Origin of the sequence: Polaromonas aquatica (genome assembly GCF_050626995.1) — a bacterium.
GTDB lineage: Bacteria > Pseudomonadota > Gammaproteobacteria > Burkholderiales > Burkholderiaceae_C > Polaromonas > Polaromonas aquatica_A.
In genome coordinates this window covers 3,851,958-4,305,135 of sequence record NZ_CP192467.1, presented here as the reverse complement: position 1 = coordinate 4,305,135, position 453,178 = coordinate 3,851,958, and the positions used below count along the sequence as shown (strand labels likewise).

Sequence of the window (453,178 nt, the reverse complement as noted above, 5' to 3'; positions counted from 1 at the left end):
GATCGTCCTGCAACTCCAGGTTCACGGCCAGGTGCGCAAAGTATTGCGCTGCCGTGATTTCGCCGCGCTCATGCTGCTGGTAAGGCAGATCGGAGCTGAAGGTGGCTTTCAGTTCTTCAATGGTTAGCCGGGAAATGGGTTGCCAGTATTCCAGCACCCGGTTGAAATCGACATCGATCAGCACGCCGCCGAGATCGAACAGCAGGGCCTGGATATGGTGTGTGGGCATGGGGTGGTGACTTTTACTCTTGCGCGTACCAAGCTTTAATCGCCGGCTGACAACGGAAGGTTCTACAACACCTCCCACAAGTGCCGACTGGTAACGTTCCTTGAATGGCAACGCTCACGTGTGATGCGAGGTAATAGTACCGTGTTTGGTTTTTTGCAGCGAAGTTGCGCAGATGCAAGCTAAATCCCCGTGAGTACTGGGACAGCCAGGCATTCGAAACTTCCAACATTGGAATCATTTGCTTAACTCGTGACAATAAAAGTTGTTGACTGCACTTCGAAGACTTTGACGCGGGCGGTTTTGGGTACCTGTTTCCGCGCGTAAGGTCTTTGCTCCAGGTGACCTGTCGGCTTTTTGTAACTACGCGCCGCGGCTACCTGGGCCCTGGGGCAGAAAGTCGTATCCCCTATTTGCAGGATATGCAGGCGCTGCATTGCCTGCCACAGTTACTTGCCAGCCTGCGCCCCAGCGCATATCAGAAGAGCAAGACAACTAACCAGGAGCAGCGAGATGCGCAACAAAACAACCACGCCCAAGCTAACGGTTAATGCCATTGCTGGCACCAACGTCGTCTTCCTGGGGTTCGACATGCCGCAGGCGAGTAGCGGGGATTTGATGGGTTTCTCCATCAAACGCACCGACGGCGCGTCCGGTGAAAGCAAATGGTTGCGCGGGCTAAAGTCTTTTGCCAGCCAGTACAAAGATCAGGGCGACAACACGGACTACTCCTCCTACAAGCATCCGTTTCAGAGCTTTCAGTGGGCTGACTACACGGCTGAGCCCGACACCAGCTACGACTACGAAGTGCATGCAAGGGGAGGCACGGCCAGCGCGCTAACGACAGCGGCCAAATGCATTGTTACGGTTAAGACCGAAACGGCTGACGGCAACCCGCATTCGGTCTACTTCAATCGGGGAGCTATCGCGTCCCAAGCCTATGCCAGGCGGTTTAACAACGAAGACCCCGACAAGGTGGGTGCCGCAGCCGTTAATTGGCTAACGCGTGATCTTCTTCCGGGCATCCTCAGCTTTATTGCGCGGGCCGAGTCTGCCGAGTACGAACTGCATTGCGCGATATTCGAGACAAAGTACGAGCCGGTGTTGCAGGCGCTAATCGACGCAAGCATCCGCGGCGTAAAAGTACAACTTGTATACAGCGCAAAACCCGGCAAGGACACGACAGTGGGTAACGAGGAGATGATTGGCGCACTAAATATGAACAACATTTGCATCAAGCGCACAGTGGTGGAGCTAATGCACAACAAGTTCATGGTCCTTAGCCGCAAGGGCAAGCCGCAAGCCGTACTTACGGGATCGGCCAACCTGAGTCGGAACGCCATGATTGGCCAGCTCAACGTGGCGCACGTTATTGAAGGCGCGGCAATGGCCAAAGACTTTTTGGAATACTGGCAGTACCTGGCGGACGACAAACCGTTAGCAGACGTTGAGGAATGGAACATGACAAGGCCGCTACCACCAGCAAACAATTTGCCTGCAGCTTTCGCCATGTTTTTACCGTACGCAAATGCGGAGGCTATTGGCTGGATGTGCGAGGTGGCAAATCAGGCGGAGAAGGGCTTGTTCATGAATTTTCCGTTCGGCATCGGCGATGAGTTCAGAGACGTTTACCGTCAGGACGGCGACGTGCTGCGCTTTGCCTTGCTTGACAAAGTCGTTAACGGCGGCAACGCCGCGTACCGTGAACGGGTAGAGGCGGACACGCTGGAGATACGAAAGCGAGCCAACGTTGTGCTTGCCGTAGGCTCCCGCGTCTTTACGAAAAAGGTCGACGGCTGGCTGCTTGAGGCCAAGGGATTGGGCGTCAACGTCAACTGGGTGCACACCAAGTTCATGCTGTGCGATCCGCTGGGCGCCAATCCCATCGTCATTACAGGATCGGCAAACTTCAGCAACAACAGCGTGAAGAACAACGACGAGAACATGATCGTGATCAAGGGCGATCAACGCGTAGCCGATATCTACTTCACTGAATACATGCGTCTGTTTGCGCATCATGCGTTCCGCGAGTCTCTGGCCCGCTATGTCACCAACGGCGATGACGCTGCCCGCTGGGAACCCAAGAATCTGTTTGAAACTGCCGCTGAATGGGTCCCCCCGTACTACAGCCGGGGGAGCATTAAGGCCATGCGTCGTAAATACTTTGCAGGATAAATTGATGACGAGACATCTCCACTCCATGTTTCTGGCGCTAGTCGCGGTTCTCTGGTGCGGCGCGACGCCCGCACAGCAATGCCTGCTTCCGCAAAGTATTGGTACGCCAGTCCTCAAGCCTGCGGCTGACCCCAATCTTTCAAAGACAGACTACTACGCCTTCGTACTCTCCTGGTCACCCGAACACTGCGAAACCCGGCGCAATGACGCAGCGCACGCATTTCAATGCCAACTCAACGCGAAGAACTTTGATTTCGTCGTACATGGCTTGTGGCCACAGTCAGCTATCGCGCGCAACAGCAAAGAGCATCCGCGCAACTGCAAGGCTGGTAAATCGCTAACTCCGGAGCTGCTCAAAAAACATCTGTGCACGGTGCCGGGTGTCGATCTGATGCAGAACGAATGGCAAGCTCATGGCACTTGTGGTTGGGACACTCCTTCCCAGTATTTCGACACGATCGAAAAGCAGTGGTCGACATATAAGCGGCCACGATACGAAGACCTGGTCAAAGCTGGACGGGTCGAGAAACGAGGTCTGATTTTGAAAGTCTCAGACATCAAAGACGCCTTTGTCGCGGTAAACGATAACAAGCTGCGATCCGACAACAGTGCAGTGACCGTAGCGAGCGGCAACTACTTTAGGGAAATGTGGATTTGCCTCGACCTGGACTTTCAGCCAGCGAGTTGTCGAGGGCAGGGGACGAAAGATAGTCAGGTGATATCTGTTCGTCCAATCTATAGGTGATTGAGTGGAGGTTGCAAGTGCTGCAGGGCGCGAATCTGCCGGTAGCTCGGTGAAGTCGTTATCTCATTCTGCAGAGCTTCCGTCATCCTGGAGTTTTACGCGGATTTGTAAACCTCATCGCCGTGCGGCGCAGCCCTGAACTCAGGCAATTGCTCTGCCCGGGCCGAAAATTCACGCAGGGCCGGGTAGTCGGCCGCGTTCACGACCTCGGGAATCATGGCCTGCGTGAAATGCCAGGTAATGCCCACGGTTACGCCGTCCTGGCCCATGGTGCCGCTGGTCGCCGCCAGCGGCTTGCGCTGAAGTTCCGATTCGAGCGCGCCATAGGCTGCCAGCAACTGGCCCGTGACGCGGGACACCCAGGGCTGGTGCAGCTTTTCAGCAGGGCGCAGCATGCTTTCGTAAATGATCTGCACACTCTTTTCACAGGCGGCCATGGCCAGGCCGATCACACGTAGCGCCTGCTGGCGTTCGGCAATCGCCGCCGGCATCAGGCTCCGGGGCGGCGACTGTTGCGCGGCCAGCGCTTCGGCGTAGTCAATGATGAGCGTGGAGTCCATCAGTACTGTGCCGTCATCGCATACCAGGGAGGGCGCTTTGACGACCGGATTGATCTGCCGGAATTGCTCGAAGGTACTGAAGACGGACAGCGATTGGTGTTCAAAGCGCAGGCCAAGAAGCTGCAGGGAAATGGCCACGCGGCGAACATAGGGCGAGTCGAGCATTCCGACGAGTTGCATGAAGTGTCCTGTTGAGTGAATGGTTGATCTGATGAGGTGGTGTGCCGGGTATTCAGGGCTTGCCGGTCACGGCGGGCTTGTCTTGTGTGGGGAGGGGCGACGACTGAACCATCAGGTCACGCACCGAGCCGATGGCCAGCGCCAGAAACGCGGCGGCACACAGTTTGTAGGTCACCTTGGCCCAGCGCATGCCGGCACGGCGAAAGATCCGGTCAACCACCGCCGCGCAGAAGAAGGCCCATACGACCGACGACACCATAAAACCCAGAAAGAAGACTGCGTAGTCCGTAGCCGTGGGTTCATGGATGCCGACAGCGCCAAGGGCGCTGCCCAGCGCTGCCCAGTAGGCGATGTTTTGCGGGTTGGTGACGGACAAGAGCACGCCGGCGCGCATGGCTTTTTGGGGTTGGGCCGTTGCGGGGCTTGTCAAGGCGAACTCCTGGCTGGCAGAAAGCCATGAATCACGGGCAAGCCAGAAAAGGTAGAGCGCACCCGCAATGCCAACAGGCCAGCGGATCCATTCCAGCTGAAGCAGCAACCCAATGCCGACCAGTCCCAGCAAGGCCCACAGCGCGTCGCCGGCCAGTGAGCCGATTTGTACCGCGAGGGCAGGGCGAAAACCACCACGCACGCCCTGGCGCACGGTTTCAGCAAAGACGGCACCGGGCGCGGCATTGAAAAGGAGCCCGAGCAGGAAAGCGGAGACGAAGAGTGTGGTCATGGTGCGGAGCCAAAAAAGAAGACCTGACGTTTATACCGCGCAGGCGGCGCCAGTGCAGGCCTTGTATACGTGCTGCGTATTCGCTGGGAGGCTCTTGGCAGGCGTTGGGGTGCCGATGTGTCAGGCGTTGCAGCGCGCTGTGAAGGCGTGGGCCAGTTCCCTCAGTTTCCCGGTCTGCCAGGCAAATTCACCCTCAAAAGCCGACGGGTCGTTGACCGCATAGCCGCCGTAGCCATAGATGGCGGCATAAGCTCCATAACCGGCCGCCTCAAGAGCCCGGCCGGCCATCGCGTTGGCCACGGTGTAGGTGGCCGAGACAGCCGCATGCGCGGAGCCATCGATCGAATTGGAGCCGCGATGGCTGCTGGCCAGCGCGGCCATCTCCTGCGCTGCCTGCGCGAGTTCGGACCTGCCCAGCTTGCCGTCGACGAAAGCCTGAAGCTGCGCCAGGCCATCAATGGCCTTGGGGTCTTCCAGTAAATGCTGCACGCGGCTGGCGCAAGCCAGGCCAAACGCGAGGCGAAGTAGTTCCTGGTCTGGGTCACTGAGGCGGACGTCGGCTGCCAGGCGAGAGAGCTCGTGATTCATGGGTGGGTTTCCGAAAGTTGCGGCGGGATCAAAGGACCGGGTTTCCGTGGCAGGGGCAGGAGCAGGGCCGCCAGGTAGCGTTGGCGTTTGGCAATTTCCAGCACCAGCAAGGGAAGCAGCACGCCTGCGGCAAGGCTTGCGGCCCCCACAAGATAGTCGTTCTGGCTGAAGCGGGAAAGCACCAGGAAGGCGCGTCCCTGCGCGACGCCGTGAAACACCAGGATGACCAGGCTACCCGCGCCGATATAGGTCAGCGGGCGCCGCACTACTGCGTACCGTTGCAACAGTGAAGAGCCGCTGAGAACGAGGTAGATGCCCAGGGCCGCCTGCAAAGTCGACACGAGCGGGTTGCCGTAAGACCTCAGGTTCAAGTCCATGGCCTCGTCAAAATAACCATGCAGCGAGATGAAGGCGACCGCCGAAACAAGAAACCCGAGAGCACTGAAATGCATGCTGGCAACTTGCGTCCTGAACAGGAATCCGGCCAGGATGAACGCAGTGCTGATGAACATGAGGTCAAGGCTCCAGGGAAGCCCGGGCAGTTGCTTCAGGCCCATGAACGACAAGGCCTCTGTGTCGGCCTGCCAGAACCTGCCTATCCACCAGATGCCCATCAGCAGCAGAGCCGAGGCGATGAGAAGGAGCCAGGCCGGGCGGTGCCTGGCCGCCACGGTGGTGCGCAGGATGGCCATGGCCACAATCAACGCCACGAAGAGATGCGGCAAAAACCATAGCGGTGCCCAGGCGATGGTGGACGCCGTGGCGTACAGGACGCCTGAAAAATAAGTCAGCGGGGCGATTCTGGTCGCGGAAGCCGTCAGCGGATTGAGTGCCATGAAGACGCCCAGAAGTACCAGCACAACGAAATACGGCTTTAAAAGAGAGTCCGCCCGCGACAGTGCAAATTTCCCCGGTGAATCAGTATCCCGGAGGAACAGGCCCGAGAGAAAAAAGAACAGCGGCAGATGAAAGGAGTAGATGACCCGGAAGAGTTCGCCCCTTTCCTGCAAAACCGTCCAGTTGTGCCCCAGCACGACCAGGATGATCCCGATGCCTCGGGCGATGTCGACGGTGGCGTTGCGTTGGGTCATGAAAGCGCACGCAACAGCGGGGCAGGTGTTTGAGCGGAGTCCGATTGCGGATTGGCAGCAATGAGCTTTCGGGCTTTTTTGATGATATTCATTCAGATCCTTCAGTCAACAGGTTGAGAACATTGACAGGCAACGCATGGCCCTCCGCTGCAACTGCGGTTGATCCGGAAATTATGTCGGCGTCATGGCAATGGCGTCTATGGCACTCGGGGTGTTAATGCGCTAAAAATCATAAAAATATGTACCCCCATGCACAGTGCTCGCGGCCATTTGTGGCAAAAAATTCCGCGTTTTACTCGTTGGCGGCCTGCTACGCCGCTTGTGGCCATCTCACAGGCCCGGACATGAGCACTGTCTGCGTTCACATGCTCTTACAACCCTGAAGCTGCGTGCCACTTCCGCCGGACGATAGGCCTCAAGGCCTTCCGTCCCGACCCGACGATAGGGACGTGCCTTTTCGACACAGAGCTGTCATGTCGTGCGGGCAAGATTGACCCCCTTGCCCTTTTGCGCGGCCATCCTGCTTCCTGTCGTCTTCCCCATGATTCGCAGCCACCCCATCTCCGTCGAAGAAGTTTCCATCCTGGCCATCGCAGCGCTGGATGGCCTGGTGATCGAGCTCGTCAAAGCCAGCCGCCTCAAGATGTCACCTGCGTTCCTCGACTGGATTGCCGATGAGGCCACGCCGCTGGTCGAGCGGCAGGTAGCCCGCTCCTTTAAAAGCCCGCGTTTTGCGGACAGCCTCCACATCGGCGATCCGAGAATCGCCATGGCGCACTGGGTCCGGCATTGGGTCTGCCCCTGGATAGTGACCGGCTTTGAGCAACTGGCTGAACATTTACCCGAATTTGCGGACAGCCGCCCGGCCGGGCTGGCGCCACTGATGCCGTTGACGCCTCAGTCCGGCACGCGGGCCGGTCCTGTCGGCTGTCCACTGCTGACGGCTGCGCCCGGCTAACCTCCCGACAGGTGTCAACGCGGCGTCTTGGCGCGGCTCACTCTGTCGCCCGTCGGCTTTCTTGCTGCTGCTGGAGTCGGGATGCGACAGGCCGCAATACAGGATGGCCTCAGGCACCATACCAGCTTGCATCGGCCAGCTTCACCAGGTAGGTTCGCACATCTTCCGGCCAGGGCTCGACAAGGCTTTCAAAGCGCGCCCGGTCCCCTGCAAACAAGGCCCGCGAAGCTTCCTCAAAATCTGGAAAATCGCCGCCCATTTCCGTCATGAAACGGTAGGCGGCTTCGCGGGCGCTGCGCGCTGTATCCCGCGCTTCATTGGATTTGCGGGCCTCTTCCACCAGCTTGCGCAGCGCGACGGATGCACCACCGGACTGGCGGCTCAGCCATTCCCAGTGCCGCGGCAACAGGGTGACCTCACGCGCCACCACACCGAGTTTGGGACGGCCGACAGCGCGCGTCGCCGGCATCTCCGGCTCGGCAGGCGGCGGTATGTCTGCCGCATCGTTATCGATGTTGTCCACGGCGTCTGGCCGCAGGTCAAAGTCGAGGCGCTCTCCCGTGGTGTCGTTGAACACGCGCAGCAGGATATCCGGCGGCTGCGGGCTGGCACGCAATTGCGCTAGCAGCTCGCGGCGTGTGCCGCTGGCAATGCGATGAAGGCCGGCAAAGGCGGTCAGGGTGGGGGATGCGGCGGGGGTTGTAGAAGTCATGACAGTGGTCAAAGGGTGATTAAGGTAAATCCGGAAGGCAGGGTAAGGAGTGATTTTGCCCGGGTTAAATTTGAGTATATATCATCCGGGTAAATTAAGTAAACCCCCCCCTCGAAAAGATCGATGAACGGACGAAAGTCAAATCTTTAGCTAATTAATAATCTAATGAACTTATTTAATATTCTTTTGAGTTTTAGGTTGAGGCTTTTATATTCGCTACCTGTTCAAAAAAGAGTTCCCGGCAATTCGAGCCGGGACATAAGGGTTAGCAAGCTTTCATGATCGAGCTCAAGGGTATTTTTCAGACGTACAAGGGCTCTACAGGCCCGGTCGAGGCGCTGAGGGGTGTCGACCTTCACATCCATCCAGGCGAGGTCTACGGCATCATCGGCCGCAGCGGTGCGGGCAAAAGCTCGCTGGTGCGCGTGGTCAACCTGCTGAACCGGCCGACGGCCGGCCAGGTACTGGTAGGTGGCCGGGAACTGACCGCGCTGAACGGCGAAGCGCTGCGTGTGGCGCGGCGCGATATCGGCATCATCTTTCAGCATTTCAATTTGCTGTCGTCACGCACCGTGTACGGCAACGTCGCCTTGCCGCTGGAAATTGCGGGCTTGTCGGCCGCGGACATCAGGGCGCGTGTTGAGCCCTTGCTGGACCTCGTCGGCCTGAGTGCACTGGCAAACCGTTACCCGGCGCAGATCAGCGGCGGGCAAAAGCAGCGTGTGGGCATTGCGCGCGCACTGGCCAACCGGCCCAAGGTGCTGTTGTCGGATGAGGCAACGTCTGCGCTGGACCCGGAAACCACGCGCTCCATCCTCGGCCTGCTGCGCCAGATCAACAAGGAATTCGGCCTCACCATCGTCCTGATCACGCACCAGATGCAGGTTATCAAGCAGGTGGCAGACCGCGTGGCGGTGATCGACGCCGGACGCATTGTTGAAAGCGGCCCGGTGATCGACGTGTTCACACGGCCCCAACACGACACCACACGCAGCCTGATCGCCGAGATCGTGCCGCAGGAGTTGCCCGACAGCGTGCTGGCGCGCATCCGCACGCTGATGAGCGCCGAGCACCCTGAAGAAGGCCAATTGCTCCGCCTGGCTTTTGCGGGCGACGAGTCGGACCGTCCGCTGCTGTCGGACGTGATCCGCCGCTTTGGCATTGACCTGTCCATCGTGCACGGGCAGGTCGATGAAATCCAGGGCAAGCCTTTCGGCTCGCTGGCGGTGTTTGCGCGTGGTGCGCGTGAGCAGCTCAACGCAGCGGTGGCGCATTTGCGCGGTGCCGGTGTGCATGTCGACGAGGTTGGTGCAGATTTATCTGGAGGTCTGGCTCATGTTCAGTAATTTCTCACAAGCCCTGCTTGAGCTCTTTGTCAGCTCGCTGTGGGAAACCATCATCATGGTCGGCATCTCGGGCGCAGTCGGCGCGCTCCTCGGCATTCCGCTGGGGGTGTTTTTGCGCTTGACGGACGAGGGCGGCGTGCTGCAGAACGCGGGCGTGAACCGCGTCGTCGGTGGCCTTGTCAATGCGGTGCGTTCCACGCCTTTCATCATTTTGCTGGTGGCCATCATTCCGCTGACGCGCTTCATCACCGGGTCATCCATCGGAACGGCAGCGGCGGTGGTGCCGCTCACCATCGCGGCGGCGCCGTTCATTGCGCGTCTGGTGGAAACCTCGCTGCGCGAGGTGGACCACGGGCTCATCGAAGCCGCGCTGGCCATGGGTGCGACCACGCGGCAAATCGTCTTCAAGGTACTGTTGCCCGAGGCGCTGCCCGGCATCGTCGCGGGCCTGACCATCACCTTCGTCAGCCTGACGGGTTACTCGGCCATGGCCGGCGCCATTGGCGGCGGCGGGCTGGGCGATCTGGGCATCCGCTACGGCTACCAGCGTTTCCTGCCTGAAGTCATGCTGGCCGTGGTGCTGGTGCTCATTTTGTTTGTGCAGGCTGTGCAAAGCCTGGGCGACTGGGCCGTCCGCCGGCTGAGCCACAAATGACCCCATCCATCCACGACAGCCATGCGCGGCGATGTTGGTTGCTATGCTTTTGATAGCTGCTTGCGCCAATTTCTATTGGGCTAGAGCGCGATTTGCCTCTTGAAAAAGGCCTGAGAGCCGACTTTCAGGTCACAACAGATTCATTCCGGATTCATTCCAGATTCATTCATCTTCAAAAAAGGAAACACCATGAAAAAACGCACCCTCATCCAGTCCGCCGTCGCACTCGCGCTGGCTGCCTCCTTCGCCGGCGCCGTGCTGGCGCAAGACAAGCCGCTGAAGATCGGCGTCACCGCCGGCCCGCACGCGCAGATTTTTGAGCAGGTCAAAAAGATCGCCGAAAAAGACGGCCTGAAGATCCAGATCGTCGAGTTCAGCGACTACATCCAGCCCAACGCCGCGCTGGCCGCCGGCGACCTGGACGGCAACAGTTACCAGCACAAGCCCTTCCTCGATCAGCAGGTCAAGGACCGTGGCTACAAGATCGTCAACGTCGGCTACACCGTGAACTTTCCGATCGGCCTCTATTCCAAAAAGGTCAAGAGCCTGGCCGAGCTGAAAGAGGGCGCGCGTTTCGGTATTCCCAATGACCCGACCAATGGCGGCCGTGTGTTGCTGGTGCTGCAGGACAAGGGCCTGATCAAACTCAAACCCGAAGCCGGCTTGAAGGCCACGCCGCTCGACGTGATCGAGAACACGAAGAAACTGAAATTTGTGGAGCTTGACGCCGCGCAGCTGCCGCGCTCGCTGGACGATCTGGATGCCTCGGCCGTCAACACCAACTACGCGCTGTCAGCCGGGCTGAACCCCAAGGATGCGATTGCCCAGGAAGCCGCCAAGTCACCGTATGTCAACCTGCTGGCCGTGCGTGAGCAGGACAAGGACAAGCCTTGGGTGGCCAAGCTGGTCAAGGCCTACCACTCGGAAGAAATCCGCAAGTATGTGCAGGCCGAGTTCAAGGGTGCGGTGCTGGCAGGGTTCTGAACGCAAGCCCGGCGGAGCGCAAAAAGCAGGACCTTGGTGGACCGGCGCCGACAAGAGTGCTGGCTTGCCGGCTTCACCAGGCGGCTGAAGGGAGCGGGTCTTTTGCGCCGTGGCAGCTGCGCGTTTTCGGGTCGGCGCTTTGGGAGCGTCGGCGCATTCTGTCCTGCAGTCCTACAGAATGTGATGGTGAACTGATTTAAAACCGGGAATGTCTTTTGACATTGCTGGTTTGATCAGCCCCGTTCCTCTCATCCCTTCTGGAGAATCCCATGGCCCAGTACAACATTGCCGTCATCATCGGCAGTATCCGCAAAGACTCTTTCAACAAGAAACTCGCCAAGGCGCTGGAAAAGCTGTTCCCCGCAGACTTCAGTTTCACCGCCGTGCGCATTGACGATTTGCCGCTGTACAACCAGGACGATGACGGCAATCCGTCAGCACAGGTCAAACGCCTCAAGGGCGAGATCACGGCGGCGCAAGGCCTGTTGTTCTTCACGCCAGAATACAACCGCTCGATCCCCGGCGTGCTGAAAAATGCCATTGACCACGCTTCGCGCCCTTATGGCCAGAGCGTATGGGACGGCAAGCCCGCCGGTGTCATTGGGGCCTCGGTCGGTGCTATTGGCACCGCGCTGGCCCAGCAGCACCTGCGCAATATCCTGGCCTACCTCAACGTGCCCACGCTGGGCCAGCCTGAAGCCTTTGTGCACAACAAGGAAGGCCTGTACGACGCCGATGGCAACATCAGCGAGGCCAGCCGCAAGTTCCTGCAGGGCTGGGTCGATGCCTATGTGGGTTTTGTCAAAACGCACGCGGGTGCCTGAGCCATGGCCTCCGCGCCTGCTCCTGCGAAACCCGCCGGTAGCCCGCTTGCCGAGCCTTCGCTTCACCGCGTCATGGGTCCATGGCTGCTGCTGTTGTTCATCGTCGGCGACATCCTGGGCACCGGCATCTATGCGCTGACGGGCCAGGTGGCCAAGCAGGTCGGCGGGGTCGTCTGGCTGCCTTTTGTGGTGGCCTTTGTGGTCGCACTGATTACGGCTTTCAGCTACCTTGAACTGGTCACCAAATACCCGCGCGCCGCCGGCGCGGCGCTCTATGCGCACAAGGCCTTTGGCGTTCACTTCATCACTTTCATCATCGCGTTTGCGGTGATGTGCTCGGGCATCACGTCCGCGTCGACGGCTTCGCGTGCCTTCGCGGCCAACCTGGCGGGCGCGTTTGACCTGGACCTGGGACGCGGCCTGGGCATCACGGCGGTGGGCCTGTTGTTCATGGCGGCGGTGGCGGCCGTCAACTTTCGCGGCGTGGGGGAAAGCGTCAAGGCCAATGTGGTGCTGACCTGCGTGGAACTCACCGGGCTGTTGATCATCATCTGCATCGGCATGTGGGCCATTGGCACCGGGCAGGGCGATGTATCACGGGTCACGCAGTTCAAGGCTTCCCCAGAAAGCGGAGGCGCGTTCTGGTCGGTGATCGCGGGGACCACGCTGGCCTTTTTTGCGATGGTCGGCTTCGAGGACTCGGTCAACATGGCCGAGGAGTGCAAGGAGCCGTCAAACATCTTTCCCAAGGTGCTGCTGGCGGGCCTGTTCATCACCGGCATCATTTATGTGCTGGTGTCCGTCTCGGCGATCACGCTGGTCTCGCCCGAGAAGCTGGGTGAGGGTGAAACCCCGCTGCTGCAGGTGGTGCAGGCGGGCGCGCCGGGCTTTCCGGTGGAGCTGTTCGGCTTTATCACCATGTTCGCCGTTGCCAACAGCGCGCTCATCAACATGCTGATGGCGAGCCGGCTGGTCTACGGCATGAGCCGGGAGGGTGTATTGCCTCCCGTGCTGGGCAAGGTGCACGCGGCGCGGCGCACGCCTTACGTAGCGATTGGCTTTACCACCTTGCTGGCCTTCGGCCTGATTGCCTTTGTGGGTGAAGTACCGGCATTGGGCGGCACCACGGCGCTGCTATTGCTGGCCGTGTTCACGGTGGTCAATATCTCGGTGCTGGTGCTGCGCAAGGACAAGGTGGCTCACAGGCACTTTCGCACGCCAACGGTGCTGCCGGTGCTGGGCGCCGTCTGCTGCGCTTTTCTGGTGGGCCCGTGGACGGGACGCGCCAGCATTCAGTACACCATTGCCGCTATCCTGCTGGCGATTGGGGTGGTGTTGTGGGGCGTGACCCTGCTGGTGCAGCGCGCGGCGCCGAGCAAGGCCGCCAGCGCACCGGCCGGTTAGCCTGCTCCGGCTGGCCGGGCGCTGATCAGGCGCCGTTTAGAACGGCGCGTCGCCTTCAATCGTGGTGCGGTAGAGTTTGCGACGCAGGTGGTCGGGCGTGCCGGCGGCCAGGTGGGTGACCGAGCGGTTGTCCCAGAACACCATGTCATGCGGCTGCCATTGGTGGCGGTAGATGAGTTCAGGGCGCGACGTGTGCTCAAACAATTCGCTCAGCAGTGCCAGGCTTTCGTCTTCCGGTATGTCCAGGATGCGGGTGGTGAAATGCTCGCTGACAAAAAGCGCCTTGCGGCCGTTTTCAGGATGGGTGCGCACGACGGGGTGGACGACCGGCTTGACTTCTTCAACCTGCTCCTGCGTGAGCTTGGGCCGCCACGGGTTGCGGCTGCGCAGCTCTTCGTATTTGGCGAGGTAGGTGTGTTCGGCGCGCAGACCCTCCACGGCGGTCTTCAGCGCTGTGGGCAGGGTGTCCCAGGCGGTGTGCTGGTTGGCGAACAGCGTGTCGCCGCCTTCGGAGGGCAGCTCCTGCGCATGCAGCAGCGAGCCCAGGCTGGGTTTGTCTTTATAGGACAGGTCCGAGTGCCAGAAATGGCCGGCGTCGCCCAGGCCGATGGGTTCGCCGTTTTCCTTGATATTGGAAACGATCAGGATTTCCGGGTGGTTTTGCAGCTGGAAGTTTTTCAGCACATGGATCTGCAGCGGCCCAAAGCGGCGGCTGAAGTCAACGTGCTGCTGCGGGGTGATGCGCTGGTCGCGAAAAACCAGCACATGGTGATCGAGGTGCGCGCGGTGGATGCGGCTGAAGTCCGCCGTGCTGAGCGGCCTGGACAAATCCATGCCCAGCACTTCGGCGCCTAGCGGGGCGTCAAAGGGCCGGATTTCGATCGAGGAATGGGTGTGTTCGTGCTGCGTGGTTGCTGCCGCATTTGCGCGATCACCTGGGGCCAAAGTCGCTGTCATCGTCACCTTTCATCGTCATTTTCAGCTTCACTTCTCAGCTGCACCCGGCTCTGCCGGCCAGCCGAAGAGTGTAGGGGTGCCCCAGCTGAAAACCAACAACCTATTTAGTGGTTGCTAATTACTTTTAGGTCTGGTCTGCTGCCCTCAGCAGTGACGGCAACAAAAAAGCCCGCAAATGCGGGCTTTTTATGGGCGGCGCTACGGCGTAGCGCCGGGCACTGGCAACTCAGGCAGCCAGTGCGGCCTTTTCCTGGTTGGCGGATTTTTGGGTGTGAGCCACGATTTCAATCTGCGCGGCTTCCAGGGCGGCTGCCTTGGCGGCTTCGCCCATGGCCAGGCCTTCAGCGCGCACAAAACGCACGTCGGTGATACCGAAGAAACCGAACACGACCTTCAGGTAGCTTTCCTGGTGTTCCAGGGCCGTCATGGCGTCGCTGGTCGAATACACACCACCGCGGGCGGACGCCACGATCACCGTCTTGCCGCCGGCCAGGCCAACGGGGCCTTTATCGGTGTACTTGAAGGTGCGGCCGACTTGCGCAATGCGGTCGATCCAGGCCTTGAGCTGGCTGGGGATCGCGAAGTTGTAGAGCGGTGCGCCCACAACGATCACGTCGGCAGCCAGGAACTGCGACACCAGTGCTTCAGACACGGCGTTTTCACGCTTTTGCATGTCGCTCAGGGCGGCGTCGGCAGGCATGCGAAAACCGAGCGATTCGGCGGAAAGGTGGGAGGGCGTGTCGGCGGCCAGGTCGAGGTAGCTGACTTCGGTGCCGGGGTTGGCGGTGGTCCATGAGGCCACGATCTGGGCCGTGAGTTGGCGGGAAACCGAGTTGCCGCCGAGGATGCTGGAGTCAATGTGAAGAAGCTTGGTCATGGTGGATTCCTTGTGAAGTGTTTGATCAGGTGGGATGAGTCGGTTTTTCAGGCCGTGTTCACCTTGAACCGCAGCCATGGAATAGATTGTGCGGATGAGTCGAGTGATTGATAAGTCGGCAAAAATGTGACTTATCGTCCTGTTGGTGGGACAATTGCTCGCTCAAAATCATGATTTGCCTGGATCGGGCCTTCTCACGACTGTCCAGGCTTGTCCCATCCGGACCTTTGGCGCCGGAATGAAATCGACGAAAGGACATTCCCTTTATGCAAGACCTCAATGACATGCTGTACTTCGCCGAAGTGGTGGAACGGGGTGGCTTTGCCGCAGCCGGCCGGGCATTGGGACTGCCCAAGTCGCGCCTGTCGCGCCGCGTGGCTGAACTGGAGGCGCGGCTGGGTGCGCGGCTGTTGCAGCGCACCACACGCAAGCTCTCACTGACCGAGGTCGGCGAGATCTACCTGCGCCACTGCAGTGTCATGCGCGACGAGGCACTGGCCGCATCGGAAGCTGTGGCGCAAATGCAGGTTGAGCCGCGCGGCACGCTGCGCATCACCTGCCCGGTGACGCTGGCCCAAAGCGCGGTGGGCTACCTGGTGCCGCGCTACATGGCGCTTCATCCCCACGTGAAAATCGACATGCGCGTGACCAACCGGGTGATTGACCTGGTGGAAGAGGGCATCGACATCGCCCTGCGCGTGCGGCCCACGCTGGAAGACAGCGGAAGCCTGATCGTGAAGAACCTGGGCACCAGCACCGGCCGCCTGCTGGCCAGCCCGGATCTGCTGAAGCGCCAGGGCACGCCCGTAAAACCCGAAGACCTGCAAAAGCTCGACACCGTGGCCATGTCCTGGGTGGACGGCCGCGCGTCGTGGACGCTGGTGGGACCCGACGGGAAAGAGTTTGTCCTGCATCACCAGCCGCGCTATGTGGCCGATGACCTGCAAACCCTGAAGCTGGCTTTGCTGGCGGGGACCGGCATGAGTTTTTTGCCCGAGTCTCTGAGCGCGGCGGAGCAGCAGGCGCAATTGCTGGTGCCGGTGCTGCCCGGCTGGGCGCTTCGCCCCGGTGTGGCGCATGCGGTGTTCACGTCGCGGCGCGGGCAGAGTCCGGCGGTTCGGAGCTTTCTGGACTTTCTGGGAGAGCGGATGCGGGGTGAAAACCTGGTTTGAAGGGTCGATTCGGAGGATCGGCCAGCCGCGGGGTGAGTGAAGGTGCTATGAATTTGATAGCTGTCATTGCCCGTTCTTATTGGGCTGATGGCGGTTCTAATATTCAAAGATCGGCCAGAACGACGGAAAAACTGGCTGCCGGTGGGTCACTGCAAGTGCTGCTTTTCATGAGAAATATTGTTGTAGGCCAATAGAACTGGGCGCTAGCAGCTATCAAAAGAATAGCGGCTTGCAGTGACCAAAACAGTGCAATCGTTATTCTTTTATTGAGATAAATTAAGAGCTATATATTCTTTTGAGTTTTAACGCTTGCTCCCCACAATGCTTTGATCAGCAATCAAGGAGCACAGCATGGCTACTCTCAGACTCGGCGACACCGCCCCCGACTTCACCCAGGACTCCACCGCTGGCAAGATTTCCTTTCACCAGTGGGCTGGCGATTCCTGGGTGGTGCTGTTTTCGCACCCCGCAGACTTCACGCCCGTCTGCACCACCGAACTGGGCAAAACCGCGGCCCTGAGCAGCGAATTTGCCAAACGCAACGTCAAACCCATCGCCGTCAGCGTGGACCCGCTCGACAAGCACGGCCAGTGGGTCAATGACATCAACGAGACGCAGAACACGACCGTCAACTTCCCCATCTTGGCCGATGCGGACAAGACCGTGGCCAACCTCTACGACATGATCCACCCGAACGCTTCCACCACGGCCACGGTGCGCAGCGTTTTCATCATCGATCCCAAAAAGGTCATCCGCACCACCTTCACGTATCCGGCCAGCACCGGGCGCAACTTTGACGAGATTCTGCGCGTCGTCGACTCGCTGCAGCTGACCGACAGCCACAAGGTGGCAACGCCCGCCAACTGGAAAGATGGCGACGACGTCGTGATCGTGCCCAGCCTGCAGGATCCGGCCGAGCTTGCCGTGCGCTTTCCCAAAGGCTTCAAGGCAGTACGGCCTTATTTGCGCATCACGCCCCAGCCAAACAAATGATGGCCCCCACGCTTTTCGCTTCGCGTAGTACGCTGCCCCCCGAGGGGGCCGCTGCGCCTGCGGCCCGGCAAAGCCGGTTCCGCGGCCCCGGCTTGCGAATGGCAGCGCAGTTGCCCGCAGTGGCGCTTGGTGTGGCTCGCTTGCTTGAAACCTGCTGAGAATCACTACCGTGCGTTTCATCATCGTCCCTGGCTGGCGCGACTCGGGCCCCGGCCACTGGCAAAGCCTGTGGGCCGAGCGCCTGAGCAATGCAGTGCGCGTGCGCCAGGACGACTGGATCACACCTTCGCGCAAAGCCTGGATCGCGTCGCTGGCCAACACCATCGTGCTGCAGGACGAGCCCGTCGTGATCGTGGCGCACAGCCTGGGCTGCATTGCCACGGCGCATTTGCCGCCTGAGGCCGCAGAGCGCATCCACGGCGCTTTGCTGGTAGCGCCGGCAGACCCGGAGCGCCGCGCTGTGCTGAGCGACTTTGCGCCGGTACCCTACCAGAAGCTGCCGTACCGCAGCGTGCTGGTGGCCAGCAGCAACGACCCGTATTGCCCGGTGCGTCTGGCTGGCGCCTATGCCCGTGCCTGGGGCAGCGAGTTTGTGCGCATGCAAGATGCCGGACACATCAACATTGAATCGGGCCACGGCGAATGGCCTTTGGGCATTGCCCTGTTGCAGTCGCTGGCAGGAGATGCGTCCCTGACGGCCGCGCACCTTGATTTTTCTTCTTCGGCAAATTCTTCGTCTTCTTCTTTTGGATCCCTGGAAACGGCATGACTTCTTCAAAACTAAAAATCGCCCTTGCAACACTGGCACTGGCAGCGGGCGCTTCATTCACAGGCACGGCCTCGGCACAAACGCTTCTCAATGGCTCGTATGACGTGGCGCGCGAGTTTTACAAGGAATACAACGCCGCTTTCATTGCCCACTACAAAAAAACTGCGGGCAAAGACATCAAGGTTGACCAGTCGCACGGTGGCTCCAGCGCCATCGCGCGCTCCGTGGCCGACGGCCTGGATGCCGATGTGGTCACCATGAACACCTCCACCGACGTGGACTTCCTGGCCGGTGCCGGTGTGGTCGCCAAGGACTGGACGAAGAAATTTCCCGACAACGCATCACCCACCACATCCACCATGCTCTTCCTGGTGCGCAACGGCAACCCCAAGGGCATCAAGGACTGGGACGACCTCCTCAAGCCCGGCATCCAGGTGATTCTGGTGAATCCAAAAACCGGTGGCAATGGCCGCTACGCTTACCTTGCCGCCTGGGGTTACGCCAAGAAGAAGGGCGCCACTGACGTGCAGGCCGCCGAGTTCGTCGGCAAGCTGTACAAAAACGTTCCAGTGCTGGGCAAGGGCGGTCGCGACGCGACCACGGTGTTCCTGCAACGCAATATCGGCGATGTGCTGATCACCTTCGAGTCCGAAGTGCTGTCGGTGAACAGGGAGTTCGGCGAAGGCAAGGTGGACGCGGTCTACCCGTCCATCAGCGTCCTGGCCGAGAACCCGGTGGCGGTGGTGGAGCGCACCGTAGCCAAAAAGGGTACGGCAGACCTGGCCAAGGCCTACCTGAACTACCTTTATTCAGATGAAGGCCAGGAAATTGCCGCACGCCATGCATTGCGTCCGCGCTCGCAGGCCATCCTGAAAAAATACGCCAGCACCTTCAAGCCGCTGCAGCTTTTTACGGTGCAGGAGCTGTTCGGTAGCCTCGGCGAGGCGCAAAAAGTGCACTTCAATGACGGCGGGCAGTTCGACAAGCTGTACACCGTCAAGTAAACAGCGCCATCATGACTGCCTTGTCTTCTGTGGCGCCGCCTTCCGCGGTGGTGCCGGGTGTGCCTGCGGGTAGCAAACGCGCCGCAAAACGCGTGCTGCCCGGCTTCCGCCTCACGCTGGGCTACACCGTTCTCTACCTCAGCCTGATCGTGTTGATCCCGATCTCGGCGCTGTTTTTCAAAACCTTCACGCTGAGCTGGGACCAGTTCATCACGGCGGTGACATCGCCGCGCGTGCTGGCGTCTTACCGTCTTACGTTTGGGGCATCGCTGATCGCCGCATTGGTGAACCTGGTGTTTGGTCTGCTGCTGGCCTGGGTGCTGGTGCGCTACAAATTCCCGGGCAAAAAGATCGTCGACGCGCTGGTGGACTTGCCTTTTGCGCTGCCGACGGCCGTGGCCGGCATTTCGCTGACGGCATTGCTGGCCGGCAACGGCTGGATAGGCCAGTACCTCGAGCCCATGGGTATCAAGCTGGCGTTCACGCCAGCCGGTGTGGTGATTGCGCTGATCTTCATCGGCCTGCCGTTTGTGGTGCGCACGGTGCAGCCGGTGCTGGAAGACGCCGAGAAAGAACTCGAAGAAGCCGCCACCTCGCTGGGCGCCACGCGCCTACAGATATTCACCAAGGTCATCCTGCCGCACATCACACCGGCCTTGCTCACCGGCTTTGCCATGGCGTTCGCGCGAGCGATTGGCGAATACGGATCGGTCATCTTCATCGCCGGCAACATGCCCATGGTTTCTGAAATCACGCCCCTCATCATCATCGGCAAGCTCGAGCAATATGACTACGCCGGCGCAACGGCCGTTGCGGTGGTGATGCTGCTGGTGTCGTTTGTCCTGCTGCTCGTCATTAACGGCCTGCAAGCCTGGCAGCGCCGCAACGCGGGAGCCCCGGCATGAAACAGGCCCCCACGCTTGTCGCTTCGCGTACTGCGCTGCCCCCCGAGGGGGCTGAGCTTGCTCGGGGCGGCCCTTCGCGGCGCTCGGCCGTTTCATCCCAGCCCAACCGCCGTGTCGCGTCCGGCACGACCGAATCCCCGTGGGTTCGCTACACGCTGATCACGGTCGCGCTGACGTTTGTCTTGCTGTTCCTGATCCTGCCGCTGGCCGCCGTGTTCACCGAAGGCCTGCGCAAGGGCTTTGGCGCCTACCTTGCCGCGCTACAGGAGCCCGATGCCTGGTCGGCCATCAAGCTTACCTTGATTGCCGCCGCGATTGCCGTGCCGCTGAACCTGGTGTTTGGCGTGGCCGCGGCTTGGGCGATTGCCAAGTACGAGTTCCGCGGCAAGTCGGTTCTGACGACGCTGGTAGATCTGCCGTTTTCCGTGTCGCCCGTGGTGGCCGGCCTGATCTACGTGCTGATCTTTGGCGCACAGGGCTGGTTCGGGCCGTGGCTTCTGGCACATGACATCAAGATCATTTTTGCCGTGCCCGGCATTGTGCTGGCCACGGTGTTTGTGACGTTTCCGTTCATCGCGCGTGAGCTGATCCCGCTGATGCAGGCACAAGGCAACGACGAAGAGCAGGCCGCCATTGTGCTCGGTGCCACGGGCTGGCAAACCTTTTGGCATGTGACCCTGCCGAACATCAAGTGGGGCCTGGTGTACGGCGTCATCCTGTGCAACGCACGCGCCATGGGAGAGTTTGGTGCGGTGTCGGTGGTGTCGGGCCACATTCGTGGGCAGACCAACACGCTGCCGCTCCACGTTGAAATTCTGTACAACGAATACCAGTCCGTCGCCGCATTCGCCGTGGCGTCGCTGCTGGCCATCCTCGCGCTGGTCACGCTGGTCATCAAGTCGGTCGCCGAATGGCGCCACGAAGCAGAAATGAAAGCCGCGGCCGATTTGCCGCCTGAGCGCCCACAGCCCCAAGCTGCTGTGGCAGCCGTTCGCTAAAGGAAACATCATGAGCATCGAAATCCGCAACGTCAGCAAACATTTTGGCGACTTCCAGGCGCTGGGCGATGTCAGCCTGGACATTCAATCGGGCGAACTCGTCGCCTTGCTCGGCCCTTCAGGCTGCGGCAAGACCACGCTGCTGCGCATCATTGCCGGCCTGGAAACGGCCGACCGCGGCAGCATCCTCTTCAGCGGTGAAGACACCACCGACGTGCATGTCCGCGAGCGCCAGGTCGGCTTTGTCTTTCAGCACTACGCCTTGTTCCGCCACATGACGGTGTTTGAAAACGTGGCTTTCGGCCTGCGCGTTAAACCCCGCGGCCAGCGGCCCAGCGAAGCGCAGATCAAGGAAAAAGTCCACTCTCTGCTCAACCTGGTGCAACTCGACTGGCTGGCCGAGCGCTTCCCGTCACAGCTGTCTGGCGGGCAGCGCCAGCGCATTGCCCTGGCCCGTGCGCTGGCGGTGGAGCCCAAGGTGCTGCTGCTCGACGAACCCTTCGGCGCGCTCGACGCCAAGGTGCGCAAAGAGCTGCGCCGCTGGCTGCGCCGCCTGCACGACGACCTGCATGTCACCAGCATTTTTGTGACGCACGACCAGGAAGAAGCGCTGGAAGTCGCCGACCGCGTGGTGCTGATGAACCAGGGCAAGGTCGAACAGATCGGTTCGCCGCAAGAGGTTTGGGACCATCCGGCCAGCCCGTTTGTGTACGGCTTCCTCGGTGACGTGAACCTGTTCCACGGCCGCGCACACGAGGGTGAAGTCCAGCTCGAAGGCCTGCGCCTCAATTCACCCGAACACGCCGGCGCACAGGACGCCAAGGCCTTTGCCTATGTGCGCCCGCACGATCTGGACGTGCAGCGTTATGCACCGGGCGCCGAAGGCATCGTCGCCCACCTGGAGCGTGCCATTGTGATCGGCCCGATCGCGCGGCTTGAGTTGATTCCCGCAGAAGGCTATGAGCAAAAAGGCAAAGTTTCAGGCGATTCGATCATTGAAGCCCAGATGACTTCACAGCAATTTGCCGAGATGGGTTTGCGCGAAGGCGACATGCTGGTGGTGACGCCGCGCAAGGCGAGGGTGTTTGTGGAGGGGTAGTCGCGCGCCCGGCTTTAACCAATATGCTGCTGCAAACCCTCGACCAATGCGTCGAAGGTGACGCGGCAACGCGGGCTGTGGCGCAGGTCTTCGTGCATGGTCAGCCAGGTTTCGAGTTTGAAGGACAACTCGCCAGGCAGAACCCGCACCAAGGCGGGGTCACGCGCCGCCAGCGCTGACTGGCACACACCAATGCCGGCGCCGGCACGTATCAGTGCCAGTTGTGCGAGGTCGCTGTCGGTACGTGTGGAAAATGCCGCCCGCTTCCATGCGGGCAAGGCTTTGCGCGCCGAACGCAGGAAGGGTGTCTCTTCGTCAAACCCGATCAGCGCATGCTGCGCCAGGTCCGTTGATGATTGCGGCGTCCCGCGCGCGTCCAGGTAATCGCGGCGCGCGTAGAGACCCAGCTCCACTTCGCCCACACTTCGGGCGATCAACAGGTCCTGCTTGGGCTGTGTCATTCGCACGGCAATGTCGGCTTCGCGTTGCAGCAGGTCCTGCACGCGGTTGGTCAGAACCAGTTCTATCGTCAGCCCCGGGTGCGTGCGCTGCAGTTGCGCGACGATGGGGGGCAGCACTTCGACGCCGATGACTTCGCTCACTGTGACCCGCACCGTGCCGCGCACACCGTCACCCTGGCTTTCGGCGGCGCGGCGCAGGGCGGCTGCGGCGCTGGCCATTTCCTCGGCGAAGGGCTGGAGCCCCAGTGCGGCTTCGGTCGGCGCAAACCCGGTTTGTGAGCGCGTGAACAACGCCAGGCCGAGCGACTTTTCAAGCGAGGCGACATGGCGCCCGACCGTAGGTTGTGCCACGCCCAAAGACCGTGCCGCACCTGAGAGCGAACCCTCGCGCAGCACCCCTAAAAACGAGCGGTAAAGCTCCCAGCCAGCATCTTCTTCCATACAAAAATGTATAGCCGTTACCCTGCTTTAGTCAATTCCATTTTGATGCCTCAGGTCCCAGAATTTCCCCATCGCAACTTTTTTGGGGATTGACATGAGCAACAAACAAGACAGATCAAACACGGCTCTGGTCCTGGGTGCAACCGGTGGCATCGGCGGTGAGGTCGCTCGGCAACTGGAGGCGGCAGGCTGGCAGGTTCGCGCCCTTCGCCGAGGAGAGCCGCGGCCAGGCGAGCAACGTGGCGGCATCATCTGGCTGTGTGGCGATGCGATGAACCCGGGTGATGTCATGGCTGCAGCCCAAGGCTGCGGCGTGATAGTGCACGCCGTCAATCCGCCCGGCTATCGCCGCTGGGGCGAGCTGGTGCTGCCCATGCTGGACAACACAATTGCGGCCGCCCGGGCGCAGGGCGCGACCATCGTGTTGCCCGGTACGGTCTACAACTACGGGCCGGACGCATTTCCGAGCCTGCGGGAGGATTCACCGCAACACCCGCAAACGGCCAAAGGTGCGATTCGCGTGCAACTCGAGCAGCGGCTCAAGGACGCAACCACCGACAGCGGCCAGGGCAGCTGCCGGGTGATCATCGTGCGTGCGGGGGACTTCTTCGGGCCAACTTCTGGCAACAACTGGTTCTCGCAGGGCCTGATTCAGCCGGGCGCGCCGGTGCGCAGCGTGAAGCTCCCCGGCAAACCTGGCGTCGGCCACCAATGGGCTTATCTGCCGGACGTGGCGCGCACGATGGTCGCTTTGTTGGCCCGGCGTGACGTTCTGCCTGCGTTTGCAACATTCCACATGAATGGCCAGTGGGATGCCGACGGCCGCCAGCTGGCTGAGGCGATCTGCCGTGTCGTCGCACGGCGCGGTGGCCCTCAGCCGTCAATCAAATCCTTTCCCTGGTGGGCGGTGACGCTGGCCGCGCCCTTTGTGGAGACCCTGCGCGAGCTGCGTCAGATGCGCTACCTCTGGAACACGCCGGTACGCCTGGACAACGCCTCCCTGGTGGCGGCGCTCGGTGCGGAGCCGCACACGCCGCTGGACATTGCTATGGAGGAAACCCTGCAAGGGCTGGGCTGCCTTGGTGCGCATGGCGAGGATGTCAATCAGGGGAATGTCAGCCATTGCTGATACAAACCGGGCCCCGCCTCTTGATGTCGTCAAACGCTTTCAGTTGGGCTAGGCCGGCTTTGGGGCGCGCCAGGCTACTGGCTCGTGCCAAACCTCAATGCCGACCTGGCCCGCGCCCGTTCGGCTTCCACTTCCCGGTTGCGCGGTTCGGCGTTGGTCACCAGCGACCGCATCAGAACCCGTGCCGAGGCCGCGACTTCTTCTACCGCACGATCGAATGCCGCTTCGTTTGCTTTGGAGGGGACGTTGAAGCCGCTGAGCTTTCTCACGAATTGAAGCGAAGCGTCACGGATCTCGAGTTCCGTAGCCGGCGGCTCGAAGTTGAACAAGGTCTTGATGTTGCGGCACATGGCGGCTCCTCGAAGCAAAAGACTTGAAATCATTCAAGGTGCATTTTGCCGCCAGCCTTAAACCTTCGTCCATCTTGGTTTTATCTATTCAGCAGGCCTGATCACTACCGACTCTGCCGAGGCAGTGAAAGGCCCGTGGTACACCGCTTCGATGTTGTTGCCGTCCGGGTCCAGCACAAAGGCGGCATAGTAGCCGGGGTGGTATTTGCGTTCGCCCGGTGCGCCATTGTCGGTGCCGCCTGCGGCCAAGGCGGCTTCGTAGAAGGCTTTGACCTCTGCGTGATCTTTAGCCCGGAAGGCCAGATGAACGTGCGAGGTGGGGCCGTCGGCCTGGTCCATCCACAACTCGTCGGCCGAGAAATGGTCGTCGGCTTCCTGGATGGCACTTTCCTTGTTTAGTGACTTCAGCACGGCGCGGTAAAAGCGCTTGCTGGCCGCGAGGTCGTGGGCGCGCAGGTGGACATGGTCGATGAGTCGTCCGCGGTGTATTTCCATCATGGGTCCTTTCCGGGTGGGTCCCCAAAAACTGAAGTCCTGAAAATCTACGCCCGCCGGGGCGCCCCATCTGTAGGACAAATGCTGGCAAATAAGGGCGAGAGGGGACCGGAGGAGGGGACGACGGGGAAGGGGAAGGCGGCGAAGAATCTGCCCTGCATGCATCGCCAAAGGGAACTTATCCCGCACCAAACGCCCGAACCCCTGGACAATTCATAATGCATCCAGAAAAAAAGAGGGCTCCCTGATGTTTTTGACGTATTTCGACGCCATGCCGCGCCGCGTGCTGGCGCTGATCGCTGTGGCCTGCGTGGCCATGCTGGCCTTTGGTCTGTATCTGCAGCATGTGGTCGGCCTGGAGCCTTGCCCGATGTGCATCGTGCAGCGGTATGCGCTGGTGCTGGTGGCGGTGGTGGCGGGCGTGACGGCCATTGCCAGAAGCCGTGGTCTGCTGATCGCCGGTTCTGGCCTGATGGTGTTGTTCTCGGGATTTGGCGCTTTTGTGGCGGCTCGCCAGAGTTTTTTGCAGTGGTATCCGCCTGAAATAGCGTCTTGCGGCCGCGACTTTTACGGAATGATCGAAACCTTTCCGCTCAAGCGCGCCATTCCCATGATCTTCAAAGGTAGCGGCGACTGCACCAAGATTGACTGGACCTTTCTGGGCCTGTCGATTGCGAACTGGTCTTTCCTGTGTTTTGTGGCAATCGCGGTTGTGGGCCTGTTGCTGATCGCCCGCCAGGCGCGCAAACGCTGAATCGACGCATCGCCCGTTTTGCATTGCATTGCCTCCGGGCCGCTCCGCAAGCGTGAGGCCGCAGCGACGCCATAAGCCCGGGCATGTAATTTTTCACCAGGAAAAGGGGATGGCGCCTACTGCGCGCCATGACTAGACTGAATATCCAGTCACCGGTTTTACCGGAAGGTCAGCTCATCAACATTGCCGCGCTGCGGCACAAGGATGGTTCCCATGGCAGCAAAAAGGCTCCTATCGCGCTTTGGCTTTCCGGTTCTGGCGACTGTCGGCGCCGTTGGCGGCGCCTATTACCTGGGAAACAAGCCGTTGATGCCGGTCAAGTTCTCGACGTGGAGAAACACGACGGATCCAACACAGCCAGAACACATGACCGTCAAATATGGGCGGGGTTCGTCGGGCCATTACGAAGATTTCCGGATGGGCAGCGGTCCACCCCGTACGGATTTGGCACCGTTTAGCGCCGTGAACAAGCTGACCGGCAAAGACGAGCCCAAGTCATACGCGAACCTGGCCTATGGCAGCCATACACCGACAGAGCACAGGGACCGTTTCCTGGCGCGTCCGGCCCCGGAAAGCGATGTCAAGAAGGGGCGGGATTACCGCTATGACTCCAAGGAAGCGATGCGCGCGAAGGTGTCGGTGTACGAGCTCTGGAAGCTCAAGCAGATGACGCGTGAACGCAAGCAAAACGGCGTGTTTCACCTGTTCGGTGAGGCTTCCGACCCCTACACGACGCGGTGCATGACGCACATTGAAACGCTGGCGAGTGTGCGTGGACAAAAGCTGTCTCCCGACAACCCTTCAAAGGTGGCGCACCAGTTTCATGAGCTCAACCCCTCCAGCACCGAGAAGCCCAAGCTGAAAACCTATTCGGTAGAAGGCGTTCAGCGCCCTGGCAATGTGCCGGTCGGCACCCCGGTCAAGAACCATCCCGGTACGCTGGACAAGGGTTATTGGAAGGCGGCCAGCGGGGGCGCCCACAACGTGGGCCGGCCACTTCCGCCCAAACCCCAGGCAACACGCGAATAAGGCGCTGCCCCCGGCGGCTTCCGGCGTGGTAATTCTCGACTGCGGTACTCCAGGTTTCATGTGGGTTGGCAGGGCATTAAATCGGCCATATACTGTACATAAATACAGTATATTCAGCTTGATCCGGACCATCTTTCATGCCCACCCTCACTGCAGCGCCCGGCGCTTCGCCGGACTTTGCCTATGCCTTGAATGCCCAGGTTTGGCGGGCTGGCGAGCTGGGCAGCGCGAGCTTGCAGACCCTCCCCACGGGCTATGTGGCGCTGGATACCGTCTTGCCTGGCGACGGTTGGCCGCAAGGAGCCTTGATCGAGATATTGCAGCCGCAAGCCGGCGTGCATGAGTGGGGCCTGGCGGCCCCGGCGCTGGCGGCCCTGCAGGTTGAGGCACCCGGTGGGCTCACCGTACTGGTGGGCGCGCCCTGGCTGCCTTTTGGCCCGGCGCTGGGCGCGCGCCAGCTCAATATGCAGCGATTGCTCAGCGTGCAGGGCAAGCTTGGTGACGCGCCATCACTGCTGTGGGCCACGCGCGAAGCGCTGCAATGCGCCGACGTGCACAGCGTGCTGGCCTGGCTACCGGATGCCCGCAGCGCCCATTTGCGCCGCCTGCAGATTGCCGCGCATGCGCACAACAAGCTGTTGTTTGTCTTTCGCCCGCCGCGGGCGCAGCAGGAGTCCTCGCCTGCGCCGCTGCGTTTGCTGGCCGAAGGCACGGTGAACGAGGCCGGCAACCTGTTGGTCCATGTGCTCAAGCGCCGCGGCCCGCCACTGGCTGCGCCGGTGCTGCTTGATACCCGGCCCGCGCGGCTGTCGGCGCTGCTGGCGGCCAGCCGCGAAAGGGCACGGCAAAAGCGGGAAGAGCTTGCACCCATCCTGCTGCCGTCGCTGGTGTCGCTGCCTGTTACCTCACCCCGGAGTCCCATCCATGCGTTGCTGGATCGCATTGCGCATCTCGATCACCACTGAGGCGGCGCAGCCCGCCCCGTCTTTGCTGGACGATGCCGCTTTGCAGCAGGTGGTGGCCAGCCTGGCGCTGGGCTTCACGCCGCGCGTGGCGCTGGTGGATGAAGCGGTGCTGATGGACGTGACGGGTAGCCTGCGCCTGTTTGGTGGGCTGGGGCGGCTGATGCAGTTGCTGGAGCAGGAAATTGAGCTGTTTTTTGCATCAAATCAGGTCGCACCCCTTGTTGAACGGGCGCAAGGCGCTACATCTTTGATAGCGTTAGGAAGGCTTCGGATGCAGCAAGGCCAAGCCGGCCCGGTGAAAAAACGCGTGGCCGACCTGCCCATGCACACACTGACGGCCGCACGTGCGCACCTGGGTGTGCTGGAGCGCATTGGCTGTCGCAACTGGGACGACCTCCTGCGCTTGCCGCGCGACGGCGTGGCCCGGCGTTTTGGCGCCGAGCTGCTGGCAGCACTGGACCGCGCCCGCGGCACCGTACCCGACGACTATGCGTGGCAGCTGCTGCCCGAGCACTTTGAGGAAAAGATTGAGCTCAACGCGCTGGTCACCCACGGGCCCGCGCTGATGGCCGGCGTTGAGCGCCTGCTGGTGCACCTGCACGCCTGGCTGCTGGGGCGGCAGAGCGGGCTGTGTGCCCTGAAAATCATCTGGCACCTGGACAAGCGCCGCGACGTGCCACCAACCGGCGAGCTTGAGATCCGCACGGCCCAGCCCGCGCAAGACCTCCGCCACGTGGCGCGCCTTATCTCCGAGCACCTGGCGCAGCAAAAGCTGCCGGCGCCGGTGCACAGCCTGACGCTGCAGTCGCTGGCCACCGAGCTGCTGGCCGATTCGGCGGCCGCCACCGGCAGCCTGTTGATGGAAGCGCGCCAGCAGGGCGACAGCGCGGTGGAGCTGATCGAGCGGCTCAGCGCACGCCTGGGTGATGCCAATGTGCAGGCCTGGCAGCCTTGTTACGACCACCGGCCCGAGCTGATGCAGCGCTGGGTGAGTGCCAGGATTGCTATTAAATCAATAGCTGGTAGCGCACAAAATGTAAGGGGTAGAGCCATAAAAGGCTTGAGAAAAAGCGCTTCCCAGGCTTTTCCGGAAGCCCGGGCTGAAGCCTTGTACCCGGCCTGGCTGCTGCCTGAGCCGCTGAAGTTGCAAGCCGAAAGCAACAGCCCGGTCTACCAGGGCAAGCTGACGCGCCTGGCCGGGCCGCAGAGGCTGGAGGCCGCCGAGTGGTTGCTGGCGGATCCCCATGTGGGCAGCACCGGGACGGGTCTGAGCGCAAAGCCGTGGGCGTTTCGCGACTACTTCATTTACCGCAGCGAGCAGGGCGGCCTGCTGTGGGTTTACAGCGAAAGGCTGGGTTCCGCCGCCCAGGCCGGCCGGCAGCGGACCTGGTATTTGCATGGCTTTTTCGCCTGAGGCCCGCATGCCTGCCTTTGCGCTTCCCGATTACGCTGAACTGCACGTGTTGAGCAACTTCAGCTTCCAGCGCGGCGCCTCGCATGCCGAGGAGCTGGCCGAGCGGGCTTTCCAGCTGGGCTACAAGGCCCTGGCCATCACCGACGAGTGCTCGGTGGCCGGGGTGGTCAGGGCGCATGAGGTGGCAAAGGACCTGGGCCTCAAGCTGCTGCCGGGGGCGGAATTTTTTGTGCAGGCAGCCGATGCTTTCAGGCTGGTGGTGTTGCCCCACAACGCCACGGGCTGGGGCAACCTGTGCGAGTTCATCACCGAAGCGCGCAAGGCCGGCGACGTGATCGAAAAAGGGAGCTACCGCGTCGCGCTGGGCGAAACGGATTTCTCCCGGCTGGGCGATTGCGAAATTTTGCTCGCGCCCCTGCATGAAGCAGGTGCGGATGCTATCAATACAGAAGCGCTTTGCGCCCATTGCACCTGGGCTACAAGCCTTTTTGGCCTCCATGCCTGGCTGGCGGTGGAACTGCTGCAGGGCCTGGACGACGCGCTGCGCCTGCAGCAGCTGCAAGAGGTGGCGCAGCGTACCGGCATCAGGCTGGTGGCGGCGGGCCATGTGCTGATGCATAAGCGCTCACGCAAGCCGCTGCACGACGTGATGACCGCCATCAAGCTGGGCAAGCCGGTGCATGAATGCGGCTTTGCGCTGCAGCCGAATGCCGAAGCACATTTGCGGCCGCGCATGCGCCTGGCCGAGATTTACCCCGCCGGTTTGTTGCGCGCCACGCTGGAGGTGGCGGCGCGCTGTACCTTCAGCCTCGACGAGATTCGCAACCTGTACCGCTACCCGCAGGAAGACATGGTGCCGGCGGCCGAAACGCCTTCACGGTGGCTGCGTCGGTTGACCTGGCAGGGCGCCCATACACGTTATCCGCATCACATACCGCACAAGATCCGGCGGCAGCTGGGTTTCGAGCTGGCGCTGATCGAAGAGCTTCAATATGAGATGTTCTTCATCACCGTGCACGACATCGTGCGGTTTGCGAGAGACAAGAAAATTCTTTGCCAGGGACGCGGCTCGGCGGCCAATTCGGCGGTGTGCTTCTGCCTGGGCGTCACAGCCATCAACCCGGCGGAAAGCAAACTGCTGTTTGAACGTTTCATCAGCCGTGAGCGCCGTGAGCCGCCCGACATCGACGTGGACTTCGAACACGAGCGGCGCGAGGAGGTCATCCAGTACATCTACGGCAAATACGGGCATGACCGCGCCGCCATTGCCGCCACCGTCATCAGTTACCGGCCGCGCAGCGCGATACGCGATGTCGGCAAGGTGCTGGCGATGGAGCCTGAACTGATCGACCAGTTCGCCAAAGAGCATTTCTGGTTCGACGGCAGCGAGGTGCTGGAAGAAAAGCTCAGGCAGGCGGGGCTGGCGGGCAGGGAAGGGCCGGTGCTGCAGTGGCTGGACCTGTCGGCGCAGCTCATCGGCTTTCCGCGCCACCTGAGCCAGCATGTGGGCGGCTTTGTGCTGACGCAGGGCAAACTCACGCGGCTGGTGCCGGTGCAGCCGGCCTCAATGGAAGACCGCCGCATCATCCAGTGGGACAAGGACGACCTGGAAGCCATGGGCCTGCTCAAGGTCGATGTGCTGGCGCTGGGCATGCTGTCGGCCATACGGCGCTGCCTGGCGCTGGTGAACCAGACGCGCGGCAGCGAGCTGGAGATGCACCAGGTCAAGCCGGACGACAAGACCTACGACATGATCTGCGAAGCCGACACGGTGGGGGTGTTCCAGATCGAGAGCCGCGCGCAAATGTCCATGCTGCCGCGCCTGCAGCCGCGCAGCTACTACGACCTGGTTGTCGAGGTCGCCATCGTGCGGCCGGGGCCCATTCAGGGCGGCATGGTGCACCCTTACCTGAAGAACCGCGAAATCCTGAGGAATGGCGGCGAGATCAAGCCTGAATACCCGGCGCTGAACCCGGCCCTGGAGCGCACGCTGGGCATTCCCATCTTCCAGGAGCAGGTGATGCAGATCGCCATGATCGCCGCCGACTTCACGCCGGGCGAGGCCGACGACCTGCGCCGCTCCATGGCGGCCTGGAAACGCAAGGGCGGGGTAGACCGCTTTCATGGCCGCCTGGTCAACGCCATGGTCAAGAACGGCTACACCCTTGAATTCGCCGAACGCATCTTCAGCCAGATCCTGGGTTTCGGCGACTACGGTTTTCCCGAAAGCCACGCCGCCAGTTTTGCCAAGCTGGTGTATGTGAGCTGCTGGCTCAAGTGCCATGAGCCGGCTTGCTTTCTCGCGGCGATGGTCAATTCGCAGCCCATGGGCTTTTACACACCGTCCCAGCTGGTGCAGGACGCCGTGCGCCACAAGGTGGAGGTACGCCCGGTAGACGTGATGCACAGTGAATGGGACTGCACGCTGGAACCACCGGGTGTTTTACCTCAAGGCGCTCAGCCGGCGGTGCGCCTGGGCCTGCGCCTGGTGGCTGGCTTGCGCAAGGAAGCCGCATTAAGGCTGGTGGAGGCGCGGGCGCATGCGCCTTTCACTTCAACCGAAGACCTGGTGTCGCGCGCCCAGCTGGGCACACTGGAAATCAACGCGCTGGCCGCCGCCGACGCCTTGCTGCCGCTGGCCGGCCACCGGCGCCAACAGGTCTGGGAGGCTTCGGCCATCAAACTGGCGCCGCGCCTGCTCAAATCGGTACCCACGCACGAAACACCGCTGGCCTTGCCCGACACGCCCGAGGGCGAAAACATCCTGTTCGATTACCGGGCCACCGGCCTCACGCTGCGGCGCCACCCGGTGGCCTTGCTGCGGGAACGGCTGGCACGCAAGGGCTTGCTGAGTGCCAGTGAACTCAACGCATTGCCCGACGGCGAGGAGGTGGCCGGTTGCGGCATCGTCACCGTGCGCCAGCAGCCGCAAACCGCCAAGGGCACCATCTTCGTCACGCTGGAGGACGAAACCGGGCCGGTCAATGTGATCATCTGGAAATCACTGCGCGAGGCGCAGCGTAGCGAGGTGCTGCACGCCCGGCTGCTGGCGGTGTACGGCACCTGGCAGCGCAGTGAAGAGCAGCGCAGCGAAGGAAACGGCGGCGCCAAGAGCTATGGCGCGGTGCGCAACCTGGTAGCGCACCGGCTGGAAGACCTCACGCCGCTGCTGGGGCGGCTGGGCACGTCGAGCCGTGACTTTCATTGAGGATGCCGGGTCGTTCGCCGGGCCTGCTGGGTACATCCTCCGCTGCGTGCCCGTTAAATCCCCGAAGGAAAAGTCTCGGGCACTTCGCCTCTGTGCCAAAGCGCGCCACGGTCCAGCGGCTCCAGCGCATGCGTCTCGTCGATGTGGATCATTGCGTCAAACTGCCGTTCCAGACGCGTATGGAAGTAGTGGCTCTGGCGTTCGGTTTCCGGCTGGTAAATGACACCGATGGCACGCTGCAGGCGCGGCGGTGCTGCCCACGCCGTCAGTTCGGCGTTGTTGCGCAGGGGCAGCAGAAAGTGGCTGCTGCCGGTCCGGTGGAAGAGGTCTTCCCAGCTGCCCGGCAGGCCGTCGCGCACCCGTTTTTGCTGTGGTGACTCGCCCCAGTCCGATGCCGCTGTCACCGAGCCGTGGTGCGTGCTGAAGCCCACCAGCATGGCTTCAAGGGGGTAGCGTTCGCGCATGAGCTGGCCAAGATTCCATTCGCCGCGTTCGCCCATTTCGGTGGCGCTGGCATCGCCCAGATGCGAGTTATGTGCCCAGACCGCGATGCGTGGCGGTGCGCCGGTTTCTGCAAGGTGGCGGTCCAGCGCCTGCAATGTCTCGGCCATATGGCTATCCCGAAGGTTCCACGATTGCACGCGTCCGTGGAACATGGTGCGGTAGTAGGCTTCGGCGTTGCGTACCAGCCGGGCGTTTTGCTGTGCGTAAAAAGCCTGGTCCCGCTCCAGTCCGCGCACCGTCGACATCTGGCCGGCTCGCTGGTTCATGTCGAGCAGCTGTTGCACCACCGCGTCCTCGCAACTTGGCGCAAGATCGAAACTGGCGGCATAGCCGTAAGCCTGTCCGTCTTCAGCGGCATGGTCGAAGCAGGCATAGCGCGCTCTTGCGCGCTTTGCCGCCGCGGGGTCTTCGCGGTCCAGGTAAACCAGCACCTCCTGGATCGAGGTGAACAGGCTGTACAGGTCCATGCCGTAAAAGCCTACCTGGCGCTGCGCCGTCAGCCCGGTGTTGTAGTCGCGCAGCCATTCGACAAAATCACGCACCACCGTGTTGCGCCACATCCATGCGGGGAAACGTTCAAAGCCTGACAGCGCTGCGTCGGCATTGGCATCGTCGGAAAGGCCGCGAACATAGCGGTTCACGCGCCAGGCATCGGGCCAGTCGGCTTCAGCCGCAATGGCGGTATAGCCTTTTTCCAGGATCAGGCGGCGCGTGATGTCGCAGCGCTCCTGGTAAAACTCCCGGGTACCGTGCGAAGCTTCGCCCAGCAGGGCAAAGCGTGCGCCACCCATCAGGCGCAGCAGTTTGTCGTGGTGCTGTGTACTGCTGCCCGCGGATTCCAGGTGGCTGCGCAAGCCTTCGAGCACGGTTTTGCTGGCGGAGTGATTGGACATGAAGGCCGGCATGGCAGTTCCTCACGCGGTGGTTTGCAGTACTGCGCGCTCCCGCCGCGCATCGTCAAGCAGCTTGCGCACTTCGTCGTCCGTTGCCTGGGGGAAGTGCTGGTACCACAGGCTCACTGCGCGGAAAGGTTCGGGCCGCGCCAGGCAGACGACTTCCGTGGCCTGGTCTTCCAGCCCGCGGCATGCCTCTGCAGAGCCGACCGGCACAGCCACCACCAGCTGAAGTGGGCGCTGCTGCCGGATAGCCAGCGCCGCTGCGCGCATCGTGGCGCCGGTGGCCAGCCCATCGTCCACCACAATGACTGTTCGCCCTGCAATGCTGATGGACGGCCGTTCGTTGCGGTAGAGCTGTTCCCGGCGTACCAGTTCGGCTTCTTCCCGGGCGACCACCGCCGCCACGGCCTGCGGCTCCAGGGTAACGCCCGGCAGCGGGTCCATCACCCGCACGCCGCCGCTGGCGATGGCCCCCATGGCGTACTCCTCGTGCCCAGGATAGCCCAGCTTGCGCACCACAAAGATGTCCAGCGGCGCCTCCAGTTCACGGGCCACCTCGCGGCCCACCGCCACGCCGCCGCGCGGCAAAGCCAGCACAAGCAGGCCGGGTCGTCCACGGTAAGACGCCAGGGCGTCTGCCAGAAGGCGTCCTGCATGGGCCCGGTCGTGAAAAGGCAGCGAGAAGTCCGTCATGCGGTGTACTCCAGGCGGTTGGCACGTAAAGCTGCCTGCCCGGGCATCTGGCCAGAGGTGTTGCGGCCCAGGCGTGCGGCAAACCACGCGGCAGACAGGTCGGCGACTTGTTCCAGCGCACCGTGCTCGGCAAACAGGTGGGTGGCGTCCGGCACCATGGTGAGCTGCTTTTCGCAACGCAGCCGCTGAAAAGCCTTGCGGTTGATGTCCACCACGCCGTGGTCCTCCCCGCCGACGATCAGGAGGGTCGGTGCGGTGACAGCTGCCAACGCGACGGGTCCCGCCAGGTCGACACAACCGCCGCGTGACACCAGGGCAGCGACACGCGGGCCAAGGCGTGCTGCGGCTATCACCGCAGCCGCGCTGCCAGTGCTGGCACCAAAATAACCGGTGAGCGCATGCTGCAGCATGGGTTGTGACGCTGCCCACAGCGTGGTGTCCTGCAGCCGCTTTGTCAGCAGTGCGATGTCGAAGCGATGCTGGCGGGTGTCGAAGTCGAGCTTTTGCTCCTGTACCGTCAACAGGTCAAACAGCAAGGTCGCCATGCCTTCCTGCTGCAGCCTTGCGGCGACGAGGCGGTTGCGCGCACTGTGGCGGTCACTGCCGCTGCCGTGCACGAATAGCACCAGACCGGCGAAGCCTGTGGGCGTGGCGAGGTCGCCGCACAGCCAGCCCCCGTCGCAGGGAATTCGGACCTCCTGCTGGAGGGGGGAATGCGTAGACGGGGAGGGAGGCGCTGGGGTGTGGTGGCTTGTCATGAAAATCTCCAGACAAGCCTCCTAGGCTAAAAAGGCGGGCGTGACCGCCTTGTCAGAACGCGCCCATTCCCTTGTAGGAATGCAGCAGCTTGGGTGCCGCGCTGACGGCTGGTTATTTCAGTCGGTAGGGTGAAAAGCCCGTTTTAGCGCGTCGTCGGTTTGTTGCTGTAGCGCCTGCATCAGCGAATGGGCATCCCGGTGCCTGAGCAGCGGTGCGGCCTGGCCGGACCAGAGCGACATCAAGTCTGTTCTGCCTTGGGCAATGGCAGCCGGTTTCAGCTGGCCTGTCAGCCAGTTCTGGACCGGGTAGGGCGCAATACCTCCCTCATGCGCCTTCAACTCGTTCATGAAGCGGTTTTCAATGCCGCGCGCCAGTCGCCCGCTGAAGGCGCGGGTGAGGGCGGTGTATCGGGTGTCGGGGCTGAACAACTTCTGGCGATGGATGTCGCTGGCGGATGATTCAACGCATGCCAGGAAAGCCGTGCCGATCTGCACACCCTGGGCGCCCAACGCCAGGGCAGCCGCAATGCCACGCCCGTCCGCAATGCCGCCTGCGGCAATGACCGGTGCCTTGATCGCATCGACCACCTGGGGGATCAGCGCCAGCGTGCCGGTGAGCGAGTTTTCGGGTGGACGCAGAAAAGACACGCGGTGCCCGCCGGCCTCAAAGCCGGTGGCCACCACCATGTCGACACCGGCGCTGTCGAGTGCCATTGCTTCTTCGGGCGTTGTGGCGGCGCCCACGGTCAGGATATCGAGCGCCTTGCATTGACGCAAGATTTCCGGCGACGGAATGCCGAACACAAAGCTGAACACAGCGGGCCGGGCCGCCAGCAGGCCTTGCACCTGGTCCTCGTAGCGCGGGCTGAAACGCTCGGGCCGGGTCGGCAAGGGTTCACCGAGCTCCTTGAAGTAGGGCGCGAGCAGCGCCAGGTGCTGCTCGAACTGCGGGTCTGTGAGTGGCGGATCCTCACTGTCCTCATGCGGCACCCACAGGTTCAATGCGAAAGGCCGTTTTGTCTTCAGGCGTATGGCCTGCGCCGTCTGCTCAATTTGCGCACCCGTCAGGTGATGCACGCCAAAGGAGCCCAGCCCGCCGTTTTCGCTGACCGCGGCGGTCAGCGCCACCGAAGAAAGCCCGCCCCCGAAGGGGCCTTGCACGATCGGCACCGTCAAGCCCAACCTTTGGGTCAGGGCCGTGGTCTTCCAGCGGCTCATGCCAGCAGTCCTTCGGCCTTCAGCGCCTCACGCACGGCGGGCCGGCCGGCTACACGCGCCAGGAAGTCCTGCAGGTGCTTCAGGTCTGCCAGGTCCAGCGACACGTATTTGGCCCAGCCGGTTACCGCAAACAGGTAGGCATCGGCCACGGTGAAGGATTTGCCAAGCAAATAGTCTCTGGATTGAAGCTGGGCGTTGACCCACTCGTATTTCTTGCGCAGAACGCCGGCCAGGATTTTCTTGGCGTTGCTGTCCAGGTCCGGGTTGAACAATGGTGTGAAGGTTTTGTGGAGCTCCGAGGTGATGTAGTTCTGCCACTCCATCACGCGGTAGCGGTCCATGCTGCCGGCGGCCGGGAGCAGGTCGGTACGGCCTGCCTTGTCGGCAAGGTATTGCGCAATGATGGGGCCTTCGGTCAGGCGTTCGCTGTTTTCAAGCTCCAACACGGGCACCGCACCCTTGGAATTGATGGCGTAGTAGTCTGCGCCGCCTGCGGTGGTGTGGCTGGCCGTGTCGACCTTTTCAAGCTTGAACGCCTGCCGGGTTTCCTTCAGAACGATATGGGGAGCCAGTGAGCAGGCGCCAGGAGAAAAAAACAGTTTCATGAGTTCCTTGAACAAAGTTGAGTTGTGAAGGCCTCATGCTATTGATGATGTTTGGTGAGATAAATGCAGGATGATTAACTTCATAAGTTACATGGCGTAATAGATAATCCACAGAAAATCAAACCATGAGCCGTCAATTCGATGATCTTCAGCTGGGAAGCATTGAGCTGTTTTGCCTTGCGGCAGAGCTCAGCAGCTTCACGGCCGCGGCAAGCACTGCCGGCCTTACGCCCGCTGCCGTAAGCCGCTCGGTGTCGCGCCTGGAGGAAAGGCTGGGCGTGCGGCTTTTCACACGCACAACGCGACAAATCCGGCTGACTGAAGCCGGCCGCGCTTACTTTGAGCAGGCGCGGCAGGCCCTGGGGCAACTGGTGGAGGCCGAACGTGAAGCTACCGGCCAGCAATTGGTGCCCGCCGGCGTGCTGCGCATCAGCCTGCCAACGCCTTACGGGCATTACCGTGTGCTGCCGCTGCTGCCGGCGTTTCGCGCCCTTTATCCCGCAGTGCAGGTCGAGGTCAACCTGAGCAACCGCAATGTCAACTTTGCCGACGAGGGCTATGACCTGGCCATACGCGGGCGTGCACAACCCGACTCCGGCCTGGTCGCGCGCAAGCTTGAAGATGCTGCCTTGGTGGTGGTGGGGGCGCCCTCGTATCTGCAGCAGGCGGGAACGCCAGCGTCGCTGGAGGCTTTGCAGCAGCATGACTGCATCCAGTTTTTGTTGCCCAGCAGCGGGCAGAAAATTCCGTGGCTGTTCAGCCAGGCAGGCAAGGATCTGGAAGTGGCTACCAGCGGTGGGTATTGCTGCTCGGAAGACCTGCTGGGCGGGGTGACGCTGGCCCGGCATGGCGCAGGCCTGCTGCAGACTTACCGTTTTATCGTCGAGGAAGACTTGCGCCTGGGCCGGCTGCAAGAGGTGTTGCAGCCCTTTGCGGGGCGGTCCAGGCCGTTTTCAGTGCTGTACCCGCACGGGCGGCATGTGCCGTTGCGGGTGCGCCTGTTCATCGACTTCCTGCTTGAAAAACTCAAGCAGTAAATGTAGGCCCCGGACTAAGGTGAGCCTGGCCGCCTGGCCGCCTGGCCGCCTGGTCGGAACGCCCGCATCCCCTTGTCAGAATGCAGCGGCCTGCAAAAAAATGCTCCCGCTACGGTGCCTCTCTGCTGACGTTATTAGCGGCTTCGCGCTTCGTCAGTTTCTGCGGTGCTCTGTTGCACGGCCATCTCCAGCAGCTTGCTGTAGTTTTCCAGCTTTTTGTACAGCAGGCGCACTTCCAGCGCGTTGTGGATGCGCGTCTTGACTTCGATCAGGTCAAACGGTTTGCTGATGAAATCCTTGGCGCCGGCCTGTAGCGCACGCAGCTTGTGGGCCGGCTCCGCGGTTAACACGATGACCGAAAGGTATTTGTCCTGCTTGTCTTCCTTGAGCGCCTCCATCACCTGGAAGCCGTCCATGCCGGGCATTTTCAGGTCGAGCAGGATCAGGTCGTAGCGGTGCTTCGCGTGCAGCGCGGCCACCTCAAGCGGATTGGTGGTGGAGCTGACCTGGGTATAGCCGGTGCCTGCCAGCAACTGCTCGAGCAGCTGCACATTGACGGGCTGGTCGTCCACCACCAGGATGGTGGCATGAAGGATGTCGAATTCGGTGTTCATGGCGTAACTCCTTTGGCCGCAGCCCCGTCTTTTTTGATTTTTGCCAGCTTGAACATCAGGTCCAGGGTTTCCATGAACTCGTTGATCTTGATGGGCTTGGTGAGATAGCGAAAGAAGCCTGCCTGCAGGCCTTTTTCAATGTCGCGAGGCATGGCGTTGGCACTGAGCGCCACCACGGGGATATGCCGCGTCAGCGGGTCTTCCGACAGGATTTTCATGGCCGTGATGCCACTGATGCCAGGAAGGTTGATGTCCATCAGGACGAAGTCCGGAAGCGAGGCCCGGGCAATTGCAATGCCGCTGATGCCGTCGCGCGCGGACAGCAGGCGGAAGTCCGCGCGCCTGGCGATCAGGTCTTCCACCAACATCAGGTTGGCGGGGTTGTCCTCGACGTAGAGCACGGTGCATGTTTGCGGGTCCGCAGGCTCGTGCACCGCAGGTCCCAGCGCAAGATTGAGCAACTCCGGGGAAAACTTCTGTTCCGTGGTGACGTCCAGTTCGATCCAGAACATGCTGCCTTTGCCAACCGCGCTCTCCACGCCGATGGCCCCGCCCATCAGCTCAACCAGCCGCTTGGTCATGACCAGGCCGATGCCCGTGCCTTGTTCGCTGCTTGCTTCCTGCCCGAGGCGGTTAAAAGGCTGGAACAGCTGGGCTATTTTCTCGGGAACCAGGCCTTCGCCTGTGTCTTCGACGCAAATGCGGACGCGCCCGGGAGCTTTGTCGATGCACTTGAGCGTCACCTTGCCGTGCTCGATGTTGTATTTGATGGCGTTGGACAGCAGGTTGATCAGCACCTGCTTGAGGCGCGTGCGGTCGACGTTGACAAAAACGGGCGAGACCAGCTCCTGGAAGCTCACGGTGATGCCGCGCTTTTCAGCCTGAGACTCAATCATGGTCTCGCATTCGCGCATGACTTCGGCCAGCGATACCGGTTCCAGCGACAGCGACAGTTTGCCGGATTCGATCAGGGCCAGGTCCAGGATTTCGTTGATGAGGTCCAGCAGGTACCAGCCGGCCTGCAGGATCTGGTCGACGCTGCGCTTTTGCGACGGCGTGGGCTCGGGAACGCCGGATTCGATCAGCTGGGCAAAGCCGAGGATGGCGCTGAGCGGTGTGCGCAGCTCATGGCTCATGCTGGAGAGGAAATCCGATTTAGCGAGGTTGGCTTTCTCAGCCACCGCCATGGCTTCCTTAAGCGCGATTTCAACCTGCTTGCGCACCGAGTTGTCGGTGCCGATCAGCAAGTAGCCGATGATGGTGCCGAAATCGTCGCGCAGCGCGGTGATCGATACGATGGCCGGGAAGCGACTGCCATCCTTGCAGATGTAGGTGAGCTCGTAAATGTCTTCGATCCCGCGAGAAGCCTTGAATGCGAGTGCCTCGAAGCCCGGCGTGATGGTGGTGGCGAGCTCCATGCTCAGTGCCTGCGCGCGCGCCATCACCTCCTGCGGGTCGTGGATGTCGCTGGGGTTGATCTTGTTGACGACTTCGGCCGCCATATAACCCAGCATGCGTTCAGCGCCGACGTTAAAGAGCTGGATGATGCCCTTTTCGTCGGTGGCGATGATCGAGAAGTTTTCGCTGGTGAGAATGGCGGTTTGCAGCGCGCCGGTTTTTAGTAGCGCCTCCTGGCGCTTGACTTCGATGCCGTCGGCTTTGGCGAGCGCATCAAGGGCGCTCAGGCTGGGAAGGGGTGACATGGGCCATGTTCCTGTGAAAGTAACGACGGATCGTGCTGGGTGGCGCCGCTGGGAGCGGCGTATCTACGATCCTGGCCGGGGAGATGCGTGAAGCCTTGGGGAAAGGCTGCCTCAGTTTACAGGACTAAGCTGGAATGTCCATGCGCCATGGCGGCGGGACGAAGCCGCCCGGATGCATTGAGCACCATGGTGCCCATGTTGCCTTCAGAAGCTGTTCAGTTGTGGGCGCGGCGATAAAACGCCAGCGAACCCGCCAGTGCCAGCAGGGCGCCACCACAGGCGCGGTCTATCCAGCGCGTGGCCGAGGCTTTGAGCAGCCGTATCGCCTTTGCACCGATAAAGGCATAAGCAAACATGACGGAAAAATCGATGCCCGCGAATACCAGCGCGATGGCAATGTACTGCGGCGCCTGCGCCCCTGCGGGGTCGATGAACTGGGGCAGCAAGGCCGAGCAGAAGAGATAACCCTTGGGGTTGGTCACCGCCACCAGGAAAGACTTCGTGAAGATCGCGCGGCCGCCATGCTGCGTGCCGGCTAGGCCTTCCGCAGGAACCTCGAATCCGCCGCGCGAGCGCAGCAGGCGAATGCCCAGCCAGGCAAGGTAAACCGCGCCGGCCCACTTGAGCACCGAGAACCAGAACTCGGAAGCCGCCAGCAGCGCGCCCAGGCCCAGCGCGACTGCACCCACCAGCACGAAATCGGACACTACCGCGCCCAGCATGCCGGGCACGGATCGACGCACGCCGTAGCGCGAGCCATTGGCCAGCGCCAGCAGTACGGTAGGGCCGGGCGTGGCAATGGCCACCAGTGCAACGATGGAAAAAAGCAGCAGGGTGGTGGTGTTCATGCGGCGGCTCCGCAACCCTGGGGCTTGAAGACACGCTCTTTTGACGGTGGATATTTGGCCAGCATGTCAGCCGGGCGGCGCGGCCGTACGGTGAATTCACCGCCGCAATTGGGGCAGACGCCCTTGAGCTTGGTGTTGGCGCAGTCGGCGCAGAACGTGCATTCGAAGGTGCAGATGCGTGCGTCAGGCGACTCGGCAGGAAGGTCGCGGTTGCAGCATTCGCAGTTGGGGCGGAGCTGGAGCATGGTGGTCGTTCCCTGTTGAAATGAACGGCCATTATGGCGAAAGACCTGCCCGGCTGCTATCGGCTAACAGAGGCGCAGGGATCACGGCCACCACGCATGCCAAGGCCACACGGGTGCGCACAGGCAGCGCCGGTGTGAACAGCGTGGCAAAGGCGCTGCTGAAAGCACCAGCGACTTGGGGTGGTGGGGTTGGTGGCCAGCCCGGAGAGAAAAAGGCGTCCCTGCTGGCGGTCTGTCAGCTCAGCTTTTTGACCAACACCTGGCTCTTGCGGTCCCAGTTGTATTTTCGCTTGCGGGCTTCGGGCAGCCATTCCGGGTCTACCTGGGCAAAGCCGCGTTTGATGAACCAGTGCATGGTGCGCGTGGTCAGCACAAAAATGCTTTGCAAGCCGGCGGCGCGGGCGCGTTGCTCGATGCGTTTGAGGATTTTCTCGCCATCGCCCTGGCCCTGGCTTTGCGGCGAGACGGTCAGTGCGGCCATTTCACCGGTCTTGGCTTCGGGGTAGGGATAGAGCGCCGCGCAGGCAAAAATCACGCCGTCGTGTTCGATGATGCTGTAGTTGTCGGCGTCGCGCTCGATTTCGGTACGGCTGCGTTTGACGAGGGTGCCGTCATTTTCAAACGGCTCGATCAGCTGCAGGATGCCGCCCACGTCGTCGCCCGTAGCCTCGCGGAGTTCCTCGAGCTTTTCATCAATCACCATGGTGCCTATACCGTCGTGCACATAGATTTCCAGCAGCAGCGAGCCATCCACCGCAAACGGCAGGATGTGGCTGCGTTCCACGCCGGCTTTGCAGGCCTTGACGCAGTGCTGCAGGTAAAACGCGGTGTCGGTAGGGCGTTCCCCGTTGGGCAGGGTGGCCAGCAGTTTTTCGGCGGCGGCAAGCGGCAGCTCGGTGTCAATCGGGTTGTCTTCGCTTTCGGGCTGGTCGTGGTGGATGCGTATGCCGGGAATCTCGCTCAGGAAGATCAGCTTGTCGGCCTGCATGGCAATGGCCACCGAGGTGGCGACTTCCTCCATGGTCAGGTTGAAAGCTTCGCCGGTGGGGGAAAAGCCGAAGGGCGAAAGCAGCACCATGGCGCCGAAGTCCAGGACCCGGCCAATGGCGGCGGTGTCGACCTTGCGTACCAGGCCTGAATGCTTGAAATCCACGCCGTCCAGGATGCCGACCGGCCGCGCGGTGATGAAGTTGCCGGAAATCACCCGCACCGTGGAACCGGCCATGGGTGTGTTAGGAAGGCCCTGGCTGAACGCGGCTTCGATCTCGTAACGCAATTGGCCGGCGGCCTCCTGGGCGCTGTCGAGCGCGACTTCGTCGGTGATGCGCATGCCGTGCGAATACTTGGCGGCATGGCCCTTGGCCTTGAGCTGCTCGTTGACCTGCGGGCGAAAACCGTGCACCAGGACGATCTTCACACCCATGCTCTGGATCAGGGCCAGGTCCTGTGCAATGTGCTGGAGCTTGCCGGCCGCAATCGCTTCGCCGGCGATCCCTACTACAAATGTTTTGCCGCGGTGGGTGTGGATGTAGGGCGCGACAGAACGGAACCAGGGCACAAAAGTGAAATTGAAGACGGCAGACATGGGCACGCTTTCGGGATCGGTTGTGGCAGAAGCAGGCGACCGGGGAGGGCGCGGGAGGAGGCAAACCGGCCTCTTTGGGCGCTGTTTCCCCGGTAAAGGGAAAAGTCCAGTGAGTGTAAGGGAGACACCGCCGGCCCGAGGGATGAAAACGCGGCCCTGATGGGCGTGTGCCTCCTGCCGGCGTACTCCATTTGAGGGTTTGCGTAATGAGGGGCGGCAGAGTATGGTTCGGGTTCATGGACAAATACGCGATCGGGTTTTGGGGCTGCTATTTCGGATCAGCCAGCCTGATGCTGGCCGGTTCGGCGTTTGCCTATATCCGGTCCCTGCGGCGCATTGCGGTCAACGCGGCGGTCTCGGCAATCGCCTCGACTTTTTTTGTGGTGGCCTTTCTGGGTGGTTTGCCGATCGAGAGCCCTGATGTTCTGGACCGTTTCCTGGCCCATGTGGCCAGTGTGGTGTCCGCGCTGTTGGCTTACCTGCTGTTTTCCATCCTGGGCATCCTGCGCAGTCCAGACTCGGCAAAGCGCGCCTTGACCTGGCTGGCGAGCCTGGCGTTGTTGAATATCGCAATTGGCTGGGCAGTGAGCCCGCGCGACGCCCTGGCGCTGAGCCTGGCGGTGGCGTGTTTTCTGGGCCTCGTCGCGATGGGGCTCAGCCTTCGCAGCGCCATCCGGGGGGATCGTCTTGCCTGGGTGGCTGTCTCGGGCGTGTCTTTCATGCTGGTGGCGATTGCCGGGTTGAGCTGGGTGGCGCTGGACCGTGCCCATGTGCCGTGGCAAGTGCATGCGGCCACGGCCGTCGCCGGTACGTGTTATCTCGCCACCATGGCGGCTGTGCTGTGGACCCGTTATTCCTACCTGATCGAGCTGAACCGTGCCATGGCGCACGGCCCCAGTTACGACCCGGTCACGCGCATGCGCTCCCACAGCGAGACCGGCAACATGCTCGAGGCTGCTTTCAGGCGTTACCGCGATGAGCCTGTGCCGCTGGGCGTGATTGTGGTGTCGGTGGCCAATCTTTATGTGCTTGAAAAACTTTATGGCCATGCGGCCGCCAACCATGCACTGTTTGTATGTGCGGGCCGGTTGCGCCGCACCGTAGACGCGCAGGTGGACATGGGTCGCCTGGAAGAGAACGGTTTCTTGCTGCTGATGCGCAATTGCCATGACAGCGGCCAGTTGATCCACCTGGCGCGAAGGGTCCAGGCCGCCCTGGCGCGGTCGGTGATACTCAACACCACACTGGAGGGCGACCTGGTAGGGAACCAGCAGACGCGCTGGGCTGCTGAAGTCGGCCTTGGCGTGCTCAGGGTTTCCAAATCTGATGCACGCGCCTCATCAGCGGTGAGCATCGGACGGGGTATGTCACGCACGGCGCTGAGTTACCCGAGCCGCATTGCGTGGTTTGACGAGACCAGCGGGGAACCCGTCGACTTGCCCGTGCTGGCGGCCTGATCACAGCTCCGTAACCCTGACTGGCCCGAGGCGGGCTGGAACACCCGATAATTGAGCGCTTTGTGGCACGCTGCCGCTTTTCCTCCTGCCTTCTTCTGCTTCTTCTTCGCTTCCACCCCTTGTCTTCCCTAGCCATCACTTTTCCGGAGTCGTTGCCCGTTTCGGGCAAGCGCGACGAAATCACCGCCGCCATGGCGGCCCACCAGGTCATCATCGTCTGCGGAGAGACCGGCTCGGGCAAGACCACCCAATTGCCGAAGATCGCCTTGGCCATGGGCCGCGGCAAACTCAATTACCCCGCGGGCCAAGGCCGGCTGATCGGCCACACCCAGCCGCGCCGCATCGCCGCCTCCAGCGTGGCCAAGCGCATTGCCGAAGAGCTGAAGACGCCGCTCGGTGATGTGGTGGGCTACAAGGTGCGCTTCCAGGACCGGCTCTCGCGCGATGCTTCCGTCAAGCTGATGACGGACGGCATTTTGCTGGCCGAGACGCAGACCGACCCGTTGCTCAAGGCCTATGACACCATCATCATTGACGAGGCCCATGAGCGCAGCCTGAACATCGACTTCTTGCTGGGCTATTTGCGCCAGTTGCTGCCGCGCCGGCCCGACCTCAAGGTGGTCATCACTTCGGCGACGATCGATGCGCAGCGCTTTGCCGACTACTTTGCCTCGGCCAAGGGGCCGGCACCCGTGATCATGGTCTCGGGCCGCATGTTCCCCGTCGAGCAGCGCTACCGCCCATTTGAAGAGTCGCGCGAGCATGACCTCAATGACGCGATTGCCGATGCGGTCGACGAACTCTGGCTGAGCCCGCACAGCGCGGGCGACATCCTGGTGTTTTTGCCCGGCGAGCGCGAGATACGCGAGGCGGCCGATCATTTGCGCAAACACCTGGCGCACCAGCCGTTGACGCGCAATGCGGAGGTGCTGCCGCTGTTTGCGCGCCTCAGCCAAGCCGAGCAGGACAGAATCTTTGACGGCCACAGCGGCCGGCGCATCGTGCTGGCTACCAACGTGGCCGAAACCTCGCTGACCGTGCCCGGCATACGCTATGTGATCGATGCGGGCACTGCACGCGTGAAGCGCTACAGCTTTCGCAACAAGGTCGAACAGCTCATGGTGGAGCCGGTGTCGCAGGCTGCGGCCAACCAGCGCGCCGGCCGTTGCGGCCGGGTGGCTGACGGCATCTGCATACGCCTGTATGACGAGAAAGACTTTCAGGGCCGGCAGCCATTTACTGACCCTGAGATCTTGCGCAGCTCGCTGGCGTCGGTGATTTTGCGCATGAAGGCGCTGCACCTGGGTAATGTGGAAGAGTTTGCCTTCATCGAGCCGCCGCAGCGCCGCGCGATTGCCGACGGCTACCAGTTGCTGGCTGAACTGGGTGCGGTGGATGAGGACAACGAGCTCACCGGCGTCGGCCGGACGCTGGCCAAGCTGCCGCTGGACCCGCGCGTGGGCCGCATGATCCTGGAGGCCAAGGACCGCAATGCGCTCGACGAGGTGCTGGTGATTGCCAGCGCGCTCAGCGTGCAGGATGTGCGCGACCGGCCCATGGACAAACAGGCGCAGGCCGACCAGCAGCACGCCAAGTTTGACGACGAAAAGAGCGAGTTCAGCGGTTACCTGAAGCTGTGGAAATGGCTGGGCGACGCACGTGGCGGACATGGGATTGACCACAAGCTCTCGAATCGCCAATATGAAAACCTGCTGCGCGAGAACTACGTCAATATCCGCCGCGTGCGCGAGTGGCGCGACATACATTCGCAGCTGCACACCGTGGTCGGCGAGCAAAAATGGGTGCTCAACGATAAACCGGCGAGCTACGAACAACTGCATTTGTCGATGCTCTGCGGCCTGCTCGGCAACATCGGCTGCAAGAGCGACGAGGAGGACTGGTACCTCGGTGCGCGGGGGATCAAGTTTTACCGCCACCCCGGCGCGCGCCTGAGCAAGAAGCCGGGCCGCTGGATCGTGGTGGCAGAACTGGTGGAAACCACGCGCCTGTTTGGCCGCGGCATCGCCAACATTGACCCGGCCTGGATAGAACAGGTGGCCGGCCATTTGCTCAGCAAACAATTGCTGGACCCGCACTGGGAGAAAAAAGCCGCGCAGGTCACGGCGCTGGAGCGCGCCACGCTGTACGGGCTGGTGGTGTACAACGGGCGGCGTGTCAACTTTGGCCGCGTCGACCCGGTGACGGCGCGCGAGATTTTCATCCGCGAAGCACTGGTCGCCGGCAACTGGGACACCAAACTGCCTTTCCTTGCGGCCAACCTGAAGCTGATCCAGCAGGTGCAGGACCTGGAACACAAGGCCAGGCGCCAGGATGTGCTGGTGGACGAGGAACTCATCTACGCCTTCTACGACCAGCAACTTCCGGCCGACATACACAGCGGTGCGAGTTGCGAGCATTGGTACAAAGAGGAAGTTAAAAAACAGCCGCAGCTTCTGCTGCTGACGCGTGAAGAACTGATGCGGCATGAGGCGGCAGGCATCACCACGCAATCGTTTCCCAAGACATTACGAATGGGTGGGGTGGACTGCATGGTGACCTATCTACACGAGCCTGGCGATGCGCGGGATGGGGTTACGGTGGACGTGCCGTTGTTCGCACTTAATCAGGTCAATGAAGAGCGTTGCGAGTGGCTGGTGCCCGGCGTGCTTAAGGACAAGGTGCAAGCGCTGATCAAGACCCTGCATCAGCGCCCGCGCTCGCGCCTGGTGCCGTTGCCCGACACTGCAGCCCGCATGACGGAGCAATTGCTGCAGCCCGAAGTCTTCGGCAGCGGCTCGCTGACGGATGCGGTGCTCAAGCTGGTGCGCGACGCAACTTCGCTGGACGTCAAGCGCAACGACATGAAGCTGGACATGCTGCCGCCGCACCTGTTCATGAACTTCCGCGTGGTGGATGAGCATGGCCGCCAGTTGGGAGCAGGCCGCAACCTCGGTGCGCTTAAGGGTGATCTCGGTTCGCAGGCGCGCGGGGCCTTCCAGGCACTGGCGGGACTCAAAAACCTGGCAAAAGCACCCCAATCTGGGGCCGAAAATGCAGCGTCTACCGCAAATTCAGTATCAAATCAGCCTCCAGTCCAGGCGGGACGGGCGCAAGCCGCTCCTGAAAAGATAGCGCCCAAAGCGCCGGAGCGTTACACCAGCTGGAGCTTTGGCGAGTTGCCGGAGCTGATGGAGATCCGCAAGGGTAACCAGACGCTGATCGGGTTCCCGGCGCTGATTGACCTGGGCGATGCGGTGACGATCGAGGTGTTTGACGAACCCGACGCGGCGGCGGCCAAACACCGCGCCGGCTTGCGCCGGCTGTTTGCCTTGCAGATCAAGGATGCGCTGAAGTACCTGGAAAAGAATCTGCCGGAGCTCCAGAAGATGGCCACCAGCTACATGCTGGTGGGCCGGGCCGCTGACAACTCCGGCGGTGGCACGCTGGAAGAGCTGCGCGAACAGATCATTGAGGTCGCGCTGGACCGCGCCTTTTTGCTGGACCCGTTACCGACCGATGAAGCCGAATTCAAAAAACGCATCGACGACGGGCGAGGGCGCCTGACGCTGATCGCCAGTGAGGTGGCCCGGCTGGCGGCCGGCATCCTGACAGAGTTCGCCCTGGCCCAGCGCAAGATCAAGGACACCAAAAATGCCGCCGAAGCTTCGGCGGATGCTGCCCAGCAGCTGCAGCGCCTGATTCCCAAGCGCTTTCTGACGGCCACGCCTTATGCGCAGCTGCAGCACTTCGCACGCTACCTCAAGGCCATCACGCTGCGGCTGGAAAAGTGGCGCGCTGACCCTGCACGCGATGCTGCACGGCTTGCCGAACTGCGGCCTCAGGAGCAGCGCTACTGGCGGCTGGTGGCAGAGCGAAAGGGTGCGGTAGATGCCCGCATGCAGGAATTCCGCTGGTTGCTGGAGGAGCTTCGCGTGAGTTTTTTTGCCCAGGAGCTGCGCACCCCCCAGCCAGTCAGCATCAAAAGGCTGGAAAAGGTCTGGGCTCAACTCAATAGTTGAGCCCAGCCTTTCAGCGAAGGCTAACAACTATCGAAGGTTTGTTATACCGTAGCTAAAAAGCATGGCAGCAACTGAATAGTTGAATTTGGAACTGCCTACCGCATAAAAAAATGGCCTTGCAACGCGAGGCCATTTTTCCTAGGGAGATCCTTGACTAGATGCGTCCCATCAGCAGCAGGATGACCAGGATCAGCACCACGAGGCCGATACCACCACTGGGCCCGTAGCCCCAGCTGCGACTGTGGCCCCATGTAGGCAGGGCGCCGATCAGGATAAGGATCAAGACAATCAGCAGGATGAGCGAAATGGACATTTGGAAGCACTCCTAGTTATTGATGTGCACTGATTCTTGCCCGGCACCGGGGGCGGGCAAGCAGGAGGAGGGCCTGTCCACCCGTCGGCAAGCACTGACAGCCTGCGCCTACAGGTTTACAACTTGGCCAGGCGTTGAAGCGCCGTGTTCAGCGTCTCATCTTTTTTGGCAAAGCAGAATCGCACCACACGCTGGTCAAAGCTGTTGCCGTAAAACGCCGAAAGCGGAATGGCGGCAACGCCGATCTCGGTAGTGAGCCATTTGCAGAAGGCCGCTTCATCCAGGTCACTGACTTCGGAAATGTCCACGCACTGAAAGTAGCTGCCCTCACTGGGCAGCAGCTTGAAGCGGGTTTTTGCCAGCCCGTCGCGAAACAGGTCACGCTTGCGTTGGTAAAAGGCTGGCAGGTCCAGGTAGGGTTGTGCGTCCGCCATATACGCAGCCAGCCCGTATTGCACGGGGGTATTCACCGTGAAGACATTGAACTGGTGCACCTTGCGGAATTCGGCGGTGAGCGCTGCGGGTGCGGCTACGTAGCCGACTTTCCAGCCGGTGACGTGGTAAGTCTTGCCGAAGCTGCTGACGATGAACGCACGCGCGGCAAGGCCCGGAAAACGCGCGGCGCTTTGGTGGGCGCGTCCCTGGGCCGCATCGAACACCATGTGCTCGTAGACTTCATCGCTGATCAGCAGTACGTCGGTGGGCGCCAGGATTTCCTGAAGCGTGAGCATGTCGGCCTCGGTCCACACCGTGGCGCTCGGGTTGTGGGGCGAGTTAACGATGATCGCCCGCGTCCTGGATGTGATCGCCGCAGAAATTTTGTCGAAGTCGGGTCGGAAAGTGCCCGGCGTCAGGGGGACGCGCACCACCACCCCTCCGGCCAGTTCGATGTTGGGCACATAGCTGTCGTAGCAGGGCTCCAGCACGATGACTTCGTCGCCGGGGTGGACGACCGCCAGGATGGCCGTGATGATCGCCTGCGTGGCACCCGCGGTGATGGTGATTTCACTGTTGGCGTCGTAGCGGTGGCCATACAAGCCGGCCACTTTGGCCGAGATGGCCTCGCGCAGTACGGGCACGCCCGTCATGGGCGGGTACTGGTTCAAGCCCTTGGTCATGGCGTCCGTGACAGCATTGACCAGCTGCGGGTCGCACTCAAAATCAGGAAAGCCCTGGCCCAGGTTGACGGCGCCTTTTTCGGCGGCCAGGGTGGACATCACCGTAAAGATCGTGGTGCCGACAGCAGGCAGCTTGGTTTTGAGCTTGGGGGTGCGTTCAAGGATGGTAGTCATAGCAAAGGCTAGCTGGGGTAATTCTTGTTCAAGTGGCCAACGCGGAACCGGCTTCGCCGGGCCGCAGGTGGCGCTCCCTCGAGGGGGAGGCGGGCGAAGCCCGCCATGGGGGGGAGTCAAACCTCATAGTCGTTCACGCGGCCAGCCATGGCTTTGGTGATCAGGACGCGGTCCAGCTTGTCGCTGAGCAGCTCGGCGAATTTATACACAAAGTTGCGCAGGTAGGCGCTGCGTTTGAAGGCTACGCGCGCCACGTTAATGCCGAACAGCGGGCCGGCCGGGATGGCGATCAGGTCGCTGTTGGTGCCGTCTTCCTTGATGGCCATTTCGGCGACGATGCCCACGCCAAGGCCCAGGCGCACATAGGTTTTGATCACGTCGGAGTCAATCGCCTCTAGTGCGATGCGTGGCTGCAGCCGCTTGGCAGCAAACGCCAGGTCAATCTTGGTACGGCCGGTGAAAGACGGGTGGTAGGTGATCAGCGGTTCTTCTGCCAGGTCTTCGAGCGTGATGTTGTCTTTTTTGGCCAGTGGATGATCGACAGGAATCACCAGCATGTGCTGCCATTCATAGCAGGGCAGGGTCACCAGGTCTTCATACTGCGTCAACGACTCGGTAGCGATACCGATCTCAGCCACTTCATCAAGCACCATGCGGGCGACCTGGTCGGGCGAACCCTGGTGCAGGCTGACATTGACCTTGGGGAAGGCTTCGCGCAGCTTGGCAACGGGCTGCGGCAGCACATAACGGGCTTGCGTGTGGGTGGTAGCAATGGACAGCGTGCCGCTGTCTTGCGCCGAGAACTGCTCGCCGATGCGCCGCAGGTTGCCGACTTCGCGCATGATGAGTTCAATGCTTTTGAGGACATGCTCCCCGGGCTCTGTCACGCGCTTGAGGCGTTTGCCATGGCGCGCGAAGATTTCAACACCCAGTTCCTCCTCAAGCTCGATGATGGCCTTGGATACGCCAGGCTGCGAGGTATGCAGGGCCTTGGCAGTCTCAGTCAGGTTCAGGTTGCGCCGGATGGCTTCCTGCACAAAGCGGAATTGGTGGAGGTTCATATCAAATTCAGGCTAATTATTGATTTTATTATGCCTGTTTTACGCTAAAGACGCGCCCGAATGGAACGCCATTCCGCGTAGCCCGGAAGATCAGGAGAGCGCAATGTTGGCCATGAGAGCCGTCAATTCGCCGTACTCCCCAGCGGTCGGCAAAAGTTCAACCTGTATGTCCGGATGGCTTGTCCGGATTTGCCCGACGAGCAGCGGCAGATCTTCCCGCGCGTGCTTGCCTACCCCAAAGAAAATCGGAAATACCCTAATTTGACGGGCGCCCATAGCTATCAAATCCGTAGCAGCGTCTGGCAGTGACGGCGCGCACAACTCCAGATAGGCGCAAACGACAGCCGCGCCGGGCTCGAGTGAACGAATCTGCGCGGCGACGGCTTCAATCGGTCCGCGCCATTGCGGATCGCGTGAACCATGAGCAAGCAGAATGATGCCGCGAGTTGCGCGGATTGGGGGTTCCATCACAGGCCGCTTTTGTTATCGCCTCAGCACCAGCCAGCCGAATGCGCCCAGCGAAACGGCCATGTAGAGCAAGCCCGGCGTGGCGGCCGCCAGCCAGGGTTGCCAGTTACGCAGATTGCCGATATAGCCGAACACGTTGTTGAGCAGAAAAAAACTGATGCCGATCATCACGCCTGCGAACACGTAGCCGGCGATGCCGCCGGAGCGAAAGTGCAGGTAGGCAAATGGCAGGGCCAGGATCACCATCACAAGGCAACTGAGCGGGTAAAACACTTTTTTCCAGAATTCGATTTCGTAACGCTGGGCCGTCTGGCCATTGGCATCCAGGTGGCGGACGTAGTTGAACAGGTCGATGGTTCCCATGCGTTCGGGCTTGAGAAGCGCCACTGACACCATTTCCGCGCTGATTTCGGTGGGCCAGCGGTAGCTCTCCAGCACGGCGCGGTTGACTTTGGCTGTGTCCTTGGGGGTGGCTGTACTGGCCATGCCGGTTTGAACTGCGAATTCTGTGCGGGTGGCCTTGTTCAATTGCCACGCATCGCCCGCGGAAAATGCGGCCAGCGGCGCTTGCGTGGTGGAAACGATCAACCCTTTGCTGTTGAACTCAAAAATCTGCACGTCACGCATTTCGTTGTCGGGGGTGAGTTCCTTGACGTTGACGACATAGGTGTTGTAGGCCTGCTTTTCTTTCAGCCAGGCACCGGTTTGGCCGATGGTGATCTTGCTTTGGTAGCGTGCCTTGAGCAGCTGCGCGGCCCGCTCGCTGGCCGGTGCCAAGTAGTCACCCACTGCGAAACTGAACACCACAAACAGTGCGCCCAGCGCCAGCAGCAGCTTCAATGCGCGCCACGGGCCCAGGCCGCTGGTCCGCAGGATGGTGTATTCGGAACTCTGGGCCAGGCGGGCCATGACGAAGATGGTGCCGATCAGCACGGAGATCGGCAGCAACTCATACAGGTGATTGGGAATCAGAAGGCCCACGTACAGGAGTGCGTGCCTGATCTGGTAGATATCGGCGGCGTTGAAGCCGCTGCTCTTGCCAAGGTACTGAAGCTCATCGACCAGGTCAAAGAAGAAAAACAGGGCGAGGAAGCCCAAGGCGACCAGCGCGATGGCCGCCAGCACTTCCCCGTAAATCAGGCGACGTATGGTTTTCATGAATGGCTTTCGCTGTCGCGCACGGCAAGGGGTGCTCGGCTGACGCGCCGGGCAGGCCGCAGGACCCAGTTGAACTGCCGCTTGGACAGCCAGACGATGGCCAGTAATAGCACGCCTCCGTGAAGGGCCAGCAGAAAATTACTGAAACTGATGAGTCCCACAAAAATCCAGCTCTGCCCAAGGTTGACGAGATTGTTGTAGACCACAAATGTCAACAACACAAAAATCATGTTGCCACTGCGCCCACCGCGTGGATTCACGCTGGCCAGCGCTACCGCCAGCACGACAAAATTGACGGAAGCCAAAGCCAGCCCTATACGCCATGCCAGTTCGCCGAGATTGCCACGTGTCGGCGCTTTGATAAGGGAACGGGTGGACAGCAGTTTGGCTTCAGGCGTGTTGGCGGCAAGCGGGTTTGAGTCACCGGTCTTGGTGCCGTACTCTTCAAAGTCGCTGATTTTGAGCGCCGATTGCCCGATCGTGTTTTCCAGGCGTTGGCCATTTTCGAGCATGAGGAACTGGACATCACCCATGGTTTCAATACGGCCTGAGCGGGCGGTAGTGACGGAATTTTTACCCTTCTCCGTGGCGGAAATAAACACGTTGTTGCTGGCTCGCTCGTTTGCCAGGTTGCGATCAATGAAGAAAACGCGGTTCCCGCTGGAGGATTCCTGAAACTGGCCGGGTGCAATGCGATCCAGGTCGCCGCGCTGTTCATAGCGGCTTTGCATGTCCTTGGTTTGCTGATTGGTCCAGGGCCAGACAAACAGTGCCATCAGCGTGATGACCAGCAGGACCGGCCACGCAAAACGGAAAAGCGGCCGGAGAAAACCGGCCAGGCCCTGGCCACTGGTGAACCACACCACCATTTCACTGTCGCGGTACATGCGCGACAAGGTGCTGACCATCGCAATAAAAAGTGACAGCGTAAGGATGGTCGGCAGGCGCCCCAGCGCCGAGTAGGCCATGAACAGCATGACGTCCTGCGGGTTGATAAAGCCCCGCGATGCCTGGCCCAGGGTCCGGATCAGGACAATGGTCATCACGATAGTGACCAGGACAACCAGCGTGGCCCCAAAACTGCGTGCCAGCTCTTTGCGGATCGTGGATTGGAATAACATTGACTGAATATCTGCCTTGGCTTCGTTTTATTTTTTTACTTTGGTTTATTTACCAGACCCTGAATTATGGACTTTGAACTCAAAACACTGACACTTGCCCGTATTTGCAGCGAAAAAACCGATGCACTGCTGGTTCTCGTTCCCCAGGATCTGGGCGCAGGTAACGACCCTCTTTCGGTGCTCGCATCGCTGGCGATCAAGTCGGGGGACTTTGAAGCCAAGCCTGGCAAGCTCCTGAGCACCTACCGCGCGCCCGGTATCACCGCCAAGCGGGTGGTACTGGCGGGCGCGGGAGATGCCAGCGCCAAAAGCGTCCGTACCGCCGTCAGCGCCGGACTGGGTGCCCTGAAATCAGGCAGTGTGCAGCGCCTGACCATTTGTTTCAATGCATTGGGTGAATTGCAGGCTGATGCCGTACGCGCCGCCGTTGTCGCTTGCGGTGATGCCAGCTATGTGTACACCACCACGAAATCCAAGCCAGGCGTCACCAGGCTGCAGCAGGTGGTGGTTGCGGTGAATGACTCTGCGAATGCCCGGATCGCAAAGCCCGGTCTTGACAAGGGTGCAGCTCTGGTCAAAGGCATTGAGTTCGCCAAGGAATGGGCCAATCGTCCAGCCAACCACGCGACGCCGACCTTGTTGGCGGGGGGCGCCCGGGAACTGGGCAAACTGCGCAATATCAAGGTCGAAGTTCTGGGCCCCAAAGAGGTCGCCAGGTTGGGTATGGGCTCTTTCATGGCTGTCGCACAAGGGACTGCCGAGCCCTTGCGCTTCATCGTGTTGCGCTATGAAGGAGCGGCGAAGGCTGAGGCTCCCGTGGTGCTCGTCGGCAAGGGCATCACGTTTGACACCGGTGGCATTTCCATCAAGCCCGCCGCCGAAATGGACGAGATGAAGTTCGACATGTGTGGCGCTGCCAGCGTGCTGGGTACTTTCCGGGCACTGGCGGAGTTGCAGCCGGCGCTCAATGTGGTGGGCCTGATTCCGTCTTGCGAAAACATGCCGGGCGGGCGCGCCGTCAAGCCTGGCGACGTGGTGACCAGCATGAGTGGGCAAACTATTGAAATCCTGAATACCGACGCCGAAGGTCGGCTGGTGCTCTGCGACGCCTTGACGTATGCCGAACGTTTCAAGCCCCGGGCTGTGGTGGATATCGCAACACTGACGGGCGCTTGCGTGATTGCCCTGGGTGGGGTGCGCAGCGGGCTTTTCTCAAGCGATGACCAGTTGGCCGAGGTGTTGTCGGCGGCGGGTGAGTCCTCCCTGGACCTGTGCTGGAGGATGCCGCTGGACGACGATTACGCGGAAGGGCTCAAGACAAATTTTGCCGATGTTGCCAATGTGGCAGGTCGGGCCGGCGGTGCGATTACCGCTGCCAAGTTCCTCCAGAGGTTTGCTGCCAGTTTTCCCTGGGCGCACCTCGACATTGCCGGAACGGCCTGGAAGGGTGGATCCGCCAAAGGTGCCACGGGCCGGCCGGTGCCGTTGTTGCTGGACTACCTGTTGGGCCAAGCGGCGCTTGCCAGGCCAGGGACTTCGGCCAGGGCGCCGGGCAAGAACGCCAAACCTGCGTCTAAAAACAAGCGTTCATCCAAAACCCGGGCATGACCGAAATCGCCTTTCACTTCAATGTGCCCGACAAGCTGGCCTATAGCTGCCGGTTGCTTCGAAAGGCGTACCTTGGTGGCGCCAGTGTCGTGGTGACGGCGGAGCCTGCCGTTCTGGCCGAACTTGACCAGTTGATGTGGAGTTTTTCGCCTGCGGAGTTTGTTCCGCATTGTCGCGCTGGTTCTGCAGAAAGTACGCTGGCGGTAACGCCTGTGGTGCTGGCCGATTCCCTCAAGGACTGCCCGCATTACAGTGTGCTGGTCAATCTGGGGCAAAAAATTCCCGCCGAATTCGAACGTTTTGAGCGCTTTATTGAGGTGGTTGCACGGACTGATGACGACCGGCTCGCAGCCCGAAGCCGGTGGAAGCATTACACCGACAGAGGCTATGCGATGAAACGACATGACCTTGCTGCGGCCGGAGATGGAACATGAGCCCTCCACCCGCGCCCCCTCGGTTCGTCCCGACCCTGACGGAAGTCGTCCGGCCGACGCCCGCTGCGTTGCCGGTTGCGGAGCCTGCATTGTCCAACGCCGGCGTGCCTCCGGCGCAAACCGCTGCATCTGCGGAGCTTGAGGAGCAAATGGTGCAACGTGTGCTGCAACGGGTTAACCTGGTTCTTGAGCGGCGCTTGCGGGAGGTTGTCGGGCAACTCATCCTGGAGCATACGCAAACTCTCGTGCCGGACCTTCGCAAAGAAATCGAAGAGGTTGTGCGCCAATCTGTCAGCCAGGCTTTCAACCGCGAAACCGCTCCGCCGACGACAGGCGGTTAGGTTGTGCGGGCTGCTGTTTGCAGACGCAGTTTCCCCAATAAAGCCCCTTGAAACACAAGTTCACATAAGCCGATCTGCTCCACGGGTAAACCCCCTTATCGGAATTTAACCTAGGGACGTTGCTATGGTGCGGGCCCGGAAATTGCGTTATGTTCGGCCCCGTTGAGTAAAAAAATTGTTCTCAACCTTTAACGGTAATTTCCTAATCGGAGTGTTTTTATGCAAATGAAATTAAAACTGACAGTAGTGGCTGCTCTGGCTGCGGTAGCAGGTTTGGCCTCTGCACAAGATGCAGTTGTCAAAATTGGTCACGTGGCACCGCTGTCCGGTTCGCAAGCCCATTACGGCAAGGACAATGAAAACGGCGTGCGCATGGCCATCGAAGACCTGAACGCGCAAAACGTGGTCATCGGCGGCAAAAAGGTCAAGTTTGAAATTGTTGCTGAAGACGATGCAGCTGATCCAAAACAGGGCACGGCTGCCGCACAAAAGCTGTGCGATTCCAAAGTCGCCGGTGTGGTCGGTCACCTGAACTCCGGAACCACCATTCCTGCTTCCAAGGTCTACAACGATTGCGGCATTCCTCACGTGACGGGCGCTGCAACCAACCCTAACCTGACCAAGCCAGGCTACAAGACCACGTACCGCATCATTGCCAATGACAACGCCCTGGGCGCTGGCCTGGCATTCTATGCAGCCGACACCCTGAAGCTGAAAAAAGTCGCCATCATTGACGACCGTACCGCTTACGGCCAAGGCGTGGCTGAAGTGTTCAAGAAAACGGCTTTGGCTAAAGGCATGACCGTGGTTGACGAGCAGTTCACCACCGACAAAGCCACTGACTTCATGGCCATTCTGACGGCCATTAAAGCCAAAGCACCTGACGCCATCTTCTACGGCGGCATGGACCCACAGGGCGGCCCAATGCTGCGCCAGATGGAACAGCTCGGCATGGGCAACGTCAAGTACTTCGGCGGCGACGGCATCTGCACCGCAGAACTGGCCAAGCTGACCGCAGGCGCCAAGACCATCGGCAACGTGGTTTGCGCTGAAGGCGGCGCATCGCTGGCCAAAATGCCAAGCGGCGAAGCATGGAAAAAGCGTTACGACGCCAAGTACCCCAACCAGTTCCAAGTTTACAGCCCATACACCTATGACGCTACCTTCGTTCTGGTTGACGCCATGAAGCGTGCTGGCTCGTGGGATCCAAAGGTCTACACCGCCAAGCTGCCTGAAACCAGCTTCAAGGGCGTGACCACCACGATCGCTTTTGAGCCCAATGGCGAACTGAAGAACCCCGCCATCACCCTGTACGTCTACAAGGACGGCAAGAAATCTGCTCTGAACTAATCGTTCACTGCCAGGAAGAAGCCACCGCAAGGTGGCTTTTTTTTGCCTGTTACTTGCCGAAAGAACCGCAAGCACGGGACGAGATGGCGCGTGAAGGCAGGCGAGGCCCAACCGTGTAGCGGCCAGCATCAATCTGAAAAGAAGCAGGCACAAAAAAGCCCAGACTGGCTGGGCTTTCAGGTGTTTTTGCCACCGTGTGGAACCTCACGGCAACTAGACATTTTGGCGGAAGAGGCGGGATTCGAACCCGCGGTAGGTTTAACCCTACGCACGCTTTCCAGGCGTGTGACTTAAACCGCTCATCCACCCTTCCGCGAAGCCTTTGATTATAGCAGTGCTCCGGGTTTGCGGCGCACTTACATCGCGTCAATACGGGAGCTTAATGCACGGCCCCCTGGAACCGGTGCTTTTCCAGCTGGGCGAGCGTAACAAACTCCAGCGCCCTGCTGTGGGTGGATTCCAGGACGACGGGCGGCGCAAAGCCAGCTTCGAGGGCCTCTCTCCAGCGATTGGCGCACAGGCACCAGCGGTCGCCCGCCTTCAGCCCTGCAAACCGATGCTCGGGCCGTGGCGTCGAAAGGTCATTGCCACGTGCGGTGGAAAAGACCAGGAACTCGGCCGTGACTCGAACGCAAACCAGGTGCGACCCCATGTCAGAGGCGTCCGTATTGCAGCAGCCGTCACGGAAGTAGCCGGTGAGCGGGTCGTAGGAGCAGGGCACAAGGTCCGTACCCAGGACATTCTTGGTATCCATATTGTTGCCTGCGAAAGATCGGTTCGAAAAAGCGTGAGTCCAGGCCTCCGGTCCTACGCTTTGTTGGCCTGCACCATTTTCATGGCCGAGCTGATAAGCGCCGTGACTTCAGTCATGTTGCTCGGCACCACCAACGTGGTTTTGGCGTCCTTGGCTACTTTGGAATAGGCGTCAACCGCTTGTTCGGCTACCTTGAGCTGCACGGCCTGCTCGCCGCCGGGCTGGCGGATGGCTGCGGCCACCATCTCGATGGCTTTCGCATTGGCGTCGGCAACGGCCATGATGGCGGCCGCCTCGCCTTGGGCGTTGTTGATGGCGGCCAGTTTTTCGCCTTCCGAGCGGGCAATGAAAGCTTCGCGCTCGCCGGTGGCGATATTGATCTGCTCCTGGCGGCGGCCTTCGGATGCTGCAATCAGCGCGCGTTTTTCGCGCTCGGCCGTAATCTGCGATTGCATCGCGTGCAGGATTTCCTTTGGAGGCGTCAAATCCTTGATTTCGTAACGCAGGACCTTCACACCCCAGTTCAGGGCAGCTTCATCAATGGCTGCCACAACCTGTGCGTTGATGATGTCGCGCTCTTCGAACGTCTTGTCGAGCTCGAGCTTGCCGATCACCGAGCGCAATGAGGTCTGCGCCAGCTGGGTTACCGCGACGATGTAGTTGGACGAACCGTAGCTGGCGCGCATTGGGTCCGTTACCTGGAAGTAGAGAATGCCGTCGACCTGCAACTGCGTGTTGTCGCGGGTGATGCAAACCTGGCTGGGAACGTCCAGCGGAATTTCCTTCAGGCTGTGCTTGTAGGCAACGCGGTCCACAAAAGGCACCAGGAAATTCAAGCCTGGGGTGAGACTACCGTGGTACTTGCCAAGCCGTTCGATCACCCAGGCGTTTTGCTGTGGCACGACCTTGATGCTGCGCACGATAAAGATGCCGGCCACGATCAGGATGACGATTGCGATTTCCATGGTTTCTCCAATCAGTTATTCATTATTGATGCGCACTTTTTGCGCGTCCCGGCAATGCGTATGCAGGCCGGGCTCCTCCCCAGAGCCTAAAGCCTCTCGATGACCAGCCGGTTACCCAGCATTTCCTTGATGCGGAAGTTGCCAGGGCTGCCTGGTTCACCCGGATTGGCCGCCACCGCGGTCCAGCTGGCGCCGCGGAATTTCACAGTTGCCGTGCCGTCGGCGTTCCATTGGGCCACTTGCACCGGCTCGCCGATGTCCAGGTTGACATCGCGGTTCGCATTGGCAGGCAGTGGGGCCGGACTTTTGCTGCGGTGCCAGTGCCAGGCCGCGACAGCGCCGCCGCCGACCACTGCTGCCACCACGATCTGGCCGACAAGCGGCAAACCGAGATGCGCCGCGATGGCACCCGCCGTCAGGCCCACAGCAATCATCAGCAGGTAGAAGGTGCCGGTCACCAGTTCCACCCCGACGGCTACACCGGCCAGTAACCACCAGATAGTCGATTCACTCATGCTTCCTCCTTTTGTCGGTCATCCGCTACATTTTGGGGCAATTAGACCCCAAGACAAGCGTAGCGCAACAATATGTCCTTACACTTCGCTGCTTGGAAAAACTTCCTTCCATTCACCGCTCGGGCTCAACCTGTCTATGCCCTCTGAGCGTTTCCCATGCCCTCCGACAGGTTCAGGGCGCCCTTGAACTCTGCCGACGCCATGAAATTCCGCTTTCCCATTGTCATCATTGACGAAGACTTCCGTTCCGAAAACACGTCCGGGCTGGGTATTCGTGCGCTGGCCCAAGCCATTGAAACCGAGGGCTTCGAAGTCCTGGGTGTGACCAGCTATGGCGACCTTTCGCAGTTCGCCCAACAGCAAAGCCGCGCCAGCGCCTTCATTTTGTCGATTGACGACGAGGAGTTTTCGCCCGGCCCCGACCTCGACCCCGCCGTGCTGAACCTGCGCACCTTCATCGAAGAGGTGCGCCGCAAGAACCTGGACGTGCCGATCTACGTCTACGGCGAGACCAAAACCTCACGCCATATCCCCAACGACATCCTGCGCGAGCTGCATGGCTTCATCCACATGTTTGAGGACACGCCCGAGTTCGTGGCGCGCCACATCCTGCGCGAGGCCAAAAGCTACCTGGAAGGTGTGCAGCCGCCGTTTTTCAAGGCGCTGCTCGACTACGCCGAAGACGGTTCCTACTCCTGGCATTGCCCCGGGCATTCCGGTGGCGTCGCATTTCTGAAAAGCCCGGTCGGGCAGATGTTTCACCAGTTTTTCGGCGAAAACATGCTGCGCGCCGACGTCTGCAACGCGGTGGAAGAACTCGGCCAGCTGCTGGACCACGATGGCGCCATCGGTGCCAGCGAGCGCAATGCCGCACGCATCTTCAATGCCGACCACTGCTTCTTCGTGACCAACGGCACGTCGACCAGCAACAAAATGGTGTGGCACCACACGGTGGCACCAGGGGACGTGGTCGTGGTGGACCGTAACTGCCACAAGTCCATCCTGCATTCCATCATCATGACGGGCGCGATTCCTGTCTTCCTGAAGCCGACACGCAACCATTTCGGCATCATCGGGCCGATTCCGCAGAGCGAATTCGAGCCGGACGCCATTCGCGCCAAGATCGACGCCAACCCGCTGCTCAAGGGCGTGGATAGCAGCAAGGTCAAACCGCGCGTGCTGACGCTGACGCAGTCCACTTACGACGGAGTGCTCTACAACACCGAAACCATCAAGGGCATGCTGGACGGCTACATCGACAACCTGCACTTTGACGAAGCGTGGCTGCCGCACGCGGCCTTCCACCCGTTCTACGGCACCTACCATGCCATGGGCAAGAACCGTGTCCGGCCGAAGAACGCCGTGGTGTATGCCACCCAGTCCATCCACAAGCTGCTGGCCGGTATCAGCCAGGCCAGCCACGTGCTGGTGCAGGACTCGCAGGACGTGAAGCTCGACAGGCACCTCTTTAATGAGGCCTACCTGATGCATACCTCGACTTCGCCGCAATACAGCATCATTGCAAGCTGCGACGTGGCCGCGGCCATGATGGAGCCGCCCGGCGGCACAGCGCTGGTCGAGGAAAGCATTGCCGAGTCGCTGGATTTCCGCCGCGCTATGCGCAAGATCGACGAGGAATACGGCGACGACTGGTGGTTCAAGGTCTGGGGGCCCGACAAGCTGGTGGAAGAGGGCATCGGTGAAGGCCAGGATTGGATCATCAAGGGCGAATCCCGCAGCGCCAAGACCGCAAGAAACGGTGCCAACAACTGGCACGGCTTCGGCCAGATGGCCACCGGCTTCAACATGCTGGACCCGATCAAGTCCACCATCGTCACGCCTGGCCTCGACCTGAACGGCAAGTTCGCCAAGACCGGCATCCCAGCCAGCATCGTGACCAAGTTCCTGGCTGAGCACGGCGTGATCGTCGAGAAAACCGGCCTGTACAGCTTCTTCATCATGTTCACCATCGGCATCACCAAGGGCCGCTGGAATACGCTGCTGACGGCGCTGCAGCAGTTCAAGGACGACTACGACAAAAACCAGCCGATGTGGCGCATCCTGCCCGAGTTCTGCCAGAAGTACCCCAAGTACGAGCGCATGGGCCTGGCCGACCTGTGCCAGCACATCCACACCCTGTACGCCAAATACGACATCGCGCGGCTGACGACCGAGGTTTACCTGAGCGACCTGGCGCCCGCCATGAAGCCCAGCGACGCCTATTCCCACATCGCCCACCGCACGACGGAGCGGGTCGAGATCGACCACCTGGAAGGCCGTATCACTGTGGGCCTGGTCACGCCTTACCCGCCGGGTATTCCGCTGTTGATCCCAGGCGAAGTCTTCAACAAGCGCATCGTGGACTACCTCAAGTTCTCACGCGAGTTCAACGCACAGTGCCCGGGCTTTGAAACCGACATTCACGGCCTTGTGGAGCAGGTGGATGCCAAAGGCAAGACACGCTATTACGCGGATTGCGTCAAACGCTGAGCGGGGAGAAACGGGTACTTTTGTTTGCTATAGTCGCTCCGATATTTCATGGGGGAGGGAGCATGTTCAAGACGATTCTCTTCGGAGTCCTAGGCGTCATCGTCGGTGCCGTATTCCTGCGTGCGCAGGCAAGCGGGGACAGCGAGTTGCGGCTGGTCATGGCCAACGGCAAGACGGCGGTGGTCGAGCCGATCAAGGAGTACAAGAGTTTTTCCCGCAGTGGCCAAACCATCTACACGGCGGAACTCAAATTCCGTACCGACACCGGGCAAGCCATGACGATCAAGCGCTCGTTTCCCGAGGCTGTGCTGAAGGACTTCGAGGCGGGCAGGCCGGTCAACATCTATTACATGCCGGGTAACCCAAGCCAGGTTGGGTTTGCTCAGGAAGCCGGCGGATCGTCTTTCCTCAAGTGGGTGGGCTGGTTCTTTGTCATTGCCAGTCTGGGCTACACGGGTCTCGGCCTGCTGGCGAGTCAGAAAAAATAAAGCCGCCTCCGCGGGGCGGTTGCTATTCTTTTCGTAGCTGAAAGCACACGGTTGGCAGGCGCCACAGGCTATTTTTCCAGTTGAATGCGGCTGCTGCGAAGCCAACTCACGTCGGTATCTGGCGGCGCGCCGGCTTGCGGGGCCACCTTTAAATCCGCTGGTCTTCCCGTACCCGCATGAAGCTGGCAAACCGGGGCAGGCCGCTGTCATTGAGCCCACGAAAACGGTAGGTGACAGTGCTCCCAATAGGCGGTGGATTCCGGCGATGCTCATCGCTGAGCCCGCTGCCCAGCTTGAAGCGGGGGCCTGCCTTGCCGTCCTTGCCCGGCATTTCCACCAGCAGGGCGCCGAGCATGCCGGCATACTTTCCCTTGCCGGGCACGTGTGCCACCACACGGGCTTCCGTGTCTTCATGGGTTTTAACCTTGAGCAGGTCGTCGCTACGGACGCCTTTGTAGAGAGACGCGCTGCGGTGCAGCATCAAGCCTTCCCCGCCGCGCTTGACGGTGGTGGCGAGCAGCGCCTGTAAAGCCGCATGGCTTGCCACTTTTGACTGCGCCACGGCCTGTACCCACGGCTGGTCGATGCGGCTGACCACGCCGTTGAGGGCCGGAATCCGCTCGCTGAACGGGCCGCCCTGCGCGGGCAAGTCAAACACCATGAAACGCATGGCCCGCCAGGCGGCGTCGTCCGGAGTTTGCTGGCGCACGGTAGACACTGCCCTGGCAAACTGGCCGCGGCCGGCCCACAGTTCGCCATCCATGGGTGTTTTGGGCCAGCCTGTGGTAAACCAAGCCGGCGCGGCGATGCGTTCACCTCCGCGTGTGAGCAGCTGTTCCCCATCCCAGTAGCCGCGCACGCCGTCGAATTTTTCGCTGACCCAATAATCCTGAAGCGGGACGCCGGAGTGGTACACCTTGGCGAGCATTAGCGGCGGCGCTTGCTCAACCGCAGATACTGAAAGTGCAGGCAGCGCCGGTGCCAGCAAGCCTGCGGCCGCGAGTAGCCAATGAAGTGTCTTGAGGCGGAACAAGGCCGTATTGGCCAGCCCGCCGGGACTGCTGATGTGTTGCCGCATGGCTCTCCCTGCTTTTTCTTGACTTATTGCTGTATAAATATACAGTTTATAGTTGAATTTCGCGCGGTGCAAGCGTTCTGCTGGCGCATCATGTTGCCGCGCAACCTGCCCAAACCCAAAGAAGAGGGCCGCAAGGGCCACGAAAGGAATCGCGCCGATGACGCAAAAAATCATTTCCAGAGGAAGCTGCCATTGTGGGAAAGTGGCCTTTGAGGTCGACGGCCAGCCGGCCACCGCGCTGGCCTGCAACTGCTCCATTTGCCAGCGCAAAGGGTCGCTGCTGTGGTTTGTGCCGCGTGACCAGCTCCGGTTGCTGACGCCAGAGGAAAATGCCAGTGCCTACCTGTTCAACAAGCACGTGATTCGCCACCGTTTTTGTCCCACCTGCGGCATTCATCCTTATGGCGAAGGGACTGACCCGGCTGGTAATCGCATGGCGGCTATCAATGTGCGCTGCCTTGAAGGGATCGATCTGGACAGCGTCAAGGTGACGCATTTTGACGGGCGTTCTTCCTAGATTCTCATTCCTGCGGTCTGTATCCGTTACTATTTTTCCTGATTTCCCCCTGGCCATCCGGCCGTATTTCTCACTGACATATGACCTCCAGCGACATTGAAACCATCGAGCGCGCCACTGTGGCGGCTGTATCACCCGAGGAACAGCTGGAAATCGAAGGGTGGCTGCTGCCTTTTGACAGCGGAACTGTCAGTCGCGCCAAAAGCGCCGTTCCGTTGTCACACCAGCCTCCCGCCGATGGCATAGCCGACCGCATCGAAGCGATGTACCGCGCGCGCGGTATGCGGACCGTCTTCCGGCTGGCCAATGAGGCCTGCTTTGATGCCTTGCGCAACGAACTGGGCGCGCGGGGCTACACGGCCGGCAAGCCGGTGCTGGTGCAGGTGGCGCAGGTGCGGTCCATGCGCGGCGTGTCAGCGCAGACACTGGCAGACACCGCCAGCGTGCCGGACGAAGCCTGGGCCGCGCTGTTCCTGGCCGAGGGCTTTGATCCGGTGGACGGCGCCAGCCGCGTCAAGTCGCTGGGCAGAGGACGCGATTCCGTGTTTGCCAGCGTGCGTGAAAACGGCCGGGCGATTGCCGCCGGCGCAGCGGCTTTCAGCCATGGATGGTCCAGCGTCCACGGCATGCGAACCGATCCGGCACACCGTGGCAAGGGGCTGGCGGGGCGGGTGCTGGCCGCCATGGCTGAAGTGGCGATGCAGCGGGGCATTGAGCGCGCATTCCTGCAGGTGGAAGAAGCCAACGCTCCGGCGCGGGCGCTTTACCGGCGCGCGGGCTTTCAACCCGTCTGGCGCTATGACTACTGGACGCAGGGCTGATACCGGCCTCCGGGGCGAAGCGTAAACCGACGCTATTGTTTTTGTAGCTAGTTATCCCGGTTTTTATTGGGTCGCAGCCATTTTTGGCACAAAGTCAGGTCTGACTCAGTCGAATTTGGCTGTTGTTTGCCGCTTGTACAGCCTCGACGGACGCTGCAAAGCGCTTGCGGACCTTGTTGATGGATGTATTTGGCCATCAGCCCAATAAATATGGGCGCAAGAAGCTATCTATTTGATAGCGCTCATTGGGGCGGCAAGGTGCAACGTGCGACGCAGAACACGCACGCAACGCCCGGGCAGCGAGCCGGGCGAAGGCGCCATCAGGCTTCGGCTGCCGGCTCGGCGATGCCACCGACCACGTGGCTGAAGCCGCCGTCGACGTAGGTGATCTCAGCGCTCACGCCTGCGGCCAGGTCGCTCAACAAAAAGGCGGCGACGTTGCCGACATCTTCAATCGTCACGTTGCGGCGGATGGGCGAAGCTTCTGCGACCACACTCAGAATCTTGCCGAAACCTTTGATGCCGCTGGCCGCCAGGGTCTTGATCGGGCCGGCGCTGATGCCGTTGACGCGCATGCCCTTGGGGCCCAGCGATTCGGCGAGGTAACGTACCGAAGCTTCCAGGCTGGCTTTGGCCAGGCCCATGGTGTTGTAGTTGGGCACGGTGCGCACGGCGCCGAGGTAGGTCAGCGTGAGCAGGGCGGATTTTTTGTTGAGATAGGGCAGGGCGGCCTTGGCCATGGCCGGGAAGCTGTAGGCGCTGATGTCGTGCGCGATCTTGAAGGCTTCGCGTGAGAGGCCGTCCAGGAAGTCGCCGGCGATCGCCTCGCGCGGCGCAAAACCGATGCTGTGCACAAAGCCGTCAAACGTCGGCCAGGTTTTGGAAAGGTCGGCAAACATCTTTTCGATCTGCGCGTCGTCGCCCACGTCGCAGTCAAAAATCAGCTTGGAGTCAAAGTCGGCGGCAAACTCGGTGATGCGGTCCTTGAAGCGCTCGCCGACGTAGCCGAAAGCCAGCTCGGCGCCCTGGGCATGGCAGGCCTTGGCGATGCCGTAGGCGATGGACCGGTTCGAGAGGACCCCCGTGATCAACAGTTTTTTGCCAGTGAGGAATCCGGTGTTTGTGGCCATGCAGGTGCTCCAGTAGGTAGTTCGCGGGGAAGGGCAAGCAGCGCAGCGTCAGCGCGCCGGGATCTTGCCAGCTCAAGTAGTGCAGAATTGTCGCATGCGAAGTTTGCTGGTTTGGGTCCTGCTGGGTCTTTCATCACCGTCATGGGCTGCGCATGGCTACGCGCTCTGGGGAGACCTCAAATACCCCGCGGGGTTTGCCCACTTCGACTACGTCAATCCCGCAGCCCCCAAAGGCGGCGACCTGCGCCTGGTCAGCAACCTGCGTTACTCGACCTTCGACAAATACAACCCCTTCACGATCAAAGGCTCGGCGCCGGCTTACCTGTCGGACTTCCTGTTCGATTCCTTGCTGACCGGTGCGATGGACGAAACCGCTTCCGGTTATGGCCTGCTGGCCGAAGATGTTGAGGTTTCATCTGACGGGCTGACGGCCACCTTCCGCCTGCGCAAGGAGGCACGCTTTCACAATGGCGACCCGGTTCTGGCGGCCGACGTCAAATACAGCTTCGACACCCTGATGGGGCCGCACACCTCCCCAGGCTACAAGACCCTGCTCGAGGATGTGGCGGCCTGCGAGGTAGCCGGCGAACGGACGGTGCGGTTTCGTTTCAAAAAACCAAACCGCGAACTGCCGCTGACGGTGGGTGGCCTGCCCATATTCAGCCGCAAATGGGGCATGGATGCCGCCGGCAAAGCCAAACCGTTCAATGAGGTCGTGGCCGACATCCCGATCGGAAGCGGCCCCTACCGCATAGGTCCGGTGGTCTTCGGCAAGGACATCACCTACGTGCGCGACAAAACTTACTGGGGTGAAAAGCTCAATGTCCGGGTTGGGACAGAGAATTTCGACAGCGTCACCGTCAAGATCTACAAGGACAACACCGCCAGGCTCGAGGCGCTCAAGGCCAGTGAGTTCGACATCATGCGGTTTTTCTCGGCCGGCGACTGGGCCCGGCGCCTGAGCGGCAAGCGCTTTGACAGCGGCGAGCTGGTCAAAGGTGAATTCAAACACCGCCTGCCTTCGGGTTTCCAGAGTTATGTGCTCAACACCCGGCGCGAAAAACTCAAGGACCCGCGCGTGCGTGAGGCCTTGGGCCTGGCCATCGACTATGAATGGATGAACCGCCAGTTGTTCTACAACGCCTACCAACGGGTGACTGGCCTTTTCGGTAATACCGATTGCCAGGCCACTGGCCTGCCGAAGCCTGAAGAGCTGGCCTTGATGGAGCCCTGGCGCAAGGAAATTCCTGCGGCAGCATTCGGTGCGATGTACGTACCGGCGCGCACCGACGGCGATTCCTCGCTGCGCGCCAATTTGCGCCGCGCCCAGGCCTTGCTCAAGGAGGCCGGCTGGGAAGTGCGTGACGGCAAGCTGCGCAATGCCAAAGGGGAGGCCATGGTGCTGGAGTTCCTTGACAGCAATGAGGGCGGCGTGCGCACCATTTCACCCTGGATGCGTGCCCTTGAAAAGCTCGGCATCCAGCTCACCTTCCGTCAGGCAGATTTCGCGCTTTACCAGCAGCGCCTGGATAAATTCGAGTTCGATATCATTTCCATTGCGTACCCCGGCACCAACAACCCGGGCCAGGAGTTCGCTGACCTGTTTGGCAGCAAGGCCGCCGGAACGGAGAGCTCGGGCAATTTCAGCGGCGCCGCCAATCCCGCCATTGATGCCATGATCACGAAGATGACCAGCGCCAGGACGAAAACCGAGTTGCTGCCAGCCTGCCGTGCGCTGGAACGTATCGTGGCGCATAGCCACTACCTGCTGCCGGCGTGGACGGCGGGCACCCATCGCATCGTCTACAACGCACGCCGGCTCGCCATGCCGGGCCAGATGCCGCCTTATGCGCCGGGCGAGGCCTGGATCATCAACACGTGGTGGAAAAAATGAGCACCCCCGCCGGACGTTCGCTTCGCGTAAGACTTCCGTGGTGCGGCCAGAGGCCTTCCTCTTCGGAACGTCCAAGCCTGCACTTGCAGGCTCGGAGCCGCGTTCCTCAGCCCCATGCAGGGGGCGGCAGCTGCGGCCTGGCAAAGCCGGTTCCGCGCTGCCCACTGGATTGGATGGCAATGGATCGGAAGGAGGACTGATCGGTCATGTTTGCCTACATTCTCAAACGCTGTCTTTTGATGATCCCGACTTTGTTTGGGGTGCTGCTAATTACCTTTGTGGTCACGCAGTTCGTGCCGGGCGGGCCGGTCGAGCAGTACATGGCCGAGGCGAAGGCCGGTGCAGGGCGAGGCGCCGAGGGCGGTGGGCTCAGCTACCGGGGTGGGCAGGGGGTGGATCCGAAGCGCGTCGAGCAGATCAAGGCCCTTTACGGTTTCGATAAGCCGGCGCCCGAGCGTTTTTACCTGATGCTCAAGCAGTTTTTGAGCTTTGACCTTGGCAGAAGCTTCTTCCACAACAAGGAAGTCTGGCAACTGGTCAAGGAAAAGCTCCCCGTCTCCGTCAGCTTGGGCTTGTGGACCTTTTTCATCAGCTATCTGGTCGCGGTGCCGCTGGGAGTGGCCAAAGCAGTGCGTGCCGGTTCGCGTTTCGATTTCATCACCACTTTGTTGGTGCTGATCGGCTACGCGATTCCCGGCTTTGTGTTGGGTGTTGCGCTTCTGGTGATTTTTGGAGGTCAGCTGCAGTGGTTCCCACTACGCGGCCTGACGTCATCCAACTGGGAAACCCTGAGCTGGGGCGCCCGTATCACCGACTACCTCTGGCATATCACTCTGCCGGTCACCGCCATGGTGCTGGGCAGCTTTGCCGTCACTGCGATGCTGACCAAAAACTCCTTCCTGGAAGAAATCCGCAAACAATATGTGTTGACGGCGCGCGCCAAGGGCCTGGGTGAGCGCCAAGTGCTCTGGAAGCATGTGTTCCGCAATGCGCTGATTCCCCTCATAACCGGCTTTCCGACGGCCTTCATTAGCTCGTTCTATACCGGCGCATTGCTGATTGAAACTCTTTTTTCGCTGGATGGCATGGGGCTTCTCAGCTATGAAAGCATCATCCGGCGTGATTACCCGGTGGTGCTGGGCACGCTTTTTCTGTTTACCCTGATCGGCTTGTTCACCAAGCTGATTTCCGATTTGTCTTATGTCTGGGTGGATCCGCGTGTACGGTTCGATTGACCCCCCTGAAGCCGCCTCCGGCGGCCTTCCCCCCGAGGGGACGCCTCCTGCGGACGGGCAAAGCCCGATCCGCGGCGGCACTGGTGAAGACCAGTTGACCGCCACCGTTGGGTTAGAGCGGTACATTTCCAATTCGCCAGCGCGACGGGCATGGAGGCGCTTCCGGCGCAACAAGCTGGGGTTTTACAGCCTGGTGCTGTTTTGTTTCTTGGTCGTGTTGAGTCTCTTTGCCGAGCTGGTCTCCAACGACCGGCCGCTGCTGGTGCGTTATGAGGGCGGTTATTACTTCCCCATGGTCAAGGACTACAGCGAGAAAACCTTTGGCGGCGATTTCGACACGGCAACCGATTATCTTGATCCCTATATCCAGGAGCGGCTGGCGCGCGGCAGCAATTTCGCGCTGTACACGCTCAACCCCTACGGCCCGAATACGCTCAATTATTTTGCGAAAGAGCCCAATCCCTCAAAACCGACACGCGCCAATCTGCTCGGCACCGATGACCGGGGTCGCGACCTCCTGGCCCAGCTGATCTACGGGTTTCGGGTCAGCGTGCTGTTTGCGCTGGCCCTGACGGTCACCGGGGTACTGCTCGGCATGCTGACGGGGGCTCTGCAAGGCTATTTTGGCGGGAAGACCGACTTGCTGTTCCAGCGCTTCATTGAGATCTGGGGCTCCATGCCGGAGCTTTACCTGCTGATCATCTTCAGCGCCGTTTTTGCGCCCAGCGTGGCCCTGCTGCTGATCCTGCTGAGCCTGTTCGGCTGGATGGGGCTGTCGGACTATGTACGTGCTGAATTTTTGCGCAACCGGCAGATGGACTACGTGCGCGCCGCGCGGGCGCTGGGTGTCGGCGACCTGCACATCATTTGGCGCCATATCCTGCCCAACAGCCTGACCCCGGTGGTGACCTTCCTGCCGTTTCGCATGAGCGGCGCGATCCTGGCGCTGACGTCACTCGATTTTCTGGGCCTGGGCGTCCCGCCAGGTACGCCTTCGCTCGGCGAGTTGTTGTCCCAGGGCAAGAACAGCATCGACGCGTGGTGGATATCGCTATCGACATTCGCGGTGCTGGTGATCACGCTGCTTCTGCTCACCTTTATGGGCGATGCCTTGCGTGATGCGCTGGACCCGAGAAAGGCCGACTGATGGCAACGCCGCTTCTTGACGTTGAAAACCTGCGCATCTCGTTTGGCGGCAAAGAAGTCGTCCATGGCATAAATTTCTCCATTGCGCCGGGCGAAAAGCTTGCGCTGGTGGGCGAATCCGGCTCGGGCAAGACGGTGACGGCGCTGAGCCTGCTGCGTCTGGCGCAAAACGCCGTGGTTGGCGGCAAGGCTGTTTTTACCGGAATAGACGCCGCAGAGCGGGCCGCCAGCGGTGCGCCACCCAGGGCGCCCGTGGATTTGTTGTCGTTGCCGGAACAATCCTTGCGCGGAATACGGGGCCGCGACATCGCGATGATCTTCCAGGAGCCCATGACGGCGTTGAACCCCCTGTTCAGTGTGGGTAACCAGATTGCCGAAGTTCTTCAGTTAAAACAGGGTCTTACCCCCGCAGAATGTGCGCAAGCAGCTATCAAATTGCTAGCGGATACGGGGATTACCGAGCCCGAACGACGCGCAAATTCTTTCCCGCACCAGCTTTCAGGGGGCCAGCGGCAGCGAGCGATGATCGCCATGGCGCTGGCCTGCCAACCCAGGCTGCTGCTGGCTGACGAGCCCACCACCGCACTGGACGTTACCTTGCGCGGCCAGATCCTGGATCTGCTCGGCGAACTGCAGCAGCGCAACGGTATGGCGGTGTTGATGATCACCCACGACCTGAACCTCGTGCGCAAGTTCGCCGACCGCGTGGCGGTGATGGAAAACGGCCATATCGTGGAGCAGGGCGCGGTGGCCGAGGTTTTCGCTCAGCCCCAGCATCCCTACACGCGCAAGTTGATTGACAGCAGACCGCAGCGGGACGGGCTGGCAGCGGCAGATGCCGACGCTGGCATGGATGCGGCGCCCACGATGCGCGCGGAGAGCCTGCGCGTGGTGTATCCGGTGCCCATTCCGGGCATACGCGGATGGTTCAAAAAAGCTGAGTTTGTAGCGGTGAAGGGCGCGAGCTTTCATATTCCACCGGGAAAGACGCTGGGCGTGATCGGCGAATCGGGCTCCGGCAAATCGACCCTGGCGCTTGCCAGCCTGGGCCTGCTGCCTTTTTCCGGGCAGTTGCAGGCGGCAGGTCAGGCCTGGAGCCGGGATACAGCGCGCAACAAGGCGATCCGCCGCTCCGTTCAGGTCGTATTCCAGGATCCGTTCTCTTCCCTGTCGCCACGGATGCCTGTTGAAGCCATTGTGGAGGAGGGCCTGCTGGTGCACGAGCCCAAACTGGAAGCAGGTGAAAGGCGCAGGCGGGCGCTGCAGGCGCTGGCAGATGTCGGCATGACAGAAGCCCAGTTTCCAGGTTTGCTGCAGCGTTATCCGCACGAATTTTCGGGTGGCCAGCGCCAGCGTCTGGCCATTGCCCGGGCGCTGATTGTTAATCCCAGCCTGCTGGTGCTCGATGAGCCCACCAGCGCGCTGGATGTGACCATCCAGAAACAGGTGTTGGGACTGTTGCAAAGGCTGCAGCGCGAACGCGGCCTGAGCTATCTACTGATCACGCATGACGTCGACGTGATCCGCGCCATGGCGCATGAAGTCATGGTGATGAAAGACGGTGATGTATTGGAGTCCGGCTCGTTAAACGAAGTGCTGGACAGGCCGCAACACCCTTACACACGGGTTTTGGTCACTGCGGGTTGATTGCTTCGCCATCCCAATGCCCCTGCAGGACCTCAACCTCATAAACTACTTTAAATAACATCAATATCTATATGATTAAATTGATATATTTTATGTGATGTGATGTGATGTGATGTGTATCGCTGCGCTTCCATGGTTTTTATTCATTCGTTTGCAGTGCACAGGTTGAGGTGAAGCGCAATGGCGGAACACGAAAAGAAAGGTTCTCTTTTTGCCCTATCGGATTTGCTGCGTTTCAATGAACGAAAGGGCGCCTTAACCAGAAAGATTTAGGGCGCCAGTTCAGGCGCATTCTTGCGTGGCAGGCACGAAAATTGTTTGCATCGAAGGGCGCGGCGCGTTACAATAAGAGCTTCACGACCAAATGGGCGGGTTTTCACCGCCCATTTTTTTTGGGCGTTTGTTTTTGAACAAATTGATTTAGAGCGGGTTTAAGAGACTGAATGGCATTGCAAGAGACGATTGAGCAAACTGTGACGGGGCTGGGCTACGAGCTGGTCGAGATCGAACGCACCGGCGGTGGTTTGCTGCGCGTCACGATCGACATGCCTTACGTCAAGGGCGCCGAACAGTTCATCAATGCCGAGGACTGTGAAAAAGTCACCCGCCAGCTTCAGTTTGTCCTGGAAGTCGAAGGCGCCGAATATGCGCGGCTGGAAGTCAGTTCCCCCGGCATTGACAGGCCCTTGCGCAGCGAAAAAGATTTCGAGCGTTTTGCCGGTGAGCTGATAGACATCACGCTCAAGGCCCCCATTGGCGTGGCCGCCAGTGCCGGTTCAACCGTCGCTGCCAGCCGCAAGAAGTTTCGCGGCACGCTGGAGCGTGTCGTGGCCGCGGACGGCGTGGCCGGCTGGCAGATCGTGTGGAGCGATGAGCCGGCCGTCAAACCCGGCCAGAAGGTCAGTAAGAAGAAGGTTCCCGCACCGTTGCAGGCGTTGGGTTTTACCCTCGATGAGATTCAACAGGCGCGCCTCGCGCCCGTGGTTGATTTCAAAGGGCGTAAACCCAAAATAACGCCTGGTGCCGAACCCTCTGCAGAGATTAATTTCAAGAAATGAAGAAAGGCAGGCTTGTGAAATGAATCGCGAACTGTTGATGTTGGTTGATGCCATCTCGCGTGAAAAAAATGTGGAACGTGACGTCGTCTTTGGCGCCGTCGAGCTCGCACTCGCCTCGGCCACCAAGAAGGTGTACGAAGGCGAAGTGGACATCCGCGTAGCCGTCGACCGTGACAGCGGCAATTACGAGACCTTCCGCCGCTGGCTGGTGGTGCCTGACGAAGCCGGCCTGCAAAATCCTGAAGCTGAAGAGCTGGTCAGCGATGCGCGCGACGAGATCGCCGACATCGAAGAAGGCGACTACATCGAAAAGCCGGTGGAAAGCCTGCCGATCGGCCGCATTGGCGCGCAAGCGGCCAAACAGGTCATCCTGCAGAAGATCCGCGACGCCGAGCGCGAAATGCTGCTCAACGACTTCATGTCGCGCGGCGACAAGATTTTTGTCGGTACCGTCAAGCGCATGGACAAGGGCGACATCATTGTGGAATCCGGACGTGTCGAAGGGCGCCTGCGCCGCTCCGACATGATCCCGAAGGAAAACCTGCGCTCCGGCGACCGCGTCCGCGCCATGATCATGGAAGTGGACACGACGCTGCGCGGCGCGCCCATCATCCTCTCGCGCACCGCGCCTGAGTACATGATCGAGCTGTTCCGCCAGGAAGTGCCTGAAATCGAGCAGGGCCTGCTGGAGATCAAATCCTGCGCCCGTGACCCTGGTTCGCGCGCCAAGATCGCCGTGCTGTCGCACGACAAGCGTGTCGACCCGATCGGCACCTGTGTCGGTGTGCGTGGCACCCGCGTCAACGGTGTGACAAACGAACTCGCCGGCGAACGTGTCGACATCGTGCTGTGGAGCGAAGACCCGGCCCAGTTCGTAATTGGTGCGCTGGCCCCGGCTAATGTGTCGTCGATCGTGGTGGACGAAGAGCGCCACGCCATGGACGTGGTGGTTGACGAAGAAAACCTGGCCATTTCCATCGGCCGCGGCGGCCAGAACGTGCGCCTTGCCGCCGAGCTGACCGGCTGGAAGATCAACATCATGACGGCTGACGAGTCTGCGCAGAAGCAGGCGACCGAGACTGATTCCAGCCGCAAGCTGTTCATGGAAAAGCTCGACGTGGACGAGGAAATCGCCGACATCCTGATTTCCGAAGGCTTTACCAGCCTCGAAGAAGTGGCTTATGTGCCGCTGCAGGAAATGCTGGAGATCGAGTCCTTCGACGAAGACACCGTCAATGAGCTGCGCACCCGCGCCAAAGATGCGCTCTTGACGATGGAAATTGCCAAGGAAGAAAATGCCGAAGGCGTCTCGCAGAACCTGCGTGATGTCGAAGGCCTCACGCCAGAGCTGATCGCCAAACTGACCGAAGCGGGTATCTCCACCCGCGACGACCTGGCCGATCTGGCCGTGGATGAACTTACCGATATCACCGGCCAGTCTTCGGACGAAGCCAAAGCCCTGATCATGACCGCACGCGCCCATTGGTTTACCGATGAACCCGCTGCCGCTGACACCCCTGCACCTGCAGCGGCCCAAGAGCAATGATCATGGAGGCCAGCAGGAAAAAAACATATGTCCAGTACCACTACCGTCGCTGAATTCGCAGCTGAACTCAATAAATCCCCCGCCACCCTGATCGAGCAATTGACCAGCGCGGGCGTCGCCAAGGCGCAAGCCAGCGACCCCTTGTCCGAGGCGGACAAGCAGAAGCTTCTCGGCTATCTGCAGGCCAGCCATGGCACCGTCACGGCCGAGCGCAAGAAGATCACCCTGGTGAAAAAGTCCACCAGCGAAATCAAGCAGGCCGATGCCACCGGCAAGGCACGGACCATCCAGGTGGAAGTGCGTAAAAAGCGTACCTTTATCAAACGCGACGACGGCTCCGACCAGCCCGCGGAAGAAGTGCAGCCTGAAGTGGCTGCCCCACCGGCGGCTCCCGTCATTGATGATGCCGAGCTGATCCGCCGCGAAGAAGAAGCCAGCCGCCACGCAGAACTACTGCGCCGTCAGGAGCAGGAGCTCGCTGAAAAACGCCGTCTTCGCGAAGAACAGGACGCGAAGGATGCTGCGCGCGAGCAGGAGCGCCTGGCTGCCGAACAAGCCGCCCAGGCGGCCGCTGCAGCCGCCGAAGCCGTGGTCAAGAAGGCCAAGCCAGCTGGAAAAGCCAAGGAGGCTGCTCCGGTAACGGCCGAAGCCACCAAGGCAGCTGAAACCGCCGCGGCTGAGCAGGCCACGAAGTCCGCCGATGCGGCTGCCGTAGCGGCTGCCGCCAAGGCAAAAGCCACTGCCGAATTCCAGGCGGATGCCGCCAAGGCGCAGGAACTGCAGGAACGCCGCCGCAAAGCCGAGGCAGAAGCCGCCGGCATTCGCGCGATGATGTCCGCGCCCAAGCGCGTGCTGGTGCCCCACGTCGATCCCAAGGCAGCTATCAAGGGTACGTTGCACAAGCCGGCAGGCGCGGCGGGTGCCGCGCCCAAACCGGGCGCACCCGCCGCCCCAGGCGCAGCCGGTGCCGCTGGCAAGAAAGAAGTCAAGTCAGAAAACCTGTCGTCGACCTGGAAGGATGACGCAGCCAAGAAGAAGGGCATTCCAAGCCGTGGTGCGCCTGTTGTGCCGGGACGCGGGAATTTCCGCAGCGGCCCACGCGGGCGCCGCGGCAACGACCGCGAGGTACGTCCGGAATCCACGTTCGTGGCACCGACCGAATTCAAGGTCATTGAAGTGCACGTGCCCGAAACCATCACCGTGGCCGAACTCGCGCACAAGATGAGCGTCAAGTCGTCCGAAGTGATCAAGCACCTGATGAAGCTTGGCCAGATGGTCACCATCAACCAGCCGCTGGACCAGGACACCGCCATGATCGTGGTGGAAGAAATGGGCCACAAGGCCGTGACGGCCGCGCTGGACGATCCAGAAGCATTCACCGACGAAGACGTCCATGGCCAGCAGGCGGAATCGCTTCCGCGTGCGCCGGTGGTTACCGTCATGGGCCACGTCGACCATGGCAAGACCTCGCTGCTCGACTACATCCGCCGTGCCAAGGTGGCTGCGGGCGAAGCCGGCGGCATTACCCAGCACATTGGCGCGTACCACGTGGAAACCCCGCGCGGCATGGTGTCCTTCCTCGATACCCCGGGCCACGAGGCGTTCACCGCCATGCGTGCCCGCGGTGCGCAGGCTACCGACATCGTGATTCTGGTGGTGGCGGCCGACGACGGCGTGATGCCGCAGACCAAGGAAGCCATCAAGCATGCCAAGGCGGCTGGTGTTCCCATCGTGGTGGCGATCAACAAGATCGACAAACCCGATGCCAACATGGACCGCGTCAAGGGCGAGCTGGTCACCGAAGAGGTGATTCCTGAAGAGTTCGGTGGTGAGTCGCCGTTTGTGCCGGTTTCCGCCCGTACGGGCGCCGGTATCGATCAGTTGCTTGAGCAGGTGCTGCTGCAGGCTGAAATCCTGGAGCTGCGTGCACCCGTCGATGCACTGGCCAAGGGCCTTGTGATCGAAGCCCAGCTCGACAAGGGCCGCGGCCCGGTTGCCACCGTGCTGATTCAATCCGGCACGCTGAAAGCCGGTGATGTGGTGCTGGCGGGTTCGACCTATGGCCGTGTGCGTGCCATGCTGGACGAAAACGGCAAGCCGATCAAGAGCGCGGGTCCGTCGATCCCGGTCGAGATCCAGGGCCTGACCGAAGTACCGCAAGCCGGTGACGAGTTCATGGTGATGACGGATGAGCGCCGTGCCCGTGAAATCGCCACCTACCGTGCCGGCAAGTTCCGCAACACCAAGCTGGCCAAGCAACAGGCGTCCAAGCTGGAGAACATGTTCTCCGACATCTCTGCCGGCGAAGTCAAGATGCTGCCCATCATCATCAAGGCCGACGTGCAGGGTTCGCAGGAAGCCCTGGCCCAGTCGCTGCTCAAGCTGTCGACGGACGAGGTCAAGGTCCAGCTGGTGTATTCCGGCGTGGGTGGTATTTCCGAGTCCGACGTCAACCTGGCGATCGCTTCGAAGGCCGTCCTGATCGGGTTCAACACCCGCGCAGATGCCCAGGCGCGCAAGCAGGCCGAGAACAACGGCATTGACATTCGTTACTACAACATCATTTACGACGCTGTGGACGAACTTCGCGCTGCCATGTCCGGCATGCTGACGCCAGACAAGAAGGAAGAAGTCATCGGCAATGCCGAGATTCGCCAGGTGTTCAAGGTCAGCAAGATCGGCTCGATCGCCGGCTGTATGGTCACCGCCGGGGTGGTACGCCGCACCGCACGCCTGCGCCTCCTGCGCGAGAACGTGGTCATCTTCACGGGTGAACTCGACTCGCTCAAGCGCTTCAAGGACGACGCCAAGGAAGTCAAGGAAGGCTTCGAGTGCGGCTTGAACATCAAGAACTACAACGACATCCAGGTTGGCGACATCCTGGAGTTCTTTGAAATCAGGGAAGTGGCGCGGACCCTGGAAGTCTGATCACGGCCGGCCGGCAGCCCTGGCTGCTGGCCTTTCCGCAGACCCCCCATTTTCTGACATGCGTAAAAAATCATCTACCCCGAATCGCGGTTTTCGCGTCGCCGATCAGATCCAGCGCGATCTGACGGAACTGATCGCGCGCGAACTCAAAGACCCGCGGGTCGGGATGGTGACCATCCAGGCCGTCGAGGTGACGGCCGACTATGCGCATGCCAAGGTGTTTTTTAGTGTGCTTGTCGGCGACCCGAAAGAGTGCGAGGAAGCGCTCAACCAGGCCGCAGGCTTCCTGCGCAACGGCCTGTTCAAGCGCCTGATGACGCATACCGTGCCGACCCTGCATTTCCATTTCGACCGCACGACCGAACGCGCGGCCGACATGAACGCCTTGATTGCCAAGGCGGTTTCTTCCCGCGCCCAAGACGACTGAGTTCGCGCCGTTTCCCTTGATGACAGGTTCAGGGACAACGGCGCCAACGGAGCGCCCGGGCCAGCCCGCGCGCTGAGCCTGTCGAAAACTATGACGCAAACTTCTTCCATCCCTTCGAAGGGCCAGAAAATCCAGCGACGTCCCGTGCATGGCGTGCTGCTGCTCGACAAGCCTCTGGGCCTGTCGAGCAATCAGGCTTTGCAGAAGGCCAAATGGCTGCTGCGCGCCGACAAGGCCGGCCATACCGGTACGCTGGATCCGTTGGCCACCGGCGTGCTGCCGCTGTGTTTTGGCGCCGCCACCAAGTTCAGCCAGATTCAGCTCGATGCTGACAAGACGTATGAGGCCGTGCTGCTGCTGGGCCAGAAAACCACCACGGCCGACGCCGAAGGTGACGTCATCGAAACCCGGCCTGTGCCCGAGATCACGCCGGCCTTGCTCGAAGCCCTGACGGCGCGTTTCACCGGCTCGTTGGCGCAGATCCCGCCCATGTACTCGGCGCTCAAGAAAGACGGCAAGGCGCTGTATGAATACGCCCGTAAAGGCGAAGAGGTGGAGCGCGAAGCCCGCCACGTCACCATTTTCAAGCTGAATATGGCTCTAGCCCAGGACAGTCGTGCGCCTGCAGCTATCAAAATCATAGTGACCTGCAGCAAGGGAACCTATATCCGTACGCTGGGCGAAGACATTGGCGAGGCGATCGGTTGCGGCGCGCACCTGGGATCGCTCAGGCGGCTGGAAACCGGCGGCTACACGGCGCAGCAATGCGTGACCTTGCCGGCCCTGGAGGCCATGACCGAACCTGAGCGCGAGGCCTGCCTGCTGCCAGCGCAGTCCCTGGTGTCGGCGTATCCGTCTGTCACATTGGACGCCGACAATGCAGGGCGGTTTTTAAGCGGCCTGCGCCGCCGGGGCGAGCCCGGGCAGTGGGGCGCCGATGCGCCGCTCGTCCAAGTCTACGGCACTGAACCCCCGGCATTCCTGGGCTCAGCCCATGTCACGGCCGACGAACTGATTCCGCAGCGTTTGCTGAGCCCGATTGAAGTACAGGACATTTTGCAAGCCGCCAGAATGCGTGCCGAGCGCTCCATACCCCATTCCGCTGCCGCGCCCACAGGCGTTGCGGCTCCTTCTTTCCAACATTAACCCGTACCGTTTCGAGTCTTCCTGAAAGCCAACCATGAGCCATAAACAAATCCGCAATATCGCCATCATCGCCCACGTTGACCATGGCAAAACCACCATGGTTGACCAGCTGCTGCGCCAGTCCGGCACCTTTGCCGAGCACGAAAAAGTCGTCGACACCGTGATGGACAACAATGCCATTGAAAAAGAACGCGGCATTACCATCCTGGCCAAGAACTGCGCCGTGACCTGGGAAGGCACGCACATCAACATCGTCGATACCCCGGGCCACGCCGACTTCGGTGGTGAAGTGGAGCGCGCGCTGTCCATGGTCGACGGCGTCGTGCTGCTGATCGATGCGCAGGAAGGCCCGATGCCCCAGACGCGCTTCGTGACCAAGAAGGCATTGGCCCTGGGCCTCAAGCCCATCGTGGTGGTCAACAAGGTTGACAAGCCGGGCGCCAACCCCGACAAGGTGATCAACGCTGCTTTCGACCTGTTCGACAAGCTGGGCGCGACCGACGAACAGCTCGACTTTCCCGTGGTGTACGCATCCGGCATCAACGGCTGGTCTTCGCTCGAAGAAGGTCCACCGAACGAGCAGTGGGGCCCCGACATGTCGGCGCTCTTCAATACCATCCTGAAGCACGTGCCTGCGCAAAAGGGCGACCCTGCAGCGCCGCTGCAGCTGCAGATTTCCGCTCTCGACTTCTCGACCTTCGTTGGCCGCATCGGCGTTGGCCGCATCAGCCAGGGCACGATCAAGCCCATGATGGACGTGGTCGTTATGGAAGGTCCTGACGGCAAGGCCGTCAAGGGTCGTATTAACCAGGTGCTGACCTTCCAGGGCCTGGAACGCGTGCAAGCCACCGAAGCCGGTCCCGGCGAGATCGTGCTGATCAACGGCCTGACCGACATCGGTATCGGCGTGACGATCACCGACCCGGCCAACCCGGCGCCGCTGCCCATGCTCAAGGTCGATGAGCCGACGCTGACCATGAACTTCTGCGTCAACACCAGCCCGCTGGCCGGCCGCGAAGGCAAGTTTGTCACCAGCCGCCAGATCTGGGACCGCCTTCAGAAGGAACTGCAGCACAACGTGGCTCTGCGCGTGAAGGAAACCGACGAAGAAGGTATTTTTGAAGTGATGGGCCGGGGCGAATTGCACCTGACCATCCTGCTGGAAAACATGCGCCGCGAAGGCTACGAAATGGCCGTGTCCAAGCCGCGCGTGGTGATGAAAGAAGTCAACGGTGAAAAGCACGAGCCGATTGAACTTGTCACCGCCGACATTGAAGACCAGCACCAGGGCGGCGTGATGCAGGCACTGGGCGAGCGCAAGGGCGAACTGGTGAACATGGAGCCGGACGGACGCGGTCGTGTGCGCCTTGAGTACCGCATCCCGGCGCGTGGCCTGATCGGTTTTACCAACGAGTTCCTGAACTTGACGCGCGGCTCGGGCCTGATCTCCAACATCTTCGACAGCTACGAAGCGCACAAGGGCGACATCGGTGGCCGCAAGAACGGCGTGCTGATCTCTATGGACGACGGTGAAATCTTCACTTACGCCCTGGGCAAGCTGGACGACCGCGGCCGCATGTTTGTGCGCGCCAATGACCCGGTGTATGAAGGCATGATCGTCGGCATTCACAGCCGTGACAACGACCTGGTCGTGAACGCCACGCGTACCAAGCAGCTGACCAACTTCCGCGTCAGCGGCAAGGAAGACGCGATCAAGATCACGCCGCCTATTGAACTGACGCTGGAATACGGTGTTGAGTTCATTGAGGACGACGAACTGGTTGAAATCACGCCCAAGTCGGTTCGCCTGCGCAAGCGCCACCTGAAAGAAAGCGACCGCAAGCGCGCCGGCCGTTCTTGAAGCTCCGAGGGTGACTAGCGCTCTTCCTTTTTGTCGCTAACAGGGGCCACCCCCGCCCGTGTCTTTCAAGCCAGCATGAGCCGTGGAACCGGCTTTGCCGGGCCACAGGCGGGCGGCCCCCTCGGGGGGCAGGGAGCTACACGACGTGAGCGACCGTGGGGGCTCCAGAAACCAGGCCGCTGTGTGTATGCTCCAGCGGCCTTTTTATATTCGCATATCAGCCTGAATTGATTGCACGCTTATGAAACTCACGCATTCCAGAGCCGTTTTCCTGATGATCCTCGTGACCCTGATGTGGTCGATTGCCGGTGTGGTCACGCGTCACCTGGAGTCGGCGCGCAGCTTTGAAGTCACCTTCTGGCGCAGCTTGTTCACGGTGTTGTCGCTGCTGGTCATCCTGCCGTTTTTCCAGGGCAGGGCGGTCTTCGCCAAGATCCGCAACGGCGGCAAGGCCTTCTGGCTATCAGGGGTCTGCTGGAGCGTGATGTTCACGGCCTTCATGGTGGCGCTCACGCTCACTACGGTGGCGAACGTGCTGGTGACCATGGCGGTCAGCCCCTTCATCACGGCCCTGCTGGCCCGGGTGTTCATCGGCCACCGGATTCCTGCGCGAACCTGGCTGGCCATTGTCATGGCGGGTGCCGGTATTGCCTGGATGTACGGCGGGCAGATGGATTTGTCCAGCCACATTGGCGGCACGCTGGTGGCCCTGATGGTGCCCCTGGCCAGCGCGAGCAACTGGACCGTGGTGCAGCACAGCCGTGCCCACGGTGAAAATGTCGACCTGGTGCCTGCGGTGTTGCTGGGTGCGGTGATTTCGACGCTGGTGACCTTGCCGCTGTCGTTCCCGTTTTCCGCCACGCTCCATGACGTGGGATTGCTGGCTGTACTGGGCCTGTTCCAGCTGGCCATTCCCTGCGTACTGTCGGTGATGTGCGCCGGCGTGCTAAAGGCCCCGGAGATCGCCTTGCTGGCGCTGCTGGAGGTCATTTTTGGTATTTTGCTGGCCTGGTTTGGTGCGGGTGAGGCGCCGGGCGCCAGCGTGCTGACAGGGGGAGCGCTGGTGATAGGCGCACTGGTGGTTAATGAACTGGTTGGGTGGAGGCAACGGGCATGAATAACGTCGATAAAAACGAGGTGCTGCTTGAGCGGCGTGGCGGCGCCGGGCTCATCACCCTGAACCGCCCCAAGGCGCTCAATGCCTTGTCTCTGTCCATGATCCGGAACCTGTCTGCCGCCTTGCTGGCCTGGCGTGATGACCCGGAGATTCACGTGGTGGCGATACGCGGCACCAACAAGAAGGGCCAGCCCGGCACGCCGGAGAGCCTTTTCGGCGGTTTCTCGGCCGGCGGAGATATCCGCTTCTTTCACCAGGCCGCGCTGGCCGGTGACCCTGCGCTGGAGGATTTCTTCACCGAGGAATACGCCCTCAACCACCTGATCCACACCTATCCCAAGCCCTACATCGCCTTTATGGACGGTGTGGTCATGGGCGGCGGCATGGGCATCAGTCAAGGTGCGCGTGTGCGCATCGTGACCGAGCACACCAAGATGGCCATGCCTGAGACCAATATCGGATTGTTTCCCGACGTAGGCGGCGGTTACTTCCTGAGCCGCTGTCCAGGCCACGCCGGTGAGTACCTCGCGCTGACAGGCGATGTCATCGGTGCCGACGAAGCGCTGGCGTACGGGCTGGCAGACATCAAGCTCGATGCAGCCCGTCTGCCGTCGATGTGGGACGCCTTGGGCAAGCAGCCATTCGCGTCGGCTCCGGATGCCGAGCGATGGATTGCTACTGAATTGATAGCTGAAAGCCAAAATAACGCAAGGGCTGAGGGCAAAATCGATACCTATTTCTCCCTTGAACGTGTCAAACACATCATCGACGCGCTGGAAGCCTCGCCAGACCCTTGGGCGGCCAGGACGGCCGCCACCCTGCGCAAACGTTCACCGCTGATGTTGCACGTCACGCTGGAGCAGATCCGCCGCGCGCGCAGCATGAGCCTGGCCGACAACCTGCGCATGGAACGCGACCTGGTGCATCAATGCTTTCACCTGCGGCCGGGCGCGGCCAGCGAGACCGTGGAAGGCATACGTGCCCTGGCGATCGACAAGGATTACAAACCGCAGTGGATGCCTGCGCGCATTGAAGACGTAAAGCCAGCGATGGTTGCGGCGTTTTTTGCCAGTCCATGGGCGGCTGAAGTCCATCCTCTGCGGGAGTTGAAGTAACAGCCGTCTTGCCAAACCGCCCTCGGCCAGAAACCTGATTGCTATCAAATGGATAGCGAATTGCGTAGATTTTGCCTGGACTAGAGGCGAATTTCCCTGCAAATTTATGAATGCGGTTCAAGCTGAGCGACGGGGCGCGAGTTGCGCCAGCTTCATCGGGCCTCCGCCACGGATCAGCGGTTGCGTGACTTCATGGCGCGCTCAACCTCGCGCTTGCCTTCACGGTCTTTGATGGTGTCGCGCTTGTCGTGTTCGCCCTTGCCCTTGGCCAGGCCGATTTCGCATTTCACCTTGCCTGCTTTCCAGTGCATGTTCAGCGGCACCAGGGTGAAGCCCTTTTGCTCGACCTTGCCGATCAGGCGGCGGATCTCTTCCTTATGCATCAGCAGCTTCTTGGTACGTACCGAGTCGGGACGCACATGGGTTGACGCGGTGCCAAGTGGATTGATCTGACAACCGATGATGAACAGTTCACCGCCGCGCACCACCACATAGCCATCGGTGAGTTGCACCTTGCCTTCACGCAGGGACTTCACCTCCCAGCCCTCCAGCACCATGCCTGCCTCAAAGCGCTCTTCAATGTGGTAGTTGAAAAGGGCCTTCTTGTTATCGGCAATGCGCACAGCGGCTGCCGCCGCCTTCGGGGAAAGGTTGGCGGAAGGCGTTGCGGCCGTTTTTTTGGAGGAGGATGCTTCTTTGGTGGCCATGGGTAAAAGATAGGGGCGAAAACGGGAAAGTACAGTGCCTGCGACGTGGCTAATACAATTGCGCCCAGCCTTTGATTGTATGAAAACCGTTCACAAGTCCGTTTTAATCTGGTACAGCGCCGCCGAGATGTTTTCCCTCGTCACGGATATTGCCCGGTATCCTGAGTTTTTGCCGTGGTGCGACCAAGCCTCGGTGCTGGAAGAAGATACCCACGGCATGACGGCCAAGGTGGGCATTTCTTTTGCGGGCTTGACGCAAAGCTTCACCACCCGCAACACACATCAAAAAGACCGCAAGGTCAGCCTCAAGCTGGTCGACGGCCCATTTTCAAGGCTGGATGGTCATTGGGATTTCACGCCGGTAGGCAAAGGTGATGAAAGAGCCTGCAAGGTCGACTTCACCCTGCGGTATGACTTCGACAATGCTGCGCTGGCGGCGCTGATCGGGCCTGTGTTTGAGAAAATTGCCGGAAGTCTCGTGGATGCCTTTGTCAAAAGGGCTGAAGATGTTTATGGCGAAGCCTGAAGGCGGCGCACTGCACAAAATCACCTTGGTCTATTCGCCGGCACCGAGGCAGGTTCGTGAGTGGGTGCTGGAGCTGGTTGCCGGTACCACGGTTGCGCAGGCACTTGCCGCATGCGGGATTTTTGATGAATTCCCGGAATTGCAGCGGGGCAACCGGCCGGTCATCGGAGTCTGGGGCCGTAAAACCACCCCGGGACATGTGCTGCTGGATCATGACCGGGTGGAAATTTACCGTGGTCTTCGGGTGGACCCCAAAGTTGCGCGGCGTGAACGCTTCAATCGCCAAGGCGCGAAAAGTGCCGGATTGTTTGCCAGAGTCCGGGCTGGCTCAAAAGCGGGCTATTAAAAATTCAATGTGACAAGATGCCGCACGGGCCAGCCTGGAGAATCCTGGCAATAGCTTGGTTATTTACAGTTACCGTCCACGAGGCTCTGAGTTCGCTTCGATTCTTCGGCACGTTTGGCGTCGTCCATGATCTCACGCTCGCCTTTCGTATTGGTTGTCCCAATTCTCACACCCGATTGCAGCGTGCCTAGATATTTCTTGGCGCGCTCACATGTTTCCGCATTGCTCTTGGCTATCTTTTCTTCTTCGGCCTTCTTCTTGGCCGCTTCTTCGTTCTCGGCCTGCTTTTTCTTGGCCTCAAGTTCGGCGTCCTTGCCAGACAGCTTGGGGGCACTGGCCTTGCCGGCAGACGCAGATGCTGCTGGGCTGGCGGGATCTGCTGCACTTGTGGCGGGTTCCGGTGTAACTGCCGCCCGAGCGAATCCGCCTGGCCTCTTCAGGATGTTTTTCTCGAGAATATCAGCGGGCGGTGAACGATCGCTGTAGACCTTGCGGCCGTCCTTGTCGATCCATTGCCACTGGGCGAACGCTGTCAGTGCAAATGACCCGCAAGTGAGTGCCAGGAGGAGGGCGCGTAAAACGGATTTGAAGTGCATTTCGCCAGTGTAGCGCTGTGCCGTCCGGTTTTCTCCGGGCTTATGGTGAAAGCGGCATTTTTACAACCCTTGGCAGGCCGGCTCCAGGGCCGCAAGGGGTTGCTAGGGGTAAGTACCGACGGGCTCTGACGACAAGGGTACAATCGTGTTTTTGGAGCCATCCCTATGCGCCTACTCGGCAAAGCGCTCACCTTCGACGACGTATTGTTGGTGCCAGCGTTCTCCCAGGTCCTGCCCAAGGACACTTCACTTTCCACCCAGTTTTCCCGAAATATCCGCCTGAATCTGCCGCTCGTGTCGGCGGCCATGGACACGGTCACCGAAGCCCGGTTGGCCATTGCCATCGCCCAGGAAGGCGGCATAGGCATCGTTCACAAAAACCTCACACCCCAGCAGCAGGCGGCCGAGGTTGCCAAGGTCAAGCGCTACGAAAGCGGCGTGCTGCGCGACCCGGTAGTCATTACCCCCACGCATACGGTTCGTCAGGTCATGGCGCTCAGCGAGCAACTCGGCATTTCCGGTTTTCCCGTGATTGACGGGGGCAAAGTGGTCGGTATTGTCACCGGACGCGACATGCGCTTTGAATCCCGAATGGATGTGCCCGTCAGTACCATCATGACGCCGCGTGAACGCCTGATCACCATTTCTGAAACAGCGTCACTGGCCGACGCCAAGGCTCTCTTGAACAAGCACCGCCTTGAGCGTGTGCTACTGGTCAACGATGATTTTGAACTCAAGGGCCTGATCACCGTCAAAGACATCACCAAACAGACCACCTTCCCCAATGCCGCGCGTGATTCGCACGGCAAGTTGCGCGTAGGCGCTGCGGTGGGAGTGGGCGAGGGTACCGAAGAACGAGTCGAAGCCCTGGTGAAAGCCGGCGTTGATGCCATCGTCGTGGATACCGCCCATGGCCACAGCAAAGGCGTTCTCGACCGGGTGCGCTGGGTCAAGCAAAACTATCCGCAGATTGACGTCATCGGCGGCAATATCGCCACTGGCGCAGCAGCGCTTGCGCTGGTGGAAGCCGGCGCTGACGGTGTCAAGGTTGGAATCGGCCCAGGCAGCATTTGCACCACCCGCATCGTTGCCGGTGTGGGTGTTCCCCAGATCATGGCCATCGACAACGTCGCGACCGCGCTGCGCGGTACCGGTGTTCCTTTGATCGGTGATGGTGGTATCCGTTACAGCGGCGACATCGCCAAAGCGATTGCCGCAGGCGCCAACACGGTGATGATGGGCGGCATGTTCGCCGGCACTGAAGAAGCCCCGGGCGAGGTCATCCTGTTCCAGGGCCGCAGCTACAAGAGCTACCGCGGCATGGGCAGCATAGGCGCCATGCAGCAGGGCAGCGCTGACCGCTACTTCCAGGAATCAAGCACCGGCAACCCGAACGCCGACAAGCTGGTGCCCGAAGGCATCGAAGGCCGGGTGCCCTATAAGGGCTCCATGGTCGCCATCGTGTTCCAGATGGCCGGCGGCCTGCGGGCCAGCATGGGCTACTGCGGTTGCCCCACCATCGACGACATGCGCGACAAGGCCGAGTTTGTCGAGATCACCTCAGCCGGCATTCGCGAAAGCCATGTCCACGATGTGCAGATCACGAAAGAAGCGCCGAACTACAGGGCGGATTAAGCCCGTACCGGCCAGAGGCGCCTGATGAACCAGGCGCCTTTTTCTTTTTTTGCCCTGAAGAAGCCCCTCATGCAACACCAGAAAATCCTCATCCTCGATTTCGGCTCACAGGTCACCCAGCTGATCGCCCGCCGCGTGCGCGATGCCCATGTCTTCTGCGAAGTCCACCCCTGCGACGTCAGCGATGAATGGGTCCGCGAGTACGCCAAGGACGGTACGCTCAAGGGCGTGATCCTCTCCGGCAGCCACGCCAGCATTTACGAGGAAACCACCGACAAGGCGCCGCAAGCCGTGTTTGAGCTGGGCCTTCCGGTGCTGGGCATCTGCTACGGCATGCAGGCCATGGCGCACCAGCTGGGCGGCAAGGTCGAAGGCGGCCACAAGCGCGAGTTCGGCTCCGCCGACGTGCGCGCCCGCGGCCACACTGCGCTGCTCAAGGACATCGCCGACTACACCACGCCCGAAGGCCAGGGCATGCTCGACGTCTGGATGAGCCACGGCGACAAGGTCACCGAAATGCCGCCCGGTTTCAAGCTCATGGCGTCTACCGATTCCTGTCCCATCGCCGGCATGGCCGACGAGGAGCGCCGCTTCTACGCGGTGCAGTTCCACCCCGAAGTCACGCATACCAAGCAGGGTAATGCCATCCTCAAGCGCTTTGTGCTCGAGATTTGCGGCACCCGGCAGGACTGGGTCATGGGCGACTACATCACGGAAGCTGTGGAAAAAATCCGCCAGCAGGTCGGTGACGAGGAGGTCATTCTCGGCCTGTCCGGCGGCGTCGATTCCTCCGTCGCCGCGGCCTTGATCCACCGCGCCATCGGCGATCAGTTGACCTGTGTCTTTGTCGACCACGGCCTGCTGCGCCTGAACGAAGGTGACATGGTCATGGACATGTTCGTCGGCAAGCTGCACGCAAAAGTGATTCGCGTCGATGCGAGCGATCAGTTCCTCGACCACTTGGCCGGCGTGAACGAGCCCGAGGCCAAACGCAAGATCATCGGCCGTGAATTCGTCGAGGTGTTCAAGGCCGAGGCAGCCCGACTCAAGGCCGGTGACGGCGGCCATAAAGGCGCCAAATGGCTGGCCCAGGGCACGATTTACCCTGACGTCATTGAATCCGGCGGCGCCAAGAGCAAAAAGGCCGTCACCATCAAGAGCCACCACAACGTGGGCGGCCTGCCCGAGCAACTGGGCCTGAAGCTGCTCGAACCCCTGCGCGAGCTGTTCAAGGATGAAGTCCGTGAGCTCGGCGTGGCGCTGGGCCTTCCGCACGACATGGTCTACCGCCACCCCTTCCCAGGCCCGGGTCTGGGCGTGCGCATCCTCGGCGAAGTCAAAAAGGAATACGCCGACCTGCTGCGCCGCGCCGATGCGATCTTCATCGAAGAGCTGCGCAACTTCAAGGATGCCGCGACCGGCAAGACCTGGTACGAACTCACCAGCCAGGCCTTTACCGTGTTTTTGCCGGTGAAAAGTGTGGGCGTGATGGGCGACGGCCGCACCTACGACTATGTCGTGGCCTTACGCGCCGTGCAGACCAGCGACTTCATGACGGCCGACTGGGCCGAACTGCCGTACGCACTGCTCAAGAAGGTCTCCGGCCGCATCATTAACGAAGTGCGCGGCATCAACCGCGTCACCTACGACGTCAGCAGCAAACCGCCGGCGACGATTGAGTGGGAATAAGCGGGAATAGGGCGGAGGCTTAAGCCATGTCCGCGCAATCCACATTTCCGGGCTTTGAAGAGGCCAAGCCGACTGACCGTCTCTTCCTGGCATTGTTTCCCCCGCCTGGGGTAGCGATGGAGATTGCAGGGCTTGCCGCCCGGCTTCGCGCAGATCATGGCTTGCGTGGCCGGCCACTCGAAGCGGCGCGCTTTCATATCACCCTGAATCACCTCGGCGATTACGCTGGTTTGCCGCCGGAAATCGTCCGGCAGGCCAATGCCGCGGCGGAAGCTGCCGCTAATGGCTCCGTGCCCTTTGATGTCGCTTTTAATCGCGTCGAAAGTTTCGCCAGCGCACCCCGCAACCGGCCTCTGGTTTTACGTGGGGATGACGGTCTTGCACAGCTGATGGTTTTTCAGCAGGCGCTGGGCACGGAACTGGCGAAGGTCAATTTGGGCCAATGGGCCAAAGGCAGCTATACGCCGCACGTCACCTTGCTCTACGACGACCAGCCGCTTCAGCCAATGGCGGTCCCGGCCATCAGCTGGACGGCCACTGAACTGGTTCTGGTGCACAGCCTGCTCGGCGAAACCCGCCATGTGCACCTCGGGCGCTGGCCGTTGTCGGGGTGTCCCCGGTAACACTGTCATGAATCGGACAGGCCGGCGTGCCGGTCCAGCGGCTCGAGCGACAATGCCTCTTTCGGCATCAACCTTTCCGTGAGCCGGCGTGCGTCAAAGGGCGCCCGTACTTTCTGGTCATTGTCGAAATAGCAGTACACATCACGGGTCGAGCGAACCCTTGGTCGCAAATTCGATATATGGTGGGCATCTTCCGGCTCGCCGCCCGAGGCCCAGGCGCTGATCCGCGCCGCCCAGCGGTCCAGCGCTGTGTCGCTGTAACGGCCGCCGTACAGCGTTTCGGGGCCGTGCAGGCGCAGGTAGACAAAATCGCCGGTCACGTCCTCCACATAAGGCCAGTCTGCCACGGCTTCCGACACCACCAGTGCCGCCCGGTAACGGCGCAGCATCCTGACGAATTCGTCTGTACAAAAGCTCGGGTGGCGGATTTCTATGGCATGCCGCATGCGGCGCTTGCGGTCGGTCTCCAGGCAGGGATGGCGGACATGGCTGTCGTGGTGCTGGCTTGCGAACCGGGCTGCGGCCTCGGTGTCGTGTGGGAGCAATTGCAAAAATGACTCAAATACTTCCGGCTTGAAGGCCATGCTGGGCGGAAATTGCCAAAGTAGCGGTCCCAGCTTGCCGCGCAGGTTGAAAACCCCGGATGCGATGAAGTTGGCCAATGCAACCGGCACAGCGTCCCCTTCGAGCCGCAATATGTGCGTCAGATAGCGGGGTGCTTTCACGCTGAACACAAAATCATCCGGCGTATCGTCATGCCACCGCTGATAGCTGCCCGGCCGCTGTAGTGAATAGTGCGAGCCGTTGATTTCAATGGTTTGCATGGCGCGTGAGGCAAATGCCAGCTCATGGGCTTGCACGAGCCCCGGAGGATAGAACACGCCGCGCCAGCCGGCGTACTGCCAGCCGGAGATGCCGATACGGATAGGGGAGCGCTTCATGCCTGGAGTTGTCGTTCCATGTCACAGAACGGTGTGGGGTTGGGTCTTACTTTGCCCATGGAAAAGCCCGCTGTTTGTAGGCGAGGCGCGAGTCACTCTGTAGCGTGAATGCCATGGCCGCGGTTTCTGGTTGGCGGCTTTTCGCCTATGCTTCAGGCCATGTACATGCCACCCCAGTTCAAAGGCGACCGTGCGAAAGCCATGGCGCTTATCCAGGAACATCCGTTTGCCAGCCTGATCAGCGTGGACGAAGCGGGCCTGCCTTATGTCACCCACCTGCCGCTGCACCTGGAAGAGCGTGACGACCAGCTGGTGCTGCTGGGCCATGTGGCCAAACCCAATCCGCACTGGCGCCATCTGCAGGCGCGTCCGCAAGCCGTTGCTACCTTTTTGGGTCCCCATGCCTATTTGTCGCCCAAGGTCTACCCCGACCTGGCGCGTGTACCGACATGGAATTACCTTGCCGTGCACTGCACAGTGAAAGCAATGCTGGTAGAAGACCCCGTGGCCAAAGATCGCCTGCTCAAAAAGCTGATCGGCGACCACGAACCGCCCTATGCCGATCAGTGGCGCGCCTTGGGTGAGGAGTTTGCCCGCAAGATGCTCGGGGGTATCGTCGGCTTCGAACTGGAGGTCACCGACCTGCAATGCAAGGTCAAGATCAACCAGCACCGGCCTGAATCCCATGCTGCCATGAAGGCGGTATACGCGGCCGGCAATGAAAACGAACGCGGCCTGGCCAGCTGGATGGACCGTCTGGGCATGGCAGGCGCAGATAAGACGTCACTGGAGGGCTGACATGCGCGCTATTTTCAGCATCGTGGGTTTGCTGGTGGTGCTGACCATGGTAGGAATCCTGGTCAAAAAGCAGCTGGGCAGCCAGATGGTGACGGCACCGCCTGCGGCCGGCATGCCTGCTGCTTCTGCAGCTGCAACGCCTCAAATGCAAAGCCAGCAGGCTCAACAGCAAGTCAAGCAGGCGGTGGAGGCGGCCATACAGGCCCGTCCCATGCCGGCGGATGACAATTAATCTTTGATGAAAACAGGCTCCAGCCCAAACATTTCATTGGCTTTTAGCTATAAAAAAAATAGCAAAAATGAGTGATGCCGCCTTCATGCAACAGGCCCTGGCCGAAGCCCGCGCGGCCGCTGCCGCCGGCGAGGTGCCTGTTGGCGCCGTGGTTGTTCGGCGCGGCAAAGTCATTGCCAGCGGCCGTAATGCATCGGTAGACGGCCACGACCCGACCGCCCACGCCGAGATTGTGGCCCTGCGCGCAGCAGCACAGACGCTGGGCAATTACCGGCTCGACGACTGCGAGCTTTTTGTCACGCTGGAACCCTGCGCCATGTGCAGCGGTGCCATGCTGCACGCGCGGCTCAAGCGGGTGATATTTGGCGCCGCCGATCCCAAGACCGGGGCGGCCGGCTCGGTGATCAACCTGTTTGCCGAGTCCCGGCTGAACCACCAGACCCATCTGCAGGGCGGGGTGCTGGCTTCGGAATGCAGCGCCCTGCTGCAGGGGTTCTTTCGCCGGCGCAGGGACGAACAGCGCGAAGCGTCACGGCTGGCCCATCCGCTGCGTGACGATGCACTACGCACGCCCGACGCTGCGTTTGATGCTCTGCCTGGCTATCCCTGGCCGCCTCACTATGTGAGCGATCTGCCGGCGTTGCAGGGGCTGCGCATGCATTACCTTGACGAAGGCGAGGGCGGTAACAAAGGTGAAAGAAGTAGCCTGACCTTTCTGTGCCTGCACGGCAACCCGGCCTGGAGTTACCTTTACCGCAAGATGATCCCGCCGCTGCTCCGGGCCGGTCATCGTGTTGTTGCCCCAGACATGATCGGGTTTGGTAAAAGCGACAAGCCCAAGAAAGACAGCTTTCACGGCTTTAACGCCCATCGCCAGATGCTGCTCGACTTGGTGGAAAAACTGGACCTGCAGAACGTCGTGTTGGTGGTGCAGGACTGGGGCGGCCTGCTGGGCCTGACGATGCCGATGGCCGCACGGCATCGCTACAAAGGCCTGCTGGTGATGAATACCATGTTGGGGACTGGGGATGTGCCCTTGCCGGCAGGCTTTGTGGCCTGGCGTGAGATGTGCGCCAAGAACCCTGAGTTTGATGTGGCACGCCTTTTTGCCCGCGGCAACCCGCAAATGCCCGCCGCAGAGTGTGCGGCCTACAACGCGCCGTTCCCGGACAAAGGCCACCGCGCCGCGTTGCGCGCTTTTCCGCCCATGGTGCCGGATTCAGCCGATGCGGACGGCGCCGCCATTTCACGCCAGGCGCGGGCCTTCTGGCAACATGAGTGGACTGGCAGGACGCTGATGGTGGTGGGCGTGCAAGACCCGGTCCTGGGCGTGCCGGTGATGCAGGAATTGCGGACCCTTATCCGCAATTGCGGCGAGCCTATTCTGCTGCCTGAGGCCGGCCACTTTGTGCAGGAGCACGGTGAGCCGATTGCGCAGGAAGCCTTGCGTTTTTTCAGCCCGGCAGCCTGAAGACCGGCAAGTGCCAGCCCAGGAAGATGGCGCTCAACCTCAGCGCCGCCACCGCCACCAGCCCCGCGCCGAATGCCCATGAGGATTTCAGGCCCAGCGCCTTGAGCGTCAGGTACAGCACAATTCCGGCAATCGCTGCGCTGGCATAGATGTCCTGGCGCAGCAGCAGAGGGATCTGGTTGCTGCAGATGTCGCGCATCACGCCGCCGGCCACGCCGGTCATTGTGCCCATCAGGACCACGATGACGGGTGACAGCCGCGCCGCCTCAGCCAGCTGCGCCCCTGACAGGGCAAACAAGGCCAGCCCGAGGGCATCGGCCACCAGCAAGGCTTGCGCCGGAATCTGCAGGAATTGCACATAAAGCACAGTCCCCAGCGCCGCCGCGCAGATCACCAGCAGGTAAACCGGGTTGGACATCCAGAACACGGGGTGCCGATTCATCAGCAGGTCCCGCAGCGTGCCTCCACCGACGGCCGTCAGCGATGCCAGAACCAGCACGCCCAGCAAATCGAGCTGCAGGCGTCCTGCCGCAAGTGCGCCGCTCACTGAAAAAACGGCTACGCCGAGGAGGTCAAGCAGGTAAAGAAGCATGGTTACCGCGTTTATACCTGCCGCCAGACGTACCAGGAACAGGCGTAGCCTGCGGCGGGATGGGATACTTGCACCCGTGAAAAAACATATCTATATTTACTCCCCCTCCAGCGCGGTGCGCGACAAGGCCGCTTTCAAGCGCGGCGTCAAGCGCCTTGAGGCCCAGGGCCATGAAGTTGAGGTCGACGCCGACGCGTTGGCGCAGCATCAGCGTTTTGCCGGCGACGACGAAACCCGGCTCGCCGCCATTCACCGTGCGGCTGCCAGCGCCGCCGACATTGCCCTGATCTCACGCGGCGGCTACGGCCTTACCCGCATCCTGCCCAAGATCAACTACAAGGCAGTGGCCAAAGCTGCCGCCGCAGGCACACGTTTTGTGGGCTTGAGCGACTTCACGGCTTTCCAGATGGCTTTGCTGGCCAAAACCGGGGCCAAGACCTGGGCAGGCCCCTCGCTGGACGACTTCGGCGCGAAGGCTCCGGACGACATCATGGAAGCCTGTTTTGACGACCTGGTCACGGGACAGGGCGAAGGCACCGGCTGGCAAATACCCAAGTCTGCTATGAATTTAATAGCTTCGTCCGCCCACAATAAGAGGGCTGGAGCCGGATTTACTGTCAAAGATGCAGTGTTGTGGGGTGGAAATCTGGCCATCCTGTCTGCGCTGGTGGGAACACCTTATCTGCCGGCAGTCAAGGGCGGCATCCTGTTCATTGAGGATGTTGGCGAGCACCCTTATCGCGTAGAGCGCATGCTCACGCAACTGCTGCAAGCCGGCATTCTGGCCCAGCAGAAGGCGATCATCTTCGGCCAGTTCACCAATTACAAGCTGGCGCCGAATGACAAGGGCTTCAAGCTGGACACCGTCATTGCCTGGCTTCAAGGACAGGTGAAGGCACGGGTGTTGACCGGCCTTCCGTTTGGCCACGTACCGACCAAGGTTCTGCTGCCTGTGGGCTGCAGAACCACCCTGGTGGTGGAAGACCGGGACGCCTTCCTGCTGTGGGGCCACCAGCATTAACTGCCGCTAGATCCGGGCTCGGCTGAAATCGGGCGCCGGCCACCGCGTATCGCAAAAAAAAACCAGCACGAAGCTGGTTTAAGAATAGCCTTGGAGGCCAGGAAGAAAACGGAAAAAACAGGCAAAAACTGGAAATGAAATATCAGGTTGTGAGGGGGCTCGACCGGGAACTGAGACCGCGCGGCAGCATACCTTTGAACCTGTCGCTGATACGGCTTACTTTTTCACGGGCAACGGTTTCGCCATGCATGGCAGCCAGCACAGCCATGATGTCTCCGCGGGTGTACCACAGGCCCTGTATATCTTGGGCGTACCGCACGCGGCGCGTAATTTTGGGATAGTGCTTTTCGCCGAAATCACCCAGTTCGTCGAGGATGAACTGGCGGATTTCCTCGGTGCGGTCTTCCAGAATTGAAGGTGTGACCTCTCCGGAGCCCAGCAACGCCATGAAACTGCTTTTCAGATTCGGTTTTAACCAGCGCATGTGTTTCACAACTTTCTACCGGGCTTTCGTGGAATATGGTTTCACGTTCACGTGGAACGGTTGGTTCTGTTAGATTAAGACTGAGGCGGTTCATTTGCAAGACGTTTTGTGTGAAATGGTTAACGTAAAACAACAAATGAATCAAGGAGTTAGTAACCGGATGTCAAGTTGATTCTGGAATTGAACAGTGTTTAAATCTTTAGACTTACATTAAGTTTCAGTCGCAGACGAAATCAATTTCCTTCCTCCACCCCATCTTTCAGCCAGGCCACGCTCCGACATGAACACCCAAATGACTGCATATCCCGCACACTACATCAATGGACAGTGGGTCAAGGCCCAGTCTTCAGAAACCCTTCCCGTCCATGATTCCAGCACCGAAGAGGTGATGGCGACAGTGCCATCCGGGACGGTCGGGGAGGCGGAGGCGGCTGTATTGGCTGCCAGGGCGGCGTTTGAAGGGTGGTCTGCATTGCCGGTCGAGACGCGCGCTGCTTACCTCGACAAAATAGCCGCCGGCATCAAGGCCCGTACAGAAGACCTCGCGATGGCCATTGCGCGCGAGGTGGGCATGCCCCTGAAGATGGCGCGCGCCGTCCAGGTGGGTGGACCCGCGTGGCATTGGGGGAATTTTGCCAAGGTAGCCCGCCAGTTTGAATGGGAAAAGCAGGTCGGCAACTCGCTGGTGGTGCGCGAGGCGATAGGCGTGGTGGGATGCATTACGCCGTGGAACTTCCCGCTTAGCCAGATTACGTTGAAGATTGCGCCCGCGATGGCGGCTGGTTGTACCGTGGTGCTCAAGCCCAGTGAAATAGCCCCCGTCAACGCCATGATCCTGGCCGAAATCATTCATGAAGCGGGCGTGCCGCCTGGCGTGTTCAACCTGGTCAACGGTGTCGGCCCCGTAGTAGGGGAAGTGCTGGCAACACATCCGGAAGTGGACATGCTGAGCTTTACCGGCTCTACCCGTGCTGGCAAACGCGTGAGCGAGCTTGCCAGCCAGTCGGTCAAGCGGGTGGCGCTTGAGCTCGGCGGCAAATCGGCCAGCGTCATTCTGGACGATGCCAATCTGGAAGCTGCGGTTAAAGGCACCGTATCGGCCTGTATGCTAAATAGTGGCCAGACCTGTTCGGCCCATACCCGCATGCTGGTGCCGGTCGGACGCTATGAAGAAGCCAGGGCGCTGGCGCAAGCTGCTGTCGCCAGGTTCACTATTGGCCCCAGCCTGGAGGAAACCAGCAAGCTCGGACCGCTGGTCAGCGCCGCTCAGCGTGACCGTGTCCTGGGGTTCATCCGCACTGGCATTGAGGAAGGTGCGGATGTAATTGCCGGTGGTGCCGAGGCCCCTGACTTTGGTAAAGGTTACTTTGTACAGCCCACCATCCTGGGGATCAAGGCAACGGACGCGCTGGCGCAGGAAGAGGTTTTCGGCCCGGTTCTGGTTGTGATCCCGTACAAGGATGAGGACGAAGCCGTGGCGATTGCCAACAGCACCATTTACGGTCTTGGCGGCGCTGTGTGGGCCGGCACGGACGAACGTGCCATGAAAGTGGCGCGCCGCTTGCGCACGGGGCAGGTGGACATCAATGGCGGGCCTTTTAATGGGCAGGCACCGTTTGGCGGTTACAAGCAATCGGGTAACGGCCGTGAAAACGGTGTTTATGGTTTTGAAGAGTTTCTCGAATTCAAGGCCATGCAGTTAAAGCCCAATCCGGCTTGAGCATACTCAAAGGGCGACGGCGCCAAAAAAACATTTAGATACAACATGACCCTCAATCTGTAATTTCAGTTGGGCGTAATGATGCTTATGTTGTAATCAAGGCAGGATAGCTACAAGCAGTTACATAGACCGTATGGCAGAAGTCACCGTCGTTTTTGCCGATCTCACCGGAAGCACCGGGGTTTTTGAATCGCTGGGCAATGCCAAGGCAACGCAGGCCATCACACGTTTGACGCAATGGATAGGCAAGGTCAGCGTGGCATATCGCGGCCATGTTGTGAAATACCTGGGCGACGGGGTGCTGGTGGTGTTTCCAGACAATGCGGACGCCGTTGACGCTGTAACCGAGCTGCAGCGGGTTCACCGCGACCGGATCCGGAACTGGCCAGAACATCTCAAGATGCGATTGCAACTGGGTGTGGCGCGTGGAGAAATTGTCGAGCAGGACGGTGACTGCTTTGGTGATGCCGTCAACGTGGCCTCACGCTTGAGTGACCTGTCGGGCCCGGACCAGATCCTCGCGACAGAAGCCGTTATTGAGAAGCTACCCGCCGACACACTCGTACGCTCCCGAAATCTTGGCGCCATGGATATTCGTGGCCGCACCGAAGCCTGCCTGGTCCACCGTATTGAATGGCAGGCAGAGGTCATGACCGAATCCTTTACCGTACCCTCCAGTTTGACGGCGCACACGGCCCCGCAGCCCTTGGCTCTGGCGTCGATAGAGTTGTCCTGGCTGGACATCAACACAGAGTTTTCCTCGGGCGAGTTGCCGATTTTTCTGGGGCGCGACCACGACGCCCAGTTTATGGTGAAGGACCCGCGTGTTTCCCGCAGGCACGCCAGGATTGAGTGGCGCGCCGGCAAGTTTTACCTCGAAGATGTCAGCAGTTACGGCACCTGGGTGCGGTTTTCCGACAGTGCCGCTGTGGTGGCCTTGCGCCGGCAAGAATGCGTGTTGCTGCAGGAAGGTGAAATCGCCCTCGGGGCACCCTTTGAAGACTTCACGGTGCCTACGGTCAGTTTCAAGTTTGCCGACGGCAAAGTCCATCTTCAAACAAAATAACGTCAGGCTGGCTCGGGCCGATTCAGCCTGACCCAACTTGCCCGGCTGCCCATTTCATGGGCATTCATTGGCCGCACTATTCAATCACCTGATAGGACACGATGCTGGTCTGGTTCAAACGGATTTCTGCGGTGCTGCTGCTGTTGCTGCTGATCGCCGCAACTGCGGCGGGTTTCTATATTTACCGCACCTTCCCGGCACTGGATGGTGAGCTCCGGGTTGCGGGTTTGCGCGGCCCTGTATCCGTTGCGCGTGACGCGGCAGATGTCACCCACATCAAGGCCCAGTCGCCCCGCGACACCTGGTTTGCCCTCGGTTATGTTCATGCACAGGAGCGTGGCTGGCAGCTGGAGTTCAACCGGCGTGTCATGCACGGCGAACTGTCCGAGGTGTTTGGCCCGGCCACGCTGGAGACCGACAAGTTGCTGCGTACCCTGGGTGTTGTGCGGGCCGCTGAGCGCCAATGGCAGAACCTGCCGGCCGAGGGGCGCGATGCCATGCAGGCCTACAGCGACGGCATCAATGCTTTTTATGAGGGATCTTCGCAGGCGCTGCCGCCTGAGTTCCATATCGTGGGCGTCAAACCTGGAGGCGTTTCCGGCAAGGCCTGGTCTCCCGTGGACAGTGTTGCATGGTCGCTCATGATGGCGCTGGACCTGGGGGGCAACTGGGGCACCGAGTTCGCGCGCCTGTCAGCGGCCCGGCTACTGAAGCCTGCGGAACTCCAGCAGTTGTTCCCACCTTATCCGGGCGAACAACCTGCCTCAAAAGTAGACCTCGCCAAGCTGTACGCGGGTTTAGGTGTGTACCGGGCCGATCTCCCGGATGCTACAAAAAAGATAGCTAATAACGCCCATAAATCAGGGGCTGGGTGGCTATTCGACGATGAAAGTCTGCCCCTGCACATGGCTTCGCTGGCTTCCGGCATCAACGACTGGGCTTTGGCGCTTGGTGACGTAGAGGGAAAGGGCTCCAATAACTGGGTCGTTGCGGGTTCCCGCACCAGCACCGGCAAGCCCCTGCTTGCCAACGATCCGCATCTGGGGCTGTCGGCACCGGCGATCTGGTATTTTGCGCGGTTACAGGCCCCCGCAGACAAGATGGCCGGAAACGCAGGCACGCCGGCGCTGGATGTGATCGGCGCGACATTGCCCGGTCTGCCGTTTGTCGTGATGGGGCATACCGGGAAGGTGGCCTGGGGGTTCACCAATACCGCCCCGGATGTTCAGGATTTGTATCTCGAGCAGATCAATCCCGCCAACGCGCAGCAGTACCGCATACCCGGCACCGGTGGTGCAAATGCCGAGATGGCTTGGGAGGATTTCAAGGTCCGCAGCGAAACCATCAGGGTAAAAGGGCAGCCCGACGTGGTGCTGAACGTGCGTGAAAGCCGCCACGGCCCTGTTCTCAGCGATGTGCAGAAGTCGCATGCAGACCTGCTCGATATCCGCAAATATGTGGTCGCGCTGCGTTGGAGCGCATTGGACGCCGATAATCAGACCGTGCTGGCAGGCCTGCGTGCCAATCGAGCACAGTCTGTGCAGGAGTTGATTGCAGCTTTTGCGGCCTACCACTCACCGATGCAGAACGTTGTGACCGCGGATGTCTTTGGCCGTACCGGCTTCAAGGCTGTCGGCAAGGTACCGCTGCGAAAACCCGATAACGACATACTCGGGACCGCGCCATCTCCCGGATGGGAGTCGCGGTACGAATGGGCCGGCTGGGTGCCTTATGCCCAGACGCCCGAGGCTGCCAGTTCTGCGATTGAGGCCAAAGGCTGGTTATCTACGGCAAACCAGCGCATTACCCCGGCTGACTATCCCTTTTTTATAGGGCAGGACTGGACCGTACCCTACCGCTACAACCGCATCGAGCAATTGCTGGCTGCAACGCCCAGCCACACCATGGAGTCCATGCAGAAAATACAAGGCGACCAGCTCTCAGCGGCCACGGTGCGGCTTCTGCCTTTCCTGCAAAAAACGCTGTCACAGCCTTCCGGTCATGCGCTGGCAGAAGCGGTACGCCGCAAAATGGAAGGATTTGACGGGACCATGCGCGCCGACCACGCGGCACCACTGGTGTTTGCGGCCTGGGCAGACGAATTGACGCGGGGCATCGTCGGCGCAAAGCTGGGCGAGCCTGCGTTCAAGGCCATCTATGGCAAGCGCCATTTCAGGAGCGCGCTGGAAGATATCCTGGAGCGTAACGATACAGCGTGGTGCGGTGCGGCCGGTTGCGCGGCCCCGTCTGCCGCCGCAGTGGACCGTGCGCTGGATCGCCTGCAGACAGCGTATGGCAAAGACGTGGAGACATGGACCTGGGGCAGGGCGCACCCGGCGCTGTCGATCCACAAACCATTTGGCAATGTTCCCTGGCTTGCCAGATTTTTCGATGTCCGTGTTCCCACTGGCGGCGACATTTTTACGGTCAACGTTGGCCAATACTGGGATGCGGGTGACGCCATGCCCTTTGCCAACCGGCAGGCCGCCTCGCTGCGCGCCATATACGACCTTGCAGACCTGGAAAATTCACGTTTTATTTACCAGACAGGACAGAGCGGCCTGGTGTTTTCCGGGCGCTATCGCGATATGAAAGACCACTGGGCGGCGGTGCAGCACCGGCCTTTGCAGATGAATCCGCCGGCCTTTGTGCACCGGCTTGCATTGCAGCCCTGAAGCGCCTGGGGTTGTCTCCGGCGTTATTACGCCGGAATGGCGTCGACATTCAACCGGTCCCAATGGCGGTGCATGGCAATAGCCGCCATGAAATCCTGCGATACCTGACCATCGGACACTTTGCGCGCATCGGCAATGATTACCCCCAATGTAGGCACGCTGAGCGTATCCGGATCTTTACCCAAACTGAAGCCCAAAGTGCTCAACAGCTGGACACCCTCATTGAGGGCACAAATTGTCTTGCAATGCTTATAGGCTTCCAGCACAAAATGAACGGCTTCGCCCATAGCGCCCAGAATGGACGCACTTTCGTTTCCCCCAGGAATCAGCACTGCATCAAACATCACGGAGGGCATGTTGGTGAAGGTATGGTCCACAGCCAGCTGCCGGCCCGAGGATGTGTTGATGGTGCCAAGATGCGGTGCAACGAGCTTGCACTGGGCGCCGGCTTCTACCAGGTCCTGCTGGAGGCGCTTGAGAGCAGCGGCCTCGACGCCGTCAGCCACGAGGATCGCCACCTTGCGTGTTTTGACATTGCCACCGGTGCGGCCCACCATGCGCAGTGCCGGGTCTTCTTCTACTTTGCTGGTTATTCGGTGATCACGAAAACCCAGCCTGCCGGCAGCGGCCTTGGGGTCGGGAGGCTTGATGCCCAGTGGCGTTGCAACGCGAGTTGCCAGCTTCAGATCCACATGTGCGAGGTTGTCCACGATCCGCTGGCGGATTTCGGGGACCTCCACCTTTGACAGCTCAAACCGGAAAGCCGCAACGATGTGGTCTTTTTCTACTGCGCTCTGGCTGTTCCAGAAAAGGGCGGCTTGGGAGAAGTGGTCGTCAAACGACGGGCTGCGGCGGCGTATTTTCGGCGGCTCCAGCAGCTCAGGGTAAGACTGAAAACCTTGCGCCCCCCCATCCACCCTGAACTCGGCCCCACTGCCTAACGTGTTGGGCTCGTAGGCGACCCGTCCCTTGCTGATGGTTTGGCGGTGCATGCCGTCCCGCTGGAAATTGTGCATGGGACAGACGGGCCGGTTGATCGGGATCTCATGGAAGTTGGCGCCACCCAGGCGCGATAGTTGAGTGTCTGTGTATGAGAAAAGCCGGCCCTGCAACAACGGGTCGCTGGAAAAATCGATGCCCGGCACCAGGTGCCCGGGGTGAAAGGCTACCTGTTCGGTTTCGGCAAAGAAGTTGTCCGGATTGCGGTTGAGCACCATCTTGCCGATAAGTTGCACCGGCACCTGCGCCTCAGGAATCAGCTTGGTTGGATCGAGGATGTCGAACCCCAGCTCCTCCTCCTTGCCTTCGTCCACGATCTGCACGCCCAACTCCCACTCAGGAAAGTTGCCACTTTCAATCGCCTCCCACAGGTCGCGCCTGTGAAAGTCGGGGTCCTTGCCGGCGATCTTTTGTGCTTCGTCCCACGCCAGCCCATGCACCCCCAGCTTGGGTTTCCAGTGGAATTTCACAAAAAAAACGCCACCGCGCGCATTGATGAAGCGAAAGGCGTGCACACCAAACCCTTCCATCATGCGAAGACTGCGCGGGATGGCCCGGTCTGACATCGCCCACATCAGCATATGTGTGGACTCAGGCATCAGCGAAGCAAAATCCCAGAAGGTGTCATGGGCGCTGGCTGCCTGGGGCATTTCATGATGCGGCTCAGGCTTGACAGCATGGATCAGGTCCGGGAACTTGATGGCATCCTGGATAAAAAAAACAGGAATGTTGTTGCCAACCAAGTCGTAATTGCCTTCCGAGGTATAGAACTTCACGGCGAATCCGCGCACGTCGCGCACTGTGTCCGCCGAGCCTCTGGAGCCGGCCACGGTGGAAAAGCGCACGAATACGGGTGTTTCCACATCCGGATCCTGGAGGAAAGCTGCACTGGTGTACTGCACCATGGATTTGTAGGGCTTGAAATATCCGTGTGCGCCAGAACCGCGCGCATGCACGGCGCGCTCCGGAATACGCTCATGATCAAAGTGCGTGATTTTCTCGCGGAGGATGAAATCCTCCAGCAAAGTAGGACCACGTACGCCGGCTTTGAGAGAGTTGTGGTTGTCCGGGATCTGCAGGCCCTGGTTTGTCGTCAGCACCGGGACGCCGCCCGCGGTAAAGCTTTCGAGCTGGGTCTTTTTATCTTTGGCGCCGTCCGTGTTCCGGTGAAAGTTGGCAGTGTTGCGCTTGGAGGGCGGCATGAACATCCTTGTAAAAAAGAAACTCCGCCTGGGGCCTGGTGCCTACAGGCGGATGCAAGACGAAAGGGACGCGGCCATCAGGTACCGCGGGCTCCGCGCGACGGTCAGTTGTCGAGCAAGCCTTCCAGCACTTTGACGGAAGCCAACAAGCCCAGCGCAGCGACCGTGCCGGCCAGACACCAAGCCATGAATTCCTGCAGGACTTCGGCGATGCTGTCCGGTAAGGCCATGGAAACCAGGAACAGGCCGGTTGCACAGACCAGCACCGTCAGGAAAACGTGGAGCAGGTCAATATCGCGCGGACGGGCGTGGACTCGCCAGGCGGTTAGCAGCGCCGCGGCCATGCCTGTCAAAAGTCCAGCCATCAGCTTCATGGTGGTGGTTTCCTGTGGTTGATGAATCGTGGTCAGTGGTGCATGGACAATACGGGCCCGCGGCCGCATGGGTAGTAGCCGGATGCCGGTGGGGCTTGTAAGGGCTTTCCGCTCCTCGCGTAAGACACCGCTTACCGCCTGCACAGAGACTGGGGCTGGCGGAAATCTGTTCTGGCTACTCGATCTGAGGACTTTTCGCCGGGCACCATGCCGCCACTGGCCTTTTCTCCTACAAGGTCACGCTCGTCCCTCCGGCATAAAGACATGGGCGGAGTGCGTAAATTGACTGCATGAAAACCGGCACGAGCCCAGATTCCTTTTTTCCCTTGACGCCCCTTACTCATTGCTTGCCCTTGTTGCGGATTGGTACTTCACCATGAAAATGCGAACCTACCTCGTGGAGGACAACCCCACCATCCGCGAAAACCTGATCAGCACCCTGGAAGAGCTGGCGCCTGTGGAGTCGGTCGGTACCTGCGAAACCGAAGATGAGGGCGCCGAATGGCTGACCCGCCATGAAGCCCAATGGGACCTGGCTATCGTCGACCTGTTCCTCAAGCAAGGCAGCGGCCTCAGGATCCTGGAAGCCTGTCGCGAGCGCAAGTCCTCCCAGAAAATTGTGGTTTTCAGCAACTACGCCACACGTGAGATGCGCATGCGTTGCGCTGAATTGGGCGTGGACGCTGTGTTCGACAAGTCCACAGAAATTGATTGCCTGCTGGCTTATTGCTGCACCCAAAGCCGAAAGCTGGAGGTCGCCGCCAATGACGACTCCAGGGGGGAAGCACTGCAGTCGGCCTGACGGGAAGACAGCACCACCGGGTCCAGACCATGAATATGCCAACAGCTCGCCCTGCCGGTACGGCGGAGGACTTGCCGGCCTATGCCAGGTCAAGGCGGTTGGACGAGGACGTTTTCCAGACGGCGGAGGAGGCTGTATTGGCGGAGGGGTTGGGCAATACAGCCGCGTTGCCGCCCATAGATTCAACGGCCAATGTTCGCGCAAGCGGCCGCCGTAGCTTGCCACTTACCCATGCCATCGGGGCGCACGTAGCAGCCCGGCCGTGCCAGGCGGCCCTGCTGGCCGCGGCCGCAGGCGCATTGGCCATGCTCGTAGTTCGCTCGCAGTTGCGCGGCCGGTTCCGGGCACTGCATTTCTTCCGGCGGAGATGACGCCGGAGCGGGCGGCAGCCCTCTGAATCAGGAAAGCTTATGACCACGCATCTTCATGTTCCCCAGCCACCACCCGGAACGCCGGGTATTCATATTCCGCAGGAAGTGCCACCGTTGATCGTGCCGCCCGAGCCCGGTACGCCACCGGAAGTTACCGACCCGCCACCGCCCGAGCCTACGCTTCCTGTTCGCGAACCCGGCACGAATGTGCCACCGCAAGCCATCCTGCGGTAACCAGGTCTCACGGCACTTCGGCTCAGGATGACGCTTGCTGCCGCTGGTACTCCGCGCGCTTCATGGTCATGTAGCTTTCTTTGTTCACCTCATGGAGCTGGCGATGGTATTGCTCCGTCGCATCGAACCAGTGCTGCAGGCGGGCCTCAAGTTGCTGCATCGGCGGCTTGTCAAGTGAAGCGAGATAGGCTTCTATGGCCAGGTAGTAACGCATGGTGTTGCGCTCCACCGCGCCGCGCATGCCGTCGACATAAGCAGGGGCGGCGCCGCGTCGCACCTGCGTGAAACCAACCTTGCCGCTGCCGGCCGTCGCCAGGTAACCCTGCATGGCCAGGCGGCCCGCGACACCGTAGCCGTAGGAATAACGCAGGTGCATGAAAGTCTTGCCATCGGCAAGCGGCGTCGCGTGCAGCTCGATGCGGTAATTGTGGGTGCCCAATGGGCCCTTGTCCGCCTTTAGCTGCGCCGCCAGGTAATCGTGCGAGCTGGCGGCCAGCCGATAGCTGAACTGAAGCGAAAAGGCGTCCTGCAGTTGCTGAGCGGTTTTTTTGCCGATGTTCACATTCAGCACGCTCGGACTCTCATCCGTGCTCGCCTGGCAGTATTTGGTGTTGATGTGCAGGATCAGCATGTCGCACCAGCGCCTGGGGTTTTTGAAAGCGCCGCTGACCGCGGCAAAAGGCGAATTCAGCACGGCGTAGGCATTGCCGGTCACGGCATTTTCGCCTTCCGATGATTCCAGGAATAGTGGCCTGCGGTAGGCGTTCTGCGCAAGCTGCCCGGCCAGCGCCGCGTGTTTTTCGAGCAGGGCTGGTGCGCCGGATTCCGCACCTGCGGTGGGAGCCTGCTGCGCCTGGACCGTCACCGCGAAAGAGGCGGCGCAAATTACGAAGCCGCATGGCAGGGCAAGGCGCCCAAGACGTCGAAGAAGAGGGTTCATGGTCCCAGTTTGCCAGCGCACACAAGGCGTTCCGCGCATACGCTCCTTCGTCCTACATGCAATCGCCGCAAGCGTGAAGCGGCTGAAAGCGCGGGACGCTCAGGCTTGCACCATCTCCACCAGCGTCTGCGGATCGGTTGAAACAGAGGCTTCGAATAGCAGGGTGATCCGGTTCTCTTCGCGAGTCAGGCGCACCGATTCCTGCTGGGCCAAGGCTTGCACATCGTGCCACTCCAGCCTGCGGTAAGGCAATTTTTCTGCGACGCGCGCAACTTCGGGTACATCGAGTGTCTTCAATTCGAGCCTTAATAAAAGAATGCCGTCAGCGAACCCGGCCCCTAGAAGCACCTTGCCCGGCAAGGCGGCCGCATCAGTGAGGCTTATGAGCGCGGCAGTCAGGACATTGCGAAGCGCCGACTGGGGTATTTGCACCGAAGGGCCACCGGTGTTGTCGACCACCGAGAACCCTCTGAATGAGAGCTGCGTCATCACCATGTCCAGGCATTCTGCGATGCCGGTGTCGGCGCTGACCAGGCGGCTTTCCTTGGGTGCGAGCCAGCTCATCAAGTCCACGCAGGATGCGGCCGCTTCTTTTGACAACGCAATGATGTCGCGTGTATTTTTCAGCAGCGTCTCCGGGTCTGAATCCGCTTTTTGCAAGCGCCGCTCCAGCATCGCCGCCACCATGGCAATCGGCTGAAGCGTTCCTGCGAGGTTATGGCGTATCACGGGGGCCAACCGCCGCAGAAGCGCGTAGTTCGCCGCTTCCACTTCGCTTTTTTCCAATCCGGTTACCTGTTCTGCCGTGCTGCTGGATTGACTGCTCATGGTGCTGCCGCCGATGGAGATTTGACAAAACTGCAGGGAAATCTGCAGACCCACGCCGCGCAGCCGACACAGGTTGGCTGCGATGTTTTGAGGACGTAACTACAAAATATACAGCGCTCGAATGGGAGTTTGTGTAAGCCAATGCCTACAGTTGTGCTGCTGTGACGGGCGCGCCGCACATTGTGATTACTCTTGGGGAAATAGTGGGTAATTTGGTTGTCATTCTGAATCTTCGCGAGTAATCTCGGCACCCGTTTCTACAAAAAGTTACCTCCAATACAGGATGAATGACATGGAAGCTTTGACCAAGCTTTCGGTGGTGGAGCGCGACACCGAATTGAAGTCCATTCTCAAATCTCTGAGCGCGCTCAGACGGGGCGAGACCGGCGTCACACTTCCGACGGAGTGGGACGGCGTGTATGGAAAAATCGCCGCTGAATTCAACCAGTTGTCGGCCATGACGGCCGCCACCACCAGCCGCTGCAAGGGTCTGTCGGCCAAGTCACGTTCGTCGGCTAGCCGACGCCTGCCCGAAGAGAAGCTGTCCGGTTTCTGGCTGGAGAACGCGATGGCCATCAACGCCGTGCTCGACGAAGCCGATGCGGCGGCCGAACAGACCAAGGTTGTGCTGACTGCATTGACCGACCTGAAGAAAGGCGACGCTCGCGCTTCCCTGCCGCAAGACTGGACCGGTGTGCCCGGCAAGGTAGCCGATGCGTTCAACGATGTGGTCTCGGAGAATGTGCGCATGGCGCGCGAGCTCGAACGCCTGAGCCGTGTGGTCGGAAAGGAGGGCCGGCTCAAGGAGCGGGCCTTTGTGCCCGACGCCACGGGTTTCTGGCGCGATTCCGCGGAGTCCATCAACTCGCTGATCGCCGACCTGGTCCACCCGACCAGCGAAGTGGCCCGCGTGATCGGCGCCGTGGCCCAAGGTGACCTGTCCAAGAGCATGGCACTGGAGGCCGAAGGCAAGGCGCTGGAAGGCGAGTTCCTGCGCACCGCCATGATCATTAACAAGATGGTGGAGCAGCTGGGCACCTTCTCGGCCGAGGTGACGCGCGTCGCGCGAGAGGTGGGCACTGAGGGCAAGCTGGGCGGCCAGGCCGACGTGCAGGGTGTGGCCGGTACGTGGAAGGATTTGACGGATTCCGTGAACTCCATGGGCTCCAACCTGACCGCGCAGGTGCGCAACATCGCCGAGGTGACAACCGCCGTGGCGGCCGGTGACCTTTCCAAGAAGATCACGGTGGACGTCAAGGGAGAGATTCTCGAACTCAAGAACACCATCAACACCATGGTGGACCAGCTGCGGTCCTTTGCTTCTGAAGTGACGCGCGTTGCGCGAGAGGTGGGCACCGAAGGCAAACTGGGCGGCCAGGCCGACGTGCAGGGTGTGGCCGGTACCTGGAAGGACCTGACCGACAACGTGAACTTCATGGCCGGCAACCTGACCAGTCAGGTGCGCAACATCGCCGACGTAACCAAGGCCGTGGCGGCCGGTGACCTGTCCAAGAAGATCACAGTGGACGTGAAGGGGGAGATTCTTGAACTGAAGAACACCATCAACACCATGGTGGACCAGCTGTCTTCTTTCGCGTCCGAGGTGACGCGCGTAGCCCGTGAAGTGGGAACCGAAGGCAAACTGGGCGGCCAAGCCGATGTGCAGGGTGTGGCCGGTACCTGGAAAGACTTGACGGATTCCGTGAACTCTATGGGCTCCAACCTGACCGGCCAGGTGCGGAACATCGCCGAGGTGACAACCGCCGTGGCCGCCGGCGACCTGTCCAAAAAGATCACGGTGGATGTGAAAGGCGAGATTCTTGAGCTCAAGAACACCATCAACACCATGGTAGATCAACTGTCCTCGTTCGCATCGGAAGTGACCCGCGTGGCACGCGAGGTGGGTACCGAAGGCAAGCTGGGCGGGCAGGCCGATGTGCAGGGCGTGGCCGGTACCTGGAAAGACCTGACGGATTCCGTGAACTCCATGGGCTCCAACCTCACGGGCCAGGTGCGCAACATCGCCGAGGTGACCAAGGCCGTGGCGGCCGGTGACCTGTCCAAGAAAATCACGGTGGACGTGAAGGGCGAGATTCTCGAACTCAAAAACACTATCAACACCATGGTGGATCAGCTGCGGTCGTTTGCTTCTGAAGTGACGCGCGTCGCGCGAGAGGTGGGCACTGAGGGCAAGCTGGGCGGCCAGGCCGACGTGCAGGGTGTGGCCGGTACGTGGAAGGATTTGACGGATTCCGTGAACTCCATGGGCTCCAACCTGACCGCGCAGGTGCGCAACATCGCCGAGGTGACAACCGCCGTGGCGGCCGGCGACCTGTCCAAAAAGATCACGGTGGATGTGAAAGGCGAGATTCTCGAACTCAAAAACACCATCAACACCATGGTGGACCAGCTGCGGTCGTTTGCTTCTGAAGTGACGCGTGTCGCGCGAGAAGTGGGCACTGAAGGCAAGCTGGGCGGCCAGGCCGACGTGCAGGGTGTGGCCGGTACGTGGAAGGATTTGACGGATTCCGTGAACTCCATGGGCTCCAACCTGACCGCGCAGGTGCGCAACATCGCCGAGGTGACAACCGCCGTGGCGGCCGGTGACCTTTCCAAGAAGATCACGGTGGACGTCAAGGGAGAGATTCTCGAACTCAAGAACACCATCAACACCATGGTGGACCAGCTGCGGTCCTTTGCTTCTGAAGTGACGCGCGTTGCGCGAGAGGTAGGCACCGAAGGCAAACTGGGCGGCCAGGCCGACGTGCAGGGTGTGGCCGGTACCTGGAAGGACCTGACCGACAACGTGAACTTCATGGCCGGCAACCTGACCAGTCAGGTGCGCAACATCGCCGACGTAACCAAGGCCGTGGCGGCCGGTGACCTGTCCAAGAAGATCACAGTGGACGTGAAAGGCGAGATTCTTGAACTGAAGAACACTATCAACACCATGGTGGACCAGCTGCGATCCTTCGCGTCCGAGGTGACCCGTGTGGCCCGCGAGGTCGGCACCGAAGGCAAGCTGGGCGGACAAGCCGATGTGCAAGGCGTGGCAGGTACCTGGAAGGACTTGACCGACAACGTGAACTTCATGGCCGGCAATCTGACAGGCCAGGTGCGCGGTATCGCCAAGGTGGTGACGGCCGTGGCCAACGGCGACCTGGATCAGAAGCTCACGGTGGAGGCCAAGGGCGAGATCGCCGCGCTGGCCGACACCATCAACAGCATGACCGACACGCTGGCCACCTTCGCCGACCAGGTGACCACGGTAGCGCGCGAGGTGGGTGTAGAAGGCAAGCTGGGCGGCCAGGCCAAGGTGCCCGGCGCGGCCGGTACATGGAAAGGTCTGACCGAAAACGTCAACCAGCTGGCCGCCAACCTGACGACCCAGGTGCGCGCCATTGCCGAGGTGGCGACGGCCGTGACGCAGGGCGACCTGACGCGCTCCATTACCGTGGAGGCGCTGGGCGAGGTGGCTGCGCTCAAAGACACGATCAATGAAATGATCCGCAACCTCAAGGACACCACGCAGGTCAACACCGAGCAGGACTGGCTCAAGACCAACCTTGCCAAGTTCAGCCGCATGCTGCAGGGCCAGAAGGACCTGGTGGCGGTGGGCCATCTGATCCTCTCGGAACTCGCACCCGTGGTGGGCGCCCAGCAGGCCGAGTTCTACGTGCTGAGCTACACCCAGGAAAGGCCGCGTCTGCGCCTGATGGCCAGCTATGCGTCGGACGGGCAGGGCGCTTATGGCAAGGAAATCGACCTGGGCCAAGGCCTGATAGGCCAGTGCGCGTTTGACAAGCAGAAGATCTTGCTGACCTCCTCACTGCCGCAGGGCCTCAAGATATCGTCCGGCCTCACCGAAGTGGCGCCCATGGACATCCTGGTGCTGCCCATCATCTTTGAAGGCCAGGTCCGGGGCGTGGTGGAACTCGCCTCCGTCGAGCGCTTCAACCCGACGCACCAAGCCTTCCTGGACCAGCTCACGGAGAGTATCGGCATCGTGATCAACACGATCGAAGCCAATATGCGCACCGAGGACCTGCTGACTCAGTCGCAGTCCCTGGCGCAAGAGCTGCAGAGCCGGCAGGAAGAATTGCAGCAGACCAACGAGGAGCTGCAGGAAAAAGCCCATCTGCTGGTCCAGCAGAACGATGAGGTGGAGCGCAAGAACCAGGAGGTCGAACAGGCCCGCCAGGCGCTCGAGGAAAAAGCCAAGCAGCTTTCGCTCACGTCCAAGTACAAGTCCGAGTTCCTGGCGAACATGTCGCACGAGCTGCGCACGCCGCTCAACAGCCTGCTGATCCTGTCTGACCAGCTGTGCAAGAACTCCGAAGGCAACCTGACCAACAAGCAGGTGGAGTTCTCCAAGACCATCCACTCGTCCGGCAACGACCTGCTGATGCTGATCAACGATATCCTGGACCTGTCCAAGATCGAGTCGGGCACGGTGGTTGTGGATGTCAACGAGCTGCGCCTGTCCGACCTGCAGCTGTACGTGGAGCGCACCTTCCGCCACGTCGCCGAGGCCAAGAGTGTGGACTTCCTGATCACCACCGGCTTGCAGCTGCCGGTGTCCATGGTGACCGACGTCAAGCGCCTGCAGCAGATCCTCAAGAATCTGCTGTCCAATGCTTTCAAGTTCACGCACCAGGGCCACGTTGCGCTGGCCATCGAGGAAGCCTTCACCGGCTGGAGCCCGGACAACGAGGAGCTCAACCGTGCCCAGCAGGTGCTGGCATTTTCCGTCACCGACACCGGCATCGGCATTTCCGCCGACAAGCAGCAGATCATCTTTGAAGCCTTCCAGCAGGCCGACGGCAGCACAAGCCGCAAGTACGGCGGAACCGGCCTGGGCCTGGCCATCAGCCGCGAACTCTCGCGCCTGCTGGGCGGCGAGATCCGCCTGTCCAGCGCGCCCGGCGAGGGCAGCAGCTTTGTGCTTTACCTGCCGCTGGTCTACGCCTCGCCGCGCGGCGCACGCAAGCCCGGCAGCGCCGAACAGCGCATCGAGCCCAGCGCACCTATCCGGCTGGGCTTCGAGAAGCTGGAGCCCGCTTTTGATGACGCCGCCCTGGTGGTGGACACCAGCGCCCTGGCCAATGAAGCCGCGGATGACCGGCACGTCATACAACCCGGTGACTTCGTGCTGCTGATCGTGGAGAACGACCTGGCCTTCGCCAGCTTCCTGCTCGACGCGGCCCGCGCCAAGGGCTTCAAGGGCCTGGTCACCCCGCTGGGCGCCGGTGCGCTGACGCTCACGGCCGAGTACAAGCCCTCGGCGATCACGCTGGACATGCACCTGCCCGACATGGAAGGCTGGCGCGTGCTCGAGCGCATCAAGCAGGACTCCAGCGTCCGGCACATCCCGGTCTGCGTCATCTCCACCGACGACTCCAAGGAGCGCGCCTACCGCTCTGGCGCCATGGCCTTCATCGAAAAACCGATACCGTCCAAGGAAGTGCTCGACGAGATGCTGGAACAGCTGCACCGCTATGTGTCGCGCCCGGTCCGGTACATGCTGGTCGCCCTGAAAGACGAGGCCCTGCGCGGCGAGGTCATCGGCCTGCTGCAGCACAACCATGTGCAGTGCACGGCCGTGGCGTCGCTGGCACAGGTCAAGCCCGAAGACTTCGCCCGCTTTGAATGCGCCGTCACCGACGATGCCGCCCTGACGGAGGGCTTCGAGGGCATGCGCCGCGCTTCACCGGAACGCCGCGCGCTCGGGCCGCTGCCCGTGGTGGTGTGGCGGGAGGGACCCCTCGACGCGCTGCATCAGCCGGCCTGGCAGTCCCGCGACGGCTACCTGTTCCGCGAATCCAGGTCCCTTCCCCGGGTGCTGGACCAGGTCATGCACGCCCTGCATATGGGCGAGGCACGCATGACCGAAAAACAGCGCGGCGCCCTGAGGGCCTTGCACGAGGCCAACAAATCGCTGGCCGGGAAGAGGGTGCTGATCGTCGACGACGACATGCGCAACATCTTCGCGCTGGCCACCGTGCTGGAAGAGGAGGGCATGGACATTGTCTGGGCCGATAACGGCCACGACGCCATCGCCAAGGTGGCGTCCGACCCCCAGCTCAGCGTGGTGCTGATGGACATCATGATGCCCGTGATGGACGGCCTGGTCACCATGCAGGAAATCCGCAAGCTGCCGGCCGGCAAGAGCCTGCCCATGATCGCCGTCACGGCCAAGGCCATGAAAGGTGATCGCGAAAAATGCATAGAAGCTGGCGCCTGGGATTACCTGTCCAAGCCGGTCAACACCGAAAACCTGCTGGCCGTGCTGCGCGCCTGGTTGCCCCGATGAGTGCTGTCCTCATGCCGCAAGAGCCGGCAACCATGCTCAACCCCGATCCCGTCAATATCCTGATTGTTGACGACCTGCCTGAAAAGCACGTCGTCATGGGCAGCATCCTCGAGGAACTGGGGCAGAACCTCGTCAGCGCCCGCTCGGGGCGCGAGGCCCTGCGCCTGATCCTGCAGATGGAATTCGCCGCCATCCTGCTCGACGTCAACATGCCCGACATCGACGGACTGGAAACCGCCAGCCTGATCCGGCAATACAAGAAGACCGCGCAGACGCCTATCCTCTTCATTACGGCCTACGTGGACGAAACGCAAGCCGCCAAGGGCTACGAACTCGGCGCGGTCGACTACATCTCGACCCCCGTCGTGCCCGGCGTGCTGCGATCCAAGGTCAAGGTGTTCGTCGACCTGCACCGCATGAACCGGCAGCTGCAGCAGCAGGCCGTCGAGCGCGAGGCACTGGCGCGGGCGGAAGCGGCCCGCACCGCGGCGGAGGAGGCGACGCGCCGCGCCGCCTACCTGGCCGAGGCCAGCCAGCGCCTTTCGATGTCCCTCAACATCGATGCCACCGCCCATGCACTGGCCGATATCGCCGTGCCGGGCCTGGGTGCCATGGCTGCCGTCGCCTTGCTGAACGACCATGGTGAGCTGCACTGTCGCTGCCTGAAGATCAACGGTGACGCCGATCCCACCCTTGGCCCGGTGTTACTTGAATGCCATCGCGATCTGAGCCCGTCCATGGCGGCGGTGGTCCGCGGCGCCATGCTTTCGCGGGAGATCCAGTTCCTGCCCTCTACCGAGCTGTGCGCGGGGCCGGCCGCATCCTCACCGCCGCCCGATTGGCCGGAACTGCCGCCAGACCACGAGGAAATGGCCGTCTGCCCGCTGGTCGCCGGAGACCAGCGGTTGGGCGCGCTCATCCTTTTCGGCAAGGCCGGCGGTTTCGCGCAAGCCGATGCCGCCCTCCTCAGCGAAGTGGTAGGCCGGGCTTCCATCGCCATGGAAAACGCAAGGCTTTACACGTTGGTCCAGGAGGCCGACCGGCGCAAGAACGAATTCCTTGCCATGCTGGCACACGAGCTCAGGAATCCGCTGGCTCCGATCAGGAACGCGGTGCACATCATTCACAGCTCCCACGTCGTAGACCCAAAAGTGGCATGGGCGAGAGATGTGATTGCCCGGCAGGTGGATCACATGTCCAGAATGATCGATGATCTTCTGGATGTCTCCAGGATCGTCAGGGGCAAGGTGACGGTCCACATGGAGCCTGTCCTGCTCTCGACATTGTGTGAGCGCGCTGTAGAGGCCAGCAGTCCGTTGCTGGCAGCCAGGCATCAAGAGTTGAAGGTCAACATTCCCGCCGAGGCGGTGGTGCTGGAAGGGGATCTGGTGCGCCTGTCACAGGTGCTTTCCAACCTGTTGAACAATGCTTCCAAATTTACAGACCAACGTGGAAAGATTGAGTTGAGCGCATCACGGCGGGAAAAGGCCATTACCCTTACTGTATCAGACAACGGGCAGGGCATTGAGCCCGAGTTCCTGCCACATATATTTGATCTTTTTGCCCAAGGCGATCAGGCATTGGACCGTGCGCAAGGCGGCCTCGGGATTGGGTTAACGCTGGTCAAGCATCTGGTGGAATTGCATAACGGAAAAGTCGAGGCATATAGCAAAGGCAAAGGCAAGGGAAGCCGGATATCCCTTCATCTTCCGGTCACCATTTCGGACAGTAACGTCCGTTTTCCCGTTTCCTCTGTGCCACCGGCCCCGAAGCCGGTGAATACAGCGACCCGCAAGATCCTTGTTGTGGACGACTTGCTCGCATCCGCAGAAACGTTGAAGGTGCTGCTGGAGCTGGAAGGTTATGTCGTCAGAATTGCGAGTGACGGCGCGTCGGCGCTCAATATCGCCCAGGAATTTATTCCGGATGCCGTCATACTTGACATTGGCTTGCCAGGCATGGACGGGTTTGAAGTCGCCCGACAGATGCGGAGCCGGCCCGAATCAAAAAATGCACTGTTAATCGCCCTGACTGGTTACGGGGAGGCGGAAAGCCGATTGCGCTCTCAAAGGGCAGGCTTTGATCACCATGTGGTGAAGCCGGCAGATATCGAGTTCCTCCTGTCCATCGTTGACCAGCCGCGCCCGGAAACGCAAGCCGTGAATAACCAGGAGCATTAGGTTAGATGGGTGCCGGATAAAGCCAGAGGTTACTTTTAAGCCGGACGGCTTGCCTCTTATCGCTTGCGTTGTGTTCCACGATGTATATTATGTTAACTATTATTTAAGCAAGCCAAGTTTTAGTAAATAAGGCCGTCGCACACCGCCCCCCAGCAAATCACCTGCTATCCAGACATCCCAATAGCTTAGGTGGATTACCCCGCTGTCCAAGCGCATATCGGGTGCCGCCCCGATCAGCCTTGCGCCGTATTAGCCGCAATGACTTGGACGCTGACCCGTGACGTCGTGCAAATCACAGCAAGTCACCGAATACTGCCAGCGAGAAAATTGAAGCGCTTCGCTCTATCCGGAACGAATACATCGAGTAACCAATTTAAAAAGCGACCATGTCTCACGACGTAGTAACTGAACTTTTAATTTGTTAAAAAGACGCTTTAATTTATGCATTCCGATGGCTACTCACCCTCTTTCATCTGCCTTGCTGCGCACTATTGCTGAAAAGCAACTCGCATCTCAAACGTCGTGGACTCAGCCCTCTAGTGAGACTGATCGCTTAAAACTGATTCATGAGCTGCAAGTTCACCAGATTGAACTTCAGATCCAAACGGACGTACTCCGGGAAACCCTCGCGCGCGCTGACGCGCTACGTGCCAAATACCAGGACCTTTTTGAGTTTGCACCGGTCGGGTATCTGACGCTGTCAAAAAGAGGGACCATTTTTGAGGCGAATAAATGTGCGGCCGCGCTGTTGAATCAGAAACCGCAGGCGCTTGTGGGCAGGAAGCTACGCGAATTTGTAAAGGAAGATTTCGTTGCCCGCGTGGACAGTTTTCTCGGCGCTGTAGGGAAAAGTACCAAAGACATGTCTTTGCGCGAAATTGCACTGCTTCCATACAAGCCGTTCACTCGATTTGTGAACATGCAGGCCCATTCGATCGCAAAAGAGTCCACCGGGGAAGAACAAATCCGGTTGGCCATCATGGATGTTTCTGCCTTGAAGGCGGCCACGGATGACGTCGTTCAAGCGATAGAAAGAGCTTCCAGTTTTGGTGCTCTTGAGTAGTCTTCCCACGCCGCCTGCCTGTCAGCTAAGCAAGTCACGCAACTGGTAATACATCATCCCCAAGACCAGCGCTGGCGTACGCATCAGCGCTCCTCCTGGAAAGGAAAGATGCCTGATGCGTGAGAAAACGTCAAAGCGTTCTGCCTGGCCCGCGATGGCTTCTGCGGCAAGCTTCCCGGCCATGCCGGTAAATGCCAGGCCGTGCCCTGAGAAGCCCTGCAGGTAGTAGATGTTGTTGCCGGTGCGTCCGAAATCGGGCGCGCGATTCATCGTGATGTCGGCAAAGCCCCCCCATGAATGGGTGATTTCCAGGTCTTCCAGTTGAGGAAACACCGCGAGCATGCGCTTGCGGATGCGCGACACCAAACCACGTGGGGTCTTGCCACTGTAACTATCGCCGGCGCCGAACAGCAGCCGATGGTCGGCGCTGAGCCGGAAGTAATCGAGCACGAAGTTGTTATCCGAAACAGCAGGTCTTTGCCACAGCAGTGCGTTCGCACGTGCTTGGCCCATAGGCTCGGTAGCAATGATATAGGTTCCAACAGGCATGATGCGGCTCATCAATGAAGGAGCGATTTCGTCGCCATATTCACCAAGGTAGACATTGCCAGCAAGGACGACGAAACTGCACGAAACCTCGCCTTGTGCCGTTTTCACCAAAGGGCGCGCACCCTGCTCGACGACATAGACAGGAGAATGCTCATGAAAGCGCACACCAGCTTGGTGTGCCGCCCGGGCCAGGCCCAGGCAATACTTCAGCGGATGGAGATGGCCTGAGTTGCCGTCGAACAGGCCCGCTTGAAAGCGTTTGCTGGCAATTCTCTCTGCAATCTCAGCGGAGCCAAGCAATTGCACTGAATAGCCATAGCGACGATCCACCCGCTCCGCCCATTCGTGGAGTGCACGGGTTTTACCAGGTTTGGTCGATGCGTTGAGAAAACCGGGCACGTAGTCGCAATCGATGTGCCAGTGCCGCATTCGTTCGCGCATCAGAGCCAAGCCTTCTACGGAGAGGTCCCAGGCACGTCGGGAGTCACCTTCGTTTAGCTGGGATTCGATGGCCGCCTCCCCGTCCGTCCCGAAGCCTACGATGGCTTGGCCGCCGTTGCGCCCGGAAGCACCCCAACCTAAGCGCTGTGCCTCCAGAGTCACCACCGTGTAGCCTCGCAGCGCCAGTTCAAGTCCGGCCGATAAACCTGCCAACCCTGCGCCGATCACGCAGACGTCGGCCGTTTCGCGTCGCTCCAGCGGCGGCGCTGGCGGTTCGCGCAGCACGCTGGATTCGTACCAGGAGTTCTCCGCGACGCCCAGCTCTTTTTTCAGCAGAGACATGACATTCTCACGTTCCCAAACCGTCAGACAACCCGGAAATTGACGAACTGCCACGGATCATCTGGATCAATATCTTCCTTGAATAAGGCACTGCGGTCCCGCAATGGCGTCCACGCAGTGCGCACTCCGGTCAATTCGCCAAGGTAAGGCCGAGCCACTTCCATGACCGCCTTGTGATCCAGGTCGTCGGGTTCCACAACGCCTGCACGGGGATTCTTCAGTGCCCAGACCATGCCGCCCAATATGCCGGCCACGACTTGCAGGCTGGTTGCGGTGTTGTGCGGCGCGAGTTCGCGAGCCTGTTTTGTCGTCAACCGGGAGCCGTACCAGTAGGCCCCCTTTTCATGGCCCATCAGCAAGACGCCAAGCTCGTCCATTCCGGTGGTGATGTCGTCACGAAGGATGCGCGCCTTATTTTGTTTTTCCCAGTTCTTTCCTGCGAGTTCGTGCAGCGACAGCACCGCGTCATCGCAGGGGTGGTAAGCGTAGTGGACTGTCGGTCGATAAATGGCCTGTCCGCCTTCGCGCACCGTCAAATGATCGGCGATTGAAATGGATTCGCCGTGCGTAATCAGGAAGCCGTGGTAGCGACCTTCCAGCGGTGTCCAGCTCCGCACACGGGTGGCCGCACCGGGGCGGTCGAGGTATATCGCGGCATCACAACCATAGCCATGGCGCGCGGCGCCCGCAGGCCAGTGGTTTTCGTGGGTACCCCAGCCTAGCTCTGCAGGCTGAAGACCTTCTGAAACAAAACCATCGACGGACCAGGTGTTGACGAACTCGTCACGTCGCTTGCGGCGCCGCGCAACCTGTGTGTCGCGTTCTGCGATGTGAATGGCCTTGATGTCCAGTTTCCGGGCCAGGTTGGCCCAGTCTTCATGGCAGGTCGGCGAGGAGAACTCCACCCCGGAATCGATGGCCATATCTTGCAAGGCTTGCTTGACAAAAGCCGATGCCAGGCCTGGATTGGCGCCTTGTGTGACGACGGCCGTGGAGCCGGTCCGCTTGTCCATGCGAAAAGCCAGCACGTCCTCGCGCAGCGCGTAATTGGTGCGCCGCGACAGCGGCGTGCCGGGGTCGGTATAACGCCCGGGCCAAGGCTCGATGCAGGTGTCGAGGTACATCACGCCGCAGCGCCAGCAAAACATCATCAGGGCCAGACTGGACACATCGACCGACAGGTTCAACAGGAAATCGCCTTCCGATACATGGGCATCGAGCACAGCCTCGAAGTTCTCCTCATCCAGCGGCTGCACCACGAAGTCGACGCCGAACTCCTGCGCGATACCGCTTTTGTCAGCGCTGCGCGAGATGATCTTGACTCGCCCGGCCGGCATGTCGATATGGCGAAGGATCAGCGGAAGCGCCGCCTTGCCGATGCTGCCGAAGCCCAGCATGACAAGCCGGCCTTTAAAGGACGCGTGTTTGATGTGGCGCATCGCAATTGAAGTGTTTGGAGTTTTGGAGTGATTGGCCAGCGCCCATTTGGCGGCACCGTGCAGCGGGCATCCGCCGGAGGGCGGCCAGCGCTCCTGTCAGGAGCGCCCTTCGGCCCCCGTAGGCGGGGGCCTACCAATAAGGGCTGCGGCAAGAGCCCTTCCCCGCCCTGCGCCAGCGTGATCGGCGGGACGCCGAACCCCATGGAAAACCGCAGGTAAAGAAGGGGTTCGTCCTACATTCGCGGGTGCTGCGCCATCCGTAGGATTTACTTCCACTGTCATTGAACCATGCGGCCGCCGTGCCGGCCGGGAACAACAACCATCACCTGCCCATGACCGAAAACACATCCACGCCGTCCCTGCCCTCCCTGGCGCCGGACATCCGCCTGTTCGGCCCCCTCGATGAAAACATGCTGTCCGAATTCTTCCGCCAGCAGGCCGAGGTCCCTAAAGAAAAGCCTGTGGTGTTTGAGCTCAGCACCTCAGGCGGGGATGCCGACATCGGCCGGCGTATCGCCGGAGAACTGCGCCTCTGGCAGGAACACGACAGGCGCGAAGTTTACTTCTGGGGAAAAACCTTTGTCTTTTCCGCCGGTGTCACCGTCATGGCCGCGATCCCCGCCGCGCGGCGCTTTGTGACGCGCGACTGCGAACTGCTGATCCACGAGCGAAAGCTCGGCAAGGACATCAGTCTCAATGGCTCGCTGCGCAGTGCCCTGACCTTGCTGCATGACGCGATTGCGCAGATCGAATCCGGCCAGCGGCTGGAACGGGAAGGCTTTGCCCAGTTGGTAGAGGGCACCGGCCTGAGTCTGGAAAAACTCCAGGAAAAAGTGTTTTCGCGCGACTGGTATGTGCCGGCGCAGGAAGCGCTCAAGCTGGGCCTGGTCGCGGGCATCGTTTAAGGTGCGGCGTGCGCCGTGTGAAATGTGAAATAAAGCTCAGACCAGAGCTTGTAACCAGCTTTTTTCACCGGATGCAAGCTCCGGCAAGGTGACGAAAACAGAGCTACGCAGGCTTGGCCACCATCAACCAGAAGATTGCCAGAAAAGCACACAGCGCCGGGATACCCAGCAGAAACCAGGCCGTGAAGCAGCGCCAGAAAGCATCCTCAAGTTCCGTGTGGTGGCTCAAGGCCCGCGCCGCGAGGTCGCGCATCCTGACCTGCAGCCATACCACCGGCAGCCAGCAGGCGATGGCGAGCGCGTAGAGCGCGATCGACCAGGCAACCCACTGTGTCGACAGCGGAATGCCGGCGAGGTGGACCAGCCAGAAACCCGTCAGCGGCTGCAGCAGCGCCGTCGTCGCGGTGAACAGCCAGTCAGCCCGGACCACCCAGCGTGACACACCCACGGTCAGTCGCAGGTCCCCGCCCAGCACGGCGACCAGCAGGTAAAACGCCGTGCCGATTCCAGTGCCGAACAGCACGGTGGACGACAGCACGTGGAGCCATTTGACGATCAGGTATTCCATGGTCAGGGCCTGCGTTGTTCCCATGCGAGCAGCAGCGCGATGCCCACCAGCATGGGGAGGTTTTTGGACAAGGGGCCGAAGGGATGCAGCCACCAGTGCGGCATGGTGGCGCTGATCATCACCGTGTAGGCCGCGATCAGCAGCAACTGGAAAAGCAGCGTCCGGCGCCGCCATCGCCCGCGCGCCGCCAGCGTGAGCACCCCCAGCGCGAGGTCCAGCATCGCCGCGGTGTAAAGCGCCAGCACTGCCACGCCGCCTTGCAGGCCGAAGTCGGACAAAAGCTGCAGACTCTGAGCCACCGGGTACAGGCCCAGCGATACCAGCCCGGTCCAGGTCCACACGGCCGCCACGGCCGCGTTCATGAGGGGCGCCGCCAGGCCGAGGACGGCCTGCGCGCGGAGCGCCGGCGCGCGGTCACGCCCGATAAAGGCCTGCGGCGCCATGGCGCCGCGCCCCAGCAGGCGTGCGAAAGGCTGCGGGTCCGCGGTGTTGCCGCGCAGCAGCATGTCCACGCTGTCGCGGTTCAGGAGGCTGCTGCGCAGCCATCCGGCAAGCCGGCCCAGCACACGGAACACACCTGCGGGCAGTGTGAACCACATCGAGGGGTCGGCCGGACCCAGGCCCAAACCTTTGCGCAGCGCGGCCAGGTAGTCGCGCAGGCTCAAGGGCACAGGTCCGACGAACGCCACGGTGGCGCACCCCGCCGGCGGTTTCGCTACCAGGCTTTCCACTCCCGCCACCACGTCGTCGATGTGCACCGGCTGCACCTCCCCGCCCCGGGGAAGCACCAGCACTGGGGATACAGCCAATCGATGGAACAGCTGCGTGCTCGCACCCTCGGGTGAATAGACCAGGGAGGGCTGCACGATGGCCGATGGGATGGCCAGCGCGCGCAGCGCCTCGTCACCCTCACGTTTGCTACGGTGAAAGGCCGTCTGCGCCGCAGCATCGCTGCCCAAGGCCGAGACCTGGATCACCAGACGAACACCAGCGCGCGCGCTGGCCTCAAACAGCGCGGCCGGGCCGTGCGCGTGCACGGCCTCGAACGTCTGCCTGCCGCTTTCCCTGAAGATACCGGCCGTGTTGATGACCACATTGATGCCTGCGAGCCTCGGCTCCCACCAGTTGGCATCGGGAAGTTCGGCGAAATCGGCCCTGAGAAAATCCGCTTCCCCCTTCCCCGCGGCGGGCGCTGAACGCCCCGTCGCCAGCACGGAGTGGCCGGCGGCCCGCAGGCTGTGGACCAGAGCGCGCCCCAGCATGCCCGAAGCTCCTGTGATCAGTATTCTCATTTCGACAAATTAGTCCCGCGCTTTTGCGTGCCCTGACGGCGAAAGTCGTATTTGCTTTAGCGGCAAATGACTACGTTATTTGAAACGCGCGCGGGCCACTGTAGAAGTTTTATGAACGGAACGGGCCAAGGCCCGGAGGTACATGGTGAAACCCTGGAATGCAGTCATGAAGCAAGGGCTTGTCGCCGGCAGCCTGGGCAGCATCGTGTCCGCGCTGGCATTGGTGCGGGCAGGACGTCGGGAAGTACGTAGCGGCGTGGCGCCCCTCAATGCGGTCAGCCACTGGTACTGGGGCGACCGCGCATTGCACCGACGGCAGGCTGATATGACGCACACGGTAGCCGGCTACCTTACGCACCACGCCGCATCGGTGTTCTGGGCGACCACGTATGCCGCCGCAACCAAAGACAGCGATGCCGCGCGGACCCCTGCGGGCATCATGGCGGGCGCCCTGGCGACCAGCGCGGTCGCGTGTTTTGTCGACTACCGCCTGACGCCCAAACGGCTCACCCCCGGCTTTGAGCATGAGATATCGCGCCCGGCCATGGCCGGGGTGTATGGCGCCATGGCCTTGGGTCTGGCCCTCGGAGCCTGGCTGAGCGTGGAGCGCAAAGCCATCAGCAAGGCCGAGCCAGAGCCCGAGGCCGGCGTGGCCGGCGATGCAGGATAAGGCCCTGCCGGTTGGCGCGGGCCTTTGCTTGGCCTCCATGGGCGCGCGGCTCCGTCTTACAGGGCGAAGGCAAGCAATTTTGAAAAATGGATGGCTTCAACAACCATTTTTACTTTGAGGAGCCCCCATGGAAGCGACAACTCTCGGCGTCAATCGAACCGGCGCGACGGCATTTCCGGCGGGCGTGCAAGCCATGGCCGAAGCCGTGGCCACGCTTTCGCCCCCGACGGACATCGACATGAGCGGCAGCGAAGCCTTCCATGTCAGCTATATCTCCGAAGCTGATGCCATCGGCTCCATACCACCGCCGCCGTCGCTCAAGGGTGTGGTCAAGTCCGGCATTTCCAAACTTAAAGGGGCCAACCCCAGCATCTTCATGGACAAGATCGGCGAACGCATCGCCTTTGAGCGTGGCGGCACGCGGCTGTATGAAGCGCTGATCACCAAGTACAAGGCCCTCGACGACCGCGACGGCGAAGCCCTGATGCCCGCGGAAAAAGCGCTCGCCAGCCAGGGCGGCGAGGCGGAGCTTGCGGCGATCTCGGGTGAGACGGCGCTGCAGACGCTCGAGCGCATACGCGCAGAGGAACTGGCGCACTTTCAGATGCTGGTGCAAGCCATGGAGCAGCTGGGCGGCGACCCCACCGCACAAACCCCGTGTGCTGACGTCATCGCCACGGCGTCCATGGGCCTGATGCAGGTCGTGACCGACCCGCGCACCACGCTGGCCCAATCGCTGAACGCCATCCTCACAGCGGAACTCGCCGACAACGCGGGCTGGGAACTGCTGGCCCAGCTGGCCGAGGAAGCCGGTGAACCCGAGCTGACCGGCAAGTTCCTGGGTGCGCTGAGCCAGGAGCAGGAACACATGCTGGTCGTCAAGGCCTGGCTGGCCACCCTGGTGTCCGAACGTGCCGGCACGCCTGCCGTTTGAGCGCCGCAGTCCCCCAAACCCCATCCCATTCAGGAGCACAAACATGGCCATCAACCTGTTGCAGGACAAGGGCACACCGCTGTCGCGGCAACGCCTTTCGTGGAAAGACATGGTGGGCAAGCCCATCAGCAAGCTTGACGACGACGCCTTCACGCGCGTGCGCATCATCCTCATGAACGGCCTGGAGCTCGACTCCCTGCGTACCAAGCAGGTGGCGCTGCGCTGCAACGCCGACGCCCGCGTGCAGCTGGCCCAGTTGATGCGCGCGGAACAGCACCAGGCCACGGCCATCAACTGGCTGATAGGCGCCGACCATTCGCCGATCGAGACCACCATAGGCTACGAGCAGACCGCGATCGAGGTCACTGCCGCGGTCGCGCAACTGGAGCCTGACACCTACATGGCCCAGGGCTACCGCTATGCGCTGCTGGAAGACTTCGACCATCTATACCGCTACAGCGCGTTGCTGGACCGTCTGGAAGGCAAGGATGCCAACAACATCACCCAGGGCTACACCGACATCGTGCCCGCCCGCCCCACCCTGGTACACCACCGCGCGCCCGAGCATGACTTGCTGGAGCCCTACCAGCCCGACGCCGCCCTGGCCACCAAGCTGCATGCGCTGACGCTGACCGGCGGCGAATACCAGACGCACGACTACTACATGAACATCGGCCCGCTGTTCGCAGACCCGCTGGCCCGCCAGCTGTATGCCGAAATCGCCTCGGTCGAGTCGCAGCACATCACGCACTACGGCTCCATGCTGAACCCCAACGAATCGCCGCTTGAAAAACTGATGCTGGCCGAGGCCTGCGAAGTTTGGAACTACGCGGCCTGCCTGGAGCAGGAGGCTAACCCGCGCATCAAGGCCATCTGGGAGCGCTTTCTCGACTACGAACTTGGCCACCTGCAGATGGCCATGAACCTGTTCAAGGACCTGGAGCGGCGCGACCCGGCCGAACTGCTCGGGGACGGGAAGCTGCCGCCCTTCATCCGCTTCGAGAGCCAGCGCGAATTCGTGCGCAAGGTGGTGGCGGAAGAAACGCAGATGCGCAAAAAACTCACGCAGTTCGTGGAAGAGGCGGAAGAAGGCGGGTCCTCCATCGTGTACCGGGAAGCGGTGAACAAGGACGGCTCACCGTCGACCATCGTCTCGGATACCTACAGCTGGACACCGGGCACCGAGCTCGCGCGCGCCGCCGCCTAGGCGCCTCGTGTGTTGCCCATGACCCAGCGCGACACCATCGTGATCGGAGCTTCCAGCGGTGGCGTGGCGGCGCTTTCAAAGCTGTGTGCCTTGCTGCCCGGCGACCTTCCGGCCTCGATACTGGTGGTGTTGCACATCGGCGCGCGCAGCAGCCACCTGCCCAAGATCCTGGAGTCCAGCGGCCCGCTGCCGGCCAGACATGCGAAAGACGGCGAGGCAGCCCGGCCGGGGCATATCTATGTTGCGCCGCCCGACTACCACATGCTGCTTGAGGACAACACCATCCGCCTGAGCCGCGGCCCCAAGGAAAACCACACCAGGCCGGCCATAGACCCGCTGTTCCGGTCGGCGGCCCTCAGCCGCGGCCGGCGCGTGGTCGGCATCGTGCTGAGCGGCTACCTCGACGACGGGACCGCGGGTCTGCATGCCATCAAGCGCTGCGGCGGCGTGGCCATGGTGCAGGACCCGGCGGAGGCCCAGGCCGACAGCATGCCCTTGTCCGCCCTGCAGAACGTCGCGGTCGACCATTGCCTGGGTGTGGACCAACTGGCGCGCAAGCTCGCCGACATGGCCGGCGAGCCCGTTGAACAGGGCATTTCGCGCAGGCCGGAGGAGCTCGTGAAGGAGCATCTTTCCAGCACAGGAGAAGGCAACATGACGGAAAAACTCCAGGACATCGCCGAGGCTTCGACCATCGTCTGCCCCGAATGCAAAGGCGTGCTCTGGGAGCTGCACGACAAGGCGCCGGTCCGATTTCGCTGCCACACCGGCCACGCCTACACGCTCAGGAGTCTGGCGCATGAACAGGTCGCCACTGCGGAGGCCGCGCTGTGGGGCGCCGTTCGCGCCCTGCAGGACCTCGAAGAGGTGATGCGCAAGCTGGCGGCAGTCAACCTGTCCAAAGGCGACTCCACGCTCGCGCGTACCGCAGGAAGGGCTGCCGATAAAGCGGGGCAACAGGCCCGAACGGTAGAACAGCTGATTGAAGGCGAGTCCGGAGCCATGCCTGAACAGGATGAACAAGGCCACATTCCCTTTTGACCTGGTCTCCCAGGGGGGCGCGGCGTCCCGATATGCCGCGCGGGGGACTTTTTACTCCGGCTCCGGCCGGACTTTTTATCTTCGCTGATCAGGAAGGACCATCATGAAAGCATTGACCTATCAAGGCTCCCGCGACGTGCGTGTGGAGACGGTTCCCGATCCCGTGCTGCTGGCCGACGACGACATCGTGCTCAGAGTCACGGCGACGGCCATCTGCGGCTCCGACCTGCACATCTACCGTGGAAAGATCCCGGAGATGAAGGACGGCGACATCCTCGGCCATGAATTCATGGGTATGGTGGAAGACGCCGGGCCCGGCGTCACCGGCTTGCGGCGCGGCGACCGCGTGGTGGTGCCCTTTGTGATCGCCTGCGGCCAATGCTTTTACTGTAGCAAGACGCTGTTCGCCGCCTGCGAAAACACCAATCCGGGCCGGGGCGCCATCATGAACAAAAAGTCGGCCACCCCGGGTGCGGGACTCTTCGGTTATAGCCACCTCTACGGCGGCTACGCGGGCGGGCAGGCCGAATATGCGCGTGTACCCAAGGCCAATGTCGGCCCGCTCAAGGTTCCCGACGTGCTCACCGATGAGCAGGTGCTGTTTCTCTCGGACATCTTGCCTACCGGCTACCAGGCTGCTCTCAATGCCCAGCTGGGGCCGGGCTCCAGCGTCGCGATCTTCGGCGCCGGCCCGGTCGGCCTGATGTCCGCCCTGTCGGCGCGATTTCTCGGGGCCGAGACGATTTTTATGATCGACCACAACAACTATCGCCTGCGCTTCGCGGAAGAGACCTACGGCGTCGTCCCCATCAATTTTGACGAGAACGAGGATCCCGCCGACACCATCCTGAGTGCCACCAAAGGCCACGGGGTCGATGCGGCCATCGACGCGGTGGGCTTCGAGGCCAAGGGCAGCGCGCTGGAAACCACGCTCGCCACGCTCAAGCTCGAGGGCTCCAGCGGCAAGGCGCTGCGCCAGTGCATTGCCGCCACACGCCGCGGCGGCGTGGTCAGCGTGCCCGGCGTGTATGCGGGCTTTATCCACGGCTTCCTGTTCGGCGATGCCTTCGAGAAGGGTCTGACCTTCAAGATGGGTCAGACCCATGCCCAACGTTTCATGCCCGAGTTGCTCGAGCATATCGGGAGCGGCCGCATGCGGCCTGAGGTCATCATTTCCCATCGCATGCCCCTCGCCGATGCGGAGCGCGGCTACGAGATTTTTGACAAGAAGGAAGAGGATTGCCGCAAGGTGGTGCTGACCCCGTGATCGGCTTCGGCTGATCGCCTGATCGGGGTAACCGCTCTCGCCCACTCCGGCCGGTATCGCATCCGCCATGGGCGTAAGCCTTCTCCCACAGCATGACGCGCCAGACAAACATCGCGCCCACACGGCGGGTGGATTAAGTTAATGGATGGAATCAACACCCGGTGCCCGCCGGCAACAGCAACAGCTTCCGCCACTTCAACGCCACCATGCCCTTTTTCCGGCCCCGCATCTACCAGTTCGACGCTTACGAACCCATCGCGGGACCCGACACGGCCGGACTGCCGGCGGAACTGGAAAGCGAGATACGCGACGCCGCCGCCGCGGGCTTCGACCACTTGCTGTGTGATGCCAACACGGCGGCCGATGGTGTCCTGACGGCCGCGAAATCTGCAGGCATGGCGCCGCTGCTGCGGTTTTCATCGCTTTCTCTGGCGCGCGAAGCCCCTCCGGCTGCCGCAAGCGACGAACTTCCCGACCCGCGCTTTGCCCAAGCCGTCCGGCCGCAGCCGTCTATCGACCTCAACGACGCGCGCGCGCAGCGGTGCCTGCAGGAGCACTGGTCGGCTCGCCTGATCGAGACCGTGCGCGCCGATGGCTGGGCCGGTGTCTGCCTGGACCTGGGCGGCGACGAGCCGCCCGCCGTGTTCAAGGCCGTGATCGCGGCGGTCAAGTTGGTGTCACCCGACTGCAAATTCCTGGCCTGGACACCCGGCGTTGCCGCGGGGCGCCTGGCGTCCCTGGTCGGTTGCGGCTTCGACGGCGCTTTCACCTCTGGCGCCTGGTGGGACTTTCGCGCGGCGTGGCTGGCCGAAGAAGCCGCCAGGCTGCGCCCCTTCGGCGCCCTGATCGCGACAGTGGCCCTCGCCGGCCAAAAGTCCTCTGGCTGGCCGGCGCCACGTCCGTATGGCGGGCCTGCACGCTTCGAAAGCGAACTGTGGCTGGCTGCCCTCACCGGCGACGGCCTGCTGGTGTCGCGCGAAGGCATGGCCCTCGCGAACGGCGGCCCTGCCATGAGCGTCCCACCCCTCGCGCTCAAGCCGGCCCTCGCGCTCTGCGTCTCGCGGCCCGCCGCGCCGACCATGGGAAAGCAATGGCGCATGCTGTCAGCGCCCGATGCGCCTGTCGCGATCCTGGAAGCCGCCGCAGTGCCACAGGACGAAGCCGGGCGTTGGGTGCTCGTGACCAACGCGGGCGATACGCCGGTGTCGCTGGACCTGGCCGCGGCGCTGGCGCGCTTTGACGGCCTAGCCGCCGCGCGCTCGCTGTGGCCTGCCGCCGAGGCGCCCCAAGGCCCGCTGGAACTGGCGCGGGCCGAAGCCCGGGTGTTTGCCGCGGTGGCCGGAAAAAGCACGGGCTTGGGGCCCCGGGATGCCCGGCGTGCCCTGCGCACGGCGCTACAGGCGCCACGCATCGCCATCGAGCGCATCAGCCCTTCGGTCGACAATGGCCGCTTTGTGGCCAAACGCTGCGTCGGCGACAGGCTGGCCGTGGAGGCTGACATCTTCGGCGAAGGCCACGACCTGCTGGCCGCCCGCCTGCATTGGCGCATGGCCAATGAGGAAGACTGGCAGGAAGTACCGCTGCGCCTGCTGGCCAATGACCGCTGGCGCGTCGAACTGCCGCTGAACCGCCTGGGTCGCTACGAATTCCACATTGAAGCCTGGCCCGACGTGTTCGGCGCTTACCGGGATGAGATCAGCAAAAAAAATGCCGCCGGGCAGGACCTGGCGCTCGAGCTGCGCGAGGGCCGTTTGCTGCTGGAGGCGGCCTTCGTGCGCGCGGAGCAGGAAGACCGGCGCGAACTCAAACGCGGCCTGAAACGTGTGATCGATCAACTCGGCACCGCGCGCAGCCCGACGGCACAGGTCACGCTGCTGCTGTCCGAAGAGCTGCAGGCGTTGATGGAGCAGGCCGACCCGCGCACCTTCAGCGTGCATACCGCCGCGCTCAAGGTCGACGCCGAGCGCCGCGCGGCCGGTTTCTCGAGCTGGTACGAGCTGTTCCCGCGTTCGCTGGGGCCGGAGGGCCGCCACGGCAGGCTGCTGGACGTGGTGGAGCGGCTGCCGGCCATCGCGGCCATGGGTTTCGACACGCTCTACTTCCCGCCCATCCACCCGATAGGCCGCAAGCACCGCAAGGGCCCGAACAATTCGCTGCAGGCCGGGGCGGACGACCCCGGCAGTCCCTACGCGATAGGCTCGGCAGAAGGCGGTCACGACGCCATCCACCCTGAGCTCGGCACGCTGGAGGATTTCCGCGCGCTGAACCGCGCCGCAAAGGCGCACGGCCTGGAGCTGGCGCTGGACTTCGCGATCCAGTGCTCGCCAGACCACCCCTGGCTGCAGTCGCACCCCGACTGGTTCAGCTGGCGGCCCGACGGCAGCATCCGCTACGCCGAAAACCCGCCAAAAAAATACCAGGACATCGTCAACGTCGACTTTTACGCGCCCGGCGCGCTGTCCAAGCTCTGGCTGGCCCTGCGGGACATCGTGCTGTTCTGGGTGGCCGAAGGCGTGAAGGTGTTCCGCGTGGACAACCCGCACACCAAGCCCATGCCCTTCTGGGAGTGGCTGATCGACGAGGTGCGTTCGCGGTCGCCCGAGGTCATCTTCCTGTCCGAAGCCTTTACCCGGCCCAAGCCCATGTACCGGCTGGCCAAGCTGGGTTTTTCGCAGTCCTACAGCTACTTCACCTGGCGCCATACCAAACAGGAGTTCATCGACTATCTGACCGAACTCACGCAAGGCGAGCCGCGCGATTTTTTTCGGCCGCATTTTTTCGTCAACACGCCCGACATCAATCCCTACTTCCTGCAGCACTCGGGCCGCGCCGGTTTTGTCATCCGCGCCGCGCTGGCGGCCACGCTGTCGGGACTCTGGGGCCTGTACAGCGGCTTTGAGCTCTGCGAAGCCGAGCCGGTGCCCGGCAAGGAGGAGTACCTGGATTCTGAGAAATACCAGCTGCGCGCGCGCGACTGGAACCAGCCCGGCAACATCGTACGCGAGGTCACGCTGCTTAACGCGGCGCGGCAGGCCAACCCTGCGCTGCAAAGCCACCTGGGCCTGAAGTTCTGCCGATCGTCTGGTGAAGACGTGCTGTGTTTCACCAAGACCGCGCCCGATCTGCCCGGCGGCGGCCGCAACATCGTCTTCGTCGCAATCTGCCTGGACCCGCACGCCGCGCACAGCTGCGACTTCGAACTGCCGCTGGAAGACTGGGGCCTGACCGAAGGCGCGGCCGTCGCGGCCGAAGACCTGGTGCACGGCAAGCGCTTCATGCTGCAGGGCCGGCACCAGACGCTGCGGCTGGATCCGGGCGAGCTGGCTTTTTCCATCTGGCGGCTCAGCCCGCCCTGACCGGAGCGAAACATGGGTGCCAACGACAAAGTCATCGCGCAAATGCTGGGAAGGCCCGCGGCCGCACCCGAAGACCCGCTCTGGTACAAGGACGCGGTCATCTACCAGGTGCACGTCAAGTCCTTCTTCGACGCCAACAACGACGGCGTCGGCGACTTCGCGGGCCTGATCGCCAAGCTCGACTACATCGCCGGCCTCGGCGTGACCTGCGTCTGGCTGCTGCCCTTCTACCCTTCGCCGCGCCGCGACGACGGCTACGACATCGCCGAATACCGCGGCGTGCACCCCGACTACGGCACGATGGCCGACGTGCGGCGCTTCGTGCAGGAGGCGCACCGGCGCGGACTGCGCGTGATCACCGAGCTGGTGATCAACCATACCTCCGACCAGCACCCCTGGTTCCAGCGCGCGCGCCTGGCCAAGCCGGGCTCTGCGGCGCGCAACTTCTACGTCTGGTCGGACAACGACCAGGCCTACAGCGGCACGCGCATCATCTTCCTGGACACTGAAAAGTCGAACTGGACCTGGGACCCGGTGGCCAACGCCTTCTTCTGGCACCGCTTCTATTCGCACCAGCCCGACCTCAATTTCGACAACCCGCTGGTGCTCAAGGAAGTGCTCAAGGTCATGAAGTTCTGGCTCGAGCTCGGCATCGACGGCCTGCGGCTGGACGCCGTGCCCTACCTCATCGAGCGCGAAGGCACCAGCAACGAGAACCTGGCGGAGACCCACACCATCCTCAAGCGCATACGCGCCGAGCTCGACCGCAGTTTCCCCGGCCGCATGCTGCTGGCCGAGGCGAACATGTGGCCAGAGGACGTGCAGCCCTATTTCGGCGACGGCAACGAATGCCACATGGCCTTTCATTTCCCGCTGATGCCGCGCATGTACATGGCGCTGGCGCAGGAAGACCGCTTCCCGCTGACCGACATCCTGCGCCAGACGCCGGAGATCCCGCCCAATTGCCAGTGGAGCATCTTCCTGCGCAACCATGACGAGCTGACGCTGGAGATGGTGACCAACCGCGAGCGCGATTACCTCTGGAACTTCTACGCCGAGGACCGTCGGGCCCGCATCAACCTGGGCATACGGCGGCGACTGGCGCCGCTGCTCAAGCGCGACCGGCGCCGCATCGAGCTGCTCAACAGCTTCCTGCTGTCCATGCCCGGCACGCCGGTTATCTACTACGGCGACGAGATCGGTATGGGCGACAACATCCACCTGGGCGACCGCGACGGCGTGCGCACGCCCATGCAATGGACCTCAGATCGCAACGCAGGCTTTTCACGCGCGGACCCGGCCAGGCTGGTGCTGCCGCCCATCATGGACCCGGTCTACGGCTTCCAGGCCATCAACGTCGAGGCCCAGGACATTGACGCGCATTCGCTGCTCAACTGGATGCGGCGCCTGCTGCAGGTACGCGGCAAGCACCCGGCCTTCGGGCGCGGCAGCCTGCGCCTGCTCTACCCCAACAACCGCAAGGTGTTCGCCTACCTGCGTGAATACCACCACCCCGACACCGGCCCGCAGACCATCCTGTGCGTGACCAACGTGTCCTCGACCTCGCAGGCGGTCGAGCTCGACCTGTCCGAGTTCGAAGGCCGCGTACCTGTGGAAATGCTGGGCGGCGTGGCCTTCCCGCCCATAGGCCAGCTCACTTACCTGCTGACGCTGCCGCCCTACGGCTTCAACTGGTTCGTGCTGGCCACCAACAGCGACCTGCCCTCCTGGCACACGCCCGCGCCGGAGCCGTTGCCCGAGTTCGCCACGCTGGTGCTGCGCGGCGGTATCGAGGAACTGCTGGTCAGCCGTTCGCGCAGCATTCTGGAAAACGAGGCGCTGCCGCAGTACCTTATCAAGCGCCGCTGGTATGCGGCCAAGCAATACGGCCCGCCCAGCGTGCGCATAGAGACCGCCAGCCGCATGCCCGCGCCGGCCGACGTGCAGCCCGGCCATGTGCTGGTGCTGGCCGAGGTCAGCGCCACGGTGGCCGGCGAGCGGAGCCGCTACCTGATCCCGGTCGGCTTCGTCGGCGAGGACGACCCGGTGGCCGGCCTGCAGCAGCAACTTGCCCTGGCGCGTGTGCGGCGCGGCAAGGAGGTGGGTTTCATCACCGACGCCTTTGCGCTGGACCGCTTCGCGATGCAGATGGTGGAACTGATGCGTGCCCAGGCCCGCGTCCCCGCGCTCGACGGCGAAGTGCGCTTCGACCCCACGCCGGCCCTGGCCGAGGCCGCTCTGCCGGCGGCTCCGGAAATACGCCGCATCTCGGCCGACCAGTCGAACAGCTCGGTGGTCATTGGCGACACCGTCGTGCTCAAGGTCATCCGCAAGGTCGCCGAAGGCCTGCATCCCGAAGCCGAGATGGGCCGCTTCCTCACGCTCAACGGGTTTGCCAACACGCCGGCGATGCTGGGCGAAGTCTCGCGCCTGGGCGACGACGGGCAGCACTACACCTTGATGCTGCTGCAACGCTTCCTGCATAACCAGGGCGACGGCTGGCAGTGGACCCTGAACATCCTGGAGCGCGCCGCCCAGCCCGGCGGCCTGCCGGTGCTGGACGCCACCGGCACCGTCACCCCCATGAACGAGTTTGAAGCCTTCGTCAACACGCTGGGCCGGCGCCTCGGCGAAATGCACAGCGTGCTGGCCCGCCCCGGCAGCGAGCCGGCCTTCGCGCCTGAGACCGCCGATGCCGCCGTACTGGCACGCTGGGGCAAGGATGCCGTGGCCCAGCTCGACGCGGCCTTCAAGGTGCTGCAGGCGGCGCACGAGCTCAGCGCCGAAGCGGACGCGCAGGCGAAAGCCTTGCTCGCAGAGCGCAAGGCCCTGCGCCAAGCCGTGTCGCGCCTGGCCGCGGGCGCGGCGGGCGCGCTGGCCATCCGGATTCACGGCGACTTCCACCTGGGCCAGGTGCTGGTCTCATCGGGTGATGCCTGGATCGTGGACTTCGAGGGCGAGCCCAGCAAGTCGCTGGCGCAGCGTCGCGCCAAGGCCAGCCCGTGGCGTGACGTGGCCGGCCTGCTCCGCTCCTTCGACTACGCGGCCGCCTTCTCGGCGCGCGGCAAGGAAGGCGCAGCGGCGCCGGACGCCCGGCTGCTCGATGAATACCACAGCATTTCGGCGCAAGCCTTCCTGCGCGCCTACCGCGAGCACGCGCCGGCCGACAGCGAAATGGGCGGCGAGTCCCTGCTCAAGCTCTTTATGGTCGAAAAAGCGGCCTACGAACTTTGCTACGAAGCCGCCAACCGGCCGGCCTGGCTTGAAGTGCCACTGCAAGGCCTGGCGCGGCTGGCCGGCGCGCTGCTGGCGGATGCGCCCCCGGAGGTTGCATGAAAAACGACATGCCGGCCTTGCAAACCCGGGAAGCCCTGACGCCCGAACTCGGCGAGCTCGACCTGCACCTGATCGCCGAAGGCCGGCACCGCGAGCTCGGCCGCTGCCTGGGCGCGCAACCGTTGCGCGCCGACGGCCAGGGCGGCACACGCTTTGCGGTCTGGGCGCCGAATGCGCGCCAGGTCGCGGTGATCGGCGACTTCAACCACTGGGATGCGCAGAAGCACCCGATGCGTTCACGCGGCGGCAGCGGCGTGTGGGAGGTTTTTGTGCCCGAGGCGCGCGTCGGCGAGCTCTACAAGTTCGCCATCTGGGGGCCCGACGGCGGGCGCCTGCCCGACAAGGCCGACCCGGTGGCACGCGCGACCGAGAAGCCACCCGGCACCGCCTCGCGCATTACGCCCTCGCAGCCCTTCACCTGGCATGACGCGGACTGGATGCAATCGCGCGCGGCACGCCACACCGCCGCCGCGCCCATCTGCGTGTATGAGGTGCACGCCGGTTCCTGGCTGCGCATCCTGGAGGAAGGCGGGCGCAGCCTGGACTGGCGCGAGCTGGCCGACCGCCTGCTGCCGTATGCGGCGCGCATGGGTTTTACCCACCTGGAGCTACTGCCCATCATGGAACATCCCTTCGGCGGCTCCTGGGGTTACCAGCCGCTGTCGCAGTTCGCGCCCAGCGCGCGCTTCGGCACGCCCGAGGGTTTCGCCGCCTTCGTCGACCGCTGCCACGAGGCCGGCCTGGGCGTCATCCTCGACTGGGTGCCGGCGCATTTCCCCTCCGACGAACACGGGCTGGCGCGCTTTGACGGCACGCCGCTTTACGAACACGCCGACCCGCGCGAAGGCTTCCACAAAGACTGGAACACGCTGATCTACAACGTCGGCCGCCACGAGGTGCGCGGTTTCCTGATCGCCAGCGCGCTGGAGTGGCTGGAGCGCTACCACGTCGACGGCCTGCGTGTCGACGCGGTGGCCTCCATGCTGTACCGCGACTACAGCCGCAACGCCGGCGAGTGGGTGCCCAACATCCACGGCGGCCGCGAAAACCTCGAGGCCACGACTTTCCTGCGCGAGCTCAACAGCACGGTCGCCGAGCGCTGCCCCGGCGCGATGATGATCGCCGAGGAGTCCACCGCCTGGCCGGGCGTCAGCGCGCCGGTGGAACACGGCGGGCTGGGCTTCAGCTTCAAGTGGAACATGGGGTGGATGCACGACAGCCTGCGCTACATGGCGCGCGACCCGGTGCACCGGCGCTTTCACCACCACGACATGACCTTCGGCCTGGTCTATGCCTTCTCCGAACGTTTCATGCTGCCGGTCTCGCACGACGAGGTGGTGCACGGCAAGGGTTCGCTGCTGGGCAAGATGCCCGGCGACGCCTGGCAGAAGCTGGCCAACCTGCGCGCCTACCTCGGCTGGATGTGGGCCCATCCCGGCAAAAAGCTGCTCTTCATGGGATGCGAGTTTGCCCAGCCGGCCGAATGGAACCACGACGCCTCACCCGCCTGGGACCTGCTCGACCATCCGCAGCACCGCGGTGTGCAGCGCCTGGTGCGCGACCTCAACCGCGCCTATACCGGCCGGCCCGCGCTTCACCGGCTCGACGCGGCGCCGGAGGGCTTCAGCTGGGTCATAGGCAACGACGAGGGCAACAGCGTGTTCGCCCTGCTGCGTCGCGCAGACGCCGAAGGTGCCGAAGACGCCGCCCCGGTGTTGGTGGTCTGCAATATGACGCCGACGCCGCGCTACCACTACCGCATCGGCGTGCCCGGCCCGGTTGGGGCCTGGCGTGAACTGATCAATACTGATGCCGGCGTCTATGGCGGCTCGGGCTTGGGCAACGGCGGCCGTGTGACCGCCCAGGCCGAGCCCAGCCACGGTCATGAGCGCTCGCTGCTGCTGACGCTGCCGCCGCTGGCCACGCTGATGCTGATGCCGGACACGCCCGATATCGCCGAAACGGCGGATGCGCCGGCCGGGCCGGTTTGAACCGCGAGGACACGCCCCATGTTGTTTGCTCGCCCCGAACGGTTGCTGTCCGGCGCGCCCTACCCGCTGGGCGCCACCCCCGACGGCGTAGGCGTCAATTTCGCGGTGTTCTCCGCCAATGCCACGTGCATCGAGCTGTGCCTGTTTGATGACGGCGGTCGCAAGGAAATCGCGCGCCTGCCGCTGCCTGAGTGCACCAACGAAGTCTGGCACGGCTACCTGCCCGACGCAGGACCAGGGCTGCATTACGGCTACCGGGCGCATGGCCCCTACGAACCCGAGCGCGGCCACCGCTTCAACCATCACAAGCTGCTGCTGGACCCGTATGCGCGCGCCCTGTCGGGGCCCCTGCGCTGGAGCGATGCGCTGTTCGGCTACCGGCTCAACGCGCCGCGTTCCGACCTGAGCTTTGACCGCCGCGACAGCGCGCCGGCCATGCCGCGCGCCATCGTGATCGAGGACCGCTTCAACTGGGCCGGCGACGTGCAGCCCAGGGTGCCCTGGTCGCGCACGGTGATTTACGAGACCCATGTGCGCGGCGCCAGCATACGCCGCCAGGACATACGCCCGCACCAGCGCGGCACCTTCAGCGCGCTCAGCGACCCGCAGTTTATCGACCATCTGAAGAAGCTCGGCGTCACGACACTCGAGCTGCTGCCCATCCACGCCTTCGTGCAGGACCGCTTCCTGCTCGAGCGCGGCCTGCGCAACTACTGGGGCTACAGCACGCTGTCCTTCTTCGCGCCCGAGCCTTCCTACCTGTCGGCCCAGCCGGGCCATCCCGGCGACGGCGGCGACGAGGTGCGCAATGCCGTGCGCCGGCTGCACGCGGCCGGCATCGAGGTGATCCTCGACGTGGTGTTCAACCACACCGCCGGCGGCAACGAACTCGGGCCGACCATCTCGCTGCGCGGGCTGGACAACGCCAGCTACTTCCGGCTGCTGCCCGGCCAGGAGCGCTACTACATCAACGACACCGGCTGCGGCAATACCCTCAACGTCTCGCATCCGCGCGTGCTGCAGATGGTGCTGGACTCGCTGCGCTACTGGGCCACTTCCTACCGCGTGGACGGCTTTCGTTTCGACCTCGGCGTGACGCTGGGCCGCGAAGGCACGGGTTTCGATCCGGGCTCGGGATTTTTCGACGCCATCCTGCAGGACCCGCTGCTGTCGCAGCTCAAGCTGATCTCCGAGCCCTGGGACCTGGGGCCCGGCGGCTACCAGCTCGGCAAGCACCCGCCGCCTTTCGCCGAGTGGAACGACCAGTTCCGCGACGACGTGCGCCGCTTCTGGCGCGGCGACGTGGCGCAGCGCAGCGCGCTGGCGGCCCGCCTGTCGGGGTCGGCGGAACTCTTCAACCACCGCTGGCGCAAGCCCTGGGCGTCGATCAACTTCGTCGCCGCGCACGACGGTTTTACCCTGCAGGACATCGTCAGCTATGCCGAAAAGCACAACGAGGCCAACAAGGAAAACGGCAACGACGGCCATGCCGAAAACTACAGCGCCAACTGGGGCGTGGAGGGACCGACCGACGACCCCGAGATCAAGGCCCTGCGCGGCAAGGTCAGCCGCGCCATGCTGGCCACGCTGTTCCTGGCGCAGGGCACGCCCATGCTGCTGGGCGGCGACGAATTCGGCCGCACCCAGCTCGGCAACAACAACGCCTACTGCCAGGACAACGAAATTTCCTGGCTCGACTGGAAGCTGCTGGAAACACCGGAGGGCCGGGAGCTGTGCGACTTCACACGCCATCTCGCGCGGGTGCGCCGCGATTTTGTGACGCTGCAGGCCGGCCGTTTCCTCAACGGCGACACCGAGGTGCTGGAGGGCGTGCACGAGGTCGACTGGTTCGATGAACGCGGCCAGCGGCTGCAGCCCGACGACTGGCAGAACCCCGAGGGCCGCGCGCTGGTCATGCGGCGCGCCTTCCGCCGTGAGGGGGAAGAAAAAGAAGAAGGCGCCGAAGCACAGGCGGAAATCACCCTGCTCTTCATCAACGGCGACCAGAACCCCATCCCCTGCAAAGTGCCCGCGCCGTCCGCCGACTGGCATTGCCTGCTCGACAGCGCCAGGCCGGGCCAGGGCTGCCGGCCGGTCGAGAGCGATGAGCTGGTGGTCGAAGGAAAAAGCCTGGTGCTCTTCGCCAACCGGGGGCTGGGGGCTGCCCATGACTGAGGCAATCTTCAGCATGCCCTGGGGCGCCCAATGGCTGGGCAATGACCGCGCGGCCTTCCACCTGTGGGCGCCGGCGGCAGCAGGCGTGCAGGTCTTGCTCGACGGCCGGCGGCGTGTTGCCATGGCGGACACCGGCGATGGGCGCTGGCACATCGAAGCGGAATGTTCGCCGGCCACGCCCTACCGCTTTGAGCTGAAGCTGGCGGACGGCAGGACGCTGTCGGTGGCCGACCCGGCCTCGCGCGCCCAGCAAGGCGACGTCGACAGCGACAGCCTGGTCATCGACCCCGGCGAGTACCGCTGGCAACACCCGAACTGGCAAGGCCGGCCCTGGCACGAGGCCGTCGTCTATGAACTGCATGTGGGCGCGCTGGGCGGCTTCGACGCGGTGGCCGCGAAACTGCCGGCACTGGCCGCGCTGGGCATCACCGCGGTCGAGTTGATGCCGGTGGCCGACTTCCCGGGCCCGCACAACTGGGGCTACGACGGCGTGCTGCCTTTCGCGCCCGACAGCGCCTACGGCACGCCATCCGATCTCAAGCGCCTTATCGATACGGCCCACGGCCTCGGCCTGATGGTGCTGCTCGACGTGGTCTACAACCACTTTGGGCCCGACGGCAACTACCTGCACGACTACGCGCCCGGTTTTTTCAAGCACGGCGAGGCCACCGCCTGGGGCGGCGCCATCGACTTCGCCCAGCCGCAGGTGCGCAGCTTTTTCACCAGCAATGCGCGCTACTGGCTGGAGGAATACCGCTTCGACGGCCTGCGCATAGATGCGGCGCATGCCATTGCCGAGCAGGGCTGGCTCACCGAGATGGCCTCGGCCGTGCGCACCCACACGCCCGCCGGTCGCCGGGTGCACCTGGTGCTCGAGCACGACGGCAACGCCGCCGGGCTGCTGCGCCGCGGCTTTGATGCCCAGTGGAACGACGACGCCCACCATGCGCTGCACGTGCTGCTGACCGGCGAAAAAAACGGCTACTACCGCGACTATGCCGAGGCGCCCGCCGCGCAGCTCGCGCGCTGCCTGGCCGAAGGTTTTGCCTACCAGGGCGAAACGTCCTTGCACCGCGGCGGCGCGGCGCGCGGCGAACCGAGCGCAGGCTTGGCGCCCACGGCCTTTGTGCTGTTCCTGCAAAACCACGACCAGACTGGCAACCGCGCGCACGGCGACCGGCTCACGACACTGGCCGCGCCGGCCGCGCTCGCGGCCGCGCAGGCCCTGCAACTGCTGGCGCCGCAGATCCCGCTGCTTTTCATGGGCGAGGAGTGCGGCTGCATTGAACCCTTTCTGTACTTCACCAGCCACCGCACGCCCGAGCTGGCCGAGGCAGTGCGCCAAGGCCGGCGTGCTGAGTTCGCGGCCTTTGCCGAGGCCGGCGCCGAAAGCGGCCTCCCCATTCCCGACCCAAACGACGAAACCACTTTCGCGCGCTCTATCCCGCCGCACGTCGGGGAACAAGGCCATCCCTCGACGGCCGCGGTGCGCGAACTGCTGGCGCTGCGGCAGCGCTACATCGTGCCGCAGCTGCCGTACTGCCACGCGCTGGGCGCGCATGCGCTGGGGCCGGCGGCGGTGACGGCGCGCTGGCAACTCGGTCTGCGCGTGCTGGTCTTCCTGCTGAACTTGTCGCCTGAGCCGGTCGAAGCGCCTGCCCTGCTGCTGCATCCAAAGGCCGACACGCTGTTCGACAGCGGCGGTGTGCGCGAGGCGCTGGCCAGCGGCACTGTGCCCGGCCATGCTTTCTTAGCCCTGCTGGAGCCGGCATGAGCGGCGCCGCGCTTCGCACGCTGGCTGCGCAAGCCGGTATCGCCGTGCAGTGGACTGACGCATTCGATCAAGAGCAACAGGTGGCGGACGACTCCCTGCGCGCGATGCTCGCGGCGCTGCAGTTGCCGGCCGGTGACGACAGGCAGTGCGCGGAAAGCCTGGCCCTGCTGCGTGCGCAGGACAGCGGCGCGCAATGGCCGCCGATGCTCACTGCCGCTGTGGGCCGGGCTGTCACGCTTCCCGGCAAGCTGCCGCCCGGTGCGCGTTACCGCTTGCAGCTGGAAGGCGGCGCTGCCGTCATGGAAGGCCGGCTGAAGACCGGGAAGGACGGCAAAACCGAAGTCCCGGTACAGCAAACACCCGGCTACCACACGCTGGAAGCCGGGGGCCGACGCTGTGTCCTCGCGGTCGCGCCACAGCGCTGCTTCAGCGTGGCCGACGCCATGATGGGCAGTACGCCTGCGGCCGGCCTGCCCTGGGGATTGGCGGCGCAGGTCTATAGCCTGCGCCGCGCCCACGACGGCGGCCTGGCAGATTTCAGCGCGATCGAATCGCTGGTACAGGCCGCCGCGCGGCAAGGCGCGTCGGCGCTAGCGCTGAGCCCGCTGCATGCGATGTTTTCCGCGGCACCGGAACGCTTCAGTCCTTATGCGCCTTCCAGCCGTATGTTCTTCAATGTGCTGCATATAGACCCGGCATGTGTGCTCGGCGAAGCATCCCTGCGGCAAGCCATTGCTGAACTGCCCGGCTGCGCCGCTGCCTTCGAACAACTCGAGGCGGGTGACCTGGTGGACTGGCCGCAGGCCGCTACCTGGCGGCTGCGCCTGTTGCGGCTGTTGTTCGAACGCTGGCACCGCACGGCCGCGCCTGACCAAGAAGGCTTCAGGCAGTTTTGCGATCACGGCGGCCAGGACTTGCTGGACCACGCCTGCTTCGAGGCGCTCGACGCGTGGCTGCGCCGTCAGTGGCCGGAGGGCGGCGCCGGCAGCGACTGGCGGCGATGGCCCCAGGCCGTGCGCGACCCGCGCGGGCAAGCCGTGCGCGACTTCGTACGCGATCAAGCCGAGGATGTGGACTTTCACCGCTTCCTTCAGTGGCAGGCGAGCTTGGCGCGTGAACGCGTGCAGCGCGAGGCCCGCAACGCCGGCATGGCGCTGGGCGTGGTGGCCGACCTCGCCGTCGGGGCCGACCCCGGCGGAAGCCAGGCCTGGGGCCTGCAGCCGGCCATGCTGCCGGGACTGAACGTGGGCGCGCCGCCCGACCGGCTGGCGCCGCAGGGCCAGGACTGGGGCTTGGGCGCGCTGTCGCCGCGGGCGCTGCGCGAGCAGGGCTTTGCGCCCTGGCTGGCCATGCTGCGCGCCAACATGGCGCACAGCGGTGGCATCCGCATCGACCACGTGCTCGGGCTGCGCCGCCTGTGGTTGGTGCCCCAAGGCGCGCCCTCCTCCGCCGGCGCCTACCTGCGCTTTCCCCAGCAAGACCTGCTGCGGCTGGCCGCGCTTGAAAGCCTGCGCCATCGCGCCGTGGTGATTGGGGAAGACCTGGGCACCGTGCCACCGGGGTTTTCAGGGCAGCTGGCCGAGGCCGGCGTGCTGGGCATACGCGCACTGTGGTTCCAGCGCGAGGGCCGCTCCTTCCTGCCGCCGCAAGACTGGCCGGCTTCGGCGATGGCCACCACCTCGACGCACGACCTGAGCACGGTCGCCGGCTGGTGGGCCGGGCGCGACATCGACAGGCGCGAAGCACTGGGCCTGCTCGGGAACCAGCCCGGCGTGGCGCAGAGCGCGCGCAGCGAGCGCGAGGCCGACAAGGCCGCGCTGCAAGAAGCATTGCAGGAAGTACTGCAAGAAGACACCATCGCGGACGATCATCCGCCCGACGAGCCACCGCTGGGCGCGGTGCTCGCCTATGTGGGCAGCACGCCGGCGCCGCTGGTGCTGGCGCCGCTGGAAGACGTGCTGGGCATCGTCGAGCAACCTAACCTGCCGGGCACGGTCGAAGGCCATCCGAACTGGCGTCAGCGCCTGCCGCGCGCTGCGGCCGCGCTGCTGGAAACGCCTGATGCCAGGCGGCGGCTGGCGTTGCTGGCCGCCGCGCGGCGCCGGGCCCCGGCCGGCATGCCGGGCTACCAGGAGGCCGCCGAATGAGCTTTCCACGCGCGACGGTGCGGCTGCAGTTGCACCGCGGTTTCGATTTCGACGCGGCGGCGGCCTGTGTCGACTACTATTCGCAACTCGGCATCAGCCACTACTACCTTTCGCCGATCTGGGCGGCCCGGCCCGGGTCGCTGCACGGCTACGACGTCATTGACCCGACGCGCATCAACCCCGAACTGGGCGGCGAAGAAGGCTTGCAGCGCCTCGTCCAGGCCCTGCGCGGCGCCGGCATGGGCCTGGTGGTTGACCTGGTGCCCAATCACCTGGGCATCGCGGCCGGTGCCAACCGCTACTGGGACAGCGTCCTGGCCTGGGGCCGGCGCAGTCCCTGGGCCCACTGGTTCGACATCGACTGGGAAGTGGACGACCCGCGGCTGCGCGGCAAGCTGCTGTGGCCGGTGCTGGGCGAGCCCTGCGACGAGGCCCTGGCGGCCGGCCACCTCACGCTGCGTTTTGACGGCGGCGACCTGGGCCTGGTGCTCAGCTACCGGGACAGCCTGCGGCTTCCGCTCAACGCGGCCAGCCAGGCGACCCTGCTGGCGCGGGCGCCGGTGTTTGCTGGTGTGGCGCAAGCCCTGACGGCGGCCACGCCCGAAACGGCGCCGCCTGTGTATGACGAGCTCGCGCGCCTTGCCGACGGCCGGCAGGGCCGCGGCGCGATGGAGCGCCTGCTGGCCGACGGCAACGCCCGGGACCTGGAAGGCCGGCAGCGGTTGCAGGCGCTGCTTGCGCGCCAGCACTACCGGCTCAGCTGGTGGCGCAACGCGGCCGAAGAGATCAACTGGCGGCGTTTTTTTGAAGTGGCCGAACTGGCCGGTGTGCGTGTCGAGCTCGACGAGGTGTTCGAGGCCACGCACGTGCTGCTGTTCAATCTGTATGAACGCGGACTCATCGATGGCGTGCGCATAGACCACATCGACGGCCTGGCCGAACCCGGCGCCTATGCGCGCAAGCTGCGCCAACGCCTAGCCACGCTGCAAGCCGGCCGGCCCGCGCCGCTGGACGCCGGCCCGGCCTGGATCGTCGTCGAAAAAATCCTGCTGCCCGGCGAGGCTCTGCCCGCCGCTTGGGAAACCGACGGAAGCACCGGCTACGACTTCATGGACCAGGTCGGCGCACTGCTGCACGACGGCGAAGGCGAACTGGCGCTGCGCGCGCTGTGGGCCGAGCTGACCGGCGATACGCGCATGCTCGACGACCATGTGGGTGCGGCACGGCTGCAACTGCTGGAGGCCAACTTCGGCGGCGAGTTCGAAGGCCTGGTACGCGCGCTGCACGCCTGCGTGATGGAGGCGCCGCTGGGCGGGCGCGACCTTTCACCCAACGCCCTGCGCCGCGTGCTGCGGGCCGTGCTGGTGGCCTTCAGGCGCTACAGAAGCTATGGGCCGGAAGACGCCGGCGTGGCCGCTAGTGCACTGCAGGCCGCGCGCGCAGCCCTGGCCGCGCCCGACCATGCGCTGCTCGATGAAGTGGCGTGCCGGCTGCAGCTCTTGCCCGGTGATGCCGGGGACGAGAATGCGGCTCCAGGCGAAACACAGGAGCTGGCGCTGCGGCACTTTCGCCAGCTCACGCCGCCGCTGGCCGCCAAATCCGTGGAAGACACGGCTTTTTACCGCTACGGCCCGCTGCTGTCGCGCAACGAGGTCGGCTCCTACCCGCAGGAGCCGGCGCCCGGCGCGGCGGCTTTCCATGAGGCCATGCTGCGGCGCGTGCGTGACACGCCCCGCGCCATGCTCGCCACTGCGACGCACGACCACAAGCGCGGTGAAGACGCGCGGGCCAGGCTCGCGGTGCTTAGCGAGCAGCCGGCGCTCTGGGCCGATACCCTGCGCCGCTGGGTCGCGGCCCATACGCCGTTGTGTGCGCGGCTTTCGCGGCCCGGCCTGGATGCGCTTGAGGCGCCCGCGCCGGCCGACCGGATCATGCTGTACCAGACGCTGGTGGCTGCCTGGCCGCCCGGGCTGGAAAGCAGCGACAGCGAGGCAGTGGCCGCCTTCGCGGAACGCGTGGCAGCCTGGCAGCAAAAAGCCCTGCGTGAAGCCAAGCTGCACAGCAGCTGGATGCTGCCCCAGCCGGACTACGAAGACGCCTGCCGCGGCTACCTGATGGCGCTGCTGCAAGGCGAGGCCAGCCGGGATTTCCTGGTGCAACTGTCGGAACTCCTGGCGGTGATCACGCCGGCGGCGCGTAACAACAGCCTGACGCAAACCCTGCTGCGCCTCACCTGCCCCGGCGTTCCCGACCTCTACCAGGGCTGCGAACTCGCGGACTTCAGCCTGGTCGATCCCGACAACCGCCGCCCTGTCGACATGGCGGTGCGCCAGGCGGGTTTGGCCTTGCCCTGGCCACCCACCTCAGGCTGGCAAGCCGACACCTTGCTGTACGGCAAACAGGCGCTGATACGCCGCGTGCTTGACGTGCGGCGGCGCTACCCGGCCGTCTTTTGCGGCGGCGATTACCTGCCTCTTGAGGTCACGGGCCCGGCGGCCGGCCATGTGCTGGCTTTTGCGCGGCGGGCGGCGGAAGGCATGACCATCACCGCCGTGCTGCGCCATGCGGCGCGATTGACCAACGCCGCCAATGATGCAGGCTGGGCAAACACATATATTGAATTACCCAGCGCCGTGCAGGCTGCGCGCTGGCCCGATGTGCTGAGTGACCAGGTGCATGCCGCCGACCGGCGCGGTCTTTCGGCCGCACGGGTATTTCTACAGTCGCCTGTTGCATTGCTGCTGCCGCGGTCGGAGGCAAATCCAGGGCATTGAAAAGCTTCGTAACAAACACGGCGCAGTCCTACAAAAAATAGGTTGACACGGTATTAACTTCATCCTCTCAATGGAGAAAACCATGACCGAGGCCCACCTCAACCAAAACAACCGTGACCGGCAGCGAATCAATGCTTCAGACGGTTACGAACTCAATTACTGGACGCGCCAGTTGCGCTGTTCCGAGCAGGAGTTGCGCTCCGCTATTGCAATAGCCGGACCGGAAATCATCGCTATACGTGGCTACCTGCAGGCAAAACGCCAGCGTGGAGGCGACGATCTGGTGTGTGCATGACCCTAAGCGGTGGCGATGCGGTGCTGCAACGGCAATTTGTTTGCCGATTAAAAAAGGGGCCTCGTGGGCCCCTTTTTTAATCGGCTGCGTAGCGCTGATAACTACGGGCTTCAGGCTCCTCACCACTGGCCGGCAGGCCGCTGTTTCCGGATCGCTGCAGCGATGGCTTCTGCAGCGTCGGGCCGGTTGGCGCGCTGGGCAAACTGCAGGGCGGTCAGATTCTGCTGGTTCTTGAGCTTGGGATCCGCACCCTCCTCCAGAAGAAGCCGGACGGCCTCAGGCGTGCCGTACATGGCCGCCATCATCAGGGGGGTGGTTCCATTGGGAGATTCAGCGTCGATGTAGGCGCTGTTTTCAAGCAGCAGGCTGATGATGGCCAGGTGACCGCTCGTCGCGGCGTAATGCAAAGGTGCCCAGCCGGTCTTGTTGACGTCAGCGCCCTTTTTGATCAGCCTTTCCGCCAGATCTTGCCGCTTCTTGAGCGCGGCGAGCATCAACGCGCTTTCACCCTTCTCATTAAGAGCATTCACGTCGGTTTTAGGCCAGTCAATCAATGCTTGGGCAGCCTTGGGCGAGTCCCCTTGTACTGCGAGAAAAAGCCCGGTTTCGCCTTTTGGGTCAATTGTGTTGGGATCAAACCCCCGCTGCAACAGCGCTTGAATAGTTACCGGGTCGTCCTGTTTGATGGCGATGAAAAAATCCTCATACGAACCCGCCATAGCGGAAGAAAATCCATAAAAAACAACAAGAAATAAGATTTTCTTAAAGTAAAACATGAGGTTATTTTTCATGCAGTCACCCCGCTGAAAAGCTGTTCAAAATTACGGCTGGTGGCCTCAGCGATAGTTTGAACCGGCTGTTGCGTGAGCTCCGCAATCTGCCTGGCTACAAAGGGCACATATGACGGATTATTGGTCTTTCCGCGGTAAGGCATGGGCGCGAGATAAGGGCTATCCGTCTCGATCAACATGCGGTCAAGGGGAACAAACCGGGCTACTTCCCGCAGATCCGCCGCGTTCTTGAAGGTCAGGATCCCGGAAAAGGAAATATAAAAACCCAGGTCAAGTGCAGCACGGGCAACGGCCTGGGTCTCAGTAAAACAGTGGAAAACACCGGTGGCGCAACCGGGTTGGCCTGCAGTGCCGCCCTCTTCCTTGAGCAAGGCAATCGTGTCATCAGACGCACTACGCGTATGGATGACCAGGGGCTTGCCGGTCCGGCGCGCTGCGCGGATATGCACCCGAAAACGCTCACGCTGCCATTCCATGTCGGCCACGGTCCGGTCACCCAGACGGTAATAGTCCAACCCGGTTTCCCCGATGCCCACCACCTTCGGCAAGCTGGCGCGCTGCAACAAGTCGTCCAGGCTGGGTTCCCGTACATCTTCGTTGTCGGGGTGGACGCCGACGGTTGCCCAGAAGTTGTCGTAACTGGTGGCCAATCCGTGGACAGTTTCGAATTCTTCCAGGGTGGTGCAGATGCACAACGCCCGGTCGACCTGGGCGTCCTGCATGGCTTGGCGGATTTGCGGCAGTTGCGCCTGAAGCTCCGGAAAGCTCAAATGGCAATGGGAGTCAGTGAACATCGCGATGGAAAATTATGGTTAAAAGTGGCTGCTGGCCAACTTAAACGGGCGCAGCAAGCTATAAAAACTATAGCGAAGGCCGGGTGCATCAGCACACCGGACGCTTTCAGGCCAAAGCCTAGATGGTTTGTGTAGGACGGTCGGAAGCCAGGTGCGCGCCCAGGATTTCTTCGATCTTGAGCTTAAGCAAGCGGGATTTCTCGTCCGACGGGAATCGCACGCCCACACCTTGCGTCCGGTTGCCCGCTGCCCTTGCAGGTGTTACCCAGGCAACCTTGCCGGCCACCGGATAGCGTTGCGTATCTTCAGGGAGAGTCAGCAGGACATAGACGTCGTCACCCAGCTTGTATTCCCGTGCAGTGGGAATGAAAACTCCGCCTTCCGCGAACAAGGGAATATAGGCGGCGTAAAGAGCTGCTTTTTCCTTGATGGCCAGCTGGACAACGCTGGGGCGGGCGGTGGCTGCTCCGGAGGAACTGGCGGGGGGTGGTGTGCTCATGGCCTTAGTTTATCGGTTTGCCTGTGACGTTGCCTGCAATTGTGGATCAGAAAGCGCTATTTCCATCTATTTCGCGCTCAGGGCCATCCGGGCGCGGCTCACCAGAGACTCCAGCATCAGACCGGGGTTGTATGGGTGTTCCACGGTACGGGCAATGGCGGTTAGTTCTTTGGACCAGCTGGCTAGCGCGTACAGCGCGCCGCTCACCTTACCTGCTGCGCCTGGAAGGGCTGCAGGAAGGTCCCCGGCATGAAAAAATCGTGGCGCCGCCCCCATGCGGACTGCCAGCACGTCATGGCAAAGCTTTTGTAGTGCATCGACGGCCTGTGCAGGAGCCCAGTCCGCCAATGCGCTCACGTCGCCGCGTGCCATGGCTTTGGGCAAAGCTTGCCAGGATTGGGCGGCTTCCACCGCGGGACTGTTTTGTGCCCAGCTGAGTGCGTCGGCAGGACGTCCACCTGCAGCGACCAGGAGGGTTTGCAGGTCGGCGGCTTTAGGAGGTGCCGCTGTTTTTTTTCCGCTGCCGCTGCTGTGACCTGCGTTGGAAATTTCCTGTTGCAACCAGCCCAGCGCTTCCCCGAAATCAGGCCACACCATGGTATGGCCCAGGCAACGGCTGCGGATGGTGGGCAGCAGCTGATGTGCCGCTTCGGTGGCCAGAATGAATTTGACGGCCCCGGGCGGCTCTTCCAGTGTCTTGAGGAGCGTGTTGGCCGTGACGTTGTTCATGCGCTCTGCCGGGAACACCAGCACAACTTTGGTGGTGCCGCGCGAACGGGTGAACTGCGTGAAAGACACGGCTTCGCGGGCGGCGTCAACCTTGATTTCCTTGCTGGGCTTGCGTTTTTTGCTGTCCAGGTCGTCCTGCGTTTTTTCGTCGAGCGGCCAGCCAAGTGCGAGTGACAGGGTTTCCGGCATCAGCATGCAAAGGTCGGCATGCGTATGCACATCCACCGCATGGCAGCTGCCGCAGTGGCCGCAAGCACCTTGGGGTGTTGCTTCTTCACAGAGCCAGGCACGGGCCAGCGCCAGCGCCAGCTCAAACTGGCCCAGGCCTGACGGCCCGCTGAGCAGCCATGCATGGCCACGTTGGGCCAGCAGGCTTGCAAGCTGGGTTTGCAGCCAGGGCGCCAGCGGCGGGTTGTTCGATTCACCTGGTGCGTTCACGTTGTCTGCGTCACTCATGGCAGCCAGCCTTTGGCCGTAAAGACCTGGCGCACCGCCTGTCCGACTTCTTCGCGGGACCTGGCGGCGTCGATCCGGGCGAAACGTTCGGGATGGCTTTTCTGCCGATCGGCATAGCCTTGCGCCACACGGCGGAAAAATGCTACCGGCTGGGCTTCGAATTTGTCAGGCACGCGCGCGCCGGCCAGGCGCAAGGCGGCTTCCTCGGGTGCGAGGTCGAACCAAACCGTCAGGTGCGGCTCGATCACGGTTTCCACTTCGGGCTTCATGGGCGAGTTGCCGGCCGGGTCGCCCATCAGGCCTTCGTCGGACTGGACCCACTGCTCCAGCGTGGCCAGCAATTTCAGGTCAAAACCCCGCCCTGCCCCTTGGTAGGCAAAGGTGGCGTCGGTGAAGCGGTCACACAGTACCACCTCACCGCGCAATAAAGCCGGGGCAATTACGTTCACGATATGGTCGCGTCGCGCGGCAAAAATCAGCAGCGCCTCGGTCAGCGGGTCCATCGCATCGTTCAGCACCATGGCGCGCAGCTTTTCGGCCAGCGGTGTGCCGCCGGGTTCTCGCGTCAGCGTGACCACCCTGCCCTCGGCCCTGAAAGCCTCGGCCAGGCCGGCAATGTGCGTGGACTTGCCAGCGCCGTCTATGCCTTCGAAGCTGATGAAAAGGCCGCTCAGAGGTCTGTTGCTCATGATGTCATTCGCGTAACGCCAGGCCGCCAAGTGAGCAAAAGTGAAATGCAAGCAGGGGCCGCAGAACCGGTTTTGCCGGGCCGCAGGCGCAGCGCCCCCTCGGGGGGCAGCAACGTACACGAAGTGACGAGCGTGAGGGGCAGTCCCGGCGCCGGGCCGCCCCAAGCCGGGACAACCCCCTCGGGGGGCAGCAACGTACACGAAGTGACGAGCGTGGGGGCCATAGATCACTGGCCCCGGATGTACTTATTGACGGCACGGTTGTGTTCGTCCAGGCTGCTGCTGAAATGACTGCTGCCGTCGCCCTTCGCAACAAAGTAAATGGCCTTTGTAGGCGCTGGCTGCACGGCGGCCAGCAAGGCGGCTTTGCCCGGCATGGCGATCGGCGTGGGCGGCAGGCCGGCGCGGGTGTAGGTGTTGTAGGGCGTGTCGGCCAGCAGATCGCGCTTGCGCAGGTTGCCGTCGAATTGCGCACCCAGGCCGTAGATCACGGTCGGGTCGGTCTGAAGCATCATGCCCAGGCGCAACCGGTTGGTGAAAACGCCACCGATTTGTGAACGGTCGGCGGGTTTGCCGGTTTCCTTTTCGACGATGCTGGCGAGAATAAGGGCCTCGTCAGGGGTTTTCAACGGTGTGTCGGGGCTGCGTAGCGCCCAGGCAGCGTCAAGCCGCTTGTCCATCGCCCGCGCCGCGCGTTTGAGCACAGCCAGGTCGCTGGAGCCCTTGGCATAGGTGTAGGTGTCGGGAAAAAACCGTCCTTCAGGATGCACGCCCGGTTTGCCCAGCTTTTGCATGATAATTTCGGGCGCCAGCCCAAGCGTATCGGGCGCGAGCTGCTCTGCTTTTTGTAGCGCTGCGCGCACCTGGTTAAAAGTCCAGCCTTCAACCAGGGTGACGCTTTTGAGGGCTTCCTCGCCGCGCACCAGCATGTTGAGCAGCTTTCGTGGCGAGGTGCCGGGTACCAACTCATAGCTGCCGGCCTTGATCAGCCGGGCTTGCCCCGAAAAGCGGAACCAGGCATGAAGAAAAAGCGCGGGCACATCGGCGCCGCTGGCCACAACGGCATCGGCTACACCCCTGGCGGGCGTACCGGGTTCGATTTCAAGGTCTATCACCTGGCTGCCCGGCGCCAGCCGCAAGGGCATCGGTTCATGCAGCCACCACAAACCCGCACCAAACAACAGCAGGGTGCCGGCAAATACCAGTATCAACAGACTTGTAAAGACACGACGCACAACCCAGCTACCTTTTCAATACAGAACGCAAAAGCCGAGGCCTATGATAATTCAGCCCATCTTCCCATCGACTGTGAACGCCCCATGACCTTGCCTTCCGCTGCTCACCCGATTTCCGGCATTGCCGAACTCACACACCTGGGCGTGATCCGTGCCTCCGGTGATGACGCCGTCACGTTTTTGCAGGGTCAGCTGACGCAGGACGTGGCCTTGATGGGGACTGGTGAAGCGCGCCTGGCCGCCTTCTGCAATGCCAAAGGCCGCATGCAGGCCAGCTTTGTCGTGTTCAAGCGCCAGGGCGAGGCCGGCGAAGAAGTCTTGCTGGTCTGCAACCGCGACATCCTGCCCGCCACGCTCAAGCGCCTGTCGATGTTTGTGCTGCGCGCCAAAGCCAGGCTGACCGATGCCAGCGCAGAGTTCGCGCTGTACGGCATCGTGGGTTCTGCTATTGAATCGATAGCTGGTGGCGCCCGTTCTGCATGGTCAATGGCTGATATTGAAGGTGCAAATATGGTGTTTCTACACCCCGGAGCAGGCCAGTCGCGAGCACTCTGGTGCGCGCCAGCGTCCGCATCGGCTCCTTCGGGGCCGCGTATCGATACCGCCCTGTGGCACTGGCTCGACGTGCAGTCCGGCGTTGCGATGATCACGCAACCCATTTTTGAAGCCTTTGTGCCTCAAATGCTTAATTACGAATCCGTCGGCGGCGTGAACTTCAAGAAGGGTTGCTATCCGGGCCAGGAAATCGTGGCACGCAGCCAGTTCCGCGGCACACTCAAGCGGCGCGCTTACCTCGTTCATACCGGCGGAATTCCGTCGGTCGGCCAGGAAGTGTTTCATGCTGCGGACGCAACGCAGCCTTGCGGGCTGGTCGCCGCGGCAGCCGCCAACCCAGTGGGCGGGTTTGACGCCATTGTGTCGATGCAAACGTCTGCTGCCGCCGATGCGGGTAACGGCCGCCTGACGCTGGGAAGCGCCACAGGCGAGGCGCTGGAGCTGTTGCCCCTGCCCTATCCTTTACTAGAAGATATCTGATGCGCAGAAAAAGCCAGTTGGGTGCAACGAAAATCCCAAGCACCGGGCGCGGAAGCTCCTGACATGTGCCTGATTGCGTTTGCCATTGGCATGTCTGATCGCTGGCCGCTGGTGATTGCGGCCAATCGCGATGAATTCCTGGACAGGCCGACGCTGCCGCTGGCCCGCTGGCAAACTGCATCGGGGCAGGAAGTCCTCTCAGGCCGCGACGTGCGCGCCGGTGGCACCTGGATGGGCATGACCCCGGGCGGCAGGATCGCCTTTCTGACCAATGTGCGCGAAGGCCGTCCTGAGGCAGGCTCCCGGTCACGGGGGGAGCTGGTGATGCGTTGGCTGGAAAGCCGGGGCGATACAGCAAGTTTTTGGAAGACACTGCGGGAAAGCGCCAGCGCTTACAGCGGTTTTAACCTCGTGGTTGGTGATTTCCATCGCAATGACTGGATGTGGACCACCAACCGGCCAATTAGCCCTGGCGCCGACGCCTGGCAAGCAAAGCCGTTGTCGCCTGGTGTCTATGGCTTGTCAAATGCTGCGCTGGATACGCCTTGGCCCAAAACTGCGGAACTCAAGCGTGCGGTGGCCACGGCTCTCAGCGCCGAGAGTGACGAGGCGATGCGGGTATCGTTATGGACCGCTCTGGCCAACCGCCAACGCGCACAGCGTGAACACCTGCCATCAACAGGCGTGCCGCTGGCGCTGGAAGAAGCCTTATCCGGTGCCTTTGTCGATCTGCAGGAACAAGGTTACGGGACGCGCTGCAGTACGGTACTACTGGCCAGTGCCCAAAACGAGCGCGAAGGCCTTCGATCCTGGGGCGTGTTGATGGAAGAGCAAACTCATCCATCGCCCTTGGCGGTTCCTGCGAGTGAGCCACTTGCCACCCCGGTGGCTCAGAGTCACTCAACTCAGTGGCGGCAAACGGTACGCCGACACTAAGGCCAGGGGCGGTAGGTTGGCGGAATCATCTGAAGTGTGGAATTTTTCGCATTTTCCGGGGTTGCGGCCAAGGCTGCCTGGTAAGCAGCCTGCGCTCTGGGCTCGTCTTTCTTCTGAAAGGCATAGATGTACCCCAGCTTCAGCATGCCGTCTACTTCCAGGGCCGGCCAGCCTTTATTTCGCAATTCCATCCCCTGGATGGCAAGGTCGTAGTCTCCACTGCGCCCGCCGAGCGCCCATGCTGCATTGAGGAGGTCATAGTCATAGATGCCCTCCGCCAGAGATTGTTTTACCAACTGAAGTGCTTCAGGCTCTCTGCCGGTGCGGCCCAGCAAAATAACTTCCAGTGACCGAACCGAAGCGGCCTTTGGCTGCAGTTTTTTGGAACGCTCCAGAAATTCAAACGCCTTGTCGTTATTTCCCATCTGAGCATAACCGCGGGCGACATTGGACATCAACGCTACCAAATATGGACGGGAAAGAATCACTGATTCCCAAATCCAGGTAGCGTTTTTCCAATCGCCCCACCGGGCCAGTTCGTCGGCTACCAGCGGGGTCAGTTTCCGGTAGTGAGGGTTGATGGCTATCCCGTCATTGACGAGATTCAATATTTCACGCTTGATCTTGTTCCACTTTGGATCGCGGAAGTCTTGCGATTGGGTAACGCTAAGGGCCAGTCTCACGGCCCTGACAATTTTGCCTTCCGCTACCGCAGCCTGTTGGGAAATGTACGCAGTGAGAACCAGGCACAACATCATGACGGCGACGAAAGTCCGGGAGTAAAAGGGCTTCCAGCGCAATTGCTGTGTAAAAGTCAGAGACCGCATCCCAAGCCCCAATCGCGCGTCGGATGCCGCCAGCATGGCGAGGGCCAGCGCAAATATCGCAACTGTGCTGGCCAGTCTCCAGGGAAAACCGATATTACTCACGATCAGCAATGCAAGGAGGCTGGACAATGCCACTGCGCGCAGTGGGGCTTCACGAAGTCCCTCCACCGTGCGATTTCGCAGTGTTTTCCAGGCCGAGGCCAACAGATAAAGTAGCAGGCTGGCCAGAAATGCCCAGCCCACCACGCCGTACTCTGCCAATAACTGCAGTACTTCGTTGTGAACGTAGTAGTCGGTCTCAAGCTGGGAGCCCTCCACCTGATAAAGCGGAATGTCCACCTCCCAAGCACCAGCTCCGACCCCTGTCAGAGGCGTGGCTTTGATCATGCGCGAGGTTGCCCTCCACATGATGAGGCGCACACCCAGCGAGCCGTCATTGGCCGAGATACTCGCAGTACGGTTGAAAGCGCGCTCAAAGGCTGTTGTACCGCGCTGCTCCTGGGCAATATGCATGTTGCCCGTATGAACCACACCCAAAATAAGAACGGTCCCCCCAAGCAAGCAACACGCTAACAGTTTTTGCCAGGACTTCCAGGCATGAAACGCAAACTGCTTGCGGTACAAAATGGCGATTGCCGGAAGAATAAGCAGCAGCAAAACCCACAGCGCAACGAGGGCTCCCCTTGTGCCGGTCATCATCAGGGCCACGGTGATGAAGGCGGCGGTCAATGACATTAATGTGATTTGCGACGGGGTTTTCGCCTGGGCGAGAAGATACGCCGAAAATGGCACGGTGCACGCAGCAAATTCAGCAAAAAAATTGCGATTCACAAAGGTGGATGCAGGATTCGGGCCTTGCGGAAAATAGGTGAAGTCGAACCAGAACTGAAGCGCCGTCCAGAGTGACGCCGTGAGGGCGCCCAGATGAATCCCTAAAGCCAGATAAGGCAGGCGCTCCCTTGAAAAGGTATTCAGACCCAGCCATAGCAACAGACTAAAAATGAACCATCGTATCGCCTCCACACCGCCCAGATAGGCGTGTGACCAGAGCATGCTGCCCAGGGCGTAAAACATCAGTAATAAGGGCAGCCACATAAGCGCATGCCAGCGCAGGGGTTCCTGGCGCTGGCGTTGCTGCCAGAAGAAAACAAAACCCGCGCCAATGGCTGAGAACGAGACCACCATGGATTTCAAGGTGTCCTGCAGCATCTCCTCATGGGGTACGCCGATTGCTGGTGTGAGAAACATCATGAACGCAAGAAGCGCAACAATCCAGTTACCTTGCGTGACTTCTGCAGGCAAGCCAGCCTGAGAACGAACACCCGCCTGCATCGAAGACGCTTCCAATGCCTCTTCATCCTGTAATACACGAGGTAGAGAGGCACTGGTTGATCCAAACATCCTCTTGGTAACTGCGGAGTTACCCTGGGCGCCAAGACGGCTTTTTTTCTTGACCATGAAAATCGATCAGCTTTCTCAATCTTTGAATCGGGGACGAGCGTGCCAAGCCCGGCGGAGCCGTAATTGTCGCCTTTGCAAAGGAAGGCCTGCAGACTCTGTTTGGGAGACGTTGTTTTACAGCACCTTGACCATCTCAGAATGCAGGATGCCGGCCTCTTCGAAAGGTTCTCCACGCGGGACGAAACTCAGGCGCCGGTAGAAGCCTTCAGCACTTTGCTGGGCATGCAACATGACCTCCCGGTCGCCGCGCTCGCGGGCTACATCCATCAGCGCGTTCAGGATGCCCAAGCCAAAGTGGGAACCCCTCAGTGTCCGGTGGACTGCCAAACGCCCTACCTTCCCCACGCCATCCGCCTGCCGGACGAGCCGGCCCGTGGCAATGCCTTGCCCCAGGCCGTTATAAGCCACCGCGTGCACGGCTGTGTTGTCGGCTTCATCCCAATCCATTTCCATCGGAATACCCTGCTCCTGCACAAATACGGCCGTGCGGACCTTGCCTGCATCGCCCCCGAGGCTGGTCCAATCCCCTGTGCGGATATCGACCATGGTTTCACCGGCCTCAAAGCCCGTAAGCACCGTGCGCAATGCTTCCGGTACCGGCCTGGAGGTTTGCGTCGCGGGATCCGCAAACACATAGATGAGCTCACAGGTGATGAGGAGTTCCTCACCCCTGAACACCGCGCCGGTAAATGCCATGGACGAATTGCCGACGCGCGCGCATTTGAGCGCCACATCGAGCTGGTCGTCAAACCGTGCCGAGCCGTGGTATTCCACGCTGGCCTTTTTGACATACAGATCGCCGCCCAGCTTGCGCATGGTTTCCTCGTACGGCAGGGCCAGCGCGCGCCAGTAATCGGTCACGGCGGTGTCGAAGTACGTCAGGTAGTGCGCGTTAAACACGATTTTCTGCATGTCCACTTCGGCCCAGCGGACGCGCAGACGGTGAAAAAAACGGAAGGCTTGTCGTTTCATGGTTCGCAATCAGGGTTGAGGTTGAAGGCCTGGCGCAACGCCCGCGCGGCATCGGCATGAGCCTGGCGAGCTTCAGGAATGATGCGTCCCATCTTGATGAACTCGTGGGTCACGCCGCGGTAGATTTCCAGGTCGACCGCCACACCCGCCGCACGCAGCTTGTCGGCATACATCACGCCTTCATCGACCAATGGGTCGCATTCGGCCAATCCCATCCAGGCCGGGGCTACGCCATCCACATCGGGTGCGTTGAGCGGCGCAAAGCGCCAGTCCTCACGGTCGGCGGGACTTCGCACGTAGTGGTTGAAGAACCAGGTGATGTCGGCCTCCTCCAGCACAAATCCGCTGGAAAAAAGCCGATGCGACGGTGTTTCCTGGCGGGCAGCGCAGCCAGGGTAAAACAGCAGCTGCAACGCCAGCGGCAAGCCGGCATCGCGGGCCAGGATGGCGCACATGGCGGCCAGCGTTCCGCCCGCACTGTCACCGCCGACGGCCACCCGGGTTTCATCAAGGTCGAGGCTGGCTGACCATACTGCCAGCCATTGCAAGGCATCCCAGGCATCATGGGCTGCCACAGGAAATTGGTGCTCAGGTGCCAGCCGGTAATCCACGGAAATCACCGCGCACCCCGATAGCCGGCTGAGCTGCCGGCACAACACGTCATGCGTTGCCACACTGCCGATGTTGAAACCCCCGCCATGAAAATACAGCAGCACCGGCAAGCGATCAGTTGAGGGTGCATAGAGGCGCGCAAGCAGGCCATGGCCGTCCCGGGCTGGAATGTGCAGGTCTTCGACCCGTGTCAGGACCGGCTTGGGGATCTCAAGCACCCCGGCACCTGCCTCGTAAGCCGCCTTTGCCTTGGCGGGCGTGAGCGTATGAAACGGCGGGCGATTGGCGCGCCTCATGCGGCTGAGCACGTCTCGCATTGCGGGTGTCAGTAAAGTTTCAGGGGAAGTGCAGTGCATTTATTTGAGTGTCACCGGCATGGACTGATCGTAGTTGAAGCTGTTTTGGATTGCCAGGTTCGTGAGGCCGGCCTGTAGCCGACCACTTTGCCGCGCCGCCGACTTGCATGTCGCTCACACACCCAGCCCGGGACTGCAGGGCTGCTATCGCCAAGGCGAGCAGTACCAGGATTTGCTTGTAATTCACAGGCATCTATTACAGTAAGGTCTGACTGATTGAATCAAGATGGGCAGCGTGGAAAAACAGCCCAGCATCGTACAACGCGGAGACAAAAACCATGGCCTTTATCTATTACGTAACGCAAATCCAGTTTGAATTTGGTGCTGTCAAATTGCTCAAACAGGAGTGCGAGCGCGTCGGTATCACGCGGCCGCTCATCGTCACCGATGCCGGCGTCAAGGCTGCGGGAGTTTTGCAGAAAGCGCTCGATGCGCTGCCGGGTATGCCGGTCACGGTGTTTGACCAGACGCCTTCCAACCCCACCGAGGCCGCCGTGCGCGCGGCAGCGGCGTTGTACAAATCTTCTGGATGCGACGGCCTGATCGCCGTAGGCGGTGGTTCGGCCATTGACTGCGCCAAGGGTGTGGCAATTGCCGCCACGCACGAAGGACCGCTTACCACCTATGCCACCATCGAAGGCGGCTCGCCACGTATCACTGACCGCGCGGCTCCGTTAATTGCCGTGCCGACCACCAGCGGCACCGGCAGCGAGGTGGCCCGAGGCGCCATCATCATCGTGGATGACCACCGCAAGCTCGGGTTTCATTCCTGGCACCTGGTGCCGAAAACAGCGATTTGCGATCCCGAACTTACGTTAGGCCTGCCCGCCAAGTTGACGGCAGCCACCGGCATGGATGCGATCGCGCATTGCATGGAAACCTTCATGTCCGCCGCCTTCAACCCGCCGGCTGACGGTATAGCACTGGACGGACTGGAACGCGGCTGGGCCCACATTGAACGGGCCACACGGGACGGCAGTGACCGGGAGGCGCGTTTTAACCTGATGAGCGCTTCCATGCAAGGCGCCATGGCGTTCCAGAAAGGACTAGGCTGCGTGCATTCGTTGAGCCACAGTCTGGGTGGTGTTGACCCCCGCCTGCACCATGGCACGCTGAACGCCATGTTTCTGCCAGCGGTAGTGCGCTTCAACGCCTCCGCGGAATCCGTGCAAAAAGACAATCGACTGAACCGCATGGCGCGCGCCATGGGCCTGGTCTCGGGCAGCGACATTCCCGATGCCATTCTCGAGATGAACGCCCGGCTGGGCCTGCCCTCGGGCTTGGCAGCCATGGGCGTTCAGCGCGAGCAATTCGGCCAGATCGTCAGCGGCGCGCTGGCCGATCACTGCCACAAGACAAATCCGCGAATTGCCAGCGCTGAGGAATACGAAGAGATTCTCGGCACCTCCCTCTAGGCCCTCGCACCTGCAGCGGCCAGCACGCCGCCTTTTTACTGCCATCTGGGCTAAGCCCATCAGTCATCACCGGTGTTGTGATGACGCGGCCCTGAGAGCGATTGCTTGGGGCCAGGCTACAACACCGCCAAGTCCTCTTGAACGGACTGGCGGCTCACCAATACCCTAAAGTTATTTAATTATTTTTTATAACCATAAACAGCCTTCGTGGCAAGAGACTATTTACTTATTTTTTATAACCAAAAACCGCCTAATCTCTTTGCTGTGACTAGCGGTTTCACGCAATATCTGCTGCCGGCAGGTTGTGGGTGCATGGGGACCCGCAGGGTGCGTCGAATCGATAAGCACGCACATATCCAACAACATTAGGAGACCTGATGAAAACCAAACTGTTTGCACTTTCCGTGCTGTCCGCCGCCAGTTGCGCCGCGCAGGCCCAAAGTACTGTCACGCTGTATGGCGTAGCGGATTCCTATGTAGAGGCTGCGTCTGCTGGTAACGGCAATGTGATGCGTGTTTCCAGCGGCGGAGTGATGGGTTCGCGTTTCGGATTTCGCGGCTCGGAGGATCTGGGCGGCGGCCTGAAAGCAAATTTTGCGTTGGAAGCCGGTTTTTTGATAGATACGGGCGCGAGCACAGGTACTACGACCATTCCCACGAGCACGGTGCCTACCGGAGGCAGCTACATGTTTCAGCGGCTGGCCACCGTGGGTTTTAGCGGTGGTTTCGGCTCCGTCAATATAGGCCGCCAGTACACGCCGCATTTTGGAACCATGGCGGCTTTTGACCCCGCCGGATTCGCCATGTCAGGCGCCCTGAACTATTACGCCGGCCCGGGCGTCGGCATCAACGGCGGCTCCCTCGCCGACGCCACCACCCGCCGGGACAACTCCATCCAGTACACCACACCGACCTGGAGCGGCTTCAAGGCCAGCCTGTTTTATGCGATGGGTGAATCGACAGGTGCCGGCCAACCCAAATCCACCGGTGACACGCTCAACGTCGCGGCTGGGTACAGCAGCAGTACGTTGTCAGCGCAAGTCAGCTACATGACGGAAAAAACCGTTTACCTGCTCGGCAATACCGACAAATACACCGATGTTGCCGTCTCTTATGACTTCGGCTTCATCAAGCCATCTGCCATCTTTGTGCGCCGCCGCGGTGAGATGACAGGGGCTCCCGCCCTTGATGCCTACCAGATTGGTGCTTCGGCGCCTGTTGGCGTTGGCAAACTGATTGCCACCTACGGCCAGCTCAAAAACAAGACAACCGCCAACGCGGACTCCAAAGCCATAGGGGTTCGTTACGACTATCCCCTGTCGAAGCGAACCACCCTGTACGCCGGCGCCACCAGGATCAGCAACAGCGCCAATGCGGGTTACACCATCAGCGGCGGCGGCGGCAGCTCCGCAGGACTGGCACTGAGCAGCATCGGCCAGGATCCGAAGTCGGTGTACGCGGGCATTGCGCACGTGTTTTGAGGTTCGGTTAGCCTCAGCGCACGCATCAGGGCTGTTTACGCCAAGAGCCGCAGGTCTCCAGGCCTTGCGGCTTTTCTTTTGCGTGGCAGCTCGTCGCTGATGCCGGCACGCTTGTAATCAAAAAAGTAGGCGATCGCGGACTCGTGCTCGAAGAATCGACGAGTTGGCGCCCGCCACAGGCTCGGCGACAATGGGCCTCCTCCGCTTCTTCAAAGGCTTTGCCCGAATTGCCAGCTCCAAGATTTGTGCGTTTTCTGTTTGTCGGTGTACTTAATACAGGGGTAGGTTACGCGCTGTTCGCGCTATTGAGCATGCTGGGCATGCCGTACCCAGCCGCGATTGGATTGGCGACTGTCGCCGGTGTCGCGTTCAATTTTCAAACAACCGGTCGCCTTGTTTTTGATGGAGCTCCGCACAACAGGCTTGCGCGCTTTGCTGCGGTTTATGTTGTGATTTATGGGCTTAACGTGGGCGGAGTCGCACTTTTGCTCGCGGCAGGCATCAACCTTTATATAGCCAACGCGATGGTCTTGGGCCCGCTCGCATGGATCGCCTATATGATGCAGAAAAAGTTCGTCTTCGCCATATCATGAAACACGTCACCGTCGTCACGCCCTGCTACAACGAAGAGGACAATGTCGAGGAGGTCTACGCGCAGACTCGCACGGTATTCGGCGAAATCGATGGTGTGAGCTATGAACATCTGTTCATTGATAACTGCTCCACCGATCGTACCGAATCGCTGCTGCGCAAGCTTGCAGCCGCCGACCCCAAAGTCAAGGTGATCCTGAATGCGCGCAACTTCGGCCATATCCGGTCTCCCTACTATGGGCTGCTGCAGGCAACCGGCGACGCTGCGATCCTTCTGGTAGCTGACCTGCAGGATCCGCCTGCCCTCATGAAAGACTTTGTCGCGCACTGGCTGTCCGGCGAAAAAATCGTTGTTGGGGTGAAACCCAGTTCCGAAGAATCGTCGCTGATGTTTTCGCTACGCCGCCTCTATTACCGCACCGTCACACGAATAGCCGACGTCAAGCTGATCCAGAACTTCACAGGCTTTGGACTGTACGACCAGAAAGTACTTGAGGTCCTGCGTCGCATCGATGATCCATATCCCTACCTGCGTGGCCTTGTCTCAGAAGTTGGTTACGAGGCGGTCCAGATCCCCTACAACCAGCCCCGACGCCTGCGAGGCCTCACCAAAAACAATTTTTACACGCTCTACGACATTGCGATGCTCGGCATCACGTCTCATTCGCGCGTGCCGCTGCGGCTCGCAACGATGATAGGGTTTGCATTATCGGGTTTGAGCCTCCTGGTTTCTCTCGTCTACCTGGTGCTCAAATTGGCATTTTGGAACCAATTTTCGATGGGCACCGCGCCAGTGTTAATCGGTCTATTCTTTTTTGCCTCGGTGCAGCTGTTTTTTATTGGGCTGCTGGGCGAATATGTCGGCGCGATACTGACTCATGTCATGAAACGTCCGCTCGTCGTCGAACGCGAACGTATCAACTTTGATGATTGAGTCCACCAGGCCCGGACGCGTCGCGTCGTTCTGTGCCGTGCTCGCTTTGCTGCTCGGGCTTGCACCGATCTGGCTCTCATCGGTCGAAATGTGGGATGGTGTCATCGGCAGACACGCGTTGGCAGAAAATGACTGGACCACGATTAAGAGATGGGTACTCGACAGCAACTGGTATCTGACCTACGGGTTGTTCCTGCTCGCCGACGCGCTGCAGCCGTTACTGCCCCCGTGGGTATTTTTCAAGCTCTGGATCACTCTGATGGTGATCGGTATCGCGCGGGAAGTGCGCCGCCTCGGTCGGGATGTGTTCGGTATTTCGCCGGCTGTAGTTGCATGGTTACCCGCCCTTGTGCTGAGCTTTCCGGTCTGGTATGTCTTCTTTAGTTTCACACCGATGGTCGGCCACATCACCTCCGTACTGTTGGCGCTGTCAGGTTACCGCTTTTTCCACAGACGCGAGCGTTGGCAAGCAACGCTCGGGCTGATATTGATACTGCTGTCGTTTCAGCTTGCGTCGAACTGTGCCTTTTTGATTGCACTTGAATTTGGCCGTTGGCTGCTCATGGCCGACAGGGCCCGATGGAATTATGGGCGCTCGGCGATCCTGCTGTTTTTGGCCGTCGCCGCATTCGTCGCCACGCGCGTGATCTGGCGGCCGGTCGGCACATATGTTGACTACAACCGTTTTCTCAATCCGCTCGCACTGAGCACCCTGCTCAGCTATATCAAATACTCAGCGCTGTTTGCGACCTGGGGCCTGTTGCTGCTGCCGCTACTGCCGGGACTCGTCACGGGCTGGCATCACCGGCAAACAGGCGGCGATTCGATCCGCACCGCATTGCAGGGCGCCTGGCGGCCCATGTCGGTGCTGGCCATGCTCGCGTTGGCAGCGGCAGCGCCCTATGTACTGGTCGGACTCGGCTATCCGCTATTTGTCATCCACATGCCGTCGCCGAGCTCGATCTCGGCGGTGCTCGCGGGAGGGTCGAGTCAGGCACCGCTGAGCTTCTGGTACGGTGACTGGGGCGCACGGCATCTGTTTCTGCCGATGATTGCCATTGTCTTGTTTGCCGGCTGCTGTGTCGCGCTGATTCAGCGTACGGGAGCACCAACAATGGCCGTGCGCAATGCCTTCATGCTGATGATTTTGGTGAACCTTGCGATCGGCACGTCTGGCCATTGGAAGAAACTTGAACGAATCGCGCAGGAGCAGGGTATCGTCAAGGCGCTGGCGGCATATCCCGCGCCACCGGCGGGCAAGGTTGATCTGATCGTTGATGCGCAGGTCGGCTACCTCGGTCGGATCTACGAGGCGAACGACTTGCTGTTGCGCGCCTATGGTGCTACGCGCTGGTCCGCGCTCCTGCTGCCGGAGATTCCGGCAATTTTGGCCTGGGGCGAAAAAATGCGGAGCGAACTGGAGGCACTGCCGCCTGCCTTACGGTCGGCAAGCGACCGGACCAACCTCATGTCGGGTTACGACTGGAGCCGCAACTGCCGCACTACGGCGCGATTACAGCTGGCGGATCTGAGCGTTTGGGACGTTTTGTGGCGTGCAGAGCACCAGCGTACCGCGCTGCCAGCAGCAACGATCCGTTCGGTATCCAGCGACTGTGTAGATGCTGACCCCGCTTGGCGTTGAGCAGCTACGCGCCATTGATACATAGAGCCTGCATTCAAAGCACTTCGACTCTGGCGACGTCGGGCGTACCTAGCCATTGCGCCCATTCTTCGGCAAGCTGCACACTCGCGGCGGTCGCAGTGCCCCAGGCTTTGATTCGCCCTTTGAGGTCGGCACCATAGCGCACGAAGTCCGTGCGATCCGGGAGCTTGCCGCCTGGCAAGGTTTTGGTCCATTCGGGATTGGGTGCCAGCAGCACCATGTTGTCCAGGAAATGGGTCGCACCGTGGCGCCACTTCAGCCCCTTGTCGAGCCAGCCCGGCACCACGGATTTCTGGAAATGCGGGTACAGCACCAGTCCCGGTGACGATCCTGCTGTCCCTTCTGTGGCGGTGCGGTGGTAATTCAGGTGCAGGTGGTAGTCAGTGATGCCGCCGTCCCAATATGCCCCGGGCGGTGCCCCGGGAATGTTGCGGACCGAGCGCAATACAAAGGGAATCGAACAGCTGGCTTGCAGCGCGGGCTGAAAGTTGGACTCGTCCATTTGAATCTGGCGTGTCCGGTAATCAGCGGTCGCAAACGGCAAAGCTGCGTTTTGGGTGGAGAACACCACGCGCTCCAGCCATGCGCCCATCGCCTTGCGATGCAAGCTGTTGGTGAGGAACGCGCCGAAGTAGCCCATCGGTGTGGCCACCTTGTGTTCACGGCCCAGCATATGGCGGCCCCGCGAAGTCACGATGTGCAGCCGGTAGCGTGGATGGCCAATCACTTCCTGCACCCTGCCGCCGTAAAAATCCTTCAGGCTCTGGCCGAACTTCTCGCTGACCGCATCAGCCGTCGGACGCTTCTGGCCGGGCTCAAGTTCGTAATGCTGGTGGATGTAATCGGTTTCAAGTCGCTTGAATGCCGTCACGGGATCGTTGAGGCACGCCGTGGCCATGCGCCACGCGCCTATGGAGGCACCCACCAGGTCTACCGGATGGTTTGTCTGCGCCAGCCAATCGCCAAATATGAAACGGTCCAGCGCTCCCAGAATGAGCCCCTTTGGCCCGCCCGCAGCCCCCGGAACGATGGAAATGTCTTCCGGCTTGAGACCGTTTTGCTCGATATGCCGGCGCGCTTCGGGGCCGGCGTAGATGCGGAGGGCTTGCATGGTGATGAATGATGCTATTGTTTTGATAGCTGCTCGCGCATGTTACTCAGGGGCTAGAGCCTGATTTGACCCTGAAAATGGGGCAAATCCTGTCTTTCAGGCGACCTGGTGCAAGTAGAGCCGCTATTTTTTCAATGCCGCCAGCTTGCTGAACGCCGACTCCATCGCCGTCGCAGCCGCCGGTTGCGATGCGCCTGGGCGCCCGGCTCCGTAGTTGCCGCCGCCGCGGTTCTGCCCGCCGGGCCGGGCGCTTTCAAAGCGGTTGTCTCGCGGCCCGTCCTTGCGCGCCGGGGCGGCGTCCAGCTTCATCGTCAAGCCAATGCGCTTGCGTGCCACGTCGACTTCGGTCACCCGCACTTTGACGATGTCGCCGGTTTTTACCACCTCGCGCGCATCGGTCACGAACTTGTTGGAGAGTTGGCTCACATGGACGAGGCCGTCCTGGTGCACGCCGATATCGACAAAAGCGCCGAAGGCCGCCACATTGCTCACCATGCCTTCCAGCGTCATGCCCTCTTTCAGGTCCTTGATGTCTTCGACGCCGTCGTTAAAGCGCGCCACCTTGAAGTCGGGGCGCGGGTCGCGGCCGGGTTTTTCGAGTTCGGTGATGATGTCCTTGACGGTGATGACACCAAACTGCTCGTTGGCAAACAGCTCCGGCTTCAGGGTCTTGAGCATCTCGGCACGGCCCATCAGCTCTGCCACAGGCTTGCCGGTGTGGGCCATGATTTTTTCGACCACCGGATAGGTTTCGGGGTGCACGCCGGTCATGTCCAGCGGATTGCTGCTGCTGCGCAGCCGCAAGAAGCCAGCGCTCTGCTCAAACGTCTTGGCACCCAGGCCGGTCACCTTGAGCAAATCGGCACGGCTGGCAAACGCCCCATTCGCATCACGCCAGCGCACCACCGACTTGGCTACCGTTTGCGACAGGCCCGACACGCGCGCCAGCAGCGGCACACTGGCGGTGTTCAGGTCAACGCCGACGCTGTTCACGCAGTCTTCGACCACGGTGTCCAGGCTGCGCGCCAAGTCACTCTGGTTCACATCGTGCTGGTACTGGCCCACGCCGATCGATTTCGGGTCAATCTTGACGAGCTCCGCCAGCGGGTCTTGCAGCCGGCGCGCAATGCTGGCTGCGCCGCGCAGGCTGACGTCCACATCGGGCATTTCTTGTGACGCAAACTCGCTGGCTGAATACACCGATGCACCGGCTTCGCTGACCACGACTTTTTCAATCACCTGCTCGACCTTGGCCATTCCCTTGATCAAGTCCGCGGCGAGCTTGTCGGTTTCGCGGCTGGCCGTGCCGTTGCCGATGGCGATGAGGTTGACGCCATGCTTTTCGCAGAGCTTGGCCAAGGTGTGCAGCGAGCCGTCCCAGTCTTTGCGCGGCTCGTGCGGGTAAACGGTAGAGGTTTCGACCAGCTTGCCCGTAGCGTCGACCACGGCCACCTTCACGCCGGTGCGGATGCCAGGGTCCAGGCCCATCACCACGCGCGGGCCGGCGGGCGCCGCCAGCAGCAGGTCGCGCAAATTGTCGGCGAACACCTTGATGGCGACTTTTTCGGCCTCTTCGCGCAGGCGGGTGAAGAGGTCACGCTCCAGCGAGAGGCTGAGCTTGACGCGCCAGGTCCAGGCCACGGCCTTGCGGATCAAGTCATCGGCCGGACGCGCCTTGTGGCTCCAGCCCAGGTGCAAGGCAATCTTGCCTTCAGCGATGCTGGGTTTGCCAGGCTCGGGCTGCTCAGGCAACACCAGCTTGGCATCCAGAATTTCGAGCCCGCGGCCGCGGAAGACGGCCAGCGCACGGTGCGACGGCACGCGGCCGATGGGCTCGTCGTAATCAAAATAGTCGCGGAATTTGCTGTTGTCGGCGTTGTTCTCGTCTTTGCCGGTGACCAGCTTGGAACTGAACAGCCCTTCGCTCCACAGCCAGTTGCGCAGCGACTGAACCAGGCCCGCATCTTCGGCCCAGCGCTCGCTGAGAATGTCGCGCACGCCGTCGAGCACGGCCTGCACGGTGGTGAAGTCGTCGCCGCTTTCGTTCTTTTCAGCTTTCACAAAGGCCGCGGCTTCGTCAGCGGGTACGAGTGACGGGTCGGCAAAGAGCTTGTCGGCTAGCGGCTCAATGCCGGCTTCGCGAGCGATCTGGCCCTTGGTGCGGCGCTTGGGCTTGAAAGGCAGGTACAAATCTTCCAGGTCCTGCTTCGTAGCGGCAAACTCGATGGCCGCGCGCAGCTCGGGCGTGAGCTTGCCCTGCTCTTCAATGCTTTTGAGCACGGCTTCGCGGCGCTCTTCCAGCTCGCGCAGATAGCCCAACCGGTATTCCAGCTCGCGCAACTGGATGTCGTCCAGCCCGCCGGTGGCCTCTTTGCGATAACGCGCGATGAAGGGCACCGTGGCGCCGCCGTCAAGCAGCTCTACGGCCGCCTTGATCTGGTGTTCCTGGACTTTGATTTCTGCCGCGATCTGGCGAATGATTTTCTGCATATTGAAAGAGATGTTCGAAAAAGCTCGGGAAAAGAAGCGAGGACGCCAAATACACGGGTAACTGCCCTAAACGGACGCAGGGCCGCTCGGCGGTGGCGCCGCCCTGTGCGCCGACTACAAACTGACGCCAAGGGACGGCATTGTCCCACAGCGGTGGCGGTGTTTTGCTTCTGATAATGGCCTTTGAATTAAAGCAATTTCTTACATTTTTCAGGGGAGACACACATGCGAATCCGCACGATTCTTTTAGTGGTCGCCATGTTGCTGCTGGCGGGCTTTGTGGCCCTCAATGTCGATGAATTCAGCCGGGTGAGCATGCTCAGCCTGGGCTTTACCACCGTGGAGATGTCACTGGGCCTCGTGATGTTGCTTCTGCTGGTGGTCGCCACCGTAGTGTTTCTCGCCTCCACGCTCTACCTGCAGAGCACCAATTTGCTGGAAACCCGCCGTTATGCACGCGAGCTCAATACGCAGCGTGAGCTGGCTGACAAGGCCGAAGCTTCGCGTTTTACCGAGCTGCGGAGCTACCTTGAAGTTCAGGCCCTGGCCGCGCAGCATCGCGAGACGGCGGCTGCGACCGTGCTGGCCGAACGTTTTTCCCAGCAGCAGCAGGCATTGCTGGCGCGTCTGGAGCAATCGGATAACGCCATGGCCGCCTACATGGGACAGCTTGAGGACAGGCTGGAGCGGCGAGGCGGTATACGCCACCTGGAAAAGGACTCCGAAACCATGCCGCTGGTGTAAGTGCGTGAATTGCTGAATTCGCGCTTGGGTGTAAGAACCCGTGAAGCTCACCGACCCATGGAGGTCAGCAACTCACGGAGTTTCCCATGCCGGCCTTTTCGCTTTCACCTCTTTCGCCTTTTTCGCCTTTTTCGCCCATCAGGTCTTTCAGCCGCAACCATGCGCTGATCACTGCAACACTCTTGGTGGCGTTGACACCCGGCGCGTTTTCCGCGCAAGCCGCTTGCGTTGCCAGCTCCGGGCCCACCATCACACCGGTCATTGAGCTGTACACCTCTGAAGGCTGCAGTTCCTGCCCGCCCGCCGACAGGTGGGCTTCGTCCCTGAAAGGCACGGGTGCTCTGGTGCAGGCCTTTCACGTCGGCTATTGGGACTACATCGGCTGGATTGACCGTTTTGCCGCGCCAGCGCATACCAGCCGTCAGCGCGAAGTTGCCCTCCGGAACAACCTGCGCGGCATCTATACGCCGCAAGCCGTGCTCAACGGCAAAGACTGGCCCCGTTGGGGCGGCCGGCTAGCCGATACCCAGGAACCGGCACGCGTCAGCATAGTGCTCAAGCAGCTTGCAACCGACCAGTTTGAAGCCAGCGTGACATCCGTTCCCGGATTGCAGGCGCCACCTTCATGGTCGGCCTACTGGACCATCACGGAGCACGGGCATGCTTACAGAGTGCAGGCCGGAGAGAACGCCGGGGAACTCCTGAAACACGACTTCGTGGTGCGCCAATACACCCAGGCGGGGGAATACAAAGCCCGTGAGACCGTGGCACAAAAATTAACCTTTCGCAGCATTGCCGCGACTCCGGGCCACGAGCGCCAGGTGAACCTGGTGGTGGTTGACCCAAAAACTGGCCAAACCCTGCAGGCGGTCAGCCTTCAATGTGCCGCATGAGGCATTGAGCCGAACGTCAGGTGTCGCGGTGCTTCCAGGAGCTTTGTCGCACAATATTCGGATGGAATCCCAGCATCCCCAGCCTCTGCATTCACCTCACCCTCCATTGACCTTGCGATCGCCTGAACGCGCCGACTACGCTGCACTGGGCACATGGGTTGAAGACGCCGCCAGTTGCCTGCGATGGGCGGGCCCCAGACTGAAATTTCCGTTTGCGCCCGAGCGGCTTGAGGAACTGCTGGCCGAGCCCGGTGCGTTCAGTTTTGTCATGAGCCGGGGGCCCGCCAAAGCGCAGGGCTTTGGCCAGTTCTGGATGCGTGAGGCCGGTGTCGCTCACTTGGCCCGCATCATCCTGGCTCCCAGCGCCCGTGGCCAGGGACTCGCCTCGACACTGTGCACGCTGCTGATGGCCCAGGCGACGCGTGTAACCGGCGCCGACACCTTCACGCTGCGTGTGTACCGCGACAACCATCCCGCGCTGACCACTTACGAGGGGCTGGGTTTTACGGTAGTACCCGGTCTTTCGGATGAGCGCGTGTTTTTCATGCGCAGAGAACCAGGGGCACCCATACCGTCCGCAGCCTGACGCCATGCCCATTTCCGCTGACTGTCGATAAACTGCATCGCGACTGCGCCTTCCTCATCCCCTTTTCCCCTTCCTCCCTTTTTTTTCCATCGCAATGCTTTCACTGTTCCTCAAATGCCTGTTAGGTGCACTTGCCGTGCTGGTCATCGCCCTGCTTTCGCGGTCGCGCAGCTTTTTCATTGCCGGGCTGGTGCCTCTGTTTCCTACATTTGCATTGATCGCGCACTACATCGTCGGCAACGAACGCTCTGCTGCTGACCTGCGCACCACGGCGCTGTTTGGCCTGTGGTCCCTCATTCCCTATGCGGTGTACCTCCTGGCGGTGTACTGGCTCAGCATGCGCGCGACACTGGCCATAACGCTCGCCTGCGCGACGCTGGCTTGGGCAGTTGCCGCGGGCGTGCTACTGCTCGGCTGGAGCCGCGCTTACCCTTCGGCGCTTTGAGGCTCAACGCATGAGAAGCTTCAAAAAGGTGCTCCGGGCCGTACTTGTTGCGCCCGTGGCGTTGTTTTTGCTGTTTGAGGAGTGGGGTTGGGAGCCTTTGGCCGCAGGTTTTGCGGCGCTGGCCAGGCTGCCGTGGTGGGGAAAGCTGGAGCGCTGGATCACCCGCTTGCCACCTTGGGCGGCCCTGCTCGCTTTTGGCGTGCCGGTGCTGACGCTCATGCCGGTGAAGCTGCTGGCGCTTTACCTGTTCGGCCTGGGGTACGTCACGGCCGGCCTTGCGCTGATACTGGTGGCCAAGCTCACCGGAACCGCGCTGGCCGCACGCCTCTTTCAGCTCACCCAGCCGGCGCTCATGCAAATGCGGTGGTTCGCGCGGCTGTACACCCCCTGGAAAATCTGGAAGGACAATCTCATGGCTCAAGTCAGGGCGTCCTGGCCCTGGCGCATGACCCGCCGTTTCAAGACGCGGGTCAAACTGGCGGGTGCGCGGCTCCTGGCGGCGCTGAAAGCCGCATTGTCATGACTACCGGACGCAGCTGAACGCCAACTCTCCTTTTCAAGCCATGTTCTTCATCAAACAACCCCTCTACATCCGTCTGTCACCTTACCGCTTGACGGTACGCAATGTCAGGTCAGGAGCTTTCATCTCCGAAGTGCCAGAAATTGCCTTGTCGCGTGGGCTAAAAGTGAAAATTCTGGGTGTGGGCAATGACGCAGCCCTCCACAAATCCAGCAATTCAGCGCAGGTCATCAACCCTTTCAGTCACCCGCGTTCCATGGTGTCCGACTTCACCCGCGGTGAGCAAGTGCTCAAGGCCTTTGTGCGCAAACTGCAGGGAGGCCATGCGCTATCAGTTTCGCCCCGTGTGGTCTTTCATCTTCTGGGTGAACCCGCAGGCGGTTTCACGCAGGTGGAGATACGTGCGTTCCATGAAATGGCCCGGGGAGCCGGGGCCTCGGAGGTCCTGATGTGGCAGGGTCCGGAGTTGACAGACGAACAGGTGCTGTCGCGCAACTACCCTTCTACGGGGCAGGTACTGGAATGACGCCCGCTGCCGGCTCGGGCATGGGTGACCTGCGCGCGCTCACGCGGCAATTTCCCTACGCAGGGAAGCTGGAGCAGATTTTGCTGAGGCCTGCCCGCCGCAGCCCGGCACTGCCCGTTGCCACAGCGCTGGCGCTGGCCGGGCGCGGGCTGGAAGGCGACCGAAGTGCGGTAGCGCCTGAAACTCGCCCCGAAAGCAGCAAACGCCAGGTCACCCTGATACAGGCGGAGCATCTGCCATTGATTGCCTCCCTGATGAAGCTGGACGCCGTGGATGCCCAGGCGCTGCGCCGTAACCTCGTGGTATCAGGCTTGAACCTGCTGGCGGCCAAATCCCTCTTCAAGGACCAGCCCATGGTGCTGCGCATCGGCGATGTGGTGCTGGAGATCACTGGCCCCTGTGAGCCCTGCTCACGCATGGAGGAAGTGTTGGGCAGAGGCGGCTATAACGCGATGCGCGGCCACGGAGGGCTGACGGCGCGGGTGCTTGCGGGCGGCGAACTGCGCGTGAGGGATGCGGTGACATGCGACCTCGCGCCACCAGGTGTCCCGCAAATGCTATTGAACTTATAGCTGCTGGCGCCCGTGCCTCTTCCCCTTCAGGTCCTTTTGATAGGTAAAAAGGCCGTCAAAGCGCCTCACCTCAACCGATCACCTGACCCAACCCTTCAGCGTCAAGACCAGAGAGAGCCGCTGATAGAAGGTGGTGGTCAAAAGCCCCAGCAGGATGAAAACAATACCGATGGTCTGCCCCGGCGTCGCCACGACGCCGAATAGCAGCCATGCAAACACCAGGGCAAAGATCGGCACCAGCAGCGCTACCGGTGACACCTCAGCCGCGCTGTAGCGCGCCATGAGCGAGTTCCAGACCCAGTAGCCGAACAGCGTGGTGGGGTAAACCTGAAACGCCAATGAGGCCCACGCAATGCCGGTGAACTGCTGGGGCAAGGCGGCGAACGCAGCCTCTCCGGTACTGGCACAGGCCAGCGCAAACAAGGGCAAGGGCGCAAAAAGGCATGACCACGCCACAAAGCCCAATATCTGGCCCGGTTTGACGCCTGAACGCTTGACCACCAGATTAGCGGCGCTTAGCGAGACTGCGGCAGCCAGCACGAGTGTGATACCCATGGCCGACGTCGCGCCATCGGTGGCCATGACCACGAGAACAAAACCCACCAATGCGATGGCACTGCCGAGTTTCTGGGCCCTTGAAAGTGCTTCTCCAAGCCACAGCAAGCCCAGTATCGGGGTGAGGAAAGCGCTGCTCTGCAGCAGCCATGCCGCCAGGCCAGGTGAAAGCCCTGCCCGCACAGCCAACGTGACGAGGCCCCAGGTACCGACACCAAAGGCAAAGCCATACACCACCAGCCAGCGCCAGGCCACGGCCGGGCGCGGCAGCCAGAAGACCAGTGGCAATGCGGTCAGTGTGAAGCGCAATCCAGCCAGCACAAACGGGTCAATATGCGCAACCCCCAGCTTGATGAAGGAGAAATTCACTCCCCAGATCGCGGCGACGGCAATGGCAAGGCACAAATCCCTGGCGTTCATAAGTCATGGTTTTTTGCTGAGGTGCCGCGATTGTCATATTTACAAAAAACGCGGAAAAGTGATTTATAGAGGCAGTTACTATGCATATATTGCACAATAAAACCCCCGCCCTTACCTTGCCGCCCGTTATGAAAACACGCGCCCTGCCTTCCTTGCCTGCCCTGCAGTCGTTTGAATCCGCCGCGCGTTTGGGCAGCTTTACCAAGGCGGGGGCAGAGCGTCATCTGACCCATAGCGCCATCAGCCGGAACATCCAGTCTGTTGAAGACTGGTGCGGCGAATCCCTGTTTGAACGTCATGGCCCCAAGGTCACCTTGAATGAGGCCGGAAAGCGGTTGAGCCAGCGTTTGGGCGATCCGCTGCAGGCCTTGCACACGGCACTCAACCTGGAGGGACTGCCTGCGGTGCAGCGGCAGTTGAAGGTTCTCGTGCTGTCGTCGATGGCGAGCACATGGCTTGTCCCGCGCCTGCGAGCATTCAGCGTGGCTTGCCCCAACGTCTGCCTGTCGGTAGAAGCCGGCTACGACATGGTGAGCCTGCCGCCCCAAGTGCCCTTGGTGGCGATCCGGTTTGGCCAATTCTCGAGGGAGGGCCTGCGTTGTCACAGGCTGTGGTTTGATCACATGGTTGCCGTGGCAGCACCCGATTGGGTTGCACAACATGGGAAGCTGCCGGCACATTGGCCGCCTGACCAGTTGCTGCGCCACACCCACGAACCCTGGCCGCAGCGCTTGCCGAAAGCTGCAACGGCGGGCAGCACCAGGATGCCGCAGGCGTGCGGACACCAATTTAACGATGCGCTGGTGCTGGTCGAGGCGGCAGCCCAAGGTTGCGGCGTCGCCTGGGTCAGGGCATCCATGGCCACAAACCTGATCGCCGGCGGCCGTTTGAGCGTGCTCGCTCAGAGCGAGCAGGTGTCCGACAAGTCAGCCTGGCTGGTGTGCAGGGAGGATGTGGCTGAGCTGATTCAGGTACGGGACTTTTTCACCTGGGCGATGGGGGAAACCATCTGAGTCATCCAGTCATCCATGCAGGTGCAAGGTGCAAGGTGCAAGGTGAATGCTATTGAATTTATAGCTGCTAGCGCCCTTCTCTATTGGCCCTCAGGTATTTTTGATGTTCAAAAATGGACGGCGAAAACACCCTGGAAGGCAGACTGGCCGTCTTCACCAACGATGCCCTGCCCGGCCCTTGCAAAAGCCGGGTTTTGACTTTGCTTCATACTTGATTCCCAACCAACTCTGCACGCCAACCCCAGCCTCCATGAACAAAACAACCTCGGTCGACAAGCAAAAAATCAAATTCCTGCTGCTGGAGGGCATTCATCCTTCCGCGGTAGAGGTCCTCAAGGCCGCGGGTTACTCCAACATCGAAAGCCTCGCCGGTGCGCTGCTTGACGATGAGCTCAAAGCCAAAATCGCCGACGCGCACTTTGTCGGTATTCGCTCGCGCACCCAGCTGACAGCCGAGGTGTTTGCCGGGGCGGGCAAGCTGGCGGCTGTTGGCTGCTTTTGCATCGGCACCAACCAGGTCGACCTGAACGCAGCTCGCGAGCGCGGTATTGCGGTTTTTAATGCCCCCTTTTCCAATACCCGCTCTGTAGCCGAACTGGTGCTGGCCGAGGCGATTTTGCTGCTGCGCGGTGTGCCTGAAAAAAGCGCGGTCGCGCACCGCGGCGGCTGGCTCAAGTCGGCCGAAAACGCCTACGAAATCCGCGGCAAGACGCTGGGTATCGTCGGTTACGGCTCTATCGGCACGCAGCTGTCGGTGCTGGCCGAGGCGCTGGGCATGCAGGTGGTGTTTTTTGACGTGGTGACCAAGCTGCCGCTGGGCAATGCCCGGCAGGTGGCCCAACTCAAAGACCTGCTGGCCCAGTCCGACGTAGTCAGCCTGCACGTGCCCGAAACCCAGGCCACGCAATGGATGATCGGTGCGGCCGAGATCGCCGCGATCAAGCCCGGCGGTGTTCTGATCAACGCCTCGCGCGGCACGGTGGTCGAGATTGAGCCGCTGGCCGAAGCCCTGAAAAACAAGAAGCTGCTGGGCGCCGCGATCGACGTATTCCCGGTCGAGCCTCGCAGCAACAAGGACACCTTCGAGTCACCCCTGCGCGGCCTGGACAACGTGATCCTCACGCCGCACGTGGGCGGCTCGACCATGGAAGCGCAGGAAAACATCGGCATCGAAGTGGCGGAAAAGCTGGTGAAGTACAGCGACAACGGCACCTCGACTTCGTCCGTCAACTTCCCCGAAGTGGCGTTGCCGGCCCACCCGGGCAAGCACCGGCTGCTGCACATTCATCGCAACGTGCCGGGCGTGCTGTCGGAAATCAACAAGGTGTTTGCGGCCAACGGCATCAATATCGCCTCCCAATACCTGCAGACCAACGAGGCTGTAGGCTATGTGGTGATTGATATCGATGCAGCGCACTCCGACATCGCGCTGGCCAAGCTGGCCGAGGTGCCGGGGACCATCCGCAGCCGGGTGTTGTTTTGAATTTGAACTGAGCGAGCAAAGCGCAATCGCTATCAAATATATAGCATGTTGCGCCCTTTTCTCTTGGGCTACAGCCGCTTTCCCCTCAAAAAATCCGTCAGGCCTATTGCGCTGCCGGAGGCTGCAAACCCAACAGGGTGGCCAGCGCTGCGGTAGGCAGTGAACCTTCCTGCGACACCGTGGCGCCGGTCTGCGCATGCGTCCCGACGATGGTTGGAATCGAGGCAAAACCCAGCTTGGTCATGAGTTCGGTGTTTTTGGTGACGGCTTCTTTCTGCGCGTCGATATTGCTCGCCGCACTGATGCCGCCGCGCCGGGCCAGCAGCGAGGTCTCATGCTCGTCCATGGCGGAGACGGGGTCACTGGCCGCTAGCAAGGTCGCCCCTTGAGCTGTACTGGCGGCGTTGAGCAGGCCGACGGGAATCCAGACAAACCTGGCCTGGGACTTCAACGGTTTTGCCGCTTCCCACAGCGCACCGCAGTGCGGGCATTGCGCGTCAAAAAATACATATACCGTGCGCTTGCTCATCAAGGCGCCAGACGAAAAGCCTTTGGCGCCGGCTTCGATGGCGGCCACGGATACCGGTTCGGTGGCGGCCTTTGCCGGTGGACTGCCGGCTGCGGTGCCCGGCGCGTCGTTGCAACCGGCAAGCAGCAGGCCAGCAGCCACAGTGGCGGCCAGGGAAAGTCGGGACAGGAGTTTGGACATCGTCAAAAACCGTGAAAACGGCTGTAAGTAAGGGATGGCCAAGGATAGCGCAGCGGCGCTATTTCGACAGCTTGCCAGCCAATTCACCCGCCAGCATGAAAAACTCCGGCGCGCGTTGCACTGACACGTGCGTGGCGTTCATTGCATACGTGACGCGGGTTTTGACGCCGCGCGCCTGCAGGGCCCGGGCATAAGCCTCGCTGAACTGGGGCAAGGTGTTCTCGTCCTTGTTGCCGACCACCACGCCGATCTGTGTATCCGGGCTGATTTTTGGCGCTTCAGCCAGCGGGGAAAGGCTGCGGGTCCAGACACCGGTCTTGCCTGCGGAACTGTTGCGCCATTGTCGCCATGCCGGGACATCGCAGGGGCAACCGGCCAGCAGATAAGCGTCGGCGCTGCCGGGAAAACGGCTGGCCAGCAATGCAGCCAGGGCCGCGCCACCCGAGTGGCCGACCAGCAGGATTTTCTTGTCGCGGTGGAGGCTGCGCAGGTTGTTCAGCGCGCTTGCGATGATTTCAAGGTTCTGGAGCACGTAGTCGTCGTCCGCTGCGCTGGACTGGCCATCGGACGTGCCCAGGTTGCTCCGATAGCCAGGCCGTTGCATGGCAACGGTGACGGCCTGGAGTTTTTCGGAGAGCAAGGCCGCTGTGCCGCTGTCGGTTTTCAGCTCTGTCTGTCCGCCGTTATCGCCGTGCAGGAAGACAACCAGCACCTGGGATGCGAGGCGTCCAGATGTGTCGGCGGGTGTCAGTGTGCGGATCACCACGCAATGTCGGCTGTTTCCCGCGCGCTGCAAGCCATCGGCCATCTGGCCGTCAGGGCACCTCACCTGTTGCGCAAACGCGGCTACCCACGGCAAGCTGACCAACAGAAACCCGGCGATCGCAAGGAGGTTTCGGCGCATCAGGCCCCGCGAAGCGCGGCCTTCAATTGCTGTCCGATTTCAGGCTTGTCGGCAAACGGATCCGTTGGGTTACGTGCCTGAAGCACGTCTTCCAGCCGGGTCTGCACCGAGTGGATGGCCTTGGGGTGGCTGTAGATATAAAACTTGTTGTTGGCAATGGCGTCGAACACGAGTTTGGCCACATCCTCTGCAGTGACCTTGCCTGAGCCCACGGCCTTGCCGGTCATGGCCTGCTGGATCAGCTGGCTTTTGGTGGGTTTTTCCGCGCCGAGTTCTGCGGGGCGGTTGCGGTGGCTCATGCCTATGCCGGTCGCCACAAAGAAGGGGCACAACACCGAGGCGCCGATCTGGTCGGTGACCAGGCCCAGGTCCTGGTACAGGGTTTCGCTGAGGGCCACCACTGCATGCTTGCTGACGTTGTATACGCCCATGTTGGGCGGGTTCAGCAGGCCGGCCATGCTGGCGGTATTGACGATGTGGCCTTGCCAGGCCGGATCTTTGGCGGCGGCTTCGAGCATCATGGGTGTGAAGATGCGCACGCCGTGCACCACCCCCATGACGTTGACGCCCATCACCCATTCCCAGTCTTTGAGGCTGTTTTCCCAGATCAGGCCGCCCGCGCCAACACCGGCATTGTTGAAGACAAAGTGCGGCGCGCCAAAACGTTCAAGCACGGCCTTGCCCATGGTTTCCATCTGCGCGGCGCTGGACACGTCGAGCTTGAAAGACAACACCTGTGCGCCAGCCGCCTTCATTTCTTCGCTGGCTTTGTCGAGTGCGTCCTGCTGCACATCGACCAGCACCAGGTTCATGCCCAGCTTGGCGCCCAGGCGCGCGCATTCGAGGCCGAAGCCTGAGCCTGCGCCGGTAAGGACGGCGGTTTTGCCTTTGAAGTCGGTAATCATGTTTGGCTTTCCTTCAATTTCTGAGTGGGGAAAATTTTCCCTTAGGCGCACCGCGGCGGGTGTCACACAGGCAACTGGTCAGGCAACCCGCAGCATTTCAATATGCGGTATGCCGTCTTCGATATAGGGTTCGCCGTTTTGCACAAAGCCGTGCTGGTTATAGAACTTTTCCAGTCGCGCCTGCGCACCTATGCGTATGGGTTGCGCGCCCCAGTGCCGTACCAGGCTGTCTATCGATTCCTTGATCAGCACATGACCGATGCCACCGCCGCGCGCCGACATGTGGGTCACCACGCGGCCAATACTGGCCTCGGCAAACTTCTCGCCCGCCGCGAAGCAGCGCGCGTAGGCCACCAGCTTGCCGTCTTTTGCGCCCAGCAAATGCATTGCTTTCTGGTCCGCGCCATCCATGTCCTGGAAGACGCAAGCCTGCTCAACCACAAACACCTCGCTGCGCAGTTGCAGCATGTCATACAGCTCCAACGTCGTCAGCGCGCTGAAGGGAACAAAGCGCCAGTCAATATCGTTCCGGATCTTCAGGTCGTTCATGCGGGCGTAGCTGCTTTCAGTGAGTAGCCGATACGCGGGAGATGGACGTGTACCGTGCCCGCACGTGCATCGACGCGGCGCAGTGTGTAGTGCATGCGGGTCGCGGCGGTCAGCTCGCCTTCGGTAGGCTCAGGACCGAAGGCCTCGCTCGTGATTACGACCTGGGTGCCCAGCGGAATGCCGTGTTCGTCCTGGAACACGTCGTCATGCAAGGGCGCCGGATTAGACGCTGCAGCAACGGCGATGGCGTCAGCCGAACTGAATTTCTCAAAACTGCCATGCCCGATGGCGGCCATGCGGTCCATCCAGTCGAGCACGGCCGGTGTGAGGTTCAGAATGCCCGCCAGCACCGGGGTTTGCACCCGCGTGAACCACAGCGGGTGGTACATCGCGAAATCGGCGATGCAAGGTACTTCGCCCAACAAAAAGGGCCGGTCGTCCAGCATGTCGGAGATGCGCCGCAGGTAAGACTTGTAAGCCGCGGCGGCGTCAGCCGACCGGATGCGCGGCATGCCGAAGCTCATGGCTTTGCGGTCTTCGCCAAAAGCGCGCGCGGCTTCGGGCGGTGCTTTCTCAAAAATCTGCGCCACGCCCTTGGGCTGGGTGTTGTAGGCCATGGAGGTCCAGAACAGCGTGTTGTCGGCCCAGTGCGCCAGCGTGCGTGCCATGCCTTTGCTGGGCTCCGGGTACACCGATGGTTCGGGTTGCAAATGCTCCAGCACGTCGCTGATCACGGCGGTGTCGCAATAGATGTCAGCGCCTATCTGCAGGATGGGCGTCTTGCGGTAACCGCCGGTCAGTGCCACCACATCAGGCTTGGGCATGATCATCGGAATGATGACGGACTTCCAGGGCAAGTTTTTGTAGCCCAGCATCAGCCGCGTCTTTTCGGCAAAGGGCGATGAGGGGTAATGGTGAAGAATCAGTTCAGGCATGAGGTGTCTCCGTTGTGGGGTTATGCAGCCGGCCTATCGCGGCATGGCTCTCGTGATGATGGCGTCGAAATCAGTGCCTGCGCCCAGCGTGCCGAAAGACTGGCCCCAGTTTCCGGCAAGGCGTGAATCGCAAAACGCACTGAAGACGGCTGCGGGTGCTGTCTGCAGCAGCAGCGCGCCCTGCACCGCCAGCGCCACGTCTTGCGCCAGGCGGCGTGCTTCGATTTCGGTCGCCATCTCTTCGATACGCGTAGGCAAGGCGGCTGCCAGTCTGTCGAGCGCCGGATGCGCGCCTTTGGCAGCGGCAAGCTCCTGGTCCAGCGCAGCCACGGCGTCGGCTTTGCGCAGGGCGCGCAGCAGGTCCAGCGCCATGATGTTGCCGGCGCCTTCCCAGATCGAGTTGAGCGGCATCTCACGGTAGACGCGGGCCATGATGCCTTCGCCGCCCTCCTCCACATAGCCGTTGCCGCCCAGGCATTCCATGGCTTCCTGTGCGAAATGGCTGCCGCGTTTGCAGATCCAGAATTTGGCGACCGGTGTCAGCAGGCGCGCCATCGCGGTTTCATGCGCGTCGCCCGGGCGGTCGAAGGCCCGGGCCAGGCGGATGGCCAGTGCGGTGGCGGCTTCGGATTCGAGTGCGAGGTCGGCCAGCACATTGCGCATCAACGGCTGGTCGATCAGCAGCTTGCCGAAGGCTTTGCGCTGCGACGTGTGGTTGAGCGCCAGAGACAGCGCCTGGCGCATCAGGCCGCTGGTGCCCAGCGCGCAATCGAGCCGCGTCATGGTGCCCATCTCAAGGATTTGCGGAATGCCGCGGCCTTCTTCGCCGACCAGCCAGGCTTGGGCGTTTTCAAACTCCACTTCAGAACTGGCGTTGGCCTTGTTGCCCAACTTGTCTTTGAGGCGCTGGATGCGGATGGCGTTGAGGCTGCCATCTGGCAGCACGCGCGGCAGGAAGAAACATGAGAGACCGCTCTTGGTCTGCGCCAGCACCAGGAAGGCATCACACATGGGCGCCGAGAAAAACCATTTGTGGCCGGTGATGGCATAACGCTCGCCCCAGCCGTCCCGGCCGTCGGGCTCAGCGCGCGTGGTGTTGGCTCGCACATCCGAGCCGCCCTGCTTTTCGGTCATGCCCATGCCCATGGTGAGGCCTGCCTTGGCCTGCCAGAGCTTGAGTTCGGGGTCGTAGGCGCGGCTGGCCAGCTTGGAACTCCAGTCGGCGTAGATGGCAGTGTTGCCGCGCAGCGCAGGTGTGGCTGCATAGGTCATGGAGATGGGGCACAAGGTGGACGGTTCGAGTTCGGTGAACAGCATGAAGCCGGCAGCGCGCCTGACATGCGGGCCGGCTTCTTCATCACTCCAGGGCGAGCCATGCAGGCCCCCACCCGTCGCCAGCTTCATGAGCTCGTGGTAGCTCGGGTGAAACTCCACCCGGTCCACACGCCGGCCAAACCGGTCGTGGCTGCGCAGTACCGGCCCGTGGACGTTCGCCAGACGTGCGTGCGTCTGCATTGCAGTGCTGCCCAGCACCGCGCCCAGTTGACTCAGCTCATTCGTGTCCAGCGCCGGCGCATTGAACCTCAGTGCATCACACAGCGGCCGGTTGGTGTCAAACAGGTTGTAGTCCGACAGCGCTGCAGGCTGGTTGAAAACTTCGTGGGTGGAGTTCATGGCAAACCTCCTGATCGGCTGGTCAGATGAGTTTGACCAGTTGCTTTCCGAAATTTTTTCCCTTGAGCAAGCCAAGAAAGGCTTCCGGCGCCGCTTCAATTCCCTGCGCCACGCTTTCACGCGGGCGCAGCTTGCCGGTGCCCACCAGCGTGCCGAGCTCCTTCAGCGCTTCGGGCCAGACTTCCATGTGCTCGCTCACGATAAAACCCTGCACCTTGAGGCGGTTGGTGAGGATCAACGCCGGGTAGGTCAGCGGCATGGGTTTGCCGTCATAGCCGGCGATCATGCCGCACAGCGCGATGCGGCCGAAGGCGTTCATGCGCAGCAGCACAGCGTCCAGCACCATGCCGCCCACGTTCTCAAAATAGCCATCGATGCCGTCCGGGCAGGCGTCCTTGAGGGCCTTGGAAAGTGAGGCGGCATCGGCGTGCAGCTTGTAGTCAATGCAGGCGTCAAAGCCGAGCTCATCGACGGCATATTTGCATTTGTCGGGGCCACCGGCAATGCCGACGGCGCGGCAGCCGCGCGCCTTCGCGAGCGCGCCAAAAGCACTGCCCACGGCGCCGGTGGCAGCGCTGACCACCACGGTCTGGCCGGCTTTGGGTTCGATGATCTTCACCAGGCCGTACCAGGCGGTCACACCTGGCATGCCAACCGCGCCCAGGTAGTGCGACAACGGCACGTGGGTGGTGTCGACTTTGCGCAGCGCGCCGGGCTGGTCGGCATTGACCACGCTGTATTCCTGCCACCCGCCCATGCCGACCACCTTGTCGCCGGGCTGGAATTTGGGTGAGCGGCTTTCCACCACCTCACCTGCTGTGCCGCCCTGCATGACCTGGCCCAAGGGCTGGGGTGCAGCGTAGCTTTTGGCGTCGTTCATGCGGCCACGCATGTAGGGGTCCAGGCTGAGGAAATGGTGGCGCACCAGCACCTGGCCCTCTTGCAGGGCCGGTGTATCGCTGGAGACCAGCATGAAGTTGCTCGCAACGGCCTCGCCGGTGGGGCGGTTGTCGAGGAGGATTTGCTGGTTGATGGGCATGGAAGTCTCCTGTTTGGTGTCGGGAAGGTAGATGGTTGCTACTAATTTGATAGCTATTAGCGTTGATTTTTATTGGGTTAGAGCGTGATTTAGCCAATAATTTAATCCGTTGAGATACCGCCTGGAAGATCCGGCGTGCTGGCGTTTTGGGCGCCGCTGGCCACCCGCCTCACATACTTGAAGGTGCCGGTGGAATGCGCGCAAGCCCGGCCTTCTGCGTCATAGAGCGTGGCTTCGGTAAAAGCCAAGCTGGTGGTGCGGTGCATCAAACGCCCCTTACCCGTGAGCCGGCTGCCGTTGCCAGGCGCGGGCCGCATAAAGCTGGTCTTCATCTCGATGGTGACCACGCCCATGTCTTTCTGCACACTGCGCGCGGCCGTGGCCATGGTCACATCCAGCAGCGTCATGATGGCGCCGCCGTGCGTCACGGCGAATGAGTTGAGGTGCTCGGGCTTGGGCGCATAACCAATGGCCGAGGTGCCGCCTTCGAACAGCTCAAGTTCAAAGCCGAGATGGTTGACGAAGGGAATATCGGCGCCGAAGTTCATGACTTGCTCCCAACCCATAGCGTGGCCTAGCCGCCTGTTACGACTGATACACCACCATCGACTGCCAGCCATTGACCTGTTATGTGCTTGCCGGCATCCGACGCATACAGCACGCACAGGCCTTTCAAATCTTCGTCGTCGCCCAGGCGGCCGAGCGGCGCGTGCGAGGCGAGCTTTTCTTCACCCAGTGCCTTCAGCGTGCCCACGGTCATCTTGCTCGGGAAGAAACCCGGGCAGATCGCGTTGACGGTGATGTTGTACTTGCCCCATTCGCAGCCCAGTGCGCGGGTGAAGTTGACGACGGCCCCCTTGGAGGTGTTGTAGGCCACGGTGGTCATCTCGCGCGGGTTGCCGCCCAGGCCGGCGATGGAGGCCACGTTGATGATGCGGCCGGACTTGCGGGCGATCATGCTGTGTTTGGCGATGTGCTGGCTCAGGATGAAATAGCCGCGGATGTTGAGGTTCATGACCTTGTCCCAGGCCTCGACCGGGTGGTCTTCGGCGGGCGCGCCCCAGGCGGCGCCGGCGTTGTTGACCAGGATGTCGACGTGGCCCAGGCGCTTGATGGCCTCGTCGGCCAGCGCGCGAATGTCTTCTTCTTTCGAGCAGTCGGCGGCGATCCAGTCGACGTCGATGCCGGCGGCTTTGAGCTCTTCAGCGGACTCGATCAGGTCTTCAGCCTTGCGCGAGCTCAGGATGACCTTGGCGCCGGCTTCACCCAGCGCCTGAGCCAGTTGCAGGCCCAGGCCGCGCGAGCCGCCGGTCACGAGGGCGGTCTTGCCTTTGAGGTCGAACAGTTGCTGGATGGTACGGGTCATGGAGGGTCTCCTGAATGTGTTGTTGATGCTTCCCTTTGAGCCGCGCGAGCGGCCCGCATAGGGTGATGAGGTTGGGAATAAGGGTAGTCAGGCAGCCACGGCTGCGGCGTGATCTCTTGCGTCGGACTCCGCCATGTTGGCACAACATCGAGGCTGCTGCACTCCCTGCTGTCGTGGCGGCGACTTGGCTCCTGGCGCCGCTCAGGGCCCGACGTTGATGCGGGAACGCACGTAGATCAGCGCAAAACCCACCGCCGCGACAACGCCGCCAGCGACCACCATGGACCAGCCTATGGCGTCGTCGGTGCGCTGGACCGACAGGCCCAGCACCAGGGTCAGCAGCCCGCCGTAAATCAGCACCCAGATCAGGGCCTGCAGGCGCGCCACGTTCTTGTTGGACACAGGGTCGGCGGACGGTTTGAAAAATGCCATTAAAAAGCCTCCTCGGGCAGGTCGGCGCAGGTCAGGTCGCGGGTTTCAACCACCCTGAGCCAGGCGTCGATCTTCGGTAATTCGTAATGATAAAAGTAGCGCATGGCCCCTATCCTTCCCGCGTGCGGTGCATCCTGCGGCAAGGAAAGGCTGGCCAGCGCCACGTCCAGCCACAGCCACGCCAGCACGGTGTGGCCGAAGGCCTGCATATAGGGTACCGCATTGGCCAGGGCCTCGCCGGGCTCGCCCGTGGCCCAGGCCGCCTTGGTGGCGCTGCCTACGCGCTGCAGCGCCTTGCCCAGCGCATTGGCGTGCACCGCGAACTCGGGCAGCTGTATGGCTTTTTCAATCGTGGCGTTGATGCGCGCCGCCAGCAATTGCAACCCCCTGCCCCCTTCCATCAACACCTTGCGGCCCAGCAGGTCCATAGCCTGGATGCCGTGCGTGCCTTCGTGGATCATGTTCAGGCGGTTATCGCGCCAGTACTGCTCCACCAGGAAGTCCCGTGTATAGCCGTAGCCGCCGTGCACCTGGATGGCCAGGGAATTGGCCTCCAGGCACCATTCGCTGGGCCAGCTCTTGGCAATCGGCGTCAGCACTTCGAGCAGCAGGCGCGCGTCGTCGGCGGCCTGCGCGTCGGCAGTGTGGTGTTCGTCCACCAGGCGGGCGCAATACAGCTCCAGCGCCAGGGCGCCTTCGCAGTACGCTTTTTGCGCCAGCAGCATGCGCTTGACGTCAGCGTGTTCGATGATGCGGATCTGCGGCTGGGCAGCATCCTTCCCACCCACGCCTACCGGTCTGCCCTGCGGCCGGTTTTTGGCGTAGTCCAGGCTGGCGTAATAACCCGCGATGCCCAGCATCGTGGCTGCGGTGCCCACACCAATGCGCGCCTCGTTCATCATGTGGAACATGCAGCGCAGGCCTTCATGCGGCTTGCCGACCAGATAGCCCACGGCGCCGGCCTGGCCGTCCACCGGGTACTTGCCTTCGCCGAAATTGAGCAGCGTGTTGGTGGTGCCGCGCCAGCCCAGCTTGTGGTTCAGGCCTGCGAGTGCCACGTCATTGCGCACGCCGGTGAGTTCACCCCGGGTATTGACCATCTTTTTGGGCACGATGAACAGCGAAATCCCGCGCGTGCCGGCGATCAGCTTGCCGTCCGGCCCTGGTATCTTGGCCAGCACCAGGTGGATGATGTTTTCGGTCAGCTCATGCTCGCCGGCCGAGATCCACATCTTGTTGCCCTTGAGGCGGTAACGCGAGCCCAGCGGGTCGGCCTCAAAGCCGTCACCGTCGGGCACGGCACGTGTCGTCACGTCACTGAGTGATGAGCCGGCCTGCGGCTCCGACAAACACATGGTGCCGGAGAAGCGGCCGGAGAACTCGTTTCTGGCAAAGACATTCTTCTGCATGTCCGTGCCGTGCACCATCAACAGGTTGGCGTTGCCTGTGGTGAGCAGGCCGGAGCCGATGCTGACCGAAGCCATCGCAAAGAAGGCATTGGCCGCCGCTTCCACTGTGTAAGGCAGCTGCATGCCGCCGATTTCATAGTCCTGCGCGGCGCTGAGCATGCCGGATTCGGCATAGGCTTTCTGCGCGTCATGCGTGGCCTGCGGCAGGATGACTTTTTCGCCGTCGAAATGCGGCTCCTGCGTGTCCACCGTACGGTTGAAGGGCGCGTATTTCTCGCGCGCGATACGTTCGCAGGTATCGAAGACCGCGTCAAAGGTCTCGCGCGAATGGTCGGCGAAGCGCGGGCGCTGGTTCAGCGACTCGGCGTCCAGCCAGTGGTAAAGCAAAAAGTCGAGGGTGGGCCTGAGGCTCATGACGGCCTCCCAGGCACAAGGGCGGGCGGCAAGGCAGGAAACGCCTGCCCTTTCTGAAGGAGCAGGGTTTCATCCATGGTGTTTGCCCGGTTTAGAGGACTTCGTAAATACCAGCCGCGCCCATGCCGCCGCCAATGCACATGGTCACGCAGACGCGCTTGGCGCCGCGGCGTTTGCCTTCGATGAGCGCATGGCCCGTGAGGCGCTGGCCGGTCACCCCGTAAGGGTGGCCGACGGCAATGGCGCCACCGTTGACGTTGAGCTTGTCCATGGGAATGCCCAGCTTGTCGGCGCAATACAGCACCTGCACGGCAAAGGCTTCATTGAGTTCCCAGAGGTCGATGTCGTCGATCTTCAGGCCCAGCTTGGCCAGCACCTTGGGGATCGCGAAGACCGGGCCTATGCCCATTTCATCGGGCTCACAACCGGCAACTGCAAAACCGAGAAAGCGGCCCAGGGGTTTGAGGCCTTTCTTTTCGGCAAGGGTTTCGTTCATCACGACCACGGCGCCGCCGCCGTCGGAGAACTGGCTGGCGTTGCCAGCCGCGATCACACCGCCGGGGATGGCTGGCTTGATGCCGCTGATGCCTTCCTTGGTCGTGCCTTCGCGAATGCCTTCGTCCTTGCTGACGGTGACTTGCTTGGTGGTCAGGCCCATGACCTTGTCGGCCACGCCGGCCGTCACGGTAATCGGTGCGATCTCGGCTTCAAACAGGCCGGCGGCCAGCGCGGCCGTGGCTTTTTGCTGGCTCAGCGCACCGTATTCGTCCATGCGGTCGCGCGAGATGTTGTATCGCTTGGCGACCTGCTCGGCCGTTTGCAGCATGTTCCAGTAGATCTCGGGCTTGTTCTTGGCGAGCCAGCTTTCCTGCAGCATGTGGGTGTTCATTTCCTGCTGCACACAGGAGATGCTTTCGACGCCGCCAGCCACGTAGATGTCGGCTTCACCGGCAATCACGCGCTGGGCCGCCAGGGCGATGGTCTGCAGGCCGGACGAGCAGAAACGGTTGACCGTCATACCAGAGACCGTGACGGGGCAGCCGGCGCGCAGCGCGATCTGGCGCGCGATGTTGGCGCCGGTCGCGCCTTCGGGCGTAGCGCAGCCGATGATCACATCATCGACTTCCGCAGCCTCGATGCCGGCACGCTTGAGCGCGTGCTCGACGGCGTGGCCGCCCAGGGTGGCGCCGTGCGTCATGTTGAAAGAGCCCTTCCAGCTTTTGGCCAGGGGGGTGCGTGCGGTGGAAACGATTACTGCTGAAGTCATGGAAATCTCCGGAATCTGGACGTTGATCTGTACGGCCTGAAGGGGCTCAGGTGGACTGGTTGAAGGTTTTGCCTTCGGCGGCCAGCTTGGCCAGCAGCGGCGCGGGCTTCCAGAATTTGGCGTCGTCCAGCGGGTTCTGCGCAAAGCGGTTCATGCTCTGCACCACGTTGAAGAGGCCGAGCTGGTCGGCGTACAACATGGGGCCGCCACGGTAGACCGGGAAGCCGTAACCCATGATGTAGACCATGTCGATGTCGCTGGCCTTGGAGGCAATGCCCTCTTCCAGAATGTGCGCGGCCTCGTTCACCAGCGAGAACACCAGGCGCTGCACGATTTCCTCGTCGGAAATCTTGCGCGGCGTGATGCCCAGGGTCTTGCGGTGGTCTTCAATCATCTTGACGACTTCAGCGTTGGGGATCGCGTCGCGCTTGCCGGGCACGTAGTCGTACCAGCCGGCGCCGGTCTTCTGGCCGAAGCGGCCTTTTTCGCAGAGCAGGTCAGCCGTCTTGCTGTACTTCATGTCGGGCTTTTCGGTGTAGCGGCGCTTGCGGATCGCCCAGCCGATGTCATTGCCGGCCAAGTCGCCCATGCGGAACGGGCCCATGGCAAAGCCGAATTTCTCGATCGCCTTGTCGACCTGCTCAGGCGTGCAGCCTTCATCGAGCAGGAAACCGCCCTGGCGGCCATATTGCTCAATCATGCGGTTGCCGATAAAGCCGTCGCACACGCCCGAGACCACGGCCGTCTTCTTGATCTTCTTGCCCATCGCCATCACGGTGGCCAGCACGTCCTTGCCGGTCTTGGCGCCGCGCACCACTTCCAGCAGCTTCATCACGTTGGCGGGGCTGAAGAAATGCAGGCCGACAACGTCTTGCGGTCGCTTGGTGAAGTCGGCGATTTTGTTGACGTCCAGCGTCGAGGTGTTGGAGGCCAGGATGGCGCCGGGCTTCATCACGCGGTCCAGTTCCTTGAAGACCTTTTCCTTGACGCCCATCTCTTCAAACACAGCCTCGATCACCAGGTCGGCATCCTTGAGGTCGTCGTAGCTGAGCGTGGTGCTGAGCAGGCCCATGCGCTGCTCGTATTTGTCCTGCTTGAGCTTGCCCTTCTTGACCTGGGCTTCGTAGTTCTTCTGGATGATGCCCAGGCCTTTGTCCAGCGCCTCCTGCTTCATCTCGAGGATTTTGACCGGGATGCCGGCGTTCAGGAAATTCATGGCGATGCCGCCGCCCATGGTGCCGGCGCCGATCACGGCGACCGACTTGATTTCGCGCTTGGGCGTGTCTTCCGGCACATCAGGAATCTTGGAGGCGGCACGCTCGGCCATGAAGATGTGGCGCAGTGCGCGGCTTTCGGGCGTCCACATCAGGTTGATGAAGCACTCGCGCTCAAAAGTCATGCCGTCTTCGAATTTTTTCTTGGTGGCGGCTTCGACCGCATCCACGCACTTGAGCGGTGCGGGAAAGTTTTTCGCCATGCCCTTGACCATGTTGCGGGCAAACTGGAAATAGGCGTCCCCGTTGGGGTGCTTGGCACGCAGGTCACGCACCAGTGGGAGTGGGCGCGTATCGGAAACCGACTGCGCAAAAGCCAGGGCTTCCTGGGCCAGTGACTCAGGCGAAGCAGAGACCTTGTCGAACAGCTTCTGGCCGGGGATTTGCGCGAGCAGTTCGCTCTTCACGGGCTCACCGCTCACGATCATGTTCAGGGCCGGCTCCACACCCACCACGCGCGGCAGGCGCTGCGTGCCGCCGGCGCCAGGCAGCAGGCCCAGCTTGACTTCGGGCAAGGCGATGTTGGTGCCGGGGGCCGCGATGCGGTAGTGGCAACCCATCGCCAGCTCCAGCCCTCCGCCCATGCAGACCGAATGGATGGCCGCGACGATGGGCTTGCCGGAGTTCTCGACGGCGCGGATCACACTGAGCAGGTTGGGTTCGGTCAGAGCCTTGGGCGTGCCGAATTCCTTGATGTCGGCACCGCCCGAAAACGCCTTGCCGGCGCCGGTGATCACGATGGCCTTGACGGCCGCATCGTCATTGGCTTTCTGGATGTTGTCGGTCAGGCTCAGGCGTGTGGCGTGGCCGAGGCCGTTGACGGGCGGGTTGCTCAGCGTGATGACTGCGACGGGGCCGTGAACTTCGTAAAGGGTGGTCATTGCGATGCTTCTTTCCTTGATGGGAGTTTCAGTTTTCAGTTGTCTCGGCTGGCGCTGCGGCCTGGCAGGCTCTGTTTGGTCGTCCGGTCGCACAAAAAAGTACGACCGTTCTTTTTCCATTGTAGGGGGCGTTTGTGACGGCACAAGCCCCCGGATGGACTGTTCAGTCTATTTTTGTCCCTGCGGTGACACGCTTGGGGCATTCACACAGGTTTTTACACCTCAAGCCACTCTTTGCGGATGTAGGCGTCGGCCCGCAGGCTGTCGGGCGTGCCGTCAAACACGATGCTCCCGTGCCCCATGACCAGCGCGCGGTCGGAAATCGCCATGGCGATGGTGAGTTTCTGCTCGATCAGCAGCACCGAAATGCCCTTGGCCTTCAGCGTTTGCAGGTACTGGCCCACCAGTTCGACGATCTTGGGCGCCAGGCCCTCGGTCGGCTCGTCAATGATGATGAGGTCGGGGTCGCCCATCAGCGTGCGGCACAGCGTGAGCATCTGCTGCTCGCCGCCCGAGAGCACACCGGCCTCGGTGTGCTGGCGTTCGCGCAGCCTCGGGAACATCTGGTACATGTCTTCGAATGACCAGCGCGAGCCCTTGCCGGATCCCTTCTGGCCCAGCAGCAGGTTCTGGTGCACCGTGAGCTTGGGGAAGATGTCGCGGTTTTCCGGCACATAACCTATGCCGAGGTGGGCGATCTGGTAGGCCTTCTTGCCGGCGATCTCCTGCTTTTTCCAGAGGATAGAGCCCTGGCAATCGACCAGGCCCATGATGGCCTTGGCCGTGGTGGAGCGCCCTGAGCCGTTGCGGCCCAGTAGCGCGACGATCTGGCCTGGCTCCACGTCGAAGTGCACGCCATGCAGCACGTGGCTTTTGCCGTAGAAGGCGTGAAGGTTCTGGATATGCAGCATCAGTGGCCTCCTGACTGTGCCTGGGCGTCCGCAACCGAGGAGCCGAGGTACGCCTCTTGCACCCGTTGGTCGGCACGCACGGCCTCGGGCGTGTCGTAGGCAATGATTTCGCCGTAGACCACCACCGCGATCTTGTCGGCGAGGCCGAAGACCACGCCCATGTCGTGCTCCACCGTCAGCAGGGTCTTGCCCACGGTGACTTCCTTGATCAGGTTGATGAAGCGGCTGGTTTCCGAGCGGCTCATGCCGGCCGTGGGTTCGTCGAGCAGGATGACGTCGGCGCCGCCGGCGATGGTGATGCCGATTTCGAGCGCGCGCTGCTCGGCGTAGGTCAGGTTGGTGGCCAGCACGTCGCGTTTTTTGTCGAGCTTGATCATGGCCATCAGTTGCTCGGCGCGCTCGTTGGCGTCGTCGAGGTCGGCCAGGAAACGGAAGAAGGTGTACTTGTAGCCCAGGCTCCACAGCACACCACAGCGCAGGTTTTCAAACACGCTGAGCTTGGGGAAGATGTTGGTGATCTGGAAGCTGCGCGATAAACCCATCCGGTTGATTTCAAACGGCTTCTTCCCGTCTATGCGCCGGCCGTTGAGCAGTACTTCACCGCTGGTGGGTTCGAAGCGACCGCTGATGAGATTGAACAAGGTGGACTTGCCCGCGCCGTTGGGGCCGATGATGGCGACGCGCTCACCGGCCTGCACCTTCAGGTTGGCGCCGCGGATGATTTCGGTCCTGCCAAAGCTCTTGCGCAGGTCTTTCAGTTCAAGTGAACAGGTGATTGCACTCACAGCAATTCCCTCCGCTTGATTTCTTTCTCGATGTCATTCTGGATCTCGCCCCATTGTGTGAGGAACTGCCGGCGGGTGAGCTCAAACAGGCCCAGGCCCGTGACAAGCACGAAGCCCGCGCCCAGCCAGCTGTTGAGGTTGGTCGCATTGAGGCGCACACCCATAAAACCGAGCTCGGGGCCCAGCGCCGCGTTGAGTTGCAGGTGGTAGACCATCTCCACCATCGCGGCCGCACCGGCCAGCGCCGTGAAGGCCGTCACGGCCAGGCCCAGGTAACCCACCCACAATTCCCTGAGCTTGCCGAAGGAGGCCACGCGCAAGTTCATCATGATCAGGCTGGCGATGCCGCCGGGCGCATACATCACCATGAACAGGAAGACCAGGCCCACATAGAGCAGCCAGGCCATGGACAGTTCCGACAGCAGGATCAGCGCCAGCACCAGCAGGCCGGCGCCGATGATGGGGCCGAAGAAGAAGGTCGCACCGCCCAGGAAGGTGAACAGCAGCAGGCTGCCCGAGCGCACGGCGCTGACAACTTCGGCGGTCACGATCTCGGAATTGATGGCCGCCAGCCCGCCGCCTATGCCGGCGAAGAAGCCGGCGATGATGAAGGCGTAGTAGCGCACGCGCTGCGTGTTGTAGCCGATGAACTCCACGCGCTCGGGGTTGTCTCGCACGGCGTTCAAAATCCGGCCCAGCGGCGTGCGCGTGAAGGCGAACATGGCCGCCGTGCAGATGAAGCAGTAAAAGGCAATCAGGTAATAGACCTGGATCTGCGGGCCGAAGCTGATGCCGAACACCGGCTTGCCGTAGGCCCGGTTGGTGGTGATGCCTCCCTCCCCGCCGAAGAACTCGGGGAACATCAGCGACATGGCGAACACCAGCTCGCCCACACCCAGCGTGATCATGGCAAAGGTGGTGCCGGCCTTCTTGGTGGTGACGTAGCCGAACAGCACGGCAAAGAACAGGCCCGACAAGCCGCCCACGAGCGGGATCAGCGGCAGCGGGATGTAAAAGCTGCCTTTGGCGGCGAGGTTCATCGCATGCACGGCCAGGAAGGAACCCAGCCCGGCATAGACCGCATGGCCGAAGCTGAGCATGCCGCCCTGCCCCAGCAGGATGTTGTAGCTCAGGCAGATGATGACCAGGTAACCGGCCTGCGACAGCATGGTGAGCGCCAGGCTGCTCTTGAACATCAGCGGCGCGGCGATGAGCAGCAGCGCGTATAGCGACCACAGCAACCAGCGGCCGACGTTGTAGGGTTTGAATTGATGGTACGGGGTGGACATGTGGCGACTCATCCTTCCCGTGTGCCCAGCAAGCCCTTGGGCCGGAAGATAAGGATCAGTACCAGGAACAGGAATGGCAGGATAGGCGCCACCTGCGAAATCGTGAGCTTGAGCAAGGGGTAGCCGAATGTCTCGGGCGTCACCACGTACTTGAAGTGCCCCAAAAGCGTGATCAGCGACTGGTCGAGCGCAATGGCGAAGGTCTGGATCAGGCCTATCAGCAGCGAAGCCAGGAAGGCGCCGCTCAGCGAGCCCATGCCGCCCACCACCACGACCACAAAAATGATGGCGCCGACAGAGCCTGCCATGGCCGGCTCTGTGATGAAGGTGTTGCCGCCTATGACGCCGGCCAGGCCCGCGAGCGCCGCGCCGCCGCCGAAGACCAGCATGAAGACGCGCGGTACGTTGTGGCCCAGTGCCTCCACGGTTTCAGGATGCGTGAGCGCGGCCTGGATGACCAGGCCTATGCGGGTGCGCGTGAGCAGCAGCCAGATGCCGGCCAGCATGGCCAGCGAGATGAACATGATGAAGGCGCGCGATTTCGGGAAGTTGGTGCCGAACACCGTGAACAGCGGGCCCTGCAGGCCTTCAGGCAGCACGTAGTTGACGGCCGATCGGCCCCAGACCAGCTGCACCAACTCCAGCAGCAGGTAGGACAGCCCGAAGGTGACCAGCAACTCGGGCACGTGGCCGAACTTGTGCACCTTGCGCAGGCAAAAGCGCTCGAAGGCCGCGCCCATCGCAAACACCAGCAGCGGCGCCACCAGCAGCGACCACCAGAAGCCTATGACCTGCGAGGTGCTGTAGGCGATATAGGCGCCGACCATGTAGAAGGACGCGTGCGCGAAATTGAGCACACCCATCATGCTAAAGATCAGCGTCAGGCCGGAACTGAGCATGAACAGCAGCAAGCCGTAGCTGAGCCCGTTGAGCATCGCGATGGTGAAGGATTCCAGATTCATCGATAAGCGCCTGTTGGAAAAAGCCGGATGAAAAAAAGGCCCGAACTCGGATCGGGCCTGTGTCCGTCAGCGGGACGCCGGGATCACCCCGGGCGCTTCATCTGGCACGAAGTGGGCGTGCTGGCCACGTAGGGTTCATAGTATTTGACCGGCACAAAGGTGTAGCCCGTGTTCTCGGCATCGTAAGGGTACTTGCCGCCGGCTTTTTCCCATTTGTCGATGTAGAGGCCCTGCTGCAGCTGGTGGTCGGTCTTGCGCATCTCGACGTCGCCGTTGAAGCTCTTGAAGCGCATGCCTTCCATGGCCTTGGCTACGACGGCCGGCTCGGTCGATTTTGTCTGCGCCATGGCTTCGGTCAGGATGGTGAAGGCGTGGAAGATCGCGCCGGTATAGAAGTCGTCGTTGAACTTCTTCTTGTAGTCGGCCTGGATCTGCTGGATCTCGCCACCCATGTTGAGGTGGTTGTAGGACACCATGTAGACCCGGCCGGCCGAGGCCGCACCCAGGGCGGTCGGCGTGCCGGTGACGCCGGCGTAGTAGGTGTAGAACTTGACGTTGTTCAGGCCCGCCTCGTTGGCGGCCTTCACCAGCAGCGAGAGGTCGGAGCCCCAGTTGCCGGTGATCACGGTGTCGGCGCCCGACTGCTTGATCTTGGCGATGTAGGGCGCGAAGTCGCGCACCTGCGCCAGCGGGTGCAGGTCCTCGCCGACGATCTGGATGTCGGGGCGCTTGCTGGAGAGGTTGGCCTTGGCGAACTTGGCGACCTGCTGGCCGTGCGAGTAGTTCTGGTTGATCAGGTAGACCTTCTTGATGTCCGGCTGGTCCTTCATGAAGGCTGTCAGCGCCTCCATCTTCATGGAGGTGTCGGCGTCGAGGCGGAAGTGCCAGTAGTCGCACTTGCTGTTGGTGAGGTCCGGATCCACCGCGGCGTAGTTGAGGTAGACGACTTCCTTGCCGGGATTGCGTTCGTTGTGCTTGGACAGCGCGTCGATGATGGCCAGCGCAGGGCCCGAGCCGTTGCCCTGCACCACGTAGCGCGCGCCCTGGTCGATGGCGGACTTCAGCGCGTTGGTGGTTTCCTGCGGGCTGAGCTTGTTGTCAATGCCGATGATCTCGAACTTCACGCCGGCCTTGTTCTTCTTGCTGAACTGCTCGGCCAGGAACTGGAAGCCCTTGAGCTGGTTGGTGCCGACGGCAGCCATCAGGCCCGACAGTGGATCGAGCCATGCAATTTTCACGGTCTGATTCAGATTGACAGCGCCGGATGCCGGGGCCGCTGTGGCGGCTTTGGCGGGTGCTGCGGCTTTGGCGGCAGGCGCCTGGGCCAGCGTCACACCGCTGTAGAACATCGAAGACACCGCCAGCGCGATAACGGCATGCCTTGCGAAAAATCGGTTCTGGGTTGTCATCCCTTGTCTCCTGAAATTTGTGAATTTGCGAACGAAATCTAACGGCGGGAACCGGCAAAGATTAGGTTAAAAAATGCTGCACTGCGTCAGGGAATGCCCTAGCGCCATGTCACCCTTGTGACCCAGGCCTAAGCGGCGAAAACTCTTCCGTATCAGCCGGGGCCGCGGAACCGGCTTTGCCGGGCCGCAGGCGCAGCGCCCCCTCGGGGGCAGAGAGCTACACGCAGTGAGCGAACGTGGGGGCTTTCATACCTGTGGCAATTTGTAATCCTTCAAGAGTTCGCGCAGCTTGGTCTTGAGCATCTTGCCGGTGGCGCCGAGGGGAATGGCATCGACGAAGACAATGTCGTCGGGGATCTGCCATTTGGCTGTTTTGCCTTCATAGAAGCGCAGCAGGTCGTCGCGAGTGACGTCCATGCCGGGCTTCTTGACCACGGCCACGATGGGCCGCTCATCCCATTTAGGGTGAGCCACGCCGATGCAGGCGGCCATGGCCACGGCCGGATGGGCTACGGCGATGTTCTCGACCTCGATGGAACTGATCCATTCACCGCCTGACTTGATGACGTCCTTGCTGCGGTCGGTGATCTGCAGGTAGCCGTCGGGGTCTATGGTGCCGACGTCGCCGGTGGGGAACCAGCCGTCCACCAGCGGGTCGCCGCCCTCGCCCTTGAAGTATTCGCGCACGATCCACGGCCCCTTCACATAAAGGTCCCCGAAGACCTTGCCGTCCCAGGGTAGTTCCTTGCCGTCGGCATCGACGATCTTCATGTCGACGCCGTAGATGGCGCGACCCTGCTTGAGGCGTATCTTCATCTTTTCCGCTTCGGGCAACGCATCGTGCTTGTTCTTGAGCGTGCACAGCGTACCCAGCGGACTCATCTCTGTCATGCCCCAGGCATGCAGCACTTCGACGCCATAGTCTTCACGGAAAGCATGGATCATGGCCGGCGGGCAGGCCGAGCCGCCGATGACGGTGCGCTTCAGCGTGGAGAACTTCAGGCTGGCGGGTTTCATATGGGTCAGCAGCATCTGCCACACCGTGGGCACGCCCGCCGCATAGGTGACTTTCTCGGCCTCGATCAGCTCATAAATCGATTTGCCGTCCAGGGCCGGCCCCGGGAACACCAGCTTGGCGCCGGTGAGCGCGGCCGAGTACGGAATGCCCCAGGCGTTGACATGGAACATGGGCACGACGGGCAGAATGGCGTCGCGCGCAGAGATGCACATGACGTCGGGCAGCGCCGCCGCATAGGCGTGCAGCGTGCTGGAGCGATGGCTGTAGAGCGCGGCTTTGGGGTTACCCGTGGTGCCGCTGGTGTAGCACATGCTCGAAGCCGTGTTCTCATCAAAACTGGGCCAGGCGTAATCTGGGGTTTGCGCGCCTATCCAGCTTTCGTAGCTGTGCAGGTTGGGTACGCCGGAATCGGCCGGCAGCTTGTCGGCGTCGCACAGCGCGATGTAGTGCTTGATGGCCGGGCACCGGGCGTGCACAGCCTGCACCAGCGGCAAAAAACTCAGGTCAAAACACAGCACCTGGTCTTCAGCATGGTTGGCGATCCAGGCGATCTGGTCCGGGTGCAGGCGCGGGTTGATGGTGTGCAGCACCCGGCCCGATCCACTCACGCCGTAGTAGAGCTCCAGGTGCCGATAGCCGTTCCAGGCCAGCGTCGCAACGCGATCACTGAATGCCAGCTTCAGGCCGTCCAGCGCATTGGCAACCTGGCGCGCCCGGCGGGCGACATCCTTGTAGGTGTAGCGATGCAGGTCGCCCTCTACGCGGCGCGAGACGATTTCAGCGTCGCCATGGTGGCGTTCCGCGAATTCGATCAGGCCGGAAATCAGCAGCGGCTGGTTTTGCATTAACCCAAGCATCGAAAAGTCTCCATTGGTTGAATAGTGTTCGGCAAGCGGCCATCATGCCGCAGCGCACCATGACGGTCATGCGGGATTGCCCGTGAATCCACGGGCTCATGTCAGGTAGGGGACAATTTGCCAATGACCTCCGCAAACCTTTCGGCGACGGGCGATGCAAGCCCTCCTGCCACCACGCTGACCTGGAACAACAGCTTCGCCCAACTTGGTGGCGACTTTTACACACGCTTGCGGCCGCAGGCACTGCCAGATCCCTATTGGGTCGGCCGCAGCCGCAGCATGGCGCGTGAGCTGGGGCTGGATTCGGCGTGGCTTGAATCACAGGCGGCGCTGGAAGCGCTCACAGGCAACAACGTCCTGCCCGGTGCCGATCCTTTGGCCAGCGTCTATAGCGGCCACCAGTTTGGTGTGTGGGCGGGGCAGCTCGGTGACGGTCGCGCATTGCTGCTCGGAGAGATCGAAACCCCGCTTGGACCGCGGGAAATCCAGCTCAAGGGGGCGGGCAAGACGCCCTATTCCCGCATGGGCGACGGCCGGGCCGTTTTGCGCAGTTCGATCCGAGAATTTCTGTGCTCCGAGGCAATGCACGGGCTGGGCATACCCACCACACGGGCGTTGTGTGTCACCGGGTCCGATGCAGCCGTACGGCGTGAGGAGATTGAAACCGCGGCCGTGGTGACCCGAATCGCGCCGAGCTTTATCCGCTTCGGCCATTTCGAGCATTTCAGTTACAACGACCAGCATGCGCAGCTGAAGGCGCTGGCCGACTACGTCATCGACCGGTTTTACCCCGCCTGCCGCGAGGCGAGGCAACCCTATGCTGCCCTGCTGGAGGCCGTCAGCGAAAAGACCGCGCACCTGATGGCTGCGTGGCAGGCGGCCGGCTTCTGCCATGGCGTCATGAACACCGACAACATGAGCATCCTCGGGCTGACCATTGACTACGGCCCCTTCCAGTTTCTCGATGCGTTTGATCCCGGCCATATCTGCAACCATTCGGACACCCAAGGCCGCTACGCCTACAACAAGCAGCCCAACATAGCCTACTGGAACCTGTTCTGCCTGGGCCAGGCATTGCTGCCGCTGATTGAAGACCAGGAACAGGCGCTGGCAGCCTTGGAGCCCTACAAAACCGTGTTCCCCGAAGCGCTGCAGGCCCGCATGCTGGCCAAGCTGGGCTTACCCGATGTGCAAGCGGATGACAAAGCCCTGGTGGAAAACACCTTCAAGCTGCTGGCCAGCAACAAGGTGGACTACACCATCTTCTGGAGGCGCCTCAATGGTTTTATGGCGCAAAGCGGCCATGAGCCCCTGCGGGACCTGTTTTTTGACCGGGAATCCTTCAACGCCTGGGCGCTACAGTATTCAGAGCGCCTTACGCCCGTAAATCAAGGGCTACGGGCCGATCTGATGCTCAAGAACAATCCGAAATTCGTGCTGCGCAACCATTTGGGCGAAGAGGCCATACGTGCTGCGAAACTAAAAGACTTTTCCGGGGTCGACACCTTGCTTGCCTTGTTGCAGGCCCCATTTGATGAGCATCCCGGTCACGACAGCTTTGCCGGTTTTCCGCCCGATTGGGCCGCTTCGATCGAAATCAGTTGCAGTTCGTAACACCTCAACCCATTCACACCAGGACCAGACATGAGCACCAGGATCCAGAAAACCGACGCCGAGTGGAAGGCCTTGCTGGCCGAAAAAGGAGCCGAACCTGCTGCCTTTGAAGTCACGCGTCACGCCGCCACCGAACGCCCGTACACCGGCAAATATGAAGCGGTGTGGGATGACGGCAGCTACCACTGCATCTGCTGCGGTGCCAAGCTGTTCGAGTCGGAAACCAAATTCGATGCGGGCTGCGGCTGGCCCAGCTTTTCAGAAGAAGCCGTGCCGGGCGCGATCGAGGAAATTGTGGATCGCAAACATGGCATGGTCCGCACTGAAACCGTGTGCGCCAGCTGCGGTGCGCACCTGGGTCATGTGTTTCCTGATGGGCCGTCTCCCACAGGCTTGCGCTATTGCATGAATTCTGCCTCTCTCGATTTCAAGAAGAAGTGAAGCCCCCACGGTCGCTCGCTGCGCGTAGCTTCCTGCCCCCCGAGGGGGCCGCCCGCCTGCGGCCCGGCAAAGCCGGTTCCGCGGCTCATGCTTGCTAATTCGGGACCCAACGCCAGTGAGCTCTTTCGCTTCTTCTTTCGCTTCTTTTACCCCGCGATAATCACTTCATGAAAATTCTTTTCGACTTTTTGCCGATTGCCCTTTTCTTCGGCATGTTCAAGTACGCCGAAGGCAACAGGGATTGGGCTGCCGCCACGGCGACCGAGTGGCTGGGCTTTATGGTTTCCGGAGGAGTGGTGGGCGCGGCTGAGGCGCCGGTGCTGCTGGCTACCGTAGTCGTCATCGTCGCCACACTGGCCCAGATTCTCTGGCTCAAGATGAGCGGCAAGAAGGTCGACACCATGCTGTGGATCAGCCTGGGCCTGGTGACCGTGCTTGGCGGCGCCACCATCTACTTCCACAGCGAGAGCTTTATCAAATGGAAGCCTACCGTCCTGTACTGGGTGATGGGTGGCGCGCTGCTGCTGGGGCAACTGGTGTGGAAGAAAAACGGCATCAAGTCGCTGATGGGGTCGCAGATGAATTTGCCGGATTCCATCTGGCGCGTGGTCAATTTCAGCTGGGTAGGATTCTTTGCCGTCATGGGCCTTCTGAACCTGTGGGTGGCCTTCACCTTCTCCACCGCCACCTGGGTCAACTTCAAGCTGTTCGGTGGCCTGGGCCTTATGGTGGTGTTTGTACTGGCGCAGGCGGTTTATCTCAACAAGCACATCGAACCGGGCACCACGCCATGAACACCAGCGTGTCAAGCGTCCTGCCTGTGCGCACCGAAGAGATCGAACGGCAACTCAAGGCGCAGCTTCAACCCACCCAGCTGGAAGTTCTTGACGAAAGTGCCGCCCATGCGGGTCATTCAGGCGCCAACGCTGAAGGCTATGGCACCCACTTTCGCATCCGTATCGCCAGCCCGGCTTTTGCCGGCAAGAGCCGCGTGGCACGCCATCGGCTTGTGTATGATGCAATGCAAAATTTCATCGATCAGGGCCTGCATGCCCTGGCCATTGAAATCATCGAATCACCCTGAACTTCCGCTGATTTGCGCCAGTACCCCGACCTGGGGACCACGGCACCGTCAGCATCCGCTGCCAACGCTTTCGAGCACCATCAAAAGGATTACAAAAACATCATGAAGAAACATTTCTTAGTTGCCCCGGCTATTGCCGCACTGCTGGCCTTTGGCGCGCAAGGCGCTTTCGCTCAAAACCTGGCCATCGTTAACGGCAAGGCTGTGCCAAAGTCACGCCTTGATTCACTGGCTCTGCAAGTTGCCAAGTCGGGCCGTCCAGTGACGCCTGACATGGAAGGCCAGTTGCGCGAGGAAGTGATCGCGCGCGAGGTGTTCATGCAGGAAGCTGAAAAGCTCGGCCTGGCTTCCAGCGATGACGTCAAAGTGCAAATGGAGCTGGCACGCCAGACCATCCTGATCCGCGAGCTATTTTCTGACTACCAGAAGAAAAATCCGGTGAGCGAGGCCGAGCTGAAAGCGGAATACGACAAGTTCGCCGCAGAAAACGGCGGCAAGGAATACAAGGCTCGCCACATCCTGGTCGAAAAAGAAACAGAAGCCAAAGAGATCATTGCAAGCCTCAAAAAGGGCGGCAAGTTTGACGACATAGCCAAGAAGAAGTCCAAAGATCCCGGATCCGGCGCCAAGGGTGGCGATCTGGATTGGGCCAACCCTTCCAGCTATGTGCCGGAGTTCACCGAGGCATTGGTCAAGCTCAACAAGGGTCAGACCACCGATACCCCGGTGAAGAGCCAGTTTGGTTATCACATCATTCGTGTGGACGACATCCGTACGGCCCAGCTCCCCTCCTTTGAGGAAGTAAAGCCGCAAATCGCCCAGCAGATGCAACAGCAAAAACTGGCTGCGTTCCAGGACGGTTTGCGTAAAAAAGCCAAAGTGGAATAAACGCAGGCCACAAGCCTTCGCAAACGCGGCCCATGTGGCCGCGTTTTTCATTTCAGCACCTATATCAATGCATGACCGGTGGACCTGCCCCAAAAAGGAGTGCACTGGATTGACGGGCGCCACCGGCATCGCTCCAAGCTTTCCGTGGCGCTTGTAAGCATGGGCCTACGCTCAGGCAATAGACGAGACTACGGCCGGCCAAACAGACGGGGTTAAGGTGGTGACTTGCCTGACACAGTATTTACCTGGACCTCCCTGGCGCATCAAAAAGCCGGCCAGTCAGGCCGGAAGCGCGGAGGCTGCATTCCCCAACGACCTCAACATTTGAAGGAGATTGCCATGAACAAGATCAAGGACGTCATGACACGGCAGGTGGACGTCATCAGCCCCGATGCGAGCATCGCCGAAGCCGCCCAGCGCATGCGTACGGGGGATTTTGGTTTGTTGCCGGTGGGTGAAAACGACCGGATGATAGGCGCCGTTTCCGACCGTGACATTGTTGTGCGCGCCGTGGCCGAAGGCAAAGCAGCCGATACCCGGGTGCGCGAGGTAATGTCAGAAGGTATTCTCTGGGCCTACGACGACGATTCAGTCGAGGACGCCGTGAAGATCATGAGCAAGCACCAGGTGCGCAGGCTGCCCATCATCAATCACGACAAACGGCTGGTCGGCATTGTGGCCCTTGGCGATCTGGCGGTGAACAAGGAACTGCAACCCGCTGCCAAGGCCCTGGCCGGCATCTCGGCCTGAGCAAGGCCTTGACGCTTGTGCCTTACCCCACCCACTTGCGCGCGTTGTGCCATAGGCTCATCCACGGGCTGTGTTCGCTGGCGTCGCCGGAAGTCCAGCTCTTCTGGATGTTGCGGAACACACGCTCGGGGTGCGGCATCATGGCTGTGAAGCGGCCGTCGGCGGTGGTCACGGCCGTCAGGCCGCCGGCGCTGCCGTTGGGGTTGGCCGGATAGGCTTCCGTCGGCTTGCCATCGTTGTCGGTGAAGCGCATCGCGGCAATCGCCTTGGACGCGTCGCCCCGGAAGGCGAAATTGGCATAACCCTCGCCGTGCGCCACCGCGATGGGCATGCGGCTGCCAGCCATGCCCTGCAGGAAGATGCTGGGCGATTCCAGCACTTCGACCATGCTCAGGCGCGCCTCGAAGCGTTCGCTGCGGTTGGTGGTGAAGCGCGGCCAGGCTTCGGCACCTGGGATGATGTCAGCCAGCTCGGCGAACATCTGGCAGCCGTTGCATACGCCCAATCCGAAGGTGTCTTGTCGCGCGAAGAAGGCCTTGAACTCCTCGGACAACGCCGGATTGAAGGTGACGGAGCGCGCCCAGCCTATGCCCGCGCCCAGGGTGTCGCCGTAGCTGAAACCACCGCAAGCCACAATGCCCTTGAAGTCGGCAAGTTTGGCGCGGCCGGTTTGCAGGTCGGTCATGTGCACATCGCAGGCTTCAAAGCCAGCTTCGGTAAACACGTAAGCCATTTCTACATGCGAATTGACGCCCTGCTCTCGCAGCACCGCCACACGCGGCCGCGCCGAGAGGTTCAGCGCGGGAGCCGCCGGTACTTTGGCGGGGTCGAAGCTCAATTGGACATGCAGGCCAGGGTCGGCAGGATTGCCGGCGGCCGCGTGCTCGGTGTCGGCGCAAACAGGGTTGTCGCGCTGCTGGCAGATTTTCCAGCTAACCGAGTCCCAGACTTGGTGAAGGTCCTGCAGCTTGGCCGAGAACACCGCCTTGGTGTCGCGCCAAACCTGGACCTCGCCCTTGCCGACCTCGAGTGAAGCGTGCTGCGGGCGGGTCTTGCCGATGAAGTGGCTGAAGGGGGAAAGGCCGTGCTCACGCAGGGTTTGCATGACCTCGTTGCGCGCCGACGTGGCCACCTGGATGACAGCTCCCAGCTCTTCGTTGAACAACGCCTTGAGCGTGAGCTCTTCGCGGCGCGCGCCGACCTGGCTTGCCCAGTTCTTGCTGTCGCCGGTGTCCATGCGGCTGTCGGAAATACCATCGCCTTCGACCAGCAGCATGTCGATATTGAGCGACACGCCAACATTGCCGGCAAAACCCATCTCGCAAACCGCAGCAAACAGGCCGCCGTCGCTACGGTCGTGGTAGGCCATCAGCTTGCCCTCCTTGCGCAGCGCGTTGATGGCGTTGACGAGGTTGACCAGGTCTTTCGGGTCATCAAGGTCAGGGACGTCGCCCTCTTCCTTCTCCAGCGTCTGGGCCAGGATGGAGCCGCCCATGCGGTTCTGGCCTTTGCCCAGGTCGATCAGGATCAGTGTGCTGTCGGCCTCATCACGGTTCAGCTGCGGGGTGAGCGTGCCGCGCACATCGGGCAGTGTGGCGAAGGCGCTGACGATCAGCGACACGGGTGATGTGACCTTCTTGCTGTCAGCGCCGTCGCTCCACACGGTGCGCATCGACAAGGAATCCTTGCCGACCGGAATCGACACGCCCAGAGCCGGGCAAAGCTCCATACCCACGGTCTTGACGGTTTCGTAGAGCGCCGCATCCTGGCCGGGTTCGCCGCAGGCGGCCATCCAGTTGGCCGAGAGCTTGACGCGCGGCAACTCAATCGGCGCGGCCAGCAGGTTGGTAATGGCCTCTGCCACAGCCATGCGGCCGGAGGCGGCCGCGTTGACGGTGGCCAGCGGCGTGCGCTCGCCCATGCTCATGGCTTCGCCTGCAAAGCCGCTGTAGTCGGCCAGCGTGACCGCGCAATCAGCCACCGGCACCTGCCAGGGTCCGACCATCTGGTCGCGGTGCGTGAGGCCACTCACGGTCCGGTCGCCGATGGTGATCAGGAAGCGCTTGGAGGCGACTGTCGGATGGCTGAGCACGGCAATCGCACTCTTCTGCAAATCAACGCCGGTCAGGTCGATTGGCTTGATCGTGTGTTTGACGGATTTGACGTCACGGTGCATTTTTGGCGGTTTACCCAGCAACACATTCATCGGCATGTCGACTGGCGGGGCCGCGTCGTTGTCGGACAGCACCAGCTGTTTTTCTTCAGTAGCCACGCCAATGACCGCAAACGGACAACGCTCACGCTCACAAAAAGCCTGGAACTGCGGCAGCGACTCAGGCGCAATCGCCATCACATAGCGTTCCTGGCTCTCGTTGCTCCAGATTTCCTTGGGCGAGAGGCCGCTTTCTTCCAGCGGCACGGCGCGCAGGTCAAACTTCGCACCCCGGCCGGCGTCGTTCACCAGTTCAGGGAAGGCGTTGGACAAACCACCGGCGCCCACGTCATGGATGGCCAGAATCGGGTTGGCCGCACCCAGCTGGGCGCACTGGTTGATGACTTCCTGGGCCCGGCGCTCAATCTCGGGGTTGCCGCGCTGCACGGAATCAAAGTCGAGCTGGGCTGCATTGGCGCCCGAAGCCATGGAACTGGCCGCGCTGCCGCCCATGCCGATACGCATGCCGGGGCCGCCCAGCTGGATCAGCAGCGTGCCGGCCGGGAACAGGATTTTCTTGGTCAGCGCCGCGTCTATCGTGCCGACGCCGCCGGCAATCATGATGGGCTTGTGGTAACCCCAGCGCTGGCCGCCCACGGTCTGCTCATATTCGCGGAAATAGCCGTTCAGGTTGGGCCGGCCGAACTCATTGTTGAAGGCCGCGCCGCCCAGCGGGCCTTCAGTCATGATCTGCAGCGGGCTGGCGATGTGCTCGGGCTTGCCATAGGACGTGGCAGCGTCGTCAAACAACCTGGACACAGTAAAGCCCGTGAGACCCGCCTTGGGCTTGGAGCCGCGGCCGGTCGCGCCTTCGTCGCGGATCTCCCCGCCCGCGCCAGTGGATGCGCCGGGAAAGGGAGAAATCGCTGTGGGATGGTTGTGCGTCTCGACCTTCATCAGCACGTGCATCTGCACGTCGTCGATTGCGCTATAAGTTTGATAGCTGGTTGCGCCGGTATTTATTGGGCTAGAGGCCAATTTGCCACTGCTTTTGGCATAAAAACGCTGGGTTTTATAGCCTTCCATGACAGAGGCGTTGTCGGAATACGCCACCACCGTGTGCTGGGGATGCAGCTTCTCGGTGTTGCGGATCATGCCGAACAGGCTTTTTTCCTGCGGCACGCCGTCAATCGTGAAGTCGGCGTTGAAGATTTTGTGGCGGCAATGCTCGCTGTTGGCCTGCGCGAACATCATCAGCTCGACGTCGGTCGGGTTGCGCTTGAGCTGGGTGAATGCGTTGACCAGGTAGTCGATTTCATCCGCGGCCAGCGCCAGGCCGAACTCGGCATTGGCCTTTTCGAGTGCGGCCTTGCCGCCAGCCAGGACGTCAATAGTCTGCAGCGGCGCGCCTTGCAGTTCGGTAAAGAGGCCGGCAGCCTGCGCGCGGTGGAACATCACGCTTTCGGTCATGCGGTCATGCAGCAAGTCGGCGACCTGCTCACGCTGGGCACCCGTCAGGGCAGTTTTGCTGAAAAAGCCTGATTTCAGGGTGACGCGGTATTCGGTGATGCGCTCAACACGCTTGACGGCCAGGCCGCAGTTGTGGGCGATATCGGTGGCCTTGGAGGCCCAGGGAGAAACTGTGCCAAAACGTGGAGAGACGATGAAAACCAGGGCGTCATCTGCCTTGCCAGCGTTTGCCTCGCAAGGCTCGCCGTAGGTGAGCAGTGCGGCGAGTTGCGTTTTGACCGTGTCCGAAGGCGGCGATTCAGTCGCCACGAGATGCACGAACCGGGCGCTGATGCCGACGATCTTGTCGTGGATGGCTTGCAGGCGGGGAAGGAGTTGCTGGACGCGGAAGTCGCTGAGGGCGCAGATCCCGGTGGGTTCGCCCTCAAAAGTCGTCAGGTGCAGGGTCACGATAGCGGTGGCCTTGTAGTGGGAAGTGGGCAGCTCATGGCTGTTTTGGGTTTAACACCGCCTGCAAGCGCCTGGATCGGGCCGGGTTTTGCGGTTCGCGTTAACCCGTAATTTTATCAGTGACTGGGGCATGTGCCGGGTTCGGCAGGAGCCGGGCACGGGCACTTTTGCGATTCCTTCGGGCCAAAAAGCGCGAAAGCCCCCGGCCCCTATGCTGAAAATGCATGCGCGGAAGAGCGGTGGGATAATCGAGGCCATGAGCATTACTTACAAAGACGCGGCAGGAATTGAAGGCATGCGCCTGGCAGGAAGGCTTGCTTCCGAAGTGCTGGACTATCTCGCCCCTTTCGTCAAACCGGGTGTGACCACCAATGAAATCGACCGGCTGGCCCATGACTACATGACCCAGGTCCAGGGCACCATTCCCGCCACTCTGGGCTACGGCCCCCCGGGCTATGTGCCCTACCCCAAATCGCTGTGCACTTCGGTCAACCACCAGGTCTGCCACGGCATTCCCAACGACAAACCGCTCAAAAAAGGCGACATCGTCAATATCGATGTGACGGTCATCACCAAGGACGGCTGGCACGGCGACAACAGCCGCATGTATCTGGTCGGTGAAGCTTCCATCGCGGCCAAGCGGTTGTGCCACGTGACCTACGAGGCCATGTGGCAGGGCATCATGCGCGTCAAACCCGGCGTGAGGCTGGGGGATATTGGCTTTGCGATCCAGACTTTTGCCGAAAAACAGGGGTTTTCCGTGGTTCGCGAGTTTTGCGGCCATGGGATTGGCCAAAAATTCCATGAAGAGCCGCAGGTGCTTCACTACGGCCGGCCTGGCACGCTCGAAGAGCTGACACCGGGCATGACCTTCACCATCGAACCGATGATCAACGCCGGCAAGCGCGATATCAAGGATGGCCCCGAAAAGGACGGCTGGAGCATCGTGACACGTGATCACTCCCTGTCCGCCCAGTGGGAACATACGGTGCTCGTCACCGAAACCGGCTACGAAGTGCTGACCCTGTCCGCCGGCAGTCCACCCATCCCGGCCTTTGTGCCACAAAGCAGCCCTGCCCAAGCCGCTGTCACCGCCTGAACGGGCGCACAGTGGCGCCGCGCGCACCCCATGACCCTTGCGGCCCCGGCATGACTGAGCTGGCCCCGGTCCGCGAGCAATACAAAGCGGGAAAAACCGCCCTCCTCGCCACGCTGGCCGCCAGCGGCGCGTCGTCCCGCGGCATCCACAGCCTGTTGCAAAAATTTGCCCGCCACGCAGACGCGACCCTGCAGCTGCTCTGGCAACGTGCGGGCTTCCCGGCTTCCGCTTGCCTCGTCGCAGCAGGAGGGTTCGGCCGCGGTGAACTGTTTCCCCATTCCGACGTGGACGTGCTGCTGCTATTGCCGGACAACGCCAACATCGAAGGCGACCCAGCCCTCCAGGCCAAGGTGGAAAGCTTTATCGGCGCCTGTTGGGACGTGGGTCTGGAAATCGGTTCCAGCGTGCGCACCGCTTCCGGTTGCGTGGAGGAAGCCTCTAAAGACGTTACGGTGCAGACCTCGCTACTGGAAGCGCGCCTGGTCGCCGGTTCCAAAAAGAACTTCCAGCAGCTGCAAAAACGCCTGGCCGCCGTGCTCGACCCACAGGCCTTTTATGTGGCCAAGACGCTGGAGCTCCGCCAGCGCCACAACAAATTCGAAAACACCCCCTACTCGCTCGAGCCCAATTGCAAGGAATCACCAGGCGGCCTGCGCGACTTGCAGGTGATTTTGTGGGTGGCGCGCGCCGCCGGCCTGGGCAAGTCCTGGGACGACCTGGCGCGCAACGGCCTGGCCACGCCTTTCGAGGTGCGGCAGATCAAGGCCAACGAGGCCCTGCTGAGCCTTATCCGTGCGCGCCTGCACCTGATCGCGGGGCGGCGGGAGGATCGCCTGGTATTCGACCTGCAGACCGCTGTGGCCGAGTCCTTTGGCTATTCTGCGGAGGCCGACGATGGCAGCAAGCTGCCGCGCCGCGCCAGCGAAGCCGTGATGAAACGCTACTACTGGGCGGCCAAGGCGGTTACCCAGCTCAACCAGATCCTCCTGCTCAATATCGAAGAGCGCCTGAACCCCAACACCTACCCGCTGCGGCCCATCAATGAACGGTTTTTCGACAAGGCCGGCATGCTGGAAGTGGCCAGCGACGACCTGTATGTGCGTGAACCGCATGCCATCCTCGAAACTTTCCTGGTATTTGAAACCACGATTGGCATCAAGGGCCTGTCGGCACGCACGCTGCGCGCGCTCTACAACGCCCGCGGGCTGATGAACGGCAAGTTCCGCAGCGATCCGGTTAACCGCGACACTTTCCGCCGCATCCTGCAGCAGCCCGAGGGTATTACCCATGCCATGCGGCTGATGAACCAGACCTCTGTGCTGGGCCGCTACCTCTGGATCTTCCGCAAGATCGTTGGGCAGATGCAGCACGACCTGTTCCACGTCTACACGGTGGACCAGCACATCCTGATGGTGCTGCGCAATGTGCGGCGTTTTTTCATGGCCGAGCACTCACATGAATACCCGATGTGTTCGCAGCTTGCGGCAGGCTGGGACAAGCCCTGGATTCTGTATATCGCCGCGCTGTTCCACGACATCGCCAAGGGCCGCGGCGGGGACCATTCGGAGCTGGGGTGCAGGGAAGTGCACATTTTTTGCCGCCAGCACGGCATCGCCGCCGAGGACACGAAACTGATCGAATTCCTGGTGGGTGAGCACCTCAGCATGAGCCGTATCGCCCAAAAAGAAGACCTGAGCGACCCCCAGGTGATTGCGGCATTTGCCAAACGCGTCGGCAACGAACGCTATCTCACGGCGCTCTACCTGCTGACGGTGGCCGACATACGCGGTACCAGCCCCAAAGTCTGGAATGCCTGGAAAGGCAAGCTGCTTGAAGACCTGTACCGCTACACGCTGCGCGTGCTGGGCGGCCGCGCGCCGGATGCGGACGCCGAGGTGGAGGCGCGCAAACGCGAGGCCCTGACTACACTGGCCTTGCACGCCGAGCCTTTCGAAGCCCACAAGGCGTTGTGGGACACGCTGGACGTGAGCTATTTCATGCGCCATGAAGCCTCTGACATCGCCTGGCATGCGCGCCAGCTTTCACGCCATGTGGGCAAGGCCAAGGCAATTGTCCGTGCGCGCCGCTCATCGGCCGGCGAAGGCATGCAGGTGCTGGTCTACACGCCCGATGCCCCAGACCTTTTTGCCCGCATCTGCGGCTACTTCGACGAAGCCGGCTTCAGCATTCTGGACGCCAAGATTCACACGGCGAAGAACGGCTATGCGCTGGATACCTTCCAGGTGGTAAGCCCTACCCTGGCCGACCACTACCGCGAACTGGCTGCAATGGTGGAGGCCGACCTGGACCGCACCATCGAGAACCCCGGCCCGTTGCCACCGCCCAGTAAAGGCCGTGTGTCGCGCCGGGTCAAAAGCTTCCCCATCGCCCCGCGCGTGGACCTGCGGCCCGACGAAAAAGCCCAGCGCTGGCTGCTCAGCGTGTCGGCGAGTGATCGTGCCGGGTTGCTGTACCGCATCGCACGGGTGCTGGCACGGCACCGCATCAACCTGCAACTGGCGAAAGTCAGCACGCTAGGCGAACGTGTGGAAGATACCTTCCTGATCGATGGTCCCGAACTGCAGCACAACAAGGCGCAGATCGCCATCGAGACTGAGCTGCTCGAGGCGCTCAACACTTGAAGCTTCAACCGGCCGGTTTGCGCAGGTATTGCAGCAACCGTCCCTTGTAGCTGCCGCCATCCGGCAGTTCAGCGATTCGTGTTTCGGTACGCGAATAGCCCAGCGCATCCATTTTTCGATTGAAGCTGGCCCGGTTGCCGCGGTCCGGGTCCACGATCAACACCTCGGTATGTGGCAGCGCATGCAATTCGATGAACTGCGACAGAATTTCCGGCTGGCTGCGGTCGTAAAGCACGTCGCTGCCGATGATCAGGTCGAAGCGCCCCAACAGCGGGTTAGCACGCGACCAGTTTCCCGTCTGGTATTTCATGGCCGGCAAATGATTGAGTTTGAGGTTTTCCAGCAAGAACGCGGCCGCCAGCGGGTGGCAGTCGCTGGCGGTGATATCACCGCCACGCCGGTGCACGACGAGGCTGGCAAGGGCCAGGCCGCAGCCCAGTTCGAGGATGTGCCTGCCTTCGAGCTCGAAACTCTGCATGGCATGGGCTAGTACCCTGCCCGACGGCCACAACAGGCCGAATATCGGCCAGGCCGAGGAAGATATCCCTTCGCGCTCGGCCTCTCCCAAGGGGTCATGGAATTGCTGACGGTTCAGCAGTGAGCGCAGCTGCAGGTCCGCACCGCTGCCGCTCACGGTTTCAAATTTCAATTCGTAAGGCGGCGGGGAGACAGCTCCGGCGATGGGAACTGCTCCCGAAACAGGAGCGTGCGACATCCGGAAAATTTCCTTGCGTACAACACGCTCAATACGGGGCGAAATAGCCCTCAACCTGGCCAGTGTACGCCTTGAGGTCTTCCTGGCGCGGCGCTTGGCTCAATCGTCGTCGGCCGCGTCCAGACCTGGGAAAAGCACATCGGTAAAACCGAACTGGCTGAAGTCGCGAATGCGCATGGGATAAAGCTTGCCGACCAGGTGGTCGCATTCATGCTGCACCACCCGTGCATGAAAGCCGTCCACGGTGCGTTCGATTGCGTCGCCATACTGGTCAAAGCCGCTGTAACGAATCCGTGAAAGACGCGGGACAAGGCCTCGCAGGCCGGGCACGGAAAGGCAGCCTTCCCAGCCATCCTCTTCTTCAGGGCCCAGGGGCGTGATCAACGGGTTCAGCAACACCGTGCGAGGCACCACTGGTGCATCCGGATAGCGCGGGTTGACCGTGTCGGTGCCGAAAATAACCAGCTGCAAGCCCACACCGATTTGCGGTGCCGCCAGCCCGGCGCCATTGACGGCACGCATGGTGTCGAACATGTCTGAAATGAGCAGGTGCAGCTCGTCGGTGTCGAACGCCGTGACGGGCTGGGCCACGCGCAGCAGCCGCGGGTCGCCCATTTTGAGGATTTCGCGAATGGTCATGCACCGATTATCACGGTGTCACGCCGCTCATGCAGGCTGCAAAAGCCCGACAACCCAGCCGGTCCGCGGCAAAATGGGGCATGTCCGACAACCCCGACCCGGCACCTGTTCTCTCCTCCCCGTCTTCCACGCCCGTGCGGTGGTTGATGATGGCTCTGGCTGTCGTCAGCCTCTTGCTGGGCCTGATGGGACTGTTTTTGCCCGTGCTGCCAACGGTGCCTTTCATTCTTCTATCGGCCTGGGCGGCAGCGCGCAGTTCCCCGCGCCTGCTGGCCTGGCTGGAAGCTCACCCCGCCTTCGGACCCATGCTGACCGAATGGCGGCGAGGCGGCGTGGTGCGCAGGCGTGCCAAATGGCTGGCCACCCTGACCATGGGCGCCAGCGCTGTGCTCATGCTGCTGACTTTGCCTAAGCGCTGGATGGCCGTGCTGTTGATTGCCTGCATGGCCTGCGTGCTGGTTTGGCTATGGCGGCGGCCGGAGGAGTTGACTGCAGCCAGTGAGCCGCCCGGCTAAGCTGACAGGGGTCGAATCAACGCGGACTATTTGTATTCAGAAGCATAGGGCACGCCAAAGAACCCTTTGCGGACATAAAACGTAGCGTTTTTTTTATCCATATCCATACGAAAAACCCGCACATCCTGCCTTGCTTTCACAACCTTCGCCGGGTCTCCCCCTCCCCAGTTTGCTAGGTGCAAAGTCGCACCTCGTTTGCTGCCTGAGGGGGCTGGTTCGATTCGGACAATCTGCGTGGTGACTCTCGCCACTGGAGATGAATCGAAGTGCACATTTGCGCCTTCCACGATGCCTTGAGCACAAAAAAGGAAAACCCCGCAGAACAGCAAGGACCCTGCTGCAAGCTTTCCGGTTTCACTGGCAGTTTTGTTCAACCGTTCAAGGACCACTGAAACAATACCGGTGAAAGCGGCGCAGGCGATGCTCCAAAGCCCCCAGTCGCTCAAAGGCAACCACGACCATTCGCCCAAAAAATTCACGTGAATAGGTGTGGTGAACTTGCCGCCGAAAGCCACAGCCAGCAGCACCATGCCAATGGCCAGGCCGATGTACCACTCGAAAACTCGCTGCCGCCGTAAGTAGGCTTGGGTATCAACGGCACCGGCACCAGATGAAGCTTCTTCCATTGCCGGCCTTATTCACCAGTCAGCATGGCCAACAGCGCAGCTTCGTCGATGACAGTCACGCCCAGCTCCTGCGCCTTGGTCAGCTTGCTGCCGGCCTCTGCCCCAGCCACCACATAGTCGGTTTTTTTGCTGACCGAGCCGGCGACTTTGCCGCCAGCGGCCTCCACCGTGTCCTTGGCCTCGTCGCGGCTCAGCGTGGGCAAGGTGCCGGTGATGACAAAAGTCTTGCCCGACAACGGTTGCGGCGCCTTGGCAGCTGGTTCGCCCTCCTCCCAGGTCACACCGCAGGCGCGCAGTTGCTCGACCACTTCGCGGTTGTGCGCCTGCTCAAAGAAGGTGCGAATACTCTGTGCCACGATGGGGCCGACATCACTGACTTCCAGCAGTTGCGCTTCGGTGGCGTCCATGATGGCGTCCAGCTTGCCGAAATGGCGTGCCAGCTCTTTGGCGGTGGCTTCGCCGACATGGCGTATGCCCAGGCCGAACAGGAAGCGCGGCAGTGTTGTCTGTTTGGATTTCTCCAGCGCCTCGAGCAGGTTGTTGGCTGACTTCTCCGCCATGCGGTCCAGGCTGGCCAGTGCTGTCAAACCCAGCTTGTAGAGATCGGGCAAGGTACGGATCACATTGGCGTCCACGAGTTGCTCAACCAGCTTGTCGCCCAGGCCTTCAACCTCCACCGCACGCCTGTGCGCGTAATGCAGGATGGCCTCCTTGCGCTGGGCGCCGCAAAACAGGCCGCCGGTGCAGCGGTAGTCGGCTTCACCTTCTTCACGCAATGCATCCGAGCTGCAGACCGGGCATTTGCGCGGCATGGTGAACTGCGGCGCGTCCTGCACACGTTTTTCAAGAAGCACGCTGACGACTTCAGGGATGACATCGCCCGCGCGGCGTACAACGACGGTGTCACCTACGCGCACATCCTTGCGGCGCGCTTCGTCTTCGTTGTGCAGCGTAGCGTTGGTAACGGTGACGCCCCCCACAAACACTGGCGCCAGCTTGGCAACCGGTGTCAGCTTGCCTGTGCGGCCGACCTGCACTTCAATAGCCTGCACGGTGGTGAGCTGCTCTTGCGCCGGGTATTTGTGCGCCACGGCCCAGCGCGGCTCGCGCGTAACAAAGCCCATTTTTTTCTGAAGCGCCAGGCTGTTGACCTTGTAGACCACGCCGTCGATGTCGTAAGGCAGGTTGTCGCGTTGCTTGCCGATGAACTGATGAAACGCTATTAATTCAGGAGCGCCTTGCGCAAGTTGTGTTTGGGCTGCAACCGGAAAACCCCATGAACGAAGCGTCAGCAGCAACTGGAAGTGAGTTTCAAATGCCGGGCCGCCCGCTTCCGCTGGCGTGATGTCTCCCAGGCCATAGGCAAAGAAGCTCAGGCGCCGGCGCGCGGCCAGGGCCGGATCAAGTTGCCGCACGCCGCCCGCTGCCGCGTTGCGCGGGTTGACAAAAGTTTTTTCGCCCTTGATGCCTTGGGCAATTCTTTCGCGCTGCTTTTCGTTCAGCGCCTCGAAGTCGGCGCGGCGCATGTACACCTCGCCGCGCACTTCCATGACGGGCGGAGCGTCGGCGGGTAGCCGAAGCGGTATCTGGTTGATGGTGCGGATGTTTTGCGTCACATCCTCGCCAACTTCGCCGTCACCGCGAGTGGCCGCCTGCACCAGGATGCCATTCTCATAACGCAGGCTCATGGCCAGGCCATCGAACTTGAGCTCGGCCACGTATTCAACGGGTGGATCGGACTCGGCCAGGCCCAGTTCCTTGCGCACGCGGGTGTCGAAGTTTTGCGCGCCAGTGGCTTCGGTATCGGTTTCGGTGCGAATGCTGAGCATGGGCACCTTGTGGCGCACGCTGGCGAACTGGTCCAGTGGCTTGCCGCCCACGCGCTGGGTCGGCGAGTCGGGTGTCAGCAGTTCGGGGTGGGCGGCCTCAAGCTCTTGCAGTTCCTTGAACAGCTTGTCGTACTCGGCATCGGGAATTGTGGGTTCATCGAGCACGTAATAGCGGTGCGCGTGCAGATGCAGTTCGGCGCGCAACGCAGCGACACGCGTTGCGGCGGAGGCCGGTTGCGGCGAGGGTTCGGGCTGCGCAAACAGGTCTTTGGTGGCCATGGAAAAAATCGGAAACGGGCGAAAAGCCTCGGAAAATCAAGAAAAGAGGCGGCGTCCCAGCACCGAACCGGCCGATAAATCGCGGCTGTCCAGCGTGTCGTAAAGCTGCTCCAGGTCGGCATGGATGACTTCCATGGCCTCGGGCCGGATCAGGTTGCCGTTGTCGTCGATGATCACGCCATCCATGTTGGCAGCCAGGGACAGCGCGGCTTCGCACATGCGCGCAAAGGGCTGCTCGGAGCGCAGTACCTGGGGCACATCCAGCGACAGCGTGAGTTCGCGCAAGGCCGTTTGCTCAGGGTCTTCGGACATCGCCGCCTGCGTGTCAAAGGCCAGGCCCAGGATGGGCGCGTGGCCTGGCTGGCTGGCCGGCAGCACCATGCGGCCGGGGATGGCGCCGGCGACAAATCCCAGACGCGCTGCGCTTTGCTGCACATAGCCGGGGCTCCAGGCGGTGTTGACGGCGCGCAGGGTGAAGCTCAGCTGCGCATCGTGGCCGCTGGCGAACTGGTCCAGCTCACGGGCGCGCGCTACCTCGTCCAGCATCTCCGGAAACTCGGGCTCGCCGCCTATGGCATCGGCAAAAGCCTGCGCCTTCATCACAAACTCGGAGTATTCGATCTGGTTGAGCGCGCCGGTGCGGTTGGCCAGTTGCACACCGCACTGGAAGGCGCTGTAGCGGTGGCCTGCCGTGGGGAATTCCCATTCGCCGGTGATCACGCTGAGGCCTTCCACGCCAAAGGGCTTGCTGCCCGCCCGGCGCGTGCTGGGCATGGCGGCCAGCGCAGCCTCGCCGGACACCACGCCTTCGACGGCCACAGGCGCCACCGCGTCGATCAGCACGTCCAGACCGGGTTTCCGGTCGGGCGTCATCGAGGTAAGGGACGCCAGCGAGGCCAGGCCTGAATCCACGTCAAAGCTGGGTTCCTGGCGTTCAACGAGGGTGTCCTCACCCCCTTGCCCTTGCGGCGGAACGGCTTCCGGCGTCGCGGGGGGCGCCTCGGGCGTGGCCTGCTTGGGCAGGTTGCGGCGGGACGACCAGGCGCTGTGGGCCACCACACCGGCCAGGACCAGCCCGCCCACCACCGCCAGACTGATCTGCAATGTGCTCATTGAGCCCCCACGCTGCTCGCTTCGCGTAATACGCGAGGCCTTGCAGGCCGCGGCTCGCGAGACGCGTCGCCTCCGTCGCCCGTCCAAGCCTGCACAGGCAGGCTTGGAGCCGCGGGCTCCAGCCCCTCAGGGGCCGCTGCGCCTGCGGCCCGGCAAAGCCGGTTCCGCGGCCCCTGCTGGCTTAAAACCCCTGTTTTCATGCGGCCTCGGCGAAACCTATCGCAGCTTCCATGTCCACCGCCACGATGCGTGAAACGCCCTGCTCCTGCATGGTCACACCGATCAGCTGCTCGGCCATCTCCATGGCGATCTTGTTGTGGCTGATGAAGAGGAACTGCGTTTCCTTGCTCATGGACTTCACCAGCTTGGCGTAGCGCTCGGTGTTGGCGTCATCCAGCGGCGCGTCGACCTCATCGAGCAAACAGAAAGGCGCGGGGTTGAGCTGGAAGATGGCAAACACGAGTGCGATGGCCGTCAGCGCTTTTTCGCCGCCCGACAGCAAGTGAATGGTCTGGTTCTTCTTGCCGGGCGGCTGGGCGATCACCTGCACGCCGGCGTCGAGGATTTCCTCGCCCGTCATCATGAGCTTGGCATTACCTCCGCCAAAGAGTTCAGGGAACATGCGGCCGAAATGGCCGTTGACGGTGTCAAAAGTGCTCGACAGCAAGTCACGTGTTTCGATGTCGATCTTCTTGATCGCATCTTCCAGCGTGGTCATGGCTTCGTTCAGGTCGGCAGATTGCGCGTCGAGGAACTGCTTGCGTTCGCGGGCCGTGCTCAATTCGTCGAGTGCGGCCAGGTTGACTGCCCCCAGCGACTGGATTTCGCGGTTGATGCGGTCAATTTCACTTTGCAGACCCGTCAGGCGGACATTGCCGGACTGGATGGATGCTTCCACCGCAGCCAGGTCGGCCTGTGCGTCGGCCAGCAACTGGGCGTATTGCTCAAAACCCAGGCGGGCGGCTTGCTCTTTCAGCTGGAATTCGGTGATGCGCTGGCGCAGCGGGTCAAGCTCGCGCTCCAGTTGCAGGCGCCGCTCATCGCTGGCGCGCAGCTTGTTGGTCAGGTCGTCGTACTGGCTGCGCTTGGCGCCCAGGTCGGCCTCCCGCTCGAGCTTCACGCTCAACGCGCTTTGCAGGCCGGCCTGCGCGGCGGCGTCTGTCAGGCGTGTGAGTTCTTCACGGGCTTGTGCTTCTTCGGCGGCGATAGAACCGGCTTGCTGGGCGGCGATGTCGATGGAGCGGGCCAATTCGTCGCGGCGCGACGCCAGGCTGCGCAGTGCAAACGTGGCTTCCTGCGCCTGGCGCTCCAGCGTGCGCTGCAGCTCGCGTGATTCACCCAGCTTGCGCTCGGTTTCGATCACGCGGTCGTCGAGCTGCGCATGGCGTTCCTGGCTGTCAGCCAGCTGCATGTCGAGCTCTTCAAAGCGGCCCTCAGCTGTGACTTTGCGCTCTTGCAACTCGCCGAGCTGCGCTTCGATTTCGGCCATGTCGGCCTGGATCTGCTCGCTGCGTGCGCGGGTCTGCTCGGCCAATTGCGTCAGGCGCAGCACTTCGACTTGCAGCTCATGGGTGCGGCTCTGGCCTTCGGCGGTTTCCCGGCGGGCGGTGGCCAGGCGCTGGGCGGCGTCGGCATAGGCGGCCTCAGCGCGTATCAGCGCAGAACGGGCCTCTTCGCTGATCAGGGCCTGGGCCTTGAGCTGCTTGTCGAGGTTTTCGATTTCCTGCGCGCGGGCCAGCAAGCCGGCCTGTTCGGAATCTTGCGCGTAAAAGCTCACGCTGTGGTGCGTGACGGCATGGCCGCTCTGCACGTAAATCACTTCACCGGCCTGCAGCTTGTCGCGAGCGGCCAAGGCGTCGTCCAGGCCTTGGGCCGTGTAGCAGCCCTGCAGCCAATCGCCCAGCAATGCCGACTGGCCGGCGTCGTTCAGGCGCAGCAGCTCTGTCAGCGGCTTGAGATTGATCGCGGTGTTGGGGCGCGCAGGCGCGGCGGCGTTGGGCGGCGAATAAAACGAGAGCTTGGCTGGCGGCGTGTCGCGTCCATCGGTGCCGGCAAAGCCGCGCACCATGTCGAGCCGGCTGACTTCCAGGGCGCCCAGGCGTTCACGCAGTGCGGCTTCCAGCGCGTTTTCCCAGCCCTGCTCGATGTGGATGCGGCTCCACAAGCCCTGCAGGCCGTCCAGGCCGTGCTTGGCCAGCCAGGGCTTGAGCTTGCCGTCGGTCTTGACCTTTTCCTGCAAGGCCTTGAGCGCTTCCATGCGCGCCGACAGGTCGGCCCGCTTGGCGGATTCGGTGTTGACGGTCTGCTGCAGCGTGCGGCGCTCTTCGTCGAGCTGCGGCACGCTCTCGGTCAGTTCGTGCAGGCGGGCTTCGGCTTCTGCCTGGGCTTCCTGCGCGGCGGCGAACTGCGTATTCAGGTTGGCCAGGCGCGCTTCATCAGGGGCATTGAGCGCGTTGCGGTCGGCGGTGAGCTTTTCCAGCCGCAGGTTCAGGGTGCGCGACTGCTCTTCGATGTTGCGCTGGTCGGCGGCCAGCACCTGGATTTGCTGCTGCACCTGACCCACGCTGGCGCGCTGTTCGTTGGCTTTGGCCTGGGCCTGGCGCAGAGCGTCTTCGAGGGCGGGCAACTGCGTCAGGTGCTCTTCGGTCTGCGCAGCCAGCAGCTCGGCTTTTTCTTCGGCTTCAATGGCTTGCGCGGCCAAATTTTCCGTCTCGACGGCGGCGTCTTCCTTGCGCGTAGCCCACTGGGCGGTTTGTTCTTTCAGCTGGGCCAGCCGTTGTTCTACGCGCTGGCGGCCATCGACCACAAAGCGGATTTCGGCTTCGAGGCGCCCGACTTCGGCGCTGGCCTCATAAAGCTTGCCCTGTGCCTGGTTGACCTGGTCGCCGGCGGAGTAATGCGCCTGGCGGATGGTTTCGAGGTCGGCCTCGATGTGGCGCAGGTCGGCCACGCGGCTTTCGAGGTCGTTCACGGCTTTTTCGGCGTCAGCCTTGACTTTGGACTGGTCGGCCTCGCTTTCGGCGCGCTTGAGGAACCACAGCTGGTGCTGCTTCAGGCTGGCGTCGGCATGCAGCGTGTTGTAGCGCATGGCGACTTCGGCCTGCTTTTCGAGCCGGTCCAGGTTGGCATTGAGTTCGCGCAGGATGTCTTCGACGCGGGTCAGGTTTTCGCGCGTGTCCGACAGGCGGTTGGCGGTCTCGCGGCGGCGCTCTTTGTACTTGGAAACGCCGGCGGCTTCTTCAAGGAAGAGGCGCAGCTCTTCGGGCTTGGACTCGATGATGCGGCTGATGGTGCCCTGGCCGATGATGGCGTAAGCGCGCGGGCCCAGGCCGGTGCCCAGGAACACGTCCTGGACGTCGCGGCGGCGCACCGGCTGGTTGTTGATGTAGTAGCTGGAGGTGCCGTCGCGCGTCAACACGCGCTTGACGGCGATCTCGACAAACTGGCCCCACTGGCCGCCGGCGCGGTGGTCGGCGTTGTCAAACACCAGCTCCACGCTGGACCGGCTGGCGGGTTTGCGCGTGGTGGTGCCGTTGAAGATGACGTCCTGCATGGATTCGCCGCGCAGCTCGGAGGCCTTGCTCTCGCCCAGCACCCAGCGCACCGCGTCCATGATGTTGGACTTGCCGCAACCGTTGGGGCCCACCACACCGACCAGTTGGCCCGGCAGCACAAAATTGGTGGGCTCTGCGAATGACTTGAAACCAGATAGCTTGATCGAATTGAGACGCACGGCTGTCCCTGTTTTTTTAGGCCTGAGACAGTGTTCGCAGGCCCTAACTCGTTGATTCTTATAGCGCTTTTTCTCAAACGCCGACACGCGGCGTGTACCACTTTCAGTAGCGCACGGTCCGTCATGTTACCCGAGCGGGACAGCGATTTTGCCGGGAAAAAGGCCCTTGACGGCCCCTGCGTGAAACACTTTGCTTCGGACGGCTGCGACCTGCCCGGATGAGGTCCGGCTCCAAGGTGCCCCAAAATGACCAAAGGACCGGCAAATAAGCGTCAAATTGGCCTCGAGCCCAATAACAACAGGCGCGAGTTGCTATTGATTTAGTAGCAACAACTGGGAAGCCCAGGCAACCACAAACCCAACCCGCGGCGGCACGGCTGGGCAAGGCTGGATAATCCGGGTATGAATCCCCTGCTTTCACGCCTCCAGCCCTACCCTTTTGAGCGGCTGCGCCAACTGCACGCCGACGTCACCCCCAACCCTGCCTACAAACCCATCAGCCTGGGCATTGGCGAACCCCGCCATGCCACGCCCCAGCTCGTCAAGGACGCCCTGACAGCCAGCCTGGGTGGCCTGGCCAGCTACCCCGGCACCTTGGGTGAGCCCAAATTGCGCCAGGCCATGGCCGACTGGATGGCCCGCCGCTACGGCCTGAAGCTGGATCCTGCCACGCAAATCCTTCCCGTCAACGGCTCGCGCGAGGCACTCTTTTCACTGGCGCAAACCGTGCTGGACGCCAGCAAACCCGGCGCCACAGTCGTTTGCCCGAACCCGTTCTATCAAATTTACGAGGGCGCGGCCCTGCTGGCAGGCGTCCAGACCTGGTTTGCACCCAGCGTGCCGGCGCGCAACTTCGGTATCGACTGGGCGGCCGTGCCGGCCGAAGTCTGGGCCAAAACCCAGCTGGTGTTTGTCTGTTCCCCCGGCAACCCCACCGGCGCGGTGATATCGCTGGACGAATGGAAGCTGCTGTTTGAACTCAGCGACCGTTACGGCTTTGTCATTGCCTCGGACGAGTGCTACAGCGAGATTTACTTTCGAGATGAAGCGCCCCTGGGCGGACTGCAGGCCGCAGCGGAACTGGGCCGGCCTGACTTCAAGAACCTGATTTCCCTCACCAGCCTTTCCAAGCGCAGCAATGTGCCGGGCCTGCGCAGCGGCTTTGTCGCGGGTGATGCGGCCTTGATCAAACCGTTTCTGCTCTACCGCACCTACCATGGCAGCGCCATGAGCCCCATCGTGCAGGCGGCCAGCATCGCCGCCTGGAACGACGAGCAGCACGTGGTGGACAACCGCGCCATGTACCGCGAAAAGTTCGCCAAAGTCACCCCCATGCTGTCGGCCGTGATGGACGTTGTCCTGCCCGACGCGGGCTTCTATTTGTGGGCCGCAATCCCCGAAGTCTTCAGAGGTTCAGACACCGCGTTCTCGCGCGAGCTGCTCGCTCTTTACAATGTCGTGGTGTTGCCGGGCAGTTACCTGGCACGCGATGCGCAGGGGCACAACCCCGGCGCCGGCAGAATCCGCATGGCGCTGGTGGCAGAAACCGCCGAATGTGTAGAGGCCGCAGAGCGCATCGTCCAGTTCATCCAATCCAAAGTTCACTGAAAAAGCATTCTCATGACTCAAGCCAACCTGCAAGCGCTCCAGCAAACCATTGACGCCGCCTGGGAAGACCGCGCCAGCCTGTCGCCCAAATCGGCGCCCAAAGACATCGTGGAAGCCGTGGAGCAAACGATCTCCCAGCTGAACAACGGCTCGCTGCGCGTGGCCACCCGCGAAAGCGTGGGCGTGTGGACGACGCACCAGTGGATCAAGAAGGCGGTGCTGCTGAGCTTTCGCCTGCAGGACAACGAACTCATGCGTGCCGGCGACCTGGGTTTTTTCGACAAGGTCAAGACCAAGTTTGCGCACCTGAGCGAAGCTGAAATGCGTGAAACCGGCGTGCGCGTGGTGCCCCCGGCCGTGGCGCGCCGCGGCAGCTTTATCGCCAAGGGCGCGATCCTGATGCCCAGCTACGTCAACATCGGCGCCTGGGTCGGCGAAGGCACCATGGTCGACACATGGGCCACCGTGGGCAGCTGCGCGCAGGTCGGCAACAACGTGCACCTCTCCGGCGGCGTGGGTCTGGGCGGCGTGCTCGAGCCTCTGCAAGCCAACCCGACCATCATTGAAGACAACTGCTTTATCGGCGCACGCTCCGAAGTGGTCGAAGGCGTGATCGTCGAAGAAAACTCGGTGATCTCCATGGGCGTCTACATCGGCCAGAGCACGCCGATTTACGACCGCGAAGCCGACACCGTCACCTACGGCCGCGTGCCTGCCGGCTCCGTCGTGGTGTCGGGTAACCTGCCGAAGGCCGGCGGCAAGTACAGCATGTACTGCGCGGTGATCGTCAAGCGCGTGGACGCCAAGACGCGCTCTACCACCAGCCTGAACGACCTGCTCCGTGACTAAACACTGCCTTTTGGCTCGACTGCATATATTGAAATGACTGGGAGCGGACTATGAGCACGATGGAAAGAATCCTGCGTTTGATGGTGGACAAAAAGGCGTCGGACGTCTACCTGTCGGCGCATTCGCCCGCCCTGATCAAGATCAACGGCCAGGCTATCCCGATCAACGCGCAGATCCTGCCGCCGGAGGCGCCGCGCAACCTGCTGGCTGAAGTGCTGCCGCCCGAGCGCATAGAAGAGATGGAGGAAATGGGCGAGCTCAACATGGCGCTGCCGATTGCCGGCCTGGGCAACTTCCGTATCAGCGGATTCAAGCAGCGCAGCACCTATGCAGCCGTAATACGCTACATCCCCAGCGAAATCCCGCCTCTGGAAAGCCTGAATGTGCCGCCCATCCTGGCCGACCTGATCATGGAAAAGCGCGGCCTGCTGCTGATGGTGGGCTCCACCGGCGCCGGCAAAAGCACCACGCTGGCCTCCATGATTGATTTGCGCAACGAGACAACGCTGGGTCACATCCTTACCATCGAAGACCCGGTCGAATTTCTGTTCACCAACAAGAAATCGGTGGTCAACCAGCGTGAAGTCGGCAGCGACACGCAGTCGCTGCAGGTGGCGCTGAAGAACGCGCTGCGGCAAGCGCCTGACGTCATCCTGATCGGTGAAATCCGCGACCGCGAAACCATGTCGGCGGCCATTGCCTATGCCCAGTCGGGCCATTTGTGCCTGGCCACCATGCACGCGAACAACAGCTACCAGGCACTGAACCGGATCCTGAGCTTTTACCCGGTGGAAGTGCGCAGCACCATGCTGGGCGACCTGGGCGCGGCGCTCAAGGCCATCGTGTCGCAGCGCCTGCTGCGTACCCAGGACGGCGGCCGCACGCCGGCGGTAGAAGTCATGCTTAACACCAAGCTGATCTCCGAGCTGATCGAAAAAGGCGATTTTTCAGGCGTCAAGGAAGCGATGGAAAAATCCATGGCCGAAGGTTCACAGACCTTCGAGCAGGACATCGCCAAGCTGATCGTGGCTGGCACCGTCACCCGCAAGGAAGGTGTTCTCTACGCCGACTCGCCGACCAACCTGATGTGGCGGCTGGAAAATGACTTCGCCATCAAGGCCAAGACACTGGAGCCTGAAGAGGACCCGGATGACGAACCGTCCTTCACGGAAATCACGCTGGACGTGAAACACTAAAACACGGCCGCGCTCGTTTTCGGGCCGACTTGAACCCCGGGGCCTGTTAACACTATGTTTGCAAGATGCGTTGCGAGTCAAAAAGGCCTTGAGCAAGGCGCAAAAAGCAGGCGGGGTGAACCCCGTCAAGGCTTTGCAACGCCGCGCAGGGCCTTTTTGACCGCAACCCGGAGGGAATGGGGCGAAACCAGAGCCACTCCGCGTTGCGCTCCTCACCCAGACTCCCGATCTGGGATTCGTCGCACGCCTTGATTGGCGCTGTTTTCACCCCATTCGCATTTGTAAACATAGTGTTAACAGGCCCCAAACGACATGTCCCGAACCCTGCATCTCGCCGAACAGCTGATTTCCCGTCCTTCCGTCACACCTGAGGACGCCGACTGCCAGGCCATGCTGATTGCACGGCTGGCCCCCTTGGGGTTTCGATGCGAAACCATCGTGAGCGGCCCCGAGAACTTTCGCGTCACCAACCTGTGGGCCAAGCGGCAAGGAAATTTTAAGGGTTCTAGGCCTCCATCCCAGGCAGATACTGAACAAGTAGCTCCTGAATTGATAGCAAATGGTAACGCCCCAGCCGCCAAAACACTGGTATTCGCCGGCCATACAGACGTCGTACCGACCGGCCCCCTCGACCAGTGGCACAGCCACCCGTTTACCCCCAGCCACCGCGACGGAAAAATGTACGGCCGCGGCACCGCCGACATGAAGACCTCCATCGCGGCCATGGTGGTGGCGGTTGAAGAATTCCTGGCTGCCAACCCCGACCCGGCCCTGTCGATCGCCTTCCTGATCACCAGCGATGAGGAAGGCCCGGCCGTAGACGGCACGGTCGTGGTGTGTGAGCAACTCAAAGCACGAGGTGAGGTGCTCGATTACTGCATCGTGGGCGAACCAACCTCGGTCGACAAACTTGGCGACATGATCAAAAACGGCCGCCGCGGCACGATGAGCGGCAAGCTCACCATCAAGGGCGTACAGGGCCACATCGCCTACCCACACCTGGCCAAGAACCCGATTCATCTGTTTGCGCCGGCGCTGGCTGAATTGGTAGCCACCGAATGGGACAAGGGCAATGCGTTCTTTCCGGCCACCAGCTGGCAGGTGTCCAACATCCATGGCGGTACCGGCGCCTCCAACGTCATCCCGGGCGAACTGGTGGTGGACTTCAACTTCCGCTTCTGCACCGAATCCACACCCGAAAGCCTGCAGCACCGCCTGCAGGCGGTGCTCAGCCGGCATCAGCTTGAGTACGACCTGAAATGGACCCTGGGCGGCCTGCCCTTTTTGACCACGCCCGGCACGCTGGTCGACGCCGTGCGCGGTGCGATTCAGGCTGAAACCGGCCTGCAAACCGAGCTCTCGACCACCGGCGGCACCAGCGACGGCCGGTTCATCGCCAAGATCTGCCCCCAGGTCATTGAGTTCGGCCCCATTAACGCCACCATCCACAAGATCAATGAACACGTGCTGGTGAGCTCGCTCGACCCGCTCAAGAACATCTACAAGGGCGTGCTGGAACGGCTCGCGGCAGCATGAACAGGGCCACTGCCCCAGTGCCTTTAACGGTACTTGCACTCGTCGAAGAGTCGGCTGCCCAACTGGAAGCCGCAGGCCTGAGCTATTCAGACGGTTTTGGGCAGGGAACGACCAACGCGTTTGATGAAGCCGCCTGGCTGGTACTGTGGAAGCTGGGTTTGCCGCTGGACGACCTCGATTCAGTAGAAAATCGGCCTGTAACCCAGGAAGAACAGGCGCAGATTGCTATGCTTTTGGAAGCACGCATCAAAACCCGCAAACCGGCCGCCTACCTGACGAATGAAGCCTGGCTGATGGGCCTGCCCTTTTATGTGGACGAGCGTGTGATCATTCCGCGATCGCTGATTGCCGAACTGCTGGCCGACGCGAGCATCGACCCCTGGCTGGGCGAGCACACCCACCGCGTGCTGGACCTGTGCACCGGCAACGGCAGCCTGGCCGTGCTGGCGGCCATTACCTACCCCGACGTGACAGTGGACGCCGCCGACATCAGCCTGGATGCACTGGAGGTGGCGCGCATCAATGTGGACCGCCATCACCTGGACGGCCGGATCACGCTGATTGAATCCGACGGACTGGCGGCTTGCCCCGGTCTCTATGACCTGATTCTGTGCAACCCGCCTTACGTCAACACGGCCAGCATGGCGGCCCTGCCGGCTGAATTTCGCGCTGAGCCCGGCCTGGCGCTGGACGGCAACCGGCACGGCGGCACCGACGGCATGGACTTTATTCGAGACCTTTTTCAAAACGCCGCACGCCATATGAGCGAAAATGCGGTGCTGGTGCTGGAAATCGGCAATGAGCGCGAAAATTTCGAGCGCGCCTTCCCGGCGCTTGAGCCGCTGTGGTTTGAAACCAGCTCGGGCGCCGACCAGGTTTTACTGCTCACCCGCGAACAACTGGCCTGAGCCGACGCTCAGGGCCCCCGGCCTGAATGCCTGGCGCAGCGCTTGCATGGCAAGCGTGTGTACCGCTCCCGCCGCCCGACTACTTTTCCTGAAGCTTTTATTCAATGATTACCCTTAAAAACGTCGTGCTGCGCCGCGGCGCCAAAGTGATTCTGGACAGCGCGTCTGTCACCCTCAACCCTGGCGAGAACGTCGGCCTGGTGGGACGCAACGGTGCGGGCAAGTCCTCGCTGTTTGCCATGCTCAACGGCACACTGCATGAGGACGGCGGCGAGTTCTCGATTCCCACCCAGTGGCGCATGGCGCAGGTGGCGCAGGACATGCCGGAAACCGAGCAAAGCGCTACCGACTATGTAATCGAGGGCGATGTGGTGCTGATGGCTGCGCAAGCCGAGGTGACGGCCGCCGAGGAAAGCGGTGACGGCGACCGCATGGCGCACGCCTACATGGAACTGTACGATTCCGGTGCGCACGACTCACAGGCACGCGCGCAGGCACTGATTCTGGGCCTGGGCTTCAAGGTCAGCGAGCTGGATAACCCGGTTAACAGCTTTTCCGGCGGCTGGCGCATGCGCCTTCAGCTGGCGCGGGCGCTGATGTGCCCGTCTGATTTGCTGCTGCTGGACGAACCCACCAATCACCTGGACCTGGACGCGCTGGTCTGGCTGGAAGCCTGGCTGAAAAAATACCAGGGCACCATGCTGGTCATCAGCCATGACCGCGAATTCCTCGACGCTGTGACCGACGTGACGGTGCACATCGAAAGCGCCAAGCTGACCCGTTACGGCGGCAACTACAGCAAGTTCGAAGATCTGCGCTCCGAGCAGATGGCGCTGCAGCAAACCGCGTTTGCCAAGCAGCAGGACAAGATCGCGCACCTGCAGAAGTTCATTGCGCGCTTCAAGGCCAAGGCCAGCAAGGCCAAGCAGGCGCAAAGCCGCGTGAAGGCGCTGGACCGCATGGAGAAAATCGCGCCGCTGCTGGCGGAAGCCGACTTCACCTTCGAATTCAAGGAACCGGCCAACCTGCCCAATCCCATGCTGTCGATGCAGAACGCCTACTTCGGATATCCCGCCCCCGAAGACGCGCCAGCCGGCACACCGCCCACCGTCATTGTTCAAAACGTCAGCAAGTCGGTGCTGGCCGGCCAGCGCATCGGCATTCTGGGCGCCAACGGCCAGGGCAAATCGACGCTGGTGAAAACCGTGGCCCGCGCACTGACGCCCATCGAAGGCGAGATGATTGAAGGCAAGGGCCTGAACATCGGCTACTTCGCCCAGCAAGAGCTGGACGTGCTGCGCCCCGCCGACAACCCGCTGGAGCACATGATCCGCCTGGTCAAGGAAGTCACGGCCGCCGGCAAGATGGGCAACCAGCCCACGCGTGAGCAGGACTTGCGCAGCTTCCTGGGCAATTTCAATTTCGGCGGCGACATGGTCAAGCAGGCCGTGGGCAGCATGAGCGGCGGCGAAAAAGCCCGTCTGGTGCTGTGCATGATCGTCTGGCAGCGCCCCAACCTGCTGCTGCTCGATGAGCCGACCAACCACCTGGACCTGGCCACTCGCGAGGCACTGTCGATGGCGCTTAACGAATTTGAAGGCACCGTGATGCTGGTCAGCCATGATCGCGCCTTGCTGCGCGCCGTCTGCGACGAGTTCTGGATGGTGTCGCAAGGGGGCGTCGCGCCCTTTGACGGGGACCTGGACGATTACCAGAAATACCTGCTCGACCACGCCAAGCGCCAGCGCGAGGAAGCCAGGAAAACGGGCGGCGCCGTTCCGGCCACTGCGGCCAAGTCCGCTGTGCCGGTTGCGGCAACCGAAGAAAAGAAACCCCTGCCGCGCGAAACGCCAGAACAGCGCAAGCTCGACGCACAACGCCGCCAGCAGCAAGCCGAGGCGACCAAGCCGCTGCGCAAGGAAATCGAAAAAATTGACCTGCGGATGAAGGCGCTGACGACTGAACGTGACAGCCTGCAGGGCCTGTTGACTACCACCACCGCGCCAGCGGAGATCGCCCAGACCGGCAAGCGCCTCAAAGTGATCGAAGGTGAAATAGACATGCTGGAAGAACGGTGGCTCGAGCTGACCGAACAGATCGAGACCACTGCGGTGTAAAGTGATGAAAGCCCCTCGGCAGCAATCACGCCGTCAGGGGAGTTTGTTCTGAAAGGGGTCGATCGATGCCTTCCGCCTTGCACATGGCCGCGGACAACGCGGCACTTGAGGCCGCCGTCCAACGCAGCCGCAAACTGCTGAACAAACGCGCCATGGTGGCGGCGGCAGCCAGCGCTGTGCCGGTGCCCGGACTTGACTGGGCAGTGGACGCAGCCATGCTGTCCCGTCTCATCCCCGAAATCAACAGGGAATTCGGCCTGACGCCGCAACAGCTCGACAGGCTGGAGCCGAAGAAACGCGATCAGGTGCAAAAAGCTGTCACTTTGGTCGGTTCAGTGCTCATCGGGAAATTCATCAGCCGTGACCTTGTCATCAAGGCTGCAACAAAGATCGGCGTCCGCCTGACGGCCAAGCAGGTGGCCAAGTATGTGCCGCTGGCCGGACAGATTGCTTCTGCTGCGGTTGGCTACGCAGCAATCCGCTATCTCGGCGAGGAACACATGAAAGACTGTATCCGGGTGGCGAAGCAGGCGGAGATGGAGTTACCCTTGCTCGGCTACTCGGCTTGAACCTGCAAAGGCGCCGTTCAAAAGTTCAGTCAGCAGAACAACAAAAAAGGACCTAGCCTTGCGGCTAAGTCCTTGATGTACCTGGTGGGTTCTGACAGATTCGAACTGTCGACCTACGGATTAAGAGTCCGCTGCTCTACCAACTGAGCTAAGAACCCGGAAATTCTGGTGGGACCAGCGGGGGTCGAACCCACGACAAACGGATTAAAAGTCCGCTGCTCTACCAACTGAGCTATGGTCCCAAGAGCGCATCTTTCAATACACTCCGGTTTTTACTGCTTCGAGGGCAGCAAAGCCTTGAATTATAGCGTGGTTTTTCCGCTCTTCGCAAAACTCAAGCGGCAATTTTGTCGAGTGCCCAGCCGGCAGCGCACAGGCCGAAGGTGGACGTCACACTGACCACCGATCCGTAACCGTGGCAGTTCAGGCTACCGTCGCTTTGGGCCACAGCGGCAGGCTGCAGCACGGCCTCGCGGCTGAACACGCAGGCCACACCCATCTTGCCTTTGCGTGCGGCACCGTGCTCCTTGCGTAACCGGTAACGCAACTGCGCCAGCAAGGGATCATGCGTGACCAGGGACAGGTCGTCGATGTCCACGCGGTGTGCCAGCCGCTTGCCGCCGGCCGCGCCCACGCTGACCAGGCTCACCTTGTTGGCGATGGCCCAGGCGGCCATAGCGGTTTTGGCCTTGACCTGGTCGCAGGCGTCGATCACGGCCAGCTGCTTGCGGTCAAAGCCGCCTTCCAGACCCATGATGCCCGGCCAGTTGGCGGCATCGACAAACTCTTCAATGCCGTCCACACGGCAGCCCGGATGGATCTGCCCGATGCGTTCGCGCATGGCCTGCACCTTGGCCTGCCCCAGGGTACTGTCCAGCGCGTGGACCTGGCGGTTGATGTTGGACTCGGCGATGTGGTCGAGGTCTATGAGCGTCAGCCTGGCGACACCGCTGCGCGCCGCGGCCTCGGCCGCCCAGGAACCCACGCCGCCCAGGCCCACGACCACGATGTGCGCCTCGCGTATGCGCTGGGCGCCCGCTGCGCCGTAGAGGCGCGCCAGGCCGCCGAAGCGGCGCTCCAGGTCGGCGGGGAGTTCTTCAAGGATGGACGTCATGGGCTGTGAAAGGATGTGCGCCTCAGGCCGCGCGCTCAAGCCGCCAGATCTGGTATTTCAATCCCGCCACGCAACCCGCGAGGATGGCCGCGAGCGCCACAAAACTCGTGAGGCTCAGGGTCGAGATGCCGGACAGGCCCTGCCCCACGGTGCAGCCCATGGCGCAGACGCCGCCCACGCCCATCAGCGTGGCGCCCACCAGGTGGTTGGCGGTGTCTTCCGCGTCGCGAAAACCTTCCCAGCGGAAACTGCGCGACAGCAAGGCATAGACGGCCGAGCCGGCCACCACCCCGAATACCGACACGATGCCCAAGGTGAGCACCTTGCTCTTGTCGCTGAAGAACATCAGCCAGTCCACGGTGTAAGCCACAGGCGAGACAAAGCTCAGCGCCTCGGCCCGGCCCGAGTTGGTGGCGAGGAAAGCTTCCTGCAGTGTCTCCGGGTGTTCAGCGACGTAGCCGAGATGCCCGCTGACCCACCACATGGCCGCGATGACGCCGCCAATGCCCAGGCCGGCCAGCAGGTTGTCAAAGCGGCGGAACTCCTCGCCGAACAACGCCCAGACGATCAGGCCCAAGCCGATGAGGATGGCCAGGCCGATGCCGGCGGCGGCCGGAGTGATGCCGATAGCGCCGGCCACCCAGTTGGGCAGGCTCGCGTTGGCGGTGAAATCAAGGGCCACCTTGTCGACTGTGGCCACGCGAACCACGGCGGTGATGCCTTTGAGCGTGGCGAAAGCAGCGATGCCCATCACCGCAAACACCACGACCGACTTGAGACTGCCGCCGCCTATGCGCACCAGCGTCTTGCTGCCGCAGCCCGATGCCAGCACCATGCCGAAGCCGAACAGCGCGCCACCCACCAGGGCCGAAAGCCAGATAAAGCGGTTGGAGGCGTAAAGCGTCTTGGCAGGGTCGATGACGCCGGCCGCGGCCATGGTGAAGAAACCCAGCATGGCCACGCCTATGGCCATGCCCCACATGCGCATCCGGGTCCAGTCGCCCATGTTCACGATGTCGCTGACGGCCCCCATGGTGCAAAAGTGCGTGCGCTGGGCAATTGCGCCAAAAATCATGGCCAGAATAAAACCGGCCCAGAGAACCTGGGCCGTGAGACTGTTGAGTGCTGAGATATCCATCGCCCGATTTTAGAGGCGAATGCCTTGGGAGAATGGTTTGATACCCAGGCAGGCCGGATCGCCCGCCCGGGTGCGGCCTACTTCAGCTTGGCCAGCCGTTCCTTGGCGACAGAAGCCGCTTCGGCCTGCGGATAGGCCTTGACCAGGTCTTCCAGCGTCTTGCGGGCCGACTTGGTGTCCTTGAGTTCTACCTGGCAGTTGGCCAGCGACAGCAGCGCTTCCGGCGCGCGCATGTGGTCGGGCTCGGCCGTCACCAGCGCGCGGAAATTGGTCACCGCATCGCGGTAGTTGCGCAAGGCGTACTGCGCATTACCCAGCCAGAACAGGGACGAAGCCCGATAGCCGGTTTGCGGATAGCGCTTGAGGAAAGCCACGAAGCCGGCTTGCGCGCCCGCGAAGTCGCCCTTGCGAAGCGTGGCCAGCGCGGTTTCGAACTCCTGCTTCTCTGCGGGCTCGGCGACAAACTCCTTGCCGTCCACGTTGACCTTGCCGGGCTCGAACTTGCGCAGGCGCTCATCCACGCCCGTCGTCAGGTCCTTCTGGGTGCGCTGCATTTCGGCCACGCTGCGCGTGAGGTTCTCGTTCTGCCCTCGCATGGTGGCCAGCTCGTTGCGCAAGGCGTCGATCTGGTTGGACAAATCCAGCAGACTACGGCGCAACTGGGCGTTGTCTTCTGTGGTCCTGCGCAGCTCTTCGGCCGTGCGCGCTTGCGCCGCATCGACCTTCTGGCGCAAATCGAGGATCGCCCGGCGAGCCTCGTCGTCTTCAAACAGGCCTGCATGCGCATTGAACGCGAACAGGCCGGCGGCAAGGGCCGCGGCAATACGGAACGTCTTCACAGTCGGTATCCGGCTTAGCGGTAGTTCAGTTCAGCGCGGCGATTCTTCGCCATGGCTTCCTCATCGGAGCCGGCAACCGCCGGTTTTTCCTTGCCAAAACTCACGGCCTCGACCTGCGCATCCGACACGCCCAGCAGGCCCAGCGCGCGGCGAACGGCTTCGGCGCGGCGCTGGCCCAGGGCCAGGTTGTACTCGCGGCCGCCGCGCTCGTCGGTATGGCCTTCGATGTTCATCTTGCGGCTCTTGTTGGCGGTCAGAAACTTGGCGTGGGCCTCGATCGCACCCTGGAACTCGGGCTTGACCACATAGCTGTCGAAGTCAAAGTAGATGATCTTGGCCACGTTTGCCGGGCCCGCGAGCGATGCATCGGTTCCCTGGATCTGCACGGGTGCGACGGCGCGGCCGCTGGCCCCCGAAGGGTCGCCCTGCGTGGTCTGACCGGTGCGGTCTTCGACAGGCACGTCATTGAGCTTGACGTTGGAGCCACAGGCCGTCAGCGTGGCCGCCAGGATGAGAGAGGAGATGATGGAAAGAACGGTGCGTTTCATGGAGTACCTCTGCAAAATAAAAGAATGGGCCGGGGTTGACGATTGAAAAAAAAGACCACTTCCGATCAGCGCTGGAAGGGACCCCAGTCGGGCTCGCGAATATCGCCGCTGGCGCCGGAGAGCTTTGCCTTGATCTTGCCGTCCAGCGTGGTGGTCATCAGCGCCTCCCTGCCCTGCTGCTGGGTGGCGTAGACGATCAGGCGGCTGTTGGGTGCGAAGCTCGGGCTCTCGTCGGCCGTGGTTTCGGTGATTGGAGTGACCGTCCCGGTGGCAAGTTCCATGACGTGCAGCTTGAAGGCGCCGCCCACCCGGGAGACATAGGCCAGCCAGCGCCCGTCAGGGCTGACCGCGGGGGAAATGTTGTAGCCTCCGGTAAAGGTGACGCGCTCGGCATTGCCGCCGCCCGGACTCATGCGGTAGATCTGCGGGGCACCGCCGCGGTCGCTCACGAAGTAGATGTAGCGGCCGTCGGGCGAAAAGGCCGGCTCGGTGTCGATGCTCGATGACTGGGTCAGCCGCCTGGGTTCGCCTCCGCCAAGGCCCAGCGAATAAAGCTGCGAGCCGCCGTCGCGGCTCAGCGTCGCCACGAGCTGCTTGCCGTCCGGTGACCAGGCCGGTGCGCTGTTGGAGCCGCGGAAGTTCGCCAGCAGGCGCCGCTTGCCGCTGGCCACATCGTGCGCGTAGATCACCGGCTTGCGGGACTCGAAGGACACGTAAGCCAGTTGCGAGCCGTTGGGCGACCAGGCCGGCGAAATGATGGGCTCGGGGCTGGTCAAGGCAGACTGGGCTCCTTCGCCATCCGAGTCAGCCACCCAAAGGTTGTACTTTTGCGCAGCCTTGGTGACGTAAGCGATCCGCGTTGAAAAAACACCTTTCTCACCGGTGAGTTTTTCGTAGACAAAGTCCGAAATCCGGTGAGCGGACAGGCGCAGGTCCGCTGGCCCCACCGTGTAGCTCTGGCCACCCAGATCCTGACCACGCACGATATCCCAGAGGCGAAGACGAACGTCAAAACGGCCATCAGCCAGAGGGGACACACTACCGGTCACCATTGAATCCGCCCCTTTTTGCCGCCAGGCGGCCAGATCAGGACGGGTATTTTCATCAGCGACAAGCCCGGTGGTATCGACCGGACGAAACATGCCACTGCGCTCAAGATCGGCCCGCACGATGGCGCCGATTTTTTGCGGCGCCTGGGATTCGCCTTTGAATACAGCGACAGCGATGGGCAGCTGTGTCAAGCCAACCCCGGAGACTTCAACCCGAAATTGCGCTAGCGCTGGCAGAGGAAGTGCGCCGGCAGCCAGCATGCCAACAATGGTGCGACGGCGAAGATAGGGTGCAATGCTCATAGAAATTTTGGGATCAATGCAAGTGGGTTATTTTGATAGATGACTGTGGGTCGATTTGACGGAGCCCCTTTTCCGCAAGGGTCACTGAGGTCTTCATACGTTGCAGTACCCTTTCCTTGTTGACGGACTCATGATCGCGCTTATTTTCCTGGTGCCAAAGATGAAATACCTCCGTACCCATAAACCCATTTATGCGGCGAATACCTGTGTGACTGAGCCTCAACACAAGGTCCGCATCCTCGTGACCCCAACCTTGAAAGGTTTCGTCAAACCCATTGACGCCGACAAAATCATGTCGCCAAACGCCCAGATTGCAGCTTCGAATGCCCCGCCACTGAAAGCCCTGTTTTACCCGGAATAAACGCCATGGCCAGCGCAGGAGGTGCAATAATTTGTTGCTATCGCCCCTCAGCCAAGCTCGAATCCAGAACGATACAGGAAGGCTGGGTAAATCAATCGCGCCGCGGACTACACGTTCTGTCAGACGTTGACTAATAAGTACGCGGCTTCCATTGATAAAACACCCGGGTTCGGCAAGGCGGGTGTGCTCAGCCACGAAATGCGGCCCGGGAACACAGTCTCCATCAAGAAAAACCAGATAGTCAGCGACAGCCAGGCTGGCGCCAAGGTTGCGTGCCTGGGCGGCCGTAAAGCCCGTATCGGGATGCCAAACATGGCGAACAGGACAATTGAATGCCGGGCATTCCTTGCGGAGCATTTCGACCTCGTCTGCGCGAGACCCATCATCGGCAATGATGACCTCATGCGCCGGCCCGCATTGCTTTGCGAGCGAACGCAGAACAGCAAGCAAAGCATCTGTACGGTTGTAAGTCAGCACAATAAAGCTGACCTTCATCAAAGAGCTTTCGCTCACCTGCCTGCATCCCGCTGCAGCAGCCACAATTTCAAATAACGGTAATAGGTACCTTCGGCATTTGAAATTGCAAGCACGAGTCCCATACGTCCGTCCATAAAGCCCCGGCGCAAAAAATAGGTTCGGAAAAATGCCCATAGTCCACGGCCAACCGCCTTACCAATCGAGGATTTTTTGCCCTTGCGTAGCAGTGCTTGAGCACCGGCGCTGGAATAGCGATTGGTTTTATCAAGCACCGACTCGAGGTTTACGAAGCTTTCGTGCAACAAGGAGGATTTCAATTGACCTACCACTCCAGATACCAGCACTTTTTCGTGCACCAGATCCTCGGAGAAGTGCGCTGTATTGCGCCGAAACAGCCGGATCACTCGATCCGGATACCAGCCGGAATGCCGCATGTATTGCCCGCAATAGCTGGAAAGCCGGGGAAAGGAATAGGCATCAAATTTCGGCGCCCTAAGGGTCTCGATGATTTCGCGCTGAAGCTCAGGGGTCACCCTTTCGTCTGCGTCCAGTGACAGTACCCATTCAGAATTGGCCAATGCCAAGGCCCTGTTTTTCTGAACGCCAAATCCCTGCCAGTCCTGGTTAATACTAACCATGGCATTCATGGCACGGGCAATGGCCACAGTGGCGTCACTGCTACCTGAATCAAGAACCACAACCTCATCGGCGAAGGCTATCGAACGCAAGCAGGGCTCCATATTGGAGGCTTCGTTCTTGGTGATGATGGTGACGGACAAGCTTGCCAATGAATGCCTATTCGGAAGACTACAGGAGAATTTATCTATGAAACCGCATTGCTTCGTGGCCTGACAGCATAGCAGAGGCTCCCGTGCCTTGGCCTCGTGAACAGGCGTGGAATCATCGATAATGCGGGCTGTCCTTCAAGCGAGCCCGCAACAATTTTGCCTAACAAGATCATCAATTTCCGGCTGGCTGTAGTCTGCGTGATCGCTGCCTCGGTGGGGCTATCAATGGCGATCATCAGCATCTCCAAGCTCTTGCTGTTTCTTTGCGCATTGGCGATTCTCGTGTTCGCTGCAAGAGGCGAAAACTCCGTCGAAGGCAAGCGCTCAATCATCGCTGTATTAGTCTCTTTTGCCGCATTTGCGCTAAGTCTGATCTGGACGGTCGCGCCGCAGGCTGAAGCCTTGGGCTCGCTAGCGAAGTACGGGAAATTGCTTCTGCTGGCCCTCATCTTGATGCTTATTCGCAGCCGGATTGAAGCGATTTATGCACTCGGCGCCTTTTTGACTGCTCAACTATTCCTTCTACTCAGTTCGTGGATGCTCTTTCTGCAGATACCCCTTCCGTGGGCCACCTCAAATATGGCCCGGACGGAGTACGCCGTCTTTTCCAGTTACCTTGATCAGGGTGTCATGAGCGCTGTCTTTGCGGCGATCTGCTGGCACCTTCGGCTACTCGCTCCCGGGAGATTTGGCAAACAGATCGCTGTCTTTGTCGCTTTGATCGCTCTGTGCAATGTCTTTTTTGTTTTGAGTGGGCGTAGCGGGCATGTCGTAGCCATCGCGCTTCTCTCGCTGGCGATCATGTGGGAATTACCCAGAAAATACCGTGCTGTTGTAGTGTTTTTGCCTTTTTTGATCGCTCTGGGGTTGTTTTTCAGTTCGACGAAAGTACGGGAGCGATTGACCCTCGTTGTGAAGGAAGTCCAATCCTATTCGGCAGAAACAGTATCGACAACGTCATCTGGCTTACGCCTTGGCCTCTGGCGCAGCGCAGTTCAAATCGTGGCCCAGAATCCTCTTTCGGGTGCGGGTATCGGTAGCTGGAGCACTCAATACAACCGGCTTCAGAAGATGCAGAATCCCTCTCATGTAGATATCGCAGGTAACGGGAACCCGCACCAGGAATATCTTCAATGGGGAGTTCAACTCGGAATTCCCGGCATTATTCTTCTCGTTGCGATGATGTGCGCAATACTCTGGGACTCACTGCAGGCCGAAAAAGCCTACGCGCGCGCTACGCAATCTGCACTGACCGGCTTGGCTGTCGCCTGTTTTTTCAACTCGACGATATACGATGCGTTGATTGGTGATTTTTTCTGTGTCTGCATCGGCTTGCTGCTGGCAGCCGGGCTGAGCAGAACTCCGGAGCCGGTACTACCGGCCGAAACGCGGAGTAGTCCAGCGTGAGCACCTCACGCAAAGAATCAGGCCCTCTGGAAGCCAAGAGGTTAACGCTCTTGCGAAGGATTGCGCGCGTATGGCCCTATTTTAAAGGATCAAAGGCTGCCTGGGCTCTTGCCGTTGGGGCGACTATCGTGGCTTCAGCTACGGAGCCCTTTGTGCCGGCCATGCTCAAGCCCCTGCTGGATCGCGGCTTCCAGAAAGGTGCGCTGGACCTCTGGTTGGTGCCCCTGGCCCTGATCCTGCTGTTCGCCGTGCGCGGCATCTCCGGCTTCGTGGCGCAGTACGCCCTGGCCAAGGTCACCAACGAGGGCCTGCAGTCCCTGCGCCGGGCGATGTTCGGCAAGCTGCTGAGCGCGCGCCTGTCGCTGTTCGCAGACCAGTCTTCCAGCGCCATCGCCAACACCGTGGTTTACGAGGTGTTCAACGGCTCGTCGATGATGATCAACGCGGTCATGAAGCTGGCACGCGACGTCCTCACGCTGGCGGCCCTGGTGGCCTACCTGCTGTTCCTCAACTGGAAGCTGATGCTGATCGTCTCCCTGCTGTTCCCGGCAGTCGCGCTGGTGATCCAGCTGCTGACGCGGCGGCTGTACCGCCTGACCCGCGAAAGCCAGGTCGCCACCGACAACCTGGCCTACGTCGTCGAAGAAAACGTGCTGGCCCACCGCGACGTGCGCCTGCACGGCGCGCAGGCCGGCCAGGCTTCCCGATTCGAGGCGCTGAGCAACACGCTGCGCCGGCTGTCCATCAAATCCACCGTCGCCTATGCCGGCATGAGCGCCATCACCCAAGTGCTGGCCGCCATGGCCCTGTCGGCCGTCATCTCCATCGCCCTGCTCCAGGGATCTGAAAACACCACCACGGTGGGCGGCTTCGTGGCCTTCGTGACGGCCATGCTGCTGCTGATAGCGCCCATCAAAAGCCTCTCCGACGGCGCCACGCCTATCACGCGCGGACTGGCGGCGCTCGAGCGCGGGCTGGACCTGGTCGACCTCATCGAGGATGAAAGCAGCGGTAGCTTCAGCAAGGCCAGGGTGGCCGGCGACATCGAGTTTTCCGGCGTCAGCGTGGTCTACAAGCCGGACGCACCGCCGGCGCTGGACGGCATCGGCCTATCGATACGTGCCGGCGAAACCGTGGCCCTGGTCGGTTCTTCTGGCTCTGGCAAAACCACGCTGGCCAGCCTGCTGCCGCGCTTTGTCGATTACAGCGCCGGCAGCATACAGGTGGACGGCACCGAACTGCGGGACTGGGACCTTGCGTCGTTGCGTTCGCAGTTCGCTTTTGTAAGCCAGCACGTCGTCATGTTCAACAACAGCATGGCCTTCAACGTCGCGCTGGGCCAGTCCTTCGACAGGGATAAAGTCATGCGCTGTCTGGCCGCCGCCAACCTGGGCCAGCTGCTCGAGGAGCTGCCGCAAGGCATGGACACCGTGCTCGGCCACAACGCCATGCAGCTGTCCGGCGGCCAGCGCCAGCGGCTGGCGATTGCCCGGGCACTGTACAAGGATGCCCCGGTGCTCATCCTCGACGAGGCCACCTCGGCCCTGGACACGGAGTCCGAAAAAGCCGTGCAGGAAGCCATACAGCGGCTGGCCGCGGGCCGCACCTCGCTGATCATCGCCCACCGGCTGTCCACCATCCAACACGCCGACCGCATCATCATGATGAACGCCGGCCGCATCGTCGAGCAGGGAAGCCATGCGGCGCTGCTCCAGAACAACGGCGCTTACGCCCACCTTTACCGCCTGGGCTTCCAGGGCGCGACCTAGATAACGGAATTGATCGATGCCAGTCTCCATCAGCGGTTTTACCTTTATTCGCAACGGCGTGGGCCTGGGCTTTCCGTTTGAGGCTTCCATCCGTTCCCTGCTGCCCCTGGTCGATGAGTTCGTCGTGGCCGTGGGCAAGGGTGAAGACGACACGCTGGAGCGCGTCAAGGCCATCAACGACCCGAAGATCCGCATCATCGAAACCCTGTGGAACGAGCGCATGGCCGACCGCGGCTTTGTCTATGCCCAGCAAAAAATGATCGCGCAGTATTCATGCACCGGCGATTGGGCCTTTTACCTCGAAGGCGATGAGGTCGTGCACGAGGGCGAACTGGCCGCCATACGCGCCAGCGTCGAGCGCCACCACCACAACCCGGCCGTCGAGGCACTGGTCTTTGACTACCTGCATTTTTACGGCTCGCCCGACTGGATCTCCATCAGCCCCGGCTGGTACCGCCGCGAATGCCGGCTGATCCGCAACACCATACGCAGCTACGCGCCCGACGGCCAGTACTGGCTGGTCACCACCCGGCACAAACGCGGCCGCAACCCGCAAGCCGCGCTGGCCAGCGCGCACATCTACCACTATGGCTGGATACGCCGCAACGAGGAAATGCAGAAGAAGCTGGACCAGGTTAGCAAGTACTGGGGCGAAGCCCAGGCCGCGCAGATCACCTACAGCCAGTTCGACCGCCGCGCCCTCGCGCCCTTCACCGGCACGCACCCCGAGGCGGTACGGCAATGGCTGGCCACCGAGGCCGAGCCCGTGCTGAACATAGATCCGGCCTACAAGCCCACGCCCAAGGAAAACAAGTACCACTTCATGCGGCAGGTGGAGACGCTGACCGGCCTGGACTTCAGCCGCAAGCACTTCAAACTGGTGGCCTGAAGCCGACGAGGCGTTTCAGGGATTCGCGTTCTTTGCCGCGACGGCAGAAAAGTACAACGCTTCCTGCCGCAGCGCGATTTCTCGCCACTGGTAGTGCGCGGCAAAGGCCGCGGCGCCCCCTGACAGCGTTTCCCGCAGCTCCGGCCGGCCCAGCAAATCCCCCAGCACCCGCGCCAGTTCGCCCGCATCCCGCGGGTCGTCCAGCAACAGCGCGTTGGCACCCTGCCCCAGCAGCCCGGCAATGCCGCAGTACTTCGGCCCGCTGACCACCACCGGCAGGCCGTGGGCCATGGCCTCCAGCACCACCATCGCAAAAGTATCTTCGAAAGTGGGATGCACCAGGATGTCGGCGGCTTCGTAGGCCGGGCTGACGTCCTTGAGCGCACCCAGGAAAAACACCCTGTCACCCAGCTTGAGCGTGCCGGCCACAGCGCGGAACTCGGCAATATGGGCCGGGTTGCCCACCACAGCCAGCACCACGTCACCCGGCAGTTGGGTCATGGCCTGCAACAAAGCCTGCAGGCCCTTCTTGCGGTAATCGTTTCCGACAAACAGCAGGCAAGTGCCTTGCGCCGGCAAGCCCAACCCCGCCCTCGCTTCATGTTTGCGCTCGCTGCTCACCGGCAGGCCGGGCAAGTTGATGCCTGGCGTGATAACAGAAATCGCGTCGCGGCAAGCCGGGTAAGCGGCCTCCATGATCGGCCGCAGGCTCTCCGATGTCACCACAACCTGCCTGCCTGGGCGTTTTGCATAACGCGCACGCTCCAGGCCAAGGTAGGCCAGCAGGCGCGGGCTGGTCACGACCTTGATCCAGCGCAGGACACGGCGCAGGCCATGGCGCCCCTGGAACAGGCTGTATTTGACCGGCAGCACGTGAACCGTCTGCACCTCGCCATGCCAGGTGTTCTCATGCGAATGCACGATATCGAAGCCGCTGCGCGTCGCCCACCAGGTGGCCGTCGCGAACCATAGTTGATTGACCCAGCGCGGCTTGCGCAGCGGGGCCGAAACCTTGTGATAAACCACGCCCGGCCACTGGTGGTCGATCTGTTGCGCGAACACATGCACCTCGTGCCGGGCCGCGAGCTGCTCGACCAGCGCGATGGAATAACGCTCCGCGCCACCGCCGGTCGGCGAGAAAGTCCGGTTGAAAACGGCGATGCGGAGTTTCCGGGGCGGCGTAGCCAAAGGCGTGGGCTGGCTCATTTTTTCCGGCGATCTTCGTAGGCCGTGGCGACCTTCAGCCAGAACACCGGCAAGGCGGTCGAACGCAGCACCGGCACCCGCGGCAGCCGCAGCAGGTCCATGCCCTCATGGCAGCGGCTGCGCTGGGTGGTGGTGGCGGTGGCGAAACCCAGCGTCCTTGCCATCTCGACATGCCGATCCTCGAAATGGCCGTAGGGATAGCAGAAATGCGCCACAGGCCCGCCCGTGACGGATTCCAGCCCGGTTTTACCCCGCACCATTTCCTCGACGCAGCCTGGCTCGTCGGTTTCCTGCAGGTTGGCGTGGCTGTGCGTATGTGAACCTATCTCCTGCCCGCCCGCCACCCATTGGCGGATTTCGCCCGCGTCCATCAGCGGCGTCTGCGGGATGCCGATGCCCTGATCCCACAGGTTGGTTTTCCCGAGCAAGCCGCTGACTGCATAGCAGGTCGACGAGAAGCCCTGTTTCACCAGCACCGGCAAAGCATGGGTGAGGTTGTTCCGGTAGCCGTCGTCAAAGGTGATGCCAACCACCTTGCCGCTGCGCTCGCCGCGCAGGTAGGGCATCAGGCTGCTCATGGAAAGGCCGGTGTAGCCCAGGCGCCTGAGCCAGGCCATCTGCCGCGCGAAAGCCGTGGGCGACACGTAGAGCCCGCGGAACGGGCTTTCGCCCTTGGGCGGGGCCTCGGCGATCTGGTGGTAGACCAGGATGGGAATGGGTTGGCGGTTCAGGGTTGGCATGGACTGGAAAGGTCTACAGCAGCACGATGTCGTATTGCTCCTGCGCCATGGCGGCTTCGGCCTGCAGGGAAATCGGCTTGCGGATGAAATCGCTGAGGCTGGCCAGGTGCTGGCTTTCCTCGTCGAGAAAGAGTTCTATCACCTTGGGCGAGGCCACCACCCGGAATTCGCGCGGGTTGAACTGGCGCGCCTCGCGCAGGATTTCGCGCAGGATGTCGTAGGTCACGCTGCGCGCGGTCTTGACCACGCCCTTGCCCATGCAGGCGCTGCAGGGTTCGCAGAGCTGGTGGGCCAGCGATTCGCGCGTGCGCTTGCGTGTCATTTCCAGCAGGCCCAGCGCGGAAAAACCGTTGACTGTGGTCTTGATGCGGTCACGCGCCAGCTGTTTCTGGAATTCGGCCAGCACCGCCTCGCGGTGGTTTTCCTTGAGCATGTCGATGAAGTCGACGATCACGATGCCGCCCAGGTTGCGCAGGCGCAGCTGGCGCGCGATGGCCTGCGAGGCCTCCAGGTTAGTCTTGAAGATGGTGTCATCGAAATTGCGCGCACCGACAAAACCGCCGGTGTTCACGTCCACCGTGGTCAGCGCCTCGGTCTGGTCGATGATCAGGTAGCCGCCCGATTTCAAGTCCACGCGCCGGCCCAGGGCCTTGGCGATCTCCTCATCGATGTTGAAGAGGTCGAAGATGGGCCGCTCGCCGCCGTAGTGCTGCAGCTTCTGCACGGTGGCCGGCATGAACTCCGCGGCAAAGGCCTTGAGCTTTTCGAACTGCTCGCGCGAATCTATGCGTATGGTCTGCGTGCCCTCCACCACCAGGTCGCGCAGCACGCGCTGCAGCAGGTTCAGGTCCTGGTGCAGCACCGAGGCCGGCGGCAGGCGCAGCGAGGCGTCCTTGATGCGTGCCCAGGTCTTGCGCAGGTAGGTGATGTCCTCGGCCAGCTCGGCATCCGTCGCGTCCTCGCCGTTGGTACGCAGGATGAAACCGCCGCCCATGTCACCGGTCAAGGCCTGCACGCGCTGGCGCAGCTCCTCGCGCTGCGGGGGCGGTATTTTCTGCGAGACGCCGATGTGGTTGTCCTGCGGCAGGAAGACCAGCAGGCGACCCGCGATGCTGATCTGCGCCGTCAGGCGCGCGCCCTTGGTGCCGATAGGGTCCTTGAGGACCTGCACCATCACCGCCTGGCCTTCGAACAGCTGTTTTTCAATCGGCTGCAGCGAAGCCATGGCCGGCGCCGTGAGGCCACCCGCGGCGGCCTGGGCGTCACTGTCGGCATGCCGGCTGCTAATGCTGCTCATCAAATCGGCCACGTGCAGGAAAGCCGCGCGGTCCAGACCGATGTCGATAAAGGCCGACTGCATGCCGGGCAGCACCCGCGCCACCTTGCCTAGGTAGACATTGCCGACCAGGCCGCGTTCCAGCGTGCGTTCGACATGAAGCTCCTGCACCGCGCCGTGCTCAACCACCGCCACCCGGGTTTCCTGCGGCGACCAGTTGATCAGGATGTCTTGTTGCATGGAGGGGCCTGAAAAAATGTGTGGAATTCTGGGGCTAGAGGCGAATGCCGGCGGCTTTCAGCAAAAGCGCCGTTTCCCTCAGCGGGAGCCCCATGATGCCACTGTAGCTGCCGTCTATCCGGCTGATGTGCATGGCCACCCTGCCCTGCACCGCGTAGGCGCCGGCCTTGCCCATGGGTTCGCCGCTGGCGACGTAACGGCGGATCTCCGCGGGCGTCAGTTCGTCAAAGCTCACGCGCGAAGTGCTCAAGGCCTCAAAACGGCGGCGCCCGGCCTGCACCGCCACGGCCGTCAGCACCCGGTGCGTGCCGCCCGACAACTCTCCCAGCATGCGGGCGGCGTCTTTTGCGTCATCCGGCTTGCCGTAAATCACGCGGCCCATGGCCACCGTTGTGTCCGAGCAGAGGATGGGCGCCGGCGGCAGCTTGCGCCGCTTCATGCGCGCGACCGCCGCATCGAGCTTGAGGCCGGTGACGCGCTGCACGTAGGCCGCGGGTGCTTCGTTCTTGAACAGCGCTTCCAGCGATTCGGCGTCTTCTTCGGCGTCCGCCAGCAGCAGCTCGTGACGTACGCCGAGTTGCTCCAGCAGTTGCCGCCGCCGTGGGCTTTGCGAGGCCAAGTAGATGAAGTCAGCCATGGACGGGACTATTCACGATGGTAGGGGTGATTGATGGTGATGCTCCAGGCGCGGTAGAGCTGTTCAATCAGCAGCACACGCACCATGGCATGGGGCAACGTCAGGTCCGACAGGCGCAGGCGCTCATGCGCCCCCTGCTTGAAGCCGGCGTCCAGCCCGTCGGGCCCGCCGATCACGATGGCCACGTCATCGCCGGATAGCTGCCAGGCTTTGAGCCTTTCGGCCAGGGCCACGGTGGTGACGGCCGTGCCGCGTTCATCAAGCGCCACGACACGGGTGCCACGCGCGATGCTGGTCTCTATGCGCCCGCGCTCGGCGGACAGCAGGTTTTCCAGGGTTTTGGAGGCGCGCGGCTCGGTCTTGACGGCCTTGAGCTCGACTTTGAGTTCCGGCGGAAAGCGTTTGGCGTAGTCGTCGTAGGCCGTCTGCGCCCAGTCGGGCACCTTCTGGCCGACGGCTACGATCGTGAGCCTCATTTGCTCCGGGGAGCGGTTTTCCTGGGGGCGGGTTTCTTCGCCGCGGTCTTGGCTGCAGCCACGGCTGTTTTCCGGGCAGCGACCTTTTTGGGTGCCGGCACCTTGACGATGGGCGTCTTCACGGCGGGCTTGGCCGATTTAGCCGGGGCGGCCTTAGCGCGCACCGGCTTGGCAACGGGCTCTGCCGCCGTCGCGGTCGCATTGCGCCTGGCGGTCCAGTCGTTGGTCTTGCCGACGCGGCCCACATAGCTGGAGTCAGCGGCCTTGGCAGACGTATTGGCTGGTGCTTTTGCCGCCGACTTGGCAGCCGTCTTCGCGCCTGCTTTGGCGGCGGTTTTCGCGCCGGCGCGACCGGCCTTGGGCTTGGCCTCAGGCTCGACATCAGTTTTGGCCGCCTTCACCAGCGGCGCGGGCGCTCCCAGCTTGAGCTTGATGGGCTTGTCGCCCCAGAGTTCCTCCAGGTGGTAGTACTGGCGAATAGTCGGCTGCATGATGTGCGCCACGGCAGCGCCGCAATCAACAATGATCCACTCCCCGTTGTCTTCGCCCTCGATGCGAGGCTTCGAAAAACCCGCGTCCCGCACGGCATCCCTCACGCTGGCAGCCAGCGCCTTGGTCTGTCGGTTGGAACTGCCGGAAGCGATGATCACGCGCTCGAACAATGACGTGATGTGCTCCGTGTCAAACACCTGGATGTCCTGCGCCTTGACGTCTTCGAGGCCGTCAATGATGGCACGCTGCAATTTCTGCACGTCCTTTTTGTCGGCGGCGGCGGAGGTTTTGACGGTGGTGGATGTCATGCAGTGTCTTGCTTCGATAAGGTAGGAAATTAATGGGAACGGTACAGCTGGTGAAGTGAAATATAACGCGCAACGGCTTCAGGGACCAACTGGGTAATTCCCTCTGCTACTGCAGCGCCGGAGGCCATTAACTGGCGAATTTGGGTGGCGCTGACAGGCATCAGGGGAAGATTGAGCAGGGCAAAACGGTTGCCTTGGCTTTCGTAGGACTCAAATTGAGGTCCGGCCAGCGTGGATTGTGCGCGATCAGCTATACAAATTATAGCAAGGTCAAGAATGTCCTGCCACCTGTGCCATTGCCTGAAGGCCGCAAACTGGTCCGCGCCAATGAACAGGTAGATCTGTGCGCCAGGATTTTCCTCCTGGAGCGCCAAAAGCGTGTCCATGGTGAAAGTCGGCCCGGCGCGTTGCACCTCGCGCTCATCTACCCGAACACCGGGGATATCGCCAAAAGCCAGTTTCGCCATTGCCAGCCGGTGAGCCGGCGCACTCAAGGCGCGTGACTTGTGCCAGGCGTGGCCGGTAGGAACGACGTACAAGGTATCAAGGCCAAATTGCCTGATCGCCTCCTGCACAAGCGCAACGTGCGCGTTATGGGGCGGGTCAAACGCCCCGCCAAACATGCCAACACGCTTTTCCGCAGGTGACGGCGTTGCCATCAAACCCAGTCCCGTCTCGGCAAAAACTCCGTGTACAGGCGCTCTTCAGGGCTGCCGGGCTCGACGCCCCGCTGGTAGGACCAGCTCGCCAGCGGCGGCATGGACATCAGGATGGATTCGGTGCGCCCGCCCGACTGCAGGCCGAAATGCGTGCCGCGGTCCCAGACCAGGTTGAATTCCACGTAGCGGCCGCGCCGGTAGAGCTGGAATTCGCGCTCGCGTTCGCCGTAAGGCGTGTCCTTGCGCCGCTCCACGATGGGCAGGTAGGCCTGCAAAAAGGAATCCGCCACGCCCTGCATCATGGCAAAGCTGCGCTCGGGGCCAAGTTCCTGGAAATCGTCGAAAAACACGCCGCCTATGCCGCGCTGCTCCTGCCGGTGCTTGAGGTAGAAGTATTCGTCGCACCACTGTTTGAAGCGCGGGTATTTGTCCTCACCGAAGGGCGCCAGCGCGTCCTTGCAGGCCTGGTGGAAGTGCACGGCGTCCTCCCCGAAGCCGTAATACGGCGTCAGGTCCATGCCGCCGCCGAACCAGCAGACCGGCACATCGGGGGTGGTGACCGGCGCAGCGGCCAACATGCGCACATTCATGTGCACCGTCGGCACGTAGGGATTACGCGGATGGAACACCAGCGAAACGCCCAGCGCCTCGAAGGGCGCGCCGGCCAGTTCGGGCCGGTGCTGCGTCGCCGAGGGCGGCAATTTGGGCCCGCGCACATGCGAAAAGCCGCAGCCGGCGCGCTCGAACACCCGCCCCTGCTCCAGGATCATGGTCAGCCCGTTGCCCTGCAGCGTCTCGCCGGGCTCCTTCTGCCAGCGGTCGGCCACAAAAGGCCTGCCGTCGATCTGGGAAATGGCCTGGGTGATGCGCTGCTGCAGCGCCAGCAAAAATTCTCGAACGCTTGAAATATCGGTCATGCTGAGGTGTACCCCAAAGAACAGGCGCCGTACAGCGGCACCCGTCCGGTGATCAGGGCTTGAGCGCGCGCCAGCCGATGTCCTTACGGTACTGCGCGCCGTCAAAGCCTATGCCTTGCGCCACTTCGTAGGCGCGCTGCTGCGCGGCTTTGACCGTGCTGCCCAGCGCCGTCACGCACAGCACGCGGCCGCCCGAAGTCAGTGTCGCGTCGCCGTCCTTGCGCGTGCCGGCGTGGAATACCATGGTGTCCTCGGGCGCGTCGCCGGGCTTGACCAGGCCCTTGATCGCATCGCCCTTGCGCGGGTTCAGCGGATAGCCGTGCGCGGCCATCACCACGCCCAGGGCCGGGCGGCGGTCCCAGTCGAGCTCGATCTGGTCCAGCGCCCCCGAGGTGGCCGCCATCATCACGTCGAACAGGTCAGTCTTGAGCCGCATCATGATGGGCTGGGTTTCCGGGTCGCCCATGCGGCAGTTGAATTCGAGTGTCTTGGGCTTGCCGTCGGCGTCGATCATCAGGCCGGCATAGAGGAAACCGGTGAAGGGGATGCCGTCTTTTTCCATGCCCCTGATGGTCGGCAGGATGATCTCGCGCATGGCTCGGCCGTGCACCTCGGGCGTGACCACCGGGGCCGGCGAATACGCGCCCATGCCGCCGGTGTTCGGGCCTTCGTCGCCGTCCAGCAGGCGCTTGTGGTCCTGGCTGGTGGCCATGGCTGCCACGTTCTTGCCGTCGCACATCACGATGAAACTGGCTTCCTCGCCCTGCAGGAATTCCTCGATGACGACGCGCGCGCCGCCCTCGTTGTGCGTCACGCCCAGAGGGTTGAAGTCGGGATTGGGCGCGAGCATGAATTCGATGGCCTCGTGCGCCTCATGCAGCGTCATCGCCACCACCACGCCCTTGCCGGCCGCCAGGCCGTCGGCCTTGACGACGATGGGCGCGCCTTTTTCGTCCACATAGGCGTGGGCCGCGGCCGCATCGGTGAAGGTTTCGTATTCAGCCGTGGGAATGCCGTGGCGCTTCATGAAGGCCTTGGAAAAGGCCTTGGAGCTTTCCAGCTGCGCAGCGGCCTTGGTCGGGCCGAAGACCCGCAGGCCGTGCGCGCGGAATTCATCGACGATGCCGGCGGCCAGCGGCTGCTCGGGACCAACCACGGTCAGCGCGATCTTTTCGGCCGCAGCCCATTCGCGCAGCGCCTTCACGTCGGTGATCGCGATGTTTTCCAGCCGCGAATCGAGCGCCGTGCCGCCGTTGCCGGGCGCGACGTAGACCGCCTGGACTTTCGGGGACTGGGCCAGTTTCCAGGCCAGCGCGTGCTCACGGCCACCGCCACCCACTACAAGAACTTTCATGCTGCTGCTTTCATTGATTGCTGTTGTTTATTGTTGTTTCTTAGGCGTCTTCAGACAGGGCCGCGTTGTGGAAAACGTCCTGGGTGTCGTCCAGGTCTTCCAGCACGTCCAGCAGCTTTTGCATCTTGCGGGCATCCTCGCCGCTCAATTCAATCGTGTTGTCGGCACGCATGGTGACTTCGGCGATCTCGGGCTTGAGGCCGCCGGCCTCCAGCGCGTTGCGCACGGCCTCGAAGCTGGTGTAGGGGGTAAGCACCTCGATGGCGCCGTCCTCATGCGTGATCACGTCGTCGGCGCCGGACTCCAGCGCCACTTCCATGACCTTGTCCTCGCTGGTTCCGGGCGCAAAGATCAGCTGGCCGCAGTGCTTGAACTGGAAGGCCACCGAGCCCTCGGTGCCCATGTTGCCGCCATGCTTGGAAAAGGCGTGGCGGATCTCGGCCACGGTGCGCACCTTGTTGTCGGTCATACAGTCGACGATGATGGCCGCGCCGCCTATGCCGTAGCCCTCGTAGCGCACCTCTTCGTACTGCACCCCTTCCAGGCTGCCGGTGGCCTTGGCGATCCCGTATTTGACGTTTTCATTGGGCATATTGGCCGCTTTGGCCTTGTCCACCGCCAGCCGCAGCCGCGGGTTGGTGCCCAGGTCGCCGCCGCCCATGCGGGCCGCCACCATGATCTCGCGCATCACACGGGTCCAGATACGCTGGCGCTTTTCGTCCTGGCGCCCTTTGCGGTGCTGAATATTCGCCCATTTACTGTGACCAGCCACGGAAATCCTTTGGAATTGATTTAATCTACAAAGCGCATTTTACTTTTAGGGAGCGCATCACAGCTCCCGCCAACCCGAGGACACCCCATGGCCGAGCCCTTTTTGATTGCCAGGAACGCTTCCACCACTTGCGAGCTGCTTCCGGCGCTGGCCAACCGCCATGGTTTGATCACCGGCGCCACCGGCACCGGCAAAACCGTCACCCTGCAGACGCTGGCGGAAAACTTCTCGAAAATCGGCGTGCCGGTCTTCATGGCCGACGTCAAGGGCGATCTGGCCGGCATCAGCCAGCCGGGCAGCATGGGCGAAAAGATGTCGGCTGTGCTGAAGGAGCGCGGCATCGACAAGCCCGAACCCCTCGCCTGCCCCACCACGCTGTGGGACGTGTTCGGCGAGCAAGGCCACCCGGTTCGTGCCACGGTGTCCGACATGGGCCCGCTGCTGCTGGCCCGCATGCTGGGCTTGAACGACACCCAGGCTGGCGTGCTGAACCTGGTGTTCAAGATTGCCGACGACAACGGCATGCTGCTGCTGGATCTGAAAGATCTGCGCGCCATGCTGCAGCATGTGGGCGACAACGCCAGTACCTTCACCACCGAATACGGCAACATCAGCGCCGCCAGCGTGGGCGCCATCCAGCGCGGGCTGATGCAGATCGAAACCCAGGGCGGCGACAAGTTCTTCGGCGAGCCCATGCTCAACATCAGCGACTTCATGCAGACAACGGACGGCAAAGGGGTGATCAACATCCTGGCCGCCGACAAATTGATGAACTCGCCGCGCCTGTATGCCACTTTTTTGCTGTGGATGCTGTCCGAGCTGTTCGAGCAGTTGCCCGAAATCGGTGACCCGGACCAGCCCAAGCTGGTGTTTTTCTTCGATGAGGCACACCTGCTGTTCAACGAAGCACCAAAGGCCCTCATCGAACGCATCGAGCTCGTCGTGCGCCTGGTGCGCTCCAAGGGCGTCGGCGTCTATTTCGTCACCCAGAACCCGCTGGACATTCCCGATTCGGTATTGGCCCAGTTGGGCAACCGCGTGCAGCATGCGCTGCGAGCCTTCACGCCGCGCGACCAGAAAGCCGTCAAGGCCACCGCCCAGACCATGCGCCAAAAGCCCGGCCTGGACATCGAAACCGCCATTACCGAGCTGGCCGTCGGCGAAGCACTGGTGAGTTTTCTCGACAGCAAAGGCCGCCCCAGCATCACTGAACGGGCTTACGTGCTGCCGCCCGGCAGCCAGATCGGCCCCATCACGCCGCAGCAACGCCAAGCGTTGGTGGCAGGGTCGCTGGTGACGGGTGTTTATGAAAAGGAAACCGATCGCGAGTCGGCCTATGAGATGCTGAAAGCACGCACCGCGGCTGTGCAAGCCGAGGCGGCAAAAACTGCGGAAGCGTCCGGTGGACTGATGGGTGGCATCAGCGATGTGCTCTTCGGCTCCAAGGGCCCGCGCGGTGGCCAGCGCGACGGCCTGGTGCAGTCGGTATTGAAATCTGAAGCTCGGGCACTGGGGCGGCAGGTGCTGCGTGGTGCGCTGGGCACCATTTTTGGCGGAAAGCGGCGGTGAGTGATGATGAATAGATCGTTTTTCCTGTTTACGCTGGCACTTTGCACTGCGGCCTTGGCCCATGCGCAAGCGCACCCATCAAGCTCCTTCAATCCGCGGCTGGAGACCGACACCGTGCACATTGGGGACTCCGATGCGCTAGTGGAGGTCCACGGGCAGGTGTTGATGGAAAACAAGGAAGGAAAACTGGTACCAGCCTCGCCTGGAATCCGGATTCGCTCAGGTGCATGGCTATTGGTGCGAAAAGGGGCCTGGTTTGTGATCGGTACGACCACCTTCGGCCCAGAACATCATGGTGATCGACAAGTGCGCTTCGTCTCAACCGCCAGAAATCCCGCCACCGCTCGAGTCCCGAATCTCGCGGAAACAGACGCGAAGGTGCACGTCCTGCAGCCACCCACGCAAACCGAAGGAAACTGCACCCTGATTCAGGGAAGCAGGGGCGTGGTGACCAAATGCGAAAAGCGATGACCTGGACGGACATCCTCTGCTAGACACCTGCGTCGGAAAGCCCGTGCACCCGTCCCAGGAAGTCACGCACGAGCGGCAGGATTTCCTCCAGGTTGGTCTCCAGCGCCCAATGCCCGCCGCGCAGCAGGTGCAGCTCAGCGCGGGGAAGGTCCCGAAGGTAGGCTTTTGCGGCGCCTTCAGGCATGTAGCCATCTTGGGGTCCCCAGACGATCAAGGTCGGTGGCTGGTGCTCCCGCAGGTAGGCCTGGTATTTCGGGAACCACAGCAGGTTTTCCTTCAATCCCTCCATGAGAGCCAGCGCGATGGCGCGGCGCCTCGGATGGTTCATCAACGGCCAGGACAAACGCCATAAATCAGGCGGAATGCGGGCGACCAGGTCGGCGTCGATCTCCCCGATGAATTCCTTCCTGAAACCTTCTTCACTCACCGCTTCTTCAAGCACGGCCCGGGCCGCTTGCGACGGGTTGGCCCAGTAATCCTGGATCGGCTTGTACTTGGGACCCAACTGGTCTTCATAAATATCGCCGTTTTGAATAATGAGGGCGGCTACGCGCGCGGGATGGCGCATTGCCAGGCGCAGTCCGATTTGCGATCCGTAGTCATGCAGGTAAAGCGCATACCTCGACAGCCCCAGCCGCTGTGTGAACTGCTCCAGGAACGTGGCATACCCCTCGAACGAGCAGGACTGCTCGCTATCTTCCGGCGTGCCGCTGTAGCCGAAGCCCGGGTAGTCCGGCGCGATCAGCCGCCAGCGGTCAGCCAGCGCCGGCATGAAGTTGCGGAACTGGAAAGACGAGCTCGGATAGCCGTGCGGCAGCAGGACAACCGGCGCTTCCCGCGGCCCGGCTTCGCGGTAAAAGATGTGCACACCGTCAAGCTCAAGGGTTTTGTGCTGCGTGGGCAAGGTCATGGGGTTGAATCGATTCATGTCACTCTCCAGCCAGAAAAGTACACGGCCACAAGAAAGCGAGATGTAGGACAACGGCGTTGCCCGGTGCCGCCTCCCGCCAACCGGTTTGCGCCGGTTTTCTCACCATTTTTGTGCGGCTTCGGTTTCCTGTCGCAAATTAGCGACCCGGTAAAACTGCCGGACTTGTCAATACCGGCACGCATCGCTACATTGGATTTTTTGAAGGATCCGCAATGCCCGCTGAAGTTGCCGCCAAGTCCCTTGATTCGAGGCCGGCCGTCCCTGCGCCTGGTTCTCCCGCTTTAACGCCCACCACCTCTTCGATGCCGGCCAGCCCTGCGGTTTCCCACATCCGTTTGACCTCTCATGCCGGAGGTTATGGCGCACTGCCCATCCGCTGGGCTGCCCCTACGGCCACCGAACGCGGCCCGGTGGTAGGCACCACCACCAAACGCAGCCACCGCAACGTCATTGGCACGCACAGCGGCTCGTACAGCGTCTACCGCGCGCTCGCCGTTGCCTCCGGTGCCCTCAAAGCCAGCCACAAGGCCGACCTGACCAACACTTCACCGACCGATGTGATCGGCCCCTATCCGCAGTGGAGCGAGCCTGGCCGCATCGTCGCCATGGACCCTTGGGGCGCCATGGTGGCCGATGTTTTTTCCAATGAGCTGGCAGCGGGCTACGACATCCGGCCGACCATCGCGGTAACTCAGGCTCACGTGATCCTGCCTGAGGTGATCGAGGCCCTGCAGTCCGGCAGGCTCAAGGCCGACGGCAAGTTTTTGACGGCCGGCGGCGCGGCCATGGTGACCAAGGTCGCCGTCGAACCGGTCTGGTACCTGCCCGAAATCGCCCGTCGCTTCGGCTGCAGCGAAACCGATTTGCGCCGCGTGCTGTTTGAGGAAACCGGCGGCATGTACCCAGAGCTCGTCACCCGCAGCGACCTGGAAGTCTTTTTACCCCCCATCGGCGGCCTCACGGCCTACATCTTTGGGCGCCCACGCGACCTCGCCAACCCCGATGTCGAACTCACCGCCCGCGTGCACGACGAATGCAACGGCTCCGACGTCTTCGGCTCGGACATCTGTACCTGCCGCCCCTACCTCACACATGCCATTGAAGAATGCATCCAGGGTGCCCAGCGCGGCGGCGTGGGCCTGGTGTCCTACTTCCGCAAGGAAGGCCGGGCATTAGGCGAAGTCACCAAGTTCCTGGTCTACAACGCCCGCAAGCGTCAGGTTGGCGGCGACACGGCCGACCAGTACTTCAACCGTACCGAATGCGTGGCCGGCGTACAGGATATGCGCTTTCAGGAACTGATGCCCGACGTGCTCAACTGGCTGGGCATCCGCAAAATCCACCGGCTCGTTTCCATGAGCAACATGAAATACGACGCCATCACCCGCGCGGGCATTGAAGTGGTCCAGCGCATCAACATACCCGAACACATGATCCCGGCCGATGCCCAGGTCGAAATGGACGCGAAGATGGCCGCAGGCTATTTCACCCCCGGCGCGGTGCCCGACGCCGAAGAACTGAAAAAAGCCAAGGGCCGGGGGCTGGATGTCTGAAACCACGCCAATTCCGGACAATCTGAGCAACCCCGCCAACGCAAACTACACCATCGCAGGAAACCTGCGCGGCATCAGCGCCGCCGCAGAACTGCGCTCGACCAGAACGATACGCGCCCGCGCTTCTGCCCTGCTTGAGCGTGCGCGCCGCGGCGAATCCGCCTGGTTTACCGTCAATGACGGCGCCATGACCACCGCCGCTGCGCTGGTCGCCGAAATCACCCGCGCCCGCTACCCTAGCCTGGAGATTCCGTACCACAGCCGCTGGCGTCATTTCGAGGCCGGCGGCATTGACCGCCTGGCCCAGCTGAACGACGCGCTGGCATCCGCCACGCCCGCCGGGCGCGCCCGTGCACAGATTGACCTCGCACTCATCAGCGTGTTGCTGGACGCTGGCGCCGGACCTCAATGGCACTACCTCGAAGCCGCCCAGGGAGAGCACCCCTGCAGCGAATACAGCCGCTCCGAAGGCCTCGGTGTGGCAAGTTTTCATGCCTTCATGGCCGGGCTTTTTTCGAGCGACCCTCAGCAGCCATTGCAAGCCGATGCGGCTGGCCTCAAAGCCATCACCGCGGACCAGCTGGCCCAGGCTTTCCAGGTCACACCCGAAAACCCGCTGATCGGCCTCGAAGGCCGCGCCGCGCTGTTGCGGCGCCTCGGTCAGGCGCTGCAGGACCAACCCGCGATCTTTGGCCAGCGAGGCCGGCCGGGCCACTTGTTTGAAGCGCTGGTACAGCCCGGGCAAAGCGCTATCGAGGCACACGAACTGCTGTCGGTGCTGCTCACCAGCCTCTCGTCCATCTGGCCTGCCCAGAACGTCCTGGGCAACATCCCGCTAGGCGACTGCTGGCAGCACAGCGCGGCAGGCGATGGCGAATCTGCAAAAGCCGGGCCGAGCCACGGCTGGATGCCTTTTCACAAGCTGTCGCAGTGGCTCACCTATTCACTGCTGGAGCCTTTCGAGTGGGCCGGCGTGCAGGTCAAAGGGCTCGACGCACTGACGGGCTTGCCCGAATACCGCAATGGCGGCCTGTTCCTCGATGCCGGTGTGCTGCTACTAAAGGACCCGGCCCAGGCCAACCGCCTGCATGCCGCCGGCGACGAACTCATTGTCGAATGGCGTGCCCTTACTGTGGCCCTTCTTGATGAGCTCGCCCCGCTGGTGCGCGAGCAGTTAGGATTGACCGCCGAGCAAATGCCGCTGGCCTGTGTGCTCGAAGGCGGCACCTGGGCTGCGGGACGCGCACTGGCACAGCAATTGCATCAAGGTTTACCGCCCCTGAACATTCAGAGCGACGGGACCGTATTCTGAAATTCAAGAGACAAGAACAGAACAAAAGGCACACAAGCACATGACCATCCACAGCGATAAAGTCCACCTGATCGATCACCCTCTGGTGCAGCACAAGCTCACCCTGATGCGCCGCAAGGACGCCTCCACCAACACCTTTCGCACCCTGCTCAACGAGCTCAGCATGCTGATGGCCTACGAGGTCACCCGCGACATGCCGATGCAGGACATCGAGATTGAAACCCCGCTGGAAACCACCACGTCCAAAGTCATCGACGGCAAGAAGCTGGTGTTTGTCTCCATCCTGCGCGCCGGCAACGGCATTCTGGAAGGCATGCTCAGTGTGGTGCCTGGGGCGCGCGTCGGCCACGTCGGCCTGTACCGTGACCCAAAAACGCTGACGGCCGTCGAGTACTACTTCAAGATGCCGCACGACATGGAAGAGCGCGACATTGTCGTGGTCGATCCGATGCTCGCCACCGGCAATTCGGCCATTGCGGCGGTTGAACGGCTCAAGGAGCTCAACCCCAAGTCCATCAAATTTGTCTGCCTGCTGACCTGCCCGGAGGGCATCAAGGCCCTGCAGACCGCGCACCCGGACGTGCCCATCTATACCGCCGCCATCGACCGCGAGCTCAACAGCCACGGCTACATCCTGCCCGGCCTGGGCGATGCCGGCGACCGAATATTCGGAACCAAATAAGGCGTTAGCCCTTTGTAAACGGGCGCAGGCAGCTCCTGAATTGATAGCGGTTTCCAGACATCTTTGTCCCACCTGAAAACACAACCGGAGAGTCCCATGCCCCAGACCGTCAAGCGCCGCCAGCTCGTCCTGCTAGCCTCCGCCCTCGCAGTGGCCCTGCCCGGCTTTGCCTTTGCCCAGGCCAAAACCAAGGTAGCAGCCATTTACACAGTGCCGTTTGAGCAGCAGTGGGTCAGCCGCCTGCACAAGGCGCTGAAAGCCGCCGAAGCGCGCGGCGAAATCGAATACAAGGCCACTGAAAACGTCGCCAATGCCGACTACGAACGGGTCATGCGCGAGTACGCCACGGCAGGTAACGCGCTCATCGTCGGTGAAGCTTTTGCAGTGGAAGCCGCAGCCCGCAAGGTCGCCAAAGACTTCCCCAAGGTGTCTTTCCTCATGGGCTCGTCCGGCAAGCCGCAGGCGCCCAACTTCTCGGTGTTCGACAACTACATCCAGGAGCCGGCCTACCTGAGCGGCATGATCGCCGGCGGCGTGACCAAGAGCAACAAGATCGGCATGGTCGGCGGCTTCCCGATCCCCGAGGTCAACCGCCTGATGAACGCCTTCATGGCCGGCGCGAAAGAAACCAACCCCAAGGTTGAGTTCAGCGTAAGCTTTATCAACAGCTGGTTTGACCCGCCCAAAGCCAAGGAAGCCGCTTTCGCGATGATCGACAAGGGCGCCGACGTGATGTACGCCGAACGCTTCGGTGTGAGCGACGCCGCCAAGGAAAAAGGTAAGCTGGCCATCGGCAACGTCATCAATACGCAGGACAAATACCCCGACACCGTCGTGGCGTCAGCCCTCTGGAACATGGAACCCAGCATCGACCGAGCGATCAAGGCCGTCAAGGAAGGCAAATTCAAGGCTGAAGACTACGGCCCCTATTCCATGATGAAGTACAAAGGCTCCGAACTCGCGCCGCTGGGCACCTTCGAGAAAAAGGTGCCAGCCGATATCGTCACCAAGGTCAAGGCCAAAGAAGCCGACATCCTGACCGGCAAGTTCACCGTCAAGGTCGACGACGGCCAACCGAAGTCCAGCGCCAAATAATCCCTGAAGCCGGAGGCGCGCCGTATGCATTTCCAGTTTGACGTGCGGCGCGTGCTCCCGTCCCGGCTGGCGGCTTTTGTCATCGCTGTTTTCCTGGCGCTGAGCCTGGCCGGCTGCGCCACCCGGCCCGTCACCGGCACGCCCGTGCGGCTCGACGACACACCGCGCATTGCCGTGATGTCGGCCTTCGAGCCCGAACTCACCCTGCTGCTGCGGCAGCTGCAGGCGCCCGCGCGTCACCGCGTCAACGGCGTCGACTTCCACACCGGCACGCTGCAGGGCAAACCCGTTGTGCTCTTCCTCTCCGGCATCAGCATGGTCAACGCGTCCATGAACACGCAACTCGTGCTGGACCGTTTCAACATCCACAGCATCGTCTTCAGCGGTATCGCCGGTGGCGTCAACCCCGGCCTGCACATCGGTGACGTCAACGTGCCAGCCCAGTGGGGCCAGTATCTCGAGGTGCTGATGGCGCGCGAAACTGCGCCCGGCAAATTCACCATCCCGCCGCGCATGGAGGCCCAGACCCTGGCCCCCTTCGGCATGCTGCACCCGCGCCCTGTCGAAACCCGCACCGCCGCCAGCCCGGTGCCGGTGCGCAAGTTCTGGTTCGAGGTCGACCCGCGCATGCTGGCCGTCGCCCGCGACCTGGGCTCCATCCCACTCGAATCCTGCAATGCCGGCGTCTGCCTGACGCACAAGCCGCAGCTCTTGGTCGGCGGCAACGGCGTCTCAGGCCAGGCTTTCGTCGACAACGCTGCCTTCCGCGAATACGCCTTCAAAACCTTCCAAGCCAACGTGCTCGACATGGAAACCGCCGCCGTGGGCATGGTGGCCTACAGCAACAGCGTGCCCTACATCGCCTTCCGCTCACTCAGCGACCTGGCCGGCGGCGGCGAAGGCGCCAACGAGATGGTGACCTTCATGAACATCGCCGCTGACAACTCGGCCAAGGTTCTATTGGCGTTCCTCGCAGCCTGGAAGTAACATGCCTGAACTCACCGGCATTGACCACATCTACATTGCCGTGAGCTGCATGGCTGAGTCGGAAGCGTTTTACGACAAGCTGATGCTCAAAACACTCGGCTGCCGCAAAAACACCTTCATGATCGGTGGCGACCCGCACATCCAGTACTACAACCGCCACTTCGGTTATGTGCTGCGGCCGGCCCGCTCGCAAGCCGGGCACGACTCATACTCTCCCGGCCTTCACCATTTCTGCCTGCGCGTTGACACCATCGAAGACGTGGCCGAATGCGCACGGCTGCTGCAGGCCTTCGGCATCAACGCCAGCGAGCCGCACAACCACAGCGAATACGCACCCGACTACTGGGCTACCTTTTTCACCGACCCCGACGGCCTTCGTCTGGAGATCACCAACTACCGCCAGGAGCGGCGCGACCGGCATGACCACTGGGCATCCCTCGGTTAAGCATTCGCAGCCGCCGGTGCTGCGGCTGAACGGCATCACCAAACGCTTCGGCCCGCTGGTTGCCAACGACGCGATTTCGCTCAAACTGGGCAGCGGCGAGATCCTCGCACTGCTCGGTGAAAACGGCGCGGGCAAATCCACGCTGGTGTCCATCCTGTTCGGCCACTACACGGCCGACGAAGGCAGCATCGAAGCTTTCGGCCAGCCGCTGCCATCCGGCAACCCACGCGCCGCGCTGGACGCCGGCATCGGCATGGTCCACCAGCACTTCACACTGGCTGACAACCTCAGCGTGCTCGACAACGTGATGCTGGGCAGCGAGCCGCTGTGGCAGCTTTTCTCTCGCCGCAGCGCAGCCCGGGCCAGGCTGCTGGACGTGGCACAGCGCTTCGGCTTGCCGGTGGCGCCCGACGCCAGGGTAGGCAGCCTTTCGGTCGGTGAACGCCAGCGGGTCGAGATCCTGAAAGCCCTGTACCGCGGTGCGCGCATCCTGATCCTGGACGAACCCACCGCCGTGCTGACGCCGCAGGAAAGCGAAGCGCTCTTCGACACGCTGGGCCAGATGGTGGCGCAGGGCCTGTCCGTCATTTTCATCAGCCACAAGCTCGGCGAGGTGCTGCGCGTATCGAACCGGGTGGCGGTGCTGCGCGGGGGAAAACTGGTGGCCGAAGCACCCGCCAAGGGCACCAGCCAGGCGCAACTGGCGCAGTGGATGGTGGGCCAGGCGGTGACCGCCACGCAGCGCCGCCCCGCGCTATCGGCCGGGTTGCCGGTCTGCACACTGAACCACGTCAGCACAGGCAATGCCGGAAGAGATCGCCTGGATGGCGTTTCTCTGAAACTCCAGGCCGGTGAAATTGTTGCAATCGCAGGTGTGTCCGGCAATGGCCAGCTCGCCCTGGCCGACTTGTTGTGCGGCACCCGCGCCGCCAGCCAGGGCTCCGTGACATTTCTGGGCCAGCCCATGAAGGCCTCGCCGGCTTGGCTGGTCGCGCAGGGCGCGGCGCGCATCCCGGAAGACCGGCACGGCGTGGGAGTGGTCGGTGACCTCAGCGTCTGGGAAAACGCCGTCTCGGAGCACCTGCGCAGCCCGGTGTTCTCCACAGCGCTGTGGGTCAACCGCCAGGCCGCGCAAGCCCATGCCGCCCGCATCATGCGCGAGTTTGACGTGCGCGGTGGTGGGCTGCACACCTCAGCACGTTCGCTCTCCGGCGGCAACATGCAAAAGCTCATCCTCGGGCGAGCCCTGGTGTCACCTTCCGCTGGCGCCGCATCGCCGGAAATCCCAAAACTCATCATTGCCCACCAACCCACGTGGGGTCTGGACATTGGCGCCGTGGCCTATGTGCAGCAGCAATTGATCGCCGCGCGGGACGCCGGCGCGGCGGTGCTTGTCATTTCCGACGATCTGGACGAAGTGATGACACTCGGCGATCGCGTGGCGGTGATGCACGCAGGCAGGTTGACGAAGGCCCTGGCGGCCGACGCCTGGACACGGGAGGCGATTGGTCTGGCCATGGCTGGAGCCCATGAGAATACCCCGAGCGCCGCAGTGGAGGCCAATCCGTCATGAGACTGGAGAAACGCACCGAGGTCTCCAGCCTCGCCCTGGTCCTGGCGCCCATTGGCGCCATCGCCTTCACCCTGCTGATTAGCGCGCTGCTGGTGCTGTGGGCGGGTGCACCGCTGGGCCAGACCTACGCCCTGCTGTTCAAAGGCGGCTTTGGCTCTGTCTTCGCCCTCAGCGAAACCTTCACCCGCGCGGTACCCCTCATCCTGACCGGCCTGGCGGCCACCGTGGCCTTCAAGGCGCGGCTTTTTAATATCGGGGCCGAAGGCCAGCTCTATGCCGGCGCGCTGGCGGCGGTGGCGGTGGGCGGCATGCACGGGGGTACCGGCTTTGATTTGCCTATCTGGTTGCTATTCGCTCTGATGATGCTGGCCGCGGCCATTGCGGGTGCACTGCTGTTGGTGGGCCCTGCCCTGCTGAAGGCCCGGCTGGGGGTCGACGAAGTCGTCACCACCCTGCTGCTCAACTTCATCATGCTGCTGTTCGTGTCGGCCATGCTCGACGGCCCCATGAAAGACCCCACCGCCATGGGCTGGCCGCAAAGCGTGGCATTGCAAGGCGAACTGGAACTTTCCAAGCTGGTCGAGCAGACACGCGTCCACACCGGCCTGCTGTGGGCCGCCGCGCTGGCCTGGGCGCTGTGGGTCCTGCTGAAATACACCGTGCTGGGCTTTGACATACGCGCCGTGGGCGCCAATGCCAGAGCCGCGGCATTCGCCGGCGTGCCAGTCACCCGCACGGTCGTGCTGGTCGCCTTGCTGTCGGGCGCACTGGCCGGGCTGGCGGGTGCCATTGAGGTGGCCGGCCGCACCAGCTACGTCACGCTCGACATGTCGCCCGGCTACGGCTACACCGGCATCGTCATCGCCATGCTGGCGGCGCTCAACCCCCTGGGTGTATTGGCTTCCGCCGTGTTTGTCGCGGGTGTGCTGGTCGGCGCAGACACCATGAGCCGGGCCGTCGGCGTGCCAACCTATATTGCCGACGTCATCGTGGCGGCTTCACTGATTTCCGTGCTGGTGGCGACTTTGATGACGCAATACCGTGTGGTGATGAAAGGCCGGGGGCCATGAACTCTCACGGAACCTGCGCCTTGCCAACCCGTCAGCACGCAGTTGCCTGGGTTTCCGCTACATGGGTCATTCTCAAGAAAATAATAGCCGGAGGCCAATATAAACGGGCGCAACCAGCTATTAAATTCATAGCAACATCAACCTCTCCATCAATCAGCGGAGGCGCCCCGCATGGCTGAAATGCTGGACATCCTTACCGCTGCGCCTTTCTGGATTGCCGTGATGCGCATCGCCACGCCGTTGATCCTGGGCACCCTGGGCGTGCTGCTGTGCGAACGTGCGGGCGTTCTCAACCTGGGCATCGAAGGCATCATGGTCGCCGGCGCCTTCAGTGGCTGGCTGGCCGTGTACGGCGGCGCCCCACTGTGGGTGGGCGTCGGCGTCGCGGCACTGACAGGCGCGGTATTCGGCCTGCTGCACGCATTTCTGACGGTCGGCCTGGCGCTGTCGCAGCACGTGTCCGGGCTCGGCATCACCCTGCTGGCCACCTCGCTCAGCTACTACGGCTACCGCGTCAGCTTTCCCAAGGTCGATACACCGCCCACCATCACGCCCTTCGCCCCCATGCACTGGCTGGACGGTTTTCCCGGCGGCGGGCTCAACGTGCTGGCCGCACAGACACCGCTCACACTGTTGGCGCTGCTGCTGGTGCCGCTGATTGCCTGGTTGCTGTACCGCACGCCGGCAGGCCTGGCCATTCGCATGGTCGGCGAAAATCCCCAGGCCGCCGAAGGCCAGGGCGTTTCTGTCGCGGCCACACGCACGGCGGCCATCGTCGCCGGCTCGGCGCTGATGGGGGTAGCAGGTTCCTTCCTCACGCTCTCGGCCTTCAACGCCTTCTTCTTCAACATGGTCAATGGCCGCGGCTGGGTCTGTGTGGCGCTGGTGGTGTTCGCCTCATGGCGCCCTGGCAAGGCGCTGTTGGGCGCGCTGCTGTTTGCCTTTTTCGACGCACTGCAGCTGCGCCTGCAGACCTCGGGCATCGTGAATGTGCCCTACCAGGTGTATTTGATGCTGCCCTACGCCCTTTCCATCCTCGCGCTGGTGCTGGTGGCGCGCAAGGCGGCGTATCCTCAGGCCTTGATGAAACCTTATCGCAAGGGAGAGCGCTGATGCGCAGCCGCCAACCGGAGAGCGCCGACCCGGCCTTCCTCAATGAAAAAACCGCCCGCAAACAAGCCGAGCGCCAGCTGCTACTGGAGGCCTTGGACGGCGGCATCGAAGCCGCACCCATCGAATGGGCGCCCGGCAATGCCGCCGCTATCGCACCCGCCTTGCTAGCCAACCCGTGCCTGCGGCAGGACACCGCCCCCGAGGCCGCGGAGCGGCAAAATCGCAGCTAAAAGGCCCACGCCATGCTAGACCTCCTAATCACCAACGCCACCCTGCCTGACGGCCGCACCGGCATGTCCATCGCAGTACAAAACGGCAAGATCACCGCCGTCGAACCCGGCCTGCAGGCAGCAGCCCATGAAACCATGGACGCCGCAGGCTACCTGCTGAGCCCACCCTTTGTAGACCCCCACTTCCACATGGATGCCACGCTCAGCTACGGCCTGCCGCGTGTTAACGAAAGCGGCACGCTGCTGGAAGGCATCGCCTTGTGGGGTGAGCTCAAACCGCTGCTCAAGGCCGAAGCCATCATCGAACGCGCCCTGACCTACTGCGACTGGGCCGTGGCCAAAGGCCTTCTGGCCATTCGCAGCCATGTGGACACGAGCGACCCCAGCCTGCTGGCGGTAGACGCACTGCTTGAAGTCAAGAAACGGGTCGCACCTTATATCGACCTGCAACTGGTCGCCTTCCCGCAAGACGGCGTATTGCGAACCAAAGGCGGCATCACCAACCTGGAGCGCGCACTCGACAAGGGCGTGGACGTGGTCGGCGGCATCCCGCACTTTGAACGCACCATGGCCGACGGCGCCGCCAGTGTGAAGCTCATCTGCGAAATCGCCGCTGAGCGCGGCCTGCTGGTCGACATGCACTGCGACGAATCCGACGACCCGCTCTCCCGCCATATCGAAACCCTGGCAGATGAAGCCCAGCGCCTGGGCCTGCAGGGCCGCGTCAACGGCAGCCACTGCACCTCCATGCACAGCATGGACAACTACTACGTCAGCAAGCTGCTGCCGTTGATCGCCGAAAGCGGCGTCAGCGTGATCGCCAACCCGCTGATCAACATCACACTGCAAGGCCGCCACGACACCTACCCCAAACGCCGCGGCATGACCCGTGTGCCCGAACTCATGGCCGCCGGCGTCAACGTCGCCTTCGGCCACGACTGCGTGATGGACCCCTGGTACGGCATGGGTAGCGGCGACATGCTGGAAGTGGCCCACATGGGTTTGCATGTGGCGCAAATGACCAGCCAGAAAGGCATACGCCAGTGCTTTGACGCGGTAACCACCAACGCGGCCAGGGTCATGCATCTGCAAGGCTACGGTTTGGAGGTGGGCTGCGACGCGAGCTTTGTGCTGCTGCAGGCGCGGGATCCGGTGGAGGCGATACGGTTGCGGGCGAATCGCTTGAAGGTTTGGAAGAAGGGGCAACTACTGGCGGAGACTGCCGAAGCGGCAACAAAGCTGCGCATGAAGGGGAGACCGGACGCGGTCGCGTTTTCACTCGCTTGAATCCGGCATCCGTGGATATTTCCCCATTCGGCAACGGGCTTTAACTATAAGATCGGCGCGATCACCAAAACAATAAGCGTGCGGCGCATTGCCGCCTTACGCCAGGGGCCCAGAAGTGAAAACAGCGAACACCCTGACAACACAAGCCTCGACCTTCAGGGGCCAATTTATGCGGATTCTGGTTCTTTGTGCCTGGACCTTGCTTCCAGCGGCACAGGTGCCGGCAGCGCAGGGCGTCGCTGAAAATTCCCAGCTCCCGGTTCTCTACCAACTTGCGCAGGAACTTGATCGGGTTGCGCAGCAACTATCCGGCTCCAGCAAGCTGAAAAAGGCAGAAATACTGGAAGGCACTTTCAGGTTCGAGAGCGACGTCAGTGCCGCCGACAGCGTCGTTCTGACCGGCAGACTTGCACCGGATGCCAATCATTGGCTTGGCCCATACTCCCTCAAGCGCTTGCCCGGCGATGCGGGCATGGAATTCAAGGCAACTATCCGCCACGGCCTGGCCATCCCGGTTCCAACCCTGTCCTCACCCCGGCTGGGCGATACCTATGTATTGCGCCTCCACGAATATGCAAGCCAGCAAAGCATCCGTTTCGACATTTTTAAAGCGGACCCGGTCGGCTCTCTGAACAGCGGCCTGTTTCGCGTCCATTTCAAGACCACCGCTTCTTACAAGGAAATGCTTGATTTTCTGGTCAACTCGCCTGTGCTCAGCGAAGCGCTGGTTGAGCGAATCAGTTTCGTGAAAGGCAACGTCGCATCCGTCACTGTGGAAGGCTGGGTCTATCTCGGCGATCTGGTGCTGGAGCAGGCCGTTGAATATCGCCAGCAACTCACCAGAGCAAGGCAAAGCTCTTTGGGGGCCAAGAACCCGTTTAGTGACACTCAGATCTCCCCAGGCCGGCGTGAACCGCTCGAGTCCGCACTCCTGGACGACCTGGCCGTGGTGGGCGTAGTTAATGAAGGAGGCGACAAGCTTGCCTTGGTGTTGCACAAAAAGCCGCCGGCCCAACTCTACAGGGTACGGATTGGAAATTATCTTGGACCCGCGCGTGGGAAGGTCATCTCGATTACAGACCGGGAAATTGTGATCGTCGAGCTGCTCCAGGACCCGGAGGGCAAAAAAACCGAACGCCGCGCTGTCCTATCCGTTTCCATCCCCACCCCCATCCCGGCTGGGCGGCCTTGGGGACAGTAACAGCAGCCCGATCCAGGACAGCCGCGCCCCCATGAACTCGCAGCAAGCCGCACAACTGCTGATAGCCGCGCGAATCAAGGGGCCTACTGCTTCCTGGCGCGACATCGTCCCTGCCGAACGCGGCGGCGCTTACGCCATCCAGGACGCCACGCTCGCGGCCATTGGCCCTGCCGCCGGCTGGAAGGTAGGTGCCAAGGACTCGCACGCTGAACCGCATTGCGCTCCACTTCCCGCTTCGGGCATCCATGCGTCCGGCGTCACGCTCAGAGGCTCCGCCTGGCGATGGCGCTGCGTCGAGGTCGAAGTCGCCTTTCGGCTGGGTCGTGACCTGGACCCCAAAGGCAAACTGCTTGCCCCCGCCGAATTGGCCGAGGCCTTTGACGCGGTGCTGCCGGTGGTCGAGGTGGTGGAAAGCCGCTTGCTTGATGGACAGGCGGCCGACCCGCTGGCCCAATTGGCCGACCTGCAATGCCACGGCGCCCTGGTGCTGGGTAGCCCGTCGGCATTTGCGCCTGCTCAGCTGGACTTACGCACGGCAGAGGCATCACTGGACTTTGGCACAACGTCGGCAGCCCACACGCGCGGCGGCAACCCGGCACAAGACGTCTGGCGCCTGCTGTCGTGGCTTGCACTGCACTGCGCCCAGCGCGGCCAGCCGCTTCGCACGGGCCAGATCGTGACCACGGGGTCATGTATCGGGCTGCTACCCGCGCCCCTGGATACGACAGTGCGCGGTGAAATAGCGGGAGTTGGCGCAGTGGAGTTGCGTTTCGAACGTTAGACGTAGGTAGCAGCGCCAATAAAAGCAGTAAAGAGGTACTCAGTGAATTCATCCATTGCCCACGCCGAACTCATCGCCACTTTCAGGAGAGCGGAAACCGAGGCCGCTCACAAATTCGGATTGATCAAAGCTGCGGCAAAAAAAGGACCCAAAGCCGTTCAGATAGCCGTCGAGACAGCAGACAAAGCAGCAAAACGCAGGGATTCGTACGCAAAAAAACTCGCGTTGCTCGGAGTCGAGCTCAAGGGCTGAGCCGCACCCGATACGCCATACCCAATACCCGGCGCCCTCTCGCGAAGAACAGGGACAAGGGCGGTTGCGGATAATCGGGGTTTGGAGAGAAACCCGATGGAACCTGAAGTACCCGAAGAAGAACCCGAACCGATCGAGGAATATGTCCCCGGCGTCGCAAATGGCCGCAACTACATGGCCCGGCTGTGCCACCTCCCGGGCGGTCCGTGGTACATCGATGTCGTACATGTTGAATCACTGCCGCCCTTGCATGACAACGACGACAGGACCTGGCCCACGCGCGATGAGGCTGTCCGGGCGGCGGAGAAGCTGGTGGCCAACCTGGGGCACTGACCGGAGAGCAGGTTCGCCGCGAATGTAAAACCCCGTTAGCGCCCTTGCAGCCCATGCGAACAGCACCATCTGGATGCCAGCGGCCCACCGGGGCTTGCACCTTCACCCAAGGAGCTTTCATGTTCAAACGTCTGACTTTGCTTTGGGTCCTGATACGCGGCGATGCACGGCGGCTGTGGACTGCCCTGCGCCACCCCCAAGCGCCCGCTTGGCTGAAATGGGGCACCGCGGCGATTGCGCTCTACCTGTTCTCGCCCATTGACTTGATCCCCGACATCCTGCCGATCATCGGCATTGCCGACGATCTGGTACTGGTTCCGCTGGCGATCCGCTGGCTGTTGAATCGCCTGCCGCCCGGGATCGCCGATCCTCTAGCAAAACCCCAGGAATGAATGCCGGCGGCGCCACGCAGAACGCTTTCCATTGATGTCGATACGTCCCACTTCACTGACGATTGCGCTTCCCTCCGGCGTAACCATCTCCGGCCTGCTGCAGGCGCCGGCCGACGCCAAGGCTTGTTATGTTTTCGCCCACGGCGCAGGCGCGGACATGAACCATGCCTTCATGCAGGCGATTGCCCAGGGCCTTGCGGAACGCGGCATCGCCAGCTTGCGCTTCAATTTCCTGTTCATGGAACAAGGCTCCAAACGCCCGGACTCCCCAGCGGTTGCACATGCGGCGATCCGGGCGGCGGTCGCTGAAGCGGCGCGGCAAATGCCCGACGTGCCGCTATTTGCCGGTGGCAAGTCATACGGTGGGCGCATGACAACGCAGGCGCAGGCGGCCGAGCCATTACCCGGAGTGAAGGGCATCGTGCTGGTGGGTTTTCCATTGCACCCGGCCGGCAAGCCCTCAACCGAACGCGCCGCGCACCTGGACGGGGTGAAGCTGCCTATGCTTTTTCTGCAAGGCACGCGCGATGCCCTCGCTGATGTGGACCTGATCACCCAGACCACCGCAGGCCTCGGCAAAAAGGCAACCATGCATATCGTGGACGGCGCCGACCACGCCTTTCATGTGCTGGTGCGGTCGGGTCGCACCGATGCGCAGGTGCGTGAGGAACTGCTGGACACCATGGCGGCGTGGATGGCGCAAAGTTAGCTTCTGCGTGATCACCATCATCCCTCGTGCATCAGACGGTACGGTCGCAGTTGCCAGGGCGGCCGGCTACAACCGGTTTTACGCTGTCCCGCCAGGCTTAATACCGGCCGCCGTGCCTTTGGCAGGCTTTGCCAACTGAGGCAGGTAACCGCCAACCAGCGCCTCCACCATCTCCGCCTGCGTCAGGTCCTTGCTTTTCTTCAGCGGGTCGCGGTCCTTGTTCCGGGAAAGCTCGCGCTTGATGCGGGCAAAGTCCAGCGGATGCACCGTGCGCATGCGCGCCATCGCGCCGTTCACGCCAACCACCACCTGATCAAAGCGCGGCACCGACAGCAGCTTCTGCCCCATGGAGGCGCGAACCGGCCACAAGTCCTCTTCTTCCGCCGTGAGCCGTAGCGGATGCTCGGACTCATCTTCAGCGTCCGGCGGAAAGCGGCGGATCAGGTCGATTTCGTAGCCCGAAGCATTGCGCGCCGTGGAGTTGTCCAGTTCGCCCCGCTCAAAGGTCTTGTCGACCTTCTTGAGCAAGCCCAGGAAAGACATCTTGCGGTCTTTCATGACCTCCATAAAGGCCGCCCGCCTGGCTGTGTCAAACAGCAGGTCGGCATCCTGTGTCGCCATCACGTCGCTCGGAAAGCGCACGCCAGCGGCAGTCTCATAGGCAAACAAGGCGTGCGTTCCCACCACCAGAAAGTGCTCGGCCACGCCGTAACGCATCATCGTGTTGAGGATATCAATCAGGATGTCAGGCGTGCGGCCCACGCGCAGCGCCTTGTTCATGCGCCGGCATTCGTCCACCTTCTCACGCAGGGCCTTGACCCTGGCTTCGACTTCTGCCTTTTTCTCGGTGAACTGCCGGTATTTAAGCTCGTTCTCGGGCGAAGCCGGCCCATGTGAGCGCTGGCGCGAGTGCGGCGAAAGCGAGATCAGGTAGCGCCCTCCGTCCTGTTCGCGCCAGAACAAGGAGCCGCGATGGCGTATGGCCTGAGCCTCTGCCTGCTCCAGCGCGGAGAACAGCATTTCGGCATCAATCAGCTGCCGCTTTTGCTGTTCGTTGAGTTCAAAAAAGGAGTCCAAGAGGCTCTTCAAGGTAAATATGAGATTCGGCGAGTTTACCTTGAAGAACAGTTTCTTCAAGCAAAAATTAGGAAGATTAACTTTTACATTGAAGAATTGCTAGCTACCCCAACAAGTTGCCGGCGTTCACTGAACCGGTGGCGTGGCGTCACGCTCAGGTCGTCACCAGCCTGGCGGGCACTGCCAGCTCCTTCTCCTGCACCACCGCATATTCCACCGCCAGCCGCAGCATCGTAGGCGTGACGTAATGACGGTGCACATAGTCAATCGCCGCCATGTAAAACCGGCCGAAGAAATTCTTGCAATGGACCCGGGTGCCCAGCATCACGTCGACATGGTGCTTGTCGACAATTTCCACGCTGACACAGGACCTGAACAACAAATGTTTGTCGTTGGCGCCCAGGATGACCTGCGCTTTGCTATCGGTGGCATTGACGCTTTGTCCGAGGACCGGATAGCGATTGGCGAACAGGTTGCTGGTGTCCGGCGATAGCAGCGAAGACACCGGGCAGCCCAGGGGCGATGTGCGCAGGCCAAGAGGTTTGACCAACACGTTGCGCAGCGCCATGAGGTTGGACACACCGCTGGGTGCGTTGAGCAAAAAACCCTCCAGAACTGCAGCCAGCACATTCGTGGCGCTGGTGTGTTCGAAGTTGGTACCAGTCACGCGCAGGCGAAAAGTGTCTTCATGGTGAACGCGTAGCTCGCTCAGTTGCTCAAGCAGCAACGAGTCAGTCGGCGGGCTGTTGAGTTCGGTCACCATTCGGGCGGATCCGCCATGAGACAGAAAGCCCGAGGCCCCTTTCCACGAACCCCAGAAGCCTCGCAGCATGCCTGCGCCGCTGCGAACGGTGTTGCATACCACCCGATGGAAGGTCCCGGGTGGCGCGTCGAGTGACAGCGTGGTTGTCGGCACGGCATCGGCCTTGAAGTCTTTGGCCTCAAGCAGCGCTTTCACCGCATCGGGCAGCAACTCCGTCAATGAGGGGATGCTCGCCTTATTGGCCAGCACGTCTTTTTTCAATGCCTCCGACAAGTTGCCCCCCAACTCATTGGTATGGCAAGACAAGGCAAAAAACACCGGGTGCAAGGAGTTTCGCGAAAGCGGAGAAAACTGGTGCCAGGTTTCACCGCCAAAGCGCACGGTAAACATGCAGTCCGGCGGTATGTTCACAAAACGCAGGGCGCGCATGAAGTTGCGCGGGTCTTCCTGGATTTGCTGCTCCGACGCGCTCGAGAAGCGCAACTGGGCCCCACCACTACCCGACACCGCCGTGAAGATGCGGTGCCCCGCATGGCGGTGAAACGGGTGCCCCTTCGGCCCCACCACAAACGAATACAGCGAGGTGGCATCGCCTTTGGCGAAATTGGTCCCGCCCAGCTTGGCCGAAGGCTCATCGAGTTCGTCGACAAATGCGCCGTGCTGCCGCTGCCTGGATGCCACGCTGGCAAACAGATGATTGCCGGCGCCATGGCCGATCTGGGCAATCAAAGATACCTCGACAGCCAGCCCACCCGATTCCGATGGAATACGAACCGATGGAAATGTTTCAATGACCTGTGTGAGATTCAGCATGAAGTCCCTCTCTCCTTGTTACTTGGCTTTTGGTGTTTTGGCTGCAACACGTTCCCGCTTCAGGGGCCGCGCGACCGGGCAGAGTTCAAATGCATAACCCGTGAGGCTGTTGACCAGGCTGTCAGCATTGAGCTTGTACAGCACAAACTGGCCGCTGCGCTCGCTGGTCACCAGGCCGGCGTTTTCAAGCACCGACAGGTGGCGCGAAACGGCTGGTGTGCTCATGGAAAACCGCTCAGCCAACTCGGTGGTACTGAGCTCTTTCTCGGTGAGGTAGGCCAGGATCTGGCGCCTGGGGCCCGAGGCGAGCGCTTCAAATATTTTGTCGAGGGAGGCGGCCATCTGTTTACTTATTAACTTATTTGTTAATGACTTTATTCAACAACTTTCGCGCTGTCAAGCTTGGCTTGCAGAAACTTAAGCCCGCACCGCGGAGCCTGTCAGCGGACTAACGCGAGCCGAGACGCCAAATGCATCTTGCTTTCGCAGGTATAAATCCTGCATCGCCATATTTCTATCAAGGGCTGACTTGAATATAAGATCAGCGCGGGCACCCAAAAACAAACTTGCCGTGCAACCGCCTTTCATCGGAGGGAGACCGATACGTGACAACAGCGAACACCCACGCAACACAAAGCGTGGCCTTAAACCCAGCGTGGGTGGTTCTGGTTTCTTGTGTCCTGGCCCTGTTGCGGTCGAGAACTATGCGCTCTCTTACCGCGCGGCAGCATAAACCCATGACCCAGACCCTGCGCCAAATTCTCTGCGGCGTGCTGCTTTTCCAGAGCGGGGCCTTCGCAGCCAATCCTTCGTCTGTCCCTACCGCCTACACCACCGCGCTTTACGAAACGAGCGTGGGCAGCAATCCCGCACAGGCCTACTTCCTGGTGAACGTATTGCGCCGGGCTGAAGCTCCCAAGGCGGACCTTGAAGCCTTCCGCGCCGGACTGCTGCATGGCTATGCAGCCCAGATGACCAGCGCAGCGCCACCGCCCGCCGCGCCCAAACCTGCGCCTGGCCTTTGGGAGTCACTCATGCGGCGGTTGCCGGGCCGGGCGAAACCGCCAACAGACAATGTGGCCGCAGTCATCGCGCGCGGCCGGCAGCACGGCGACGTGATGGGCCCCGAGTTTCGTACGACCTGGCAGACGGCGATCAACCAGGCGATGACCCCGCGATGGGGACCCGGCACCTCAGGCGCGCCGGTTTTCACGCTGGAGCTGCGCGACATGCAGCCTGTCGCGCCCGGCATCTGGGCTGCGCCCTCTGCCGAGGGCCAGGTACGCCTGATGCTGTCGCTGCGTCTGGCCAACACGAGCTCGGTGCCATTGCCCCTGTACCGCCCCGACATCGTCCTGCAAGGCACGCTGCGTTTTACCTGCAACTGGGACAGGACACGGATAAGGCAGAGCGAAATGCGGGCCAATGAGGTCACCCTGTTGCAGCCCGGCGCCGAATCAGAGCCCCTTGCGTGCGAAGCACCTCCCGTGCCCGGGTATTGGCGCGAGCAATTGGCTGCGCTGCAGGCTACCAACGGCAAGGCGGGTCTGCAAACCGTGATCGTGCCGCACGAGCTGGACAGCCAGCTGCGGCTGTACCACATGGAATTGGCGTTCTCGCATGCGGCGCCGCAAGCTGACAGCTGGAGCCAGCGCCTGATGAAGGCCCGGCATGAGAAGTACCGCCAGTGGTCTCCTGCCAAAACCGCACTGGAGCCACCCGAGTCGGGCAGTTTGACGGTTGCGCCGCATCACGGATGGAAGGCAACCGTCACATTGCTGACTACCTTCCTCGGCGCCACCGTGTTGGCGCTCGGCCTGTTTGCCGGCGGCCGCGCAGCGCGTAGCGCGGGCGTACCGGAGGCTGTGGTTGCCGTTGTCACGGTGCTGCTGGTAGGCGGCGCGTGGGTGCTGACCACCATGAAACTGGGCGGCGGCGGCACGGGTTACGACCATCCCCTGTTTCTCGGCCTTGCATTGTGGGTGGGCTACGTCGGGCCGATGCTGCTGGGCGTTGTGGCCCTGCACGCCCTGCACAAGGTGCTGGACGACGAGGATATGGAATGGTGGCAAGCCGTGGCCACCGGCTGGCGCCGTGCGTTGAATTTCACCGCAAAAACAAGCCGGGCCGAGTTCTGGGGCTTCCTGGCGCACTGCGCCTGGTTGTGGGCGCTGGCGCGCGTTTGCCTTGTGCCGCTGGACCGCTGGATAGGTCTTGTACTGCTGGTCCCAGTGGTGACGCTAACGGTTCGCCGCATGCTCAGCATGACCGTCCAGCAATGGTTCGAGATGGGGTTGATCGTGATAGGCCTGCTGCTGCTTCTGCTTCTGGGGTACTAACCTGGGGCTGCAGGCTGGACAGCGTACCCATGCACGTTTTCAGCGCGCAGCCTCGTTATCTTCATCAGGCTTCCTCCCAGGAGTTCTCATCGGTCTTATAAAGTCAGCCGACAATCAGTCTGAACCGCTGCATAAGGACAGCAAGCGACCAACTTTTTGTGATAGTAGCGGCAACGCCATCATCACGGGAGTTATCGATTACGCTGCAAGCGTAAGAATGATTGTTAAAGATTTAGGTGAATCTACTAAGCTTTGTCCGTTTCCATCTCAGATGCCAAGGTCCCACCCATGACAAGCTACTGGCTTATGAAATCCGAACCCGAAGAGTGCTCAGTCGACGACGCGCTCGCGGCCAAAAACTCGACGGTCCCATGGGTCGGGGTGCGCAACTACCAGGCGCGCAACTTCATGCGTGACGGGATGCGGGTGGGTGATGGCGTGCTGTTCTATCACTCTAGCTGTGCCGAGCCGGGCATCGTCGGTATCGCGGAAGTGGCGTCTACGCCCTACCCTGACCCGACGCAGTTCGACCCCAAGTCGCACTACTACGACGCCAAGTCCAAACCCGAAGAGCCGCGCTGGCTGCTGGTGGATGTGAAGGTGCTGAAGAAGACGCGCAACCTGACGCTGCCTGAGCTGCGAGCCCACAAAGAGCTGGAAGACCTGATCATCCTGCGCAAAGGCAACCGGCTGTCGATCACGCCGGTGGAACCGCAGCACTGGCGGGTGATTACCAAGCTGCTTGGCAAACCGGCATGAGCCTCGGCTACTTTGCCGGAAGAACAGGCGCCATATGGGCCACCAGATGGTCGACGTATTGCACTTGGCACTCTACTTTGTTAGCGTACTGGGTCACGGAAAAGCAGAAAACACCGTTGGACTCATAGACTTGGGTAAAGACTTTTTTCGCAGCGCGTCTTGTGGTTGAGGTGTCCATCACCCACAGCGTGGCATCCCACGTGCGGTAGCTATTCCCTTGGCCGCTAACACTCATTTGCTTGATTCTTTCCACCAGCACATGGGTGTAGCCGGCCTGGGGTATCTCAAAGTCGCTAGCCTCACTGAAGACCTTGTAGTCCGCCTTGCCTCCTAGCGCTTCTACACGTTTGACAAAGGCCTGGCCGACAGGGTCATACATGGCCTCGGCCTGTTTAGCGGTACTTGAGGGAAAGGCCTTTCTCTGCAATGAGACGTGGAGCACCAGCAATACATTGGGCTTGGTGTCCCCTGATGCCTCCGCCTTGCCGGACTGGCTGGTGACCCGGGGGGCCGGTATTGATATGCATCCGCTGGCAAGCACAGCCGCTGCCAACGTCGCTGCAATAGACAGAACGCGTAAATATTTCATAGAGTCCTCCCTTGCGGTGAATGTTTTGAGTGTGAAAGCCTTAAGCCCCAGGCATCTTCCCGGGATGCCAGACGCGACACTGACACGTGGCTGCAGCGCCCTTAATCAATAATTCTCTGCGCGCCGGGCCGCCCCATTTCCTGTTAGCCGACAGTGGACTTCAACGCCACATACACCATGATAACCACAGCCAGGATCAGGGAAACACCCCGCCAGAAAGCCACCGGGTTGCGCTCGAGCAAAGCTGGCCGGGTCTTGTCCAGGAATGCCTGATTGGGGTGACGCAGGTCGTATAAAAACTCGGACAGCTCACCGTAACGCTTGGCGGGGTCGGGGTGGACGGCCTTGCGCAGCACGCCGTCTATCCACGCGGGTATGTCACGGTCTTCGTACAGTACGGAGTCATAGCGCAGCTTGCTTTGTGCGGCCCGGGTCCGGCATTTGGCCACTTCGGCGCCGTAGGGCAGCTTGCCCGTCAGCATCTGGTAGGTGATGACGCCGAGCGAGAAGAGGTCCGAGCGCGTGGTGCCGCCCTCCCCCACAAAATATTCCGGCGCCGAATACTGCGCCGTGCCGAGGATGTCGGTGTGCCCGCCGGGGATATCTGCTTCCATGAGGCTGGCTACGCGGGTTGAGCCGAAGTCGATGATCTTGGCCGTGCCCGTCTTGTCGATCATGACGTTCTCGGGCCGCAGGTCCTGGTGCAGCATCTCCAGCCGGTGAAACGCGCGCAGGCCTCTGGCGATTTGCTCCACCAGCCCGCGCACGGCTTCCAGGCCGGGCCGGGGGTTGTCGATCATCCACTGGCTCAACGTTTGCCCGTCGATGTATTCGGTGGCGACGTACACAAAGTGGCGCTTTCGGGTCGGCACATAAGGCTTCAGCACATGCGCGCTGTTGATGCGCCGGGCGATCCACTCCTCGGTCAAAAACCGTTCAAGGTAGGCTGGGTCGCCGCCCAGGTCTATCGACGGGGTTTTCAGGATGACGAGCGCACCCGTTTCATTGTCGGTAGCCAGGTAAATATGGCTGCGGCTGCTGCCGTGCACTTCACGGATGATGGTGTAGCCGTCAAACTGCGTCCTGGCTTCGAGGATGGGCGGAAGCGGCAGGCCCGACAGCTGCTGGACCATTTCACTGGCCTGCCCGCGAGGCAGTTCATCCACACGCACGATCTGGGCAGTGAGGTTGTCGTCGCTGCCCTGCTTGAAGGCTTTTTCGACGATGGATTTGGCGGCCATATCCAATCCGCCAGGTTCGTCAGCGCAGATGCGGATGATGGCGGCCATGTCGTGCTCGCTGACGTGCTCGTACACACCGTCAGTGGCCAGCAAAAAGATATCGCCCTGCTCTACCTGCTGGGTCTGGTAATCAATTTCAAGCTGTGGCTTGAAACCCAGCGCACGGCCCAGGTAGCTTTGGCCCTGCGAAATCCACACGCGGTGGTCAGTGGTGAGCTGCTCCAGCGACTTGCCGCGCAGGCGGTAAATGCGTGAATCACCGACGTGAAAAATATGTGCGGTGGTCGATTTGATGACCATGGCGCTCAAGGTGCACACATAGCCTTTGTCTTTGTCGTAGCGGTACTGGCTCTTCTGCGTTTGCGCATGCAGCCAGGAGTTGGTGGCGCTCAGAATCCGCTCGGCCGATGTCTTGACCGACCAGGCCTCGGAGGTGCAGTAATAGTCTTCCAGAAAACCGGTGACGGCGTACTGGCTGGCCACGTCGCTGACGGCGCTGCTGCTGATGCCGTCGGCCAATGCAATGGCAATGCCCTTAGCGCTCAGCTGCGGCTCTTTGGGCACGTAGATTCCGTGGAAATCCTGGTTGGTTTCCTTGCGGCCCTTGTCCGAATACTGACCTGCCGATATCTTCAGTTCAGGAGGCATGTGGAGCACCGGAAAGCCCTCGCGCATGTAAATGTGCGAGGGCCTTGTTTTTGAAGCGGGTTATTTGATGGAACGTGTCGGTCCGGTTTTAATGTGCGTGGCATACAGCGTCAAGCCGGTGAAGGCCAGGCCGCCCACCAGGTTGCCCAGCACCGTCGGGATTTCGTTCCAGATCAGGTAGTCCATGATGGTGAACTTGGCGCCCAGCAGCAGGCCGGACGGGAACAGGAACATGTTCACGATGGAATGTTCAAACACCATGTAGAAGAACAACATGATGGGCATCCACATCGCGATCACCTTGCCGCTCACCTGGGTGGAAATCATTGCACCGACCACGCCGGCCGACACCATCCAGTTGCACAGCATGCCGCGCACAAACAAAGTGAGCATGCCGTTGGCGCCGTGCTGCTGGTAACCCAGCGTGCGGCTCTCGCCCACGATGCCGATGGCATGGCCGACGGCACTGGGGGGCGTGGCGAAGCCGTTGGTGACATAGATCGCCATCATCACCGCCACCGTGAAGGCACCCGCGAAGTTACCGACGAACACCAGGCCCCAGTTACGCAGCACGCCCTTGAGCGTGACGCCCGGGCGCTTGTCGATCAGCGCCAGCGGGCACAACACGAACACGCCGGTCAGCAGGTCGAAGCCGAACAAGTACAACATGACAAAACCCACCGGAAACAGCACGGCGCCCAGCAGGGGCTGTCCGGTCTGCACGTTGATGGTGACGGCAAACCAGGCCGCCAGGGCCAGAATGGCGCCGGCCATATAGGCCCGCACCAGGGTGTCCCGGGTGGACATGAAGATTTTGGATTCACCCGCATCCACCATCTTGGTCACAAATTCCGAAGGCACTAAATAAGCCATACGATCCCTCTAAGTCCTGTTTTGCCAAAAAAAAATCCACTTCGAGATCTTCAAAAGATTTGAAGACCGAAGTGGACGCCGTTATCCATTCAGATCGATAGGCACCGCGAAATTCGCCGTACCCTGCGCAGGCCTTCGTCAGCCTGACCTGATGGATGGAAGCACATACCGTGCCGCTAACAAAATACCGAGAATCCGGCCTTGCCGGCGCTTTAAGGACACCTAAATTGCGCTTTACGGCCGTTTAAGCACTGCGAAGGCGAATGGTTCGCCCCAAATTTGTGCATTACTACGGCGAAAGGCAACTATTGGTGCCTGCGATGTGCACGCGGCACCATTCCCTCAGACCTCAGGCGCTCATCGCCGCCAAGTCTCCGTGGATGGCAGGCTGCCGTTGACGGGCCACAGCCTTGCGCTCCCGATCAAGCGCCTGCGCCAATGCGTGCTGGCCGCTGCGCTGCACCGCCGCCAGCAGCGTCTGGCCGATCACATCGCGTTGTGCATGGCTGCCGCCAAAACGGTGCGACTGGCTGAGGATGGGCCGCAGCAAGCTGACCGCTTGCGCCCAGTCCTGTTGCCCGAAAGCAATGAAGCCCTGCGTGGCGGCCCATCCGACCTCACGAGTGAAAGCTGCGTTATCGCCGTGGCCGGCCATGGCTTCTTGTTGCGCCTGCAGCAAAGCCTGGAGCAGGTCTTCGCGCCCTGCGCCCACGAAGGCCATGGCCGCATGCCAGTCACTGAAGGCGTAATACCCGTCGCCGGCAAAAGGCGCCCAGCGCTCAGCCAGCAGCTGCCAGCGCCGGCCGACATCCACACCTTGAAGGCTCAGCCGCCACAGCAAAGCACTGGCGTCCACTAATTCGACATGGACGTCGGGCTTATGCCCGTGAATGGGGCCGTCGTAAAGCGCCAGTACCTCGGCTGTGTCGCCCAAAGCCAGGTGGTACAGGGCCAGATGCCACCAGTTGTGCACGGCCAGGAAGCTGTCCGTCTGCCAGCCCGCATTACCGCGCATCCACTTTATGCCTTCGGCACGGCGGCCCTGCATCTCCAGCACATGGGCCACGGCATGCTGCGCCCAGACGTCGTGGGGCTGCAGCTCCACCGCTTGGCGGCCCAGCAGCTCGGCCTGGGCGTAGTGGCCGGTTTCCTCCAGCCCGAAGGCGTGCATGCCCAGCACAGCGTGCCACCCCGGCACGGCCGGGGACCAGGCTGGCAGCACGCGCGCGATGCGGTCGTGCAGCATGCGCGAATCACCCACGAAGAAATCGATCTGCTGGCCGGCCTGAAGGGCCAGCGTGTCGAGCGGATAGTGGGCGCTGAGGTCTTCGAGCGTGAGCGCGGCGGCGCGCCAGTTGCCCTCGCAAAGCTGATCGATGGCGCGCAGGTGCCAGGCTTCGCGCTCATTGCAAGGCAGAAGGCGCGCCGCCTCCAGGGCCTCGCGGGCGGGCGCCACGCCGCCAGCCTCGGCGGATAGCAGGTACAACCAGGCGCGCAGCACATGCGCCATGACCAGCGCGGGGGATTCAGCCAGGGCCGCGTCAGCCGTGGCAATCGGGTTACCGGCAAAGCAGCGGAACTCGTTCAGGGCCAGTTCAAATTGCTCCAGGGCCCGGGCATTGCAGCCCGAAAGCGCGTATCCGTGGGTATCTTTCATGGGAATCTCCAAAATCAAAGGGGTCTCAACTTGTTCAGGGGGTCCAGGTTTGCGGCGCTCGATGCTTGCATCGATGCACCGTGGTGAAGCCGCGCAAGACCGCAAGTGCTAGTATTTCCGCGCATCCACCATGGCTTTTCTGAGGCTCTTGACTTTAGGCAGCAAGGCCGCCGCGGCCTGCAGCCAAAACCGACATCCACCCGACAAAACCGCCATGCCCAGCGCCCAGCCCACCCCTGTCGTCGCCACCATTTCGATCCTGGCCCTCCCAGAGGTCACAGCTTCGGTGCTGTTTGGCTTGAATGACCTGCTCCAGGGAGCGGGCCGCGATTGGCCGCTGGTAGTGGAAAACCGCAGCGGCACCTCTTTGTTCCGCGTGCAGATCGTTTCTGCAGATGGCAGGCCCATCACCATCGCGAATGGCGTCCAGATCGTGCCGGACGCTTCTCTGGCTGACGCGCTGCCGGCTGACGTGATCTGCATTCCGGAAGTGTTCGTGGTTCCCGAAGAAGACTTGCGCGGCCGCTTCAAGGCGGAAGCCGCGTGGTTAAAAGAGGCGCATGCGCGCGGCGCCGTGATTGCAGCGGCGTGCTCCGGCGCATTGTTGATGGCGGAGGCCGGCTTGTTGGAGGGCGAGGATGCCACCACGCATTGGGCGTACTGCGACGCGCTGGCGCAGCGGCACCCCGGCATCCGGCTGCACCCCCAGCGCGCGCTGGTCACATCGGGCGAAGGCCAGCGGCTCGTCATGGCGGGCGGCGGCACCTCCTGGCAAGACCTGGCGCTCTACCTGATCGCGCGCCTCTCCAGCATTGAGGCGGCGATGCAAATGGCGCGCCTCTACCTGATTGACTGGCACGAGGGCGGCCAGCAACCCTTTGCCCGGCTGTCAGCCAGCCGCCAGTCCGGCGACGCTGTCATCACACGCTGCCAGTTATGGGCCGCCGAGCACTACCGGGAGTCCAGCCCGGTGGCCAGCATGACGCAGCTCTCCGGGCTGCCGGAACGCTCGTTCGTGCGGCGCTTCCAGCAGGCGACCGGCATGGCACCCTTGCAGTACGTGCACACGGTACGGCTGGAGGAGGCCAAGCAGTTGCTGGAGGCCAGCGAAGACTCGATCGAGTCGATCGCCGAGCAGGTCGGTTACGAAGACGCGGGTTACTTCGCGCGGCTGTTCAAGCGCGAAGTCAACCTGACGCCGGCGCAATACCGCAAACGCTTCGCCGGGCTTCGCGAAGTCCTCCGGCAAAGCAAAAAGGCACCGCGGAGCCCCTGACCGCGCTTCCCGGGCCGTGTTGCTCAGGGCGCGGCCGCCTTGCCTTCGAGCAGCTTGACCATGGCCCACAACACGCGGTTCGCGGGTACAGCCACACCCAGCGCATCACCTCGCCTGACAACCAGCCCGTTGAGGTAGTCGATCTCGGTGGGTTTGCCGCGGGCCAGGTCCTGTGCGGTGGATGACAGCTGGTTGGGCATGCTGCCAGCCAGCTTGTCTACGGCCAGGTGCATGTCACCCTGCACCTGCACGCCTTCGGCTTCAGCCACGGCCAGGCATTCGGCCACCACGTCGCGCATGACGTCTTTCACACCCTCACCCTGCACGGTTTTGCCGTACGGCAGCTGCGCGATGGCCGAGACGGCGTTGTAGGCGCAGTTGAGGATGAGCTTGGCCCACAGCGCGCCGCGCACATTGCTGGAGATTTCAACCGGCACACCAGCCGCGACGAAAGCCTGGGCCACGGCTTGGCTCCGGCTGGCCGGTTCAATCACCAGCTCGCCGCGACCATGGTGCTTGACGTGACCGGGGCCGGCCATTTCTGTGGCGACATACACCACTGCAGCGGCCACGGTGTGCTGGGGCAGCACGGTGCGCAGGCGGTCGGCATTGTCCACGCCGTTTTGCAGGCACAGCACCAGCGCATCCGGTGCCAGATGCGGCCGGATCAGCGCGCCGGCGGCTTCGGTATCGGTGGATTTCACGCAAAACAGCACCAGATCGGCGCCTTCCACGGCGGTGGGTTCGCTGCTGGCAGCCAGGCGCACGTGCTCGTCGAAAGTGCGGGTTTCCATGTGCAGGCCGTCACTCTGGATGGCGTCAGCATGCCGGGGCCGGGCGATCAGCGTCACGTCAAGTCCCGCACGGGCCAGCATGCCGCCGTAATAACAACCAACGGCGCCTGCGCCCATCACGGCGACTTTGAGGGATTGGGTCATGGTCTTTGCTTTGGGTGAAATGCAGATGTGGAACAGGAATTGTGGGTGAAGTCAGCCTCCCTTGCAGGCAACCTGGCCTTTTGCACCATGCGGCAGCGTGATCCGGGCGCACAAGCCACCGCCGTCGGCCGGCAGCAGTTCGAGCTTTCCGCCATGCGCGCGCACGATGCGGTCCACGATGGCCAGGCCCAGCCCGGCGCCGGGCGGGCCGCTGCGCGTACTTTCGGCACGGCGAAACGGTTGCTTCAAGGCCTCGGCCTGCGCGGCGTCGATGCCGGCGCCGTGGTCCGTCACCGTGATCCATACCGAGCCACCCAACGTTCCGGTAACCATCGTGACCGGCGGAAGCCCATGGCGCCAGGCGTTTTCGACCAGGTTGGTGAGCACGCGGCGCATCGCACGCGGGCGCAGGGGTACCGGCGGTGGGTTGCCGCCCTGCAGCGCCACCGGCATGCCGTGGCCGGCGGAGGCGGCTACCACCTCAGTCGCCAGCACATCCAGCGCCACCGGCGCCAGCGGTTCGCTTTCGGCAGTGCGGGCAAAGTCCAGGAACTGGCTGATGATGGCGTCCATTTCTTCCACGCCGCGCGTCATGCGGGCCATCAATTCGTCGTCGCCCTTGTCACCTTTGTCGCGCAGTATCTCGATGCCCAGGCGCAGTTTGGTCAGCGGCGTGCGCAGATCATGTGACACGCCGGCCAGCATCAGCGTGCGCTCGTCGTCGGCCTGCGCCAGGCTGCGCACCATCTGGTTAAAGCTGCGGCTCAGGGCGGCGATTTCCGTGGGGCCGTCTTCAGGCAGCGGCTGGGGGCTGGTGCCGCCCGCCAGCGTATGCGCCGAAGCCATCACGCGGCGCAGGGGCAGGTTCAGGTAACGGTGGATCAGCAGCGCGCCCAACAAGGCCAGCAAGGCACTGGCCAGCGAGGCCGCGACCCATGCGCCGGTGAATTCACGCGCCGGCAGCACACCGGGCAGGTTCACCCAATGGTCGGCGCCGTCCAGGCGCAGCCGCACCGCCAGGCTGCCGCCGGCTTCGCGCCGCCAGATGATCTCGGAGCCCTCGCCTTCCAGCGCGATGCCGCGCGAGGCTTCATTGACGAAGCGGCGCTCAAGCCGGCTCAGCAGCCGGCGTTCGCCACGGCTGTCACCCTCCTCGTCGTCGGCAATGCCCTGCATGGCGCGGCGGTTGAACTGCACCACAAAAGCCTCGCGCTGCGCGGGCGGCATGGCGGCGAGGCCCGCACGGATGGAACTGACATTGCGCGCCACCGCCACCGAGAGCTGCGCCAGCCGCGGTTTGATGATCAGGTGGCGCACCAGCAGCGCGCTGGCGAGCTGCCCCACCACGATCAGCACCACGATCAGCAACACATTGCGGCCGAACAGGCTGCGCGGAAATAAGGTCATAAACATAACCTCACGATTTGCCCGCCTTGCCGTTTTTTGCCGTGCCGCCTTCCGGCACAAACACATAACCCACTCCCCACACGGTCTGGATGTGCGCCGGCTGGGAAGGATCCGCCTCCACCAGCTTGCGCAGGCGCATGACCTGCACGTCGATGCTGCGGTCGGTGGCTTCGTGGTCGCGGCCGTAGGCCAGCTCAATCAGCCTGTCGCGGCCCAGCGGCCGGTTGGGGTGCAGGGCAAGTGCCTGCAGCAGGCTGAATTCGCCGGTGGTGAGCGGCACGTCTTCGCCGTTTTTTTCCAGCCGGCGTGCTTCCAGCTTCAGGGTGAAGGCGCCAAACTGCACCGTGCCCTGTCCGGGCAGCGGGCCGCTGTACGCGCCCAGCATGCGCTGGCGGCGCACCAGCGCCTGGATGCGGGCCAGCAACTCGCGCGGGTTGAAAGGCTTGGGCAGGTAATCGTCAGCCCCCATTTCCAGCCCGACGATACGGTCCACCGGGTCGCCCCGGGCGGTGAGCATGACGATGGGAATGGTCTCGCCCTGCGCGCGCAGGCGGCGGCACACCGCCAGGCCGTCTTCGCCCGGCATCATGACATCGAGCACCAGCACATCAAAACGTTCGCGCGCCAACAGGGCGGCCAGGGTTTTGGCATCTTCGAGTGTGCGCACGGCGTAGCCCTGGTCACCCAGGTAACGCTGCAGCAGGCTGCGCAGGTCGGCCTCGTCGTCAACCACCAGGACCCGGGCAAGCGGTTCGCTCATCGTGAAAAGCCTGTCTGCAAAAGCGCGCTGGAAACAACCATAGAAAACACTCCGCCGCAAGAAAGATGCCCCATGGTAGCGGCCTGCGCCAAGCCACCCGTCCGGCAAATCATGACAAACGATGACAAAGCCGGGGTTTGTTCATGCCTTGTCATCAAGAGGCCGCTGGCAGCCATGGCTGGTTCACATCTGGCGGCCACAGTGGCATCACGGCAATACGGCCGGAACCGCATAAGACCCATCACTGTTCAACGTCAACCCTCAAGGAGTTCACCATGACAACCATGTTCTCTGCCACTGCCCTGGCCACCGCCCTTGCATGCGCCCTGCTGGCCGCAGGTTTTGCCACGCCGGCCGAAGCGGCCAGCCGCCACGTGGTGCGCACCCATGCCGATGGCGGCACCACCGCCGCCAAAACCATAACCCGCCAGGGCCCACAAGGCGGTACACGGGTGCGCAACCGCAGCACCACCGCCGACGGGCAAGGCAATGTCAGCACCGCAGGCAGTGCCTCCACCACGGGCCCCAACGGCGCCACCGCCGTGCGCAGTGGCCAGGCCAGCCGCAGCGCGGATGGCTCGGCGCAGCGCAGCGGAGAGTTTGCCGCCAGCGGCGCCAAAGGCAGCGTGCAAACCAGTGGCAGCAGCAGCAAAACCGCCGACGGTGCCGTCAACGCCAGCCGCAACACCACGGCGACCAGCGCCACCACCGGCAACAGCGTGCAAAGCACGGCTTCCTACAACCAGGCCACCGGCGTCACCCGCAGCACAACCTGCTATGACGCTGCCGGCGCGGCGATGAGCTGCCCGTCGCGTTGAGCTGGAACGACCTCTTTATCAAATCCATTTTTTAAAAAAGTTTCAACCTTCACTTCTTTTTTTTGGAGCACTCTCATGACCTTCTCATTCAACCTCCGCACACTTTCAATCATGGGCCTCATGGGCTTTCTCGTGCTTGGCACCACAGCCCATGCCCAGGCACCCAATGCCGGCCGCCTGGAAAAAGCCCGTACCGAACTGCAAAAACGCTTTGACGCGGCCGACACCAACAAGGATGGCAAGCTCACCCGCGAGGAAGCGCAGGCAAAAATGCCCAGGGTGTACAAGAACTTTGACACCATCGACGCCGGCCACGCAGGCTCTGTCTCGCTGGCCGACATCGAAACATTTTTGATGTCGAAGAAAGGCTCGCGCAAGTCAGCCAGCTGACGGCTGCCCCGCATTTTTTCCTGATGCGGGCCGGATATGCTGTCCGGCCTGTCCGGCGCAACCACTGGAGCCATGACATGTCCTTTGCCCCCTTACTCCCTGCACACTGGCAGGCGCTGGCGCTGGTGCTCACCGCGGTGCTCTATGCCGGGCCGGTGCCTGCCCAGCAGGACAGCGGCCGCCTGGCCGGAAAAACCGCCAGGTCCACCGTGCCGGACGGGGTGCGGCGAATCCCCGACATTGCCTATGGCACAGACCCTCGCCAGCGCATGGATGCCTACCTGCCGCTGCAGCCGGCAGCCAACGCACCGGTCATCGTCATGGTGCACGGCGGCGCCTGGATGGTGGGCAACAAGGCGATGGCCAATGTGACAGACAACAAGGTGGCTTACTGGGTCAAACAGAAGGGCTACATCCTGGTGTCGGTCGGCTATCGCCTGTCACCGCAGGTTGACCCGCTGGTACAGGCGCGCGATGTGGCCGGGGCCCTGGCCAAGACGCAAGCCATGGCGGCCTCGTGGGGTGGCGATTCAGGAAAAGTCATCCTCATGGGGCACTCGGCCGGCGCGCACCTGGTGGCGCTACTGGCCGCGTCGCCGGCACTGGCCTACGCCTCAGGCGCCAGGCCGTGGCTCGGCACTGTGGCGCTTGACAGCGCCGCGCTGGACCTTGAGCGCATCATGAAAGCGCGGCACATGCGGTTTTACGACCGCGTGTTTGGCGCTGACCCAGCCTATTGGCGCACTGTGTCGCCCACCGGCGTGTTAGCTGCTGACGCCACGCCGATGCTGCTGGTCTGCTCGACCCTGCGCGCGGACGACCCCTGCGCACAGTCACGTGACTTTGCCGCAAAGGTGACGGCCAAAGGCGCGCGGGCCCGTGTGCTGCCGCAGGACCTGACGCACGAGCAGGTCAACACCACGCTGGGCCTGCCCGGGGGATATACCGATGCGGTGGATGGTTTCATGGCCGGGCTGATGCCGCGCTGAGAGGTTCAAGCAAAAACAGGCTGCAGCCGTAAAGAAACGGTCGCGAGCAGCTACTGATTTAGTAGCAGATGCAGCTACTTTTCTGCGTCAGGCTCTGCCGCAGCCACGACTGCATGACGGCGGTGGTAGGTAAAAAACGTCCACATCATCAGCGTGGCGTCCGGGCCCTCGGGCTCGCTGTATTCCATGCTGGCGTCGCCGCCGCTCCAGGCGTGGCCCAGCGCATCGACGTCGCATTTCACCAGCTGCGGCTTGCGGCCGGCATACCAGGTCGTGGTCTGGTAAGCGTGGCGCGGACGCCTGCCACTGCGGCGCTCGGGATAGCGGCGAACCACCGGCTCGGGACGGGACGCGCTTTGGGTGATGACCGGGCTGTTGATGATTTCAAACTGCTCGGCCAGCTGCTCGGCGTTCACACGCCGCACTACGGCATCGTTGTCGCCGTGGATCAGGATGGCCGGCATGCCCGGGAACTCCGGCTGGGCGCTGGCAAACAAGCGCGCCACCGCATCGTAAGACGAGCCCGAACCGTGTTGCATGGCCCGGTAGGCGCTGAAGGGCGAATGGGTTGTGCCGAACACGGGGGCCGAATGCATGCCAACCGCAGCAATCAACTCGGGGTGGCGTAGCGCCACGATGGCAGCGAGCGCCGCGCCGGCCGACAGGCCCGCGATGTAGGTACGGGAAGTGTCAAACCCATGCTTTTGCTGCACCTGGGAAATCATCGCGGCGATCACGCCCACATCGCCCTCTCCGTTTTGCGTGGCCCGCTTGTACCAATGCCAGCAACGATGCGCATCGGCGGCGCTGGACTGCTGCGGATAGAGCACCGCAAAGCCCTTGCGCTCGGCCAGCTCGTTCATGCGGCTGGCCGCGGCGAAATCGGCCGCTGTCTGCTGGCAGCCGTGCAGCATGACCACGAGCGGACGCCGCACCGCAGGTGCATCGGGTACCGCTGCAATGGCAGGAAGGTAAAGCCAATACAGCATGCGCCGCGAATCCGTAAGCAAGCCGTCCCCGGGCAAGGTAAACCAGGCCTTGCGCCAGGTGCCGGGCAATCCGGCCGCAGCACGCGCCTGCGCAGCCGTGGACCTGCGGGCTTTCTTGGCGGGACGCGCAACGACCGGCTTGAGCAGCTTGACGCCGGGCCTGCGCCTGCGCGGTGTGGCTGCGGCAGACGTGACCTTGGGCAGCAGGCTTTCAAACAGCCGCAAACCCTGCGCCTGCTGGGCCTTGCCCATGCGGCGTATGCTTTTAAGCCAAAGACTGCTCAAGCTTCTGGACATGGTTTGACAAAAAGGGTGGGGTCATCTGGAGTCGTATGAGCATGCGGCTGCTTTGACGTTGATAGTGGTGTTGACGCAAATCAATATGTACACGGTCATTTTGCTGCATTGCAACAAAATGTCTACCAGCGTCGCCATAAAACATTGAATTCGGCGCTTTCCGTCACAAAATCGGGGTTACAAAATGCTAATGCCCGAGCCGCTACCATGGAGGCTGTGAGCACTTGTGCCATTTCGGCGCGGTGTCGGCGCCATTTCAGCGCGTGTACGCACCATTTAGAGTCTTTTCGTGCTTTCCGGCATTTGCCTTGTTTGCCCTGTTTTTGAACCACCGCACATTTCTTTTCGCTTTTCCCCTGCTTTTTCATGTCTGACTTCCTGACCGCCGCCCTCTACCAGTTCGTTGAGCTGCCCGATTTCGCCGAGCTGCAGGCGCCGCTGCTCGCGCAATGCGAAGCCCACGGCGTCAAAGGCACGCTGCTGCTTGCGGCCGAAGGCATTAACGGCACGATTGCCGGGCCGGAGCAAGGCGTACGAACGGTGCTGGCGTATCTGCGCAGTGACCCGCGCCTGGCGAAGCTGGAGCACAAGGAGGCCTGGGCTGAGTCCATGCCGTTTTACCGGATGAAGGTGCGCCTCAAGCGCGAGATAGTCACCATGGGCGTGCCGGAAGTTCACCCCGCGCTGATGGCCGGTGAATACGTCAAGCCGCAGGAATGGAACCAGCTGATCAACGAACCGGGCGTGGTGCTGGTCGATACACGCAACGACTACGAGGTGTCGATCGGCACCTTCCACGGTGCCATCAACCCGCACACCAGCAGCTTTTCAGAGCTGCCCGGCTGGGTCGAGCGCGAAATGGCCGAAGGCGGCAAGCTGGCGGCACACGACGGGAAAAAGCCCAAAGTCGCCATGTTTTGCACGGGCGGCATTCGCTGTGAAAAATCCACCGCGCTGCTGCGCTCCAAAGGCTTTGAGGAGGTCTACCACCTTGAAGGCGGCATCCTCAAATACCTGGAGACGGTGCCCGAAGCGCAAAGCACCTGGGAAGGCGAATGTTTTGTGTTTGACGAGCGGGTGTCAGTCGGCCACGGCCTCAAGCCCGGCGCCTTCACGCTGTGCCGCTCGTGCCGCGACCCGTTGAGCGAGGAAGACCGCCAGTCGCCACTGTACGAGCTGGGTGTGAGTTGCGCGCACTGCCATGCGAAGACGACGGAAGAACAGAAAGCCGGCTACCGCGAGCGCCAGCGCCAGGTCGAGCTGGCTGAAAAACGCCAGGCCGCGCATATCGGCGTGCGCCAGCTGGGCACCTGACGGCCTGCCCATGAGCAGCGCCCTGCCCGTCCTTTATTCGTTTCGTCGCTGCCCCTATGCGATGCGCGCGCGGCTCGCATTGGCAGCCAGTGGCGAGCCGCACGAACTTCGCGAGGTCGTGTTGAAAAACAAGCCCGCCGAGCTGCTGGCGGCTTCGCCTAAGGGCACAGTGCCTGTCCTGGTGCTGGCCGACGGAAACGTGATTGACCAAAGCCTGGACGTGATGCTGTGGACGCTGCGGCGCAACGACCCGGGGCACTGGCTGCTGCCGCCTCACGGTTCCTTCGACGAGATGCTGGCGCTGGTTGCCGGCAACGATGGCGAATTCAAACATCACCTGGACCGCTACAAATACCCCAACCGCTACGTGGAGGAATCGGCCGGCGATGCGCAGGCATTTGCAGAGCGGCACCGGGTCAAAGGTGCAGCATGGTTGGCCAGGCTGGACAGCATGCTGGGAGATGGCTGGCTATGTGGCGTGCGTGCCAGCTTGGCCGACATGGCCCTGCTGCCTTTTGTGCGGCAGTTTGCGCAGACCGATGCAGCCTGGTTTGCCGCACAGCCCTGGCCGCAACTGCAAGCCTGGCTCACACGCTTTGAAGCCAGCGCGTTGTACGCCAGCGTGATGGGCAAGCATGCGCCGTGGCAGGCGAACTCGGCTTGAGCCTGCATTTGCTATTAAATCAATAGCTGCTCGCGCACATTTTTATTGGGCAGGAAGCCGATTTGATGCTCGAGATCGGCCTGGAACACCGTTCTGGAGGAGTTTTTGGTCGCCGAGCAGCCTTTTGCGAGACTCCAAACACTATTTTTTTGGGAAAAACCACCGTAGCCCAATACCAGCAGGCGCAACCAGCTATTAAATGTATAGCAATCGACCGGTAGCAGGCAGCATTGGTGCTCTGCCCACAAGCGACGAAATTGGACTTTTTCACCTCGCCCGTATTGGGCCCCTCGTCTTGTCTGCTTCTAAACTTGCGTTAGTTGCGACTTCCGGAGGCTGGACCGGATAGCCCTGACTGCCAAATACAAGCTTTCAGCTGGAACGGACTGCCCGCACTAAACCTCAGGAACCGCATGCGCGCAACAAACACTTTGCTAACGCTCCTTGCAAGCGCACTTCTCGCAGGCTGTGTCACCACGCCGCTGGATATCTCCAATTACCAGAAAGTGGGCGTTGATCAGAAACGGGCAAACACCGTCCGGCCTTTCGCTCTCAACCTCGACTTCGTGCAGCCGGCGCACTTTCGCGCCCCGCCTGGTGAAGTTGCCGCATGGTTTGGGCCTCTTTGCCACCCGCAGGCCCACTACAATTGCACTTATCTGGCGGATCAGGATGCGTATTACATCCTTCCGGACTTCGGCGTTGCGCCATCGTGGTCCTTCGTGCCTTCGCGTGCAGCCGTCATAGTCGACGGGCGTACGGGGCAGTTGCTGAAATCACCTGCAAAACCGTGAACGTCCTCTGCATGCGATGGCTACTGCGCACCTGCTTTTTGCGGGAGTGGTTCAGCGGTTTCAGCCTTATCCGCGTACGGTTCCTTGCGATGTGCGTGGCGCTTTCGGCATGCACCACACCTGACCCAGCGAGCTCTTTACCGCTGAGAGACGAAATCGCCCCGCTGGTCATCAACGGTATGCCACTTGCCGATGCCATGGCGACGCTGAGGTCTCGCAGCTTCTCCTGCATGGAAGGTACCTCGCATAACCCGCGGGGCAAGGGGATCTTTGAATGCACCCGGTCCCGTGGACCCTGGTGGCCGCCGTCTAGCTGCATTCACCGGATATGGTTTGACGCAACGGGGCCGAATGGCGCTATCTCGAACCTTCGGGTGTTTGATCCCGTTTGCGCGAGCCTCTAGTGCCCCTCCTCGCGAGCTTCCTCTCGCTTTGGCAGAAGGAGATGAGCGACTTCTAGCGCTGGATACGTGTAGACAGCACCACCGACGTATTGGTGCGATCCACCCCGTCAAGCAGGCCGATGCCGTCAATCAGCGCATCGAGCCGCTCGATCGAGCCGGCCTGCACGATGGCGATCATGTCGAAAGTGCCGCTGACTGAAAGCAGTGAGCGGACCTCCGGAATCTTGCGCAGCGCTGCCTCAACCGGGCCCGAAAGCTTGGGGCCGACGGTGAGCATCACGTGGGCGGCTACCTGTGACTGCTCATACGCGTCACCGGTGCGCACACCGTAGCCGGTGATGACCTTGTCTCGTTCCAGCCGCTCGATGCGGGCCTGCACCGCCGTGCGCGACAAACCCACCTTGCGGGCCAATAGCGCGACTGGGCAACGCGCGTTTTCCCGCAGTTCGCCCAACAAGGTCTGGTCTATGGCGTCGAGATTCATGGGAGGCCTTGTCCAGTTGTAGAAGAAAAATAGTTAAATAGATGAAAACTGATTTCTATTTGACTAAATTATGCCTTCAATTTGTATAAATTGATACTACCAACCGCCAACTAGGCGCTCCAAAATCAGTCCATGGCCTCCGTTTGGAGGGGCCCCAAAGGAGCTGGTATGAAAAAGATCATGGTCGTGGGCGCAGGCAAAATCGGCTCAACCATTGCCGCCCTGCTGGGCGCCAGCCAGGACTATGCAGTGACGGTGGCGGATGCATCGCAGGCCGCACTGGCAGACATCAAGGCCGGCGCCGGGGTTCAATTGAAGGTGCTGGACGTCACTGACCCCGTTGCCTTCCGCGCGGCGCTTGAGGGTCAATTTGCGGTGCTCAGTGCGGCACCGTTTCATCTCACCACATCGATTGCCGATGCGGCCGTGGCGGCTGGTGTGCATTACCTGGACCTGACCGAAGACGTGGCCAGTACGCGGCGCGTGCGCGAGCTGGCCACCACCGCGCGCTCGGCTCTGATCCCGCAATGCGGCCTGGCGCCAGGTTTTGTGTCCATCGTGGCGGCCGACCTGTGCCGGCGGTTCGACAGTCTGCACAGCGTGCGCATGCGGGTGGGCGCCTTGCCCCAGTTCCCGTCGAACGCACTGAACTACAACCTGACCTGGAGCACCGACGGCGTCATCAACGAGTACTGCGAGCCCTGCGAAGCCATTGTGGAAGGCGTGCTGCGCCAGGTGCCACCGCTGGCCGAACACGAAGAGTTCTCGCTCGACGGCGTGACCTACGAAGCCTTTAACACCTCGGGTGGCCTGGGCACCCTGTGCGAGACGCTGCAAGGCAAGGTCACCAACCTCAACTACAAGACCATCCGCTACCCCGGTCACGCGGCCATCATGAAGGCGCTGCTCAACGACCTGCGCCTGCGCGATCGCCGCGGTGTGCTCAAAGACATCCTGGAAAACGCCCTGCCCACAACGATGCAGGACGTGGTCATCGTGTTCGTCACCGTGAGCGGCCAGCGCGAAGGCCGGCTGATGCAGGAGACCTACGCCCACAAGGTTTACAGCCACGTGGTCGGCGGCGTGCTGCGCAGCGCGATCCAGATCACCACGGCGGCCGGTATTTGCACGGTGCTGGATTTGCTGGCTGACGGGCGGTTGCCTGCTCAGGGGTTTGTGAGGCAGGAGGATATTGCGTTGGAGGACTTTCTGGCCAACCGTTTCGGCAGCGCTTATGCGCCTTTGGTAGAACGGGCTGTGGCTTGAGGTTGTAGTCGCTAATTTTTAGGTAAATAGGCGTTCTGGTGAACAGGGCGAGCGCTAGGAGCTATTGAATTGATAGCAGCTTCTTTGGGATTGTTTTGATTTGATGGGCTTGGTCGTTGATGAATTCTGCTGGCCGCGGGTTGCCCGGCTGCAAGTAACTTTCTTTTGCTTCGCCAAAAGAAAGTCACCAAAGAAAAGGCGACCCGCAGTCTGGGTCCCTGCGCTTCGCTCCGGGCAACCTGCGCTGCTCGACTCCGGCGGCGTTCCGCAGAACTCGCTACGTTGCACTTCGCTCAAACAACTGCGGCCCGACCTTCCGCCTCCGTCTGCGCTGCTCGGCCCAGCCAGGACGGGGTGAAGTCCGAATTCGGAGACCGGAGACAGGAAACCGAACCCAATCCAATACCGACAAGGACACGCCACGGCGCGTCCTTGTTTCTTCAGGTATTCGGTTTTTGTCTCCTTCTCCACACCCCTTCTGTATGCACCGAGGAGCGGAGGACCAGACGGATCAGGGCAAAAACTTGTTTGAGCGAAGCGAGTTGTTTTTGACCCCGGCTGGGCCGAGCACCGCAGGCTGCCCGTAGCGAAGCGAAGGGATGCAGACAGCAGGGTCGCCTTTTCTTTTGCTTACTTTGCTTTTGGCGAAGCAAAAGAAAAGTGAGTAGCTGCCGGGCTACCCCCGGCCAGCCGCCACCGCATCTATGATCTGCATGAACTAGCCACCGTGATCGAACATCAATTCCACACGTCATGAATACTTCGTATACCGTCCGCCGCTTTTTCATTTTGGCAGCAATAACGGTTTTATCTGCGGGATGTTATGCCGAACCATTGCTGCCCGAGCCCTCCCGAAAAAACCTTGAAGCCAATGTGCAGTTGTTCGCTAAGTCCTATTACCTCGGTACCGGCGCTAGCCACTTTGTCACCAGCGTAAGCCCGGTCGATACTGAAAATGCTGTGGCAGTGATCGGTGAAGCCGGAGATTTGGGGCGGGACTCCAATGCCTATACGGTATATCTCAAACTCATCCAGCAAAAATGGCGGGTTGTCAGAATCGAGTTCGTGTACCGGCCCACTGGCAAGAAGACTTCACAGGAAGTGCTGCCACCTTTTCCCTACCCCGGCTGGAGAAAAGACGCGCCTTGAGCCCAGCTGTGCGCCTCAGGCCTCTGGCGTAATCATCTCCGCATACTCATAAAGCGCCTCAAGCACCACCTGCCCCTTCTCATCCGCCGTCTCCGCCAACACATCAATCTCGGCAAACAGCGCATCCACATTCCGCGCCCCGCCTTCGCCCTCGAGCAGGCGCGCAGCGCGATGCGCTTCCCAGCGTTCCGCGTCTTCGGGCGACAGGGTTTCCGCAAAGTTTCGCGCCCGGTAGCGAAACACCAGTTCGCCGAGACGCTCATCGTCAAACCCGATGCGGGCATGGGCCAGCTCGGCGGGTGACATGGCGCGCAGCTGGTTCAAGCGGCGACGATCGGTGTTGTTGATAAAACCACCGTACAGGTCTTCATCGACGTCCGGCGTGGGCTCTTTAGGCCGCTGGAAGACCTCTGGCCAGATCGCGCTCATATCAGGCAGACCGGCGGCTTTTTCAGCGTTGGCCAGCGCCGCGGCAATGTCTACATTCCATTTCGCCGCCATCTCCGCAGATAGGGTAGCCAGCTTGCGCACGACCATGGGAGACTTGTTCAGGTGAACCGATTTGATGGGCAAACGCAGCACGCCTTCCGGCAGGTCAGTCGATTTGCTGAAGAGGCGTTGCCGTAATGTGGCAACGTCGAGCAACGGCAACTCGCTCGGGTCTTGCGAGAGGTCCCAGGCCAGCAGTTCGTTCTTGTTCGTCGGATGCGTTGCCAGCGGCCACATGACGGCCAGGCAGCCGCGCTCTGGCGGGAACATGCCCGACACGTGCAGAAACGGCTGGGCGGTTTGCGGGCTGGTAGGCAGGCCCAGCTCCGCAGCCACGCGGTCTTTTTTATGCAGGCCCAGGCAAAAGTCAAAGAGCTTGGGTTGCGCTTTGCGGATCAGGCGGGCCAGCGCAATGGTGGCGCGCACGTCTGACAGCGCGTCATGCGCCGACTCGTGCAGCAGGCCATTGGCACGCGCCAGGTCTTCGAGCTTGAAGCTGGGACGGACGGCGCTGGCGTCGTCTGGCCTGCGCTCATCGGGCTTGAGGGGCCAGACAATGCCTTCGGGCCGCAAGGCGTATGCCATGCGTACGACATCGAGCAGGTCCCAGCGGCCACAGTCGTTTTGCCATTCCCGCGCATACGGGTCGATGAGGTTGCGCCAGAACAGATAGCGTGTGACTTCGTCGTCGAAGCGGATGGTGTTGTAGCCCACGCCTATCGTGCCGGGCTCGGCCAGCACTGCTTCGATCTGCGCGGCAAATGCATGCTCTGGGATACCGCGCTCGAGGCATACCTGGGGCGTGATGCCGGTGATGAGACAGGAGTTCGGATCCGGCAGATAGTCATTGGCTGGCTTGCAATAAATCATCAGTGGCTCGCCGATTTCATTGAGTTCCGCGTCGGTGCGAATACCGGCGAACTGCGCGGGCCGGTCACGGCGCGGATTGATGCCGAAGGTTTCGTAGTCGTGCCAGAGGAAGGTGTGGGGCATGAAGAACTCGAGGTAATCAGAGCAAGGGGGAAAACAGCCGCGCCGTGGCGTCAAGCAGGCGCATCAAAAAGTTCTGGGGCCGGTTTGCGCGCACGGGTGCGGCGCTCAGCAGGTCGGTTTCAAACTGCGCAGCGAGCGGCTCGGCCAGTGCGGGGCCATAGACCACAGCCATCACTTCAAAGTTGAGCCGAAAGCTGCGGTTGTCGAAATTGGCGGTACCGACCATGGCGCAGCTGTCGTCAACGACCAGCGTTTTGGAGTGCAGCATACGGGCCTTGTATTCCCAGACCTTGACGCCAGCGGCAATCAGTTCGTCAAAATAGGAGCGCGCCGCGGCACTGACGATGAAGCTGTCGCTGCGGCGCGGCACCAGCAGGCGCACGTCGACGCCGCGCAGCGCCGCGCTGGTCAGCGCCATCAGTGCAGGTTCTCCGGGCACAAAGTAAGGCGTTGTCAGCCAGGCGCGCTGGGTGGAAGTATTGATGGCCGCCACGTGCATGCGGTGAATCGGCTCGAGCATGTTGTCTGGTCCGCTAGTCACCACCTGCACCGGAATATCGCCGGCTTCTTCGTCGGGTACCAGATGGGGCAGCAAATGCGGAAGGCTCCGGTCCGTGTCCGTGGGTGATTCGCCGGTGGCGTAGGTCCAGTCCTCCAGGAAGGTCGTCTGCAGCCAGCGCACCGCGCTTCCTTCAATGCGCAAATGCACGTCATGGTAAGCATCAGGCCGGGTGCGCCGGTCTTCTTCATCGGTGATATTGACGCCGCCGGTAAAGCCGACACGGCCGTCGCAGACGACGATCTTGCGGTGGGTGCGGTAGTTGGTCACCGGACGCAGGCGGCGGCCGATGCGGGTGTCATGAAAGAACGCGACCTCGACACCGGCGGCCTCCAGCGGCGCCAGAAACCGGCGGCCAAGGCGCTTGGAGCCTAGCGCATCGACCAGCAGCCGCACCTTGACGCCCTGCTCTGCCCTTTCGGCCAGCAAGTCGCGCAGGGCCGTGCCAATTCTGTCGGGCTCAAAAATGTAGTACTCCAGGTGCACATGGTCCCGGGCTTCGCGGATCGCTTCGAAGATGCTGTCAAATGCCCGCGCGCCACCTGAAAGCAGCTGGACGGCGGTGGCACTGGAAACGGGAAGACCGCAGGCAGCAGTGCCCAGGGCAGTCATTTGCCGCAGGGCCGGGGGTGCCCTTTCGGCCATGCCCTGCAGCTGGGCCAGGTCGGCATCACCGCGCGCACCGGCGCGGCTGCGCAAGCGCTTGAGGCGCTGTTTTTTCAGGCGCTGGGGGCCGAGGAAGTAATAAACGACAAAACCTGCAAACGGCAGCAGCGCCAGCGACAGGATCCAGCTCATGGTGGAAACCGGGGCGCGCTTTTGCATCACGATCCAGATTGACAGCACGGCAATGTAGGCGCTCCAGGCCACTGAGAGGCCGGTTTTCCATTCGTGGCTGAGTTCGGGAAGGACCAAGGCAAGTGTCTTTTGTTAAGGTGTGCGGGCGAAAACGAGAAAAAGGCCGATAGCGTGATGCTACCGGCCTTTTTTGTGCGCGCAGACACTAAGCGCGCAGCTGGATCAATTGGATCAGCGAAACATCAGTTGGTTTCTGCCGCTTCGGCTTCCGGCTTGGCTTTGCCTTCTTTCTTGGGCAGCGGCTGGATGTCGAGCTGGACTTCTCCGGTCTCAACGCCTTTCTCATCCGCCGTGACCTTCATGTCCACCGTCAGGCGGCCACCTTCCGTCAGGCGGCCAAACAGCAGCTCGTCGGCCAGCGCACGGCGGATGGTGTCCTGAATCAGGCGCTGCATCGGGCGAGCACCCATCAGCGGATCAAAGCCCTTCTTGCCGAGGTACTTGCGCAGCGTGTCGGTGAAGGTGACTTCAACCTTCTTCTCGGCCAGTTGCGTTTCAAGCTGCAGCAGGAACTTGTCGACCACGCGCAGGATGACGGTTTCGTCGAGCGCCTTGAAGCTGACAGTTGCGTCCAGGCGGTTACGGAACTCGGGCGTGAACAGGCGCTTTATGTCAGCCATCTCGTCACCGGACTCGCGCGGGTTGGTGAAACCGATGGTCGCCTTGTTCATCGTCTCGGCACCGGCATTGGTGGTCATGACGATGATGACATTGCGGAAATCGGCCTTGCGCCCGTTGTTGTCCGTCAGCGTGCCGTGATCCATCACCTGGAGCAACACGTTGAAAATGTCCGGGTGCGCCTTTTCGATTTCGTCGAGCAGCAGCACGGCGTGCGGCTTCTTGGTGATGGCTTCGGTCAGCAGGCCGCCCTGGTCAAAACCGACATAGCCCGGAGGCGCACCAATCAGTCGGCTCACGGCATGGCGCTCCATGTACTCCGACATGTCGAAGCGGATGAGCTCGATGCCCATGATGTAGGCCAACTGTTTGGCAGCTTCCGTCTTGCCGACGCCGGTAGGGCCGGAGAACAGGAAGGAGCCGATCGGCTTGTCGTCCTTGCCCAGGCCGGAACGCGCCATCTTGACGGCGGAGGCCAGCACTTCAAGGGCCTTGTCCTGCCCGAAGACCACGCTTTTCAGGTCACGCTCGAGCGTCTGCAACTTGCCTCGGTCGTCGTTAGAGACATTCGCGGGTGGGATGCGGGCAATCTTGGCCACGATCTCTTCGACCTCGGCTTTGGTGATGATTTTCTTGCGCTTCGATGCGGGCAGGATGCGCTGGGCGGCGCCAGCTTCATCGATCACGTCAATAGCCTTGTCGGGCAGATGGCGATCATTGATGTACTTGGCGCTGAGCTCGGCTGCAGCCTGCAGGGCGGCCACGGCATATTTGACGCTGTGGTGCTCTTCAAAACGCGACTTCAGGCCCTTGAGGATGTCGACCGTTTCCTGCACGGTCGGTTCGACCACATCGACCTTCTGGAACCGGCGCGACAAGGCCGCATCTTTTTCGAAGATGCCGCGGTATTCGGTGAAGGTGGTCGCTCCGATGCACTTGAGTTGGCCGCTGGACAGCGCCGGCTTGAGCAGGTTGGACGCATCCAGCGTGCCGCCCGAGGCCGCACCGGCACCAATCAGGGTGTGAATCTCATCGATGAACAGGATGCCGTTGGGCTTGTCCTTCAGCGCTTTGAGTACGCCCTTCAGGCGTTGTTCGAAATCACCACGATATTTGGTGCCGGCGAGCAAGGCGCCCATGTCGAGCGAGTACACATTGGCCTCGGCCAGGATCTCGGGCACGTCTTTTTGCGTGATGCGCCAGGCCAGGCCCTCGGCAATTGCAGTTTTACCCACACCGGCCTCACCGACCAGCAGCGGGTTGTTCTTGCGGCGGCGGCAAAGGATCTGGATGACGCGCTCGACTTCGTACTGGCGGCCGATCAGCGGATCGATCTTGCCGTCCTTGGCGAGCTGGTTGAGGTTGACGGTGAACTGTTCAAGCGGTGAAGCTTTCTCCGTCTTCTCGCCCCCCTCTTCGCTCTCGGCGGCGCTCTCACCGGCCTTTGCGGGCTCGGGCGGGTCGCTCTTCTTGATGCCATGGGCGATGAAATTCACCACGTCCAGGCGCGTCACGCCTTGCTGGTGGAGGTAGTACACGGCGTGGGAGTCCTTTTCGCCAAAAATGGCGACCAGCACATTGGCACCGGTGACTTCCTTCTTGCCATTGCCGGTGGACTGCACGTGCATGATGGCGCGCTGGATCACGCGCTGGAAGCCCAGCGTGGGCTGCGTGTCAACATCGTCGGTGCCGGCGACCTGCGGTGTGTTGTCCTTGATGAAGTTGGCCAACGACTTGCGCAGGTCGTCCACATTGGCCGAGCAGGCGCGCAACACCTCCGCTGCACTGGGGTTGTCCAGCAAGGCAAGCAAGAGATGCTCAACGGTGATGAACTCGTGGCGCTGCTGCCGCGCCTCGACAAACGCCATGTGCAAGCTGACTTCTAGTTCCTGGGCAATCATTGATCTTCCTTTCGGCTTGCTTGGATTAACTCTACTGACTTATGAAGGGAATATTGGCCGGATTTACGATTATTCAATGGGCTCACTGACACACTGCAGCGGATGGCCGTTTTTGCGGGCGGCTTCGGTGACCTGGTCCACTTTGGTCGCCGCTACATCCTTGGAAAACACACCACAGATGCCTTTGCCATCCAGGTGGATCTTCAGCATGATCTGGGTGGCGGTTTCACGGTCCTTGTTGAAAAACTCCTGGATCACCACCACCACGAACTCCATCGGGGTGTAGTCGTCGTTGAGCAGGACCACCTGGTACATCTGTGGGGGCTTGGTTTTTTGCGGCCGGCGCTCCAACACAACCGACTCGCCCCCGTTGCCGTTATCGGGCTTGACAGCCGGGGCTGGGGGCCGCACCGGTACGCTCGGGGATTTGGGAGACTTGGTTGCCATGGAATTCATTCTAGCGACCGATATAGTCCAGTGCGTCTGTCAGGGAAATTGGTGGCGGGAACACGACATTCAAGCGTGATTTTTTCTTTTCTTTTTCCTTTTTCCGCCCAAGAAAAAACCGCCGCGGGATTCCTCCCGGGCGGTTCTCGAAAAAACAGGCTACGCCAGCTTTACATATGGTCGATCATGACCTGGCCAAAACCGGAGCAGCTGACCTGGGTCGCACCCTCCATGAGGCGGGCGAAGTCATAGGTGACTTTCTTCGAATCAATAGACTTTTCCATCGAGCTGATGATAAGGTCGGCGGCCTCTGTCCAGCCCATGTGGCGCAACATCATCTCGGCCGAGAGAATCTCGGAACCAGGATTCACGTAGTCCTTGCCGGCGTATTTCGGCGCCGTGCCATGGGTGGCTTCAAACATGGCGACGGTATCGCTCAGGTTGGCGCCGGGAGCAATGCCGATACCGCCTACCTGGGCCGCCAGCGCGTCAGACACATAGTCGCCGTTCAGGTTCAAGGTAGCAATCACGCTGTATTCCGCGGGGCGCAACAGGATTTGCTGCAGGAATGCATCGGCAATGCTGTCCTTGATGGTGATTTCCTTGCCGGTCTTGGGATTCTTGAACTTCATCCATGGGCCGCCGTCGATTTCCACCGCGCCGAATTCCTTCTTGGCCAGGGCATAAGCCCAATCGCGGAAGCCGCCTTCGGTGAACTTCATGATGTTGCCCTTGTGCACGATGGTCACGCTGGGCTTGTCGTTGTCGATGGCGTACTGGATAGCCTTGCGAACCAGGCGCTCGGTGCCTTCACTGGAAACCGGCTTGATGCCGATGCCGGAGGTGTTGGGAAAACGGATTTTCTTGACGCCCATCTCGTCCTGCAGGAACTTGATGAGTTTTTTGGCCTTGTCACTGCCGGATTCGAACTCGATACCAGCGTAGATGTCTTCCGAGTTTTCGCGGAAGATGACCATGTTGGTCTTTTGCGGCTCTTTGACAGGGGAAGGAACGCCGGCAAAGTACTGGATTGGGCGCAGGCAGACATAGAGGTCCAGTTCCTGGCGCAACGCTACGTTCAGGCTGCGGATACCACCGCCCACAGGGGTTGTCAGCGGGCCCTTGATCGAAACAACGTAGTCACGAACAGCATGCAGTGTTTCTTCTGGCAGCCACACGTCCGGGCCATAGACCTTGGTGGACTTTTCCCCGGCAAACACTTCCATCCAATGGATTTTTTTCTTGCCGCCATAGGCTTTGGCAACAGCAGCATCAACCACTTTCAACATGACCGGCGTGATATCGGCACCCGTGCCGTCACCTTCGATGAACGGAATGATGGGTTCAGCGGGCACGTTCAGCGAGTTGTCGGCATTGACAGTGATTTTCTGGCCTTGGGAAGGCACCTTGATGTGCTGGTACATGTAAGAAAGTCTCCGGTGAGCGCTGAGGCGTCCAAGGGCACGCCACGCAGCAGGTTAGGTAAAAACCCCTAAATTCTAGCCGTAAAACCATTCTGCAAAAGAATTTGAGGCCATCTGTCAACGGCCCGGGAACGGGCTCCGTTACGGTAAGGCCTCCGAGAAGTTCGGGGTATTTTTTTCCAATAACGTTATCAAGGAAATTCCAAATGAACAAAATCCTCGCTGCTTTGATCGCAGGCCTCTTCGCTGCCGGCGCTTTTGCACAAGCTTCCGCTCCTGCCGCTACCCCAGCCAAGCCAGCAACTCCAGCTGTTGCTGCAACGCCAGCCGCTCCTGCTGCCAAAGCAGAAGCTAAAGCTGAAGCCAAGCCAGCCAAAATGACCAAAGAAGAAAAAGCTGCCGCTGCCGCCGCCAAGAAAGAAAAAGCCGCTGCTGAAAAGAAAGCAAAAGCTGAAGCCAAAGCCGCAAAAAAAGCTGAAGCCGCTGCTGCCAAAAAGGCAAAAGCAGAAGCTGCAACCGCCAAGAAAGCCGAAGCCAAGAAGTAATTCCTGGTGACTTCGGTCAGAATGCCCGCCGCGTGCGGGCATTTTTTATGCGCGTCGTTTATGCTGCCCCATCAACTTCATGCGTGGTGACTTTATGTTTTCAAAATCTGGCACCGTGTCATTCAGCAAGGCATTAAGCACCTTTGCCCTGGCGGCCCTGATCTCGCCGCAGTTCGCTTCGGCCCAGGATGCTCCGCAAATGAACCTGCAGCGCGTCAAGCTGTCGGCGGGCATGCACCTGATTGATGCTCAGGTGGCTCTCACGCCCGAGCAGCGGCAAATCGGCCTGATGTTCCGCAAAGAGATGCCACAACAGGAAGGCATGATCTTCGTCTTCGAGCAGCCAGCCCAGCAGTGCTTCTGGATGAAGAACACCTTGCTGCCACTGACCGCAGCATTTGTCGCCGATGACGGCACGATCGTGAACCTGGCCGATATGAAGCCGCAAACCACGGATCCGCATTGCTCGACCCAGCCTGTGCGTTATGTGCTGGAAATGAACAAGGGCTGGTTCGCCAAAAAAGGCATCAAGGCCGGCAGCAAGCTGGGCGGCCCGATCTTTAACGCGAAACGCTGACGTTTGTCAGCCCGAAAGAAAAAAGCCGACTTGAAGTCGGCTTTTTTGTGATCCCAAAAGGTGCGAATCAGGCGAAGTTGGCTTCGGCAAAACTCCAGTTCACCAGGTTGGAGAGAAAGGTCTCCACAAATTTCGGGCGCAGGTTGCGGTAATCAATGTAGTACGCGTGTTCCCAGACATCCACGGTCAGCAGAGCCTTGTCGGCAGTCGTCAGCGGGGTGCCCGCAGGACCGGTGTTGACGATGTCGACCGTACCGTCGGCTTTTTTTACAAGCCATGTCCAGCCGGAGCCGAAATTGCCGACAGCGGACTTGACGAAAGCCTCCTTGAACGCAGCGTAAGAGCCAAACTTGGCGTTGATGGCCGCTGCAAGGGCGCCGCCGGGCTCACCGCCGCCGGCCGGCTTCATGCAGCTCCAGAAGAATGTGTGGTTCCAGATCTGGGCGGCATTGTTGTACACGCCGCCGCTGGATTTTTTGACGATCTCTTCGAGCGTCATGGCTTCAAATTCGGTACCTTTTTGCAGGTTGTTGAGGTTCACCACATAAGCGTTGTGATGTTTTCCATGGTGATATTCAAAGGCCTCCTGGCTGTAATGTGGGGCCAGGGCATCAATCGGATAAGGGAGCGGGGGGAGCTTGTGTTCCATAATTTTTCCTCGTGGTGATAAATGAACTTCTGAATGGACTGCGAATGAACTGCTTGAACTCTGCCATTGTAAAAACTAAATCAGCCTGCGCGCTGAAACCGTCAAATCGACCTCGCCGTCGGCAAGGGTAGCGCGCACAGGTTGGCCGATATGGGTCTTGTCCTGACTGGTAATGGGGTGGCCCTGGAGGTCAGCCAGCCAGGCATAGCCCCGTTTCAAGACCAGTTTGGGATCCAGCAACTCCAGTCTTAGCTGCGCGCGCTCAACACGCTGTCGGCCGCGCTGCAGGTTCGCTTCCGCCGTCCGCGGCAGGTCTGTCTCCAGAGACTGCAGCCTACTCCGATGGTGTTGCAAGATCGAGCGCATCGCATGGTTCAAATTTTGCTCAAAGCCGGTCAACCGGGCATGCTGCCGCGTGATGAGATGGGAGGGGCGGCTGACCCGGGACGCTGCCCAGTCCAGCCGCTGGTTATGGGACTGCATCTGCCGGTCAACGCCGTTTTGCAAACGCGTCATGGCCATTTCAAGTGCGCGAAGCCAGACACCTTGCGGCTGCGCACACAGCTCTGCCGCAGCCGTGGGCGTCGGGGCGCGGACATCAGCGCAAAAATCTGCGATGGTGAAGTCGGTTTCATGGCCCACACCGCTGATCACCGGCATGGGGGACTCCACGATAGTCCGGGCGAGTTGTTCGTCATTGAAGGCCCATAAGTCCTCCATGGCGCCACCACCACGCACCAGGAGCAGGACGTCAACAAAGTCCTTGTCGCGCCGTTGATAGGCCTTTAGCAAAGCGGCTCGCAATTCGCCGGCGGCCTGGCCACCTTGCACGCTGGCAGGATAAATGACGACAGGAATGTGCGGAACACGGCGCTGCAGCGCGCTCACGACGTCATGCAAGGCGGCAGCGCCCAAAGACGTCACCACACCAATGGCGCGAGGTAACAAAGGCAGAGGCTTTTTGCGAACTGAATCGAAAAGGCCTTCAGCCTCCAGTCTGGTCTTGAGCAGCAGGAATTGCTCAAAAAGATTGCCTTGCCCCGCCTGCCGCATGGATTCCACCACCAACTGCAGTTCACCACGCGGGTCGTAAACCCCGAGCCGTCCCCGAAGCTCTACCAGTTGCCCGTCGCGCGGGGAAAAATCCAGCATCGCGGCAGCGCGCCGGAACATGGCACAACGAACCTGACCCTGTTCATCCTTGAGGGAAAAATAACAATGTCCGCTGGCTGCACGTGAAAACCCACTGAGCTCCCCCTGCACAGCCACGGGGTTGAACCGGGCTTCCAGACTGTCTGAAATGGCTCTCAGCAAGGAGCCTACAGGCCATACCCGAATCCCCGGTTCCCGTAAAGCCTGGGGCGGCCTTTCAGGCATCGGCGATGCGTCAAACACGCCTAAACCCCTTGATTTCACGGGTGTAATACTCCACAGAGCAGCGTCCCTCATGGCACAAACCACTGATTCCACGCGGATATCGAGATGAATTCGTGTAACTCATTGATTTTGAATAACTTAATTCTGCTCAAAATTTCATCGTTCTGTCACATGCGCGGTTTGGTGCGGCTTGCAGACCTCTCGGCTACCACTTGCTAACAAAGTTATCCACAGCATCTGTGGGCTATGTCTGACAAACGACGTTGCTGCAAACATTCGCAGGCGATATGCCATCGCGTCGAAAACGGCGGTTTCCGTAAGCCATAATCCACCACAAATTATTTGCCTGGAGATGTGCATTGTTTTCGATCATACAAGCCGCGGGCTGGCCAATTTGGCCCCTGGTTGCCTGCTCTGTCTTGGCTCTTGCGCTGGTAATCGAACGTTTTACCAGCCTTAAAACCCGAAAAGTCGCCCCTCCAAAGTTGCTTGATGAAGCCATTACGGTCTCTCGCGCCGCGGTTCCTTCGCCCGACGTTGTGGCGCAACTTGAACAGAACTCGCTGCTTGGTGAAGTGCTCGCCAGTGGTTTTCGTGCACTGAACACCAACCCGCGAATCAGTGAAGACGATCTGCGCTCCACGCTGGAAGGCGCCGGGCGCAAGGCCGCGCATAAGCTGGAGCGATACCTGGCCGCATTGGCGACCATCGCCTCTGCCGCGCCGCTACTCGGCCTGTTGGGCACTGTCATCGGCATGATCGAGATTTTCGGCTCGCAAGCAGGCGGTGGCGGCGTCAGCAATGCGGCCGGCGGCAACCCCGCACAGCTGGCGCAAGGCATCTCCATTGCACTCTACAACACGGCTTTCGGCCTGATGGTTGCCATCCCCGCCTTGATTTTCTGGCGCTATTTCCGGGCCCGTGTGGACGGCTACCTGCTGACGATGGAACTGGCAGCCGAACGTTTTGTGCGCCACCTCAATACCTTGCGTAAATGAACTTCCGCCCTCATCCGCATGACGAGCCGGAGATCAACCTGATCCCCTTCATCGACGTGTTACTTGTAGTTTTGATCTTTCTGATGCTGTCGACAACCTACAGCAAGTTCACTGAACTCCAGATCAAATTACCAATTGCCAATGCCGAGCAACAGCGGGACTACCCCAAAGAAGTCATCGTTGCCGTGAGCAGCGACGGCCGCTACATGGTCAACAAGACTCTGGTGGAAGGCCGCGGGATCGAAGCGCTTGGCAACGCGTTGGGCGACGCGGCCAAGGCCGGCAAAGACAGCGTGATCATCATTAGCGCCGATGCCAGTGCCACGCACCAGGCTGTTATCACCGTCATGGAGGCCGCACGCCGCCAGGGACTGACGCAAATTACATTTGCCACACAGAGCGCTGCGCTGGCGAAATAAGCCAGGACTTGTCTGGCGCCCGCAGCAGCTCGTTCCCGCCTTTCGCGACACGGCCGCAAGCGCATGAAACACCTGTTGCAAGAAGCCTGGCTGACACGTGGAGTGCTGGCATGCCTGCTCTGGCCGCTGTCGCAGCTCTACGGCCTGGTCGTGCACCTGCGCAGGGCTTTGTACCGCCGCAGGCTTCTCCATTCCGCGCGTTTTCCCGTTCCCGTCGTGGTCGTCGGCAATGTGGTCGCCGGCGGTGCAGGCAAAACCCCGCTGGTGATCGCCCTCGTCCAGCATTTGCAGGCGCAGCGTATCGCAGTGGGAGTGGTGTCGCGTGGATATGGACGGACCAGCACAGAGTGCATCGAAGTCACATCCGCAGCGCCGCCTGCGCAAACAGGCGATGAGCCGGCCCTGATCCAGCGTACGACGGGTGTGCCGGTCTTTGTCGCCAGCCGCCGCGGCGAAGCGCTGCGGGCCTTGCTGGCCGCGCATCCCTCTACCGCAGTGGTCGTGTGCGATGACGGCCTGCAGCACTACGCCTTGCAGCGCGACATCGAAATCGCCGCATTCGACGATCGCGGCACGGGAAACGGCTGGATGCTGCCGGCAGGCCCATTGCGCGAGCCGTGGCCCGGGCGCCGGCAAAGCGGTCTGGACCTGGTGCTGCACACCGGCCAGAAGCCCGCCTTCGAAGGCTTCACTTCCAGCCGGAAACTGGCCGATGACGCAAGGTCACCCACCGGCAATTTGGTCCCGCTGGCTGATTTGCGGGCGCGGCCGCTGACGGCGCTGGCGGGTATCGCCAACCCACAGGCCTTTTTCGCAATGTTGAAGGATCGGGGCCTGATGCTGGAAGCTACCATCGTCCTGCCGGATCACCACACTTTCAGCGAGATCGACCTCACCGGGCTGCAAGGCAAGACCGTGCTGTGTACTGAAAAGGATGCTGTCAAGCTTTTTGCCTTGCCGGCAGCGGCCGGGTTGGACCTGCTGGCCGTGCCGCTGGTATTTTCCCCTGAGCCGGCTTTCTTTATCGCCTTTGATGCGCTGCTGGCGCCACTGCTTTCTCCATTACCATCGAAGCATGGACACCAAACTGCTTGAACTGCTGGTCTGCCCCGTGACCAAAGGGCCGCTCGACTACGACCGGGAAAAACAGGAACTTGTTTCCCGCAGCGCTCGTCTGGCCTATCCCGTACGTGACGGGCTGCCCGTGCTGCTGGAAAGCGAGGCGCGCACCTTGACGGACGAAGAGCTCGGCCTGTGAACTTCACTGTCCTGATTCCAGCCCGGCTTGCCTCCACCCGCCTGCCCAACAAGCCGCTCGCCGACATCGGCGGTGCCCCCATGGTTGTGCGAGTCGCACAGCGCGCCATGCAAAGCACCGCCCTGCGCACGGTTGTTGCGACCGACAGCCTTGAGATTGTCGAGAAATGCGCGTCTTTCGGCATCACAGCCGTTTTGACCCGCGAAGACCATCCCAGCGGCAGCGACCGTCTCGCTGAAGCCTGCAGCGTGTTGGGACTGGCAGATGACGACATTGTGGTGAATGTGCAGGGCGACGAGCCATTGATCGACCCTGCCTTGATCGACGCGGTTGCGGGCCTGCTCAATGAGCGGGCCGACTGTGCCATGAGCACGGCGGCACATTCCATTCACCAGTTGGCCGACCTGCTTAACCCGAATGTGGTCAAAGTGGTGCTGGACGCACGCCAGACGGCGCTTTATTTCAGCCGCGCCCCCATTCCCGCTGCGCGCGACTTCACTGGCCAAGCCTGGTGGGAAGCCGGCAGCAGACTGCCCAGGCCGCTGCGGCATGTCGGGATCTATGGCTACCGGGTCGGTTTCCTGCGTGAGTTTCCCCGCCTTTCGCAAGCACCGCTGGAGCAGCTGGAATGCCTGGAGCAACTCCGGGCCCTATGGCACGGCCACCGCATCGCCGTTCACATCACCGACGATGCACCGGGCCCCGGTGTTGACACGCCTGAAGACCTGGACCGCGCCCGTAAGCTGTTTTCCTGATCGAGAAGAAGCCCCTCACTGGCAGGGTCACCTGTAAGTTGCTGTCAGGGGCGTGCATGCTATCCTTGGGAGAAACACAAGTGTGAGGCCTGCGTGGCGTGCGGGCAGCCCTCAACACCTGTCCAAGCAACACTCGCGGATCATTGGCTTGCCGGCCCGGGGTTGACTTCAAGAATTCATAAAATCCGAGGACATCCATGAGACTGATTTTGTTGGGCGCGCCTGGCGCGGGCAAAGGGACGCAAGCGACCTTCATCTGCCAAAAATACGGCATCCCCCAGATTTCCACCGGTGACATGCTCCGGGCCGCCGTCAAGGCTGGAACACCGCTGGGCATCGAAGCCAAAAAGGTCATGGACTCCGGCGGACTGGTCAGCGACGACCTGATCATCAACCTAGTGAAGGAGCGCATCGCCCAGCCCGACTGCACCAAGGGCTTCCTGTTTGACGGCTTTCCACGCACCATTCCCCAGGCCGACGCCATGAAGTCGGCTGGCGTCAAACTTGACTACGTTCTTGAAATAGACGTGCCCTTTGAAGCGATTATTGAACGCATGAGCGGACGCCGCTCGCACCCGGCCTCGGGCCGCACCTACCACGTCAAATTCAATCCACCCAAAATCGAAGGCAAGGATGACGTGACCGGCGAGACGTTGATCCAGCGTGAAGACGACAAGGAAGAAACCGTGCGCAAGCGCCTGGAGGTTTACAGCGCCCAGACCCGACCTCTGGTGGAGTACTACTCAAGCTGGGCCAAAGCCGCGCCTGACGTCGCTCCCAAGTACCGCGCAATCAGCGGTATGGGAGGTGTGGATGAAATCACTGACCGGGCCTTCAAGGCACTGTCGAGCTGAGCCCCTTTGGAGCTTCATCAAACACATCTTGCAAAAAAGCCGTCCTGTGACGGCTTTTTTTATGGGGAAGTCGACGTCCTGGTTCAGGCGGGACTGGAACGAAACCCATACGACTTACCGTCGATAAACAGGTATTCGGCGCGCAGTATCGGGTCGCCTTTTTCACCGTTGAACGTGAACCCGACGATGGAGACCGTGGCGCCCGGTTTGATCTCAGCCAGGTTCCACGCCTGAAGGCGCGTCAGCGGGGCCAACTCGATCTCCCAGCGTTTGTCCTTTCTATTAGGTAAGACAGCCTTGGCCAGCAAGGCCTTGCCGTCGACCGGCGCGGTCTGGGCCGGCACGGCGCGCTGGGCCAGATCGGAGGGTAATTTGAGCGTTGCCGGGAGGTCGATTTCAAGCTCTGCATGCGGGTTCTGCCACAACACCTTGGCCACCCTGCCCTCCAGGTAAATCGGCCTGTCCTGGTCAAAACTGCTCCAGCCGTGGTGCGCGCTGACCAGCGGTGCTGCACCGCTGGCGGCCAGGAACAACGACACTTCCAGCACTTCACGTCGTTTCATCGTCCACTCCTCGGAGGCTTGGATTAAAGGTAGGCAATCCAGCGGCCGCAAGCCACGACAGCCAGCCAGATCAGGGTCGACAAAATCATTTGTGCACGAGCCCAAGCATCCAGTTTGTCCAGCGACCCACGCCCATGGAACCATGCCGCATTACATCCCGCAATGAATAACAGCAGCATCTTCAGGGTAAAGGCCCGATTGCTCAGCAATTCCGCGGGCTGCGAGGCAAACATCAGCAAACCGGAAAAAACCGCCAGGGTAAAACCAACCACCGCAACACCGAGGCTCAGGCGCGCCAGCTCTTTCACAGGCAAACCTGAACCCAGTCCAAACACCCGAAGTTCCAGCAGGACAAGATTCCCAAGCAGCAGCGCAATGCCGCTGATGTGCACGACTTCCAGTGCCGGAAAAGCCCAGACGTGCGTCTTGATTGCTGTGAACATCAACGGCCTGCCTGTACGGAGTCCGGTCTTCAGTTACCGGCGAGCAACTGAAGCACCAGTTCGATTCTCGCTTTCACCGGACTCAGCCCCCGTGAATCAGGGAGCACGTCCCCCGGTGTGGGCAGCACCCGCCCGTTGAGGCATCTTGTCGCCCGCAAGACCCGCACCCCCGCAGCCTGGGCCTGGAGCAGCGCCGCCTCCAGATCACGGTGCAGCGTGCCATTGCCGGTGGCTGCGACCACCAGGCCCCGTACACCCTGTGCCTGCAGGGCCTGCACCACGGCGCCACTGGCACCGGCATGGTTCATGACAATCTCAACGCGTGGCCATTGAGCTGGGATGACTCCTGTCGCTATCATTTTTATAGCAATTTGCGCCGATTCTGCATGGGCTACAGGCCAATTTCGCACTAACCTCAGCGAACCTTCCTCTACATAACCAACCGGTCCGGCATCGCCAGAGTCGAACGCGTCCACCTTGTAGGTATGCACTTTCTGCACATCCAGCGCACTGTGGATGGTTCCTGCGCACACGGCGACAACACCCGCCGCTCCCGAGTGACGCGCTACCGCCACGGCATCCAGAAGATTCTGGGGGCCGTCAGGCGCCAGTGCCGTCGCCGGACGCATGGCACAGGCCAGCACCACCGGTTTGGCAGGCCGGCATACCGCATGAAGAAAATAGGCTGTTTCCTCCAGCGTGTCTGTTCCGTGCGTAATGACAATGCCCTGCACATCCGGCTGGGCCAAAAAGTGGTTGACCCGCGCAGCAAGCCGTGCCCACACCTCAAAGCTCATGTCCTTGCTGTCGATCTGGGCGACCTGTTCGGTCACAAAGGGGCCAAGCTTGGCGAAAGGGGGAATGGCCGCAACCAGTTGATCAACGCCCACCTGGGCAGCGGTATAGCCGATGTTGTCCGACGTGCTCGCAGCCGTACCCGCGATCGTGCCGCCGGTACCCAGAATGACAATATTTTGAAGGCTCATAAAAAGTGAACTTGCAATCTTTTAAAAACTGGATGAAAATACAGTTACTGGATATTAAAACAGCCCCAGGCCTCTGCGTACCCTGCCGTTTGGCAATATCGCACGAAGGCTGGTGTTGTGATTCAAGGAGCAACGGTGATGAGCACACTCGATAACTTTTCGCATTTTCCCTCTGAAGGCCCCAAGCTCACCGCACGCCAACAACAAATTCTGGAACTGATCCAGAGCGCCATTGCGCGCACCGGCGCACCACCTACCCGCGCCGAAATCGCCACCGAACTTGGCTTCCGGTCCGCAAATGCCGCGGAAGAACACTTGCAGGCACTGGCGCGTAAAGGCGTCATCGAGTTGGTCAGCGGGACCTCACGCGGTATACGCCTGCGCAGCGATGCCCTTCGCACCCTGAACGAATCCAGAACCAAACAGTTTTCCCTGCCGTTGCAAAGCCTGGCCCAACTCGCCCTACCGTTGGTAGGGCGGGTTGCTGCTGGCAGCCCGATTCTCGCGCAGGAACATATCGAGCAAACCTATTATTTTGAAAGCAGCCTGTTTCAGCGGCAGCCCGATTACCTGCTCAAGGTTCGCGGTATGAGCATGCGCGACGTCGGCATCATGGATGGCGACTTGCTGGCCGTGAAACAAGCCAAAGAAGCCAAAAATGGCCAGATTGTCGTGGCCAGGCTGGGTGATGAAGTCACGGTCAAACGCTTTCGCCGCAACAAACACCTGATCGAACTCCTGCCCGAAAACCCGGACTTCAAAACCATCGTGGTCGAACCCGGTGAGCCGTTCGAGCTTGAAGGTCTGGCCGTGGGCTTGATCCGCAACACGATGTTGATGTAAGACTCATCTGGCCACACACCAGGTGGCGGGCGTTTGGCCATCAAGGCCAACACCCTGGTACCGTGGCCTCCCTGGCGTCTGCCAGCGCAATCCTGCCTGTGTAAACCTCTCTCATACAGGAGTTCTCATGGGAATCGTCAGTTTTTCGCATTCACCAATGTTGTCAGTCCTGCTTGCACCCGTGCACGCACTGGTGGCCCTGTTTGTACCGGTACATGGCACAGCAGGGGCGAGGCCGCTGGCCGCGCCAATCGGCGCACGGTGCACGCCCCACCAATTCGCGTTGCCCTTTGTTTCGGGTGATACCACCGCATCGCATCGGCCGACCGACCGTTTGGGGAGCTCAAGAACCGAACGGCCCTTCCCGAAAACATCCCATGTCAGCCGTCTTAAGGTTGTGCGCGAGTTCGATTCAAACGTCAGCCCCACCTGCGCGGGCCGCATGGTCATATCCGGCCGCATGGCCGATGTTTGCGCAGAGATTGAGCGCATGGCGCAGCGCGAAGCGGCGCAGCAGTAACGGTGGCTGGAAGCCTTTAAGGCTAAGTCGCCATGAACGGACAGGTTTTTGCCGTGTCCCGCATTACGTTTCCTTGAGATACAAAATGCACGGGCTGGGGTGGCCAGTGCCGCAGGGATGAAAAATCTTGCAGGCACAATATCGCCATGAATATTGTGATCCTCGACGACTATCAGGACGCCGTGCGGAAACTGAACTGCGCCGCCAAACTGGAAGCCTACCCCGCCAAGGTCTATACCAACACCGTCAAAGGCATAGGCCAGCTGTCCGTCCGCCTCAAAGATGCCGATGTCATCGTCCTGATTCGGGAGCGGACCCAGTTAAGCCGGCAGGTCATCGAAAAACTTCCCAAACTCAAGCTGATAGCCCAAACAGGCCGGGTAGGAAGCCATGTTGATGTTGCAGCCTGTACCGAACGGGGAATCGCAGTTGCGGAGGGCATTGGGTCTCCCACAGCGCCAGCTGAGCTGACCTGGGCGTTGGTAATGACCGCGATGCGCCGTATCCCGCACTATGTGGCCCACCTGAAGCACGGTGCCTGGCAACAAGCAGGCCTCAAATCAGCGTCGATGCCGCCCAATTTTGGCATCGGGTCAGTTCTCAAAGGCAAAACCCTGGGGATATGGAGCTACGGAAAGATCGGGCAAATCGTCGCCGGCTACGGCAGAGCGTTCGGGATGCGTGTCGTCATCTGGGGGCGCGACGCTTCACTGGAGAGGGCCCAGGCAGATGGCTTTGAAATTGCAGCCAGCAAAGCCGAGTTTTTTGAGCAAAGCGATGTACTAAGTCTTCATCTGCGGCTCAATGGGGAGACCCGGGGTGTCGTCACGCTGGAGGACCTGTCGCGCATGAAGACCACGTCCCTGCTGGTTAACACGTCGAGGGCTGAACTGATCGAGCCGGAGGCGCTGATTGCATCCCTTAATCGGGGCCGGCCCGGCCTGGCCGCAATCGATGTTTTTGAGTCCGAGCCCATCCTTCAAGGACATGCCTTGCTTCGTCTCGAAAACTGCATTTGTACCCCGCATATAGGCTATGTTGAGCAGGACAGCTACGAGTTGTACTTCGGCGCGGCTTTTGACAATGTTGTCAACTTCATCAAAGGTACGCCCACCAACATCGTCAACCCAGGTGCCTTGCAGGTGCGACGCTGAGTGGCATCATTCCGCGCGGATTCTGGAAGAACATCGATTTTGTGAGGTGTTCGATAAAGGAGTCTTAACCTCTGCTCCGAGGTCCGGGGAAGCCCGAAATCAAGGCCAATTCAATTTGATTGCTGCACATCCACTTCGATCAAGAGCAGTGATCTGAACTCTTCATGCCTACCCAGCTTAGATCAATATCCTAGCCAGGCCTTAGAGAGACGGGTAGCAGGGTTGGCTCAAAGGCTTTCCCCGAAGTAAGAACAGCGACGATGCCGTGAAGTCGGCACAGTGCAACGCAATCATCCCGGCGGGCGCATGACGGCTGGGCAGGTTGCGACGGCACTGGCATGGGACCCGCCAATACGGTCGGCCATAATTCACGCATGGAAGTAAATTACAGAAATGTCGGAATAGTCGGCACGGGAGCCATGGGGCGCGGCATTGCCCAGATAGCGGCGCAAGCGGGCAGCACCGTGCAGCTAATGGATGCGCAAACGGGCGCTGCCGCAAAGGCGCGTGAAGCTATCTGCAACCAATGGGACAGGCTGGTTGAAAAAGGCCGTCTCGACGCCGCTTTGGCTGCCGGCCATAAAGACCGCCTGCTCCTCGCCAGTACGCTCGCCGATCTCGCCGGATGTGACCTCGTCGTCGAAGCCATCGTCGAGCGGCTGGATGTCAAACAAGCCCTGTTCGCGGAACTTGAGGCGCTGCTGCCCACACATACTGCGCTGGCCAGCAACACGTCTTCGCTGTCTGTCACAGCCATCGCCGCAGCGCTCAAGCATCCCGAACGCCTGGCCGGCTTTCACTTCTTCAACCCCGTACCCCTGATGAAAGTGGTCGAAGTGATCGCGGGCCTGAAGACCAGCCCCGCTGTCTGCGAAGGCCTGAGCCAATATGCCCGGCAGATGGGCCACACACCCGTGCAGGCGCAGGACACGCCCGGCTTTATCGTCAACCACGCAGGCCGAGGCTTTGGCACCGAGGCGCTGCGCATCGTCAGCGAAGGCATTGCCGATTTCGCCACCGTAGACCGCATCCTGCGCGATCAGGCCGGCTTCAAGCTGGGCCCTTTCGAGCTGATGGACCTGACCGCGCTCGACGTCTCCCACCCGGTGATGGAGTCGATCTACCACCAGTACTATGAAGAAGCCCGTTACCGTCCCAGTGTGATCACGGCGCAGCGCCTGGCCGGTGGCATGCTGGGCCGCAAGACCGGTGAAGGCTTTTACCGCTATGTAGACGGCGCCATGCAGGTGCCGCCCGAGCCTCCTGTGCCCCAGGTTACCGAAATTCCGCCGGTCTGGGTCTCGCCACGCGCGTCCCGGCGTTCGGAACTGCTGCAGCTGCTCAAGAACCTGGGCGCCAAAATCGAGACCGGCGCCTCCGCCTCACCGCAGGCCCTGATGCTGGTTGCACCGCTGGGCTTTGACATCACCACGGTGGCCGTGGTGGAGCGCCTGGATCCGGCCCGTACCATCGGCATCGACATGCTGATCGACGACGCGGCCACCAAGCGGCGCGTGCTGGCCACCAACCCGGCCACGCGCACCGACATGCGCGACGCGGCGCATGCCCTCTTCGCCCGCGACGGCAAGGCCGTCAGCGTGATCCGCGACAGCGGCGGCTTTGTCACCCAGCGTGTGGTGGCCGCCATCGTCAACATCGCCAGCGACATCTGTCAGCAAGGCATCTGCAGCCCGAAAGACCTGGAGACCGCCGTGACCCTCGGGCTGGGCTATCCCATGGGCCCGCTGGCCATGGGCGACCGCTACGGCCCCACCAATGTGCTGGAAGTGCTGTTCAACATGCAGACCGTGTACGGCGACCAGCGCTACCGCCCTTCCCCGTGGCTGCGGCGCCGCGGCGCCATCGGCCTGAGCCTCATGCATCAGGAAGAATGAGACACCCCCGCCGGATAAGATTGAATCACCCCTTTCGGATGCTCACTTTGTGCAGCACCTTCCACCCTCAAGGGGGCGGCGCCTGCGGCCTGGCGAAGCCAGTTCCGCGGCTCCCACTGGTGGGAGACCTGCAACTCGTGGCCTTCGCGGCCGATTCAACACCACGAAAGAACTGACATGGCAGGCGCAATCAAAGGTACGAGCGAGGGCCAGACCCTTATCCTGACGATCAGCAACCCGGAGTTCAGGAATGCTTTAGGGCCCGACATTTATGCGGCTGGCATTGAGGCCTTGAACGCGGCCGAAAACAATCCCGACATCCGCAGCGTGGTCATCACCGGCGAGGGCTCGATATTCTGTGCAGGCGGCAACCTGCAACGGCTGCAGGCCAACCGCCGTGAGGCACCCGAGGTGCAGGCCCAGAGCATTGAAGGCCTCCACAACTGGATCGACTCGATCCGCACCTACCCCAAGCCGGTGATTGCCGCCGTGGAAGGCCCGGCCGCCGGCGCTGGTTTCTCCCTGGTGCTGGCCTGCGATTTTGTGGTGGCGGCGGAGAACGCAGTGTTTGTGATGTCCTACAGCACGGTCGCGCTGTCGCCCGATGGCGGCGGCAGCTGGGCCCTGGCGCGCGCCCTGCCCCGCGCGCTGACGAGCGAACTGCTGATGACCGGCGAGCGCATAGGCCCACGGCGCCTGCACGATCTCGGGCTGGTCAACAGCGTCACGGCCCCGGGCGACGCCTTGGCCCAGGCCCTGCAACTGGCCGAAAACCTCAACGCCCGCGCACCCAACGTGCTGGCCAGCATCAAGGAACTGATCAACGATGCAGCCGGCAGCACGCTGAACCAGCAGCTGGCCCGTGAACAGGACCACTTCGTGCGCAACCTGCACGATGCCAACGCCGGCGAAGGCATAGACGCATTCCTGAACAAGCGCACGCCGCACTACCGATAACCGGCCTCGCGCAGGCGAGCCTGTCGCACCCCACCCACACCATTCCCCCGACCCCTCCGGCCGGGCGACACCCATGCGACAGCGGGGTGGCGCCGCCTGCGTCCCTCAAGCGACAATGGACGTCTTGTTAGTCACTCAAAAGACAGACCATGGACGATCCCATTCTTACGATAGAGGAACGAGAGGCCATCAACAACGGCCGCTGGTTTTCATCCCTGTCCCCATCCCTGAGGCACGACATACTTCGATGCGCCTACGTCAAACGCTACAAAGACGGCGAACTCATCAGCGCCCGCGGCGATGCGCCAGAAGAATGGATCTCCTGCGCGCGCGGTGCCATCCGGGTGAGTTCCACGTCGATTTCGGGCAAGCAGGTCACCTTGACCTACGTGGAGCCCGGCATCTGGGTCGGCGATGTGGCGATCTTCGACGGCGAGCGGCGCACCCACGACTCCTATGCCCATGGCGAAACCACGCTGCTGTGCGTCTCACGCGCCGACCTGCGCAAGATACTGAGCCAGCACGTCGAGCTCTACGAGGCGCTGCTGCGGCTGCATGCGCGGCGCATCCGGCAGCTCTTCGGCCTGGTGGAAGACCTCAACACCTTGCCCCTGCGCGCGCGGCTGGCCAAGCAGCTGTTGCACCTGGTGCGCAGCTACGGCGTGCCCAGCTTGGCGGACAGCGGCGAGGTGCGCATCGGCCTGCAGCTGGCACAGGAGGAACTGGCCCAGTTGCTGGGTGCCTCGCGCCAGCGCGTGAACCAGGAACTCAAGTCCATGGAACGCGAGGAAGCCATCCGCATAGAGCCGGGCGGCCTCGTGGTCCGCAACCGGCAAGCTCTGATGCGCATTTCCGAAGCCGAAATCGACAAATAAACACACGGGGGCCAGCCCTTTGAGCACGAGCAATTTCGACCACTTTGTCGGCACGCGGGCTGTGTCCGGTGCGCATGCCTTTGACTTCGAAGCGCTCACCGCTTACCTGGCCGGCCACCTGCCCGGCTTCAAGGGTCCGCTGACGGCGGAAATCTTCAAGGGCGGCCAGTCCAACCCGACCTACAAGCTCATCACGCCCACCGCGTCCTATGTGATGCGCGCCAAGCCTGGGCCAGTGGCCAAGTTGCTGCCGTCGGCCCATGCGGTGGAGCGCGAATTCAAGGTCATGCAGGGTTTGCAGGGCACTGATGTCCCGGTGCCGAAGATGTATTGCCTCTGCGAGGACGAGTCGGTGATAGGCCGTGCCTTCTACGTGATGGAGTTCGTCGAGGGCCGCGTGCTCTGGGACCAGTCCCTGCCCGGCATGACCCCAGCCCAGCGCGGCGAAATCTACCACGAGATGAACCGCGTCGTTGCCGCCCTGCACAAGGTGAAATTCGCCGAGCGCGGCCTGGCCGACTACGGCAAGCCCGGCAACTACTTTGAGCGCCAGATAGGCCGCTGGAGCAAGCAGTACGCCGCCTCCATCACCCAACCCATCGCCGAGATGGACAGCCTGATGCAATGGCTGCCGGCCAACATCCCGGCCAGCGCGCGCGACGAAAGCCTGGTCTCCATCGTGCACGGCGACTTCCGGCTCGACAACCTGCTGTTCCACGCGACCGAGCCGCGCGTGCTGGCCGTTCTTGACTGGGAGCTGTCCACGCTGGGCCATCCGCTGGCCGACTTCAGCTATCACTGCATGGCCTGGCACATCCCGCCTGGGGCCTTCCGCGGCATAGGCGGACTGGACGTCGAAAGCCTGGGCATCCCCACTGAATCAGAGTACATACGCCTTTACTGCGAACGTACCGGCCTTGCCACGCCCGAAGCGCTCAAGGCCGACTGGAACTTCTACATGGCCTACAACCTGTTTCGCATCGCAGCCATCCTGCAGGGCATCGCCAAGCGGGTCGAGGCCGGAACAGCCTCCAGCGCACAGGCTGTCAGCTCCGCCGCCGGCGCGCCGCTGCTGGCAAAAATGGCCTGGGGCTTTGCACTCAAAAGCCAGGGCTGAAACCCACAGTCTTCCCATAACAACATCGCCCCACACTTCTGGAGATTTCATGGACTTCAACTACACCCCAAAAGTACAGGAACTGCGGGCGCGCCTGCTCAAGTTCATGGACGAGAACATCTACCCGAACGAGGCGCGCTTTTTCCGGGAAATCGCTGAGAACCGCGCCAAGGGCAATGCCTGGGTCCCGACCAAGCTGGTTGAGGAGCTCAAACCCAAGGCCCGCGCAGCCGGCCTGTGGAACCTGTTTTTGCCGCACTCGCCGCGCGCGCCCGAAGGCCTGTCCAACCTCGAATACGCGCCGCTGTGCGAAATCATGGGCCGTGTGCCCTTCGCGGCCGAAGTCTTCAACTGCTCGGCGCCGGACACCGGCAACATGGAAACCATCGCCCGCTACGGTTCTGAAGCCAACAAGGACCAGTGGTTGGACCCTCTGCTCAAGGGTGAGATCCGTTCGGCCTTCCTGATGACAGAACCCGAGGTTGCGTCATCCGACGCGACCAACATCCAGTGCCGCATCGAGCGCGACGGCGACGACTATGTGCTCAACGGTCTCAAGTGGTGGTCGTCCGGCGCGGGCGATCCGCGCTGCGCCGTCTACATCGTCATGGGAAAAACCAACCCCGATGCCGGCCGCCACGAGCAGCAGTCCATGATCCTGGTGCCTGCCAACGCACCCGGCATCACCGTGATCCGCCCGCTGTCGGTGTTCGGTTACGACGACGCGCCGCACGGCCACATGGAAGTGCGTCTGACGAATGTGCGCGTACCCGCCGCCAACCTGCTGCTGGGCGAAGGCCGCGGTTTTGAGATCGCCCAGGGCCGCCTCGGCCCCGGCCGCATCCACCACTGCATGCGCAGCATAGGCATTGCCGAACGCGCGCTGGAACTGATGTGCAAACGCCTGAACAGCCGCGTCGCTTTCGGTAAGCCCATCGCCAGCCAGTCGGTCTGGCATGAACGCCTCGCCGAGGCCCGCTGCATGATTGAGCAGGCTCGCCTGCTGACCCTCAAGGCCGCCTACATGATGGACACCGTGGGTAACAAAGTCGCCAAGGCCGAGATCGCGATGATCAAGGTGGTGGCACCCAACATGGCTTGCCAGATCATCGACTGGGCCATCCAGGCCCATGGTGGCGGTGGCGTGTCGGACGACTTTCCGCTGGCTTACGCCTACGCCAGCCAGCGCACCCTGCGCCTGGCCGATGGCCCGGATGAAGTACACCGCGCTTCACTGGCCAAGCTGGAGCTGGCCAGGCACCTATTGATGCCCGGTGAAGTCGAGATGCCTGTGACGCGAGGCGGTTGAGGCAACATTGCTATAAAATTGATAGCTACTGGCGCCCGATATACCAGGGAAAACGGCCAAATTCGCCCTCGGAAATGCCAAAAATCAGAGCGTGATGTCGTTGGTCAGGCCTGCAATGGCGGAATCGCAGGCACTGGTGAAAATCTGGGCTGCGTGCTCCAGTGTTGGCATGTCGGCGGGGGTATATTGCATGCGCAGGTAAGCCTTGCCACGCAGCACCATCAGGATAAAAGGCACTTGCGGATCCGGTGAAGGCTCTGGCCAATTCATCAGCAGTTCGACCAGATGGGTGTCCAGCCATGCCTGCGCGTGGATGCGCTGGTCGGCCATGACGGCATAGCGCTGCCAGAAAGGCTTGGGCAGGCTTTCCCAGCCGACTTCCGAGTACATCGCCAACCAGCGCACCTCTTCCGGCATGCTGGGGTCGGCAGTAGTCTGCAGGGTATCGGTATAGGCCTGGTAGGCGCGCTTTTCCAGCGCCTCCTTCAGCGCCCGGTTCATGACCAGGACCGTGACGTCGTCGTTGACCTTGATTTCGCCCCGGGCGCGCAGCTCTTCGCCACGGATGTAGTCGCGCGAGGCCCGGCCACGTTCCATCTTCCAGGGTTTGCCGCCTACGGTGCCTTTTAACGAAAAGCCCTTGCCCTCCCCCATGCCGGTAAATGAAAAGCCGCGGGTGCCAGCCCACTCGGACACGGTGTCATCGGAGGCGCCGGCGTCCCCCGCATCCCCCTTACCCCCGACAAAGACTTTTTTCAACCGCTCGAACATGGTTTTGGCATTTCTCTTAAAGTGCAGCAACCTCATGTTAGTCCAAGGAAGCGCCAATGATCAATGTTTACTCCTGGCCCACACCGAATGGCCACAAGGTCCACATCATGCTGGAAGAGTGTGGGTTGCGGCTGGACCGGGACTGGCAGGCCATTCCGGTCAATATCGGTACCGGTGACCAATTCAAGCCGGAGTTCCTGGCCATCAGCCCGAACAACAAGATTCCGGCGCTGGTGGACCCGACAGGCCCTGACGGCAACCCCATCTCGGTGTTCGAATCCGGCGCCATCCTGCTTTACCTGGCCGCCAAAACCGGCAAGCTGCTGCCGAAAACCGACCGTCTGAAGTTCCAGGTGCTTCAGTGGCTGATGTTCCAGATGGGCGGCGTGGGTCCCATGATCGGGCAGACGCACCATTTCCGGCAGTACGCACCCGAGAAAATCGACTACGCCATCAACCGCTACACCAATGAAACGAAGCGGCTTTATGGCGTGATGGACAAGCAGTTGGCCACCAGCCGGTTCATCGCCTGCGACGAATACAGCATTGCCGACATCGCCATCTTCCCCTGGCTGCGCAACTGGGAAAACCACGGCATCGATTGGGCCGACTACCCGCACCTGAAAAAGTGGTTCGACCTGATCAGCGACCGTCCCGCCGTGCAACGCGGTGTCAAAGTACTGGCCGACCTGCGAAAACCTATCACCGATGACAAGGCGCGCGAAGTCCTGTTTGGCAAAACGCAGTACGAAAAGCGATGAAAAGCACTGAACAAGCGCAAGATGGAGGCGGCTGGCCAAGGTCGCCAGCTATCGATTGAAGGTATGATTCGCGACGAGCTGGAAACAGCGGCCGCCCCTGCGTGGCCTTGCCCCGGCCTTCACACACAAACTGCCCGTAGCTCAGTTGGATAGAGCATCAGCCTTCTAAGCTGAGGGTCGGGGGTTCGATCCCCTCCGGGCAGGCCAATCACGGCGACAAGCCCAACCAGTCCTCTATTACCGAATTTCGCTTCCTGTAGCCTCAAAATCCGGGGTATATAGTCGGGGTTTGGCCCCGTGCAAGATCGAATAAGACCAGGAGGCGAGCAAAAATGCCCAGACCAACCATGCTGCTGGTAGAGGACAATCCCGCTCACGTCGAGTTGACGTTGCTGACGCTGCAGGAAAACGGCGCGGACCATGAGATCATCGTCGCCCGCGACGGTACGGAAGCCCTGGAATACCTTTTCTGCGAGGGTACTTACAGCAACCGGCCCAATGACCACCCGCCCGAACTGGTCATGCTGGATCTGAATTTGCCCGGCCTTAGCGGGCTTGAAGTCATGCAGCGCATGCGGGCCGATCCCCGCACTTTCTTTGTACCCGTCGTCATCCTGACGTCCGAATCCAAATATTCCCCGATGGTGAAAGAGATCCAGGGCGGGCTCAACAGCTATGTGCGCAAGCCGCTGCACTTTCGGGACTTTCAGGAAAAACTGGAACAGGTGCGCGAATACTGGCGCACATCCAATTTCGGGTCGTTGCTTAAGCTCTGAAACACCGACGGCGTTGACAGCATGGAGCCTTGAGGACGGCTGCCAAGGCCGGATTGGCGAGACGCCGCCAGCAAACAGGCGTGAAAAAGCCCACATTAAGTGGGCTTTTTGCTGGGGTTTTTGGTCGGAGTACAAGGATTCGAACCTTGGACCCCCTGGTCCCAAACCAGGTGCGCTACCAGACTGCGCCACACTCCGACAAGTCCAAGATTATAGCCCGAACTTGGCTGACTTTCACGAGCATCCCCAACTTTCTCCGCGCCAGGAGGTGAGCATGCTCCGGAAGGCTTGCAGTATCGGCAGGCGCTCCCCAACAAAGCCTGCCAAAATTCCGCCAACCAGGAGACCGCAATGGCCATCAGAATCATCCGGCTGGGCACAGCCCGCAGTCCCAACGAAGGTTTGCGCATAGGTACGGCGCGCAGGCCCCCGCGCGGCGTGCCGAAGGCCGAGTTCGCTTCGCAAAATTGGTACGACGTGTGGTACCCCAACCTCGCGCCCAGCGTGGAAACCATGAAGCTGGGCCAGAGTGCGGACTCCGACAAGGACTGGGCGGCCTTCAGCAAAAAGTACCGCACCGAGATGAACGAGCCCGACGCCAGCCGCAACCTCGACCTGCTGGCGGCGCTGTCGCACCAGTCCAACTTCTCCATGGGCTGCTATTGCGAGAACGAGGCGCGCTGCCACCGCTCGTTGCTGCGGGATCTGCTCAAGGAGCGCGGCGCTCGATTTGTCTGACTGTCACAAACCGGTGCCGCCTGATCAGAAATCCTCATCCGGTCCGTACCTGACAAAGGGCTTGGCCCGAAAGCAATATCTGCGTCAACGCGCAGCGAAGTTCAAAATGGCCTCCACGACGGGCGCGCTATTCCCACACCACCAGAAATGATCGGTGCCTTCCAGCGGGTGCCAAACCGCACCAGGGATTTTTTGCGCGAGATGCTCGCCCGCCCCAAAACGGACTGCCCGGTCGCCGCGCCTGTGCATGACAAGCGTCGGTACGCCGATGCGGCCCAGGTCAGCGCGCAGATCGGCATCGCGCAGCCCATCAAAAATAGTCTTGAGCGCCCCGGGAGATGCCCCATGCCGCACGATGCGAGCCCACCAGGCGCGTAGCGCAGGATCGTCATGCGCGCTGGGCGCAAACGTCTCGATGCCCACTGGCCCACCCCATGCAGCAATGAGCCGCTCCAGCCACACATCGAAGGCGGCTGCCGACAAAGCCCATGGGTAGTCCGGGGCAGCTGAGCCGCGCGCAAGCGATCCAAACAGGCACAAGCCCTGAACCCGCTCAGGATGGTCGACGGCAAGCCGCATCGCTGCCAGCCCGCCTTCGGAGGACCCGAAGAGCCATGTGCGCTGGACGCCTGCGTGACCCAGAATCGCCAGGATGTCGGCAGCCATGGCAGCGGGCGTGCTCGTTGCGCCCGTGCGCTCAGACAGGCCGATGCCGCGCCGGTCGAACAGGATCACCCGAAAGTAAACCCCCAGTGCCTCGACAAAAGCGCGAAAAGGCGAGTACTCCATGCCGATCTCAATCTGCGAAACGAACCCGGGGCAAACCACCATGGTTTGCTCGCCCGTACCGACGATCGTGTAAGCGACGATGCCTGAAGAGCTTTCCGCAAAACACACACTCGGCCGTTCAATGCGGTGAGACCACAGCTGCTTCAGATCTTCAGTCAGTTTCAGGTACGCCGTCTCCGTTTGCGGGCCAGGCTTGATACCGAACTCTGCACGCAGCAGGTCCGCACAACGCGTGTAGGCTGCCTCGACGCCGGCGGTGTGCCCGTGCCGGGCATGCAATTGCATCAGCAGGACATAGCTGGGCTCACGGTACACGTCCAGCGAAATCAGGACTTCGGCAAGGTCCAGCGCCTGCGCGACGTCGTTGCGCCGGCCCAGCTCGTCGATCATGCGCTCGAGCAGTCGAGCCAACAGCCGCTCACACTCGATGGAAGTTGCCTGAAGCCAGTCATCGAAAACGCCTGAGCCGAAGGCTACTCCATGCATCAGAGGCTGGCGCGCCCGCACGACCCAGCGGCCGGCTTCGGCCAGAGCGTCCTCATCCAGCGTCGCCAAGGCGATCGCCCGGCGAGCGAAATCCATGAACCGAAGCGCATCGGTCTCAAGCCTCTGCGGCACAAGCGCCAGGCAATCATCGTCCGGGGATATGACCCGTTCGCCGACAGCCTCTTCGATGGTATAGACCAGCCTGCGCAATCGTGTGCGCCCGGTCGCTTCATCGGCGTCCGGCCACAGCACCGTCGCCAGGTGCGTCCGGGGTACCGGGCCCGCATTGAAGGCGAGGTAAGCCAGCAGCGCCGCGGCGCGCTTGAGCGGAAGGCGTGCTTCATGTCCCTGGACAGTGATCATCGGCACGCCAAAGACCTGCAGCGCCAGCGGCGCCGCCAACAGGGGCAAAGAAGAGCGGGAAGGCATGCCAATTTATATCCGGGCGGGCGCCGCCTGTACAGGGACGCTCAAAGGACGGTGGGATCCTAAAGTGACGCCCTTGTCGACACCGTGCGACTGCAGTGTTCATTTTTGAAACCACCACACACAAGGAGCCACCATGCAAATGACCCTCGAAAAAACAGCCAAATCAGCCAGGCGGGAGGTGACGCAGCGCTATGCGAAATGCATCGAAACGTCCAAGCGGATCCGCTGGGACATCGACCGCGACGTGATACGCGGCCGCAGCTTTGACTTCAGCAAGAAATTTTTGCCGGATGGTTTGTCGAAGGTACACGAACTGCCGTTTCTTGAGCCGGCCGAAGCCCGCTTCATGTCCCAGGTTCAGGGCCGGACCTACACCAACATGTTCGCGCTGGTGGAACGCTTTATCGGCGCCAAGACCCTGGAGATCAGCAAGCACCACTGGTTCGGCGACCAGGTCGCACTGGAAGCGCTGGTGCGCCTTTCCGACGAGGAACTGAAGCACCAGGAACTGTTCCGCCGCCTCGAAAAGATGGTCGCCAGGGGAATGCCTCCGGGCTACAGATTCATGCCCGATCCCAATGAGGTAGCCAATGCCGTGCTCGCAAAATCGACCTGGGCCGTGCTGTGCCTGACCCTGGACATCGAGCTGTTTTCCCAGGCGCATTACCGCAGCAGCATAGAGCCGGATGCCCACCTGTCGGAGTTGTGGAAGGATGTTTTCCTCTTCCACTGGAAAGAAGAGTCGCAGCACGCGATCGTCGACGAGCTCGAATGGCTGCAGGAGGATGCGCGCACAACCGACACGGAACGCGACCGCGGCGTGGACGACCTTATCGACCTGGTGGGCGCCGTCGACGGCATCTGCCAGATGCAAGCGGCGGCAGACGCCGACTACTTCCTGCGTTGCGGGGTGGGGAGCTGCTCACCTTCTGAAGAGACCGCCATCCGCGATGTTTTTCTCAAAGCCTACCGCTGGCAGTACATCGTCACAGGCGTGCAGGAGCCACGCTTCGCCGATACCTTGACACAACTGGTGACTCCGGCGCAGCTGGAGCGCATTGGCTCGGCCCTCGCGCCTATCCTTGCGCATGCGGGGGAATGAGATGTGCCGCGAGACCTAAGCTTGCAAAGCGCCTGATCAGAGCTTCACGTACTCGTATTCCAGTGGATTGGCATTGATGCCGCGATCAGGCGGCGCGATCCACGCCGCCATCTTGCCCGGCTCCGTCACCCGGTTCATCAGGCTTTTCACAAAAGCCGTGTCGGCCGGTGTCGGCAGCCACTGGTCCTTCTTCGCCTCAAAATCGGCGGCGCTGATGGGGTTGCCGAGCGGGTCGGTGAAGTTGCCGGCCCAGACGCCGACCTCGCGGCGAAAGCGCGTCGAAGGCAAGGTCAGTTCGAAGTCCACGCCGGCACGCTTGATGCCCATGTTCCAGCGCGTCACGCCGACATTGCAGTCTTTGACGTACTCGAGGCGCGTGATTTCATTCATGCCGTTGCGAGTCGAGATCGTCTCGTTCTTCACACCGCCCTGCCCGTTCGGCACGACGATGCTCATTTCGGTTTCCAGTTCAACGTGGTCGGCAAACTTGGCTTCATCCGGCCGGCCCTTGATGCCGTTGCTGAAATAATTGGCGGCATTCGATGAAGCCTCCGAGCCGAACAGGTCCAGCGAAGACGTGAACCAGAAGTTCATGAATTTCTGCACCGTGGGCAGGTCGATCACGCCAGCCTTGCGCAAGGTGGCCACGTCGTCGGTGTCCAGCTCCTTCATCACTTCCAGCGTGCGCTTGATGACACGGCCCACGCCGGTCTCCCCCACAAACATGTGGTGGGCTTCCTCGGTCAGCATGAAACGCGTGGTGCGGGCCAGCGGGTCAAAGGCGGATTCGGCAAACGACTTGAGCTGGAACTTGCCGTCGCGGTCGGTGAAATAGGTGAACATGAAGAAGGACAGCCAGTTGTCCATGGGCTCATTGAAGGTGCCCAGAATGCGCGGCTTGTCGGCATCGCCGCTGTGGCGCATCAGGAGTTCCTCGGCTTCCTCGCGGCCGTCGCGGCCGAAGTGCGCGTGCAGCAAATACACCATGGCCCAGAGATGCCGGCCCTCTTCCACATTGACCTGGAACAGGTTGCGCAGGTCGTACAGCGAAGGCGCGGTGTGGCCCAGCAGGCGTTGCTGCTCGACGGAAGCCGGCTCGGTGTCGCCCTGGGTCACGATGAGGCGGCGAAAGGTCGAGCGGTATTCGCCGGGCACGTCTTGCCAGACCTCTTCACCCATATGGTCGCCAAAGCCGATCTTGCGGCCCTCTTCCTTGTCGGCCAGGAAGATGCCCCAGCGGTAGTCGGGCATGGGCGTGTAGCCGTAGCTGGCCCAGCCGGATGCATCCACACCCACCGCGGTGCGCAAATAGACTTCCTTGGCCTTGAAGTCGCTGGGGCCCATCTCGTCCCACCAGTTCAGGAAGGCGGGCTGCCAGTGTTCCAGCGCGCGCTGAAGCTGACGGTTTTCGCCCAGGTGAACGTTGTTGGGGATGAGGGCTTGGAGGTCGATAGAGCTCATGTCGTTCTTTCAAATATGTTGCAAGGCGGTAGCGGCGATCTCAGTACCAGTGCCAGCGCGGAACCGGCTTGCCGGGCCGCAGGCGCTCCGGGGAGTTACACCCTCTTCCAATCGAACTTGGCTTTCTTCCCCGTGCCGAAAAGTTTCAAGGCACCGTCTTCCCCGACCGCATTCGGCCGAATAAAAATCCAGTTCTGCCACGCAGACAGCCGCCCAAAGACACGGGTCTCCATCGTCTCTTTACCCGGAAAGCGCAGCGAAGCTTCCATGCCCGTCATCGCATCAGGCGACAGCGAAGCACGCTCTTCCAGCATGATGCGAATCTCGTCATCCCAGTCGATGTCGTCGGGCGTCAGCGTGACCAGCCCCAGCGCCAATGCCTGGTCGGCGCGCAGCGGACTGTCACCGAGTTTTTGCAACTGGGAAATCGTGGTGGTGTCTTCGCAGAAGCGTGTCTGCAAGCGCGTGAGGCCATTCACCGCCGGGAACCAGCCGAAGTTGGCGGCGCTCAGTTGCAGCGCCGGCGCGCTGTCGGGTGCGTCAGGCAAGTCCAGCATGTAAATACGGTCGCAAGCCAGGGCCAGTTCGTAGAAGGTGCCGGCAAAGCATGAACCGGCATCCACCAGCGCAATCAGCGAACGGCTGGTCACGTCCAGTCGGGCCAGTGTGCGGCGCAACGCGCCCGTGGTTTCCTTCACCAGCCAGTGGTCTTTGAGATTAGCCAGCACGCCGTCCATGCGGATGACCTGACCAGCGTCGCCAGTCGTCTTGATCACCCAGGTGCCGACTTCCAGCTCATTGGTGCGCAGATTCAGGATGGCGTCGTCAAGTTCGCGCTGGAGCCTCAGCGGGTACCAGCTGGCGCCAGCGGCTTCAATGGTTTCGGGCGTCGACTCAATCGCCGCGGCGGGTGCCTTGACGGTAATCGTGGCAATGCGCTTTTCGCGGTCGACCTGCGCGTCGACCAGGCTGTAGTGGTAGCCGCTGTCGTCGATCAGCGCTTTGAGCGGCGTGAGTTCGATGCCTTTTGAGGCTGTATCCCTTGTCGATTGGGCGCGAAGTGCTTCAATTTCTGTAGCAAGCAGATCGCCAAACTGCTGCGGCTTGGCATGCGCGTCGATCAGCTTCCAGTCCTTGGCGCGGTCGGCGCGCACGCCTTCGCTGGTGGTGCAGAAGATGTCGGCCAGGTCGCGGCGCACCTTGCGCTTGTCGGTCACGCGGGTCAGGCCGCCGGTGCCGGGCAGCACGCCCAGCAAGGGCACTTCAGGCAGGCTGACGGTGGAAGAACGGTCATCCACCATGATGATGCGGTCGCAGGCCAGGGCCAACTCATAGCCACCGCCGGCGCAGGCGCCGGTGACAGACGCGATGGCTTTCAGGCCGTCATGGCGGGAGGAATCTTCCAGGCCGTTGCGGGTTTCGTTGGTGAACTTGCAGAAGTTGACCTTCCAGCCATGGGTCGACAGGCCCAGCATGTAGATGTTCGCGCCCGAGCACCAGATCTTTTCCTTGCCCGACTCAAACACCACCACCTTGACGGCCGGGTGCTCGAAGCGGACGCGGTTGATGGCGTCATGCAATTCGATGTCCACGCCCAGGTCATAGCTGTTGAGCTTGAGTTTGTAGCCGGGCTTGATGCCGCCGTCTTCATTGATGTCGAGTTTGAGGCGCGCAACATCGCCCTCCACACTCAAGGTCCAGTGCTGGTACTTGCTCGGGTGGGTGGAGAAACTCACGAGCTCGCGCTCCTGGCCTTCGATGACCTGTTTGAATAGAAGCGGTTCTGTCATGGCGTTCATGGGAATGTCTCCGGTTAGGCCCGTTAGTCATTGCTACGGGCGGTTGTTTTGGGAACGGCGCGTTCCAGGTCTTTGAGGCTTTGTTTCAGTGTGCGCGCGGCGGTATCAACCACGGCGTCAGCGCGGGCATACAGCGCCTCGCGGCTGGAGAGGATGCGGCGAATATCTTCCATCGCCTCGTCGGTCGCGCCGCGGGTCGTGTCAAAGGGCCGCATGTCGCCCTGCGCCACCACGCGGGCCATGTGTTCTTCGGGGCTGGCCTTGAGCCAGACGCAGTAAAAGCGGCTTTGCAACAGGTCGAAGGTTTCACGTTCGCTCACGATGCTGCCGCCCGTGGTCATGACGACGCCGTCCGGGTGGTCTTCCGCGATGCGGAACAGCGCACGGCGCTCATAGCGACGGTAGCCGGCCTGGCCATGCAGCAGCAAAATTTCGTTCATGCTGGTGCCCGCTTCCCGCTCGATTTCGCGGTCCAGTTCGATAAAAGGCACGCCGCGCTCGGCCGCCAGCTGGCTGCCCAAGGTGGACTTGCCGGCGCCACGCAAGCCAATCAGCGCTACCCGCTGCTCCCGGCCCAGTGAGTCGCTGAGTCCGAAAGTGCTGCCGAGCAGGCTGTAGGCCTGGTCAAGCTGGGTATCATCCAGCCGCATCAACAGGCCCTGCACGCGGGCCAAAGCCGGCCGCGGCGCGTCTTGCAGCAGTTCGAGGATGGAAATGTTCAGCGCACGGGCTGCGGCCTCCAGGGAATTGATCGACACATTGCCCTTGCCGGTCTCCACATCGGCCAGGAAACGTTCGCTCAGGCCGGAGTCGGACGCCAGCTGTTTGCGCGTCATGCCCCGGCGCGCGCGCCAGGCACGAACACGCGCCCCCAGTTCACTGAGGGTGGCTTTCGATTCCTGTTCGGACATGATTTCCAAGAAGCACCTGTGTAAAAAGTCGCCCTTTCCGGGCTTTGGCAGTTGCGTTTCGCTTGAATTGCAGTATACTTCAGGTTAAATTGATGTCAAGCAGTTTATTGCATCTTTTATTTGGAGACTTCTTGATGAAACTCAAAATCCTTGTAGGTACGATGACCAGTACCGCCGACTATGTGGCACAGGCTATCCAGATGGATTGCGCTGACCTGGTCAGCGACATTGAGGTCGAGCTGATGGACAACCTGGACATCAGTGTCTTTGATGCTTCAAAGGCGGAAGATGCACTTTATCTCATTTGCAGCTCCACCTACGGCTCCGGCGATGTCCCGGACAATGCCCGCGCCCTGTACGAATCCCTGGGCGCCAATCCCCAATTCCTCGGCCATGTGCGCTACGGTGTCATCGCGCTGGGCGACCGCACCTACATGCAGACCTTCTGCTTCGGCGGCAAGAAATTTGACGAGCGCCTGCAGAACCTCGGCGCGCAGCGTATCGGCGAGATCTGGTGCCATGACGCCAGCAGCGGCACCATGCCGGAAACGGAAGGCACCGAGTGGTGCCGCCAGTGGCTCACCGGCGCCCTGCAGACGCTGGGCGCCAGCCCGGCCACCGCCTGATCTGCCTTATGGATTCATAAGAAATTGACCCGTAGCACTTGATGGGCGTGCACAAGCAGCTACCAAAATAATAGCAAGAGATATCTGGAGACAAGCATGCAAGCAAGCAGCGCAGACCACTCTGCAAGCCCGCCGCGGATAACCATTCCGCGCAACTACAACGCCGCGCACGACCTGCTGCAGCGCAATGCCGGCCGCGCAGGCAAGCCCGCCTTTATCGACGCCGTCACCGGCGAGGTGCTGACTTACGGCGACCTCACCGACCAGGCCCACCGTTTTGCCAACGCCTTGCGTGCCCAGGGAATTACCCCCGAAAGCCGCGTGCTGCTGGCCATGCTGGATACACCTCAGTGGCCCGTCGCTTTCCTCGGCTGCATTCTTGCAGGCGTGGTGCCCGTGGCGGCCAACACCTTGCTCACGCCTGCCGACTTCGAGTTCATGCTGCGCGACTCGCGAGCGCAGGGGCTGATCGTCTCCAACACCCTGCTCCCGGCCTTTGAGCCGCTGCTTGCAAAAATTGACACGCTGAAAGCCGTGATCGTTGCCGGCATTGAGAAATCTCCGTCATATCCCACGCTGACCAGCGTTTTACTTGCACAAACAGCTACCAAAACCATAGCAGACACCTGCGCCGACGATGTCTGCTTCTGGCTTTACTCCAGCGGCTCGACCGGCGCGCCCAAAGGTACCGTACACCTGCACAGCCACCTGATCCAGACGGCCGAGCTGTATGGGCGCGGCGTACTGGGCATCCGGGAGGACGACGTGGTGTACTCCGCCGCCAAGCTCTTTTTTGCCTATGGCCTGGGCAACGCGCTGACTTTTCCCATGAGCGTCGGCGCTACCACGGTGTTGCTGCCGGCGCGCCCCGCGCCCGCTGACGTGTTTGCGCTGCTCAAAAAATACCAGCCCACCATTTTTTACGGCGTGCCCACTTTGTACGCGGCGCTGCTGGCAGATCCGTCCCGCCCGGCGACGTCCGAATTGAGCCTGCGCATCTGCACCAGTGCCGGCGAAGCCCTTCCCGCCGAGATCGGCAAAAAATGGACGGCGCAATACGGCTGCGAGATCCTGGACGGCATCGGCTCCACCGAGATGCTGCATATCTTTTTGTCCAACCGTCCCGGCCGGGTGCGCTACGGCACGACCGGTCAGGCGGTGCCGGGGTACGCACTGCGCATCATCGGTGACGACGGGCGCGAATGCGCCGACGGCGAGATCGGCGAACTGCAGATCAGCGGGCCCAGCGCCGCCATCATGTACTGGAACAACCGCGCCAAAACCAAGGCCACCTTTGCCGGCGAATGGACCAGGAGCGGTGACAAGTACACCCGCAATACCGACGCGAATGGCGACGCCTACTACACCTATGGCGGTCGCAGCGACGACATGCTCAAGGTCGGCGGTATTTATGTCTCGCCGTTTGAAGTCGAAGCCTGCCTGATGACGCACGCCGCCGTACTGGAGGTGGCGGTGATCGGCGTGGCCGACGCCGACGAACTCGTCAAGCCCAAGGCCTATGTGGTACTGAAAGCCGGGCAGTCCGCCACAGCGGAAGAACTCAAGGCCCACGTGAAGCAGCAGCTTGCCCCCTACAAATACCCCCGCTGGATTGAATTTGCGAACGAGCTGCCCAAGACGGCTACCGGCAAGATCCAGCGCTTCAAACTGCGCCAGTCGCATTGACCATGAAACCCCGGGGAGCCGGCATCGGCAATTACACAAGCCGGAAAAGCACAAAAAGACAGCCCACCAGGCATGGCAATTGCTTTAAACATAAACAATTTAGTCCTCAATCTCGGGTTTTACACTAGGGTTGCATACACAACGCACGCTTACTATTCGTCTAACTGTTTTCAGCCTCAACCAGGAGCTATTCCATGACTTCACGCCGACTTGTATTGACCCGTAGCGCTGCCGTGATCGGTGCCGCGTCCACCGGCCTCTTGCTGCCCGAAATTGTGCGTGCGCAGTCCGGCAAGGTGCGTGTGGGTTTCATGCTGCCCTATACCGGCACATTTGCCCAGCTCGGCGTGGCGATTGAAAACGGCTTTCGCATGGCCATCAACGAACAAGGCGGCAAGCTCGGTGGACGCGAGATCGAATACTTCAAGGTCGACGACGAATCCGAGCCATCCAAAGGCATTGAAAACGCCAACAAGCTGGTGCAGCGCGACAAGGTCGACGTACTCGTCGGCACGGTGCACTCCGGCGTGCAGATGGGCATCCAGAAAGTCGCGCGCGACAGCGGCGTGCTGAGCCTGATCCCCAACGCCGGCGTGCACGCGGCCACGCGCGCCCTGTGCGCACCCAATGTGTTCCGCACGTCATTTTCCAACTCGCAGCCCACCCGTGCCCTGGGTAAAGCCATGGTCGACCGCGGCCACAAAAAAGCCGTCTGGATCACCTGGAAATACGCCGCAGGCGATGAAGCCTTTGAAGGCTTCAAGGAAAGCTACACCGCTGCGGGCGGCACCATCGTCAAGGAACTGGGCCTGCCTTTCCCTCAGGTCGAATTCCAGGCTTTGTTGACCGAGATCGCCGCACTCAAGCCCGACGCCGTAGCCTGCTTCTTTGCCGGCGGCGGCGCTGCCAAGTTCATCCGGGACTACGCCGCGGCGGGCCTCAAGGAGAAGATCCCGCTGTATGGCTCTGGTTTCCTGACCGAAGGTGTGCTTGACGCAGCCGGCCCCGCTGCCAACGGCATCGTCACAACCATGCATTACAGCGACTCGCTGCCGACGCAGCGCAACGGCCAGTTCCGCCTGAGCTATGCCAAGACATTCAGGATGCAGCCTGACGTCTACGCCGTACAGGGCTACGACACCGGCCTGCTGCTGGTTCAGGGCGCCAATGCGGTGAAGGGTGACCTGAGCAGCAAGCCGGCCCTCTACAAGGCCCTGGAAGGCGCCGTCATTGACAGCCCACGCGGCAAATGGACCATGAGCCGGTCACACAACCCGGTGCAGGACATGTACCTGCGCGTGGTCGAGAACAAGGAAAACAAGGTGATCGGTGTTGCCGCGAAAGCTCTCGCTGATTCCGGCGCCGGCTGCAAGATGGCCTGAACATGGCCCCCACGGTTGCTCACTGCGTGTAGCGCCCTGCCCCCCGAGGGGGCCGCTGCGCCTGCGGCCCCGGCAAAGCCGGTTCCGCGGCCCCAGCTGGCGGGGTGGACCTCGTTCCCTCTATCGTTCAATTTTTGAACAAAGCTGGTACGGCGCCTGCTTGCCGTCTTGAAGCGATGCTATCTTCTCCACCATGACGCTCACTACCTACCTACTCTACGTCGCAGCTGTCGCGCTGCTTATCCTCACACCTGGCCCGACGATGCTGATGTGCATGACCAATGCGCTCAACCATGGCCCGCGCAAGGCCATGACTTCGGTGGCCGGCAGCGTAGGGGCCGTGCTCTGCGTCATGCTGTTGTCGGCCATGGGACTGGGCGCGCTGCTCGCGGCGTCGGAAACCGCCTTCACCGTGGCAAAGGTCATTGGTGCGGCTTACCTGATTTATCTCGGGATCAAAACCTTCCGTAGCGAGGCGGCTGTTTTTGACCCTGCCGCCGGCGAAGCGCCAGCCCAGCGCCGCTCGTTTTTCCTGCGCGGTTTTCTCGTCGGCGCCAGCAATCCCAAGGCTGTGTTGTTCTTTGCAGCCTTCTTCCCGCAGTTCCTGAATCCGGCCGCGCCTTTTGTGCCGCAGTTCGCCATCCTCGCCCTCACCTTTATGGCGTTTGAGTTCTCGGTGCTGAGCGGCTGTGCGCTGGGCGTGGCACGTATCGCGCCGCTGCTGCGCTCAAGCCAGGCCGTGCGCTGGTTCAACCGCGTCTCCGGCGGCCTCTTCACGCTCATGGGCAGCCTCTTGTTATTCACCCGCCGTCATACCTGATCGGACTATGGATCTAGCCAACTTCCTCATCCAGCTGCTCAACAGCGTCCAGTACGGCCTGCTGCTGTTCATGCTGGCCGCCGGCCTCACGCTGATCTTCGGCATCATGGGCGTAGTCAACCTGGCCCATGGCAGTTTCTACATGCTGGGCGCCTACCTGGCCTGGTCGCTCAGCACGCTCACGGGCAGCCTCACCATGGCCATCATCGGCGGCGCGGTGTTGTCGGTGATCTTCGGCCTGGCGCTGGAGTGGTTGCTGTTTCGCCATTTCTACAAGCGCGACCACCTCGACCAGGTGTTGCTGACCTTCGGCCTGATCTATATCTTTGAAGAGGTCCGTTCCATCCTCTGGGGTGACGACGTGCACGGTGTGACGATTCCCGATTTGCTGAGCGCCTCGGTCCCCCTCACTGACAACCTTTCCTACCCCGTCTACCGACTCTTCATGTCGGGCGTGTGCATCGTGCTGGCGCTGGGCCTTTATTTCCTGATCTCCAAAACCCGCCTGGGCATGAAGATACGCGCCGGCGCCTTTAACCGCGACATGGCCGAGTCGCTGGGTATCAATATCAAGTTGATCCACGCTGTGGTGTTTGCGCTGGGCGTGGGCCTGGCGGCCGTGGCGGGCATGATCGCCGCGCCTGTTGCCAGCGTCTATCCCAACATGGGCTCGCAAGTGCTCATCATGTGTTTTGTGGTGGTGGTGATTGGCGGGATTGGCTCGGTGCGCGGTGCGCTGATCTCCGCGCTACTGGTCGGCCTGGTGGATACCTTTGGCAAGGTGCTGCTGCCTTCGATGGCCGGCATGCTGGTGTACATGCTGATGGCTGCTGTCCTTTTGTGGAAGCCAGAAGGACTATTCAAGCAATGAGCTCGGCAAAAGCAAATCTCGAAATCCTGCCGCGCGGCGTGCAGGTGGCATTGGGTCTCGGCCTGATCGCCCTTGTCGCCTTCCCCTTCGTCGGCACCGACTTCTACACCCAGATGGTCACGCGCATGATGATCATGGCGATCTTTGCCATGAGCCTGGACCTGCTGCAAGGCGTCACCGGCCTGGTCTCGTTGGGCCACGCAGCCTACTTTGGCCTGGCAGGTTATGCGCTGGCCTTTTTAACGCCTGCCGGCGAGCCTGTCAGCCTGTGGTGGACCTTGCCAGTGGCCGTGCTGGCCTCGGGCCTGGCCGCACTCATCATCGGTTTCTTTGTGGTGCGCACGCACGGCATCTACTTCATCATGGTCACCATGGCCTTCGCGCAAATGGTGTTCTACCTCTTCTTCGACAACAAGGCCCTGGGCGGCTCTGACGGCCTCTATATCAACTTCAAACCCAGCGCGGCCATCTTCGGCTGGGTGCCGTTTGACCTGGACAAGAAAGTCACTCTCTACTACTTCACGCTCGCGGCCGTGCTGCTGGTCTACGCCTTTTTGCGGCGCCTGCTCTGGAGTCCGTTCGGCCGTACGCTGGCAGGCATCCGCGTCAACGAGCACCGCATGCGCGCCATGGGCTTTGGCACCTTCGGCTACAAACTCTCGGCCTTCACGCTGGCCGGTGGGCTGGCGGGACTGGCGGGTTATCTGTGGGGCGCGCAGACGGGCTACATCAACCCCGAGCTCATGGGCTTTCACATGAGCGCGCATGCCATCATGATGGTCATTCTGGGTGGCATGGGCAACTTCGCCGGCGCCATCGTCGGCGCCTTTGCGTTTGAGTATTTGCTGCACGTCTTCAAGGACCTGCCGCAACTCGGCAGCGTCAATCTTGGCAAGCACTGGCAGCTGTGGATGGGTCTTTTCATCGTGCTGCTGGTGGTCTTCGCGCCGCGTGGCATCCTGGGTTTGGTTGAAAAATTCACCCAGCGCAAAGACAAGGCGGAGGTCGGCCATGAGTGAAGTTCTGCTCTCGGCTAAAAACCTCACCAAGCGCTTTGGCGGTCTTGCTGCCGTCAACGACGTGTCTGTTGACCTCTGGCGCAACCACATCCACGCGGTCATCGGCCCTAACGGCGCCGGCAAATCCACCTTGACCAACCTGCTCTCGGGCGACCTGCTGCCCACCTCGGGCACCGTCACCTTGGGTGCGCATGACGTGACCGGCTGGACCCCCGAGAAAATCTCGGGCAAAGGCCTGGGCCGCAGCTACCAGAAAACCAATATCTTCTTGCCCTTCAGCGTCTGGGAGAACGTGAGGCTGGCCTCACAGTCGCGCGAGCCGAATGCCGCGCACTGGCTCAAGCGCGCCACGAACTTTGCCGCAGTCAACGCCCGTGCCGAAGAAGCGCTGGAGCTGGCCGGCCTGCAAAATCGCAAGCACAGCATCGCCGGCACCATCAGCCATGGCGAGCAGCGCCAGCTCGAGATCGCCATGACGCTGGCCACCAAGCCGCAGGTGCTCCTGCTGGACGAACCGCTGGCCGGCATGGGCGTGGCCGAGGCCGAACGCATGGTCGCCCTGCTGCTGGCGATCAAGAAAGACCACGGCATCCTGCTGGTCGAGCACGACATGGACGCTGTCTTCACGCTGGCCGACAAGCTGACCGTGATGGTCAACGGACAGGTGATTGCCAGCGGCACGCCCGCACAGATCCGTGCCGACGCAGGCGTGCAGGCGGCCTACCTCGGAGAGGAACATTCATGAACACCCCCGAGAAACAGATCGACATCCTGATCGGTGCCCAGGACATCAACACCTACTATGGCGCCAGCCATGTGCTGCGCGGCATTGACTTTCACGTCGCACGCGGCGAGACCATCGGCCTCATGGGCCGCAATGGCATGGGCAAGAGCACGCTGCTCAAAAGCATCATGGGCCTCGTCAAACCGCGCTCGGGCTCGGTCGCAATCAACGGAAGGCCCATGACGGGCGCCCCACCCTACGAAATCGCCCGCCTCGGCATCGCCTATGTCCCCGAAGGCCGCGGTATCTTCGGCAACCTTAGCGTGACCGAAAACCTCAAGATGGCGGCGCGCGCAGGCAGACCAGGAAGCGCCGCAGACGGCGTGGGCCGCAGAAACGACTGGACCTACGAACGCGTGCTGGACACCTTTCCGCGCCTGAAGGAACGCCTGAACCACGGCGGGCAGCAGCTTTCGGGCGGCGAACAGCAGATGCTGACAATCGGCCGCGCGCTAATGACCAACCCCGACGTGCTGATCCTCGATGAAGCCACCGAAGGCCTGGCGCCGCTGATTGCCCGGGACATCTGGCGCATCTGCGGCCTGATTCGCGAGACCGGCATCAGCAGCGTGATCGTCGACAAGAACTGGAAACACGTCACCCAGATCACCGACCGCAATGTCATCCTGGTCAAGGGCCAGGTGGTGTTTGAAGGCAGTTCGGCCGAGCTGCACGCCAAGCCCGAGTTGCTCGCGCAATACCTCGGCGTTTAAGGCCCATTCAATCTGGCCAAGTCACGTTAACAGCGCGTGGCCGCCTCTGGCCCTGGCCACCAGGTGCTATTAGTTTTGTAGCTGCTCACGCCCGTTCTAATTGGGACAACAGCCATTTTTGACCAGAAAATGAACGTGGCCAGCACAACGGGGGCGTCCATCCCGGAAATCCTTCACTGACGTATCAGGATCCGCCGTGATCGCTCCGCGCAGGGAGCGATCATGCTGACGCCCCGTTCAAGGCTGCTTGCGCGCCGTGACCGGTCCGTTCGACATGCCTGCGACAGGTTGTGCGCCCACTGTCGACGCGCCGGAAATAACGCCACCAGCAACCGGCTTCGCCGAAACCTGACCTACCAGGCCTGCAGAGTAGGCGCCCAAGCCACCCGCATTCTGGACAGCCTCTGCGAGGGCCTTTGCCTCCGCAGCCTTTTTGGCGGCTGCCGCCGCTGCCTGGGCTTTTTCCTGTTCAGCCTTTTTCTTCGCTGCCTCCGCGCTCAGTGCCGGTGCCATGGGGCCATAGACCAGCGCAGAACGCTTCATTTGTGAATTGGCAGGCGGAGGCTTGATGAGGTAGGCAGCCTTGTCGTGGATATGGACCTTCTTTTTGCCACCGGAAAGTTCCGTTTCGATCGTAAAGCCGCCCTGGCTGTCTGCAAACATCTCCCAGAGGCTACCTTCACTGATAAACGCGGACACGTATTGGGACGCTTCACCACTGCCGCCACCGGCAGGGCCAAGGCCGCTCGAGCAGTTGCCCACATCGCCGTCGCAACCTTGTTGCTTCTGGTGGGCAGTCAGGGCAAAGGCCTGGGAAGTGATCAAAAGCGCGGCAATAGCCAGTACGTGTTTCGTGTTCATAAGAATTCCTGAGAAAGTAAAAGTTAAAGACTGCGGAGATAAACCACAGGCCGGGGTTCACAACCCTCGCAACATGAGTCGTCTTGAACGGCTGGCGGTTCTATCGCTTACCAGCCGTTACAGCGACACCCTTATGACTTCTCAAGATGCATGCCTGAACAGAAATCGAATGAAATCAACGCACTTCCGGACGGGATGCCCAGAGAAATGTCGGCGCGGACAGACAGGAGTTTTCTTTGCGCGAAGAACTTCTTTGATATCAAGGGCATGCGGTGTCTGCCATGACAGACTTGGCCGCGGCCCTCACCAGGCGTTATGAATTCAGCGCCTGGCCTGAGAGGTGAAGGTGACGGGAAGATTACGGCGCTCCACCCACTGGCAGCCTACAGCTGCGACCGCAATTCCCGGGCGGCATCAAGCAGCAGCGGCAGCAACTCCTTGAGCATCACCTCTCCCCGTAGTCGATGCGGCGACGAGACGACATTGAGCGCAGCCACCGTGCGCCCCTGCATGTCGCGCAGTGGCACGGCCAGCGCATGCACACCCAGTTCATGCTCTTCACTGGCCACGCAGTAATCGTCAATCCGCACCTGGTCAACAAGGGCGCGGAGTTTACGCGGCTCGGTCGTGGTGTGCAGCGTCAACCGGGCCAGGTTGCCGGTTTCGGTTTTGGCCTTCAGCCACGCATTGACGTCAGCTTTCGTTTTCGCGGCCAGCAGCACACGCCCGGTTGATGTGGCGTGGGCGGGCAGGCGTGCCCCCAGGTGCAGGCCGTAGGCCAATACGCGCGCCGGTGTTGTCTTGCTGCCGTCCCCGGAAGACTTCCATTCAAAGCCGCTGCGGCCGATGATGACAATCTCATCGCCATCCAGCACCGCGACAGAAAACGACTCCTGCGTTTGCGCGGCCAGCCGGTTCAGTGTGGGTTGAACGGCGCGCGGCAGGCGCGCGGTGGCCAGGTAACTGCCCGAAAACCGCAGTACCTTGGCCGCCAGCCAAAAATAGCTGCCATCGGTTTCCAGATACCCCAGGTGCGTGAGCGTCAGCAAGTGGCGGCGCGCTGCCGCCCGCGTGATACCTGCCCGCTCCGCCGCCAATGTGGCATTCAGCCGCTGGCGCTGGGTGTCAAAACTCTCCAGTACGGCCATGCCTTTGGCCATGCCTTCAATCAGGTCGGGCTTGGCGATCGGAAAAGCGCCGGGTTTGACAGGGGTGCGGGAAGTGGCCATTGCGCGATCATCGCACAAACAGGCCAAGTATCGTGCAAAGGCAGGGACGGACACTGGCCGCAGCGCGTGCCGCGGCATAACCTTCTCGCATGGGCACATCGCCCCCAATAAGATTTAACGGAGACAACCATGCGCGTACAGGTAGCCATTGTGGGCGGCGGCCCCGCCGGGCATTTGCTGGGCCAGCTGCTTTATAAAGCCGGCATCAACGCCATCGTGATTGAGCAGCGCAGCAAGGAGTACGTGCTGGGCCGCATCCGCGCGGGCGTGCTGGAGCAAGGCACGACCGACCTGCTTGACGAAGCCGGCGTGGGTAGCCGCATGCACAAGGAGGGACTGGTGCATGGCGGCTTCGCACTGGGCTTTGGCGGCGCCCATCACCGCATTGATATGCAGCAACTCACCGGCGGCAAACAGGTGATGGTCTACGGCCAGACGGAAGTCACGCGCGACCTGATGGACGCGCGCGCCGCAGCAGGCTTGGCAACCGCGTATGAAGCCGAAAACGTCAGCCTTCATGACTTTGACGGGCCACGCCCCAAGGTACGTTATGTGCAACACGGTGTAGCGCATGAAGTGGAGTGCGACTTCATCGCCGGCTGCGACGGATTTCACGGCGTGAGCCGCGCCAGCGTGCCGGCCAATGCACTCCAGACCTTTGAGCGGGTCTACCCTTTCGGCTGGCTGGGCGTCTTGTCGGAGACGCCGCCGGTTTCTCACGAACTCGTCTACAGCAACCACGCGCGCGGTTTTGCCCTGTGCAGCATGCGCAGCCACACACGCAGCCGCTATTACGTGCAGTGCGCGCTTGATGACAAGGTGGAGAACTGGAGCGATGACGCTTTTTGGGACGAGCTGCGCAGCCGTCTGGCGCCCGAACTGGCAGAGAGCCTGGTCACCGGTCCGTCGATTGAAAAAAGCATCGCACCGCTGCGCAGCTTTGTCGCCGAACCCATGCGTTTCGGCCGCCTCTTCCTGGCAGGCGACGCCGCCCACATCGTGCCGCCCACAGGCGCCAAGGGATTGAACCTCGCGGCCAGCGATGTCCGGTATCTGGCAGGTGCACTGGCAGAGTTTTACCGCGGCAGCGAAGCCGGCATCAACGGCTATTCAGACACTTGCCTGCGCCGTGTCTGGAAAGCTGTGCGGTTTTCCTGGTGGTTCACGTCCCTCATGCACAAGTTTCCCGATGCAGGCGGCTTCGGGCAGAAACTCCAGGAGGCCGAGCTGGATTATCTGATCCATTCGCAGGCGGCTTCAACGGCGCTGGCCGAAAACTACGTCGGCCTGCCGCTTTAGGGCTGTGCTTTTCCCGTTGCGGTTGTCAGGCCGTGCCCGCGGCACTGATCGCCTGCCGGGCCCACGCCAGCAACTGCGCCGGGTCATCAAGCAGCTCGGCAGGCGCGGCGTAGTATTTTCGCACCTGCACCACACCGTTCTTCGTTGAGTAGCTGAAGGGTTTGGAGCCCTGCTTCTCATACGCCGGCCGCGAAATGTCGTCCACCCGGAAGTACAGGGTGTTGCCCATCACCATGGCGAACTGGTTTCCGCCGTGCTTCATTGCATGGCCGCCAAAAAACTTACCGTCGCGGATGTCGCCCAGCGGGGCCAGCAGTTCACGCACATAGCGGACGAATTCGACGCTGGCGCTCATGCTGTTCCCTTTGCTGCGGCTGAAGTAATTTTCTGACTGGTGTTCATGATGGCCATTATGGTGATGAACGCCTGCCGCCCGTCAGGCATTGCGGGTCATTGAAGGTGGCCGGGTTGGCACGGTCGCAGGGAATACTGCAATTGCTCGCGCCCCGGCAGGCTGACTTGACGGACTCCCGGGCGGTTTGCTCCCAGTTGATATCAGCACAGGCGCTGAGCAGGGCGACCAGGGCCGCGGTGATGGCAAGACGTTTCATGAGGAAGCTCCAGAGCGGTGAATCAGGTGGTGTCGTCCGGCCGGTACACCAGCAGGTCCCCCGGCTGGCAATCGAGAAATTCGCAAATGCGCACCAGCGTGTCGAAGCGCACACCCTTGACCTTGCCCTGTTTGAGCAAGGAGAGGTTGGCTTCGGTGATGCCGACATACGCGGCCAGGTCTTTGGACCTGGCCTTTCGTTCAGACAGCATCACATCGAGTTTAACGACGATGGGCATTCGGGTGGACGGAAGAAGGTCAGACGAACTGCGCGTTCTCTTCAGCCAGCGCCACAGCCCGAGCCATGACGGCGGCGATCTGCCAGACCATGCCGGCAAACAGCAGCGTCAACAGCTCATTGCTGCCCAGGCCCACCGCAAAAGCACGCTGCCCGGCTGGCGCCCCCGATGTCAGCACCACGGTGATCAGCGTGGCGGACAGCACGCCGGCCACCACCGACGCGAAAATGCCGGCGGCAAAACCACGCAGGTATTTGACGGTGCGCACGCTGAAATATTCGGCCTGCGAAAAGCCGGAAAAGCAGCGCATGGCGCACACCAGTCCGTACGACGCGCAGCACACCGGCAGCACGCCCAGCAAGGCGGCCAGGCTTTTTTGGCCCACCGTGATGTCGAGCGCCGCGGTTTGGGATGCCGACAGCATGACACCCGCGCGCAGAAGCAGGCTCTCAACCGGGGTGCTGAGCAGGTGGTAGGCCACCGCCAGCGGCAACGCTACCGCCAGCAAAGCACAAGCCCAGGCCAGCACGCTGCTGATGCCCTGCACGTCAGGCCCTGCAAGGGCCGTAGGGGTTGCGGTATTTTTCAAGGGGAGCACCTCTTGCCTTGTTAAAAGGCCTCCAGTGTCCCAGATTAATTACTGTAAAACAATAATTAATAGCTCTAAAACAGTAATTATTTCCACCCTTGGTGGCCAAACCCTTAAGGCAGCGGGGACGCCGCCCAAAGGTTTCGGTTAAATTGGCCGCAAAACCGCCTGGCGCCCCAAGGCTTCGCGGCCCCTCCCCGTTTACAGCCCGGATCTCCATGCCGCCTACACCCGCTCAACCCACCACCCGTAAAACGGCCTCCTCAACCGCATCAACAGCCACAAGCGTCGCGGCCCAGCCGATACAGTCACTCAAAGGCGTGCGAGTGTTAAGCCTGGCACTCAACCTGCCCGGCCCGGCGGCCCTGATGCGCTGCCGCGAGATGGGCGCCCTCTGTGTGAAGCTGGAACCGCCGCCGCCGGGAGATGCGCCGGCTGGCGCATCCGGTGACCCGATGAAGCTGTACAACCCCACTGCTTATGCCGCGCTGCACGCGGGGGTGCGTTGCGCCGTTGCCGACCTGAAAACCGGGCGCGGCCAAAAGCTGCTGCACCGCGAACTGGCGAAAACCGACGTGCTGCTCACCTCTTTCAGGCCGGCGGCGCTGACCAAGCTGGGCTTGACATGGAAAGCGCTGCACAAACAACACCCGCACCTGAGCCAGGTCGCCATCGTCGGCAGCCCGGGGGAACGGGCGGACGAGCCCGGCCACGACCTGACCTATCTGGCACAGAATGACCTGATCACGGGCGTGGACCTGCCCGCCACGCTGTACGCCGATATGGGCGGCTCTCTGATGGCCAGCGGGGCCGTGCTGCAGGCAGTGATGCACCAGCGGGCAAAGGGCAAGGGCGTCTTTCTCGAAGTCGCCCTCTCCAGCGCAGCCGGTTACCTCGCCCTGCCCCGGGCCTGGGGTCTGACCCAGCCCGGCGCTGCGGTGGGCGGCGGGCATGCGGGCTACCGCGTTTACCGCTGCAAGGACGGACGCGTAGCGCTCGCCGCACTGGAGCCGCACTTTGCCGCCAGCCTGTGCGCGGCGGCCGGCGTGGCCGCTTCCAGCATGAAGACCATGTTTGCGCCTGCAACGCATGCGGCTATTGAGGCCTGGCTTCTGGGCAAGACGCGCAAGGAATTGGAGAAGCTGGCGCAGGACCAGGACATTCCCCTGCACACGCTATCAAATTAGGAGCTGCCTGCGCGTGTTTCTCTTGGACATAGAGGCTATTTGATGCATAAAAATCCGAATACGCCTTCTCTCACGCATCAATACAGGGTGGAGGCTGACGGCAGCCTTTGCCAGCGCTGCCCCAGCAACAGCTGCCTGACAAAACCGTACAGCGCCCATAACAGCAGCAGCGGAATCACCAGCGTCTGCAGCACAAAGATCACGATGAGCCGGATGATGTGCTCGGTGGCCTGCTCAGCCGACCGCTTGAGGTTCTCGAAGTGTTTTGCCACGTCACCGTTTTTGGCCAGCCAGTCTTTCAGCGTATCAACCATGCTGCGGTTGTCGGGCGCCGCTGCAACGGCTGGATTGAGCTTGTCGGTCTGGCCGGCCGTGCGATCAATGAGCTGCTGGCTGGCGGCGTAGTCGGCCGCGAGGAATTTTTGCCACAGCAAGTCGGTGCCCAAGGTAACCAGCGGCACCGCAAAGCGCAGCATCAGCAGGATCACCAGCAGCCTTGACAGCCACAAAGGCACCTGCGGCCTGCGCAGGTAACACCACCACCAGCCCAGCACCGCCGCGCTCAGCGCCAGCGACACCGGCCAGTAGCTGCCAATGCTGATCAAGGCTTTTTGAACGCCGAAGGCCACACTGGCCGCCAGCATCAGATGCGCAAACTGCTCCACCAGGTCATTGACGGGATCCAGGATCTGCCCCGGGGTGAAAGTCACACCCACGCCAAAAGGCTGCACGGAGGCTTCTGTGCCCTGCGCGACCGAAATCACGCCATTGAGCAACCGCGCCGTGGCAAAACTCACCAGCGCACGCTTCAGGCCGGCATCCACCTGCTGCATGGCAGGCGCATCCAGCGGCGCCAGCCAGGCAGAGGCCAGCACGGCTGCCATGGTGAAAGCGGCAAGTGCCTTGCGGGCGATGTCCATGGTGTCTCCAGAAGGGATGAACGGAGGCAAGGTCGAAGACCTGACGGCCTGCCTCTACCTATCTTGCCAGAGAACCACATCCCAGGCAGCCCTGGCTACACTCTCCCGCTGGCCGCAAGAATCCATGACGGTGAAGCCGCGTCATCCACCAGCCTTTTCACGCACAACGCCATCAGGCCGAAGATATTCACGCACCATGGCGCGCGCCCGGTGGATACGGCTTTTGACCGCTTCGCGGGTGAGCTGCAGGCGTTGCGCGATTTCGGTGATGGTGAGCTGCTCCATGTCGCGCAGCAACACCACCTCGCGGTACATCAGCGGAAGGGATTCCAGCGCACGGACCAGGTCGATACGCAGCTCGTCCTGCGGCATCTGCGCGAAATACTTGCCTTCGTCGTGTTCAGAAAGCACCTGCGTGCCGCGCATCAGCGCAAGCGCCGGCAGCATGCACAGCCGCGCGATGATCCTGAACATCCAGCCAGCCACGGCCCCGGCGTCACGCACAGTGCCGACGCGGCGGTAGATGATGATGAGCGCCTCTTGCACCACGTCCTCGATAGCCGAGCCGCGGTGGCACTGGTAGCGGGCGTAACGGCGCGCATCCGGCTGGAGCTGCCGCAGCAGCGAGGCCAGCGCGGCCGGATCACCGGCCTGCGCTGCGGCAAAAAGGGCCGTTTCAATGGCCATCTACATGAGCCCGGCTTTCCAGCTTGCGGCCCACCATAGCGCAACCCGGACAAAAACCAAACAACCCTGTCAGTACCGTGACCACGCCAGCGCCGGCCGCCAGCAACCCAAGCGGTGTGACACCCAGTACAACCAGGCCGCAAGCGGCCATCAAGGCGCCGGACACACCACGCACCCAACGTTCTTTGGGTCCCACATTTTTGCGATAGAACATAAAACTTCCTTTGGCTGCCGTCAAAACGCGGCATCGCTGCAAGGAGGGGTCGTGCGGGCAAAAGGATTCACGCTGGCGAAAATATTGTTGGAATATTGCTGGAATATTGCTGGAATGCGCTGCCCATGAGGCTTGGCCGGCGCGCCCAGGCCGCAAGCCGTACGCACGAATGCTATGAATTTAATAGCTGCTTGCGCCGATTTTTACTGGGTTTGAAGCCAATTTCATCATAAAAAAGGCCCCCGCCGGAGCCTTTATGCCTGCAAGCACCGCATGGATGCACCTAGCGGCCCTTGCGGCCACCAGGTTTGCCGCCGGTGCCCTGCGCCAGCGGTGGCAGGCCGGTGTGGCGGGTCAGCAAACGGCCCTTGACCACGGGAGACGCTTTCACCGTGGCGGCCGTGCCGGTCGAGTTCTTGCGGCGCGCGCTGGTGTAGCTGCCGTCGGTCATCGGCTGGAAGGTCGGGATCAAATGGTGTTTGCCGTTGCCGATCAGGTCGGCGCGGCCCATGGCCTTGAGCGCCTCGCGCAGCACCGGCCAGTTGTTGGGGTCGTGGTAGCGCAGGAAGGCTTTGTGCAGCCGGCGGCGGCGCTCACCGCGCACGATGTCCACCGTCTCGCTGTCGCGCGTGATCTTGCGCAGCGGGTTCTTGTTGGTGTGGTACATCGTCGTGGCCGTGGCCATCGGGCTCGGGTAAAAGGTTTGCACCTGGTCGGCGCGGAAGCCGTTTTTCTTGAGCCAGATGGCCAGGTTCATCATGTCTTCGTCGCTGGTGCCCGGGTGGGCGGCGATGAAGTACGGGATGAGGAACTGCTTCTTGCCGGCTTCGAGGCTGTACTTCTCGAACATCTGCTTGAACTTGTCATAGCTGCCGATGCCGGGCTTCATCATCTTGGTGAGCGGCCCCTGCTCCGTGTGCTCTGGGGCGATCTTCAGGTAGCCGCCGACGTGGTGCGTGACGAGTTCCTTCACGTACTCGGGGCTTTGCACGGCCAGGTCGTAGCGCAGGCCGGAGCTGATGAGGATTTTCTTGACGCCCTTCAAGGCCCGCGCGCGGCGGTACATTTTGATGAGCGGGTTGTGGTCGGTGTTCAGGTTGGAGCAGATGCCCGGGTAGACGCAGCTCGGCTTGCGGCAAGCGGCCTCGATTTCAGGCGATTTGCAGCCGATGCGGTACATGTTGGCGGTCGGCCCGCCCAGGTCGGAGATCGCGCCGGTAAAGCCCTTGACGGTGTCGCGGATCGCCTCGATCTCGCGGATCACCGAGTCCTCAGAGCGGCTCTGGATGATGCGGCCTTCGTGCTCGGTGATGGAGCAGAAGGTGCAGCCGCCGAAGCAGCCGCGCATGATGTTCACGCTGAAGCGGATCATCTCCCATGCCGGGATTTTGGTCGCGCCGTCATGGCTGCCGTTTTCATCCAGATAGCGCGGATGCGGCGAGCGTGCGTACGGCAGGTCGAACACGTAGTCCATCTCAGCCGTGGTCAGCGGGATGGGCGGCGGCGTGATCCATACGTCGCGCGCCGTGGCGCCTTCGCCATGGGCTTGCACAAGGGCTCTAGCGTTGCCGGGGTTAGTCTCCAGGTGCAGCACGCGGTTGGCGTGGGCGTAGAGCACTGCGTCGCTCTTGACCTGCTCGTAAGACGGCAGGCGGATGACGGAGCGGTCGCGCGGCGGGACCTTGATCTTGCCCTGCGCGGTGTGCACGGTGGACGGCAGATTGGGATTGGCGACGAAGGTCAGCGGCTTGATGGCCGGGTTGGCTTTCGCGCCGGCCTCGGCCTTGACCGCCACTTCAGCGGCTTCGTCTTCCCGCGCGCACGTCGCGCCCTGCTCGCGCGCCTGGTCGGAAATCATCAGATACGGGTTCACGTGCGCTTCGACCCGGCCCGGTGTGTCGACGCTGGTGGAGTCGATCTCGAACCAGCCATTGGCGGTTTCGTCGCCGCTGCGGCGAATGAATGCCGTGCCGCGAACGTCGGTGATGCTGGTCACCGGCTCCTTGGCGGCGAGGCGGTGGGCGATTTCAACAATTGCACGCTCTGCGTTGCCGTACAGCAGCAAATCGCATTTGGCATCGACCACGACGCTGCGGCGCACTTTGTCAGACCAGTAGTCGTAATGCGCGATGCGGCGCAGCGAGCCTTCAATGCCGCCCAGGATGATGGGCACGTCCTTGTAGGCCTCGCGGCAGCGCTGTGAATACACCAGTGCCGCGCGGTCGGGGCGTTTGCCGCCCACATCGCCGGGGGTGTAGGCGTCATCGCTGCGGATCTTGTGGTCAGCCGTGTACCGGTTGATCATCGAGTCCATGTTGCCGGCAGTGACGCCGAAGAACAGGTTGGGCTTGCCCAGCACGCGGAAGGGGTCGGCGCTTTGCCACTCGGGCTGGGCAATGATGCCGACGCGAAAACCCTGGGCTTCCAGCATGCGGCCGATGACGGCCATGCCGAAGCTCGGGTGGTCTACGTAGGCATCGCCCGTGACAATGATGATGTCGCAGCTGTCCCAGCCAAGCGCGTCCATTTCGGCCCGGCTGGTGGGCAGGAATTTGGCCGTGCCAAAGCGGGCCGCCCAGTACTTGCGGTAACTGGTGAGCGGCTTGGCGGCGCGCGTAAAAAAGGAGACGTCGACGGGGGCGTTCATGGGCTGGATGGGTAACCCTCGATTGTAAGGTTTACCCTGAGTTTTGCCTCTTTATTTGGCATTTAAGCCCTACAAACACGTGTCCATGCAAGATTGGCATGTTTAAAGTGGCCTCATGACCACGAATGGCCACCAGATTGGCCTGTCCATTTTCTTGCCACGCGCCCATGACTCCTTTCACCGCCGCCCTGCTCGCTGACCTGATCCTGGTGCTCCACGTGGGCATCGTCGCCTTTGCCGTGCTGGGCCAGTTGCTGTTCATGGCCGGCGGCTGGCGCGGCTGGGCCTGGGTGCGCATTGCGTGGGTCAGGCTCGCGCACCTGGCGCTGATCGGCTTTGTGGTGGCACAAAGCTGGCTGGGTGAAATCTGCCCGCTCACGGTATGGGAGCAGTCTTTGCGGCTGCAAGCGGGGCAAGGCAGCTACGTCGGCTCATTCATCGAGCACTGGCTGTCGAGGCTGATCTTTTTCAATGCGCCGGCGTGGGTGTTCACCGTGGCTTACACCGCGTTTGGTGTGCTGGTGTTGCTCAGCTGGTGGTGGTGGCCGCCCCACTGGAAGCGCAAGCGCGCCAGACCTGGTAGCGCCTAGCTGTGCCGCTCGCGGCTGTCCGCCGGTGCCTCATCGCGCTCATTCAGGCCGTAGTCGCGCAGCACATGGGCCACGCGCAGGCGGTAGTTTTCAAACACACCGCCGCGCCCGCGGCTTTGCGCCTTGCGGTGAGATTCAAGGCGGCGCCACTCGAGCACCGCGGCTTCGTCCCTGAAAAATGACAGCGACAGCAACTTGCCGGGATTGCTCAGGCTTTGAAAGCGCTCGACGGAGATGAACCCGTCGATTTGCTCCAGCTGCGGTTTGAGCGCCGCTGCGATATCAAGGTAAGTTTGCATATTGCCCTCAGCGGGCTGCACTTCAAAGATGATGGCGATCATGGGGGGCTTTCGCGTAGTACGTCAATCAGAAAAAACCGGGATGCGGGCATTCATGGAAGGCCGGTAATGCCAGCTTGCCGGTGCAGGTAACCGCATGCCTGACTCCAGCAGGGCCCTGACGGCTGCGGCAGCCACGTTGCAGGCCAACGCTTGCCCCGGGCACTGGTGGGCGCCGCGGCCGAAGCCAGGCACATGGCGGTCCGCGCGATCCAGAACAAAGCGCTCAGGCTGAGGATTGCACAAAGGGTCTCGGCCAGCCGCCGCCAAGACCACGAGGACCACATCACCAGCCTGCAGCGAAACGCCGGCCACCTCTGTCGCCTCCGCCACAAAACGGCGTGTGTTGTGAATGGACGGGTCATGGCGGCTGATTTCGTTGACCATCTGTAGGAAACGTTCCTGATCGTGGCCCACCGTTTCGGCCAGGCCCGCTTGTGTGGCCAGTGCCACCAGGCTGTTCCCGACCAGCCCGGCCGTGGCCTCACAGGTCTGCGACAGCAAGCCGACCAGGTTGGCGAGCAGTGCCGCGACGTCATGCCAGCCCGCCTCGTGCGCTTCCTGCTGGATGCGGGCGACGGCGCTGCCCGGGCTTGCGTCCGCCTGCACCAGCGCCGAGAACCTTGCCAGCAAAGCCGCTGCAGCATCACCGGCCGCAGCCAGTTGCTCTGGCGTGCTGAGCGGCGACAGGCACGCCACAAAGTCGCGCGTCCAGCCTGCAACGCGCGGCAATTCGGCTTCCGCAAAACCCAGGGCATCAGCGACCGCCATCACCGGCACATCAAAAACCCATTGCGACAATGCCGCTCCGCGCAAGGCCTCATCGCCCATGGCCTTCGCCGCAATCAATCTGGTGCGCGCACCCACGCGGTCCAGGTCCAGCGCGGCCAGAAATCGCTGCAAGGCCAGTTTGGGTGCGTCGTGCCGGATGCCGTCGTTCATGCGAACCAATTGGCCGAACACCTCACCGGCCGCCGACCCCACGATGGCCTGCGGCACGGGCTCAGCCGCCGGCCGCACACGGCATGCCGGATTGCCCAGCACGGCATTGACCGCGGCCGCGCTGGCCGCGACCCAGAGCTTGCGTGGCGCGTCAAACACCAGCGGCGGGCCAGCCACCAGCGCAGCGTAGTAAGGGTAAGGATTGGGGTGGCTGGGCGCCGCAAGGATGTGTTCGGGATGCATGGGCGTCATTTTTGCCCAGGTGGCCCGCGGGATGCTTCGTTGCCGGCCGAAGTATCAAAACCGTGTTTCTTAACTAGGGAAACGGCCTGAAGCCCTTATTTAACGGGCACAAGCAACTATTAAATTGATAGCAACAGAGCTTCAGGCTTCACTGCAGCCGTCTGGCCGGCAGCACCTGCCCCCGGCACTCGCCAAAACCAATGCGCCGAAAACCCTCACGCGCACAACTTGCACGCAGGATGATGGCGTCCCCGTCCTGGAGGAAAGTCCGGGTCTCGCCGTTCGCCAAGGTCAGCGCGTTTTTCCCGCCCATACTCAGTTCCAGCAACGACCCAGCCTGCTCAGGCCGGGGGCCCGACAGCGTGCCTGAACCCAGCAGGTCGCCGGGCTGCAGGTTGCAGCCGTTGACGCTGTGGTGCGAGAGCAGCTGCGCCACCGTCCAGTAGGCATCACGAAAGTTCGACTGCGAAAGGCGCGCGGGGCCCTGGCCTGCCTCGCGCATGGCCTGGGTCTCAATCCAAACCTCCAGCGCCACGTCCACGCCGCCCTGGCGGCGGTTGCCCTCCGAGTCCAGGTAGGGCAAGGGCTGCGGGTCGGCGTCGGGCCGTACGAAAGGCACACGAAACGGCGCCAGCGCCTCCATCGTGACGATCCACGGCGAGATGGTGCTGGCAAAGTTTTTGGACAGGAAGGGGCCGAGCGGCTGGTATTCCCAGGCCTGCACATCACGCGCTGACCAGTCGTTGAGCAACACCATGCCGAAGGCGTGTGCTTCTGCCTGGCCCATGCCAATGGGTTCGCCCAGCGCATTGCCCTGCCCTACCAGCACGCCGAGCTCCAACTCGTAGTCGAGCCGGTGACTAGGCCGCAAGACCGGCACCTCTTCGTTGGGCCCTCTGGTCTGGCCCAGCGGGCGGTGAAAGACCTGGCCGCTCACGCCGATCGACGATGCCCGGCCGTGATAGCCAATCGGCACCCACTTGTAGTTGGGCAGCAGCGGCGCGTCGGGACGAAACAGCTTGCCGACGGTGGTGGCGTGGTGGATGCCGGTGTAGAAGTCGGTGTAGTCGCCGATGCGGCAAGGCAGGTGCAGGGTGACTGAATCCTGCGGGGACAAAAAGCGCTCCCACGCGGCCTGCTGTGCACTGCCCTCTACCAGGCCTTGCGACAGGGCCGCGCGCAGCGCACTCAGTACCTGCGGGCTTTGCGCCATCAGCTCATTCATGTCGGCGGTATCGACGAGCCCGGCCGCACGTACATCCAGCACCTGGCTGCCAATGGCAACGCCTATCTTGCGCGCGCCTTGCGGTCCCTGGCTGTAGGTGCCAAACGGCAGGTTCTGGACCGGAAAGTCGCTGCCAGCCTCGTTGGCGGACGCGACCCAGCTGCGCAGCTGCGGGTCGTGAGTGGCGTTGAGTAATTCGTTCATGCGTATCAGCCCTTGAATTGGTCTTTGAGCCCGGCCCAGCAAGTGTTGTAGCCGACATCCAGCGCCCCGTCCTCCAGCGCGTAGGCCGTGGGAATGAAGCGGTAGCGGCTTTCGAACATGAAGGCCAGCGTGTTGTCCAGCTTGTGCGGCGTCAACGGGGCGTTGCTGGCTTTCTCAAACGCCTCGGTATCAGGGCCGTGCGGCACCATGCAGTTGTGAAGCGACGCGCCGCCGGGCTTGAAGCCCTCGGGCTTGGCGTCGTACTGGCCGTAGACCAGGCCCATGAATTCGCTCATCAGGTTGCGGTGATACCAGGGCGGGCGAAAGGTGTTTTCCGCCACCAGCCAGCGCGGCGGAAAGATCACGAAGTCACAGTTGGCCGTGCCCGGCGTGTCAGACGGCGACGTGAGCACGGTGAAGATGGACGGGTCCGGATGGTCGTAGCTGATGGAGCCAATCGTCATGAAATGGGCGGTGTCGTATTTATAGGGCACGAGGTTGCCGTGCCATGCGACCACGTTGAAAGGACTGGCGGCTTGCGTGGCGGACCACAGGCGTCCGCCAAATTTCTTGACGATTTCAAAGCCACCGTCCGGCGCCGAGGCGCTGTCGAAAGCTGCCGTGGGCGCCAGGAAGTCGCGCGCGTTCGCCAGGCCGTTGGAGCCGATGGGGCCCAGCTCCGGCAGGCGAAAGTGCGCGCCGTAGTTTTCGCAGAGGTAGCCGCGTGATGCACCATCAGACAAAGCCACACTGAAAGCCATGCCGCGTGGCACTACCGCTATTTCACCGGGCTTGACATCCAGAACGCCCAGCTCGGTCGTCAGCACCAGCCGGCCCTGCTGCGGCACCAGCAGCATTTCGCCGTCGGCATTGACCAGCGCACGTTGCTGCATGGAACGGTTGGCAACATACACGTGGGCAGCCATGCCCGTCTGTATTTCGGCGTCGCCGTTGGCCGCCACGGTGCGGATGCCGTCAACAAAATCCAGCGGCTCCGCTGGGATGGCAAAGGGGTTCCAGCGCAGCGGGTCGGGCGGCGTGATGCTGCCGCCGGCGGCGCCCGTCGTCCACTGCGGCTGGGCATAAAGCTTGTAGCCACCGGCCACAACGGATGGCTGGCGCCGGTACATCCAGGTGCGGCGGTTTTCGGCGCGCGGCGCGGTAAAGGCGGTGCCTGAAATCAGCTCGGTGTAAAGATCATGCGGTGCACGCTGCGGGCTGTTGCGGCCTTCAGGCAGCGCGCCGGCGACTGCCTCGCTCGCAAATTCGTTGCCGAAGCCGGACTGGTAGCGCAAGGCAGCGCTCGTTGGTGTCGAGAGTGTTGTCATTGGATGGCTTCCCACGTTCTGATGTGATTCATTCGTCGAGATTTTCAGTTTCGCCGTTGCCGGATCTGGCTTTTTCGATCAGCCGGTCGAACAGGTCGCTGAGCTGCGCGCGCTCGGCCGTGCTCAGCACACCAAAAATATCCTGATTGCGCTGCCCCACCACCTGCATGGCACGCTGCCACGCCTTTTTGCCTTTGGGGGTAAGTGTCAACACCACGCCACGCCCATCGGTTGGGCTGGCGGCCTTGATGACCAGGCCCTGGTCGACCAGCGACTGCGCCGCGCGGCTGGCCTGGCCCTTGTTCAGGTTGGCTTTTTGCGCGAGGTCGTTCACCGACAACGGCGCAAAAGTGCCCACGGCCGTCAGGCAGCGGCCATCGCTCATCGACAGCCCTGCATCAACCGCATAGGCACGCTGGCTTTCAATGTCCGTCAGCTTGTGCAGCAGGTGCAGGCGATAAGTCAGGGTTCTTTCGAGTTTGATCATGGGTCACCGGTCTCGATTTATGGTTGCGCTCGCAACTATAAATCAATCCGGTTGCGCCCGCAACCATTTATGGGCAATCGGACAGACGCCGACAGAGACTGTCAGGGCGCCGCATCCGGGGCCGAAAGCCCGGCTGGCTCCCGAACACCCCTTAGTTGCGCACCACCGTCATCTGGCCGCGCACTTCGCCTGCCGGATAGGCAGCCGTGTGAATGTTGGCGTACCAGCGGCCCGCCATCAGGTCAGCGGCCTGCGCGGCCGTCAGCGTCGCGCTCCCGTCCATGGGGCTGCGCATGGGACTGGCCCAACCCAAAGCCACACCGGCGTTGGCGCCAATGGCAGCCGGGCCGTGAAAGTGCCCCGCCGTGGCGGGACCGGTGAGCCGGGTGTAATTGACCTTCCAGCGAAGCAGGTTGGTGCTCGTATCGAATACGGCATCGACCGAACCGCTGCCCGGACTGCCATTGGCGGGCACCTCATTGGCGCCGCGCAGCTGTGTGGTGAAGGCAACGAGGCTGGACTGCTTTTCCATCACACCGCAGCCCGTCGCGGCTGCAGCCATGGCAACCATGCCGGCAAGGGAAATTCGGGTGACGCTGCGGCGTGAAAACATGGAAAGCATTGGGTCAGTTCCTTGAAAAGTTGCAGCCGATTGTGCGTGGAGCGCCTCGCCCAGGCCCGTAGGACAAACCCCATGCGAACAGTCGGTTCCGGACGACGCCAGCACCCCAACGGAAGCCGACACGCACGCATGGGGGTGAACCGGAAACTGCACTGAGAACCCTGCCTGCCCTCGCAGGCCAGCCTGCAACATCGCAAGGAAGACATCCACCATGGCATCCCGCGTTTTATGGAAAGGCGCCATCAGTTTCGGCCTGGTCCACATCCCTGTGGCGCTGCATTCGGCCACCTCGGAAAGCGGCATCGACTTCGACTGGCTGGACAAGCGCAGCATGGACCCGGTAGGCTACAAGCGCATCAACAAGCGCACCGGCAGAGAGATCACCAAGGAGAACATCGTCAAGGGCGTGGAGTACGAAGACGGCCAGTACGTGGTGCTGACGGAAGACGAGATCAAGTCAGCCTACCCCAAGACCACGCAGACCATCGAGATCGAAAGTTTTGTTCCCAATACCGATATTCCGTTCGTGTACCTGGAGCGTCCTTACTATGTCGCCCCCATCAACAAGGGCCAGAAGGTCTATGCCCTGTTGCGCGACACCCTGCTCAAAACCCAGCGCGTGGGCGTTGCCCGCGTGATCATCCAGACCAAACAGCACCTGGCGGTTCTGGTGCCCTCGGGTCCGGTACTTGTGTTGAACCTGCTGCGCTGGGGCACCGACATACGGCCGCTGGAAGAGTTGAACCTGCCGCCGGTGGGGGCCAAGGCTGCCGGCCTTAGCGAGAAAGAGCTCGCCATGGCCAAACAGCTGGTGGACGACATGACCGGCAAGTGGGATCCGAAGCAGTTCAGCGACTCCTTCAAGGACGACATCATGGCCCTGGTCGAGCGCAAGGCCAAGGAAGGCAAACTGGAAAGCGTGGAGCAGCCAGAGGAGAGCGAGGAAACCGAAAGCCGCTCCGGTGCCAAGATCATCGATTTGACGGAGTTGCTGCAGCGCAGTTTGCGCAAAGGCGGCGGCGACGCCGCCAAAGCCAAGGCAACCCCCAAACCCAAGGCTTCAGCCAAAACGCCCGCGCGCAGGAAAACCGCGGCCAAGTCAGCGTCGCACGCGTCTGCACGGCGGCGCGCGGCTTGAACTCCGGCGCCGCAAGCCGACAATATGGGCGCCCGCGACCTGCTGGAAACCTACCGCGCCAAGCGTGACTTCGCGCGCACACCGGAGCCCGCGCGCGGCGGAGCCCGTTCGGACAAAGCCCTCACCTTCGTCATCCAGAAGCACGACGCGAGCCGCCTGCACTACGACTTCCGGCTGGAGCTGCAAGGCACGCTCAAAAGCTGGGCTGTTCCCAAAGGGCCCAGCCTGGACCCAAGCGTCAAGCGCATGGGCGTGCATGTGGAAGACCATCCCATTTCCTACGCCGGGTTCGAAGGCAGCATCCCGGCCAAACAGTACGGCGCGGGCGATGTCATCGTCTGGGACCGCGGCCTGTGGACGCCGATCGGCGACCCCGTAAAGGGCCTTAAAAGCGGCAAGCTCAAATTTGAACTGCATGGCGAAAAGCTCAAGGGCGGCTGGACCCTGGTGCGCATGCACGGCCGCGGCGACGACAAACAGGAGCCCTGGCTGCTGATCAAGGAACACGACGAGTTTGCGCGGCCCGAGAAGGAATTCGACATACTCAAGGCCCAGCCCAACAGCGTGCTCTCGGGAAAACCGCTTCCGCGCGACGCGACAGCCGCCGCGCCCACCAGGAAAACGGCGGCACGCAAAGCCCAGGCAAAGCCGCGTGCAAGGCGGGCCGACGAAGGCATACCCGAAGGCGCCGTCAAGGCGAAGCTGCCTGAAACGCTCGCGCCGCAACTGGCCACGCTGGTTACTCGCCCACCAGCCGACCCTGAAGGCTGGGTCTATGAAATCAAGTACGACGGGTACCGGATACTCGCGCGCATCGACGGCCCGTCGGTTCGCCTTTTCACACGCAAGGGCAACGACTGGACCGACAAGCTGTCAAGACTGGCCAAAGCTGTGTCTGCGCTGGAGTTGCCCTCAGGCTGGATCGACGGCGAGATCGTGGTGATGAACGACCGCGGCATCCCGGACTTCGGCGCATTACAAAACGCATTCGATCGCGCCAGCACTGCCAGCATCCTCTACTACGTGTTCGACCTGCCCTTCTTCGACGGGCTGGACCTGCGGCAGTTGCCGCTGGCCCAGCGCCGCGAGGTCCTGTGCACGCTGGTCACCCGTCATCCGCAGGACTCCATCCGTTTCAGCGATGCGTTTGAAGAGTCGCCCCAGAACCTGCTCGAATCCGCCCGCCGCGTCGGGCTGGAGGGAGTGATCGGCAAGCGCGTGGACTCTGCCTATGTGTCTCGACGCTCGCCGGACTGGATCAAGCTCAAGACCCAGTTGCGCCAGGAGTTCGTGATTGGGGGCTATACCGCACCCAAAGGCTCGCGCATCGGCCTGGGCGCATTGATGCTGGGCGTGCACGATGAAGAAGGCTCGCTTCAATACGCCGGGAACGTCGGCACCGGCTTCAATGACGAGGTGCTGGACAGCCTGAAAACCCGGCTGGAAAAACTTCACGCTGATCGCAGCCCGTTCGCAAAGCTGCCCGCCGGCGTCAAAGGGCAATGGGTCAAGCCCCGGCTGCTGGCCGAGGTGGCCTTCGGGGAATGGACGCATGGCGGGCATATCCGCCACTCCGTGTTCCAGGGACTGCGCACCGACAAACCCGCCACCGGCATCCTTCGTGAAAAACCGGCCGCACTTGCAGGCGGCAAGAAAGGCACTACCGTGAACCCTGCCAAAAAAACCGCTTCCGAAAAACCCACCGCGAAGGGCAGCCTGAAACAAGCCGGGAAGGCACCTGTCAAACCCGTTCCCGCAACGCTGAAATCCTTGCGCCTCACCCACGCCGACCGGGTAATAGATGACAGCACGGGCTTCACCAAACAAAACGTGATGGAGCACTACGCAAGCGTCGCCGAACTCATGCTGCCGCATCTCAAAGCCAGGCCGACCTCGCTGGTACGCGCGCCTACCGGCATTGGCGGCGAGCTGTTCTTCCAGAAACACGCGGAAGCCGGCTCCATTCCCGGCATCAAATTGCTCGACCCTTCGCTGGACCGGGACCATGAGCCGCTGCTGGAAATACCTTCCGCCGCCGCCCTGCTTGCGGCCACGCAGGTCAACGTGATCGAGCTGCATACCTGGAACGCCACAACGCGCTCTATCCACAAGCCTGACCGCATGACGTTTGACCTGGACCCAGGCGAAGGCGTGAGCTGGCCGCAAATGCAGGAGGCCACCCAGCTGGTACGCGCCTTTCTGGACGAGCTCGGGCTGGTCAGCTTTCTGAAAACCAGCGGTGGCAAAGGACTCCATGTCGTGGTGCCCCTCAAGCGTCAATACGACTTTGACACGGTGAAGGATTTCTCGCATGCGGTGGTAATGCACCTGGCCGCGGTAATTCCCCAGCGTTTTGTGGCCAAGAGCGGCCCCAGGAACCGGGTTGGCAAAATTTTCCCGGATTACCTTCGTAACGGCTTCGGTGCCACCACTGTGTCGGCCTGGTCGCTGCGTGCCCGGCCCGGCATGGGTGTCTCGGTTCCGGTCGCCTGGGACGAACTGGAATCGCTCATGGGCGGTGCGCATTGGACGGCGCAAACCCTGGGCGCCCGCCTGGAGATTGGCAATAAGCCATGGAGCGCTTATGAGGCCTCCCGCAACAGCCTGGGCGGCGCCATGAAGCGCCTCGGCTTCAAAGCGCCGCGTGCAAGGTCGGGTTGACCCAAAACGGGCGTGCTGTCGTCCGGCTCCTACACATCCAGAGCTCCTGGCCCGACATGGCAAGCACGGGGTGCGCCGCTACATTGAAGTTGTAGCGACAAATGCAGGCAGCAGCACAGGCAACAGACACGCAGTTTTTGCCGCTCACTTCGCATTCTTTATCCACTACCTCAAGGAGAACAGCATGGCTTCCAACCAGAACGATTCAAGACAGAAGAACCAAAGCGGAAATCAGAATCAGAATCAAAGCCGGGACCAGGAGAAAAATCCTCAGGCCCAAGGCAACCAGCAACAGCAGGGCCAGCGCGGCCAGAACCAGCCTGGCCAGCAAGACCGCCAGAACGTCAACAAGGCAAGTGACGCCCAACTGAACCAGGGCGGGGCCGGGCAAAACCAGCATGGCAGTGCCCGCGGCAACCAGAGTCGACAGGAAGGCGGCCAAAGTGGTTCGCGCAACCAGTCAGAGCGCGATGAAAACATGGAACCCAGCGAAACCGGCTCCCGGCAGCAAGGCCGCAGCAATAGCTAAGGACGCCGGGACAGCATGAACGACACAAGCGAAGGCCGTTGCCTTCGCTTTTTTTTCGTCTCTGGATCGCCCAACAGAAACCCTGACACATGAGCCACCCCAAACTGCCAGACCAGATGGACATCACGCAGTACCTCCAGACCGAAGGACGCCGTATCGCAGCGGAACTCGGACGCAGGCTTCCCCGCAACGCGGCCAACCAGCAGCAATGCGCCGCACCGGATACCCAGCAGCCACCCCGCAGCCTGAGTGAAACCCTGCAGCGCATGGGCATCACGCCTTCCCCTACCCGCCGCCTGTAGGTGGCCGCCGCGACTTGGCCTCCGGGCACTGGCCTCGCCAGAGCCCGCGTCCTATCATTCAGGTTGCGAGATAACCATGCGCCTGGAGACATCATGAAATCTCTCTTGCTTCCCATATTGACGGCTTTGGCTGCTTTTCTCCTGTCGGGATGCCCCGACAACAAAGCCCCCAAAGCGCCACCCAAAGTACCGGAACCCAAAGCTGCAATGCATATCGTCCCGGACGCACCTCTGCCCGGTTATAAAACGCGGGCATGACGCACTTTTCGCGTAAGGCACATACGGTGCTTGTCATACTCGCAGGCATTGGCCTGGCGGGATGCGCCATCCGTGCGGGTGATCCTCCTGCACATCGTGTCAGTGTGGAAGGCCGTACCTTCCTCATCAGCCAGTTGACCGCGGGTACCTGGACAGCGACTGCAACAGGCGCTGCAGGCGATGTCACCGGTTCGGCCTCAAGGCGCACAGCACTTCTTCAGGCCATCGAGCAGCGCTCCGGTTGCAAGGTCACCGATTCAGACTATTCCCGCGAGGGAAAACAATTGGATGCGCAAGTCGATTGTGCGAGCCGCCTAAAAAATTAGCGGTAAAAAAAGGGGCAGCTCACGCCGCCCCCTGGTTTGCCGAACCTCGAGTGCCGGCAAAAACTGATAGAAACTCCTGTGTCACCCGCCCGATCAATTGGCCTTCAGGGTGTCTCGAAGCGCCTTGATCTGGTCGTGATTTCGCTGGGCGCCCTGGGCCTGGCGTTCCACCACTGCCCGGATGGCGGAAGGCAGATTGGCTTTCAGGGCCTTCCGGTAGCGCGCTACCGCCGCGTCTTCACCGCGTTCGCATTCATTCAGCACAGCCTGGTCGCTGTAGCCGCTGAGCGTGGCACGCACAGAGACCCAGCCGCGATGCAGCGCCCCGCTGACGGAGCCGCCGTCGTCGGGTTTACCGCCCAACTGGCGTATCAGTGTTTGCAGCTCCAGCCCGCCGGCGCGGCATTCGTCCGCGTGGCGCAGCATGATGGTCTTGAGGTCCTGCGCCTTGGCATGTTCGGCACATTCGCGGAACCCGTATTCACCGTCGCGGCAGGATTCCAGCAAATCGTTCAACACTTCAATGACATCTTCATCGTCATCAACCGAGGCGGCCGCCACTGTTTTGGCTGCGGCGTCGCTGCCACCGGCTCCCGTCCCTGTGACATAACCACCGCGCTCGTACCTGCCCGCACGGTCCCATGCCGCGCGGGTGGCAACCCTGGCTTGTGGCCAGCTCAAGGTTGAGCGTTCCTTGCTTGTATTCCACTGCGACTGTAGATCGCTTTCTCTTTCCTCGAACGTTCCGGCAGTCCGGTTTCGGCTGAGGAAACCCAGGCGGTACGCAGGTGCGTAGTCGTCAAACGACCGGCTGTTTTCATAGTAAGGTTCGCGCGTGTAGTTCTCGCGCCACCAGGCTTCCTCAGCAGTGGGATCCAGCGCTTCGGCTGCCTCTTTGCCGCCCATGCCACCAGCCACGGCACCCGCTATGCCGCCTACGACAGCGCCCGCCGGGCCGGCAACCGCTCCAGCGGCCGCGCCCCCGGCTATACCGCCCGCCGCAGCGCCAATACCGGTGCCTACAGGATGGGAGCCAGGCTCCTTGCTGATAGGGTCAAGATTCTGATCGTGCTGTTCCTTTGCCATGGTTGCTCCTTGTCTCTTGCAGAGTTAAAAACTGCCCGGATATCTCATGTGACAACGTGATGGATAACGCGTGATTTCCGGACACGTGAATTGATAGTGCAGCCCGCAGGAACAGCGCACGGTCAGGCAAGCACAGTCACTTTTGTAGGAGAAAGCCGCGCTGGTTCGAGCAGGCGCTTGATCAGAAAATTCATAAGATTTTCGGCCTCTATCCCCTTCAGATAATGCGCGAGACGCTATAAAAAAAGGAGCAACAAAGACGTCATGACTGAAGCCAAAAAGCAGTAGCCGTGCCGGTAGCATCACGGCAGGAAACCTTTAGCCATCGAGCTCCGGATAACGGCGAAAGATACCGTCTTCGTTGAAAGGAATGCGCCGCTCGCTCGCCAGGTAGGCTGCCACGCGCCGATGCCGCGCCACGCTGTCGCGCAGGGCTGTCACATGCGGTGTGTTCTTCAACACGCGACGGGTGGCCTTGGGAAACGCATACAGCAGCCCCTCCACCAGCTGGAACAGGGAAAGGTCTGCATAGCTCAACCGGTTACCGACCAGATGCACGCCGCTGCGCGGGTTGCGCTCCAGCACGGTCTCAAACCATCCCAGGAATTTCTTCACACGCGCCGTCCTGAACTCTTTTGCGCGGCGCAATGCTTCTTTTTTCTGGTCTTCGTAATACAGGCCCGTTCCCACCGGGTGATGCGTCTCGTGAGCTTCGGCCACCACGTCGGCGATCGTCAACTGCAACTGGTGCGTCCACAGGCGCCGGGTTTCGCTTTTATCGACCAGGCCCAGGCGAGGGCCCAGGTAGAGAAGGATGGCTGATGACTGGCCAACAATGGTTTTTCCGTCTACCAAAAATGGCGGCGCGAAAGGTGGCTGCAGCACGTCCGCACTGTCCATGAAATGCATCATGGCAGGAATACCCCGGCCTTCATCCTCGCGGCCACGTGCTATGTCGACGTAGTCAGCACCTGCCGCCTCTAGCGCGAGCCGGACGAATTCGCCGCGCCCCTGGATGGTGGGCCAATAGTGAAGTTCATAGGGCATGGGAATTCCTTAAAAAAGATGTGAAGTGATTTGGCGCGGGCGGGAAACACCCGCCGATGTCTGCGCATTGCTGGCGTCACCCCAAGGATTTGAACGCTTTTATTTGGACGCTTTTTGTTCCCGATCCACGACGGGTTTCACGGCATGGCGATGCTTGGTTTGTCCTACACCGGGTTGGCAGAGGTCTGACAAAAACAGCGCCGTCGCGGCCGCTAAATAGAAAGCCTGTGTTCCGGTTTCCTGAGGGACCAGGAAGAAAAAACGGGGCCGGCCGGCGAGCCAAATGTAAAACAACGCCCGCTGTATCAGCCCTTTCCATGCACCTTTACCTTTATTTCAAGGAGTTCGATATGCGTTCACGTGACTATGAAGACCAGAGCCGGCGGGATTGGCGCAGCAGCGACGACCAGCAGCAGCAAGGTGGCTATGGCGGCCGCGAGTACGGCTCCGAGCGGAGCGGACGCGGCGGTCAGCAGGATCAGTTCAACCCGTCGGGCTCGCAGTATGGAAGCTATGGCGGCGGCATGAGCAGTGGCTATGGCGGTGGATACGGCGCTGACAACGCTTCGGCTTATGGGCGCGGCGCAGGCGGTGCGGACTACCAGGGCGCCCAGGGCGGCGGCCAGGGCTATGGTGGTGGCGGCCAGACCTTTGGCGGCAACCGCGGCGGGTTTACCGGCGGCCAGGGCTATGGCCAGCGTGAGCAAGGCGGCCATGGTGGATACGGCGGTTACGGCGGTGGTGGACAGAACTACGGCAGCCAGAGCTATGGCCAAGGGGGTTACGGCGGCTACGGAGGCGGTTATGGCTATGGCAGCCAGAGCGATTTTGGGGGTGGCCAGGGCTATGGCAACCAGGGCTATGGCAACCAGGGCTATGGCAACCAGGGCTATGGCAACCAGGGTTATGGCGGTCATGGTTCCAGTTCAGGCGGCCAGTATGGCTATGACCAGGGACGTAGCGGCTGGCAACCCGGCTCATACGGTGGTGGGCAGCAGGGTCAGTGGGGCGGCGGCGGCCAGGCTGGACAGTATGGCGCCCAGGGCGGCACCCATGGCGGCCATTGGGACCCCGACTATCACCAGTGGCGCAGCGAACAGCTGCGCAACCTCGACCGGGACTATGACGATTGGCGCAAGGAGCGTTACGGCAAGTTCTCGGACGAGTTCAACAGCTGGCGCAGCAAACGCTCTTCCCAGGGCGGGGGCGGATCCGGCTCGGGAAGCGGTTACGGCTCTTCCGGCGCCTCGGGCTCTTCCGGGATGGGTTCTTCCTACGGCAGTCTGGACAGCAATTCGCGCAACCAGAATTCCGAATCTTTCGGGTCCGGCTCGCAGGTGGGGGGCTCGGGCAGCAGCGGCTCTTCAGGCCTTTCCGGCAGCTCCGGTGCAGGTTCCAGCGGCCAGGGCAGTTCGGGAAGCACAAGTGGTTCTTCTACCAGCGGTTCATCTTCGTCCAAGCAGCAGAAATAATCGCCAGCCGAAAGGAGGCCCGACAACAAAAAAGGGCGCCGCAAGGCGCCCTTTTTGTTGGCTGCGACAGACGGCAGCTCAACCTGCCTGGGCAATCTGCCGCAGGGCCTGTTCGAAGACTTCGGCGGGCTGCCCACCGGAGATCAGATGACGGTCATTGATGATCACCGCTGGCACTGAATGAATTCCCTGCGTCAGGTAGAACTGTTCGCGCTCCCGCACCTCAGCGGCGTATTCGCTGGAGGCCAGCACCTCCCTCGCGCGGGCTTCGTCCAGGCCTGCCTCTGCAGCCGCTTTGGCCAGCACTTCGTGCGATGCCGGGCTCTGGCCGTCCGTGAAATAGCGTTTGAACAGTAACTCTTTCAGCGCCTTTTGCTTATCCGTACCTTCCAGTTCCGCCCAATGCAGCAGGCGGTGCGCATCAAAGGTGTTGTAGATACGGCTGCGCCCGCCGCCGGGCTCGTCGGCCATGCTGAACTTGAAACCCAGCTGCGCGCCGCGCGCACGGATGTTCTCGCGGTTGGCCTGGGCTTGCGCTGGCGTGATGCCGTACTTTTCGGTGATGTGTTCAGTAATTTCCTGGCCTTCGGGCGCCATCCTGGGGTTGAGCTCAAAGGGCTGGAAATGCAGCTCAGCCTTGATGTCGCCCTGCACCCGCTCCAGCGCCTGGTCCAGCGACTTCAGGCCTATGACACACCACGGACAGGAAACGTCGGACACAAAATCGATCTTGAGGGTGGTCGTCATGGGTCGTCTTTTCTTTCTGCTTTTTACTTTTTACTTTGACAGTTCGGGCCAGGCGCGATGTTTTGCGACGTGGCGAACCTGATTTTCGTGCCAAGCCCTTAGCCCGGTCCGGCATGTGGGGATTCTCCTGAAGCCAGATCCCGGGGGCCGGTCACAGGAGTGTCATCTTTGTTTCACACAATGGCCCAGCCGTAACACGATCCCGTCACCGGTATCCCCACTGTCACAAGAAAGCGAAAGCCGACGATGTCCACGAACAAAGACCTTGCCAATTCCAGCGCCTCCTACGTCGACCCCGACGACCTGAACAACAACACCTCGAACAATCCGTCTTTCGAAGCCGTCCTGGACGCCCGCCTGAGCCGCCGCTCCATCCTGATGGGCACGGTGGGCACTGCCACCACCGCTGTTTTTGGGAGCCTGGCCGCTTCGGCCGCAGGCTTGGGCCAAGAAGCCGTTGCCGCTCCGCGCGAGAAACTGCTGGGCTTCAAGGAAGTGGCCAAGAGCCTGGCGGATGCCGTCATCGTGCCGGCAGGCTACACCGCTAGCGTGCTGTACGCGCTGGGCGACCCGCTCACCGCTTCGACGCCCGCCTACAAGAACGACGGCACCGATGGCGACTTCGAAAACCGCGCCGGCGACCACCATGACGGCATGGAATGGTTCGGCCTGGACAACAACGGCCGCCCTTCGACCAGCGCCAACAGCCGCGGCCTGCTGGCCATCAACTTTGAAGCCACCACGGACGAAAAGCTTTCGTCCTTCTTCCTGCACGCCGACGGCGGCACCAGCACGCTGCCGCGCCCGGCCGGCGAAGTCGACAAAGAGCTCGCCATTCACGGCGTGGGCGTGGTGGAAGTGCGCCGCAAAGGTGCCAAATGGGAGTACCTCAAGGACTCCGCATTCAACATGCGCTTGACGTCACTGTCGGAGATCGAGATTTCCGGACCGGCGCGGGGCAATCCGCTGATGGTCACCAAATTCTCGCCCAACGGCACCAAGACACGCGGCACCCTGAACAATTGCGGTACCGGCAAAACGCCTTGGGGTACTTTTTTGACCGGTGAAGAAAACTGGGCCGGCTACTTCACGCGCCCCAAGGGCGACGACGCTGCCCGTGAAGGCAACAAGAGCGTGACCGCCCTGCTCCGCTACGGCCGCGCAGAAGGCGCCAGCACGCGCCATGGCTGGGAAAGCGCCGGCAAGGAAGACAAGTTCGCCCGCTGGATCAATGCCAAGACGGGGACATCCGCCGACGGCAGCGACGACTACCGCAATGAAATGAATGGCATGGGCTACATCGTCGAGATCGATGCCTACGACAAGACCAAGGCCGCCAGGAAACGCACAGGCCTCGGACGTTTTGCCCATGAGAGCGCAGCCTTCGGCAAAGTGGTGCCCGGCCAGCCGCTGGCTGTTTACCAGGGTGACGACTCGCGCAATGAGTACATCTATAAATGGGTCTCGGCAGCCAGCTGGGACGCGGCTGACGCCACCCCGGCCAACCGCCTTGCCGCCGGCGACAAGTACCTAGACAGCGGCAAGCTCTATGCGGCAAAGTTCAATGCCGACGGCACCGGCCAATGGCTGGAACTTTCGCAGGCCAACTCCGCGATTTCCGGCTATGCCAAGTACGCTTTTGCCGACCAGGCCGACATCGCGGTAAACACCCGCCTGGCCGGCGATGCCGTAGGCGCAACCAAGATGGACCGCCCGGAATGGTGCTCGGTCAACCCGGCCAACGGCGAGATCTATTACGCGCTGACCAACAACAGCAACCGCCGCGTCGAACCCAGCGGTTCGTCGCAACTGGCCCCCGACAGCGCCAACCCGCGCGCGTACTCCGACGTCAAAGGCACATCCACGGTCCAGCAGGGCAATCCGCACGGCCACATCCTGCGCATGAAAGAAGGCACTGGCGGCTCGGCGGCCCTGAGCTTCACCTGGGACGTGTACCTGTTCGGCGCGGAAGCCAGCGCGGCGCCCGGCATGGTGAACCTCTCCGGCCTCACGGCAGAGCAGGATTTTTCCAGCCCGGACGGCCTGGCTTTCAGCCCCAGCACGGGCATTTGCTGGATCCAGACAGACGACGGCGCCTACACCGATGTGACCAACTGCATGATGCTGGCCGGGCTGCCCGGCCAGGTGGGCGACGGCCGCAAGGTCAGCCTCAGCTACCCTCGCGCCTCGGGCGGGCCGCTGACGGTGGACACCTATGTGGGCAAAGCGCCCGGCACCAACCAGCTCAAGCGCTTCCTGGTCGGCCCGGTGGCCTGCGAGCTGACAGGCCTGGCCGAAACGCCGGACGGCAAAACGCTGTTCGTCAACATCCAGCACCCGGGTGAGAACACCAGCCAGGCCCATGTGAACGACCCAGCCCGCTATACCAGCCAATGGCCGGCCAACGTGGGCTATGGCGCTGGCAAGCGTCCGCGCTCTGCCACCATCGTGATCACCAAGAACGACGGCGGACGCATCGGCAGCTAAAACTCGTCCGGCCAGCCGCAAGACGGAAAGCAGTTTCAAACTGCTTTCCGTTTTTTTTATGGGCGCTGGAGTGAAATAGCCCACCCGATGGCATGGCGTACGCGTCCCTAAGTTCGTCCCTAGAATGTTCAGGACAGGCTCAAAAGGCATTTCAACAGGCAATTTCGTCGTCACACACCCCAAAAATGGGCTACGACGTTGATTTTCAGCATAAAAAGACCTTCCAGGCCATACAGAACCGGCGTTGACCGCTATCAAAAACAGAGCATCCGCGGTGGCGGCATTGACATAACACAGAGACAAGCCATGCGATATGCCCATACCGACCTGATCAGCTACGCCCGAGCCTTGCTCACCACTGCCGGACTCGAGCGGGCCAAGGCGGAGGCAGTGGCCGCCATCCTGGTAGAAGCCGACCTGATGGGCCACAACACCCACGGCCTGGCCTTGCTACCTGGTTACCTGGGTGAGCTGGAGTCCGGCTCCATGGAGAAACTGGGTACTCCCACGGTGTTGGCCGACCACCCTGCCGCCGTCACTTGGGACGGCCGCCGCTTGCCCGGCCCCTGGCTGGTACTGGAAGCCATGGCGCTGGCCACCGAGCGCGCCGCCATCCAGGGCACCTGCACGGTGGTGATCCGCCGCAGCCATCACATCGCCTGCCTGGCGGCCTACCTCAAGCGGGCCACCGATCAGGGTTTGATGATGCTGCTCACCTGCTCCGACCCGAACACCGCCAGCGTCGCGCCCTTCGGCGGGCTGGACGCCGTGTTCACGCCCAATCCCGTCTCTGCCGGCATTCCCACAGGCGGCGTTCCGGTGCTCATGGACGTTTCAACCTCCGCGACCACCAATGGCCTGACCAACCGTCTGCACAAAGAAGGCAAGCGCCTTCCCGCGGCCTGGGTGATGGACGGCTACGGCGTGGCCAGCGACAACCCTGCCGTGCTGTTCGATGAACCCAAAGGCACCATCCTCCCGCTGGGCGGCATGGATTCCGGCCACAAAGGCTACGGATTGACGCTGCTGGTCGAGGCACTGACCGGTGGGCTGGCCGGACATGGGCGCGCCGATCCCAAAGAAGGCTGGGGCGCAACGGTGTTCCTGCAAGTCCTGGATCCGGGAGCCTTTGCCGGGCTGGATGCCTTCACCCGTCAAACAGGCCATGTGGCCGACGCCTGCCGCACGTCGCGCCCCGCGCATGAGGGATCGGCCGTGCGCACACCCGGAGAAAAAGGCATCGCACTGGCGGCCCGGCAAATGGAATCGGGCGTGGAGCTGTATCCGTCCATCTTGCCCTCGCTCTCCAGTTGGGCGATCAAGCTCGGAATTACTGAGCCTGTTGCGGCCCACTAATGCACTGACTTTCCGGGCGACACCGGCCAGGCCAACTGGGTGCCGCAGACGGCAAAAATGGCTCTGCCACCTTAAAAACGCCCGTGTAGAACGGTTCGCTCACCGGCCTCCTGTCAGGCCCTGCCGTTACAAAAACTGTCCAAAACCTCAATGCTCCCCCCTCATGCAGGGGTTTGTCCCTAGGCGGGGATTTTTGCAGATCCACATAATTAGTACGTCGTTCAAACTAATTCAGAAGTGCTGTATGCGGCAGGACGATCAATGAGATTTAGCTGAGTTTTCAAAACCACATGCCTGACCTGGGCAGAACCATCGGAGACATCCATGAAACTAAAAACTTCCCTCACTGCAATGGCCCTCAGCCTGGCCGCCGCCGGCGCATTTGCGCAGGTGACGGTTGGCGTCAGCTGGTCCAACTTCCAGGAGGAGCGCTGGAAAACCGACGAGGCCGCCATCAAGACGCAGCTTGAAAAGCTGGGTGCCAAATACATTAGCGCGGATGCAGCAGGCTCCCCTGAAAAACAACTGGCGGACATTGACGGCCTGATGGCCAAGGGTGCCAAGGTCCTGATCGTGCTGGCCATGGACAAGGACGCGATCCTGCCCGCCGTGAACAAGGCCACCAAGCAAAAAGTACCCGTCATCGCCTACGACCGCCTGATCGAGGCGCCCGGCGTGTTCTACATCACGTTCGACAACAAGGAAGTCGGCCGCATGCAGGCCCGTGCCGTGTTCCAGGCCAAGCCCAAGGGCAACTACGTGATGATCAAGGGCTCCCCCACCGATCCGAATGCCAATTTCCTGCGCGAAGGTCAGCAGGAAATCATTGAAGCTGCCGTCAAGAAAGGTGACATCAAGATCGTGGGCGAGGAATACACCGAAGGGTGGAAGCCTGAAGTCGCGCAGAAAAACATGGAGCAGATCCTGACCAAGAATGGCGGCAAGGTCGATGCCGTGGTCGCCTCCAATGACGGCACCGCCGGCGGTGTCGTGGCGGCGCTGAGCTCCAAGGGCCTCAAGGGTGTGCCGGTGTCGGGCCAGGACGGCGACTTTGCCGCACTGAACCGCGTGGCCATGGGCACCCAGACCGTGTCGGTATGGAAAGATGCCCGCGACCTCGGTAAACAGGCGGCCAGTGCGGCCGTCAATCTGGGTGCGGGCAAAAAAGTCGACGGCGCGACCTCCTGGAACGGTGGCGAGAAAAAGATCGCCCTGCAGGCCCAGTTCCTCAAGCCAGTGCCCATCACCCGTGACAACCTCGACGTGGTGGTGAAGGCCGGCTGGATCAAGAAAGACGAACTCTGCAAGGGTGTCACCGGTAACGTCGCAGCCTGCAAGTAATACAGGCGTTCAGCTCCCCGCTCCCCATTCTGCGCAAGCAGGCAAAGGCAACCAGCCTGTAGGTTGCCTGGGGAGTACTGCATCCTTAAAACCATGCAATTTCCCGTCCGATTCCTGCGCAACGCTGCTGTCGACTGGCGGCTGGTCTTCATGGGCGGCGTGCTCGCCGTCCTGGCGGGCATATTCCAGGTCCTGTCGGGCGGCATTTTCCTGTCGCCTGAAAACCTCTACAACATCGCCCAGCAAACCGCCGTGGTGGGCATTGTGTCCACCGTCATGGTGCTGATCATTGTGGCCCGGCATATCGACCTGTCGGTCGGCTCCGTGATCGGTTTTGTCGGCGTGCTCATTGCCTACCTCCAATACACCCTGGGATGGTCCTGGCCGGCAGCATCACTTGCCGGGCTGGCCGCGGCGCTGGTGGTGTCGGTGTACCAGGGGTGGCTTACCGCCATGCTCGGCGTACCTTCTTTTGTGGTCACGCTAGGGGGCTTGATGTCCCTGCGCGGCGCGGCCTTTCTGGTGGCCGACGGCAAGACCCAGCCCGTCAGCGACGAGATGTTCCTGCAGCTGGGTGGCGGCTATGACGGTGGCATCGGTGTGACCGCCACCTGGATCCTGACCGCATGTGTGAGCCTGGTGCTGGTGATTCGTATGCTCTTGCGCCGCCGCGCCTCCACCCGCCATGAAATGCCCAACCAGCCCGTATGGGTGGATGTCCTGCTGGTGGCTGCACCCGTGGCCCTGCTGGCCGCGTTCGCTGCGACCATGAACAGCTACCTGGTCCCCAACAAGGACGCCCCCCAGGGCATCCCGATACCGGTGCTGATCTGGGCGGCCGTGGCGGTGGTGATGTCCTTCATCTCCCAGCGCACCCGTTTCGGCCGCTATGTCTACGCCATGGGCGGCAACCCCGACGCCGCGGTACTCGTCGGCATTCCGGTCAAGCGAGTGACGCTCATGCTGTTTGCGCTGCTCGCCGTGCTCATCACCATCGCGGCCATCGTGTCGGTGGCCCGCCTGAACGCAGGCACCAACTCGCTGGGCACCGGCATGGAACTGTTCGTGATTGCGGCCGCCGTGATCGGCGGCACTGCGCTGGCAGGTGGCAGCGGCACCATCATCGGCTCTGTCCTGGGAGCGCTCATCATGCAGTCGCTGGACAGCGGCATGCTGCTGCTGGATGTCTCCATCGGAAAACGCATGATCATCATCGGGCAGGTGCTGATTGTGGCGGTGGTATTTGACGTGCTCTATCGCAAGTGGGCGCAGGAAAGCTAGGATGAAACACCCCCGAAGCGCCTTCGGCGCCTCCCCCTCAAGGGAGCAACACCAGCGGCCCGGCGAAGCCGGTTCCGCGGTGTCCCTGGCTTTTGCCGTGCGGTTTCATGTGTCGCGGGTGGCACGCAGCGCAATGGATCACTGAAATGCAAACCACTACCGAACCCCTGGTCGAGTTCAAGGACATCCGCAAGGCCTTTGGCGGCGTCCACGCCGTGGACGGCGTGAACCTGAACCTGTACCCCGGCGAAGTTGTCGCCGTGCTGGGCCACAACGGCGCGGGCAAATCAACGCTGATGAAAATGCTGGCCGGCGCTTTCCCCATCGATTCGGGCGAGATCCATGTGATGGGGCAAAAAGTGAATCTCCGGACCCCGGCGGATGCACAGCAGCAAGGCATCGAGACCATTTACCAGACGCTGGCCCTGGCCGACAACCTGGACGCCGTGGCCAACCTGTTCCTGGGCCGCGAAAAAATGACGGCCTGGAATACCCTGGATGACTACTTCATGGAGGCGCAGGCACGCAAGGTATTTGGCCGCCTGAACAAAAACTTCACCAATATCCATACGCCGGTGCGGCGCCTCTCGGGCGGACAGCGCCAGGTGGTGGCCATCTCGCGTGCCATCTATTTCAACGCCCGCATCCTGATCATGGACGAACCCTGTGCCGCCCTGGGCCCGGAAGAATCCGCCATGGTGGCCAATCTGGTGCTCCAGCTCAAGGCTGAAGGCGTTGGCATCTTCCTGATCACGCATGACATGCACGATGTTTTTTCGCTCAGCGACCGCCTCTCGGTGATGAAAAACGGCCGACTGGTAGGCACTTACCGCACGGCCGACCTGAACGAAGACCAGATTCTCGGCATGATCATCGCGGGCAAACAACCGGAAGGACGTACACAGGCGCCGCACCGCATCGCTTGAATCATCCGCATTGGCCATGAAAACCACAGGCGACCAGCAGCTCGTCAAACGTATCAATCGCAGTGTGCTGCTACGCTTGCTGCGCACCCAGCCAGGGAGCTCGCGCGCCCAACTCGCCAGCCATAGCGGATTGACCAAGTCGACGGTCAGCCTTCTGGTACGCGAACTCATTGACGAGGGCTGGCTCAGTGAAACCTGCCTGACTGCCGCCAACGGTGTGGGTCGGCCCTCAACGCCCCTGCAAATCGACGCTCAGTCCCGCGGCCTGATTGGTGTGGAAGTGGCAGTGGACACCTTGCGGGTGGTGAGTGTCTCCCTGCTGGGGCAAGTGCTGTGGTCAACGCAGGAGCCTTTGCGCGGCACCCGGCCGCAAGACGTCTGCAGCCAGATCGCCAGGCTGACGGTGTTGGCCCAGGCTGAGCTGGTGTCACGCAGCGTGCAACTTTCCGGTTTGGGTATCGGACTGCCCGGCGCGTTTGACGAAGCCACCGGGGTGGTCCGCTTTGCCCCCAACCTTGGCTGGCGCAACGTGGACTTTTTGCCGCAGATCACCCAGGCATTGATTCATGCAGGGCTGCCCCCGGTACCGGTGCATGTGCAAAACGAAGCCGACACCGCCGCGCTGAGTGAGTATGAATTTTCGGAGAACGACAGCAAGGACTCGCTGATTTTTGTTACCTGCGATGTGGGTGTGGGCGCGGGCATCGTGCTCAACGACCGGTTGTTCACCGGTACGCAGGGTATGGCCGGCGAGATCGGCCACAGCATTTTGCAACTCGATGGGCCCCTTTGTTCATGCGGACGGCGTGGGTGCGCCGAGACCTTCATCGGCTCCGGTGCCCTGGGCCAATTGGCGGACACCCAGCGGTCAGGACAATACCTGGGGGTGTTGCTGCAAAACCTGTGGACCACCTTCAATCCCAGTGTGGTGGTAGTCGGCGGTGCGTCATGCCACCGTTTCCCCGGCATGGTGCAGGTTGCGCGGGAGACGCTGCAAAACTATGCCACCCACGCCGGCGTGACTGCTCCTGCGGTGCGCGTCGCGCGATATGGTCTTCTGGCCTCAGCTGTGGGCGCCGCTGCCCTGGTCCTGCACCAATACCTGCGCCCCATGCACCCCCGCGGTCACCTCGTTGGCAACGACGTCCCGGCGCGGGATGAAGCCCTCCTGTAGGGCCGCACGCCCCAAGCGACCCGCGCGCGGCGCGGTAGTCCTGCGCTGACACGCATCAGCGCTTCTCCCCGATAGGTTGCCTTCCGTTCGGCGCCCATAGTCAACGCCATAACTCAATGCCATAACCATCTGGAGAAGAACCATGTCTTTCGCCCTTTACATGATCGGTTTTGTGATTTTTCTGGGGGGTGTGATCTGGGCCGCCGTTGTCGCCGGCGTACCGCACCTTTATATCGGCATCGGCGCGCTGATCTTTCTGGGCATCGGCATATTCAGTGCCGTCAGCCGCACCCGCAGCAAAGATCCATCCTGAGCGGGTCCAGCCTTGGCGAACGCCAGCTGACGCGGCAACGGGTCGCTATCTGGCGCCCAGGCCCATGGACCGCGAAATGACTTCCTTCATGATCTCGTTCGTGCCACCGTAAATGCGCTGCACACGTGCGTCGGCGTAGGCACGGGTAATCGGGTATTCCCACATATAACCGTAGCCGCCGAAGAGCTGCACACATTCGTCCATCACCTTGCATTGGAGGTCGCTGCACCAGTACTTGGCCATGCTGGCTGTCGCGGTGTCCAGCGCTTCTTTCGCAACCAGCTCCACGCATTTATCGACAAATACCCGCGCGACCTGCACCTCGGTCTGGAGCTCGGCCAGTTTGTAGCGCGTGTTCTGGTAGCTGGCTACCGGCTGGCCAAACACTTTGCGTTCTTTCACATAGGCCAGTGTCCAGTCGATCGCGGCCTGCGCTGACGAGACAGCCGTAATGGCGATCTGCAGGCGCTCCCAGGGCAGCTGCTCCATCAGGCAAATAAAGCCGCGGTTTTCGTGGGCTTGGCCGCCCAGCAGATTCTCGGCCGGAATCTTTACATCGGTGAAAAACAGCTCCGACGTATCCTGCGCCTTCAGGCCCAGCTTTTTGAGGCGCTTGCCTGTTTCAAAACCAGGCATACCGCGCTCCACCAGTATCAGGCTGGTGCCTTTGGCGCCCGCGGCCGGGTCGGTCTTGGCCACCACAATGACCAGGTCGGCATGCCAGCCATTGGTGATGAAGGTCTTGCTGCCGTTGAGCAGGTAGCCGCCGTCAGCCTGCTTGATGGCTGTGGTTTTCACGCCTTGCAGGTCGGATCCGGCAGCGGGTTCGCTCATCGCGATGGCCCCGACCATCTCGCCGCTCGCAAGTTGGGGAAGATACCTCTGCTTCTGCGCCTCGGTGCCATAGTGAAGGATGTAAGGTGCAACGATCTCGCTGTGCAGGCTGTAGCCGATGCCCGAAAACCCACCCCGCCCGAGCTCTTCCATCTGAATGACGGAGTACAGCTTGTCCGCGCCCGAGCCGCCGTACGCCTCGGGCATGGTCATGCACAAAAAACCGTTCTCGCCGGCCTTGTTCCAGACCTTGCGGTCCACATGGCCTTGCTCCTCCCACTGCTCGTGGAAAGGTGCAATTTCCTTTTCCATGAAGCGGCGAAAGGCATCGCGGAAGGCTTCATGATCGGTGGTGAAGAGGCTGCGTTCAATCATGGTGTCACCTGTAAGGGCCAAAATCCATCAACTTATTTATGCAAAGCGGCTGCTTTGTGAAATGAATATACTTCAACAGCCGCCCACCCGCCCGCTGTTCGTCTCGCCTTCCCGAGGAAAGCCACCATGACCACCGAAGCCTTCATCTACGACGCCATCCGCACACCGCGCGGCAAAGGAAAAAAAGACGGCAGCCTGCATGAGGTCAAGCCGGTCAACCTGCTGGCTGGCGTGCTGGCCGACTTGCAGCGGCGCAATGGCTTTGACACGGCCGCCATCGACGATGTAGTGATGGGGGTGGTCTCGCCGGTGGGCGAGCAAGGCGCGGTGATAGCCAAGGTGGCTGCGCTCAAGGCCGGCTGGGACTTCCGCGCTTCGGGCGTTCAGGTCAACCGTTTTTGCGCATCAGGCCTGGAAGCTGTGAATATGGCAGCGCAAAAAGTGCGCTCCGGTTGGGAAGACCTGGTGGTGGCTGGCGGCGTTGAAAGCATGAGCCGCGTCCCGATTGGCGCTGACGGTGGCGCCTGGGCGCAAGATCCTGAAACCAATAGCGCCACGCTGTTTGTGCCGCAGGGCATAGGCGCCGACCTGATTGCCACGATGGAAGGTTTCAGCCGGGCCGACGTGGACGCCTTTGCCCTGCAGAGCCAACAACGCGCCGCTAAAGCGCGCGCAGCCGGCTACTTTGCCAACTCTGTTGTGCCGGTCAAAGACTTCCTGGGCCAGACGATCCTGGGCGAAGACGAATTCATCAAGCCTCACACTACGCTGGAAGGCCTGGCCTCACTCAAGCCTGCCTTCGATCAATTAGGTGGCATGGGCTTTGACGCTGTGGCGCTGCAGCGCTACCCGCAGGTCGAGCGCATTCACCATGTGCACCACGCCGGCAACTCGTCGGGCATTGTGGACGGCGCGGCGGCCGTGCTGGTCGGCTCTGAAGCCGCCGGCAAGGCGCATGGTCTCAAGCCGCGTGCCCGTATTGTGGCTGCGGCGCTGAGCGGCGCCGACCCGACAGTCATGCTGACCGGCCCCATGCCGGCCACACGCAAGGCGCTGGCCAAAGCCGGCATGACAGTGGACCAAATCGACTTGTTCGAAGTCAACGAGGCCTTTGCTGCGGTGGTGATGCGCTTCATGAAAGAGATGAAGGTGCCGCACGAGAAGGTCAATGTAAACGGCGGCGCCATTGCCATGGGCCACCCGCTGGGTGCGACCGGCGCGATGATTTTGGGCACGCTGATTGATGAACTGCATCGGCGCAAGCTGCGCTACGGACTGGCGACCCTGTGCGTTGGCGGCGGCATGGGAATCGCAACCATTGTTGAAAGAATCTGAACGCCATGAAGACCATCAAGTACCAAATCGACGATGGCATTGCCACCATTACGTTTGACGAACCCGACTCCCCTGTCAACACCATGTGCCTGCAATGGCAGGACGACCTGAGCGAAGTGACAGCGCAGGTGGTGAAGGACAAGGCTGCGCTCAAGGGCATCATCCTGGCCTCGGCCAAAAGCACTTTCTTTGCCGGCGCCGACCTCAAGGCGGTGATGCGCCTCACACCCGCCGACGCGCCCAAGGCCTATGCCGAGATCGAGCACGTCAAGAAGAACTTCCGCACCCTCGAAACGCTCGGCATCCCCGTGGCGAGTTGCCTCAATGGCACGGCGCTGGGCGGCGGCTGGGAAGTCGCGCTGGTCGGCCACTACCGCGTCGCGGTGGACGACCGTAAAACGCAATTTGGATTACCCGAAGTAACCCTGGGCCTGTTACCCGGCGCCAGCGGCGTGACCAAGATGACGCGCCACCTGGGCCTGGTGGGCGCGCAGCCCTACCTGGTTGAAGGCAAAACATTCGGCTCGCGCCAGGCACTGGAGCTGGGCCTGGTGCACGAACTGGTGGTCGACGCCAGCGAGTTGCGCGGCGAGGCACTTTCCTGGATAGCCGCTAACCCCGCGGCCCAACATCCGTGGGATGCCAAGGACTACAAGATTCCCGGCGGCACACCCGCCAACCCCAAGATTGCGGCAGCCCTCAGCGTTGCACCTGCCATGCTCAAAAAGCAGACACGTGGGCTCTACCCTGCCCCGGAAGCCATCATGGCCTGCATGGCCGAAGGCGCGTTGGTGGACCTGGAGACCGCCTACCGTATTGAAAGCCGCTACCTTGCGAAACTCATGACCGGCGCCAATGCCAAGGCCATGATCAACACGTTTTTCTTCAATATGAACGCTGTCAAAAGTGGTCAGTCGCGCCCCCAAACCGTTCCGCGTTTCAGGCCGGCCAAGGTCGGCGTGCTGGGCGCCGGCATGATGGGTGCAGGTATCGCTTACGCGCAGGCCAGCAAGGGCATTGCCACCGTCCTCAAGGACGTGAGCCGGGAAAAGGCAGAAGCCGGAAAAGCCCACAGCAGCAAGCTTACCGCGCCGCGTGTGGAGAAAGGCCGCATGACAACCAGCGAACAAAGCGCCCTGCTCTCGCGCATCGCTGCGACCGACCAGGTTGCGGAACTGGCCGGCTGCGACCTCATCATCGAGGCTGTGTTCGAGCGGCGCGACCTCAAGGCCAAAGTCACCCAGGAGGCCGAGCCACTGCTGGCGCCCGGCGGCTTTTTTGCCTCCAACACCTCAACCCTGCCTATCAGCAGCCTCGCCACAGCGAGCGACAAACCGGAAAAATTTATCGGCATACATTTCTTCAGCCCGGTCGACAAGATGAAGCTGGTGGAGATCATTCGTGGCCGGGACACCGGCGACGAAACTGTGGCCAAGGCTTTTGACTATGTACAAGCCCTGGGCAAGATCCCCATCGTGGTCAACGACGCGCGCGGCTTCTACACAAGCCGCACGTTTGGCACTTTTGTGATGGAAGGCGCGGCCATGCTGGGTGAAGGCATTCCCGCCGCGGCGATTGAAAACGCCGGCCTCCAGGCCGGCATGCCTGTAGGCCCTCTGGCCGTGCTTGATGAAACCGCGTTGTCGCTGAGCGTGCACGTGCTCGACCAGACCCGCACCGACTTCACGGCGGAGGGCAAGACCTATACCGCGACGCCTGGGGAACTGCTGGTCGAACGCATGGTGAAAGAACTCAAGCGCCTGGGCCGCGCAGCTGGTGGCGGCTTCTACGACTACCCTTGCGAGCCCGGTGCGAAGAAACATCTGTGGCCCGAACTAAAGCCGTTGTTTGAGAAGCCCGGCGCCGCCTGGGACATCAACGAACTGAAAGACCGCCTGCTTTATCGCCAGGCCGTGGAAACCGCCCGCTGCCTCAGCGAGGGCGTGCTCACCACCGTGCACGACGCCAACATCGGCTCCATCTTCGGTATTGGCTTTCCGGCCTGGACGGGTGGCGCGATGCAGTTCATTTATGGCATGGGGGTTGACGCCTTTATAGCGCGCTGCGATGAGCTGGCCCAAAAATTTGGCCCCGGCTTTGCACTGACGGATGTTGTCAAGGATGCAATCCGCCGGCACCAGCCGGTTTACTGAGCTGCATCAACCAGGCCGCCCATCATTTCCTGTCCCTCTCCAAACCTTATCCATTCATGCCAAGACTCACCCACAAGATCAGCATCATCACCGGCGCGGCGCAAGGCATTGGCCTGGCCACTGCCCTCAAATTTGCGCAGGAGGGCGCCACCGTCATCGTCTGCGATGTCAAGCAAGCCGGCGTCGACGAAGCTGTCAAACAATGCCAGGCCCTGGGCGCGCAGGCCGTCGGTTATGTGATGGATGTGACCCAGCGCGCCATGGTGGATGCAGTGGTCGGCAAGGTCAAAGACCGGTATGGACGTATTGATGTCCTCGTCAACAACGCCGGCATCACCCAGGATGCGCGCCTGCAGAAAATGACGCTCGAACAGTTCGACAAAGTGATCGATGTGAACCTGCGCGGCGTTTTTCACTGCGCACAGGCGGTGGCCGACACCATGACAGCGCAAGGCAGCGGCGTGATACTGAACGCGAGTTCAGTCGTCGGCATCTACGGAAACTTCGGCCAGACGAATTACGCCGCCAGCAAGTTCGGCGTAATCGGTTTCACCAAAACCTGGAGCCGCGAGCTGGGCCCCAAGGGCGTGCGCGTGAATGCCGTGGCCCCCGGTTTTATTTCAACGCCCATCCTCAGCACGATCCCCGACAAGGTGCTCAAGGAGATGGAGGCTCATGTGCCGCTCAGGCGATTGGGACGGCCCGAGGAGATTGCCAATGTGTATGCGTTTCTCGCGAGCGACGAGGCGAGTTACGTCAACGGGGCAGTGATTGAGGTGTCTGGGGGGATGTCGGTTTAGCGCGCTGCAGAAAAGGGCATTTTGAACTCAAGCATTGGAATGCTGGCATCTCAACGTTTGAATTCACGGTGTTGCGCAACTTCTTTTTCAGGTCCGGTGGAATGATGGGTTGGGCGCTCACCCTCCAGCCTGAGAGCGATGGGCTTTATAAATTCACTCACAGCGCTGACCAACTCCTCAGCTTGATCCTGCATGATGAAGTGCCCGCTATTTTTAACCACGATATGACGTGAATTGCTGGACAAGCGGGCCAAGTCATTCTGCTCAGTCTGCTGGATTCCGGCGAGCGCTTTTTCGGCTTCGATATTCCCGCCCGACTTCCCGGCTTCGCGCTCGACCAGGCCTGGATCTACCCGGTTACCGGCAGTCAACACCAACAACGGAAGCTTTCCCAAACTGAGGGGTGGCGGTGTGGCGGGATCCAGCCCTTGACGCATGACAGCAATTTCATTGACAACGGCGTGCGCGGTATCGGTCCGATTTTGCATAGCCGATTTTGCCGCCAACACTTCTGCCGGCAGGGAAGAAGGCCGGCGGCCAGCATCGGCAATGCCCATCAGCCTTATGAGCCCGACTCGCGATAACGGTCCGGCAACTGCCATCTGCAGGGCTTGTTTCCAATAGTCCCAGGCGGCATACGGATACTGGTGGGCAGGGCTCTGCTCATGCGTCGAATCGACAAGGACGATACCCTGCGTCTCCTCAGGAAACTGATGGTAGAAAGCCCGCACGTATATTCCGCCACGGGAATGGCCGGCCAGCACATAAGGCGGTGAAATGCCCGCATTGTTCAAAAGCGCATGCAGATTCCGGGCTACATCTTCCGGCTGCATGGTGCTATCGATTGGATCGCTCCAGCCAAGCCCTGGGCGATCATAGGAGCAAACGCGCATATTTCGCGCAAGTGCGGATTGAACCGGATACCAGGTCAGAGAATTGTCCCCCAGGCCGGCTTCGAGGACGAGAGTTGGAGAACCGGAACCCACGCAGTAAAGATGGTGGTTCACGCCGCTCACCGAAATCATGCGACCTGGAGGCGCGAATAAGGTTCGGTCTGCAGCAGTTCTTTTCGATTGATAGGCTGTTCCCGCCAGCACGACCAGGCAGGCAATCCCCAAACCGGAGAGAAGGAAACGAAAGCGCCACAACAGCCCGAATTTCATGGCGCCTTCTCGATGAAAGGACTGGGCGTCACCTCGCGGCTTTGTCTGGCTGCAACCCGGCGAGCAGCGCGGCCTGCATATCCTCAGGAAGACCTGCTACGCCCCTGACCACACCTGGCCCTCCATTTCGCCAGTGAACTGTGAATTCGCGTGGTTGGCCCATTCCAGGCATGGCGTATGTGGTGACTTGCAGAACTGCCTCTGTCCCCCCTTCAAGCAGCGCAGCAGAAGACAGCAGCTTGACCACAGGTCCGAATTCACGGACACCAATGACAACCACCCGGTTGAAAGAACGCCCTTGCGAGGCTAGCTGCGCGGAGATGGCGCCAGAGGTGAGATTCGGGATGCGCCGTAGCTCCGAGCGCGCGAAGCACCCGGAACTGTCAAGGAAATTCTTGAGGCCCGTTGCAGCAGCCGCCTCGCGCTGGGCGATATCTTTCTGATCAGATCGCCACTCAGGTGCCCAGAGAACGAGAGCCGTAGCCGCGCGGTCGCACACCGGCGCCTGCGGTGACGGATTCAGGGTGATGGCCGTACTGGCGCACCCGGCCAGCAGCACGCTGCAGAGTACAGCCGAAAGAAATTGGCCGAGTTGCTTCGGAGAGGTCATGTGTTAAATCCAACGTCATGCATGCCCGCAAGAGCTACGGCTTGCCGTTTTTTGGTATGGCTGGCCGCTGAATCTGGCCAGGTGTTGGTTATTAAAGGAAATTACCTGTTCCTTTTTGAGGTTCATTCAGCTCAAAAAAAAGATAATCGGAAAAAATAATTCTAGATGAGCTGTGCAATGACCGCCTCCTCAATACTGACGAGAGCAGGCAATGGAAGCTGGCTCAGATGTTGATGATTGCGGAAGGCTTCATCTGCCGCAACCAGGCTCCAGGCGACACACCCACACTGCCCTTGAAGCGCCGGCTGAAATGGCTCTGGTCGGCGAAGCCGCAGGCGGCAGCCACTTCAGCCAACCCTTGGCCGGCCAGCATGGCTGACTGGGCGCGTTCAATGCGTACCGCGTTGAGATAGATATGCGGCGGCGCGCCAAACTGCCGGGCGAAGGCACGTGTGAGGTGAACGCGTGAAAGACCTGCCTCGCGCGCCAGCACATCCACCGTAATGTCTTCGCCGAAATGGCTGCGCAAATAGTCGCGGATGCGGGCCAGACGGGTCATGCCGACGGACCTGCTCACGTCCTCACCTGAACGGCGCTCACCGTAACGCTGCAGCAGCCGCACCAGCACATCGCGTGTGAGTTCTTCGGCGCGCAGCGACTCCTGCGCCTGCCCTGCCGCGCCTATGGCGCGCGCCAGTGCACGCCCCATGGCAACGTCGCGCACCACGGGCTGGCAAAAGTAGGCCGCCATATCGAGGCCGGCTTCCTTGTCGCGGCATTCGTTCACCACCTGCTGCGACACATACAGCATGCTGTAGCCAAAACCTTCCTGCGTGCCGCGCTGACCATCGTGCGGCTCGTCGGGGTTGAAAAGTATCACGTCGCCGCGCAGGCTGGCGTGCAGCGCGCCGCCGCAGTGAAAGGTCTGAACGCCGGAGGCTGTGACGCCTATGGAATAGGTTTCGTGGCTGTGGCGCTCAAACGTGTGTTCAGTGAAATGGGCATTCATCTGGGTCACGCCCGCCAGCGCGCCCGGACGAAAGCGGGCCCAGTCCTGGGGAGTTTGAGCCTGGGCTTCGTACATGAAACAATCGTACAAGACGCAGCGGCGCTGGACAAGGAAACTCACTTTTCACCGAAATTTAATCGCAATGAAAGAGGAGTTCTCATGCAAGAAGCCGTAGACCTGCACGCCAAGCTCGCCACCTTTGAAGGCCACTGGCAGCCGCGTACCGTGAGTGAATTCAATGGGCACGACGTGATGGTCGTCAAGGTGCAAGGCGAATTCAGCTGGCATTCGCACCCGGAGAGCGACGACTTTTTTCTGGTACTCAAAGGCGAACTGCACATTGACATCGACGGCAAGCCCACTGTCACACTCAAACCGGGCCAGTTGTATGTGGTGCCACGTGGTATATCCCATCGCCCGTGGGCGCCACAAGAAGCTCACCTGCTGCTGATCGAGCCGACGGGTGCACCCAACAGTGGGGATGTGGCGACCGCTGCTCCACGGCGGGTGATCTGAACCGGGCGGACCCCAGGCCTGATGGGGAACGGGTGGAGGCAACTACTTGACTTTGTCAATTAATTGCTTGACGATAGCAGACATGGCATCGTCAAACGCCCCCTTCCTCTCTACTCCGGCATCCTTGGCACCGGTCGCCACCACCGCGAACATCAAGGCGGTCCGCAGCTTCAACCGCTTCTACACCCAGCGCATCGGCGTGCTGGACCCTTACCTGGGCAGCCAGTTTTCGCTGACGGAGGTGCGCGTGCTTTATGAGCTGGCCCACCGCGACCAGCCGACGGCGACTGAACTGGGACGGGATTTATCGCTGGACGCCGGCTACCTGAGCCGCATCCTGCGGCGCTTTGAATCCAAAGGCTGGCTGGCGCGTGTGCCTTCACCCGCCGACGCACGACAAAGCCTGCTCAGGCTGACGGAGGCTGGGCATGCGGTTTTTGCGCCGTTGCAGCAGCAGTCGCGTGACGAGGCGGCCGCACTGCTTGCCGCGCTGGCGCCGGGTGACCAGCGCAAGGTAGTGAGTGCGATGGCCACGGTGCAGCGGCTGCTGGCCGGCGAAACAACGCCCGCCGCTATCCGCACCGTACTGTTGCGCGACGCGGAGCCGGGGGACATGGGCTGGGTGGTGCAGCAGCACGGTGAAATCTATGCGCGCGAATACGGCTGGAACAGCGAGTTCGAGGCGCTGGTGGCCGACATTGCCGGCAAGTACCTCAAGAACCACCAGCCGGAGTGGGAGAAATGCTGGATAGCCGAAGTCGACGGTGAGCGGGCCGGCGCGGTGTTTGTGGTGCGTAAATCAGCCACCGTGGCCCAGTTGCGCATGCTGATCCTCACACCCCAGGCGCGCGGACTGGGCTTGGGCGGTCGCCTGACCGACGCGTGCATCGCATTTGCGCGCGGCAAGGGCTATAAAAAAATGGTGCTCTGGACCAACAGCTGCCTGGACGCTGCACGCGGGATTTACACCAAGAGAGGTTTCACACTGGTGAAAAGCGAGCCTTACCATGGCTTCGGGAAAGACCTGGTGGGTGAAACCTGGGAGTTGAAGTTATAGACCCGCGGCAGCGACGGGCTTACAGCCGGAGCCTGTCCAAAAATTTAAACCTTTTCGACCTTTAGCCCGGACATCAATTGCCAGAATTGCTATCTTATTAATAGCAGACGGTGGTCCTTGGTCTCCCGCGGGTGGCCTGTGGAACATCGATGAAGTGGCGATAATTGGTGCATGAGCACCCCACCCGTACCCGCGGAAGACCGCCCGCAACCTCAATCCCTCTCCGATCTTTTCATCTCATTCACTTTGCTGGCGCTTCAGGGTTTTGGCGGTGTATTGGCTGTCGTGCAACGCGAACTGGTCGAGAAAAAGCGCTGGATGACGCGCGAGGAATTCGTTGAAGACTGGGCCGTCGCGCAAATCATGCCTGGGCCCAACGTCGTCAACATCTCCCTGATGATAGGCGGCCGCTACTTCGGCCTCAAGGGCGCCCTGGTCGCGCTGGCCGGCATGCTGACTGTTCCATTGGTGATCGTGCTGTTGCTGGCGGTGGTTTATGCCCAGTTTGCAGACCATCCCGGCGTGGCCGGCGCGCTGCGCGGCATGGGCGCTGTGGCAGCGGGCCTGATCGGCGCCACTGGCTTGAAGCTGTTCGGCGCACTCAAGAAAAACATCTTGGGCCTGAACCTGTGCGCCGTGTTCGGCGCGGCCTGCTTTGTGGCCATTGCCCTGCTGCGCTTTCCGCTGGCCTACGTGCTGCTGGGCTTGGGCGGTCTGGCCTGCCTGCTCGCTTACCGCGGGCTGGCGCCATGACCGAGCCGCTGCACCTCGTCTTTGGCGCGCAGGAATGGTTTGATCTCTTCCTGCATTACCTCTCCCTGTCGCTGCTGTCGATCGGCGGGGCCATCAGTACCGTGCCCGATATGCACCGCTTCCTGGTCGACAAGCAGCACTGGCTGACCGACGCACAGTTCAATGCGTCCATCGCCATCGCGCAATCGGCGCCCGGGCCGAATGTATTGTTCATCGCGCTGCTGGGCTGGAACGTGGGGCTGAACGCGGGCGGTATGCTGACCGGGCTGCTGGGGGTTTTCGTGGCAATGCTGGGCATCCTGATCCCGAGCACCACCCTCACCTACCTGGCCGCGCAGTGGGGTCACCGCAACCGCGAGCTGCGCGCGGTGCGGGCCTTCAAGCAGGGCATGGCGCCCATCGTGGTGGCGTTGCTGATCGCCACCAGCTGGATATTGGCCACCGCCAATGGCAGCTCATTGAAAGACTGGCCGGTATGGCTGCTGGCGGCCACAACGGCCGTCATTGTGTGGCGCAGCAAGATCCACCTGCTGTGGCTGCTGGGCGCGGGCGCATTGCTAGGCTGGTTCGGGCTGGTCTAGCGGCCGAATCGGGCCATTCCAGCTTGTTAATCCGGTTTGCCGCGCCGGTGAAAGTACACCATGCGGGCAGCCTGGCGCATGGGCTCGGTATCCAGGGCCAGGTTGAAGATCCAGTCGGCCTGGAAGCGGTCAAATAACCAGCGCAAGGTGCGCTTGACGCGGAATTTCGGATAGCGCCTCACCAGCCCTTGCACCGGGTCAGCCGGATCGTTGCCGTCCACCGCACCACCCAGCAAAAAGGCGGCCACGGCGCCACCCACCGCGTCGCCATGCTCCAGGGCTGTATGAATGCCCCCGGCCGTGACTGGCGATACCATGCCGGCGGCGTCGCCTACCAGCATGACGCGCGCATCGGACACCCGCTTCAACACCCCTCCGCAGGGAATCATGCCGGCGCGCGTCGCCAGCGGATTGGCATCGCCGACATCCACATGCGGCGCGATCTTTGCCATGAAAGCCGCCATCCAGTCCTGTTTGGCGGGTACAGAAACGCCGGAACGCGACATTCGTCTGGCCAGGCCGATCTGGTGAATGCCCACGCCCGCGACAGCCCAGCCGATGTATCCGGGCGCGAGCTGGCGGTCAATGAAACAGTGCAGCAGGTTGGCATCCAGCCGCGCCTGGCCGTATTCATGCTCCATGCCGAAGAGAAACTGGGTATTGAGCGACAGGCCTAAAGCCTTGGCCACACGCGAATGGGGGCCGTCGGCGCCCACAAGATAGCGGGCCTGCAGCACCATCGGCTCCTGTGGCGCGACGGACTTGACCGATACGGTCCAGCCGCCGCTGTCCCGCGCCGCCTGCTCGAACAGTGTGCCCGCCAGCAGCGTGACACCGTCGGCCTGGACCGAAGCACACATCCAGTCCAACAGCGCCGGTGTGTCAGTTGCCCAGAAGTAATACCCGGGCGCGTGCAAATCCACGTGGCGAAGATTGGGCGAATAGAGCCTCACGCCATCTACCTGGCGCACCAGCGCCGCAGGCACCTGCTGCAGCCAGGGGATGGTGTCTATCGCATCTTTGACGATGATGCCGGTGGTGTGCAGCTTATCGCCTGAAGCAGACTTCTTTTCCACAATAGCGACTTGCAATCCCGCCCTGGCCGCGGCGCGCGCACAGGCCAGCCCGGCAAAACTGGCGCCTACGACAACCAGGTCGAAGCGCTGCGGCGTTGTCATGCCCTGCGCTGGCGCAAGGCTTCGTACAGACACACGCCGCTGGCTACGGACACATTCAGGCTTTCCACCGCGCCGTGCATGGGGATGCTGACCAGTTCGTCGCAGGTCTTGCGCGTGAGCTGGCGCATGCCCTCACCTTCGGCACCGAGCACCAGCGCCACGGGGCCCCTCAGATCGACGTCGTAAATCGTTTTTTCCGCATCGTCACTGGTGCCTATGCACCAGATGTTGCGTTCTTTAAGCTCTCCAAGCGTGCGGGCCAGGTTGGTCACCATGAAATAAGGCATGGTTTCGGCCGCCCCGCTGGCGACCTTGGCAACGGTGGCGTTGATGCCGGCCGCGTGGTCTTTGGGAGCAATCACGGCGTGGGCGCCGGCGCCGTCAGCCACGCGCAGGCAGGCGCCCAGGTTGTGCGGGTCGGTCACGCCGTCCAGAACCAGCAGCAGCGGCTGGGCCACTCCGGCTTCTTCCAGTTGCTCGAGCAGTTCGTCAAGCGACTTGACCTGGGCCAGCACATCAACGCGGGCCACCACCCCTTGGTGGCCGTGGCTGCCGCACATCTTTGCCAGGCGCAAGCCGTCTGACTCGATCAGCCGCACGCCGGCCTCCCGGGCCCGATCGGTGAACTGGCGCATGCGTGCATCGCGGCGGGACACATCGAAAAACACTTCCAGGACGGATTGAGGCGCTGTTTTGATGCGAACGCCGACGGCATGGAAGCCAAAAAGCACTTTGGGAGAAGAAGACATGGCAGCGATTATCACTGTTGGCCGTAATTGGCATTACTACCGGTGTATCGGGTGCGACGAGCGGGGCACAATGGCCCCCAGGCAGGACTAAAATAGTAACAATTTGTTGAACTTGCTGAACAATCCCGCTCTGCTGACTGCAGGGCACCCGGAGGCGCTATGGGCTTGAGACTGAAATTCAATTTGGTGTTGATCGTGGTCTTTCTGGCCGGCTTTGCCGCGGCCGGCTACATCTCGCGCCAGCTGCTGCAGGACAATGCGCGCGAAGAGGTGCTGCGCAACGCCCGCCTCATGATGGACACCGCGCTTTCCGTGCGGGCTTATACCGTCGAGCAGGTCAAGCCGCACCTGGAAAAGCAGCTTGAAGAAGTTTTCCTGCCGCAGACAGTGCCGGCCTATGCCGCCACCGAAACGCTGGCCCACATCCAGAAAAAATACCGTGACTACGGCTACAAGGAAGCCACCCTGAATCCGACCAACCCGCGTGACCGCGCGACCGACTGGGAAGCGGATATCGTCCAGCAGTTCCGCCAGAATGCTGAATCCAAAGAGCTGATTTCAGAACGCTCCGCAGCCACGGGCCGCCTGCTGTACATTGCCAAGCCAATCCAGATCACGAATGCGGCGTGCCTGCAGTGCCACAGCGTACCGGCCAACGCGCCCGCCAGCATGATCAAGGTCTACGGCGAGGCCAACGGCTTCGGCTGGAAACACAACGAAATCATCGGCGCGCAGGTTGTCACTGTTCCCATGGACATTCCCATCCGCAACGCAGACCGCACCTTCAAGACCTTCATGGCCTCACTGGCAACTGTCTTCGCAGTGGTTTTTGTTGTACTTAACCTGATGTTGAGCTGGCTCATCGTGCGGCCTATCCGGCGCATGTCCCAGGCTGCAGACAAGGTGAGCACCGGCGACTTTGATGTACCGGAATTCGCTGACGGCGGCAAAGACGAAGTGTCCGTGCTAGGCGGCGCGTTCAACCGCATGCGGCGCAGCCTCGAGAAAGCCATGCAGATGATCGACCGCGGCGACTGATTCCCGGCAGCATTCAACGACGACAATAACGACACACCCCAGGAATCGATTCCCCCGAATGGACGAACCGGAAGAAACAACGCAAGCCCTGCCCGTGCGTTCCACAGGCGGCGAAAGCAAGGACGCGGCTGCGCTTCTGCCGGGGCAAACCGTTTTTGAATATCGCATCGACAAAATGCTGGGCGGCGGTGGCTTCGGCATTACCTACCTGGCGCAGGACATCAACCTGCAGCTGCCGGTAGCCATCAAGGAGTACTTTCCCGGAGACCTGGCCGTGCGCTCGGAAGATCTGTCAGTGCACGTGCGCTCAAGCGCGAACAACGGCCAGTTCAATTGGGGGCTGGAGCGCTTCCTCGACGAAGCGCGGGCGCTGGCGTCCTTTCGTCACCCGAACATCGTGCGGGTGCTGCGTTACTTCAAGCAAAACGGGACTGCCTACATCGTCATGGAGTACGAGTCCGGCGACCCGCTCAAGCGTTGGCTGGCCAAGCAGCCGGCGCTGGACCAGCAGGGTCTGCTGAAGATCGTCTACCCGTTGATGGACGGGCTGGAAGCGGTGCACAAGGTGAATTTCCTGCACCGCGACATCAAGCCGGACAACATCTACATCCGCGCCGACGGTACACCGGTGCTGCTGGATTTCGGCGCCGCCCGGCGCGTGAGCGGCAACCACGACATGACCAACATCGTGAGCCCTGGTTTCGCACCGTTTGAGCAATACCACAGCAAGGGCCACCAGGGGCCGTGGACGGACGTCTATTCGCTGGGTGCGGTGATGTACTGGATGACCACGGGCCACAAGCCGATGGAGTCGGCCTCACGGGTGCGCGAGGACACCATGCCCAAGGCGGCCGACACAGCCAGCGCGGTGGTCTTCGGTGCGCCCCTGCTGCGCGCCATCGACTGGGCCATGATGCCCAACGAAACACAGCGCCCACAGGACGTCGGAGCCCTGCGCCAGGCCCTGATCAGCTCGGACTTTCTCAAGACGCAGACCATCCGCGCCGCCACCCCATCGTCCAACACAGCCGCCATTTCCCCGATAGCGACGGTAGCGCCGCAGACCGATACGTCAACCACAAAGACAAGCAAGCTGCTGTCCGAAAGCGCCGTGCTCGCCTACGCGGCCAGTTCCCAGTCCATTCCGCTCAACAGTGCCGAAAACCTGCGCAAGAACGTGCTGGGCACGATCATGTTCCTGGACCTGGTGTCCTACTCCACCTATTCAGTGGACCAGCAGGTGACATTGAAAGGCCTGTTTAACGAGCTCATCACCAAGGCGATTGGTGGCGTAAAGGAATCCTCGCGCATCATGATCGATACCGGCGACGGTGCGGCGATCTGCTTTCTTGGCGATCCGGAGGAAGCGCTGCAATCGGCCTTGCTGCTGCGCGACCTGCTGGTACAAAAGTACGGCCGCAAGCTGTCCTTGCGGGTGGGATTGCACCTCGGGCCGATCCGCATGGTGTTCGACATCAACAACCGCGTCAATGTGGTGGGCGACGGCATCAATGTAGCCCAGCGCATCATGGACTTTTCCAGGCCCAATCAGATTGTTGTCTCGCGCGCCTATTACGACGTGATTTCACGCATTACCGACAGCGCCGCAAGCCTCTTTGACTACCTCGGCCCGCACATGGACAAGCATCTGCGTTCGCACGAGATCTACGCAGTGCTGGACCCGAACGCCACGCCGGCCTCGCCGGTAGCCCGCAACATGGAGTTCGAGCACACGGCATCGTTTGCCGCGCTGGCCTCGCTGACCCCCGAAATCGCGCTGGAAATTGAAAACGAGCTGGCCAAGGCCATCGGGCCGCTTGCCAAAGTGCTGGTCAAAAAAGCCATCCCACGCACGGTCAGTGCCCAGGGATTGCGTGACCTGCTGGCCGTTTCCATTCCCGATGCGACGGCCCGCGAGGCCTTCCTGAAACCGCGCCACGCCAGCGCGACGGTGCATTCTGGGTTGCATGGCGCCAGCGGCCCGCTGCGCTCCACAGGCGGCAGCAGCTTCAGCCGCCCCATTTCCTCGACGTTTTCCCGTCCCTTGCGCAGCGACATGAGCCGGCCCTTGTCCACGTCGTCGACGACCTCGGGAACGGCCTCGGCATCATCCTCATCCATCAATGTGCAGAATTTCAATGCGGAGCTCCAGGCTCAGCTGGAACGTGCACTCAGCCAGTACATCGGTCCGCTCGCCAAAACCCTGGTGCGCAAGGAAGCGGCCCGCCAGCTCACCTATATGGCCCTGATTCACGCGTTGGCGCAGCAGATTGACCGGCCTGATGACCGCGTGAAATTTCTGGCCATCGCGCAAAAACTGCACGGCGGGCGCTAAAAGCATCTCACAGTGCGCAGTTTGCTATTCTTTTAATAGCTACTTGCGCCCGTTTAATAGGGGCTCCGGGCCTTATTAGCTATTCACCAGCACCTTGCGGCCTCACGCCGGACTGACGCGTCCTGCATCGATGGTGATACGGCGCTCGCATCGCGATGCGATGGCCTGGTCATGTGTTACCAGTACCAGTGTGGTGCCAAGCTCGCGGTTGAGCTCAAACATCAGCGACATCACCGTCTCGCCGGTGGCAAAGTCCAGGCTGCCCGTCGGCTCATCGGCCAGCAGTACCGCGGGCTGCACCACAAAGGCGCGGGCCAGCGCCACACGCTGTTGCTCGCCACCGGACAGCACTTTGGGATAGTGGCCCAGCCGCTCCCCAAGGCCGACGCGCTTGAGCATGTCGGTGGCCAGCGAACGTGCGTTTTTGGCGCCCGACAACTCCAGCGGCAGCATGACGTTCTCAAGCGCCGTCAAATTACCCATGAGCTGGAAGCTCTGGAAGACAAACCCGACCTTCTGCGCGCGCAGGGCGGCGCGGTCGTCTTCGTTGATGGCGAAGATGTCCTGCCCCGCCAGCCTGACCGTACCCTGCGTCGGCGTGTCCAGCCCCGCAATAATGGACAGCAAGGTGCTTTTGCCGGACCCCGATGCACCGACAATGGCAGCGGTTTCCCGTGGGGCCAGGGCGAAGTCAATATCGCGCAAAATGGCCAAAGTGCCGGTGGAGTCGGTGACCGACTTGAAAACGTGCTCAACGGAAATAATTGAAGACGTCGGGGACGGTGCAGGCACAGCGAAAGCCGGCGCCCTGGAAACATCATTCACGCCATTCACCACGGGTTCAAACATGTCGGCCTTGTCAGGAAATATGAATTCAGACTTTACCAAGCTTGTCCTTTCAGCGGCAAACCGTTTGCTAAAACCTTTGGGAGCGCTGCTTCTGGCCGCTGCCGTGGGCGCTGGCGCCCAGCCTGCCAGCGCGCAAACGCCGGCCGCCAAAAGTGAAACCATTCTGGTCGTTGGTGACTCACTGAGTGCCGAATACGGGCTCAAACGCGGAACCGGCTGGGTTCCGCTGCTCGAAAAGCAATTGGCCAGCGAAAAAAAGGCCGCCAAAGTGGTCAATGCCAGCATCAGCGGCGACACAACCTCAGGTGGCAGTTCCCGGCTGCCGGCACTGCTGGCACAGCACAAGCCCGCCGTGGTGGTCATTGAACTGGGCGGCAACGATGCCCTGCGCGGATTGCCGCTGGACATGACCGAAAGAAACCTCGTTGCAATGACCCAGGCTTCCAAAAAATCAGGAGCGCGTGTGCTGCTGGTGGGCATGCAGGTACCGCCCAACTACGGCAGCGCTTACGCGGCCACGTTTTCCGGGCTTTTCGGCAAGGTCGCCAAGGCCGAAAAAGTGGCCGTGGTGCCCTTCTTTCTGAAGGGCGTTGCCGACGCGGCCGATCCGCTGGCCAGCTTCCAGGCCGACCGGATCCATCCCAATGAGCAGTCTCAGGCAAAAATGCTCGCCAATGTGTGGCCCGAACTGAAGAAACTGATCAAGTGAGCGTAGAGCGCATTTCTGCCGAAGAGGCGCTTGGAGCACTCGGAAATTATTCCGTTGTGATTGACGCGCGCAGCGAAGGCGAATATGCCGAAGACCACCTTCCCGGTGCGGTGAACTGGCCCAGCCTGCACGACGAAGAGCGCAAAATCGTCGGCACCCGCTACAAGCAGATCAGCCAGTTCGAAGCCAAAAAACTGGGCGCGGCGCTGGTGGCCAAAAATATCGCGGAGCACATCCAGCGAGACGTGCTGGACAAACCCCGGGAATGGCAGCCGCTGCTTTATTGCTGGCGCGGCGGCAAGCGCAGCGGCTCCCTGGCCCTGGTGCTTGACCAGATCGGCTTCAAGGTAACGCTGGTGGACGGCGGTTACAAGGCGTTTCGGGCCGCGCTGGTGACCGATTTGCCACAGCTTGCCGGCAGCTTCAGCTACCGTGTCGTATGCGGCCCCACGGGTTCTGGCAAGACGCGGTTGCTGCAAGCCCTGGAGGCTGAAGGCGCGCAGGTTCTGGACCTGGAAGCCCTGGCCAACCACCGTAGTTCGGTGCTGGGCGCCATCCCAGGCGTGCCGCAACCCAGCCAAAAGGCCTTTGACACCAGCATCTGGGCTGCACTGAAGCGCTTCGACCCGGCCCAGCCGGTCTACATTGAAAGCGAAAGTAAAAAAGTCGGAAATGTGGCCGTGCCCGAAGGCCTGATCACTGCCATGCGCGCCAGCCCATGCCTGCAGCTGGACTTGCCGGAAGATGAGCGGGTGGCCCTGCTGCTGGAAGACTATGACTTTTTTGTGAAGGACATCGCCTTTTTCTGTGAGCGCCTGGGTGCGCTGACGGAAGCGCGCGGCAAGGCCACCGTGCAGGATTGGCAGGCACGCGCCCGCAGCGGCGATGTCGCTTCCGTGGTGCGCGAACTACTGGTCAAACACTATGACCCGGGCTATCTGCAGTCGATGCAGCGCAACTTTTCCGGACACGCGTCGGCCCGCGTGCTCTCGCCGCAAGATCGCAGCGCCGCAGCCATGTCCGCGCTGGCGCAAGCCCTGCGGGCGGAAAGTCCCGCCTTCTGAAACGACAAACCCGGCGCACCTTCGCAGGTGCCGCCGGGTTTTTGATTGCCTGCCGCTTCTTGCCCAGGCCTTGACCCCGTATGGTCAGGATTTTTTGCTATCAGATCAATAGCTGCTTGCGCCCGTCAATTAAGGCCTGCAGCCATTTTTGATGGTAACCAAGCCCCTCAGGGAAGTGGACCTGCAGGTGGCACGCCATCCGGGGTGTCGCCGTCGGTATCAGGCGCATCACTTCCATCGTCGGCGGCATCATCCGGCTTGCCCTCTGCCTTGCGCTTGAGCTTTTCTTCTTTTTTGCGTTTTTTCGCAAGCTCTTTCTGGCGCTTTTCGTAAGAGTAATTGGGAGTTGCCACTGCGTGCTTTCGTGAATAAGTAACCCTTACTGTACTGCATTGACGTCACGACATGCCAAGCCTTTGGTCAGGCTTTTTCCAGTGCCTGGGCAATGTCCGCCTGCAGGTCTGCAACGGCTTCCAGGCCTACCGAAAAGCGCACCAGGCCACCTTTGTGCGGCCACGGCGTGGTGCGCAAGGCTGGTATGTCGTACGGGGCGCACAGGCTCATCGGGCCGGCCCAGCTGTAACCCAGCTTGAAGAGCTTAAGGCTGTCGCAGAAGCGATCCACCCGCTCCTGGGTGAACTCCGGCCTGAAAACCGCGCTCATGAGGCAGGCGGCGCCCGCGCAGTCGCGCTTCCAGGTGTCATGGCCGGGCGAGCCGGGCAAGGCCGGGTGCAGCACGGCTGCGATCTGCGGCCGGGTTTGCAGCCAGCTGGCCAGCTCACGCGTGGCGGCATCCTGCGCGGCGTAGCGCAAAGCCATGCTGTTCAGGCCGCGCAGCACCAGTTCGGCATCATTGCCCCCTATTCCGTAGCCGACGCGCATGTGGCAAAAATGGACCAGGTGGTGCAAAGCCTCGTCGCGTGTGACAACAGAGCCCATCAGCACGTCGGCGCCGCCGCTCGGGTACTTGGTCAGGGCCTGGACCGAAATATCGAGCCCCAGGTCGAAGGCGTTAAAGGCCAGGCCGGCGCCCCAGGTGTTGTCCAGCGCGGTGACGATGCCGCTGGGATGTGCATCCTTGTGCGCCTTGACGGCCGCAACCAGTGCGGGCATGTCGGGAAACTCCAGCGTGATGGAGCCCGGGGCCTCTACCCACACCAGCCGGGTTTTCGGGCCCAGCTTGGCCGCCAGGTCGGCCGGGTTCATCGCGTCGTAAAAGCGGTGGGTGATGCCCCAGGCGGCCAATTCGCCCTGCGCAAAGCTCTTGTTGGGCCCGTAGGCGTTGTCGGGAATCAGGAGCTCGTCGCCCGCCTTGAGCAGCGCCATGCCGACCAGCACCACTGCCGCCAGGCCGCTGGGCACCAGGGTGCAGTACTTGCCGCCTTCCAGGGTGGCGATGCGTTCTTCGAGCGTGAAGGTGGTGGGGGTTCCGTGCAGGCCGTAGGTGTAGCCCGTCTTGTGCTTCCAGTCGCGGCTGCGCAGCGCGGCGACGGTCGGAAAGGCAATGGTCGAAGCTTTGTAAACCCCGGGCGGAATCGCGTCAAAGCCTGTAGGTGGTTTGTAGGGGTGGTGAATCAGTTGGGTAGATATGTCGCTCATCCGCAGATATTAACGGCAAGCCCGGAGGCATGAAGAGCAGCGGAACAAAAGCTTAAAAGCCGCCCTCCGTAGAACCCGCTTCTATTCAAGCAGGGGCCGCGGAACCGGCTTCGCCGGGCCGCAGGCGCAGCGGCCCCCTCAGGGGGCAGTGCATTACACGAAGTCGAAGACGCAGTGAAAAGCGTGGGGGCTTATATTTTCCATTTGGCCATGAGCTGCTCTGGCGAGAGCGAGTCATAGCCTTCAAACGGCTGGTGAATCCACGGATTGGTCGGCAGCAGCTCCACCGAATAGTCCGGTTGGAAGGTAGACACACCCTTGGTCCAGATCACCGCGCTGCGCAGCTCCGTGATGGGTTTGTAATTGTTCTTGAGCTGGTGGATCACGGCGTTGAGCGTGTGTCCTGAATCGGCCAGGTCGTCGACCAGCAGCACCTTGCCTGCGATCTCGCCCTTGGGCGTGGTGATGAAGCGGGCGATGTCGAGGTTGCCCTGCGTCATACCGGCGTCGGCGCGGTAGGAGCTGGTGGACATGATGGCCAGCGGTTTGTCGAAGATGCGCGACAGGATGTCGCCGGGGCGCATGCCGCCACGGGCCAGGCACAGGATGGTGTCGAACTTCCAGTCGGACTGGTGGATCTTGATCGCCAGTTTTTCAATCAGGTTGTGGTACTCGTCGTAACTCACATAGAGATGCTTGCCGTCTTCTGTCAACATGGGATGCTCCTGATTTGATAGCTTATTACGCCCGTTCTTACTGGGCTCGGTGCATGTTTGGCTAGATTTTTGTGACTAGGCGGCGTACGGATTGCGCAGCAGGATAGTGTGGTCACGGTCCGGGCTGGTGGAGATCATGTGGATCGGCACACCGGTGACCTCTTCAATCCGGTGCAGGTATTTCTGTGCTGCGGCTGGCAGCTTGTCGTATTGGGTAACGCCGACCGTGCTCTGGCTCCACCCCGGCAGGGTCTCGTAAATGGGTTTGCAGCGCTCGATTTCTTCAGCGCCCATCGGCAGGATGTCGGTGATGTGGCCGTCAAGTTCGTAACCGGTGCACAGCTTGAGCTCGTCGATGCCGTCCAGCACATCGAGCTTGGTGATGCACAGGCCCGACAGGCCGTTGACCTGGGCCGAGCGCTTGAGCAGCGCCGCGTCAAACCAGCCGCAGCGGCGGCTGCGGCCGGTGGTCACGCCCTTTTCGGCGCCCACGGTGCTGAGGTGGTAGCCCACGGTACCGGGCTTTTCCCAGTCGAGTTCGGTCGGGAAAGGTCCGCCGCCTACGCGCGTGCAATAAGCCTTGGTGATGCCGAGAATGTAGTGCAGCATGCCCGGGCCCACGCCCGCGCCGGCGGCGGCGTTGCCGGCCACGCAATTGCTGGAAGTGACATAGGGATAGGTGCCGTGATCCACGTCGAGCAAGGTGCCTTGCGCGCCTTCAAACAGCAGGTTGGCGCCACCCTCATTGGCATCGTTGAGTTCCCGCGAGACGTCTGCCATCATGGGCTTGAGCAGCTCGGCGTGGCGCATGGCTTCGGCGTAGACAGTGTCGAAGTCGACTGCCGGCGCGTGCAGGTAGCCGGTGAGCACAAAGTTGTGCAGGTCCAGCAGTTCACGCAGCTTGGCAGCGAAGCGGTCGGGATATTTGAGGTCCTGCACGCGCAGCGCGCGGCGGGCGATCTTGTCTTCATACGCAGGGCCGATGCCGCGGCCGGTGGTGCCGATCTTGGTGGTGCCACCCTTCTCGCGGTAGGCCTCGCGCGCCACATCCAGCGCGACGTGAAAAGGCAGGATCAACGGGCAAGCTTCACTGACGCGCAGGCGGGAACGCACCTCAACGCCGGCTTTTTCCAGACCTTCGATTTCTTCAAACAACTTGGCGGCCGACAGCACCACGCCGTTGCCGATGTAGCACTTCACGCCCGGGCGCATGATGCCGCTGGGAATCAGGTGCAGCGCAGTCTTGACCCCATTGATGACCAGCGTGTGGCCGGCATTGTGGCCGCCCTGGAAGCGCACCACGCCTTGCGACATCTCGGTCAGCCAGTCGACCAGCTTCCCCTTGCCTTCGTCACCCCACTGGGTGCCCACGACCACGACATTGCGGCCCGCCGTTGCGGTTTGTTTGTTTGTCATCTTCAATTCTCGTTAAGGTTCGTTGGGATCAAGCCGGACAGAGCGCAAGCCCCTCATGCGGCTTTCTTGAGAGGCTGGACCATCCATTGACCGGCAGCGTGGGCCAGTTCGCGGTCGCAATCGAATTCGTTGACTTCGTGTTCATGACCGGGCAGCACGCAAGCCACGGTTTCGCCGTCTGCGCGCAGACGGGCAATCGCCGCACGCAGGCCGGCGTCTTCGCTCCAGGGCGCACGGATGGCAGCCCTCAGGGGTCGGGGTGGCAACACACTGACCAACTCCTTCAAGTCCAGGCTGAAGCCCACCGCCGGGCGATTACGGCCGAACACGGCGCCGACTTCGTCGTAACGGCCGCCGCGTACAAGTTCGGCGCCCTGCCCGTAGATGGCAAAGCGCGTGCCGCTGTAGTAAGCGTAGCCGCGCAGGTCGGCCAGGTCGAAACTGACCTTGACCTCGCCTTTTTCGCCGCCAGTGTGGGCGGCCAGCCATTTGAGGTTTTGCAGCGCCGCTTTGAGGCCGGTCGAGGGCGGCAAGGCTTTTTCGGCTTCGGCCAGGACTTTTTCGTCGCCGTAAAGCTGCAGCAGCGCCTTGAGGCCGGCACGCGCTTCTGCGGAGATGCCGCTGCTCGGGCTGGCGGTGAGGCTGTCGAGCTCGCTCGCGTCCTTCGCTGCCAGCGCGGTGTGGATGAGCGCCAGGGTCTTGCCGCTGACGGTGGCGCCAGCCAGCAGGCTGTTGACGATGCGCACGTCCGCCATGTCGACGCTCAATGCGGTCACGCCGGCGGCTTTAAGGCCCTCCAGCGCCAGCTGCTGGGCCTCCAGGTCGGCCTCGAGACCGGCATGGCCGTAGATTTCAGCGCCAAACTGCAATGGCTCACGGGTGGCGTGTGGGCGATCGGTGCGGGTATGCAGCACGGGGCCGCAGTAACAGAGACGGGCAACGCCGTTGCGGTTGAGCAGATGTGCATCGATGCGGGCGACTTGGGGTGTGGTGTCGGCGCGCAGGCCCAGGGTGCGGCCAGAGAGCTGGTCAACCAGCTTGAAGGTTTGCAAATCGAGTGCTTCACCAGTGCCGGTCAGAAGCGATTCCAGGTGCTCAAGCAGCGGCGGCATGACCAGCTCATAACCATAGCTGCGGGCAGTGTCCAGGAACAGGCGGCGCAGCTCTTCGATATGGCGCGCCTCGGAGGGCAGGACATCGGCAATTTGATCGGGCAATTGCCATGATGACGACCAGGCGGGCATTGTAATTTTCGTGGGCTGTTAAAAACAGCATTTTACCGGGCTTCAAGCCGGTTTTCGGCCTGCGGCAGACTGGATAAGGCACTCAGCCGGAAATACTGGCCCAGCTACGCAAACTTCAGCTCAGCAACACCAAGAGAACCATCCCGGCTGCAATGCTGCACAGTCCAAAGAAACGGATCTGGCCGTTGCCCAGGGTCAGTATCTGCTCGAACATACGGCGCCAGCCGCCCGGGGAAATGAAAGGCAACAGGCCTTCGATGACAAGCATCAGGGCCAGTGCCAGCCAGAAGGTGTTGCCGTCCACGACGGTTTTATTTTTTGGCAGGTGCGGCGCCGCTACCGGAACCGGGGCCGCGCATGGCCTTGAAGAAGTCGGACGAAGGGTCGAGCACCATCACGTCGCTCTTCTTGTTGAAGCTGGCCTTGTACGCATCCAGGCTGCGGTAGAACTGTGCAAACTGAGGGTCGCGGCCAAAGGACTCAGCATAGGTACGGGCGGCTTCGGCATCACCCTCACCCTTGACCTTTTGCGCATCACGGTAAGCATTGGCGATAGTGACTTCACGCTGGCGATCTGCGTCGGCGCGGATTTTTTCGCCTTCCGCCAAACCGGTAGAGCGCAGTTCATTGGCCACACGCTGGCGCTCTGCCACCATGCGCTTGTAAACAGAATCAGTGATCGCTTCCACATAGTCCACGCGCGTGATCCGCACGTCAACCACCTCCATACCCCAAGGCTGAGCACCCTGCACGGCTTGCTGGACTTCGCGTTTGACATCGGCCATCAGCGCCTCACGTTTCAGGGACAGCAAGTCCTTGACGGTACGTTTGTTGATTTCTTCCTGAAAGGCGTTTCGAACTACACGATTGAGCTGGTTCGCACCGGCTTTTTCATCCAGGCCCACATTACGGATGTAGTCAGTGGGTTGCGTGATGCGCCAGCGAACATACCAGTCAATCACCACACGCTGTTTTTCGGCTGTCAGCATGGGCTCGGCATCCACGCTGTCCAGCACCAACAGCCGCTTGTCGATGTAAGACACGTTCTGGAAAGGCGGTGGCAGCTTGAAATGAAGGCCTGGCTCGGTCACCACGTCCTTGATCTGCCCCAAGGCATACACCACGCCAAACTGCCGCTGATCGACCACAAACAACGTGGAGCTGAGCAGCGCCAAGATTACCAGCAACGAAGAAACTATAAATCCAACTCTATTCACGATCGTTTTCCTTAGCGTGTTTCACGATCGCGCGTGCGGGAGGCATCGCGGGAGCGGGCGTCGAGGGGCAAGCTGGAAACCGGTGCGGCAGGTATCGACGACGATGAAGCCGCTCCGGGAACCAGCGCCGCATCTGCGTTAACGGCGGCATCACCTTGCGCTGTCATTTGCATGATTTTGTCCAAGGGCAGATACAGCAAGTTAGATCCCTGGCGGGATTCCACCATCACCTTTGTGACGCTGGAATACACCTGCTGCATGGCATCGGTATACATGCGGTCGCGGGTCACCTGCGGCGCCTTCTGGTATTCGGTCAGCACGGAACGAAAACGCTGCGCGTCACCCTGAGCCTGCGCAACAATTTTGGCTTTGTAGGCCTCGGATTCTTCCTTGAGGCGTGAGGCAGAACCGACGGCACGCGGAATCACGTTGTTGGCATAAGCCTCGGCTTCGTTCTTGGCACGTTCGCGCTCCTGGCCGGCCTTGAGAACATCGTCAAACGCCGCCTGTACCTGCTCGGGAGGGCGTACACCACTTTGCTGCAGGTTGATACCCACCACCTCAACACCGACCTTGTAGCGATCAAGGATCGTTTGCATCAGGACGCGCACGCGCGGCCCGATCTGATCACGTTCCTCGGCAAGAGCCAAGTCCATTTTCATTTTTCCGACCACTTCGCGGACCGCGGTTTCAGCGGCCTGAACAACCGCGGCGGCCGGATCCTTGCTTTCAAACAGGTAAGCGCGAGCATCGTTCAGTCGGTACTGCACGGCAAACTTGATTTCGACGATGTTTTCGTCTTCAGTCAGCATGGCGGAATCACGCAGCCCTGTGGCCTTGATGATCACGTCGCGGCCTACGTCCACCGAGCGGATCTGCGTGACCACCACGATCTCATGGCGTTGCACCGGATAAGGCAGGCGCCAGTTAAAACCCGCGCCTACGGTGGAATGGTATTTGCCGAACTGGGTAATGACAGCCTGCTGCCCTTCCTGGACGATGAAAAAGCCGGTTCCCAGCCAGATCAGCACGGCAACACTGGCGATCAGGCCAACACCGATGCCGGCGCTTTTCATGTCGGGCTGGAAGCCGCCGTTATTTCCGCCGCCACCGCCATTGCCGCGGCCAAAACCGCCGCGGTTGGGATTGTTCTTGCCGCCGCCGAAAAGCCCGCCCAGCTTGCGGTTGAAATCGCGCCAAAGCTCGTCTAGGTCGGGCGGTCCCTGGTTGGGGCCCTGCCCTTGCGGACGGCCGGCAGGCCGTTGCGGCTGCTTGTCGTCGCGGGGAGCGTCGGGCTTGCTGTCGTCGGACGAGGCCTTGTCGTCATCCCGGCCCCATCGCGGATCATTGAGATTGAACATGCCTTGGGCGCGTTGCTTGAGCCGGCCCGGTAAGGTCGTCAACGTCTGCAGCACGGGGTTCAGATTCATGGGATCAAACTCACATTTTTTTCAATAACCGACATTGTGCCTAATGAAATTGCCTTATCAGGCAAGGTCCTCGACAGTTTGGGGGATTTCATCGCCGGGTGGATTGGTTGCATAGCCAGCCAGCAGCGTCCGCAAAAGCGGCAACCCTTCTCCGGTCTGCGCACTCACGAACACCCGTTCAACACTGCGGCTAGAGCCCTCAAAAGCATCCCTGAGTTCGAACATATCCTGCAAATGCAGGGGCAAGCTGTCCTTTTCAATAGCGTCCAGCTTGTTGAACACCAGTATTTGCGGCACGTCGGCCGCGCCAATTTCCGCGAGCACGCGCTGAACCTGCTCGATTTGCTCAAGGTAATCAGGGTTGGCGCCGTCCACCACATGCAACAGCAGGTCGGCGTCCGCCGCCTCCTCCAAAGTCGCGGCAAAGGCGTCTATCAGGCCGTGCGGCAGGTCGCGGATGAACCCCACGGTGTCCGAGAGCGATACCGACCGCGCGGCATCCCCCAGGTAAAGTTGTCTCGTTGTAGTGTCTAGCGTTGCGAACAGCTGGTCGGCGGCATAGGCACGCGCTTTAACAAGCGCATTAAAAAGCGTGGATTTACCCGCATTGGTATAGCCCACCAGGGAAATCGTGAAGGAATTGCGGCGCTCGCGTTGCTTGCGCTGGGTCTGCCGCTGCTTTTTGACCTTGGCCAGACGCTCCTTGGTGCGCTTGATGGCATCGCCGATCATGCGTTTGTCGAGCTCGATCTGCTTTTCGCCAGGACCACCACGCACGCCGGCGCCACCGGTCTGCCGCTCCAGGTGGGACCAGCGGCGGACCAGGCGCGTGGACATGTATTGCAGCCGCGCCAGCTCGACCTGAAGCTTGCCCTCGTGACTGCGCGCGCGCTGGGCGAAGATTTCGAGAATCAGCAGAGTCCGGTCGTTGACCGGCATATCCAGATGCCGCTCCAGATTGCGTTGTTGCGCCGGGCTGAGGGACTGGTCGAACAGGACTTCGGTGGCACCAGTATCCAGCGCGAGCAGCTTGATCTCGTCGGCCTTGCCGCTACCGATGAAGAGCGCCGCATCAGGGGCCTTGCGTCTGCAGCTGACGCGCGCAACCGGCTGCAGGCCCGCCGTTTGCGCGAGCAAACCCAGTTCCTGCAAGTCAGCATCAAAATTCGGAAACCCGAGATCGACCCCCACTAGAAGCACGAGGGGTCTCGAGTTCACCGCAGCATCGGACGAACTCAGCTGGCGGGGCTTTCTTCAGACTCGCTGGTCGCGAAATTCACCGCGCGGCCCGGAACGATGGTGGAAATCGCATGCTTGTAGACCATTTGGGTCACAGTGTTGCGAAGCAAAACCACGTATTGATCGAAGGATTCGATCTGACCCTGCAATTTGATCCCGTTGACGAGATAGATGGAAACAGGAACATGCTCGCGACGCAAGGTGTTGAGAAATGGATCCTGCAAGAGCTGGCCTTTGTTATTGCTCACGATATTTTCCGTGTTCAAAAGTTAATAGAACCTGACCTTACCACAGGGCAGGGATCCAGCCATGTAGTCCTAGGCCGATTCCTTGTCCTTAAAGGGGTTGTGGGAGCTCTTCATCTGGATTCGCAGGGGCGTGCCGACCAGGTCGAACTCCTTGCGGAACCGCCCTTCCAGGTAGCGCTTGTACGACTCGGTGACATGCTCCAGCGAATTGCCATGGATGATGATGATGGGCGGGTTCATCCCGCCCTGGTGGGCATAACGCAGTTTGGGGCGGAACACGCCCGAGCGCTGCGGCTGCTGGAACTGCACAGCCTCCAGCAACAGCCGCGTCAGCACCGGCGTGGACATTTTGCGATTGGCCGAAGCATGGGCCTGAACAATGGACTTCCAGACAGGCCCCAGTCCCTGGCGTTTGATGGCCGAGATTGGATGGATGGCAGCGAACTTGAGGAAGCCCAGCCGGGTTTCAATGGACCGCTCCAGCAGCTCACGTTGGTAGGAGTCCACCGCGTCCGACTTGTTGATGGCCAGTACGACTGATCGGCCGCTTTCCAGAATGTAACCGGCGATATGGGCATCCTGGTCAGTCACACCCTGGGTAGCGTCCAGCAACAGAAGCACCACATTGGCGTTTTCGATAGCCTGCAGGGTCTTGACGACAGAAAATTTCTCGATGGCTTCGAAAACCTTGCCTTTACGGCGCAGTCCAGCCGTGTCGATCAGTTCAAACTTCTGGCCGGCGCGCTCAAAAGGCACTGAGATGGCGTCCCGGGTCGTACCGGGCAAGTCAAACGCCACCAGGCGCTCTTCTCCCAGCCAGGTATTGATCAGCGTGGATTTCCCAACATTGGGGCGCCCGGCCACAGCCAGCCGGATCACGGAAGGATCCTGAGACTCGGCTTCTTCATCGGGATCCGGCAAATTCAGCGGAGCCAACGCCATGTCGACAAGCGTGCGCATACCTTGGCCGTGTGAGGCGGAAACCGCCAGCACCTCGCCCAGGCCCAGCTCAAAGAACTCGGACAGTTGTACACCTTCGGTCATGCCTTCGGCTTTATTGGCAATCAGTACGGTGGGTTTGCCCAGCTTGCGCAAGTATTTGGCGATGTCGTGGTCTTGCGCGCTGATGCCGGCTCTCGCATCCACCACAAACACCACAACATCGGCTTCGGCGACCGCTTGCCGGGTTTGCTTGGCCATTTCCTTGTAAATACCGGACGCCGCATCCGGCTCAAACCCACCAGTGTCAATCACGATGTACTCGTGAGAGCCCAGTTTTCCATTGCCGTAATGACGATCCCGCGTCAGACCGGCGAAATCGGCCACGATCGCATCGCGCGTCTTGGTCAGCCGGTTAAAAAGCGTCGATTTACCCACATTGGGGCGACCGACTAGCGCTATGACAGGTTTCATCAATCAGTTTCTGCAGAGCCGTAGGCTCTTATTGGGGCTGGAAGCCGTAAACGCCGCCGTTTCGGGTCACTGCAATCAGCGTGTTGCCTGCAAGTACAGGTGTTGCGGCGATCGCGGAGCCATCGGTGGCCAAGCGATTGAGCACCGACCCGTCCTCGCGGGAAAGCAGGTGGACATAACCTGAAAAATCACCGACGGCGATAGAGCGCCCCACCACCACGGGGGCCGTCAGGCTGCGGTAGCGCAGGCGGTCCGTGGACCAGGTGCGCTCACCATCGGTACGGCGCCAAGCGTTTACCGTGCCATCAGCCTCCGTGCCGAACAGCAGGCGGTCATCGCCATCAATGCCTTGAACGCCATTGGCCGGCTTGGTCCACAACAGGCTGCCGCGCACAGCGTTGACGCATCCAACGCTGGCCTGGAATGCCCGCGCACAAACAACATCGCCCTGCCGGCTCACGCGTCCAACCAGGTCGACGAGCCGTTCTACATCATTGATGCCGCGGGGTGTGGCAATCGGTGCCTCCCAGCGGACACTGCCGTTGGACGGGTTCAGACCTACCAGGCGGCCTGCCAGACCTACAACCAACGTATCGCCCACTGCCAGCATGACGCCGGACTGACGAAGCACAAGGGGTTCGTTCGGCCGCTGCTGCGTCCAGAGCTTACGGCCAGTTTGCCCGTCAAAGGCCGTAACCGAGCGGTCTGCCGCCAGCACAAAGACCCTTAAACCAGCTACAAAAGGAGCAGAAAACGCCTGGGCACCCATTTTTTGGCGCCAAAGTTCCTTGCCCTCCTGCAGCGCGACGACTTCGTTGGCTCGGGTCACAACCGCAACCACTTTACCGTCGTTTCCGACACCTGCGGCTAACGTCGTACCAAGCGCGAGACGCCAGATGTCACGACCGGTTTGGGCGTCCAGCAAGGCCACGGTGCCATCTCCGCTTGCAACGGCCACGCTGTTGCCGGAGACACCCATCTCCAGGGGGAAATTCACCTGTCCAACACGGGTGTTCCAGCTTTGGCGCACAGCTACCAAAGGGGTTATCGGCTGAAGTTCCGCTGGCTGGGGTTTAACCGGGCCACCGCCAAACAAAGAACACCCGGCGAGAGTCGCTATCAAAAAGATAGCTGCCGGCGCACGTATCGCCTGGACCCGAGACTTAAAGGACTGATAAATCATTTCTTCACCTCTGCATTGGACGGCGTCTCGGCGCCCTTGGTTTGCCCTGCAGGATCTACTCCAAGCGCATTGAGCTTGACCTCAACCAGACGCCGATACTCAGAGCGCTCGTCAATACCTTGGTAGGCTTTCTCATATTCCGCTTTTGCCTCTGCCTTTTTTCCTTGCGCCGCCAGAATGTCACCGCGCCGGTCAGCCGCCAACGCCACGAAGTCTTTCGGGAACGAGGCTGAAAGCTGCTGCAAAGCCTCGTCATAGGACTTCTTTTCGAGCAGCAGCCCGGCCAGGCGCAATCTGGCGATGGCCTGATAACCTTCATCGGTCGCCTTTTCAGCAACCCAATTCAGGGCGGCGCGGGAAGCATCCACATTGCCCTTGTCGTAATAAGCCTTGGCAGCAAGCAGGCCTGCCTGCTGGGCGAATGCTGTCCGCCCAAAACGGTCTTTCATGTCAGCCAATGACCGGTCGATTTTCGCCGCGTCCCCGGATTGCACCGCACGTTCGACTTCGTCGTACATAACCGAAGCCTGGGCGGCCTGGTTACGCTGCCAGTACTGGTATCCATTCCACGCCGCAAAAGTACCAAGCACCACGATCAGGGCCCAGGTGATCATGTCGCCGTACTGTTTCCAGAAGTGCTTGAGCTCGTCAAGCTGTTCCTGTTCTTCCAAATCGAGGTGTTTTGCCATAAAAGTCTTCTAGTTCTGCCCGATGACGGCACGGATTGAGTTGAGTTGATTGTAGAGGCCTGGGAACACGCACCCGGCGGGTGCGGCCGGGCGCTTCAGCCGCGCAAGGTGTGGGCCCAGGCCGCCACATCGGCCAGCGGCTGCAGCACCTGGGCCTGCAAGGCCTGGTCTTTTGCGCCACGCAGGTGTTTGACGGCCACGCCGCCCTGGGCAAGCTCGTCCGCGCCGAAAATCAGCGCATAGCGCGCGCCGCTGCCGTCGGCCTTCTTGAACTGGGATTTCATGCTGCCCATGCCTTCTGCCGTGCCGCCGTGCATCTGCACATTGACGCCCGCGCCGCGCAAGGCTTCACAGGCCGCCATGGCGGCGGGCAAGGCCTCGGTCGACGGCAGGATGGCGTAGGCGTCGGGCGCGTTTTCAGGCGGCAGCACGCCAACCGCTTCAAGTAGCAGCAGCATGCGTTCTACCCCCATGCCCCAACCGACCGCAGGCGTCGGCTTGCCGCCGAGCTGCTCGAACAGGCCGTCGTAGCGCCCCCCACCGCAGACCGTGCCCTGCGAGCCGAGCTTGTCTGTGATCCACTCGAACACAGTAAGGTTGTAATAGTCCATGCCGCGCACCAGGCGCGGGTTGATGCGGTAGGCCACGCCAGCAGCATCGAGCACCGCGCGCACCGCGTTCAGGTGCGCGAGCGAAGCCTCACCGAGGAAGTCCATCAGCTGCGGCGCCGCTTCGACGATGGCCTGCATGGCGGGATTCTTGGTGTCGAGGATGCGAAGCGGGTTGCTGTGCAACCGGCGCCTGGCGTCTTCGTCCAGCACGTCGGCATGCGCTTCGAAGTGGGCGATCAGCGCGGCGCGGTGAGCCATGCGCTCGCCGGGCTGGCCCAGGCTGTTGAGTTCGAGCCGTACGTGCTCCATGGGAATGCCCAGGTCGCGCAGCAGCGCGCGGCACATCAGGATCTGCTCGGCATCCACATCGGGCCCGGCAAAGCCCAGGGCTTCGACATCGATCTGGTGGAATTGGCGGTAGCGCCCCTTCTGCGGCCGCTCATGGCGGAACAGCGTCACAGCGGACCAGACCCGCATGGGTCCGTTGTACAGAGCATTGTGCTCTACCATCGCTCGCACGATGCCGGCTGTGGCCTCTGGGCGCAGCGTGAGCTTGTCGCCGTTCATCGAGTCCACGAAGGAATACATCTCTTTTTCAACAATGTCTGTGACTTCGCCAAGGCCACGCACGAACAACGCCGTCGGCTCAACGATCGGCGTACGCACGTTGGCATACGCATAGCGCGCCATCAGCGCACGCACCTTGGCCTCAAACCACTCCCAGCGGGCTGATTCTGGCGGCAGGATATCGTTCATGCCTTTGACAGCGGTGAGCTTTTCCATTTTCGCCAAAGCGGGCTTCTCCACCGCAGTGGCTATCGTTTTTTCAACCATGGGTATCACGCAACTTCAGCGACGGATTGCGTGCCAAAGCGCTTTTCAATGTAGTTTTCAACAATGACCTGGAACTCTTGCGCAATGTTGTCACCGCGCAGGGTCAGTCGCTTTTCGCCGTCAATGAAGACCGGCGCGGCAGGTGCCTCACCGGAGCCGGGCAGGCTGATGCCAATGTCCGCGTGCTTGCTCTCGCCCGGGCCGTTGACGATACAGCCCATGACGGCGACCTTGAGTCCTTCCACACCAGGATATTGTTCCCGCCAGACAGGCATCTGGGCCCGCAAAAAATCGTCAATCTGCTTGGCCAGCTCCTGGAAGGTTGTGCTGGTCGTGCGGCCGCATCCTGGGCATGCCGTCACGCTTGGCACGAAGGTCCGCAGACCCAACGCCTGCAGGATTTCCGAGGCAATGACCACCTCCTGTGTGCGAGCCTCCCCCGGCTGGGGTGTCAGGGAAACCCGAATGGTATCGCCGATGCCTTCCTGCAGCAGAATTGAAAGTGCCGTTGCGGAAGCAACTGTCCCCTTGGTTGCCATGCCCGCTTCAGTCAACCCAAGGTGGAGCGCATGATCAGTGCGCTTGGCCAATTCGCGGTAAACCGAGATCAGGTCCTGAACACCGCTGACCTTGCAGGAAAGGATGACCTGGTTGCGAGGCATTCCCATTTCTTCAGCGCGCCGCGCGGAATCAATTGCCGATGTGATCAGCGCTTCATACATCACCTGCCGGGCATCCCACGGCGTGGGGCGCGCGCTGTTCTCATCCATCAGGCTGGCCAGCAGTTCCTGATCAAGGCTGCCCCAATTTACGCCGATACGTATAGGCTTTTTCCAGCGCATGGCCACTTCGATCATCTGGCCGAATTGCCGGTCGCGTTTATCGCCTTTGCCGACATTACCCGGGTTGATACGGTACTTGGACAGGGCTTCCGCGCAAGCTGGGTAGTCGGTTAAAAGCCGATGGCCGTTGTAATGAAAATCTCCAATCAATGGCACGTCGATGCCCATGCGGTCCAGTTGCTCACGCACATACGGAACAGCCGCTGCCGCCTCCGGCGTATTAACCGTGATGCGGACCATTTCAGAGCCGGCCAGCGCCAGCTCTTTCACCTGGATTGCCGTACCAATGGCATCCACCGTGTCCGTATTTGTCATAGACTGGACACGTACCGGCGCATCGCCTCCAACAGTCAAAGTTCGCCCTCCCCAAGCGACCTGCGCCTGAAGAGATCGCCGCGCCTTGGGAAAAGCCGACTCTATGGGAAGACAACCCTTCTGCACTATTTCACCTCAAATCGGGCAACATTGTCCCTGGCCACGGCACTCAGATCAAAAGCCCGGCCCCGTACTTGCACCTGGGTCGCATCAGCCTTACCCACAACAGCGGCCAATGGCAACGTACCGGACGCACCGGCCACTTCCCCGGCTGTCAGGGTGCGACGCAGCACGACCGCACCTCTAGCATCTGTCACTTCTACCCAGGATTCACCGTTGGCACGAAAAGTCACAATGCCGGCCGGTGTTGCTTGCAAAGCGGGCGCGACCGGAACTGAAATACCGCCAGGAGCCGAAGCTGGACTAATCGGCGTCACAGCAGGAGGCGCCAGGATGGACGAGGAGTTTGACTCTGACGTAGCAGGGACAGAAGGAAGGCTCGCAACAACCGCAGCATTGACGCCGGAAGAAGGCGTATTGATTTGCCCTTCGGGTAATAGAGGCTTGGTACCATCAATGAGGCCTCCACCCGTCATCGCCACAGCTGCAGGCAACGGTTTTACGGCCTCGACACCGCTCGACTGCACGTCACCAACGGTTTGATTATCAGTAGCATCTTGCTTGACCGGCAAGAAAACCAACACCAGCGCCCCAAGCAGCAGGGCTAGGCCAGCCCATATCGCAGGCCTGGAAACTTGCGTCCACATCGCAGGCCGGGGACCTTCACCAGGCGAGCGAAACGGCGCATTGATACCGGCACTCTGATAAATCAGTTTGGGGGCACTGGTTTGAGGCAAGCGCGCCAGTACGGGAGCAGCATCAAGCTTCAGACTGCGGCACACACTGGAAGCAAGTGCCCTGACAAAGACAGCATCCGGCAGCAAGTCAAAGCGGTCCAGTTCAAGCGCTTCAAGCTTCTTAACGGGAACCTTGAGAGATACTGCAAGCGCTGCAATATGAATGCCTGCAGCCTCTCTCGCTTGGCGGAGCAGCATGCCCGCAGAGGGTTCAGATGCGATATCTCGATCAGTGTCGGGCGGATCAATCGAGGATGCTGATTGCCCAGCCGGCAATACCACGTCATTCATTGAATGCCCCTCTATCGTAAGCCGCAGCCTCTCGGGATTGTCCGAAACGTTTCTTCAGCTGATCAGCGAGCTGCCGAACTGCATCCCGATTGTTTAATTTTTGCTCAGTTTTGATACCTAACCAGAGCGTCTCGGCATTGGCCAAATCACTGTTATTTAAACGGCGGATATAAAACTGGGCGCGCGTCAAATCACCGCGTTCATACAGAAGGCTCGCAAGGTTGTATCCAATAATGGGATTACCGGCATCCAACTCATAAGCTTGAGACAAGCTTTGCTCTGCTTCTGCGCGTTGACCTGCACGGAGCTGGCAAATTCCTTGAGTCATCAAGGTTTTTGCCCTGCCGCCGTACGTGGGATTAGCAATTGCTTGGGCAAATAATCTAAATGAATCGCTGTACCGGCCCTGCTGACACAAAAGCCAGCCGTAGTTATGCGCTACATCTGCATCGCGAGGATTCAGCGCAAGGGCACGGCGAAAGCTATCTTCAGCCAATGGAATATCGTTGAGCCTCATGTACACAAGCGCTCGCAAGTTGTAGGCCTCTGCAAAACCAGGATCTGCCGTCAACGATTGTTTGATTTCATCGAGCGCAACGTTAATCTGCCCCTGTTCAAAATAGCCGGTAGCCAGTTCAAGTCGCAACCTAGCACGTCGGCGATGATCAGGTTCATCTGACTCGGTGACGATGTCGCTACGGCTACCGGAGGTGGAGGAGGAACCGGCGGTGCCCGGCTGATTGGCACACCCTGTCAATAACACTACCAACAAACAAGCCGGCAGCCAGATCATAGTAACAAGAACCCTCATGTATCCATCCCCTTGGCCACAACGACTTTAATTCCCCCGAGCATACCTTGCCGCTGGGCGGCCATGCGCTGGTCAACACCAGTGCGGTCCTGCACATCGCCCGCGAGCTGCCCGCAGGCCGCGTCGATATCGTCCCCGCGGGTTCTGCGCACGGTGGTCACGATGCCCGCATCCATCAGGATTTTCGCAAATGCAGTGACTTGCGGCATATCGGAGCGCTTCAGGCCAGAAGCCGGAAACGGGTTAAACGGAATCAGGTTGAATTTGCAGGACAGGCCGCGCGCCGCGTGGGTCTGGACCAGCGACACCAACTGGCGCGCATGTTCCGGCTGGTCGTTCACGCCGTCCAGCATGCAGTATTCGAAGGTGATGAAATCACGGGGTGCCGAGGCTTGGTAGCGGGTGCAGGCTTCCAGCAATTCTGCGATGGGGTATTTTTTGTTCAGCGGCACAAGGTTGTCGCGCAGCGCGTCTTCGGGCGCATGCAGCGAGACGGCCAGGGCCACCGGACAATCTCCGGCCAGGCGGTCAATCATGGGCACCACGCCCGAGGTGGACACGGTCACCCGGCGGCGCGACAGGCCGTAGCCGTGGTCGTCCAGCATGACCTTGAGCGCCGGAACCAGTTGCCCGTAGTTTTGCAGGGGCTCACCCATGCCCATCATGACGACGTTGGAAATCACCCGCTCCTCGCGGCCCAGGTGCTGACGCAGGAAGTGTTCGGCGAACCACAACTGCGAAATGATCTCCCCGGTAGTCAGGTTGCGGCTGAAGCCCTGGTGGCCCGTCGAGCAGAAGCGGCAGCCGACGGCGCAGCCTGCCTGCGAGGAAATGCACAGGGTTCCACGGTCGGTTTCGGGAATGAAAACGGTTTCAATAACATCGCCGGCGCCGACGTCGAACAGCCATTTGATGGTGCCATCGGCGGATTCGTGGCGGGAGACCACTTTGGGCCCCTGGATATGGGCCGAACCGGTGAGCTTTTCGCGCAGGGACTTCGCGAGGTCCGTCATCTGCGTGAAATTGGTCGCTCCCTTCTGGTGGATCCAGCGAAAGAGCTGCGTGGCGCGAAAGCGCTTTTCACCGAGCCGCTCGCAAAAGGCGGCCAAACCATCCAGATCGAAATCAAGAAGGTTGGTCGTCATCGCAGCGGACAACCGACAGAACCGCCCCAAGCAAGCGACGGCCCTGAAAAGGGGTAGCAAGGCATGGGGTCGGACATGGTTTAACGTGAGTAGACGTTCATGCCGGGGAAAAAGAAGGCGATTTCCACCTTGGCGGTTTCCGCGGCGTCGGAACCGTGCACGGCATTGGCGTCAATGCTGTCAGCGAAGTCGGCGCGAATGGTGCCGGCAGCGGCCTTCTTCGGGTCGGTGGCGCCCATCAGGTCGCGGTTCTTCAGGATGGCGCCTTCGCCTTCCAGCGCCTGGATCATCACCGGGCCGGAAATCATGAAGGAAACCAGGTCCTTGAAGAAAGGACGCTCTTTGTGCACGGCGTAGAAGGCCTCGGCCTCGCCTTGCGACAGGTGGGCCATGCGGGCGGCCACGACCTTCAGGCCGGCGGCTTCAAAACGCGCGTAGATCTGGCCGATCACGTTTTTGGCCACTGCGTCGGGTTTGATGATGGAGAGAGTGCGTTCGATTGCCATGAGAGTTCCTTAACTGGGATTTTTTGGATTTTTAAATTATTCAAAAATTGAATAAAGCCCATGATTTTAACCTGTGGGCTCTTGGGTTCAGATCAACCCTGTGATCCGGAGTGCTTCTGCGGAGGCTCAGCGATTTCCGCCACGGTTCCCACCGCCGCGATTGCCGCCCCCACGGTTTCCACCACCGCCGCCCCCGCGGCGCTGGCCGCCAGCGTTGTTACCGCCGCCCATGCCCGAGCCGCCGCCGCGGCGCTGTTGCCCCTGGCCCTGGCGTTGCCGCGTGAAAGTGTCGGCGCCGATATAACCAAACGAGGTTTTCATGGGATCGGGCTGGGCGCCGCCGGGAAGCTTGTCGCCGCGGTCGTCACGCCGTTTTTGCCCCTGCATGCCGTTACCGGGAGCCGGACCGCTGCGCGGGCCGGGACCGGCGTTTCCGCCCTGCCCCCGGCCTTTTCCGCCGCGGCGCCGGTTGCCTCGCGGCGCTGAATCGTTGCGCGGAAGCGGCGGCTGCGAGTCATCAGGCTCCTGCTCGGCGCCGTCCTGCGGCGCGGCATTGGAGGGGTTCATATCGGCCGGCGGTGCCGCAAAGCGGTCACGCCCACCGCGCGGCCGCTCGTTCCTGCGCGGGCCACGCCCCTGGCGCGCCTCGCCGCCCTCGCCGCCGGGCGCACCCGCCTGCGGGCCTCCATTGGCAGCGCGCGGGTCGGCGCGGGATTCGGAGCGCGTCAGCGCGCTGGTCAGGGCCCAGATATCGCGCTCGTCCAGTTCGACAAACGCACCGCGCTTGAGGCCGCGCGGCAGCACCATGGCGCCGTAGCGGATGCGGATCAGGCGGCTGACGGCATGGCCGACCGCCTCGAACATGCGCCGCACTTCACGGTTGCGCCCCTCGGAAATAGTGACGCGGTACCAGCAATTGGCCCCCTCGCCGCCGCCGGCTTCGATGGAGCTGAACTGGGCGACACCGTCATCCAGGGTCACGCCTTCGAGCAGGCGTTTTTTCTCTTCATTGTTGAGCGCGCCCAGCACGCGGACCGCGTACTCGCGCTCCAGGCCGAAACGCGGGTGCATCAGCTTGTTGGCGAGCTCGCCGGAGCTGGTCAGCAACAGCAAGCCTTCGGTATTCAGGTCAAGGCGCCCCACCGACTGCCATTTGCCCTGAAACAGCTTGGGCAGGCGCCGGAAAACCGTCGGGCGGTTCTGCGGGTCGTCGTGCGTGACAACTTCGCCCGTAGGCTTGTGATAGGCGATTACGCGCGGCGGCGGCGGGTCTATGCGCACCCGGATCGGCTTGCCGTTGACCTTGACCGTATCACCGAACTGAATGCGCTGCCCGATGTGGGCCGGTTCAGCATTGACCGAGATGCGCCCCTCGAGGATCAGTTGCTCCATCTCGAGACGCGAGCCCAGGCCGGCCTGGGCCAACACCTTGTGCAGCTTGGGGGTCTCCGGCTGCGGCGACAGCACGCGCTTGGGCGGCGCGAGGGCGACGTCTTCTTCGTCTGCGTCAAACCGGCCCGTCACCACGTCTTCAAACCGTATCGCCCCGACGGCGGGAGCGGCGTTGCGCGCCTTGGCAAGCCGCGGCGGCCGCCCCGCGTCGGCTTCCGCCGCCGTGATCACCTCGGGAGCATCCTGCACAAGCGGCTCTTGGGACAGCGTCTTGGGCTGGTCTTCACCAGCGGGCACGTCCACGGGTTCGGAGGCGGGGGGATCTTGTTGGGTCATTTTTTACATTCGTGCGGGAAAATCGCCGCCGGCCTGTTCGGAGGGTTCGGAATCGCCGTCCTCAGCGGACTGTGGAGGGGCCTCGGCCAAGGCCGCCGCGGGCTCCGGCATGTCGGCCGCTTCGGCCGTGTCTGGGGTGTCGGCCGAATCGCCCGGTTTTCCGGTGATATCTTCAATGGCAACGGCATCCCGCAGGGCAAGCTCCAGCCCATCCAGTTGCGGCGCGCCATCGGCCAGTCCGGCCATGCCGAATTCGATTTGCTCGAGCATTGCGTCCGGCGTGGAGGCATTGCGGTCCATCACCGGAAGCTGGTCCAGCGACTCCACACCCAGATCATCAAGGAATTGCCGGGTGGTCGCATACAGCGCGGGCCGTCCCACAGTCTCCCTATGGCCGATGACCTCCACCCAGCCGCGGTCCTCGAGCTGCTTGAGAATCATGCTATTGATCGTCACACCGCGGATGTCTTCCATGTCGCCGCGCGTCACGGGCTGGCGGTAGGCAATGATGGCCAGTGTCTCCAGCGTCGCACGGCTGTAGCGCGGGGGTTTCTCGGGGTGCAAGCGGTCCAGGTATTCGCGCATCTGGGGCCGGCTTTGAAAGCGCCAGCCCGTCGCGACGTGCACCAGTTCAACGCCGCGGCCCGACCAGTCGTTCTGCAATTCTTCAAGCACCAGCTTGAGGCTGTCGGCTGTGAGTACCCCGTTGAACAGGACACCCATTTCACGCAAAGGCAGCGGTTGCTGCGCGCAAATAAGTGCTGTCTCGAGGACGCGCTTTGCATCCGTCGTATTCATGATTGTGGTCGTTCCGAAAAAGGGCGGAAAAAATGGCCGGGAAAACGTGGTTCGGCGCTAGTTCGCGCATGCATCCATGCGCAATCTCCTGTCAGGAGCCATGGAGCAGGTAGCTGGGAACTACTGAATTTCATTGTATATCAGCCCCAAACCCGCAACGGCGGCCTGGAGGTCGTCGGGAAGCCCGGATTTGAACTCCATGGCCTCGCCGGTCACAGGGTGCTCAAAGGCGAGTCGACAGGCGTGAAGGCCCTGGCGCACCAGTCCCGCCGCGGGGGCCCCGCCATAGAGCTCATCGGACACTAAGGGATGCCCAAGAAACGCCATGTGGACCCGGATCTGGTGGGTGCGCCCCGTGTGCAGCTTGCATTTCACCAGGCAGTGCTTGCCGGCGGTTTGCAGCAGCGAGACCACGGTGGAAGCCGTCTTGCCGGCGTTTTTCTCCAGGTCCACCACTGCCATACGCAGCCGGTTGCGCGGGTCGCGGCCTATGGGGGCGTCGACCTGGCGGGTCTTCGCGCCCTGCCAGGCGCCGTGGACCAGGGCCACATACTCCCGGCTCACGTCGCGGGCGGCGATCAAGCAGACCAACTGGTCCATCACGGTGCGCTGGCGGGCGACCACCATCAGGCCGCTGGTGTCCTTGTCGAGGCGATGAACGATTCCGGCGCGCGGCAGGAACACGGCTTGGGGATCATGCGCCAGCAGGCCGTTGAGCAGGGTCCCGCTCCAATTGCCGGGGGCCGGGTGTACCACCAGCCCCGCCGGCTTGTTGATCACCATCAGGTATGCGTCTTCAAACACGATGTCCAGCGCCATCGCCTCAGGCTTGAAAGCCTGGCTTTGCGGCGTAGGACGCAATTCAATTGCTAGTTCATCCCCGACCTTGACTTTCGTGGATGTCTTGGTGACTGCAAGGTCCCCAAGTTTCACCATGCCAGACTCGATCAGATGTTGAAGATAGGTGCGCGAGAACTCGGGCACAATGACGGCCAAAGTGCGATCAAGTCGGCCACCATGGCTCTCAGGCGGTACGGTTACTTGCCGCAATTCCATTTCGCCGGTGGTGTCCCCCTCCTCTTGAGCCTCATCCGGCACGCCGCTGGGCGCAGCAGCGCCCGATATAATCAATTTGCTTTGTTCTGAATCAGTCATCAAGAAGGTCGATTGCAATGTTTTCCACCAAATTATCGGTTGTTCCCAATGCAATGCCACTTTTTGCAGCCGTTTGTGCACTGTCCTTCGTGATCGCCGGTTGCTCCAGCACACCCGCCCCCGACAAGACCGCCACCTGGAGTCCCAACAAGATTTACGCCGAGGCTAAGGATGAGGCGAATTCGGGTGCCTACGACAAGGCAATCCCTCTGTACGAGAAACTGGAAGGCCGTGCCGCGGGCACTCCGCTCGCCCAGCAGGCACAGCTGGAAAAAGCCTATACCCAATACAAGAGTGGCGAACAAGTCCAGGCCATTGCGACACTGGACAGATTTATGAGACTGCATCCGGCCAGCCCTGCCATGGACTATGCGCTATACCTTAAAGGTTTGGCGAACTTCAATGACAACCTCGGTATTTTCGGATTTATCTCACGCCAGGATTTATCCGAACGGGACCAGAAGGCAGCCAAGGAATCGTTCGAGTCATTCAGGGACCTCGTGACACGCTTTCCGGAATCAAAGTACACGCCTGATGCCAAACTGCGGATGAGCTACATCGTGAATTCCTTGGCGCAGTCCGAAGTACATGTGGCCCGCTACTACTATTCGCGCGGTGCCTATGTGGCTGCCATCAATCGGGCACAAAGTGCAATTGCTGACTATCGCGACGTTCCCGCGCTTGAAGAGGCTACCTATATTCTTTACAAGTCGTACGATGCATTGGGTATGGTTCAGTTGCGTGACGACACCCGCCGCATTCTGGAAAACAGCTACCCGCAAAGCCAGTACTTGAGCAAAGGCTTCAAGTCGGGAGACAGTCCCTGGTACAAGTTCTGGTGAGTGCCTGGAGCCGGTCGAGCAATTCTTCCTCGGAGGCCAACCGTTGCATGGGCGGAAGCGCCTTCAACAAGCGCTTCCCGTAGCCCATGGTCGCGAGGCGGCTGTCGCATACCACCAAAATACCCTGGTCACTTTCGCGGCGTATCAGTCGGCCCGCCCCCTGCTTGAGCGCGACTGCCGCTTCGGGCAGGAAATAGTCGTTAAAAGCGCTACGTCCTTGGGATTCCAGCAGTTTTGAGCGCGCCTCTGCCAATGGGTCGTTGGGAGGCGGGAAAGGCAGCTTGTCAATCACAACCAGTTGAAGGGCGTCGCCTGGCACATCAATCCCCTCCCAGAAAGACGCCGAAGCCACCAACACGCATCCCTTGCCACCACTGGAGTTTCCTTCCCGAAAACGTTCAATCAGCAGCCGCTTCGGCATGGCGCCCTGCACCAATACTTCCATGTCGGAGAAATCCCGGAAAGCGTCCCTGAGCGCATCACCGATCGTCCGCAAGGCTCGCAAAGTGGTAGTCAGCACCATGGTGCGGCCGCCCAGGTGCCGCGACCACCTTGCAGCGGATTGGGCCACCTTCATGGTATGGGAAGGATCTCCTGGCTTGGGGAAAGTACCTGGCACATACAGCGCCGCCTGACGCTCGTAGTCAAAAGGGCTTCCCACCCGCAGAACCTTGGCCTCCTCCAGCCCGCAAGGCTGGGTAAACCAGCTGAGCCGGTCATCATCACCCAGGGTGGCTGAAGTGAAAATCCAGGACTTTTCCGTACCAGTTGAAGCGGCCAGCATCTTGCTTTTTACCGCCTTCGAAATATCCAGCGGCGATTCGATCAATCGCAACTGGGTTCCCACATCGACCCAGCGAACGCAGCCAGGTTCGCAGCTCTGGATGAAGCGCCGGGCACGTTCGCCCAGTTCACTGGTGCGCTCAAAGAGGCGGACAAAATCAGGAGCGATTTCACTAACCGTATTCAGGGCGGCACATGCCTTCTCGCAGGATGCGTGAACGGCTTGCAAGGCACCATTCCACTCCGCCGCCTCCAGCCCTTCAGGGCATTCACCGACCCACCGCAGCTTGGTTCCAGGATACTGCTTACCTGCACACAGGCGCATTTCGCGCGCGGCGTGCTCGACGGCGGACGCCACTTCCTGCCAATCCACCAACCCGCGGGCAAGCTGCAAGCCTGTAGCCAGCATATCCCTTGCAACATCCAGTAGCTGGCCCGTGGTCAGGTTCGTTCCCAAGAACTGGACGCCGGTCTCATTGAGTTGATGCGCCTCGTCAAATATGGCGATCCGTACTGACGGCAGCAGTTCCGCAACTCCCGACTCACGAACAGCCAGATCGGCAAAGAAGAGGTGGTGATTGATCACCACGACATCTGCCGCCATGGCCTCCCTTCGGGCAAGATTCACATGGCATGCCCGAAAACGCGGGCATGTCGAGCCCAGGCAGTTTTCACGCGTAGAAGTGACAAGGGGAATCATGGGAGAACGCTCGTCTAGCCCAGGGAGTTCCGCCAGATCCCCGGTTCGCGTCCTCCGGGACCATTCTTCAATTTTGGCAAGAGAGCGGAGAGAAACGCCATCAGGCATATGCACCTCTTGCCTGGCCATTTCCATGCGATGCAGACACAGATAACTGGACCGGCCCTTGAGCAGTGCTGTGCTGACCGGAAGTCCAAGCGCTTCGATCAGGCGAGGTAAATCGCGGCCAAAAAGCTGGTCTTGCAAAGCCTTCGTCGCGGTAGACAACAAAACGCGCTCACCGCTCAGCAGCGCAGGTACCAGGTAGGAAAAGGTCTTTCCCACACCAGTGCTGGCTTCGACCACCAAGGGGTATGCCCCTTCTATGGCGCTCACAACAGCCATGGCCATTTCGGTCTGCCCGCTGCGAGGCACAAAATGCTCCGCAGCTCGGGACAACACACCTCCCGGCGCAAAGGCTTCGCCTACTTCAAGCGCAAGAGTCATCAGGCAGGCTCTGGCGGATCCAGGGACAACTCAAGCTGCGCGATCTGGTCACGAAGCTGCAGGCGCCGCTTTTTGAGGCGTCTGAGCAACAACTCATCAATAGGAAAGGCGTGCGCCGTCATATCCACCAAAGCATTCAGGTCAGCGTGCTCCATCTTCAATTCGATCAGCTGCCGTTCCGGGGAGTGTAAATTTAAGTCCAAGGTTTTTTATCCGTACGCGCTGCTTCGCTTGATAATACGTCGATTGCGACCATAAATCGAGCCTTGCGCTTGAACGACCACACAATGTCCAAAGGTTATCGAATCACAGCATCTACCGGTATCCACAAAGGAGATCGGGACTATCAGCAGGACCAAGTCAACCTGTTCAGTCACTCACGCATTCCCGGCTGCATGCTGGGCATCGTGGCTGATGGCATGGGCGGACGTAGTGGTGGGCGCAAGGCTTCCGATCAAGTCATGCTGACGGCCAAGCAGCTTTTTGAACGGTATGCGCCTGAGACGGATGACGCTCCCTCGATGCTCAAACAGATCATTGAAGAAGCCCATATCGTGATCAAGCTCACTGCGATTTCAGCCGAACAGGAGCCCCACAGCACGCTGGCGGCATTCCTGATCAATCCAGGCGGCGATTGCCATTGGGTACATACCGGTGACTCCAGAATCTACCATTACCAAGGCAGCAAGCTGGTGCACAGAACGGTAGACCACTCCTATGTGCAAACGCTGGTTGAAAAGGGCGAAATCACCGAGGACGAAGCCAATGTCCACCCCCAGTCCAACATCCTGATGGGCTGCCTCGGCACCGAAGAGGCGCCGCCCATCACCCATCACTTCATCCCCCAGTTGCGTCCGGAAGACGTGCTGCTGGCCTGCAGCGACGGGGTGTGGCACTACTTCAGCGCCAGCGAAATGGGCTCCGCCCTGTCCATGTTGTCTCCGCGGGAAGCCACTGAATTCCTTATCCAGAAAGCGCGTTCCCGCGCACGGGGCGGCGGCGACAACCTCTCGCTGGTGATCGTCAAGCTCGAGCCATTAGCCCCTGAGCCCCCTGCCCGCCTAATTGGGTAAAGGCAGGGACTTGGCCGGTGGCTTGGTCTGCTTCAGCCGGTCGCGTTCATGTTGCGCCTTGCGCTCCTGCGCTTCCTTTTCGCGGTCACTGAATTTTTTGGCTTCGGCAGCCTCTGCGGCCTGCTTGTCGGCCCTGCCCCGGGACTTTTCCTGGCTTCCCCTTAACTTGGCGGCGCTGGCAGCGCTGTTGCCCTGCTCACCGGCTTTGGCAGCAGCGCGGTCCTCGTTCTTTTTCTTCTCCCGCTCCAGGCGCGATTGATAGTCCGCCGCGGCTTTGGCCCTTTGCTCTGCGGCTTCCTGCTGCTTCTCAGGGGAGGACTTTTCTTCGGTCTTGCGGATCTGCTCGGCGCCCCGAATGAGGCGTTCTTCATCATTGAGCAGGATTTCCTGCCGGCGCAGGTCGCCCATCATCTCGCGCCGTCGCTCGTTGACCTTGCCGAGGCAGCTGTTGACGGCGAATTTTTTATAACATTCGGCATCCTCGGCCAGGAAACCCGCTTCGAGCCGCGCGCGATCTGCGTTGACCCTGGCGCGCTCGGCATCAATGCGGTGCTGTGCTTCGGTCGGCGCGACCGGCGACACTGAAGGTTGCGCACCCACAAGCATGCCCAGAGTGGCGATAAAGCATGCGATGGCGATTTTTTTCATGTGAGGGTCGTGTCCACGTTTCGGCGTTCAAGTGCTAGGAATTCCTTTGACTGCATTTCGTTGAGCCGCGAAACGGTGCGTGGGAATTCGTGCACCAGGGGCCCCTCGGTATACAACGCCTCGGGCGGCACCTCCGCCGACATGATCAGCTTTACCCGCCTGTCATACAACACATCCACCAGCCAGGTGAAGCGCCGGGCTTCGGAGGCCATGCGCACCGGCATATAAGGTACATCGCTTAGCAGCACGGTATGGAACTGCGTGGCAATCTCAAGGTAGTCATTCTGTGAACGGGGCCCGCCGCACAGGGTCTTGAAGTCAAACCACACCACGCCGCCCGCCTTGCGCCTGGCCTGGATCTGCCTGGACTCAATCTGCAGCACCGGACTCTCATCTTGGGACTCTGCCAGCGCGTTAAAAGTTTCCCTCATTTCGGCATCGGCCTGCGGACCTAGTGGGGTGTGGTAGAGCCTGGCTTGCTCCAGCGTACGACCACGGTAATCGGTACCGTTGTCCACGCTGATGACCTCGAGGTTCTCCTTGAGAAGCTCAATCGCAGGAAGCACGCGGTCACGATGCATGCCATTGGGGTACAACCCATCCGGATGAAAGTTAGAAGTCGTGACAAAACCGACGCCGTTCTCGAACAAGGCCGACAGCAGACGATGAAGAATCATGGCGTCAGTAATGTCAGCGACGTGGAACTCGTCAAAACAAATCAACCGGTAGCGTTTTGCCATGCGCTTGCCCAACTCATCGAGCGGGTTCGCCATCCCCTGCAAGTCCTGCAGTTCCCTGTGCACTTCGCGCATGAACTCGTGAAAGTGCAGCCGGACTTTTCGGCGCAGCGGAACCGCGCCGAAAAAGCAATCCATCAAGAAGCTTTTGCCGCGCCCAACGCCGCCGTACATGTACACGCCACGCGGAATGTCGGGTCGATTGATGAGCTTCTTGAAGGCGTTGGAGCGCTGCTCCTTGAAGTCGGCCCATTCAGAGGCGCAGCGCTCCAGCGCCTCGACGGCGCGTAGCTGCGCGGGGTCGCTTTGATAACCCCGCGCCGCCAGTTCAGCGTCGTACGCTGCGCGTACCGGTTGAGTCACCGACTCCGTGCCCGCTGGATCAGAAGTTCAGCGTGCGCTTGTCCACTGCCAGCGCAGCTTCCTTGGTCGCTTCGCTCAGCGACGGGTGAGCGTGGCAGATGCGCGCGATGTCCTCGCTGCTGGCGCGGAACTCCATGGCCACGACGCACTCGGCGATCAGTTCACTGGCCATAGGGCCAACAATGTGCACGCCCAGAATCTCATCCGTGGCCGCATCGGCCAGCATTTTCACCATACCGGTGGTGTCGCCCAGCGCCCGCGCACGGCCGTTTGCCATGAACGGGAAGGTGCCGGCCTTGTAGGCACGGCCGGCCGTCTTGAGCTGCTCTTCCGTCTGGCCGACCCACGCGATCTCGGGATTGGTGTAGATGACCCAGGGAATGGTATTGAAGTTGACGTGGCCGTGCTGCCCGGCAATACGCTCGGCAACCGCAACGCCCTCTTCCTCGGCCTTGTGCGCCAGCATGGGGCCGCGCACCACATCGCCGATGGCCCAGACATTGGGCAAGCTGGTTTTGCATTCCTCATCCACCACCACAGCCCCGCGCTCATCGAGCTTCAGGCCCACAGCTTCGGGGTTAAGGCCGTTGGTATTCGCCACCCGTCCAATGGAAATGATCAGCTTGTCCACCTCCAGGGTCTGGGCCTCGCCCTTGGCATCCGTGTAGGCGACACTCACGCCCTTCTTGCTGTTCTTGATCTCGCCGACCTTCACGCCGAGCGCGATTTTCAGGCCTTGCTTGTCGAATGCCTTCTTGGCTTCTTTTGCGATCTGCTGGTCGACTGCACCCAGGAAGGTCGGCAGGCCTTCGAGCACCGTCACGTCAGCACCCAGCCGCCGCCAGACCGAGCCCATTTCCAGGCCAATCACGCCGGAGCCGATCAGGCCCAACTTCTTGGGCACAGCGCCTATGCGCAGCGCACCGTCATTGGAAAGGATGTTTTCCTCGTCAAACGGTACACCGGGTAGTGCGCGGGCGTTGGAACCCGTGGCCACGATGATGTGTTTGCCGGAAATGGTTTCTTCGGCGGTGCCGGCGACCTTCACCTCATAGAGCCCGTCTTTGGCAGCCACAAATGAGCCACGGCCGTGAAAGAAGGTGACCTTGTTTTTCTTGAACAGGTAAACGATGCCATCGTTGTTCTGCTTGACGACGGTGTCCTTGCGGCCCAGCATCTTCGCGACGTCAAGGCCCAGACCCTTGACCTCGATACCATGGTCGGCAAAGTGGTGGCTGGCATGATCAAAATGCTCGGATGATTGCAGTAGCGCCTTGGAGGGAATGCAGCCGACGTTGGTGCAGGTGCCACCCAGGGCCGGGCCGCCCTTGGCGTTTTTCCATTCGTCAATACAGGCGACGTTAAAACCCAATTGGGCCGCGCGAATGGCGGCAATGTAGCCGCCGGGGCCACCGCCGATGACGATGACGTCGAATTGTTTAGACATGTTTTCTATTCCTTCTTGAGTTCAAACGCCCCCGCGTGGAGGACGATTCCAAATACACCGGTGCTCGCCAGCAGGCTTTCCTGCTGAGGGCCATCGCGGCCAATTTTCACGGTCGTGCCGGGCGCGGTCTTGCAGACGAACATGCGGCGGGCGTCGAGGCATTCAATCCCACCGGCGGCATGTAGCGCCGTCCAACCAAGGCCCTCGTACTCCGCCACGAGAAAGCGGCGCAGGGTGACGGCTTCGGCGGGGACCCGCACATCGGCAATGGTCCAGCGAACCAGGTCCGATCGGTATTCTTCAAGCAGCTTCCCGGGGTCGGCATCAGGCGCTTTTGCCAGCACCACCCTGGATCCGGCCTGCGCAATGCCGAGCCACTCCAGCCCATAATGACCGCTCCAGTTGTCGCCAACCGGCGCCGCAGCCGCAGCCAAGCCGACACCCAAGGTGCAGGCCAGGCAGGCGACGAGGCAGCGCATCGACAGTCTTAGATATCAAACAGCAGGCGAGCCGGGTCTTCCAGCGCTTCCTTCATTGCCACCAGTCCCAGCACAGCTTCACGGCCGTCCACGATGCGGTGGTCATAGCTCATGGCGAGGTAGTTCATCGGGCGCACCACAATCTGGCCGTTTTCGACGACGGCGCGGTCTTTGGTAGCGTGTACGCCAAGAATCGCGGATTGCGGTGGGTTGATGATGGGGGTGGACAGCATGGAGCCGAACACGCCGCCATTGGAGATCGAGAACGTACCGCCAGACATTTCTTCAATGCCCAGCTTGCCGTCGCGCGCCTTTGCGCCGTACTCGGCAATCTTCTTTTCGATATCGGCAAAGCTCATCTGGTCTGCATTGCGCAGGATGGGCACCACCAGGCCGCGCGGCGAGCCCACGGCGATGCCGATGTCGAAATAGCCGTGGTAGACGATGTCATTGCCGTCGACCGAGGCGTTCAGCACAGGGTATTTCTTCAACGCATGCACAGCCGCTTTGACGAAGAAGCTCATGAAGCCGATCTTCACGCCGTGTTCTTTTTCGAACTTTTCCTGGAAGCGCTTGCGCATTTCCATGACGGGCGCCATGTTCACTTCATTGAAGGTGGTCAGGATGGCATTGGTGGCCTGCGATTGCAGCAGGCGCTCGGCGATACGCGCGCGCAGGCGGCTCATGGGTACGCGCTGCTCAGGACGCTCGCCCAGGTCGGCGGGCTTGGTCGAGGCCGCGACCTGCGGCAGAGCTGTGGTCGGCGCGCCCGTGGGGATGGCGGCAGCGGCCGGCTTGGCGGCTCCTGCAGCAGTCGCGCCAAGGACGTCGCCCTTGGTGACGCGGCCGTCCTTGCCGGTGCCTGGGACGGAGCCGGCGGCCAGGTTGTTGTCGGCCATCAGTTTGGCGGCGGCGGGCATGGGAACTCCGGCCATGGAGCCACCCACAGCAGCGGGTGCGGCAGCTGGAGCCGAAGTTGCCACGGCAGCCGGTGCAGCTGCGGCAGCGGCCGCAGGCGCGGCGGCGCCTGCCTTGCCTTCGGTGTCAATGCGCGCGATCACCTGGTCGGACACCACAGTGCCGCCGTCGGCAACCACCAGCTCGGTCAGCACACCGGCCGAAGGTGCCGGCACTTCAAGCACCACCTTGTCGGTTTCAATCTCAATCAGGATTTCATCGACGGCGATTGCTTCACCGATTTTTTTCTTCCACTGGAGCATGGTGGCCTCAGCCACGGATTCGGATAGCTGGGGTACTTTGACTTCTACGATAGCCATGTTGATTCTTTCGTGTGCGTTCTTGTGTTTTGTATATTGAAGAGGCCGGCCTTACTTGGACAGCACAAAGCCTTTGAGTTTGCCAAACGCGCCATCCACCAGCGCCTTTTGCTGCTCCTGGTGCAGGTGTGAATAGCCCACAGCGGGAGACGCCGAAGCGGCACGCCCCGAGTAACCCAGCTTCTGGCCTTCGAGCATGTTTTCGTGGATGTAGTGCTGCACGAAGAACCAGGCGCCCTGGTTTTGTGGCTCGTCCTGGCACCACACAATGTCGGTGGCATTCGGGTAACGTCTCAGCTCGGTCGCAAAAGCCTTGTGCGGGAACGGATAGAGCTGCTCAACACGCAGGATGACGGTGTCGTCCGCGCCCTTTTCTTCGCGCTTTTTGGCCAGGTCGTAGTACACCTTGCCCGAACAGGCGATGATGCGCTTGACCTTATCGGCCTTCTTGTTGATCTCTTCCTTGTTCTCCGGAATGATGGTCTGGAAACCACCCTTGGTGAACTCGGACAACGGCGATGTGGCGTCCTTGTTGCGCAGCAGCGACTTGGGCGTCATGATGATCAGCGGCTTGCGCAGGTTGCGCACCATCTGGCGGCGCAACACATGGAAGATCTGGCTGGCCGTGGTGGGTTGCACCACCTGCATGTTGGTGTCGGCCGACAGCTGCATGAAACGCTCCAGGCGCGCAGAGCTGTGCTCTGGACCCTGGCCTTCGTAGCCGTGCGGCAGCATCAGCGTGATGCCGTTGACACGGCCCCACTTCACTTCGCCCGAGGCGATGAACTGGTCGATCACCACTTGCGCCCCGTTGGCAAAGTCGCCGAACTGGGCTTCCCAGATCACCAGGGTGTTGGGGTCGTTGGAGGCGTAGCCGTACTCAAACGCCAGCACCGCCTCTTCGGACAGGATGGAGTCAATGACGACAAACGGAGCCTGGTTGTCGGCCACGTTTTGCAGGGGCACGTAGGTGCCGGTGTCGAACTTCTCGCGGTTCTGGTCGTGAATCACGGCGTGGCGGTGCGTGAAGGTGCCGCGGCCGCAGTCTTCACCGGACAGGCGCACCGGGTAGCCGCTGGCGACCAGGGAGGCGAATGCCATATGCTCACCCATGCCCCAGTCCACAGGGATATCGCCGCGGCCCATGGCTGCGCGGTCGTCATACACCTTCTTGACGAGCTGATGCGGGGTAACCGTAGCGGGAATGGCCGTGATCTTGTCGGCCAGGCGCTTCCACTCGGCCATCGGGATGGCGGTGTCGCCGGCATCGGTCCATTTCTTGCCCAGGTAAGGCACCCAGTCGACTGCGTACTTGCTCTTGAAGTTGGTGAGAACCGGATCAAACGTGCTCTTGCCGGCATCCAGCGCGGCGCGCGTGGCTTTGACCATGTCGTCGCCCAGCGTATCGCCCATGCCTTGAGCCGCGAGCTTGTCGGCGTAGAGGCGGCGCGTGCCGGGGTGTTGTGCGATCTTCTTGTACATCAGCGGCTGGGTCAGCGCGGGCGTGTCCTGCTCGTTATGGCCCAGTTTGCGGAAGCAGATGATGTCAACCACGACGTCTTTCTGGAACTCCATGCGGAACTCGAGCGCGAGCTGGGTGGCCAGCACGACAGCTTCCGGATCGTCTCCATTGACGTGCAGTACCGGTGCTTCGATCATCTTGACGACGTCCGAGCAATACAGCGTCGAACGGCTGTCGCGCGGGTCGCTGGTGGTGAAGCCGATCTGGTTGTTGATCACGATGTGGACCGTGCCGCCGGTGAAATAACCACGGGTTTCGGCCAATGCCAGCGTTTCCATCACAACGCCCTGCCCTGCGAAGGCGGCGTCGCCGTGCACCAGCACTGGCAGCACCTGCAGGCCCTTGGGGTCGGCGCGGCGGTCCATGCGGGCGCGCACCGAACCTTCGACCACTGGGTTGACGATTTCGAGGTGCGACGGGTTGAAGGCCAGCGTCAGGTGAACAGGACCGCCAGGGGTTGTCACGTCAGAGCTGAAGCCCTGGTGGTATTTGACGTCGCCGCTGGGCAGGTCTTCGGGCGCGGTGTGGTCGAACTCGGCGAACAGGTCGGCCGGAACCTTACCGAGGGAGTTGACCAGCACGTTCAGGCGGCCGCGATGGGCCATGCCGATCACAATTTCCTGCACACCCTTGATGCCGCCCTGCTGGATCAGCTCGTCCATGCAGGCGATGAAGCTTTCGCCACCTTCGAGCGAGAAACGCTTCTGGCCGACGTATTTGGTGTGGAGGAAGCGCTCCAGGCCTTCGGCGGCCGTCAGGCGATCCAGGATGTGGAGTTTCTTTTCCTTGCTGAGAGTGGGTTTGCTGCGAATTGATTCGAGCTTTTGCTGCCACCAGCGCTTGTGATTCTGGTCGGTCGCGTACATGTATTCAGCGCCGATGGTGCCGCAATAGGTTTCGCGCAGCGCGTTCATGAGCTCGCGCAGGCTCATGGTGTCTTTGCCGAAGAACGTGTTGCTGGTGTTGAACACGGTTTCCTGGTCGGCGTCGCTGAAGCCGTAGAACGATGGCTCCAGTTCGGGAATCTTGTCGCGCTCGGCGCGCTTGAGCGGGTCCAGGTCGGCCCAGCGTGCGCCGACGTTGCGGTAGGCGGCAATCAACTGCTGGACGGCGGTGCGCTTGCGGCCCATTTCGGAGTCGGCGCCACTGGCGACGACAACTTTGGTCTGGCCTTGTTTGGCACGCTCGGCGAAAGCATTGACGACCGGCAGATGCGGAACGTCCTTGGCATTGGTGCCGTCTACGGCGGGAACGTGCTGGAGTGCGTCGAAATACTCGCGCCAGTTGTCCGGCACGCTGCCAGGGTTGGCGAGGTAGTTTTCGTACATCTCCTCGACATAGGGCGCATTGCCGCCGAAGAGATAGGTGTTGCCTTGATAGGCTGAATAGACGGACGATGCCGCCGGGTTGGAACTCATATCCGCTGACCTCCGTTTCCCTTGGGGAAACATTAGCTGGTTAAAGCTTGTTAATTAACCTTCCGCAACACGGCTGGACCGATTAGCGGATGCGACTGTGGCAGGAAGGGCCTTCAGAAACAACCCAGATTGTGCCACCGAACTGTGACAGCGGAAAGACCGTGGCATTGACCATACCTGAAAAGGCCATCCCTTTCATCCACGCCCAACGCTCTCACATACCTCTTACATGCTTTCACATGCGCTGAAGACACGCTCAAGCTATTGCTACAGCTGGGGGCAAAAAGTCAGGCGGCAAGGCCCGGATTGCCAGCCACGCCCACCAGCCGCGGCGTATTAGGCTTAACGGGTTTGATGACTTTTTTGGTCTTCAGATAGGTTTCCACCACATCCCAGACCGGGGGGCCTGCATTTTTGCTGGCTTCGGCGACCGGCGCCCACCCGGCTACCTTGTAGGTCTTGCCGGCTTCAATCAGCTTGCCGCCCAGGCGCATGTCCTGGATGCGCTCACCCATCTTCGCGCCGGGTTCGCAGGTGTAGGTGAGCCCACCCACGCGCACCATGTCACCGCCCTGCTGGTAATAGGGGTCGGGATTGAAGAGGTTATCGCCCACGTCTTCAAGGATGGTCTTGATCATGTCGCCACGCATGTCGGTCAGCGTGGTCCACGGGTAGCTGATGGCGGTCTGGTCCATCACGTGCTCACGCGTGATCGCCTGACCAGGCAGGAGCGACGTGCCCCAGCGGAAGCCGGGCGAAAACGCGATTTCAGCGCCGCGCACATTCATCAGGGCATCGAGGATGAGCTGGTCGAAGCTGCCATTAAAGTTGCCGCGGCGGTACAGCGTGCCCTCGGTCACTGCCAGTTTTTCGCCCAGTTTGGCGACGTAGGGCGCCCTCGCCTTACCGATCAGCTCATTCATGGCTACATCGGCGGGCAGCAGGTTGGCAAACACCGGCAGCAGGCGGTAATTGAAACCGGCGACTTTGCCGTCCTTGACATTGAGGTCGAGCACGCCGAGGAACTTGCCGTTGCTGCCGGCGTTAGTCACGATGGTCTGGCCGCCCGGGTTCTTGACGATCACCGGCATTGGCACGCCATCATGCGTATGCCCGCCCAGGATCGCGTCGATGCCGGTAACCCGCGAAGCCATCTTCAAATCCACGTCCATGCCGTTATGGCTGAGCAGCACCACGGCCTGCGCTCCCTTGGCGCGCGCCTCGTTCACGGTTTCCTGCATCTCGCTTTCGCGGATGCCGAAGCTCCAGTTCGGCGTGAGCCACGCCGGGTTGGCGATGGGCGTGTAAGGAAAGGCCTGGCCGACGATGGCAACCGGCACGCCGTTCATCTCCTTGATGACGTAAGGCTTGAACACAGGGTCGCCGAAATCGCTGGTCTTCACGTTCTGCGCGACGAAATCAATCTTGCCGGCAAAGTCCTGTTCGACGATTTTCTTGATGCGCTCTTCGCCATAGGTGAAGTCCCAGTGCCCGGTCATCAGGTCCACGCCCAGCAATTTGGCCGCGTCCACCATGTCCTGGCCTTGCGTCCAGAGCGACGTCGCGCTGCCCTGCCAGGTGTCACCGCCGTCAAGCAGCAAGGCGCCAGGGCGCCCTGCTTTCAACTGCTTCACCAGCGTAGCCAGATGGGCGAAACCGCCGACCTTGCCGTATTGGCGCGCGGCCTTCTCGAAGTTGAGGAAGGTCAGCGCATGCGCTTCGGGCGTGCCCGACTTCATGCTGGCGGCCTTGAGCAGGTGCTCGCCCACCAAATGGGGCGCCTGCCCGCGCATGGCACCTACGCCCAGGTTGACGGAAGGTTCGCGAAAGTAAATCGGCAGCAGCTGGGCATGGCAGTCGGTCATGTGCAGCAAATGCACATTGCCGGTGCGCGGCAACTCATACAGGTTGGCGGCTTGGGCGGCGCCGGCCTCACGAAGGGGAAAACCAGCAGCCAAAGCGGCTGCCATGACATTTGAAAATTCGCGGCGGGACAGATTCATGGCGTTGGTCATCCTGCCCGGCGCGCCAGGCATACATTCAGTTTGCTATCAATTCAGGAGCTGTTTGCGCCCGTATCTAAAGGGCGAAAGGTCAAAAATACGCTCAAGTTACTGGTTGACGGGAGATTTCGGGTCCAGCAGCAGTGCCATCACGTCGCGGATCTGCTGCTCGTTCAGGATGGACGCGTGGCCAAACCTGGGCATGTCAGAGCAAGCGTTATAAGCCTTGGCGTTCCACAGCTTGCCCCAGGTGTATTCCACAATGGGCTTGCTCTCGGCCGAGGCGGGATTGCTCACGCCGCGCAGCTTGCCGTAGTTGTAGAGGCTGGGGCCGATGGAACCAAAAGAGAGCTCGGTTTTGCTGATCTGGTGGCAGTTGTAGCAGCTGCCGCCGTTGGACTCTCCGGGTTTATCGGTCCAGGTCAGGCCGCGGCCGTTTTGCGCGATTTTTTCGCCTTCAGCCCAGCTGCCGAGGTATTTGCCGTCAGACGGCAGTTTGACGGTTTTCAGGTTGGCTTCTTCGATGGACTTGGCGAGCTTTTCGTCCAGTGGCTTGCCGGCGGCTTCTGAGCAGGCCTGGTTGGAAGCATCCAATTTGAGCCTGTCCATCTTGGCAATGCCTTGTTCGCTGAAAGAGCTTTTGAGCACCTGCTGGGTGGCTTCGTCCACCTGCTGGGCCGTCGGCGCGGTGGCGCAACTGGCCAGCAGCGCGGCCGTCAGGGCTATTCCAGCTATTGAAAGGGCCGCTTTGGCGTGTGTCTTGTTCGTCATCATGGTCATTTGTGAATCCTCAATGCTTAGCGCTTCAAGGCCGGCGCAATCGAAGCGCCGCCCTTGCTGTTGACACCCATGTACACACCCAGGGCAATGGTCGCGTCTGAGGCGTAACCCGGGAAGGGGAAGCGCTGCTGCCGGTAGCAGTCGTTCAACCGGCGCTGCATGCTCCACAAATCACCGCTAGAGACACGGTAAGCCGGCCACGATCCGAAGCCGATGCCGGCGCCTGGCTGCTTGGTGAGGTTGGGCAAGTCCTGCAGGCGCACGCGCTTGTTGTCTTCACCGTGGCACGATGCGCAAGAGAAGTCGTAGGGGCCGCCGCGAAGGTAGAACACCTTCTTGCCCACTTCGTACATCAGCTTTTCCTTGGCATGCGACTGGGGCACGTTGAAAGCCATGTCACGCGATTCGCCCGAGATATAAGCCACCAGCGATTCAATGGTTTTCTGCTCACCTGCACCGAAGCGGGTCTTGGCGATTTCTGCCGCGTTAAAACCCTGCAGCTGTTCCATACAGGTCAAAAGGCGCGACTCCAGGTCCTGCACGCGCTGCGTGTCGGCAAAAAACCGGGGCAGCTCGACAAAAGCGCCCTTCACCACGCCCGCGCCTTTGCCCAGGTCGCATTTTTCAAGAGACGCGCTTTTGGGGCCACGCGCCTGTTTCCAGAGAGCCTCGCCCCGGGCTTCGTAGAGCTCGGCTGGGTTGCCATCGGCCAGCATGGCGCGGTATTCGGCAATACCCTCTGCCGTGCTTTTTTGCGCCGCGGCAGGCAATGACAAGGTGGTTGCTGCAGCCAAAGCCGCCAGCCCGAACAGGCTCAATTTCATCGTGGACTCCTCAAATATCATCTTTATAGGGCAGCAAATGTGCCGCGGCGGGAAGCGGCCGAATCAGGCGACCGTAGCTTCGTCAGTCCGCTTGTCGCCGTGGTTGTCGACCCAGCTGACCGCGATTTTGTCGCCGGCCTTGCCGCCCTTGAAACTGAACTGCACAAATGGATTTTTTGACACGGCCGTGCCCCACTGGGCACTCATGACCGTCTTGCCGTTCCAGGTGGCCGAGATGTTCTGGATGAACCAGGCCGGTACGGTCTTTCCTGCGGCGTCTTTGCGCTGGCCGCTTTCCATTTCGTGGCTCACGAGCACACGCACGGTGGTTTTATCGCCCTGGGCCTGTGCCCGGATTCGCATCGGTTCTGACATTTTTTTCTCCTGATTTGAAAGATTGAGGTAGGGACCGGTATGCAGCGGAATTAACCGCCGCAGCCTCCGAGCGTGACCTTCACTTCCTTCACGGCATAAAAGTACTTGTCACCGGCCTTGGCGAGGGCGTAGACATTGGACGACTGGCCCATCTTGATGTTGGTCGACACATTGGCATCGGTACCGGCAGGAATATCGAACATGGCGGCCAGCGCGCTGGGATTTTTCTCGACGACGAGCGCAATCTGCGTCGTGTTGGCAATATTGCTCTGGGCGCCAACACGCACCACGTTGCCGTTTTCGGCGATTTCGGGCGCTTGCAGCAGCAGGTCCTTGCTCTCAACCGGCGCGCTCGTGGCGCCCATTGCCTTGGCCGCGTCGGCCAGCGTCTTGCTGTCAAAGGCCGCCTTGTTCCATCCTGGCGCATTCTGCGCGTGGGCCGGGGTCAAGCCTGAGGCGGCCGCCAGCACCAGCGCCGTGGCGCCAGAACTGCTTGCCAAAAAATCACGACGTTCCATGACTGAACTCCTTTTTATATAACTTGAAGATCTTAAAAACTGAACACGATTGGACACATAAGCTCAAAAAAGCGGGAGGGTATTTCTCCCAAGCATGCCTCAGAAAAACACTGCCTACCTCCTAGCCCCCTGCAATTGTCGCGCCCGCTACTTGGCCGCGCCCTGCACCAGCCATTGGGAAATCTGGGCTGACTCCGCCGCACTCAAAGCCTGCGGCGGCATGGGAATGGAACCCCAGGCGCCTTGTCCACCAGCCTTGATTTTGCCCGAGAGGTAAGCTGCGGCATCTGGGCGGTCCTTATATTTGTTCGCTATATCCTTGAACGACGGGCCTACCAGTTTGCTGTCCATGCCGTGGCAAGCCAGGCATGCATTTTTTTGCAGCAGCGGCATGACTGCCGCCACGCCTGTCGCCGCCGATTTTGCCGGACTGGCCGTTGGCGCCGTCACAGCCAATACTGATGTCGCTATCTTTTCAGGAGCTACTTGCGCGCGCAATGCTTGGGCTGGAGCACTATTTGACTGTAAATTCGAAGCCAAAGGCGGCTGCGTGGTGTCCGCCCCGCGGCTGGCGCCCACCAACCTGGACTGCTCGGCCAGATTGCCATGCGCGTTACGCGCGTAGTCCGGCAAAAAGCTTTTGACCACCACCTCAGGCTTGCAGTTCGACATGCAGCTGGAACCCTGCACGTCAGGTTTGGCCGCGCCGCCCAGCTCCTTGCCCGGCCACATTGCATGCGCTGTGGTCATGCCCTTGCGATTGGGCAGGCGGGCCTGCACCTCGCGGATATTGGCATCCGACAACGTGTAGTTCTCGGGCAGGACATTGCCCAGGTGCAGGATGTAGGCCGTCACGGCGTACACCTCATCGGCCGTCAGTGTCTTGGGCGCGTTCCAGGGCATCGCGCGGTTGATGTAGTCCCAGAGCGTCGACAGCGTGGGAACCTTCATCAGTGTGGTGCGGTTGGGCTGGTTGGCCCCGGGCATCAGGCCCTCGACGCGGCCGGTCTGGATATCCTGTGTGGTAGTGCCGCCGGCAATCGGCGTGAAGACCTCGGACGACTCGGCAAAGCTGCCATGGCACGAGGCGCATTGAGCCTCCCACAATACTTCACCCTGCCGAACCGAGCCCTGGCCTTTGGGCAAGCCCTTGAAATCGGGGCGAACGTCGATATCCCATGCCTTGATTTCGGCGGGCGTGGCGGTTCTGCCGACGCCTGCCAGCGCCGCCTGCCGTGCGGCCGGCTGCGCCTCTGCCAGGCCGGCACCCAGCATGCAAAGGCCTGCCAGGACGGCCGGAGAAATGCGGCGTAGCTCAAACCTGGACATTTTTCACCTCGCCGCTTTCTTCCAGCGACCACGACTGGACGGCGTTGTTGTGATAAATGCTGCGCGATGCGCGCACCTTGCGAAGGTCGTTATAGGTGGGCTGAACCTGGCCGGTTTCGTCAATGGCACGGCTCTGGAAGATCGCCGGCTTGCCGTCCCAGACAAAGTCAGCATTAAAACGCGTGAGGCATTTGGACAGCACAGGGCCTTCAAGCCGCGCGGGCGTCCAGTTCTTGCCACCGTCTACCGACACATCAACGCGCCGAATCTTGCCGCGCCCGCTCCAGGCCAGGCCTGTGAGGTTATGGAATCCTTTTTGCAGCAAAACCTGGCCGCCGCTGGGCGAGGTCACCACGCTTTTGACTTCCTGGATGCTGGTGTACTGGCGGTGCAGGCCGTCCGGCATCAAATCCACATAATGGATGGTTTCATCCTTGGCGCCATAGGGCATGTCGCCAACCTCGATGCGCCGCAGGTATTTGACCCAGCTCACGCCCTGCACGCCGGGGACGATGAGCCGCAGGGGGTAGCCGTTTTCGGGGCGCAACATTTCGCCGTTCTGGCCGTAAGCCACCAGCACTTCACCGCTCATCACCAGGCTCATCGGAATGGTGCGGGTCATGCCCGATCCGTCCGCACCCTCGGCCAGGATGAATTTGGCGCGCTTGAAGTCCGTGCCGGACAGCTCGAGCAAGGTGCGTAACGGCACGCCGGTGAACTCGCTGCAGCTGAGCATGCCGTGGGTGTACTGCACCGTCGGCACCGCCGCGTTGCCCCATTCCATGCCGGTATTGGCGCCACATTCGATGAAGTGCATGCGGCTGACGTTCGGCAGACGCATCAGCTCATCCATGCCGAAAACCATGGGGCGCTTAAGCATCGTGTCGTCGGATCCGTTGAGCATCAACCGGTGTTTCGACGGATCGATGTCCCACCAGCCCTGGTGGTGGCGCTCAAAGTGCAGGCCGCTGGGCGTGATGATGCCGAACAGGCCCTGCAAGGGGCAAAAGCTCACGCTGGCCTGCCCGATGCGCGTGAGACCCGGGCTTTCACGGCGCTGCAGGTTTTTCTCCCATTCACTGGGCAGGCCGTAGCCGCGCGCCGCCACCGGTTGGCCCAGACCCTTGCTGTGGGTGGGAAGGCTCAGGATATTGGCATCGCCTTCGGGGGTCGCTGCCCGAGCCTGGCCCATTGCCGCAACCCCGGCCGACGCAGCCGCAAATGCGCTGGCCAGAAAACCTCGGCGCCCGGCACGGACATCCGCTATTTGTTCCCTTGAGAGGAAATTCTCGGGGGCGCGCTGTATGAATCGGTTCAGCATAAAGAGGCGTTCTTCCGGCTCAGGCGTCGTGGGAGGTGGATCGGGGGGACAGGCTTTCTGCTGGCGGCAACCCGCCCGGCTCATCCAGCTCAATGGCAATCTGCGTGCAGACACTGCGGCACAGCGCAACGGCTTTTTCGCTCTGGACGCGATAGATCACCTGAGTGCCCTCTTTGCGCTTGGCCAACACGCCGGTGCGGTACAGCACGGCCAGATGCTGCGACAGGTTGGGCTGGGTGGTGTCAATCTCCGCCAGCAATTCATTGACGGACTTTTCACGTTCACACAGCGCACTCAGGACACGCAGGCGCATCGGTGTCGCAAGCACAGCGAAGAGCTCAGCCGCCAGCTCAAACACACGGCCTCTTTCAACTTGCGCACTGGTCTGAATCATTTCGTTCATAGCAATTATTCTTAATATAAGCGATTACTGATATTAAGCCTGAAATCGTGTCAATGGCCCCGTGAATACCCTCGGCGGGCAGCGCAAGCGCGTAAATATCACCAATCAAGCCTCCGAAGGCTAAAAAGGTGTTGCCTCCACGCACTTTCACGGGACGATGGAGGTGTAATAAAGCGTTGAAAGACCCCCCAGCGTGATATAAAACTTTTGTTACTTACGGGTTGTTACTCTGGGATTCTTAATAAACCCATACCTATGTTTTCAAAACAAAACTTTATCTCCAAAAGCTCAGGCCTCCTCCTTGCCGTCATGATGGTCTCCGCCGCGCACGCGGAAGTCGATGCGCTGGTCAGTGAGGCACGCACGCTGCTTGATCAGAGTCAGGCGCAGAAGGCGTTCGATCTGCTTGAGCCCCAGGAAACCGCACGCGCAGGCGATCCCGACTTCGACACCGTCCTCGGTATTGCCGCGAATGAAACCGGCCAGTTCACCCGGGCAGTGTTTGCACTGGAGCGCGTACTGGCCGTGCAGCCCAGCAATTCGCGGGCGCGCGCGGAACTTGGCCGGGCGCTCTTCTCTGTAGGAGACAACAAGGCCTCCCGGCAGGTATTGATGGAGACCAAGCAGGACAACATTCCGGCTGAAGCAGCCGCCACCATCGACCAGTTCCTGCAGGCGATAGACCGGACCGAAGAAGCCGCGCGTTCGTCCGTCAAACCGTTTCTGGAAGCCAGTATCGGGTATGACACCAACATCAACAGTGGGCCCGGCAACTCCAGTGTGGCGGTTCCAGCATTCGGCGGGCTGGTTTTCACGCTGGCACCTGCTGGCGTAGAAACAAAAGACGCGTTTGCCACTTTGGGCGGTGGCCTGTCAGCCCGTTACGTCGTTAATTCCCGCTGGTCACTGATCGGTAATGCCTATGGCAGCTCGCGTATCAACGCCAAATACAACGACTTCAATACAATGCAGGTCGACGTCAACGCTGGCGCCAGCTACCGGTACGAAAAGCATGAATTCACCGGTGTGGCCCAAGCCGGAACCTATGGCGTTTCGGGATCCCGGGCGCGTGACCAGCAAGGACTGGTCGGCGAGTGGACTTATCGTATCGACGGCTTTCGCCAGTGGAGCACTTACGTCCAGTGGGGCGAGCTGACCTACCCTGGCCAGTCGCTTCGTGACTCGGACCGTACCGTTGTAGGCGCGTCTTATGCCCATGCATTCCGCGACGGCCTCGTGGTATTTGCTGGGGGTTATACCGGACATGAAAAAGAGCGCGCCAGCAGAGTTCCGCACCTCGGGCACAAATTGTTTGGCATCCGCCTGGGCATGCAAAAACCGGTACGGGATGATCTGGCGTTTTTTGGCAGCCTGAATTATGAAGACCGCAAGTATGGCGGCTCCGATCCGCTGTTCCTCGTCACCCGGCAAGACAGGCAGTGGGGTTTGAATCTGGGACTTAACTGGATTCCCTTCAAACTGTGGCGTGTCACGCCCCAGCTGACCCTGACCTCGGTGAAATCCAATGTAGCCATATCCGACTACAACCGGAGCATGTTCTCAGTGACAGTGCGCCGCGACTTCTGAACCTGCAGCTTGACTGAAACGCCCGTATCAACCGCCTCATGAAAACCATCCGGGAACTTCACCTCAAACGCGCCGCCCTGTCGGTCGTGATTGCGGTAGCCTTTCCCGGGCAATCCTTCGCCGCGGGCTCGGCCGGCATTGCCCAGTTCATCGCCGGCGACGTCAACGTGTTGCGCGCAAATGGAAAGACCGAGGCCCTGGCCAAAGGCAAGCCGCTTGAAAGCGGCGAATCCATACTGACGGGCAATGCCGGTCGCGCCCAGGTGCGTTTTTCCGATGGCGGCCAGGTTTCGCTGCAGCCCAATACCGAGTTCAAGATTGCCAACTATGTCGACGAGGCCGACCCCAAGCGGGACCGTTTCCTGGTCGACCTGCTGCGCGGCAGCATGCGGGCCATCACCGGCCTGATCGGCAAGCGCAATCGCGAAAACTACAAAGTCATCACCACCACAGCCACCATAGGCATACGCGGCTCCGGCTTCAGCGTGGGATACAACCCCGACGGCTCACTGGGCATTACGACCGAGCTGGACGCCATCGAAGTCTGCAATGCCGGCGGCTGCGTGGGCCTGACAGCCGGCGAGTCGGTGCGGGTGATCAACAGCGCCGAAGTGCCTGTGCGTACCAATGTGCGGGCCAATGTGCCGACGCCGCCGCCCACCCAGGAGGCGGCCGTGGCGGGCAACCAAACCACATCCGAAGGCACGGCCGCCATTCTCCAGACCGCCACAACCCCCGTCAAACAAGTGTTCACCGACCTGGCCGCGGCAGTTGCATTCACCGACAGCTCGACGACCAACTCGGTAGTCGAAAGCTACTACCCTGAGGCCGGAACTGCCGTGCTGACCAGTTTCCTCAGCGGAAAACCAATCGACTTCGATAGCCTCGACAGCCGCGGCGTCCAGACGCAGTTCCGCAGCACGCCCAGCCTCACCGCGATGGAAAAAGGCGCGCTGGGCGCACCATCCGATCCCGACTTCGTCGGCTGGGGCAGTTGGGTGACGGGACAAAAGTTCGTGGCGGGCTCGCCCACTGCGATTGAATCCGTTCACTTTGTGATGGGCCGGCCGACGCCACTGGCCCAGATGCCGGCCGACAACATGCAGGGAACTTACCAGCTGGCCGGCGGCACCGCCATCTCCAGCACACTGGGCGCGGGCCAGCTCGTCAGCGGTTCGCTGACCGCCAACTTCGGCGCCTACAGCCCTGGCCAGGGCTACGGCAACCTCGACCTCACCACGCGCTTCGGCGGCAACGACTACAGCACCAGCGCTAACCTGGACATCAACAACTCGAAAATCACCAGCACTTCGGGCACAAATGTCACCGGCTTTTTCACCGGAAGCAATGCCAGCCGCGCTGCGCTGGTTTACAGCGCGCCCTCAGTGACCGGCCCAGGTCCCAGCGCCGGCCAGGTTTCCGGCGCGGCCGTTTTCCAGCAGATCAACCTCGTCGTAAGGCCGCCCCAGTGAGCAGGCCCACCACCTATAGCTCCCCATGCCTGCCAGTGCGCAAGATTCACCCGGAGAAATCACCATGACCTCGCATTACAAGCTCCAACATACCGTTCTGGCCATGGCGCTGGCCGCCATTTATCCGCTGCAGGCCTCAGCGGCAAATTCCGCGGGCGTAGCCCAGTTCATCGCTGGCGATGTCAACATCCGCCGCGCCGATGGTGGCACGGCACCTCTGACCAAAGGCAAGGATATCGAGAGCGGCCAGGCCATCGTGACGGGCAGCAGCGGCCGCGCCCAGGTCCGCTTCACCGATGGCGGTCTGGTTTCCTTGCAACCCAATACCGAATTCAAGGTAGCCAGTTACGTTGACAAGGCCGACCCCAAAGAAGACCGCTTCCTGGTGGACTTGTTGCGCGGCAGCATGCGGGCCATCACCGGCCTGATCGGCAAGCGCAACCGCGACAACTACAAGGTCACCACCACCACGGCAACCATCGGCATTCGCGGATCCGGCTTTACCGCGGGCTACAACCCCGACGGTTCGTTGAGTGTGACCACGGAACTGGATGCCATCGAGGTCTGTAATGCAGGCGGCTGCGTTGGCCTGACGGCAGGCGAATCCGTGCGTGTGATCAACAACACCAATCCTCCCACGCGCACCAATGTGCGGACGAGCATGCCAACACCGCCTGTCGAAACTGAGCGCGTTGTGGTTGAAAAAGTCAATGAAAAAGGCGCAGCGCTAATCGTCACTGATAAATCCGCGACATCGACTGGGACCGGCGAAACCGGCACTTTCACCGACATGACGGCCGTCGTCCACTACCACCTGCCGCCGGTCACCTCTGACCCGAATGGTTCTTTTACCGGCCCGATTGCCTCCCTGTCCGTCGTGCTGGATGCCGGCAAAGTCACCGAAGTCGAAGCCTCCGGCTTCACCTTCAAGCCCACCATCAACACGGCGGCGGGTTCGTTCGGCTCCGTCGCTACCAGCGACTTCATCGGCTGGGGCAACTGGGCCACCGGCACCAAGAACGGCGCCACCGCCCTCGCCCAGCTCCACTACATTGTGGGCCAGGCCACACCGGTGCTACCTACCACCGTAGGCGTCGCCAGCTACACCCTGATCGGCGGTTCGGCGCCTACCACCTACACCGGCACCAGCGGAACGCTGACCAGCGCCACCTTCTCAGTCAACTTTGACCCGGCCCAGGTGCTGGGCCCTCACCTTAACGTGAACATCGTCACCTCGTTCGGCACCGTGGGTGAGCTCGTTTATTTCTCCAGTTCGAGCTTTGCCGGCAGCCAGGTCAAGGGTATCTTTACAGGTCCGAATGCCAACCGCGCCGGCCTGATCTACACCGGTTCGATATCGCCGGCCGGCTCGTACTCCGGCACGGCGATCTTCCAGGCGCCCTGAACGCCCAGCCTACGCCGCCACCGCGGGCCGGAGGTAAAAATCCATTTCGCGCCGCGTAGCTTCGGGGCCATGCACGGCAAGCGCCTGCAGCCTCCCCGCCTCGCCTATGCGCCGGCACAAGCCGGGGTCGGCCGCCAGGCGCATCACCGCGTCGTAAGCCTCTTCCTGCGATTCGATGAGCAAGCCCGACACCCCGGCCTCCAGCACCTCGGCATAACCACCGCGCACATGCGCCACCACCGGCAGGCCGGCCGCCATGGCCTCCACCACGACCCGACCGTAGGCTTCCGTGGAAGCGCCGGTGCGGTAGAAGAACGCATCGAGCGAGCCGTAAAAATCGGCCGCGCTTTCAACGCCGGCCGGCAGCAACTCAACCCCCTCCACACCTTGCAGCGCAGCCGCTAGGCAGGTGCCGCCCATGATGCGCACCCGCAGGCCGCGGCTAGCCAGCAGGCGGTACAGCGCCGGGTCTTCCGGGTGGTGCTTGTCCGGCGCGTCGCGACTGACGCGGCCCACGGTGAAAGGCCGGCCCGCGGCTTGTGTGAAGCGTTCATCCGCCACCGCGAGGAAGGGCTGCAGGTCCATCAGGCTGCGCGCGATGCGGCCGGGCAAGCCCACGCTGAACTGCAGCATCTTCGAGACGAACACCAGTTCCGGGTCAACGCCGGTGCTGTCACGTAGGGCTTCAATCGCGCCGAACAGCTGGCCATGGTTGGCCAGGTTGTAAAAGAGGATGACCTGCTCGAACCTGGCGTACTTCAGCCAGATGCCGGGCCGCAGGTGCACACCGGCGATCAGCAGGGTGCCGCCCTTGGGGAATTGCTGCGCAAAGGGCTGAATGGTCGCGATGCCCTGCCCCGCATAGCTGGGATGCGGCGGCACATCGGACCAGAGCTTCACCGGCCGCCGGCCTTCCAGCAGGCGCCGTATGTCCAGCAGTTCGCGTTCCGCGCCGGTAAAGGCCTCGCTGAAACGCCCGAGCAGGTGCAAGGTGGAAGGCTGTACGGAGGGAGCATTCATGCTGCGCCGATTATCCCTGTGATACGCGCCGCTGCCACATAATCCGGGGCTATGCACAACATCCCGAGTGCTCCCGAAGACGGCCAAGGCTGGATGCTGCGCGGCGCCCAGCTGCATGCCGAGCGCCGGCTCGAGCAGGCCCTGATTGCCTTTGAGCAGGCCCTGGCGCTGGCGCCCGGCGACGTCAACGCCGCCTCGGCCTGCGCCACCCTGCTTTCCGCGCTCTCCAGGCCGGTAGCGGCGTACAAGGTGCTGTTGTCGGTAGAAGCCTTGTTGCTGGAATCAGCCGACGGCGCGGCCAACCTGGCCATCGCGGCCGAAAGCTGCGGTGACCTGGCCCGCGCCGGCATGGCCTACCAGCGCGCACTGACCTTGGACCCCCACCACGCCCGCGCCCTCAACAACGTCGGGCTGATGGCCGCGGCGCAGGGCCGGTGGGAGTCCGCGCTGGAGTGCGCCCGCAAATGTCTGGCGCAGGACCCGGGCCACGCGCCTTATCACGTCAACCTCAGCGACTACCTTTGCGGCGCCAGGCGCTATGCCGAAGCGCTTGCCGTGCTTGAAGCGGCGGCCCTGCGCTTCCCGGACGACCTCGACATCCGCATACGCGGCGCGGCCGTGCTGGCCTTTAACGGTGACTTCGAAAAATCCCGCGAAGCCAGCCTGCGCTTCGACCCCGCCACGCTGAGCTACTTCCGCGAATTCCTGGGTCGCGCCATCGCGCCGGCCTACCTCGACCACAAGCTGCGCCTGCAGCAAGGCGAGCTGCCCGACGCCCGGCAGCTTTATTGCGGCCAGGCCTTCGAGGCCATGACGGTTTGCGACTGGCGGGACAACGAACGGCTCACGGCCACGCTGCGGCAGGCGCTCGATGAAGCCCTGCACACCGGCCAGCGCCGCGACTGGCGCGACGCCCAGTTCTACGGGCTCATGCTGGACATGGACGAAGACGAGCTTGCGCAGATGCGCCGTGTCTCAGTGGCCAAGATCAGCGACGACCTGAAAGCAGCCTTACCTCCCTTCGCGCGACGCGCCACGCCGGTGGGCCGGCGCGACGAACGCATCCAGATCGGCATGGCCGTGCAAAGCCTGCGCGACGAACGCCACGCCCATGCACTCAAACGCCAGCTCGCGCTGCACGACGGCGGCCGCTTTGCGATCCACATCTATTCACCCACGCGGCATCCCGAACTCGAGCACGGCGAAATGCTCAAGCCGCATGCCGCCAGCGTCACCGAGATCGCCCACATGTCGGACGCGGAAGCCGCCGGCCGCATGCGCCTGGACCACTTGGACGTGTTTGTCGACATGACCTTCGACACCGCTTGGTGCCGGCCTGAAATACCCGAGTTGCGCGTCGCGCCGGTGCAGATTCGCCAGCTCACCTGGCACCGCCACAACCCGCCGCGGCCTTGCGACTACAACATGTCCGACCGCTTTGTACACCCCGACGGGCTGGACCTTGCGCCCTATGGCGCAGTTGTCCGCCTGCCGCACACCTGCTGGCTGGCAACGCACGACGAAACGCCCGAAGATGGCTGGGACAGCCGCGAGCAAGCCGGCCTGCCGGCCAATACCCTGGTGCTGTGCTCGGTGGTGCCCTCAGTGATGCTGGACCCGGAGAGCTTCGCCGCCTGGATGAAGATCCTGCGCTCGCTGCCCGACGCAGTGCTTTGGCTGCCGGCGTACAGCCCGCCTATTGCCGCCAACCTGGTACGCGAAGCCAACGCCGCAGGCGTCCACGAAAGCCGCCTGCTGTTTGCCCACCGCCTTTCACGCGCCCAGTTGCTGGCCTGCATGAAGCATGCGGACCTGTTCCTCGACACCCTGCGCTTTAACGCCAACCAGGGCCTGGAAGACGCCTTGCGCCTGGGCGTTCCGGCCATCACCTGTTCGGGCGACAGCATGGCCTCGCGCCTGGGCGGCAGCATGCTCCGGGCGGCAGGGTTGCCGCAATGCGTGACACAAAGCCCGGCTGCTTATGTGGCGGAGGCTGCGCGCCTGGGGCGCAACCCGCAAGCACTGCAGCAACTGAGGCAACACGTGCTGGCCGAAAAAGCCAGCGCGCCGCTGTTTGACCTGGCGGCACGTGTGCGGGAATGGGAAGCGGCATGGGCCACGATGGCTGAGCGTACTCGCGCAGGGCTGGCGCCTGCGGCCTTTGACGTGCCCTCATTTGCCGGTAAATTGAACCCGTAGGGCTATCAATTCAGGAGCTATAAGCCAAGGCGGCGCCTTGGCTTTAGGCACTTTTTATGCCGAAACCCTCACCCCAGCCCTCTCCCAGAGGGAGAGGGAGCAAGAGTTCTTATATATGGCACAGAATGTTTTTTCTCCCTCTCCCTCTGGGAGAGGGCTGGGGTGAGGGCCGGCAGCGCCCGCATAGCCCGCCATTCCATTCGCAAGCTCAAACCGGTGCACGGTCAGGTCACCTCAGGCCGCGCCTGGCACTGTCGGCAGCGCACACACCTCACCCGTAGGCTGCAAGCCGGCCTGCGCCTTGGCTTCGGCGATGCCCACAGCACGCGGCAAAGCCACCTTGTTCTTCACCGCCGTCAGTTCAGCCAGGATGGAAATCGCAATCTCGGACGGCGTCTTGCTGCCGATATAAAGCCCGATCGGGCCGTGCAGCTTGCTCAGCTCTTCAGGCGTCATGTCGAAGTGCTCCGCCAGCCGTTCGCGGCGGCGCTGGTTGTTCAGGCGGGAGCCGATGGCCCCCACATAAAACGCCTCAGAGCGCAAAGCCTCCATCAACGCCAGGTCGTCGAGCTTGGGATCGTGCGTGAGCGCAATCACCGCGCAGCGGGTGTCCAGCTTCATGGCCTGCACCACGTCGTCGGGCATGCCGGTGGCCAGCTCCACGCCATCGACCTGCCAGCTGTCACGGTATTCCTCACGCGGGTCGCACACCGTCACGGCGTAATCCATGCCTTGGGCAATCTGCGCCACAAAGCGCGACAGCTGCCCGGCCCCAATGATCAACAAGCGCCAGCGCGGGCCATGCAAGGTAACCAACGCTGCCTCTGACACCTGCATGCCCTGGCTCGGCTGCGCCGCGCTCAGCGTGACGGCGCCCGTATGCAGATCAAGCCGGCGCGCCACCAGCTCGCCAGCCTGCAGGCGCTGCAGCAGTTCATCGATGCGGCTGTCCTTCGTCAAAGGCTCAATGGCCAGCTCGATGGTGCCGCCGCAAGGCAGGCCAAAGCGACGTGCCTCGTCGGCTGAAACGCCATAAGTGACGATGGCCGGTTGCGCCTGGTTCAGGCCCTCGCGGCGTGCCCGGTCAATCATGTCGTCTTCAATGCAGCCGCCCGACACCGAGCCCACGACCCGGCCGTCTTCGCAGATGGCGAGCATGGAGCCCTCAGGCCGCGGGCTGGAGCCCCAGGTTTTAAGCACAGTGACCAGCTCGCAGCGCAGGCCCGCAGCCAGCCACTGCGATGAGGTCTTCAGAACTTCCAAGTCTATGTTGTCCATGCGCCAGATGCTAGCAGTCCATGGCCATTCCCGCCTCAGTCCCGGCGCCAACCCTTTGCAGCATCAGGCTTTGGCCAGGTTGTCATTCAAGGGCAGCGTACGCACCCGCTTGCCGGTGGCGGCAAACACCGCATTGGCCACTGCGGGCGCCACCAGCGCCGTGGCCGGCTCGCCAATCCCGCCGGGCTTCTCGGTGCTCGGCACCAGCGTGATGTCCATCACCGGCGATTCATGCATGCGCAGCACCGGGTAGTCGCCAAAATTGGTTTGCTGCACCCGGCCTTTGTCCAGCGTGATCTGGTTGTTCAATGCGGCTGAAAGGCCAAACACAATGCTTGACTGGATCTGCGCCTGCACCGTGTCGGGGTTCACCATGCGGCCAAGGTCAGCCACCGTCGTGATCTTGTGCACCGTGACCTGGTTGTCCTTCACCGACACCTCGGCCACCTGTGCCATGTAGGTGTCGTAGCCCTCCATCAGCGCGATGCCGCGGCTGCGGCCTGCCGGCGGCGGCGTGCCCCAGCCGGCCTTGTCGGCCGCCATCTTCAGCACATTGGCAAAGCGCGGCTGCTTCTCAAGCAGCGACATCCGGTAGGCATACGGGTCCTTGCCAGCGGCCAGCGCCATCTCATCGACAAAGCTCTCGTTGGCAAAGGCATTGAGCGCATGGCTCACCGAGCGCCAGTAGCCTACGCGCAGCCCGCTGTCATGAATCACCAGGTCGTACTGCGAGTTCGGGATGTCGTATGGCATCACCCCGGCTTCGGCCATGAAAGGGTCCAGCGTGTCCTTGGGCAGGCCAAAGGCGCGCTGCGTGATCGACTGCGAGGTCACCTTGAAGTTAAGCGCCACCGGCTTGCCGTCGGCACCCAGCCCGGCCGAGAGCTGGTTGACCGCCATGGGCCGGTAGAAGTCGTGCGTGGTATCGTCCTCGCGGCTCCAGATCAGCTTGACCGGCTTGCCCACGGCCTTGGAGATTTGGGCCGCCTGCACGATGAAGTCCAGCTCCAGCCGCCGGCCAAAGCCGCCGCCCAGAAAAGTGGTTTTCAGCGTGATGTCTTCAGGCTTGAGGCCCAGCGCCGCCGCCACACTACCCTCTGCACCCTGCTGAAATTGCGTAGGGCCTATCAGCAGTATCTTGCCGTTCTTGTAGTCGGCCGTAAAGTTCATCGGCTCCAGCGTGGCGTGCGCCAGCAGCGGCGACACGTACTCGGCCTTCAATGTTTTGGCCGCGCCCTTCATCGCGCCGGTGGCATCGCCCTTGGCCGGCACGATGGCGATCACTTTGCCACTGTCGGCCGCCTTGCGGATGCCGTCCAGCATGCTGGCATTGCTGATGGCCGCGACCGGGCCTTCGTCCCACTGCACCGTCAGCGCCTGCCGCGCCTTGTAGGCATGCCAGTAGCTGTCGGCCACCACGGCCACGCCGTCGGGAATCTGCACCACGTCAATCACACCCGGCATGGCTTTGGCCTTGGCCGCATCGAAGCTGGTGACTTTGCCGCCAATCACCGGGCATTGCTGCAGGCTGGCGTAAACCATGCCCGGCAGCTTCACGTCAATGCCGAACTCGGCCGTGCCGTTGACCTTCATCGGCGTGTCCAGCCGCTTGGTGGGTTTGCCGATCACGGTGAAATCTTTCGGGTCTTTCAGCGCCACTTTTTCCGGCACCGGCAGCTTGGAAGCCGCTTCGGCCAATGAACCGTAAGTCGCCTTCTTGCCGTTCGGCCCGATGACCATGCCGTTCTCGGCCTTGAGCTTCGAGGCATCCACATTCCATTTGGCCGCCGCCGCAGAGACCAGCATGGTCCGCACCTGTGCGCCCGCGATGCGCAGTTTCTCCCAGCCGTCACGCACCGAGGTCGAGCCGCCCGTGATCTGCGCACCCAGCAGCGCGTTGGTATAGACCTTGCCCGGAGGCGCAATCGCCACCTTGATCTTGCGCAAATCCACATTCAGCTCTTCGGCAATCAACATTGGCATCGAGGTGTACACGCCCTGCCCCATCTCTGAACGCGCCGACAGCAGCGTGATGGTGTTGTCGTCAGCGATGTGCACCCAGGCATTGGGCGTGTAGAGCGTGCCCGCCGCCTGCGCGGCCGAAGGCACACCCAGCGAGACGCCCAGCATCAGCCCGCCGCCGGCAACCGTCAGAGCAGACGATGTCTTAAGGAAAGTACGACGATTGGGAGAAACCAGTGAAGTGATAGTCATGATCGTTCTCCTCAAGCTTTACGCAGGGTGGAAGCTGCATCCTTGATCGCCGCCTTGATGCGCGGGTAGGTGCCGCAGCGGCAGATGTTGCCACTCATCGCCGCGTCAATGTCCGCGTCGCTCGGGTTCTTGTTGCCCGTGAGCAATGCCGCCGCACTCATCAGCTGGCCCGACTGGCAGTACCCGCATTGCGGTACGTCATGCTTGATCCACGCCACCTGCAGCGGGTGCGTGTTGTTGCGTGAAAGGCTTTCAATCGTCGCCACCTTCTGGCCGGCAGCTGCAGACAGAGGCGTCTGACACGACCGCACCGGCTTGCCATTGAGGTGCACGGTGCACGCGCCGCACAACGCAGCGCCGCAACCAAACTTCGTGCCGGTCATGCCCAGCTCATCGCGTATCACCCACAAGAGAGGGGTGTCAGGTTCAGCGTTGACGGAAACGGCCTTGCCGTTCACGTTGAGTTTTGTTGTCATGTGGGGTCCCCTTTTTAGTCACTGCTTTGGTCGCTGCTTTACTCGTTGTAATAGCAGAATCTGGCAGGCCCCCAAGCGTCAGCTACTACCCGAAGGCCTTGTGCAGGTCATGCTACGACTGGGCATTGGGAGGTATCTGGGTAGAAACCCGTGGCTGAAACAAAGTCTCAACACTTTTTCTCAAGATGAGACATTGCCGATTAGTTCATTTGACTCCACTACTTAGAGGAGGCCCCTTTTCCTTGCGTCTCTTGTTGAATGCCGTCGACACCTGACCGGTTGGCGACATTGAATGTCATCAGGCGTTGGGCACTGCAAGACAGTCTGACGGCGCGCAGACCGTGTCAAAGCGTCATCTGCTTGTCTATTGGCCAGCGTTTGTACGAGAACGACAGTGGCTCTTTGTCTTTGTACCAAACTTCAAATTTGTCTTTCTCGGGTGTCAACAGCCTGATCTCAATCTGGCGTGACCGTTTTGCGTCGCTTGCTGCGCGAGTGTCGAAGGAGAACCCATTGCTGGTGCAGGTGCGAGCAATAACCTTCCACTGGGGGCCAATGATCTTGCCGATATCAACAACACTATTAAGAACTATGCGGTTTTTCACTTCACCGCCCGCAACGCCATCCGTCCAGCTGACCAGCAACCAATGGGAATGATTTGGGCACCTATGAACGTCTGTGTGCCATTTGTCATTTTGAGCTTGCGAAGCAGCAGAAGACGCAATGAGCAATAGCGATCCGATAGTCTTGTAAATTTTCATCCCTTAAGCCCTCTAATGCGTTGAACGAACGATTGTTGCTATCTACCGTCTGCTGCCACCGAAATTCACCCGTGAAGCTGACGAAAAGCAGACTATGCCCTATTGGCCCTAGCCCGCCAACCGATCCCGAATCTGCTGCAGCGCCGCCGGGTCGTCTATGGTCGTCACATCTCCCGGATCCCTGCCCGCGAATGACCCATCGACTTGATGGTCCCTGGAATCGGACTGCTGATTCTGCGATCCGGCCGTTCCACGCTTCTGTCCATAAAATCAACCTATGCCCCGTCAATTGTTCTTCCGCCACATACCTGTCCTTCTGCTGGCGATTCTGCTGGCGGAATTTGCCCTCCATTGGTGGCCCTGGGAGGAAATCAACGCGATGCGCACAGGCAATCGCTCATGGGGATCGCACGGTTGGGCGGCAGTCCAGTTGCATGGTTTACACCTTCGCTTTCTTGCGGTATTGGCTGTTTGCTTTGGGATCGCCCTGCATGTCATCCGGGTAGTCACGCCGCCAGATGCCCAGGCATCCCAGCATTTCACGCCGGTCTTGATGCTGGCCATTGGCAGCTATGTTTTGGCGCAGGCACTGTGGCTGATGCCCATCAACGACTACAGATTGGGCGTCAAACTCCTTCCATACAAGCTAATGGTGGCGCTGGTCTTCAAGGTCTGCGCGGTCATATCCTCTACCAGGTGTTGCGCCGCAGTCCGGAGCCGAGTCCTCACCCGCAATGGGCCAACACCGTCCCGGCCGAAGAGACAGCAAAACCAGAGGCTTTGCCCGCGCAACACACATTCCGAACCACGATTGCCGTCGCCTTAGTCATGTATCTGCTGTTTCCGCTATGGGACGTCATTCAATTGTTGGGGATAAGCTGGCAGGTCACCTTCAGGGTACCCGCAGGAGCCGCGCAAGCGTTGAAATTCGCCGTATCAATGCTCCTCGCCATCATGGCCCTCAGGGCGGGAATCGCCAGCGGCATATTTCGCCCGCAACCCGACTCCCGTCAGGCAAAGTATTCTTATCGGCTGCTGGTGGTTTTTCTCATCTTGGCACCTGTTGCCATGATTCTTTCCGCCATTCCCTATGGCGGCGGCTATGCTCCGGCCGAGCTCAAGTTGTTGATCAGCGCGGCGCAGTTACTGGGTTTGTGGGCTCTGTACGCCATGCTCAACAAGGACACAGCTCGAATGCCATCAAATATTCAATGATGAAAGTTCAAGCCTGCGGGATCAGGCAATAGCCACCCGATCCCGAATCTGCTGCAGCGCCGCAGGGTCATCCATCGTCGTCAAATCCCCCGGGTCCCGGCCCTCACACACCGCCTGAATCGCGCGGCGCAGCATCTTGCCGCTGCGGGTCTTGGGCAGGGCTGAGACAAAGTGCACGCGCGATGGGCGGGCGACGGCGCCCAGGTCGCCATCCACGCGTTTCATGATCTCGCCTTCCAGCTTCATGGCTGCCGCCTTGTCGGTCAGGACGCTCGAATCCTTGGGCACAGCAAACGCCATGGCAACCTGGCCTTTGAGCTGGTCCGCCACGCCGATCACCGCCACCTCCGCAACGCCGGCATGGCCTGAAATGCTTTCTTCGATCTCGCGCGTGCCCAGGCGGTGGCCGGCCACGTTGATCACGTCGTCGGTGCGGCCGAGGATGAAGTAGTAACCGTCTTCGTCGCGAATGCTCCAGTCGAAGGTGCTGTAGACCATCTTGCCGGGAACGCTCTTCCAGTAGGTGTTGACGAAGCGGGCGTCATCCTTCCAGATGGTTTGCATAAAGCCGGGCGGCGTTGGGCCTTCGATAACGACCACGCCTTTTTCATTAGGCTGGGTCAGTTCTTCGCCGGTGGATTCGTGCAGGATCTTGACCTTGTAGCCGTACATGGGCACGCCGGGGCTGCCGAACTTGCTGGGCTTCTTTTCGACGCCGTTGGCGATGGTGATGATGGGCCAGCCGGATTCAGTCTGCCAGTAGTTGTCGATGATAGGCACGTTCAAGCCTTCGCTGATCCAGCGTGCAGTAGGTTCATCGAGCGGCTCGCCGGCCAGAAAGAAGGCGCGCAGGCTGGAGAGGTCGTGTTTTTTCAGCAGAGCCGGATCCTGCTTTTTGAGCACACGCACGGCCGTGGGTGCGCTGAACATACCCGTGACCTTGTATTTCTCGACCAGGCTCCACCAGATGGCGCCGTTGGGCTGCTGGTCCATGCCCTGCGTGGGCAGGCCCTCATACATGATGGTCGCCATGCCGGCGATCAGCGGGCCGTAGATGATGTAGCTGTGGCCGACGACCCAGCCGATGTCGCTGGTCGAAAAATAGGTTTCGCCGGCGCGGCCGTCAAAGATGTGTTTCATGCTGGCGGCCAGCGCTACGGCGTAGCCGCCGGTGTCGCGCTGCACGCCCTTGGGTTTGCCGGTGGTGCCGCTGGTGTAGATGGTGTAGCTGATGGCGGCGGAGTCCAGCCACACGCAATGCACCAGCGCGTGCATGTACTTGGCGCGCAAGGTCTCCCAATGCAAATCGCGCCCGGCCACGATGGGCATGGGCGCCAAGCCCCGGTCAACCAACAGCACGGCTTCGGGCTGGTGTTTGGCCAGGCGGATGGCTTCGTCGAGCAAGGGCTTGTACGCCACCACCTTGCCGCCACGCGAACCGGCGTCGGCACTGATGATGACGCGGGGCATGGCGTCGTCAATGCGTGAAGCAAGCGAGCCGCTGGCAAAGCCGCCAAACACCACGCAGTGGATGGCGCCTATGCGTGCGCAGGCCAGCATGGCAAAGGCGGCCTCGGCAATCATGGGCATGTAGATCAGCACGCGGTCGCCCTTGACGACACCCATGGCCAGCAGGCTGGCGGCCATGCGCTGCACTTCGGCGTGCAGCTCGGTGAAGGTGTAGGTTTTTTCAATACCGGTTTCGCTGGAGACGTAAATCAGCGCGGGCTGGTCTGGCCGGTCTTTCAGGTGCCGGTCTACCGCGTTGTGGCACAAGTTTGTCTGCCCGCCCTCAAACCACTGGGCAAACGGCGGTTTGTCGTCATTGCAGACGCGGGTGAAAGGCTTGTGCCAGTCGATCAGTTTGGCTTGCTCGGTCCAGAATGCGTCGGGATTGTCGATGGATTGGCGATAGAAGTCTGCGTAGCTTGTCATGTCTCATCTCCGTTTTTACTTTTTTTAGGCCGTGCTCAGATTTTGACAACAATGCGGCCGCGCACCTTGCCCGACATCAAGTCGGTGGCTTTTTCTGCCGCTTTCTCCATCGGAATCTCTTCCACCATGGCCTCGAGCTTCGCAGCGTCCAGGTCTTTTGCCAACCGGTCCCAGGCCTGCTGGCGTTTGGCCAGCGGCGCCATCACGCTGTCGATGCTCGCCAGGGTCACGCCGCGCAGGATAAACGGCATCACTGTCGCGGGAAAATCAGCGCCCTGCGCCAGCCCGCAGGCTGTGACCACGCCGCCGTAACGCGTTTGCGCGCAGGCATTGGTCAGCGTGTGCGAACCAACGGCATCCACCACGCCCGCCCATCGTTCTTTTTGCAGCGGCTTGCCTGGGGCAGCCAGCTCAGCCCGGTCGATCACGCTGCTGGCGCCGAGTTGCTTCAAATAGGCTTCCTCACTGGCCTTGCCGGTGGCGGCCACCACGGTATAGCCCAGCTTGCCCAGCAAGGCGACGGCCACGCTGCCCACCCCACCGGTCGCACCCGTCACCAGCACCTCGCCGTCGCCAGGCTTCACGCCATGTTGCTCCAGCGCCAGCACGCTCAGCATGGCGGTGTAGCCGGCCGTGCCAATTGCCATGGCCTGGCGGGTGGTGAAGGCTGCCGGCAGCTTCACCAGCCAGTCGCCCTGCAGGCGCGCCCGCTCGGCCATCAGGCCCCAGCGCGTTTCACCCAGGCCCCAGCCGTTGTGCACAAAGCGATCACCGGCCTTCCAGCCGGGGTGGGTCGATTCGATCACCGTGCCCGCGCCGTCAATGCCGGCCACCATGGGCCAGCTGCGCACGACCGGCCCCTTATTGGTAATGGCCAGGCCGTCTTTGTAATTGAGGGTGGAGTATTCGACCTGCGCCAGCACGTCGCCAGCAGGTAGCTGCGCCTCATCAGTGTCGGTGATGGCGGCCGAGAAACCGGCGTCTGACTTGCTCAGTTGAAGGGACTTGAACACAGTTGTCTCCGTAAATAGGGATGGCCAGCGCCGGGCCGAAAACGGGTAAAGGCAGGAAAACTGAATTCTTAATTATGGATAATGGGCTTTCAGCTGGCTGACGAGAGGTCTTTGACCTGAATTTCAGGCACCAAATCAGCCTCTAGCCCTATGATTACTTGGGTAACTAGCTATTAAATTAATAGCAAAACGGAGGGCAGCTACAGGAACTGCCCTCCTTTCAGGACACCGATCGACTGCTACCGCGGAGCCTGAAGCTGGATCAACGCCCAAACCAACAGCGCCGCAGCCACCAGCGCCGCGGCCGTTCGCACGTGGTTCCACATCGTCCAGCTGGAGGCATAGCCGCGCCAAAAATCCGCCGCTTCCGCGCTAGCAGGATCAAGCCGCGCCAGCGCGTTATTGCGCGGCACGTTGCACACCATGGTGACGCCGAAAGTGCCCAGGATATAAAACAGGCTTCCCGCCACCAGGCAAAGTGCGCCAGCGGCATGCCAATGCACCACGGCGTAGACCAGCAGCAGGGCGCACGCCAGCGCGGTGCCCATAAACAGTCCCAGGAACCCCGGGTTGATCACCACCACGTTGATCGCTTGCATGGCGGCAATGCCCGACGGCGGACTGATGCTCACCAGGGCCTTCATCACGAAGCTGGAAAACGCCAGGAAGATGCCGGCGACAAGCGCACAGCCAAGAGCTGTGAGAAAGGTCAGCGCGAACAGAAAGGTGTCGGCAGGCAGCATACGTCTCTCACTGGAGGTCGTAGGGAGCTGCCTACTGTAATGCGGCCCAAACCCTGCGGCAACCCTGCCGCGAGGAACTCAACCAGCTGGCTTTGCACGTACTGGTTTCAGCAGGTAAATGAATCGCTCACTTCAAGACGTATTGGAGAGGTACGGTTACCCACGAATCCACCGCTTGCCCCGAACGGGTTCGTGCGGGGTTGAATTTGAATTGCTTCACGGCTGTAACCGCGGCCGCGTCCAGCCTTTCAAAGCCTGAACTTTTGTGAAGCTGCACCTCGCCCGCGTCACCGCTGGCCAGCACCCGCACCCGCAACATCACGCTGCCCTCTTCCCCAAGACGCTTGGAGAGTGACGGGTATACAGGGCCGGGCGAGCTTGCCGGGCTCGCGAACTGCACCACTTCATCCGCGGACGCGCAGCCCGCGACAAGCGTCAAAAGAACAAGCCAAAGTACGCGCATGGCGTGACCGGGCTGCAAGCCGGCCCATTTCATTTGACCAAGCCCAGCACATCCTTGAAGGCCTCATGCTCAGCCGTGCGCAGCCACTCAAACGCCACCATCTCGGTGGTCACCAGTTCCGCGCCATTGCCGGCCAGGCGGTCAAAGGCGGCATCGCGGTTGCGCTCGCTGCGTGAACTGCAGGCGTCGGTCACGACCCAGACCTCAAACTCTTCTTCCAGCAAATCCAGTGCGGTCTGCATCAGGCAGACATGGGCTTCGCAGCCGGCGATGACGATGGTGCTTCTGCCCTCTTCCGGCTCGGGCGCCGCTTTTTGCAAATGTTTGGGCAGGCTGCGGGCGTTGCCGCCTGCCGGTGCCTTGCGCACGGGAGGGCGCAGCAGGTCGCCCAGGCCGTCGGCCACAGCGCTGAAAAACATCTTGTCCATCGTCTTGCCGCCAGCGGCCTGGATGGCGGCGTGTATCTCGGGCACCGTGGCACCCAGGCTGTCCGGATTTTCTTCCGTGCCCCATACCGGTACATCCAGCAGTTTGGCGATACGGGCGAGCTTCACGGCGTTGGCCATGACCAGGTTGCCCTCAAATATGGAGGGCATCAGTCGGGTCTGGTAGTCGACCAGCACAAGTTGGGAGTCGTCGGCGTCAAGCAGCATCTGGGGTCCTGGGATTCTGGGAGAGTTCCAGAAAAGTTCTGGGGAAGATCAGGCCGGGCTGCGTTGCAGGCGCTCCACCAGGCCGATCACATAAGCATCGAACAGCAGCGTGGCGTCCTGCCCGAACATGCGGATACGACCGGTATGTTGGAGAAGCAGCAAGCCCATGCCATGCGCGAACAAAGCCGTATTTTCGCGCAATGCGTCTTCGGCGTTCAAACCCATGGCCCGCAAGGCGGTTTCACAGGGCCGCAAGGCGTCGTGAAGGCGGTCATTGAGCCGCTGGTTCAGCTCGGTGCCCAGCCCGCGCGGGCGCATGCCCTGCATGAGATAAAAACCCAGATCCAGGTCGCGCGGATTGGTTGAAAAAGCCCCGAACCAGGCGCTGGCCTTGGCTTCCAGCACCTCGGCCGGACCGGCGCGCTCATCCCCCGCAGACGCCACCACGCCATTAAGACGCTCCAGGCACTCGGCAAGCAAGGCGCCGTAAATGGCTTCCTTGTTTTCAAAATAGGAATAGATGGCCCCAGCGGTGTAGCCTGCTTCTTTGGCGATCTCACGGATGCTCGCACCGTCAATGCCCAGGCGCTCAAAGACCGACCGCGCGGCGTCCAGCATCAGTGTCCGGCGTAAATCACTCTGGGCTTGCTGGCGGTCGATTCGGGTTTGCATCGCCTGAATATAGGCGTGAAAACCGCTCGTCCAGCATGCCGTTTCCGGTGAAAATTAACACTTGTTCTAAAAATTGAACGCTGTTTAAATTTTCTGGATGGCGCCTGAAAACGCACCGCGAATGTTCCACCCTTCGTTACCGCACAGGCCAAACCGGGCCGGTGGGCCTGATCCGCTATTCATTTGATAGCTTCTCGCGCCCGTTTACAAAGGGCCAGGGGCCAATTTCATTTCAGGCCAGCCTTGGTTCTTATTCAGGCTCGATCCCCGCAGCCTTGATGATCTTTCCCCATTTCAGCGTTTCCGCCGCCTGGAACTTGCGCAGCTCTTCCGGGTTGCTGGTGAATATCTCGATACCGCTGGCCTGGTAAAACGGCGCAGCCGAAGGGCTGCGGGCCGCCTTGACCAGCATATCGCTGAGCTTTGCCGCCACGTCGGCGGGCGTGCCGGCCGGTGCGTACGCAGCAAACCAGTACGTCATTTCATATCCCTTGACGCCGGCCTCGTCGATGGTCGGTACCTCGGGCGCCAGCGGTGAACGCTGTCGGGTGGACACACCCAGCGCCTTGAGCTTGCCGGCTTTGACCTGCGGCAGGCCGGTCGCCATGTCGGTGATCATCATGTCGATCTGGCCGCCCAGCAGATCCGTCACCGCGGGCGGGTTGCTTTTGTACGGAATGTTCAGGATATAGGTGCCCGTCATCTGCTTGAACTGCTCACCCGCTACCCGGCTGGACGAACTGCCGCTGCCGAAAGACAGCTTGCCGGGTTTCGATTTGGCCAAGGCGATGAACTCGGCCACGCTGTTGACCGGCAAGGCGGGGTTGACCACCATGATCTGGCCGCCGCGGCCCAGCGCGGTCAGCGGCGCGAAGTCCTTGACTGGGTCGTAAGGCAGTTTTTTGAACAGGTGCTCGTTGGCCGACTGAGTGGTGTTGGTGGTGATGAACACGGTGTAGCCGTCAGGCTTCGCCTTGGCGGCCGCCTGGGCACCAATGAAGCTGTTGGCGCCGGGCTTGTTGTCGACCACCACGCTGACCTTGGTGTCGTTGGTCACGGCCTGGCCGAGGGCACGCGCCAGTTGATCAGTTGCGCTGCCGGCCGCAAACGGCACGACAAAGGTGATGGGCTTTTCAGGAAAGCCCTGTGCTTGTGCCGCGACTGGCACGGCGAAGGGTGCGATGGCCCACAGCGCGGACATGCCGAGCAGGACAGGCCGGATGCGGCTATGGATGGATTTTCCGATGGGGTTTTTCATGTTTGTCTCCTGATGTTGTGATGTGCGTAGGCGTCGACGTGGTGGGCCCCGTCTGATATTTTGATAAATGCCGTTTCCCTTAAAAAGTTGGCTCCCTCCCGGCGAGCAGGCCCGCCAGCGCCGCAGGAACCTCGATAGGTAAATCCAGCAGCCAGAAAGAAAGCGACTTGCCGTGCGTGTCGAGATTGAGCGCGTCGTTCACACCACCATCCAGCACGTCGTCGAGCACAAAGTTCATTGCGCCCAGCAGGGGCAGCTCAAACCGCTGCACACGGGCAGGCTTGCGGTGGGCGAAGTGGCGCGCCACAGCGGCTTCGCTCAGCTGCTCCAGAAGAACGGGATATAGCGCCGCGTGCCAGGCAATGACGCTGATGTTGGACCGGTTGCCCTTGTCGCCCGTCCGGCCGTGCGCGGCGCGGTACAGCGGCACCGTGATCATGGCCTGACTCATGCGGCCTCCGCTACGGTATTGGGTACGGCGGCATCGAGCATCCTGAACGATGCCTTCACAGCTTCGCGCGGCACCAGGCAAGACAAGGTATTGAGTCTTGGTGTCAGTGCCGTGCGTACCCCGCCGCCGCCGGCCGGGCCGCAGCAGTACAACGCGGTGACCTCGCGCGCCAGCCGCTCGGCTTCGGCGCGGTCGGTATGCGTGGCCGCCACGCGCAGGCGTACGTCGCGCACATCGCCGGCAGGGCTTGCAGCCAGCAGGCTGCCGGCGTCGTCGCCCATGACGCTGAGCGCACCGATCAGGTCTACCCGCAGCACCAGGGCCGGCAGGCGCCGGCGCAGCACATCCGCGGCCAGGCGGGCGCGGGCCTCCGCGCGCGGGCCGGCGTAGGAAATTTCACCCTCGACAAGCCAGCCGCCCTCGTGACAGAGATTGACCTTCAGGCTGGGTGGCCGGGCATGGCCGCACACCCCGCCCAGCGCCACACGGTTGGGTCCAAGTTGTTCAAGCTGCGCAGTGCTGATGTCCGCCACCACATCGGGCGTGAGGTAAGCGGCCGGGTCATGCACCTCGTACAGCAATTGCTCCTTGACGCTGGCAAGGTTCACCAGCCCGCCGGTGCCGGCGGCCTTGCCGATGATGCAGTTGCCGTCAGCGCTGATTTCGGCAATCGGGTAGCCGACGGCGTGCAGGTCGGGAACATCCTTGTAGCCCGGGTCCGCAAAATAGCCGCCGCAGACTTGCGCGCCGCATTCCAGCAAATGGCCGGCCATGGTGGCGCGCGCCAGCCGGTCCCAGTCGTCGGCACGCCAGCCGAAGTGCGACATCGCGGGCCCGACAGCCAGCGACGGATCGGCCACGCGCCCAGCCACCACGATTTGCGCGCCGGCGTCCAGCGCGGCTGCAATGGCTTCAGCGCCAATGTAGGCATTGGCGCTGACCATGCGAATGCCGTCCATCGCGCTGCCCAGCTGGGTGCGCAGAAGTTCACGGTGCGGTTCACCTGAAAGATCGTCACCCTCGATCACGGCAATACGGGGTTCGGGCAAACCCAGCTCGCGGGCCATGGCCTGGATATGCCGCGCCGCGCCCGTCGGGTTGGCCGCACCGAAGTTGCTGACGATGCGGATGTGATGCTGCAGGCAGCGCGCCAGCACCGGTCGCAGCATGTCGTCCAGCAGCGGCTCGAAGCCCGCGTGAGGGTTGGCGCGGCGGCGAAGCTGCGCCAGCGCCAGCGTGCGTTCGGCCAGCGTCTCGAAGATCAGGAAGGCCGGTCCGCCCCGGGCGATCAGCGTGTCCACCACGGGGCCGGCCGCATCCACACGGTCACCCGAGAATCCGGCCGCGCAGCCGATCAGAAGACTGGCAGGCGGTTTGACGGTGTCAGTGGCAGCAGCCGTGGCAGTAACAGCGGTAGGGATCATCATGGCCAAGCATTGGATGCCACAAATTTAAGCCCTTGCCTTTTATTTGTAAAATGCAAAATTCCTATTGATTGACTTGAAAATCAGATTAATGGCGGCCTCCACTACCATCGCCAAAAATATGCCCCGCCCGCCTGCACGCAGCCCCAACCTGTCGACGCGCCAATTGCGGGCTTTCCTGGCGCTGGTCGAGCTGGGCAGCTTCACCCGGGCCGCTGCCGCCAGCCACCTGTCGCAGCCGGCCTTCAGCGCGCTGATCCAGGCACTGGAGGCTGAGCTCAATACCCGGCTGTTTGACCGTGACACGCGCAGTGTGCAGTTGACAGCGGAGGGACGGTTGTTTGAAACGCCGGCACGGCAGTTGCTGGGTGACTTCAGCGCCGCGGTCAGGGAGTTGGGCGATCACGTCGAGCGCCGCAAGGGGCGGGTGCATGTTGCCGCCCTGCCCTCGCTCGCGGCGGGCTGGTTGCCTGCCGTCTTTGCGGAGTTCAGGCAAGCCTGGCCCGGCATCGACCTGAACCTCAGCGATTTGTTATCGGACGCCTGTATTGAACTGGTGCGCAGCGGCAAGGCCGACTTCGCGCTCGCCTCGACAGGCGCCACGCAAGCGGGACTGACCACGCAGTTGCTGTGCACAGACCGTTTTCACCTGGTCTGCCGCAAGGACCATCCGCTGGCCGCAGAGAAAGTGCTGACGCTGAAAAAATTGGCGGCGTATCCGTTTATCCACATGTCGCGCAACAGCAGCGTGCGCCAGGCACTCGACGCTGCGCTGCACCCGCTCCAAACCCATACGGTGCTGGAAGTGGATCAGCTGGCGACAGTGACCGGGATGGTCGAAGCAGGCATTGGCATCAGCGTGGTGCCGGCGCTGACGCTTTTTCACTTTGAGCGGGACAACCTGGTGACGCGACCGCTGGCCATCGCCAGCCTTTCACGAAAGATTTATGCGGTGCGCCGGCAGGAAGGCAGCCTGTCCGTGGCTGCACAGGCATTGCATGACCTGGTCATGGACCGCATGAAAACCGGGCAATCCGGGCTGCAGCCAAAGCGCCGCAAACCCGGGAAGCGCCAGGAGCCCTTGGGCCCACAACGTTAGAGCGAGCCCAGGTCCTGGACGGCATCCACCACCATGCTGGTGCCCAGGGCAATCAGCAGGATGTCGGTGGCAACGCGCACATACTTGTGGCCCGAGGGCGGTGGGCCAAGCCGCACCACCACCGATGATGGCACCGGGTAATACACCACATCCGCAGGCAGCGGTTGTCCGACGGCGTATTTTTTGGCCTGGCCCGGAGGCATGCACCCGTTGTTCTTCTTGGCCAGGCCAGGAGGGCAATGGCCGGACTTGAATTGCTTGCCGTAATAGTCCTGAAGCACCACACGCTGCTCGGGAACAAAATAGCCGCCAACCTTGACGTCTTCGTGTTTCTTGCCTTTGGCTTTCTTTGCTTTTTTGTCTTTTTTGTCGCCGTGATCGCCAAGGTCTGACTGCTCTACCTGCGCGTGTTTGCCGCCTTTATCCTTGTTCTTGCCGCCGCCGGCCCATTCAGGTTTTTCGGCAAAGCTCGCAGAGCACATCAGTGCGCCGGCCATTAACAGGGCCAGGCTGCGGCTGGACAGGCGCAAACCTGTTTTCTGGGTATTTGTTGTCATCGTGGTTCTCCGGTAAGTTTCAGTTCAGGGCTCGCCAGCACAGGCAGCAAGTGCAGCGCCCTTCTTCAACGGCAACCTGCGGCTATCGTTGACAGGACTTGTATCTGCCGCATGGATCTTTTCGGTGCATCGACACATTCGGGCCCGTGCTTCGCAAGCTGGGCCATTGTGGCGGCAAACCTGGTGTGCAAATGTAAGGAAACAAGCTGTTTCAATGTCATGCCTTGTCACGCATTTTGAGGCGCAGGTGTTTGACGCCAACCTTTAGCATCCACACGCATGACAACCAACGCTGTCGCATCGGGGAATCTTGTTGCTACATTTTTGATAGCTGTTTGCGCCCATTCCATTTGGCCTATGGGCATTTAAAGCTTCAAGGCATACGAGCTCAAACCGTCGCTACTTTTGTTGAGGCTCGGCAAATTTGAGCAGGCGTGTCGCCAGCAGCGTTTCAGCGAGGAAGCAGATCAGCGCGAGAAGAAAACACACCACACCCGACAGAAAGCAGATGGTGGCGATGCGCAAAATCGGCAAATCGCTGGTTTCGCCCAGGAAGAGCAGGATGATGGTGGTGCCGATGAGGATGGCGCAAAACGTCAGCAATGCGATGCAGATGTTGACCAGCCAGCCGCGTTGGCGCAGTTCGCGAAGTTCGGCATACATGCGGTGGGCACGCGCTTCTTCCACACCACCAGTTTCCAGCCGGTTCTCAAGGAAGCGCGCGCGGTCAATGATTCGGGCCAGTCGCCCGGCGACGGCTGCGATCATGCCCGACACGGCGGTGAGCAAAAACACCGGCGCTACCGCCAGCTGGATGCCATGGGTGACGGTCGCAAGGTCGGGTGCAAAGTTCATGCGGATCGTCTCCAGCTGCAGGTTGAGATGGCCTGCATTTTGTCACGCCATGCCCGGGCCTTTGCCAGGCATGGCCGCGCAGGCCTTTCAAGGCTGGCGCAGTTTGAACGGTTCGTCGTAGCGCAACTGGCAGTTCTCGCAGAAAAAACTGCGGCGGTTCGTTTTACCGAGATAGGCCTTGATGAAAGGAATGGCGCAGCGCGGGCACGTCTTTTTGGTGTGTGCCAGCCAATGCTGCCTGAGCACAAAGGCCTTTTTCCATTCCAGGAAATCAAAGCTGTACTGCCGTGCCTGTTCGACCAGGGCCCGCAGCTTGGGCGCAGGCAAGGCGCCCACGGTCGACAGCGGGTGCACACGGATGCGGAACAGCACCTCGTTCTTGATGATGTTTCCAACACCGGAGAAAACCATCTGATCCAGCAATGCATCGCACACGAGAGTGTCCGGCATGGCGCGCAACTTTTTGCGGGCCGCCACAGGATTCCACGCGTCAGACAAGACGTCTGCGCTCCAGTCGTACGAAGCGTCCAGCGGCCCTTCCACGAAACGCACCGAGCAGGTGTAGAAGTTCAGCTCTTCGCCACCGGCGAATCCCAGGCTGAGCCGCGGGACAGCGCCGTCCTTGCCTTCATTGATCCGGTAAGTACCAAACATCAGCAAATGGATGCGAACGGAAAAGCCCCTGAACTCAAGCAGGAAGTGCTTGCCCCAGCTGCGTACCGCCACGATGCGCTGGCCCGCCAGGCGCGCGATGTCAATGCTGCTGTTGCCGCTCGCGCGCAGCACAGTCCTGCCGGCAAAGCGGGAAGCCTCCTCCCTGAGTATCTGGATCGACGGTCCTTCGGGCATAAAAGAGCTTCTCTTCCGCCTGAACACGGCAGGCGGTCTTGGAATTTTGTGTGGGCGCCACGCCGGTCGATGTGGGCCAAAACCGGCTGCACCTGACGGTGCCGGCACGCCTGCACGTGGGATTGCCCTACAGCAATGTCATCGCTGTCCGACAGCTTGCGGCATGTCGTCGCTTCCACAATGAATCTCAAAGCGCCGGCCGCGCACACCGCAATCCGCCCTCGGTGACTGTCATCGCAGCACTGCGCAGAACCATTTTCCAATCAAAGGATTCCCATGCTTCCTAACAACGAGGGACAGCGCGTCCCTGACGTCACCTTCAAGACACGCCAGAACGACCACTGGGTCGATGTGAATACCAAGGACCTGTTTGCAGGGAAGAACGTCGTGGTGTTCTCATTGCCCGGCGCCTATACGCCCACCTGCTCTTCCACCCATTTGCCGCGCTTCAACGCGCTAGCCAACACCTTCAAGGCCAACGGCATTGACGACGTGATCTGCATTTCAGTCAACGATGCTTTTGTGATGGACGAATGGGGCAAGGCGCAGGAGTGCGGCAACATCACGCTGATCCCGGACGGCAATGGCGACTTCACACGAGGCATGGGCATGCTGGTCGACAAGAGCGATCTCGGCTTCGGCAAGCGCTCCTGGCGTTACTCCATGCTGGTGCGGGATGGGGTGATCGAAAAGATGTTCATTGAGCCTGAAAAGGAAGGCGACCCATTTGAGGTGTCGGACGCCGACACCATGCTCAAGTACATCGCACCCGATGCAGTAGCGCCGGAACCCGTCACCATCTTCACCAAGCCCGGCTGTCCGTTTTGCGCCAGGGCCAAGGCCATGCTGGATGAAGCCGGCCTCAGCTACGAGGAGATCACCCTGGGCCGGGGCATCACCACCAGCACGCTGCAGGCAGTGTCAGGTGCAGGAACGGCGCCGCAAGTGTTTGCAGGCGGTAAAAAAATCGGCGGATCGGAAGACCTGCAAGCCTGGCTCAAAGAGTCCCAGCCAGACCCGCAACCGCGACAGTTTCTCAGCTAGGCCTGTTAACACTACGTTGCGGGCCCTGGCCGGGCAGCAGCGCTTTTTCCCCTGCGCCGGGCGCGCCAGCTGACCACCGCTTCGCAGGCATCAAAGTGCTTGAGCAGGTTCTGCTTTTGCCGCTCGAGCAGGCGGCTTTCGGCAATCATCCGCGGCCATGACTCGCACGCCAGGCCCACTGCCTCA

416 protein-coding genes and 5 tRNA genes (2 of these 421 only partly in view) are annotated in these 453,178 nt (G+C 61.6%); 206 read left to right on the top strand and 215 right to left on the bottom strand.

What is annotated here, in order from left to right:
- Nucleotides 1-229, bottom strand: partial view of an HAD-IA family hydrolase gene (locus ACQ4MS_RS20505; RefSeq protein ID WP_431096567.1) — the start only. 392 nt of this gene lie to the left of the window's left edge; only the first 229 of its 621 coding nucleotides appear in the window; its start codon is at nt 227-229; its stop codon lies off the left edge, out of view.
- Nucleotides 230-739: 510 nt separating this feature from the next.
- Between ACQ4MS_RS20505 and ACQ4MS_RS20500 the strand changes: the two genes are divergently transcribed.
- A complete protein-coding gene (locus tag ACQ4MS_RS20500) occupies nt 740-2,401 on the top strand; it encodes a phospholipase D-like domain-containing protein (protein WP_431096566.1) in 1,662 nt (553 codons plus the stop codon).
- 4 nt (nt 2,402-2,405) lie between these two features.
- On the top strand, nt 2,406-3,146 hold the full coding sequence (locus tag ACQ4MS_RS20495) for a ribonuclease T2 family protein (RefSeq protein ID WP_431096565.1): 741 nt from the start codon (nt 2,406-2,408) through the stop codon (nt 3,144-3,146).
- A 95-nt stretch (nt 3,147-3,241) separates the two neighbouring features.
- Here ACQ4MS_RS20495 and ACQ4MS_RS20490 read toward each other — a convergent pair whose 3' ends face one another.
- From ACQ4MS_RS20490 to ACQ4MS_RS20475, 4 genes are all read right to left on the bottom strand, one after another.
- Nucleotides 3,242-3,886 carry a glutathione S-transferase gene (locus ACQ4MS_RS20490; protein ID WP_431096563.1) on the bottom strand — a complete coding sequence of 215 codons (645 nt, stop codon included), beginning with the start codon at nt 3,884-3,886 and terminating at the stop codon, nt 3,242-3,244.
- Between the two features lie 52 nt (nt 3,887-3,938).
- A complete protein-coding gene (locus ACQ4MS_RS20485) occupies nt 3,939-4,607 on the bottom strand; it encodes a LysE family translocator (protein ID WP_431096562.1) in 669 nt (222 codons plus the stop codon).
- Nucleotides 4,608-4,727: 120 nt separating this feature from the next.
- Nucleotides 4,728-5,195: a hypothetical protein gene (locus ACQ4MS_RS20480; protein WP_431096560.1), complete on the bottom strand. Its 468-nt coding sequence runs from the start codon at nt 5,193-5,195 to the stop codon at nt 4,728-4,730.
- Nucleotides 5,192-6,286, bottom strand: coding sequence for an acyltransferase family protein (locus ACQ4MS_RS20475; protein ID WP_431096559.1), 1,095 nt, complete (start codon nt 6,284-6,286; stop codon nt 5,192-5,194). The genes ACQ4MS_RS20480 and ACQ4MS_RS20475 overlap by 4 nt, the downstream gene beginning before the upstream one ends.
- Before the next feature lie 541 nt (nt 6,287-6,827).
- Here ACQ4MS_RS20475 and ACQ4MS_RS20470 point away from each other — a divergent pair.
- A complete protein-coding gene (locus ACQ4MS_RS20470) occupies nt 6,828-7,244 on the top strand; it encodes a hypothetical protein (RefSeq protein WP_431096558.1) in 417 nt (138 codons plus the stop codon).
- A gap of 109 nt (nt 7,245-7,353) precedes the next feature.
- Here ACQ4MS_RS20470 and ACQ4MS_RS20465 read toward each other — a convergent pair whose 3' ends face one another.
- Nucleotides 7,354-7,956: a DUF2239 family protein gene (locus ACQ4MS_RS20465; RefSeq protein ID WP_431096557.1), complete on the bottom strand. Its 603-nt coding sequence runs from the start codon at nt 7,954-7,956 to the stop codon at nt 7,354-7,356.
- A gap of 278 nt (nt 7,957-8,234) precedes the next feature.
- On the opposite strand from ACQ4MS_RS20465, the gene ACQ4MS_RS20460 reads away from it, so the two are divergent.
- From ACQ4MS_RS20460 to ACQ4MS_RS20440, 5 genes are all read left to right on the top strand, one after another.
- On the top strand, nt 8,235-9,302 hold the full coding sequence (locus ACQ4MS_RS20460; protein WP_431096556.1) for a methionine ABC transporter ATP-binding protein: 1,068 nt from the start codon (nt 8,235-8,237) through the stop codon (nt 9,300-9,302).
- Nucleotides 9,292-9,957 carry a methionine ABC transporter permease gene (locus ACQ4MS_RS20455; RefSeq protein ID WP_431096555.1) on the top strand — a complete coding sequence of 222 codons (666 nt, stop codon included), beginning with the start codon at nt 9,292-9,294 and terminating at the stop codon, nt 9,955-9,957. Before ACQ4MS_RS20460 ends, ACQ4MS_RS20455 begins: the two co-directional genes overlap by 11 nt.
- Before the next feature lie 189 nt (nt 9,958-10,146).
- Complete coding sequence (locus ACQ4MS_RS20450) at nt 10,147-10,941, top strand: MetQ/NlpA family ABC transporter substrate-binding protein (RefSeq protein ID WP_431096554.1); 795 nt, start codon at nt 10,147-10,149, stop codon at nt 10,939-10,941.
- A gap of 269 nt (nt 10,942-11,210) precedes the next feature.
- Nucleotides 11,211-11,765: an NADPH-dependent FMN reductase gene (locus ACQ4MS_RS20445; protein WP_431096553.1), complete on the top strand. Its 555-nt coding sequence runs from the start codon at nt 11,211-11,213 to the stop codon at nt 11,763-11,765.
- Nucleotides 11,766-11,768: 3 nt separating this feature from the next.
- Nucleotides 11,769-13,169 (top strand): APC family permease, encoded by a 1,401-nt coding sequence (locus tag ACQ4MS_RS20440; protein WP_431096552.1) that lies wholly within the window; start codon nt 11,769-11,771, stop codon nt 13,167-13,169.
- A 36-nt stretch (nt 13,170-13,205) separates the two neighbouring features.
- On the opposite strand, the gene ACQ4MS_RS20435 is transcribed toward ACQ4MS_RS20440, so the two are convergent.
- Both ACQ4MS_RS20435 and ACQ4MS_RS20430 read right to left on the bottom strand, forming a co-directional pair.
- Nucleotides 13,206-14,126: a TauD/TfdA dioxygenase family protein gene (locus tag ACQ4MS_RS20435; RefSeq protein WP_431096551.1), complete on the bottom strand. Its 921-nt coding sequence runs from the start codon at nt 14,124-14,126 to the stop codon at nt 13,206-13,208.
- A gap of 226 nt (nt 14,127-14,352) precedes the next feature.
- The gene (locus ACQ4MS_RS20430; protein WP_431096550.1) at nt 14,353-15,003 is read right to left on the bottom strand and encodes an FMN-dependent NADH-azoreductase; all 651 of its coding nucleotides are present in this window, start codon (nt 15,001-15,003) and stop codon (nt 14,353-14,355) included.
- A gap of 266 nt (nt 15,004-15,269) precedes the next feature.
- On the opposite strand from ACQ4MS_RS20430, the gene ACQ4MS_RS20425 reads away from it, so the two are divergent.
- The 7 genes from ACQ4MS_RS20425 to ACQ4MS_RS20395 all read left to right on the top strand — a co-directional run bounded on the left by ACQ4MS_RS20425 (nt 15,270) and on the right by ACQ4MS_RS20395 (nt 21,943).
- Nucleotides 15,270-16,175 carry a LysR substrate-binding domain-containing protein gene (locus ACQ4MS_RS20425; RefSeq protein WP_431096548.1) on the top strand — a complete coding sequence of 302 codons (906 nt, stop codon included), beginning with the start codon at nt 15,270-15,272 and terminating at the stop codon, nt 16,173-16,175.
- Between the two features lie 351 nt (nt 16,176-16,526).
- Nucleotides 16,527-17,168, top strand: coding sequence for a peroxiredoxin (locus tag ACQ4MS_RS20420; RefSeq protein WP_431096547.1), 642 nt, complete (start codon nt 16,527-16,529; stop codon nt 17,166-17,168).
- Between the two features lie 169 nt (nt 17,169-17,337).
- Nucleotides 17,338-17,937 carry an RBBP9/YdeN family alpha/beta hydrolase gene (locus tag ACQ4MS_RS20415; protein WP_431096545.1) on the top strand — a complete coding sequence of 200 codons (600 nt, stop codon included), beginning with the start codon at nt 17,338-17,340 and terminating at the stop codon, nt 17,935-17,937.
- Nucleotides 17,934-18,941 carry a sulfate ABC transporter substrate-binding protein gene (locus ACQ4MS_RS20410; RefSeq protein WP_431096543.1) on the top strand — a complete coding sequence of 336 codons (1,008 nt, stop codon included), beginning with the start codon at nt 17,934-17,936 and terminating at the stop codon, nt 18,939-18,941. Before ACQ4MS_RS20415 ends, ACQ4MS_RS20410 begins: the two co-directional genes overlap by 4 nt.
- Nucleotides 18,942-18,952: 11 nt before the next feature.
- The gene (gene cysT / locus ACQ4MS_RS20405; protein ID WP_431096542.1) at nt 18,953-19,846 is read left to right on the top strand and encodes a sulfate ABC transporter permease subunit CysT; all 894 of its coding nucleotides are present in this window, start codon (nt 18,953-18,955) and stop codon (nt 19,844-19,846) included.
- Complete coding sequence (gene cysW / locus ACQ4MS_RS20400) at nt 19,843-20,844, top strand: sulfate ABC transporter permease subunit CysW (RefSeq protein ID WP_431096541.1); 1,002 nt, start codon at nt 19,843-19,845, stop codon at nt 20,842-20,844. Before cysT ends, cysW begins: the two co-directional genes overlap by 4 nt.
- 10 nt (nt 20,845-20,854) lie before the next feature.
- Nucleotides 20,855-21,943 (top strand): sulfate/molybdate ABC transporter ATP-binding protein, encoded by a 1,089-nt coding sequence (locus tag ACQ4MS_RS20395; RefSeq protein ID WP_431096539.1) that lies wholly within the window; start codon nt 20,855-20,857, stop codon nt 21,941-21,943.
- A 14-nt stretch (nt 21,944-21,957) separates the two neighbouring features.
- Here ACQ4MS_RS20395 and ACQ4MS_RS20390 read toward each other — a convergent pair whose 3' ends face one another.
- Entirely contained in the window at nt 21,958-22,845 is an 888-nt protein-coding gene (locus ACQ4MS_RS20390) for a LysR family transcriptional regulator (RefSeq protein ID WP_431096538.1), read from the bottom strand.
- Between the two features lie 94 nt (nt 22,846-22,939).
- On the opposite strand from ACQ4MS_RS20390, the gene ACQ4MS_RS20385 reads away from it, so the two are divergent.
- Nucleotides 22,940-23,974, top strand: coding sequence for an NAD-dependent epimerase/dehydratase family protein (locus ACQ4MS_RS20385; RefSeq protein ID WP_431096537.1), 1,035 nt, complete (start codon nt 22,940-22,942; stop codon nt 23,972-23,974).
- A 74-nt stretch (nt 23,975-24,048) separates the two neighbouring features.
- Here ACQ4MS_RS20385 and ACQ4MS_RS20380 read toward each other — a convergent pair whose 3' ends face one another.
- Nucleotides 24,049-24,324, bottom strand: a complete 276-nt coding sequence (locus ACQ4MS_RS20380; RefSeq protein WP_431096535.1) for a DUF2277 domain-containing protein — start codon at nt 24,322-24,324, stop codon at nt 24,049-24,051.
- Between the two features lie 84 nt (nt 24,325-24,408).
- A complete protein-coding gene (locus tag ACQ4MS_RS20375; protein WP_431096533.1) occupies nt 24,409-24,819 on the bottom strand; it encodes a VOC family protein in 411 nt (136 codons plus the stop codon).
- A gap of 247 nt (nt 24,820-25,066) precedes the next feature.
- Between ACQ4MS_RS20375 and ACQ4MS_RS20370 the strand changes: the two genes are divergently transcribed.
- The 5 genes from ACQ4MS_RS20370 (at nt 25,067) to ACQ4MS_RS20350 (ending at nt 32,189) form a co-directional block, all read left to right on the top strand.
- A complete protein-coding gene (locus ACQ4MS_RS20370; RefSeq protein WP_431096532.1) occupies nt 25,067-25,573 on the top strand; it encodes a disulfide bond formation protein B in 507 nt (168 codons plus the stop codon).
- Nucleotides 25,574-25,786: 213 nt separating this feature from the next.
- Nucleotides 25,787-26,602 (top strand): hypothetical protein, encoded by an 816-nt coding sequence (locus ACQ4MS_RS20365; RefSeq protein WP_431096530.1) that lies wholly within the window; start codon nt 25,787-25,789, stop codon nt 26,600-26,602.
- 137 nt (nt 26,603-26,739) lie between these two features.
- Nucleotides 26,740-27,567, top strand: a complete 828-nt coding sequence (gene imuA, locus ACQ4MS_RS20360; protein ID WP_431096529.1) for a translesion DNA synthesis-associated protein ImuA — start codon at nt 26,740-26,742, stop codon at nt 27,565-27,567.
- A complete protein-coding gene (locus ACQ4MS_RS20355) occupies nt 27,527-28,981 on the top strand; it encodes a Y-family DNA polymerase (RefSeq protein ID WP_431096528.1) in 1,455 nt (484 codons plus the stop codon). Before imuA ends, ACQ4MS_RS20355 begins: the two co-directional genes overlap by 41 nt.
- Complete coding sequence (locus tag ACQ4MS_RS20350) at nt 28,965-32,189, top strand: error-prone DNA polymerase (RefSeq protein WP_431096526.1); 3,225 nt, start codon at nt 28,965-28,967, stop codon at nt 32,187-32,189. The genes ACQ4MS_RS20355 and ACQ4MS_RS20350 overlap by 17 nt, the downstream gene beginning before the upstream one ends.
- 53 nt (nt 32,190-32,242) lie before the next feature.
- Here the strand turns inward: ACQ4MS_RS20350 and ACQ4MS_RS20345 are convergent, their stop codons facing one another.
- The 5 genes from ACQ4MS_RS20345 to gstA form a co-directional block, all read right to left on the bottom strand.
- On the bottom strand, nt 32,243-33,586 hold the full coding sequence (locus tag ACQ4MS_RS20345; protein WP_431096524.1) for an erythromycin esterase family protein: 1,344 nt from the start codon (nt 33,584-33,586) through the stop codon (nt 32,243-32,245).
- Nucleotides 33,587-33,607: 21 nt separating this feature from the next.
- Nucleotides 33,608-34,282, bottom strand: a complete 675-nt coding sequence (locus ACQ4MS_RS20340) for a phosphoribosyltransferase (protein ID WP_431096522.1) — start codon at nt 34,280-34,282, stop codon at nt 33,608-33,610.
- The gene (locus tag ACQ4MS_RS20335; protein ID WP_431096520.1) at nt 34,279-35,040 is read right to left on the bottom strand and encodes a dienelactone hydrolase family protein; all 762 of its coding nucleotides are present in this window, start codon (nt 35,038-35,040) and stop codon (nt 34,279-34,281) included. The genes ACQ4MS_RS20340 and ACQ4MS_RS20335 overlap by 4 nt, the downstream gene beginning before the upstream one ends.
- Nucleotides 35,041-35,157: 117 nt before the next feature.
- The gene (locus tag ACQ4MS_RS20330) at nt 35,158-36,258 is read right to left on the bottom strand and encodes an NAD(P)H-dependent flavin oxidoreductase (protein WP_431096518.1); all 1,101 of its coding nucleotides are present in this window, start codon (nt 36,256-36,258) and stop codon (nt 35,158-35,160) included.
- The gene (gene gstA, locus ACQ4MS_RS20325; RefSeq protein WP_431096516.1) at nt 36,255-36,863 is read right to left on the bottom strand and encodes a glutathione transferase GstA; all 609 of its coding nucleotides are present in this window, start codon (nt 36,861-36,863) and stop codon (nt 36,255-36,257) included. The genes ACQ4MS_RS20330 and gstA overlap by 4 nt, the downstream gene beginning before the upstream one ends.
- 125 nt (nt 36,864-36,988) lie before the next feature.
- On the opposite strand from gstA, the gene ACQ4MS_RS20320 reads away from it, so the two are divergent.
- On the top strand, nt 36,989-37,900 hold the full coding sequence (locus tag ACQ4MS_RS20320; RefSeq protein WP_431096514.1) for a LysR family transcriptional regulator: 912 nt from the start codon (nt 36,989-36,991) through the stop codon (nt 37,898-37,900).
- 134 nt (nt 37,901-38,034) lie between these two features.
- Here the strand turns inward: ACQ4MS_RS20320 and ACQ4MS_RS20315 are convergent, their stop codons facing one another.
- The 5 genes from ACQ4MS_RS20315 to argA form a co-directional block, all read right to left on the bottom strand.
- Complete coding sequence (locus tag ACQ4MS_RS20315) at nt 38,035-38,514, bottom strand: response regulator (RefSeq protein WP_431096512.1); 480 nt, start codon at nt 38,512-38,514, stop codon at nt 38,035-38,037.
- On the bottom strand, nt 38,511-40,217 hold the full coding sequence (locus ACQ4MS_RS20310) for a PAS domain-containing hybrid sensor histidine kinase/response regulator (protein ID WP_431096510.1): 1,707 nt from the start codon (nt 40,215-40,217) through the stop codon (nt 38,511-38,513). Before ACQ4MS_RS20310 ends, ACQ4MS_RS20315 begins: the two co-directional genes overlap by 4 nt.
- Before the next feature lie 215 nt (nt 40,218-40,432).
- Complete coding sequence (locus ACQ4MS_RS20305) at nt 40,433-41,065, bottom strand: LysE family translocator (protein WP_431096508.1); 633 nt, start codon at nt 41,063-41,065, stop codon at nt 40,433-40,435.
- On the bottom strand, nt 41,062-41,310 hold the full coding sequence (locus tag ACQ4MS_RS20300; protein ID WP_431096506.1) for a DUF1272 domain-containing protein: 249 nt from the start codon (nt 41,308-41,310) through the stop codon (nt 41,062-41,064). Before ACQ4MS_RS20300 ends, ACQ4MS_RS20305 begins: the two co-directional genes overlap by 4 nt.
- Before the next feature lie 235 nt (nt 41,311-41,545).
- Nucleotides 41,546-42,895, bottom strand: coding sequence for an amino-acid N-acetyltransferase (gene argA / locus ACQ4MS_RS20295; RefSeq protein WP_431096504.1), 1,350 nt, complete (start codon nt 42,893-42,895; stop codon nt 41,546-41,548).
- Between the two features lie 236 nt (nt 42,896-43,131).
- Between argA and ACQ4MS_RS20290 the strand changes: the two genes are divergently transcribed.
- Both ACQ4MS_RS20290 and hrpA read left to right on the top strand, forming a co-directional pair.
- Nucleotides 43,132-44,352: a diguanylate cyclase domain-containing protein gene (locus ACQ4MS_RS20290; protein ID WP_431096502.1), complete on the top strand. Its 1,221-nt coding sequence runs from the start codon at nt 43,132-43,134 to the stop codon at nt 44,350-44,352.
- A gap of 119 nt (nt 44,353-44,471) precedes the next feature.
- Entirely contained in the window at nt 44,472-48,371 is a 3,900-nt protein-coding gene (hrpA, locus tag ACQ4MS_RS20285; protein WP_431096500.1) for an ATP-dependent RNA helicase HrpA, read from the top strand.
- 154 nt (nt 48,372-48,525) lie between these two features.
- Here hrpA and ACQ4MS_RS20280 read toward each other — a convergent pair whose 3' ends face one another.
- The 6 genes from ACQ4MS_RS20280 to lptF form a co-directional block, all read right to left on the bottom strand.
- A complete protein-coding gene (locus tag ACQ4MS_RS20280) occupies nt 48,526-48,684 on the bottom strand; it encodes a DUF3309 family protein (protein WP_431096498.1) in 159 nt (52 codons plus the stop codon).
- 116 nt (nt 48,685-48,800) lie between these two features.
- Entirely contained in the window at nt 48,801-49,976 is a 1,176-nt protein-coding gene (locus ACQ4MS_RS20275) for a pyridoxal phosphate-dependent aminotransferase (protein WP_431096497.1), read from the bottom strand.
- A 116-nt stretch (nt 49,977-50,092) separates the two neighbouring features.
- Nucleotides 50,093-51,037 carry a CysB family HTH-type transcriptional regulator gene (locus ACQ4MS_RS20270; RefSeq protein ID WP_431096496.1) on the bottom strand — a complete coding sequence of 315 codons (945 nt, stop codon included), beginning with the start codon at nt 51,035-51,037 and terminating at the stop codon, nt 50,093-50,095.
- 90 nt (nt 51,038-51,127) lie between these two features.
- Complete coding sequence (locus ACQ4MS_RS20265; RefSeq protein WP_431096495.1) at nt 51,128-51,505, bottom strand: sirohydrochlorin chelatase; 378 nt, start codon at nt 51,503-51,505, stop codon at nt 51,128-51,130.
- Between the two features lie 15 nt (nt 51,506-51,520).
- Nucleotides 51,521-52,663: an LPS export ABC transporter permease LptG gene (lptG, locus tag ACQ4MS_RS20260; RefSeq protein ID WP_431096494.1), complete on the bottom strand. Its 1,143-nt coding sequence runs from the start codon at nt 52,661-52,663 to the stop codon at nt 51,521-51,523.
- Nucleotides 52,660-53,784 (bottom strand): LPS export ABC transporter permease LptF, encoded by a 1,125-nt coding sequence (gene lptF / locus ACQ4MS_RS20255; protein ID WP_431096493.1) that lies wholly within the window; start codon nt 53,782-53,784, stop codon nt 52,660-52,662. The genes lptG and lptF overlap by 4 nt, the downstream gene beginning before the upstream one ends.
- A gap of 66 nt (nt 53,785-53,850) precedes the next feature.
- Between lptF and ACQ4MS_RS20250 the strand changes: the two genes are divergently transcribed.
- The 4 genes from ACQ4MS_RS20250 to ACQ4MS_RS20235 all read left to right on the top strand — a co-directional run bounded on the left by ACQ4MS_RS20250 (nt 53,851) and on the right by ACQ4MS_RS20235 (nt 57,517).
- Nucleotides 53,851-55,392 (top strand): leucyl aminopeptidase, encoded by a 1,542-nt coding sequence (locus ACQ4MS_RS20250; RefSeq protein WP_431096492.1) that lies wholly within the window; start codon nt 53,851-53,853, stop codon nt 55,390-55,392.
- Nucleotides 55,389-55,826: a DNA polymerase III subunit chi gene (locus tag ACQ4MS_RS20245; protein WP_431096491.1), complete on the top strand. Its 438-nt coding sequence runs from the start codon at nt 55,389-55,391 to the stop codon at nt 55,824-55,826. The genes ACQ4MS_RS20250 and ACQ4MS_RS20245 overlap by 4 nt, the downstream gene beginning before the upstream one ends.
- Nucleotides 55,823-56,167: a hypothetical protein gene (locus ACQ4MS_RS20240; RefSeq protein ID WP_431096490.1), complete on the top strand. Its 345-nt coding sequence runs from the start codon at nt 55,823-55,825 to the stop codon at nt 56,165-56,167. The genes ACQ4MS_RS20245 and ACQ4MS_RS20240 overlap by 4 nt, the downstream gene beginning before the upstream one ends.
- A gap of 219 nt (nt 56,168-56,386) precedes the next feature.
- A complete protein-coding gene (locus ACQ4MS_RS20235) occupies nt 56,387-57,517 on the top strand; it encodes a branched-chain amino acid ABC transporter substrate-binding protein (protein WP_431096489.1) in 1,131 nt (376 codons plus the stop codon).
- A gap of 223 nt (nt 57,518-57,740) precedes the next feature.
- Here ACQ4MS_RS20235 and ACQ4MS_RS20230 read toward each other — a convergent pair.
- The 4 genes from ACQ4MS_RS20230 to ACQ4MS_RS20215 form a co-directional block, all read right to left on the bottom strand.
- Nucleotides 57,741-57,830, bottom strand: a tRNA-Ser gene (locus ACQ4MS_RS20230).
- A 66-nt stretch (nt 57,831-57,896) separates the two neighbouring features.
- Complete coding sequence (locus tag ACQ4MS_RS20225; protein WP_431096488.1) at nt 57,897-58,271, bottom strand: DUF2237 family protein; 375 nt, start codon at nt 58,269-58,271, stop codon at nt 57,897-57,899.
- 53 nt (nt 58,272-58,324) lie between these two features.
- On the bottom strand, nt 58,325-59,236 hold the full coding sequence (locus ACQ4MS_RS20220; RefSeq protein WP_431096486.1) for an SPFH domain-containing protein: 912 nt from the start codon (nt 59,234-59,236) through the stop codon (nt 58,325-58,327).
- 86 nt (nt 59,237-59,322) lie between these two features.
- On the bottom strand, nt 59,323-59,751 hold the full coding sequence (locus tag ACQ4MS_RS20215) for an NfeD family protein (RefSeq protein ID WP_431096485.1): 429 nt from the start codon (nt 59,749-59,751) through the stop codon (nt 59,323-59,325).
- Between the two features lie 201 nt (nt 59,752-59,952).
- On the opposite strand from ACQ4MS_RS20215, the gene ACQ4MS_RS20210 reads away from it, so the two are divergent.
- A complete protein-coding gene (locus tag ACQ4MS_RS20210; protein WP_431096484.1) occupies nt 59,953-62,241 on the top strand; it encodes an Orn/Lys/Arg decarboxylase N-terminal domain-containing protein in 2,289 nt (762 codons plus the stop codon).
- 62 nt (nt 62,242-62,303) lie between these two features.
- The gene (locus ACQ4MS_RS20205) at nt 62,304-62,729 is read left to right on the top strand and encodes a hypothetical protein (RefSeq protein ID WP_431096483.1); all 426 of its coding nucleotides are present in this window, start codon (nt 62,304-62,306) and stop codon (nt 62,727-62,729) included.
- A 148-nt stretch (nt 62,730-62,877) separates the two neighbouring features.
- Here ACQ4MS_RS20205 and ACQ4MS_RS20200 read toward each other — a convergent pair whose 3' ends face one another.
- Nucleotides 62,878-63,807 (bottom strand): DNA ligase, encoded by a 930-nt coding sequence (locus ACQ4MS_RS20200; RefSeq protein ID WP_431096482.1) that lies wholly within the window; start codon nt 63,805-63,807, stop codon nt 62,878-62,880.
- Between the two features lie 169 nt (nt 63,808-63,976).
- Here ACQ4MS_RS20200 and ACQ4MS_RS20195 point away from each other — a divergent pair, with 169 nt between their 5' ends.
- Both ACQ4MS_RS20195 and ACQ4MS_RS20190 read left to right on the top strand, forming a co-directional pair.
- Nucleotides 63,977-64,324 carry a GFA family protein gene (locus ACQ4MS_RS20195; RefSeq protein ID WP_431099635.1) on the top strand — a complete coding sequence of 116 codons (348 nt, stop codon included), beginning with the start codon at nt 63,977-63,979 and terminating at the stop codon, nt 64,322-64,324.
- 80 nt (nt 64,325-64,404) lie between these two features.
- Entirely contained in the window at nt 64,405-65,145 is a 741-nt protein-coding gene (locus tag ACQ4MS_RS20190; protein WP_431096481.1) for a GNAT family N-acetyltransferase, read from the top strand.
- A gap of 320 nt (nt 65,146-65,465) precedes the next feature.
- Here the strand turns inward: ACQ4MS_RS20190 and fabI are convergent, their stop codons facing one another.
- Nucleotides 65,466-66,275, bottom strand: coding sequence for an enoyl-ACP reductase FabI (fabI, locus tag ACQ4MS_RS20185; protein WP_431096480.1), 810 nt, complete (start codon nt 66,273-66,275; stop codon nt 65,466-65,468).
- A 94-nt stretch (nt 66,276-66,369) separates the two neighbouring features.
- Here fabI and ACQ4MS_RS20180 point away from each other — a divergent pair, with 94 nt between their 5' ends.
- From ACQ4MS_RS20180 to ACQ4MS_RS20125, 12 genes are all read left to right on the top strand, one after another.
- On the top strand, nt 66,370-68,169 hold the full coding sequence (locus tag ACQ4MS_RS20180) for an extracellular solute-binding protein (protein ID WP_431096479.1): 1,800 nt from the start codon (nt 66,370-66,372) through the stop codon (nt 68,167-68,169).
- 206 nt (nt 68,170-68,375) lie between these two features.
- Nucleotides 68,376-69,404, top strand: coding sequence for a microcin C ABC transporter permease YejB (locus tag ACQ4MS_RS20175; RefSeq protein WP_431096478.1), 1,029 nt, complete (start codon nt 68,376-68,378; stop codon nt 69,402-69,404).
- Nucleotides 69,370-70,551 carry an ABC transporter permease gene (locus tag ACQ4MS_RS20170; protein ID WP_431096477.1) on the top strand — a complete coding sequence of 394 codons (1,182 nt, stop codon included), beginning with the start codon at nt 69,370-69,372 and terminating at the stop codon, nt 70,549-70,551. The genes ACQ4MS_RS20175 and ACQ4MS_RS20170 overlap by 35 nt, the downstream gene beginning before the upstream one ends.
- On the top strand, nt 70,551-72,197 hold the full coding sequence (locus ACQ4MS_RS20165; RefSeq protein ID WP_431096476.1) for an ABC transporter ATP-binding protein: 1,647 nt from the start codon (nt 70,551-70,553) through the stop codon (nt 72,195-72,197). Before ACQ4MS_RS20170 ends, ACQ4MS_RS20165 begins: the two co-directional genes overlap by 1 nt.
- 443 nt (nt 72,198-72,640) lie before the next feature.
- Complete coding sequence (rimP, locus tag ACQ4MS_RS20160) at nt 72,641-73,255, top strand: ribosome maturation factor RimP (protein WP_431096474.1); 615 nt, start codon at nt 72,641-72,643, stop codon at nt 73,253-73,255.
- Nucleotides 73,256-73,274: 19 nt separating this feature from the next.
- The gene (gene nusA / locus ACQ4MS_RS20155) at nt 73,275-74,801 is read left to right on the top strand and encodes a transcription termination factor NusA (protein WP_431096472.1); all 1,527 of its coding nucleotides are present in this window, start codon (nt 73,275-73,277) and stop codon (nt 74,799-74,801) included.
- A 27-nt stretch (nt 74,802-74,828) separates the two neighbouring features.
- On the top strand, nt 74,829-77,729 hold the full coding sequence (gene infB / locus ACQ4MS_RS20150; RefSeq protein ID WP_431096470.1) for a translation initiation factor IF-2: 2,901 nt from the start codon (nt 74,829-74,831) through the stop codon (nt 77,727-77,729).
- Nucleotides 77,730-77,787: 58 nt separating this feature from the next.
- Entirely contained in the window at nt 77,788-78,156 is a 369-nt protein-coding gene (rbfA, locus tag ACQ4MS_RS20145; protein WP_092127448.1) for a 30S ribosome-binding factor RbfA, read from the top strand.
- Between the two features lie 90 nt (nt 78,157-78,246).
- Nucleotides 78,247-79,302, top strand: coding sequence for a tRNA pseudouridine(55) synthase TruB (truB, locus tag ACQ4MS_RS20140; RefSeq protein ID WP_431096469.1), 1,056 nt, complete (start codon nt 78,247-78,249; stop codon nt 79,300-79,302).
- A 34-nt stretch (nt 79,303-79,336) separates the two neighbouring features.
- The gene (gene typA / locus ACQ4MS_RS20135; protein ID WP_431096467.1) at nt 79,337-81,163 is read left to right on the top strand and encodes a translational GTPase TypA; all 1,827 of its coding nucleotides are present in this window, start codon (nt 79,337-79,339) and stop codon (nt 81,161-81,163) included.
- Nucleotides 81,164-81,404: 241 nt separating this feature from the next.
- Complete coding sequence (locus tag ACQ4MS_RS20130) at nt 81,405-82,280, top strand: DMT family transporter (protein WP_431096465.1); 876 nt, start codon at nt 81,405-81,407, stop codon at nt 82,278-82,280.
- Nucleotides 82,277-83,395 (top strand): enoyl-CoA hydratase/isomerase family protein, encoded by a 1,119-nt coding sequence (locus tag ACQ4MS_RS20125; protein WP_431096464.1) that lies wholly within the window; start codon nt 82,277-82,279, stop codon nt 83,393-83,395. Before ACQ4MS_RS20130 ends, ACQ4MS_RS20125 begins: the two co-directional genes overlap by 4 nt.
- A gap of 173 nt (nt 83,396-83,568) precedes the next feature.
- Here the strand turns inward: ACQ4MS_RS20125 and smpB are convergent, their stop codons facing one another.
- Nucleotides 83,569-84,102, bottom strand: coding sequence for an SsrA-binding protein SmpB (gene smpB / locus ACQ4MS_RS20120; RefSeq protein WP_411880407.1), 534 nt, complete (start codon nt 84,100-84,102; stop codon nt 83,569-83,571).
- A gap of 79 nt (nt 84,103-84,181) precedes the next feature.
- On the opposite strand from smpB, the gene ACQ4MS_RS20115 reads away from it, so the two are divergent.
- Both ACQ4MS_RS20115 and ACQ4MS_RS20110 read left to right on the top strand, forming a co-directional pair.
- Nucleotides 84,182-84,628, top strand: coding sequence for a type II toxin-antitoxin system RatA family toxin (locus tag ACQ4MS_RS20115; RefSeq protein ID WP_431099634.1), 447 nt, complete (start codon nt 84,182-84,184; stop codon nt 84,626-84,628).
- The gene (locus ACQ4MS_RS20110; protein ID WP_431096462.1) at nt 84,615-84,974 is read left to right on the top strand and encodes an RnfH family protein; all 360 of its coding nucleotides are present in this window, start codon (nt 84,615-84,617) and stop codon (nt 84,972-84,974) included. The genes ACQ4MS_RS20115 and ACQ4MS_RS20110 overlap by 14 nt, the downstream gene beginning before the upstream one ends.
- 59 nt (nt 84,975-85,033) lie before the next feature.
- Here ACQ4MS_RS20110 and ACQ4MS_RS20105 read toward each other — a convergent pair whose 3' ends face one another.
- Nucleotides 85,034-85,570, bottom strand: coding sequence for a DUF4124 domain-containing protein (locus tag ACQ4MS_RS20105; RefSeq protein WP_431096461.1), 537 nt, complete (start codon nt 85,568-85,570; stop codon nt 85,034-85,036).
- A gap of 165 nt (nt 85,571-85,735) precedes the next feature.
- Between ACQ4MS_RS20105 and guaB the strand changes: the two genes are divergently transcribed.
- From guaB to ACQ4MS_RS20090, 3 genes are all read left to right on the top strand, one after another.
- Entirely contained in the window at nt 85,736-87,205 is a 1,470-nt protein-coding gene (guaB, locus tag ACQ4MS_RS20100; protein WP_431096459.1) for an IMP dehydrogenase, read from the top strand.
- Between the two features lie 69 nt (nt 87,206-87,274).
- Entirely contained in the window at nt 87,275-88,894 is a 1,620-nt protein-coding gene (gene guaA, locus ACQ4MS_RS20095) for a glutamine-hydrolyzing GMP synthase (RefSeq protein WP_431096458.1), read from the top strand.
- Between the two features lie 26 nt (nt 88,895-88,920).
- Nucleotides 88,921-89,517: a 2'-5' RNA ligase family protein gene (locus ACQ4MS_RS20090; protein WP_431096457.1), complete on the top strand. Its 597-nt coding sequence runs from the start codon at nt 88,921-88,923 to the stop codon at nt 89,515-89,517.
- A 5-nt stretch (nt 89,518-89,522) separates the two neighbouring features.
- Here ACQ4MS_RS20090 and ACQ4MS_RS20085 read toward each other — a convergent pair whose 3' ends face one another.
- Nucleotides 89,523-90,458 (bottom strand): DUF72 domain-containing protein, encoded by a 936-nt coding sequence (locus ACQ4MS_RS20085; RefSeq protein WP_431096456.1) that lies wholly within the window; start codon nt 90,456-90,458, stop codon nt 89,523-89,525.
- Between the two features lie 159 nt (nt 90,459-90,617).
- Here ACQ4MS_RS20085 and ACQ4MS_RS20080 point away from each other — a divergent pair, with 159 nt between their 5' ends.
- The 3 genes from ACQ4MS_RS20080 (at nt 90,618) to tadA (ending at nt 92,959) form a co-directional block, all read left to right on the top strand.
- On the top strand, nt 90,618-91,256 hold the full coding sequence (locus ACQ4MS_RS20080; RefSeq protein ID WP_431096455.1) for an FMN-binding negative transcriptional regulator: 639 nt from the start codon (nt 90,618-90,620) through the stop codon (nt 91,254-91,256).
- A 1-nt stretch (nt 91,257) separates the two neighbouring features.
- Nucleotides 91,258-91,488 carry a hypothetical protein gene (locus ACQ4MS_RS20075; RefSeq protein ID WP_431096453.1) on the top strand — a complete coding sequence of 77 codons (231 nt, stop codon included), beginning with the start codon at nt 91,258-91,260 and terminating at the stop codon, nt 91,486-91,488.
- 67 nt (nt 91,489-91,555) lie between these two features.
- Complete coding sequence (gene tadA / locus ACQ4MS_RS20070; protein WP_431096452.1) at nt 91,556-92,959, top strand: tRNA adenosine(34) deaminase TadA; 1,404 nt, start codon at nt 91,556-91,558, stop codon at nt 92,957-92,959.
- Here the strand turns inward: tadA and ACQ4MS_RS20065 are convergent.
- Nucleotides 92,943-93,551, bottom strand: a complete 609-nt coding sequence (locus tag ACQ4MS_RS20065) for a trimeric intracellular cation channel family protein (RefSeq protein WP_431096450.1) — start codon at nt 93,549-93,551, stop codon at nt 92,943-92,945. The two genes, tadA and ACQ4MS_RS20065, sit on opposite strands and share 17 nt — an antisense overlap.
- A gap of 76 nt (nt 93,552-93,627) precedes the next feature.
- Here ACQ4MS_RS20065 and ACQ4MS_RS20060 point away from each other — a divergent pair, with 76 nt between their 5' ends.
- Nucleotides 93,628-94,572 carry an LD-carboxypeptidase gene (locus tag ACQ4MS_RS20060; protein ID WP_431096448.1) on the top strand — a complete coding sequence of 315 codons (945 nt, stop codon included), beginning with the start codon at nt 93,628-93,630 and terminating at the stop codon, nt 94,570-94,572.
- A 142-nt stretch (nt 94,573-94,714) separates the two neighbouring features.
- On the opposite strand, the gene ACQ4MS_RS20055 is transcribed toward ACQ4MS_RS20060, so the two are convergent.
- Entirely contained in the window at nt 94,715-95,056 is a 342-nt protein-coding gene (locus ACQ4MS_RS20055) for a hypothetical protein (protein ID WP_431099633.1), read from the bottom strand.
- Nucleotides 95,057-95,348: 292 nt separating this feature from the next.
- Between ACQ4MS_RS20055 and ACQ4MS_RS20050 the strand changes: the two genes are divergently transcribed.
- The 3 genes from ACQ4MS_RS20050 to ACQ4MS_RS20040 all read left to right on the top strand — a co-directional run bounded on the left by ACQ4MS_RS20050 (nt 95,349) and on the right by ACQ4MS_RS20040 (nt 100,517).
- Nucleotides 95,349-96,776: an aldehyde dehydrogenase family protein gene (locus ACQ4MS_RS20050; RefSeq protein WP_431096447.1), complete on the top strand. Its 1,428-nt coding sequence runs from the start codon at nt 95,349-95,351 to the stop codon at nt 96,774-96,776.
- A gap of 133 nt (nt 96,777-96,909) precedes the next feature.
- A complete protein-coding gene (locus ACQ4MS_RS20045) occupies nt 96,910-97,842 on the top strand; it encodes an FHA domain-containing protein (RefSeq protein ID WP_431096446.1) in 933 nt (310 codons plus the stop codon).
- Nucleotides 97,843-97,943: 101 nt separating this feature from the next.
- Complete coding sequence (locus tag ACQ4MS_RS20040; RefSeq protein ID WP_431096444.1) at nt 97,944-100,517, top strand: penicillin acylase family protein; 2,574 nt, start codon at nt 97,944-97,946, stop codon at nt 100,515-100,517.
- A 26-nt stretch (nt 100,518-100,543) separates the two neighbouring features.
- Here ACQ4MS_RS20040 and ACQ4MS_RS20035 read toward each other — a convergent pair whose 3' ends face one another.
- On the bottom strand, nt 100,544-102,718 hold the full coding sequence (locus ACQ4MS_RS20035; RefSeq protein WP_431096442.1) for a catalase: 2,175 nt from the start codon (nt 102,716-102,718) through the stop codon (nt 100,544-100,546).
- Nucleotides 102,719-102,822: 104 nt separating this feature from the next.
- Nucleotides 102,823-103,092, bottom strand: a complete 270-nt coding sequence (locus ACQ4MS_RS20030; protein WP_431096441.1) for a hypothetical protein — start codon at nt 103,090-103,092, stop codon at nt 102,823-102,825.
- A gap of 376 nt (nt 103,093-103,468) precedes the next feature.
- On the opposite strand from ACQ4MS_RS20030, the gene ACQ4MS_RS20025 reads away from it, so the two are divergent.
- Together ACQ4MS_RS20025 and ACQ4MS_RS20020 are read left to right on the top strand one after the other, a co-directional pair.
- Nucleotides 103,469-103,894: a response regulator gene (locus tag ACQ4MS_RS20025; protein ID WP_431096439.1), complete on the top strand. Its 426-nt coding sequence runs from the start codon at nt 103,469-103,471 to the stop codon at nt 103,892-103,894.
- Between the two features lie 410 nt (nt 103,895-104,304).
- Nucleotides 104,305-104,499, top strand: coding sequence for a hypothetical protein (locus tag ACQ4MS_RS20020; RefSeq protein ID WP_431096438.1), 195 nt, complete (start codon nt 104,305-104,307; stop codon nt 104,497-104,499).
- A 22-nt stretch (nt 104,500-104,521) separates the two neighbouring features.
- Here ACQ4MS_RS20020 and ACQ4MS_RS20015 read toward each other — a convergent pair whose 3' ends face one another.
- Both ACQ4MS_RS20015 and ACQ4MS_RS20010 read right to left on the bottom strand, forming a co-directional pair.
- A complete protein-coding gene (locus ACQ4MS_RS20015) occupies nt 104,522-105,439 on the bottom strand; it encodes a hypothetical protein (RefSeq protein ID WP_431096436.1) in 918 nt (305 codons plus the stop codon).
- A gap of 99 nt (nt 105,440-105,538) precedes the next feature.
- A complete protein-coding gene (locus ACQ4MS_RS20010) occupies nt 105,539-106,267 on the bottom strand; it encodes a hypothetical protein (protein WP_431096434.1) in 729 nt (242 codons plus the stop codon).
- Nucleotides 106,268-106,559: 292 nt separating this feature from the next.
- Between ACQ4MS_RS20010 and ACQ4MS_RS20005 the strand changes: the two genes are divergently transcribed.
- From ACQ4MS_RS20005 to ACQ4MS_RS19995, 3 genes are all read left to right on the top strand, one after another.
- Nucleotides 106,560-112,580: a HAMP domain-containing protein gene (locus ACQ4MS_RS20005; RefSeq protein WP_431096433.1), complete on the top strand. Its 6,021-nt coding sequence runs from the start codon at nt 106,560-106,562 to the stop codon at nt 112,578-112,580.
- A gap of 32 nt (nt 112,581-112,612) precedes the next feature.
- The gene (locus ACQ4MS_RS20000) at nt 112,613-114,760 is read left to right on the top strand and encodes a response regulator (protein WP_431096432.1); all 2,148 of its coding nucleotides are present in this window, start codon (nt 112,613-112,615) and stop codon (nt 114,758-114,760) included.
- A 478-nt stretch (nt 114,761-115,238) separates the two neighbouring features.
- Nucleotides 115,239-115,823: a PAS domain-containing protein gene (locus ACQ4MS_RS19995; protein ID WP_431096430.1), complete on the top strand. Its 585-nt coding sequence runs from the start codon at nt 115,239-115,241 to the stop codon at nt 115,821-115,823.
- Between the two features lie 21 nt (nt 115,824-115,844).
- Here ACQ4MS_RS19995 and ACQ4MS_RS19990 read toward each other — a convergent pair whose 3' ends face one another.
- Together ACQ4MS_RS19990 and ACQ4MS_RS19985 are read right to left on the bottom strand one after the other, a co-directional pair.
- Entirely contained in the window at nt 115,845-117,155 is a 1,311-nt protein-coding gene (locus ACQ4MS_RS19990) for an NAD(P)/FAD-dependent oxidoreductase (protein WP_431096429.1), read from the bottom strand.
- Between the two features lie 23 nt (nt 117,156-117,178).
- Nucleotides 117,179-118,594, bottom strand: coding sequence for a homospermidine synthase (locus ACQ4MS_RS19985; RefSeq protein WP_431096428.1), 1,416 nt, complete (start codon nt 118,592-118,594; stop codon nt 117,179-117,181).
- A 332-nt stretch (nt 118,595-118,926) separates the two neighbouring features.
- Here ACQ4MS_RS19985 and ACQ4MS_RS19980 point away from each other — a divergent pair, with 332 nt between their 5' ends.
- Entirely contained in the window at nt 118,927-119,499 is a 573-nt protein-coding gene (locus ACQ4MS_RS19980) for an ATP-dependent Clp protease proteolytic subunit (RefSeq protein WP_431096426.1), read from the top strand.
- Between the two features lie 103 nt (nt 119,500-119,602).
- Here ACQ4MS_RS19980 and ACQ4MS_RS19975 read toward each other — a convergent pair whose 3' ends face one another.
- A complete protein-coding gene (locus ACQ4MS_RS19975) occupies nt 119,603-120,067 on the bottom strand; it encodes a DUF2269 family protein (protein ID WP_431096425.1) in 465 nt (154 codons plus the stop codon).
- A 2-nt stretch (nt 120,068-120,069) separates the two neighbouring features.
- Nucleotides 120,070-121,359 carry an NAD(P)H-binding protein gene (locus tag ACQ4MS_RS19970; RefSeq protein WP_431096423.1) on the bottom strand — a complete coding sequence of 430 codons (1,290 nt, stop codon included), beginning with the start codon at nt 121,357-121,359 and terminating at the stop codon, nt 120,070-120,072.
- A gap of 166 nt (nt 121,360-121,525) precedes the next feature.
- On the opposite strand from ACQ4MS_RS19970, the gene ACQ4MS_RS19965 reads away from it, so the two are divergent.
- The 13 genes from ACQ4MS_RS19965 (at nt 121,526) to ACQ4MS_RS19905 (ending at nt 144,326) form a co-directional block, all read left to right on the top strand.
- Complete coding sequence (locus tag ACQ4MS_RS19965; protein WP_431096421.1) at nt 121,526-122,029, top strand: hypothetical protein; 504 nt, start codon at nt 121,526-121,528, stop codon at nt 122,027-122,029.
- A 127-nt stretch (nt 122,030-122,156) separates the two neighbouring features.
- Complete coding sequence (locus ACQ4MS_RS19960) at nt 122,157-122,963, top strand: ferritin-like domain-containing protein (RefSeq protein ID WP_431096420.1); 807 nt, start codon at nt 122,157-122,159, stop codon at nt 122,961-122,963.
- Between the two features lie 43 nt (nt 122,964-123,006).
- A complete protein-coding gene (locus tag ACQ4MS_RS19955) occupies nt 123,007-124,170 on the top strand; it encodes a hypothetical protein (RefSeq protein ID WP_431096418.1) in 1,164 nt (387 codons plus the stop codon).
- An 18-nt stretch (nt 124,171-124,188) separates the two neighbouring features.
- Entirely contained in the window at nt 124,189-125,211 is a 1,023-nt protein-coding gene (locus ACQ4MS_RS19950) for a chemotaxis protein CheB (protein ID WP_431096417.1), read from the top strand.
- A 103-nt stretch (nt 125,212-125,314) separates the two neighbouring features.
- Entirely contained in the window at nt 125,315-126,478 is a 1,164-nt protein-coding gene (locus ACQ4MS_RS19945; RefSeq protein ID WP_431096416.1) for a zinc-dependent alcohol dehydrogenase, read from the top strand.
- 206 nt (nt 126,479-126,684) lie between these two features.
- On the top strand, nt 126,685-129,834 hold the full coding sequence (locus ACQ4MS_RS19940; protein ID WP_431099632.1) for an alpha-1,4-glucan--maltose-1-phosphate maltosyltransferase: 3,150 nt from the start codon (nt 126,685-126,687) through the stop codon (nt 129,832-129,834).
- Between the two features lie 12 nt (nt 129,835-129,846).
- Nucleotides 129,847-133,170 carry a maltose alpha-D-glucosyltransferase gene (treS, locus tag ACQ4MS_RS19935; protein ID WP_431096415.1) on the top strand — a complete coding sequence of 1,108 codons (3,324 nt, stop codon included), beginning with the start codon at nt 129,847-129,849 and terminating at the stop codon, nt 133,168-133,170.
- Nucleotides 133,167-135,161 (top strand): 1,4-alpha-glucan branching protein GlgB, encoded by a 1,995-nt coding sequence (gene glgB / locus ACQ4MS_RS19930; protein ID WP_431096414.1) that lies wholly within the window; start codon nt 133,167-133,169, stop codon nt 135,159-135,161. Before treS ends, glgB begins: the two co-directional genes overlap by 4 nt.
- An 18-nt stretch (nt 135,162-135,179) precedes the next feature.
- Entirely contained in the window at nt 135,180-137,336 is a 2,157-nt protein-coding gene (gene glgX, locus ACQ4MS_RS19925) for a glycogen debranching protein GlgX (RefSeq protein WP_431096412.1), read from the top strand.
- Entirely contained in the window at nt 137,329-139,110 is a 1,782-nt protein-coding gene (gene treZ / locus ACQ4MS_RS19920; protein WP_431096411.1) for a malto-oligosyltrehalose trehalohydrolase, read from the top strand. The genes glgX and treZ overlap by 8 nt, the downstream gene beginning before the upstream one ends.
- Nucleotides 139,107-141,257, top strand: coding sequence for a 4-alpha-glucanotransferase (gene malQ / locus ACQ4MS_RS19915; protein WP_431096410.1), 2,151 nt, complete (start codon nt 139,107-139,109; stop codon nt 141,255-141,257). Before treZ ends, malQ begins: the two co-directional genes overlap by 4 nt.
- Nucleotides 141,254-144,031 carry a malto-oligosyltrehalose synthase gene (treY, locus tag ACQ4MS_RS19910; RefSeq protein ID WP_431096409.1) on the top strand — a complete coding sequence of 926 codons (2,778 nt, stop codon included), beginning with the start codon at nt 141,254-141,256 and terminating at the stop codon, nt 144,029-144,031. The genes malQ and treY overlap by 4 nt, the downstream gene beginning before the upstream one ends.
- An 82-nt stretch (nt 144,032-144,113) precedes the next feature.
- Nucleotides 144,114-144,326 carry a DUF3606 domain-containing protein gene (locus ACQ4MS_RS19905; RefSeq protein ID WP_431096408.1) on the top strand — a complete coding sequence of 71 codons (213 nt, stop codon included), beginning with the start codon at nt 144,114-144,116 and terminating at the stop codon, nt 144,324-144,326.
- A 119-nt stretch (nt 144,327-144,445) separates the two neighbouring features.
- On the opposite strand, the gene ACQ4MS_RS19900 is transcribed toward ACQ4MS_RS19905, so the two are convergent.
- The 6 genes from ACQ4MS_RS19900 to mltG all read right to left on the bottom strand — a co-directional run bounded on the left by ACQ4MS_RS19900 (nt 144,446) and on the right by mltG (nt 149,519).
- A complete protein-coding gene (locus ACQ4MS_RS19900) occupies nt 144,446-145,117 on the bottom strand; it encodes an ankyrin repeat domain-containing protein (RefSeq protein ID WP_431096407.1) in 672 nt (223 codons plus the stop codon).
- Entirely contained in the window at nt 145,114-145,911 is a 798-nt protein-coding gene (locus ACQ4MS_RS19895) for a TatD family hydrolase (RefSeq protein WP_431096406.1), read from the bottom strand. Before ACQ4MS_RS19895 ends, ACQ4MS_RS19900 begins: the two co-directional genes overlap by 4 nt.
- A gap of 118 nt (nt 145,912-146,029) precedes the next feature.
- A complete protein-coding gene (locus ACQ4MS_RS19890; protein WP_431096405.1) occupies nt 146,030-146,410 on the bottom strand; it encodes a PilZ domain-containing protein in 381 nt (126 codons plus the stop codon).
- A gap of 66 nt (nt 146,411-146,476) precedes the next feature.
- Entirely contained in the window at nt 146,477-147,595 is a 1,119-nt protein-coding gene (locus ACQ4MS_RS19885; protein ID WP_431096404.1) for a DNA polymerase III subunit delta', read from the bottom strand.
- Nucleotides 147,592-148,284: a dTMP kinase gene (tmk, locus tag ACQ4MS_RS19880; RefSeq protein ID WP_431096402.1), complete on the bottom strand. Its 693-nt coding sequence runs from the start codon at nt 148,282-148,284 to the stop codon at nt 147,592-147,594. Before tmk ends, ACQ4MS_RS19885 begins: the two co-directional genes overlap by 4 nt.
- 227 nt (nt 148,285-148,511) lie before the next feature.
- The gene (mltG, locus tag ACQ4MS_RS19875; protein WP_431096401.1) at nt 148,512-149,519 is read right to left on the bottom strand and encodes an endolytic transglycosylase MltG; all 1,008 of its coding nucleotides are present in this window, start codon (nt 149,517-149,519) and stop codon (nt 148,512-148,514) included.
- Nucleotides 149,520-149,603: 84 nt separating this feature from the next.
- On the opposite strand from mltG, the gene ACQ4MS_RS19870 reads away from it, so the two are divergent.
- Nucleotides 149,604-150,554, top strand: a complete 951-nt coding sequence (locus ACQ4MS_RS19870) for a YgfZ/GcvT domain-containing protein (protein ID WP_431096400.1) — start codon at nt 149,604-149,606, stop codon at nt 150,552-150,554.
- 21 nt (nt 150,555-150,575) lie between these two features.
- Nucleotides 150,576-151,490: an NRDE family protein gene (locus tag ACQ4MS_RS19865; RefSeq protein WP_431096398.1), complete on the top strand. Its 915-nt coding sequence runs from the start codon at nt 150,576-150,578 to the stop codon at nt 151,488-151,490.
- Here ACQ4MS_RS19865 and ACQ4MS_RS19860 read toward each other — a convergent pair.
- From ACQ4MS_RS19860 to ACQ4MS_RS19850, 3 genes are all read right to left on the bottom strand, one after another.
- Nucleotides 151,487-153,775, bottom strand: a complete 2,289-nt coding sequence (locus tag ACQ4MS_RS19860) for an O-antigen ligase family protein (RefSeq protein WP_431096397.1) — start codon at nt 153,773-153,775, stop codon at nt 151,487-151,489. The two genes, ACQ4MS_RS19865 and ACQ4MS_RS19860, sit on opposite strands and share 4 nt — an antisense overlap.
- 117 nt (nt 153,776-153,892) lie before the next feature.
- A complete protein-coding gene (locus tag ACQ4MS_RS19855; protein ID WP_431096396.1) occupies nt 153,893-154,750 on the bottom strand; it encodes a YbgC/FadM family acyl-CoA thioesterase in 858 nt (285 codons plus the stop codon).
- Nucleotides 154,747-155,679 carry an alpha/beta hydrolase gene (locus tag ACQ4MS_RS19850; RefSeq protein ID WP_431096395.1) on the bottom strand — a complete coding sequence of 311 codons (933 nt, stop codon included), beginning with the start codon at nt 155,677-155,679 and terminating at the stop codon, nt 154,747-154,749. The genes ACQ4MS_RS19855 and ACQ4MS_RS19850 overlap by 4 nt, the downstream gene beginning before the upstream one ends.
- Before the next feature lie 317 nt (nt 155,680-155,996).
- Here ACQ4MS_RS19850 and ACQ4MS_RS19845 point away from each other — a divergent pair, with 317 nt between their 5' ends.
- The 5 genes from ACQ4MS_RS19845 (at nt 155,997) to ACQ4MS_RS19825 (ending at nt 161,781) form a co-directional block, all read left to right on the top strand.
- Nucleotides 155,997-157,133, top strand: a complete 1,137-nt coding sequence (locus tag ACQ4MS_RS19845; RefSeq protein ID WP_431096394.1) for an iron-containing alcohol dehydrogenase — start codon at nt 155,997-155,999, stop codon at nt 157,131-157,133.
- A 377-nt stretch (nt 157,134-157,510) separates the two neighbouring features.
- Complete coding sequence (locus ACQ4MS_RS19840) at nt 157,511-158,614, top strand: porin (protein WP_431096393.1); 1,104 nt, start codon at nt 157,511-157,513, stop codon at nt 158,612-158,614.
- A gap of 143 nt (nt 158,615-158,757) precedes the next feature.
- Nucleotides 158,758-159,207, top strand: a complete 450-nt coding sequence (locus ACQ4MS_RS19835; protein WP_431096392.1) for a GtrA family protein — start codon at nt 158,758-158,760, stop codon at nt 159,205-159,207.
- Nucleotides 159,204-160,139: a glycosyltransferase family 2 protein gene (locus ACQ4MS_RS19830; RefSeq protein ID WP_431096391.1), complete on the top strand. Its 936-nt coding sequence runs from the start codon at nt 159,204-159,206 to the stop codon at nt 160,137-160,139. The genes ACQ4MS_RS19835 and ACQ4MS_RS19830 overlap by 4 nt, the downstream gene beginning before the upstream one ends.
- Complete coding sequence (locus ACQ4MS_RS19825; protein WP_431096390.1) at nt 160,132-161,781, top strand: hypothetical protein; 1,650 nt, start codon at nt 160,132-160,134, stop codon at nt 161,779-161,781. The genes ACQ4MS_RS19830 and ACQ4MS_RS19825 overlap by 8 nt, the downstream gene beginning before the upstream one ends.
- A 34-nt stretch (nt 161,782-161,815) precedes the next feature.
- Here ACQ4MS_RS19825 and ACQ4MS_RS19820 read toward each other — a convergent pair whose 3' ends face one another.
- On the bottom strand, nt 161,816-162,913 hold the full coding sequence (locus ACQ4MS_RS19820) for a patatin-like phospholipase family protein (RefSeq protein ID WP_431096389.1): 1,098 nt from the start codon (nt 162,911-162,913) through the stop codon (nt 161,816-161,818).
- Nucleotides 162,914-163,036: 123 nt separating this feature from the next.
- Nucleotides 163,037-165,403, bottom strand: coding sequence for a Tex family protein (locus ACQ4MS_RS19815; protein WP_431096388.1), 2,367 nt, complete (start codon nt 165,401-165,403; stop codon nt 163,037-163,039).
- 225 nt (nt 165,404-165,628) lie between these two features.
- Here ACQ4MS_RS19815 and ACQ4MS_RS19810 point away from each other — a divergent pair, with 225 nt between their 5' ends.
- From ACQ4MS_RS19810 to ACQ4MS_RS19780, 7 genes are all read left to right on the top strand, one after another.
- The gene (locus ACQ4MS_RS19810; protein WP_431096387.1) at nt 165,629-166,147 is read left to right on the top strand and encodes a hypothetical protein; all 519 of its coding nucleotides are present in this window, start codon (nt 165,629-165,631) and stop codon (nt 166,145-166,147) included.
- A gap of 86 nt (nt 166,148-166,233) precedes the next feature.
- Complete coding sequence (locus ACQ4MS_RS19805) at nt 166,234-167,040, top strand: DUF1223 domain-containing protein (RefSeq protein WP_431096386.1); 807 nt, start codon at nt 166,234-166,236, stop codon at nt 167,038-167,040.
- A 112-nt stretch (nt 167,041-167,152) separates the two neighbouring features.
- Nucleotides 167,153-167,626, top strand: a complete 474-nt coding sequence (locus tag ACQ4MS_RS19800) for a GNAT family N-acetyltransferase (protein WP_431096385.1) — start codon at nt 167,153-167,155, stop codon at nt 167,624-167,626.
- 94 nt (nt 167,627-167,720) lie between these two features.
- The gene (locus ACQ4MS_RS19795) at nt 167,721-168,071 is read left to right on the top strand and encodes a GlpM family protein (RefSeq protein ID WP_431096384.1); all 351 of its coding nucleotides are present in this window, start codon (nt 167,721-167,723) and stop codon (nt 168,069-168,071) included.
- Between the two features lie 10 nt (nt 168,072-168,081).
- On the top strand, nt 168,082-168,594 hold the full coding sequence (locus tag ACQ4MS_RS19790) for a hypothetical protein (protein WP_431096383.1): 513 nt from the start codon (nt 168,082-168,084) through the stop codon (nt 168,592-168,594).
- Nucleotides 168,595-168,634: 40 nt separating this feature from the next.
- On the top strand, nt 168,635-169,117 hold the full coding sequence (locus ACQ4MS_RS19785) for a rod shape-determining protein (protein WP_431096382.1): 483 nt from the start codon (nt 168,635-168,637) through the stop codon (nt 169,115-169,117).
- Nucleotides 169,114-169,689, top strand: coding sequence for an MOSC domain-containing protein (locus ACQ4MS_RS19780; RefSeq protein WP_431096381.1), 576 nt, complete (start codon nt 169,114-169,116; stop codon nt 169,687-169,689). The genes ACQ4MS_RS19785 and ACQ4MS_RS19780 overlap by 4 nt, the downstream gene beginning before the upstream one ends.
- Nucleotides 169,690-169,767: 78 nt before the next feature.
- Here ACQ4MS_RS19780 and ACQ4MS_RS19775 read toward each other — a convergent pair whose 3' ends face one another.
- A complete protein-coding gene (locus tag ACQ4MS_RS19775) occupies nt 169,768-170,664 on the bottom strand; it encodes an EamA family transporter (RefSeq protein WP_431096380.1) in 897 nt (298 codons plus the stop codon).
- A gap of 80 nt (nt 170,665-170,744) precedes the next feature.
- Between ACQ4MS_RS19775 and ACQ4MS_RS19770 the strand changes: the two genes are divergently transcribed.
- Together ACQ4MS_RS19770 and serA are read left to right on the top strand one after the other, a co-directional pair.
- The gene (locus ACQ4MS_RS19770; protein ID WP_431096379.1) at nt 170,745-171,677 is read left to right on the top strand and encodes a LysR substrate-binding domain-containing protein; all 933 of its coding nucleotides are present in this window, start codon (nt 170,745-170,747) and stop codon (nt 171,675-171,677) included.
- A 250-nt stretch (nt 171,678-171,927) separates the two neighbouring features.
- Nucleotides 171,928-173,160: a phosphoglycerate dehydrogenase gene (serA, locus tag ACQ4MS_RS19765; protein WP_431096378.1), complete on the top strand. Its 1,233-nt coding sequence runs from the start codon at nt 171,928-171,930 to the stop codon at nt 173,158-173,160.
- A 103-nt stretch (nt 173,161-173,263) separates the two neighbouring features.
- On the opposite strand, the gene ACQ4MS_RS19760 is transcribed toward serA, so the two are convergent.
- The 19 genes from ACQ4MS_RS19760 to ACQ4MS_RS19670 all read right to left on the bottom strand — a co-directional run bounded on the left by ACQ4MS_RS19760 (nt 173,264) and on the right by ACQ4MS_RS19670 (nt 194,149).
- Nucleotides 173,264-173,869: a thioredoxin fold domain-containing protein gene (locus ACQ4MS_RS19760; RefSeq protein ID WP_431096376.1), complete on the bottom strand. Its 606-nt coding sequence runs from the start codon at nt 173,867-173,869 to the stop codon at nt 173,264-173,266.
- 58 nt (nt 173,870-173,927) lie between these two features.
- A complete protein-coding gene (locus tag ACQ4MS_RS19755) occupies nt 173,928-174,773 on the bottom strand; it encodes an alpha/beta hydrolase family protein (RefSeq protein ID WP_431096375.1) in 846 nt (281 codons plus the stop codon).
- Complete coding sequence (locus tag ACQ4MS_RS19750; RefSeq protein ID WP_431096373.1) at nt 174,773-175,678, bottom strand: SDR family oxidoreductase; 906 nt, start codon at nt 175,676-175,678, stop codon at nt 174,773-174,775. Before ACQ4MS_RS19750 ends, ACQ4MS_RS19755 begins: the two co-directional genes overlap by 1 nt.
- Before the next feature lie 78 nt (nt 175,679-175,756).
- Complete coding sequence (locus ACQ4MS_RS19745) at nt 175,757-176,227, bottom strand: GNAT family N-acetyltransferase (RefSeq protein ID WP_431096372.1); 471 nt, start codon at nt 176,225-176,227, stop codon at nt 175,757-175,759.
- Complete coding sequence (locus ACQ4MS_RS19740; protein WP_431096370.1) at nt 176,224-177,162, bottom strand: glutathione S-transferase family protein; 939 nt, start codon at nt 177,160-177,162, stop codon at nt 176,224-176,226. The genes ACQ4MS_RS19745 and ACQ4MS_RS19740 overlap by 4 nt, the downstream gene beginning before the upstream one ends.
- 33 nt (nt 177,163-177,195) lie before the next feature.
- Nucleotides 177,196-178,836: an isovaleryl-CoA dehydrogenase gene (locus ACQ4MS_RS19735; RefSeq protein WP_431096369.1), complete on the bottom strand. Its 1,641-nt coding sequence runs from the start codon at nt 178,834-178,836 to the stop codon at nt 177,196-177,198.
- A gap of 22 nt (nt 178,837-178,858) precedes the next feature.
- Entirely contained in the window at nt 178,859-179,875 is a 1,017-nt protein-coding gene (locus ACQ4MS_RS19730; RefSeq protein WP_431096368.1) for an NADP-dependent oxidoreductase, read from the bottom strand.
- A 101-nt stretch (nt 179,876-179,976) separates the two neighbouring features.
- The gene (locus ACQ4MS_RS19725) at nt 179,977-180,423 is read right to left on the bottom strand and encodes a PaaI family thioesterase (RefSeq protein WP_431096367.1); all 447 of its coding nucleotides are present in this window, start codon (nt 180,421-180,423) and stop codon (nt 179,977-179,979) included.
- A gap of 26 nt (nt 180,424-180,449) precedes the next feature.
- Nucleotides 180,450-181,241, bottom strand: coding sequence for an SDR family oxidoreductase (locus tag ACQ4MS_RS19720; protein WP_431096366.1), 792 nt, complete (start codon nt 181,239-181,241; stop codon nt 180,450-180,452).
- A gap of 201 nt (nt 181,242-181,442) precedes the next feature.
- Nucleotides 181,443-181,673, bottom strand: coding sequence for a hypothetical protein (locus ACQ4MS_RS19715; protein ID WP_431096365.1), 231 nt, complete (start codon nt 181,671-181,673; stop codon nt 181,443-181,445).
- Nucleotides 181,673-183,496, bottom strand: coding sequence for an acyl-CoA dehydrogenase (locus tag ACQ4MS_RS19710; protein WP_431096364.1), 1,824 nt, complete (start codon nt 183,494-183,496; stop codon nt 181,673-181,675). Before ACQ4MS_RS19710 ends, ACQ4MS_RS19715 begins: the two co-directional genes overlap by 1 nt.
- 91 nt (nt 183,497-183,587) lie before the next feature.
- The gene (locus ACQ4MS_RS19705; RefSeq protein WP_431096363.1) at nt 183,588-184,763 is read right to left on the bottom strand and encodes an acetyl-CoA C-acyltransferase; all 1,176 of its coding nucleotides are present in this window, start codon (nt 184,761-184,763) and stop codon (nt 183,588-183,590) included.
- Nucleotides 184,764-184,809: 46 nt separating this feature from the next.
- Nucleotides 184,810-186,918, bottom strand: coding sequence for a 3-hydroxyacyl-CoA dehydrogenase NAD-binding domain-containing protein (locus tag ACQ4MS_RS19700; RefSeq protein WP_431096362.1), 2,109 nt, complete (start codon nt 186,916-186,918; stop codon nt 184,810-184,812).
- A 215-nt stretch (nt 186,919-187,133) separates the two neighbouring features.
- Nucleotides 187,134-187,829 (bottom strand): ABC transporter ATP-binding protein, encoded by a 696-nt coding sequence (locus tag ACQ4MS_RS19695; protein ID WP_431096361.1) that lies wholly within the window; start codon nt 187,827-187,829, stop codon nt 187,134-187,136.
- A complete protein-coding gene (locus ACQ4MS_RS19690; protein ID WP_431096360.1) occupies nt 187,829-188,614 on the bottom strand; it encodes an ABC transporter ATP-binding protein in 786 nt (261 codons plus the stop codon). Before ACQ4MS_RS19690 ends, ACQ4MS_RS19695 begins: the two co-directional genes overlap by 1 nt.
- Nucleotides 188,611-189,903 carry a branched-chain amino acid ABC transporter permease gene (locus tag ACQ4MS_RS19685; protein WP_431096359.1) on the bottom strand — a complete coding sequence of 431 codons (1,293 nt, stop codon included), beginning with the start codon at nt 189,901-189,903 and terminating at the stop codon, nt 188,611-188,613. Before ACQ4MS_RS19685 ends, ACQ4MS_RS19690 begins: the two co-directional genes overlap by 4 nt.
- 8 nt (nt 189,904-189,911) lie before the next feature.
- On the bottom strand, nt 189,912-190,865 hold the full coding sequence (locus tag ACQ4MS_RS19680) for a branched-chain amino acid ABC transporter permease (RefSeq protein ID WP_431096358.1): 954 nt from the start codon (nt 190,863-190,865) through the stop codon (nt 189,912-189,914).
- Nucleotides 190,866-190,948: 83 nt separating this feature from the next.
- A complete protein-coding gene (locus ACQ4MS_RS19675) occupies nt 190,949-192,214 on the bottom strand; it encodes a branched-chain amino acid ABC transporter substrate-binding protein (RefSeq protein ID WP_431099631.1) in 1,266 nt (421 codons plus the stop codon).
- A 306-nt stretch (nt 192,215-192,520) separates the two neighbouring features.
- Nucleotides 192,521-194,149: a 3-(methylthio)propionyl-CoA ligase gene (locus ACQ4MS_RS19670; RefSeq protein ID WP_431096357.1), complete on the bottom strand. Its 1,629-nt coding sequence runs from the start codon at nt 194,147-194,149 to the stop codon at nt 192,521-192,523.
- 123 nt (nt 194,150-194,272) lie between these two features.
- On the opposite strand from ACQ4MS_RS19670, the gene ACQ4MS_RS19665 reads away from it, so the two are divergent.
- From ACQ4MS_RS19665 to ACQ4MS_RS19640, 6 genes are all read left to right on the top strand, one after another.
- On the top strand, nt 194,273-195,763 hold the full coding sequence (locus ACQ4MS_RS19665; RefSeq protein WP_431096356.1) for a protein adenylyltransferase SelO: 1,491 nt from the start codon (nt 194,273-194,275) through the stop codon (nt 195,761-195,763).
- 30 nt (nt 195,764-195,793) lie between these two features.
- Nucleotides 195,794-196,204: a peptide-methionine (R)-S-oxide reductase MsrB gene (msrB, locus tag ACQ4MS_RS19660; RefSeq protein WP_431096355.1), complete on the top strand. Its 411-nt coding sequence runs from the start codon at nt 195,794-195,796 to the stop codon at nt 196,202-196,204.
- 167 nt (nt 196,205-196,371) lie between these two features.
- A complete protein-coding gene (locus tag ACQ4MS_RS19655; RefSeq protein ID WP_431096354.1) occupies nt 196,372-196,998 on the top strand; it encodes a septation protein A in 627 nt (208 codons plus the stop codon).
- Entirely contained in the window at nt 196,995-197,288 is a 294-nt protein-coding gene (locus tag ACQ4MS_RS19650; RefSeq protein WP_431096353.1) for a BolA family protein, read from the top strand. Before ACQ4MS_RS19655 ends, ACQ4MS_RS19650 begins: the two co-directional genes overlap by 4 nt.
- Nucleotides 197,289-197,390: 102 nt before the next feature.
- Nucleotides 197,391-198,176 (top strand): peptidyl-prolyl cis-trans isomerase, encoded by a 786-nt coding sequence (locus tag ACQ4MS_RS19645; RefSeq protein WP_431096352.1) that lies wholly within the window; start codon nt 197,391-197,393, stop codon nt 198,174-198,176.
- A gap of 339 nt (nt 198,177-198,515) precedes the next feature.
- Nucleotides 198,516-198,926 (top strand): CBS domain-containing protein, encoded by a 411-nt coding sequence (locus ACQ4MS_RS19640; RefSeq protein WP_431096351.1) that lies wholly within the window; start codon nt 198,516-198,518, stop codon nt 198,924-198,926.
- Between the two features lie 22 nt (nt 198,927-198,948).
- Here the strand turns inward: ACQ4MS_RS19640 and purL are convergent, their stop codons facing one another.
- Complete coding sequence (gene purL, locus ACQ4MS_RS19635) at nt 198,949-202,998, bottom strand: phosphoribosylformylglycinamidine synthase (RefSeq protein WP_431096350.1); 4,050 nt, start codon at nt 202,996-202,998, stop codon at nt 198,949-198,951.
- A 256-nt stretch (nt 202,999-203,254) separates the two neighbouring features.
- Here purL and map point away from each other — a divergent pair, with 256 nt between their 5' ends.
- Complete coding sequence (gene map / locus ACQ4MS_RS19630; protein ID WP_431096349.1) at nt 203,255-204,097, top strand: type I methionyl aminopeptidase; 843 nt, start codon at nt 203,255-203,257, stop codon at nt 204,095-204,097.
- Nucleotides 204,098-204,147: 50 nt separating this feature from the next.
- Entirely contained in the window at nt 204,148-206,739 is a 2,592-nt protein-coding gene (locus tag ACQ4MS_RS19625) for a [protein-PII] uridylyltransferase (protein ID WP_431096348.1), read from the top strand.
- Between the two features lie 4 nt (nt 206,740-206,743).
- Here ACQ4MS_RS19625 and ACQ4MS_RS19620 read toward each other — a convergent pair whose 3' ends face one another.
- On the bottom strand, nt 206,744-207,454 hold the full coding sequence (locus tag ACQ4MS_RS19620) for a class I SAM-dependent methyltransferase (protein WP_431096347.1): 711 nt from the start codon (nt 207,452-207,454) through the stop codon (nt 206,744-206,746).
- A 99-nt stretch (nt 207,455-207,553) separates the two neighbouring features.
- Nucleotides 207,554-208,093 (bottom strand): peptide deformylase, encoded by a 540-nt coding sequence (def, locus tag ACQ4MS_RS19615; protein WP_431096346.1) that lies wholly within the window; start codon nt 208,091-208,093, stop codon nt 207,554-207,556.
- Between the two features lie 80 nt (nt 208,094-208,173).
- Between def and ACQ4MS_RS19610 the strand changes: the two genes are divergently transcribed.
- A complete protein-coding gene (locus ACQ4MS_RS19610) occupies nt 208,174-208,608 on the top strand; it encodes a YbaN family protein (protein WP_431096345.1) in 435 nt (144 codons plus the stop codon).
- A 26-nt stretch (nt 208,609-208,634) separates the two neighbouring features.
- Here ACQ4MS_RS19610 and ACQ4MS_RS19605 read toward each other — a convergent pair whose 3' ends face one another.
- The 4 genes from ACQ4MS_RS19605 to smc form a co-directional block, all read right to left on the bottom strand.
- On the bottom strand, nt 208,635-209,234 hold the full coding sequence (locus ACQ4MS_RS19605; RefSeq protein WP_431096344.1) for a hypothetical protein: 600 nt from the start codon (nt 209,232-209,234) through the stop codon (nt 208,635-208,637).
- An 8-nt stretch (nt 209,235-209,242) separates the two neighbouring features.
- Nucleotides 209,243-211,342 (bottom strand): NAD-dependent DNA ligase LigA, encoded by a 2,100-nt coding sequence (gene ligA / locus ACQ4MS_RS19600; RefSeq protein ID WP_431096343.1) that lies wholly within the window; start codon nt 211,340-211,342, stop codon nt 209,243-209,245.
- Nucleotides 211,343-211,378: 36 nt separating this feature from the next.
- A complete protein-coding gene (locus ACQ4MS_RS19595) occupies nt 211,379-212,455 on the bottom strand; it encodes a cell division protein ZipA C-terminal FtsZ-binding domain-containing protein (RefSeq protein ID WP_431096342.1) in 1,077 nt (358 codons plus the stop codon).
- A 196-nt stretch (nt 212,456-212,651) separates the two neighbouring features.
- Entirely contained in the window at nt 212,652-216,188 is a 3,537-nt protein-coding gene (smc, locus tag ACQ4MS_RS19590; protein WP_431096340.1) for a chromosome segregation protein SMC, read from the bottom strand.
- 402 nt (nt 216,189-216,590) lie between these two features.
- On the opposite strand from smc, the gene dapC reads away from it, so the two are divergent.
- The 7 genes from dapC (at nt 216,591) to ACQ4MS_RS19555 (ending at nt 224,971) form a co-directional block, all read left to right on the top strand.
- Nucleotides 216,591-217,796: a succinyldiaminopimelate transaminase gene (gene dapC / locus ACQ4MS_RS19585; RefSeq protein WP_431096339.1), complete on the top strand. Its 1,206-nt coding sequence runs from the start codon at nt 216,591-216,593 to the stop codon at nt 217,794-217,796.
- 12 nt (nt 217,797-217,808) lie between these two features.
- On the top strand, nt 217,809-218,645 hold the full coding sequence (dapD, locus tag ACQ4MS_RS19580) for a 2,3,4,5-tetrahydropyridine-2,6-dicarboxylate N-succinyltransferase (RefSeq protein WP_431096337.1): 837 nt from the start codon (nt 217,809-217,811) through the stop codon (nt 218,643-218,645).
- Nucleotides 218,646-218,695: 50 nt separating this feature from the next.
- The gene (locus tag ACQ4MS_RS19575) at nt 218,696-219,841 is read left to right on the top strand and encodes a PilT/PilU family type 4a pilus ATPase (protein ID WP_431096336.1); all 1,146 of its coding nucleotides are present in this window, start codon (nt 218,696-218,698) and stop codon (nt 219,839-219,841) included.
- 312 nt (nt 219,842-220,153) lie between these two features.
- Nucleotides 220,154-221,377, top strand: coding sequence for a succinyl-diaminopimelate desuccinylase (dapE, locus tag ACQ4MS_RS19570; protein ID WP_431096335.1), 1,224 nt, complete (start codon nt 220,154-220,156; stop codon nt 221,375-221,377).
- A complete protein-coding gene (gene prmB, locus ACQ4MS_RS19565; RefSeq protein WP_431096334.1) occupies nt 221,374-222,285 on the top strand; it encodes a 50S ribosomal protein L3 N(5)-glutamine methyltransferase in 912 nt (303 codons plus the stop codon). Before dapE ends, prmB begins: the two co-directional genes overlap by 4 nt.
- Nucleotides 222,286-222,389: 104 nt before the next feature.
- Entirely contained in the window at nt 222,390-224,402 is a 2,013-nt protein-coding gene (locus ACQ4MS_RS19560) for an ABC-F family ATP-binding cassette domain-containing protein (RefSeq protein ID WP_431096333.1), read from the top strand.
- Nucleotides 224,403-224,467: 65 nt separating this feature from the next.
- Nucleotides 224,468-224,971, top strand: a complete 504-nt coding sequence (locus tag ACQ4MS_RS19555; protein ID WP_431096331.1) for a hypothetical protein — start codon at nt 224,468-224,470, stop codon at nt 224,969-224,971.
- Between the two features lie 82 nt (nt 224,972-225,053).
- On the opposite strand, the gene ACQ4MS_RS19550 is transcribed toward ACQ4MS_RS19555, so the two are convergent.
- The 9 genes from ACQ4MS_RS19550 to ACQ4MS_RS19510 all read right to left on the bottom strand — a co-directional run bounded on the left by ACQ4MS_RS19550 (nt 225,054) and on the right by ACQ4MS_RS19510 (nt 231,588).
- A tRNA-Lys gene (locus ACQ4MS_RS19550) sits at nt 225,054-225,129 on the bottom strand.
- An 8-nt stretch (nt 225,130-225,137) separates the two neighbouring features.
- Nucleotides 225,138-225,213, bottom strand: a tRNA-Lys gene (locus ACQ4MS_RS19545).
- A gap of 92 nt (nt 225,214-225,305) precedes the next feature.
- Complete coding sequence (locus ACQ4MS_RS19540) at nt 225,306-226,085, bottom strand: tRNA threonylcarbamoyladenosine dehydratase (protein WP_431096330.1); 780 nt, start codon at nt 226,083-226,085, stop codon at nt 225,306-225,308.
- A gap of 22 nt (nt 226,086-226,107) precedes the next feature.
- Nucleotides 226,108-227,223: a YeeE/YedE family protein gene (locus ACQ4MS_RS19535; protein ID WP_431096328.1), complete on the bottom strand. Its 1,116-nt coding sequence runs from the start codon at nt 227,221-227,223 to the stop codon at nt 226,108-226,110.
- 77 nt (nt 227,224-227,300) lie between these two features.
- Nucleotides 227,301-228,062 carry a tol-pal system protein YbgF gene (gene ybgF / locus ACQ4MS_RS19530; protein ID WP_431096326.1) on the bottom strand — a complete coding sequence of 254 codons (762 nt, stop codon included), beginning with the start codon at nt 228,060-228,062 and terminating at the stop codon, nt 227,301-227,303.
- Between the two features lie 14 nt (nt 228,063-228,076).
- A complete protein-coding gene (gene pal / locus ACQ4MS_RS19525; RefSeq protein ID WP_431096324.1) occupies nt 228,077-228,610 on the bottom strand; it encodes a peptidoglycan-associated lipoprotein Pal in 534 nt (177 codons plus the stop codon).
- A 65-nt stretch (nt 228,611-228,675) separates the two neighbouring features.
- A complete protein-coding gene (gene tolB / locus ACQ4MS_RS19520) occupies nt 228,676-229,962 on the bottom strand; it encodes a Tol-Pal system beta propeller repeat protein TolB (protein ID WP_431096323.1) in 1,287 nt (428 codons plus the stop codon).
- A gap of 13 nt (nt 229,963-229,975) precedes the next feature.
- Nucleotides 229,976-230,818 carry a glycosyltransferase family 2 protein gene (locus ACQ4MS_RS19515; protein ID WP_431096322.1) on the bottom strand — a complete coding sequence of 281 codons (843 nt, stop codon included), beginning with the start codon at nt 230,816-230,818 and terminating at the stop codon, nt 229,976-229,978.
- Nucleotides 230,819-230,832: 14 nt separating this feature from the next.
- Nucleotides 230,833-231,588, bottom strand: a complete 756-nt coding sequence (locus ACQ4MS_RS19510) for a glycosyltransferase family 2 protein (RefSeq protein ID WP_431096321.1) — start codon at nt 231,586-231,588, stop codon at nt 230,833-230,835.
- Between the two features lie 96 nt (nt 231,589-231,684).
- Here ACQ4MS_RS19510 and ACQ4MS_RS19505 point away from each other — a divergent pair, with 96 nt between their 5' ends.
- From ACQ4MS_RS19505 to ACQ4MS_RS19495, 3 genes are read left to right on the top strand one after another with little or no spacing between them, the layout of a single operon-like run.
- Complete coding sequence (locus ACQ4MS_RS19505; RefSeq protein WP_431096320.1) at nt 231,685-232,995, top strand: O-antigen ligase family protein; 1,311 nt, start codon at nt 231,685-231,687, stop codon at nt 232,993-232,995.
- 26 nt (nt 232,996-233,021) lie between these two features.
- Nucleotides 233,022-234,764, top strand: a complete 1,743-nt coding sequence (gene msbA, locus ACQ4MS_RS19500) for a lipid A export permease/ATP-binding protein MsbA (RefSeq protein ID WP_431099630.1) — start codon at nt 233,022-233,024, stop codon at nt 234,762-234,764.
- Between the two features lie 16 nt (nt 234,765-234,780).
- Nucleotides 234,781-235,653 carry a glycosyltransferase gene (locus tag ACQ4MS_RS19495; RefSeq protein WP_431096319.1) on the top strand — a complete coding sequence of 291 codons (873 nt, stop codon included), beginning with the start codon at nt 234,781-234,783 and terminating at the stop codon, nt 235,651-235,653.
- A 15-nt stretch (nt 235,654-235,668) separates the two neighbouring features.
- On the opposite strand, the gene ACQ4MS_RS19490 is transcribed toward ACQ4MS_RS19495, so the two are convergent.
- Genes ACQ4MS_RS19490 through ACQ4MS_RS19445 form a run of 10 tightly spaced genes read right to left on the bottom strand, consistent with a single transcriptional unit; the run spans nt 235,669 to nt 244,730 of the window.
- Entirely contained in the window at nt 235,669-236,859 is a 1,191-nt protein-coding gene (locus ACQ4MS_RS19490; RefSeq protein WP_431096318.1) for a glycosyltransferase family 4 protein, read from the bottom strand.
- Nucleotides 236,856-237,599: a polysaccharide deacetylase family protein gene (locus tag ACQ4MS_RS19485; protein WP_431096316.1), complete on the bottom strand. Its 744-nt coding sequence runs from the start codon at nt 237,597-237,599 to the stop codon at nt 236,856-236,858. Before ACQ4MS_RS19485 ends, ACQ4MS_RS19490 begins: the two co-directional genes overlap by 4 nt.
- A 13-nt stretch (nt 237,600-237,612) precedes the next feature.
- Nucleotides 237,613-239,115, bottom strand: a complete 1,503-nt coding sequence (gene rng, locus ACQ4MS_RS19480) for a ribonuclease G (protein ID WP_431096315.1) — start codon at nt 239,113-239,115, stop codon at nt 237,613-237,615.
- 34 nt (nt 239,116-239,149) lie between these two features.
- Nucleotides 239,150-239,752, bottom strand: a complete 603-nt coding sequence (locus ACQ4MS_RS19475; protein ID WP_431096314.1) for a Maf family protein — start codon at nt 239,750-239,752, stop codon at nt 239,150-239,152.
- 8 nt (nt 239,753-239,760) lie between these two features.
- On the bottom strand, nt 239,761-240,228 hold the full coding sequence (rlmH, locus tag ACQ4MS_RS19470; protein WP_431096313.1) for a 23S rRNA (pseudouridine(1915)-N(3))-methyltransferase RlmH: 468 nt from the start codon (nt 240,226-240,228) through the stop codon (nt 239,761-239,763).
- Nucleotides 240,225-241,028: a ribosome silencing factor gene (gene rsfS, locus ACQ4MS_RS19465; protein WP_431096312.1), complete on the bottom strand. Its 804-nt coding sequence runs from the start codon at nt 241,026-241,028 to the stop codon at nt 240,225-240,227. The genes rlmH and rsfS overlap by 4 nt, the downstream gene beginning before the upstream one ends.
- Nucleotides 241,029-241,057: 29 nt before the next feature.
- Nucleotides 241,058-241,687: a nicotinate (nicotinamide) nucleotide adenylyltransferase gene (gene nadD / locus ACQ4MS_RS19460; protein ID WP_431096311.1), complete on the bottom strand. Its 630-nt coding sequence runs from the start codon at nt 241,685-241,687 to the stop codon at nt 241,058-241,060.
- Entirely contained in the window at nt 241,687-242,604 is a 918-nt protein-coding gene (hemF, locus tag ACQ4MS_RS19455) for an oxygen-dependent coproporphyrinogen oxidase (protein WP_431096310.1), read from the bottom strand. The genes nadD and hemF overlap by 1 nt, the downstream gene beginning before the upstream one ends.
- 52 nt (nt 242,605-242,656) lie before the next feature.
- Nucleotides 242,657-243,958 carry a phosphoribosylamine--glycine ligase gene (gene purD, locus ACQ4MS_RS19450; RefSeq protein ID WP_431096308.1) on the bottom strand — a complete coding sequence of 434 codons (1,302 nt, stop codon included), beginning with the start codon at nt 243,956-243,958 and terminating at the stop codon, nt 242,657-242,659.
- 40 nt (nt 243,959-243,998) lie between these two features.
- Nucleotides 243,999-244,730 (bottom strand): YebC/PmpR family DNA-binding transcriptional regulator, encoded by a 732-nt coding sequence (locus ACQ4MS_RS19445; protein ID WP_431096306.1) that lies wholly within the window; start codon nt 244,728-244,730, stop codon nt 243,999-244,001.
- 87 nt (nt 244,731-244,817) lie between these two features.
- Between ACQ4MS_RS19445 and ACQ4MS_RS19440 the strand changes: the two genes are divergently transcribed.
- Together ACQ4MS_RS19440 and ACQ4MS_RS19435 are read left to right on the top strand one after the other, a co-directional pair.
- Nucleotides 244,818-246,299, top strand: coding sequence for a helicase HerA-like C-terminal domain-containing protein (locus ACQ4MS_RS19440; protein ID WP_431096305.1), 1,482 nt, complete (start codon nt 244,818-244,820; stop codon nt 246,297-246,299).
- A gap of 3 nt (nt 246,300-246,302) precedes the next feature.
- Entirely contained in the window at nt 246,303-246,770 is a 468-nt protein-coding gene (locus ACQ4MS_RS19435; protein ID WP_431096304.1) for a hypothetical protein, read from the top strand.
- Nucleotides 246,771-246,789: 19 nt separating this feature from the next.
- Here the strand turns inward: ACQ4MS_RS19435 and ACQ4MS_RS19430 are convergent, their stop codons facing one another.
- The gene (locus ACQ4MS_RS19430) at nt 246,790-247,698 is read right to left on the bottom strand and encodes an alpha/beta fold hydrolase (RefSeq protein WP_431096303.1); all 909 of its coding nucleotides are present in this window, start codon (nt 247,696-247,698) and stop codon (nt 246,790-246,792) included.
- A gap of 305 nt (nt 247,699-248,003) precedes the next feature.
- Here ACQ4MS_RS19430 and ACQ4MS_RS19425 point away from each other — a divergent pair, with 305 nt between their 5' ends.
- The 17 genes from ACQ4MS_RS19425 to ACQ4MS_RS19345 all read left to right on the top strand — a co-directional run bounded on the left by ACQ4MS_RS19425 (nt 248,004) and on the right by ACQ4MS_RS19345 (nt 262,716).
- The gene (locus tag ACQ4MS_RS19425) at nt 248,004-249,254 is read left to right on the top strand and encodes a GTP cyclohydrolase II (protein WP_431099629.1); all 1,251 of its coding nucleotides are present in this window, start codon (nt 248,004-248,006) and stop codon (nt 249,252-249,254) included.
- The gene (locus ACQ4MS_RS19420; RefSeq protein ID WP_431096302.1) at nt 249,247-250,566 is read left to right on the top strand and encodes a URC4/urg3 family protein; all 1,320 of its coding nucleotides are present in this window, start codon (nt 249,247-249,249) and stop codon (nt 250,564-250,566) included. Before ACQ4MS_RS19425 ends, ACQ4MS_RS19420 begins: the two co-directional genes overlap by 8 nt.
- Before the next feature lie 40 nt (nt 250,567-250,606).
- Nucleotides 250,607-251,248: a uracil phosphoribosyltransferase gene (gene upp / locus ACQ4MS_RS19415; protein WP_431096301.1), complete on the top strand. Its 642-nt coding sequence runs from the start codon at nt 250,607-250,609 to the stop codon at nt 251,246-251,248.
- A gap of 96 nt (nt 251,249-251,344) precedes the next feature.
- Nucleotides 251,345-252,343, top strand: a complete 999-nt coding sequence (locus ACQ4MS_RS19410; protein ID WP_431096300.1) for a BMP family protein — start codon at nt 251,345-251,347, stop codon at nt 252,341-252,343.
- A gap of 24 nt (nt 252,344-252,367) precedes the next feature.
- The gene (locus ACQ4MS_RS19405) at nt 252,368-253,330 is read left to right on the top strand and encodes a 5'-methylthioadenosine/S-adenosylhomocysteine nucleosidase (protein ID WP_431096299.1); all 963 of its coding nucleotides are present in this window, start codon (nt 252,368-252,370) and stop codon (nt 253,328-253,330) included.
- 1 nt (nt 253,331) lies between these two features.
- Nucleotides 253,332-253,775: a VOC family protein gene (locus ACQ4MS_RS19400; protein WP_431096298.1), complete on the top strand. Its 444-nt coding sequence runs from the start codon at nt 253,332-253,334 to the stop codon at nt 253,773-253,775.
- Entirely contained in the window at nt 253,750-255,348 is a 1,599-nt protein-coding gene (locus ACQ4MS_RS19395) for an ABC transporter ATP-binding protein (RefSeq protein WP_431096297.1), read from the top strand. Before ACQ4MS_RS19400 ends, ACQ4MS_RS19395 begins: the two co-directional genes overlap by 26 nt.
- Complete coding sequence (locus ACQ4MS_RS19390; protein ID WP_431096296.1) at nt 255,345-256,418, top strand: ABC transporter permease; 1,074 nt, start codon at nt 255,345-255,347, stop codon at nt 256,416-256,418. The genes ACQ4MS_RS19395 and ACQ4MS_RS19390 overlap by 4 nt, the downstream gene beginning before the upstream one ends.
- 171 nt (nt 256,419-256,589) lie before the next feature.
- Nucleotides 256,590-257,531, top strand: coding sequence for an ABC transporter permease (locus tag ACQ4MS_RS19385; RefSeq protein WP_431096295.1), 942 nt, complete (start codon nt 256,590-256,592; stop codon nt 257,529-257,531).
- Nucleotides 257,531-257,761, top strand: coding sequence for a hypothetical protein (locus ACQ4MS_RS19380; RefSeq protein ID WP_431096294.1), 231 nt, complete (start codon nt 257,531-257,533; stop codon nt 257,759-257,761). Before ACQ4MS_RS19385 ends, ACQ4MS_RS19380 begins: the two co-directional genes overlap by 1 nt.
- Before the next feature lie 12 nt (nt 257,762-257,773).
- A complete protein-coding gene (locus tag ACQ4MS_RS19375; protein WP_431096292.1) occupies nt 257,774-259,048 on the top strand; it encodes an amidohydrolase family protein in 1,275 nt (424 codons plus the stop codon).
- Between the two features lie 115 nt (nt 259,049-259,163).
- Nucleotides 259,164-260,249, top strand: coding sequence for a pilus assembly protein PilP (locus ACQ4MS_RS19370; protein ID WP_431096290.1), 1,086 nt, complete (start codon nt 259,164-259,166; stop codon nt 260,247-260,249).
- A 31-nt stretch (nt 260,250-260,280) separates the two neighbouring features.
- Nucleotides 260,281-261,030 carry a 2-keto-4-pentenoate hydratase gene (locus ACQ4MS_RS19365; protein WP_431096289.1) on the top strand — a complete coding sequence of 250 codons (750 nt, stop codon included), beginning with the start codon at nt 260,281-260,283 and terminating at the stop codon, nt 261,028-261,030.
- A gap of 42 nt (nt 261,031-261,072) precedes the next feature.
- Nucleotides 261,073-261,282 (top strand): hypothetical protein, encoded by a 210-nt coding sequence (locus ACQ4MS_RS19360; RefSeq protein ID WP_431096288.1) that lies wholly within the window; start codon nt 261,073-261,075, stop codon nt 261,280-261,282.
- Between the two features lie 96 nt (nt 261,283-261,378).
- The gene (locus ACQ4MS_RS19355) at nt 261,379-261,615 is read left to right on the top strand and encodes a hypothetical protein (protein WP_431096287.1); all 237 of its coding nucleotides are present in this window, start codon (nt 261,379-261,381) and stop codon (nt 261,613-261,615) included.
- A 119-nt stretch (nt 261,616-261,734) separates the two neighbouring features.
- A complete protein-coding gene (locus tag ACQ4MS_RS19350) occupies nt 261,735-262,007 on the top strand; it encodes a YkvA family protein (RefSeq protein WP_431096285.1) in 273 nt (90 codons plus the stop codon).
- 34 nt (nt 262,008-262,041) lie between these two features.
- On the top strand, nt 262,042-262,716 hold the full coding sequence (locus ACQ4MS_RS19345) for an alpha/beta hydrolase family protein (RefSeq protein ID WP_431096284.1): 675 nt from the start codon (nt 262,042-262,044) through the stop codon (nt 262,714-262,716).
- Between the two features lie 78 nt (nt 262,717-262,794).
- Here ACQ4MS_RS19345 and ACQ4MS_RS19340 read toward each other — a convergent pair whose 3' ends face one another.
- The 3 genes from ACQ4MS_RS19340 to ACQ4MS_RS19330 all read right to left on the bottom strand — a co-directional run bounded on the left by ACQ4MS_RS19340 (nt 262,795) and on the right by ACQ4MS_RS19330 (nt 265,711).
- Nucleotides 262,795-263,793: a nucleotidyltransferase family protein gene (locus ACQ4MS_RS19340; protein ID WP_431096283.1), complete on the bottom strand. Its 999-nt coding sequence runs from the start codon at nt 263,791-263,793 to the stop codon at nt 262,795-262,797.
- A gap of 154 nt (nt 263,794-263,947) precedes the next feature.
- The gene (locus ACQ4MS_RS19335; protein WP_431096282.1) at nt 263,948-265,369 is read right to left on the bottom strand and encodes a DUF2867 domain-containing protein; all 1,422 of its coding nucleotides are present in this window, start codon (nt 265,367-265,369) and stop codon (nt 263,948-263,950) included.
- An 18-nt stretch (nt 265,370-265,387) separates the two neighbouring features.
- Nucleotides 265,388-265,711 carry a metalloregulator ArsR/SmtB family transcription factor gene (locus ACQ4MS_RS19330; protein ID WP_431096281.1) on the bottom strand — a complete coding sequence of 108 codons (324 nt, stop codon included), beginning with the start codon at nt 265,709-265,711 and terminating at the stop codon, nt 265,388-265,390.
- Between the two features lie 395 nt (nt 265,712-266,106).
- Between ACQ4MS_RS19330 and ACQ4MS_RS19325 the strand changes: the two genes are divergently transcribed.
- Together ACQ4MS_RS19325 and ACQ4MS_RS19320 are read left to right on the top strand one after the other, a co-directional pair.
- Nucleotides 266,107-267,708: a hypothetical protein gene (locus tag ACQ4MS_RS19325; RefSeq protein WP_431096279.1), complete on the top strand. Its 1,602-nt coding sequence runs from the start codon at nt 266,107-266,109 to the stop codon at nt 267,706-267,708.
- A gap of 288 nt (nt 267,709-267,996) precedes the next feature.
- On the top strand, nt 267,997-268,467 hold the full coding sequence (locus ACQ4MS_RS19320; RefSeq protein WP_431096278.1) for an EVE domain-containing protein: 471 nt from the start codon (nt 267,997-267,999) through the stop codon (nt 268,465-268,467).
- Between the two features lie 7 nt (nt 268,468-268,474).
- Here the strand turns inward: ACQ4MS_RS19320 and ACQ4MS_RS19315 are convergent, their stop codons facing one another.
- The 4 genes from ACQ4MS_RS19315 to ACQ4MS_RS19300 all read right to left on the bottom strand — a co-directional run bounded on the left by ACQ4MS_RS19315 (nt 268,475) and on the right by ACQ4MS_RS19300 (nt 273,475).
- Entirely contained in the window at nt 268,475-269,056 is a 582-nt protein-coding gene (locus tag ACQ4MS_RS19315; protein WP_431096277.1) for a hypothetical protein, read from the bottom strand.
- Between the two features lie 143 nt (nt 269,057-269,199).
- Complete coding sequence (locus ACQ4MS_RS19310) at nt 269,200-270,945, bottom strand: protein kinase domain-containing protein (RefSeq protein ID WP_431096276.1); 1,746 nt, start codon at nt 270,943-270,945, stop codon at nt 269,200-269,202.
- 60 nt (nt 270,946-271,005) lie between these two features.
- On the bottom strand, nt 271,006-271,818 hold the full coding sequence (locus ACQ4MS_RS19305) for a formate/nitrite transporter family protein (protein WP_431096275.1): 813 nt from the start codon (nt 271,816-271,818) through the stop codon (nt 271,006-271,008).
- Between the two features lie 349 nt (nt 271,819-272,167).
- Nucleotides 272,168-273,475 (bottom strand): tetratricopeptide repeat protein, encoded by a 1,308-nt coding sequence (locus tag ACQ4MS_RS19300; RefSeq protein WP_431096273.1) that lies wholly within the window; start codon nt 273,473-273,475, stop codon nt 272,168-272,170.
- 214 nt (nt 273,476-273,689) lie between these two features.
- Between ACQ4MS_RS19300 and ACQ4MS_RS19295 the strand changes: the two genes are divergently transcribed.
- A complete protein-coding gene (locus ACQ4MS_RS19295) occupies nt 273,690-274,751 on the top strand; it encodes a GlxA family transcriptional regulator (protein ID WP_431096272.1) in 1,062 nt (353 codons plus the stop codon).
- A gap of 23 nt (nt 274,752-274,774) precedes the next feature.
- Here the strand turns inward: ACQ4MS_RS19295 and ACQ4MS_RS19290 are convergent, their stop codons facing one another.
- From ACQ4MS_RS19290 to ompR, 3 genes are read right to left on the bottom strand one after another with little or no spacing between them, the layout of a single operon-like run.
- Nucleotides 274,775-275,689, bottom strand: coding sequence for a ketopantoate reductase family protein (locus tag ACQ4MS_RS19290; RefSeq protein ID WP_431096271.1), 915 nt, complete (start codon nt 275,687-275,689; stop codon nt 274,775-274,777).
- A 51-nt stretch (nt 275,690-275,740) separates the two neighbouring features.
- Complete coding sequence (locus tag ACQ4MS_RS19285) at nt 275,741-277,096, bottom strand: ATP-binding protein (RefSeq protein WP_431096270.1); 1,356 nt, start codon at nt 277,094-277,096, stop codon at nt 275,741-275,743.
- Between the two features lie 10 nt (nt 277,097-277,106).
- The gene (gene ompR / locus ACQ4MS_RS19280) at nt 277,107-277,856 is read right to left on the bottom strand and encodes an osmolarity response regulator transcription factor OmpR (RefSeq protein ID WP_431096269.1); all 750 of its coding nucleotides are present in this window, start codon (nt 277,854-277,856) and stop codon (nt 277,107-277,109) included.
- A gap of 275 nt (nt 277,857-278,131) precedes the next feature.
- Here ompR and ACQ4MS_RS19275 point away from each other — a divergent pair, with 275 nt between their 5' ends.
- The 3 genes from ACQ4MS_RS19275 to ACQ4MS_RS19265 all read left to right on the top strand — a co-directional run bounded on the left by ACQ4MS_RS19275 (nt 278,132) and on the right by ACQ4MS_RS19265 (nt 280,053).
- Nucleotides 278,132-278,674, top strand: coding sequence for a hypothetical protein (locus ACQ4MS_RS19275; protein WP_431096267.1), 543 nt, complete (start codon nt 278,132-278,134; stop codon nt 278,672-278,674).
- 75 nt (nt 278,675-278,749) lie between these two features.
- On the top strand, nt 278,750-279,064 hold the full coding sequence (locus ACQ4MS_RS19270) for a hypothetical protein (RefSeq protein ID WP_431096266.1): 315 nt from the start codon (nt 278,750-278,752) through the stop codon (nt 279,062-279,064).
- 77 nt (nt 279,065-279,141) lie between these two features.
- Complete coding sequence (locus ACQ4MS_RS19265) at nt 279,142-280,053, top strand: alpha/beta hydrolase (RefSeq protein ID WP_431096265.1); 912 nt, start codon at nt 279,142-279,144, stop codon at nt 280,051-280,053.
- 74 nt (nt 280,054-280,127) lie between these two features.
- Here the strand turns inward: ACQ4MS_RS19265 and ACQ4MS_RS19260 are convergent, their stop codons facing one another.
- Nucleotides 280,128-281,339 (bottom strand): extracellular catalytic domain type 1 short-chain-length polyhydroxyalkanoate depolymerase, encoded by a 1,212-nt coding sequence (locus ACQ4MS_RS19260; protein WP_431096263.1) that lies wholly within the window; start codon nt 281,337-281,339, stop codon nt 280,128-280,130.
- Between the two features lie 122 nt (nt 281,340-281,461).
- Complete coding sequence (locus tag ACQ4MS_RS19255; RefSeq protein WP_431096262.1) at nt 281,462-281,707, bottom strand: hypothetical protein; 246 nt, start codon at nt 281,705-281,707, stop codon at nt 281,462-281,464.
- Between ACQ4MS_RS19255 and ACQ4MS_RS19250 the strand changes: the two genes are divergently transcribed.
- The 3 genes from ACQ4MS_RS19250 to ACQ4MS_RS19240 all read left to right on the top strand — a co-directional run bounded on the left by ACQ4MS_RS19250 (nt 281,706) and on the right by ACQ4MS_RS19240 (nt 284,111).
- Nucleotides 281,706-282,653 carry a rhodanese-related sulfurtransferase gene (locus tag ACQ4MS_RS19250; RefSeq protein ID WP_431096261.1) on the top strand — a complete coding sequence of 316 codons (948 nt, stop codon included), beginning with the start codon at nt 281,706-281,708 and terminating at the stop codon, nt 282,651-282,653. The genes ACQ4MS_RS19255 and ACQ4MS_RS19250 overlap by 2 nt on opposite strands.
- A 10-nt stretch (nt 282,654-282,663) precedes the next feature.
- Nucleotides 282,664-283,317 (top strand): glutathione S-transferase, encoded by a 654-nt coding sequence (locus ACQ4MS_RS19245; RefSeq protein ID WP_431096260.1) that lies wholly within the window; start codon nt 282,664-282,666, stop codon nt 283,315-283,317.
- 413 nt (nt 283,318-283,730) lie between these two features.
- Nucleotides 283,731-284,111 carry a hypothetical protein gene (locus ACQ4MS_RS19240; RefSeq protein ID WP_431096259.1) on the top strand — a complete coding sequence of 127 codons (381 nt, stop codon included), beginning with the start codon at nt 283,731-283,733 and terminating at the stop codon, nt 284,109-284,111.
- Between the two features lie 456 nt (nt 284,112-284,567).
- Here ACQ4MS_RS19240 and ACQ4MS_RS19235 read toward each other — a convergent pair whose 3' ends face one another.
- A complete protein-coding gene (locus tag ACQ4MS_RS19235) occupies nt 284,568-284,999 on the bottom strand; it encodes an Lrp/AsnC family transcriptional regulator (protein WP_431096258.1) in 432 nt (143 codons plus the stop codon).
- 168 nt (nt 285,000-285,167) lie between these two features.
- On the opposite strand from ACQ4MS_RS19235, the gene ACQ4MS_RS19230 reads away from it, so the two are divergent.
- Together ACQ4MS_RS19230 and ACQ4MS_RS19225 are read left to right on the top strand one after the other, a co-directional pair.
- Entirely contained in the window at nt 285,168-286,265 is a 1,098-nt protein-coding gene (locus tag ACQ4MS_RS19230) for a saccharopine dehydrogenase C-terminal domain-containing protein (protein WP_431096257.1), read from the top strand.
- Between the two features lie 753 nt (nt 286,266-287,018).
- Nucleotides 287,019-287,414: a hypothetical protein gene (locus ACQ4MS_RS19225; RefSeq protein ID WP_431096256.1), complete on the top strand. Its 396-nt coding sequence runs from the start codon at nt 287,019-287,021 to the stop codon at nt 287,412-287,414.
- A gap of 15 nt (nt 287,415-287,429) precedes the next feature.
- Here the strand turns inward: ACQ4MS_RS19225 and sbcB are convergent, their stop codons facing one another.
- The 5 genes from sbcB to icd all read right to left on the bottom strand — a co-directional run bounded on the left by sbcB (nt 287,430) and on the right by icd (nt 294,703).
- On the bottom strand, nt 287,430-288,896 hold the full coding sequence (gene sbcB, locus ACQ4MS_RS19220) for an exodeoxyribonuclease I (RefSeq protein WP_431096255.1): 1,467 nt from the start codon (nt 288,894-288,896) through the stop codon (nt 287,430-287,432).
- A 16-nt stretch (nt 288,897-288,912) separates the two neighbouring features.
- Nucleotides 288,913-290,370, bottom strand: coding sequence for a cardiolipin synthase (cls, locus tag ACQ4MS_RS19215; RefSeq protein ID WP_431096254.1), 1,458 nt, complete (start codon nt 290,368-290,370; stop codon nt 288,913-288,915).
- Between the two features lie 125 nt (nt 290,371-290,495).
- The gene (clpA, locus tag ACQ4MS_RS19210; RefSeq protein ID WP_431096253.1) at nt 290,496-292,832 is read right to left on the bottom strand and encodes an ATP-dependent Clp protease ATP-binding subunit ClpA; all 2,337 of its coding nucleotides are present in this window, start codon (nt 292,830-292,832) and stop codon (nt 290,496-290,498) included.
- 69 nt (nt 292,833-292,901) lie between these two features.
- The gene (gene clpS, locus ACQ4MS_RS19205) at nt 292,902-293,279 is read right to left on the bottom strand and encodes an ATP-dependent Clp protease adapter ClpS (protein ID WP_431096252.1); all 378 of its coding nucleotides are present in this window, start codon (nt 293,277-293,279) and stop codon (nt 292,902-292,904) included.
- A 170-nt stretch (nt 293,280-293,449) separates the two neighbouring features.
- Nucleotides 293,450-294,703 (bottom strand): NADP-dependent isocitrate dehydrogenase, encoded by a 1,254-nt coding sequence (gene icd, locus ACQ4MS_RS19200; RefSeq protein WP_431096251.1) that lies wholly within the window; start codon nt 294,701-294,703, stop codon nt 293,450-293,452.
- Between the two features lie 206 nt (nt 294,704-294,909).
- On the opposite strand from icd, the gene ACQ4MS_RS19195 reads away from it, so the two are divergent.
- Together ACQ4MS_RS19195 and ACQ4MS_RS19190 are read left to right on the top strand one after the other, a co-directional pair.
- A complete protein-coding gene (locus ACQ4MS_RS19195) occupies nt 294,910-295,248 on the top strand; it encodes a hypothetical protein (RefSeq protein WP_431096250.1) in 339 nt (112 codons plus the stop codon).
- 94 nt (nt 295,249-295,342) lie between these two features.
- Nucleotides 295,343-295,825: a DUF192 domain-containing protein gene (locus tag ACQ4MS_RS19190; protein WP_431096248.1), complete on the top strand. Its 483-nt coding sequence runs from the start codon at nt 295,343-295,345 to the stop codon at nt 295,823-295,825.
- Between the two features lie 67 nt (nt 295,826-295,892).
- On the opposite strand, the gene ACQ4MS_RS19185 is transcribed toward ACQ4MS_RS19190, so the two are convergent.
- Together ACQ4MS_RS19185 and xseA are read right to left on the bottom strand one after the other, a co-directional pair.
- Nucleotides 295,893-296,474: a Fe-Mn family superoxide dismutase gene (locus ACQ4MS_RS19185; protein WP_431096247.1), complete on the bottom strand. Its 582-nt coding sequence runs from the start codon at nt 296,472-296,474 to the stop codon at nt 295,893-295,895.
- A gap of 75 nt (nt 296,475-296,549) precedes the next feature.
- Nucleotides 296,550-297,851: an exodeoxyribonuclease VII large subunit gene (xseA, locus tag ACQ4MS_RS19180; RefSeq protein ID WP_431099628.1), complete on the bottom strand. Its 1,302-nt coding sequence runs from the start codon at nt 297,849-297,851 to the stop codon at nt 296,550-296,552.
- A 359-nt stretch (nt 297,852-298,210) separates the two neighbouring features.
- Here xseA and ACQ4MS_RS19175 point away from each other — a divergent pair, with 359 nt between their 5' ends.
- From ACQ4MS_RS19175 to adk, 6 genes are all read left to right on the top strand, one after another.
- Nucleotides 298,211-298,849, top strand: coding sequence for a MotA/TolQ/ExbB proton channel family protein (locus ACQ4MS_RS19175; RefSeq protein WP_431096245.1), 639 nt, complete (start codon nt 298,211-298,213; stop codon nt 298,847-298,849).
- Nucleotides 298,846-299,268, top strand: a complete 423-nt coding sequence (locus tag ACQ4MS_RS19170) for an ExbD/TolR family protein (RefSeq protein WP_431096244.1) — start codon at nt 298,846-298,848, stop codon at nt 299,266-299,268. The genes ACQ4MS_RS19175 and ACQ4MS_RS19170 overlap by 4 nt, the downstream gene beginning before the upstream one ends.
- A gap of 63 nt (nt 299,269-299,331) precedes the next feature.
- Nucleotides 299,332-300,363 (top strand): tetraacyldisaccharide 4'-kinase, encoded by a 1,032-nt coding sequence (gene lpxK / locus ACQ4MS_RS19165; protein ID WP_431096243.1) that lies wholly within the window; start codon nt 299,332-299,334, stop codon nt 300,361-300,363.
- Nucleotides 300,344-300,526 (top strand): Trm112 family protein, encoded by a 183-nt coding sequence (locus ACQ4MS_RS19160; protein WP_122956562.1) that lies wholly within the window; start codon nt 300,344-300,346, stop codon nt 300,524-300,526. Before lpxK ends, ACQ4MS_RS19160 begins: the two co-directional genes overlap by 20 nt.
- Nucleotides 300,523-301,281, top strand: coding sequence for a 3-deoxy-manno-octulosonate cytidylyltransferase (kdsB, locus tag ACQ4MS_RS19155; RefSeq protein WP_431096241.1), 759 nt, complete (start codon nt 300,523-300,525; stop codon nt 301,279-301,281). Before ACQ4MS_RS19160 ends, kdsB begins: the two co-directional genes overlap by 4 nt.
- A gap of 197 nt (nt 301,282-301,478) precedes the next feature.
- Nucleotides 301,479-302,135, top strand: a complete 657-nt coding sequence (gene adk, locus ACQ4MS_RS19150; protein WP_431096240.1) for an adenylate kinase — start codon at nt 301,479-301,481, stop codon at nt 302,133-302,135.
- 83 nt (nt 302,136-302,218) lie between these two features.
- Here adk and ACQ4MS_RS19145 read toward each other — a convergent pair whose 3' ends face one another.
- The 3 genes from ACQ4MS_RS19145 to ACQ4MS_RS19135 are packed head-to-tail and all read right to left on the bottom strand — an operon-like array spanning nt 302,219 to nt 304,127.
- Nucleotides 302,219-302,698, bottom strand: coding sequence for a DUF6152 family protein (locus ACQ4MS_RS19145; RefSeq protein WP_431096239.1), 480 nt, complete (start codon nt 302,696-302,698; stop codon nt 302,219-302,221).
- A gap of 23 nt (nt 302,699-302,721) precedes the next feature.
- Entirely contained in the window at nt 302,722-303,141 is a 420-nt protein-coding gene (locus ACQ4MS_RS19140) for a hypothetical protein (RefSeq protein ID WP_431096238.1), read from the bottom strand.
- Nucleotides 303,142-303,170: 29 nt separating this feature from the next.
- Complete coding sequence (locus tag ACQ4MS_RS19135) at nt 303,171-304,127, bottom strand: asparaginase (protein WP_431096237.1); 957 nt, start codon at nt 304,125-304,127, stop codon at nt 303,171-303,173.
- Nucleotides 304,128-304,265: 138 nt separating this feature from the next.
- Here ACQ4MS_RS19135 and lexA point away from each other — a divergent pair, with 138 nt between their 5' ends.
- The 7 genes from lexA to ACQ4MS_RS19100 all read left to right on the top strand — a co-directional run bounded on the left by lexA (nt 304,266) and on the right by ACQ4MS_RS19100 (nt 312,797).
- A complete protein-coding gene (gene lexA / locus ACQ4MS_RS19130; RefSeq protein ID WP_431096236.1) occupies nt 304,266-304,970 on the top strand; it encodes a transcriptional repressor LexA in 705 nt (234 codons plus the stop codon).
- Nucleotides 304,971-305,636: 666 nt separating this feature from the next.
- Nucleotides 305,637-306,644 (top strand): D-2-hydroxyacid dehydrogenase family protein, encoded by a 1,008-nt coding sequence (locus ACQ4MS_RS19125; RefSeq protein WP_431096235.1) that lies wholly within the window; start codon nt 305,637-305,639, stop codon nt 306,642-306,644.
- Nucleotides 306,645-307,018: 374 nt separating this feature from the next.
- Entirely contained in the window at nt 307,019-308,539 is a 1,521-nt protein-coding gene (locus ACQ4MS_RS19120) for a 3-hydroxyacyl-CoA dehydrogenase (protein ID WP_431096234.1), read from the top strand.
- A 177-nt stretch (nt 308,540-308,716) separates the two neighbouring features.
- The gene (locus ACQ4MS_RS19115; RefSeq protein WP_431096233.1) at nt 308,717-309,496 is read left to right on the top strand and encodes an oxepin-CoA hydrolase, alternative type; all 780 of its coding nucleotides are present in this window, start codon (nt 308,717-308,719) and stop codon (nt 309,494-309,496) included.
- Between the two features lie 149 nt (nt 309,497-309,645).
- Nucleotides 309,646-310,371: a Crp/Fnr family transcriptional regulator gene (locus ACQ4MS_RS19110; RefSeq protein ID WP_431096232.1), complete on the top strand. Its 726-nt coding sequence runs from the start codon at nt 309,646-309,648 to the stop codon at nt 310,369-310,371.
- 19 nt (nt 310,372-310,390) lie between these two features.
- Complete coding sequence (locus ACQ4MS_RS19105) at nt 310,391-311,488, top strand: phosphotransferase (protein WP_431096231.1); 1,098 nt, start codon at nt 310,391-310,393, stop codon at nt 311,486-311,488.
- Nucleotides 311,489-311,537: 49 nt separating this feature from the next.
- Nucleotides 311,538-312,797, top strand: a complete 1,260-nt coding sequence (locus ACQ4MS_RS19100; RefSeq protein ID WP_431096229.1) for an acyl-CoA dehydrogenase family protein — start codon at nt 311,538-311,540, stop codon at nt 312,795-312,797.
- An 84-nt stretch (nt 312,798-312,881) separates the two neighbouring features.
- Here the strand turns inward: ACQ4MS_RS19100 and ACQ4MS_RS19095 are convergent, their stop codons facing one another.
- Nucleotides 312,882-313,568, bottom strand: coding sequence for a hypothetical protein (locus ACQ4MS_RS19095; RefSeq protein ID WP_431096227.1), 687 nt, complete (start codon nt 313,566-313,568; stop codon nt 312,882-312,884).
- Nucleotides 313,569-313,624: 56 nt separating this feature from the next.
- Here ACQ4MS_RS19095 and ACQ4MS_RS19090 point away from each other — a divergent pair, with 56 nt between their 5' ends.
- From ACQ4MS_RS19090 to ACQ4MS_RS19080, 3 genes are all read left to right on the top strand, one after another.
- Nucleotides 313,625-314,329 (top strand): glutathione binding-like protein, encoded by a 705-nt coding sequence (locus ACQ4MS_RS19090; protein WP_431096226.1) that lies wholly within the window; start codon nt 313,625-313,627, stop codon nt 314,327-314,329.
- Between the two features lie 130 nt (nt 314,330-314,459).
- Nucleotides 314,460-314,536, top strand: a tRNA-Arg gene (locus ACQ4MS_RS19085).
- A gap of 125 nt (nt 314,537-314,661) precedes the next feature.
- A complete protein-coding gene (locus ACQ4MS_RS19080; protein ID WP_431096224.1) occupies nt 314,662-315,105 on the top strand; it encodes a response regulator in 444 nt (147 codons plus the stop codon).
- Between the two features lie 121 nt (nt 315,106-315,226).
- On the opposite strand, the gene ACQ4MS_RS19075 is transcribed toward ACQ4MS_RS19080, so the two are convergent.
- Nucleotides 315,227-315,303, bottom strand: a tRNA-Pro gene (locus ACQ4MS_RS19075).
- Between the two features lie 153 nt (nt 315,304-315,456).
- On the opposite strand from ACQ4MS_RS19075, the gene ACQ4MS_RS19070 reads away from it, so the two are divergent.
- Nucleotides 315,457-315,843: a DUF488 domain-containing protein gene (locus tag ACQ4MS_RS19070; RefSeq protein WP_431096222.1), complete on the top strand. Its 387-nt coding sequence runs from the start codon at nt 315,457-315,459 to the stop codon at nt 315,841-315,843.
- An 84-nt stretch (nt 315,844-315,927) separates the two neighbouring features.
- Here ACQ4MS_RS19070 and ACQ4MS_RS19065 read toward each other — a convergent pair whose 3' ends face one another.
- Complete coding sequence (locus ACQ4MS_RS19065; protein ID WP_431096221.1) at nt 315,928-317,547, bottom strand: alpha/beta fold hydrolase; 1,620 nt, start codon at nt 317,545-317,547, stop codon at nt 315,928-315,930.
- 133 nt (nt 317,548-317,680) lie between these two features.
- On the opposite strand from ACQ4MS_RS19065, the gene ACQ4MS_RS19060 reads away from it, so the two are divergent.
- Entirely contained in the window at nt 317,681-318,649 is a 969-nt protein-coding gene (locus tag ACQ4MS_RS19060) for a hypothetical protein (protein WP_431096220.1), read from the top strand.
- 36 nt (nt 318,650-318,685) lie between these two features.
- On the opposite strand, the gene boxB is transcribed toward ACQ4MS_RS19060, so the two are convergent.
- The 3 genes from boxB to ACQ4MS_RS19045 all read right to left on the bottom strand — a co-directional run bounded on the left by boxB (nt 318,686) and on the right by ACQ4MS_RS19045 (nt 322,820).
- A complete protein-coding gene (gene boxB, locus ACQ4MS_RS19055; RefSeq protein ID WP_431096219.1) occupies nt 318,686-320,110 on the bottom strand; it encodes a benzoyl-CoA 2,3-epoxidase subunit BoxB in 1,425 nt (474 codons plus the stop codon).
- A gap of 95 nt (nt 320,111-320,205) precedes the next feature.
- Nucleotides 320,206-321,900, bottom strand: coding sequence for a 2,3-epoxybenzoyl-CoA dihydrolase (gene boxC, locus ACQ4MS_RS19050; RefSeq protein ID WP_431099627.1), 1,695 nt, complete (start codon nt 321,898-321,900; stop codon nt 320,206-320,208).
- A gap of 32 nt (nt 321,901-321,932) precedes the next feature.
- The gene (locus ACQ4MS_RS19045) at nt 321,933-322,820 is read right to left on the bottom strand and encodes a helix-turn-helix transcriptional regulator (protein ID WP_431099626.1); all 888 of its coding nucleotides are present in this window, start codon (nt 322,818-322,820) and stop codon (nt 321,933-321,935) included.
- A 134-nt stretch (nt 322,821-322,954) separates the two neighbouring features.
- On the opposite strand from ACQ4MS_RS19045, the gene ACQ4MS_RS19040 reads away from it, so the two are divergent.
- The 8 genes from ACQ4MS_RS19040 (at nt 322,955) to ACQ4MS_RS19005 (ending at nt 330,721) form a co-directional block, all read left to right on the top strand.
- Nucleotides 322,955-323,446, top strand: coding sequence for a flavodoxin domain-containing protein (locus ACQ4MS_RS19040; RefSeq protein WP_431096218.1), 492 nt, complete (start codon nt 322,955-322,957; stop codon nt 323,444-323,446).
- 96 nt (nt 323,447-323,542) lie between these two features.
- Entirely contained in the window at nt 323,543-325,132 is a 1,590-nt protein-coding gene (locus ACQ4MS_RS19035) for a benzoate-CoA ligase family protein (RefSeq protein WP_431096216.1), read from the top strand.
- Nucleotides 325,133-325,326: 194 nt separating this feature from the next.
- Nucleotides 325,327-326,514 carry an ABC transporter substrate-binding protein gene (locus tag ACQ4MS_RS19030; protein WP_431096215.1) on the top strand — a complete coding sequence of 396 codons (1,188 nt, stop codon included), beginning with the start codon at nt 325,327-325,329 and terminating at the stop codon, nt 326,512-326,514.
- A 193-nt stretch (nt 326,515-326,707) separates the two neighbouring features.
- Complete coding sequence (locus ACQ4MS_RS19025; protein ID WP_431096213.1) at nt 326,708-327,334, top strand: LysE family translocator; 627 nt, start codon at nt 326,708-326,710, stop codon at nt 327,332-327,334.
- Between the two features lie 7 nt (nt 327,335-327,341).
- Nucleotides 327,342-328,205 (top strand): branched-chain amino acid ABC transporter permease, encoded by an 864-nt coding sequence (locus tag ACQ4MS_RS19020; RefSeq protein WP_431096212.1) that lies wholly within the window; start codon nt 327,342-327,344, stop codon nt 328,203-328,205.
- A complete protein-coding gene (locus tag ACQ4MS_RS19015) occupies nt 328,202-329,224 on the top strand; it encodes a branched-chain amino acid ABC transporter permease (RefSeq protein ID WP_431096211.1) in 1,023 nt (340 codons plus the stop codon). Before ACQ4MS_RS19020 ends, ACQ4MS_RS19015 begins: the two co-directional genes overlap by 4 nt.
- A complete protein-coding gene (locus ACQ4MS_RS19010) occupies nt 329,217-329,969 on the top strand; it encodes an ABC transporter ATP-binding protein (protein WP_431096210.1) in 753 nt (250 codons plus the stop codon). The genes ACQ4MS_RS19015 and ACQ4MS_RS19010 overlap by 8 nt, the downstream gene beginning before the upstream one ends.
- Nucleotides 329,966-330,721 (top strand): ABC transporter ATP-binding protein, encoded by a 756-nt coding sequence (locus ACQ4MS_RS19005; RefSeq protein WP_431096209.1) that lies wholly within the window; start codon nt 329,966-329,968, stop codon nt 330,719-330,721. The genes ACQ4MS_RS19010 and ACQ4MS_RS19005 overlap by 4 nt, the downstream gene beginning before the upstream one ends.
- Before the next feature lie 237 nt (nt 330,722-330,958).
- Here the strand turns inward: ACQ4MS_RS19005 and ACQ4MS_RS19000 are convergent, their stop codons facing one another.
- Both ACQ4MS_RS19000 and ACQ4MS_RS18995 read right to left on the bottom strand, forming a co-directional pair.
- Nucleotides 330,959-331,582 (bottom strand): hypothetical protein, encoded by a 624-nt coding sequence (locus tag ACQ4MS_RS19000; protein ID WP_431096208.1) that lies wholly within the window; start codon nt 331,580-331,582, stop codon nt 330,959-330,961.
- 383 nt (nt 331,583-331,965) lie between these two features.
- Nucleotides 331,966-332,811 carry an IclR family transcriptional regulator domain-containing protein gene (locus ACQ4MS_RS18995; RefSeq protein ID WP_431096206.1) on the bottom strand — a complete coding sequence of 282 codons (846 nt, stop codon included), beginning with the start codon at nt 332,809-332,811 and terminating at the stop codon, nt 331,966-331,968.
- A 129-nt stretch (nt 332,812-332,940) separates the two neighbouring features.
- On the opposite strand from ACQ4MS_RS18995, the gene pobA reads away from it, so the two are divergent.
- Nucleotides 332,941-334,110: a 4-hydroxybenzoate 3-monooxygenase gene (gene pobA / locus ACQ4MS_RS18990; protein ID WP_431096205.1), complete on the top strand. Its 1,170-nt coding sequence runs from the start codon at nt 332,941-332,943 to the stop codon at nt 334,108-334,110.
- 25 nt (nt 334,111-334,135) lie between these two features.
- Here the strand turns inward: pobA and ACQ4MS_RS18985 are convergent, their stop codons facing one another.
- Genes ACQ4MS_RS18985 through ACQ4MS_RS18970 form a run of 4 tightly spaced genes read right to left on the bottom strand, consistent with a single transcriptional unit; the run spans nt 334,136 to nt 335,548 of the window.
- Nucleotides 334,136-334,465 (bottom strand): TfoX/Sxy family protein, encoded by a 330-nt coding sequence (locus ACQ4MS_RS18985; protein WP_431096203.1) that lies wholly within the window; start codon nt 334,463-334,465, stop codon nt 334,136-334,138.
- Nucleotides 334,466-334,520: 55 nt separating this feature from the next.
- Complete coding sequence (locus ACQ4MS_RS18980) at nt 334,521-334,721, bottom strand: hypothetical protein (protein WP_431096201.1); 201 nt, start codon at nt 334,719-334,721, stop codon at nt 334,521-334,523.
- A gap of 22 nt (nt 334,722-334,743) precedes the next feature.
- Nucleotides 334,744-334,959 carry a helix-turn-helix domain-containing protein gene (locus tag ACQ4MS_RS18975; RefSeq protein WP_431096199.1) on the bottom strand — a complete coding sequence of 72 codons (216 nt, stop codon included), beginning with the start codon at nt 334,957-334,959 and terminating at the stop codon, nt 334,744-334,746.
- Nucleotides 334,960-334,978: 19 nt separating this feature from the next.
- Complete coding sequence (locus ACQ4MS_RS18970) at nt 334,979-335,548, bottom strand: DUF2975 domain-containing protein (RefSeq protein WP_431096198.1); 570 nt, start codon at nt 335,546-335,548, stop codon at nt 334,979-334,981.
- 218 nt (nt 335,549-335,766) lie between these two features.
- On the opposite strand from ACQ4MS_RS18970, the gene ACQ4MS_RS18965 reads away from it, so the two are divergent.
- Nucleotides 335,767-336,735, top strand: coding sequence for a CoA transferase (locus ACQ4MS_RS18965; protein WP_431096197.1), 969 nt, complete (start codon nt 335,767-335,769; stop codon nt 336,733-336,735).
- 77 nt (nt 336,736-336,812) lie between these two features.
- On the opposite strand, the gene ACQ4MS_RS18960 is transcribed toward ACQ4MS_RS18965, so the two are convergent.
- The 4 genes from ACQ4MS_RS18960 to ACQ4MS_RS18945 all read right to left on the bottom strand — a co-directional run bounded on the left by ACQ4MS_RS18960 (nt 336,813) and on the right by ACQ4MS_RS18945 (nt 341,203).
- A complete protein-coding gene (locus ACQ4MS_RS18960; protein ID WP_431096195.1) occupies nt 336,813-337,655 on the bottom strand; it encodes a hypothetical protein in 843 nt (280 codons plus the stop codon).
- A 141-nt stretch (nt 337,656-337,796) separates the two neighbouring features.
- Nucleotides 337,797-338,342 carry an RNA polymerase sigma factor gene (locus tag ACQ4MS_RS18955; protein ID WP_431096194.1) on the bottom strand — a complete coding sequence of 182 codons (546 nt, stop codon included), beginning with the start codon at nt 338,340-338,342 and terminating at the stop codon, nt 337,797-337,799.
- Nucleotides 338,332-338,556 carry a YgaP family membrane protein gene (locus ACQ4MS_RS18950; RefSeq protein WP_431096192.1) on the bottom strand — a complete coding sequence of 75 codons (225 nt, stop codon included), beginning with the start codon at nt 338,554-338,556 and terminating at the stop codon, nt 338,332-338,334. Before ACQ4MS_RS18950 ends, ACQ4MS_RS18955 begins: the two co-directional genes overlap by 11 nt.
- A gap of 283 nt (nt 338,557-338,839) precedes the next feature.
- On the bottom strand, nt 338,840-341,203 hold the full coding sequence (locus ACQ4MS_RS18945; protein WP_431096191.1) for a YgiQ family radical SAM protein: 2,364 nt from the start codon (nt 341,201-341,203) through the stop codon (nt 338,840-338,842).
- A gap of 167 nt (nt 341,204-341,370) precedes the next feature.
- On the opposite strand from ACQ4MS_RS18945, the gene ACQ4MS_RS18940 reads away from it, so the two are divergent.
- Entirely contained in the window at nt 341,371-341,793 is a 423-nt protein-coding gene (locus tag ACQ4MS_RS18940; protein ID WP_431096189.1) for a DUF2784 domain-containing protein, read from the top strand.
- On the opposite strand, the gene ACQ4MS_RS18935 is transcribed toward ACQ4MS_RS18940, so the two are convergent.
- The 6 genes from ACQ4MS_RS18935 to ACQ4MS_RS18910 all read right to left on the bottom strand — a co-directional run bounded on the left by ACQ4MS_RS18935 (nt 341,790) and on the right by ACQ4MS_RS18910 (nt 347,173).
- The gene (locus tag ACQ4MS_RS18935; RefSeq protein WP_431096188.1) at nt 341,790-342,134 is read right to left on the bottom strand and encodes an antibiotic biosynthesis monooxygenase family protein; all 345 of its coding nucleotides are present in this window, start codon (nt 342,132-342,134) and stop codon (nt 341,790-341,792) included. The genes ACQ4MS_RS18940 and ACQ4MS_RS18935 overlap by 4 nt on opposite strands.
- 21 nt (nt 342,135-342,155) lie before the next feature.
- Complete coding sequence (locus ACQ4MS_RS18930; protein ID WP_431096187.1) at nt 342,156-343,316, bottom strand: cytochrome P450; 1,161 nt, start codon at nt 343,314-343,316, stop codon at nt 342,156-342,158.
- A gap of 148 nt (nt 343,317-343,464) precedes the next feature.
- Nucleotides 343,465-344,745, bottom strand: coding sequence for a fumarylacetoacetase (gene fahA, locus ACQ4MS_RS18925; RefSeq protein WP_431096186.1), 1,281 nt, complete (start codon nt 344,743-344,745; stop codon nt 343,465-343,467).
- Nucleotides 344,746-344,750: 5 nt separating this feature from the next.
- Entirely contained in the window at nt 344,751-346,073 is a 1,323-nt protein-coding gene (hmgA, locus tag ACQ4MS_RS18920; RefSeq protein ID WP_431096184.1) for a homogentisate 1,2-dioxygenase, read from the bottom strand.
- 28 nt (nt 346,074-346,101) lie between these two features.
- Complete coding sequence (locus ACQ4MS_RS18915; protein ID WP_431096182.1) at nt 346,102-346,560, bottom strand: MarR family winged helix-turn-helix transcriptional regulator; 459 nt, start codon at nt 346,558-346,560, stop codon at nt 346,102-346,104.
- Between the two features lie 151 nt (nt 346,561-346,711).
- Entirely contained in the window at nt 346,712-347,173 is a 462-nt protein-coding gene (locus ACQ4MS_RS18910; protein ID WP_431099625.1) for a CHRD domain-containing protein, read from the bottom strand.
- Between the two features lie 220 nt (nt 347,174-347,393).
- Here ACQ4MS_RS18910 and ACQ4MS_RS18905 point away from each other — a divergent pair, with 220 nt between their 5' ends.
- From ACQ4MS_RS18905 to ACQ4MS_RS18885, 5 genes are all read left to right on the top strand, one after another.
- On the top strand, nt 347,394-348,320 hold the full coding sequence (locus ACQ4MS_RS18905; protein WP_431096181.1) for a Ku protein: 927 nt from the start codon (nt 347,394-347,396) through the stop codon (nt 348,318-348,320).
- Between the two features lie 24 nt (nt 348,321-348,344).
- Nucleotides 348,345-350,981 carry a DNA ligase D gene (ligD, locus tag ACQ4MS_RS18900; RefSeq protein WP_431096180.1) on the top strand — a complete coding sequence of 879 codons (2,637 nt, stop codon included), beginning with the start codon at nt 348,345-348,347 and terminating at the stop codon, nt 350,979-350,981.
- A gap of 184 nt (nt 350,982-351,165) precedes the next feature.
- Nucleotides 351,166-351,510 carry a hypothetical protein gene (locus ACQ4MS_RS18895; RefSeq protein ID WP_431096178.1) on the top strand — a complete coding sequence of 115 codons (345 nt, stop codon included), beginning with the start codon at nt 351,166-351,168 and terminating at the stop codon, nt 351,508-351,510.
- Nucleotides 351,511-351,599: 89 nt separating this feature from the next.
- Nucleotides 351,600-351,812, top strand: a complete 213-nt coding sequence (locus tag ACQ4MS_RS18890; protein WP_431096177.1) for a hypothetical protein — start codon at nt 351,600-351,602, stop codon at nt 351,810-351,812.
- Between the two features lie 254 nt (nt 351,813-352,066).
- The gene (locus ACQ4MS_RS18885) at nt 352,067-352,396 is read left to right on the top strand and encodes a hypothetical protein (protein ID WP_431096175.1); all 330 of its coding nucleotides are present in this window, start codon (nt 352,067-352,069) and stop codon (nt 352,394-352,396) included.
- A gap of 93 nt (nt 352,397-352,489) precedes the next feature.
- Here ACQ4MS_RS18885 and ACQ4MS_RS18880 read toward each other — a convergent pair whose 3' ends face one another.
- Both ACQ4MS_RS18880 and ACQ4MS_RS18875 read right to left on the bottom strand, forming a co-directional pair.
- On the bottom strand, nt 352,490-353,482 hold the full coding sequence (locus ACQ4MS_RS18880; protein ID WP_431096174.1) for a ferritin-like domain-containing protein: 993 nt from the start codon (nt 353,480-353,482) through the stop codon (nt 352,490-352,492).
- A gap of 318 nt (nt 353,483-353,800) precedes the next feature.
- Nucleotides 353,801-354,529, bottom strand: a complete 729-nt coding sequence (locus ACQ4MS_RS18875; protein ID WP_431096173.1) for a glutathione S-transferase — start codon at nt 354,527-354,529, stop codon at nt 353,801-353,803.
- 350 nt (nt 354,530-354,879) lie between these two features.
- Between ACQ4MS_RS18875 and ACQ4MS_RS18870 the strand changes: the two genes are divergently transcribed.
- Nucleotides 354,880-356,001, top strand: a complete 1,122-nt coding sequence (locus ACQ4MS_RS18870) for a hypothetical protein (protein ID WP_431096172.1) — start codon at nt 354,880-354,882, stop codon at nt 355,999-356,001.
- Between the two features lie 78 nt (nt 356,002-356,079).
- Here the strand turns inward: ACQ4MS_RS18870 and ACQ4MS_RS18865 are convergent, their stop codons facing one another.
- On the bottom strand, nt 356,080-356,748 hold the full coding sequence (locus ACQ4MS_RS18865) for a DsbA family oxidoreductase (RefSeq protein WP_431096170.1): 669 nt from the start codon (nt 356,746-356,748) through the stop codon (nt 356,080-356,082).
- A 246-nt stretch (nt 356,749-356,994) separates the two neighbouring features.
- Here ACQ4MS_RS18865 and ACQ4MS_RS18860 point away from each other — a divergent pair, with 246 nt between their 5' ends.
- The 8 genes from ACQ4MS_RS18860 to ACQ4MS_RS18825 all read left to right on the top strand — a co-directional run bounded on the left by ACQ4MS_RS18860 (nt 356,995) and on the right by ACQ4MS_RS18825 (nt 365,626).
- Nucleotides 356,995-359,235, top strand: coding sequence for a PhoX family protein (locus ACQ4MS_RS18860; protein WP_431096169.1), 2,241 nt, complete (start codon nt 356,995-356,997; stop codon nt 359,233-359,235).
- Between the two features lie 306 nt (nt 359,236-359,541).
- On the top strand, nt 359,542-360,591 hold the full coding sequence (locus ACQ4MS_RS18855) for an Ldh family oxidoreductase (protein ID WP_431096168.1): 1,050 nt from the start codon (nt 359,542-359,544) through the stop codon (nt 360,589-360,591).
- Nucleotides 360,592-360,915: 324 nt separating this feature from the next.
- A complete protein-coding gene (xylF, locus tag ACQ4MS_RS18850) occupies nt 360,916-361,932 on the top strand; it encodes a D-xylose ABC transporter substrate-binding protein (protein WP_431096167.1) in 1,017 nt (338 codons plus the stop codon).
- Nucleotides 361,933-362,082: 150 nt separating this feature from the next.
- Nucleotides 362,083-363,213: a sugar ABC transporter permease gene (locus ACQ4MS_RS18845; protein ID WP_431099624.1), complete on the top strand. Its 1,131-nt coding sequence runs from the start codon at nt 362,083-362,085 to the stop codon at nt 363,211-363,213.
- A gap of 1 nt (nt 363,214) precedes the next feature.
- Entirely contained in the window at nt 363,215-363,358 is a 144-nt protein-coding gene (locus ACQ4MS_RS18840) for a hypothetical protein (RefSeq protein ID WP_431096166.1), read from the top strand.
- A gap of 1 nt (nt 363,359) precedes the next feature.
- Complete coding sequence (locus ACQ4MS_RS18835) at nt 363,360-364,139, top strand: ATP-binding cassette domain-containing protein (RefSeq protein WP_431096165.1); 780 nt, start codon at nt 363,360-363,362, stop codon at nt 364,137-364,139.
- Between the two features lie 16 nt (nt 364,140-364,155).
- Nucleotides 364,156-365,313, top strand: coding sequence for an ROK family protein (locus ACQ4MS_RS18830; RefSeq protein WP_431096164.1), 1,158 nt, complete (start codon nt 364,156-364,158; stop codon nt 365,311-365,313).
- Nucleotides 365,314-365,455: 142 nt separating this feature from the next.
- Nucleotides 365,456-365,626, top strand: coding sequence for a hypothetical protein (locus tag ACQ4MS_RS18825; protein ID WP_164483778.1), 171 nt, complete (start codon nt 365,456-365,458; stop codon nt 365,624-365,626).
- Nucleotides 365,627-365,671: 45 nt separating this feature from the next.
- Here the strand turns inward: ACQ4MS_RS18825 and ACQ4MS_RS18820 are convergent, their stop codons facing one another.
- Nucleotides 365,672-366,835 (bottom strand): acyl-CoA dehydrogenase family protein, encoded by a 1,164-nt coding sequence (locus tag ACQ4MS_RS18820; protein WP_431096163.1) that lies wholly within the window; start codon nt 366,833-366,835, stop codon nt 365,672-365,674.
- A gap of 126 nt (nt 366,836-366,961) precedes the next feature.
- Here ACQ4MS_RS18820 and ACQ4MS_RS18815 point away from each other — a divergent pair, with 126 nt between their 5' ends.
- Genes ACQ4MS_RS18815 through fabG form a run of 3 tightly spaced genes read left to right on the top strand, consistent with a single transcriptional unit; the run spans nt 366,962 to nt 371,123 of the window.
- On the top strand, nt 366,962-368,170 hold the full coding sequence (locus ACQ4MS_RS18815; protein WP_431096162.1) for an acetyl-CoA C-acetyltransferase: 1,209 nt from the start codon (nt 366,962-366,964) through the stop codon (nt 368,168-368,170).
- Nucleotides 368,171-368,175: 5 nt separating this feature from the next.
- Entirely contained in the window at nt 368,176-370,323 is a 2,148-nt protein-coding gene (locus tag ACQ4MS_RS18810; protein ID WP_431096161.1) for a 3-hydroxyacyl-CoA dehydrogenase NAD-binding domain-containing protein, read from the top strand.
- Nucleotides 370,324-370,379: 56 nt separating this feature from the next.
- Nucleotides 370,380-371,123, top strand: a complete 744-nt coding sequence (gene fabG / locus ACQ4MS_RS18805) for a 3-oxoacyl-ACP reductase FabG (RefSeq protein ID WP_431096160.1) — start codon at nt 370,380-370,382, stop codon at nt 371,121-371,123.
- 50 nt (nt 371,124-371,173) lie between these two features.
- Here the strand turns inward: fabG and ACQ4MS_RS18800 are convergent, their stop codons facing one another.
- The 3 genes from ACQ4MS_RS18800 to ACQ4MS_RS18790 all read right to left on the bottom strand — a co-directional run bounded on the left by ACQ4MS_RS18800 (nt 371,174) and on the right by ACQ4MS_RS18790 (nt 373,980).
- A complete protein-coding gene (locus ACQ4MS_RS18800; RefSeq protein WP_431096158.1) occupies nt 371,174-372,286 on the bottom strand; it encodes an alpha/beta fold hydrolase in 1,113 nt (370 codons plus the stop codon).
- A 28-nt stretch (nt 372,287-372,314) separates the two neighbouring features.
- Nucleotides 372,315-372,896 (bottom strand): hypothetical protein, encoded by a 582-nt coding sequence (locus tag ACQ4MS_RS18795; protein ID WP_431096157.1) that lies wholly within the window; start codon nt 372,894-372,896, stop codon nt 372,315-372,317.
- A gap of 223 nt (nt 372,897-373,119) precedes the next feature.
- Nucleotides 373,120-373,980, bottom strand: coding sequence for an AraC family ligand binding domain-containing protein (locus tag ACQ4MS_RS18790; RefSeq protein WP_431096155.1), 861 nt, complete (start codon nt 373,978-373,980; stop codon nt 373,120-373,122).
- An 84-nt stretch (nt 373,981-374,064) separates the two neighbouring features.
- Here ACQ4MS_RS18790 and ACQ4MS_RS18785 point away from each other — a divergent pair, with 84 nt between their 5' ends.
- The 4 genes from ACQ4MS_RS18785 (at nt 374,065) to ACQ4MS_RS18770 (ending at nt 376,812) form a co-directional block, all read left to right on the top strand.
- Nucleotides 374,065-374,421 (top strand): cupin domain-containing protein, encoded by a 357-nt coding sequence (locus ACQ4MS_RS18785; protein WP_431096154.1) that lies wholly within the window; start codon nt 374,065-374,067, stop codon nt 374,419-374,421.
- A gap of 82 nt (nt 374,422-374,503) precedes the next feature.
- Entirely contained in the window at nt 374,504-375,478 is a 975-nt protein-coding gene (locus ACQ4MS_RS18780; protein ID WP_431096153.1) for a bifunctional helix-turn-helix transcriptional regulator/GNAT family N-acetyltransferase, read from the top strand.
- A gap of 171 nt (nt 375,479-375,649) precedes the next feature.
- Nucleotides 375,650-376,231, top strand: a complete 582-nt coding sequence (locus ACQ4MS_RS18775) for a chromate transporter (RefSeq protein ID WP_431096152.1) — start codon at nt 375,650-375,652, stop codon at nt 376,229-376,231.
- Nucleotides 376,228-376,812 carry a chromate transporter gene (locus tag ACQ4MS_RS18770; protein ID WP_431096151.1) on the top strand — a complete coding sequence of 195 codons (585 nt, stop codon included), beginning with the start codon at nt 376,228-376,230 and terminating at the stop codon, nt 376,810-376,812. Before ACQ4MS_RS18775 ends, ACQ4MS_RS18770 begins: the two co-directional genes overlap by 4 nt.
- Before the next feature lie 26 nt (nt 376,813-376,838).
- On the opposite strand, the gene ACQ4MS_RS18765 is transcribed toward ACQ4MS_RS18770, so the two are convergent.
- Both ACQ4MS_RS18765 and rlmB read right to left on the bottom strand, forming a co-directional pair.
- Nucleotides 376,839-377,990 carry an NAD(P)/FAD-dependent oxidoreductase gene (locus tag ACQ4MS_RS18765; protein WP_431096150.1) on the bottom strand — a complete coding sequence of 384 codons (1,152 nt, stop codon included), beginning with the start codon at nt 377,988-377,990 and terminating at the stop codon, nt 376,839-376,841.
- On the bottom strand, nt 377,987-378,739 hold the full coding sequence (rlmB, locus tag ACQ4MS_RS18760; RefSeq protein WP_431096148.1) for a 23S rRNA (guanosine(2251)-2'-O)-methyltransferase RlmB: 753 nt from the start codon (nt 378,737-378,739) through the stop codon (nt 377,987-377,989). The genes ACQ4MS_RS18765 and rlmB overlap by 4 nt, the downstream gene beginning before the upstream one ends.
- A 159-nt stretch (nt 378,740-378,898) precedes the next feature.
- On the opposite strand from rlmB, the gene ACQ4MS_RS18755 reads away from it, so the two are divergent.
- Both ACQ4MS_RS18755 and ACQ4MS_RS18750 read left to right on the top strand, forming a co-directional pair.
- Complete coding sequence (locus ACQ4MS_RS18755) at nt 378,899-379,777, top strand: c-type heme family protein (RefSeq protein ID WP_431096147.1); 879 nt, start codon at nt 378,899-378,901, stop codon at nt 379,775-379,777.
- 58 nt (nt 379,778-379,835) lie between these two features.
- Nucleotides 379,836-382,112 carry a protein kinase domain-containing protein gene (locus ACQ4MS_RS18750; RefSeq protein ID WP_431096146.1) on the top strand — a complete coding sequence of 759 codons (2,277 nt, stop codon included), beginning with the start codon at nt 379,836-379,838 and terminating at the stop codon, nt 382,110-382,112.
- 102 nt (nt 382,113-382,214) lie between these two features.
- Here the strand turns inward: ACQ4MS_RS18750 and ACQ4MS_RS18745 are convergent, their stop codons facing one another.
- Nucleotides 382,215-382,961 (bottom strand): ABC transporter ATP-binding protein, encoded by a 747-nt coding sequence (locus ACQ4MS_RS18745; RefSeq protein WP_431096145.1) that lies wholly within the window; start codon nt 382,959-382,961, stop codon nt 382,215-382,217.
- Nucleotides 382,962-383,025: 64 nt separating this feature from the next.
- Between ACQ4MS_RS18745 and ACQ4MS_RS18740 the strand changes: the two genes are divergently transcribed.
- Together ACQ4MS_RS18740 and mnmH are read left to right on the top strand one after the other, a co-directional pair.
- Complete coding sequence (locus tag ACQ4MS_RS18740; protein ID WP_431096144.1) at nt 383,026-383,670, top strand: arylesterase; 645 nt, start codon at nt 383,026-383,028, stop codon at nt 383,668-383,670.
- Nucleotides 383,667-384,734, top strand: coding sequence for a tRNA 2-selenouridine(34) synthase MnmH (gene mnmH / locus ACQ4MS_RS18735; protein WP_431096142.1), 1,068 nt, complete (start codon nt 383,667-383,669; stop codon nt 384,732-384,734). The genes ACQ4MS_RS18740 and mnmH overlap by 4 nt, the downstream gene beginning before the upstream one ends.
- 167 nt (nt 384,735-384,901) lie before the next feature.
- On the opposite strand, the gene ACQ4MS_RS18730 is transcribed toward mnmH, so the two are convergent.
- The 22 genes from ACQ4MS_RS18730 to ACQ4MS_RS18625 all read right to left on the bottom strand — a co-directional run bounded on the left by ACQ4MS_RS18730 (nt 384,902) and on the right by ACQ4MS_RS18625 (nt 407,021).
- Entirely contained in the window at nt 384,902-385,087 is a 186-nt protein-coding gene (locus ACQ4MS_RS18730) for a hypothetical protein (RefSeq protein WP_431096141.1), read from the bottom strand.
- A 67-nt stretch (nt 385,088-385,154) separates the two neighbouring features.
- Nucleotides 385,155-386,333 (bottom strand): PLP-dependent transferase, encoded by a 1,179-nt coding sequence (locus ACQ4MS_RS18725; RefSeq protein WP_431096140.1) that lies wholly within the window; start codon nt 386,331-386,333, stop codon nt 385,155-385,157.
- A 191-nt stretch (nt 386,334-386,524) separates the two neighbouring features.
- A complete protein-coding gene (locus tag ACQ4MS_RS18720) occupies nt 386,525-387,049 on the bottom strand; it encodes a phosphoribosyltransferase (RefSeq protein WP_431096138.1) in 525 nt (174 codons plus the stop codon).
- 75 nt (nt 387,050-387,124) lie between these two features.
- Complete coding sequence (locus ACQ4MS_RS18715; RefSeq protein ID WP_431096137.1) at nt 387,125-388,465, bottom strand: adenylosuccinate synthase; 1,341 nt, start codon at nt 388,463-388,465, stop codon at nt 387,125-387,127.
- A 53-nt stretch (nt 388,466-388,518) separates the two neighbouring features.
- On the bottom strand, nt 388,519-389,709 hold the full coding sequence (locus tag ACQ4MS_RS18710; protein WP_431096136.1) for an ATP phosphoribosyltransferase regulatory subunit: 1,191 nt from the start codon (nt 389,707-389,709) through the stop codon (nt 388,519-388,521).
- Nucleotides 389,710-389,824: 115 nt separating this feature from the next.
- Nucleotides 389,825-390,013, bottom strand: coding sequence for a DUF2065 domain-containing protein (locus ACQ4MS_RS18705; RefSeq protein ID WP_431096135.1), 189 nt, complete (start codon nt 390,011-390,013; stop codon nt 389,825-389,827).
- 7 nt (nt 390,014-390,020) lie between these two features.
- Nucleotides 390,021-390,926, bottom strand: coding sequence for a protease modulator HflC (hflC, locus tag ACQ4MS_RS18700; protein ID WP_431096133.1), 906 nt, complete (start codon nt 390,924-390,926; stop codon nt 390,021-390,023).
- Between the two features lie 11 nt (nt 390,927-390,937).
- A complete protein-coding gene (gene hflK / locus ACQ4MS_RS18695) occupies nt 390,938-392,356 on the bottom strand; it encodes an FtsH protease activity modulator HflK (protein WP_431096131.1) in 1,419 nt (472 codons plus the stop codon).
- Between the two features lie 57 nt (nt 392,357-392,413).
- Complete coding sequence (gene hflX, locus ACQ4MS_RS18690) at nt 392,414-393,574, bottom strand: GTPase HflX (RefSeq protein WP_431096130.1); 1,161 nt, start codon at nt 393,572-393,574, stop codon at nt 392,414-392,416.
- A gap of 17 nt (nt 393,575-393,591) precedes the next feature.
- Nucleotides 393,592-393,843 (bottom strand): RNA chaperone Hfq, encoded by a 252-nt coding sequence (gene hfq / locus ACQ4MS_RS18685; RefSeq protein ID WP_007871209.1) that lies wholly within the window; start codon nt 393,841-393,843, stop codon nt 393,592-393,594.
- Nucleotides 393,844-393,912: 69 nt separating this feature from the next.
- A complete protein-coding gene (gene der / locus ACQ4MS_RS18680; protein WP_431096129.1) occupies nt 393,913-395,256 on the bottom strand; it encodes a ribosome biogenesis GTPase Der in 1,344 nt (447 codons plus the stop codon).
- Nucleotides 395,257-395,284: 28 nt separating this feature from the next.
- Nucleotides 395,285-396,439, bottom strand: coding sequence for an outer membrane protein assembly factor BamB (bamB, locus tag ACQ4MS_RS18675; RefSeq protein WP_431096127.1), 1,155 nt, complete (start codon nt 396,437-396,439; stop codon nt 395,285-395,287).
- Complete coding sequence (locus ACQ4MS_RS18670) at nt 396,436-397,128, bottom strand: YfgM family protein (RefSeq protein WP_431096125.1); 693 nt, start codon at nt 397,126-397,128, stop codon at nt 396,436-396,438. Before ACQ4MS_RS18670 ends, bamB begins: the two co-directional genes overlap by 4 nt.
- 95 nt (nt 397,129-397,223) lie before the next feature.
- Nucleotides 397,224-398,522 (bottom strand): histidine--tRNA ligase, encoded by a 1,299-nt coding sequence (gene hisS / locus ACQ4MS_RS18665; protein WP_431096124.1) that lies wholly within the window; start codon nt 398,520-398,522, stop codon nt 397,224-397,226.
- A 56-nt stretch (nt 398,523-398,578) separates the two neighbouring features.
- Nucleotides 398,579-399,856: a flavodoxin-dependent (E)-4-hydroxy-3-methylbut-2-enyl-diphosphate synthase gene (gene ispG, locus ACQ4MS_RS18660; RefSeq protein WP_431096123.1), complete on the bottom strand. Its 1,278-nt coding sequence runs from the start codon at nt 399,854-399,856 to the stop codon at nt 398,579-398,581.
- Complete coding sequence (locus ACQ4MS_RS18655) at nt 399,856-400,878, bottom strand: helix-turn-helix domain-containing protein (RefSeq protein WP_431096121.1); 1,023 nt, start codon at nt 400,876-400,878, stop codon at nt 399,856-399,858. The genes ispG and ACQ4MS_RS18655 overlap by 1 nt, the downstream gene beginning before the upstream one ends.
- Nucleotides 400,871-401,689, bottom strand: coding sequence for a type IV pilus biogenesis/stability protein PilW (gene pilW / locus ACQ4MS_RS18650; protein ID WP_431096120.1), 819 nt, complete (start codon nt 401,687-401,689; stop codon nt 400,871-400,873). The genes ACQ4MS_RS18655 and pilW overlap by 8 nt, the downstream gene beginning before the upstream one ends.
- Nucleotides 401,686-402,834 carry a 23S rRNA (adenine(2503)-C(2))-methyltransferase RlmN gene (gene rlmN / locus ACQ4MS_RS18645; RefSeq protein WP_431096118.1) on the bottom strand — a complete coding sequence of 383 codons (1,149 nt, stop codon included), beginning with the start codon at nt 402,832-402,834 and terminating at the stop codon, nt 401,686-401,688. The genes pilW and rlmN overlap by 4 nt, the downstream gene beginning before the upstream one ends.
- Nucleotides 402,835-402,914: 80 nt before the next feature.
- Complete coding sequence (ndk, locus tag ACQ4MS_RS18640; protein WP_122956648.1) at nt 402,915-403,340, bottom strand: nucleoside-diphosphate kinase; 426 nt, start codon at nt 403,338-403,340, stop codon at nt 402,915-402,917.
- A gap of 126 nt (nt 403,341-403,466) precedes the next feature.
- Nucleotides 403,467-405,068 (bottom strand): pseudouridine synthase, encoded by a 1,602-nt coding sequence (locus ACQ4MS_RS18635; RefSeq protein WP_431096116.1) that lies wholly within the window; start codon nt 405,066-405,068, stop codon nt 403,467-403,469.
- Between the two features lie 3 nt (nt 405,069-405,071).
- Nucleotides 405,072-405,866, bottom strand: a complete 795-nt coding sequence (gene scpB / locus ACQ4MS_RS18630; protein WP_431096115.1) for an SMC-Scp complex subunit ScpB — start codon at nt 405,864-405,866, stop codon at nt 405,072-405,074.
- A gap of 120 nt (nt 405,867-405,986) precedes the next feature.
- Entirely contained in the window at nt 405,987-407,021 is a 1,035-nt protein-coding gene (locus ACQ4MS_RS18625) for an RluA family pseudouridine synthase (RefSeq protein WP_431099623.1), read from the bottom strand.
- A gap of 17 nt (nt 407,022-407,038) precedes the next feature.
- On the opposite strand from ACQ4MS_RS18625, the gene ACQ4MS_RS18620 reads away from it, so the two are divergent.
- The gene (locus ACQ4MS_RS18620; protein WP_431096113.1) at nt 407,039-407,863 is read left to right on the top strand and encodes an outer membrane protein assembly factor BamD; all 825 of its coding nucleotides are present in this window, start codon (nt 407,039-407,041) and stop codon (nt 407,861-407,863) included.
- Here the strand turns inward: ACQ4MS_RS18620 and ACQ4MS_RS18615 are convergent.
- Nucleotides 407,826-409,832 carry an ATP-dependent DNA helicase gene (locus ACQ4MS_RS18615; RefSeq protein ID WP_431096112.1) on the bottom strand — a complete coding sequence of 669 codons (2,007 nt, stop codon included), beginning with the start codon at nt 409,830-409,832 and terminating at the stop codon, nt 407,826-407,828. The two genes, ACQ4MS_RS18620 and ACQ4MS_RS18615, sit on opposite strands and share 38 nt — an antisense overlap.
- On the bottom strand, nt 409,832-410,035 hold the full coding sequence (locus ACQ4MS_RS18610) for a DUF465 domain-containing protein (RefSeq protein ID WP_348043740.1): 204 nt from the start codon (nt 410,033-410,035) through the stop codon (nt 409,832-409,834). The genes ACQ4MS_RS18615 and ACQ4MS_RS18610 overlap by 1 nt, the downstream gene beginning before the upstream one ends.
- An 84-nt stretch (nt 410,036-410,119) precedes the next feature.
- Here ACQ4MS_RS18610 and ACQ4MS_RS18605 point away from each other — a divergent pair, with 84 nt between their 5' ends.
- The gene (locus ACQ4MS_RS18605) at nt 410,120-410,905 is read left to right on the top strand and encodes a PP2C family protein-serine/threonine phosphatase (protein WP_431099622.1); all 786 of its coding nucleotides are present in this window, start codon (nt 410,120-410,122) and stop codon (nt 410,903-410,905) included.
- Here the strand turns inward: ACQ4MS_RS18605 and ACQ4MS_RS18600 are convergent.
- From ACQ4MS_RS18600 to ACQ4MS_RS18535, 14 genes are all read right to left on the bottom strand, one after another.
- Nucleotides 410,894-411,553: a hypothetical protein gene (locus ACQ4MS_RS18600; protein WP_431096111.1), complete on the bottom strand. Its 660-nt coding sequence runs from the start codon at nt 411,551-411,553 to the stop codon at nt 410,894-410,896. The genes ACQ4MS_RS18605 and ACQ4MS_RS18600 overlap by 12 nt on opposite strands.
- A complete protein-coding gene (gene zapE / locus ACQ4MS_RS18595; protein ID WP_431096109.1) occupies nt 411,550-412,653 on the bottom strand; it encodes a cell division protein ZapE in 1,104 nt (367 codons plus the stop codon). Before zapE ends, ACQ4MS_RS18600 begins: the two co-directional genes overlap by 4 nt.
- Before the next feature lie 19 nt (nt 412,654-412,672).
- Nucleotides 412,673-414,100, bottom strand: coding sequence for a dihydrolipoyl dehydrogenase (lpdA, locus tag ACQ4MS_RS18590; RefSeq protein ID WP_431096107.1), 1,428 nt, complete (start codon nt 414,098-414,100; stop codon nt 412,673-412,675).
- A 5-nt stretch (nt 414,101-414,105) separates the two neighbouring features.
- Nucleotides 414,106-414,579: a hypothetical protein gene (locus ACQ4MS_RS18585; RefSeq protein ID WP_431096106.1), complete on the bottom strand. Its 474-nt coding sequence runs from the start codon at nt 414,577-414,579 to the stop codon at nt 414,106-414,108.
- 8 nt (nt 414,580-414,587) lie between these two features.
- Nucleotides 414,588-415,856 (bottom strand): 2-oxoglutarate dehydrogenase complex dihydrolipoyllysine-residue succinyltransferase, encoded by a 1,269-nt coding sequence (odhB, locus tag ACQ4MS_RS18580; protein ID WP_431096105.1) that lies wholly within the window; start codon nt 415,854-415,856, stop codon nt 414,588-414,590.
- A 51-nt stretch (nt 415,857-415,907) separates the two neighbouring features.
- The gene (locus ACQ4MS_RS18575) at nt 415,908-418,796 is read right to left on the bottom strand and encodes a 2-oxoglutarate dehydrogenase E1 component (RefSeq protein WP_431096104.1); all 2,889 of its coding nucleotides are present in this window, start codon (nt 418,794-418,796) and stop codon (nt 415,908-415,910) included.
- Nucleotides 418,797-419,083: 287 nt separating this feature from the next.
- Nucleotides 419,084-420,799, bottom strand: a complete 1,716-nt coding sequence (gene soxB, locus ACQ4MS_RS18570) for a thiosulfohydrolase SoxB (protein ID WP_431096102.1) — start codon at nt 420,797-420,799, stop codon at nt 419,084-419,086.
- A 108-nt stretch (nt 420,800-420,907) separates the two neighbouring features.
- A complete protein-coding gene (gene soxX / locus ACQ4MS_RS18565) occupies nt 420,908-421,570 on the bottom strand; it encodes a sulfur oxidation c-type cytochrome SoxX (protein WP_431099621.1) in 663 nt (220 codons plus the stop codon).
- 26 nt (nt 421,571-421,596) lie between these two features.
- Nucleotides 421,597-422,403 carry a sulfur oxidation c-type cytochrome SoxA gene (gene soxA / locus ACQ4MS_RS18560; RefSeq protein ID WP_431096101.1) on the bottom strand — a complete coding sequence of 269 codons (807 nt, stop codon included), beginning with the start codon at nt 422,401-422,403 and terminating at the stop codon, nt 421,597-421,599.
- 63 nt (nt 422,404-422,466) lie between these two features.
- On the bottom strand, nt 422,467-422,778 hold the full coding sequence (soxZ, locus tag ACQ4MS_RS18555; RefSeq protein WP_431096100.1) for a thiosulfate oxidation carrier complex protein SoxZ: 312 nt from the start codon (nt 422,776-422,778) through the stop codon (nt 422,467-422,469).
- Between the two features lie 50 nt (nt 422,779-422,828).
- Nucleotides 422,829-423,296, bottom strand: coding sequence for a thiosulfate oxidation carrier protein SoxY (gene soxY / locus ACQ4MS_RS18550; protein WP_431096098.1), 468 nt, complete (start codon nt 423,294-423,296; stop codon nt 422,829-422,831).
- 147 nt (nt 423,297-423,443) lie between these two features.
- Nucleotides 423,444-424,625 carry a c-type cytochrome gene (locus tag ACQ4MS_RS18545; RefSeq protein WP_431096096.1) on the bottom strand — a complete coding sequence of 394 codons (1,182 nt, stop codon included), beginning with the start codon at nt 424,623-424,625 and terminating at the stop codon, nt 423,444-423,446.
- Nucleotides 424,612-425,946 carry a sulfite dehydrogenase gene (gene soxC, locus ACQ4MS_RS18540; RefSeq protein WP_431096094.1) on the bottom strand — a complete coding sequence of 445 codons (1,335 nt, stop codon included), beginning with the start codon at nt 425,944-425,946 and terminating at the stop codon, nt 424,612-424,614. The genes ACQ4MS_RS18545 and soxC overlap by 14 nt, the downstream gene beginning before the upstream one ends.
- A gap of 19 nt (nt 425,947-425,965) precedes the next feature.
- Complete coding sequence (locus ACQ4MS_RS18535) at nt 425,966-426,349, bottom strand: ArsR/SmtB family transcription factor (RefSeq protein ID WP_431096092.1); 384 nt, start codon at nt 426,347-426,349, stop codon at nt 425,966-425,968.
- A 309-nt stretch (nt 426,350-426,658) separates the two neighbouring features.
- On the opposite strand from ACQ4MS_RS18535, the gene ACQ4MS_RS18530 reads away from it, so the two are divergent.
- The 3 genes from ACQ4MS_RS18530 to ACQ4MS_RS18520 all read left to right on the top strand — a co-directional run bounded on the left by ACQ4MS_RS18530 (nt 426,659) and on the right by ACQ4MS_RS18520 (nt 430,813).
- Nucleotides 426,659-427,936, top strand: coding sequence for a surface lipoprotein assembly modifier (locus ACQ4MS_RS18530; protein ID WP_431096090.1), 1,278 nt, complete (start codon nt 426,659-426,661; stop codon nt 427,934-427,936).
- A gap of 38 nt (nt 427,937-427,974) precedes the next feature.
- Nucleotides 427,975-429,408 carry a FecR family protein gene (locus ACQ4MS_RS18525; RefSeq protein WP_431096088.1) on the top strand — a complete coding sequence of 478 codons (1,434 nt, stop codon included), beginning with the start codon at nt 427,975-427,977 and terminating at the stop codon, nt 429,406-429,408.
- Nucleotides 429,409-429,472: 64 nt separating this feature from the next.
- Entirely contained in the window at nt 429,473-430,813 is a 1,341-nt protein-coding gene (locus tag ACQ4MS_RS18520) for a FecR family protein (protein WP_431096087.1), read from the top strand.
- A 9-nt stretch (nt 430,814-430,822) separates the two neighbouring features.
- On the opposite strand, the gene ACQ4MS_RS18515 is transcribed toward ACQ4MS_RS18520, so the two are convergent.
- Nucleotides 430,823-431,833 (bottom strand): glycosyltransferase, encoded by a 1,011-nt coding sequence (locus ACQ4MS_RS18515; RefSeq protein WP_431096085.1) that lies wholly within the window; start codon nt 431,831-431,833, stop codon nt 430,823-430,825.
- 51 nt (nt 431,834-431,884) lie between these two features.
- Here ACQ4MS_RS18515 and ACQ4MS_RS18510 point away from each other — a divergent pair, with 51 nt between their 5' ends.
- Nucleotides 431,885-434,032, top strand: a complete 2,148-nt coding sequence (locus ACQ4MS_RS18510; RefSeq protein WP_431096083.1) for a tetratricopeptide repeat protein — start codon at nt 431,885-431,887, stop codon at nt 434,030-434,032.
- 234 nt (nt 434,033-434,266) lie between these two features.
- Here ACQ4MS_RS18510 and ACQ4MS_RS18505 read toward each other — a convergent pair whose 3' ends face one another.
- From ACQ4MS_RS18505 to ACQ4MS_RS18490, 4 genes are all read right to left on the bottom strand, one after another.
- Nucleotides 434,267-435,310 carry an XdhC family protein gene (locus ACQ4MS_RS18505; protein ID WP_431096081.1) on the bottom strand — a complete coding sequence of 348 codons (1,044 nt, stop codon included), beginning with the start codon at nt 435,308-435,310 and terminating at the stop codon, nt 434,267-434,269.
- A 63-nt stretch (nt 435,311-435,373) separates the two neighbouring features.
- Complete coding sequence (locus ACQ4MS_RS18500) at nt 435,374-437,524, bottom strand: molybdopterin cofactor-binding domain-containing protein (protein ID WP_431096080.1); 2,151 nt, start codon at nt 437,522-437,524, stop codon at nt 435,374-435,376.
- Between the two features lie 11 nt (nt 437,525-437,535).
- Nucleotides 437,536-438,000, bottom strand: a complete 465-nt coding sequence (locus tag ACQ4MS_RS18495) for a (2Fe-2S)-binding protein (protein WP_431096078.1) — start codon at nt 437,998-438,000, stop codon at nt 437,536-437,538.
- 344 nt (nt 438,001-438,344) lie between these two features.
- Entirely contained in the window at nt 438,345-438,761 is a 417-nt protein-coding gene (locus ACQ4MS_RS18490) for a hypothetical protein (RefSeq protein ID WP_431096076.1), read from the bottom strand.
- A 277-nt stretch (nt 438,762-439,038) separates the two neighbouring features.
- Between ACQ4MS_RS18490 and ACQ4MS_RS18485 the strand changes: the two genes are divergently transcribed.
- Nucleotides 439,039-439,587, top strand: coding sequence for a hypothetical protein (locus ACQ4MS_RS18485; protein WP_431096074.1), 549 nt, complete (start codon nt 439,039-439,041; stop codon nt 439,585-439,587).
- 2 nt (nt 439,588-439,589) lie between these two features.
- Entirely contained in the window at nt 439,590-439,976 is a 387-nt protein-coding gene (locus ACQ4MS_RS18480; protein ID WP_431096073.1) for a hypothetical protein, read from the top strand.
- A gap of 21 nt (nt 439,977-439,997) precedes the next feature.
- Here ACQ4MS_RS18480 and ACQ4MS_RS18475 read toward each other — a convergent pair whose 3' ends face one another.
- The 9 genes from ACQ4MS_RS18475 to ACQ4MS_RS18435 form a co-directional block, all read right to left on the bottom strand.
- Nucleotides 439,998-441,911 carry a propionate--CoA ligase gene (locus tag ACQ4MS_RS18475; protein WP_431096072.1) on the bottom strand — a complete coding sequence of 638 codons (1,914 nt, stop codon included), beginning with the start codon at nt 441,909-441,911 and terminating at the stop codon, nt 439,998-440,000.
- A gap of 35 nt (nt 441,912-441,946) precedes the next feature.
- The gene (locus tag ACQ4MS_RS18470; RefSeq protein WP_431096071.1) at nt 441,947-442,924 is read right to left on the bottom strand and encodes an MDR family oxidoreductase; all 978 of its coding nucleotides are present in this window, start codon (nt 442,922-442,924) and stop codon (nt 441,947-441,949) included.
- Nucleotides 442,925-443,163: 239 nt separating this feature from the next.
- The gene (locus tag ACQ4MS_RS18465; protein WP_431096070.1) at nt 443,164-443,667 is read right to left on the bottom strand and encodes a DUF1772 domain-containing protein; all 504 of its coding nucleotides are present in this window, start codon (nt 443,665-443,667) and stop codon (nt 443,164-443,166) included.
- Nucleotides 443,668-443,794: 127 nt separating this feature from the next.
- Nucleotides 443,795-444,163 carry an energy transducer TonB gene (locus tag ACQ4MS_RS18460; RefSeq protein ID WP_431096069.1) on the bottom strand — a complete coding sequence of 123 codons (369 nt, stop codon included), beginning with the start codon at nt 444,161-444,163 and terminating at the stop codon, nt 443,795-443,797.
- Complete coding sequence (locus tag ACQ4MS_RS18455; protein ID WP_431096068.1) at nt 444,160-444,783, bottom strand: isochorismatase family protein; 624 nt, start codon at nt 444,781-444,783, stop codon at nt 444,160-444,162. The genes ACQ4MS_RS18460 and ACQ4MS_RS18455 overlap by 4 nt, the downstream gene beginning before the upstream one ends.
- 48 nt (nt 444,784-444,831) lie before the next feature.
- Nucleotides 444,832-445,455 carry a TetR/AcrR family transcriptional regulator gene (locus tag ACQ4MS_RS18450; RefSeq protein ID WP_431096067.1) on the bottom strand — a complete coding sequence of 208 codons (624 nt, stop codon included), beginning with the start codon at nt 445,453-445,455 and terminating at the stop codon, nt 444,832-444,834.
- A gap of 250 nt (nt 445,456-445,705) precedes the next feature.
- Entirely contained in the window at nt 445,706-446,656 is a 951-nt protein-coding gene (locus ACQ4MS_RS18445) for a Bug family tripartite tricarboxylate transporter substrate binding protein (protein WP_431099620.1), read from the bottom strand.
- A gap of 136 nt (nt 446,657-446,792) precedes the next feature.
- Nucleotides 446,793-447,164 (bottom strand): AtuA-related protein, encoded by a 372-nt coding sequence (locus ACQ4MS_RS18440; protein WP_431096066.1) that lies wholly within the window; start codon nt 447,162-447,164, stop codon nt 446,793-446,795.
- Nucleotides 447,161-448,588 (bottom strand): acyclic terpene utilization AtuA family protein, encoded by a 1,428-nt coding sequence (locus ACQ4MS_RS18435; protein ID WP_431099619.1) that lies wholly within the window; start codon nt 448,586-448,588, stop codon nt 447,161-447,163. Before ACQ4MS_RS18435 ends, ACQ4MS_RS18440 begins: the two co-directional genes overlap by 4 nt.
- Nucleotides 448,589-448,709: 121 nt before the next feature.
- On the opposite strand from ACQ4MS_RS18435, the gene ACQ4MS_RS18430 reads away from it, so the two are divergent.
- Nucleotides 448,710-449,687: a LysR family transcriptional regulator gene (locus ACQ4MS_RS18430; RefSeq protein WP_431099618.1), complete on the top strand. Its 978-nt coding sequence runs from the start codon at nt 448,710-448,712 to the stop codon at nt 449,685-449,687.
- On the opposite strand, the gene ACQ4MS_RS18425 is transcribed toward ACQ4MS_RS18430, so the two are convergent.
- The 3 genes from ACQ4MS_RS18425 to ACQ4MS_RS18415 form a co-directional block, all read right to left on the bottom strand.
- Nucleotides 449,684-450,244 (bottom strand): hypothetical protein, encoded by a 561-nt coding sequence (locus ACQ4MS_RS18425; RefSeq protein WP_431096065.1) that lies wholly within the window; start codon nt 450,242-450,244, stop codon nt 449,684-449,686. The two genes, ACQ4MS_RS18430 and ACQ4MS_RS18425, sit on opposite strands and share 4 nt — an antisense overlap.
- A gap of 399 nt (nt 450,245-450,643) precedes the next feature.
- Nucleotides 450,644-451,099 (bottom strand): DUF2721 domain-containing protein, encoded by a 456-nt coding sequence (locus ACQ4MS_RS18420; RefSeq protein WP_431096064.1) that lies wholly within the window; start codon nt 451,097-451,099, stop codon nt 450,644-450,646.
- Nucleotides 451,100-451,186: 87 nt separating this feature from the next.
- On the bottom strand, nt 451,187-451,948 hold the full coding sequence (locus ACQ4MS_RS18415) for a DNA-formamidopyrimidine glycosylase family protein (protein WP_431096063.1): 762 nt from the start codon (nt 451,946-451,948) through the stop codon (nt 451,187-451,189).
- Nucleotides 451,949-452,224: 276 nt separating this feature from the next.
- On the opposite strand from ACQ4MS_RS18415, the gene ACQ4MS_RS18410 reads away from it, so the two are divergent.
- Entirely contained in the window at nt 452,225-452,992 is a 768-nt protein-coding gene (locus tag ACQ4MS_RS18410) for a glutathione peroxidase (protein WP_431096062.1), read from the top strand.
- A gap of 11 nt (nt 452,993-453,003) precedes the next feature.
- Here the strand turns inward: ACQ4MS_RS18410 and ACQ4MS_RS18405 are convergent, their stop codons facing one another.
- Nucleotides 453,004-453,178, bottom strand: partial view of a type II toxin-antitoxin system HipA family toxin gene (locus ACQ4MS_RS18405; protein ID WP_431096061.1) — the 3' portion only. Its footprint extends 1,178 nt past the window's final position; 175 of the gene's 1,353 nt are visible here — the last part of the coding sequence; the start codon falls outside the window, past its right edge; its stop codon occupies nt 453,004-453,006.

Coding starts and splice junctions, on each gene's coding strand:
- ACQ4MS_RS20500 (WP_431096566.1), top strand. CDS start 740: ATGCGCAACAAAACAACCACGCCCAAGCTAACGGTTAATGCCATTGCT.
- ACQ4MS_RS20495 (WP_431096565.1), top strand. CDS start 2,406: ATGACGAGACATCTCCACTCCATGTTTCTGGCGCTAGTCGCGGTTCTC.
- ACQ4MS_RS20490 (WP_431096563.1), bottom strand. CDS start 3,886: ATGCAACTCGTCGGAATGCTCGACTCGCCCTATGTTCGCCGCGTGGCC.
- ACQ4MS_RS20485 (WP_431096562.1), bottom strand. CDS start 4,607: ATGACCACACTCTTCGTCTCCGCTTTCCTGCTCGGGCTCCTTTTCAAT.
- ACQ4MS_RS20480 (WP_431096560.1), bottom strand. CDS start 5,195: ATGAATCACGAGCTCTCTCGCCTGGCAGCCGACGTCCGCCTCAGTGAC.
- ACQ4MS_RS20475 (WP_431096559.1), bottom strand. CDS start 6,286: ATGACCCAACGCAACGCCACCGTCGACATCGCCCGAGGCATCGGGATC.
- ACQ4MS_RS20470 (WP_431096558.1), top strand. CDS start 6,828: ATGATTCGCAGCCACCCCATCTCCGTCGAAGAAGTTTCCATCCTGGCC.
- ACQ4MS_RS20465 (WP_431096557.1), bottom strand. CDS start 7,956: ATGACTTCTACAACCCCCGCCGCATCCCCCACCCTGACCGCCTTTGCC.
- ACQ4MS_RS20460 (WP_431096556.1), top strand. CDS start 8,235: ATGATCGAGCTCAAGGGTATTTTTCAGACGTACAAGGGCTCTACAGGC.
- ACQ4MS_RS20455 (WP_431096555.1), top strand. CDS start 9,292: ATGTTCAGTAATTTCTCACAAGCCCTGCTTGAGCTCTTTGTCAGCTCG.
- ACQ4MS_RS20450 (WP_431096554.1), top strand. CDS start 10,147: ATGAAAAAACGCACCCTCATCCAGTCCGCCGTCGCACTCGCGCTGGCT.
- ACQ4MS_RS20445 (WP_431096553.1), top strand. CDS start 11,211: ATGGCCCAGTACAACATTGCCGTCATCATCGGCAGTATCCGCAAAGAC.
- ACQ4MS_RS20440 (WP_431096552.1), top strand. CDS start 11,769: ATGGCCTCCGCGCCTGCTCCTGCGAAACCCGCCGGTAGCCCGCTTGCC.
- ACQ4MS_RS20435 (WP_431096551.1), bottom strand. CDS start 14,126: ATGACAGCGACTTTGGCCCCAGGTGATCGCGCAAATGCGGCAGCAACC.
- ACQ4MS_RS20430 (WP_431096550.1), bottom strand. CDS start 15,003: ATGACCAAGCTTCTTCACATTGACTCCAGCATCCTCGGCGGCAACTCG.
- ACQ4MS_RS20425 (WP_431096548.1), top strand. CDS start 15,270: ATGCAAGACCTCAATGACATGCTGTACTTCGCCGAAGTGGTGGAACGG.
- ACQ4MS_RS20420 (WP_431096547.1), top strand. CDS start 16,527: ATGGCTACTCTCAGACTCGGCGACACCGCCCCCGACTTCACCCAGGAC.
- ACQ4MS_RS20410 (WP_431096543.1), top strand. CDS start 17,934: ATGACTTCTTCAAAACTAAAAATCGCCCTTGCAACACTGGCACTGGCA.
- cysT (WP_431096542.1), top strand. CDS start 18,953: ATGACTGCCTTGTCTTCTGTGGCGCCGCCTTCCGCGGTGGTGCCGGGT.
- cysW (WP_431096541.1), top strand. CDS start 19,843: ATGAAACAGGCCCCCACGCTTGTCGCTTCGCGTACTGCGCTGCCCCCC.
- ACQ4MS_RS20395 (WP_431096539.1), top strand. CDS start 20,855: ATGAGCATCGAAATCCGCAACGTCAGCAAACATTTTGGCGACTTCCAG.
- ACQ4MS_RS20390 (WP_431096538.1), bottom strand. CDS start 22,845: ATGGAAGAAGATGCTGGCTGGGAGCTTTACCGCTCGTTTTTAGGGGTG.
- ACQ4MS_RS20385 (WP_431096537.1), top strand. CDS start 22,940: ATGAGCAACAAACAAGACAGATCAAACACGGCTCTGGTCCTGGGTGCA.
- ACQ4MS_RS20380 (WP_431096535.1), bottom strand. CDS start 24,324: ATGTGCCGCAACATCAAGACCTTGTTCAACTTCGAGCCGCCGGCTACG.
- ACQ4MS_RS20375 (WP_431096533.1), bottom strand. CDS start 24,819: ATGGAAATACACCGCGGACGACTCATCGACCATGTCCACCTGCGCGCC.
- ACQ4MS_RS20370 (WP_431096532.1), top strand. CDS start 25,067: ATGTTTTTGACGTATTTCGACGCCATGCCGCGCCGCGTGCTGGCGCTG.
- ACQ4MS_RS20365 (WP_431096530.1), top strand. CDS start 25,787: ATGGCAGCAAAAAGGCTCCTATCGCGCTTTGGCTTTCCGGTTCTGGCG.
- imuA (WP_431096529.1), top strand. CDS start 26,740: ATGCCCACCCTCACTGCAGCGCCCGGCGCTTCGCCGGACTTTGCCTAT.
- ACQ4MS_RS20355 (WP_431096528.1), top strand. CDS start 27,527: ATGCGTTGCTGGATCGCATTGCGCATCTCGATCACCACTGAGGCGGCG.
- ACQ4MS_RS20350 (WP_431096526.1), top strand. CDS start 28,965: ATGGCTTTTTCGCCTGAGGCCCGCATGCCTGCCTTTGCGCTTCCCGAT.
- ACQ4MS_RS20345 (WP_431096524.1), bottom strand. CDS start 33,586: ATGTCCAATCACTCCGCCAGCAAAACCGTGCTCGAAGGCTTGCGCAGC.
- ACQ4MS_RS20340 (WP_431096522.1), bottom strand. CDS start 34,282: ATGACGGACTTCTCGCTGCCTTTTCACGACCGGGCCCATGCAGGACGC.
- ACQ4MS_RS20335 (WP_431096520.1), bottom strand. CDS start 35,040: ATGACAAGCCACCACACCCCAGCGCCTCCCTCCCCGTCTACGCATTCC.
- ACQ4MS_RS20330 (WP_431096518.1), bottom strand. CDS start 36,258: ATGAGCCGCTGGAAGACCACGGCCCTGACCCAAAGGTTGGGCTTGACG.
- gstA (WP_431096516.1), bottom strand. CDS start 36,863: ATGAAACTGTTTTTTTCTCCTGGCGCCTGCTCACTGGCTCCCCATATC.
- ACQ4MS_RS20320 (WP_431096514.1), top strand. CDS start 36,989: ATGAGCCGTCAATTCGATGATCTTCAGCTGGGAAGCATTGAGCTGTTT.
- ACQ4MS_RS20315 (WP_431096512.1), bottom strand. CDS start 38,514: ATGAACACCGAATTCGACATCCTTCATGCCACCATCCTGGTGGTGGAC.
- ACQ4MS_RS20310 (WP_431096510.1), bottom strand. CDS start 40,217: ATGTCACCCCTTCCCAGCCTGAGCGCCCTTGATGCGCTCGCCAAAGCC.
- ACQ4MS_RS20305 (WP_431096508.1), bottom strand. CDS start 41,065: ATGAACACCACCACCCTGCTGCTTTTTTCCATCGTTGCACTGGTGGCC.
- ACQ4MS_RS20300 (WP_431096506.1), bottom strand. CDS start 41,310: ATGCTCCAGCTCCGCCCCAACTGCGAATGCTGCAACCGCGACCTTCCT.
- argA (WP_431096504.1), bottom strand. CDS start 42,895: ATGTCTGCCGTCTTCAATTTCACTTTTGTGCCCTGGTTCCGTTCTGTC.
- ACQ4MS_RS20290 (WP_431096502.1), top strand. CDS start 43,132: ATGGACAAATACGCGATCGGGTTTTGGGGCTGCTATTTCGGATCAGCC.
- ACQ4MS_RS20280 (WP_431096498.1), bottom strand. CDS start 48,684: ATGTCCATTTCGCTCATCCTGCTGATTGTCTTGATCCTTATCCTGATC.
- ACQ4MS_RS20275 (WP_431096497.1), bottom strand. CDS start 49,976: ATGACTACCATCCTTGAACGCACCCCCAAGCTCAAAACCAAGCTGCCT.
- ACQ4MS_RS20270 (WP_431096496.1), bottom strand. CDS start 51,037: ATGAACCTCCACCAATTCCGCTTTGTGCAGGAAGCCATCCGGCGCAAC.
- ACQ4MS_RS20265 (WP_431096495.1), bottom strand. CDS start 51,505: ATGGAACCCCCAATCCGCGCAACTCGCGGCATCATTCTGCTTGCTCAT.
- lptG (WP_431096494.1), bottom strand. CDS start 52,663: ATGAAAACCATACGTCGCCTGATTTACGGGGAAGTGCTGGCGGCCATC.
- lptF (WP_431096493.1), bottom strand. CDS start 53,784: ATGTTATTCCAATCCACGATCCGCAAAGAGCTGGCACGCAGTTTTGGG.
- ACQ4MS_RS20250 (WP_431096492.1), top strand. CDS start 53,851: ATGGACTTTGAACTCAAAACACTGACACTTGCCCGTATTTGCAGCGAA.
- ACQ4MS_RS20245 (WP_431096491.1), top strand. CDS start 55,389: ATGACCGAAATCGCCTTTCACTTCAATGTGCCCGACAAGCTGGCCTAT.
- ACQ4MS_RS20240 (WP_431096490.1), top strand. CDS start 55,823: ATGAGCCCTCCACCCGCGCCCCCTCGGTTCGTCCCGACCCTGACGGAA.
- ACQ4MS_RS20235 (WP_431096489.1), top strand. CDS start 56,387: ATGCAAATGAAATTAAAACTGACAGTAGTGGCTGCTCTGGCTGCGGTA.
- ACQ4MS_RS20225 (WP_431096488.1), bottom strand. CDS start 58,271: ATGGATACCAAGAATGTCCTGGGTACGGACCTTGTGCCCTGCTCCTAC.
- ACQ4MS_RS20220 (WP_431096486.1), bottom strand. CDS start 59,236: ATGGAAATCGCAATCGTCATCCTGATCGTGGCCGGCATCTTTATCGTG.
- ACQ4MS_RS20215 (WP_431096485.1), bottom strand. CDS start 59,751: ATGAGTGAATCGACTATCTGGTGGTTACTGGCCGGTGTAGCCGTCGGG.
- ACQ4MS_RS20210 (WP_431096484.1), top strand. CDS start 59,953: ATGAAATTCCGCTTTCCCATTGTCATCATTGACGAAGACTTCCGTTCC.
- ACQ4MS_RS20205 (WP_431096483.1), top strand. CDS start 62,304: ATGTTCAAGACGATTCTCTTCGGAGTCCTAGGCGTCATCGTCGGTGCC.
- ACQ4MS_RS20200 (WP_431096482.1), bottom strand. CDS start 63,807: ATGCGGCAACACATCAGCAGTCCCGGCGGGCTGGCCAATACGGCCTTG.
- ACQ4MS_RS20190 (WP_431096481.1), top strand. CDS start 64,405: ATGACCTCCAGCGACATTGAAACCATCGAGCGCGCCACTGTGGCGGCT.
- fabI (WP_431096480.1), bottom strand. CDS start 66,275: ATGGCCACAAACACCGGATTCCTCACTGGCAAAAAACTGTTGATCACG.
- ACQ4MS_RS20180 (WP_431096479.1), top strand. CDS start 66,370: ATGCGAAGTTTGCTGGTTTGGGTCCTGCTGGGTCTTTCATCACCGTCA.
- ACQ4MS_RS20175 (WP_431096478.1), top strand. CDS start 68,376: ATGTTTGCCTACATTCTCAAACGCTGTCTTTTGATGATCCCGACTTTG.
- ACQ4MS_RS20170 (WP_431096477.1), top strand. CDS start 69,370: ATGTCTGGGTGGATCCGCGTGTACGGTTCGATTGACCCCCCTGAAGCC.
- ACQ4MS_RS20165 (WP_431096476.1), top strand. CDS start 70,551: ATGGCAACGCCGCTTCTTGACGTTGAAAACCTGCGCATCTCGTTTGGC.
- rimP (WP_431096474.1), top strand. CDS start 72,641: ATGGCATTGCAAGAGACGATTGAGCAAACTGTGACGGGGCTGGGCTAC.
- nusA (WP_431096472.1), top strand. CDS start 73,275: ATGAATCGCGAACTGTTGATGTTGGTTGATGCCATCTCGCGTGAAAAA.
- infB (WP_431096470.1), top strand. CDS start 74,829: ATGTCCAGTACCACTACCGTCGCTGAATTCGCAGCTGAACTCAATAAA.
- rbfA (WP_092127448.1), top strand. CDS start 77,788: ATGCGTAAAAAATCATCTACCCCGAATCGCGGTTTTCGCGTCGCCGAT.
- truB (WP_431096469.1), top strand. CDS start 78,247: ATGACGCAAACTTCTTCCATCCCTTCGAAGGGCCAGAAAATCCAGCGA.
- typA (WP_431096467.1), top strand. CDS start 79,337: ATGAGCCATAAACAAATCCGCAATATCGCCATCATCGCCCACGTTGAC.
- ACQ4MS_RS20130 (WP_431096465.1), top strand. CDS start 81,405: ATGAAACTCACGCATTCCAGAGCCGTTTTCCTGATGATCCTCGTGACC.
- ACQ4MS_RS20125 (WP_431096464.1), top strand. CDS start 82,277: ATGAATAACGTCGATAAAAACGAGGTGCTGCTTGAGCGGCGTGGCGGC.
- smpB (WP_411880407.1), bottom strand. CDS start 84,102: ATGGCCACCAAAGAAGCATCCTCCTCCAAAAAAACGGCCGCAACGCCT.
- ACQ4MS_RS20115 (WP_431099634.1), top strand. CDS start 84,182: ATGAAAACCGTTCACAAGTCCGTTTTAATCTGGTACAGCGCCGCCGAG.
- ACQ4MS_RS20110 (WP_431096462.1), top strand. CDS start 84,615: ATGGCGAAGCCTGAAGGCGGCGCACTGCACAAAATCACCTTGGTCTAT.
- ACQ4MS_RS20105 (WP_431096461.1), bottom strand. CDS start 85,570: ATGCACTTCAAATCCGTTTTACGCGCCCTCCTCCTGGCACTCACTTGC.
- guaB (WP_431096459.1), top strand. CDS start 85,736: ATGCGCCTACTCGGCAAAGCGCTCACCTTCGACGACGTATTGTTGGTG.
- guaA (WP_431096458.1), top strand. CDS start 87,275: ATGCAACACCAGAAAATCCTCATCCTCGATTTCGGCTCACAGGTCACC.
- ACQ4MS_RS20090 (WP_431096457.1), top strand. CDS start 88,921: ATGTCCGCGCAATCCACATTTCCGGGCTTTGAAGAGGCCAAGCCGACT.
- ACQ4MS_RS20085 (WP_431096456.1), bottom strand. CDS start 90,458: ATGAAGCGCTCCCCTATCCGTATCGGCATCTCCGGCTGGCAGTACGCC.
- ACQ4MS_RS20080 (WP_431096455.1), top strand. CDS start 90,618: ATGTACATGCCACCCCAGTTCAAAGGCGACCGTGCGAAAGCCATGGCG.
- ACQ4MS_RS20075 (WP_431096453.1), top strand. CDS start 91,258: ATGCGCGCTATTTTCAGCATCGTGGGTTTGCTGGTGGTGCTGACCATG.
- tadA (WP_431096452.1), top strand. CDS start 91,556: ATGAGTGATGCCGCCTTCATGCAACAGGCCCTGGCCGAAGCCCGCGCG.
- ACQ4MS_RS20065 (WP_431096450.1), bottom strand. CDS start 93,551: ATGCTTCTTTACCTGCTTGACCTCCTCGGCGTAGCCGTTTTTTCAGTG.
- ACQ4MS_RS20055 (WP_431099633.1), bottom strand. CDS start 95,056: ATGCGCTGGTTAAAACCGAATCTGAAAAGCAGTTTCATGGCGTTGCTG.
- ACQ4MS_RS20050 (WP_431096447.1), top strand. CDS start 95,349: ATGACTGCATATCCCGCACACTACATCAATGGACAGTGGGTCAAGGCC.
- ACQ4MS_RS20045 (WP_431096446.1), top strand. CDS start 96,910: ATGGCAGAAGTCACCGTCGTTTTTGCCGATCTCACCGGAAGCACCGGG.
- ACQ4MS_RS20040 (WP_431096444.1), top strand. CDS start 97,944: ATGCTGGTCTGGTTCAAACGGATTTCTGCGGTGCTGCTGCTGTTGCTG.
- ACQ4MS_RS20035 (WP_431096442.1), bottom strand. CDS start 102,718: ATGCCGCCCTCCAAGCGCAACACTGCCAACTTTCACCGGAACACGGAC.
- ACQ4MS_RS20030 (WP_431096441.1), bottom strand. CDS start 103,092: ATGAAGCTGATGGCTGGACTTTTGACAGGCATGGCCGCGGCGCTGCTA.
- ACQ4MS_RS20025 (WP_431096439.1), top strand. CDS start 103,469: ATGAAAATGCGAACCTACCTCGTGGAGGACAACCCCACCATCCGCGAA.
- ACQ4MS_RS20020 (WP_431096438.1), top strand. CDS start 104,305: ATGACCACGCATCTTCATGTTCCCCAGCCACCACCCGGAACGCCGGGT.
- ACQ4MS_RS20015 (WP_431096436.1), bottom strand. CDS start 105,439: ATGAACCCTCTTCTTCGACGTCTTGGGCGCCTTGCCCTGCCATGCGGC.
- ACQ4MS_RS20010 (WP_431096434.1), bottom strand. CDS start 106,267: ATGAGCAGTCAATCCAGCAGCACGGCAGAACAGGTAACCGGATTGGAA.
- ACQ4MS_RS20005 (WP_431096433.1), top strand. CDS start 106,560: ATGGAAGCTTTGACCAAGCTTTCGGTGGTGGAGCGCGACACCGAATTG.
- ACQ4MS_RS20000 (WP_431096432.1), top strand. CDS start 112,613: ATGCTCAACCCCGATCCCGTCAATATCCTGATTGTTGACGACCTGCCT.
- ACQ4MS_RS19990 (WP_431096429.1), bottom strand. CDS start 117,155: ATGTCTCTGCTGAAAAAAGAGCTGGGCGTCGCGGAGAACTCCTGGTAC.
- ACQ4MS_RS19985 (WP_431096428.1), bottom strand. CDS start 118,594: ATGCGCCACATCAAACACGCGTCCTTTAAAGGCCGGCTTGTCATGCTG.
- ACQ4MS_RS19980 (WP_431096426.1), top strand. CDS start 118,927: ATGACCGAAAACACATCCACGCCGTCCCTGCCCTCCCTGGCGCCGGAC.
- ACQ4MS_RS19975 (WP_431096425.1), bottom strand. CDS start 120,067: ATGGAATACCTGATCGTCAAATGGCTCCACGTGCTGTCGTCCACCGTG.
- ACQ4MS_RS19970 (WP_431096423.1), bottom strand. CDS start 121,359: ATGAGAATACTGATCACAGGAGCTTCGGGCATGCTGGGGCGCGCTCTG.
- ACQ4MS_RS19965 (WP_431096421.1), top strand. CDS start 121,526: ATGAAGCAAGGGCTTGTCGCCGGCAGCCTGGGCAGCATCGTGTCCGCG.
- ACQ4MS_RS19960 (WP_431096420.1), top strand. CDS start 122,157: ATGGAAGCGACAACTCTCGGCGTCAATCGAACCGGCGCGACGGCATTT.
- ACQ4MS_RS19955 (WP_431096418.1), top strand. CDS start 123,007: ATGGCCATCAACCTGTTGCAGGACAAGGGCACACCGCTGTCGCGGCAA.
- ACQ4MS_RS19950 (WP_431096417.1), top strand. CDS start 124,189: ATGACCCAGCGCGACACCATCGTGATCGGAGCTTCCAGCGGTGGCGTG.
- ACQ4MS_RS19945 (WP_431096416.1), top strand. CDS start 125,315: ATGAAAGCATTGACCTATCAAGGCTCCCGCGACGTGCGTGTGGAGACG.
- ACQ4MS_RS19940 (WP_431099632.1), top strand. CDS start 126,685: ATGCCCTTTTTCCGGCCCCGCATCTACCAGTTCGACGCTTACGAACCC.
- treS (WP_431096415.1), top strand. CDS start 129,847: ATGGGTGCCAACGACAAAGTCATCGCGCAAATGCTGGGAAGGCCCGCG.
- glgB (WP_431096414.1), top strand. CDS start 133,167: ATGAAAAACGACATGCCGGCCTTGCAAACCCGGGAAGCCCTGACGCCC.
- glgX (WP_431096412.1), top strand. CDS start 135,180: ATGTTGTTTGCTCGCCCCGAACGGTTGCTGTCCGGCGCGCCCTACCCG.
- treZ (WP_431096411.1), top strand. CDS start 137,329: ATGACTGAGGCAATCTTCAGCATGCCCTGGGGCGCCCAATGGCTGGGC.
- malQ (WP_431096410.1), top strand. CDS start 139,107: ATGAGCGGCGCCGCGCTTCGCACGCTGGCTGCGCAAGCCGGTATCGCC.
- treY (WP_431096409.1), top strand. CDS start 141,254: ATGAGCTTTCCACGCGCGACGGTGCGGCTGCAGTTGCACCGCGGTTTC.
- ACQ4MS_RS19905 (WP_431096408.1), top strand. CDS start 144,114: ATGACCGAGGCCCACCTCAACCAAAACAACCGTGACCGGCAGCGAATC.
- ACQ4MS_RS19900 (WP_431096407.1), bottom strand. CDS start 145,117: ATGAAAAATAACCTCATGTTTTACTTTAAGAAAATCTTATTTCTTGTT.
- ACQ4MS_RS19895 (WP_431096406.1), bottom strand. CDS start 145,911: ATGTTCACTGACTCCCATTGCCATTTGAGCTTTCCGGAGCTTCAGGCG.
- ACQ4MS_RS19890 (WP_431096405.1), bottom strand. CDS start 146,410: ATGAGCACACCACCCCCCGCCAGTTCCTCCGGAGCAGCCACCGCCCGC.
- ACQ4MS_RS19885 (WP_431096404.1), bottom strand. CDS start 147,595: ATGAGTGACGCAGACAACGTGAACGCACCAGGTGAATCGAACAACCCG.
- tmk (WP_431096402.1), bottom strand. CDS start 148,284: ATGAGCAACAGACCTCTGAGCGGCCTTTTCATCAGCTTCGAAGGCATA.
- ACQ4MS_RS19870 (WP_431096400.1), top strand. CDS start 149,604: ATGACCTTGCCTTCCGCTGCTCACCCGATTTCCGGCATTGCCGAACTC.
- ACQ4MS_RS19860 (WP_431096397.1), bottom strand. CDS start 153,775: ATGGTCAAGAAAAAAAGCCGTCTTGGCGCCCAGGGTAACTCCGCAGTT.
- ACQ4MS_RS19855 (WP_431096396.1), bottom strand. CDS start 154,750: ATGAAACGACAAGCCTTCCGTTTTTTTCACCGTCTGCGCGTCCGCTGG.
- ACQ4MS_RS19850 (WP_431096395.1), bottom strand. CDS start 155,679: ATGCGAGACGTGCTCAGCCGCATGAGGCGCGCCAATCGCCCGCCGTTT.
- ACQ4MS_RS19845 (WP_431096394.1), top strand. CDS start 155,997: ATGGCCTTTATCTATTACGTAACGCAAATCCAGTTTGAATTTGGTGCT.
- ACQ4MS_RS19840 (WP_431096393.1), top strand. CDS start 157,511: ATGAAAACCAAACTGTTTGCACTTTCCGTGCTGTCCGCCGCCAGTTGC.
- ACQ4MS_RS19830 (WP_431096391.1), top strand. CDS start 159,204: ATGAAACACGTCACCGTCGTCACGCCCTGCTACAACGAAGAGGACAAT.
- ACQ4MS_RS19825 (WP_431096390.1), top strand. CDS start 160,132: ATGATTGAGTCCACCAGGCCCGGACGCGTCGCGTCGTTCTGTGCCGTG.
- ACQ4MS_RS19820 (WP_431096389.1), bottom strand. CDS start 162,913: ATGCAAGCCCTCCGCATCTACGCCGGCCCCGAAGCGCGCCGGCATATC.
- ACQ4MS_RS19815 (WP_431096388.1), bottom strand. CDS start 165,403: ATGCAGAAAATCATTCGCCAGATCGCGGCAGAAATCAAAGTCCAGGAA.
- ACQ4MS_RS19810 (WP_431096387.1), top strand. CDS start 165,629: ATGCGAATCCGCACGATTCTTTTAGTGGTCGCCATGTTGCTGCTGGCG.
- ACQ4MS_RS19805 (WP_431096386.1), top strand. CDS start 166,234: ATGCCGGCCTTTTCGCTTTCACCTCTTTCGCCTTTTTCGCCTTTTTCG.
- ACQ4MS_RS19795 (WP_431096384.1), top strand. CDS start 167,721: ATGCTTTCACTGTTCCTCAAATGCCTGTTAGGTGCACTTGCCGTGCTG.
- ACQ4MS_RS19790 (WP_431096383.1), top strand. CDS start 168,082: ATGAGAAGCTTCAAAAAGGTGCTCCGGGCCGTACTTGTTGCGCCCGTG.
- ACQ4MS_RS19785 (WP_431096382.1), top strand. CDS start 168,635: ATGTTCTTCATCAAACAACCCCTCTACATCCGTCTGTCACCTTACCGC.
- ACQ4MS_RS19780 (WP_431096381.1), top strand. CDS start 169,114: ATGACGCCCGCTGCCGGCTCGGGCATGGGTGACCTGCGCGCGCTCACG.
- ACQ4MS_RS19775 (WP_431096380.1), bottom strand. CDS start 170,664: ATGAACGCCAGGGATTTGTGCCTTGCCATTGCCGTCGCCGCGATCTGG.
- ACQ4MS_RS19770 (WP_431096379.1), top strand. CDS start 170,745: ATGCATATATTGCACAATAAAACCCCCGCCCTTACCTTGCCGCCCGTT.
- serA (WP_431096378.1), top strand. CDS start 171,928: ATGAACAAAACAACCTCGGTCGACAAGCAAAAAATCAAATTCCTGCTG.
- ACQ4MS_RS19760 (WP_431096376.1), bottom strand. CDS start 173,869: ATGTCCAAACTCCTGTCCCGACTTTCCCTGGCCGCCACTGTGGCTGCT.
- ACQ4MS_RS19755 (WP_431096375.1), bottom strand. CDS start 174,773: ATGCGCCGAAACCTCCTTGCGATCGCCGGGTTTCTGTTGGTCAGCTTG.
- ACQ4MS_RS19750 (WP_431096373.1), bottom strand. CDS start 175,678: ATGATTACCGACTTCAAAGGCAAAACCGCCGTCCTTACCGGCGCAGGC.
- ACQ4MS_RS19745 (WP_431096372.1), bottom strand. CDS start 176,227: ATGAACGACCTGAAGATCCGGAACGATATTGACTGGCGCTTTGTTCCC.
- ACQ4MS_RS19740 (WP_431096370.1), bottom strand. CDS start 177,162: ATGCCTGAACTGATTCTTCACCATTACCCCTCATCGCCCTTTGCCGAA.
- ACQ4MS_RS19735 (WP_431096369.1), bottom strand. CDS start 178,836: ATGAACTCCACCCACGAAGTTTTCAACCAGCCTGCAGCGCTGTCGGAC.
- ACQ4MS_RS19730 (WP_431096368.1), bottom strand. CDS start 179,875: ATGCCCATCAACCAGCAAATCCTCCTCGACAACCGCCCCACCGGCGAG.
- ACQ4MS_RS19725 (WP_431096367.1), bottom strand. CDS start 180,423: ATGAACTTCGGCGCCGATATTCCCTTCGTCAACCATCTCGGCTTTGAA.
- ACQ4MS_RS19720 (WP_431096366.1), bottom strand. CDS start 181,241: ATGACCCGTACCATCCAGCAACTGTTCGACCTCAAAGGCAAGACCGCC.
- ACQ4MS_RS19715 (WP_431096365.1), bottom strand. CDS start 181,673: ATGGCATTTTTCAAACCGTCCGCCGACCCTGTGTCCAACAAGAACGTG.
- ACQ4MS_RS19710 (WP_431096364.1), bottom strand. CDS start 183,496: ATGAGCCTCAGGCCCACCCTCGACTTTTTGCTTTACCACTGGCTGGAC.
- ACQ4MS_RS19705 (WP_431096363.1), bottom strand. CDS start 184,763: ATGACTTCAGCAGTAATCGTTTCCACCGCACGCACCCCCCTGGCCAAA.
- ACQ4MS_RS19700 (WP_431096362.1), bottom strand. CDS start 186,918: ATGACCACCCTTTACGAAGTTCACGGCCCCGTCGCAGTCATCACGCTG.
- ACQ4MS_RS19695 (WP_431096361.1), bottom strand. CDS start 187,829: ATGCTGCATATCCAGAACCTTCACGCCTTCTACGGCAAAAGCCACGTG.
- ACQ4MS_RS19685 (WP_431096359.1), bottom strand. CDS start 189,903: ATGTCCACCCCGTACCATCAATTCAAACCCTACAACGTCGGCCGCTGG.
- ACQ4MS_RS19680 (WP_431096358.1), bottom strand. CDS start 190,865: ATGAATCTGGAATCCTTCACCATCGCGATGCTCAACGGGCTCAGCTAC.
- ACQ4MS_RS19675 (WP_431099631.1), bottom strand. CDS start 192,214: ATGTTCTACAGCGGTGTGACGCTGGCCCAGGCGCCTGCCGCCAAAGCC.
- ACQ4MS_RS19670 (WP_431096357.1), bottom strand. CDS start 194,149: ATGCTTGGGTTAATGCAAAACCAGCCGCTGCTGATTTCCGGCCTGATC.
- ACQ4MS_RS19665 (WP_431096356.1), top strand. CDS start 194,273: ATGACCTCCGCAAACCTTTCGGCGACGGGCGATGCAAGCCCTCCTGCC.
- msrB (WP_431096355.1), top strand. CDS start 195,794: ATGAGCACCAGGATCCAGAAAACCGACGCCGAGTGGAAGGCCTTGCTG.
- ACQ4MS_RS19655 (WP_431096354.1), top strand. CDS start 196,372: ATGAAAATTCTTTTCGACTTTTTGCCGATTGCCCTTTTCTTCGGCATG.
- ACQ4MS_RS19650 (WP_431096353.1), top strand. CDS start 196,995: ATGAACACCAGCGTGTCAAGCGTCCTGCCTGTGCGCACCGAAGAGATC.
- ACQ4MS_RS19645 (WP_431096352.1), top strand. CDS start 197,391: ATGAAGAAACATTTCTTAGTTGCCCCGGCTATTGCCGCACTGCTGGCC.
- ACQ4MS_RS19640 (WP_431096351.1), top strand. CDS start 198,516: ATGAACAAGATCAAGGACGTCATGACACGGCAGGTGGACGTCATCAGC.
- map (WP_431096349.1), top strand. CDS start 203,255: ATGAGCATTACTTACAAAGACGCGGCAGGAATTGAAGGCATGCGCCTG.
- ACQ4MS_RS19625 (WP_431096348.1), top strand. CDS start 204,148: ATGACTGAGCTGGCCCCGGTCCGCGAGCAATACAAAGCGGGAAAAACC.
- ACQ4MS_RS19620 (WP_431096347.1), bottom strand. CDS start 207,454: ATGTCGCACGCTCCTGTTTCGGGAGCAGTTCCCATCGCCGGAGCTGTC.
- def (WP_431096346.1), bottom strand. CDS start 208,093: ATGACCATTCGCGAAATCCTCAAAATGGGCGACCCGCGGCTGCTGCGC.
- ACQ4MS_RS19610 (WP_431096345.1), top strand. CDS start 208,174: ATGTCCGACAACCCCGACCCGGCACCTGTTCTCTCCTCCCCGTCTTCC.
- ACQ4MS_RS19605 (WP_431096344.1), bottom strand. CDS start 209,234: ATGGAAGAAGCTTCATCTGGTGCCGGTGCCGTTGATACCCAAGCCTAC.
- ligA (WP_431096343.1), bottom strand. CDS start 211,342: ATGGCCACCAAAGACCTGTTTGCGCAGCCCGAACCCTCGCCGCAACCG.
- ACQ4MS_RS19595 (WP_431096342.1), bottom strand. CDS start 212,455: ATGAGCACATTGCAGATCAGTCTGGCGGTGGTGGGCGGGCTGGTCCTG.
- dapC (WP_431096339.1), top strand. CDS start 216,591: ATGAATCCCCTGCTTTCACGCCTCCAGCCCTACCCTTTTGAGCGGCTG.
- dapD (WP_431096337.1), top strand. CDS start 217,809: ATGACTCAAGCCAACCTGCAAGCGCTCCAGCAAACCATTGACGCCGCC.
- ACQ4MS_RS19575 (WP_431096336.1), top strand. CDS start 218,696: ATGAGCACGATGGAAAGAATCCTGCGTTTGATGGTGGACAAAAAGGCG.
- dapE (WP_431096335.1), top strand. CDS start 220,154: ATGTCCCGAACCCTGCATCTCGCCGAACAGCTGATTTCCCGTCCTTCC.
- prmB (WP_431096334.1), top strand. CDS start 221,374: ATGAACAGGGCCACTGCCCCAGTGCCTTTAACGGTACTTGCACTCGTC.
- ACQ4MS_RS19560 (WP_431096333.1), top strand. CDS start 222,390: ATGATTACCCTTAAAAACGTCGTGCTGCGCCGCGGCGCCAAAGTGATT.
- ACQ4MS_RS19555 (WP_431096331.1), top strand. CDS start 224,468: ATGCCTTCCGCCTTGCACATGGCCGCGGACAACGCGGCACTTGAGGCC.
- ACQ4MS_RS19540 (WP_431096330.1), bottom strand. CDS start 226,085: ATGACGTCCATCCTTGAAGAACTCCCCGCCGACCTGGAGCGCCGCTTC.
- ACQ4MS_RS19535 (WP_431096328.1), bottom strand. CDS start 227,223: ATGGATATCTCAGCACTCAACAGTCTCACGGCCCAGGTTCTCTGGGCC.
- pal (WP_431096324.1), bottom strand. CDS start 228,610: ATGAAACGCACCGTTCTTTCCATCATCTCCTCTCTCATCCTGGCGGCC.
- tolB (WP_431096323.1), bottom strand. CDS start 229,962: ATGAGCATTGCACCCTATCTTCGCCGTCGCACCATTGTTGGCATGCTG.
- ACQ4MS_RS19515 (WP_431096322.1), bottom strand. CDS start 230,818: ATGAAGGTCAGCTTTATTGTGCTGACTTACAACCGTACAGATGCTTTG.
- ACQ4MS_RS19495 (WP_431096319.1), top strand. CDS start 234,781: ATGCCAGTCTCCATCAGCGGTTTTACCTTTATTCGCAACGGCGTGGGC.
- ACQ4MS_RS19490 (WP_431096318.1), bottom strand. CDS start 236,859: ATGAGCCAGCCCACGCCTTTGGCTACGCCGCCCCGGAAACTCCGCATC.
- ACQ4MS_RS19485 (WP_431096316.1), bottom strand. CDS start 237,599: ATGCCAACCCTGAACCGCCAACCCATTCCCATCCTGGTCTACCACCAG.
- rng (WP_431096315.1), bottom strand. CDS start 239,115: ATGCAACAAGACATCCTGATCAACTGGTCGCCGCAGGAAACCCGGGTG.
- ACQ4MS_RS19475 (WP_431096314.1), bottom strand. CDS start 239,752: ATGGCTGACTTCATCTACTTGGCCTCGCAAAGCCCACGGCGGCGGCAA.
- rlmH (WP_431096313.1), bottom strand. CDS start 240,228: ATGAGGCTCACGATCGTAGCCGTCGGCCAGAAGGTGCCCGACTGGGCG.
- rsfS (WP_431096312.1), bottom strand. CDS start 241,028: ATGACATCCACCACCGTCAAAACCTCCGCCGCCGCCGACAAAAAGGAC.
- nadD (WP_431096311.1), bottom strand. CDS start 241,687: ATGGCAACGCCGTCACCTGCGGAAAAGCGTGTTGGCATGTTTGGCGGG.
- hemF (WP_431096310.1), bottom strand. CDS start 242,604: ATGACCGATATTTCAAGCGTTCGAGAATTTTTGCTGGCGCTGCAGCAG.
- purD (WP_431096308.1), bottom strand. CDS start 243,958: ATGAAAGTTCTTGTAGTGGGTGGCGGTGGCCGTGAGCACGCGCTGGCC.
- ACQ4MS_RS19440 (WP_431096305.1), top strand. CDS start 244,818: ATGGCCGAGCCCTTTTTGATTGCCAGGAACGCTTCCACCACTTGCGAG.
- ACQ4MS_RS19435 (WP_431096304.1), top strand. CDS start 246,303: ATGATGAATAGATCGTTTTTCCTGTTTACGCTGGCACTTTGCACTGCG.
- ACQ4MS_RS19430 (WP_431096303.1), bottom strand. CDS start 247,698: ATGAATCGATTCAACCCCATGACCTTGCCCACGCAGCACAAAACCCTT.
- ACQ4MS_RS19425 (WP_431099629.1), top strand. CDS start 248,004: ATGCCGGCCAGCCCTGCGGTTTCCCACATCCGTTTGACCTCTCATGCC.
- ACQ4MS_RS19420 (WP_431096302.1), top strand. CDS start 249,247: ATGTCTGAAACCACGCCAATTCCGGACAATCTGAGCAACCCCGCCAAC.
- upp (WP_431096301.1), top strand. CDS start 250,607: ATGACCATCCACAGCGATAAAGTCCACCTGATCGATCACCCTCTGGTG.
- ACQ4MS_RS19410 (WP_431096300.1), top strand. CDS start 251,345: ATGCCCCAGACCGTCAAGCGCCGCCAGCTCGTCCTGCTAGCCTCCGCC.
- ACQ4MS_RS19405 (WP_431096299.1), top strand. CDS start 252,368: ATGCATTTCCAGTTTGACGTGCGGCGCGTGCTCCCGTCCCGGCTGGCG.
- ACQ4MS_RS19400 (WP_431096298.1), top strand. CDS start 253,332: ATGCCTGAACTCACCGGCATTGACCACATCTACATTGCCGTGAGCTGC.
- ACQ4MS_RS19395 (WP_431096297.1), top strand. CDS start 253,750: ATGACCACTGGGCATCCCTCGGTTAAGCATTCGCAGCCGCCGGTGCTG.
- ACQ4MS_RS19390 (WP_431096296.1), top strand. CDS start 255,345: ATGAGACTGGAGAAACGCACCGAGGTCTCCAGCCTCGCCCTGGTCCTG.
- ACQ4MS_RS19385 (WP_431096295.1), top strand. CDS start 256,590: ATGGCTGAAATGCTGGACATCCTTACCGCTGCGCCTTTCTGGATTGCC.
- ACQ4MS_RS19380 (WP_431096294.1), top strand. CDS start 257,531: ATGCGCAGCCGCCAACCGGAGAGCGCCGACCCGGCCTTCCTCAATGAA.
- ACQ4MS_RS19375 (WP_431096292.1), top strand. CDS start 257,774: ATGCTAGACCTCCTAATCACCAACGCCACCCTGCCTGACGGCCGCACC.
- ACQ4MS_RS19365 (WP_431096289.1), top strand. CDS start 260,281: ATGAACTCGCAGCAAGCCGCACAACTGCTGATAGCCGCGCGAATCAAG.
- ACQ4MS_RS19355 (WP_431096287.1), top strand. CDS start 261,379: ATGGAACCTGAAGTACCCGAAGAAGAACCCGAACCGATCGAGGAATAT.
- ACQ4MS_RS19350 (WP_431096285.1), top strand. CDS start 261,735: ATGTTCAAACGTCTGACTTTGCTTTGGGTCCTGATACGCGGCGATGCA.
- ACQ4MS_RS19345 (WP_431096284.1), top strand. CDS start 262,042: ATGTCGATACGTCCCACTTCACTGACGATTGCGCTTCCCTCCGGCGTA.
- ACQ4MS_RS19335 (WP_431096282.1), bottom strand. CDS start 265,369: ATGCTGAATCTCACACAGGTCATTGAAACATTTCCATCGGTTCGTATT.
- ACQ4MS_RS19330 (WP_431096281.1), bottom strand. CDS start 265,711: ATGGCCGCCTCCCTCGACAAAATATTTGAAGCGCTCGCCTCGGGCCCC.
- ACQ4MS_RS19325 (WP_431096279.1), top strand. CDS start 266,107: ATGACCCAGACCCTGCGCCAAATTCTCTGCGGCGTGCTGCTTTTCCAG.
- ACQ4MS_RS19320 (WP_431096278.1), top strand. CDS start 267,997: ATGACAAGCTACTGGCTTATGAAATCCGAACCCGAAGAGTGCTCAGTC.
- ACQ4MS_RS19315 (WP_431096277.1), bottom strand. CDS start 269,056: ATGAAATATTTACGCGTTCTGTCTATTGCAGCGACGTTGGCAGCGGCT.
- ACQ4MS_RS19310 (WP_431096276.1), bottom strand. CDS start 270,945: ATGCCTCCTGAACTGAAGATATCGGCAGGTCAGTATTCGGACAAGGGC.
- ACQ4MS_RS19305 (WP_431096275.1), bottom strand. CDS start 271,818: ATGGCTTATTTAGTGCCTTCGGAATTTGTGACCAAGATGGTGGATGCG.
- ACQ4MS_RS19300 (WP_431096273.1), bottom strand. CDS start 273,475: ATGAAAGATACCCACGGATACGCGCTTTCGGGCTGCAATGCCCGGGCC.
- ACQ4MS_RS19295 (WP_431096272.1), top strand. CDS start 273,690: ATGCCCAGCGCCCAGCCCACCCCTGTCGTCGCCACCATTTCGATCCTG.
- ACQ4MS_RS19290 (WP_431096271.1), bottom strand. CDS start 275,689: ATGACCCAATCCCTCAAAGTCGCCGTGATGGGCGCAGGCGCCGTTGGT.
- ACQ4MS_RS19285 (WP_431096270.1), bottom strand. CDS start 277,096: ATGACCTTATTTCCGCGCAGCCTGTTCGGCCGCAATGTGTTGCTGATC.
- ompR (WP_431096269.1), bottom strand. CDS start 277,856: ATGAGCGAACCGCTTGCCCGGGTCCTGGTGGTTGACGACGAGGCCGAC.
- ACQ4MS_RS19275 (WP_431096267.1), top strand. CDS start 278,132: ATGACAACCATGTTCTCTGCCACTGCCCTGGCCACCGCCCTTGCATGC.
- ACQ4MS_RS19270 (WP_431096266.1), top strand. CDS start 278,750: ATGACCTTCTCATTCAACCTCCGCACACTTTCAATCATGGGCCTCATG.
- ACQ4MS_RS19265 (WP_431096265.1), top strand. CDS start 279,142: ATGTCCTTTGCCCCCTTACTCCCTGCACACTGGCAGGCGCTGGCGCTG.
- ACQ4MS_RS19260 (WP_431096263.1), bottom strand. CDS start 281,339: ATGTCCAGAAGCTTGAGCAGTCTTTGGCTTAAAAGCATACGCCGCATG.
- ACQ4MS_RS19250 (WP_431096261.1), top strand. CDS start 281,706: ATGTCTGACTTCCTGACCGCCGCCCTCTACCAGTTCGTTGAGCTGCCC.
- ACQ4MS_RS19255 (WP_431096262.1), bottom strand. CDS start 281,707: ATGAAAAAGCAGGGGAAAAGCGAAAAGAAATGTGCGGTGGTTCAAAAA.
- ACQ4MS_RS19245 (WP_431096260.1), top strand. CDS start 282,664: ATGAGCAGCGCCCTGCCCGTCCTTTATTCGTTTCGTCGCTGCCCCTAT.
- ACQ4MS_RS19240 (WP_431096259.1), top strand. CDS start 283,731: ATGCGCGCAACAAACACTTTGCTAACGCTCCTTGCAAGCGCACTTCTC.
- ACQ4MS_RS19235 (WP_431096258.1), bottom strand. CDS start 284,999: ATGAATCTCGACGCCATAGACCAGACCTTGTTGGGCGAACTGCGGGAA.
- ACQ4MS_RS19230 (WP_431096257.1), top strand. CDS start 285,168: ATGAAAAAGATCATGGTCGTGGGCGCAGGCAAAATCGGCTCAACCATT.
- ACQ4MS_RS19225 (WP_431096256.1), top strand. CDS start 287,019: ATGAATACTTCGTATACCGTCCGCCGCTTTTTCATTTTGGCAGCAATA.
- sbcB (WP_431096255.1), bottom strand. CDS start 288,896: ATGCCCCACACCTTCCTCTGGCACGACTACGAAACCTTCGGCATCAAT.
- clpA (WP_431096253.1), bottom strand. CDS start 292,832: ATGATTGCCCAGGAACTAGAAGTCAGCTTGCACATGGCGTTTGTCGAG.
- clpS (WP_431096252.1), bottom strand. CDS start 293,279: ATGGCAACCAAGTCTCCCAAATCCCCGAGCGTACCGGTGCGGCCCCCA.
- icd (WP_431096251.1), bottom strand. CDS start 294,703: ATGTACCAGCACATCAAGGTGCCTTCCCAAGGCCAGAAAATCACTGTC.
- ACQ4MS_RS19195 (WP_431096250.1), top strand. CDS start 294,910: ATGAACAAAATCCTCGCTGCTTTGATCGCAGGCCTCTTCGCTGCCGGC.
- ACQ4MS_RS19190 (WP_431096248.1), top strand. CDS start 295,343: ATGTTTTCAAAATCTGGCACCGTGTCATTCAGCAAGGCATTAAGCACC.
- ACQ4MS_RS19185 (WP_431096247.1), bottom strand. CDS start 296,474: ATGGAACACAAGCTCCCCCCGCTCCCTTATCCGATTGATGCCCTGGCC.
- xseA (WP_431099628.1), bottom strand. CDS start 297,851: ATGCCTGAAAGGCCGCCCCAGGCTTTACGGGAACCGGGGATTCGGGTA.
- ACQ4MS_RS19170 (WP_431096244.1), top strand. CDS start 298,846: ATGAACTTCCGCCCTCATCCGCATGACGAGCCGGAGATCAACCTGATC.
- lpxK (WP_431096243.1), top strand. CDS start 299,332: ATGAAACACCTGTTGCAAGAAGCCTGGCTGACACGTGGAGTGCTGGCA.
- ACQ4MS_RS19160 (WP_122956562.1), top strand. CDS start 300,344: ATGGACACCAAACTGCTTGAACTGCTGGTCTGCCCCGTGACCAAAGGG.
- adk (WP_431096240.1), top strand. CDS start 301,479: ATGAGACTGATTTTGTTGGGCGCGCCTGGCGCGGGCAAAGGGACGCAA.
- ACQ4MS_RS19145 (WP_431096239.1), bottom strand. CDS start 302,698: ATGAAACGACGTGAAGTGCTGGAAGTGTCGTTGTTCCTGGCCGCCAGC.
- ACQ4MS_RS19140 (WP_431096238.1), bottom strand. CDS start 303,141: ATGTTCACAGCAATCAAGACGCACGTCTGGGCTTTTCCGGCACTGGAA.
- ACQ4MS_RS19135 (WP_431096237.1), bottom strand. CDS start 304,127: ATGAGCCTTCAAAATATTGTCATTCTGGGTACCGGCGGCACGATCGCG.
- lexA (WP_431096236.1), top strand. CDS start 304,266: ATGAGCACACTCGATAACTTTTCGCATTTTCCCTCTGAAGGCCCCAAG.
- ACQ4MS_RS19125 (WP_431096235.1), top strand. CDS start 305,637: ATGAATATTGTGATCCTCGACGACTATCAGGACGCCGTGCGGAAACTG.
- ACQ4MS_RS19120 (WP_431096234.1), top strand. CDS start 307,019: ATGGAAGTAAATTACAGAAATGTCGGAATAGTCGGCACGGGAGCCATG.
- ACQ4MS_RS19115 (WP_431096233.1), top strand. CDS start 308,717: ATGGCAGGCGCAATCAAAGGTACGAGCGAGGGCCAGACCCTTATCCTG.
- ACQ4MS_RS19110 (WP_431096232.1), top strand. CDS start 309,646: ATGGACGATCCCATTCTTACGATAGAGGAACGAGAGGCCATCAACAAC.
- ACQ4MS_RS19100 (WP_431096229.1), top strand. CDS start 311,538: ATGGACTTCAACTACACCCCAAAAGTACAGGAACTGCGGGCGCGCCTG.
- ACQ4MS_RS19095 (WP_431096227.1), bottom strand. CDS start 313,568: ATGTTCGAGCGGTTGAAAAAAGTCTTTGTCGGGGGTAAGGGGGATGCG.
- ACQ4MS_RS19090 (WP_431096226.1), top strand. CDS start 313,625: ATGATCAATGTTTACTCCTGGCCCACACCGAATGGCCACAAGGTCCAC.
- ACQ4MS_RS19080 (WP_431096224.1), top strand. CDS start 314,662: ATGCCCAGACCAACCATGCTGCTGGTAGAGGACAATCCCGCTCACGTC.
- ACQ4MS_RS19070 (WP_431096222.1), top strand. CDS start 315,457: ATGGCCATCAGAATCATCCGGCTGGGCACAGCCCGCAGTCCCAACGAA.
- ACQ4MS_RS19065 (WP_431096221.1), bottom strand. CDS start 317,547: ATGCCTTCCCGCTCTTCTTTGCCCCTGTTGGCGGCGCCGCTGGCGCTG.
- ACQ4MS_RS19060 (WP_431096220.1), top strand. CDS start 317,681: ATGCAAATGACCCTCGAAAAAACAGCCAAATCAGCCAGGCGGGAGGTG.
- boxB (WP_431096219.1), bottom strand. CDS start 320,110: ATGAGCTCTATCGACCTCCAAGCCCTCATCCCCAACAACGTTCACCTG.
- boxC (WP_431099627.1), bottom strand. CDS start 321,900: ATGACAGAACCGCTTCTATTCAAACAGGTCATCGAAGGCCAGGAGCGC.
- ACQ4MS_RS19045 (WP_431099626.1), bottom strand. CDS start 322,820: ATGTCCGAACAGGAATCGAAAGCCACCCTCAGTGAACTGGGGGCGCGT.
- ACQ4MS_RS19040 (WP_431096218.1), top strand. CDS start 322,955: ATGAAACTCAAAATCCTTGTAGGTACGATGACCAGTACCGCCGACTAT.
- ACQ4MS_RS19035 (WP_431096216.1), top strand. CDS start 323,543: ATGCAAGCAAGCAGCGCAGACCACTCTGCAAGCCCGCCGCGGATAACC.
- ACQ4MS_RS19030 (WP_431096215.1), top strand. CDS start 325,327: ATGACTTCACGCCGACTTGTATTGACCCGTAGCGCTGCCGTGATCGGT.
- ACQ4MS_RS19025 (WP_431096213.1), top strand. CDS start 326,708: ATGACGCTCACTACCTACCTACTCTACGTCGCAGCTGTCGCGCTGCTT.
- ACQ4MS_RS19020 (WP_431096212.1), top strand. CDS start 327,342: ATGGATCTAGCCAACTTCCTCATCCAGCTGCTCAACAGCGTCCAGTAC.
- ACQ4MS_RS19015 (WP_431096211.1), top strand. CDS start 328,202: ATGAGCTCGGCAAAAGCAAATCTCGAAATCCTGCCGCGCGGCGTGCAG.
- ACQ4MS_RS19010 (WP_431096210.1), top strand. CDS start 329,217: ATGAGTGAAGTTCTGCTCTCGGCTAAAAACCTCACCAAGCGCTTTGGC.
- ACQ4MS_RS19005 (WP_431096209.1), top strand. CDS start 329,966: ATGAACACCCCCGAGAAACAGATCGACATCCTGATCGGTGCCCAGGAC.
- ACQ4MS_RS19000 (WP_431096208.1), bottom strand. CDS start 331,582: ATGAACACGAAACACGTACTGGCTATTGCCGCGCTTTTGATCACTTCC.
- ACQ4MS_RS18995 (WP_431096206.1), bottom strand. CDS start 332,811: ATGGCCACTTCCCGCACCCCTGTCAAACCCGGCGCTTTTCCGATCGCC.
- pobA (WP_431096205.1), top strand. CDS start 332,941: ATGCGCGTACAGGTAGCCATTGTGGGCGGCGGCCCCGCCGGGCATTTG.
- ACQ4MS_RS18985 (WP_431096203.1), bottom strand. CDS start 334,465: ATGAGCGCCAGCGTCGAATTCGTCCGCTATGTGCGTGAACTGCTGGCC.
- ACQ4MS_RS18980 (WP_431096201.1), bottom strand. CDS start 334,721: ATGAAACGTCTTGCCATCACCGCGGCCCTGGTCGCCCTGCTCAGCGCC.
- ACQ4MS_RS18975 (WP_431096199.1), bottom strand. CDS start 334,959: ATGCCCATCGTCGTTAAACTCGATGTGATGCTGTCTGAACGAAAGGCC.
- ACQ4MS_RS18965 (WP_431096197.1), top strand. CDS start 335,767: ATGCCGCCTACACCCGCTCAACCCACCACCCGTAAAACGGCCTCCTCA.
- ACQ4MS_RS18960 (WP_431096195.1), bottom strand. CDS start 337,655: ATGGACATCGCCCGCAAGGCACTTGCCGCTTTCACCATGGCAGCCGTG.
- ACQ4MS_RS18955 (WP_431096194.1), bottom strand. CDS start 338,342: ATGGCCATTGAAACGGCCCTTTTTGCCGCAGCGCAGGCCGGTGATCCG.
- ACQ4MS_RS18950 (WP_431096192.1), bottom strand. CDS start 338,556: ATGTTCTATCGCAAAAATGTGGGACCCAAAGAACGTTGGGTGCGTGGT.
- ACQ4MS_RS18945 (WP_431096191.1), bottom strand. CDS start 341,203: ATGAACGCCCCCGTCGACGTCTCCTTTTTTACGCGCGCCGCCAAGCCG.
- ACQ4MS_RS18940 (WP_431096189.1), top strand. CDS start 341,371: ATGACTCCTTTCACCGCCGCCCTGCTCGCTGACCTGATCCTGGTGCTC.
- ACQ4MS_RS18935 (WP_431096188.1), bottom strand. CDS start 342,134: ATGATCGCCATCATCTTTGAAGTGCAGCCCGCTGAGGGCAATATGCAA.
- ACQ4MS_RS18930 (WP_431096187.1), bottom strand. CDS start 343,316: ATGCATCCCGAACACATCCTTGCGGCGCCCAGCCACCCCAATCCTTAC.
- fahA (WP_431096186.1), bottom strand. CDS start 344,745: ATGAACGAATTACTCAACGCCACTCACGACCCGCAGCTGCGCAGCTGG.
- hmgA (WP_431096184.1), bottom strand. CDS start 346,073: ATGACAACACTCTCGACACCAACGAGCGCTGCCTTGCGCTACCAGTCC.
- ACQ4MS_RS18915 (WP_431096182.1), bottom strand. CDS start 346,560: ATGATCAAACTCGAAAGAACCCTGACTTATCGCCTGCACCTGCTGCAC.
- ACQ4MS_RS18910 (WP_431099625.1), bottom strand. CDS start 347,173: ATGTTTTCACGCCGCAGCGTCACCCGAATTTCCCTTGCCGGCATGGTT.
- ACQ4MS_RS18905 (WP_431096181.1), top strand. CDS start 347,394: ATGGCATCCCGCGTTTTATGGAAAGGCGCCATCAGTTTCGGCCTGGTC.
- ligD (WP_431096180.1), top strand. CDS start 348,345: ATGGGCGCCCGCGACCTGCTGGAAACCTACCGCGCCAAGCGTGACTTC.
- ACQ4MS_RS18895 (WP_431096178.1), top strand. CDS start 351,166: ATGGCTTCCAACCAGAACGATTCAAGACAGAAGAACCAAAGCGGAAAT.
- ACQ4MS_RS18890 (WP_431096177.1), top strand. CDS start 351,600: ATGAGCCACCCCAAACTGCCAGACCAGATGGACATCACGCAGTACCTC.
- ACQ4MS_RS18885 (WP_431096175.1), top strand. CDS start 352,067: ATGACGCACTTTTCGCGTAAGGCACATACGGTGCTTGTCATACTCGCA.
- ACQ4MS_RS18880 (WP_431096174.1), bottom strand. CDS start 353,482: ATGGCAAAGGAACAGCACGATCAGAATCTTGACCCTATCAGCAAGGAG.
- ACQ4MS_RS18875 (WP_431096173.1), bottom strand. CDS start 354,529: ATGCCCTATGAACTTCACTATTGGCCCACCATCCAGGGGCGCGGCGAA.
- ACQ4MS_RS18870 (WP_431096172.1), top strand. CDS start 354,880: ATGCGTTCACGTGACTATGAAGACCAGAGCCGGCGGGATTGGCGCAGC.
- ACQ4MS_RS18865 (WP_431096170.1), bottom strand. CDS start 356,748: ATGACGACCACCCTCAAGATCGATTTTGTGTCCGACGTTTCCTGTCCG.
- ACQ4MS_RS18860 (WP_431096169.1), top strand. CDS start 356,995: ATGTCCACGAACAAAGACCTTGCCAATTCCAGCGCCTCCTACGTCGAC.
- ACQ4MS_RS18855 (WP_431096168.1), top strand. CDS start 359,542: ATGCGATATGCCCATACCGACCTGATCAGCTACGCCCGAGCCTTGCTC.
- xylF (WP_431096167.1), top strand. CDS start 360,916: ATGAAACTAAAAACTTCCCTCACTGCAATGGCCCTCAGCCTGGCCGCC.
- ACQ4MS_RS18845 (WP_431099624.1), top strand. CDS start 362,083: ATGGGCGGCGTGCTCGCCGTCCTGGCGGGCATATTCCAGGTCCTGTCG.
- ACQ4MS_RS18840 (WP_431096166.1), top strand. CDS start 363,215: ATGAAACACCCCCGAAGCGCCTTCGGCGCCTCCCCCTCAAGGGAGCAA.
- ACQ4MS_RS18835 (WP_431096165.1), top strand. CDS start 363,360: ATGCAAACCACTACCGAACCCCTGGTCGAGTTCAAGGACATCCGCAAG.
- ACQ4MS_RS18830 (WP_431096164.1), top strand. CDS start 364,156: ATGAAAACCACAGGCGACCAGCAGCTCGTCAAACGTATCAATCGCAGT.
- ACQ4MS_RS18825 (WP_164483778.1), top strand. CDS start 365,456: ATGTCTTTCGCCCTTTACATGATCGGTTTTGTGATTTTTCTGGGGGGT.
- ACQ4MS_RS18820 (WP_431096163.1), bottom strand. CDS start 366,835: ATGATTGAACGCAGCCTCTTCACCACCGATCATGAAGCCTTCCGCGAT.
- ACQ4MS_RS18815 (WP_431096162.1), top strand. CDS start 366,962: ATGACCACCGAAGCCTTCATCTACGACGCCATCCGCACACCGCGCGGC.
- ACQ4MS_RS18810 (WP_431096161.1), top strand. CDS start 368,176: ATGAAGACCATCAAGTACCAAATCGACGATGGCATTGCCACCATTACG.
- fabG (WP_431096160.1), top strand. CDS start 370,380: ATGCCAAGACTCACCCACAAGATCAGCATCATCACCGGCGCGGCGCAA.
- ACQ4MS_RS18800 (WP_431096158.1), bottom strand. CDS start 372,286: ATGAAATTCGGGCTGTTGTGGCGCTTTCGTTTCCTTCTCTCCGGTTTG.
- ACQ4MS_RS18795 (WP_431096157.1), bottom strand. CDS start 372,896: ATGACCTCTCCGAAGCAACTCGGCCAATTTCTTTCGGCTGTACTCTGC.
- ACQ4MS_RS18790 (WP_431096155.1), bottom strand. CDS start 373,980: ATGTACGAAGCCCAGGCTCAAACTCCCCAGGACTGGGCCCGCTTTCGT.
- ACQ4MS_RS18785 (WP_431096154.1), top strand. CDS start 374,065: ATGCAAGAAGCCGTAGACCTGCACGCCAAGCTCGCCACCTTTGAAGGC.
- ACQ4MS_RS18780 (WP_431096153.1), top strand. CDS start 374,504: ATGGCATCGTCAAACGCCCCCTTCCTCTCTACTCCGGCATCCTTGGCA.
- ACQ4MS_RS18775 (WP_431096152.1), top strand. CDS start 375,650: ATGAGCACCCCACCCGTACCCGCGGAAGACCGCCCGCAACCTCAATCC.
- ACQ4MS_RS18770 (WP_431096151.1), top strand. CDS start 376,228: ATGACCGAGCCGCTGCACCTCGTCTTTGGCGCGCAGGAATGGTTTGAT.
- ACQ4MS_RS18765 (WP_431096150.1), bottom strand. CDS start 377,990: ATGACAACGCCGCAGCGCTTCGACCTGGTTGTCGTAGGCGCCAGTTTT.
- rlmB (WP_431096148.1), bottom strand. CDS start 378,739: ATGTCTTCTTCTCCCAAAGTGCTTTTTGGCTTCCATGCCGTCGGCGTT.
- ACQ4MS_RS18755 (WP_431096147.1), top strand. CDS start 378,899: ATGGGCTTGAGACTGAAATTCAATTTGGTGTTGATCGTGGTCTTTCTG.
- ACQ4MS_RS18750 (WP_431096146.1), top strand. CDS start 379,836: ATGGACGAACCGGAAGAAACAACGCAAGCCCTGCCCGTGCGTTCCACA.
- ACQ4MS_RS18745 (WP_431096145.1), bottom strand. CDS start 382,961: ATGTTTGAACCCGTGGTGAATGGCGTGAATGATGTTTCCAGGGCGCCG.
- ACQ4MS_RS18725 (WP_431096140.1), bottom strand. CDS start 386,333: ATGAGCGACATATCTACCCAACTGATTCACCACCCCTACAAACCACCT.
- ACQ4MS_RS18720 (WP_431096138.1), bottom strand. CDS start 387,049: ATGTTGACAGAAGACGGCAAGCATCTCTATGTGAGTTACGACGAGTAC.
- ACQ4MS_RS18715 (WP_431096137.1), bottom strand. CDS start 388,465: ATGACAAACAAACAAACCGCAACGGCGGGCCGCAATGTCGTGGTCGTG.
- ACQ4MS_RS18710 (WP_431096136.1), bottom strand. CDS start 389,709: ATGCCCGCCTGGTCGTCATCATGGCAATTGCCCGATCAAATTGCCGAT.
- hflK (WP_431096131.1), bottom strand. CDS start 392,356: ATGAATCTGAACCCCGTGCTGCAGACGTTGACGACCTTACCGGGCCGG.
- der (WP_431096129.1), bottom strand. CDS start 395,256: ATGAAACCTGTCATAGCGCTAGTCGGTCGCCCCAATGTGGGTAAATCG.
- bamB (WP_431096127.1), bottom strand. CDS start 396,439: ATGATTTATCAGTCCTTTAAGTCTCGGGTCCAGGCGATACGTGCGCCG.
- ACQ4MS_RS18670 (WP_431096125.1), bottom strand. CDS start 397,128: ATGGCAAAACACCTCGATTTGGAAGAACAGGAACAGCTTGACGAGCTC.
- hisS (WP_431096124.1), bottom strand. CDS start 398,522: ATGGAAAAGCTCACCGCTGTCAAAGGCATGAACGATATCCTGCCGCCA.
- ACQ4MS_RS18655 (WP_431096121.1), bottom strand. CDS start 400,878: ATGAATGACGTGGTATTGCCGGCTGGGCAATCAGCATCCTCGATTGAT.
- pilW (WP_431096120.1), bottom strand. CDS start 401,689: ATGAGGGTTCTTGTTACTATGATCTGGCTGCCGGCTTGTTTGTTGGTA.
- rlmN (WP_431096118.1), bottom strand. CDS start 402,834: ATGACGACCAACCTTCTTGATTTCGATCTGGATGGTTTGGCCGCCTTT.
- ndk (WP_122956648.1), bottom strand. CDS start 403,340: ATGGCAATCGAACGCACTCTCTCCATCATCAAACCCGACGCAGTGGCC.
- ACQ4MS_RS18635 (WP_431096116.1), bottom strand. CDS start 405,068: ATGACCCAACAAGATCCCCCCGCCTCCGAACCCGTGGACGTGCCCGCT.
- scpB (WP_431096115.1), bottom strand. CDS start 405,866: ATGAATACGACGGATGCAAAGCGCGTCCTCGAGACAGCACTTATTTGC.
- ACQ4MS_RS18625 (WP_431099623.1), bottom strand. CDS start 407,021: ATGACTGATTCAGAACAAAGCAAATTGATTATATCGGGCGCTGCTGCG.
- ACQ4MS_RS18620 (WP_431096113.1), top strand. CDS start 407,039: ATGTTTTCCACCAAATTATCGGTTGTTCCCAATGCAATGCCACTTTTT.
- ACQ4MS_RS18615 (WP_431096112.1), bottom strand. CDS start 409,832: ATGACTCTTGCGCTTGAAGTAGGCGAAGCCTTTGCGCCGGGAGGTGTG.
- ACQ4MS_RS18605 (WP_431099622.1), top strand. CDS start 410,120: ATGTCCAAAGGTTATCGAATCACAGCATCTACCGGTATCCACAAAGGA.
- ACQ4MS_RS18600 (WP_431096111.1), bottom strand. CDS start 411,553: ATGAAAAAAATCGCCATCGCATGCTTTATCGCCACTCTGGGCATGCTT.
- lpdA (WP_431096107.1), bottom strand. CDS start 414,100: ATGTCTAAACAATTCGACGTCATCGTCATCGGCGGTGGCCCCGGCGGC.
- ACQ4MS_RS18585 (WP_431096106.1), bottom strand. CDS start 414,579: ATGCGCTGCCTCGTCGCCTGCCTGGCCTGCACCTTGGGTGTCGGCTTG.
- odhB (WP_431096105.1), bottom strand. CDS start 415,856: ATGGCTATCGTAGAAGTCAAAGTACCCCAGCTATCCGAATCCGTGGCT.
- ACQ4MS_RS18575 (WP_431096104.1), bottom strand. CDS start 418,796: ATGAGTTCCAACCCGGCGGCATCGTCCGTCTATTCAGCCTATCAAGGC.
- soxB (WP_431096102.1), bottom strand. CDS start 420,799: ATGAATCTGTCCCGCCGCGAATTTTCAAATGTCATGGCAGCCGCTTTG.
- soxX (WP_431099621.1), bottom strand. CDS start 421,570: ATGACGAACAAGACACACGCCAAAGCGGCCCTTTCAATAGCTGGAATA.
- soxA (WP_431096101.1), bottom strand. CDS start 422,403: ATGAAATTGAGCCTGTTCGGGCTGGCGGCTTTGGCTGCAGCAACCACC.
- soxZ (WP_431096100.1), bottom strand. CDS start 422,778: ATGTCAGAACCGATGCGAATCCGGGCACAGGCCCAGGGCGATAAAACC.
- soxY (WP_431096098.1), bottom strand. CDS start 423,296: ATGGAACGTCGTGATTTTTTGGCAAGCAGTTCTGGCGCCACGGCGCTG.
- ACQ4MS_RS18545 (WP_431096096.1), bottom strand. CDS start 424,625: ATGTCCAGGTTTGAGCTACGCCGCATTTCTCCGGCCGTCCTGGCAGGC.
- soxC (WP_431096094.1), bottom strand. CDS start 425,946: ATGCTGAACCGATTCATACAGCGCGCCCCCGAGAATTTCCTCTCAAGG.
- ACQ4MS_RS18535 (WP_431096092.1), bottom strand. CDS start 426,349: ATGAACGAAATGATTCAGACCAGTGCGCAAGTTGAAAGAGGCCGTGTG.
- ACQ4MS_RS18530 (WP_431096090.1), top strand. CDS start 426,659: ATGATGGTCTCCGCCGCGCACGCGGAAGTCGATGCGCTGGTCAGTGAG.
- ACQ4MS_RS18525 (WP_431096088.1), top strand. CDS start 427,975: ATGAAAACCATCCGGGAACTTCACCTCAAACGCGCCGCCCTGTCGGTC.
- ACQ4MS_RS18520 (WP_431096087.1), top strand. CDS start 429,473: ATGACCTCGCATTACAAGCTCCAACATACCGTTCTGGCCATGGCGCTG.
- ACQ4MS_RS18515 (WP_431096085.1), bottom strand. CDS start 431,833: ATGAATGCTCCCTCCGTACAGCCTTCCACCTTGCACCTGCTCGGGCGT.
- ACQ4MS_RS18510 (WP_431096083.1), top strand. CDS start 431,885: ATGCACAACATCCCGAGTGCTCCCGAAGACGGCCAAGGCTGGATGCTG.
- ACQ4MS_RS18505 (WP_431096081.1), bottom strand. CDS start 435,310: ATGGACAACATAGACTTGGAAGTTCTGAAGACCTCATCGCAGTGGCTG.
- ACQ4MS_RS18500 (WP_431096080.1), bottom strand. CDS start 437,524: ATGACTATCACTTCACTGGTTTCTCCCAATCGTCGTACTTTCCTTAAG.
- ACQ4MS_RS18495 (WP_431096078.1), bottom strand. CDS start 438,000: ATGACAACAAAACTCAACGTGAACGGCAAGGCCGTTTCCGTCAACGCT.
- ACQ4MS_RS18490 (WP_431096076.1), bottom strand. CDS start 438,761: ATGAAAATTTACAAGACTATCGGATCGCTATTGCTCATTGCGTCTTCT.
- ACQ4MS_RS18485 (WP_431096074.1), top strand. CDS start 439,039: ATGCCCCGTCAATTGTTCTTCCGCCACATACCTGTCCTTCTGCTGGCG.
- ACQ4MS_RS18480 (WP_431096073.1), top strand. CDS start 439,590: ATGTATCTGCTGTTTCCGCTATGGGACGTCATTCAATTGTTGGGGATA.
- ACQ4MS_RS18475 (WP_431096072.1), bottom strand. CDS start 441,911: ATGACAAGCTACGCAGACTTCTATCGCCAATCCATCGACAATCCCGAC.
- ACQ4MS_RS18465 (WP_431096070.1), bottom strand. CDS start 443,667: ATGCTGCCTGCCGACACCTTTCTGTTCGCGCTGACCTTTCTCACAGCT.
- ACQ4MS_RS18460 (WP_431096069.1), bottom strand. CDS start 444,163: ATGAAATGGGCCGGCTTGCAGCCCGGTCACGCCATGCGCGTACTTTGG.
- ACQ4MS_RS18455 (WP_431096068.1), bottom strand. CDS start 444,783: ATGCTGCTTGACGCCGACGACTCCCAACTTGTGCTGGTCGACTACCAG.
- ACQ4MS_RS18450 (WP_431096067.1), bottom strand. CDS start 445,455: ATGCAAACCCGAATCGACCGCCAGCAAGCCCAGAGTGATTTACGCCGG.
- ACQ4MS_RS18445 (WP_431099620.1), bottom strand. CDS start 446,656: ATGTCCGCGCTGTGGGCCATCGCACCCTTCGCCGTGCCAGTCGCGGCA.
- ACQ4MS_RS18440 (WP_431096066.1), bottom strand. CDS start 447,164: ATGAGTCAGGCCATGATCACGGTGCCGCTGTACCGCGCCGCGCACGGC.
- ACQ4MS_RS18435 (WP_431099619.1), bottom strand. CDS start 448,588: ATGATCCCTACCGCTGTTACTGCCACGGCTGCTGCCACTGACACCGTC.
- ACQ4MS_RS18430 (WP_431099618.1), top strand. CDS start 448,710: ATGCCCCGCCCGCCTGCACGCAGCCCCAACCTGTCGACGCGCCAATTG.
- ACQ4MS_RS18425 (WP_431096065.1), bottom strand. CDS start 450,244: ATGACAACAAATACCCAGAAAACAGGTTTGCGCCTGTCCAGCCGCAGC.
- ACQ4MS_RS18420 (WP_431096064.1), bottom strand. CDS start 451,099: ATGAACTTTGCACCCGACCTTGCGACCGTCACCCATGGCATCCAGCTG.
- ACQ4MS_RS18415 (WP_431096063.1), bottom strand. CDS start 451,948: ATGCCCGAAGGACCGTCGATCCAGATACTCAGGGAGGAGGCTTCCCGC.
- ACQ4MS_RS18410 (WP_431096062.1), top strand. CDS start 452,225: ATGCTTCCTAACAACGAGGGACAGCGCGTCCCTGACGTCACCTTCAAG.